The organism is Streptomyces sp. NBC_01428 (assembly GCF_036231965.1).
Lineage (GTDB): Bacteria > Actinomycetota > Actinomycetes > Streptomycetales > Streptomycetaceae > Streptomyces.
Genome location: NZ_CP109499.1, coordinates 2340706 through 2802078 on the forward strand (window position 1 = coordinate 2340706; position 461373 = coordinate 2802078).

The window sequence follows — 461373 nt, forward strand, 5'->3', positions numbered from 1 at the left end:
GGTCGACCCCACCGTGCGCCCGGCCTCGCTGCGGGACGTGGAGTGCCTGTGGCTGACGGCGATGACGGAGTCGGCGGCCTGCGTGTACTTCTCCCTCGCGGGCTACGCCGAGGACGCCCTCGCCCGGGCCGACGCCCTCGGCGTACCGCTGTTCGTCCTGGACCTCACGGGCACCCCGCAGCCGGTGAACAGCCCGGCCGACGACCTCGTCGCCGTCGGGGGCTGACCACCGGCAGGTAACCCGCGGACCCGGGCCCCGGGACCGACACCCGCACCCGCACCCGCACCCGGGGCCCTACTCGGCGTACGTCTCCCGCAGTTCGATCTTCCGCACCTTGCCCGACACGGTCATCGGGAAGGACTCCAGGACCCGCAGCCGGCTGGGGATCTTGTAGTGCGCGAGCCGGCCCTCGCAGTAGGACCGCAGTTCCTCCAGCGTGAGCGGGTCCGCCGGGTCGCGCGGGATGACACAGGCGAGCACCTCCTCGCCGTAGCGCTCGTGCGGGATGCCGACCACCTGGACGTCGGCGATCTTCGGGTGGGCGTACAGGAACTCCTCGATCTCGCGCGGGTAGATGTTCTCGCCGCCGCGGATGATCATGTCCTTGATGCGGCCGACGATCTCCACGTAGCCGTCCTCACGCATCGTCGCGAGGTCCCCGGTGTGCATCCAGCGCCCGCTGTCGACGGCCTCGGCGGTCCGCTCGGGCTCCTCCCAGTAGCCGAGCATGACGCTGTAGCCGCGGGTGCACAGCTCTCCGGAGCTGCCGCGCGGCACGGTCACGCCGTCCGGGCCGACGACCTTGACCTCCAGGTGCGGCAGGACCCGTCCGACGGTGCCGGTGCGGTGCTCCAGGTCGTCGTCCCGGCGGGTCTGGAGGGAGACCGGGGAGGTCTCGGTCATGCCGTAGCAGATGGACACCTCGGCCATGTGCATCTCGGCGACCACCCGTTTCATCACCTCGACCGGGCACGGCGAGCCCGCCATGATCCCGGTGCGCAGGGTGGACAGGTCGTACGTCGCGAAGGCAGGGAGGTTCAGCTCCGCGATGAACATGGTGGGGACGCCGTAGAGCGAGGTGCACTTCTCGCGCTGCACGGCCTCCAGGGTCGCCACCGGGTCGAACGACGGCGCCGGGACGACCATGCACGCGCCGTGCGAGGTCGCCGCCAGGTTCCCCATCACCATGCCGAAGCAGTGGTAGAAGGGCACCGGGATGCAGATGCGGTCCTGCTCGGAGTAGGCGACCGACTCGCCCACGAAGTAGCCGTTGTTGAGGATGTTGTGGTGGGAGAGCGTGGCCCCCTTGGGGAAGCCCGTGGTGCCCGAGGTGTACTGGATGTTGATGGGGTCGTCGCAGGACAACTCGGCCGCGCGGGCGTGGAGGTCTTCGGACAGGTCGGGGGTCCCGCGCCGCAGCAGCCCGTCCCAGCTCGGGTCACCGATGTAGACGGTCTCCCTCAACTCCGGACACGCGCCCCGCACTTCCCCGACCATCGCCCGGTAGTCGCTGCCCTTGTGGCTGAGGGAGGCGAACAGCAGCGAGATCCCGGCCTGCTTGAGGACGTACTCGACCTCGTGGGTGCGGTAGGCCGGGTTGATGTTCACCATGATCGCGCCGACGCGGGCGGTGGCGTACTGGACGAGCACCCACTCGGGGCAGTTGACGGCCCAGATGCCCACCCGGTCGCCCTTGGCGACGCCACTGGCGAGCAGCGCGTACGCCAGCTCGTCGACGGCGGCGCCGAACTGCGCGTACGTCCAGCGGCGGCCGGACGGCACGTCGACGAGCGCCTCGCGGTCCGGCCAGGCCGCCACCGCGCGGTCGAGGTTGGCGCCGATCGTGTCGCCGAGCAGGGGGGTGCCGCTCGTCCCGTGGGTGTACGACGGTTCGCTCACCGGAAGTCCTCCTCGCGGTACTCGGCGTCCGAGCCGGCGGCCGTGGCCTCGCGCAGCTCGATCCGGCGGATCTTGCCGGAGACGGTCTTGGGCAGCTCGCCGAACTCCAGGCGGCGGATGCGCTTGTAGGGCGCGAGCACCGAACGGGCGTGCTCGAAGAGCACCTTGGCGGTGTCGGGCCCCGGCTCGTAGCCGGCGGCGAGGACGACGTACGCCTTCGGGACGGCGAGGCGCAGTGCGTCGGGGGCCGGGACCACGGCGGCCTCGGCGACCGCCTCGTGCTCCAGGAGCGCGCTCTCCAGCTCGAACGGCGAGATCTTGTAGTCGGAGGCCTTGAACACGTCGTCGGCGCGGCCGACGTAGGTGATGTAGCCGTCGGCGTCGCGGGAGCCGATGTCGCCGGTGCGGTAGTAGCCGCCCGCCATCGACTCGGCCGTACGGTCCGGTTCGCCGTGGTAGCCGGTCATCACGCCCACCGGGTGCTCGGACAGGTCGAGGGAGATCTCGCCCTCGGACGCGCCGGGCGCGCCGGACACGGGGTCGAGGAGTTCGACGCGGAAGCCGGGGCTGGGCCGGCCCATGGAGCCGGTCTTGAGCGGCTGGCCGGGGCTGTTGGACACCTGGACGGCGGTCTCCGTCTGCCCGAAGCCGTCCCGGACGGTGACGCCCCAGGAGCGCCGGACCTGCTCGATGACCTCGGGGTTCAGCGGCTCACCCGCGGCGACGGCCTCGCGCGGCGGGGTGCGCAACTGGGTCAGGTCGGCCTGGATGAGCATCCGCCACACGGTGGGCGGGGCGCAGAAGGTGGTGACGCCCGCGCCGTCCATCTCCGCCATCAGGCGGCCCGCGTCGAAGCGTGTGTAGTTGTGCAGGAACACGGTCGCCTCCGCGTTCCACGGAGCGAAGAGGTTCGACCAGGCGTGCTTGGCCCAGCCGGGCGAGGAGATGTTCAGGTGCACGTCGCCGGGCCGGAGGCCGATCCAGTACATGGTGGACAGGTGGCCGATCGGGTACGAGACGTGGGTGTGCTCCACCAGCTTGGGCCGGGCGGTGGTACCCGAGGTGAAGTAGAGCATCAGCGGATCGTCCCCGTGGGTGGGCCCGTCGGGCTCGAAGGCGGAGTCGGCCGCGGCCGCGTCCTCGTACGACTGCCAGCCGGGGTGCGCGCCGCCGACGGTGACGCGGGTGTAGCGGCCGGGCACGGCGTCGAACTTCGCGGCGTCCTCGGCGCGTGCGATCACGTGCCGCACCCGGCCGCGCTCGACCCGGTCGGCCAGGTCGGCGGGGCCGAGGAGCGGGGTGGCGGGGATGACGACGGCGCGCAGTTTCATCGCGGCGAGGGCGGTCTCCCACAGCTCGACCTGGTTGCCGAGCATGACGAGGACGCGGTCCTCGGCCCGCACGCCCAGCTCGCGCAGCCAGTTGGCGACCCGGTCGGAACGCTCGGCCATCTCGGCGAAGGAGACCTGGACGCGGTCGCCGTTCTCCTCGACGATGTGCAGGGCGGTGCGGTCGTTGTCCCGCGCGATGACGTCGAACCAGTCGAGGGCCCAGTTGAACCGGTCCGGGCGGGGCCAGCGGAAGCCCTCGTAGGCCGTCGTCCAGTCCTCCCGGTGCTTCAGCAGGAAGTCCCGCGCGGCGCGGAACTCCTCCGTCGCACCCGTGGTCGCCGTCATGTTTCCTCCTCGTTGCCGGACCGCCGCCTACCATCGTGTATTCCGTGATGCAGGTCTCACCACCCCCGAACGGGGGTGCGCCGCGACGAAGGGGCGAGCAGGTGGCAGCTGACACAGCCGAGGCGGTGGAGGTGCGGGGCGCGCTGGTGCGGCTGCGCCGCGCGACGGGGCTGCCCGTCGCCTTCGGCGGCCTGGTCGACCCGGGCGGCCGGCTGATCCGCATCAGCGAGCTGAGCGGCACGTCGACGGCGGCGCTGAGCGCCCTCGGGGTCTCCTCGGGCAACGGCCTGGGCGGCAAGGCGGTGGCCCTCGCCCGGCCGTGCGCGGTGACCGACTACTCGGCGTCCCGGCAGATCAGCCACGAGTACGACATGGCGGTGGCGACGGAGGGGCTCTGTTCCGTCCTCGCGGTTCCGGTGGTCGTACGCCGGCGGGTGCGCGGTGTGCTGTACGGGGCTCTGCGTTCGCCGCAGCCGCTCGGTGACCGCACGCTCGGGGCGGCCGTCGCGGCGGCCCGGGACGTGGAGCAGGCGCTGGTCGTCCGGGACGAGGCGCGGGCGCTGCTCGGCGTCGTCCGCGCGTCCGGCCCCGCGGCGGACGGTGCCCGCGGCACGGGCGGCGCGGCCTGGGAGGAGGTGCGGGAGGCGCACGGGGCACTGCGGGCGCTGGCCCCGCGGATCGCCGACCCGCGGCTGCGGGACGAACTGCTGGCCGTGTGCGGCCGGCTGGCCGGTGCCGCGGCACCGGCGGAGGAGGCGGCACCGCGGGACGCGGGTCTCGCACCCCGCGAGCTGGACGTCCTCGCGTGTGTGGCGGCGGGCGCGACGAACGCGATCGCCGCCGCCCGGCTGGGCGTGCGTCCGGAGACGGTGAAGGGGTATCTGCGCTCGGCCATGCGCAAGCTCGGCGCCCACACCCGTCTGGAGGCGGTCGTCGCCGCGCGCCGTGCCAGGTTGCTGCCGTGACAGGAACACGCGTCCGTGACGGTGGCGCGCGCGCCGCCGTTGCGGGACGCTTCGTTCCGCGGGGTGGCGAGGCCCGCCGGTCCGGCGGAACTGCCTTCCTGGGGCCTGCCATTCAATCCGCCGTGCTCTGAAATCAGCTATGCGGAGCCGTTGTTATTTCCCTCACCACCCCGACTGTCCGAAATTCAAAGAGACATTGCCTAACATTGGCCCGGACACGACACGTGAGGGGAGCGGTGACCGTGCGAGGGGACTTCCAGGAACCTGCGAGAGCGCGCCCCGACCTGGTCATCGGCCGGGAGGAGCTCTTCGCCCGCGCCCGCGAGCAACTCTCCGGCGGTGGCAGTGTGCTCGTGCACGGCCCCGCGGGAATTGGGAAATCGACCGTCCTGCGGGCGCTGGCCGCCGAATGCGCCGAATCGGCGCGGACCGTGTTGCGCTGCTCGTCCACCGAGACCGAATCCCATCTCCCCTTCCTCGCGCTGGCCGATCTCCTCGGTCTGGTCGTCGACGAGATAGCCGACCGGCTGCCCCCTCCGCAGCGCACCGCCCTGGAGTCGGCCCTCACCGGACGCGGTGAGTCCACCCTCCAGCGCGACGGGCTCGCCCTGCGGCTCGCGGTCCTCTCCGCGTTCCGGGCCCTGGCCGCGCGCGGTCCGGTGCTGATCGTCGCCGACGACCTCCAGTGGCTCGATCCGGCCAGCGCCGAACTGCTCGGCTTCGCCGCCCGCCGGCTCGGCGGCATGCCCGTCCGCATGCTCTGCGCCGTCCGTACGGACACCGAGCCGCAGGCCCAGGAGCACGACGGCTATCTACGCGCGTCCCCGCCGGAGACCCTGGCCGTCCGGGTCACCCCGCTGTCGCGCACCCATGTGACCGAACTCCTCGGCCGGCGCGGCTACACGGGCCTGTCCCGCTCCACGGTGCGCGACATCCACCGCACCAGCGGCGGCAACCCGCTCTTCGCCCTCGAACTCGGCCGCGCCCTCGCCGAGTCCCCCACGCCGCCGAGCCCCGGCGAGCCGCTCCCGGTCCCGACGTCCCTGCGCGCGCTCGTCCTCAGCCGCCTGGAGATGCTCTCCCCCGAGGCCCGCCGCACCCTCCTCGTCGCGAGCGCGGGGGCCCGCCCGACCCTGGCCCTGCTGCACGCGGCGGGCCGGGTGAACGCCGAGGCGGAGACGGCCTCGGCGGCGGCGCTCGGACTGCTCGCCACCGAACGCGAGACCCCCGGCATCCGCTTCGCGCACCCCCTCGTCTCGGCGGCGCTCTACGCGGAGGCGGGCGCCCAGGAGCGGCGCGCCGCGCACGCCGCCCTGTCCGGGGCCGCCTCCGACCCGATCGAACGGGCCCGCCACCTGGCCCTGTCCACCACCGGCACCGATCCCGCCGTCGCCGCCCGGCTCGGTGAGGCGGCGACGGCGGCCCGGGACCGGGGCGCGCCCTCGGTCGCGGTCGGGCTCGGGCTGCTCGCCGCCCGGCACACCCCGGCGGGAACCCGGCCCGGCCCGGACGAACGCCGCCTGCAGGCGGCGGAGGACGCGCTGACGGCCGGGGAGACGGATCTCGCGCGGGACATCGCGCGGCAGGTACTGGCACGGGCCACCGCCCCCGCCGACCGGGTCCGGGCCTGGATGGTCGTCGTGGACTCCGCCGGACAGGCCATGGCCGAGATCGACGCCGTCTTCCCGCAGGCCCTCGCGGACGCCGGCGACGATCCCGGCCTCGTCGCCCTCGTCCGCTACCAACTCGCCTGGCGCGCCCTGCTCATGGACGGCGAGATGGCCACGGCGCGCGAGGAGGCCGCCCACGCGGCGCGTCTCGCGGCCCGCGCCGGGGACCGGCGCACCGAACTCCTCGCGCTCGGCTTCCAGGCGCAGATGGAGACCCTGATGGGGCACTCGGACGCGCCCTCGACCATCCAGCGGGCGATGCGTGAACCGCAGGACCCCCGGGTGGCCTGCGACCACAACGGCGCCGGTGCCGCCCGCTTCCGCTGGCTGGTCATGGGAGACCGGCTCGCCGAGGCCCGTACGACCATCACCGCGCTGCTCCGCGAGGCGCAGCGGCGCGGCATGGTCGAGAGCGAACTGCACTTCCTGCGCGGGCTCGCCGAGACGGAACTGCGTTCGGGACACTGCGGCCGCGCCCTCGACCTGTCCCGGGAGAGCCTGCGGCTGGCCCGCGACACGGGCATCGGGGAGGCCGCGACCGCGATGCTCACCTCGCTCGCGGAGGCGGCGGGCGGTGACGTCGACCGGGCTCTCGCGCTCGCCCGGGAGGCCGTGGACCGGGCGGAGGAGGACGGCGACCTCGTCTACCTGTCCCGCGCCCTCGGCGCCCTGGGGCACGCCCAGTTGGTCGCCGGGGACGCTCCCGCGTGCGTCCGGTCCCTGCGCCGTGTACGGGAGTTGGAGGAGGGACTCGGTGTCGTCGACCCCGCGCGCGGGCGCTGGCACGGGGACCTCGCCGAGGCACTGGTCCGGGTCGGCGAGGCCGCGGAGGCGCAGGACGTCATCGACGTGACCCGGCAGCGCGCGCTGCGGCTGGAACGCGAGAGCGTCCTCGCCGTGCTCGACCGCGCAGAGGCCCTGGTCCGTGCCGCGCGCGGTGAACAGGGTCCCGCCGAACGGCAGTTGTCCTCCGCGCAGGACCGCCTGGCCAAGCTCGGCCACGGTCTGGAGGAGGCACGCGCCGCGTACGCTCTGGCCGGGCTCCGGGCCCTCCCCCACCCGCTCGGCTCCGCCCGGGCAGCGGGGACTCCCGCGCCGGGGCCCGCCTCGTACGACGAGGCGGCCCGCCTGTTCCGCCGGTGCCGCGCGCTGCCCTGGCTCCGCCAGGTCGAGACGGCCGCCGCCGCGCACCGCCCGGCCGCGCCGCCGCTCGCCCCGGCCGCCCTCGACACCCTCGCCACCACCGAGCGGCAGGTCGCCGCCCTCGTCATGGAGGGAGCGACCAACCGGGAGATCGCGGCTCGTCTGTTCATCAGCGTGAAGACCGTGGAGGCCACGCTCACCCGGGTCTACCGGAAGCTGGGGATACGGTCGCGGGTCGACATCGTCCGGTTGGCGGCGGAACGCAGGGCCGACTGAGCGGATTTCCGCTCCGCCGTCCTCCGGGAAACGGCGCACCGCGATGCCCCCTTCGGGTGAACCGGCCGATGCCGGGCGGCCGGTCCGGGCCGGGATCAACCGGGCGCCGCGCGCGTCAAACCCCGACCGGTCCGGCCAAGGGTTTTCCCTCCGCCGACCCCACGAGGGGCTTCCCTCCTTGGGGAAGAGTGACCGCACGCCCTAGCGTGTGGCCGTGCCGCTCGCTCGGGCACACGGCTCCCCCGCCATGGGTGCCGTGACTCACCCCCCACACCCGTGCGTCCCCCCACCGGCAACTTCCAAGGAGACCCATGTCCGGGCTCGACCGTGCCAAGAAGACCGCCGCCGTCTGCGTGGCGACCGCTGCCGCCGCCGCGACCGTGCTCCTCGGCGCCCCCTCCGCCGTGGCCGAACCCCAGCCCATCGTGGGCGGTACGACCACCACCACGACCGCCTATCCGTTCATGATGCAGATCACCGACGCCTCGCAGAACCAGTTCTGCGGCGGCACCCTGGTCGCCGCCAACAAGGTGGTGACGGCCGCGCACTGCATGGTCGGCGAGTCCACCGGCAGCGTCCGCGTCGTGGGCGGGAGAACGTACCTCAACGGCACGAACGGCACCGTCAGCAAGGTCAGCAAGATCTGGATCAACCCCGACTACACGGACGCGACCAACGGCGACGACGTGGCCGTCCTGACCCTGTCGACGGCGATGTCGTACACCACGGCCAAGTACGTCTCCTCCTCGGACACGGGTGTGTACGCGACCGGCGCCTCGGCCCGCATCGTCGGCTGGGGCACCACCTCGGAGAACGGCGGCTCCTCCAACCAGCTGCGCACCGCGACCGTGCCGATCGTCTCCAGCGCCAGTTGCGCGAGCTCCTACGGCTCCGACTACGTGGCCTCCGACATGGTCTGCGCCGGATACACCTCGGGAGGCGTCGACACCTGCCAGGGCGACAGCGGCGGCCCGCTGCTCATCGGCGGGGTGCTGGCCGGCATCACGTCCTGGGGCGAGGGCTGCGCGGAGGCCGGCTACCCGGGTGTCTACACCCGGCTGACGACGTTCTCCAGCCTGGTGACCGCGCAGGTCAACTCGTAGTCATCAAAAACTTCCTGAGTATCCCTCAGGTAGCAGCAGGGGGGCGTTGCGGGCCTCCACGAGCGGCCCGCAACGCTCCCCATCCACCTCCCGGCCACCCCCGCGTGCCGGCGGACAGCTTCCCCGCAGCGCCCCCTGTCCGCCGGCCCCTCACGTCCCGGCACCGTCGCGCTCCGCACGTCCCGTCGCCGTGCGGCGCCGGTCAGGGCCGGGCGACCGTCCCGAACCGCACGTCGTGCCCCTCGCCCGGATGCATCGCCGCGAGCATCCGCTCCCCCTCCGCGACGACCTCGGCACGCCGCCCCTTGGTCAGCTCCCCGAAGGGCTCGACGACGAGCGCGCTCTCCTCCAGCCGCCACAGCCCGGCGAGGAATCCGTCGACGAGCAGGGTGCAGTAGGCCTGGTTGCCCTGCCAGGCGCGCCCCTTGAGGTCGGCCGGCACGACCCGGGAGCGGTCGGCGTGGGAGAGCAGCAGGTTGTCGAACTCGGGCAGGAAGCGCGGCGGCGCCGGGATGTCGGCCTGCGGACGGGAGGCGTCGGGGAGGTCGAAGAGTTCCACGCCGTTCTCGTCGCGGAAGACCAGCAGCTCGGGCCGGAGCCGCTCGAAGACCTCCCGGAGCCGGGTCAGGCCGGCCCACGTCTGCATGTCCTTGACCGAAGCGGGCCCGTAGGCGGCCAGGTAACGCAGGACGGTCGCGTCCGGAGTGGGGACCGGTTCGGCGGGGCGGCCCAGCCAGTGCTCGGCGGTGGTGAGGGCGACCTGGCCGCTGCGCCCCCACAGGCCGCGCGGGGTGACCTGCACGAGGGGCAGGGTGCAGCGGGCGGCGACGGAGAGGGCGAACGGGTCGGCGTCCGGCCACTCGACGAGCAGCGCCTCGCGCAGTTCCTTCATCGTGCGCGGCCCGGCCTCCACCAGTTCACGGCTGATCGCGGCGAGCCGGGCCAGATCGACGCCGGTGAGCCCCTTGCGGAAGTGGCCCAGCTCCCGGTCGCGGGCGGCCTGCACCAGGGGGCGCAGGGTGAGGGCGTCATCGGCGGTGTGCGTGTGGATCGTGGAGCGCATGGTGACGATCCGGACGACGTCGCGCGCGTCCATCGCGGCCGACAGCTCGCCGGGCCGGAAACCGTCCAGCCGGGCGGCGAGCGCGTAGTACGGCGGCTTCACGTTCTGCGCCTGGAGACCGAGGAGGTGCTCGACGGCCGCGGTCGCGGACAGCGGGGAGCGGCGCAGCAGGAGCTGACGGTCGAGGGTCGCCCGGTTGAGGGCGCGGGTGCCGAGCACGGGGGCCGTCGTGGTCGTCTTCGTCATGCTCCGCACGCTAGTCCCGCTCGCGGACACCTACGGTCCGCAACTCCGTCGCGATCGCGCCGCCGCCGGATGCTCCCAGGCCGTATGCCCCGTATATCCTGCTCAGTGATCACACAGACGTACGGTCGACTCTGGAGGCAGCCGCGATGTCGGAGCGACGCGCCCGCTCAGCCTCGAAGAACCCGCGCCACCAGCGGGACCGGAAGGACCCGGGCGACACGGCGGGGAACGCCGGGGAGCCGAGGACGTCCGGGAGCCCCAAGAGCGCCAAGGAGACGCGGAAGTCCGTCTGGCGCCGCGCCCTCGCCGCGCCGTCCCCCGCGCCCACGCGGCCCTCGTCGGCGGACGTCGAGCCGTCCACGCCCGAGCCCTCCGAGGTCGCCAGCGTCGTCCAGGCCGCGCTGTACCGCGACGGGGTGCGGGTCTCGACCCCGGAGTCCCTCGCCGACACCTTCCGTGAGCTGCGCGAGCACCCGGACGGCATGGCGTGGATCGGCCTGGCCCGTCCGACCGAGGCCGAACTGCTGTCGCTGGCGGCGGAGTTCGACCTGCATCCGCTGGCGGTCGAGGACGCGATGGAGGCGCACCAGCGGCCGAAGCTGGAGCGCTACGGCGAGACGCTGTTCGTCGTCCTGAGCGCCGCCCGCTATCTCGACGCGGTCGAGGAGGTCGATTTCGGCGAGCTGCACGTGTTCGTGGGGCCGGACTTCGTGATCACCGTCCGGCACGGCGCGGCGCCGGACCTCTCCGCGGTGCGCCGCCGCATGGAGGACAGCCCCGAACTGCTCCGGCTCGGACCCGAGGCCGTGCTCTACGCGATCCTCGACTCGGTCGTCGACGGCTATGTACCGGTCGTCTCCGGAGTCCAGAACGACATCGACGAGATCGAGACCGAGGTGTTCCGCGGCGACCCCGCGGTGTCCCGGCGTATCTACGAACTCTCCCGCGAGATGGTCGAGTTCCAGCGTGCCACCCGCCCGCTCGTCGGCATGCTGCACGGCCTGATGGCCGGCTTCGCCAAGTACGGCACGGACGACGAACTCCAGCGCTACCTCCGCGACGTCGCCGACCACGTCACCCACACCAGCGAACGCGTCGACGGCTTCCGCCAGGCACTCACGGACATCCTGACGGTCAACGCGACGCTGGTGACCCAGCAACAGAACGCGGAGATGCGGGCGTTGGCGGAGGCGGGCTTCGAACAGAACGAGGAGATCAAGAAGATCTCGTCCTGGGCCGCCATCCTGTTCGCCCCGACACTGGTCGGGACGATCTACGGGATGAACTTCGACCACATGCCGGAGCTCACCTGGCAGTTCGGCTACCCGTTCGCCATCGGTCTGATGGGCGTGGTGTGTGTGAGCCTGTACTTCATCTTCAAGCGGCGGCACTGGCTGTAGGGCGGTCCGGGGCCGGCGTGGTACCAGGGCTCACCGTCACCCCGACACCTCGCAGTCACCCCGTCACCCCGCAGTCGCCCCTCACCTCGCCGTCACTGCGCCACCCTGCTGTCGAAGCACTCCTTCGTGTCGCTCGCCGCCGGCAGGAAGCAGGCCGTGACGACCGCGCCGGGGAGCGTCGCCGTCATCGGCGTGTAGACGAAGGAATCGGTGTCGACGTCGTCCTTGATCTTGGCGCGGCGCACCGGGCTTCCCGCGCCGTCCGCGCTCATCTCGATCCGGTCGCCGACGCGGGCGCCCCAGGTCCGCGCCCAACTCGCCGCGCACCAGCGGTTGTAGCGCACCTCCATCCAGGCGCCGGTGGACATGCGGCGGCGGACGAGGGTCTCGGGCTGGGCGCCGCACTTCGTGACCATGGGGCTCAGTCCCTCGCAGGCCGCTCCACGGCAGGTCGGACGGGTCGGGGGCGTCGCCGCCGACGAGGCCGGCGCGGCGGAGTGCCGCGCGGCGCCGTGGTCGCGGGCCAGTACGACGAGCGCCACCGTCGCCCCCGCGACGACCACGGCGCACACCGTCGCCAGGACGGCCAGGAGGGTCACCGTCCGACGGCCGGGCGGCGCGGAGACCGGCCGCTGCGGCACCTGGTGAGCGGGTGGCGCGACCTGGGCGTGGGCCACCGTCGGCGGCGCGCCCGTCGGCCGAGCGGTCGCCTCGGGCCTCGGTGTCGCCGTCGGCCGTGACGGCGACGCCTGCGGTGCCGTCGCCGCCCGAGGGGCCTCCTTCGCCCGGCCGCTCCATCCGGACTCCGTGATCTCCCAGAGCGCGAGGGCCCGCCCCTCCGGCTCACCGGCCAGCACGCACAGCTCCCGTACCGCCTGTCGCGGCGGCAGCGCCTTGCCGTTGAGGTAGCGCTCCCAGGACGACCTGCTGTACGCGGTCTTCGCCGCGAGGCCGGACAGGCTCAGACCGGTGCGTTCCCGCAACGCCCTCAACTCGGAGGCGAGCCGGGCATGTTCGGGCGACGGTGTCATCCCCGGAGGGCCTTCCAGGTGTGCGGCCCGGCGATGCCGTCCACATCGAGATGCGCCTGCCTCTGGAAACGCTCGACCGCGCCCATCGTCAACGGGCCGAACATCCCGTCGATGCCGCCCGGTGAGATCCCCGCCCTGCGGAGCAGGCACTGCACCTCGGCCACCTGGGGTCCCGAGTCCCCGTACGCCACGGTGGAGTCGGTGGCACGGCTGTTGCCCGCGTACCAGCGCCCGTCGGCTCGTTCCAGGTGACAGCTGTACGCGGCCTTCGTGGCGGCCGGCGGCGCCGCGGCGGTGGAGGCGTGCCCGGCGGGCGCCGGTGCGCCGCCCTTGTCGTCGTCCATGATCCGTACGGCCACGAACACCGCCGCCGACGCGGCGAGCACGAGGGCCACGGAGCCCGAGACAAGGGCGATACTCAGCGCCCGCCGGGATATTCGGGGTTCTCCGGCGGCCCGCGTCGCGGACGTCGTCACCTGCTCCGGCTCCGGTGCGGCCGCCTCCGCTCCGGCCGGGACCGGTGCGACCGCTGCCACGGCCGACGGGCCCGCGTCCGTCAGCACCGTTTCCGTCGGGGCGGGTTCCGTGACGGCGTGTCCCGCTGCGCCCTCTTCCGGCGCGTCCTGCTCCGGCGCGCCCGGCGGCCTGTCCCGCCATGCCGCGACGGCGACCTCGTGCAGGGCGAGGAGCCGGGTCGGGTCCTCACCGCCGATGCGGGCCATGGCCTCCACCGCGTCGCGCGGCGGCACCGACCGGCCGCCCAGATACCGCTCCCAGGACTTGGCGCTGTACCCGGTCCGGGCCGCCAACTGCCGCATGGTCAGTCCGTTGTGGTCCTTCAGCCGGCGTAAGCGCACCAGCAACTGCCGCACGCGCGGGTCGAGTTCCGCAGGCAGCGCTTTCCAACGCGACATGTTCCCCCACCACGCGTTCCTGATCAGTGGCCATGGTCAGTGCCCCCTGTGCCGTCGCATTGTGCATCAGCGGACACCGGGCCGCACGGCAACGTGGTTGCTGCACTCAAGTGTCATCCCGTCACGACCGTCACCGCCGTCCCACCGAACCGTCTCTCGGGACGGTGTCCCCGCAGGTCAGCGTGGGGGACGTCCCGTCGTGACCCCACTTGCGGCGCACCGCTGGTGCCCCTCGCCCCGCACGCCGCACTCTCGTCTCGCCACCTGCACCACAGCCGTGGAAGGTGTGCTCGACGATCCGAGAGGGAAACGACGTATGCGATCGACAGTCTTGGCCAGGGCCCTGGTGGGTACCGCCGCAGTGATCGGACTCGCCGCCGGCGGCCTGGCGACAGCCGGACCCGGCTTCGCCGCGCCCGCCCAGACCCCGCGGACCCAGTCCGTCTCCATCCTCGCGACGAACAACCTGGGCCTGAGCACCACGCAGGCCAAGTACGTCCAGTGCTTCATGCGGGACGCTCCGGCGAGCTACACGGGCAGCATCGACGGCCAGCTGGGCACCAACAGCTGGAAGGCGATGCAGCGCCACCTCAAGGCGTACTGGAGCTACACCGACAGCATCGACGGCGACCCCGGCCCGAACACCATCAAGGCGCTGCAGCGCATGCTCAAGTTCGGCTGGGGCTACAACGACGCCATCGACGGCGACCCGGGCGCGGACACCAAGGCCGCGTTCAAGCGGTTCGCGAACGACTTCGCGTCCCTCTACCCGTGCTGACCGGTCCGACCGCCGTGTGAACCCCACCCCGCGGCCCGCTTTCCCGCTCCGGGAAGGCGGGCCGCGCCACGGCGGCCGGGCACAGGCCCCGTGGACATCGCGGCGAGGCCGGACACGGCTCGCCGAGGCAGGCCCACCCCTCATCGAAGGAGATGTCCCCCGCCCATGGGAAGACTTGCGATCCACGCTCCCGCCGACAGCGAGAGCCTTCGCCACCGGGACCCCGTCCGCGGCGGCCCGGGGTGGCGGGTCCGGATCGGGACCTTCGCCGCCACCGCGGCGATGCTCTCGGCCGGCGTCCTGCTCGGTGCCGGCCCCGCGGCGGCCGCACCGGCGGCGATCAAGCTGACCTCGTCGTCCTGTCCCACCGACATCGTGCAGGGCCAGACGAGCGGCTGCGTCACGGAGCTGCAGAACCTGCTCAACGCGCACGGTGCCGGGCTGCAGGTGGACGGCGAGTTCGGGGCGAACACCTACTACGCGGTGCGTGAGTACCAGGCCGCCACGGCGATCGCCGTGGACGGGCGGGTGGGCCCCCAGACCAAGAGCAAGCTGTACGCGACCGGGGGTTCGGCGCCCGCGCCGGTCAACCTCATGTCCTCCTCGTGCCCGGCGAACGTCGTCAAGGGCGACAAGGGCGGCTGCGTCAGCGAACTGCAGCGGCTGCTCCGCCACCACGGCTACTCGGTCGAGGTGGACGGGGACTTCGGGGCGGGGACGGAGACCGCGGTCCGCAGCTTCCAGTCCGCCCACGGTCTGTCGGTCGACGGTCAGGTCGGCGCGAACACCAAGCGGGAGCTGTACGACACCGACGAGTCGCCGTCGACGGGCCTGGACCTGCGGTCGGCCTCCTGCCCGGCGAACATCGTGGAGGGGCAGAGCGGCGGTTGCGTCGCCACCCTGCAGGCCCTGCTGAACGGCAAGGGCCAGCACCTCGACGTCGACGGCGGGTTCGGCCCGCAGACCCTGGCGGCCGTGAAGTCCTTCCAGTCCGCGAGCGGACTGTCGGCCGACGGTGAGGTGGGCGCGAACACCAAGGCCGCGCTGTACTCGAACATCGGCGGTGGCGGCGGCAGCGGAGCGCCGGCGCCCATCAACCTGAACTCCGGCTCGTGCCCGAGCGAGATCGTGAAGGGGCAGAAGAGCGGCTGCGTCACCGAGCTGCAGAGTCTGCTCAACCACCACGGTGCCGACCTCGCCGTCGACGGCGACTTCGGGTCGCTGACCGACAGCGCCGTGCGGGACTTCCAGGCCGAGAAGGGCCTCTCGGTCGACGGCCACGTGGGCACGAACACCAAGGCGGCGCTGTACGGGGCGGTCACCCCGCCGTCCTCGCCCGCGCCCGGCGGCGGCTACGCCAAGATCCTCACCGTGGCCGAGGCGGAGGCCGGAACGGTCGAGGGCAGCGCCCGCGCGAACAGCTACGGGTCCGCCGTGGGCCTGTCGCTGTCCACCGACGACTACGCCTGGTGCGCCACGTTCGTGAGCTGGGTCGGCAAGCAGACCGGAGCCACGTCCTACCGCAACACCTACGTGTCCGGCTGGGTGAAGCAGGCACGGGCCGGCAACTATCACCTGTCGGTGACGACCAGCCCGCAGCCGGGCGACATCGTGGCCTACGACTGGAACGGCGGCAACGACTTCACCGGCGGTCACGAGCACATAGGCATCGTGCGATCGGTGTCCGGCTCCAGCTTCACCGCCGTCGAGGGCAACACCGGTAATCCCAACGGCGGCAGCGACGGCGTCTACGTCAAGAGCCGCAGCACGAACAGCAATTACGACGTCCTCTTCATCCGGGTCCGCTGACATCACGCAGCGGCGCCACGGCTGAACGAGGAGACGGGGGAACGGGGGAAGGCACGGGGCCGGCGGTCGCACACCGCCGGCCCCGTACGCCTGCCTTCAGGCGTGTGCCTCGATCGTCACCTTGACGTGTTTCATCAGGGGCTGGTCGCTCTGGAGGCTGTAGTCGCCGATGGCGCAGAGGACGTTCATCTCCGGCATGTAGCCGGCGGCGCAGCCGCGGGGGATGTCGTACGGGATGGCGAGGTAGCCGTCGAGGCGGCGGTGGGTGCCGTCCTTGGCGGTGGCGACGATGTCGACCGGGTCGAACTCGGCGACGCCGCGTTCGCGCATGTCGTCCTCGTTCATGAAGACGAGGGTGCGCAGGTTCTTGATCCCCCGGTAGCGGTCGTTGTCCGAGTAGATGGTCGTGTTCCACTGGTCGTGGGAGCGCATCGTGCCGAGCGCCAGGGTGCCGGGCGCGGGGACCACGTCGGGCAGGGGCGCGGTGGAGAACTCGGCCTGGCCGCTCGGGGTGAGGAAGACCAGTTCGCGGGCGGGCTGTTTGATGCGGAAGCCGAGCGGCAGTCGGACGCGGCGGTTGCAGTCCTCGAAGCCGTCGAGGGTCCGCGCCATCGTGTCGCGGATGCGGTCGTAGTCCTCGATGTACCACTCCCAGGGGGTTGCGCTGTCGGGGAGGGCCGCGCGGGCCATGCCGGCGATGATGGCGGGCTCGGACAGCAGGTGCTTCGAGGCGGGGCGCTTCATGCCGATGGACAGGTGGACCATGCTCATCGAGTCCTCGACGGAGGTGCTCTGGATGCCGCCGCGCTGGTGGTCCTTCTCGGTGCGGCCGAGGCACGGCAGGATGAGCGCGCGCCGTCCGTGCACGAGGTGGCTGCGGTTGAGCTTGGTGCTCACCTGGACGGTGAGGTCGCACGTGCGGAGTGCGGCGTAGGTGTAGGGGGTGTCGGGCGCGGCCAGGGCGAAGTTGCCGCCCATGCCGACGAACACCTTGACGTCGCCGCGCCGCATGGCCTGGATGGTGGCGACGGTGTCCATGCCGTGCTCGCGCGGCGGGTCGATCCCGCAGACCTCGCCCAGCCGGTTCAGGAACTCCTCGGCGGGCCGGTGGTCGATGCCGCACGTCCGGTTGCCCTGGACGTTGCTGTGGCCGCGCACCGGTGACGGTCCGGCCCCTTCCCGGCCCAGATTGCCGCGCAGCAGAAGGAGGTTGACGATCTCCCGTACGGTGTCGACGCCGTGTTCGTGCTGGCTGACGCCGAGGCACCAGCTCATGATGGAGCGGTCCGCCTCGCGGTACACCTGTGCGGCCTTGAGGATGCCGTCGCGGTCGATGCCGGACTGCCGCTCGATCTCGTCCCAGGGCGTGGCCTCGCAGACCGCGCGGTAGTCGTCGAAGTAGGCCGTGTGCCGGTCGATGAACTCCTGGTCGAGCGCCTTGGGGTCGGTCTTGGCCTGTTCCAGGACGGCTTTGGACATGCCCCGCAGGAGCGCCATGTCGCCGCCGATGCGGACCTGGAGGTTCAGGGTGCTGGTCCGCGTCGACTTGAAGAGGGCCATGTCCGTGAAGTCGTGCGGCACGATGGTGCGGGTCGCGGCGGCCTCGACGAGCGGGTTGATGTGCACGATCTGCGCGCCGCGGTCGTAGGCCTCGGCGAGCGCGGTGAGCATCCGGGGCGCGTTGGAGGCGGCGTTGACCCCCATGATGAAGAGGGCGTCGGTGGTCTCCCAGTCCTTGAGGTCGGCGGTTCCCTTGCCGGTGCCGAGGGACGCCGTGAGGGCGCGGCCGCTGGCTTCGTGGCACATGTTCGAGCAGTCGGGCAGGTTGTTCGTGCCCAGCTCCCGGGCCATCAACTGGTAGAGGAACGTGGCTTCGTTGCCGAGACGGCCCGAGGTGTAGAAGGAGGCCTGGTTCGGGTCGTCGAGCTCCCGCAGGGTCCGCCCGACCAGTTCGAACGCGTCGCGCCAGCTGATCGGCACGTAGTGGTCCGACTCGGGGTCGTAGACCATCGGCCCGGTGAGCCGGCCCTGGTCCTCCAGGTCGAAGTCGCTCCACTCGAAGAGTTCGCTCACCGAGTGCGCGGCGAAGAACTCGGGGCCGACCCGTTTGCCGGTCATCTCCCACGTGACGTGCTTGATGCCGTTCTCGCAGATGTCCAGGTGCAGGCCCTTGGTGTCGTCGGGCCACGCGCAACCCGGACAGTCGAAGCCCGTCCGCTCGTGGTTCATGCGCATGATCGCGCGGGGCCCGTCGACCAGGGCCTTCTCACCCACCAGGACGCGGGTGACGCTCTTGGCCGCACCCCAGCCGGCCGCCGGGTGGTGGTACCGATGGAACTCCGGTTCACCCTCCGGGGTGGGCCCCACGTTGGGCTCCACTCCGTCGTGGCCGTTCCGGGATGCGTTCAAGAGTCTCACCGCGCCTAGGACTGGGGCCGTTTCCCGTGGTTCGCCGCGTGCTTGCGCCTGCTCTTCTTCTTCCGGCGTCGCTTCGACGACATGCGGAGCCTCCCTCGTGCGCGGGACACCGTGAGGTGCCCTGATGGTCGGGGTACACCGCGCTCCACGATTCCATACATCACATATCGTCGCGATTCGACCTACGATCGACTTATTTGCGACGTCCCGCACCGGAACGTGCTGAACATTCCCCCTCCCGAGGAGCAGGCATGGCCACCGAACCAGCGCCGATCAGCGAGACCGCCCGGCAGGCCCTTGAACAGGAACTCGCCGACCTCCGCACCGAGCGGGCCACCGTCCACGCGACCCTGCGGGGTTCGGACGCCGACGTGGGTGACCGGGCCGACGAGGCGGACGAGTTGCAGCGCGCCGACGACGAGCGGCGGCTGGACGACCGCATCAGGGACATCACCACGCGGCTGCGTCAGGCGGACGTGGCGGGGCCTCCCCCCACCGGTCTGGTCGGGGTCGGCAGCACGGTCACCGTCCGGTTCGGCGACGGCACCGTGGAGACCGTGCAGATCGGCGAGACCGCCGTGGCGCAGGACGGCACGCTGGTCACCGCCGACAGCCCCCTCGGGCGCGCGCTGCTCGGCCGCCGGCCGGGGGACACGGTGGCCTTCGACGCGCCCGACGGGGAGGAGAGCGCGGAGGTGGTCTCCCTCGGCGACGGGTCCGGGGCCGACACCGACGGGTGACCGTCGGGCCACTGGACCGGGACAGCCGGACGGCCGACCGCGGGACCACGCTCAGGTGGTCCCGCGGTCGGCCGTCGTCGTTCCGTCAGCGCTCGTAGTGCGACGGCGGGAAGGGATCCCGTTCACGCCGGGTGATCCGGCCCGCGGGCATCTCACCGGTGCCGACCTCGCGGTCGATCTCCTCGCGCTCCTGCCGGTACGCGGCGTCCGGGTCCTCCGTGGGTCCGCCCGGCAGACCGGCCTCACGCCGGTCGCGTTCCGTACGTGCCTGGAGCTCGTCCTCGTCGACCCGCCGGGGCATGCCCCTGCTGTGGCCGTGCTCCGGATCGCCTTCGACAGCTCGGTTGGACTTGTGGTGCGTCATGCGCAGCCTCCTCAAATGGACTGCCCGGGACGGACGTACGCCCGCCCGGGCACGCCTTTCGGTGTCAGGAGTCCTCCGTCCCGTCGTTCGTCACGCCGTCCTGCTCGTCCGCGGTCCCGTCGCCGCCCGGGTCCTCCGCCGCCGGGCCCTCGCCCTTGCGTACGGTGCAGTGGACCGTGTCGTCCCGGACGTCGGCGACGATCGTGTCGCCGGGTTCGGCCTCGCCGCTGAGCAGCAACTCGGCGATGCGGTTGTCGAGTTCGGTCTGGATGGTCCGGCGCAGGGGCCGTGCGCCGAACTCGGGCTGGTGGCCGTGGGCGACGAGCAGCTTCTTGGCCGCGTCCGTCACCTCGAGCTTCATCCCCTGCGCGTGCACCCGGCGTTCGCTCTGTCCGAGCAGGTGGTCGACGATCTCCGAGAGGTCGTTCTCGCTGAGGCCGTGGAAGATGATGATGTCGTCGATGCGGTTGAGGAACTCCGGCAGGAACCGGGTCCGCAACTCGTCCATCAGCACGTCCTTCAGCTCGGACACGTCGCCCTTGTGGTCGAGGATCAGGTGCGCGCCGATGTTGGACGTCATGATCACGACGCAGTGCCGGAAGTCGACGGTGCGGCCCTGGCCGTCCGTGAGCCGTCCGTCGTCGAGGATCTGGAGCAGTGTGTTGAAGATGTCGGGGTGTGCCTTCTCCACCTCGTCGAACAGCACGACACTGTACGGCTGCCGGCGGACCTTCTCGGTGAGCTGGCCGGCCTCGTCGTAGCCCACGTATCCGGGAGGCGCACCGACCAGGCGGGCCACCGTGTGCTTCTCCTGGAACTCGCTCATGTCGAAGCGGGTCATGCGGTTCTCGTCGCCGAAGAGCAGTTCCGCGAGGGTCTTGGCCAGTTCGGTCTTGCCGACGCCGGTCGGACCCAGGAAGAGGAAGGAGCCGACGGGGCGGTCGGGGTCGCCCATGCCGGCGCGGTTGCGGCGCACCGCCTGCGACACGGCGGTGACCGCCTCGTCCTGGCCGACGATGCGGGAGTGCATCTCCTCCTCCAGCTTGAGGAGCTTCTCCTTCTCGCTGGCGGTGAGCTGGGAGACCGGGATACCGGTGCGCCGGGAGACGATGTCGGCGATGTCGCGGGCGGTCACGGACACGACGCCGGCCCGGCGCTCCTCGATGCCCGCGAGTTCGCCCTCGGCGTCGGCGATCCGCTGCTTGAGCCGGCCCGCCCGCTCGAAGTCCTCGGCGGCGACGGACTGGTCGCGTTCGCGGCGCAGTTTGGCGACGCGGTCCTCGCGTTCGGCGACCTCGGTCGAGCGGCTCGCGCTGCGCAGCCGTACCCGCGCGCCCGCCTGGTCCATCACGTCGATCGCCTTGTCGGGCAGGAACCGGTCGCTGATGTAGCGGTCGGACAGCTCGGCCGCCGCCGCGAGGGCGCCGTCGGCGAAGCGGACCTGGTGGTGCGCCTCGTAGGCGTCGCGCAGGCCCTCCAGGATCTGCACGGTCTCCTCGACCGTCGGCTCCGGGACCATCACGGGCTGGAAGCGGCGTTCGAGCGCGGCGTCCTTCTCGACGTACTTGCGGTACTCGTCGATGGTCGTGGCGCCGACGACGTGCAGTTCTCCGCGGGCGAGGGCGGGCTTGAGCATGTTGCCCGCGTCCATCGAGCTCTCGCCCGACGCGCCCGCGCCGACCACCGTGTGGAGTTCGTCGATGAAGAGGATGATCTCGCCGTCCGAGTCCTGGACGTCCTCGATGACCTTCTTCAGACGTTCCTCGAACTGCCCGCGGTACTGGGCGCCCGCGACCATGCCGGACAGGTCGAGCGAGACGACGCGCTTGCCCTTCAGCGTCTCGGGGACGTCGCCGGAGACGATGCGCTGGGCGAGCCCCTCGACGATGGCGGTCTTGCCGACGCCGGGCTCGCCGATGAGGACGGGGTTGTTCTTGGAGCGGCGGGAGAGGATCTCGATGGTCTGCTCGATCTCCTCGGCCCGCCCGACCACCGGGTCGAGCTTTCCGGCCTTGGCCTCCTCGGTCAGGTCCCGCCCGAACTCGTCCAGGGTCGTCGCGGGCTTCTCGGGCTCGGCGGACGAGCGGTTCTCCTGGCGTGCGGCGCGTTCCGTGAGACCCGCCAGTTTCTGCGCGTCCTGTCCGTCGGCGCGCAGGAGCTGCGCGGCGCCGCTGTCGGCGTCGCCGAGCAGGGCGCCCAGGATGTGCTCGGGGCCGATGTAGGAGACCCCGGAGGCCTGCGAGCGGGCGTAGGCGGTGGCGAGGGTGCGCTTGGCCGCCGGGGTGAGGCCCGGTTCCGACGACGGCTCACTGGCCTCCCGCGGCAGCACCTCGGCGAGCTGCGCGGCGAGGGCGTCGGGGTCGACCCCGGCCTGGGCCAGCAGAGAGCGCGAGGGTTCCACCTTCGTGGCGGCCCAGAGCAGCTGTTCCGTGTCGAGGTCCGAGGTGCCGTCCTCCATGGCGCGCTGCGCGGCCAGATTGAGGAGTTCCTGCGACGACTCGGTCAGCAGCCGCCCGATCGGTACGCGCTGCACCGCGGGCGGGGACGACGCGGGTGACATACCGAAAAAGCGGTTCAGCAATTCGCCGAAAGGATCGGACGAGCCGAAACCGTACGTCGACATCGACATGAGCAGCTCCCGGAGCGGCGATGAATACTCTCCACCCTTTCGCGGGGCCCATTGCTCCGCAACCGGAGGCGGCGTCGCCCGGGCCGGTTCCGCGGGCCGCGGCAATGCGCCGGCACGCGGTAACTCGCCTCGGGGAAAAGCGGGTTGGGCAGGACGACGGCAGAGGAGCGCGTACACGCAAAGCGGACGTCGGTCCGCCGGGACCGAGTCTGCAGTCGTCCCTCGGCGTCCGTCGGTGCCGGGTCAGTCCCCCCTGCCGGGGCCTGTCAGGGACTGTCAGCCCTGGTCCGTGCCGGCGTCGGTCCACGGGTCGAGCGCCACCACGGCCTCGTCCGTGTACACGAGGAAGGTCAGGGTCTGGCGGAAGTACAGGTCGATGCCGTCGGCGTCGTGCGAGGTGTAGCCGATGGCGAGGTCCTCGCCGAGCCGCAGCTCGTAGTCGCCGCCCCGGGTGGTGAGCAGGAAGGCCCCTTCGACGGCGGGCGCCCAGACCAGCCGGCCGTCGAGCATCCGGCCGAGGTGGGCGGCGATGGGGTACCCGTGGTCGGAGGTCTCGCTGACCGCCGTGTAGGCCTCGGCGCCCAGCAGCAGCGTGTACGGGCCCTGCACGCCGGCCAGCCGCAGGGTGCTCAGGGCGTGGCTGACGGCGTCGGGGAAGTCGCGCGGTTCGGCGGGCAGGCGGAGCACCGGGTTGGAGGTGCGGGCCCGCAGCCCGTCGACGCTCGCGGCGGCGTAGCCGTTGAACACGGTCTGGTCCTCGGCGAACGCCATGGTGCGGGCGGCGTCCTTGACCGGCTGCCAGTCGGAGTCCTTGGCGCCCCGGTCGACGTCGTCGACGGCGTCGCGGCCGACGCGGAACGGCACGGTCAGCTCGACGAGGGGCTGGACCCGGCGCAGCCGGGCGGTGACCCCGGGCGAGGGGCCGTCGATGCCGGCGAGGTGGCCGGTGCCCACGGCGGCGAGCTCCGGGCCTTCGGGGCCGGTGACGTCCACGACGCGCCGTCCGGCGAGGTTGCGCCGGAAGGTGCGACGCGCCTCGTCCTCGATCTCGGCCCAGGCCGCGGGCGTGATGGGGGCGAGTTCGCGGTGCAGGTTGCCGGTGCCGTCGAACGTGGTCATGTTCGGACTCCTTTGAGGCTGCCGATGCCCAGCGAGCCGTTCGCCGTGGGCCGCTCCGCGGGAGGGGCGGGCGGGTCCGCCGCCGTCTCCTCGCCGGAGGCCGCGGGGACGTCCGTCGCCTCCTCGCCGGGGGCGGCGGGCAGGTCGTCGAGGAAGTCGACGGTCGGGACGTGGAAGAGGCAGCCGGTGATCGCGGTCGAGAAGTCGAGGATGCGGTCGTGCGGGGCCGGGCCGTCGCCGAGGAACATGTTCCGCAGCATCTGCTCGGTCACGTCGGGGGTGCGCGCGTAGCCGATGAAGAAGGTGCCGAACTCGCCCTCTCCGGGCGCGCCGAACGGCATGTTCTCCCGCACGATCTTGCGTTCGTCGCCGTCGTCGTCCGTGATGGTGTTGAGCGCGACGTGGGAGTCGACCGGTTTGACGTCGTCGGGGAGTTCGACGTTGGCCGCCTTGGTGCGGCCGATGACCTTCTCCTGCTCGGTGTCCGGCAGGGCGTTCCACGCGGCCATGTCGTGCAGGTACTTCTGGATGATCACGTAGCTGCCGTCCGCGAAGTCCGGGTCCTCGTCGCCGACGAACACGGAGTCGGCGGCGAGCTGACCCTCGGGGTTCTCGCTGCCGTCGACGAAGCCGAGCAGGTCGCGCTCGTCGAAGTACTTGAACCCGTGGACCTCGTCGACGGTCGTGACCGCGCCGTCGAGGCGTTCCATGATGAGCCGGGCCAGTTCGAAGCAGAGGTCCATCCGGTCGGCCCGGAAGTGGAAGAGCAGGTCGCCGGGGGTGGACGGGGCCCGGTGGCGTGTGCCGTTCAACTCGGTGAAGGGGTGCAGTTCCCGCGGGCGGGGCCCGTCGAACAGCCGGTCCCAGACGTCGGAGCCGATGCCGACGATGCAGGCGAGCCGGTCGCCGGGGGCGCGGAAGCCGACGGAGCGGCGCAGGCCCGACACGTCCTCCAGGAGGTCGCGGACCGTGTCCTCGTGGCCCGGCGTGACGGTGAGTACGAGGAAGACGGTGGCCCTGGCCGGTCGGGAGATGACGGCCTGTCGCTCAGCCAAGAGTCGGCCTCCTCGTGAGACGCGGGAGTGTCCCTCGCGTGCGGGACGGTCGGTTCCTCTCCCCATCCTGCTGCGTGCCGGGGGAATCCGCACGAGATCCCGGCGCCCGGCGCCGGGAACACGTCAGCGCCTGTGTCCGGCGTCCGGCGCGTCAGCCGCTGACGATCCCCACGACGACGTTGATGGCGGTGGCGAGAATGCTGGTGCCGAACACATAGGAAAGGAGGGAATGCCTGAGCACGATGGAACGGATGGCGGAACTCGACACGTCGGTGTCGGAGACCTGATATGTCATTCCGAGGTTGTAGCTGAAATAGAAGAAGTCGCGGTACGAGGGCGGGTCGTCGGAATTGAAGTCGATGCCGCCGTTGTGCTCGTAGTACAAGTAGGCGTAGCGGGTGGCGTACATCAGGTGCAGCGCGGACCAGGCGAGGAAGACGCCGCACAGGGCCGTGACCGCCGCCGCGTGTCCGTCGTCGGCCTTGCCTCCGCGCACGAGCAGCAGCACGATCGCGAACAGCCCGCACAGGGCGACCGCGACGACGACGAACTCGTCGGTCACGGGCCGGAAGTCCTCGCGCCGGGTGTTGCGCCGGGTGGCCGCGGCGTCCATGGGCCACAGCACCACCCAGCCCGCCAGGACGAAGAACAGTTCCGTCGCGGCGATCCCGGCCAGCAGTCCCAGCAGGATGTCGGTGGGCAGACCCACGGCCACGCCGACGGCGGCACCGAGGACGATCGCGCCGGTCAGGCGCGGCACGGCGTCCAGGGGAAGCTTCATCCTCATATACCGCCACGTTAGTCCCGTTGCGACGCAGCAGCCCGGCGGGGGCGGGCGCGGGCGGGGGCTCCGGCGCGGGGAGGTGTCCGCGCCGCGTGAACCGGCGCCCGCCGGGTAGGAACGGGGCACCCGGACGGGACCGGCCCGACGGTCGCGCGGCGACGGAAGGAACGGTTGGGCCATGACTCTGGAGCAGACCGCCCGGGACACGGTGGAGGCGGTCGTCGTGGACGACGGCCTGCTGCTGCTCGTCGACGCGCCGAACGGCTGGGGGCTGCCGTCCGGACCCCCGGAACTGGCCGAGCGCCCGCAGGCCACGGCGGCGCGTGTGGTCTACGAACTCACCGGCTACCTCGTGGACGGTTCCTCGCTCCTGGAGGCCGACGGCGAGGCGGTGGAGGGGCCGGTCGCCGGCCCGTCGACCGTGGTGTGCCGGCTGCTGAGCGACACCCCGTCGGCGGAGGCCCGGCTCGGCGCGGAGCAGCTCCGCTGGACCCCGTTCGCGGAGGCCATAGGCACCGGGCTGCCCCAGGCCGTACGCCAGTACCTGGAGGGTCACACCCCCCTGTAGGCCGGCCGGTGCCCGCGGCGCTCGGTCGGGGGCTCAGACGGGGACGGGGAACAGCAGGCAGCTGCTGGTGGTGTGGGCGAGCAGCCGGTCGGCCTCGTCGAGGAGTTCCGCCTGGGCGAGGGCCGTACGGCGGCCGCTGTTGAGGACGGTGCCGACGGCGCGGATCCGGCCGGTGTCCACGGTGACCGGCCGCAGGAACTTCACGGTCAGGTCCAGCGACGTGTAGCCCATGGCCGGGGGCAGCACGGACTGCACCGCGCACCCCGCGGCGGAGTCGAGCAGCGTGGCGTACACCCCGCCGTGGACGCTGCCGATGGGGTTGTAGTGCTCCTCCCCCGGGACCAGGGAGAAGACCGCGCGGCCGTGCTCGACCTCGTCGAGGGTCATGCCGAGGGTCGCCGCGATCGGTGGCGCGGGGAGCCGCCCGGCCTGCACCTCGCGGAGGAAGTCGAGGCCGCTGCGGTGCCCGACCGCGGACGCGGAGACGGCCGGGTCCTCCCAGTCGTATGTGCGTGACCTGCCCATGACGTTCCCCGTTCCGCTCGACCCGGCCTGCCTTCTTTTTTCGAAGTTAGCCAGCACGGGACCTGGCTGTCAATGACACAGTCAGCCTACGATGGCCCCATGACGTGGCTCGACACCAGCACCGACAACTGCACGGTCCAGCGGACGCTCGACCTGATCGGCGAGAAGTGGTCGATGCTGGTCCTGCGGGACTCCATGAACGGCGTGCGGCGGTTCGACGACTTCCGCCGCCATGTCGGCCTGTCCGAGAGCGTGCTGGCCGACCGGCTGCGCAAGCTCGTCGCGGCCGGGATCCTGGACACCGTCCCGTACAGCGAACCGGGCAGCCGCACCCGGCACGAGTACCGGCTCACCCGCAAGGGCTGGGAGCTGTGGCCCGCCATGATCGCGCTGAAGCAGTGGGGCGACCGCTACACCGCGGACCCCGAGGGCCCGCCCCTGGAGGTCGTGCACGACGGCTGCGGCGAGCAGGTCCGCACGGTGGTCGTCTGCGGCGCGGATCACGGCGAGCTGATCCCGCCCGACGCGCGGACCCGTCCCGGCCCCTCCGCGCAGCGCGCGGACGGCGCCGCCACGGCCCCCTGACGCGCACGGCACGCCCCCGGCGGGTTCGGCCGGCGCGGGTTCGGCCGCGAACGGGACCCCGGGCCCGGCCCCTCGGGAGCCCGGCGGACCCGGTCCGCGTGACCGCGGGCGCGGTTCCTCTCGTACGGTGAGGTCAGTGCGTGAGGGACCGAGCGGTGGAGGAACGATGACGGACACGAGACCGCCGGCCCGGGAGCGGTGGGCGGCGAGGGCGTCGCTCGCCGCGGCGGCGCTCGCGGTGGCCGTGCCGCTCTTCACCGGTGGTGTGCGCGGCGTGCTGCTCCTGATCGCCGCCGTCGTCGGCATGGCCGTCGCGGCGGCGGCGCTGTGGTGGATGCTCACCCGGCGGGGCCCCGCGCGCTGGATCGCCGGGCTGCTGGCGATCGCGGTGCCCCTCGGCGTCATCGTGGTCCTCGCGGTCACACTGCTGTGGACGCTGCTGCTGTCGCCCGTGCTGTGGATCCTCGCGGTCTGGTGCGGCCGGTACGCGCTGCGGAGCGCCCGGGGCCGGGTGCGGCCGATGAAGGAGCACCGCACCCCGCCGCCGCGCCGCCCGTTCGTCCTGATGAACCCGCGCTCCGGCGGCGGCAAGGTGGAGCAGTTCGGTCTCGTGGAGAAGGCCGAGCGGCTCGGTGCGCGGGTCGTGCTGCTCGACCCGGAGAACCAACAGGACGTGACCGAGCTGGCCCGGCAGGCGGTCGCGGACGGCGCGGACCTGCTCGGCGTCGCGGGCGGCGACGGGACGCAGGCGCTCGTCGCGGCCGTCGCCGTCGAACACGGCCTGCCGTTCCTGGTGATCTCGGCCGGCACCCGCAACCACTTCGCGATGGACCTGGGCCTCGACCGCGACGACCCGTCCACGTGCCTCGACGCCCTGCCGAACGGTGTGGAACTGCGCGTCGACCTCGGCTTCGCGGGCGGCCACCCCTTCGTCAACAACGCGTCGTTCGGTGCGTACGCGGCCGTCGTCCAGGATCCCGCCTACCGGGACGACAAGATCGGCACCTCGCTGCAGCTCCTCCCGGACCTGCTCACCCGCCAGCGCGGGCCGCAGCTGACCGCGGAGGCCGCCGGCACGACCCTCGATGCCCCGCAGGCCCTGCTGGTGAGCAACAACCCCTACCGCACGAACGAGTCCGCCGGTATGGGCCGCCGCGAGCGGCTCGACTCCGGGCTGCTCGGCATTCTCGGCGTCAAGGTCGACAGCGCCGTGGAGGCCGCCGCGCTGCTGCTCGCCCCGGACCCGGGCGGCCTCTCCGTCCTCACCGCCCGCGAGGTGGTCGTCGGTGCCGACAGCGCCGAGCTGGAGGTCGGCATCGACGGCGAGGCCATGGTCCTGCCGACGCCGGTGCACTGCCGGGTCGAGCCGGGTGCGCTGCGGGTGCGCGTCCCGAAGAACCGGCCCGGTGTCCCGACGGCGAAGCCCGCCCTCGACTGGCGGCGCCTCCTGTCGCTGGCCCTGCTCGTGGGCCGCACGGCCGGCGTACGACGCCCGGGGCACCGGCCGCCGGGGCCGGACACCCTGCGCAAGCTCGTCTGACCGGCACGCCGCCGCCCGGAGAGCGGGCCGCGCTCCGAAGACGTGAAGCCGGCCTCAAGCGGTCGCCCCCGAACGCCTCAAGGCACGGCGAGGTCTTCGCGGGCTACGCGGAACGCCTGGTCCTGCGGACGGCGGGGCTGCGCCTGACGGGCTGAGCGCTCCCCGGAGAGCGTCGCCCGAGCCCTCCGGCCCGCCCACAACAGGTCGCTGACCAGCGCTTCAGCCCAGCACGAAGCACTATACATGCCGTGTATACACGGTATGTATAGTGCGGGCATGCCTTCTCTGCCCTGGAAGATGAAAAGACCCCTGCCCGGGTTCCGTGCCGTGGCCACGATCTCCGCCGCCGTGGCTCTGGCCCTCCCGCTCACGGGGTGCACGACTCTGCACACCACCGCGCCGAGCGCGGCGCGGGCCGACGCGGAGGACGCCGTACTGCGGGCCGGGTTCGGAGCCGTCGACTGCCGGAAGGCCAAGTGCATCGCGCTGACCTTCGACGCCGGCCCGAGCGAGCACTCGGCCCGGCTGCTCGACATCCTGAAGGAGAAGAAGGTCCCGGCGACCTTCTTCCTGCTGGGCAAGCGGCACATCGAGAAGTACCCGGAGCTGGTCCGGCGCATGGCGGCCGAGGGCCACGAGGTGGCCAGCCACACCTGGGACCACCGGATCCTCACCCGGATATCCCCGAAGGAGATACGGGAGGAACTGCGCCGCCCGGACGAGGCCATAGAACGGCTCACCGGCCACAAGCCGACGCTGATGCGTCCGCCGCAGGGCCGCACGGACGACACCGTGCACAGGATCGCGCGCGAGGAGGGGCTCGCGGAGGTCCTGTGGAGCGTGACGGCGAAGGACTACCAGACAGACGACTCCGCGCTGATCACGAAGCGCGTGCTGCAGCAGTCGTCCCGGGACGGGATCATCCTGCTGCACGACCTCTACCCGGGGACGGTGCCCGCGGTGCCCGGAATCATCGACGCGCTGAAGGAACGCGGCTACGTGTTCGTCACCGTCCCCCAGCTGCTGGCACCGGGGAAGGCCGAACCGGGCACGGTGTACCGGCCCTGAGCCACGCCGTCACGGCGCCCCGGCCCCATCCGGGACCCGACCGCGACGAACGCCCGTAGGCTCGCCCCGTGGCCCTCTTCGCCCTGGAACGCGCGTCCTCGCTCTCCGTCGCCGAGATCTGGCGCCGCCTCACCGACTGGCCCCGGCACGCGGACGTCGTGCCGCTGACCCGGATCACCGTGCGCACCCCGCCGCCGACAGGGCCCGGCACCGTGTTCGTGGCCCGGTCGGGGATCGGGCCCCTCGCGTTCGACGACCCGATGGAGGTCACCGTCTGGCGGCCGCCGCTCGACGGGGGTCCGGGGCGGTGCCGGCTGGAGAAGCGCGGCAGGTTCGTCACCGGATGGGCCGAGATCGAGGTCCACCCGGCGGACGGCGGAGGTTCACGGGTGGTCTGGCGCGAGGACGTGAACGTACGCGGGCTGCCCGGTCTGGCCGACCGCCCGCTGGAACGGTCGGCGCGGTGGATGTTCGGGCGGGCGGCGGACGCGCTGCTGAAGCAGGACTGACAACACCTGGCCCCGGTCCGAGCCCCGGCGCACAACTCCCCTCCGTCCTCTTCGACTTCACGTCCGCGGCATCCGCCCGGCCCGGTCGGCAGCCCCCGGTTCACGGTCGGTCAGCGGGCGGCACCGTCCAAGGGCCGGAGAACGGCACCGCCTCGCCGACAGCGGTGCCCCGCCGCCCGGGAGGGGCGGGGCACCGAGTCCACCGAGGGTCAACTCGCCGGCAGGAGCGGCGGGTTGGCCAACCGCGCGAGTTCCAGGGCCTGTTGCGGGAACCAGTCCCCCGCGTCCGGGTCGAGCGTCCCGCGCTCCGGGTCCTGCGGGCCCGCCGTTCCCCGCAGGCAGAGGCCGTCCGACTCCCCGGGCGTCTTGATCCACAGGCGCGCGTCCTGCAACGGGTCGCCCGTACGCAGCGTCGGGCGCGCGCCGAGGCCGCGGTCCGGCGGGTTGCACCAGTCCTGCGCGTCGGTGTACTTGCCGGCGGGCGGGGTCCAGGGGCCCCGGCCGTTGCGGCTGGAGTCGGTGACGAAGTGCTTCATCCGCGAGGCGGGCGTGTGCACGTGCGTGTCGAGCCAGGCCTGCGCGTCGGCCCTCGGCCATCCCTGACTCGGGCACGCGGCCGCGTCTCCCCCACCGGCCACGTACGCCAGGCAGGACGAGATCAGCTTGCCGTACCAGGAGTTGGCGTCGTCGGTGTTGTAGTTCGACGCGTTGGTGTAGAAGCCGGAGGCCCGGCCGACACCGCCCTTGATCAGGCGCGGCACGATGGAGTCGACCGTGTGCCACCCGGGGTGCCCGGTGTCGAGGTAGACCCGCGTGCCGGACAGCGGCTCCAGCGCGTCGACCGCGTAGTTGACCTCGGTATAGCGGGCCGCGGTCTTCGTGCCCTGCGCGTCGTCCTGGCCGCAGTCGGACGGCAGCAGGGCCAGGGCGTCGGGTTCGAGGGTGACGATCGTGTCGCCGTGGCCGATCCCCCGCGCCACGGCGTCGATCCAGGTCTCGTACTCCGCGGTGGTCGCGGCGCCGCCCGCCGAGTAGTTGGCGCAGTCGCGGCCGGGGATGTCGTACAGCGCGAGCACGACGGTCGCGTGATCGCGTCCCCCGTCCCGCACCACCGCCCTGACCTGCCGCTCCACCTCGGCCGGCGTCTGGTCGCCGAACCACACGGCCTGCGGGGTGTTCACCATCGTCAGGATGCCCGCCGCGTCGCGGAGCCGGCCCGCCCCGGCGAGGTCGAGGGCCTGCCGATACGCGGCCGGGTTGGCGTCCGGGACGTACAGCGCGGGCCCGTGCCCGGCGGGGCCCGGGGTCTCCGCGGCGTGTGCCGGGGGTACGCCGAGCAGGGCCGTGAGGCCGAGGGACACGGCCGCGAGCCATGTGGGGGTACGTCGTCTCATCCGGGTTCACTCCTGGGTCACAACGGTCACGAGGGACGTGCGGGAGCGCTCCCACAGGAGACTCGCCGAGCGGCATGCCTACGTCAATACACGCGTCGCAATCGGTGGAACGAGCGGGGAGTCGGCTGCCGGGGCCGACCGGGCGGCGCCGTGGGCCGCGCCGGAGCGAGAGGGAGGGAGCGAGAGGGGGTGAAAAGGCGAGGGCGCGGAGACGGAGAAGGCCCGCCACTCGTCGGTGACGGGCCTCGCTCGGGTCGCCGCTCAGGCCACGGAGCCGATGTGCCGGGCCGGGACCGAGTTCGGGTCGTGGTGGATCGGCGTGTGCGCGCCGGTCAGTGAAGTGCCGCTGCCGCCGCGCCGGTTGGCCACGATCTCCGAGGCGATGGACAGCGCGGTCTCCTCGGGGGTGCGTGCGCCGAGGTCCAGGCCGATGGGCGACCTGAGGCGGGCCAGTTCCAGCTCGGTCACGCCGACCTCGCGCAGCCGGCGGTTGCGGTCGAGGTGGGTGCGCCGGGAGCCCATGGCGCCGACGTACGCCACCGGGAGCCGCAGGGCGAGCCGGAGCAGCGGGACGTCGAACTTGGCGTCGTGGGTGAGCACGCACAGGACGGTCCGCGCGTCGACGTCCGTGCTCTCCAGGTAGCGGTGCGGCCAGTCCACGACGATCTCGTCGGCGTCGGGGAAGCGGGTCCGGGTCGCGAACACCGGGCGGGCGTCGCACACGGTGACCCGGTAGCCGAGGAACTTGCCCATGTGGACCAGTGCCGAGGCGAAGTCGATGGCGCCGAAGACGATCATGCGCGGGGGCGGGACGGACGACTCCACGAGGACGGTGAGCGGTGCTCCGCAACGAGAGCCCTGCTCACCGATCTCCAGGACGCCGGTCCGGCCGGCGTCCAGCTGGGCCACAGTCTCGCCCACCACGGTGCGGTCGAGTTCGGGGTGGGCGCCGAAGCCGCCCTCGTAGGATCCGTCGGATCGTACGAGGAGGGCGCGGCCCATCAGGTCGGCGGGGCCGCTCACGATCCGGGCGACGGCTGTCGCCCGCCCGTCCGCGACGGCGGCCAGCGCCGTCGCGAGCACGGCCCGGCGGGCGGTGTCCCGCGCGCGGACCGGGGTGACGAGGATGTCGATGACACCTCCGCAGGTCAGTCCGACCGCGAAGGCGTCGTCGTCGCTGTAGCCGAAGCGTTCGAGGACGGTTTCCCCGTCCTCCAGGGCCTGCCGGCACAGCTCGTAGACCGCTCCCTCCACGCAACCGCCCGAGACCGAGCCGATGGCCGTGCCCTCGGCGTCGACCGCCAGTGCGGCGCCCGGCTGGCGGGGCGCGCTGCCCCCGACCGCCACCACGGTGGCGACGGCGAAGTCACGGCCCTGCTCGACCCACCGGTGCAGCTCTTCGGCGATGTCCAGCATCTCGGTCTCCTTAACAGCGGTTGCGTGGAGCGAGCCGGAGCGTCAGTGGACGCCCATCCAGCTCTCGATCGGGTTGAGCGCGAAGTACACGAAGAAGATCACCGTGAGGCCCCACATGAAGGCCCCGATCTCCCGGGCCTTGCCCTGGGCGATCTTGATGGCGACGTAACTGATCACACCGGCCGCCACGCCCGCGGTGATCGAATAGGTGAAGGGCATGATCACCACGGTCAGGAAGACGGGGATCGCGGTGGCCCGGTCGGCCCAGTCCACGTGGCGGGCGTTCATCATCATCATCGCGCCGATGACCACCAGGGCGGCCGCCGCGACCTCGCCGGGCACGATGGCCGTGAGCGGGGTGAAGAAGAGGCAGGCCGCGAAGAACAGGCCGGTGATGACGGAGGAGAGGCCGGTGCGGGCCCCTTCGCCGACGCCGGTCGCGGACTCGACGAAGACCGTCTGGCCGGAGGCTCCGGCCACACCGCCGACCGCGCCGCCCGCACCGTCGATGAACAGCGCCTTCGACAGGCCCGGCATCCGGCCCTGGGCGTCGGCGAGGTTGGCCTCGGTGCCGACACCGATGATGGTGGCCATCGCGTCGAAGAACCCGGCGAGCACCAGCGTGAAGACGATCATGCCGACCGTCATCGCGCCGACCCCGCCCCATCCGCCGAACTCCACGTGTCCGAAGAGCGAGAAGTCCGGCATGGAGACCGCGCTGCCGTGCAGCTCGGGGGCTCCGCTGGCCCACTGCTTGGGGTCGATGACCCCGGTGGCGTTGAGGACGACCGAGAGGACGGTGCCGGAGATGATCCCGATGAGGATCGCGCCGGGGACGCCGCGCGCCTGGAGCATGAAGATCAGCAGCAGGGTGGCGGCGAAGAGCAGGACCGGCCAGCCGGCGAGTTCACCGGTGGCACCCAGGCTGACCGGGGTCGCCTTGCCCTGGTGGACGAAGCCGGCCTTCACGAGGCCGATGAGGGCGATGAACAGGCCGATGCCCATGGTGATGGCGTGCTTGAGCGCCAACGGGATCGCGTTCATGATCATCTCGCGCAGGCCGGTGACGACCAGGAGCATGATGACCGCGCCGTACATCACGCACATGCCCATGGCCTGCGGCCAGGTCATCTGCGGGGCGACCTGCGAGGAGAGCACACCGGACACGGAGAGTCCGGCGGCCAGGGCCAGCGGCACCTTGCCGACGAACCCCATGAGAAGCGTGGTGAAGGCCGCCGCGAACGCGGTCGCGGTGATCAGCGCCTTCTGGCCGAGCACGTCCCCCGCCACGTCCTTGCCGGACAGGATGAGGGGGTTGAGCAGCAGGATGTACGCCATCGCCATGAAGGTCGTGACGCCGCCGCGCACCTCACGCGCGATCGAGCTTCCCCGCTGGGATATGTGAAAGTACCGGTCGAGCCAAGACCGTCCGGCCGGAACGCGGCTGCCCGCGCCCGCGTCCGTCGCGGCGGTCTTCGGCTCCAGTGACTGCTGGGTCATGTGGGCCTACTCCCAAGGTTCAAAGGGGCACCCGCGACAGCCGCCCTGACGGCTGCTGGAACCGCGAACGCGGTTACGGGATTTGGGAAGGTGCTTCGGCCGCACGACCCGGGGGACGGCCCGAGGCGAACGAGTGAAACCAGAGGAACTCTGCTGCGGTACGTGCCTGTTGTGCTGCTCTCCGACGGTTCCCGTGGCCGCGAGCGGTGCGGTTCCGGGACTCCGGGCGGCGCGGTGAAGTGTGACGTTCCCTGCGCCGCCCGGAGAGTTCTGGCCGGTGCTACGCGGCGCCCGTGCCCGTGAGGTGCTCGGGGCGGACCGGCGTCCGGTTGAGCTCCAGACCCGTCGCGTTCCGGATCGCCGCGAGGACGGCCGGCGTGGACGACAGGGTCGGGGCCTCGCCGATGCCACGGAGCCCGTACGGCGCGTGGTCGTCGGCGAGTTCGAGCACGTCGACGGGGATGGTCGGCGTGTCGAGGATGGTGGGGATCAGGTAGTCCGTGAAGGAGGGGTTGCGCACCTTCGCGGTCTTCGGGTCGACGATGATCTCCTCCATGACCGCCACGCCCAGGCCCTGGGTGGTGCCACCCTGGATCTGGCCGATGACGGACAGCGGGTTGAGCGCCTTGCCGACGTCCTGGGCGCAGGCCAGTTCGATGACCTTGACCAGTCCGAGTTCGGTGTCCACCTCCACCACCGCGCGGTGCGCGGCGAAGGAGTACTGGACGTGTCCGTTGCCCTGGCCGGTGCGCAGGTCGAAGGCCTCGGTGGGGCGGTGCCGCCACTCGGCCTCGATCTCCACGGCCTCGCCCTCCAGCACGTCGGCCAGGTCGGCGAGGACCTCGCCGCCGTCGGTGACGACCTTGCCGCCCTCCAGCAGGAGTTCGGCGGTGGCCCACGCCGGGTGGTACGTGCCGAACTTGCGGCGGCCGAGTTCCAGGACCTTCTCGCGGACCAGCTCGCAGGAGTTCTTGACGGCGCCACCGGTGACGTACGTCTGACGGGACGCGGACGTCGAACCGGCGCTGCCCACCTGGGTGTCGGCGGGGTGGATCGTCACCTGGGTGACGCCCAGCTCGGTGCGGGCGATCTGCGCGTGGACGGTGACGCCGCCCTGGCCGACCTCCGCCATCGCGGTGTGCACGGTGGCCACCGGCTCGCCGCCGACGACCTCCATGCGGACCTTGGCGGTGGAGTAGTCGTCGAAGCCCTCGGAGAAGCCGACGTTCTTGATGCCGACGGCGTAGCCGATGCCGCGGACGACGCCTTCGCCGTGCGTGGTGTTGGACAGGCCGCCGGGCAGCTGCCGTACGTCGGCCGCCTCGCCTGCCGCGAGCCACTGCTGCTCGGGCGGCAGCGGCATCGCCTTGACGCGGCGCAGGAGTTCGGCGACCGGGGCCGGCGAGTCCACGGGCTGTCCGGTGGGCAGGAGCGTGCCCTGCTCCATGGCGTTGAGCTGGCGGAACGCGACCCGGTCCATGCCCACCTTGTCGGCGAGCCGGTCCATCTGGGCCTCGTAGGCGAAGCACGCCTGGACCGCGCCGAAGCCGCGCATCGCGCCGCAGGGCGGGTTGTTGGTGTACAGCGCGATGGCCTCGATGTCGACGTCCTCGACGACGTACGGGCCGACGCTGAGCGAGGACGCGTTGCCGACGACCGCCGGGGAGGCCGACGCGTAGGCGCCGCCGTCCAGCACGATCCGCGCCTTCATGTGCGTGAGCTTGCCGTCCTTGGTCGCCCCGTGCTCGTAGGAGAGCTTGGCGGGGTGGCGGTGGACGTGTCCGAAGAAGGACTCGAAGCGGTTGTAGACGATCTTGACGGGCTTGCCGGTGCGCAGCGCCAGCAGGCAGGCGTGGATCTGCATCGACAGGTCCTCGCGGCCTCCGAAGGCACCGCCGACGCCGGAGAGCGTCATACGGACCTTGTCCTCGGGCAGTCCGAGGACGGGGGCGATCTGCTTGAGGTCCGAGTGCAGCCACTGGGTGGCGACGTAGAGCTCGACGCCGCCGTCCTCGGAGGGCACGGCCAGTCCGGACTCGGGGCCGAGGAAGGCCTGGTCCTGCATGCCGAAGGTGTACTCGCCCTTGACGACGAAGTCGGCCTTCTTGGCGGCCTCTTCGACGTCTCCGCGGACGATCGGCTGCCGGTGCACGATGTTGGGGTGCGGGACATGGCCGATGTGGTGGTCGTCGCGGCCCTCGTGGATGAGGATCGCGTCGGGCGCGGTCGCGGACGCCTCGTCCGTGATGACCGGCAGTTCCCTGTACTCCACCTTGATCTTGGCGGCCGCGCGGCGCGCGGTCTCCGGGTGGTCGGCGGCGACGATCGCGACGGGCTCGCCGTGGTGGCGTACCTTGCCGTGCGCGAGGACCGGGGTGTCCTGGATCTCCAGGCCGTAGGTCTTCACCGCGGTGGGCAGGTCGTCGTAGGTCAGGACGGCGTAGACGCCGGCCTGCGCGAGGGCCTCGGAGGTGTCGATCGACACGATCTCGGCGTGCGCGACGGTGGAGCGCAGGATCTGCCCCCACAGCATGTCCTCGTGCCACATGTCGGAGGAGTACGCGAACTCTCCGGTGACCTTGAGGGTGCCGTCCGGGCGGAGCGTGGACTCGCCGATGCCGCCCTTGGTCTTGGAGCCCTGCGTGATGTTCGTGGGCGTGCCGGTGGTTCCCATGGTCAGACCCCCTCGGACTGCCGGGCGGCCGCCAGGCGGACCGCGTCCATGATCTTCTCGTAGCCGGTGCAGCGGCACAGGTTGCCCGACAGCGCTTCGCGGATGTCCGCGTCGGTCGGGTTCGGCGTGCGCTCCAGCATCTCGTCGGCCGCGACCAGCAGACCCGGGGTGCAGAAGCCGCACTGGACGGCGCCGGCGTCGATGAACGCCTGCTGGATCGGGGAGAGTTCGTTGCCCTCGCCGGTCTGCGAGTCCTGGCCCTTGGCGGCCCAGCCCTTCGCGGCGTCGAGCGACGTGCCGCTCTTCTCGCCGCTGCCGCAGGCGCCGGTGGCGCAACCGCCGTGCTCGGCACGCTGCTTGGCGAAGTCGGCGAGGCCCTCGACGGTGACGACGTCGCGGTCCTGCACCTGCCCCGCGGCGACCAGACAGGAACACACCGGTACGCCGTCCAGGCGGACGGTGCAGGATCCGCACTCGCCCTGCTCACAGGCGTTCTTGGAACCGGGCAGGCCCATGCGCTCGCGCAGGACGTAGAGGAGGCTCTCGCCCTCCCAGACGTCGTCGGCCTCCTGCCGGCGGCCGTTGACCGTGAAATTGACGCGCATTACGCGACTCCCTCCGTGCGGGCGGCGCCGCCGCGGTACGACTCCCAGGTCCAGGTCAGCGTCCGGCGGGCCATGATGCCCACCGCGTGGCGGCGGTAGCTCGCGGTGCCGCGGACGTCGTCGATCGGGTTGCAGGAGGCGGAGCACAGGTCCGCGAACTGCTTGGCGACCGACGGGGTGATGATCTTTCCGTTGTCCCAGAAGCCGCCCTCGTCGAGCGCGGCGTTCAGGAAGTCCTCGGCGGCCTTGGCGCGGACCGGGGTCGGCGCCGCCGAGCCGATGCCGGTGCGGACCGTCCGGGTGTCGGGGTGCAGGGCCAGGCCGAAGGCGCACACGGCGATCACCATCGCGTTGCGGGTGCCGACCTTCGAGTACTGCTGCGGGCCGTCCGCCTTCTTGACGTGCACGGCCCTGATCAGCTCGTCGGGCTCGAGCGCGTTGCGCTTCACACCCGTGTAGAACGCGTCGATCGGGATCAGGCGCGTTCCGCGGACGGATTCGGCCTCGACCTCGGCGCCGGCGGCGAGGAGGGCGGGGTGGGCGTCACCGGCCGGGGAGGCGGTGCCGAGGTTGCCGCCGACTCCGCCGCGGTTGCGGATCTGCGGGGAGGCCACGGTGTGGGAGGCGAGGGCCAGGCCCGGCAGCTCGCCGCGCAGGTTCTCCATGATGTGGGTGTACGGAACGGAGGCGCCCAGACGCACGCTCTCCTCGCCGACCTCCCATTCGCTCAGCTCGCCGATGCGGTTGAGGTCCAGCAGGTACTCGGGCCTGCGGTGGTCGAAGTTGATCTCGACCATCACATCGGTGCCACCCGCAATCGGCACAGCCGTGGGGTGCTCAGCCTTGGCGGCGAGCGCCTCCTCCCAGCTGGCGGGGCGAAGGAAGTCCATGAGTGGCTCTCTTCATTCGTGTCGTCGGTCGTTCTGATCAAGCCAGATCGTGTGCGGGCGGCCCGGCTCATTCATGAGGTGTTAACGCGGAGTGAGGCCAGTACACAGCGCTGTCCCATACGGGGGTCAGTCACCGAAACCATGAAGGAGTTGGCTGGCCAGCGCGCGCATCTTGTAGATTCGTATGAACGGAGGCCATCAGTTACCTCCTCGGTTTCCCCTGGAAACAGTGACCACAGCCCCCTGGAAACAGCGAGCGCGGATCACGGAAGCCCAGGCCACGACCCGGGGACGGGCTCACTGACGCCCGGCGCCCGCGGACCGGCTCCGCGTGGCCCGGGGACCCGCTCGCGGGAACCTCACCGACGCTTCATCGTAGATTTCGAGACAAAGAACGGCGGCGACGAGAATGCGGCTGCGCGCACTGCTGGACACCGACGCGCTGGGCCTGCGGCTGCTCGGCGGCGAGGACGAGCTCGACCGCACCGTCCGCGGTGTGATGACCACGGACCTCAAGGACCCGAGCCGGTACCTCTCGGGCGGGGAGCTGGTCCTGACGGGCCTCGCCTGGCGGCACGACGCGAGCGACTCCGAGCCGTTCGTCCGCATCCTCGCGAGCACCGGCGTCGCGGGCCTCGCGGCGGGTGAGGCGGAGCTGGGCGACATCCCCGACGACCTGGTCCTCGCCTGTGCCCGGCACCGCCTGCCGCTGTTCGCCGTGAACGAGTCGGTGGCCTTCGCGACCATCACCGAGCACGTCGTGCGCCAGGTCTCCGGCGAGCGCGCGGGCGACCTGGCCGCCGTGGTCGACCGGCACCGCCGGATGATGACGTCGGGCCCCGCGGGCGGGGGCCCCGACGTGGTCCTCGACCTGCTCGGCACCGACCTCGACCTGCGCGCCTGGGTGCTGTCCCCCGCCGGCCGGACCGTCGCCGGGTCGAAGGCGGCGGGCGGCGAGCTGCCCGCGGACATCTGCGCCAGGCTGGCCGCCGAGCACCTCGCGGCGGTCCGTACCGGGCGCCGCGGGCCGCACCGGGTCACGGTCGGCCAGGCGACGTACTCGCTCTTCCCGATCCGCTCCGCCGCGCGCGCCGCGACCGCCTCGCGGGACGTGCGCGAGACGGTGCTCTCCGACTGGCTGCTCGCCGTCGAGGCGGACGCCGGGGACTGGCCCGAGGAGCGCCTCGACCTGCTCCAGGGCGTCACCCAGCTCATCGCCGTGGAGCGGGACCGGCGGGACGCGGCGCGTACGGTGCGGCGGCGGCTCGCGCAGGAGGTCCTGGAGCTGGTCCAGACGGGGGCGGCGCCCGCCGAGATCGCGGCACGGCTGCGGGTCGCGGCGCCGGTGCTGCTGCCGGGCCTCGGCGCGGCCCCGCACTGGCAGGTCGTGGTGGCGCGCGTGGAGTGGGACGGCGGCGACATCGAGGGCGGTCCGGTGGCCCAGACGCTGCTGGAGGAGATCCTCGTGGACCCCCTGTCCCCGGGTCCGGAACATTCCGACCGGATAGCCGTCGCCCACACGGGTGACGAGGCCATCGCGCTGGTCCCCCTTCCCGCGGTCTCGGCCGACGACGACGGCTCGGGCGCGGGTCTGCACGCCGACCGGCTCCTGGAGGCCGTACGGGCCCCGCTGTCGGCCGGGCTGAACGACGACGGGCGGCTCACGCTCGGGGTGAGTGCCGCCGTGCACTCGGCCGAGGGGCTGCGCGGCGCCCTGGAGGAGGCCCGGCACGCCCGCCGGGTCGCGGCGGCGCGCCCCGGGCGGGTCTGCGCGGCCGGGCACCAGGAGCTGGCCTCGCACGTCCTGCTGCTGCCCTTCGTGCCGGACGACGTCCGCCGGGCCTTCACCGCGCGGTTGCTGGACCCGCTGCGCGACTACGACAGCCGGCACCGTGCCGAGCTGATCCCCACCCTGGAGGCGTTCCTCGACTGCGACGGCTCCTGGACGCGCTGCGCGGCCCGTCTTCACCTGCATGTCAACACGCTGCGTTACCGCGTCGGGCGGATCGAGCAGTTGACGAGCCGTGACCTGTCGCGCCTGGAGGACAAGTTGGACTTCTTCCTGGCCCTGCGGATGAGCTGAACCGCGGCGGGGTCCCGGAGGACCGGCCCCGCCCCGCCACTTTGTGAAATCCTTCACCCACCCTCTTGGCCGGGCCCGGTGATCCGTGCTGAGATGCCACCACTCAACAGCTCAATGGTGTGCTCGGGGAGGGCAACGTGGCGCATACCGCCATGTCTGGTTCCGGAACGACTGCAGGGGACGATCCACTCCAGACGGCGATATGGCGGCTGCGCTCGCGCGCCTGCTGGGCCGACGCGGCGGCGCTGCTCCAGCCGCACACGGCGGAGGCCTCGCTCCAGAGAGCTTCCCTGCTCGTCGAACGCTGTCTCTACACGGAGCAGGGGTGGGCGGAGGCGGAGGACGCGCTGCGCACCGCCGAGGCCCTCGCGCAGAGCGACGACGAGCGTGGCGCGGCGGCCTGCGAACGCGGTCAACTCGCCTACGCCTCCACCCTGCTGAGCGTGCGCGACCGGGCCGACGAGGCACGCGCCGCGCTCGGCCGTGCCGCCGCCCTGATCGCCCCCGGCGCTCCGGGACGGGCCCTGCTGGACTTCCGGCGCGGCCTGCTCGCCGAGAACCTGGCCCGGGCTCCGCAGGCGGCCCGGGCGGCGTACCGGCGGGCGCACGCGGGCGCGACCGCCCAAGACGATCCACTGCTGATGTCCTTCACCTGGCGGCATCTCGCCGGACTCGCCCTGCGGGAGGGGGAGTTGGCGGAGGCCCGGCACGGCTTCGCCGAGTCCCTGCGCATCCGCGAGGAGTTGGGCTATCTCGTGGGTACGGCCCCGGCGCTGGCGTCGCTCGCGGACGCCGAGTCGGAGCCCGAGGCCTCCCGGCTCCGTGCGGAGGCGGGCCGGCTGTTCCGCCTGCTGGGGGGCGTACCCACCTGGCTGGCCGCCCAGTTGGCACCCCCCGCGGCGACGGCCTGACCGGCCCCGTGGGCGCACGCACGACACGTGCGCCCACGGCGGTCCGGATCAGGGAGACACCGCGCCGGGCGGACGACGGCACTGAGGACGAGTGGTGCCGGTGACCCCGCGAGGTGCCGTGGCCGTGTCCACGCTTCCGCGCGGGAGGTCGGGCGGCCGTCAGCCGTTCTGGATCCGCGCCAGCAGGTCGCGCGCGAACGTGGTTGCGTCGTGCCGGAGTCCGGGGTCGCGGACCAGGCAGACGACCACGGCCACCACGACGAGGAACGTCAGGAAGCCGCCGAGGCCGCCACCACGGCCGGCGCCGGTGCGGGCCGTCGGGCGATGGGTGCGGGGAGAACCCCCGTGGAGGCGGGCCATGTCGTGCGCCTGGTGGTGGATGCGGACGTGGTTCTGGTGGATCCGCTGGGCCTGCTGAGCGGCCTGCTGCGCCTGCTGCTGCGCCGCCCAGGACGGGTCTGGCATGACTCTCTCCCCCGGTTGCGGCCGGGCTTTCGCCCGGAACCTGTGCACCAGGGCACGCGACCGCGGGCGGTGCGGGTTCCCGGCGGCGGAGAGCGTTGCGCGGACCGTACGGTTCCGTGACGGAGGCACTCCGGACGGTTACGTACGGGCCGCGCTCGGCACGGCCGCGCCGGGCCGGGCTGGGCCGTGCCGTGCCGGGCCGGGCCGGGCCGGGCCGGTACGGTACGGCATAGCGACAGCCCGGTTCAGGACGCGCCGGTGAAGTGCTCCCGCACCAGGGCCTGGACGACCGCGAGGTCTCCGGCGATCAACGCGTCCAGGAGCGCGGTGTGTTCGGCGGCGTCCGCCACCAGATCGGCGCGCCCCCGGGAGACGGGACCGCCGACGAGGGGCCACTGCGCGCGGCGGTGCAGGTCGTCGGCGATGCGCACCAACTGGGCGTTGCCCGCGAGGGCGAGGACCGCGCGATGGAAGGTGCGGTCGGTCTCGGCGTAGGTGGCGCGGCAGCCCGAGGACGCGGCGCGGACGGTGGCCTCGGCGAGCGGGCGCAGTTCGGTCCACTGCGCGGCGGACACGGTGCGGGCGAGCCGGAGCATCACGGGGACCTCGATCAGCCCGCGGATCTCTGCGAGTTCGGCGAGTTCGCGGGTACCGCGCTCGATGACACGGAAGCCCCGGTTCGGGACGACCTCGACGGCACCTTCGAGGGCGAGCTGCTGCATGGCCTCGCGCACCGGCGTGGCGGACACCCCGAAGCGATCGCCGAGCGCGGGCGCCGAGTACACCTCGCCGGGCGCGAGTTCGCCCGCGACGAGCGCGGTGCGCAGCGCGTCGAGGATCTGCCCGCGCACCGAGGCCCGTTGCACGACGGGCCGGGCACGGAATCCGGAAGCCGGGTCGTCGGCCGGTGCGCCGGGGCGCCGGGCGTCCGCCGGTCCGGCGGACCGGTGCTCGTCGGGGACCCGGGCCCGTCCGCCGCTGTTCCGTGTTCCGGGTCGGGTGCCCTGCGCGGGAACGACGGCAGGGGAACGGGCGCCGCCCGGGACCGGTGTCTCGCCGTGGGTGTGCTCCCCGCGGGCCGAGGCGGTGGCGCCTCCCGGCCGGCTGCCTGTCCCGTCGCCGACGGCGTCCGAGGGGACGTCTCCGGGCCGGCTCCGTTCCGCGGGCCGGGGCTGCGCCGGAATCCGCGGGGCTGCCGCTGCGGTGCCCGGGACCCCCGGCCCTTCGGAGGCGTGGGCGCTGCGCGGACCGGCCTGCTCCACGGGTCCTCCTCCGGCTGGGTGCCGCTTGGGGTCATTGCGGCGATTGTCACTTGTCCGTCAAGCACGATAGGCGCACATCGCCTCAGTTCAAACATTCGAAAGGGAGGGTAAGGTAAGGCTTACCTGCAAACGATCGTGAAGCGATGGTTCCGCATGCCCGCTCCCGCTCACCCCGCCCAGGCCGTCGCGGCCGCCCTGACCGGCCCGACCGGCCCCGGCACCCTCGCCGTCGTGTCGTCCGTCGCGGACGCCTACGCGCGGATGACCGAGGTGATGCCCGACCTGAGCGTCACGGAACTGGCCGCCGGAGAGGCGGCGCCCCGCGGTGCGGGCTGGGCCCACGCCGCCGGGCTCGCGGAGGGCGGACCCGCGCTCGACGCGTTCCTCGCGTGGGACGAGGCGCAGGTGACCCGGGACTACGCGCAGCGGGCGCGGCCCGACGTCGTGGCGAGCTTCGGACTGCACCGGTACGCCTGGCCCGCCTGCCTCCTGATCACCGTGCCGTGGTTCCTGGAGCGCCGGGTGCCCCGCATGCCGGTGGAACACGTCACCTACCACCGCGAGCTCGGCCGGTTCGCCGTCCGTGTCACCACGTTCGCCTGCCTGCCGGACGACCCGGCCGCCGCGCTGCCCGGCGCGCGGGTCGTGCCGGACGAGGAGGCGCTGCGCGCCGAGGTGCGGGCCGCGGTGGCCGAACACCTGGAACCGGTCCTCGGCGGTTTCGGGCCGCGCATGCGGCGGCGCGGCCGGGCCCTGTGGGGCATGGCGACCGACGAGATCGTCGAAGGCCTCTGGTACCTCGCACCCCTGTTCGGCGAGGAGGCGCGCGGCCGGCGCGAGCTGGAGCTGCTGCTGCCCGGTGCCACCCGGCCGTACGTCGGCTCCGCGGCGTTCCGTGAGCTGACCGGCCCCGCCGGCCGGTCGCTGCCCACCCGCGACCGGGCGAGCTGCTGCCTCTTCTACACACTGGACCCCGAGGACACCTGCGTGACCTGCCCGCGCACCTGCGACGCGGACCGCGTCCGCAAGTTGACCGCCGCCGAAGCGAGTTGAGGCACCCTCGGTCGGGCGCTGGCCCGCACGTGCCCTAAGATCAACATCGCCCGAGGGCATCTCGGAGGCGTTCCCCGGATCACAGGTACTTCACAAGTTCCTCACCTGTCGCAGGAACTTTCCGTCGAACCATCCGTACGGGTAATCTTATTCGCACTCAACTCCCGTCCCTCGCGCGGCAGTTCGAGCAGAACGTCGCCCTGCGCATCCCCGTGCACTCCCTTGGCGGCCTCTTGCCCCGAAACCCCCTGAGGGCCGACGTGATTGGGCCACTATGGCGGGCGTTACGCCCTATCCCAATGCAAGGGACCCCAGATGAGACTGACCGACATATCGCTGAACTGGCTGCTTCCAGGCGCCGTTCTGCTCCTGGGCCTGCTGGCGGCGGTGGCGGTGCTCGCGCGCGGCAAGCGGTCCGGGGACACGAGCGGCGACGACTCCTGGGAACGCAGCGAGGAGCGCCGCAGGCGTAAGGAGGCCATCTACGGCTCGGCCTCCTATGTGCTGTTGTTCTGCTGTGCCGCGGTCGCGGCGGCACTCTCCTTCCACGGCCTGGTCGGCTTCGGCCAGCAGAACCTGGGCCTCTCCGACGGCTGGGAGTACCTCGTCCCGTTCGGCCTGGACGGCGCGGCCATGTTCTGCTCCGTCCTCGCCGTGCGCGAGGCCAGCCATGGTGACGCGGCTCTCGGTTCCCGCATACTCGTGTGGACGTTCGCGGGTGCCGCGGCCTGGTTCAACTGGGTCCACGCGCCCCGGGGCATGGCCCACGCCGGTGCCCCGCAGTTCTTCGCGGGCATGTCCCTGTCGGCCGCGGTGCTGTTCGACCGCGCGCTGAAGCAGACCCGTCGTGCCGCGCTGCGCGAGCAGGGTCTGGTGCCGCGTCCGCTGCCGCAGATCCGCATCGTCCGCTGGCTGCGGGCCCCCCGCGAGACGTACAGCGCGTGGTCGCTGATGCTCCTGGAGAACGTCCGCACGCTGGACGAGGCCGTGGACGAGGTGCGCGAGGACCGGCGTCAGAAGGAGCAGAACCGCCTGCGCCGCCGGAACGAGGAGCGGGTCGAGCGGGCCCACCTCAAGGCCCTGAGCCGTGGACACCGCGGCTTCGCCGGGCGGGGTGGCGGCCGGGAACTGGAGACGGCGACCGTGGAGCGGGCACCCGCCGCGGGCTCCGCGGAGCCTGCCATATCCACCGCGGAGCAGCTGCCCGTACGCTCGCGGCCCTCCCTCACCCCGGTCCGCAAGAACACTGAGCCGATCACCGTCGACCTCACCACGGAGGACGACACGATGGCCCTTCCGCGGCTCGACTCCCTCGAGCGCAAGCTCAAGGATCTGGAGCAGCAGTTCGGCTGAGGCACGGTTCCGCCCGGGCGACAGCCCGGGCGTGTCCGGCTCCGGCCGGACCCGGACACGTACGACGACGGCGGCACGGTGTTCTACACCGTGCCGCCGTCCAGTTCGAACCACACCGCTTTGCCCACGCCGTGCGCCCGCACGCCCCACGCGTCCGCCAGGGACTGCACGAGGATCAGACCTCTGCCGTGGGTGCCGTCGCCGGCGTCGGGGACGCGCAGCCGGGGCCTGCGTCCCACGAAGTCCCGTACCTCAACGTGCAGTCGGCGCGCTCCGACGGTCGCCGTCAGCACGGCGTCGTGGTCGGTGTGGACCAGCGCGTTGGTGACGAGCTCGCTGGTCAGCAGCTCGGCCGTCTCGGACCGGCCCGGCATCCCCCAGTGACGTAACAGCTCACGCAGCGCCCTGCGCACCTCGGGCACCGCCCGCAGGTCCGCCTTGACGAGCCGGCGCCGGAGTTGCGTCGTGTCCGGCCGGTCGGCCGCCCCGTCGGACATGTCGTCCACCGGATCGGTGGAGGAGGTCCCCCCGGCCGTCGGAGCGCCTCCGCTTGCCTGCCTCTTCATGACCCCCGCCTGCGTGCCGATGTCGGATCCCCCCTGCTCGAACACGTTCACGGGATCCATGCCCCAACGGGAACGTGACAGTCATGTCGGATCGCCCCTCGCCGTGTCCATGGAAACGGTCGCGCGACACCTGCATCGGGCACCGATCGGCGCGACGGAGCCGCCCGGACGCCGGGGATCCACTCCGTACGCCGATGCGGTGTCCGCCGGGGCGGACCGGGGGCGGGCGCCCTGGCCGTCACCACGCGCCGCACGGCGGGCGCACCAGGTGCCACCGGCGTGGACCTGTGGCATGTTCGGGACGATCCCGCTTACGGGGTACGGGAGTTCCGGATCGCGGCCGGGCGGCACCCGTCCTGAGCGCTCGGGCAAAACCCCTGGTCGACGCAGGGGTTGGCGGAGGGGGTCCCGTCGGGGACCGGGCGTCCGGGGAGCCGACGGCCCCGGCGGCGACGGTCCGTCACCGCCCGCCGTCCCGTCGTCGGCGGTCCCGGTCTCCGGACGGAGCCGGTGCCGTACGCCATGCCGGTCGTCCCTCACGGAGACCTCGCCCCGTCCTGCATCGGGACTCCGGCGAGGAAGGGTGGGACGTCGCGTCTACGGCGGGGCGAGCGGCCGGCCGTGTGCCCGGGACGGCTCCGGCACTACGCGTTCGGGAGACGCGCCGACCGTCGGCAGTCAGCCGAACCGCCGACACGCGTCTGCCGAACTCGCCGTACGCGAAGAGGAGGCGAACCCTCAGGACTTCGCCGCCCGACCGTCGGCGGGACCCGGACGGCACATGATCCGGCCCCTGACAGATCTCGCGCGGCGCCCGCGCGGAAGCCGCCGCCTACGGTCGGGGCACGTTGCGCAGATTGGACCGGGCCATCTGGAGCATGCGCCCGACCCCGCCGTCCAGCACGATCTTCGACGCCGAGAGCGCGAAGCCCGTCACCATGTCCGAGCTGATCTTCGGCGGGATGGAGAGGGCGTTCGGGTCGGTGACGACGTCGACGAGCGCGGGGCCCTTGTGCGCGAAGGCGTCCCTGAGGGCTCCGGCGAGCTGTTTGGGCTTCTCCACGCGGACGCCGTACGCCCCGCACGCCTGCGCCACGGCCGCGAAGTCCGGGTTCTTGTTGGTGGTGCCGTACGAGGGCAGACCGGCGACGAGCATCTCCAACTCGACCATGCCGAGGGCGGAGTTGTTGAAGAGGACCACCTTCACGGGCAGGTCGTACTGGACGAGCGTGAGGAAGTCTCCCATCAGCATGGAGAACCCGCCGTCACCGGACATCGACACGACCTGCCGGTTCCGGTCGGTGAACTGGGCGCCGATCGCCATCGGCAGCGCGTTCGCCATCGACCCGTGCGAGAACGAACCGATCACCCGGCGGCTGCCGTTGGGCGTGATGTAGCGGGCCGCCCAGACGTTGCACATCCCGGTGTCCACCGTGAACACCGCGTCGTCGTCGGCGAGTTCGTCGAGCACGGAGGCGACGTACTCGGGGTGGATCGGGACGTGCTTGTCGACCTTGCGGGTGTAGGCCTTGACGACGCCCTCGAGCGCGTCCGCGTGCTTCTTCAGCATCTTGTCGAGGAAGCGCCGGTTGCCCTTGGGCCGCACCCGCGGGGTCAGACAGCGCAGGGTCTCCTTGACGTCCCCCCACACCGCGAGGTCCAGCTTGGAGCGCCGCCCCAGGTGTTCGGGCCGGACGTCGACCTGGACGATCTTGACGTCGTCGGGCAGGAACGCGTTGTACGGGAAGTCGGTGCCCAGCAGGATCAGCAGGTCGCACTCGTGGGTCGCCTCGTAGGCGGCACCGTAGCCGAGGAGACCGCTCATCCCGACGTCGAACGGGTTGTCGTACTGGATCCATTCCTTGCCCCGCAGGGCGTGCCCGACCGGCGACTTGATCTTCTCGGCGAACTCCATGACCTCGGCGTGCGCGCCCGCCGTGCCGCTGCCGCAGAAGAGCGTGACCTTCTGCGCCTCGTCGATCATCGCGACGAGTTCGTCGATCTCGGTGTCGCCCGGCCGGACACTGGGCCGCGAGGTGACGAGGGCGGTCTCGATCGTCCGGTCGGGGGCGGGCTCGGCGGCGATGTCACCGGGCAGCGAGACGACACTGACCCCGGACTGGCCGACCGCGTGCTGGATGGCGGTCTGGAGCAGCCGCGGCATCTGCTTCGGGCTGGAGATCAGCTCGCTGTAGTGACTGCACTCCCGGAACAGCTGGTCGGGGTGGGTCTCCTGGAAGTAGCCGAGGCCGATCTCGCTGGAGGGGATCTGCGAGGCCAGGGCCAGCACGGGCGCCATGGAGCGGTGCGCGTCGTAGAGACCGTTGATCAGGTGGAGGTTGCCCGGCCCGCAGGAGCCGGCGCAGGCCGCCAGCTTGCCGGTGATCTGCGCCTCGGCGCCCGCGGCGAACGCGGCCGTCTCCTCGTGCCGGACGTGGATCCAGTCGATGGCCGCGTTGCGCCGGATCGCGTCCACGACGGGGTTGAGGCTGTCGCCCACGACCCCGTACAGCCGCTTGACGCCCGCACGGACGAGGATGTCGACGAACTGCTCGGCGACGTTCTGCTTGGCCATGCTGCACGCACCTCTTCGTGATCCTCGAAGCCCTCAGGCGTCCCGGGTCCCCCGTCCCGTCGTCCGTCCCCCGGCTCCATGAATTCACACCGTGCGCGGTTACGCCTCCCAAACGGCCGCCGCGGTCCTGTCGTCGGCGTACCCCTTGACCCGGACCTGGCTGTCCGCGAGGAAGGCCGCGAGGCCGGGCGGTCCCCCCTCCGACCACCGTGTCGTGAGGTACTCGGCCAGCTCCGGCTCCCCGCGCAGGGGCTCCGCCATGCCTCCGGTGCAGAGCAGGAGCGTGTCACCCGGGCGGGCGATCGAGGCCCGGAACCGGAACGGGGGGCGTGGTGGGCGGGGCGCGGGCTCGTAGGGGCTCGGGGGTGTCGTGATCCCCAGGTCCATGGTGAGCCGGTCGCCCTCCGGGGTCTCGTGCGGCGGCGAGCCGAAGCCGACCACGGGCTCCCCGGTGGCCTCGGCGACGCGCGGCTCGATGTCCTGCCACTCGCCGTCGCGCAGCCGGAACAGGCCGCCGGCGCCGACGCCGAAGAAGACCCGGGTACGGCACTCGGGGTCGGCGGGCAGCAGCAGACAGCGCAGGCTGGCGGTGTACTCCTCCGGCTCGACGCCCTGCTCCGCCGCGCTCGCCCGCAGCTTGCCGAGGCTACGGTCGGTGAGGCGGTGCAGCCCCGACTTCAGGTCGCCGCGGCGCGCGGCGCGGATGTCGTCGGCCAGCCGGTCGTGGCTGCGGCCGACGGCGCGCGCGATCCACCGGCACGCCTCCGCCGCAGCCCGGTGCGCCCCCGGGGTGGCCCGGGCGCCGGTCGCCATCGCCACCAGCACGAGCGCCTGCTCGCCCGCCCCGAACCGGGCGGTGAGCAGCGCGTCCCGGCGCGGCTCGCCCCGGTACCGGGCGGAGTCCCCACGCACGGACACGGCCCGCAGGGTGCTCGTCCCGTAGCGGGCGCCGTCGAGCACGGTGTCGGCGACCAGATCGTCGAGTGCGTCCGGGTCGGCGGGCGGGAGCGAGGTCGGTTCGGCGTCATAGGTGGGCGGACCGGACCCGACGTGACCGACGGCGGGCGGCTGCTGGGGCACGGAGAGCACGGGTTCTCGGCTCGCACCGGCCCGGACGTCCTCGGACTCGGCCGCGACCCCGGGCGTCCGAAAACCGCCGGTGGTACGCGGGAGCCCGGTAGGGGCGGCGGGCACAGCCTCACTCGCCGCCTGCCCTGCGGGGGCCGCGCCGCCGGGGTGCGGCCCTGAAGGGTTCGGCCCGGCGGACGCGGGCCTTGCCGGCCCTTGGCCGGCCGGTACGGGGCCTGTGGGTACAGGGCCTGCGGGGCCTGGGCCCGCCGGTGCGAAACCGGCAGGCGGCAGGCCGGCGGGGACAGCGCCGGACCGACCGCGACCGCCCGGCGCCGGGCGGTCGCCGGACCCGACGGGAGCCGACTCCACCGCTCCAGGCCCTGCCGGCGGACCGGCGGGGGGCGGACCCGCGGATGCGGGGCCGGAAGGGGACGGACCCGCGGGTGCCGGACCGGCAGGACTCAGGCCGGCCGGAGGAGAACCGGCAGGGGGCCGCCCCCCGAATGCAGGCCCCGCGGGGCCCGGGCCGGTCGGTGCGGAAGCGGTGGGCGTCTCGTCGGCCCGCCCCGGGCCCATCCATGGCGGACCGGCAGGGGGCGGACCCGCGGATGCGGGACCGGCGGGAGACGGACCCGCGGGCGCGGGGCCGGCAGAACCCGGGCCGCCCGCCGGACCGGCGGGCTCCGCCGCGCTCGGGAGGCCGGGCGCCGACGTGGGCTTCGGTGGTGCGTCCACCGGTGGTGGGGGCGCGTCGGCCGGAATCCTCGATCCGGGCACCCGGCCCGAGGCCGCCTCGGCCTGCGCGTCCGAGTGGGACGTCTGAGGAGTGAATCCCGGCGGGGTCGGCCCCGGCGGGAAGGGAGCCGGAGTCGCGGGGCCGGCGGGTGGGGTGTCCCAGAAGCCGGGCCGCTGACCGAGCCCTCCCCGGGTGGGCCGGTCCGCCTCGGGATGCGCGTCCCTGTCCGGATACGCGGTCCCGGCGGAATCCGGTGCCGTCCCCGGGCCCCGCTCCCACCGGCCGGGGCGCGCCGCCTCACCGCGCGGGGTGGCGCCGGTCCAGGCCCCGGGCGCCGGGGCGCCGTCCCAGTCCGTCGAGGAGGCGGACGGCCGGTCCCAGGCGGCGGGGGCCGGGCCGGGCACGGCGGGAGGCTGCTCCCCCGCCTCGGGGCGCGGCGCATCCGGTGCGCCGGGCGCCCGCCGACCGGGATACGGCGCAGCCTGCTCGTCCGCTTCGCCGGAAGCCGAGGAAGAAGTAGGGGAAGCCGAGGAAGCCGGGGAAGGAGACGGGCGGTCCCAGCCGGAGGGGGCCTGCCCGGGGACGCCCGGAGACTCCTCCCCGGTCACCGGCCGCGGCACGTCCGGCGCACCGGACGTGCGCCGACCGGGATACGGCGCCGGAGCCTCGTCGTCGAAGGAGTCGGAGGGCTGTGTGGTCCCGCTGCCGCGGCCCGGCGCGGGTCCCCATTCGGACCCCGGTCCGGGCGCGGCCCCGGACCCGGGCACCGGCGCGGCGGGTGATCCCGGGCCCGGGATCCATCCCCGGTCGCGCCCCGGTTCCGGCACGGGCCCCGCCGCGGGTACGGTCCCCGGCGCCGCCCCCGGCCGGGGTACCGACCCTGTTCCGGGCGCCTGGTCCGGCCCCGGGTCGAACCCCCGTCGGGGTCCGAACTCCCCGTCGGGCGCGGCCTCCTGGTCGGTTCCGGTGCCGTCGCCCAGTGTCCCGGCCGCCGACGCGAACCGGTCGTCCAGGGAGTCGGCCGCCGGCGCGGGTCCCGTGTCCTCGGTGGAGTCGTCGTACAACTCCCCCCACCATGCGTCCTCGTGACCGGTGGGCTTCTCCCCCTGCTGGCTCATGCCCGTAATTGTCCACCGCGGTGGCCTGTTGAAAACGGGGCATCCGGAAAAACCGGCCAAGGTGCTGGCCGTCGAACGGCGTGTCGAGGGAGTCGTCGAACAGGAATACGGGGCGGAACGCCCGCGCGCATGACCGCCGGGCGGTCCCACCCCCCACGGGAGAACCGCCCGGCGGCGCCTTGGTGTGCCCGGGCTCAGCGCACGTCGTAGGCCCGGTTCACGGTCTGGCTGACCGAGTTGCCGTTGGCGTCCGTCAGTTCGGCCTTGAGTGTGACCTGCTTCCCTTGGGCTCCGCTGTGATCGACGGTCGCCGTCCACCGTCCGTCGTGCCGGGCGGTCGCGGCGGACGTCCAGGTCTTCCCGTCGTCGTAGGAGTACGACAGTTTCACCGAGGTGAGCGCTGCGGGCCGGTAGCCGGCGTGTCCGGTCGCGGACAGCGTGATCCGCTGACCGTCCTTCGCAGGAAGGGTCTTGAGTCCGTCCTCGGGCAGGGCATAGCGCGGGAAGAGCAGCGGGATGCCCTGCGAGAAGACGTCCTCGTCCCGGTGCGAGCGGAACGACCAGGTGGTCACGGTCTGCGTCGACCGGTTCCAGACACGGGATCCGATCTTCGCGGTGGCGAGGGTGAGTTGGTACGAGGCGTCCTCGGCCGGCACGTCGAACACGCCGTACGGGACGGAGGACTCGCCGAGCGATGCGCCGTCGCGCCGCAGTTCCATGGAGCCGATGTCCCCGAAGCTCCCCTGGACTCCCTGGTGCTGGGCGTCCCCCCAGAAGCCGGGGGCGACGCCGATCAGGTTGCCCTGGCGCTCCGCGGCGAGCGCCTGTTCGCCGGAGGCGTCGAGGGGGGCCGCCGGGGAGAGGACCCCGCCGTACCACTCCTCCGTCCGCTGCTCCCCCTTGGTGTAGCTGCGCACCGGGTCGATCATGTACTCGCCGAACGGGAAGCTGCTGGACACCTCGTGCCCCCAGCCGGTGGTACCGGCGGAGAAGTACTCGGTGCGCTCGAAGGGCGCGGGCACGGTCTCGATGTCGGCGAAGGCGCCGGTGAGTCCGCTCGGGCGGGTGAAGGAGGGCAGGTCGACGTAGTCGGTGGCGGTGCCCATCGCGCGGTAGGTGGCCCGGTTCGCCGCCAGGTCGCGGTCGCGGACCCGGTAGGTGGCGGCGTGCTGGAGCTGTCCCGTCTCCGGGAAGGCCAGGTTGTAGAGGTAGGGGCTCTTGGCGGTCGCCTTCCAGCGCAGCGTCACGTCCGTCGAGGCGAGCAGGGCGCGCGCCTCGTCGGCGGGGACGGCGAGGACGGGCAGCGGGCCGCCGGTGAAGCCGGTGGAGGGGTACCAGCGGCCGGGTGCGTCACGGTAGGCGAGGACCGCGAGCGCTCCCGCCGCCTTCGCGGCCGTCGCGACGGCGCTCGCGTTGCCGGTGTCGGGGAGCTTGACGAGCGCGATCTTCCCCTTGGCGCCCGCGAGTTCGTCCGCGGTGCCGGACTTGGCGTCGACGAGCGCGGCGCGTCCTGTTCCGTCCAGGTTGGCGGACGAGGTGGAGCCGGTCACCGGGTGCAGGGGCGGTCCTCCGACGACGGCGAGTTCGGAGATCTGCGGGGCCGCGGCCCGCCAGAAGCTGTCGAACTCGAAGGTACCGTCACTGGCCCGGCCGTCGACCGAGGCGTAGTAGCCGCGTACGGAACGGCCGCCGGCGGCGGTTCCGGCGTGCAGCCAGGTGTCGTCCCAGGAGCGGGCGAACCCGAGGGTGGCGCCGCGCAGTTCGGAGGGCCGGTCGGTCCGCACGTTCAGTCGGTGGGCCGTGCGGGCGTCGAGCACGACGGTGGTGTCGTTGCGGATCTCCAGCTGCGGACGGGCCAGGTACGTCAGGGAGTTGACGAGGGTGCCCTCGGTCTCGGGCGTGGCGACGAAGCTGGAGAGGAAGTAGGTGCCGGGGCGTATCTCGTAGGTCTGGTCGGTCGCACCCTCGTTGAAGCGGCGTTCGCCGCTCGCGTCGTCCGTGCCGATGAGGTCGACGGAGGAGGCGGAGCCGGCGGGTCGGCCGAGCCGGTCGACGAGTTTGACGCGGAGGGTGACGGTCTCCGGCTGGACGTAGAGCGAGAAGGGGGTGGAGACCGCGGTGCCGTCGGCGGTGGCGAGGACGCGGCCGGTGACGTCGCCGTACTGGGCGCGGGTCAGGCCGGCGTCCGGGTCGAGCTTCAGCGGGACGGTGGCGGTGGCACCCGGGGCGACGGTCACCGTACGCGCGCCGAGCCGGGCGACGGAACTGCGCACGGCGGAGCCGTCGTTGCCGGTGATCCCGTCGAGGGTGAGCTTCAACTCCACTTGTTTTGTGCCGGTGTTGGTGTAGGGCACGTCAACGGTGGTGCGGTCGCTGCTGTCCTGCGGCCAGGCGAAGGAACCGCCCTGGAGTGCGGGTGTGCCGAGGACGGTCTCGTCGACGGCGGCCTTCACGTCGAGGCGTCCGCCGCCGGTCTCCCGTACGTCGCCGGGGATGTCCGTGTCGGCGGCGGAGACGAGTGCGGCCTTGATCTGCTGGGCGTTCCAGTCGGGGTGGCGTTGCTTGACGATCGCGGCGGCGCCCGCGACGTGCGGGGTCGCCATCGACGTACCGCTCATGGACTGGTAGGCGTAGACGCCCCGTCCGCCCGCGTTGGCGGCGGAGATGTCCACGCCCGGCGCGGTGATCTCCGGCTTCAGGGTGTGCGAGCCGTAGGCCGGGCCGCGGCTGGAGAAGGAGGCCGTGGCGTCGTCGCGGTCGACGGCGCCGACGGTGAGGACGCTGGGCGCGCAGCCGGGCGAGGACACGGAGTTGAGGGTGGGCCCGGTGTTGCCGGCCGCGATCACGAAGAGGGTGTTCTTGCTCGACCGGGCGAGTTCCTCGGTCGCCGCGCTCATCGGGTCGGTGCAGTCGGTGGGCGCCGGGTTGCCGAGGCTCATCGAGACGACGTCGGCGCCCTGGCCGACCGCCCACTGCATGCCGGCGATGATCCACGACGTCGCGCCGGAGCCGTAGTCGTTGAGGACCTTGCCGTTCAGCAGGTCGGCGCCGGGGGCGACCCCCTTCTTCCTGCCGCCGCTGGCCGCGCCCGTGCCGCCGACCGTGGAGGTGGTGTGGGTGCCGTGACCCTGGTGGTCACTCGTGTCGGGGGAGTCGGTGAAGTTCTCGGACGCGGTGATCCGGCCCTTGAGGTCGGGGTGGTCCGCGTCGACGCCGGTGTCGAGGACGGCGACCTTGGTGCCCTTGCCGTCGTATCCGGCGGCCCACGCCTCGGGGGCGTGCACCTGCTTGGTCGAACGGTCCAGCGTGGCCCGCACCTTGGCGTCGAGCCACAGCTTCTTCAATGAACCGGCCGCGCGGCTGCGGGAGTTCGTGACGTCCGCCCAGAACGCGGCGGCCTTCTTCTTGTCGGCCTCGAGCGCGACGCCGTCGATCGGGTCGAGGACCGGGCCGCGCTGCGCGCCGCGCGGGGTGACCGGCAGGCTCCGGGCGACCGAGGTGTCGTACGTGGCGATGACCGGGACGGTCGAGGTGTGCGCGTCGTCGTAGCCCTGCCGGACCAGGCCGGTGACGTTGAAGAGTTCCTCGTCGACGCGGCCCGCGGCGATCGCGGCGACGGCGCCCTCCGGGTACACGTACAGGTCCTTGCCGGACTGCCGGGTCTGGACGAAGGGGGTGGTGCCGTCGGCTGCGGGCAGGACGTTCGCCCCGTCCTTCGTCACCAGGACGCGGTCACCGGTGACGAGGGTGACGACGGAACCCGAGGCGGCGGCCCCGGTACCGGTCAGCGGCCGTGGCTCTTCCGCGGCCCCCGCCACGGGTACGGCTGTCGTGACGGCGAGGAGGGCGGCGGTCGCCGCCCCCATGGCCGTACGCGATATCCCTCTCCCCAAAAGTCCCACTCCCCAAGGTCGTCCGCCCGGCCCCGCGTGCCGGTGCCGGCGCGGTCCGCGGGGCCGGTTCGGCTCGCGTTCGCGCAGGCCAGGCCCAAGCAGGGCATTACGGGCGGTGGTTGGTGCTGCGGTGGCGTGAGCTTGTCAGAGGGGCGGGGGGTGCGGCGATGATGTGCCGAGGCGGGTTTGCGCCGTGGCCGTTTCCCGCCACGGTGCCGCCGACCGGCCGGAACGCATCTGGGGAGGGACATCGCCGCATGCTGGGAGCGATAGGTCTGGACGAGACCCACGAGTCGGCGTACCGGGCACTGGTGTCCGTGGGCGCCGCCGATGTACCCGATCTCGCGCGCCGGCTCACGCTCGGCGAGTACGACACGGAGCGCGCGCTGCGCATCCTGGAGCGGCACGGTCTGGCCGCGCAGTCCTCCGCCCGGCCGGGTCGCTGGGTCGCCGCGCCGCCGGGGGTCGCGCTGGGCGCGCTGCTCACCCAGCAGCGCCACGAACTGGAGAAGGCGGAGCTGGCGGCGGCCCTACTGGCCGAGGAGTACCGGGCCTCCGCCGCCGAGCCGGCCGTGCACGACCTGGTGGAGGTGGTGATCGGCGCGGCGGCGGTCTCCCAGCGGTTCCTCCAGCTCCAGCTCGGTGCGGCCGAGGAGGTCTGCGCACTGGTCACCGGGAACCCGCTGGTGGTGTCCGGGACGGACAACGACGCGGAGGAGCAGGCGGCGGACCGGGGCGTGCGCTACCGCGTCGTCGTCGAGCGGTCCGTCCTCGACCTGCCGAACGGCATCACCGAGCTGTCCGCCGCGCTCGGGCGCGAGGAGCAGGTGCGGGTCGTGGACCAGGTGCCGACCAAGCTGGTCATCGCCGACCGCTCGCTGGCGATGGTGCCGCTGACCTCGCACACGGCGGAGCCGGCGGCGCTGGTGGTGCACGCGAGCGGGCTCCTGGAGCTGCTGTCGGGCCTGTTCCAGTCGGTGTGGCGGGACGCGCTGCCGCTGCGCCTGGGCAGCCGGGGCGTGCTGGAGCAGGAGCCGGACGGCCCGGACGGCGCCGACCTGGAGATCCTCTCGCTGCTCCTCGCGGGCCTGACCGACGCGAGCGTGGCCAAACAGCTCGATCTGGGGTTGCGGACGGTACAGCGCCGGGTGAAGCGGCTGATGGAGCTGACGGGTGTCGCGACCCGGCTCCAGCTGGGCTGGCACGCCTACGAACGGGGCTGGGTCGCGCGGGACTGATCTGCGGTTCCGCGTCCGCTCGGGCAGGCTGGGCAGATGGGAGTGTGGGAACTCCTGCTGGTCGGCGTGGTGATTCTGCTCGGCCTGTCCGGAGTACTGGTGCCCGGTCTGCCGGGGTCGTGGCTCGTCTGGGCCGCGATTCTGTGGTGGGCGCTGTCCGATCCCCGGCCCTCGTCCTGGGCGGTTCTCGTCGGCGCGACGGTGGTCCTGCTGCTCGCGCAGGCCGTCCGGTTCGTCCTGCCCCCGCGCAGGCTGCGGGAGAGCGGCGCCACCACCCGAATGGCGGTGTACGCCGGGACCGGGTCCCTCCTGGGCTTCGTCCTCGTGCCGGTGGTGGGCGCGATCCCGGGTTTCCTCGGCGGCATCTACCTCTGTGAGCGGCTGCGTCTGGGCGGCCGCGGCGAGGCGTGGACGTCGGTGCGGACCGCGATGCGGTCGGGCGGCTGGAGCGTCCTGACGGAGTTCTTCGCCTGTCTGCTGATCCTGGGCGGGTGGCTGGGTGCCGTGATCGGGACCTGACGGCGGCGCCCCCGGAGGGGCGGGGCCTACGGGCGGAGCGCCGCGCCGGTCGGGACGAGGGCGGTCAGGTCGATCGTGTCGGCGAGCGCCCGCATGCCGGTGTCGTTGAAGTGCAGATGGTCGCCGGGGTCGTAGGCGGGGAGGATCCGGTTCGGGCGGCCCGGATCGCGGACCGTCGCGTCGAAGTCCGCGACGGCGTCGAAGATCCCCCGGGTGCGGATGGCGCCGTTGACGGCGAGCCGCACCGCTTCGCGGGCCGGGGTGTAGGCGCTGTGGCCGCCGTACGGGGTGATGGTGGCGCCGATGACGCGCAGGCCGCGGGCGTGGGCGCGGCGCACGAGGAGGCGGTAGGCGTTCTCCAGGTCGAGGGGGTCCGTCACCTCGGGGCTGCCCTTGATGTCGTTGATGCCCTCCAGCACGATCACGGTGCGGACGCCCGCGCGGGAGAGGACGTCGGTGTCGAGGCGGGTCAGCGCGCTCGGGCCGCGTCCTTCGCGCAGGACCCGGTTGCCGGAGATGCCCGCGTTGAGGACGCCGGGGCGGCGATCGGCGGGGAGGTCGCGCAGCCGGTCGGCGAGCCGGTCCGGCCAGCGGTGGTCGGCGCTGAACGAGGAGCCCGTCCCGTCGGTGATGGAGTCGCCGAGCGCGACGACGCTGCCGGCGGTCGAGCGGCGGAGCACGTCGACGCCGGTCACGTAGTACCAGTTGCCGATCGTCCTGGTGTACCCCGCGCCGCTCTCGTCGGTGGTGCGGTCGCCGCCGGGGGCGACGAAGTTGGCCTGGAGCGCGGAGCGGTGGAACGTCGCCGGGCCCGAGTCGCCCGGTGTGTGAACGGACACCAGAAGGTTGGCGTCGGCGGGCACCGTCAGGGCGACGGGGTCGCTGACCACGTCCCGGCCCGCGGGGAGGGTGAGCGAACGGGCGCCGCCGAAGGTGACCGTACGCACGCTGCCGGCCACGGCGCCCGGTCTCGTCGGCACGCCCGGGAGCTGCAACGCCAGGGTGACGGAGCCGAGTTGGAGGGGCGCGGTACCGAGCCGGTTCGAGAGGCGGACGCGGGCGGCCCGGCCGCCGACGCTGGTGTGCACGACGTTGCGGATCGAGGCGCCGGGCAGTGCGGGAGCCGTGCCGGAGGCGGCGCCCTCCCAGGTGCCGGTCCAGGTGTCCCGGGCAGCGCTCCGGCTCTCCGGCCGTGGTGCGGCGATCGGGCCGGGTCCTGAGTCCGCCTCGGCGAGCACGCCCGGCGGGGTGAGAACCAGAGTGGTCACCAGGGTGGCGAGGAGGCGCCTGAGCATGATCGCGCGGGTCATGGGGCCATGGCTTCCCTGACCACGGGGCCGCGCAACGCGGGGTCACACCAATGGCGGCGGGACGCGGGCCCGCGGCGTCCGGGCACGGCCGGTGAACGGCCCGTGCCTCACGAGCATCGCTCTCCCCCATCGAAACCGAACCGGTGTCGTCCGATGGACCTAGGTCCGGAACCCGATGCGTCAACGGGGGACGCGTGTTTGGCTGCTGTCATGACCGAATTCAGCGAGGCGGAGCGTGCGTACCTCAGGTCGCAGCGGCTGGGGCGACTGGCCACCGTGGATCCTCTCGGGCAGCCCCAGGCCAACCCTGTCGGCTTCTTCCCGCAGGACGACGGGACGATCCTGATCGGCGGATACGCGATGGGAACGACCAAGAAGTGGCGCAATCTGCAGAAGAACCCGAAGGTCGCGTTGGTCGTCGACGACATCGTCAGCGTGACTCCGTGGAAGGTGCGGGGCCTCGACATCCGCGGGGAGGCCGAACTCCTCACCGGGAAGCACGACTTGGGTCCGCACTTCAGTGAGGAGCTGATCCGGATCCACCCGCGGCGGATCCACAGTTGGGGCCTGGAGGACTGAACGGCCAAGCGGCCCGAACCCGTTGATGAGGGGCCATCTGGAGACACAACGGCCCAAGATCGCCGGGCCGTTGGACCTTGGTAGGGTCCCGAGCCATGACCGCCACGGAACCCACGATCCTGGCCACCTCGGGTGGTCACCGCGTCGGCGACCGCACCCGGGTGCTGTTCGGGCCGCTCGTCCACCACGCGGTGGAACTGGCCCGGGTCGAGGGCCGCCGCCCCCGCGTCATGTACGTCGGGACGGCGATCGGCGACGCCGAGCACTTCGCGTCCAGGATGAGCGAGGCGGCGCGGGTGGCGGGCTTCGACCTGACGCCGCTGCATCTGTTCCCGATGCCGAACATCGAGGACGTCGAGAGCGCCGTCCTCGAACAGGACGTCGTGTGGGTGATGGGTGGTTCGGCGGCGAACCTGCTCGCCGTGTGGCGGGTCCACGGACTCGACGCGGTGTTCCGCCGCGCCTGGGAGGCGGGGGTCGTGCTCAGCGGGGTGAGCGCCGGTTCGCTCTGCTGGTTCCAGGGCGGGACCACGGACTCCTTCGGCCCCGAACTGCGCGCGCTCACCGACGGACTGGGCTATCTGCCGTTCGGCAACGGCGTCCACTACGACAGCGACCCGGGCCGCCGCCCCCTGGTCCACCGGCTGGTGGCCGACGGCACCCTCCCCGAGACCCACTGCACCGACGACGGCGTGGGCCTGGTCTACCGCGGCACGCGCCTCGCCGAGGCCGTCACGGAGCTCCCCGGCAAGGCCGCCTACGTCGTCACCCGCGAGGGCGACACGGCGACGGAGTCCCGCATCGAACCCCGCGAACTGGCCGCGCCGGGCGTCTGAGCGCCGCCTGTTCACCGGTGGGCTCCGGGCACGGCCGACGGCACCCGCGCGTCCTGGTCCGGTCCGGGAGGCGTGGCGCCGTCCGGCCGATGACCCGTCGGGGGCTCGGTCTTCCACCCGCCGTCTACAACTGCCCTGCCAGGCGCAGGTGTTGGACCGCGTACGACCGCCAGGGGCGCCAGGTGTCCGGGAGGTCGGTGTCGGGGGGCGCGGTGTCGGGGTCTCCGAGGGCGCGCGTGCGGATGACGGTGGCGGTGGCGGTGTCCATGCCGGGCAGGGCGAGCAGGGACTCCTGTGCCTCGTCGCGGTCGGCGCCGGGGTCGAGGCGCAGGGCCCCGTCGGCGAGAGCGGCGGTCAGTGCGCCGAGGGGACCGTCCGGCTCCGCCTCCGCGAGCACGGCGGCCTCCGGGAAGAGGTGCGTGAGCGGGCCGCACGGGGCGTCCAGCGCCTTTCCGTAGCGCAGCACGAGGCGCTCGGACTCGTCCTTCCCGACCAGCGCGCGCACCGCCAGCTCGTCCGGATCGGCGGTGCCCGGTGAGCGCAGTCCCGGTCGTGCCGCGACGAGCGGGGCCAGCCGGGCGTCGGCTCCCAGTCTCTCGTCGACGGCGTACGGGTCGGCGTCGAGGTCGAACAGGCGGCGCAGCCGCTGGACCCCGGTGGTGAGGTCGCGGAGGTCCGTGAGGTGCAGCCGGGCGTCCAGCCAGCCGCCCGGGCGGCCGTCGGACCCGGCTCGCGGGGAGCGGTCCCGGCCTGCCTCGGTGGCGTCCGTCCCGTGCGGCGCACCGCGACTCGCCCTGCCCGCGCCGTCGCCGCCCACCTCGGCCGGTGCCGTACGGCCCCTTCCTCCGCCCGCGCGTTCGTCGACGGCGACGATCCCCGTCCCGTAGGGCAGTCGGAGGGTGCGCCGGTAGGTGCGGCGACCGCGGTGGCCGCTGACGGACTCGACGCCCGGCACCGCCTCCGCGGCCAGCAGGTCGAAGACGGCGGTGGACTGGTAGGGGCCGCGATAGGCGAGGCGGAGCGGGACACCGGCGGTGGGGGTGGCGGCGCGACGGGCGGCGGGGCCGGTGCGGGGTGCGGCGGCCCGGAGCGCGCTCGGCGTCGACGCGTACACCGCGCGGATCGTGTCGTTGAACTGGCGCACGCTGGCGAACCCGGCCGCGAAGGCGATCTGGGTGATGGGAAGGCCGGTGGTCTGCAAAAGGATGCGCGCGGTGTGCGCCCGCTGGGCCCGGGCGAGGGCGACGGGGCCCGCGCCCACCTCGGCGGTGAGCTGGCGCTGCACCTGGCGGGCGCTGTAGCCGAGGCGTGCGGCGAGCCCGCCGACACCCTCGCGGTCCACCACGCCGTCGCCGATCAGGCGCATGGCGCGGCCGACGGCATCGGCGCGTACGTTCCATGCCGCGGAGCCGGGCACGGCGTCGGGCCGGCACCGGCGGCAGGCGCGGAAGCCGGAGCCCTGCGCGGCGGCGGCCGTCGCGTAGAAGCGGACGTTCTGCCGCTTCGGCGTCACCGCGGGGCAGCTGGGCCTGCAGTAGATCCCGGTCGTCCGCACGGCGAAGAAGAACTCCCCGTCGAAGCGGGCGTCCCGGCTGCGTACGGCCTCGTACCTGGTGTCGTCGTCGATCACCCTTCCAGTGTGGCCCGGCGCGGACAGCGCGGCTGGCGGGATTCGGACACCACGCTGCGGGCCGGGTGAAGGGGCCGGAAGCGGCGGGGCAGCGGCCCCGGCCGGCCGGGGTGGAGCGGCGGACGCGCCGTCGCCGTACCCCGGCCGGACCGGTGGAGGAAAGCGGAGAGCCGGAACCGGCGGCCCTCCGCGGGTGCGGCTACCAGCGGCCCCGCTTGGCCTCCATGGCGGCGCGGCCCTCCGCGCCCTTGCGCTTCCAGTCCCGGCGGATCTCGGCGCGTACCCGGGCGTCCGTCTTGGCGACGATCCGCTGGTTCTCCCGGATCAGCTTGCGGTAGCTGTCGAGCCGTCGTTCCGGCAGTGCTCCGGAGTCGAGGGCCTCCAGCACCGCGCAGCCGGGTTCGGCGACGTGGGCGCAGTCCTGGAAGCGGCAGTCGGCGGCGAACGCCTCGATCTCGGCGAACACCTGGCCGACGCCGGTCTCGGCGTCCCAGAGGCCGACACCGCGCAGTCCCGGGGTGTCGATGAGGACGCCGCCGCCCGGCAGGACGAGCAGGTTGCGGGTCGTGGTGGTGTGCCGGCCCTTGCCGTCCATGTCGCGGGTGGCCTGGACCTCCATCACGTCCGCGCCCAGCAGGGCGTTGGCGAGGGTGGACTTGCCGGCGCCGGACTGGCCGAGCAGGACCGCGGTCCCCCCGGCGAGCACGGCTTCGAGGACGTCGAGCCCCTCGCCGGTCGCGGAGCTGACGGTGAGCACGGGCACGCCCGGTGCCGAGGTCTCCACGTCCTGGACGAGATGGCCGAGCGTCACCGGGTCGGGCACCAGGTCGGCCTTGGTGAGGACGACCACGGGCTGTGCGCCGGACTCCCAGGCCAGGGCCAGGAAGCGTTCGACCCGGCCGAGGTCGAGTTCGACGGCGAGCGACACGGCGACGACCGCGTGGTCGACGTTCGCGGCGAGGATCTGCCCCTCGGACCGCTTGGAGGAGGTGGAGCGTACGAAAGCGGTGCGGCGCGGCAGGTACGCCCGGACGTAGCGGGGATGGCCGGAGGGTTCGACGGCGACCCAGTCGCCGGTGCACACGACCCGCATCGGGTCGTGCGGTGTCACGAACGCGGTGTCCGCGCGGATGACCCCGTCTGCGGTGGCCACGTCGCACTGACCGCGGTCGACGCGGATCACGCGCCCGGCGACGAGTCCTTCGGAGAGGTGGGGAGCGAACTCGTCGGCCCAGGCGTCGTCCCAGCCGTAGGACACGAGCGGGGAGAGGTCCAGGGACGCGAACGAGGTCGGGAGGGCGGAGCTGGAAGTCAAGGGAGACCCTTCACAAGGGCGGCCCCGGCGACGCGCACTACGGCGCGAAGGAAGAGGAAGGTCAGCCGGCGGCCACGGAGGTGGACTTGATGAACTTCTGGATGCGGGCAGCGCCCATCTCAATGACAGCCATCGGTCACACCTCCCAGTGCACAATCCAGGTCACCCGCGACAACGAACCCCGTCGCCGCTCCAACGGGCACCACTTTAGAGAGCCCGCGGCGACGGCGCCATCGAATTACGGACAGAGGCCGCTGCCCCGGACCGCGGGGGTCTCCCTGTGGGGGGGGCGGTCAGACCGCGTCGGCCTTCAGCACGCCCTGGGCCGTGGCCAGCGCGTAAGCGGACAGGGTGAACGCGTCGGAGATCCGCCGGTCCGCGACCATCGTCCGGAACTCCCCCTGCGATACGGCCCGGTACGCCTGGATCCCCTCCGCCCGGGCGTCCCCGGCCGGCTCGTCGGCCACCTGGTCCGTCCCCACGTGTGCGACGTACAGGTGGTCCACGCCCGCACGCAGGCCGGTGTCGGGAGAGAGCGCGCCGAGATAGGTGAAGTCCACGACGTGGACGCCCAGTTCCTCCTGAAGTTCCCGCGCGGCCGTACCGGCGCCGTCCTCCCCCGGAGCACCGAAGCCACGGGGGATCTCCCAGTGCCATTCCCGGCTCGCGTGGCGGAAGTGACGCAGCAGGACGACTCGTCCGTCGGGGAGCAGGGGAAGGACGGCGGCTCCGCCGGACGCGGACGCGGGCACGATACGGATGTACGTCCCCAGTCGGCCGTTCGCGAACCGTACGGCGTCACGGACCAGGCAGAAGTAGGCGTCGCGATAGACGACGCCGATGTCTCCGACGCTCTCGGGCAGCCCCGCCGCGACGGCCAGCCGTGCCATGGCGTCGGCTGCCCGGTCCTGCTCGGCGCGGTCGAAGAGGATCTCGAAAGCCGCGCCGGGGGGGTTCACGAAGAGCTCGGGCCGCTGCTCACGCAGTGCCTCGTAGTCGGTGAGTGCGGTCTGCTTGCCGGTGGCTGCGTCGTGTGCGCCCATGGCTCTCCTCTTGTCCGCGTGTCGTCCGCGTGCGCTGTCGGTCGCGGCGCCGCGACGGGGCGCCCGCGACCGGATCATAGATACAGGGCGATGGGGAGCCGGTCGACCCGGGCCTCCACCGAGGTGTACGTCTCGATACTCTCCCGGTAGTGGTCGTGCAGGGTCTGCACCACGTCGAAGACGCCGGTGGCCGAGGATCCGAGGGCCGCTCTGCTCTCGCGGAGCAACGTACCGACCGTCGCCACCATCGCCGAGTCACGGACGGACCACAGCGGCACGCCGATGGCACCCGCACCGCTGATGATCAGCGACCGCATGAACCCGAGGACGTCGCCGCCGTCGGACCGCATGCCCTGTCCGGCCAGGCAGGCGCCGAGCACGGTGAGCTTGTTCCTCGGCAGGCTGACGCGCAACGCGAGGTCGAACTGCGACAGCATGTCTGTCTTTCCCAGGTGGATGAGCGGGCCGGAGACCTCGGGCTCCTCCACGTACACGCCGTGCCCGGCGTAGACGAAGAACTCCGGTTTCACGGACACCAGTTGCTCGAGTCCGTCCCAGTCGGCGGTGAAAGCGCCCGCGACCTTGCCCTTGAGGGCGTCGGGGACCTCTCCGGCCACATGGACGTGCGCCGCCGTCCAGCCGACATCGACGATCTCGTCGCCCGTCGCCCGTGTGTCGGTGGACAGCAGCGCGGCCAGGTCGTCGTCGTGTTCCATGAGCTGCTTCTTGAGCAGATGGCGGCCACGCGTGACGAAGGCGGCCACGCTCACCGAGTGCGACAGCGGGACCCGGGCGGCGAGCGGCCGGTTGTCACCCGGCGCGGTGGCGACGTGCAGCGGGATCGCGAAGATGTCGTCGGTCGGGATCAGGGTGAGGTGGTCCGGCGGCCCTCCCTTGTTGGCGCTCTCCCACACCGGCCCGACGAGCAGTTCCCAGATCCGCCGGCAGGTTCCCTCCTTCGGGACGGGAAACGCGGGGTCCGCGAGGTCCTCGAAGACCGTGCGCGCGAGGTCGGCGACGTCCGTGTACGGAACGGAGGGCAGCAGCGTGAGCACCCCGGCCCGGCAGACCACGATGCCGAGCGAGTCGGGCTCGGTCGCCTCCTCGCCCTCCAGCGGCGCGTCCGACGTACCGAAGCGGAAGTACCGCACGACACAGGAGCCCTCGTGGTTGAGGGTGTACTGGACCAGCTGGTGGGCGATGTCCTCGTCGTGGGTCGCCGATGTCAGCGGGTGCTGGAGGAAGTGGTCCTCGTACTGCTGCTCCCGCTCGATGAGGAGTTCCCGCCACTCCCGCCCCTGTGCCGCCCCGGCGGGTTCCTGTGTGCGCAGGGGCGTCCGGCGCCCCTCCGAGGAGCCCCTCCCGGCCCGGGATCCTTCGGGAGCGGTGGGCAGCGGATGCGCGGGGCGGCCGAGGACGGGTGGGCGGGACGACGCGAGCAGGTCCAGGAGTTCCCGGCCCGAGGACTCCTCCACCAGGGACACGATCTTCTCCAGGTCCTCCTGCCGGTGACCGCCACGTGCCATCCGGGCGCCGATGGCGCGCAGATACGCGGGTCTCACGTGGTGGGCGTAAGCACGCTTGTACACGGGGAGCGCGATCGCCTCGCGCACCGACTCCGCCATCCTCAGCCGGCGGTCCAGGACGTCCCGCGGTCGGTCGGCAGCGGGGAGGGCCGCGGCCGTCTCCCGGTAGTAGCGCACGGTGTAGGCGTAGAAGTCGACGTCCAGCCCGGCTCGTCGGCCCGTTCCGACGACGTCGTCCTCCAGCTCGTCCAGGAGGTTCCCCAGATCGGCCAGACCGTCGGGGCCGCCGGCGAGCCGCGCGAGGTTCTGGCGGGCGATCCGTCGTCCACGCTCCCACCCCGGCCCCGCCTGCTCCTCGCGGCCATGACCCAGATCGCGCAGGGTCGCGAAGCTCCTCTCCGGGCTGTCGCCGCAGAAAGCCTCGTTCAAGAGCGACTGCGCCGTGCGGTACGTGTCGTTCAGGCCCTGCGAGATGGCCTTGGAGCGTGCGGTGACGCGCAGCGACTGCTCCGTGTCCCCGGCCTGGCGCAGCGCGGTGGCGAGGTTGTGGAGGGCGTTGGAGTAGCCGCGGAGGAACTCCCTGTGCCTCAGGGGTGTTTCCTGATCCGGCACGGCGTCGATGTCGACGCCGTGCTCGTTCGCCTGCTCGACGAGTCGGTCGTGGCTCCGCCGCATCGGAGCGACCATCGCGTCGACGTCCCTCCCCGCGGTCCTGCCGTCGTCCCTCTCACGCGCCGCCTGCTCACGTTCCTCGAACTCGGCGCGGGTGTGGTTGCTGAGCAGGTCGGGCAGCACCCACCACAGCCGGGCCGACTCGGCCACCCGCACGGCGGTCCCGAAGACCCGCCGGGAGGCCGTGTAACTCCCCAGCCGGTAGCGGATCCTGCCCACTCCGTCGTACCACCGGGCGAGGGCGTAGGCGGGGAAGGGGTCCTCGGGGTCGACGGTGCCGTCGCTCCGCCACGCCAGCAGGCGCTCGGCGTCCGGCCGTGACGCCTCGATCAGCCGCAGTGCCGAGAGCAACTCGTAGCCCGTGTCCGCCTGGACGATCTCGCACCAGTGGGCGCCGACTCTTCGGGCGATGCCCCGGGCACCGGCCTGCGGCTCCTTGGTGTGGGCTCGCGCCATTCGTAACATGCCGATGGCGTCCGCCTGGCGCATCGGGGCATCGAAGTCGATGTCGAACCTCATGATCAGATCCTCGACGTCGAGTGCCTCGACGAACGCCCTGATCGCGGAGCTGGGGTCCTGCGGGTGCCGCCCGTTGTCCTGACGCATGCGGAGAACTCCTCGGTGGTTCCGTCGGGTTCGTGGCTCCGGAACCGCGGGCTCGCGGCGGCACCCGGAGCGGAAGGGAGAGGGGGTGCGCTAGCGCGGTCGGGTCAGAAGGTGCGTACCGGCGGAAGCGATCAGACCCGCCACGACGGCACCCGTGAGCGACCACGGGGTGGTGGGAGTCCCTCCTCCCCTGCCCAGCGCCACACACGTGACGGCCAGCCATCCCAGGGACGCGCCGAACAGCCCCGCGACGCCCGAGTCGAGCCATCGGTAGCGGGACGTCGTCGGCGCCACGCCCGCCCAGCGCAGGGTGGCCAGCGGCAGGGCGAGGGCCAGAGCCGCCACGGCGACGATCACCGGGGATTCGAGAGCCTTGCGCAGCGGCACCTTGTAGTTCATGGTCTGCACGGCTGCCAGCGCGGTGAGGAGCGATCCCAGGATGGAGGTCTGAACCAGCGTCAGCCAACTGCGGTGGCTGACCAGTTCCCGCTCGACCAGGACCGAGACCGCGGCGCGCACACTGTCCGCCCGTTCGCGCGCGGCTTCCAGATGGAGCCGGTCCTCGTCCACCTGCTTGATGAGCCAGTCGGCGTCGGCGAGGTCCGTCACGGTCCAGGAGACCCCTGCGCCGTGCCTGCGCGGATCGGGGGTGTGCAAGCGCATGTTGGCGACGGCGGTGGAGAGACTGCGGGTCAACTGACGCTGGCGGGTGATGGTCCACAGCAGCCCCTGGGGCCCGAACTGCGTCTCGTCCAGCAGGTGCGACGTCCTCAGCAGGCGTTCGAGGGGCACCGGACGTCGGGCGGCGGAGTCCAGCTCCCGCAGGAGCGCCGTCGTCCGCTCGTCGCTCTCCGCTATCTGGGCGCGCGACGGCTCCGACGAGGCGTACAGCCGTCCTTGGTACCGGATCTTCGAGAGCTGGAGCAGATAGCGCGCGAGCGGCCTCAGTCCGTGCCGGCCGTCGACGGCCCAGGCCCATTCGTCGAGGTCGGCCTCGCACCGGGCCGGTGCCAGGACGTAGAGGTCGGTGGCATCCTCGGGTTCGGCGGCCTCGGTGGACCTCCACACGGAGAAGCCGTGCTCCGTGCGGTCGAAGCCGGCCCACCAGGGTTCGCTCCCGGTCCGGGGAGCGTACCGGCGGACGAGCTCGCACATCGCGCGGTCACGCCGCCCGAGCCAGGGGCCGTGCAGCGCCTCGAACACGCGGAACTCCCCCAATAAGTCCCAGGGTTGAGGCGGTCTCCCGGCGGCGGCCAGCGCCGCAGTCCACTCGGCGTCGAGATCGGCCCACTGGGTGAGGCCTCCGGCCGTGTCGTTGGGTGCCAGCAGGGCGACGACGCCGACGACGTCGTGGTCGGCGAAGGCGAAGGCGGAATAGACGGAGTCGTCGCCCGTCCGCTGCGCGGCCGCCAACAAGGTGAACCGGGGCGCGACCGGGGGCGCCGAGCCGAAGTCGATGTGGTCCGCCGGCACGGAGGTCCCGGGAACCGGCTCACGCATGCCCAACGAACGGCATGCTCGCCACATACAGGCGAGGTAGTCGCGGGCGTGGCCGCCGGTCTCGGATTCGGCGGGCGTGAACGCCATGACGAGAAGGGCCGGCTTGGTGATTCCGCTCATGCTGTGCGACCTGCTTCCGGAATCCCGAGGGGGCTGTCGAGGAGCACCGAGGCTTCGTCGATGCGTGTTCCTCCGCGTGCGACCGTGGACGAGCGGTTCGGCCGCGGCCGCTCACGCCGTCTCTCCTCGGGCGTTCCGGCCTTCCCGGGAGTGGTCCTTCGCCCCGCTCAGGTCAGCGGTGAGCCGTGCGATCAGGTGATTCCGCTGCTCGCGCTGTTGTGCCGGAATGGGGGTGCGCCCCGGGCCCAACCGGGCCTGCGCACGACGCGCCCCTTCTCGGTCCAGCGGCTCCAGAAGGGCCAGAACCCGAAGGGTCTCGGCATCGTCCTCTTCGGGGAGCACGGACTCCAGCCTGGTCAGCACATCGCCGACGGTGTGCCACTCGTCCGTCGTGAGCGACCAGTCCTGGATCTCGTCCAGACGCGCAAGAATCTGTCGCAGGTTCATGAAAGTCCTCCCCCGAGCACCGTCGACCGCACACCCCCGCGCGCGGATTCCCCGGATCCGCCGCGTACGCGAAGCCCAGTTCCGCCTGTGACGAAAGGTGTTCCTGGGTTCGCCGGCTGATTTTCCAGTCTTTGGGCCGCGTGCACAAGGCGGGGCGCCCCGGCGTGTGCGCAAAGCCGCCGGTGCCGCGCCGTCCGCCGGCGCGGCACCCCGCGCCGGCGGACGGCTGTCGTTCCTCGGCGGGACTACGAAGCCATGCGGCGGGCGAAGGACGTGGCGCGTCTGCGGCGGGCGGGGTCGAAGGCGTCGGTGGCGCCAGCGCCTTCGTTGCCGGGACCGGAGTTCCAGCCGTCGATCTTCCGGGCGACCCCCTTCACCTTGGGGTGCCCGGGCTTGTGCGCGACCTCGAAGTGGGACTCCTTCGGCGTGGCGAAGTCGCCGCCCCACACCACGGCCCCGTCGAGCTCGGCGAGGATGTCGCGGACGACGACCAGCTCCCGCGGATAGAAGCCGTCCTTGGCGCCGAGCGGGTAGGCCTGGGGTCTGATCTCGAGGGCCGTCCCGGACAGGTAGTTCGACTCGTGCGGGTCCTGGACGCGACGCGAGGTGCGGTGGCCCCGGACGTCGCCGTCGCGGAGCTGGTCGATCTCGTAGTGGAAGCGCCGTGCGACGTACAGGAGCAGGGTCGCGGCCGTGCCTCCGGCGAGGTGGACGGACTGGTCGCTGCCCTCGATGCGGTGGCTCTTCGCCTCGGGGAGGATCTCCCAGCCGTTGGCGGAGCGGTTCCCCGCCCAGTCCGTCCGGCGGGGAGCGGCGGAGGCGGGGGCCGCCCCCAGCGACCCGATCGCGGCGGCTCCGGCGAACCCGGCGGCTGCGCCCACGAAGTGGCGCCTGGTCAGCTCGTTCACGCTGTGCCCTTCTCGGTGCGTTGTTTGACGACGGCCAGCCGTACGGCCAGGCCCAGGAAGGTGACGGCCAGCAGGGGCAGGATCACCAGGGCCGGGTTGACCCATACCGGGACCAGGTCGTAGCCGGCGTTGCACTTGTCGTGCAGGGGGAACCATCGCGAAGGTTCCTGCCAGTGGACGGAGCGGTAGGCGCGGTCGTAGGTGGTGCCGGCCGCGTGACAGGACTCCTCGGCGTCCATCGAGGAACCGGCGAGGGCTCCGACGATCCAGGTGACGAGCATGGCGACGAGACAGAGCCCCGCTGTCACGAGGAACCAGCCGGGTGTCTTCCACCGGCCGGTGAGGAGGGGCCGGCTCCACAGTCCCAGCACGATCAGGACGGGAACGGCGAGGAGGAGGAAGTTCGCGATGACGCCCATCGGTCAGCGGCCGGCCCGTACGGCGGTTCGCTGCTCGGCGGCCTTGAGGTACTTCTGCAGGTTGCTCCTGTACGTGGCGGCCAGGCTGTTCTCCAGGCCGACGAGGCCGAGCATGCGGTCGCTGAAGCCGAGGACGAACGCGTCGAGCTTGTCGCCGCCGCCGGGAAGATTGATCATCACGGACGGCAGCATGGCACCGGAGGCCATGATGAGCTTCTTCCGGGCGAGGTCGACGGTGACGTCGTCGGCGGCCGTGAGGATGTTCCAGCAGGACTGGTAGCAGTTCCCGCCGTTCTGCCAGCGGGTGTCGTAGTGGTTGCGGAACCGGCGCAGCCCGCCGCCTCCGTTGTACTGGGCCTTGACCCAGTCGACGATGTTCTGGCCGCCCGCAACGGCCTTGGCCAGCAGGTATCCGTCGGCGTCCTCGACCATGTCGGTGAAGCCGAAGCTGGAGACGACGGCGGGCTTGGCGAGCTTGGCGTCGCAGAAGGCGTGCCCGGAGGCGTACTGCTCCTCGGAGTTCCGCCAGTCGGCGTAGAAGGTCATGATGTCGCCGCCCCAGCCGGCGATGTCGCCGCCGGTCGCGGACTTCTTGTCGCTGGGGTCGGAGTTGACGAGGAAGCCGTTGGCGGTGGCCATGAGGTGCGTGGCGTCGAGGTCGTAGCCGGAGATGGGGTCCTTGAAGCTGTCCATCACCGACATGCCCCGGGTGTTGCAGTACTCGACGAAGCCGGAGTCGTAGCTGCCGGCGAGCCACCACCAGGCCATGCCCGCGTACTTCTCGTGGCGGATGTACTCCATGACGAGCTGGCTGGCGTTCTTGTCGTGTCCGTACGCGACGGCCATGCCGTAGAGCTTCTCGACGTAGGCGATGAAGCCGTCGGCCGGACCCGCCGTGCTGTTCACGGAGTTGGTGCCGGGGTCGCTTCCGGCGCGCCAGACGTCGCGGTCCAGGTCGAAGGTGTCGGACCCGTTGGTGACCTTGAACTCCTTGATCTGGTTCATGGACCAGTTGTCCGGCAGCGGGAAGCCCAGGTTGCCGGAGAAGCCGTAGGACATGCCGGAGACGAAGGAGTACCGGGCGAGGGTCTTCTCGGTGACGTTGGTGCAGACGTTGCGGGAGCCGTAGACGCCGTGGAGGTATTTCTTGCCCTGGCTGGCGAGGCCCGCCACCACGCCGTTGAAGTACGTGACGATGCCCTGCGGATAGCCGTCGATCGCTTCCTGGGTGGCGTCGTAGTCGCAGGCGAAGTAGATGGTGGTGCCGCGGTTGAAGCCGTAGCCGGTGGCGAGGGCGTGGGCGTTGAGGGCGTGCTGGTAGCCGGCCGTGTAGGTGAAGTCCGCCAACTGGCGTGCGTTGTCCTGGTAGATGGGGAAGACGCGCAGGCCCGCGTCGAAGATGGTCTTGAGTTCGCCGGGCTTGATCTCCTTGTCGAGGGTGGAGCCGGGCGGGTCGTACAGGTAGCGGCCGACGATGCGGAAGCCGTTGTCGTTGAGCCATCGGGCGCGGGAGGCGGTTATCTCGTAGCGGGTGTCGCTGCCGTGGGCCTCGCGGTCCGGGTCGCCCATGGAGACGAGGAGCTGGGACCAGGTCTGGTAGTCGCCGAGGCCGGTCTCGGGGAGCTGCGAGAACTTCTGGAAGACCTGGACGAACTCCTTGGTCTTGGAGTCGAAGCTGTCCTTGAAGGTGGTGCGGACCTCCTGGTCGTCCTGGCCGTGCAGGATGACCGGCTCGTTGAAGACGCAGGCGGCCGTGAAGAGCTGGACGAAGATGCCGGAGTTGCCCTCGGTGAGGGTGTGGTTCTTCAGGCCGGCCTGGGTGCCCGGGCCGAAGTTGCCGGTCGGGCTGAGTCCGAGTTCGTACTGCAGGGCGATCATGAGGGCCTTCTGCACGTCGCGGGAGTAGATCCCGTCGCAGGGGCCGATGCTGTAGGCGTCCTTCTGCCAGTAGCCGCCGTTGAGCCACCGCTGGATGCCGCGGATCTTGTCGGTGCCGCCCGCGACGACGACGTAGGCGTCCATGTTGAGGATGCACTTGGCGAGCTTGGCGTTGATGACGCCGTCACCCTCGGGGATGCCCATGTTGGACCGCAGGCTCTTCACCGCTTCGCGGGTGACGCCGGTGAACCAGCCGTAGCTGTCGGGCTCGACGGCCCAGTAGCCCTTGCAGAACAGGCCGTGTTCGAGAATGGCGACGATGTTGCGGTTCGCGTCCCAGCCGAATCCGATATCGCCTAACGCCTGCATTTTGGACATCGTTCCGGGGCCGAAACTGGCGACCACGGGACTGATGCCGAGTTCGTGCTGAAGGGCCATGATCAGGGAGTTCATGGTGCCCCAGCCGGTGCGGCCGTCTTCCGGACACGGAACGTATCCGGCCACGGTGCCGTAGGTGGAGTTCACCCATTTCTGCGCTTCGAGGACTTTCTCGTCTGCCAAGTCTTTTCCTGTCTCCGGTCATACGGCACCGGGCCGCACGAGAGTGTGAGTCGAAACGAAAGGGGGAGGGCGTACAGGAAGTGTTCGGCCACCGAAGGGGGCCGTTCCGGCCACCGTCGCGCAACCCGCGGCGTGGGCCGCGGTGTTGCAGGACGCCGGCCCGCCTGGCCAGGGAGAACGCTCCGAGGGCGGGCACAGGACGGCGTGTTCCGGATCTACCGAACCGTCGTTCCTCGCTCCCGGTTCGCCGAAAGGCGTCGGCATTCCCCGTCAGCCGTACCGCGCACCATGAACACGTCCCCCGCTCCCCGTGAAGGAACTTCCGGAAGAAGATCCCGTGAGCACGCTAAGCCACCCGCCACCGCGCGAACAGACCTATGACGGTCGCCCGATCGGCGCGACGGGAAACTCCGCATGCCCGAACGATGTGACTCCCGACACGGCTTCGAAGGTTGTGCGATTTCCGGCCTCTCCGCGACGGGATCGGGCCAATTCACCGGCCTCGGGGAAAGGGTCCGCGCGTGGAATCAGCGCGCCATCGCGCAGGCCGCCCCATTGAGGGTGATGGTGTCGGGTGCCGTGTTCGTGTGCTGCCAGGAACCGAGGAAGCCCACGCTGACGGAACCGCCCGCGGCGACGGTCCTGTTGTAGTCGGCGGCGGTGGCCGTCACCCGAGAGCCGTGCTGGTCGGCGGTGCCGTCCCACATCTGGGTGACCCGCTGGCCGTCGTCGAAGGTCCAGCCGAGCCGCCAGGTGTCGAGGGGCTCGGTGGTCGTGACGGAGACGGTCGCCTGGAAGCCGTCCGGCCATTCGTTGTCGAGGGTGTACTTCGCCGCGCAGCGGGGGGATTTCCTCGTCGGCTCCGGGGTGTGGTCGACGACGCGGGCCGGCGGCGAGGTCGGGCCCTGAGGTTCGGGATCGGGCCGCGCTTCGGCGGTCGTCCGCGTCGGCTCCGGCGAGACGAGCGTGCCGTCGGCGCGGGTGGTGGCCGGCGGGGACGACGACACGGCCGGGGCGGCCACCGGCCGGTCGGCGACGGCGGTGTCACCGCGCGGCTCGACGGCGGCGTCGCCGTCGGGGCCGAAGGGCATCAGGGAGACGGTGAGCGCGAGTCCGGAGACGATGAGGGCGGCGACCAGTACGCCGGTACGGCCGATCCGGGGGGCGGGCTCCCGGTTCTCGGCGATGCCGGTGTCCACGGCGGCTTCCGTGCGGCCGCCTCCGAGTCCCGCTTCGGCGGCGCGGCGGCGGCGTTCGAGGTAGGCGAGGCCGCCCCAGCCGATCACCCCGCCCGCGAGCGCGGCGGGCAGTCCGCCGCCGTGCAGGCGCAGGCAGGCGGCGGCCTCCGCGCACTCCGCGCAGTGGGCGAGGTGCCGGGAGAGGTCCTCGGGTGTCTCGGCCGCCGGGGAGCGGGTGACCGCGTCGAGGAGGCGGGCGTAGCTGCGGCAGGCGGCGTCCATCGGGGTGTCGAGGTGGCCGCGGTGGCAGCGGGCCCTGAACAGGGCGCGCACCTCGCCGAGTTCCTCGGCCGCCGCCACCGGATCCAGGCCGAGGCGCCGTGCCACGGCGGGCAGCGGGAGGGCCTCGACCTCGACCAGCCACAGCAGGGCCGCGTCGGCGTCCTGGAGGTCCCTGAGACCGCGCAGGGCGATCGGACGGTGCAGCGGGGGCCCGGTGAAGCGGGCGGCCTTCTCGGAGTTGAGCCACAGCCTGAGGTCGGGGTCCAGCCGGTGCCCCTGGCCGTGCGCCTCCCAGCCCGCGGCGGTGGTGCGTACGGAGTTGAGCAGCAGGGGGATCCGGGGCAGCCCCGGTGTCCTGCGGCCGGTGTTCCGCGCGCGGGCCTCGGCCGCGCGGGCCTCGTGGACACCGTGCGTGAAGGCCTCGGTGGCGAGTTGGGTCGCGGCCGCCGAGCCGGAGGTGCACAGGTCGGCGTACGACAGCACCGCGTCCCAGCAGTCCGAGAACAGCGCGGCCTCGGCGGCGTCCTGAGGGGTCGGCAGGTCGGGCATGGGGGGCTCCTGCATCCACTGCGTCCATGTGCAACGTCAGGTAACGCCCAACTCGGCTTGCGGTACCGGGGAGTTGGAGACCGTCCCGACAACAGGCCCGAGCCTTTCACGCCTCCGACACAACTGACAAGCCGTTCCCTCACATCGCGCGACCGGGTGGTCACGCGTCGGTGACGGCGACAGCCCTCCGACGCCGGGGAACGGGTACGGCCCGGACACGTGGAGGACGTCCGGGCCGTGCGAGGCGTTCAGGGTGTACGGGGTGCGGCGCACGGGGCGCGCGCGTGTCCGTCGGACCGCGCACGCCGGACGCGCCGCGCCCGGAGGCACGGCGCGTCGGTGGGGCGCGGCGGTGGGTCAGAGCTGGGTGGCCGGCTCCTCGGCGGGCAGGCTGTCCATGAAGGAGCTGACGGAGAAGACCGCCTGTCCGGGGCCCGGCTGTCCGTACCCGGGGGGCGACTTGAGACCGAAGTCGTCCATGGTGGCGCGGTAGGCCTCCAGCAGGCGGATGTGGTACTCCAGCGGCGCGCCCTGCGGGTTGGCCTTGCCCAGCGGCGTCGTCGGCTCCGGGCACCAGGTGGTGAAGCGGGGCGTGATGCCGTGGGACATGAAGAAGCGCAGCCCCTCGGTCGTCGACGCGATGGCCTCGTCGACGCTGGTGAACCCGAACGGCTCGGCCATCTCCACGCCCGCCACGAAGTTGGGGATCACGTTGCGCGCGCCGAAGATCTCGGCGGAGTCGAGGATGCGCTTGTGCCACTCGTCCCGGCCGACGTAACGCTCCTTGCCGGGGCAGTACATCTTGAACAGGTACTCGTCCCACACCTCGTAGTTGGGGTGGTAGATCTGCACGCCGTAGTCCTTGAACCGCTGCACGTCGTCGCGGGGCAGCGCCTGGGCCACCACCTTGCCGATCCAGCGTCCGGGGAACCGCTCCTCGATGGCCTTGGCGTAGTGGCCGTAGAAGTCGGCCTCGTCGCGGCCGGACACGGTCTTGGTGATCGCGCCGCCGGTGAGGGTGTAGGCCGTGGACGCCTTCGCGGTGTCGTACCGGTCGATGATCTCCAGGGCTTCGAGGACCTCCTCGACGTCCTTCACCCCGGTGTACGGGCGGCCGGCCGCCTTGTGCTGGCGCCAGTTGTGGTTGATGTCGCAGTACTGGCACTCCTCCTTGGCGCCGAAGTACTGGCAGACCCGGAAGACCGTGAGGTAGATCAGGTAGCCCCACTGGATCGTGGGGGCCACCTCCATCACGGACTTCCCGTTGGAGAGCTTGTGCTTGTAGTACTCGGGCATCGGCGGCACGCCGACGTCGGAGATCCGCTTCCCGTCGAGGTAGAGCCCGAGGACGCCCTCGTCGTCGGCGGCGACCCGGTAGGGCGAGGACGGGTTCACGCGCACGGAGACCACGGTGCGCCGCAGGTCGTACGGGCCGCCGGTGAGGATGATCTCCTCCGGCGGGCGCCGGAGCGCGGCCTCGCCCAGCTCGGGGAGGGTGCCGTGGTCGAACGAGAAGATGAAGTACGACTTCGGTTTGACCTCGCCCTGCTCGTTGTCGCTGAGAGCGGACGCGTCGAAGGCCACACCCCCGCGGAGCAGGTCCTCCTTGAAGACGGCCTCCCGCGGCACGTGCGGGAACCGCTCCATCAGATCCTCGACCAGCGCGGTGCGGCTGCCCATCCCGTTCTCCTCGCTCCCGACCTGCTTCGTCTGTCGTGTTCGACTCCTCACGGTATGCCCCCGGCCCGGCGTCAGCCGTGCCGGGTCCCCTCGCGGCGCGCGACGTGGTCCGGAACGGGCTGTCCGGACGGCAGCAGCGGGTCGGGGACGGGCGCCCCCCAGGTGGCCGTGAGCGGGAGCGTGCCGGCCCACAGGCCCAGTGCGGCGTCCGGGCCGTCCCCGTCGTCCGGGGCGCCGGTGCGGATCTTGACGGAGGCCACGTCGAGGGACAGCGCGAGGACGGTGGTCGCGGCCAGCTCCTTGCGGCTGGGGGCGCGCGCGTAGTCCCACTGTCCGGGGGTGGCGTGCTCCGTGAGGAGGCGCAGCGCCTCGGTCTTCTCATCGGGGTCGGTGACCTTCCGGGGGACGCCGTGGATCATCGCGCTGCGGTAGTTCACGCCGTGCTCGAACACGGACCGTGCGAGGACGAGTCCGTCGACGTGCGTCACGGTGACGCAGACGGGCGCGTCCCCCGCCAGGCTCCGGCTCGCCACGGAGCCGTGGACGTAGAGGTCGCGCTCGCCCCGCCCGTACACGGTCGGCACCACCATCGGGCGTCCGTCGACGATCACTCCGAGGTGGCAGACGAATCCCGCGTCCAGGATGGCGTCGAGGTCGGCGCGGTCGAGGCTGCCCTGTTCGCGCAGGCGGCGGTGCCGGGTGAGGTCGGTGTCGGGGAGCGGTCCGTAGGTCATAGGTGACAGAATAACGATATCCATCGAGCATTGACCACAGAGCAACTGAATCAGCAGTTCCAGGCATCAAAAACAACGGAATCCGCACCTCGCGTGCGACGGAGTGGTACCGGGGCCGTCCAAGAAGCCGTTTGCCCCGCACGGCCCCCGCTGCGAGAGTCGCCGCCATGCCCACCTTCGCCGCGTACGACGGGACAGAGCTGGCCTACGAGGTCCTCGGGGACGGACCACCCCTGGTGTGCCTCCCGGGCGGGCCGATGCAGGACTGCGCCTACCTCGGGGAGCTGGGCGGGCTGTCGGCGCACCGCGCCCTGGTCATGGCGGACCCGCGCGGCACCGGTGGCTCGGCGGTCCCCGAGGACCCCGGCACGTACCGCTGCGACCGGCTCGTCGACGACGTGGAGGCGCTGCGCGAGCACCTCGGTCGGGACCGGCTGGACCTGCTCGCGCACTCCGCGGGGACGAACCTGGCGATGCTGTACGCGGAGCGTCATCCGGACCGGGTCGAGCGGCTCGCGCTCATCACGCCGAGCCCGTACGCGGTCGGCATCGACATCACCGGGGAGGTCCGGCGGGAGACGGCGCTGCTGCGGGCCGCGGAGCCGTGGTTCCCGGAGGCCTTCGCCGCGCTGGAGCGGATCGTCGCCGGAGACGGGGACACTGCCGCCTTCCTGGCCATCGCCCCCTTCTGGTACGGCCGTTGGGACGAGAGCGCGCGGGCGCACCGGGCCGCGGAGGACGCCCACCGGAACCAGGAGGCCGCAGGCCGCTTCGGCGACGGCGCGTTCACGCCGGACGTCACCCGGGCGGCGCTCGGCCGCCTGGCCTGTCCGGTGCTCGTGCTCGCCGGTGAGGTGGACCTGAACTCCCCGCCTCCCGCGGTGGCCGCCCTCGCCGCCGTGTTCCCGCGTGCCGAGCTGGTCGTCCAGGCCGGGGCCGCACACTTTCCGTGGCTCGACGACGCGGAGCGGTTCACACGGACGATCGGCGCTTTCCTCGGAAGACCGGCCGGGTAGCCGCCCGGCGCGCGGAGGTGCGGAAGGCCGAGAGCCCCGCGACGCGGGTGGTCCCCTGCTGCCGCCGGCCGCGCGGTCCCCTCCGTCAGGCCGTCCGTTCCAGCTCCGTCTCGTCCACCCGGAACTCCAGCTCCCGCCCCGCCAGCAGCCGTTCCAGTTCGCCGAGAACGGTCGCGCCGAGCCGGGCGACCTCGTTGCCCTGGGAACCGGCCAGGTGAGGGGTGACGAAGGCGTTCGGGAGGCCGAGGAGCGGGGAGTCCGCCGGGAGCGGTTCCGGGTCCGTGACGTCGAGGACGGCGCTGATCCGACCGGACCGCAGTTCCCCGACGAGCGCGTCGTGGTCGACGAGGGAGCCGCGCGCGGTGTTCACGAGGACCGATCCGTCGGGCATCAGGGCGAGTTCGCGGCGGCCGACTAGGTGCCGCGTCTCGGGGGTCTGCGGGGCGTGCACGGTGACGACGTCGCTCCCGGCGAGCAGGGCCTCGAGCGGCAGCAACGGCACCCCGAGCGCCGCCGCCCCGGCTTCGGTGACGTAGGGGTCGGCGAGGCTGACCTCCAGGTCGAAGGGCCGGAGCAGCTCGATGAGGCGTCGGCCGATGCGGGAGGCGCCGACGACGCCGACGCGGCGGCCGAAGTTGCCGACGCCGGGCAGGATATCGCCGTAGGGGAAGGCCCGTTCGTCGCGGAGGCGGTCGCGGTACGCGAAGACGTTCTTGCCGGCGAGCAGGATCATGGCGAGCGTGTACTCGGCGACGGGCAGCGCGTTCGCGGCGGCCGCCGACGACACGACGATCCCACGGTCCCACACCGCCTGGGTGGTGAACCCCTTCACGGAGCCCGCGGCGTGCAGCACGGCCCGCAGCCGCGGCGCCGCCTCCAGCGCGCCGGCGTCGAGGACGGGAGCGCCCCAGCCGGTGATCAGGACCTCGGTGGTGGCGAGACGCTCCCGCACCCGGGGGTCGGTGAAGTCCCCCGCCACCAGGGCGGGATCGATCTCCACCAGCTCGCGCAGCCGGACGAGCAGGTCCGGCGGAAAGACGCGCGGCACGTTCTCGGCCGTCATGGCGAACATCGCCACGGGACGCTTCGGCACGGAGGGGCCTTCCGGTTCGGGAGACGCCCGGCGGCGTCCGGCGGCGGTGCGGGGCCTCGCCGCGAGCGCGGGATCGCGGCGGGTGCCGACGGCCCCGTGACAGCGGCAGCAACCGCTCTCTACGGTAGATCGCAGCGCGTGAGAGGGTCAACGAAGAGGTCTGCCACCTGGGCGGACCGGCGCGGTACGTTCGCCGGGTGGTCATCGCACGGGCGGCGGACATCCGAGGAGGAACAGCAGGATGACTGGGACGCTGACCAACTGGGCCGGCAACATCACGTACGCGGCCGAGGAGCTGCACCGGCCCGCCTCGCTCGCCGCGCTGCGCGCGCTGGTCGCGCGAAGCACCCGGGTGCGGGTGCTGGGCAGCGGCCACTCGTTCAACCGGATCGCCGAACCGGGACCCGACGGCGTCCTGCTGTCGCTGGCCGCGCTGCCGCCCGCGATCGACGTCGACACGGCGGCCCGTACGGTCCGGGTGTCGGGCGGCGTGCGCTACGCGGAACTCGCCCGCGCCGTGCACGCGAAGGGGTTCGCGCTGCACAACATGGCCTCGCTGCCGCACATCTCGGTGGCCGGTTCGGTCGCCACCGGCACGCACGGTTCCGGGGTCGCGAACGGGTCGCTGGCCTCGGCGGTCCGTGAGATCGAGCTGGTCACCGCGGACGGTTCCCCGCTGACCGTCGGCCGCGGCGACGACCGCTTCGACGGCGCCGTGACGGCTCTGGGCGCCCTCGGCGTGGTCACCGCTCTCACGCTCGACGTCGAGCCGGACTTCGAGGTGAGCCAGCACGTCTTCACCGAACTCCCGCTGGAGGGACTGGACTTCGAGACGGTCGCGGCCTCCGCGTACAGCGTGAGCCTGTTCACCGACTGGGAGCGGCCCGGTTTCCGCCAGGTGTGGCTGAAGCGGCGCACCGACCGGCCCCTGCCGGACTTCCCCTGGGCGGAGCCCGCGACCGAGGCCATGCACCCGGTGCCGGGGATGCCCGCCCGCAACTGCACCCGGCAGTTCGGCGTGCCCGGTCCCTGGCACGAGCGACTCCCGCACTTCCGGGCGGAGTTCACGCCGAGCAGCGGCTCCGAGCTGCAGTCCGAGTATCTGCTGGCGCGCTCGGACGCCCTCGCCGCGCTGCACGCCCTGGACGCGATCCGCGGGACGATCGCGCCGCTGCTGCAGATCTGCGAGGTGCGGACCGTCGCCGCCGACCGGCAGTGGCTGAGCCCGGCGTACGGACGGGACACCGTGGCGCTGCACTTCACCTGGGTCGACGACACGGAGGCCGTGCTGCCCGTGGTGCGGAGCGTCGAGCGGGCGCTGGAGCCGTTCGCGCCGCGACCGCACTGGGGCAAGGTCTTCGCCGTACCGCCGGAGATCCTGCGGGAACGCTACGCGCGCATGACCGACTTCCGGACGCTGGTCGACGGCCTCGACCCGGCCGGCACCTTCACCAACGCCTTCGTGGCGGACCTCCTCCCTCCCCGCTCCTGACAGACCGGGCGCGGGCCCCGGGAGAACCGCACCGACCGGAACCACGACGCACGGGCTGATCCACGGGCTGATCTAGGAGACGCATGTCCTTCCGCACCTCCCCCTCGCACCCGACCGCCGCACCCTCCGACACCGGCTACGTCGAGGACGTGTCCCCCGGCCACGGCGCGCTGCCGCCGCGCGCCCATTACGCGGCCTCGGACGCCGCGAGCCTTTCCCTGAACGGGCGTTGGCACTTCCGGCTGTCCCCCACCGCCGACGCGCGCGACGACTCCTTCGCCGCCGAGCGGTACGCGCCGCACGAGGACCAGGACGCCGAGAGCTGGGCCGAGGTCCAGGTCCCCGGCCACTGGGTGCTGCAGGGGCACGGCGCGCCGATCTACACCAACCACCTCTACCCGTTCCCGGTCGACCCGCCGCACGTGCCGACCGAGAACCCGACCGGCGACCATCTGCGCTTCTTCGACCTGCCGGCGGACTGGCCCGCCGACGGCGGTACGGTGCTGCGCTTCGACGGGGTCGAGTCCTGCGCCCGGGTCTGGCTGAACGGCACGGATCTCGGCGAGTTCAAGGGATCCCGGCTGCCGCACGAGTTCGCCGTGGGCCATCTGCTGAGGCCGGGACGCAACGCGCTCGCCGTCCGGGTGCACCAGTGGTCGGCGGGCTCGTACCTGGAGGACCAGGACCAGTGGTGGCTGCCCGGCATCTTCCGTGACGTGACCCTGCTGCACCGCCCCGCGGGCGGCGTGCTCGACTTCTTCGTGCACGCCGGGTACGACCACCGCGCGGGCCTCGGAACGCTGCGCGTCGACTCCGACGTCGACGGACGGGTCCTCGTGCCGGCCCTCGGCGTCGACGTCGCGACCGGCGTGGAGGTCACGGTGCCGGTGGCGCCGTGGACGGCCGAGACGCCCCGGCTGTACGACGGCGAACTGGTCACGGAGGGCGAGCGCGTACCCCTGCGGATCGGCTTCCGCACCGTCGCTCTGCGGGACGGCCAGATCACGGTCAACGGCCGCGCGGTGCTGTTCAAGGGCGTCAACCGGCACGAGTGGCACCCGGAGAGGGGCCGGGCCCTCGACGTGGAGACGATGCTCGCCGACGTGCTGCTGATGAAGCGGCACAACATCAACGCCGTCCGTACCTCGCACTATCCGCCGCATCCCGCCTTCCTCGACCTGTGCGACACCTACGGCCTGTGGGTCGTCGACGAGTGCGACCTGGAGACCCACGGCTTCACCGAGGAGGGCTGGCGCGGCAACCCCGTCGACGACGACCGCTGGACGCCCGCCCTTCTCGACCGGGCGGCCCGGATGGTCGAGCGCGACAAGAACCATCCGTCCGTCGTGATGTGGTCGCTCGGCAACGAAGCGGGCACCGGACGGGGACTGACGGCGATGGCCGACTGGATCCGGGACCGCGACGGCTCACGCCTCATCCACTACGAGGGTGACGCCACCTGCCGGGACACGGACGTCTATTCGCGCATGTACGCCGACCACGCCGAGGTCGAGCGCATCGGCCGCCACGAGGACGAGGGCGACGCGAAGCGACGCGGGCTCCCCTTCATCCTCTGCGAGTACGGCCACGCCATGGGCAACGGGCCCGGCGGTCTCGCCGACTACCAGCGTCTGTTCACCGCGTACGACCGGGTCCAGGGCGGCTTCGTCTGGGAGTGGATCGACCACGGCATCGCGGACGAGCGCCACGGGTTCGCGTACGGCGGTGACTTCGGCGAGGAGCTGCACGACGGGAACTTCGTCTGCGACGGGTTGCTCTTCCCGGACCGGACACCCTCCCCCGGGCTCGTCGAGTACAAGAAGGTGATCGAACCCGTCCGCATCGACACCGGCGGGACGTCCGGCCTCCCCGGACCGGACCGACTCCGGGACGGGGAAGGGGTGTTGGACCGGCCTCTGGACGCCGCCCGCGCCGACGGCGTCGTGCGCGTCACCAACGGCTACGACTTCGCCGACCTCGCCGCGCTCGCCTTCTCCTGGTCCTACCAGGTGGACGGCGAGACCGTCGCGACGGGCGCCCTCCAGGTGCCCGCGCTGGCCCCCGGCGAGTCGGCGGACGTGAAACTCCCCGCGCCGCCCGTGGACCCGGGGGGCGCCGAGGCGCACTGGACCGTACGGGCGGTCCTCGCCGAGGACACGGCGTGGGCGCCCCGCGGCCATGAGATCGCCTGGGCCCAACTCCCCTCCGCCGAAGCCGTGTCCGCGCCCCTCGGGCGGTTCGTCGCCCCGGTGGCCGGTGACGGCGTGATCACCCTGGGGCCGGGCACCTTCGACGCCCGCACCGGGGAGCCGCTCACGATCGGCGGTGTCGGGGTCACGGGGCTGCGGCTGGACGTGTGGCGGGCCCCGACCGACAACGACAACGGCGCGCACTGGCAGCCCGACGCCCGCTTCGGTCCGCTCTGGCGCACGCTGGGCCTGCACCGGATGCGGCACCGCCTGGACGCGGTGGAGCCGGGCGAGGACGCGTTGACCGTACGGACCAGGGTGGCGCCCGCCGCCCGCGCGGTCGGCCTGCGCACGGTGTACCGGTGGACGTCCGACGGCACGCGGCTGCGGCTGACCGTGTCCGTGGCACCCGAGGGCGACTGGAAGCTGCCGTTGCCCCGGCTCGGCGTCCGGCTCGGGCTCTCCGGCCCGGCGGATCGCGTGACCTGGTTCGGCGGCGGCCCGGGCGAGGGCTATCCCGACACCGGGACGGCCTCCATGAGCGGCCGGTGGGAGTCGACCGTGGACGCCCTGCAGACGCCATACGTGCGCCCGCAGGAGAACGGCGCCCGGCCCGACGTCCGCTGGGCGGAGATCGGCGGCCTGCGTGTCGAGGGCGATCCGCGGTTCTGGTTCACGGCGCGGCGCTGGACGACCGAGCAACTGGACGCGGCGGACCACCTGTCGGATCTCCGGGCCGGCGACACGGTCTGGGTCAACCTCGACCACGGCCAGCAGGGCATCGGCTCCCAGTCGTGCGGTCCCGGCGTGCTTCCGCCGTACCGGCTGGACGCGGAACCGGCGGAGTTCTCGTTCGTCTTCTCGGGCGTCCGCTAGCGCCCGGACCGGCGCGACCGGGCCGGGCGGGTCCTCCCCCGTCCGGCCCGGTCGCGTCCGCCGGGCCGGAATTCCGTGGAGTCCGCGCCCGGCCGCGCCTACGATCTGCCGGTGGGCCGGCCGGAGCAGGCCGGTGTGCCACACCGGGGCGCCGGAGACCGGTTCGCGGACGACGAAGGACGAGGACGATGAACGACCCCGAGCACCGATCGCGCGCGTACCACCACGAGGTGCGCGGCAGCGGCCCCGTCCTGCTGGTCGTACCGGGAGGGGCCGGCCACCCCATGGGCCTGGAGGGCCTCACGGACCGGCTCAGCGAGCGGTTCACCGTGGTGACGTTCGACCCGCTCGGCCTGGCGCACACACCCCTGGACGGCCCGGTCGGCGACCAGCGCGTCGAGGACTGGAGCGACGACGCCCACCGGCTCCTCGGCTCCGTCCTCCCGGACGGCGAGTCGGCGTACGTCTTCGGCAGCAGCTCGGGCGCCGTCGTCGCCCTCGACCTGCTGGCCCGGCACCCCGAACGGCTGAGCCGGGTGGTGGCCCACGAACCGCCGAGCGTCACTGTGCTGCCGGACGCGGATGCCCAGATCGCGATGGTCGAGGAAGTGGACCGGCTCTGCCGCACGGAGGGCCCCTCGGTGGCGACGGCCCGGCTGGCCGCGGGCCTGGAGGGCCGGGCCTGGGAAGGCGCGACGAGCGGCCGGAAGGACGCCAGCGCGGAGCCCGCGGAGACGCCGGACGGAGCCCTGCCCGGCGCGCGGGCGGCCGGGTCCGCGGAGATCCCCGCGGACACGCCGATGACTGTCTTCCTGGCCCACGTCCTGCGCCCGTTCGCCACGCGCGCGCCGGACGTGGACGGGCTCAAAGAGCTGTCCGACCGGTTCGTCCTCGGTGCGGGCCGCACCTCCGGGCGTCAGCTCCCGCGCCGTACGGCCGAGTCGCTCGCCGCGGCCACGGGGGCCACGCTGCTCGACTTCCCCGGCGGCCACCTCGGCTGTCTGGAACACCCGGTGGAGTTCGCGGACCTCCTGACGGAGGCGCTGGTGGGCCGGACGGCACGCCGAGACGCGCAGGCGTGATCGACCGCCTGGCCCGAACCGCCCCTCGATCAGACGGATTTCCGGCTCAGAGGTCGAGCCGCGGCGCGCTGAGGGCCTGCACGTCCGCGTAGGTCGGGGTGGCGCCCTGCGGGGTCCGGCCGGCGCGGATGTCCAGGACCGTGTCGAGGGCGGCGCCCAGGGAGCGGCGGTACAGCAGGGAGCCGAGGCTGACCCGTCGGACACCGAGGTCGCCGAGCCGGGCGACGGTCGGGCCGAGCGGCGCGTACAGGATGTTGAGCGGCGCGTCGAACGTCTTCACCAGGTCGGCGATGCGGTCCGGGTCGCTGAGGCCGGGCACGAACACGCCGTCGGCGCCCGCCTGGAGGTAGGCGTCGAGGCGGCGGCACGTCTCGGCGTGGCTTCCGTCGCCGAGCCAGTAGGTGTCCGTCCGCGCGTTCACGAACAGGTGGGGCACCGCGGCCTTGACCGCCGCGATCTTCGCGGCGTGCAGGGCGGTGGATCCGAGGCCGTCCTCGATGTTGAGGCCGACCGCTCCGGCGTCGGCCAGTTCACGTGCCGACGCGGCCACCTCGTCGGGGTCCCGGCCGAAGCCGTCCTCCGCGTCCACCGACAGCAGGAATCCGCCCCCGGCGAGCTGCCGGGCGAGCCGGACGGTGAGGTCGCGGGTGGCGGCCGCGCCGTCCGGCAGCCCGGCGGCGGCGGCGACCCCGAGACTCGTGGTCCCCACGGCCTCGAACCCCTGACCGGCCAGCGCGAGCGCGGAGGCGTGGTCCCAGGCGTTGGGCAGCAGCAGGGGGACGTCGGCATGGTGCAACGCGGCGAACGCGGCGGCGGCGCCGACCGGGTCCTCGCTCGGGGCAGCGGTCATACGGGGACGATAGCGCCGCGACGGTTCGGCACCGGCCGAACGGTCGGGCGCGCCCGTGCGGCCCTAGAGAAGCCCCAGATCCCCCAGCTCCTTGTGGAGGTCCGCGCGGGGGCTGTCCGAGGTGGTGGGCTGCGCCGTGCGGGGGGACGGTGTGCCCGGTGGGTGGGGTCGGGGGGCGGGGTGTTCCGGGGGTGGCGGTCGCGGAAGAGCCAGGCGCCGAGGAGGCCGCCGGCCAGGCCTCCGAGGTGTCCGAGCCAGCTCACGCCCGGGGTTCCCGGGACGGTGACGGTGAGCATGTAGGCGAAGGAGGCGGCCATGACGACGCCGATGAGCGTGTCGATCAGGTGGCGGTCGAAGAGGCCGCGGACCACGACGTAGCCGAAGTACCCGAAGATCAGGCCGCTCGCGCCCACCGTGTCCACGCCGCCGCTCTCGAAGAGCCACACCGTGAGGCCGCTCGTCACGGCGACGAGGAGGCTCAGTCCGAGGAAGCGGACCACTCCGCGGTACGCCGCGAGGAAGCCGAAGACGAACAGCGGGCCGGAGTTGCTCTCGATGTGGGCCCAACTCCAGTGCAGGAAGGGTGCGCTGAGGATGTCGGGCAGGGTGCCCAGGTCTCCGGAGACGACTCCGTGGTCACGCGAGAGGGCGTAGTGGTCGGCGGAGTTGGCCAGTTGCACCAGCCACACGATCGCGAGGAAGGCGAACATCACGAAGAACGCCTTCCGCGCCTCCGCGATCATCCGCTCGGGGTCGGCCGCTCCCCGGCCCGCCCGCGTGGTCCTGTCCGGTCCGCCCATGGCCCGTTCCCCTCCCCCGGCGGATCCGCGTCCGCGTCGGCACTGGCCTCTCCACTCTGGGGAGTTCGGACGAACACGCTCGGGGAGGGGCCGCGGGAGGGCTCCCGCGGCCCTGTCTCCGGGCCGTCCTGCGACGGGGTGTCCGGGTCCGCGGAGGCGGTGAACCGGAAGGTCGCCTCGTCGCCGGGTGCCCAGGTCACCGTGAGGTCGTGCGCGCCGGGTCCCGCGTCCTCCGCCGGCGTCACCCGCACCGAGACCAGGTCGGTGAGCGGGCGCGGGTCCGGGTCCGCGGTGAGACGGACGAGGGTGACGAAGAGGGAGGCGTCGGTTCCGGTGGTCCCCTCCGCGGCCTCCGGCAGCCCGTCCAGGGACGTGCCCGCCCCCGACAGGCCGTGTGCCGCGTGGAGTTCGGAGCGGGCACCGTCCCGCGCCGCCCAGCCCGTGACCCGTACCGGGGCCCCCGGGGCCGCGCCCGACACCAGGTGGCCCCGCACTTCGACGGCGCCCCGCGCGACGACGAGTCCGGCCACGGCGACGCCCTCCGCGACGGTGTGCCGGGACGCCGCCCAGCCCTCGCCGACACCGAGCGGCACGATCCCCGTACGGCTCGCGTCGCCACCGACGATCACGCTGTTGTCGTACGAGGGTGAGGGCTCCGTGACGGTCGAGTAGGCGAGCCGCGTGTAGTACGGGTCGTAGCGGGCGTCCTCGCTGCCGTGGTTGTGGAGGCGGACCAGGCCGTCCGAACGCGTCGACTGGATCAGCCAGTTGGCCGGCCGCACCGGGGTGATCGCGTCGGCGCGCTCCACCGGGCCCGGCTCCTCGCGGGCCGTCCACACCTCGTGGTCGGGGGGCAGCAGCAGGCAGACGAACGCCTTGCTGGCCCAGTACGGCGAGGCGGGGCCCGAGTACTCCTGCAGGAACGCCTCGTCGGGGCCGCGCCAGCCGCGGGTGAGCAGGCCGTCGGCGTCGACGGCTCCCCGGTCGAGGAAGTAGCGCAGGGCTCCGGAGGCGAGGCGCCGGGTCTCGCCCGGCGCCAACGGCGTGCGGCCGGTGAGCGCGCCGAGCCACAGCGGGGCGGTGGCCGCGAAGCGGTAGGTCAGGGAGCGGCCCTGCAGCATCGGCGCCCCGTCGCCGCCGAACAGGCGCGCGTAGTCGGCGAGATGGGCCTCCAGACGGCCCGCGTACAGGTCGAGGAGGCGGGTGTCGTCGCCGAGCCAGGCGTGCAGCACCGGGTAGAGGTGCATCGCCCAGCCGTTGTAGTAGTCGAACTTGCGGCCGTGACCGTCGGTGTACCAGCCGTCACCGAGGTACCACTGCTCGATGCGCTCCAGGCCCCGGTCGATCACCGCGCGGGAGAGGTCCGGCTCGTAGCCGACGTCCGCGAGGAATCCGCCGACCGTCACCGGGAACAACTCCCAGTTGTTGGGCCAGGGTTCGGCCTTCAGCGCGTCGCCCAGCCAGGCCGCGGCGCGCTGACGCACGCTGTCGTCCAGGCGGTCCCACAGCTGAGAGCGGGTCAGCCGGAGCGCGAGCGCGATGGACGCCGCCTCCACGAGCGGCTGGCTGCGGCTCTCGACCCGGGGCCAGACTCCCGCCGTTCCGGCGGCGAGCCCGTCCGCGTACCGCTCCAGGACCTTCTCGTCCCGGCGGAAGCCGGCCAGCAGCAGTGTGCGGGCGTAGCCCTCCAGGCCGTCGGAGAGCCTCCCGGAGGCGCTCGGACGGTTTCCGGGGAGGTGGTAGAGGGCGCCCCCGTCGGTCGCGTACGGCGCCACGGCGGCGAGCAGGGAGTCGGCGGTCGCCTCCCAGTGGGCGCGCGTACGGCCGGTGTACGGGCTCAGGCTGCGGTCCTCGGCGGGCTCGGCGGGCATCAGGTGAGCTTCCTGTCTCAGGGGGCGTGCGGGAAGGCGTGGCGGTGCGGCAGGGCCGCACCGCCTGGCGGCAGGACGCTACCCCTTTCGGGCAAGCGCTTTCTAGACCCCGGGGCGCCGGGGTGCCACGCCCCGGTCAGCGCTCGGGTCCGAGCCCGCCTCTCGCTGTCCGCGGCCCGCTGCCCGCCGCCCGGGCACCTGGCCCGGGGCCCCGGACCGCGACGACTACGCGGCCGGCCGCTCCACCCGGCGGGCCGTGATCAGCTCGTGCAGGTAGCGCTTGGTGACCCTGCCGCCGTGGCGGTTGTCGATCAGGCCGGCGAGGCAGGCGAGGAGGCCGTCGCGGGCCGGCGGGGGCAGCGCCCGGTGTCCGGAGTAGGTGCGCAGGACGTCGAGGTAGGCCTCGGTGGTGTAGGTGATCTCCCGGGAGAAGCGCCGGACCTCGACCGGCCCGAGCCGGTCGCAGGCGTCGAGTTCGCCGGTGTCGGAGGCGACGTCCCTCTCGTCCGACGCGCGCAGGCCGGGCGGGGTGGCGGGGTCCCAGCGTTCGTAGCAGCCCTGGGCCCGGGCGAAGAACTCCTCGGAACCGCCCGCCACATGGTGGGTGGTGATCAGGGCGAGGGTGCCGCCCGGAGCGAGGGCGGCGGTCAGCCCGGGCAGGCGCAGGGCCGGGTCGATCCAGTGGAAGGCCGTGGCGCAGACCGCCAGTCCGAAGGCCGGACCCGGTGGGGTCCACTCCTCGAACGCGGCGACCTCGACGCGGGCCGCCGGGAACGGCCGCAGGTTGCGCCGGGTCACCGCCGCGAGGGAGGGCCCCAGTTCGACCGCCGTGAGCCGGCAGCCGGTCCGGGCCAGGGGCACGGTCAGCTGTCCCGTTCCCGGGCCCACCTCCAGGACCCGCGTGTCCGGGGTCAGGCCCGACTCGCCGATCAAGGCCTCGACCAGGGCGGGCGGGTAGGCGGGACGGGCGCGGTCGTAGAGCTCGGCGTCCTCGTCGAACACGTCTCGCAGCATGCGTCCAGGCTAGGACGTCCACCCTCGGGGCGACCGCTGTCGCGGTGTCAGGAGTGCAGGCCCCAGTGCCCCCGGTGGACGACCTCGGCCGTACCGCGCCTGCGTTCCCCGACGAGGGGGCTCTGCGGGGGAACGTCGTCCGACCGGTAACCGACGGTGATGCCGCCGATCGGCGCGTACTCCTCGGGGATGCCGAACTCGGCCCGGAACGGCTCCAGTTCCTCGGGCATGATCCCGAAGAAGCAGGCGTCCAGCCCCTCGTCGACCGCGGTCAGCAGCATCATCAAGGACGCCATGCCGGTGTCGATGAACCAGTAGGGGGCGGGCCAGCGGGCCTCCGCCCGGTCCTCCCATCCCTTGTCGGCCTCGGCGTAGCGCTCCAGGTAGGCGTTCTTGTGGGCGAGCGGTACGACGACCAGCGGCGCGTCCTGCATGGTCGGCGTCTTCTCCACGCGGGTGGGGACGAAGGGCCAGAAGCGGGCGCGGTCGGCCGGGTCGGTCAGGGCCAGGAACGCCCAGCCCTGCGAGAAGCCGGCGGAGGGCGCGCGCAGCGCGGAGGCGAGGACGCGTTCCACGGCCTCCGGCGTCAGGGGCTTGTCGGAGTAGTGCCGGATCATGCGGCGGCGACGGACCACCTCGGAGAATTCCATGGCGTCCGATCCTGCCACCGTCGGCCCTCTCCCCGGCAGGGTGCCGTCAGGATCTTCCGGGCCGGGTGCCGTCCGGGCCTCCCCGGCAGGGCGGGGACCGGATCGGCTAGCGTCGGCGGCATGACCAGCGACACGGCCGGCCGCCCGGCCCGCGACACCCCCCGTACCTTCGCCGAGGCGCTCTCCCGCGGCACGGTCGTGCTCGACGGCGGCATGTCCAACCAGCTGGAGTCGGCCGGGCACGACCTGAGTGACGCCCTGTGGTCGGCACGGCTGCTGGCGGAGCGGCCCGAGGCGGTCGTCGAGGCACACCTCGCCTACTACGAGGCGGGCGCGGACGTCGCGATCACCGCCAGTTACCAGGCGACGTTCGAGGGTTTCGCGCGGCGCGGCATCACGCACGAGCGGGCGGCCGAGCTCCTCGCCCTGAGCGTCGGGTCGGCGCGCGAGGCGGCCCGGCGCGCACACACCGAGGGCGTCACGCGCCCGCTGTGGGTGGCGGCGTCGGTCGGTCCGTACGGGGCGATGCTCGCGGACGGTTCGGAGTACCGGGGGCGGTACGGGCTGAGCGTCGACGAGCTGGAGCGGTTCCACCGCCCGCGCCTGGAGGTGCTGGCCGCCGCGGGGCCCGACGTGCTGGCCCTGGAGACGGTCCCGGACTCGGACGAAGCGCTGGCCCTGCTGCGGGGGGTGCGCGGGCTCGGTGTCCCGGCCTGGCTGTCGTACAGCGTCTCCGGTGACCGGACGCGGGCCGGACAGCCGCTGGAGGAGGCGTTCGCACCGGCCGCCGAGGCGGACGAGATCGTCGCGGTCGGGGTCAACTGCTGCGCGCCCGAGGACGTGGAAGCGGCGGTCGCCGTCGCGGCCCGCGTGACCGGCAAGCCCGTCGTGGTCTATCCGAACAGCGGCGAGGCCTGGGACGCCGAGGCCCGCGCCTGGAACGGCAGTTCGTCGTTCACGGCCGGTCAGGTGGCCGGGTGGGAGCGGGCCGGGGCGCGGCTCGTCGGCGGGTGCTGCCGGGTGGGTCCGGAGGCGATCGCGGGGATCGCGACAGCGGTGCGGGGCGACTGAGCGCGGTCGACGCGGGGGCGCCCGCCCTCGTCCGTACGGCCCTCCCGACCCCGGCTCCTCCTGAGGTGGCCCGCACCTCAGGGCCGGTCATCGGCCGGTGCCGCCCACCGGCGTGACCCGCGGCGCCTCACTCCGCACGGCCGCCCGATGCCGCCACCGTCCACCGGCACGGCCCGCGGCTCCCCACCGCTCACGGGCGACCTGTGCCGGTGCCGCCCTCGGGGGCGTCCCGCGTGCCCGGCCTGCGGAAGCGCCGGACGACGGACAGGGGGGCCGCCGTGCGGGTCGTCGTGGAGAAGGTCCGGTGGGCCGGGGTTCCGGGTTCGGGGGGTGCGTCCGCGAGCTCGGCCGGGCGCGGGGAGGGCCGCGCGGCGTCCTCCTCCCACAGGGCCAGTTCGCGGTCGCGCGGGCCGTGCACGGTGTGCGGGTCGCCGGCACCGAAGATCCGGACCGGATGCGAGCTGTCCCAGGCCTCCCACCCCGGATCGCCGTCGACGGCGAACCGCACCCACGCCCCGTGCATGGCGTCCGCGAGTTCCTGCGGGGCCCCCTCGCCCGCGAGCTTCTCCGACTCGGGCACGTCGGGGGTGTCGAAGACGAAGCCCAGTTCCAGGGCGTGGCAGGCGCCGAGGTCCGGCACGTTGGACGGCCAGGCGAACTCGTAGACGTACGCCGGAGCCCGCGGGACGCCTCGGGTGTCCGCGTCGAGGGCGGCGGTGGGCCGGCCGTCGCGGGCGTCGGCGAGGCGGTGCAGCGGGACCCGCAGGATGTGGTCGGTGACCATCTGGCCCACGAGATCGGCGGTGCCCGCTTCCGGGTGGAGGGCTCGGTAACCCCGGGGGACCTCGTGCCCGCAGTGGCAGCGGGCCCTGGCTCCGGCCAGGGCGACCGGGCCGAGACGGTCCACGCGTTCCAGGAGGCCGCCCGGCACGAGCCACAGCCGGTACTCGTCGCGGGTCCAGCCGAGGAGGAGGCCGACGTCCGGCGCGGCGCCCTCGACGAGGGCCTCCAGCGGGTCGCGGGGGACGAGGTCGCCGTCGACGACGATGCCGAAGGCGGGACCGCCGAGGACGGGGCTGCTGAGCCGGCCCACCTCGGCCTGGGTGCGCAGGAGAAGGTCGCGGTCGACGGCGGCGAACGCCTCGGCCGTCGCCGGGATCTTCAGCCGGGTGGCCATCCTGCGCACCATCCGGCGCACCTTGTCCCGGTCGCTCGCCTCGGGCGGGCCGCTCTGCAGGACGGCCCGGTGGAAGAGCCCCTGCGCCCGCGGGCTCGCGAGCAGCGCGCCGATGCTGATGGCCCCCGCGGACTCGCCGAAGACGGTGACCCGGTCGGGATCGCCGCCGAACGCGGCGACGGACGCCCGCACCCACTCCAGCGCGGCCAGCTGGTCGCGCAGCCCGGGGTTGGCGGGGGCGTCAGGGAAGAGGCCGTACCCCTCCACCCCCAGGCGGTAGTTGATGGACACGAAGACGACGCCGTCCCGGGCGAACGCGCGCCCGTCGTAGACCGGAACCGCCGAGGAGCCGCGGGTGAGGGCGCCGCCGTGGATCCACACCATGACGGGGAGCCGGGCGGCGGGATCCGGTGCCGGGGTCCACACGTTGAGGTTGAGGCAGTCGTCGCCGGGCACGACGGGGTCGGACAGCAGCCGCCCGAACGCCTCGGAGTACGGCGGTTTCGGTGGTGTCGGCCCGAACACGCCCGCGTCCCGCACGCCGTCCCACGGCTCGGGCGGTACGGGCGGGCGGAAGCGGTGCGGGCCGAAGGGCGGAGCCGCGTAGGGGATGCCCCGGAAGACGGCGATGCCGTTCTCGTACCGGCCGCGCACCCTGCCGTGCGGGGTGGCGACCACCGGGTCCTTCGTCTCCGCCGATTCCACCGCGTCCACCACCATCCGGGACCAGCTCCTCGTCGTCGCGCGTCGTAAAGATCAGAGCATCACATCACGTCCCGGTATTCCTGCGGACGTCCCCATTCGGCCGATATCGCGGTGCGGCCCTGGTCCGCGCGTCACCACGGGGCCGGCTCAGGTACGGGCCGCCGCCCAGGTGATGCCGCCGAGGAGGTGCCGGCGGAAGTCCTCGTCGTCGTAGGCCCGCGCGGTGTGTCCGAGGCCGGTGTAGAAGACGCGGCCCGCGCCCTGGGTCCGGGACCACGCGAGGGGGTGGTCGTCGCCCATCCCTCCGCCCGCGTAGGAGGATTCGTCGGCCGACACGAGCACGCGCACCGAACCGCGGGGGCTGGCGCGGAAGTCGTACCACTCGTCCGTGAACTCCCAGACGGGCGGGAGGTGTCGGGTGGCCGGATGTCCGTGGTCCTCGACGACGGCGCGGCCCGGCTGAAGGTCGGGGTGCCGGTCGAAACGGGCGCCGAGCAGTTCTCCGTAGTACGGCCAGTCGTACTCGGTGCAGGCGGCCGCGTGCACCCCGGCGAACCCGCCGCCCCCGTCGATGTGGGCCGCGAGCCGGTCGCGCCCGGCGGGCGTCAGCACGTCGCCGCTGGTCGACAGGAAGACGACCACCGCGTACGCGTCGAGCGGAGCCTCGAAGACGGCCGGGTCCTCGGTGGCGTCGACGGCGAAGCCGTACGCCTCCCCGAGACCCCGCACGGCGGCGATCCCGGCCGGGATGGAGTCGTGCCGGTAGTCGGCGGTGCGGGTGTACACGAGGACGCGGAAGGTCATGGCCCCAGGATGCCCGCCTCCTCCGCCCCGCTGCCCCGGGCCCCGCCACCCTGTCCGTTTCCTTCAAGACCCCGTCTCGCGGGGCCACCTACCGTGGCCGTATGACTCCTCGATTCGATGTGATCGGCCTCGTCGTCTCCGACATGGCCGCCTCTCTCGCCTTCTACCGCCGTCTCGGGCTCGACTTCCCCGCGGGTGCCGAGGCCGAGCCGCACGTCGAGGCCGGGCTGCCCGGCGGACTGCGTCTCGCCCTGGACACGGAGGAGACCGTGCGGTCCTTCCACCCGGGGTGGCGGCCCCCGTCCGGCGGCGGCCGGACGTCAATCGCCTTCCGCTGCGACGACCCGGCCGAGGTCGACTCGGTGTACGAGGGACTGGTCGGCGCCGGGCATCACGGCGAGCTGAAGCCCTGGGACGCCTTCTGGGGCATGCGGTACGCCGTCGTGCACGACCCGGACGGCAACGGCGTGGACCTGTTCGCTCCGCTGCCCGGCGGCGAGGCGGCCGCCCAGTAGGACGGGCGGCTATCGGCGGGCGACCAGTTCACCGAGCGTCGCGCCCGCCAGCTGCCGCACGTCGCGCGCCAGATGGGCCTGGTCGGCGAATCCGGCTCGGAGCGCCGTCTCCGCGAAGGGCACGCCGTCGCGGGCCAGGGCGAGGGCGCGTTGCAGACGCAGGACGCGGGCCAGGGTCTTGGGTCCGTAGCCGAAGGCCGTGAGGGAGCGCCGGTGCAACTGCCGTGCTCCCAGACCCAGTTCATCCGCCGTCCGGGCGACCGGGCGCCCCGCGTCCAGGGCGGCCACGACGTCCAGGAGCACCGGATCGGGCTGCTCGGTGTCGGCCGCCCGGCGCAGGGCGACGTCTTCGAGCGCGGTCACGGGGTCGTCGGCGGCGTCGATCCGCGCGGCGAGGCGGCGCACCTCGGACGCGGCCCACAGGTCGGTCAACTCGACGCGCCGGTCCCGGAGTTCGTCCGCCGGGACGCCCAGGTAGGTGGGCGCCGTGCCCGGGAAGAAGCGGACGCCCGCCCAGCCGCCGCCGGAGGACACCTCGTCCGGGACGTAGGGGCCGGTGTCGGGACCGGCCACCAGCAGGCGGCCCTCGGTCCACAGCAGGTCCATGCAGCCGTCCGGCAGAACGGCCGCGACGGGAGTGGCGGGCGGGTCACCGGGGCCGCCGCCCGAGGCCGCGCGCCCGCTGTCCGCGCCGGGCGCGGGTGGGCCCGGGACGCGGCTCCACACGACCGCGCCGGGCAGCCTGGACGCCCGTTCCGCGTACATGGTGGCCAGGCTACGCCGCACCCGTCCGGTGTTCCTGCGGGCTGACCCCGTAGACCCGCTTGAAGGCGCTGGAGAGGGCGAAGGCGCTGCCGTAGCCGACGTGGCGGGCGATGGTCTCCAGGGTGTCGTCGCTCTCGCGGAGCCGGTCGGCGGCCAGCGCGAGCCGCCGGCCGGTCAGGTACGTCATCGGGGGCTCCCCCACGAGGTCGCTGAACCGCCTGGCCAGGGCGGCCCGCGAGACACCGGCCTTGGCGGCGAGCGTCGCGACCGTCCACGGGTGTGCGGGATCGTCCCGCACGAGCCGCAGGACGCGGCCGACGACGGGGTCGGCGAGGGCCTGGTACCAGGCGGGCGTCGCGGCCTCGGGGCGGGAGAACCAGGCCCGCAGGGCGGCGATCATCAGGAGGTCGAGCAGCCGGTCGAGGACGACCTCCTGACCGGGTTCGTCGCGCACCATCTCGTCCGCGAGGATCGAGGTGAGCGGGCACTCCCACACGTCGGAGGTGAGCGACAGCAGTGGGGGCAGGGCGTCCAGCAGCCGGCCGTCGACCTCGCCCCGCATCAGGTAGGTGCCGATGAGCAGCACCGTGGAGCCGTCGAGCCGGTCGCCCCAGGTGCGCACCCCGAGGTCCCAGTGGCCGCTCAGCGAGCGCCCGTCGGGGTAGGAGCACGCGCCGCCCGGCAGGATCACGGCCTGCGTGGGGGTGCCGGGGTCGTCGGCGCAGACGTACGGGTCGGGGCCGCGGGCGATGGCGAGGTCACCGGCCCGCAGGCGGACGCGGTCGCCGCGGTCCGGTACGACCCAGGCGTCACCGCGCACCACGAGCATGATCGTCAGCGGGGCGCGGTCCTCGACGCGGAGCGACCAGGGCGGGTCGAAGCACGCGCGGATCATGAAGGCGCCCCGCGCGCGGGGACCCTCCAGCAGGCCGGCAAGGGGATCCCCCCGCGTCAGCGGGTCCGAGCCCGGGCGAGCGTCCATGGCGCCAGCGTAGACCGGCCGGGTGGACGCCGTGGACGTCCGCTTATGGGGGCGAGCCGCTCGGCGATGGTTCCGTGCCCGGCACGGCAGTTGACTCGGAGGCATGACGGAGAACACGCGGAACATGACGGTGTTGGTGACAGGCGCGACGGGACGGACCGGGAGTCGGGTCGCGGCGGCCGCGCGGGCGGCCGGACTGACGGTCAGGCCCGGGTCGCGCGCGACGGGCTTCGACTGGGACGAGCCGTCGACCTGGGCAGGGGCGCTCGCGGGCGCCGACGCGGCGTACCTCGTACATCCCACGGACGTGGGCTCGCCGGCCGCCACGGAGGCGGTCGGCGCCCTGGCCCGGGAGGCGGTGGGGCTCGGTGTGCGGCGGCTGGTGCTGCTGTCCTCGCGGGGCGAGGAGCAGGCCCTGGCGACGGAGGAGGCGCTCAGGTCGTCCGGCGCGGACTGGACGGTCGTACGGGCTGCGTGGTTCGCGCAGAACTTCAGCGAGGGACCGCTGGTGGAGGGGCTGTGCCACGGAGAGCTGGTCTTCCCGGCCGGTGAGGTGCGGGAGCCGTTCGTGGACGTCCGGGACATCGCGGACGTCGTGGTGGCGGTGCTGACCGGGGGCGGGCGGTACGCCGGGCGGGAGGTGGAGGTGTCGGGCCCGCGGCTGCTGACGTTCCGGGAGGCGGTCGCCGAGATTTCCGCGGCCACCGGCGCGGCGATGACGTACACCCCGGTGTCGGCACGGGAGTACGGCGAGGTCCTCGCGGGATTCGGGGTGCCCGCCGAGGAGGTCACGTTCCTCGTCGAGCTGTTCGGGAGCCTGCTCGACGGGCGGAACGCGCATCTGTCGGACGGTGTCCCGGAGATCCTCGGGCGGGCGCCGCGCGACTTCGCGGAGTTCGCGCGGGAGGCCGCCGCGGCGGGGGCGTGGAAGGCCTGACGGGCGCGGGGGACGTGCGGGTCAGGGGGTGTCGTGCGGGTCAGGGGCTGTCGTTCGGGGGGTGCTCCTCGCCGTCCTTCTCGGGGCGGTGGCCGTGGTGGGTGTTCCGGATGTGGGTGCGCAGGCGGGAGGTGACGTCCTCCGGGGGCAGGAAGCGCGACCAGCGTTCCGGGAACTCGGAGGGCATGTCGGGGTCGTCGGGATCGGCGTCGTAGTCGGAGTCGTACGAGCGGGTCGCGGCGACGCGGGCCACGTACTCGGCGGCCTGGGCCTCGCGCATCCGCTCGTTGGCGGCGCGGGCCGCGGCGGTGGCGGCGGCCGGCCAGACCCGGTCGATCGCGGCGTTCACGGCGGCGCCGACGAGGACGGCGAACGCGGACACGCCGATCCACAGCAGGACGGCGACCGGCGCGGCGAGCGAGCCGTAGATGGTGGGGCCCTCGACGGTGTTGGTGAGGTAGATGCGGAGCAGGAAACTGCCGAGCACCCACATGGCGAGGGCGACCAGGGCGCCCGGCACGTCCTCCACCCACGGTGAACGGACGGGCACGGACACGTGGTAGAGCGTGGTCAGGAAGACGACCGACAGCACGATGACGACGGGCCAGTACAGGACCTGCACGACGGTCGTCGACCAGGGCACGAAGTTCACCACGGCGTCCGGCCCCGCCACCATCAGCGGCAGTGCGACCGAGCCGATCAGCAGCGCCACGATGAACAGCAGGAACGACATGACCCGGGTCTTCACGATCCCGCGGGTGCCGTCGAGGCCGTACATCACGGTGATGGTGTCGATGAAGACGTTCACCGCGCGCGAGCCCGACCACAGGGCGAACAGGAAGCCGAGGGAGATGATGTCGGGCCGGCCGCCCTTCATCACGTCGTGCAGGATCGGCTCGGCGATCTGGTGCACGCCCTTCTCGGTGAGGACCGTGCGGGACGCCTCCAGCAGGTTGGACTCCAGGCTGGCGATGGTGTCGGCGCCGGTCCAGTCGTCCACGTAACCGAGCAGCCCGATCATGCTGAGCAGCAGCGGAGGCACGGACAGGAGCGTGAAGAAGGCGGCCTCGGCCGCCAGTCCCAGGATCCGGTACTCCATGCACGAGTTGACGGTGTCCTTGAGCAGCAGCCAGGCGGTCCTGCGCTTCGAAACGTTCCGGTACAGCGCGCGTGCGCGGTGGAAGCGGCCCGGGCGGGGCCGTTCAGGTGTTTCTTTTGCCTGGTGCACGTCCTTACCGTATCCGTATGGCAGCCAGCACCCACACCGTGACCAACCAGGCTCCGCCCCTGGTCGGATATGACGTATTCGCCGCCGACCGGGCCCTCACCGAGGCGGTCGACCGGCACCTCGATCCAGGGCTTCTCGACGAGGCCCGCGACGAACTGTCCGCGCTCGGCCGGTCCTCCGGTTCCGCCCAGGTGCAGGAGTGGGGTGCGCTGGCCAACGAGAACCCGCCCAAGCTGCGCACTCACGACCGCTACGGCAACCGGATCGACCAGGTCGACTTCCACCCGGCGTGGCACCGGCTCCTCGGCAAGGGCGTGTCGGCGGGGCTCACCTCCGCGTGGAACCGGCCGGGGGGACACCTGCGGCGCGCGGCGGGCTTCGTCGTCTGGGCCCAGGCCGAGGCGGGCAACGGCTGCCCGCTGTCGATGACCCACGCGGCCGTTCCCGCGCTGCGCACCGACCCGGCGCTCGCCGCCGAGTGGGAGCCGCGGCTGACGTCCACGATCTACGACCAGGAGCTGCGGCCCGCCTCCCGGAAGTCCGGCGTGATCTTCGGTATGGGCATGACCGAGAAGCAGGGCGGCAGCGACGTACGGGCCAACACGACCGAGGCGCGTCCGCTCGCCGAGGAGGGGACGTACGGGCTGACGGGACACAAGTGGTTCTGTTCGGCGCCGATGTCGGACGGCTTCCTCGTGCTGGCGCAGGCGCCGGGCGGCCTGACCTGCTTCCTGGTGCCGCGCGTCCTGGAGGACGACACCCGCAACGTCTTCCGCATCCAGCGGCTGAAGGACAAGCTCGGCAACCGTTCCAACGCGTCGAGCGAGGTCGAGTTCGACGGGACCTGGGCGCGCCGGGTGGGCGACGAGGGCCGCGGGGTGCGGACCATCATCGAGATGGTCGCGGCGACCCGGCTGGACTGTGTGCTCGGGTCGGCCGCGCTGATGCGGCAGGCCGTCGCGCAGGCGGTGCACCACTGCACGTACCGCGAGGCGTTCGGCGGCCGGCTCGTCGACAAGCCGCTGATGCGCAACGTCCTCGCGGATCTGGCGCTGGAGTCGGAGGCGGCCACCACGCTGGCGATGCGGCTGGCCGCGGCCTACGACGACGACAGCGAGCAGGAGCGGGCCTTCCTGCGGCTCGCGGTGCCGGCCGCCAAGTACTGGGTGACCAAGCGGTGTACGCCGGTCGCGGCGGAGGCCCTGGAGTGTCTGGGCGGCAACGGCTACGTCGAGGAGTCGGGCATGCCGAGGCTGTTGCGCGAGTCCCCTCTCAACTCCGTCTGGGAGGGAGCGGGCAATGTGCAGGCGCTGGACGTGCTGCGCGCGCTGCAGCGGGAGCCGGGCGCCCTGGACGCCTATCTGCGGGAGGTGGGGCAGGCGCGCGGTGCGGACCACCGGCTGGACGGCGCCATCAAGAACCTGCTGGCCGAACTCGCCGACCTGGACGGCATCGAGGGCCGGGCCCGCCGGCTGGTCGAGCGGATCGCGACGGTGCTGCAGGGTTCGCTGCTGGTCCGGTACGCGCCGCCGGAGGTCGCGGACGCGTTCTGCGCGTCACGGCTGGGCGGGGACTGGGGTTCGGCGTTCGGCACGCTGCCGCACAGTCTGGATCTGGCCACGGTGGTGGAGCGGGCCCGGCCGGTGGCCTGAGGGTCCCGGCGCGGGGGTGGTGCTGCGCCGACACGGCACCACCCCCGGCTTGGCCCCGTTCAGGAGCTCGGACGCCGCTCAGACGGCGTCGCTGTCAGTTTCAGGGAACCTTGTGACCGTTGGCGAGAGTTGCAGACCGTTGCATTCCTTTGTGCACCTTGTGCGAAGTGCGCGCGGGCCGGGCCCAGAGCAGGCACGATGTGGGAGGACGGCGGCGTCGTGGCTCGTCCGCGGTCCTCGTTCCGGGAGTGCCCAGTGAAGACCACATCGATCCGTCCCACCCCGTTCGCACCGCTCGACACGTCCGAAACGTCCGCCCCTCTCCGGGGGAGCTGGGCGCCGTCGGTCAAGGGCGGACGCGCGCTGATCGCTCCACGGCCGGTGATCGGCCAGTCGTGGCAGCGGATGAGACGTCTGGGCGTCGATCCCGAACAGGGAACGGACAGTGTGCGGTTGCAGTCGGACGAACTCGAACACCGGCGGACGTCCACCGTCCTCGCCGATGTGCTGCCGACGCTCAGCGCCGGTCTCGGAGCGGTCGCCGACGCCTCCCTGCAGATCATGGTGGTCGCGGACCCGGAGGGCCGGGTGCTGTGGCGGGAGGGCAACGCGGGCGTGCTGCGCCGCGCCGACGCCGTCTGCCTGGCCGAAGGCGCCGACTGGAGCGAGGACGCCACGGGCACCAACGCCATCGGCACGGCCCTTTCGGTGGACGCCCCGGTGCAGGTGCACGCGGCCGAGCACTTCGTCCGCGCCCTGCACGAGTGGACGTGCGCCGCGGCTCCCGTCCACGACCCGCGCGACGGACGGCTGCTCGGTGTCGTCGACGTGAGCGGCCCGGACACCACCTTCCACCCGGCCACGCTCGCCCTGGTCGACACGGTGTCGCGGCTGGCCGAAAGTGAACTGCGCACCCGGCACCTGACGGCCATCGAACGGTTACGGGCGGTCGCCGCCCCCCTGCTGTCACGGCTGTCCGGCCGGGCGATGGTGGTGGACACGCACGGCTGGCTCGCCGCCGTCACCGGGATGCCGCCCGTCGACCGGGTCCCGCTGCCGGACGACTTCGGCGCGGGCCGGACCTGGCTGCCCACGCTCGGGGCGTGCGTCGCCGAGCCGATGCCGGGCGGCTGGCTGCTGCGCGTCACCGGGACCGAGGACGACGCGGGCGCCGGCGCCGCCCGGATCCTCCTCGACCTCGCCGACCCGCGGCGGCCCTGTGTCACCGTCTCGGGCACGGCGGGCAGTTGGGCCCAGGACCTGAGCCCCCGCCACGCGGAGCTGCTGTACGTCCTCGCCGTGCACCGGCAGGGACGCAGCGCGGCGCAGCTGGCGGTGGACCTGTTCGGCGACCCGACCCGCACGGTCACCGTGCGGGCCGAACTGTCGCGGGTCCGGCGGCGGCTCACGGGGTTCCTCGACCACCGGCCCTACCGCTTCCGTGAGGAGGTGGAGGTCGAGGTCCTGCTGCCCGAGGACCCGCTGGACCTGCTGCCGCACTCCACGGCTCCGGCGGTGCTCGGGGCCCGGTCGGCGGCCGAACCCGGACGGTCCTGAGAGCGGGTGGGGCGGACGGATGGCGGGGACGGGCAGGCCGTCCGTCTCCCCGCAGGACGGACGAAGGGTATGACGTGAGCGTATTTAGTGAGCGTCTTCCGTGGACTTTGTCCTGGCCCGGGGGTCTCTGTCGTAGCATCCCCTTCACAGGCCACCCCACCCGTCTCTCCGTCAACGCCCTCGGCGGGGGAGGCAGTTGGCCTAGTCGGGAGGACGCATGAAGCAGCGCGGCAGGCATCGTCGTCGCAGAAGGGGTCAGGCGCTGCGCGCCACCCTTGCCGGAACCGCGCTCGCGCTCACCGCGGCCGCCACCCTGATCAGCACCTCGCAGGCCACCGGCGGCAACAGCCCGGGCGGCCTCACCGAACTCCGGGCCGGCTCGGCCTCCCAGCAACTGGGCCTGCACGAGAACCTCACCTCCCGGGAGTCGCTCGACACGCTCAGCGGGAACATGGGCGGCAACGTCGGCGTCGAGGGCGTCCTGGACGACACCGACCACGCCCTGCGCAACACCGCCGACTGCTCCGCCCGGGAGCGGTCCGCGCTGCCCGTCGAACCGACGGCCACGCGCGCGTACTGCTGGGACCGGGCGGACGCGCGCTCCGGACAGTGGCAGCCGCGCTCCGTGACCACCTCCGGGGACGCCGACGTCACCGGACAGTGGGGCACCCGCCGGGTGATCCTGGCGGGTTGGACCCGCCACGGCGCGGAAACCACCCCGGCGGCCGGGCGAGAGGGCTTCGCCAAGGTCGCCTTCGTCGACGCCACCGACCCGGAGGCACTCCGGTACCGATGGGTCCTGCTGGTCGCCCCGCGTTCCGGCGGCAAGGACTTCACCGCGGTCCGCTCGGGCCTCGGCGGCATGGTCTGGTACCAGGACAAGCTGATCGTCACCGCGGCGCACGGCGCGGGCCTCCTCGTCTTCGACCTGCACCGCGTGCTGCGCACCGGGGTGGCCGGCGCAGCCGTGGGCCGGACCGGCGACGGCTACTCGGCCGCCGGCTACCGGTACGTGATGCCCGCCATCGGCTCGTACGACCCCGACGGCGGCTCCTGTACGCGCGGCCGCGACCGGGCGGTCCCCTGTTTCGGCTCGCTCTCCCTGGACCGTACGACCACGCCGGCCAGCCTGGTGGCCACGGAGGCCGCGGGCGGCCGCGCGGAGCGGACCCGGGTGTGGCGTTATCCGTTCAGCACCGCCGCGTACCGCACGGGGCTGCTCGCCGACGCCCAGGGACACGTGGACGCGGTCGAGGCGTACTCGACCAAGGGCACCGGCGTGTCCGGCGTCCTCTCGCACCGGTCCGCGGGCGCGCGGGAGGCCCGGTGGTACGTGGGCCGGCCGTCCGGCAACGGCGGCGGCCTGCACGGGTCGCTGTGGCGGCAGAACGGCGACGGCGCACAGGCGGCCATCTGCACGGCGGACCAGTCGCACGCCTGCTGGGGTGTCGGCCCCGGGGCCCTCTCCTACTGGCCGCAGACCGGCGAACTGTGGACCCTCACGGACACGGCGGCGCGACGGGTGCTGTACGCCGTGCCGCTGTCGTCGGTCGACAAGTCGCTGGAGTAGCAGCGGCGGCCGCCCGCCCTGGGCCGTTTTTGGAGGGGCCCCGGCTCTCGTGGTTCCCTGACCGGCATGAGCAACGTCAGCGTGACCACCTGGTCCCTGGAGCAGACGGCACCGACCGACCTGCTCCCCGCGACGGCCCCCGACGGCGACGTCCGCATCGTCCGCGCCGAGGTCCCCTCCCCCGAGTTCAGCCGCTTCCTGTACGCCTCCGTCGGCGGCGACATCCGCTGGACCGACCGGCTCTCCTGGACGTACGCGCAGTGGCAGGAGGTCCTCGACAAGCCGGGCGTGGAGACCTGGGTCGCCTACGACCGGGGAACGCCCGCGGGCTACGTCGAGCTGAGCGCACAGGACGACGGGGTCGTCGAGGTCGCCTACTTCGGACTCCTCCCCGCGTTCCGCGGCCGCCGCATCGGCGGGCACCTGCTGTCCTACGGGACGGCCCGCGCCTGGGACCTCGCCGGGCGCTGGCCCGGGCTGGCCGAGACGAAGCGCGTCTGGCTGCACACCTGCAGCAAGGACGGCGAGCACGCGATGGACAACTACCAGCGCCGCGGCTTCAAGCTCTTCGACACCAAGGTCGAGGAGGAGCGCGAGGTGGCCACCCCGGGCCCGTGGCCCGGAGCCCACACCGCCTGAGCCGCGCTCTTCCCCTCCTCCTCGCGTCCGCGCACGCACGCGCGCGAACCCGGTTCTGTGACCGGCGACACCCTTGTCTCGCCATTCGGGACAAGGGTGTCCACATTCTGGATGATGGTGGACTGGCCCGAGATCCGCGTGACACGCTTCCGTCATGTCTGGAACTGGGATTGCCTTGGTGAGTCGGCGGCACGTCGACCTCGGCCGCATGTCCAGCGCCATCTGTCCGGCGAGCTGATCAGCACAGCGACGCCGACTTCCTCCCTTTCTGCACTCCCCGCGCAGCCTCGCGCCCATACCTCCGTATGCGCCCGTGCGCGCAGGTCAGAGCCGCAGACAGACCTGTCCCGCAGTCTCGAAGGACGTAACAGCCATGGCCGCCACCCCGCAGAATCCCGACGCCGCGCCCCGCCGCAAGGTGAGCCGTCACCGTGGTGAGGGTCAGTGGGCCGTGGGTCACTTCACCCCCCTCAACGGCAACGAGCAGTTCAAGAAGGACGACGACGGTCTCAACGTGCGGACACGCATTGAGACGATCTACTCCAAGCGGGGCTTCGACTCGATCGACCCCAACGACCTGCGCGGCCGGATGCGCTGGTGGGGTCTCTACACCCAGCGCAAGCCCGGGATCGACGGCGGCAAGACCGCGATCCTGGAGCCGGAGGAGCTGGACGACAAGTACTTCATGCTGCGCGTCCGCATCGACGGCGGCCGGCTGACCACCGAGCAGCTGCGCGTCATCGGCGAGATCTCGCAGGAGTTCGCGCGCGGCACCGCCGACCTCACCGACCGGCAGAACGTGCAGTACCACTGGATCCGCATCGAGGACGTCCCGGAGATCTGGGACCGCCTGGAGGCCGTGGGCCTGTCCACGACCGAGGCCTGTGGCGACACGCCCCGCGTCATCCTCGGTTCACCCGTCGCCGGCATCGCCGAGGACGAGATCATCGACGGCACGCCCGCCGTCGAGGAGATCCACCGCCGGATCATCGGCAACAAGGACTTCTCGAACCTGCCCCGCAAGTTCAAGTCGGCGATCTCCGGCTCGCCGCTGCTCGACGTGGCGCACGAGATCAACGACATCGCCTTCGTCGGGGTGCACCACCCCGAGCACGGCCCCGGCTTCGACCTGTGGGTCGGCGGCGGCCTCTCCACCAACCCGAAGATCGGCCAGCGCCTCGGCGCCTGGGTCCCGCTGGACGAGGTCGCGGACGTCTACGAGGGCGTCATCTCGATCTTCCGTGACTACGGCTACCGCCGGCTGCGCACCCGCGCCCGCCTGAAGTTCCTGGTCGCCGACTGGGGCGTGGAGAAGTTCCGCCAGATCCTGGAGGACGAGTACCTGCAGCGGAAGCTGGTCGACGGGCCCGCCCCCGCGCAGCCCGTCGCCCGCTGGCGCGACCACGTCGGCGTGCACCGGCAGAAGGACGGCCTGTACTACGTCGGCTTCGCACCGCGTGTCGGCCGTGTGGACGGCGCGACCCTGACCAAGATCGCCGAGCTGGCGGAGGCGCACGGTTCGGGCCGGCTGCGCACGACGGTCGAGCAGAAGATGATCGTGCTCGACGTGGACGAGACGCGGATCGACTCGCTCGTCGAGGGCCTGGAGGCGCTCGACCTGACGGCCCGTCCCTCCACGTTCCGGCGCGGCACGATGGCCTGCACCGGCATCGAGTACTGCAAGCTCGCGATCGTCGAGACCAAGGCGCGCGGAGCTTCCCTGATCGACGAACTCGAGCGCCGCATCCCCGAGTTCGAAGAGCCCATCACCATCAACATCAACGGCTGCCCGAACGCCTGCGCCCGCATCCAGGTCGCGGACATCGGTCTCAAGGGCCAGCTGGTCCTCAACGAACAGGGCGAACAGGTCGAGGGCTTCCAGGTGCACCTGGGCGGGGCGCTCGGCCTGGAGGCCGGGTTCGGCCGCAAGGTCCGCGGTCTGAAGGTCACCTCGGACGAACTGCCGGACTACGTCGAGCGGGTCCTCAAGCGCTTCCAGGCGGAGCGCGAGGACGGCGAACGCTTCGCGGTCTGGGCCTCGCGCGCCTCCGAGGAGGCGCTGTCATGAGCGAGCGAGCGGCACCGTTCTACTGCCCCTACTGCGGGGACGAGGACCTGCGGCCCAGCGAAGAAGGTCACGGCGCGTGGGAATGCGCGGCGTGCAACCGGGCCTTCCAGCTGAAGTTCCTCGGGCTGCTGTCCCGGGGCCTTCGGCAGGACGACCGTGGAGGGGCGGAGATATGACGGCACTTCAGGAAGAGCGTACGGACGAGGACTTGAAGAACCTCGCCGAGCGGGCGGGGCGCGACCTGGAGGACGCCTCCGCGCCGGAGATCCTCCGCTGGGCGGCGGACACCTTCGGCGGGAAGTTCTGCGTCACCTCCTCGATGGAGGACGCGGTCGTGGCCCATCTGGCCTCCCGCGCGTTCCCCGGCGACCGCCGCGTCGACGTGGTGTTCCTCGACACCGGCTACCACTTCCCCGAGACCATCGGCACCCGGGACGCCGTCGAGGCCGTGATGGACGTCAACGTCATCACCCTCACCCCGCGCCGCACGGTCGCCGAACAGGACGCCGAGTTCGGGCCGAAGCTGCACGACCGCGACCCCGACCTGTGCTGCGCGATGCGCAAGGTCCAGCCCCTCGAAGAGGGCCTGACGGCCTACGACGCGTGGGCGACCGGGCTGCGCCGCGACGAGTCCCCGACCCGGGCGAACACCCCGGTCGTCGGCTGGGACGAGAAGCGCCGCAAGGTCAAGATCGCGCCCATCGCCCGCTGGACGCAGGACGACGTCGACGCGTACGTCGCCGAGCACGGGGTCCTCACCAACCCCCTGCTGACGGACGGTTACGCCTCCGTCGGCTGCGCGCCCTGCACCCGTCGGGTGCTGGCGGGCGAGGACGCGCGCGCGGGCCGCTGGGCCGGCCGCTCGAAGACCGAGTGCGGGCTGCACGGATGACGCCGACGACGGCAGCCGCGACGGCCGCGAACCCCACGATCTCCCAGGAGCAGCAAGTGACGACCGGAGCCACCGTCTGGCTCACGGGTCTGCCGAGTGCCGGCAAGACCACCATCGCGTACGAACTGGCCGGCCGGCTGCGCGAGGAGGGCCACCGCGTCGAGGTGCTCGACGGCGACGAGGTCCGCGAGTTCCTCTCCGCCGGCCTCGGCTTCTCCCGCGCGGACCGCGACACGAACGTACGGCGGATCGGCTACCTCGCCGAACTGCTGGCGCGCAACGGCGTCAAGGCGCTCGTCCCGGTGATCGCGCCGTACGCGGACAGCCGCGCGGCGGTCCGGGACCGCCACCGGGCCGGGGACACCGCCTACCTGGAGGTGCACGTGGCGACACCGGTCGAGGTCTGCTCGGTGCGGGACGTGAAGGGGCTGTACGCCAAGCAGGCGGCGGGCGAGATCTCGGGCCTGACCGGCGTCGACGACCCCTACGAGGAGCCCGAGTCGCCCGATCTGCGCATCGCGTCGCACACCCAGACCGTGCAGGAGTCCGCGGCCGCGCTGCACGCGCTGCTCACCGAGAGGGGTCTCGCATGACGACCGTCGCCAGTGTCACCGGGGACACGGACAGCAGCCCGTACGCGCTGTCGCACCTGGACGCCCTGGAGTCCGAGGCCGTGCACATCTTCCGCGAGGTCGCGGGCGAGTTCGAGCGGCCGGTGATCCTCTTCTCCGGCGGCAAGGACTCCATCGTCATGCTGCACCTCGCGCTGAAGGCGTTCGCGCCCGCCGCGATCCCCTTCACGCTGCTGCACGTGGACACCGGGCACAACTTCCCCGAGGTCCTCGCCTACCGCGACCGCACGGTGGAGGAGCACGGACTGCGGCTCCATGTCGCCTCCGTGCAGGACTACATCGACCGCGGAGTGCTGCGCGAACGCCCCGACGGCACCCGCAACCCGCTGCAGACCCTGCCCCTCACGGAGAAGATCCAGGCGGAGCGCTTCGACGCCGTCTTCGGCGGCGGACGCCGCGACGAGGAGAAGGCCCGGGCGAAGGAGCGGGTGTTCTCGCTGCGCGACGAGTTCTCCCAGTGGGACCCCCGCCGCCAGCGCCCCGAGCTGTGGCAGCTGTACAACGGCCGGCACGCGCCCGGCGAGCACGTCCGCGTCTTCCCGCTGTCCAACTGGACGGAGCTGGACGTCTGGCAGTACATCGCCCGCGAGGGCATCGAGCTGCCCGACATCTACTTCGCGCACGAGCGGGACGTCTTCCAGCGCTCCAACATGTGGCTGACCGCCGGTGAGTGGGGCGGCCCGAAGGACGGCGAGACGGTCGAGACGCGGCTCGTCCGCTACCGCACCGTCGGCGACATGTCCTGCACCGGCGCCGTCGACTCCGAGGCGACCACGCTGGACGCCGTCATCGCCGAGATCGCCGCCTCCCGGCTCACCGAGCGGGGCGCCACCCGCGCCGACGACAAGATGTCCGAGGCCGCGATGGAAGACCGCAAGCGCGAGGGGTACTTCTAGACATGACCAGCACCACCGAACCCACCGAGCCGCTGTCGGTCGAGCAGTTGTCGGCGACCACCCTGCTGCGCTTCGCGACCGCCGGTTCCGTCGACGACGGCAAGTCCACCCTCGTCGGGCGGCTGCTGCACGACTCCAAGTCGATCCTGACGGACCAGCTGGAGGCCGTGGAGCGGGTCTCGGCCGGCCGCGGCCAGGACACCCCGGACCTCGCCCTGCTCACCGACGGGCTGCGCGCCGAGCGGGAACAGGGCATCACGATCGACGTCGCGTACCGCTACTTCGCGACCGCGCGGCGCCGGTTCATCCTCGCCGACACCCCCGGGCATGTGCAGTACACGCGGAACATGGTCACCGGTGCCTCCACCGCGGACCTGGCCGTCGTCCTCGTCGACGCCCGCAACGGCGTCATCGAGCAGACCCGCCGGCACGCCGCGGTCGCCGCCCTGCTCCGCGTCCCGCACGTGGTCCTCGCGGTGAACAAGATGGACCTCGTCGCGTACGAAGAGACCGTCTTCGCGGCGATCGCCGAGGAGTTCACGGCGTACGCCTCCGAGCTGGGCGTCCCCGAGATCACCGCGATCCCCATCTCGGCGCTGGCCGGCGACAACGTCGTGGAACCCTCCGCGAACATGGACTGGTACGGCGGTCCCACGGTGCTCGAACACCTGGAGACCGTGCCCGTCAGCCACGACCTGGCGCACTGCCACGCGCGGCTGCCCGTGCAGTACGTGATCCGCCCGCAGACCGCCGAGCACCCCGACTACCGGGGGTACGCGGGCCAGATAGCCGCCGGTACGTTCCGCGTCGGCGAGAGCGTCACCGTGCTGCCGTCCGGCCGCACCTCGAAGGTGGCCGGCATCGACCTGCTGGGCACCCCGGTCGACGTCGCCTGGACCCCGCAGTCGGTGACCCTCCTCCTGGAGGACGACGTCGACATCTCCCGCGGTGACCTGCTCGTGCCGAGCAAGGACGCGCCGCCGACCACCCAGGACGTCGAGGCGACGGTCTGCCACGTGGCCGACGAGCCGCTCACCGTGGGCCACCGGGTCCTGCTCAAGCACGGCACCCGCACGGTCAAGGCGATCGTCAAGGACATCCCGTCCCGGCTGACCCTGGACGACCTCTCGCTGCACCCGCACCCGGGCCGGCTGGTCGCCAACGACATCGGCCGCGTCAAGATCCGCACCGCCGAACCGCTCCCGCTCGACGCGTACGCCGACTCCCGGCGCACCGGCGCGTTCATCCTGATCGACCCGGCCGACGGCACGACCCTGACCGCGGGCATGGTCGGCGAGTCGTTCGCCGCGCCGCAGCCGGTCGCGGCCGACGCCGACGCCGACGGGTGGGACTTCTGACATGAACCCCATCGACTACTACTCCACGTTCGCGAAGGAGGGCGGCCGCGTCGGCAGCGGCGCCCTCGGCAGCGGGCAGGGCGGAGTCGCGCGATGTGCGCGATGACGTACGCGCACTGCCTGCGCGCCCCGTCCCCCCACAGCCAGCGAAGACGAAGACCTGCCGACCTCCCGGCCACGACCTGAGAAAGGCGTGACCGCCGGGCCAACGAGAGGAACACCTCCCGTGCCTGCCATCCGCTCCCACCGCTCCGCCCTGGTGCGCCGCGGCCTCGCCGTCGCCACCGCGCTGCCCCTGCTCGCCCTCGCGGCGTGCAGCTACGGCTCCGACGCCAAGGACGACACCAAGGCGAAGGTCGCCGCCGGATCGAAGAAGATCGACGGACTCGACTCCGTGAAGATCGGCTACTTCGGCAACCTGACGCACGCCACCGCGCTGGTCGGCAACCAGAAGGGCTTCTTCCAGAAGGAGCTCGGCGCCACCTCGGCGAAGTACCAGATCTTCAACGCCGGCCCCTCCGAGATCGAGGCCCTCAACTCGGGTTCCATCGACATCGGCTGGATCGGCCCCTCGCCCTCGATCAACGGCTTCACGAAGTCCCAGGGCAAGAGCCTGCGCATCATCGGCGGTTCGGCTTCGGGCGGCGTCAAGCTCGTGGTCAACCCCAAGAAGATCAAGTCCCTGAAGGACGTCAAGGGCAAGAAGATCGCGACACCGCAGCTCGGCAACACCCAGGACGTCGCGTTCCTCAACTGGGCGGCGGAGCAGGGCTGGAAGGTCGACGCGCAGAGCGGCAAGGGTGACGTCTCGGTCGTCCGCACCGACAACAAGATCACCCCGGACGCCTACAAGTCCGGCTCCATCGACGGCGCCTGGGTGCCGGAGCCGACCGCGTCCAAGCTGGTCGCCGAGGGCGGCAAGGTGCTGCTCGACGAGCGGGACCTGTGGCCCGACAAGAAGTTCGTGATCACGAACATCATCGTGTCGCAGAAGTTCCTCACGGAGCACCCGAAGGTCGTCGAGGCGGTCCTCAAGGGCTCGGTCGAGACCAACAAGTGGATCAACGCCAACCCGGACGAGGCGAAGGCGTCGGCGAACAAGCAGCTGGAGGCGGACTCGGGCAAGGCCCTGCCCGCCGATGTCCTGGACCCGGCCTGGAAGTCCATCCAGATCATCAACGACCCGCTGGCCTCCACCCTGACCACCGAGGCGGACCACGCGGTGAAGGCCGGTCTCCTGGAGAAGCCCGACCTGAAGGGCATCTACGACCTCACGCTCCTGAACAAGGTCCTCAAGGCCGCGGGCGAGAGCCCGGTCGAAGACGCCGGTCTCGGCGTCAAGTAAGCCCGGATCCCGAAGAGTTCCCAGGAGGTGACGACCATGGCCACGACCCTCGCCAACGCCGCGGACGGCGTCGGTACGACGGAGTACGCCGCCCGCATCGAGCACGTCTCGAAGTCCTTCGCCGGACCTGCGGGACCCCAGCTCGTCCTGGACGACATCACCCTCGATGTCGCGCCGGGCGAGTTCGTCACCCTCCTGGGGGCCTCGGGGTGCGGCAAGTCCACCCTGCTGAACCTGGTGGCGGGGCTCGACAAGCCCTCCGCCGGTGACATCACGACCCAGGGGCGCCCCGCTCTGATGTTCCAGGAGCACGCCCTGTTCCCGTGGCTCACCGCGGGCAAGAACATCGAACTCGCCCTGCGTCTGCGGGGAGTTCCGAAGGCCGAGCGGCGCGGCAGGGCCGAGGAGCTGCTCGGGCTCGTCCGGCTCCAGGGCGCGTACGGCAAGCGCGTGCACGAGCTGTCCGGCGGTATGCGCCAGCGGGTGGCACTGGCGCGGGCGCTCGCGCAGGACAGCCAGATCCTGCTGATGGACGAGCCGTTCGCGGCGCTGGACGCGATCACCCGTGACGTGCTCCACGACGAGCTGACCCGGATCTGGCGCGAGACGGGCGTGTCCGTCCTGTTCGTCACGCACAACGTGCGCGAGGCGGTGCGGCTCGCGCAGCGCGTGGTCCTGCTGTCGTCCCGCCCGGGGCGCGTGGCCCGCGAGTGGACGGTCGACATCCCGCAGCCGCGCCGCATCGAGGACGCCCCCGTGGCCGAACTGTCCATCGAGATCACCGAAGAACTGCGTGGGGAGATCCGCCGCCATGGCCAGCACTGAGACCAAGGCCGACGCCGCCGTCAGGGAGACCGACGGGCTGGGCGGTCTGGAGGCGGGACTCGACGCGCTGGAGTCCTCCGTCACCCGCCGCAGGTCCTACGGGACGACGTTCCGGGAGAAGGTGCTGCCGCCGCTCGTCGCGGCCGCGGTGGTGCTGATCGCCTGGCAGGCCCTGATCACGTTCAAGATCGTCGACGACCCGACCAAGTTGCCCTCGCCGTCGGACGTGTGGGGCGAGGTGCAGGACGCCTGGCTCAAGGGCACGCTGCTCGACTACATCTGGACGAGCGTCTCGCGCGGTCTGCTCGGTTTCCTGTTCGCCCTGGTGATCGGGACGCCGCTGGGTCTGCTGGTGGCCCGGGTGAAGTTCGTGCGCGCCGCGATCGGCCCGATCCTGTCCGGCCTCCAGTCGCTGCCGTCGGTGGCCTGGGTGCCGCCGGCCGTGATCTGGCTGGGTCTGAACAACTCGATGATGTACGCGGTGATCCTGCTGGGCGCGGTCCCCTCGATCGCCAACGGTCTGGTGTCGGGTGTCGACCAGGTGCCGCCGCTGTTCCTGCGGGCGGGCCGCACGATGGGTGCGACGGGCCTGCGCGGCACCTGGCACGTCGTGATGCCGGCCGCGCTGCCCGGCTATCTCGCCGGTCTGAAGCAGGGCTGGGCGTTCTCCTGGCGGTCGCTGATGGCCGCGGAGATCATCGCCTCCTCGCCCGACCTCGGCGTGGGCCTCGGCCAGTTGCTGGAGAACGGCCGCAACGCCAGCTCCATGTCGATGGTCTTCCTCGCCATCTTCCTCATCCTGTTCGTCGGCATCGCCATCGACCTGCTGATCTTCAGTCCGGTGGAGCGGTGGGTGCTGCGCAGCCGCGGACTCCTGGTGAAGGGCTGACACCGTCATGAGCAGGCCCGAGCGTCCCGTCCTCGTCGTCATCGCCCACGGCAGCCGCGATCCGCGGCATGCCGCGACGGTGCACGCCCTGGTACGGCGGGTGCGTGCCCGGCGCCCGGGCCTGCGCGTGGAGACGGGGTTCCTCGACTTCAACATCCCGTCCGTCCAGGGCGTGTTGGCGTCCTTGGACGCGGAGGGCGTACGGGACGTGGTGGCGCTGCCGCTGCTGCTGACGCGCGCCTTCCACGCCAAGTCGGACATCCCCGCGGTGCTGCGCGAGGCACCGTCCAGGATGCGCGTGCGGCAGGCGGAGGTGCTCGGTCCGTCGCCGCTGCTCACGGCGGCGCTCGAACGCCGGCTGTACGAGGCGGGGCTGACGCCCGCCGACAAGTCCTCGACCGGGGTCGTGCTGGCCTCGGCGGGGTCCACCGACCCGGAGGCGATCGCGGTGATCGCAGCAATCGCGCGGGAGTGGCGGCACACCGGTTGGTGCGCCGTGCGGCCCGCGTTCGCCTCCGCGTCCCTGCCGCGCACCGAGGACGCGGTGCGCGACCTGCGGGCGCTCGGCTGCGAGCGCGTCGCCGTCGCCCCGTACGTGCTGGCGCCCGGTTTCCTCCCGGACCGCATCGCGCGGGGCGCGGAACAGGCGGACGTCCTCGCCGACGTCCTCGGTCCCGCGCCGGAGGTCGCCCGGGTCCTGCTGGACCGCTACGACGAGGCCCGGCTGCCGGCCCTGGCGGCGCTCGGCGCCTGACGCGCGGCGGGGCCTCCCCGACGCTCAGTCGAAGGAGAGCCCGCCGGTGCGGGTGCGCTTGAGCTCGAAGAAGTCGGGTTCGGCGGCCAGGACGCGGAAAGCGTCGAAGAGTTCGGCGGCCCGCTCGCCGCGCGGGACCGCCCGGAGCACCGGCCCGAACCACACCGTCCCGTCGACGTGGAGGGTGGGCGTCCCCACGTACGAGCCCGCGTCCGGTTCCCTGCCCGCGTCGTGGGCGCGCCGCACCGCCGCGTCGTACCCGGAGTCGTGTGCGGCGTCGGCCAGTCCGGCCGGGAGTCCCAGTTCGGCGAGGGACTCGGCGACCACCGTGTCGAAGTCCTTGACCCCGCGCTCGTGGATACGGGTGCCGAAGGCGGTGTAGAGGTCGCGCAGCACCCCGTCGCCGTGCCGCTCGGCCGCGGCCACCGCGACCCGGACCGGACCGATGGACCGGTCGACCAGGTCCCGGTACCAGTCGGGGAGTTCGTTGCCCGCGTTGTGCAGGTACAGGCTCATCGGGTGGAAGCGGAGGTCGAGGGGGCGCAGCCGCTCGACCTCCAGCATCCAGCGCGAGGTGATCCAGGCGAAGGGGCAGGCGGCGTCGAACCAGAAGTCGACGCGGGTGGGTGCGGCGGTCGTCATACCGTCCAGGCTAAGGACGCACCGGTACAGAGTCCTGGCCCGATCACGGGCCTCTTTCCTGGTCCAATTCCGCGCCTGTCCCGTGCCGTTCGGGGCGTGCGCGCGGTGACGCCCTCAACGGGGCCGCGGGGCCCCGCCCTCCGGTACGGACGCGACGGCCTCGTCGGCGCGGCGGACCAGTTCCGTCACCGGCATCGACCCCGCGGGCCGGCGTTCGCGGGCGAAGGTGTTCGCCAGCCGCTGGAGCAGGTCGTTGAGCGGGGTCGGAACGCCGTGCAGCCGGCCCAGCAGGGCGATCTCGCCGTTGAGGTAGTCGGCCTCGATGGTGCCGGTGCCCCGGTCGAGGGACTGCCAGGAGGAACCGCCGCGGCGCGGTGAGCCGTCGAAGGGCTTGAAGGTGATCTTGTCGTCGCGGGCCGCGGCCTGCTCCTCCTCGCCGGCGTACGCGATCCCGGCGGCGTCGAGGACCGCGGTGCCCTCCGCCCGTACCCGCGTGAACAGTTCCAGGCCCGCCTCGCTGGTGAGGACCCCGCTGACCGCCTCGATCGCGTTGGCGAGGTTGCCGAGGAGCTTGGCGTACTGCCAGCGCGCGACGTCCGGCACGACCGGTGCCTCGAAGTGTGCCGTCTCCAGGTCGGCGGCGATCCGGCGGAGCGTGTCGTCGGTGCCGTCCGGGTACCGGCCGAGGTGCAGGATGCCGGTGAGCGGGGTGCCGGCCGCCGCGACGGTGCCGGGTTCGACGAAGGTGGCGGGCAGCCAGACGCAGACGCCGTACACCCGGCGGAAGCGGCGCAGCGCGAGACGCCCGCTCTCCACGCCGTTCTGCGCGCACACGACCGGGAGCCGTTCGGCGGCCGAACCGCCGCCCGCCACGGGGGCGGCTCCCCAGTCGCCGAGCGCGGCCTCGCCGTCCTGGGTCTTGACGGTGAGCACGAGCACGTCGTCGGGACGCAGTTCGCCGAGTTCGGCCGGACCCGCCACGGCGGGGAGCCGGTGGACGCGCGGGCCCTCGGGGGTCACGAGTCGCAGGCCGTCGGCGCGCAGCGCCGTGAGATGGGCTCCCCGCGCGACGAGGACGACCTCGTGCCCGGCCTCGGCCAGCCGCCCGCCGACGGCGCCGCCGACCGCTCCCGCCCCGATGATGATGAAGCGCATACGACGAGCCTCGCACAGAAGGGTGTAGCGGCCACCCGGAACGCCGCGGCCGGTCAGGCCTCGGTGGCGCCGAAGGGGGTGCCCTGGTGGAAGTAGAGCAGCCAGCCGTCGCCGGAGCGCCGCCACAGCGAACTCCGGTGCGCGCGGCGGCCGTTGTTGTCGGTGTCGAACGTCAGGTGCACGAGGTCCTCGGCGAGCTGGACGCCCTTCATGCGGGAGGTGGTGCTGTGGCCGCCGGTCTCCGTCTCGGCGGCCAGGGCCGCGATGATCGAGGCGCGGTCCCAGATGTGGCCGGACGAGCCGAACTCGTAGAAGTCGGGGTGCAGCAGGGCGCCGACGAGGTCGGCGGAGCGGCGGACCTCGGGGTCGAGCAGGCGCAGTTCGCCCTCGACGGCGGCCTCGACGGCGGGGTTGCGCTCAGACACCGGTGAGCTCCTCCATCTTGACGACGGTGTTCCAGTTCCGCGTGGTGGCGAGGACGCCCTTGAGCAGCCGGGGCCTGGCCAGCACGTCCGCGAGCTTGGACCGGCCGAGGCCGTCGGGCGCGTACAGGTACAGCGCGCGGTCGCCGAGGCGGAACTCCTCGGGGAGGAAGGCCGCGGGTTCGACGGAGGCGAAGCGTTCGGCGTCGACGGGGTCCGAGAAGTAGGTGACGTGCAGCTGCTTGGCCTGCAGCTCGGCGGCGGGGAAGGGGCACGCCTCCCGTACGGCCTTCAGATAGCGGTGGTCGCGGACGAGGACGCCGACGTCGAACCCGAACCGCTGCTCGATGGCCGCGGACAGCTCGGCGGCGAGGCTCTCCTCGTCACCGTGCGCGCTGCTGAACGCGGCGTTCCCGCTCTGCAGATACGTACGGACGTCGCCGTGCCCGAGTTCCTCCATCAGGGTGCGCAGCTCGGCCATCGGCACCTTCTTCGCGCCACCCACATTGATGCCGCGCAACAGCGCCGCGTACGTCGTCGTCATCCGCACACCATAAAGCGGCCGTCGGGCCCCGTGGGGGTGGGCACGACGACCGCGGCCCTTGGGGCTGCTCGACGGCCTTCAGGAGTTCGTCGGGCGTGCCCGGGCCCGGGTGGGAGATCGTGTCCGCGGTGGCGCCGCCGGTGAGGGCGGCGGCGCTCCGGGCCGGGTCCCCTTCGGCAGATCGGACCGGACCGCCCGTCCCTGACGGTCGCCCCCGAGAACTCCCGTTAGATGTAGGGGGCTTACTCCTCCGCAGTGCGGAGGTCGCCGGGGTCCGCGGGGAGGAGACGCCGGGCCCGGGGCTCACCGGACAGCACGACGAGACGCTCTTACGCGGCCCATACCGTCGAGGTGGAAGGTGACGGCAGGGGCTGTCACCGCGCACAAGGGGGCTGGCCCGTCATGGCAAACGGACACACACGGGTGCGGGGCATCGCCGCCCGGGCAGGCGGCTGGAGCGCCCGGCACCGATGGGCGGCCGTCGGGATCTGGGTGCTGTTCGTCGTCCTGGCGATGGGCCTCGGCTCGGCGGCGGGCCGTGTCGACGTCAACGAGAGCGACCAGCTCAAGGGCGAGACGCACACCGCCGCCAAGATCATCGAGGACGCGGGCATCGAGGAGCCGGCGAGCGAGTCGGTGCTGGTGCAGGCGAAGGACGCGGGCGGCAAGGCCACCGACTCCGACTTCAGGAGCGCGGTCGCCGCCGTGGTCGAGGCCGTCGGCGCCACCGGGAAGGTCACCGACGTGACCTCGCCGTACGACACCGGGACGATCTCCAAGGACGGCCGCAGCGCGCTCGTGCAGTTCGACATGCGCGGTGACTCCGACACGGCGGGCGAGCGCGTCGAACCCGTGCTCAAGGCCGTCGAGAGCGTCGGTAAGGACCACGCCGGGCTGCGGATCGAGGAGATCGGCGGCGCGAGCATGATGAAGCAGTACGACGACGCGTTCGGCGACGACTTCCAGAAGGCCGAACTGTCCGCCGTGCCGGTGGCGCTGGGCATCCTGCTCATCGCGTTCGGCGCGCTGGTGGCGGCGCTGCTCCCGGTCGCGCTCGCGGTCACCGCCATCATGGCGACGATGGGCCTCATGGGGGTCGTCAGCCATCTGATGCCGATGAGCGACACGGCCAACTCCGTGATGCTGCTGGTGGGTCTGGCCGTCGGCGTCGACTACTGCCTGTTCTACCTGCGGCGTGAGCGCGAGGAGCGCGAGGCCGGACGGGACGCCGCGACCGCCCTGCGGATCGCCGCCGCGACCAGTGGCCGCGCCATCATCGTCTCCGGTGTCACGGTGTGCGTGGCGATGGCGGGCATGCTCTTCACCGGGCTCGCCGAGTTCGAGGCGATGGGCCTGGCCTCGCTGATGGTCGTGGCGGTCGCCATGGTCGGCTCGGTCACCGTGCTGCCCGCACTGCTCTCCCTGCTCGGCGAGCGCGTCGAGAAGGGCCGTGTGCCGTTCCTGCACCGGGCCAAGCGCCGTGACGCCGACGGAGGCCGGAAGAACCGTCGTCCGGCGGCCGAGGGCAGCCGGTTCTGGGGCGCGGTCCTGCGGGTCGTGCTCGCCAGGCCCGCGATCTCCCTCGTGGTCGCGACGGGCGCCCTGCTCGCCATCGCGGCGCCGGCCCTCGGCATGAAGACCCAGCAGCTCACCCTGGACCAGGAGTTCGGCAACTCGCTGCCGATCGTGGGCACCTACAACCGGGTCAACGACGCCTTCCCGGGCGGTTCCGAGCCCGCCGAGGTGGTCGTCAAGGCGCGGAACATCAACGCCGGCGACGTGAAGGCGGCACTCGCCGACTTCCGTGAGCGGGCGGTCGCCTCGGGCGCCTCACGCGGGCCGGTCGACATCAAGGTGCACGCCGAGCACAACGTGGCCTTCGTGTACGTACCGCTGGTCGGCGGCTCCGACCAGGACAAGGCGGAGAAGAGCCTGCAACTGCTGCGGGACACGGTGCGGCCCGAGACGCTGGGCAAGGTCGAGGGCGTCCAGGCGCCGATCACCGGACAGGTCGCGGGGTCGCACGACTTCAACGACCAGCTGATCGGCTCGGTGACGCCGGTCTTCGCCTTCGTGGTCGTCTTCGCCTTCCTGCTGATGCTCGTCTCCTTCCGTTCGCTGACGATCGCGATCACCTCGATCGTGCTCAACCTCCTGTCGGTGGCCGCCGCGTACGGAATCCTGGTCGCCGTCTTCCAGCACGGCTGGGGCGCCTCCCTGGTGGGGGCGGAGGGCGTCGGCGCCATCGTGGCCTGGCTGCCGCTGTTCCTCTTCGTGATCCTCTTCGGGCTCTCGATGGACTACCACGTGTTCGTGGTCTCCCGGATCCGTGAGGCACGGCTGCGGGGCCGCGACACCAAGGACGCGATCCGGCACGGGGTGGTCACCACCGCGGGCGTGGTCACCAGCGCCGCCGTCATCATGGTCGCCGTCTTCGCGATCTTCGGGACCCTGTCGATGCAGTCCATGAAGCAGATGGGCGTGGGCCTGGCGGCCGCGGTGCTCATCGACGCGACGATCATCCGGGGCGTCCTGCTCCCCGCGGTGATGGCGCTGCTCGGCGAGCGCAACTGGTACCTGCCGAAGTGGCTGAACCGGATGCCCGACCTGACCCACGACGAGGCGGCCGACGCGGTCGCACCGACCCCGCCGTCGGCGGCGGTGGAGGGCGAGCGGGTGGGGGCCTGACACAGGACCGGCCCGTCGGCGACGTCGCCGGGGGCCGGTCGGATCGGGTGGCCGGGGCGCGAGCTCGCCCCGGCCACCTCGCCGTCCCGCCGCGCGGGCGAGGAGGGCTCAGGCGGCCTTGGCCACCGCGTCACGCTCGAAGGAGTCGATCGTGCGCGTGAAGTCCCGGGTGGACAGCAGGAGCTTGTAGATGATGGCGAGTTCGAAGACGAGGAGCAGCACTCCGGAGACGATGGTCGCCCCCATGACGGAGTCGAGCAGTGGGCCGATCATGAAGACACCCATCTGGAATTCGATGCCGCTCACCAGGTGGGCGCGAATCCGGTGCCGGAGCAGGAACGACCGCAGCCGCAGATACGTCGGGAACCGCCGGCGGAACTCCTGCTGGAGGTCGATGACACGGGCCGGGGCGACGGCCACCGGGCCGGCCAGGGTCTCGACCGGCGCCTCTTCCGCCGTCTCGTCCCCCTTCGCCGCGGCGTTGGCCGCTTCCTCGGCCCTCGTCATGTCCTGCTCGATGTCGGCCTCGGGGTTGTCGCGGAGCAGGTCCTCCATGAAGCTCAGTTCGGCCTGGTTCTCCGCGCGGCGGGCCTCCCGCATCCTGGACTTGATCTGCTTCCGCATCGAGTGGCGGATCTTGAAGATCTCCAGGGAGTTGATGTAGCGCAGGGTGTCGAGGCCGACGACGGCGAGCGCCAGCCAGATGTACAGCGTCTCCCCCGTGCGCTCGTACTGGCCGCCCATCAGCGCCACCGCGCACACGGCCACCCGGATGCGGTCGAAGACGAAGTCGAGCCAGGCGCCGAACACCGAGCCCTGGCCGGTCAGCCGGGCGAGCTTGCCGTCCATGCAGTCGAAGATGAAGCTCACGTGGTAGATGACCGCGCCCGCGACGAGCCAGCGCCAGTCGCCGAGCGCGAAGCAGGCCGCCGAGGCCAGTCCGAGGAGGAAGGCGCCCCAGGTGATCTGGTTCGGCGTGACCCTCGTCCGCAGGGCGAGCTGCCGCACCAGGGGCGTGGCGACCGGATCGACGAGCAGCACCGTCCACCAGGCGTCGCGCTTCTTCTCCGTGATGCGGCGTACCTCGGCGAGGTGCGGTATGTCTCGGCGTGTGGATCGCATGGGTCAACTTCCTGGTGTTCGACTGGAATTAACCTCACGCTAGGAATCCCCTCACCAAAGTCGCAAGATCCGCTCCGTGCAACCTTTTGGAAGGGGTAACGGTCTTCCCGAATACCGAGTCCATGGATATGCCCGGTGAGCCCCGCGTTACCTGAGCGTTACATAAATACCCGTCCGTTATCCAAAGCGCGCCAGGACTTCACTGTTCGCGCGCAACCATGACGCGGCGGCACCGCGCGACCCCTTTACGGTGAGATTCCGGGGGTCTTTTGCGTGCCGCCGCCACTCCGTCACGCCGCGCCGTCGGGCCGGCTCAGCGGCGCAGGTGCGCCTCGACGAGATCCGCCGCCCTGCCGGCACCGCCCTCCCCCGCCATCCCTTCCTGGATCTCCTTGAGCCGCCGCGCCACCGCGGGATCGTCGGCCACCGCGAGGACCGCCTCCCGCAGCGCCGCGGCCGACGCCTCGGACGCCGGGAGGTGGCGGGCCACGCCGAGCGCCTGGAGCATGTCGGCGTTGCCGAACTGGTCGGCCGCCTGCGGTACGGCGACCATCGGCGTGGCGGTGGCGAGGCCCTCCTGGCTCCCGCCCGAGCCGGCGTGGGTGATGAACGCGTCGGCCTGGCGCAGGACGGACAGCTGCGGCACCCAGGAGTGGACCTCCACGTTGTCCGGCAGCTCGCCCAGCTCCGCGGGGTCGACGAACGTGCCGATCTGCAGGACGACATGCCAGTCCCGCAGGTCCCCGAACGCCTCCGCGCACGCGCGGTAGAAGGCGGGCTGCTTGGTGAAGCTGGAGCCCAGGGACACGAGCAGCACCCGTCCGGCACCGGCGGGACGCCGCCACTCCCCCTGTGCCGAGCGGTCGCCCTGGCAGGCGCCGACGAAGGTGTAGCGCTCCTCGTCGACCCGGTCGGCGTTGGGCTGCAGGGCTCGCGGCATCAGCACCAGGCAGCGGTCGGGGCGGCCCATGAAGTCCTCGACGCTCAGGTCCATGCCGTTCCCGGCGATCCAGCCGGCGAAGGTCTCGTAGAAGGCCTTGCCGCGCGGGGTCTGCTTGAGCGGCTCGAACAGGGGCTTGCCGACCTCCTCGTCGTACCCCTCCCAGGCCACCATGCTCGGCGAGAGCTGCACGAGGGGGACGCCCCAGCGGTGGGCGAGCACGCGGGCCGGATAGGCGGTGATGTCGTACAGCACGAGGTCCGGCTCGTCCCCCGCGTACGCCGCCGCGAGCTGCGGTTCGGCCTGGAGGGCGTCGGCGAGGAACGGCTCGATGTGGTCGATCAGTTCGGTCCCCCACGCGTCCGGGTCGTCGTCGGTGGGCAGGGTCGAGTTCCACAGCTTCGGTTCGGCGCCCGTCTCCGCGACCTTGTCGGCGAACGCGGGCGGGATCGCGTACGTGACCCGGTGGCCACGGGCGACGAGTTCCCTGATCACCTCGATGCTCGGGTTCACATGGCCGTGCGCGGCGATGGAGAACATGGCGATATGGGCAGGTCGGCTGGTCATGCGTCGACCCTAAGCGAGACGAGACGTCTCGTCCAACCATTAACGAGGGCCGCGGCCTCAGCGCTGGTAGCGGGCCAGCACCAGATTCCCGTCCCTCTCCAGCCGCTCGCGCAGTTCACGGAGTCCGATCGCGCCGCTGTAGTACTCCTGGAACGCGGGGGTCGCCACCTTGTCCTTCCACTCGGGATAGCCGCGCACGGACTGGGCGGGCGCCGGGCGCAGCCGGTCCGCGAGCGCGGTGCCGGTGGCCCAGTCGTCCTTGGCGGTGTGCAGGGCCGGATCGCGCAGCGCCTGTGTACCGGTGGGCAGCATCCAGTCGCCGAGGGCGAGCCGCACCATGTTCTTCGGCCGCAGCAGGAAGTCGAGGAACGCGGCGGCCTCCTTCTTGTGCGGGCTGTCCTCGGCGATGGAGAGCGTCTGCGGGCTGACGCCCTGGGTGAGCCCGTCCGCTCCGGCGGGCGCGGGCAGCACCTGCCAGTCGAAGCCCTTCGGTGCCTGCTGCGCGATCTGCTGACGGTAGGAGAAGCCGAGGGGGACCATCGCGTACTTGCCGCCGAAGAAGCCGGGCAGCGTGTCGGATCCGCCCATGCCGAGCGTGGTGCCCGACGCGCTGTGGTCGGTGGCCACCTGATCGCGCACGGTCCGCGGCACCACGGCGTCGGCGTCCCCGAACCGCACGGTCACCTTGCCGTCCGCGCCCCGGTGGAAGAGCCGGCCGCCCGTCGAGAGGGAGAGGTTGAGCGTCGCCGAGACCGGTTCCTTCAGCGGCCACGCGACGCCGTACGCGCCCTTCCCGGTGAGCTTCCTCGCCACCGAGCGGAACTCGTCCCAGCTCCAGGGCCTGTCCGGAGTGGGCACGCGCACGCCGGACGCCTTCAGCAGACGGGAGTTGGCGACGAGGACACGCGGCTCCTGGAGGAAGGGCACGCCGTAGACACCGTCGCCGAAGGTGGCGGCCTCCCAACTCCGCTGCGGGATACCCGACTTCAGCCGGGCGGGCAACAGCCCCCGCAGGTCGGCGAGATAGCCGCCGTACGCGAAGTCGGCCAGGTCGTCCGAGGCGTCGTGGATGATGTCGGGGGCCTCGCCGCCCTCGAACGAGGTGAGCAGCTGGTCGTGGACGCTGTCCCAACTGCCCTGCACATATTCGACCTTGATGCCGGGATGGGTCGCGTTCCACTCCTTCACCAGCTCCTTGTTGGCCGTGACGGAGTCCTGCTGCCAGGCCAGCGACTGGAAGCGCAGGGTGATCACGCCGTGCGAACGGCCGCCGTCGCCGTCCGTGCAGGCGGTGAGGAGCAGACCGAGGACGGTGAGAACCGTCAGGAGCCGTGTGCGCATCAGCTCTTCACCGCCCCGGCGAGCATGCCGCCCGTGATCCGCTTCTGGATGAGCGCGAACACCACCAGGGACGGCAGGGTCGCGAGGAACGCCGCCGCGGCCAGCGGCCCGAGGTCCGCGACGCCCTCCGCGCCGATGAAGTGCGTCAGGACGACCGGGAGCGTCTGTTTCTCCGGGGTCTTGAGCAGGACCAGCGCGAAGAAGAACTCGTTCCAGGCGCTGATGAACGCGAACAGCGCCGTCGCCACGATGCCCGGCGCCAGCAGCGGCGCGGTCACGGACACCAGCGTGCGCACGCGGCCGGCGCCGTCGACCGCGGCGGCCTCCTCCAGCTCGGTGGGCACCGCCCGTACGTACCCGACGAGCATCCACAGCGCGAACGGCAGCGCCCACACCACGTACACCATGATCAGCCCCGTCATCGAGTCGATGAGCCGCAGGTTCTTCAGCACGAGGAACAGCGGGATGATCACCAGGACGAAGGGGAACGCCTGGCTGACCACGACCCAGCCGGTGGCGGCCTTCGCGAGCGGGGTGCGGTGCCGCGCGATGACGTACGCCATCGGCGTCGCGATCACCACCGCGATCAGGGACGCGCCGAGTGCAGCGGTCAGCGAGTTGAGGGCCGCGCGCACCAGCGGCTGCTCGTCGAAGGCCTGCCGGAAGTTGGCGAGCGTCGGGTCGTGAGGGATCCAGGTGGGGTGCAGACTCGCCAGCTCCCGCGCCGGCTTGAAGGCCGTGGAGATCAGCCACAGGAAGGGGAAGGCGAGAAAGACGAGATAGCAGAGCAGTGCCGCGTACTGGCCGGCACGGGCTCCTTTGCGGGTCCTCACGTGTCGTCGCCTCCCCTGAGCGTGGCCACGAGCCGCAGGGCGAGGATCACCGAGATCACCGCGACCATCACACAGCCCATCGCCGCCGCGTAGCCGAACTGCCCGTAGCGGAACGCCTCTTCGTAGGCGAAGAGCATCGGCAGGCGCGTCCGCCCGCCCGGACCGCCGTTGGTCAGCACGTAGACCAGGGCGAACGAGTTGAAGTTCCAGATGAAGTTGAGCGCGGTGATCGCCAGGGCGACCGGTCGCAGCGCGGGCCAGGTGACCGTGAGGAAGCGGCGCCAGGCGCCCGCGCCGTCCATCGCGGCGGCCTCGTGCAGTTCGCGCGGGGTGTTCTGCAGTCCGGCGAGCAGCGCGACCGTCGTCTGCGGCATACCCGCCCAGACACCGACGACGACGACCGCGGGGAGCGCGGTGGAGAGTCCGCTCAGCCAGTCGCGGCCGTCACCGAGACCGAGGTCGCGCAGGGTCTCGTTGAGGATGCCCGCGTCCGGGTTGTAGACGAGCCGCCACATGATGCCGACGACGACCTCGGGCATGGCCCAGGGGACGATCGCGAGGGCGCGGGCCAGCCAGCGCAGCCGGAGGTCCTGGCTGAGCAGCAGGGCGAGCCCGAGCGCGAGGAGGAACTGCGGGACGGTCACCCCGACCGCCCACACCAGGCCGATCCGGAACGACTCCCAGAACAGGGTGTCGTGCAGCAGGTCCTGGAAGTTCAGCGTGCCGACCCACCGCGTGGGCGCCGTCCGCCCGGACTGGGAGTCGGTGAACGCGAGCCCGATCCCGTACAGCAGCGGTCCGACGCTGAGCACCAGGATGGGGATGAGCGCGGGCAGCACCAGGAACCAGGCGCCGTGATCGACGGGCCCGCCCTCCCGGCCCGTGGCGCGGGGCGTTCCCCGCGCGGACCGCTCCGCCCCGGCCGTCAAGGTCACGTGACTCAGCTCCTTCGGGCGGCTCGCGGGGACCGGCCGTCCCGGCGGCCCCCGTCATGGTCGTGAAGGCGGTGGAGGTCGTCAAGACACCGTGCACCTGGTCCGACCTGTGGCAATGGGACACTGGCGGACGGATGGCGTGAACCCGACGCCGTGACGAGCGACAGCGCGCGGGCCGCGCGCGAGGACACGGAGGCGAGCGATGGACGAGGCACGGGCGCGGGACGTACTGGCCGCGGCGGACGTACTGCCGGGGCCGGCGCGGGACGCGACGCTCCTCGCGCTCGGCGAGAACGCGGTGTTCGCCGCGGGCGACCTGGTCGTGAAGGTCGGCCGGGACGCCGAACTCCTCGACCGCGCACGGTGGGAACTGGACATCGCCGGCTGGCTCGCCGCGTCGGAGGTTCCCGCCGTGCGGGCCGCCGAGCCGGCGCCGCTGCTGGTCGACGGGCATCCGGTGACGGTGTGGCACCGGCTGCCCGATGCCGTACGCCCCGCCGAGCCCCGCGATCTGGCCGAGCTGCTGCGGATCGTGCACGCGCTGCCCTCTCCCGGCTTCGCCCTGCCGCCCCGCGAACTCCTCGGCGGTGTGGAGCGCTGGCTGCGCCTGGCGGGCGACGCGATCGATCCCGCCGACGCCGCGTACCTGCGGGAACGACGCGACGGTTTCGCCTCGGCCGCCGCCGCGCTCACCCCGCATCTGCCGCCGGGCCCGATCCACGGCGACGCGCTGCCCCGCAACGTCCATGTCGGCCCGGACGGACCGGTGCTGGTCGACCTGGAGACCTTCTCGGCGGATCTGCGCGAGCACGACCTCGTGGTCATGGCGCTCTCCCGCGACCGCTACGGACTTCCGGCCGAGGCGTACGACGCGTTCACCGGGGCCTACGGCTGGGACGTCCGGGCGTGGGAGGGCTGCTCGGTGCTGCGGGGTGCCCGGGAGACCGCCAGTTGCGCCTGGGTCGCCCAGCACGCGCCGGCCAATCCCAAGGCGCGGGCCGAGTTCGCACGCCGGGTCGCTTCGCTGCGGGACGGGGACGAGACCGTGCGCTGGTATCCCTTCTGACCCGCGGGCCGGAGCCCTTGAGGGGCGGAGCGGAGCAGAGCGCAGGACGGCGGGGCGGGCCGGCTCAGACGCGTTCGCCGGCCAGGTCGCGCAGGGGCCAGGTGCCGTCCACCACGGCGTCTGCCTCGCCCTTGCGGCGCAGGAAGCTCTGGAAGTCGGCCGCCCACGCCGCATACCAGTCGATCTGGCTGCGGTGCAGTTCGGCGGGGCCGAGGCTCGCCACCTTGGGGTGGCGGTCGGCTATCGCACAGGCGAGCCGGGCGGCGGCGAGTGCGTCGGCCGAGGCGTCGTGCGCGGTGTCCAGGGCCACGCCGTACTCGGTGCAGACGGCTTCCAGGTTGCGCTTGCCCCGGCGGTAGCGGTCGACGGAGCGGTCGATCGTGTACGGGTCGATGACCGGCGCCGGGTCGCTGCCACCGAGCCGGTCGCGCAGCGACGGCAGCCCGTGGCGCCGCAGTTCGGCGGAGAGCAGCGTGAGGTCGAAGGCGGCGTTGTACGCGACGACGGGGACGCCCGTCTTCCAGTAGCCGGTGAGGACGTCGGCGAGCGCTTCGGCGACCTCGTCGGCGGGGCGGCCCTCCGCGGCCGCCCGCTCGTTCGTGATCCCGTGCACGGCCACCGCGTCGGCCGGGATCTCCACGCCCGGATCGGCCAGCCACTCGCGGCGCCCTCTCGGCTCGCCGTCCCTGACCTCGATCACGGCACCCGTGACGATGCGCGCCTCCTGCGGATCGGTCCCGGTCGTCTCCAGGTCGAAGCCGATCAGCAGCTCCCGGTGCCAGCCCATGGATGGCCCCCCTTCTTCGTGGTGCTTTCCCCCAGTGGTCTCCACGATCGCACGGGCCACTGACAATCCGTGGACCGCGTTCCGGTCGCCGACGGACGGGTGCGCGCGGGACGGGTGCGCCGGGTGTGCCGTTTCAGGACACGGGCCGTGAATCCGCCCAAGCCACCTCGAACTCCTCGCGATAGGTCGGGAAAAGACCCTCTTCGCCCTTGTCGTCCGGTTTGACCGTACGGCTGCCGCCTCTCAGCACGAGCACCGGCGCCTCCATGCCGCGCGTGCGGCGCAGGTACGACTGCACGACCGCGATGCCGTCCGAGCCGTCCCCGTCCACCAGGTAGGCGGTGAAGCGGGGGGTCTCGTCGAAGACCTGGATCTCGAAGGCGTCCGGGTCCCGCAGCTTGGACCGCACCCGCCGCATGTGCAGGATGTTCATCTCGACGGCGCGGCTCAACTCGCCACGTTTGATGCCGAGTTCACGCTCGCGCCGTTTGACGGCGCTGGAGGCGGGGTTCAGGAACAGCAGCCGGACCCGGCAGCCGGACTCGGCGAGGCGGACGAGCCGGCGTCCGGAGAAGTTCTGCACCAGCAGGTTGAGGCCGATGCCGATCGCGTCGAGCCGGCGGGCGTCCCCGAAGAGGTCCTCGGCGGGGAACTGGCGCAGCAGCCGCACGCGGTCGGAGTGCACCCCGACGACGTCCGCGTACCGGTCGCCGACGAGCTCCTCGACGGCGTCGACGGGCAGCCGGCGCGCGGAGGGCACGTCGCTTCCGGCGCCGAGGATCTCCAGGAGCTTCCCCGCGGCCCGCTCCGCCTGGCCGAGGACCGCCTCGGACAGGGCGCGGTTGCGCGAGACGACGTTCCGGGTCACTTCCAGTTCGTCCAGGGCGAGTTCGACGTCGCGGCGCTCGTCGAAGTACGGCTCGAAGCAGGGCCAGTGCTGCACCATCAGCTCGCGCAGCTGCGGCAGGGTGAGGAAGCTCAGCACGTTGTCGTCGGCCGGATCGAGCAAGTACCCCTTGCGGCGGCTGACTTCGCGTACCGCGACCGCGCGCTGCACCCATTCCTGTCCGGCCGGTCCCGCGGCGGCGACCACCCAGTCGTCGCCGTGGACGGGTTCGTAGATGGGGCGCAGGACGGCGGCCACGACCGCGCGCAGCCGCTGTTCGACCAGGTTCAGCCAGATGTAGGCGCGGCCGGCCCGCTGCGCGCGGGTGCGCACCTCGCGCCAGGCGTCGGCCCCCCAGTCCAGTTCCGGTCCAATGGATCCCATCTCCATCGGCCGTGCCAGGGACACCGCGCCGGGTGGGACATCTGTGGAGTTCCCCTCGTGACCCTCGTCACCAGGAGGCAGCTCCAGCCCTCCCGAGCCCACCCACGCACCGCCTTCCGCTCCCCCGAGCAATCCCCAGGGGCCAGGCCCCAATCAACGATCAAGGAAGGGTACTCCGGGAGCGGTCGGCGGTGCAGCCCGATGGACAGGCTGTTTCCCAACTACCGCGGTTGCGCTTGCCCGTTCTGGTCCGCCAGCTCCGGCGGAGTGAGCGGATTCATAGCGGTGACGTCGCGCGGGGCGATGGAGAAGCCCTGCCAGTGGACCGGCATGGGCTGCTGGTCCTCGTCACGGGCGATGTGGTGGAAGCCCACGTTGACCCAGACCACGGGGTGCGTGAGGGTCTGTCCGCCGACCCACTTGTCGACGGACTTGCCGTGTCCGGCACCGCAGTTGCGCAGGTTGTCGCTGGCGAACTGCTCGCACTTGTTGTACTCGGTGAAGTAGACGTCGTGCTGGGTGAAGGTGCGGCCGAGGTACTTGGTGGTCGCGCCCGGGATCAGCTCGTAGGAGCGGGCGTGGTTGTCCTTGTTCTTGCCGGAGTTGCTGACGACCCGCCACCAGCGCGAGTTCTTGGCGTCGCCCGCCAGTTCCTTGGTGACCTTGGTGAGCGTGGTCTTCTTGCTGGGCGCCTCGGCACCGTGCGCGGGCGGACTGACCGTCGAGTCGTACTGCTCGACCTTGGCCTTGGACGAGCCGTCGAGGCCGAAGTTGAGCCGCCAGAAGACGTTGTGGCTGTGGCTGGTGGCGTAGTCCTTGGCGCCCTTGCCGAGCGGCCAGCCGCGGCCGTCGCCCGCGTCGTAGTCACCGGGCGAGAGACTGCCGGTGGCGCCGACGTTCATGTTGAGGGTGCCGTCGTCCTGGAAGCGCCACTCGGTGATGTACTCGTACCAGCCGACCTTGTTGACGGTGTAGACGAGCAGGTCCTTGCCCTGCTTCTGGAAGACCTTGTTGCCGGTGTCGGCCTGCATCCGGTAGGCGTGGCCGCGTGAACGGGTCGTGGTGCACAGGCCCTTGACGTTCGCGTGCTGCGGGTCCCAGGCCTCGGGGACCTTGACCGTCTTGATGGTGCCGCCGGGGCACTCGGTGGGGGCCATGTCCATCAGGCCCTGGCCGAACCCCGCGCCCGTCAGGTCGCTGTACTCGACGGAGCCGTCGTCGTAGGGGACGTCGATCTGGGCGAGCTTCGCGGTGCTGAGGACCTTGATCGGGGCGGCCTCGCCGGGGGGCTGGTAGGAGATGTCCTCCAGGACCAGTCCGGCCTCGCTCTCGTAGTGCCAGCACATCCGCCAGGTGGTGCCGGTGGCGAGCTTCTGCTCGATGCGGTAGGCGGCGCTGCAGTCGGGGGCCGGAGCGGGTGCGGCCTTGGGCTGGGCGACGGCCGGTCCCGCCGCCGTCGTGGCGCCGGCGGCCAGGGCGAGCACCGAGAGGCCCGCCGCCGCCCGGCTGCGGACACGACTGTTTCTGTTGACGCGCATGAGGACGTGACTCCTTGCGGAAAGCGGTGAAGGTGGGAAGGAGGAAGGGGCGGGAAGCCGGCGCTCAGCCGAGCCTGCCGACCTTGCGGGCGCTCAGGTCGATCACCAGGTCACGGCTGTCGATCCAGGGCCCGTTCTTGACCTTCGGGAAGAGCCGCACGCACCGGTGCACGCCGCAGGCGTCCAGGACGGCGGGCTGCGCGCCGGGCGTGGCGCGGTAGACCATGCTGTTCAGGACGAGCTGTCCGGACGAGGTCAGTGCCTTGCCGGTCGCGTCCTTGTAGTCGGCCTTCAGACCGGCGCCGAGCGGGTCGGCGATCAGCAGGTCGGTGGCCTCGGTCATCTCGGCCCGGCTGATCGGCGGCTGCACGTCGTGCTGGACGCCCGTGTGCTCGACCTTGCCGGTGTCGAGGTTGACGGTCCGGGTGACGAGCGTGTCGTCCTTGTAGTCGTAGAACGAGACGTCGGCGCGGCGCGGCGCGTTCGGGTCGTCCAGTTCGGACGTCTCGGGTTCGGTGAGGTCGATGCCGAGGCGCTGCGGTCCGCGCGCGCCCTCGACGTTCTCGCTGGAGTCGAAGAGCTGCCGGCTGACCGCGATGCGCTCGACGCGCTTCATCTCGTCGTCGGTCAGCGGGTCACGTCCGGTGCCCTTCTCCCCCTGGGCCGGCGCCTGCTCGACGACACCGGGCCGCACCGCGCCGTCCGGTGCCTGTCCCTGAGCCGCGAGCTGCTCGGCGGTTCCCCCGCCTCCTTTGCCCCCGCCGGTGTCGTCGGCCCCCGCCGACCCCGGAAGAGTGATGCCGATCATCACGGCCGTTCCGGCCACCGCGATGGCCGCGCCCGCCACCACCTTGCCCAGATGGCGGTGCACTGTCCTGCGCACATTTCCCCCTACTCCCCCTGCGTTTCCAGGAGTCGTTCGAAGCCCCACTGGTTCGGCATACGAGGTATGCCTGGTCGCGGGGTAAGAGGGATGTAAGTCATTGGAGGTTCCATCACTTTCGGGGAGACTCGACTCGGACTCGCCCCCAGGGGCACGGCACTACTGGAAGAGTCATATCCATGCAGGTCTGGCCTGGTGAGGCATATCCACTCGGTGCCACGTACGACGGTGCCGGTACCAATTTCGCGGTCTTCTCGGAGGCCGCCGACCGTATTGAGCTGTGTCTGCTGGACGACGACGGCTCGGAGACGGCCGTGGAACTGCGCGAGACGGACGCGTTCGTCCGGCACGCCTACCTGCCCGGCGTCATGCCCGGGCAGCGGTACGGCTTCCGGGTGCACGGGCGGTACGCGCCCGAGAGCGGCCGGCGCGCCAATTCCGCGAAGCTGCTGCTCGATCCGTACGCGAAGGCGATCTCCGGCGCCATCAAGTGGGGCGAGGAGGTGTACAGCTATCCGTTCGGGTCGCCCGACAAGCGCAACGACCTGGACTCCGCCCCCCACATGATGACGTCCGTCGTGGTGAATCCGTACTTCGACTGGGGCGACGACCGGCGCCCCCGTACGGAGTACCACCACACCGTGCTCTACGAGGCCCACGTCAAGGGCCTCACGATGCGCCATCCGGCGCTTCCCGACGAACTGCGCGGCACGTACGCGGCCCTCGCCCATCCGGCGATCATCGAACACCTGACGGAACTGGGCGTCACGGCACTGGAGCTGATGCCCGTACACCAGTTCGTGAACGACCACCGTCTGGTCGACATGGGCCTCAACAACTACTGGGGCTACAACACCATCGGCTTCTTCGCCCCGCACAACGCGTACGCCTCCTGGGGCGACCGCGGCCAGCAGGTCCTGGAGTTCAAATCGGCCGTCCGGGCCCTGCACGAGGCGAACATCGAGGTCATCCTCGACGTGGTCTACAACCACACGGCCGAGGGCAACCACCTGGGCCCCACGCTGTCCTTCCGGGGCCTCGACAACGCCTCGTACTACCGGCTGGCGGACGACCCCCGCTACTACATGGACACCACGGGCACCGGCAACTCGCTGCTCATGCGCTCCCCGCACGTGCTCCAGCTCATCATGGACTCGCTGCGCTACTGGGTCACCGAGATGCACGTGGACGGCTTCCGCTTCGACCTGGCGGCCACCCTGGCCCGCCAGTTCCACGAGGTGGACCGGCTGTCGTCGTTCTTCGACCTCGTCCAGCAGGACCCGGTGGTCTCCCAGGTGAAACTGATCGCCGAGCCCTGGGACGTCGGCGAGGGCGGCTACCAGGTCGGCAATTTCCCGCCCCTGTGGACCGAGTGGAACGGCAAGTACCGCGACACCGTGCGGGACATGTGGCGGGGTGAGCCGCGCACGCTCGCCGAGTTCGCCGGGCGGCTGACCGGCTCCTCCGACCTCTACCAGGACGACGGACGGCGGCCCCTCGCCTCCATCAACTTCGTCACCTGCCACGACGGCTTCACCCTGAACGACCTCGTCTCGTACAACGACAAGCACAACGACGCCAACGGGGAGGAGAACCGCGACGGCGAGAGCCACAACCGTTCGTGGAACTGCGGCGCCGAGGGCGAGACGGACGACGAGGGCGTCCTGGCGCTGCGCGGCCGGCAGCGGCGCAACTTCATCGCCACGCTGATGCTCTCCCAGGGCGTGCCGATGCTGAGCCACGGCGACGAGTTCGCGCGCTCCCAGGGCGGCAACAACAACGCGTACTGCCAGGACAGCGAGCTGGCCTGGGTGCCGTGGCCGGAGGAGGACTGCGAACTCCTCGACTTCACGCGCGCGATGGTGTGGCTGCGCCGCGACCACCCGGTCTTCCGGCGGCGGCGCTTCTTCCACGGACGGCCCGTCCAGGGGACCCACGACGAGCTGTCCGACATCGCGTGGTTCACCCCCGAGGGCCAGGAGATGACCGAGCACGACTGGGGCTCCGCGACGGCCCGGGCGCTGTCGGTCTTCCTCAACGGCAACGCGATCTCCGAGCCGGGCCCGCGCGGGGAGCGCATCGCCGACGACTCCTTCCTGCTGCTGTTCAACGCCTCGCCGAAGTCCCTGGACTTCGTGGTGCCGGTCGACCACGGCCGGCAGTGGCAGGTCGTCGTCGACACCTCCCTCCCGGGGGGCATCGCCCCGGGGGCGGGCGCGAAGGTCGACGCCGGGGACCGGCTGACCCTCGTCGACCGGAGCATGACGGTGCTTCAGCGGCCCGCCTAGGACCGCCCGGCCATCGGCACACGCGCGTGCGCCTCCCTTCCCGGAGGCGCACGCGTTCGTGTGCGCGTCACCGCGCGAGGGTGGCCGCTGCGGGGCCCCCGCCGACGCCGTGCGAGCGCTGTACGGCGCCCGGGTGACAGGAAAGGCGGCGGGGCGGGTACGTAAGTCCCCATGACACCTGAGCGTCCCGAACCGACGTTGGCGGACTCGGTGGTCCCCGGCCCGGTGCCCCCCGTCGTCCCCACCTCCACCTACCGGCTCCAGCTCCAGCCGGAGTTCCCCTTCGCGAGGGCGGAGGCGGCCGTGCCGTACCTGGCCTCGCTCGGCGTCTCCCATCTGCACCTGTCGCCGGTCCTGGAGGCGGTGCCGGGCTCGACGCACGGCTACGACGTCGTGGACCACGCGCGCGTGCGGGCCGAACTGGGCGGCGAGGAGGGCCTGCGCTCGCTGGCCCGCACCGCGCGGGAGCACGGTCTCGGCCTCGTCGTCGACATCGTGCCGAACCACATGGCGATGGCCCCGCGCCACAACCGCGCCCTGTGGGAGGTGCTGCGCGAGGGCCCGGAGTCGCCGTACGCGCGGTGGTTCGACATCGACTGGGAGGCCCAGGGCGGGCGGCTGCTGCTGCCGGTGCTCGGGGACCGGCTCGGTGCCGAGATCGGGCACCTGAAGGTCGACGGCGACATACTGCGCTACTACGACCACGTGTTCCCGCTGCGCGCGGGCACCGAGAAGCTGCCGATGCCGCAGCTCCTGGACGCCCAGTGGTACCGCCCGGCGTGGTGGCGGCTGGCCCGCACCGAGCTGAACTACCGCCGCTTCTTCAGCATCTCGGAGCTGATCGGGGTGCGGGTCGAGGATCCCGAGGTGTTCACGGCCACCCACGCGAAGATCCTGGAGCTGCTCGACGAGGGGGTGGTCGACGGGCTGCGCATCGACCACCCGGACGGCCTCGCGGACCCGGACGCGTATCTGCGCCGGCTGCACGAGGCGACCGGCGGGCGGTGGACGGTGGTGGAGAAGATCCTCGCGGACGGCGAGCCCCTGCCGGCCGCGTGGCCCGTGGCGGGCACCACCGGGTACGACGCGCTGCACCAGGTCGACGGCCTGTTCGCCGATCCGGCGGGCGCGAGCCAGTTGCTCGGCCGCTACCGGCGCTTCGCGGCGCCGCAGGCGGACCGGGGCGGCCACTGGGAGACGACGGTGCGGCGGGCCGCGTACAAGGTGGTCACGCACGAACTGGCCACGGAGGTCGACCGCCTCACGCGCGTGGTGAGCCGGCTGTGCGCCGCCTCCCCCGACCCCACCCTGCGCGACCATGCCCCCTGGGCGCTGGGCGCCGCGCTCCGCGAGCTGCTGGTCCGTATGGAGGTGTACCGGCCGTACCCGTCCACGGACGCCTCCCTGGTGGTGACCGAGCGGGCCGCCGACGAGGCCAGGGCCGCGTTCACGGTGCCGGAGGAGGCGCACGCCGTGGACGTCGTCCGGGACCTGGTGCTCGGCCGGGGCGGCGACGGGCCGGAGCGGGCCGAGTTCCGGGCCCGGTTCGCGCAGACGTCGTCGGCGCTGCGGGCCAAGTCCGTGGAGGACACGGCGTTCTACCGCTATGTGCCGCTGCTGTCGGCGAACGAGGTGGGCGGGGATCCGGGCAGGCCCGCGGTGTCCCCGGAGGACTTCCACGCCTACTGCGCTCGCGTCCAGCGCGACTGGCCCGTCGCCGGGACCGTTCTGTCGACCCACGACACGAAACGCAGTGCCGACGTGCGCGCCGCCGTCTCGGTCCTCTCCCAGTGCCCGGACCGCTGGTCCGACGTCCTGGAGGAGGTGTCCGGCGAGGGTGCGGGGATGCCGGACCCCCAGGTGGCGTGGGCGGCGTGGCAGACGGTGTTCGGCCTCGGCCCGGCGGAGGAGGCGGTCACCGGCGACGGCGACGCGGCCGGATCCGCCGCGGCCTACGAGGCACGGGTCCAGGACGCGCTGCTGAAGCACGTCCGGGAGGCCGGCACGCACACCGCCTGGACGGAGCGGGACCCCGGCTACGAGGACGCGGTGGCGGCGTTCGTGGCCGCGGGGCCGTGCGGGCCTCCCGGGCGGCGCGTGGCCGCCTTCCGCGCCTCACTGGCGCCGCACGTCCGGGCGAACGTCCTCGGGGCCGCTCTGGTCCATCTGACGATGCCCGGGGTGCCGGACGTGTACCAGGGGACGGAGGGCGAGTACCGGGCGCTGGTCGACCCGGACAACCGGGGGGCGTTCGCCCCCCGGGACACCTCCGCGGAGAAGGTGGCGCTCACGGTGGCCGCGCTGCGGCTGCGGGCCCGGCGGCCGGACGTCTTCGGTGACGCGGCGACGTACGCGCCGCTGTCCGCCGAGGGTCCCGCGGCCGGGCACTGCCTGGCGTTCGTCCGGTCCGGTGACGTGATCACGGCGGTCACCCGGCTGTCGCTGCGGCTCGCGGAGGCCGGCGGCTGGGGCGACACCCGGCTCGCGCTCCCCGAGGGGCGCTGGGCCGACGTGCTCTCCCCGGACGCCCCGGAGCGGGTGTTCACCGGCCACGCACGCGTGGCGGACCTCTTCGGGCGATCGCCTGCGGTCCTGCTGGAGCGGGTCGGCGCAGCCGGACCTGCAGGGTCCGCGGCGAGCGGCTGACCAGTCCCTCCGCCGGGGGCCGGTCCCCCGGGACCCGGCGGAGGTGCGGCAGGACGTCGAGCAGGGCCCGCAGTCCGTGCACCGCGGTCAGCCGGGCGAGTGAGGTGCCCGGGCAGAAGTGCCGCCCCGAGCCGTACGCGAGGGTGCCCGGGTCGGCGCGGAAGGCGTCGTAGCGGTCGGGGTCGGCGAACCGCCGCGGGTCGCGCCCCGCGGCGCCGAGCAGGCAGGCCACGGTGGCGCCGGCGGGGATCGGGCCGATCGTCTCCAGCGCCCGGCGCGGCACCACGTGCAGCGGCGGATCGCGGCGCAGCGACTCGGCCCAGGCGCCGTCCGCCAGCTCGGGGCGGTCCCGGATCGCGTCCAGCTGGCCCGGGTGGTCGAGGAGGTTGGCGAGGAACGTGGCGAGGGCCCGCGCGGTGGTGCCGCCGCCCGCGCCCAGCAGGACCCCGGCCACACCGGTCACGGCCTCGTCGGTGAGCGGCCGCCCGTCGGTCCGGGCCGTGCACAGCAGGGACAGCAGATCGTCGCCGGGGTGGGCGCGGCGGCGGGCGATGTGGAGGCCCAGCAGGTCCGCCAGTGCGGGGTGGTGGCCCCCGAGGTGGTCGAGGCCCGCCCGGCACAGGGAGTGCACGCGCGCGGTGGCCTCGTACGGCAGCCCGAGGGCGGAGACGACCGCCGCGGTGGGCAGCCACTGGCAGAACTCGGCCACCAGATCGACGTCCTGACGGTCGGCCAGGCGCAGGGCCAGGACGTACGCGGCGCGTTCGACGCCGGCGGCCAGGGCGGCGGACGCGCCGTCCTGGAACGCCGGGGACACGAGGGCCCGGTGGGCGTCGGGCGCGCCGGTGTCCAGGTGGGCCAGGGCGGGGCCGGGCTCCGGAGCGGCGAGCCGGGGGTCGGCGAGGGCGGCGCGCACGTCGGCGTACCGGCTGATCAGCCAGGCGTCGAACGGCTCGTCGTACAGCAGGGGGAAGCGCCCGCGCAGGGTGCGGTAGAGGGGGTAGGGGTCGCGTTCGGTGCCGGGGTCGAGCAGGCTCGGCGCGCTGTCCGCGGGCGCGGCCCGGAGCGGCGGGGGTAGGTACGGGCCTCCTCGCGCGGGAGGCGGCGGCTCCGTCGGGACGGTGGGCGAGGCCGCCGGCGGCCCGTCCGACGGGTGTCCGGAGGGCGCCGACGGTGGAGGCGGACGCTCCGACGGCGGGCCGGCCGGCGGGGACGGGGCGGCTCGCGGGGCGGCCGGGGCGCCTTCGCCGGGAAGGCCGTGGGGACAGAGCACCGCGGGCCTCCATCTCGGGTCTGCGCGCCGGACCGGGCGCGCGTTCCTCCCAGCGGACCATCGCGCGGGTCGGGCCGCCGTCCACGTACGCCCGTACGGGTGAATCGCCGTGCCGGGCTCCGCGGGAGGAGGCACCGTGGGGCCGGTCGCGTGCACGGCTGCGCCGCCGTCCCTCGCCGACCGCCGCCGGGTTCTCCGCAGGCCGGTGGGCTGTTCCGCGCCGGTCCGGAACGGGGCGCGCGTGCGGGACGGGCCGGTCCGTCCGGCCGGTTCGGCCCGGCGCGGGGAGAAGTGCCACGGGGTGCCCTCTGGCGCCGCCCCTTCAAATCCTTGACAGTTCTCCAAGAGCGTGGAGTACTGCCAAAAGCGACGCAGGGCGGACAAGTCGGGGGTGAGTCACCTGCCGGAGTTGCGCTACCCCAGTGTGACCGAAATCGTCACGTCCGCACGGGCGTTGGCGGCCCACCGACCGGACCTGTGTGTCCTCAGGCAGGTGGGCGTCTCCCGCGGGGGAAGACCCCTCCACCTGCTGTCGGTCGGGCACGCGCGGCGCGCGGTCCTCGTCGTCGCGGGTGCCCACGCGAACGAACCGACCGGTGGTTCGACGTTGTTGCATCTGGCCGAACGCACGCTCCTCCAGCGGGAGTTGCGCAGGGACACCTCGTGGCACTTCCTGCTCTGCGCGGACCCGGACGGGGCGAGCCTGCATGTGACGCCCGCTCCGCGCACGCTCCTCGACTACCACCTGGGCTTCTTCCGTCCCGCGGGTCCCGAGCAGCCGGAGTGGTCGCCCTCCGTGCTGCCGCCCGACCGGCTGCCGCCGGAGACCCGCGCGCTCACCCGGGTCATCGACGAACTGCGGCCCTACCTCCAGGTGACCCTGCACGGGACCGATCTGGGCGGCAGCTGGGTGCAGTTGACCAAGGACATCCCCGGTCTCGCCGAGCCGTTCGCCAAGTCGGCCGCCGAGCTGCACATACCCGTCGAGACGGCCGCGTCGGACGCGGCGGGCTGGCCCGCCTCGGGGCCCGGGGTGCACGTGATGCCGGCGCCCGGCTCGGACACCGCGTACCCGAGCATGCCGGACGACGCGCGGCACAGCACCTGGTACCACGCCCACCGCTACGGCGGTCTGACGGCGGTCGTCGAGGTGCCGATGTGGGCGAGCGACCTGGTCGACGATCCGGCGCCGCACCCCGATCCCGCCGCGGCGCTGCGCCGGCTGGCCCGTCGGCTGCTGACGGACGCGGTGCAGGTGGAGGCGGTGCTCGGGCGGGCCGCGCCCCGGCTGCCGGGACCCGACGGTCCGCTGCTGCGGGCCGCGAAGTGGGCGCTGGAGTTGGTGCCCGGCCTCGCCGGGGACTGGTCGCAGGCTCCCCCGGCGGACCTGACGATGGCGTACGTGGGCAGCGTCGACGCGTTCGGCCGGCGTCTTCCGCTGCGGGCCGCGTCGATGCTGCTGCGGGTCCTCCAGGAGGCCGACGACTCCGAGGTTCCGCTGCTCGCGGATCTGGTCGCCTCCTGGAGCGAGGCCTTCGCCGAGCGGTTCCGGGCGCGCTGGGTGCCGTTGGAGAACCAGGTCGAGCACCAGGCCCGTACGGTCGTCGCGGCGGCCCGCCACGCGCGCGACAGCGCCGCCTGACCCCGCGAACGGTCGCTCCGCCCTTGTCCCCGCGCCCGGGTCAGTCCCGGCGCACCGGTGCCGTGGGCCGCGGCACCGCGCCCCACCCGGAGTCACGCGCGGGGGAGCGCCCGCGCGGGTGCCGTCCCGCCAGGTCGAACACGGCGAGCACCACGCGTGCCTGGTACTCGACCTGACGGGCCACCGGTATCCAGTACGCGCCGCAGCCGTCGCGGTAGTCGGCGCACCACAGGTCGATGAGCCGGTCGAGCTCGGGCAGCACACCCCCCGGATCGCGGCCGGTGGCGGTCACGAGCTGGTGCAGCAGTCCCGCCGTGCGCAGGGCGACCCGGCGCCCGGCGAGCCGCAGGGCGGTCAGCCGGGCGGTGTCGAGGGGCGGCAGGGCGCGGGTCGTGGAGTCCCGCACGTCGGGGTCCCAGGAGTCGGCGATGCCGGGGCCGACCAGTAAATAGTCGTCGACCGGGGCGAGGAGCCGCTCGACCGCCGGCGAGGTGCCCAGGCCGGGCCGCACGCGCGCGAGGACGCTTTCCAGGTGCTGCGTGTCGCGGCGCAGGATGTGGCTCACCGAGCGCAGGACGGCGTCGGGGTCGGCGGGCCGTGCGGGGTCCTCGACGGCGTCGACGCCCCACATGGGCGCCTCGACGATCGCGGTCACCGTGCCGTACGGCTGCGGGTGGAACCAGGTGGACTCGACGGCGGCCTCCGTGATGGCGGCGGCCAGATCGCCGGTGCGCGGCGGCGGGACGCGGTAGACGGCCGGCCCGAGCATCGGCCAGTACAGGGTGTCGTACGGGCCGAGTTCGCGCGGGATGCCGAGGCGGGCGGCGCTGTGTGCGACGCGCTGGGCGAGTCCCGGCAGGTCGCGGGTCAGCTCGACGAAGGCGCCGCCCACGTCGACGCCGTGCAGCGAGCACTGGAGGAAGGGCCGCAGTTCGTCCTGGAGGTCGAGCAGGGTGCGGGTCTCCGGCAGGACGGGGCCGCCCTCGCCCTCGGGCAGCCATTCGGGCTGCTCCAGGAAGCCGGGCCGGAAGAAGTGCCGGAAGTAGTGCCCGAGTGTGTACGGGCCGGACAGCCAGGTCTCGTTGCGGCGGGAACCGTCGGGGTCGAGGCACAGCAGCAGGTTCCAGGTGGCGTCGGCGCCCTCGGTGAGCCGGGGGTCGGCGAGGACCCGCTCGGCCAGTCGCAGGGCGGTGGCGCCGCCCACGGGTTCGTTGGCGTGCGGTCCGGCGACGACGAGGGCCTGCCGGCTGCCGTGTCCGACCGACAGGAGCCACAGCGGCGCGCCGGCCCGGGAGGTGCCCACGCGGCGCAGCCGGACGTCCTCGGGGCGGCGGGCGGCGAGCGCGGCGGCGTGGACGCCGAGTTCGTGCACGGTCGGGTAGCGGCGCAGAGGCGGCAGGACACACCCCCCTCATGCGGTGCCGTCGGCTCACCTGGTGTACACGGTGTCCCTACAGTCAGTCACGGGCTCCGGTCCACGTCAACACCCCTGCGCGCGCAGGATGTCGAGGGCACCGAGGTCCGGACGGCCGCCCCTGGCCGACACGTCGGCGCCCGGGACGGTCCGTGGCGACGGACCGCGCCGGGTCAGTCCGAGGTGAGGCGGAACAGCATGCGGCCGAAGCCGATCTGGTCGCCGTCCCGGACGACGGAGACGCCGATGACGCGGCGGCCGTTGACCGTCGTGCCGTTGGTCGAGCCGAGGTCGCGCAGCACCCATACGCCGCTCTGCCTGCTGAGTTCGGCGTGGACGCGGGAGACCGTCTCGTGGTTGAGCCGCAGCCCGCTGGCCGGGTCGCGGCCTATCCGCAGCGGGTACGGGCTGCCGGCGTTGGGCAGCTGGAGCTTGGGGAGCCGCTCGGCCTGCCAGGCCCTGCGCAGCCGGACGGTGAAGCCGGAGACGGCCTCCACGGTCCCGAAGACCGCCTTCGACCAGCGGTTCTCGGTCGGCAGGTCGGCGGTAAGCACGACGAGTTCCTCGGACCGTCGGGCGGCCAGGGCCAGCTCCATCCGGCGGATGAACGTGTCGTGCGAGAGGCGGCCGAGGGCGACGCCGTCACGGAGCGACTTGAGCGCCCGGTCGCGCTCCGCGTCGGACAGCCGCGCGGGGTACGTGTGGAACTCGAAGGACGACGTCACGCTCGTGATTGTCGGTCAGCGACGACGGCGTGTCCAGAAAACCCGTAAAGGGCAAGGGAAGCCGACAGGGGCGGTTCGCGCGCCCAATGGGCGACGGACACGCGGCAAAAGGGTGGATCGGAAAGCGAATTGATCTCGGGTGGAGCACCATGGACGGGCTGGGTCACGCTGAGCCGACAAGGGGGAACTCTGTGCGATTCGAGGTGTGGGCACCGCACGCCGACCGGTTGACACTCCACTGCGACGACGTCACGAGCGCGATGGAGCGCGATCCGGGCCGTCCGGGATGGTGGAGTGCCGAGGCGGACGCGCGGGACGGGACGCGGTACGGCTTCGCGGTCGACGACGGGCCCGTCCTGCCCGATCCGCGCTCGCGACGGCAGCCCGACGGTCCCGACGGGCTGAGCGCGGTGGTCGACCAGGCGCGGTACGCGTGGCGGTCCGAGTGGGCCGGGCGCGCGCTGCCGGGAGCGGTCCTGTACGAGCTGCACGTGGGGACGTACACGTCCGAGGGCACGCTGGACGCGGCGGCCGAGCGGCTCGGTCATCTGGTCGAACTGGGCATCACCCACGTCGAGTTGATGCCTCTGTGCCCGTTCCCCGGGCGGCACGGCTGGGGGTACGAGGGCGTCTCCCTGTGGGCGGTGCACGAACCGTACGGCGGCCCCGAGGCGTTGAAGCGCTTCGTCGACCGGGCGCACGAACTCGGCCTGGGCGTCGTCCTGGACGTCGTGCACAACCACCTCGGGCCGTCCGGCAACTACCTGCCCGCGTTCGGGCCGTACTTCACGGACACGCATCAGACGCCGTGGGGTTCGGCGGTGAACCTGGACGCGCCGGGCTCGGACGAGGTGCGCGACTACTTCGTGGGCAGCGCGCTGGCCTGGCTGCGCGACTACCGGCTCGACGGGCTGCGCCTGGACGCGGTGCACGCGCTGAAGGACACCCGCGCGCTGCACTTCCTGGAGGAGTTGTCGGCGGCGGTGGGCGCGGTCGCGGGCGAGCTGGGCCGGCCGCTGTTCCTGATCGGCGAGTCGGACCTGAACGACCCGCGGCTCATCACCTCCCGCGAGGAGGGCGGTCTCGGTCTGGACGCCCAGTGGAACGACGACTTCCACCACGCCCTGCACACCACGCTGACCGGCGAGGGGCAGGGCTATTACGCCGACTTCGCGCGGGCGCCGCTCGCGGCCCTGAGCAAGACGCTGACCTCGGGCTTCTTCCACAACGGCAGCTACTCCAGCTTCCGCGGCCGGCATCACGGCAGGCCGATCGACCGCGCGCGGATCTCGGCGCAGCGCCTTCTCGGGTACACGCAGACCCACGACCAGATCGGCAACCGCGCCCAGGGCGACCGGCTGTCCGCCTCCCTCTCCCCCGGGCTGCTGGCCTGCGCGGCGGCGCTGACGCTCACCGCGCCGTTCACGCCGATGCTGTTCATGGGCGAGGAGTGGGGCGCGGGAACGCCGTGGCAGTTCTTCACCGACCACACGGACCCCGAACTGGCGGAGGCCGTACGGCGGGGCAGGCGGCGGGAGTTCGCGGCGCACGGCTGGGCGGAGGAGGACGTGCCGGACCCGCAGGACCCGGCGACCCGGGACCGCTCCTGCCTGGACTGGTCGGAGCCGGAGGCGCCGGCCCACGCGCGTCTGCTGGCCTGGTACCGCGAGCTGATCGCGCTGCGCCACCGGCAGGCCGATCTCTCGGACCCCGATCTCGCGGCGGTCCGGGTGGCGCACGATCCGGAGGCCCGCTGGCTGGCCGTGCGGCGCGGTGACGTCCGGGTGGCCGTGAACCTGTCCAAGGACCCGGCGGTGATCCCGCTCGGCGTCCGCAAGGGGCGTGTGCTGGCGTCCTGGGACCCGGTCGCGGCGCCGCTCACGGACGGCGTGCTGAACGTGCCGGGCGAGTCGTGCGTGGTGCTCACCCAGGCGTGAGACGCCCTGCGGCACGGGCCGGGCGCCGCCCCTAGGGCGCCTCGTCCGGCCCGTCCCGCAGGTCCGTCACCCGCTCCAGCAGGATGGTCTCCCAGGCCCGCCGCAGCTGGGCCTCCAGGAGCGGCACGGGGTCGCCGCTCCGGCCGCGGAGGCGGTCGGCGAGGCGGACGACGGTGTCGCAGCGGGCCAGCCACAGACCGCGCAGGCAGGGCCGGGCACCGTAGCCGGCGAGCGTGGCGGCCCGGACGGCGGCGGGGGCGCCGACGGCGACCGCGAGTCCGGCGATGTCCTCGGCCGGGTCACCGACCGTCGCGCCGCTCCAGCCGAGGACTCCCCGCACCCGTCCGCCGGCGGCGGTCACGAGGTGTTCCCCCCGCAGGCCGTGGTGGACGAGGAACGCGACGCCCTGCTGCGCGGCGAGCTGGACGGCGGCGGGCTCGGCGAGCTGGTCGAGCTCCACCGGGTCGAACTCCTCGGCGGGCAGCCCGCGGGCGGCGCGGACCGCGGCGGACCGCAGGGTCTCCAGCGACCGCGGCCGGGCCTGTGGCACGCCGAGGGTCCCCGCCTGGCGTACGGGCACCTCGCGCAGCCCGGTCAGCAGGCCCGCCAGGTCGGCCTCCCCGACGGCCGAGACGCCCTGTTCCTCGGCGGAGGCGCCGGGCAGCCGGGTGTCGAGCGTGTAGGCCAGCCCGGCCGCCCATTCGCCCCGCGCGACGCTGACCGGGACCGGCACCCCGATGTGCGGGCGGACCAGGTCACGCAGCCGCAGCTCCCGGCGCTGCCGCACCGAGGCGTCGCGGTCCCCGGCGAGCCGCAGCACATGGCGTGGGCCCACCCACCAGGTGAGGTGGTCGCCCTCCTCGGTGACCGGCCGTACGTCCGGTCCGGGACCCGGGGCGCCGTCGTCGGCGAGCAGCGAGCGGACCAGCCGGCTGACCGTGTCCGGGGTGGGGGTCGGTGGCGGTTGGCTCATGGTCGCGCCCTTGTCGTCCGGGGGCGGGGGCGGAGCGGTCGCCGCGCGGTCGGTGCGTCCACGTCAGTCGACGACGACCATCTCGCGGGAGGTGTTGTTGAGCCGGCGGCCGCCGTCCTCCGTCACCGTGACGATGTCCTCGATCCGGACCCCGAAACGGCCCGGCAGGTAGATGCCGGGTTCGACGGAGAAGCACATGCCGGGGACGAGCGGCTGCTCCTCGCCCTCGACCATGTAGGGCGGTTCGTGGGTGGTGACGCCGATGCCGTGTCCGGTGCGGTGGATGAAGTACTTGCCGTACCCGGCCTCTTCGATGACGGCACGGGCCGCCCGGTCGATGTCCTGGCAGGCGGCTCCCGGGCGGACGGCGCGGAAGCCGGCCTCCTGGGCCGCGCGCACGATGTCGTGCACCGCGCGTTCCTCTTCGTCCGGTTCCCCGACGTGGACCGTGCGGGAGGTGTCGGAGCCGTAGCCGTCCTTGAGGCCGCCGAAGTCCAGGACCACCATGTCGCCGTGCTGGATGACGCGCTCGTCGGCCTCGTGGTGCGGGTCGGCGCCGTTCGGTCCCGAGGCGACGATGGTGAAGTCGACCTGGGAGTGGCCGAAGCGGCGCAGCAGGTCGGCGAGATCGGTGGAGACCTCCGACTCCCTGCGGCCGGCGAAGGTGACCTTCCGGATCTCCTCGAACGCCGCGTCGGCGGCCGCTCCGGCAGCGGCGAGCCGCTCCAGTTCCGCCGCGTCCTTGACGGCGCGGAGCATCGGCAGCGCCTCGGTCAGGGCCGCGTACCGGGTGTCGGGCAGCCGTTTCTGCAGGCCGAGCAGGTGCAGCGCCCAGCCGTTGTCACTGATGCCGAAGCGGCCGGCGGGGGCGAGGAGGGGCGCGGCGGCTTCGTAGGGGTTCGTGCCGTCGGTCCACTCGTGGAGGGTCAGCGCGGGCGCGCCGGTCGACTTGGCCGCGTCGGGTGCCTCCAGGGTGGGCACGACGAGCGCCGGGTCCTGTCCGGCCCTGAGCACGAGGAGGGTGAGCCGCTCCGTCTCGACCGGGCGGTATCCGGTCAGCCACACCATGTCGGGTCCCGGCGCCACGAGGACACCGTCCAGTCCGGCGTCGGCGGCGGCGTCGGCGGCACGCCGCATACGGGCCTCGTAGTCGACGGCGGTGAAGGGCGCGGGTGTGGCGGCGGTCATCCATGCCTCCGTGTGTGCGGAGTTCCCCAGAGGGCTACGGGCAGCATCTTCCCCCTCCGCCGGAGCCCGCGCGAGCCGATCCCCGGGGCCGCGCCTGTTTCCCACGACCCCACGCCGGGGCGGGCGGGCCCGCGCCTCGCGAACTCGGAGGCCCGGCTCCGCTCCTCGTCGCCGCGGAACGCTCCGACCGGGGGACGGTGCGAGCCGGCGGCGCCGCCCTCACGTCGCGATGCCCGGGACGGCCGACAGGCGGGCCCGGGTGCCGTTCGCGTGCCGGACGTCGAGGGTGAGGTCCCGGCCGGGCTCGGCGCCGGCGACCGCGTGGGCGAGGTCCGCCGCCGATGAGATCCCCTTGCCACCGACGCCGAGCAGGACGTCTCCGCGGACCAGACCGGCGGTGAAACCGGGACCGGGGGTGTGCACCCCGACGAGCAGGGCACCCCCGCCGTTGGGCGCGTCGACGGCCACCACCCCGAGCGCCGCCCGCCCCGACGCCCCGGTGGCCTTCGCCGGCGGGATCGGGGCGCCGCTGCCGGACGCGGTCGTGGTCCCGCCCGGCCGCGGCGCCGCCGAGGTGCCCGGTCCGCCGGACGGCCCGTGCGCCTGTCCGGCCGCTCCGGCCTGCTTCTGCAGGGCGGCCAGCCTGCTCATGCCGATCACGGTCGCGCCCACCGTGCCGAGCCCCACTCCGGACAGCACCAGCACCACCCCGACGAAGAGGCTGAACAACAGCGTGACCAGCCGCCTGCCCCGGCGCTTCGCCGCGTGCGGTCGCCGGACTCCGCCGGTGGGACGCTCCCCGGTGCCCGGTTCCTGCCCGGGCATCGGCTTGGGACGCAACGCGGTCTGTTCCATGGGGTCGCCTCCGGCGGATGCTCTGCGGATCGCCTGCGGCTTCTGCCCTACCCCGCACTCCGGCGCGCGATGGTTCCCCAACGAGTGAGACTGGCGCCCCTGTTCGAGAAGTCCCCCTCCGGGCCGGTGGTACGGCGTACCTGCACGGTGGCACGACGGAGGGCGGTGCGGGGTCCGTGCGAACCGGACCCCGTACCGCCGACGCTGTCGGTCACAGGGGCTCACCGTTGACTCATCGCGGTGTGCGGGCCGTTCAGAGGGCGACGGGCTCCGCCCGCCAGGCGAACGGCAGGCCGGGAGCCTGGTCGGGCACGAACCCGTGGGCGCGCCGGGCCAGGTCCGCCGCACCGTAACGGCGGCAGTCCTGGTGCCACTTCAGGATGCCGGCCAGCCAGTTCTGCAGCTCGACCACATAGCCCTGCATGATCCCCCGCACCTCCTCCGAGAGCTTGAAGTCCTCGAACAGGATGGGGAATTCGTGGGCCGCGACGTGCTGGAACTGCTCCATGCGCTGGGTCATCAGATCGTGGATGATGCCGAGCGCGCTCGGATAGTCGCAGCCGAAGAAGTTCTGCACGACGAGGATGCCGTTGTGGACCTCCCCCTCGTACTCGATCTCCTTCTGGTACGAGAACACGTCGTTCAGGAGCATGGCGTAGTCCATGGCCGCGTTCTCCAGCGAGCGGACGGGGCCGCTGCGGTACACCTCCGGCGGGACGGCGGGGCCGTGGCCGAGCCGGCACAGGCCCATCGTCAGGTCGGAACCGAAGGTGGCCCGGCGCATCTCCAGGTAGTCGATCGGGTCCGGGATGCGGTTCTGGATCTGGTTGGACAGCTCCCACAGCCAGCTCTCGGTCATCACGTCCACCGACGCGCGCACGGTCCTGCGTGCCTCCGGTGGCATCTCCGCGGTGGTGCGCCGCCACAGGTCGATCAGTCCGCGCTCCATCGCGTTGACCGGTACGGGGACCTCGTCGCCGTCGATGGGCATGCAGGCCGACAGACGCGCGGTGGTCAGCTTCGCGGCGGCCAGGTCGCGGCGGTTGCCGAACAGCAGCGGGTAGTAGTCGTCGCCGTACGTGCCCCAGGCGAGCCACTGCGAACTGAGGTCCAGCGCCTCGGGCGTGGCGTCGGGATGGATGCCGGCCGCGCAGAGCGGCAGGTCGTAGGCGATGAGCTTGTCCTCGTCCCAGACGCCCTCCTGGAGCATGCCCGTGCCGTACATCCAGCCGGTGAGCCGCTCGCGGGCCCCGGCGAGGTGCGGACTGAGGGTGACCTCGAACGGCATGTGGAAGTCGGGAAGTTGGGAGGGCCCGACCTTCTGGAACGGGACGTGGGTGTACGCGCGCATCCGCTCGGCACCGGCCGCGGACAGCAGACCGCCGATGTCCGCGGCGGACGTGCCGAGACCGCCCATGGCGAAGGGCCGCGGCTCGTCCGTGGCGCCCTGGTTCATGTAGCGGCTGGAGCGCATGTGCCACTCGTGGCCGCCGGACTGCCAGTCCACGAGTCCCTGCGTGTACGCGGCGACCGCGCCGACCTCCGGCGGGGTGAGTCCCTTCTCCAGGGCCAGCGCGGGCACTTCGGTGAGCGCCGTGTGCTCGAACTGGTGCAGCCGTGAGGTGAGGATGTCGTTGACGGTCTCGGCGGCCTCCTGGGTCGTGCAGCCGAAGAACGTCTCCAGGACCAGGACCCCGTTGCTCAGTTCGCCCTCGTCCTCCACCTCGCGCTGGTAGGAGAAGAGGTCGTTGCGCAGATGGACGCCGTCCGAGAACGTCTCCATCAGGACGCGCAGCGGCCTGGTCTCGGCGACGGACGCCGGGACCTCGGCGGTGGCGTACTCGACGAGACCGGCGGACCAGGGCGCGCCGCCGACCTTGCGGCGCATCTCGATGTACTCGACGGGGTTGGAGACCCGCCCTTCGTTGATGTTGGACAGCTCCCACATCGACTCGTTCAGCAGGTGCTCGGTGGAGACCGCGAACCGCCTGCGCCAGTCCTCCGTCATCGCGGGCACGGTGCGCGCCCACAGGTCGGCGAGGCCGGCCTCGACCGGGTTCTCCGGCTCCGGTACGGGAGTCGACAGGTCGAGCGGCATGAACAGCGGCAACCGGTCGAGGTAGGCCTTGCCGCCCTCGCGGTCCTGCGTGCGCTTGAAGGTCTCCAGGAAGTGGTCGTCGAAGAAGAACACCCACACGTACCAGTCGGTGATCAGGGAGAGGGCCGGTCCGTCGCAGTCGGGGTGGGTGTACGCGCACAACAGGCCGTAGTCGTGGGCGTCGAGGTCGGACTGCTCCCAGATGCCTGAGCCTTCCAGCATGCCCATTCCGCGGGCCCAGTCGACGGTGTGGGCCCGCGCCTCGTCCAGATGCGGGTTCAGCCGGGCGGTGTACGGCATGTAGAAGTGCGGGAGTTCGAACGGCTGCGTCATGGCCGGGCCCTACCCACGGCCCCGCGCGGGCATCCGCGGGCCCGGACATGATCACACCATCGCGTGAATCGGTGCGAAAGCCGCGCACGGCGGCGCGGTTTCGGGTCCGGCGGCGGGACCTGGGACCGGCCCGCGTCCTAGCGTCGCGCCTGGATCAGCGCGTGGGTGCCTCCGGTTCGCCAGCGGCCGCCCTCGGCCGCGTCGAGGGCGGCCTCGGTGGCGGGGGCGAGCCCGACGACGACATCGGACTTGAGGGTGCGCAGCGCCGCCACCGCTCCGGGGAAGTACGCGGTGGCCTCCGCGAACGGGGTGGTGGCCGGATGGAGGCGGTCGCCGATGAGGCGCCGGTAGTTGAGGTCGCCCTTCATGACGGTGACGTCGGCCGCGGCGAACTCCTGCCGGAGGTCCTCGGGCAGGTCGGCGTACGGGAGCGGGGCGCAGGCGAAGGGGTGCGCGCGCAGGGTGAGCCGGCCGTCGGCGAGGGCCGCCCAGAGCCGTCGGCCCGCCTCGCCCGCCGCTCCGTCGGCCGCGGTGAGCCGGCGCAGCGCGTCGAGGACGTCGGCGGTGGTGGCGTCGGAGACGTAGTAGGGGTACGGCTTCAGGTGCAGGACGGCGCGTCGGGCCCGGCCGTGGCGGAGCAGGTGGTCGACGAGGAGCAGGTCGGGGACGAGCTCGCGGCCCGCGTTGTCCGCGACCAGGCAGAGCGTGCCTCCGGTGATGAGGGAGCGCAGCATCGTGCCGTCGTCCGCGACGAGTTGGGAGTCGGCCGTGGACTCGCCCCCGGCGGCCTGCAGCCGGAAACCGAGGTCGGCCCGGTTGCCCCACAGCGAACCGTGCAGGAGTGCCTCCTCCTGTTCCTCGACCGGCCGGGGTCCGAGGTCGTCCAGCGCGGCGAGTTCCTCTTCGGCCTCCGCACTGTCCAGTTCGGCGAGTTTGAAGGGCCGGAAGGGGTCGATGCCCTGCCACGGACCGGGTGTGAAGTAGTCGACCGCTTCGAGGAGTCGGCGGTAGAAGTAGCTCTCGGACCAGAGGAAGGGCACGTCGAACCAGGAGCGGCCGTAGTACGCCCTGCCGCCCCAGGCGTCCCACCGGGCGCGGTCCGGCGCCGAGGCAGGGAGCGGTTCGATCACGCCCTCGGAGCTGTTCGTGAGCAGCGCGGCGAGCGCACGGCGCTGCTCGGGTCCGTACGGGAAGGCGTCCTCGACCTTCGCGAGGAGGGCCGGATGCCGTTCGGCCAGCACGCTCCACGGGAACGAGCCGCGCACCGAGGAGACGACCACCGGGGCGTCGTCGGGGGCGTCGGACGGGGCGGTGGCGTCGGGATCGGGCATGCCGTTCACCGTACCGGCCGGGCGGGACCGGCCCGCCGTGGCGGGGGCGCGCCGGACGCCGCTCCCCCGGAGGGCCCAGCGCCGGCCCGGGTGCGGCCGCCCCCGGCCTGAACACACGGCACGGCGGCCCCGTACTTCACGGTGCCCCGCGCGGGGACCGTCCGGTCGCCCGCGGTGGCACGCCGCTTCGCCGACGCACCGAGGAGACCTCCGGATGACCGCCTACCGCACCGCCACCGCGGCCGCTGTCGCCCTGGCGGCCCCGCTGCTCCTCACGACGTGGGCCGCGGTCCCCGCATCGGCGCACGGCGCCCCGACGTCACCGGTCAGCAGGGTGTTCGCGTGCTCTCCCGAGGGCGGCGGCCTGAACCGGACGAACGCCTGCCGGGCCGCGATCGCCGCGAACGGCGCGCCCTTCACCGCGTGGGACAACCTGCGGGTGGGCGGTGTGAACGGCCGGGACCGCTCGGTGATTCCGGACGGCAAGCTGTGCAGCGGTGGCCTGCCCGCCTACAAGGGGCTCGATCTGGCGCGCGCCGACTTCCCGTCCACGCGTCTGACGCCCGGCGCGTCCTTCACCCTCGCCTACAGCTCGACGATCCCGCACACGGGGACCTTCAAGCTCTTCCTGACGAAGCCCGGTTACGACCCGACACGCCCCCTGCGGTGGTCGGATCTGCCGACGCAGCCGTTCGCGACGGCCACCGACCCGGCGCTCGTCGACGGCGCGTACCGCATCCGGGCGAAGCTGCCGTCCGACCGCACCGGCCGCCAGATGCTGTTCACCATCTGGCAGAACACCAGCACGACGGACACGTACTACTCCTGCTCGGACGTGGTGCTCTCCGGAGCGCGCGCGGCGTCCACGCCGACCCGGACCGCGTCGGCGAAGGCGGGCACGTCGGCCGGCGGCAGGAGCACGCACACCCACACGTCGTCCCCGTCGGTGGCGTCGTCGGCCGGCCGGACGCCGAAGCCCTCGCCGTCCGACTCGCCCTCCCTGGTGACCTCGTCACCCACCGAGTCGGCGGGCACCGACCACCTGACGCCCGCCGCCGACAGCACGTCCGGCGGCGGCGGCGCGACCCTCCCCCTGGCCGCCGGAGCCGCGGCGGCGCTGCTGCTCACCGGCGGGGTCGCCGTCACCCTGCGCCGCCGCCGCTGATCCCGGAGGCCGCTCGGCACCACCCCCGCGCGATCGTCACCTGCGACAATCGCAACAGGACGTCATCTCGTTCGGAGATGGGCCGGCCGGGGCCGGTGACGGGCTGCTTCGGGAGTGGAGATGGATCTGCGGCAGATGGAGGTCGTCGTCGCGGTGGCCGAGGAGGGCGGATTCACCGCGGCCGCCCAGCGGCTGCACGTGGTGCAGTCCGCCGTGTCGAGCACGGTCCGCGCGCTGGAACGGGAGCTGGGAACGCCCCTGTTCGACCGCACCACGCACCGGGTGTCGCTGACCGCGGCCGGTGAGGCGTTCGTCCCCGCCGCGCGGCTGGCACTGCGGGCGGCGGAGCAGGCCCGGGCGGCCGTCGACCTGGCGCGGGGACAACTGCGCGGGAGGCTCACCGTGGGCACGATGCAGGGTGTCTGGGCCGACCTCCACAAGCCGCTGGCCGCGCTGCGCGCCGAGCATCCGGGCGTGGTGGTGCGGCTGCGGCAGGCCGCGGTGACCGACATCCGGCAGGCGCTGCGCGAGGGCACGGTCGACCTGGCCGTGGTCGCGCTGGACCGGCAGCAGCAGCGCGGTCTGGTGACCCGGCTGCTCTCCCACGAGGAGATGGTGCTGGTCTCCGCCCCGCGGCGGACGCTCGCCACGTCCGGCCCCGACGGTGCGGTCACGCTCGCCGAGACGGCGCGGCTGCCGCTCGTGGACTTCGTGCCCGGCTGGGCGATCCGGCTCTCCGTGGACCGGGCGTTCCGCGCGGCCGCGGTGGAACGGGAGACGACCTTCGAGGTCAACGACATCGTCGCCGCGGCCGAACTCGTCCGCAACGACCTCGGCGTCTGCGTCATGCCCGCCTCGATCGCCGCGCGGTTCCCCGACCTCGGCACCCACGCGTTCGACCGGCACGCGCCGCACTGGAAGGTCATGCTGGTACGACCCGCAGGCGAGCCCCCGCCGGTGGTCGCCGCGCTGCTGCGCCACATGACCTGAGGACCCGTCAGACGGTCGGCCGTACGGAGTTGTTCACGCGGATCCGGCCTCGACGGGCGGTACGGGCTGCGGGGTCATGCGGTGCAGCCCCTTGCGGTCGTAGTAGCGGGTCATCGCGAAGCCGAAGAGGAGGCCGATCGCGGTGCCGACGCCGATCATCAGCCAGGCCCGGTAGAGGCCCGCGTCGGCCCGCGCGTCGAAGAAGAGGATGGCCCGCACTCCGTCGCTCAACTGCCGCATGGGCTCGAAGATCGAGAGGAAGCGGTAGAAGCCGGGGACGGCCTGGAGCGGCACGGTGGCACCCGAGGACGGCAGGCCCAGCACGATGAACACGAACATCGACACGAGCTGCCCGATGCCGCCGAACGCCGCGTTGATCGCCTGCACACCCAGCCCGACGGCGAGGCTCGCGCAGTACGAGTAGATCCACAGCAGAGGCAGGTGGGTGGCGTCCATGCCGAGGATCGCCACGGTGGCCAGCATGACCAGGGAGACCGTCAGCAGGGTGATCCCCACGGTCATGCCCATCTTCAGGAGCAGCGTCTGCGTGCGGTTGATCGGCACGGTCGGCCGGCGGGTGTGCCAGGGGCCGATCTCGCTGTCGGCGTAGCCGAGGGCCGTGTCGACGCCGGTGCTGATGAGGTTGGCGCCGAGGAACCCGGCGAGCACCAGGAGCAGGGTGTAGTAGAAGGCGCTCAGCCCGAGGCCGCTGTGCCGTCCGATGGGGTGTCCGACGCGGGTGACGACCTGGACGGGTTGGGCGAGGAGCAGGCGTGTGGTGGGGTCGGCCTTCGCGGTCGCGGGGGACGCCGTCAGCTGTTTGCCGATGGTGGCCGAGGCCTGCTGCGCCGCGGCCGTGGTGATGCGGCTCGCCAGGGAGGAACCGAGGCTGCCCATACCGGGGTTGGTCAGCACCGTCAGGGTGGGCCGCTTCGTGGCGTTCGCCGTCGTGAGGGCCGCGAGGGAGTCGGTGAAGTTCGTCGGGACCTCGAGGGCGCCGTAGATCTTCCCGGAGGCGAGTTCGTCCTGCGCCTCGGCGGGGGTCAGCCGGCGCCACTCGACCGTGTCGGACGTGCCGTCGGAGACGATGGCGGTGGTGACCTGGGTGCCGACGTTCTGGCGCTGCCCCGGGAGCGGCTTGCCGAGGTCCGCGTTGACGAGCCCGATCGGCAGGTCGTGCAGGTTCCGCTCCGGGTTGACGATGCCGCCCATGTAGAGCAGCGACAGCAGCAGGGCGAGCAGCGCCGTCAGTACGGTGGGGAAGATCCACAGCTTCGGCCGCGTCAGCAACGCGCCGGCCCGGGCCCCACCCCCCGACCCCCGCGGCCCTCCTCCGGCCCCCGACCCGACACCGCCGCTCCCGGCACTGCCGCCACCGCCGCCGCTGAGGAGGGCATCACCGGTCGCGTCTCCGACCGGGTCACCGACGGGGTCACGATGGCCGTCGTCGTCGGGGTGCTTGCTGTCGGCGTCCATGCTTCTCCATAGGGTCCGGGCGGCACGGGACCGTCGGGGGCGCGCGGCCCGGCCGGGGATCCGGGGCCGCAGGTCAGGCCAGGATCGGTCGTCCCCGGGCATCACGGCCGCCGACGCGCCGACCGACCGGTTGACGGCCGCGATAACCTGACGGGCACTCGGACACGGGCCACACCGGATGACGCGGCGGTCCGTGGAGGGGGCGAACGGGGTGCGGGGCGCGAGTGTGGCACACGCTTCGAAATCGGTCTTCTGTCCGGCATGCCGTGTTCGCACCTCCCGCAGCATCTGCCGGATCAGGGGGATGCGGCTGACTGAGACCGCGGTCGCCTTGGATGATTGCGAGCACAACCAAATCGGCACTGTCCGTGGATGCTTGGGCCGGCGCCTGACGCAGCCCGGAATCTGAAGCGACCACGGGGAGAATGGTGCGCAAGAGCAGGGAGATGCGTAAGTTCGCCGACACGCTCATCGATCCCATCCGGGTGAAGCTCCCCGCGGACCCCGAGGACGTGTTCGCCGGGCTGGTCGCGTCGGTCAACCAGTGGCGCGGTCGCCCCGTCTTCGTCCACCGGGCTCCCTTTCCCCCGCACACCGCGACCGGTCTCTGGCTCGAACGCGACACCTACGACGACGTCATCATCGAGGAACGCGCCATCGGGTGGCACCAGATCGTGATCCTCGCCCACGAGGTGTGGCACATGAAGCAGGGGGACGCGGCGCCTCCGCACCGGGCGGCCACCGGTGACGGAGACCAACCGGCCGCCGCCCGGACCGACTTCGTCCTGTCGGCCGAGCAGGACGCCGACCAGTTCGGCATGTTGGTCGGCCGTCGCCTCAGGGCACTCCTGGAGGCGACGGAGAACTCGGTCCTCGGGGCCGGGCCGGACACCTCGGACGACCTCGCCGGCCGGATCGGGGCCGCCCTCAACTACCGCGGAACCCGGCGATGAGCGGCCTCATCAACTACGCGAGCTGCGGGGTGCTCTGGCTCGGCCTGACGATCAAGGCCCCGGATCTCGTGCGCCACCGGCACGACCCCATCCTGCGGGTGATCTGCGCGGTCATGGCACTGGCCGGCCTCTGCTTCGTCCTCGGCTCGCCCCCGACCGTCGGCGCCATCAACCGAGTCACCGGCGTACCCAACCTCGCGGCTCCCCTGACCTACGCGTCCATCACCGCCTACAGCGCGACCTCCCTCGTCCTGATCGTCTACTGGAAGGGCGGCCCCGGTGTCCGCCGGATCGCCCGGTACCTGATGGCCGGCTACGGCACCGTGATCGTCGGCGTCGCGGTTCTGTTCGCCCTCGGCGACACACCGGCGGAGCGCCGTACCGACTTCGACACCTACTACGCGCAGACGCCGTTCGTCGCCGGGGCGATCGTGCTGTACCTCGTGGCCCACCTGGCCGCCGTGGTGACGACGGCGTCGTGGTCGCTGCGCTGGGCCCGGGAGGTGGGCGGCTGGCTCCGGGCCGGGCTGCTCACCCTGGGAACGGGCACCGTGGTCGGCGCGGGCTACAGCCTGTGCAAGCTGACGGCCGTCGTCGCCCGCTGGTGCGGCGCCGACTGGGCCTCGCTCGGGACGAAGTTCGCTCCCGGGTTCGCCGGCCTCGGCGCCCTCCTGACGGTCGCCGGCATTCTGGTTCCGTGGGCCGGGCCGAGCCTGATGACATGGCTGCTGCCGTGGCGGACCTACCGGCGGCTCGCGCCGCTGGAACACGAACTGGAGGCGGTCCTCGCCGAGCGGAGTCTTCGCCTGCCCCGCCCGTGGCCGTCCTCCCCGGCGGCGTTGTTGATCTGGCGTCAGACCAGCATCCACAACGCGCTGAGTTACCTCGACGCCCTCTTCGCCCGTGACGTGTTCGAGCAGGCGCACGACCGGACGATGGAGGCCACCGGTGACCGGGAGCGGGCGCAGGCGGCCGGATGGGCGGCGGCGATCGCCGCGGTCATGCGGGACGTACGCGACGGACGGCCACCCGCCGCTCCGGGCGGCGGCAGTCCGGTCGCCGAGGCACCCGACGCCGCCGCACTCGTCCGCATCGCCGAGGCCCTGATTCCGGCGGACGGCGCCGCGGCCGCCCGCCCGCGGCGGAGCGGCCGCACGGGACACCGCACGACCGCGACGTCCCCCGCACCGGCGACGCCCTCCAGCACCCGGGGCGCTGAACGGAGTCCTCACGCATGAGCCTGGTCGTGTACCTCGCGGCGGCCCTTCTCGCTCTCACCTGCGTCCTGCTGTTCCGCCGGCCGCGCTCGGCCCTCCGCAATCCGCTGACGGCGTCCACCTGCGCCGTGGTCGCGATCGGCGCGGTGTGCTTCACCTGCTCCGCACCGATCACGCTGGCGACGGTGAACCGCCTGACGGGGATACCCAACTTCGGCGCCCCGCTGACCTACGGCATGATCTCCGCGTACAGCTGCAGCTGGGTCGTCCTGCTCGTCCAGTGGAGGGGCGGCCCGCCCGCCCTGCTCCGGCGGATGACCCTGGTCGGTACCGTCGTGTACGGCCTGCTGATCGTCGCGATCATCGTGCTGTTCACGCTCGCGGACGCCGGCACCGAACGGCTGCGGGACCTCGACACCTACTACGCGAACACGCCGTACATGCGCGAGATGATCGTGCTCTACCTGGTCGGCCACGGAGCCTGCACCCTGGTCATGGGCGTCGTCTGCCTCCGGTGGATGCGTGAGGTGACGGGACCGCTGCGGACCGGGCTGCGGCTCATCGTCGTCGGTCTCGTCTTCGACCTCGTGGGCTTCGAACTCGCGAAGATCACCGCCGTCGTCGCACGGTGGCTGGGTCACGACCTCGACTTCCTCTCCACCACGCTCGCCCCGCCCGTGGTGTCCGTCGGTGCCCTGTTCTGCTCCGCCGGGTTCATGCTCCCCCGCCTCCTCCCCCCGGCGATCACCCACTGGCGCAGCCTGGGCGACTACCGCACGCTGACCCCGCTGTGGCGGGAAGTACGGTGGGCCGCGACCACACCGAAGCCGGAGCCGTCCTGGTGGGAGCTGCCCCACGCACGGCTCCAGCGGCTGGAGGTGTCCATCCATGACGCGCTCCTCGCCCTGACCCCCCACTTCGACGACCAGGTGCGCCGGATCTCCCTGACGACCGCGCTCCACGACGGCAAGACACCCCGTCAGGCACGCGTGATAGCCGAGGCCGCCATGCTCGCCGACGCCGCACGTCACGCGGACTCCCCCGACGGCGCACCGCTCGGAACGTCCAGCGGCTGCCGCCTGCGCACGCTCGACGGCCTCGGTACCCGGGGGCTCGTCGAACTCGCCCAGGAACTCGGGCAGTCCCCCGTCGTCGCCGCGGCCCGGCAGGGTTCGGTGGCGGCATCCCGTGAGTGAATTCCAAGGAGCATCATGAGCAGAGCTGTGATCATCGGCGCGGGACTGGGCGGTGTACTGGCCGCGGCGGCGATGTCTCCGTACGTCGACGAGGTCGTCGTGGTCGACCGTGACGACCTGCCCGCCGACGGGCCGGACCACCGCAAGGGACTTCCCCAGGGACGCCACGCCCATCTCCTCATGGCGGGCGGACTGGACGCCATGGAAGCCCTGCTCCCGGCGGCCGGCGTCAGGAAGCGGCTGCTGGCCGCGGGCGCCCGCGAGATATCGCTCAGCTCCGGCATGGTGGTGCTGAGTTCGGAGGGCTGGCTGCGCCGGTGGCGCCGAACCGACCACACCATGATCACGTGCACCCGGGCCCTGCTCGACTGGACCGTCCGCGCCGCCGTCGTCGAAGGCTGCGGCAACATCGAGATCCGCAGGGCCCGGGCGACCGGACTCATCGGCGGGGCCCGGCGTGTCCAGGGCGTCCGCGTCGACTCCGACGAGGAGACTACGGAGCTCCGCGCGGACATCGTCGTCGAGGCCACGGGCCGGGGCTCACGCATCGTCAACTGGCTGTCCGAGCTGGGTGTCACGGGCGTCGAGGAGAAGAACGTCGACTCCGGCCTCGTCAACGCCACCCGCATCTACCGCACCCCGTCCGGCGCCGAGGACTTCCCTCTGACGATGGTGCAGGCCGACCCGTACGTGGGCCGGCCCGGCCGCAGTGCCGTGATCGTCCCGATCGAGGGCGACCGCTGGATGGTCAGCCTCGCGGGTTCCCGAGGCGGTGAACCGCCCGCCGACCCGGACGACTTCCTCAGGTACACGCTCGACCTTCCCCACCCCCTCATCGGGCAGCTCATCTCCCGAGCCGAACCTCTCACCGAGGTCTTCCTCAGCCGCAGCACCAGCAACTCCCGTCGCTATCTGGAGAAGATCCGCGACTGGCCGGACGGCCTCGTCGTCCTCGGCGACGCGCTGGCCACCTTCAACCCCGCCTACGGCCAGGGCATGTCGGTGGCCGCGCTCGGCGCCCTGGAGCTCGGGCACCGGCTCGAAGGCTCCGACCCGGCGGCCACCGGTCTCGCCCGTCGGGTCCAGCGCTCCGCCGCCCGGCACGTGGAGACGGCATGGAACATCGCCGTCGGCCAGGACGTCCTCTATCCCGACGTCCGGGGCGGACGGCCGACCGCCGCCGACCGCGTCGCCGCGCGGTACACGCGCCGCCTCACCCGCGCCGCGACCGGCTCCCTGACCGCAGCCACCGCGCTGTGGGACGTGACCGGACTCAAGGCGGGCCCCGCCCGACTGCTGCGCCCCGGCACCGTACTGGCCACGCTGACCGGCCCCCGGCTGCCCCTCCTGTCCGAACCACCGCTGACACCGGGCGAGTCGGGCGTGCTCAGCAGCCTCCACGCCACCCCGGCAGAAGAGTCCCCGTCCTCCGCGCCCGCCTAGGAACGCGGGCACGGCACGCCACCGCCCCCGCGCGTCCGCCGCGCCCCCCTCCCGTGTCGCCCACAAGCTCGCCCCCCTTCCTCTGCCGGACACATGGACGCCACCCCGTACGGGAACGTTTCTCCTGTCCCCGTTGCATCGCCTTGGATCCGTCCGTCCGCATGCGGGCGTGACGCGGAAGGACGACGTGCGCCGTGTCCCTGCTTCCGCTCGAAAGTCTCACCGCGGCCCCCGCAGCCCCCGCCACCTGCCCGGCCGCCGTGCCCGTCGACGTCCCGGCGCCGGTCGGCGCCCCCACCGCCGACCGCCTCACGCCCCTCGGACGCCTCACCCGTCTCACGATGGTCCTGCTGCCGCTCCTGGTGATCGGCGTGTGGGCCGTACTCGACCGGCACGCGCTGCTGGACGGAGCCGTCCGGCTGGGTGCCGCCGACCCCTGGTGGCTGCTGGCCGGCGCCTTCTTCACGGCTCTCGGCTGGGTGGCCGCCGCGTGCGTACGGCAGGGCGCCCTTCCCGAACGGCTGCCCCCGGGGCTGCTGCTGGCCTCGCAGTTCGCCGCCGGTGCCGCCAACCACGTCCTGCCGGCCGGCATCGGCGCCCACGCCGTCACCCTGCGCTTCCTGCGGCGCCAGGGCATCCCGCTCCCTCGCGCCACCGCGTCGGTCGCCCTCTATTCGCTGGTCAAACCGCTGGCCAAGATGCCGGTCCTGATCGTGTTCCTGGTGGCCTCCGAGGACACCCTGCGGCTCGGCCGGCTCGCCCCGGACCGCTGGACGCTGCTGCCCGCCGCGGGCGGTGTGGCGCTCGCGCTCACCGTCGTCCTCGCGCTGCCGGCACTCGTCCGCCCGCTGCGCCGCCCGGTCCTCGACCTCCTGCGCACCGCGCTGACCGACATACGGATCCTGCACACCCGGCCCAGCCGGGTCCTCGCCCTCTGGGGCGGGTCCGCCGCGGCCCCGCTGCTCCAGGGGAGCGTGATCGCGTCGGTCGGGTTCTCGCTCGGACTGCCGCTGTCATGGACCCAGGTGATGTTCGCGCTCCTGGTCGCCAGTACCGCCGCGGGCGCCGTGCCCGCGCCCGGCGGTATCGGCCCGATGGACGCGGCCCTGGTGTTCACCATGGTCGCGCTGGGCGCCCCGATGAGCCTGTCGACGGCCACCGTGATCGGCTACCGCGTGCTGACGGTCTGGGTGCCGCTGCTGCCCGGCACCCTCGTGCTGTCCGCGCTGGTCCACCGCAAGGTTCTGTGACGACGGGTCCGGCCATATGATCCGATCCGCCGCTCCTCCGCGGTGCCCGTCGCGGCGCGTGCCGCCCAAGAGAAGCAGGTCGGCCCACGTGACCGGTCCCACCGTCAAGGCACCCTGGATCCTCGCCCGTTGCGCCCAGGGGGCGATAGCCGTGGCCGCGGTCACGGACGTGTTCCGCGCTACGGCGTACAGGGCCCGGGCCCTGCAGGACACCACCGCCCACCAGGACACCTCGCGGACCACGTCGTTGGTGTTCACCTACGTGATGCTCGGGGCGGCGGTCCTGTTCCTGGTCTGGTTCGACCAGAGCCGGCACAACGCCCAGGTCATCAGCGGCGACGCCGGGCTCGCGACCGGTGCCTGGCCCGTCGTCGGCTGGTTCGTGCCGTTCGCCAATCTCGTGCTGCCGCGCCGGTTCGTGCTCGACGTCCTGCGGGCGAGCGCCGGAGGGAAGCGGGGGCGCGACGAGATCCTGGTGAACGTCTGGTGGGGCGTCTGGCTCGCCCACGCCCTGCTCGTCCCGGTCGCCTCGCTCGCGGCTCCCACGTCGCTGCCCGTTCTCGTCCTGGGAGAGGCCCTCATGATCGCCGCCGGAGTCCTCGCCATCCGGCTGATCCACCGCATGACCGCGCTCCAGGCCGCGCCCCGACCGGCCCCACCGTCCCCGGCACCGCTCAGCCACAGGTGACCGGACCGATCCTCCGGGACGGGCTGTGCGGCCCGTCCCGGGGTGGAACTCAGCCCTCCTCGGCCGCCAGCCGCAGCGAAATGCTGTTGATGCAGTACCGCTGGTCCGTCGGCGTCGGGTAGCCCTCGCCCTCGAAGACGTGGCCGAGGTGCGATCCGCAGCGGGAGCAGCGGACCTCCGTGCGGACCATGCCGTGGGAGCGGTCCTGGATCAGCTCGACGGCGTCGGTGTCCTTCGGGTCGTAGAAGGACGGCCAGCCGCAGTGCGACTCGAACTTCTCCGTCGAGGTGAACAGCTCCGCGCCGCAGGCGCGACAGGAGTAGACGCCCTTCGTCTTGGTGTCGGTGTACTCACCCTTGAACGCCGGCTCGGTGCCGGCCTGGCGCAGCACCGCGTATTCGGCCGGGGTCAGCTCCGCGCGCCACTCTTCGTCCGGCTTTTCGATGTCGTACGACATGAAGCTCAACCCCTCACATTCCGGGAGGCCCGCTGGGGCCCACTGCTACTCGGACAGACGGGCGAGGATCTCCGGTCCGAGATCCGTCACGTCACCCGCGCCCATGGTGAGAACGAGATCACCGGGCTTCGCCATTCCCGCGACGACGGACGGCACGTCCGTCTTGTCGTGGACCGGCGTCACGTCCGCGCCCGCGGCGCGTGCGGCCTGGAGGATCAGCTCGCTGGTGACGCCCGGGATCGGGTCCTCGCGGGCCGGGTAGATGTCGAGGACCACGGAGGCGTCCGCGAGGGCCAGGGACTCGCCCATCTCCTTGCCCAGCTCCTGGGTGCGGGAGAAGAGGTGCGGCTGGAAGACGACGAGGATGCGGCCCGAGGTGCCGGCGCGCATGGCCTCCAGGTCGGCCGTCATCTCGGTCGGGTGGTGCGCGTAGGAGTCGACGACCTGGACGCCGGCCGCCTCGCCCTTGAGCTGGAGGCGGCGCTTCACGCCGGTGTAGGAGGCGAGCGCGGGGGCCAGCTCGGCCGCCGGGATCCCGAGGGCGACACCGGCCGCGAGGGCCGCCACCGCGTTGTGCGCGTAGTGCTTGCCGGGGACGGAGACCCCGAAGGTCAGCTCGGCGCCGTCCAGCAGGACGGTCACCTCGCTGGTGAGGCCGCGCGGCACGACGGAGAGGACCCTGAGGTCCGCGTCGGCGGCGTCGCCGTACGTCACCACGTTCACGTCGCCCGCCCTCACCCGGCGGGTCAGCTCGCGGGCGCCCTCGTGGTCCGCGGAGATCACCAGCGTGCCGCCCTCGGTGACGCGGTCCACGAAGGTCTCGAAGGACGCGTAGATCTCGTCCATGGAGGCGTAGTTGGCGTGGTGGTCGAGTTCGACGTTGAGGACGATCGCGACCTCGGGGGCGTACTTGTGGAAGCTGCGGTCGGACTCGTCGGCCTCGGCGACGAAGATCTCGCCGTCGCCGTGCAGGGCGTTCGAGCCGGGGGCGTCGAGGTCGCCGCCGATGGCGTACGACGGGGAGAGGCCGAGGGAGGAGAGGGAGACGGCGAGCATCGACGTGGTGGTCGTCTTGCCGTGGGTGCCGGCGACCGCGATCGGCCGCAGGCCGTCCATCAGACGGGCGAGGGCGTCCGAACGGTGGACCACGGGGATGTCCAGCTCGGCCGCGCGGGCCAGCTCCGGGTTGTCGGCGCGGATGGCGGAGGAGACCACGACACAGCTGGCGTCGGGGGCGAGGTGGTCGGCCGCGTGCCCGATGTGGACCGTGACGCCGAGCGCGCGCAGGGCCTCCGCGGTGGCGGAGTCCTTGGCGTCGCTGCCCGCCACCCGGGCCCCGCGCTGCGCGAGGATCTTCGCGATGCCCGACATCCCGGCGCCGCCGATGCCGATGAAGTGCGGTCGGTCCATCGCGGTAGGAAGGCCGGGTGCCATGCGTGTTTCTCCCCAAGATCCGGTACGAAGGTGGGCGCGTCCTCCGCGGAGAACGCGCCCCCAGCCTATGGGGTGCGTCCGGCGCCGCCCCACAAGGGACACCGGAGCCGCATCCCGCTGTTCAGTTCGGTGCGGACCTCACGCCTTGCTGTGCGAGAACAGCTTCAGCACCGGCACGCCCACCTTGTGGCGGGCCTTGGAGGCCCAGTCGCGGTGGAAGAACTCCTCCACGTAGTGCGGGTCGGTCAGCACGATGACCTCGTCGGCCTTGACCTCGTCGACGAGGCCCTTCAGCGCGTCGAGCGGGTGATCCTCGATGAGCCGGCCCTCCGCCTCGCTGCCGGACGCCCGCAGGGCGATCAGTGAGACCTCCAGCGCCCGCTCGCCCTGGCTCGCGGCGGCGTCGCCCTCCGGCGTCTCGCCCTCGCGCGCCGCCTCGTCGATCTCGCCCAGCGCGACGTCGTCGATGGCCCGCAGCAGCCGGTCCGCCTGATCGCCCCGGGGCTGGAGCAGCACGTGGAAGGCGACCGTCTCGTCACCGTGCAAGGTGGTGACGAACTCCACGTCGGCGGACGTCAGGGCCTTCTCGATCATCAATACGCTTGTGAACACGACAGGCGCCCTTCTCGTCCGTGGGCCGTCCCGGCCCCCTGCAAAAACCATCCTGCCCCGTGACCGCACGGGGACTGCGCGATTTAGTGTGCCCGGCGGACAACAAACGGAACGTGATACTCCGATTACGTGTCAGGACCGACGGTATCGGCTGTACAGAAACCCGGCCTCTTCCAGCAGCGACACTAGTTCGAACCGGCGCGGCAGCGGCACCGGGGGCCCGCCCGCGATGCGCTGGGAGTCGCCGGCGGCGAGCATCGGGGACAGCGTCAGGCACATCTCGTCGAGCACGTCGGCCGCGATCAGCTGGCCCAGCAGCCGGGGCCCGCCCTCCGTCAGCAGCCGGGTGTGGCCGAGGTCGCCGAGCGCCCGTACGGCACGGGCCGGGTCGACCCCCGCGCCGTCCCCGGCGATCACCACGCGGGCACCCGCCTTCTCGGCCGCCGCGACCCGGTCCGACGGGGCCGTCGCGCCGGTGAGGATCAGCGTGGGCACCAGGGGCGAGGTGAAGAGCGGCAGCGAGAAGTCCAGGTCGAGACCCGCGGTGACCACCGCGACGGCGGGGGCGGGACCCTGGCCCGCGGCCTTCCGCAGGTCCGCGAAGGCCTCCCGCGCGCGGGCCGGCCGGTAACCCTCCTGGCGTACCGTTTCCGCACCGGCCAGGACGACGTCGGCGAGACCCCTGAGAACCCCGAAGACCCGCATGTCGGTGGGGCTGGAGATGGGCTGCGAGCGTCCGTCGTGCTGGGCGGCGCCGTCCAGCGTGGACACCATGTTGGCCCGCAGCCAGGGTCCGTCGCTCTCGGGGTAGGCGTAGGCCTCGGCCAGTTCTCCGAGCCCCCACTCGCGTTCCGCCACATCCGTCCCGGGAGCCCCCGCGGAGGCCTGGGCTGCTGTTTCGTAGGTCACAGGGAACAGGCGTCGCATGACGTGCAGTGTGGCACGGCGCATAGAGTGGGTGACCGTGTCGTCCTCCACCACCGCCTCCGGGATCGACCCGATAGCCGAAGCGGCCCCCCTGTCCCTGTGCGCCCGCGAGCCGCACGTGCCCGCCGACCGGCTCGTCGCCGAGATGGTGCCGCCTCCGCGCTTCGACTCGGTCCGCTTCGCCACGTACATCCCGGACCCGAACCAGCCCAGCCAGACCGAGGCGGTGGGGGTCCTCGAAACCTTCGCCGCCGGACTCGGCGGGGCGCACGCCCTGGGCGGCCCCAGGCGGAAGCTGTTCGGTTTCGGCAAGGCCCCGAAGACCCCGGCCGGCCCGCGGGGCGTCTACCTCGACGGCGGGTACGGCGTCGGCAAGACCCACCTGCTCGCCTCCCTGTGGCACGCGACCCCGGCGGAGCCCGCGCTCAAGGCGTTCGGCACCTTCGTGGAGCTGACGAACCTGGTGGGCGCGCTCGGCTTCCAGAAGACCGTGCAGACCCTCTCCGGGCACCGCCTCCTGTGCATCGACGAGTTCGAGCTCGACGATCCGGGCGACACCGTCCTCGTCTCGACCCTGCTCGGCAAGCTGGTCGACGCGGGCGTCGCGCTCGCCGCCACGTCGAACACCCTGCCGGGCAAGCTCGGTGAGGGCCGCTTCGCCTCCGCCGACTTCCTGCGGGAGATCCAGGGCCTGTCCGCGCACTTCCGGCCGCTGCGCATCGACGGCGAGGACTACCGGCACCGCGGGCTGCCCGAGGCTCCGGCGCCGTTCTCCGAGGAGCAGGTCACCAAGGCGGCGTACGCCACCGAGGGCGCCTCCCTGGACGACTTCCCGCACCTGCTGGAGCACCTCGCGCGCGTCCACCCCAGCCGCTACGGCGCCCTGACCGACGGGATCGGGGCGGTCTGCCTCACCGACGTCCAGCCCGTCCCCGACCAGTCGACGGCGCTGCGGCTCGTCGTGCTCGCGGACCGGCTGTACGACCGCGAGGTCCCCGTCCTCGCCTCCGGAGAGCCCTTCGACCAGCTGTTCAGCGAGGAGATGCTGAACGGCGGCTACCGCAAGAAGTACTTCCGCGCGATCTCCCGGCTCACGGCGCTGGCCCGCGACGCGAAGGGCCTCGTGGAGAAGCCGAAGGACTGAGCACGGCCCGGCGGAGAGCGGGTTCGCGCCAACCGCCCGCCCCCTTTCGGGCGCTCTTCGCGGGCGAAACGCGCAGTTAACCCTGCAAACAACTCCGGCCGTTACGCTACGGAACGAAGCTGACCGTCGCCATGGGTGAGCAGCCGGGAGGGGGCGCATGTTCCGAGGTACGACGGCCCGGACCCTGTTCGTGGTGCTCGCCGCCGTCCTGCTGAGCCTGCAACCCCTCGCCCCCGCCGAGTCGTTCGCGTCCGCGCACCGGGGTGAGGTCGTCGCCTGCGCCGAGGCGGAACACCCGCACAAGGTGGCACCGGCCCAGGGAACCCGGCGGCGCGTCCACGACGAGGACCCCGAACCGGGACCGCCGGTCCTCGTCCCGCAGGCGTGCGACCCCGCCGCCGACTGCCGGCCCGCACCCCTTCGTACCGCGCATCCGGGCACGTCCAGAGCCTCGACCGCGCACTCCCCCGCGGGACTTCAGGTCTTCCGCTGCTGAGCAGGGCACCTCCCCCCACACCCCGCTCCGCAAGCCGACGCGCCCCGACGGCGCGCCAGGAGGATCCGCCATGCAGCCTCTCATCGACCATGCCCGCTCCTTCGGCCGGCGACCCGAGGACTTCGCCTCGCTCGCCCAAGGCCAGTCCCCGCAGGTGCTGTTCGTCACCTGCTCCGACTCACGGGTCGTTCCCGCCCTGATCACCGGTGCCCGCCCCGGCGAGCTCTTCGAACTGCGCACCGCGGGCAGCATCGTCCCGCCCTACGTCCCCGGCCGCCCCACCTCCGAGGCGGCCACCGTCGAGTACGCGGTGGACGTGCTCGGCGTCCGCGAGATCGTGGTCTGCGGCCACTCGCACTGCGGCGCCGTCGGCGCCCTGGTGCGCGGCGAGGACCTCACCGCCGTACCGGCCGTCCGCGACTGGCTGGCCCAGACCGAGCCGCCGGCGGACGTGCCGGACGACGACCCCGCCGTCGCCGGGGCGGTCCGGTCCCACGTGCTCGCGCAACTGCTCCGCCTCCGCTCCTACCCCTGCGTGGAGCGGGCCCTGACGGACCGTCGGCTCCGGCTGCACGGCTGGTACTACGAGGTCCACACCGGTGCGGTGCTCGAACACCGCCCGGACACCGACACCTTCGAAGCGCTGTGAGGCGCGCGATGACCGACCCCCACAACACCGAGGACCCCGCCCGCGGGTCCGGCCTCGGGAGCCTCCCGGCGAGGTTCCCCCATCTGCGGCAGGACCTCGCCGCCTCCGTCGTCGTGTTCCTGGTCGCGCTGCCGCTCTGCGTCGGCGTCGCGGTCGCCTCCGGCGTGCCGGCCGAACTCGGCCTGGTCACCGGCATCGTGGGCGGTGTCGTCACCGGCCTGATGCGCGGCAGCAGCCTCCAGGTGTCGGGTCCCGCCGCGGGACTGACCGTGCTGGTCTTCGAGGCCGTGCGGGAGTACGGCCTCGCGTCCCTCGGCGTGATCGTGCTCGCCACCGGGCTGCTCCAACTCCTCATGGGCGCGCTGAAACTGGGGCGCTGGTTCCGGGCGATCTCCCTCTCGGTCGTCGAGGGGATGCTGGCCGGCATCGGGCTCGTCCTCATCGCGGGCCAGCTCTACGCGATGGCCGGTCTGAAGGCACCGGCGTCCGGCGTCGACAAGCTCACCGGGCTGCCACGGGCGCTCGCCGACGCCGTCGGGGACCCGGACGCGCTGGCCTCGCTCGGCCTCGGCGTCGGCACCGTCGCCGTCCTCGTCCTGTGGCCACGGCTGCCTCGGCGGGTGCGGGCGGTTCCGGCGGCGCTCGGTGCCGTCCTCCTCGCCACCCTGGCCGTGCCGCTGCTCGGCCTGCCCGTCGCCACGGTCGAGGTCCGGGGCCTGCTGGGCTCGATCCAGCCGCCGCCCCTCGACGCGTTCGGCGGTCTGGCGACGGCCGGGCTGCTCGGCACGATCCTCGCGTTCACCCTGATCGCCTCCGCCGAGTCGCTGTTCAGCGCGGCGGCCGTGGACCGGATGCACGACGGCCCGCGGACCGCGTACGACAAGGAACTGACGGCACAGGGCGCGGGCAACACGGTCTGCGGTCTCCTCGGGGCGCTGCCGATGACCGCCGTGATCGTCCGCAGCGCGGCGAACGTGCGTGCGGGCGCCCGCACGAAGGCGTCCCGGGTGCTGCACGGCGTCTGGCTCCTGCTGTTCGCGGCGCTGCTGCCGGCCGCGCTCGGTGTCATCCCGCTGCCCGCCCTCGCCGGCGTCCTGGTGCACGCGGGCTGGAAGCTGATCCCGCTGCGCCAGGTCGCGTCCCTGTGGCGTGAGCACCGGGGCGAGGCGCTGATCCTCGTCGTGACCGCCGTGTCGATCGTCGCGGTCAGCATGTTCGAGGGCGTGCTGATCGGACTCGCCCTGGCGGTGGCCAAGACGGCGTGGGAGGCCTCGCACGTGCGGCTCGACGTCATAGACAAGGGCGCCGGTCCCGTCCAGGTGTACCTGTCGGGCAACGCCACGTTCCTGCGGCTGCCCAGGATCCTCGACAGCCTGGAGGCGCTGCCGCAGGACCGTCCGATCGAGCTGAACATCTCCGGTCTGCACCACCTCGACCACGCGTGCCGGTCCGCGCTGGAGACCTGGTCGACGCGGCACAGCGCCGCCGGGACCGAGCCCGTGCGGGTCACCCCGGACATGTGACCCGGAGGCCGGGCCCGCCCTCCGGCGGGCCCGGCCCATCCCGCCGCCCATCCCCGCAGGGAGGCGTGCCGGGCGGCCCGCGGGGACACCGACCCGGCGACGTAACCTGGACGTGTCAGGCATGTCGGACGGCCCGGAAGGGGACCGTCCGCACCGGACGACTCGGAAGGGGGTCGTCATGGTCGAGGAAATCATCGCGGCGATCGCGGTGGCAGGCTCTGCCGGAGTGGTCTACGTCGCGGCCGGCGCCCGGGTCGTCAAGCAGTACGAGCGCGGGGTCATCCTGCGCCTCGGACGGCTCGCGGGCGAGGTCCGCTCCCCCGGCTTCACCATGATCGTTCCGTTCGTGGACCGGCTCCGCAAGGTCAACATCCAGATCGTGACGCTGCCGATCCCGGCCCAGGAGGGCATCACCCGCGACAACGTCACGGTCCGCGTCGACGCCGTCGTCTACTTCAAGGTCGTGAACGCCGCCGACGCGATCATCCAGGTCGAGGACTACCGCTTCGCGGTCTCGCAGATGGCGCAGACCTCCCTGCGCTCGATCATCGGCAAGAGCGACCTGGACGATCTGCTGTCCAACCGCGAAAAGCTCAACCAGGGCCTGGAGTTGATGATCGACAGCCCGGCGATCGGCTGGGGCGTGCAGATCGACCGCGTCGAGATCAAGGACGTGTCGCTGCCCGAGACGATGAAGCGCTCCATGGCCCGGCAGGCCGAGGCCGACCGCGAGCGGCGGGCCCGGATCATCAACGCCGACGCCGAGTTGCAGGCCTCGAAGAAGCTCGCGCAGGCCGCCGAGGTGATGTCGGAACAGCCGGCCGCCCTCCAACTGAGGCTGCTGCAGACCGTGGTGGCCGTCGCCGCCGAGAAGAACTCCACCCTCGTGCTGCCCTTCCCCGTCGAACTGCTCCGCTTCCTGGAGCGGGCTCAGTCCGGGCAGGCCCCGGTCGCTCCGGAGCCGCAGGCCAAGCGTCCGCCGGAGACACCGCCCCCGACGGACGAGCAGCAGGTGACCGAGGACACCGAGCCGCCCGCCCTGGCGAACGCAGCCGGCCGGCTGCCGGAGGGCCTCGGCGTTCCGGACGCCTTCGGCGACACCGACGGGCTCGGGATACCGGGCGCCTTCGGCGACCTGGACGCGCCCGGGAGGCTGCCGGAGTCCCGGGAACCGGAGGCTCCGGAGGAACTCGGGGAGAAGCCGCTGGACTGACCCCGTCCGGCTCGGGGCACCCGCTGCGGGCACGTGGTGACCGGCCGTCCGGGCGCACCGAACGGGTAGCGGGCCCCGGACACCCGGCGCACCATCGAGGAACACGGCCGGAAGGGGCGCGCGGTGGGCAAGAAGCACGGCGGGAAGCACGACAAGGACGAGAAGAAGCACGACAAGAAGAACAGCGGCAAGCACAAGCACCACGGGCAGGACGGCGGCCAGGACGAGGCCAGGCCCCCCGCGCGGCTCCGGGAACTGCTGCGCGTGCCCGGCGGGCAGGGCGTGGACCTCTCCGCCTACGACGCCGAGGCCACTCCCGGCGGACCGCACGACAAGGCCTCCGGCCTGGCCGCCGCCGCCCGGATGGGCGAACAGCTCGCCGACCTCCAGGAGCGCCTCTACGCGGCGAGCACGGCGGGCGACCAGCGGCGGATCCTGCTGATCCTCCAGGGCATGGACACCAGCGGCAAGGGGGGTGTCGTCAAGCACGTGATCGGCCAGCTGAACCCCTCGGGCTGCCGCATCCGGGCGTTCAAGGCCCCCACGCCGGAGGAGCGCAGGCACTCCTTCCTCTGGCGGATCAGGCGGGCCCTGCCCGAGCCCGGCGAGATCGGCATCTTCGACCGCTCGCACTACGAGGACGTGCTGATCGGCCGCGTGCGCGAACTGGCCCCGCGCAAGGAGATCGCCCGCCGCTACGGCGAGATCAACCGCTTCGAGGAGTCCCTCGCGGAGGAGGGCGTCACCGTGGTGAAGTGCTTCCTGCATGTCTCCTACGAGCAGCAGCGACGCCGCCTCCTGGCCCGCCTCGACAACCCGGAGAAGTACTGGAAGTTCAACCCGGGCGACATCACCGAGCGCGCCGCGTGGCCCGCGTACCAGAAGGCGTACGAGATCGCCCTCGACCGCTGCTCCACGCCGGGCGCGCCCTGGTTCGTCGTCCCCGCCGACCGCAAGTGGTACCGCAACTGGGCGATCGGCAGGCTTCTCCAGGAGCACCTGGAGGCCCTCGATCCGCAGTACCCGAAGGCGGACTTCGACGTGGAGGAGTGCCGGAGGCAGCTCCTCACCGGTGACACCGGTCCGGGCACGGCCCCAGCCGGGTGACGTGGTGACCGGATGCGGGCGCCACACCCCCAGGACGGGCGAGTAGTCACATTTCATTTCATATCTTCATGCGGTGATCCTTTCCGTACGGAGTCTCGCCCTGACCTGTGCCCTCGGAGCCCTCGGCGCCGCACTCACCGCGTGCGGCGGCCCGGCCGGCCCGCCCGTAGCGCGCCAGGGCCACCACGCGCCCGCCACCAGCGCCGCGCCCTCGCGCCCGCCCACGCTCGCGCCGGGTCCGGCCGGGCTGACCCCCGTCTTCAAGAACGGACCGCGGACACAGGGCAAGACCGTCGCGCTGACGTTCGACGCCGACATGACCGCCGACGAAGGACCCCGGGCCGCCGCCGGGGAGCACTTCGACAACCCGCGGCTGATCGCGACCCTGCGGGCGTTCAAGGTTCCCGCGACCGTGTTCATGACGGGCCGGTGGGCCGACGAGTACCCGCGGGAGGCCCGGGACATCGGGCAGGACCCGCAGTTCGAGATCGCCAACCACTCGTACAGCCACTACGCCTTCACGGGCGACTGCTACGGGCTGCCGACGGTGTCCGAGGACACGATGCGGGCCGACGTGGAGCGGGCGTACGCCGCCTTCGAGCGGGCGGGTGTGCGGAACGCGATGCCGTACTTCCGCTTCCCCGGCGGATGCTACGACCAGCGGTCGCTGCGGACGCTCAGCTCGGTCGGCGTCACGGCCGTGCAGTGGGACGTGATCAGCGGTGACGCCTTCGCGACGGACGCCGACGCCGTGGCGCGTCAGGTCCTCGACGGTGTCCGGCCCGGCTCCGTGGTGGTCATGCACTGCACACGGAGCGCGGCCCCCGTCACCGAGCGCGCGCTGCGGACGATCGTGCCCGAGCTGCGCAAGAAGGGCTTCCGTTTCGTGAAGGTGTCGCAGCTGATCGGCGCCTCCGCCGGACGGCACTGACCCTCCCCGCGCCTCCCGCGGGCCCACCCCGCGTCCGTACGCTGGTGGCATGAGCGACGACTACTGCGCCACCGGCGCGGACGGGCCGGGCGCGGAGTCCCGCGACCTCGGGGCGGCGGGCGACCAGGGCCCGCCGTACGCGGAGTGCGTCCTGTGCCGGAAACCCACCGAGTACCCGGAGTCGTACAAGGGCGTCACCCTGTGCCCCGTCTGCGCGTGGCAGGAAGCACAGCGCACCGCCTGTTCGGGCTGACCTGCGCGGAACGCGGCCGGACGTCTGTACGAACCGTCCGCTCGGGACCGATCTTGCGCCTGGCAGACTGGGACGCGTGACCAGCGAGCCGACCCCCGCCGACGACAGTCCCTTCCGCAACGAGCCCACCGCGCGCGACGAGGCACCGCAGTTCGTGCTGCCGCTGGTCGTGCACATCGAGAAGGCGGCTCCGCCCGCGCGCACCGACGCGCTGGAGACGTCGGCCCGGGCGGTCCTGACGATCCTGAGCGACGAGCGGTCGCTCGGCGACGGGGAGTGGGCGCGGGCGATGCGGGACTGGCAGGACGCCCGGATCCGCAAGGTCGTCCGGCGGGCACGCGGCGCCGAGTGGCGGCGGGCCGAGGCGCTGCCCGGCATCACGGTGACCGGCGGGTCCGCCGAGGTGCGGGTCTTCCCGCCGGTGCCGTTGGACGGCTGGCCCAAGGACCTGGCCCGCCTCCAGGTCTCCGGGACGGATCTCGACGATCCGGAGCCGCCGGGCGAGGCCGATCCGGACGCGCCGGTGCTGTGGCTCAATCCGGGGCTGGACATGTCGGCCGGCAAGACGATGGCGCAGACCGGCCATGGCGCCCAACTGACCTGGTGGGAGCTGTCGGACGAGGAGAAGGCGGCCTGGCGGGACGCGGGCTTCCCCCTCACCGTACGGACCGCGCGGCAGGCCCACTGGGATGAACTCATGCGGTCCGACGGGCCGTTGGTGCGCGACGCGGGCTTCACGGAGATCGCGCCCGGGGAGACCGTCGCCGTCGAGGGCGTGGACCGTGTCAGGTCGCTGAAGCACTGACCTCGGACGTCGGCCCCCGACGGGCCGCGCCCCGCGCGGGTCCGTCCGGCGCCGACGGCCTCGGGTTCGGGGAACCGGAGGATCGTCGGCGCGGTCGGGCGTCGGTCAGGTGGTGACGGTGGCGACGGGGTCGAAGCCGTAGGTGCGGGCGTAGCCGTTCTCGGTGCCGACCAGCAGGTCGACGATCTCGAAGTAGTGGTCCCAGAACGGGGTTTCGCGCAGCGCGTCGACGAGGCGCTGGTACGCGTCGTGGTCGTCGGCCTCCCAGACCCACACGTCGGTGACGCGGGTGGAGTAGAACTCCGTGTCGTAGAAGCGTGACCGGACGCCGCGTGTCCTGGCCTCGATGGCGGGGACGACCTGGCCGGTGAACGCGTTCATGCGTTCCTGCGGGGTCATGGCGAGCCATTCGGGCCTGGTCTTGATGAGCATGAACGCGGTGACCGGCGGTGCGGCCGCGGGGGTGGACATGGCGTGTGCCTCCGTGGTGACGGACGTCTGGGGGGTGCCGGACCTCGTGCGGTCCGTCGCGGGGTGGTGCGTCATCGGGCGAGGACGGCCGGCGTGAGGGTCCGGGCGCACCACTGTTCGAAGGTGGTGGGGGTCGCGGTCTCCTGGGTGCGGACGACCCCCGCGTCGAGGCCCTCGTCCTTGGCGCGCTTCATGTCGGCGATGCCCTGGACGAACGCCTCGTCGAGTCCGTATCCGACGAGGGTGGAGTACAGCTCGCCGAGGGGCTGCCGTTCGTAGCGGACGGGGCGGCCGAGCTGCTCGGTCATGATGCGGGCGAGGTCGTCGGGCGACAGGTCCTCGGGGCCGAGCACCGGAACGCTGTCGCTGCCGGTCCACGAGCGGTCCAGCAGCAGGCCGGCGGCGACGGCCGCGATGTCGGCGACGGCCACGAGCGGAGCCCTGCGGTCGGCGGCCACGACGTCGGTGAAGACGCCCTTGTCGCGGAGGGAGTCGGCCTCCTCCAGCAGGTTCTCGAAGAACGACGGGTTGGCGAGCGCCCGGTAGGCCACGCCGGTGCCGGCGATGAGGTCGTCCAGGGCGAGGGAGGCGGTGACCAGTCCCGCGCGTCCGGCGAGCGCTGTGCCGCGGCCGAGCGCGGAGACGCCGACGACGTGACCGACACCGTGGGTGGCGAGGGCCTTGGCGGCGGGACGGCTGAAGCCGCTGTAGGCCTCCTCGGGGGTCCGGGAGGAGTCCGGCGGGACGAGCCAGAAGACGGCGTCGGCGCCCTCGAAGGCCCGGTCGACGACATCGGCGTCGCCGTGCGAGCCGGTGACCACCTCGACGCGCTCGCGCACCGCGTCGGGGAGGCGGGCGGGGTCGCGCACGATCACGCGCAGTTCCTCGCCGTGGCCGGGGGCGGACTCCAGGAGCAGGGGCAGCAGGTGGCGGCCGATGTTCCCGGTGGGAGCAGTGATGACGATCATGAAAACCTCGCGGGTCGTGCCGGATCGGTACGTCACTCATCCTGCGGAGCCCGCCATTGTTGCCACAATGGGAACTTCAGCAAGGGATCATTGCCTGGAACGGAACAACCCACATGAGCAGCACACCAGAGCCCGTCATCGACGCGAATCTCGCGGTCGCGCTGGACGCTCTGCTGGCCGAGCAGAGCGTCACGCGGGCCGCCGCCCGTCTCCACACGTCGCCCGCGGCCATGAGCCGGACCCTCGCCCGCCTTCGCCGTGTCCTCCGGGACCCGCTGCTGGTCCGGGCCGGACAGGGCATGGTCCCCACCCCCCGTGCCCAGGCCCTGCGGGACGAGGCCGCCGCGGTGGTGCGCCGTGTCGGGGCGCTGCTCTCGCCGGGCACCGGCGTCGATCCGGCCGCGCTCCGCGGCACGTTCACGCTCCAGGCGGCCGACCTGGTCGGCGCGGCCCTCGCCCCCGGCCTGCTGCGGCTCGCCCGTCAGGAGGCACCCGCGGTCTCGCTGCGGTTCCGGGCCGAGGAGCTGGAGGCCGGTCCGGCGCTCCGCGACGGACGGATCGACCTGGAGGTCGGCTCCATCGACCACGTCGACCCCGAGACCAGGGTCGAGGAACTGGTCACCCTGCGGATGACGGCCGCCGTACGGCCGGAACACCCGCTCACGGAGGGCGTCCTGACGCCGGAACGGCTCGCCGCCGCCGAGCATGTGGTGGTGAGCCGCCGGGGGCGGTTCACCGGCCCGCTGGACAGCGCCCTGGCCGAGCGGAACCTGCGGCGGAGGGTCGCTGTCGTCCTGCCCGGGCATCTGGCCGCGATGACGCTCGCCGCCGGGAGCGACCTCGTGTGTCTCATCCCCTCCGCGCCGCCGGGCGTCGCGCCGTCACCGCTCACGGACGCGGCCGGCGCGCTCGGCCTGCGGCTCCTGGAGATCCCGCTGCCCCTGCCGCCGCTGTCCATCGGCATGGCCTGGCATCCGCGGCACGCGGCCGACGGCGGCCACCACTGGCTGCGCGACGCGGTCCGTCGGACCCTCGGACAGCCGAGTCCGGCCGTCTGACGTGTCTCCGGCCGGGTCAGTCGGCCAGCGCGGAGGCGAGCTCGGTGGTGACCCGGACGAGTTCGGTGTCGGGTTCGTCGAGCAGGTGCTGGAGTGCGCCACGGCGGGCCCGCACCGCCTGGCGGGCCTCGCGCTCCCACCCCACGTAGTTCTCGCGGCGGTTGAGCAGCTTGGGGTAGGCGCGGGCCGTGCGTTCCCACTGGCGGGCGTCGGCGATGTCCTTGAGGAGCTGGACGATCTGCACGCGGCAGGTGACCCGCGGGAGTTCGACGAGTTCCCACAGGAAGGGGACCGTGGCGGCGGTGGCCTGTTCGACCACGAATCCGTACTGGCAGATTCGTTCCCGCAGGTCGTGAAGTGCTGCCCGGGCCGTCGGTTCGTCACCCCAGGCGACGGCGTTCAGCAGCAACGGGATGGCCTGAGCGGAGCCGCTGGAGTCCTTGATCTCCTCCCACGACACGTGTTCCAGGTTCTCGAGTGGTGTTGCCATTTCCGCTCCCTCCGAGGGCGTCGGACAGTGTCAGGTGGTGCGGGCCGCTCGACGTCCCGGCCCCGGTCCCGCCCTCTGGGGCGCTTCCTGAAACAACGTCAGTAACTGGCGCTGGCAAGCCCGTTGGCGCCGCCGCTAGTATCCACCTGACACCACCTTCGTGCAATTGCACGAGAAATTGCACGACGGTGGAGGGAGAAGATCAAGCCACGTGGTGTCCGCCCGATTCCGGGACGGGGTGGCCGGTGACCGCGTGATGGAACGTCAGCAAGGAGAGTGCGTGGTGCGATCGGTGCCGAACGGAGTGCGGGCGAGTTCGCTGGCCGCTCGCTGGATCAAGAGCAGCCACAGCAACGCCGAGGGGAACTGCGTCGAGGTGGCCAGCCTGGGCGAAGGGGGCATCGCGGTGCGCAACTCCCGCGACCCGGAGGGCCCGGCCCTCGTCTACACCCCGGCGGAGGTGGCCGCTTTCCTGGCGGGTGCGAAGGGTGGCGAGTTCGACCACCTCCTGTGATCGGTCTCCCGCGTCACGGAGCCCGGATCCCGGTCCCGGCGAAGCGGAGGAGTGATTTTCCACTTCTGTCGACGCATGCGGCCCAGACCGCATCGGTGCGATAATTTGAGCTGTCTTCTGCCGGTCGACTGGGAGCCAGGATGTCTGTCGAGTCACCCCGCGCCTCCCGCCTCGAACCGTATCTGAGTCGGCAGGAGCCCGCGCCCACTCTGCTGAAGATGCTGGTCGGCGTACAGCTGACGGGTGCCCGCGACGACGCCGGCCTCTCCCAGGAACAGGCGGCGCGGGCGCTGGGGTTCAGCCCGGCGAAACTGTCGCGCATCGAGGCGGGCAAGGGCCGCAAGCCCCCCACGGAGGCCGACGTCCGGGCCCTCCTCGGCCTGTACGGGACCGACGACTACGAGGTGTCGGTCCTGCTGCGCCTTCTCCAGCGCGCCGGTGAGCCGGGATGGTGGCAGCGCTACGACAAGCGGCTGATGCCCGAATGGTTCGACCGGCTGGTCGGGCTCCAGGAGGCGGCCACCACCATCCGTACCTTCGAGATCCAGTACGTGCCGGGCCTGTTGCAGACCCCGGACTACACACGGGCGGTCGTGCAGCGCGGCCTGCCGACGGCCCCGGCCGGCGAGGTCGAACGCCGGGTGGAGCTGCGCATGCGCCGGCGGGAGCTCCTGGACCGGGAGGACGCGCCCCATCTGTGGGCGGTCGTCGACGAGTCCGTGCTGCTGCGGGTCCTCGGCAGCCCCGAGGTGATGCGCCGGCAGCTGGAGCACCTCGTCGAGATGGCCCAGCGCCCCCATGTGATCGTCCAGATCGTGCCGTTGGACGTGACGAACGCGTCGGCGCCGGCCATTCCGGTCACCTATCTGCGCTTCGGCGGTGTCGAACTGCCCGACGTGGTCTACCTGGAGCACATCAGGAGCGCCAACTTCCTGGAGGACCGCGACGAGACGGAGGAGTACCGCGTGGTGCTCGACCGGCTCGCCGACGAGGCCCTCAACCCGCGCGAGTCCTTGGCGCTGCTGCGCGAGACGATGGAGCGGCGCTACAGCACGGCGGACTGACACGGCCGTCTCCGGCACCCACGCGACGGACGGCCGCCCCGGGCTTCCCGGGACACGGCCTCGCGGTGCTTCGGCGCGGAACGCCGAAGCACCCTCTCCGCGTCACCCGATGCGGCCGACCCCGCCGAACTCGATCCACTCCTGGGTGAGTTGCCGTGCCACCACGTCGGTGTCGGGACGCCAGGTGGACACCTCGACGAGCCCGGGGTCCAGGATCTCCAGGCCGGCGAAGTACTCCGCCACGTCCTTCTCCTGGCGCACCCGGCCCCAGTGGCCCTGCGTCGCCGTGTCCATGAAGTCGGTGACGAACGCGCGGACTTCGGGGTCCTCGCTGACCAGCTGGCACATCACCATGAAGCTGCCGGGGGCGAGCCGTTCGGAGACGCGGGCGATCACGGAGAGAGGCCCGTCCGTGTCACTGTCCGGGATGCAGTGGAACACCGAGTTGAACAGCACCGCGACGGGCTGCGAGAAGTCGATCAGCCGCTCGGTGTCGGGGTGCGTGAAGATCTGCTCGGTCTCGCGCAGGTCGGCGTGGATGACGGCGGTGCGGTCGTTCTGGTCCAGCAGGGCCCGGCCGTGCACGAGGACCATCGGGTCACTGTCGACGTAGACCACGCGGGACGTCTCGTCGATCTGCTGGGCGACCTGGTGCACGTTGTTCTGCGTGGGCAGGCCGGATCCGTGGTCCAGGAACTGCCGGATCCCGTAGCCCTCGGCGAGGGTCTTCACCACGCGCTGGAGGAAGCGCCGGTTGTTCAGTGCCAGCGCGCGCGTGCTCGGTACGACCTTGTCCAGCTCCTCGCACGCCGCCCGGTCCGCGGCGTAGTTGTCCTTGCCGCCGAGATAGTGGTCGTACATGCGCGCGGCCGTGGGCACGGTGGCATCGATCGCCGTGGACAGCTGCTGGTCAGGCTGCATCATTCCCCCAGATCAGTGCCGCGCCAAAGGACTGGCCCGACGGTCAATACATAGTAGATAAGCGGAAGTTGGCGTTACCAGTCCTTGGGCGGAGCAGGAGACGGAGGACGGGACCCCGGCCTCGCCCTCCAGCATCCCGCACTCCCCGCCGGACCGTCCCGGAAGCCGGAACATTCCGCGGCCGTCGGCCCTGCCTCCCGGCGAGGCGACACGGCCCGGCGCGAACCCTGCGGCCCGGACAACGCGCTCCGGTGGCCGGCCCGGTCGCCGCGCCGGCGGTCCCCGAACCTCAAATGTTGCTCTGAACGTCCGCTCCGACGGGTTGGACGCTCGCCGACTGGGCCATGACACCGTCACGCCGGGGGACGGGCCGTCGTGAGGAGACGACACACAGGCAGGCCGGACGGGCACCGTGACGGAGGAGGGGACATGCAGCAGCTGAGGCGGCTGGGGACGGGAATCGGATGGCGGCCGGAGATCGCCGAGGCCGTGGAGCGCATGCCCGGCATCGACTGGGTCGAGGCCGTGGCGGAGAACGTGTGCCCGGGCCACGTTCCGGAGTCGCTCCTGCGGCTGCGCGAGCGGGGCGTCACGGTCGTGCCGCACGGCGTCTCGCTGGGCCTCGGCGGCGCCGACCGTCCCGACGCGTCCCGGCTCACCGCGCTCGCCGAGCGCGCCGAGGCACTGGGGTCGCCGCTCGTCACGGAGCACATCGCGTTCGTCCGGGCGGGCGGACCGCTCACCGCCTCGCCGCTCCTGGAGGCCGGCCACCTGCTGCCGGTGCCGCGGACCCGGGACGCGCTGGACGTCCTGTGCGCGAACGTCCGGGCCGCGCAGGCCGCGCTGCCCGTGCCGCTCGCCGTGGAGAACATCGCCGCGCTGATCTCCTGGCCCGGCGAGGAGATGACCGAGGGACAGTTCCTCTACGACCTGGCCGACCGCACCGGGGTCCATCTCCTCATCGACGTCGCCAACCTGCACACCAACCACGTCAACCGCGGCGAGGACCCCTCCAAGGCACTCGACGAACTCCCCGTCGAGGCCATCGCCTACGTCCACGTCGCCGGGGGCTTCGAACGCGACGGCACCTGGCACGACAGCCACGCCCACCCCGTCCCCGAGCCCGTTCTCGGCATCCTCGCCGACCTCGCGTCCCGGGTCGCACCGCCCGGCGTCCTCCTCGAACGGGACGAGAACTTCCCCGAGCCCGCCGAACTGGAGCGGGAACTGGCGGCGATCCGGCGCACGGTGACGAGGGCGCGGGCGCGCGCCACGGTCGGGGCGGGCAGGCGAGGAGGCGTGACGTACGCGCCGACCCCGCCGAAGGCGATCACCGGCGACGGCGTGGTGCCGGACGCCGGGACCGCCGGCCGCCCGGAGCACGCTGCCGCCGCCCCGGTGGAGGTGCCGACGGGGGCCGAGGACGCCGCCCGGCAGCGGCTCGCCCTCGCGCAGGCCGCCCTGCTGTCGGCGCTGGTCGCGGGGACCCCCGCGCCCGAGGGGTTCGACCGGGTCCGGCTCGGGGTGCAGGCGCGCGCCCTCGCCGCGAAGCGGGCGGACGTGGTCGCCAAGGTCGCCCCCGAACTGCCGGAGATCCTCGCGGAGGTGTACCGGCCGGCCTTCCTGGCGTACGCGCAGGGGCACCCGATGTCCGGCGGGTACCGGCGTGACGCCCTGGACTTCGCCGAGCACCTGCTGCTCGCGGGGCTCCCGGAGAGCGCGGAGACCCGGCTGCTGCGCGAGTGGTGGCTGGAGCGTTCGGGGCCGGCCCCGCTGTCCCGGCGCCCGGGGGCACGGCTGGCCCGCGCCACGCTCAGGGTGCTGCTGGGCCGCTGAGCGGACGGGTCGCGGGGTGCGGACGCGCCCCGCGACGGGCCGGGACCGCGGCCCGGCCCCGGCGGCGGTGCGCCGCTTCGAGCACGCGTGGGCGACACGAGCCGTCCGCGGAGTGTGCCCGGACTAACACCGCTCTCTGTGAAGGAGGTGTGCGCGTCCGTTTCCGGTGGATTCCGTGCGGTCTGACGTAGGCACGAACCACCGCAACCGGCGCCTTCCACCCTCCGCGCAACCCCATTTTCCTGCACGGCAGTTGGCGTAGCCCCCGCAGTAGCATGCCAACCCGCACGCGAAGCGCATTAGCGTGCGGTGCCGCAACAGGAGGCACCATGCGATCCATCAACCGCACCGGATTGGTCAGTGGAACAGGGCTCATCATCACCGCCCTCCTGGCGACCCTCGCCGCCCTGGCCTTTCCGATCTGGTCGTACGCGGACCGCTCCGGCACCGGCCTCGACACCCTGAACGCGCAGTCCGTGCCGACGCGGTACGGACCGCTGTCGGCCCTGGACCGGGAGTTCGTCACCAAGGTCCGGCTGGCCGGGCTCTGGGAGCTGCCCGCGGGCCAGCAGGCCCAGGAACGCGGCACCACCCAGGCCGTACGGACGGCCGGCGAGCACCTCATCGAGGGGCACACGTTCCTCGACGCGCGCGTCCGCAACGTCGCCGCCCGCCTCGGCCTGGAGCTGCCCAACCAGCCGAACCCGCAGCAGCGCGGCTGGCTGGCCACGCTGAACGCGGCCCACGGCACCGCGTACGACCGCGACTTCGCGAACCTCCTGCGCGCGGCGCACGGCAAGGTGTTCGCCGTGGTCGCCCAGGTCCGCGCGAGCACCCGCAACTCCCTGGTCCGTGATCTCGCCGACGACGCGAACACCACCGTGCTCGACCACATCAAGGTGCTGGAGGCGACCGGTTACGTCGACTTCGACGCGCTGGCCCGGGACGCCGCGACCGCGAGCCCGCCACCGCTCACCAGCTCCCCCGCGCCGCCCGGCCCGACCGAGGCCCCGCCGTCGCCGGTCCCGGTGACGCCGTCCTCGGGGTATCCGCTCCCGCCGCCGGCGACGCGCCCCCGGCCGACGTCGAGTCCCTGACGGCACCGGGCCGCACGCCACCGTCCGCGTCCCACCCGCCCGCTCCTCAGCGGGCCGAGCGGAACGTCACAGACCCGCAACGCTCCGTCCACATGGTGAATAAGGCATGGCGCCCGCCCCGGACTTCGCATAGAAACACGCCATGTTCTGGGTCCTTCTCCTGCTGCCGGCCTGGGCCGCGGCCGGCATATCGTGCACGCGGCTGTGCCTGGCCGCCGTGCGCGCCGCGACGGTCGGCGCCCGGGAGGCGCACGGGCACGACCTGACGCTGTACGAGGCGGCGTTCCTGTCGGGCGGCCCGGCGCGGGTGGCCGATCTGACCCTGGTCTCGATGGCCCGCCAGCGCCGGCTGCTGCTCGCGCACACCGGCTGGGCGACGGTGGTGGACCCGCGCGGGCGCGACGACATGGAGCGCTCGGTGCTCGGGGCGATCGGTCCGGAGGGCCAGTCGCGGATAGCTCCGGTGCGGGCGGCCACGGCCGCCGCGGACTCGGTGCACCGGCTGGCGGACCGCCTGGTCGCGGCGGGACTCGCCGTGCCCGACGGGGCCCGCACCACGGTGGCGGGCGCCGTCCGCCAGGTCCAGGCCGCCGCCGCGGCGGTTCTCGTGCTCGCCGTCGCGGCCCTGTTGCTGCCGGCCGGGCCCAGCGGGAGCGGGGTGCCGGTGGCCGTCTGGTTCGCCCTCCCGCTCGTCCTGACCCTGAGCTGTCTCGCCATCGCCCGCATCGAGGTGCACCCGTACACGCGGTGGGCCTCTCCCGCCGGTCAGCGGCTGCTCGGCACCCTCGCCCGGCACTCCGACGCGTCGGGCGACGACCGTACGTATCTCACCTCGGTCGCCGTGCGCGGTGTCCGGGCCATCGGCGAACCGGACGTGCGCGCGGCACTCGCCCACCGGGACCGCGGCGCCGGCCACGGCGCCTGACGGCGGGGGCTCGCACGGGGGCTGGGAGGCGCCCCGGGGGGCGCATCGGGGTCATTGAGGCCGACACCGGCGACCGGTGCTTTACATCGCCGACGGCCGAACGAAGCATCCTTCTGTCGCTGCCGTGCGCCGAAGGGATTCGCGATGAGAGCTGCCGTCCTCCAGGGAACCGCGGGGTCCCTGCTCCTGACGGCGCTCGTCGCCGCCCCGGCCGGCGGCACCACCGCCTGGCCGGACGGGACCGGTTCGGCCTCGGCCGAGGCGCGCGGCGCCGTCGTCGCGGCACAGCGCGCGGCGGCCGCCGGCATCCGTTTCGGCGCGTGCCCCAAGGTGGAGGAGCTGCCCGGCAACCTCCAGTGCGGCACGGTCACCGTGCCCCTCGACTACGCGCACCCCGACGGCAGGCGGATCAAGCTGACCGTCAGCCGTGTGAAGGCCACCGGCAAGGACGCGCGGAACCCCAAGCGCAAGGTCCCCCGCCAGGGCGCCCTCGTCTACAACCCCGGCGGGCCCGGCGCGTCCGGCATGTACTTCCCGCTGATCGGTTTCCTCCCCGAGTGGAAGCCGATCGGCGCCGCCTACGACCTCGTGGGCTACGCGCCGCGCGGTGTCGACCGTTCCGCGCCGCTGTCCTGCCAGGACCCGAAGCGGTTCCAGAAGGCGCCCTCGCAGTCCCCGACGTTCCCCTCCGAGTCGTACAAGAAGGAGCGGATCGCGGAGGCGAAGGCGTACGCCCGCGGCTGCGCGCAGCGTTCCGGGGCGGGCCTGCGCCACTACACGTCGCTGAACAACGCCCGTGACCTGGACGTGCTGCGCGCCGGACTCGGCGAGCGGAAGCTGACGTTCATGGGCGCGTCGTACGGGACGTACTTCGGTGCCCTGTACGCGACCCTGTTCCCCTCGCACGTGCGCCGGATGGTCTTCGACTCGGCGGTGAACCCGGATCCCGAGCAGATCTGGTACCGCAACAACCTCGACCAGTCGGCCGCGTTCGAGGGCCGTTGGGCGGACTTCCGCGGCTGGATCGCGCGCCACGACGACGTGTACGGCCTCGGCGGCACACCCGATGAGGTGCTGCACTCGTACGAGAGGGCGCGGGCCCGGCTCGCCGCGAAGCCCGCCGGGGGCACGGTGGGGCCGGCCCAGCTCCAGGGCGCGTTCCTGCAGGCCGGGTACTACGACGACTACTGGCCGCAGCGTGCCCTGGCGCTGTCCGCCTATCTGAAGGGTGACCCGAAGCCGCTGGTGCAGATCGCGGGTCCGCATCCGGAGGCGGCGGCGGAGCAGGAGAACGGCAGCGCGGTCTACACGGCCGTGGAGTGCAACGACGCGTCCTGGCCGACCGACTGGCGCACCTGGGACCGCGACAACACGCGGCTCGCGCGGGTGGCGCCGTTCGAGACCTGGGACAACGTGTGGATGAACCTGCCGTGCGCGTACTGGCCGGTGCCGCGGCAGAAGCCGCTCGACGTGCGGACCCTGCCGGGGGAGTTGCCGCCGACGCTGATCCTGGCGGCCGAGCGGGACGCGGCGACGCCGTACGACGGGGCGAAGGAGCTGCACAGGAGGCTGTGGGGTTCGGTGCTGGTGACGGAGAACGGCGCCGGCACCCACGGGATCGGCGGCGGCCCCAACACGTGCGTCAACGGCTATCTGGACGCCTACCTGCTGGAGGGGCGGCTCCCCGGGCGGGACGCCGGATGCGCACCGCACAAGGAGCCCACGGCGCAGGCGCCCGACGGTGAGCGCGGCACCGAGGGCGCGAAGGGCCCGGCGGCGACGCCCAAGGACGCGGAACAGGCCGGGCCGGCCGCCCGGAGCGCCGGGCAGGCGCCCTGACGGACGGTTCGGTGACATGACGACGGCGGGCGCCCCCGGAAAAGGGGCGCCCGCCGTCGTGTCGTGCCGGTCAGGCGAGCCCTGCCACCAGTTCGGTGATGTGCTTGCGGCGGCCCGTGTAGAACGGGACCTCCTCGCGCACGTGCATCCGGGCCTCGGAGGCACGCAGATGACGCATCAGGTCGACGATGCGGTACAGCTCGTCGGCCTCGAACGCGAGGATCCACTCGTAGTCGCCGAGGGAGAACGAGGCGACCGTGTTGGCGCGCACGTCCGGGTAGCCGCGGGCCATCTTGCCGTGGTCGGCGAGCATCCGGCGACGGTCCTCGTCGGCCAGCAGGTACCAGTCGTAGGAGCGCACGAAGGGGTAGACGCTCACGTAGTCGCGGGGCGTCTCGTCGGCGAGGAACGCCGGGATGTGCGAGCGGTTGAACTCGGCGGGCCGGTGCAGCGCCATGTTCGACCAGACCGGGTCCAGCGCGCGGCCGAGGCGGGTGCGCCGGAAGAGGTTGTACGCCTCCTGGAGCTGGTCGCTGGTCTCGGCGTGCCACCAGATCATGAGATCGGCGTCGGCCCGCAGCCCCGAGACGTCGTAGGTGCCGCGGACGGTGACGTCCTTCGCGGCGAGCTGGTCGAACAGCTCCTGGACCTCGTCGGCGTAACCGGCGCGGTCCTCCGGCAGTACGTCCTTCAGCCGGAAGACGGACCACAGGGTGTAGCGGATGGCCTCGTTGAGGTCCTTGGCCAGCTTGCCCTTGTTCGGGACCCTGCCGGACTCGGTGGTGGGGGCGTCGTCACTCATGGGGCTATTCTCCCGCTCCGCCGTGCAGGCTCTGCACCGGGTCGGCCCGCAACGCGTCCAGGCCGCCGAAGTCGCCGCCGAGGCCGTCCACCGCGGCGTACGCGGAGGCGATGCAGGCGGGGATGCCGACGCCGTCGTAGGCGGCCCCACAGACGGCGAGGCCCGGCAGCCTGCCCACGTGCTCGCGGACCCGGGCCACGCGCGCGTGGTGGCCCACCGGGTACTGGGGCAGTCCGTCGTCCCAGCGTGTCACCCGGGTCTCCACCGGCTCGGCGTCGAGGCCGGTGGCCTCCCGCAGGTCGTGCCGGGACACCCGGACCAGGTCGTCGTCGGGGCGGCCGAGCACCTCCGTCTCGCCGTACCGTCCGACGGAGGTGCGCAGCACGGTCAGGTCCGGGTTCCGCTCGGCGATCCAGCCCCATTTGCGGGAGGCGAACGTCGAGGCCTTGATGGTGTGTCCGTCGACCGGCGGGACCAGGAATCCGCTGCCCTCGGGGAGGGTGGCGTCGGCGCGGCGGTAGGCGAGGGTCACGAGGGCCATCGACGCGTACTCGACGGCGGCCAGTTCGGTCGCGGCGGCGGGTGCCTCGGCGCGCAGCAGCGCGGCGGCGGCCGGGGCGGGCACGGCGAGGACGACCGCGTCGGCGTGCAGGACCCGGCCGCCCGCGACGATCCGCCAGGCGGACCCGGGCCGCTCGTCGGACGCGGGGCCTGCGGGGCCCGTCCTGCGCAGTGCGGTGACCGGGGTCCCGGTGAGGATCTCGCCGCCGCGTGCGGTCACCGACTCGGCCACGGCGAGGGGCAGTCGGCCCACACCGCCGTCGATGCCCATGAACACCGGCCCGGTCTGCTGCGCGGCGGCGGCCTTGGCCTGGATCTCGCGGACCGCTTCCGTGAGGGAGGTATGGGTGCGGGCGGCGGCGTACAGCTGGGGGACGGCGAGGCGCAGGGAGATGCGGTAGGCGTCGCCCGCGTACACCCCGCCGAGGAGGGGTTCGACGAGACGGTCGACGACCTCGCGGCCCATGCGGGCGGCCACGTACTCGCCCACCGCGATGTCGTCGCCGACCTCGGTGCGCGGGAGGTCGGCGTCGCGCTCGACGCGGCGCAGGCCCTCCTCGGAGAGGACGTCCGCGAGGGCGGAGGCGGTGCCGGGGACGCCCATGACGTGCCCCTTGGGCATGGGGCGCAGGACACCCCGGTTCCACAGCGAGGCCGAGGCGGTGGCGGGCGGCTGGAGGAGGTCGCCCAGGCCGGTCTCGCGGGCGAGGGCCAGGGCCTCGGGGCGGCGCGCCAGCATCGACTCGGCGCCGAGGTCCACGCGCGCGCCCGCGATCTCGCCGGTCAGCAGCTTGCCGCCGAGACGGTCCGAGGCCTCCAGCACGGTGACGCGGAACCCGCGCCCCAGCAGGCGGTGGGCGGCGGCCAGCCCGGCGATGCCGCCCCCGACGACCACGACGTGTCCCGAACCCGTACGAACGTCCTCTTCGCGCATGTCTCCACCTTCTCAGACCCCGGCGGCGCCTCTGCCGGGGAGCCCGGTGTCCGGTGCGAGTCCGGACCGTGACCGCATCGGGACCGGATCCGGCCAACGTCCTGGGCCGGCCGGGCGTCGAAGGAGCGTCAGTCAGTCACCGTCCCGGGGGTAGGCCATGCGCACACGTACGTCAGCACGAACGGCACGACCGGCGTCGCCGGAACCGTCCCCCCTTCCCGCTCTCCGGTCGCACCCGTCCCGGCCGTCGCGTGTCCTGGCCGGGGTGCTCCTCGTCACCGCGCTCGCCCTGACGGGGTGCGGTGCCGGCGACAGTTCGTCCGACAGCGCCGGCGACAGCAAGGCGGCGGCGCCGGACGGCGGGGGCGCGAACGCGCAGAAGGCGGACTCGGGCGCCGCGGGCAGTGACAGCGCGACGGGCCGCAGGGCCACCGCCCCGACGAAGCTGTCCGCTAACAGCATCATCCGCACCGCCTCGCTGACGGTTCGGGTCAAGGACGTCCCCCAGGCCCTGGACGACACGCGGACCACCGTCGAGAGCGCCGGGGGCTACGTGGGCAACGAGACGACCACGCGTGACGGCGAGGGCCGGGAACGCACCCGCGTCGTCCTGCGGGTGCCCACCGAGCGGTACGACCAGGTGCTCGCCGACCTGGAGGGCACCGGAAAGGTCCTGGAGCGCACGGCCAAGGCGCAGGACGTCACCGACGAGGTCGTGGACGTGCGGAGCCGTATCGCCTCGCAGCGTGCGAGCGTGGCCCGGGTCCGCGAACTGATGGACAAGGCGACCAAGCTCAGTGATGTGGTCACCCTGGAAGGGGAGTTGAGCAGCCGCGAGGCCGACCTGGAGGCGCTGCTCGCTCGGCAGGCCTCGCTGAAGGACCGTACGAGTCTGGCGACGATCACGCTGTCGCTGTCCCAGACGGCGGTGCGGCACGCCGAGAAGAAGGACGACGACCCGGGCTTCCTGGACGCGCTCGCCGGCGGCTGGAACGTACTGGTCACCATGATCCGCTGGCTGGCTCTCGCGATCGGGGCGGTCCTCCCGTTCGCGGCGGGCGCCGCGCTGATCGCCGCGGTGTGGCTGTTCGTGGTGCGGCCCCGGCTGCGTCCCCGGCCCGCCGCGGCCGCGGGTCCGGCGACCGCTTCGGGACCGGCCGCCGTCCCGGCGTCGCGCCCGTCCCCGGGGGCCGGCCCGGACACCGCGGCTCCGCAGGCCGGCCCCCCGGCGGACGGCAGGGCCGAGGGCGGCGGTGAGCGGGACTGAAATGCCGGGCCCCCGTAGCGTGTTCGTATGAGCATGAGCCGAACGAGCGGTAGTGGTGGGGGCCGGGAACGACTGGTCGTGATCGGCGGTGACGCGGCGGGCATGTCCGCCGCGTCACAGGCGCGCCGGCTGCGCGGGCCGGACGAACTGGAGATCGTCGCCTTCGAGCGGGGCAACTTCGCCTCGTACTCGGCGTGCGGCATCCCCTACTGGGTGGGCGGCGACGTCACGGACCGCGACCGGCTGGTGGCGCGGACCCCGGAGGAGCACCGGGAACGCGACATCGACCTGCGGATGCGCACGGAGGTGACGGAGATCGACGTCGCGGGCGCCCGGGTGCGGTCCCGCGAGCTGGACACCGGGACCGAAGCGTGGACGTCGTACGACAAGCTCGTGATCGCGACCGGCGCGCGGCCCGTACGGCCCGACCTGCCGGGCATCGACGCGCCGGGGGTGCACGGCGTGCAGACCCTGGACGACGGGCAGGCCCTGCTCGACACGCTGGAGAGGTCGCGGGGGCGCCGTGCCGTGGTCGTGGGGGCGGGCTACATCGGGGTGGAGATGGCCGAGGCGCTCATCAACCGCGGGTACGAGGTGACGGTCGTCAACCGCGGCAAGGAGCCGATGTCCACGCTCGACCCGGACATGGGCCGCCTGGTGCACACGGCCATGGAGGGCCTCGGCATCACGATGGTCGACGACGCCGAGGTCACCAAGGTGCTCACGGGTGACGACGGCAGGGTCCGCGCGGTCGTCACGGACGACGCCGAGTACCCGGCGGACGTGGTGGTGCTCGGCATCGGCGTTCGCCCCGAGACGGCGCTGGCGCGGGCGGCGGGGCTGCCGGTGGGCGACCACGGGGGTCTGCTCACCGACCTGGCGATGCGGGTGCGCGGGCACGAAAACATCTGGGCCGGCGGCGACTGCGTGGAGGTGCTCGACCTGGTCTCGGGGAGCGAGCGGCACATCGCGCTGGGCACGCACGCGAACAAGCACGGCCAGGTGATCGGCACCAACGTGGGCGGCGGGTACGCGACGTTCCCCGGGGTCGTCGGGACCGCGGTGAGCAAGGTGTGCGACCTGGAGATCGCCCGCACCGGTCTGCGCGAGAAGGACGCGCACCGGGCGGGCCTGCGGTTCGAGACCGTCACCGTCGAGTCGACGAGCCGCGCGGGCTACTACCCGGGGGCCGAGGTCATGACGGTGAAGATGCTCGCGGAGCGGCGCACCGGGCGGCTCCTCGGCGTGCAGATCGTCGGCCGCGAGGGCGCGGGCAAGCGCGTGGACGTCGCGGCGGTGGCGCTGACCGCGGGCATGACGGTGGAACGGATGACGACCCTCGACCTCGGCTACGCGCCGCCGTTCTCCCCCGTCTGGGACCCCGTCCTGGTGGCGGCCCGCAAGGCGACGGCGAAGGTGCGGGCCGGCGCCTCGTGACGGCGCGCACCGCTCCCCCACGCCGACCGCCCCACCGCGTAGGGCGTCACGCCGGCCGCTAGGCGGACTCGTGGCCCGCCGATCCGTTGATGCGGTCTATCGCCTGGCGGGCCTGCTCCCCCGGCGGCCGGGCGGGCAGCGACGAGACGGAGGCGGGCGCGGTGACCGCGGGCGGGGCCTGGGCGGGCTTGGCATGGGCCGCCGACCGGGTGGACCGCAGGCGGTGGCTCACGGCCTCGTCCAGCGTCACCGGGCGCTGCATCCGGGCCGCGAGCCGTCCGGCCTCCTGGCCGAGCGCGGCCACGTCCTCCCAGGGGAGGTGCACCACCAGGGCGATCTCCGCCTCGCCGTCGGGCAGGGCCTGCATCGGAGGAGTAACTCGGTCGTTCATCGCCTGTGTCCTCACGTCATCACGTCGTCGCGTCGAACCCACGCCGGAACATCCGTCACGGCGGGGGCGGTTGAGGACACATACGGCCGGCGGGGCGGGTGTGTTCAGTGGGACGAGGTGGTGAACTCCGGCCGGGCGCGGGGGCCCTGGGACTGGATGGCCCGCGCATTCACCCCGTGCATCGCGGGCAGTACTTCCTTGTGGTCATCCCCGTCCATGACGTGAACCCGGCGCGGCGCACGCCCTATGTGACGTACGCCCTGATCGCCGCCAATGTCATCGTGTTCCTCTACACACCCGGTCTGGCCGGATCCGCGGCGGGTGACAGCGCCCTCTCGCAGCTGTGCCACCTGCACGCGTTCACGGACCAGTACGCGGCCGTGCCGCAGGAACTGATCCACCATCGGATGGCGCGTCTGGTGCCGACCGGCGAGGTCGGGGCCGGACCGCACGGCGCGGGCTGCGCGCTGGGCCCGCCGGACTACGGCAAGTCGCCCCCGCTGTCGGTGCTCACGGCGATGTTCCTGCACGGGAGCTGGCTGCACCTGCTGGGCAACATGCTCTTCCTGCTGATCTTCGGCAACAACATCGAGGACCGCCTCGGCCACGTCCGCTTCACGCTGTTCTACGGGGCGTGCGGCTTCGCTGCGGCCTACGGCTTCGCACTGGTCAACGCGGACTCGGGCGACCCGCTGATCGGCGCCTCGGGAGCGATCGCGGGGGTCCTCGGCGCCTACCTGGTGCTGTATCCCAGGGCCAGGGTCTGGGTGCTGGTCCCGTTCCTGGTGTTCCTGCCGCTCCGGCTGCCCGCGTGGATCGTGCTGGGTTTCTGGTTCGTGCTCCAGGCCGCGTACTCGTCGGGGGCGGCGGTGCCGGACGCGGGCACCGTCGCGTATGCCGCGCACGTCGTGGGATTCCTCGCCGGCATGCTGCTGGCCTGGCCGCTGCGCCCCGGCACCCCACCACCGCCCGAACCGCGCCGCCTGCTGTTCGGCAGACAGGCGCGGCACGGCTGGTGAGCCGGCGGGGCCGGCCGTGACCGCGGGGCCGGCTTCTAGCGCGCCGTCCGGGTGTGGACGTACTCCACGAGCCGGGTCAGGGAGTCCGGGTCCATCGAGGGCAGGACGCCGTGGCCGAGGTTGAAGACGTGGCCCTCCAGACCGGCGGCGGCATCCAGCACCTCGCGGGTCTTGGCCTCCACGGCCGCGGTCGGCGCGAACAGCACGGCCGGGTCGAGGTTGCCCTGGAGCGCCTTGCCGGGGCCGACACGGCGGGCGGCCTCGTCGAGCGGGACGCGCCAGTCGACGCCCACCACGTCCGCGCCGGCCTCGCCCATGAGGCCGAGCAGTTCGCCCGTGCCGACGCCGAAGTGGATGCGCGGGACGCCGTACCCGGCGACGGCGTCGAAGACCTTCGTGGACGCGGGCAGGATCGAGCGGCGGTAGTCCGCGGGGGCCAGGGCGCCGACCCAGGAGTCGAACAGCTGGACGGCGCTCGCGCCCGCCTCGATCTGCACCTTCAGGAAGGCGGAGGTGATCTCGGCGAGACGGTCGAGCAGGTCGGCCCACAGCTGCGGGTCGCCGTACATGAGCGCCTTGGTGTGCTCGTGGTTCTTCGACGGTCCGCCCTCGACCAGGTAACTCGCGAGGGTGAAGGGCGCGCCCGCGAACCCGATGAGCGGGGTCTCGCCCAGCTCGGCCGTCAGGAGCTGGATCGCCTCGGTGACGTACCAGACGTCCTCGGGGGTCAGATCGCGCAGCTGGGCCAGGTCGGCGCGGGTGCGGATCGGGTTCTGCACGACGGGGCCGACGCCCGGCTTGATGTCCAGGTCGACACCGATGGCCTTCAGCGGGACGACGATGTCGCTGAAGTAGATCGCGGCGTCCACGCCGTGCCGGCGGACCGGCTGGAGCGTGATCTCGGCGACCAGCTCGGGCCGCATGCAGGACTCCAGCATGGGGATGCCCTCGCGCACCTTGAGGTACTCGGGCAGTGAGCGACCGGCCTGCCGCATGAACCACACAGGGGTGTGCGGCACGGGCTCGCGCCTGCACGCCTTGAGGAAGGCGGACTCGTACGTGGCTGTCGGCTGCTGCCCGGCGGGGCTGTGGTTGGCGCTCACGACGGAAAGTCTCCCACGGCTCGCGGACCGCCCGGTCCCGGGCTCCGGCGACCCCCGGTGACCACCGCGCCCCCTCGCGGGGGTGCCCGGAAAGCGGTGTTCGCGCGGCGCGATCCGGACAGGGGTCCCACGCACGGGTGTCTCTCCCTGCACGCGGGCTCCGTTCCCCTTAATCTTCCCCGCATGGCTGCGGCTCAGGGACGACTGTCGGACGGCGCTGGCGGAATGGACGACGCGAAGGAGGAGGACAGGAATGCGGTGGAGACGGCCCCGTTGCCCTTCCGGGCGGCCGTCGACGCCCTGAGGGCCGCGCGACTGCGGCCGGACATCGAGATCGACCCGACACGACCACCGCAGCGCCTGGCGCCTCACGCCTACGCGCTGGAGGCCGCGGTCGTCGCGGACGACGAGGATCTGGCCGACGGCCGGCTCGTCCTGCTGCACGATCCGGCCGGGCACGACGCCTGGCAGGGCTCGTTCCGGCTGGTGACCCTGGTCCGGGCGGAGCTGGAGCCCGAGATGGCAGCGGACCCGCTCCTCCCCGAGGTCTGCTGGTCGTGGCTGACGGGCGCGTTGCAGGCCCGCGGGCTGTCGTACGGCGAACCGAGCGGCACCGTGACGCGCGCGAGCTCCCACTACTTCGGCGGGCTCTCGGAACGCCCCGCCGCCTCACAGATCGAGATCCGGGCGTCCTGGACGCCACGGGAGGGCCTCGGCGGCGTTCCGGACACCGCCGCACACCTCGCGGCCTGGTGCGACCTGCTGTGCCAGATCGCCGGTCTGCCGCCGGTGCCCCCGGGCGACGCCTCGGTGGTCACCCTGCCGCAGCGCCGGGGGCCGCAGTCCCGCTGATCCCGCTCCCCGACCCCCCGCCAAAGGCGCGCGTCACGACGCGCGCCTTTCGCATGTCCCGATCCCGATCCGTCCGATCCACACGTCCCCGTCCGTCTGACCGCCGGTCTTCACCCGCTTGCCGGTTTCTTTGTCGATACGACCACTTTCGGCCGCGTATCGACGTGGAGCGACTCGGTTCGATCTTCGGATGATCGATCGCGTGTCCGAATTGCACGGATTGTTACTCACCACATCGTGATCATTCTCTAAAGGTCCACGGGTTTGATGCCGAAGACGTCTGTGACCTTGAAAGCACGGTTCGTCCTGGCTCGCCCCCCAGAGCCGGTCCCCGTCCCCGCACCCCAGGAGGCCTGGTGTCCGTTCTCCTCGAGCAGCCCGCAAGCCTGGTCGCCTACCGCCCGAACAAGCCGACCGCCATGGTGGTCGTGGCCGACCCTCGGGTCCGCTCCACCGTCACCCGCCATCTGTGGGCGCTCGGAGTGCGCGACGTCATCGAGGCGTCGTCCGTCGCGGAGGCCCGTCCCCGCATCGGCAACCCGCGCGACATCTGCGTCGCCGATGTCCACCTGCCGGATGGTTCCGGCCTCACCCTTCTGTCCGAAACCCGAGCCGCGGGCTGGCCCAACGGCCTCGCCCTCTCCGCCGCCGACGACATCGGCGCCGTGCGCAACGCCCTCGCGGGCGGCGTCAAGGGCTACGTCGTCACCGGTACCCGTACGAACGTCGGGCTCCCCACCCGGCCCGGCGCCGCGCCCATCGGCTCGGCCGCCGCCCGTATGCACCGTCGCCCCCCGGGTGCCCCGAGCCACCCGGGCGGCTACCGCGAACTGTCCGGCCGCGAGGTCGAGGTCCTGCGCCTGGTCGCGGAGGGCCAGTCGAACAAGGCCATCGGCGTCTCCATGGGCCTGTCCGCGCTGACCGTCAAGAGCCACCTCGCCCGTATCGCCCGCAAGCTCGGCACGGGTGACCGCGCCGGGATGGTCGCGGTCGCGCTGCGGACCGGCATCATCCACTGACCTCTCCCCCGCACCGCTCCGCACTCCCCCACCCGGCCTCCTCCCCCCGTGCGTGAACCGGATCTTTCACCGAGCTGACTGGTTTACGACCCTCAGACGCCCGTCGACGGAACGTTCCGTCGACGGGCGTTGTCCATACACGGATACCCTTGACAGGTGACCGACGCCCAAGAGACCGCAGCAGACAGCTCACTGCGAACCACCGGAGGCGGCCCTCCGGACGACGTCGAATCGGCGCCGATCCCCTTGCTCGAGCCCCGCGAGGGCATTCCGCCGGTGATCGCCGACGAGGCCGCCCTCGCCGAGGTGGTCGCGGCGTTCGCCGCGGGCACCGGCCCGGTGGCCGTCGACGCCGAACGCGCGTCCGGGTACCGATACGGCCAGCGCGCCTATCTCGTGCAGCTGCGCCGCGAGGGCGCGGGCAGCGCGCTGATCGACCCCGTCGCCTGCCCCGACCTGTCGGGCCTCGGCGAGGCGATCTCCGGCGCCGAGTGGGTGCTGCACGCCGCGACCCAGGACCTGCCCTGTCTCCGCGAGATAGGCATGATCCCCACCAGCCTCTTCGACACCGAGCTGGCCGGCCGTCTGGCCGGGTTCCCCCGCGTGGGCCTCGGCGCCATGGTCGAGAGCGTCCTCGGCTTCGTCCTGGAGAAGGGCCACTCCGCCGTCGACTGGTCCACCCGCCCGCTGCCCGAGCCCTGGCTGCGCTACGCCGCGCTCGACGTGGAGCTCCTCGTCGACCTCCGCGACGCCCTGGAGAAGGAGCTCGACCGGCAGGGCAAGCTGGACTGGGCCCGCCAGGAGTTCGACGCCATCGCCGCGGCCGAGCCCGCCCCGCCCCGCAAGGACCCGTGGCGCCGCACGTCCGGGATGCACAAGGTCCGCCGCCGCCGGCAGATGGCCGTCGTGCGGGAACTGTGGGAGACCCGGGACCGGGTGGCGCAGCGCCGGGACATCTCGCCGGGCAAGGTGCTCGGGGACGCGGCCATCGTCGAGGCCGCGCTGGGCCTGCCGGCCAACGTGCACGCGCTGTCCGCGCTGAACGGCTTCGGACACCGCATGGGGCGGCGCCAGCTGGACCAGTGGCAGGCCGCGGTCGACCGCGCGAGGGAACTGCCGGACGCCGAGCTGCCGCAGCCGGGGCAGCCGGTGACCGGTCCGCCGCCGCCGCGCGCGTGGGCCGACAAGGACCCGGCCGCCGCCGCCCGGCTCTCCGCCGCGCGGGCGGCCGTGTCGGCGCTGGCCGAGCAGCTGAACATGCCGCAGGAGAACCTGATCACCCCGGACACCGTGCGGCGGGTGTGCTGGGAGCCGCCGGCGACCCCGGACGCCGAGTCCGTGGGCGCGGCCCTCAGCGGGTACGGGGCGCGGCCCTGGCAGGTCGAGCTGGTCACGCCCGTCCTGGTGACCGCGCTGTCCCTGAAGGCGGCCTAGAGACCCCTCGGAGGGCCTTGGACGGCCCCTGAAGGGACGCGCCGCGACGCCTGTGGCCGCCGGGACTACGCCGAACGGGCTCCGGAGGCCGGACCGGAGCGTCGAGATCACGCCAAGATCCGCGAGCCGGGCGGGAGCACACGCCGCCCTGCCCGCGGATCCCTTCGTACGCCTTACGGATGTGACCTTCGCCGCTCCCGGCCGCGGGACTGGGCACGATGGTTACTCGTAAGTAGCATGGGTGCTGAGCGCGCGCTCAGGCGTGTGCCCGCGCAGCAGTGCCATCCCGCATCTGGAGGAGAGCCATCGTGCCTCGTACCGTCAGGGACGTCGTCTTCGTCGACGGCGTCCGCACCCCGTTCGGCAAGGCGGGCCCGAAGGGCATCTACCACGAGACCCGCGCCGACGACCTCGTCGTGAAGGCCATCCGGGAGCTGCTGCGCCGCAACCCCGGTCTTGACCCCCAGAAGATCGACGAGGTCGCCATCGCCGCGACCACGCAGATCGGCGACCAGGGCCTCACCCTGGGGCGCACGGCCGGCATCCTCGCCGGGCTGCCCCAGTCGGTCCCCGGCTACTCCATCGACCGCATGTGCGCGGGCGCGCTGACCGCCGTCACCAGCACCGCGGGCTCCATCGCCTTCGGCGCGTACGACGCCGTCATCGCCGGCGGTGTCGAGCACATGGGCCGTCACCCCATGGGCGAGGGCGTGGACCCGAACCCGCGGTTCGTCAGCGAGAAGCTGGTCGACGAGTCCGCGCTGTTCATGGGCATGACCGCCGAGAACCTGCACGACCGCTACCCCACGATCACCAAGCGTCGCGCCGACGAGTACGCCGTGCGCTCGCAGGAGAAGGCCGCCAAGGCGTACGCCAACGGCAAGATCCAGCAGGACCTGGTGCCGGTCTCGGTGCGCAACACCAACGCGGAGGTCGGTGAGACGGGCTGGGGCCTGGTCACCGCCGACGAGCCGATGCGTCCGGGCACCACGCTGGAGAACCTCTCCGGTCTCAAGACCCCGTTCCGCGTGCACGGCCGGGTCACCGCGGGCAACGCGGCCGGTCTGAACGACGGCGCGACCGCCTCGATCATCGCCTCCGAGGACTTCGCCCGCGAGCACGACCTGCCCGTGCGGATGCGCCTCGTCTCGTACGCCTTCGCGGGTGTCGAGCCGGAGGTCATGGGTTACGGCCCGATCCCGGCGACGGAGAAGGCGCTCGCGAAGGCCGGTCTGTCGATCGAGGACATCAACCTCTTCGAGATCAACGAGGCCTTCGCCGTCCAGGTGCTCGCGTTCCTGGAGCACTACGGCATCGCCGACGACGACGCGCGCGTCAACCAGTACGGCGGCGCCATCGCCTACGGCCACCCGCTCGCCTCCTCCGGCGTCCGTCTGATGACGCAGCTGGCCCGCCAGTTCGAGGAGCAGCCGGAGGTCCGCTACGGCCTCACGACCATGTGCGTCGGCTTCGGCATGGGCGCCACGGTCATCTGGGAGAACCCGCACCACAAGGACGCCGGAGGCGACAAGTGAGCACCACCGAACTCCTCAAGGGCGCGGCCGAGCTGTTCCCCGACGAGGTCGTGACGTCCGCGCACGTACGCCACCTCGACCTGCCGTTCAACGCCGGGCGCTTCGCGCTGATCACGCTCGACAACGGCTTCGACCACACCAAGCCGACCACCTTCGGCCCGGCGTCGCTGGCGAACCTCGACGCCGCCGTCGACCAGGTCGAGAAGGAGGCCGCGGCCGGCGAGATCGTCGGTATCGGCATCACCGGCAAGCCGTTCATCTTCGCGGTCGGCGCCGACCTCAAGGGTGTCGAGCTGCTCAAGCGGCACGAGGACGCGCTCGCCATCGGCAAGGGCGGCCACGAGGTCTTCAAGCGGCTGTCGGGCCTCGCGGCCCCGACCTTCGCCTACTACAACGGCGCGGCGATGGGCGGTGGCGTCGAGGTCGGTCTGCACTGCACCTACCGGACCGTCTCCGCGGCCCTGCCGGCGTTCTCGCTGCCCGAGGTCTTCCTCGGTCTGGTCCCCGGCTGGGGCGGCTGCACGATCCTGCCGAACCTGATCGGCGCCGACAAGGCCGTCTCGGTGATCATCGAGAACTCGCTCAACCAGAACAAGCAGCTCAAGGGCGGCCAGGTCTACGACCTCGGCATCGCCGACGCGCTGTTCGAGGGCGCGGACTTCCTGGAGCAGTCGCTGCTGTGGACGGCCGCCGTCCTCAAGGGCGACATCGCCATCGAGCGCCCGGCGATCGACCGCGGTGAGGCCTGGGACCAGGCCGTCGCGCGCGGCCGGGGCATCGCCGACGGCAAGGTGCACGGGGCCGCTCCGGCCGCCTACCGCGCGCTCGACATCATCGCCGCGGCCAAGGACGGGGACCTGCAGAAGGGCTTCGACGCCGAGGACACGGCGCTCGCCGACCTGATCATGGGCGGCGAACTGCGGGCGGGCATCTACGCCTTCAACCTGGTCCAGAAGCGCGGCAAGCGTCCGGCGGGCGCGCCGGACAAGTCCCTCGCGCGTCCGGTCACCAAGGTCGGCGTCGTCGGCGCGGGCCTGATGGCCTCCCAGCTGGCGCTGCTGTTCCTGCGCCGCCTGGAGGTGCCGGTCGTGCTGACCGACATCGACCAGGAGCGCGTCGACAAGGGCGTGGGCTACGTCCACGCCGAGATCGACAAGCTGCTCCTCAAGGGCCGTGTCAACCAGGACAAGGCCAACCGCCTGAAGGCCCTGGTCTCCGGCGTGCTCGACAAGGCCGAGGGCTTCTCCGACGCGGACTTCATCATCGAGGCCGTGTTCGAGGAGATCGGTGTCAAGCAGCAGGTGTTCGCGGAGGTCGAGGCGGTCGCCCCGGCGCACGCGATCCTCGCCACCAACACCTCCTCGCTGTCGGTCAGCGAGATGGCGTCGAAGCTGAAGAACCCCGAGCGGGTCGTCGGCTTCCACTTCTTCAACCCCGTCGCGATCCTCCCGCTCCTGGAGATCGTGCGCGGCGAGCAGACGGACGACGCCTCGCTCGCCACGGCGTTCGCCGTCGCCAAGAAGCTGAAGAAGACCGCGGTTCTGGTGAAGGACGCCCCGGCGTTCGTCGTGAACCGCATCCTCACCCGCTTCATGGGTGAGATCCAGAACGTCATCGACGAGGGCACGCCGGTCGAGGTCGCGGAGAAGGCGGTGGAGCCCCTGGGCCTGCCGATGTCTCCCCTGGTCCTGCTGGAGCTGGTCGGTCCCGCGATCGGTCTGCACGTCTCGGAGACCCTCAACCGGGCCTTCCCGGACCGCTTCACGGTCTCCCCGAACCTCGCGGCGGTCGTCAAGGCGGGCAAGCGCGGCTTCTACGTCTACTCCGCCGAGAACGGCTTCAAGCCGGAGCTGGACCCCGAGGTCGCGGCTCTCCTCCAGCAGGGCGATTCCGTCCTGACCGAGGAGCAGGTCCGTGACCGCGTCCTGGACGCCGTCGCCCAGGAGATCGGGCTCATGCTCGACGAGGGTGTCGTCGCCGAGGCGCAGGACATCGACCTCTGCCTGATCACCGGTGCCGGCTGGCCGTTCCACCTCGGTGGGATCACGCCGTACCTGGACCGCGAGGGTGTCTCCGAGCGGGCCACCGGCAAGCGTTTCCTGGCGCAGGGCCTCGCCTCGGTCCCCGCGTGACGCTCCGCTGAGTCACACCGGTGCCCCGCAGGCCAGTCGGCTTGCGGGGCACCGTCGTACCCGGGGAGCCGGCGAGCAGAATTCAGCCCCTCCGGCGCTTGAGGAGCGGGGGTCCGGGGGCAGCGCCCCCGGGTACGGGACGGGTGGGGGCGGAGGGGGCGCAAGGAGCTTCCGGGGTCACACCGGGTGCCAGGGCTCCAGGGCGAGGACCGGTTCGGGCTTGCGCCGGGTGAGCAGGAGTTCCCCGGTCGCCGGGGAGAGGCTCGCGGCGACGACCCGCCCGTGCTCGTCCTCCGCCAACGACACCGACGCGTCGGCGGGAAGCTCGGGACCCGACTCCGTCCACCACGCCCCGGCCGCCTCGTCCTCGGTCGGATACGCGGCGAACGCCACCCGCCCGCTCGCGGACCGCTGAGCGAGCAACGTGCAGTCGTGCCCGTCGAGTTCGCAGCGGATGGCGCAGACGGGCCCGGGCCCGGCGGAGGCGAGGACGGGCGCGGGCTTGGCGCCGGGACGCCAGGCGCACACGTCGCCCGACGCGTCGGTGAAGAAGAGCGTGGTGGAGTCGAAGGAGGTCGCGAGCGCGCGCAGGGTGTCCGCGCGGACCGGTGCCTCCAGCGCCTCCTCCAGGGCCGGTTGGCCACCCGCCTCCTCCTGGCGCCAGTGCAGGACGCCGTCCGGCACGGCCGCGTACAGCTCGACCAGGCCCGACGTCCCCGTGACGGCCGCCAAGTCCCCTTGGACATCATGTCCCTTGAGGTCGCGCCAGGGCCCCCAGCCGCCCTTGAGCTTCTGCGCGATCATGCTCACTCCGCCGCCCTGGTTGCGGACGAAGACGTGGGCACGCCCCTGCGCGTCGACGGCGACGGCCGGGGTGCCGGTCCGGTCCCCGGTGCGGTTGGGATGCCCGATCGGGTGCCAGTCGAGCGCGGCGAGGTCCGCCCGGTAGTGGGTCGAGTGGACGAGGCCGGACTCGTCACGGACCGTCGGGCGCCAGGAGACGAGGTGGGCATAGCGGTCGGGTCCCTGGCCCAGGGCCAGTACGGGGTGCAGGCGTTGGCCGCCACCCACGGTGCGCGGCGGGTCCCAGGGGCCACCGGGTCCACGCTCCGCCCGGCAGCGGACGGCGGCCTCCGACAGCAGGTACACACTGAGCCTGCCGTCGCGGCCGCGTATGAGCCAGTCGACGTTCACCGGTTCACCTTAATCGGGGACGCGCCGCACGCCGAGGCCCGCCCCCGCCCGCTCACAGCCGCTTGGCGCTGCGCAGCAGCCCGGCGTAGAAGCCGTTGCCGTCGATCCTGGACGCACCGCCCTTGTCGCCCATGGTCGGCCCGTTGACCTCCTTGCGGCTGGAGATGAAGACGCGGTGCCCGTCGGTGTCGACGCCCAGGTACAGGGCCACATGGTCGAGGTGGTTGCCCGTACGGTGGTCCATCTTGAAGAACAGCAGGTCACCGGGCTGGACGACATCGATGTTCTTGGGACGGGTGTACCAGGGGGCGGGACCGGAGAGCTTCAGGATGTCGACTCCCACCTTGGAGCGGGCCATGCCGTCGGCACTGCGCGGCAGTCCGTCGCCGGACGTGTTGCTCGCCATCAGGGGGTAACGGGCCCGGTAGCCCCAGATCATCCGCATGAAGCCGGAACAGTCCAGGGCCCGGTAGCGCTCCTTGCGGGCCTGCAGGGTGGAACCGTCGCGGAACGTGTAGTTGATACCGAGGTAGTCGTAGAAGTCATTCTGTTCGAGCCGGTCGACACCGTCGTCCTTGAACGGACCGAAGACCGCGTCACCCGCGTACGGGACGCCCTCGTCGTCCTTCTTCACCGGCGCGCCGTCGACGTACTGGAAGGCGATCGCGAAGATGTCGTCGGCCTCGCTGCCGTAGAACTCCTTGAACCAGTCCTTGAACCACTTCTCCTTCTCGGCGCCCTTCCGCCAGGCCTCCGGCATGAGACGCACCCAGTCCTGGGTGACCACGCGGGACTGGGTGTTGGCCGGCTCGGTGAAGGTTCGGGAGGGGCCACGGAGGGTCGCGGTGCGGGCTCCGTCCGTGAAGGTCGCGAGGATGTCGCCGTTCTCCCCGCGCAGCACGGAGCGCGTGGGGTTGTTCAGGCGCTCCCAGGTCTGCTTGCCGGTGGCCTTCCCCGAGTTCTCCAGGTCGGGCCGGTCGGTGACGGCCTGCACGGCCGGGACCTTCGCCTCCTCGTCCTTGCGGAGTTCGAAGGTGAGGAAGGCGCTGCCGGTGAGCAGCACGATGACGGTGGCCGCGTGAAGAACGGGACGGCCTTTGCGCTTCGGCATGGTGGCGGCTCCAGAGGTTCCGAAGAGAAGGCGGGTCAGGCGGTCGGCATGGCGCCGAGAAGGATTCCGGCGGTCAGCACGACATAGGTGGCGAGCGTGACCGAGCCGGTCGACAGCAGGGTGGCCGCCTTGGGCTGGCGCACCAGCTGGTAGCCGACGAGACCCGGGACGATGAAGCCCAGGGTCTGGTTGGCGTAGAGCAGCGGGAACTCCATCTGGAGCACGATGATCACGGTCGCCTGGATCAGCACGCCGGACAGCACGACGGCGGCGAAGAGCCGCTTGCCGTAGAGGATCACGAAGCGCTGGAGGAGCAGCGTGGTGACGTACGTCAGGACCGTGACACCCACGACGAGGGCGGCGCGCTGCAGGTCCTCGATGAGGGTGAGCGCCAGCCAGCCCGGCGTGATCATGCCGCCGGGTGAGAGGTTGGTCGTGAGATAGCAGATCAGCGAGAACATCAGGCCCAGGCCGATGCCGATCGCGGCGATCTCGGGGGTGAGGACGGAGGGGATCAACGGGGCTCTCCTGGGCTGTGCCACTGCTGGTCATCGGCGGGGTGGGTGGGAGGAACACGGGGTTCGAACAGGCCCCGGGACGGGGGCTGTTCGCCGCGCTCGGGCGGCTGGGGCCGCGCGGCGGCGGGTCCCTGCGACACGTCCGGCCAGGCGGCACGCGCCTGCTCCGGCCGGCGGCTCTCGTGGGCCGCCCCCTCGGTCGGGTGCGGACGCTGCGGCTGGTTCGCGTACTGCGCCTGCTGCGGGTACGGGTTGTCCGCGGAACGCTGCGTCGGGACGTGGGTCGGGGGCTGGTCGGTCTGCGGTGCGTACCGCGTCTCGTACGCCTCCGAGTACCGCTGGTACGGGTCGATCCGCGGCGCGTACAGCTGGACGGTCTCGACGTGCTCGCGCACCGCCACCGCGGTGTGCGGGGCGGCGGAAGCGCCGGGCCCGTTCCCCTTGCCGTCCCTTCGGCCGGCGGCGTCGCTCCCGGCACCGTCGCCGGCGCTCTCGTCGGCGCTCTCGTCTGCGGGAAGTTCGGCGAGGTGCTCCAGCAGGTGCTCGCCCTGGCCGTGGATGTTGCCGATGGCCACCAGCGAGCTGTCCGGACCGAGTTCGTCGAGGAGGCGCCGCATGAACTCGTCCGGGTCACGGCGGTCGCCGCCGAGGTCGACGGCACGGGAGCGGTACTGGGCGGGCATGGCGTCGATGGCGCTCTTCGCCGGGTGGCCGATGACGAAGACCTTGTCGGGGTCCAGTTCCGGGATGATCTCGCCCATCTGGCCGTTGCGCTCGACGCGGTCCGGTCGGCAGTTGATGACCACGTTCAGGGGGCGGTGGATGGCGCCGAGGTCGAGGAGCTGGTTGATGTTCATCAGTGTCGACTCGGGGTCGTTGGCCGCGAACACGTTGGCGAAGCGGACCTTCTTGCCGTCCTCGGTGACATACCGCTCGACGGAGAGGACACCGGGGTCCGGCGGGGCGTCGTACATGCCCTGGAGGGCCGTCTCCCGCTCCACGCCGAGCAGTTCGGCGACGGTGAGCGCGATCGCCACGTTCTCCTTGAAGGTGAACCAGCTGAACCCGCGCAGCTCCTCGTCCGAGACCGTCTCCGGATCGGCGTAGATGAGCTTGCAGTCGCGGGAGTCGGCCTCCTCCTGGAGGATCGCGAAGCGCTCCTGCTCGGCGGTGACGCAGATGCCGCCCTCCGGCATGGACCGCGAGAGCGAACGGGCCACGTCGTCGAGGGTGGGGCCCATCTCCGCCAGGTGGTCCTCACGGACGTTGCACAGCACGCCGATCGTGGAGCGGATCAGCTTGGACTGGTTGATCTCCTGGAGCGCCGGCATCACCGCCATGCACTCGATGACGAGCGCGTCCGGGTTGTACGCGGCGGCGCGCCGGACGATGCCGATCTGCTCGACGACGTTGGCGATGCCGAACTTGCGGTAGACCGGCTCCTCGGTGGCGTCGGGATGGATGAACCGGGCGGCGGTGCCGGTGGTCTTGGCGACAGTGGTGAGGCCGCCGCCCCGCAGTGCGCCCGCGCAGAGCCGGGTGATGGACGACTTGCCGCGGATGCCGTTGACCAGCACCCGGGTGGGGATGTTGTCCAGGTTGGTGAAATGGCGCCGCTGTTCGACGATGCCCGCCACGAGCAGGATCGCGCAGCACACCATCAGGACGGTGTAGAGGAAGAGCACGGCCGATCAGTTCCTAACGTGCTGCTGCTGGGCCGTGCCGGGTGCGCTCCGGCGTGGCGTTGGCTGCTGTCTGCGCTGCTCCTGGAGCTGCTGACGGACGAGCTCGAAGGAGCGGGTGACCGCGCCGACCTCGTCGTGGTTGCGCGGGAACAGGACGGTCTTGCGGTCGCCGTCGGCCAGTGACTCGCCCTGGGCGGCCAGGGCACGCAGCGGGCGGGCCACCACGATGTGCATCCAGCCGAGACAGGCGGCCGCCGCCGCGGCGCCGAGCAGTCCGGCGAGCACCGTGCGGTGTTGGACGTCGTACTCCGGGATCGCGAGCCGGTCGGCGGGCTGCCAGCTGACGACGGTCCAGCCGAGCTGTTTGGCCGCGCCGCCGCCCACGAAGGGGGCCGCCGCGGCGATCTGCACGCCGTTCTCCCGGTAGAGGACACCGGCGGCGTGCGCGGACTTGCCGACCCTCTGGCCGGACGCGGAGACCAGGTCCTTGAGGCGCTCGTCGGGCAGCGACTGGAAGGCGAGGTATCCGGTGTTGCCGGCGATGACCTCGCCCTTGTCGTCGACGAGGCGGACGACGCCGAGGCCGGGCCGCTTGAGCACGGAGTTGAGGAAGTCGATGCGGAACTCGCCGACAAGCGCCGAGCCGTCACGGCCCGGGATCTCCGCGGTACCGACGACGAGCGGCTTCTTGCCGCCCCGGCCGAGCAGTTGCAGCGGGTCGGCGGTGGCGGGCTTGGGCCGAGCCTCGCGGGGCTCGTCGCCGACCCCCGCGACCACGTCCCCCGAGGCGTCGACGACGTAGAGCGCCTGGTAGCGCAGGTGCTGGTTGAGGGTGCGGTCGAGGACCTTGGTCATGTCCGCCGGGGTGGTGCGGTCACCGATCAGGGTGGCGACGGACTGGAGGTCGGCCTCGCCCTCGTTGAGCGCGCGGCGCACCCGGTCGGTGAGCGTGTCGGTCCGTTCCCGCTGGTCGTTGACGAGCTGCTGCGGGACGACGACGGTGCCGTCGGCGCGGTTCAGGATGAGCAGCAGCGGGGCGGACCAGGCCAGGAGGAGGACCGCGCAGACGGCGAGGAGGGCGCGGGTGCCGACGCGGCGCAGGCCACGCGGGCGCGGCGCGGAGTCGTCCCGTTCCGCGGGTCCGCCGAGCAGTTGTCGGCGCAGCCGTTCCAGGGCCAGGCCGATCCGGCGGGCCTCGCCGTAGCCGGGGACGCTCACCGGGCGGGCCAGGTCGCCACGGGTGAGGCGGCGCGACTCCAGGAAGAGCCGGATGAGGGGTCGCTGCACCGTGCCGAGCAGGACGGCGACGGCGATGCCGCCGACGACGAGGAGCGCTCCGGCAGCGATCAGCCCGAAGACGGGTGAGGTGGAACGGGTGAGGTCCTCGGCGACCTTCACCATGGCGACCACGGTGAGGCCGAGGGCCGTCGCGGTGGTGGTCTCGCCGGGTTCGGGCGAGGAGAGAGCGGCGTAGCCGGCGACGGACCGGTCGCTGAGGAAGCTGCCGCCGAGCAGGCTGCCGCTGACGCCCAGGTAGCCGCCGGAGCCGGGCTCCTTGCTGCTGAGCGGGTGCTGAGCGGCGCGGCCGGCGGCCTTCTTCGCGAAGGCCTTGAGCTGCTTGTTGGAGGCCGCGACCTCTTCGCGCTGGAGGTCGGTGAGCACCTGCTCGGGCTCGGGGATGCCGTCGCTGCTGAGGATCGTCCCGGAGCGGTCCACGACCGCGATCGAACGGAACTGGCCGAGGCTGATGCCGGGGAACTTGAGGCTGTTGGAGGCGACGAGCAGCAGCTGCGGCTTCCCCGGCCAGGAGAGCAGCGCGAACGACAGCAGCCGGATCTCGCCGTTCTCGAGGCGCACCATGCGCGGCGCGAGTCCGCCCTCGTCACCGAGCGTTGACCGGTCGAGGGAGGTCAGCGGCACGGTCTCGCCGCGGGTCGCGACGAGTTTGCCGGACCGGATCTCGACAACCGCCGTGCCCATCCACTTCTGGTACGTGTTGCCCAGTTTGTCGAGGACGGTGTCGGCGGAGACCGGGGCACCGGCGCTGAACAACGCGGCGGAGCGGTCGAGGTCGGTGACCGACTCGTCGATGGAGGCACGCATGGCGATGGCGCCGTCCTCCGCGAAGTGCTGCTGCGAGGTCTGCACGGCCTTGGGCACGGACGTGTCCCCGGCCGGGCCCAGGACGAGTGCTGTGACGGCCGCCAGGGAGAGGAGGAGCGCCGACAGAACCGCAATGGGCGGTCGTATGCCGCCAAGCAGCGACATATCAGCTCTGCGGCGAGCACGGTGCTGCCGCGCCGGGGGCGATGGCGCCAACGGACGGTTCCTCTCAAGCGGTTGTACGGGCGTGCGGGCACGGAAACGGCCCGCGTGCGGGTGCGGGTGTGGCGCGGGGACACGAGGGGGAAAACTGAGTCTCCGCGCGTGTCAGACCAGCGAAGCTGTCAGGAAGTTGCACGGATCAAAAGTGATCTGGGCAACATCATGTTTTAGATGGGCATCTTCGGGCAGGACTCATCAATTCCGGTTCAGGTGAAGTTCAGGCAGATGTCGGGCTTCGGACATCCGGCCATGAACACCCCGACCTCGCCGAACACGGTCCGGTCCTGGACGTGGCGCGCGCCCGGCCCCTCGTGGGGGCCGGGCGCGTCCTGAGGTCCGGCGCTCTCAGCCGGGCAGTTCCGTGAGGGGCTTCAGGCCGTCCTTCGCCGCGCCGCGGTTCAGCATGGTGCCCTCGGTCCGCTCGAAGGCCAGCCGGAGGCGGGAGCGTTCCTGGTCGCTGAGGTCGTCCCGCTTGAGCTCGGCCGCCACGTCCACCAGCCGATAGTTCTCGACCTGCCCCTTGGCGGGCTCGGCCGGAGTGCCGTCCGTGGTGACCTCGGGGTCCGGCGGGATCTCCACGAGGGTCGGCTCGTAGCGTGCCTGGACGTCCCATGTGCCGCCGTGCTGCGTGAAGGTGAACCAGCCGATCACGCCCTCCTCGGTCAACCCCGTCGGTACGTCGTGACGCGCGACCTGGTTGCCGAGGCCGTACGCGATCCACGTGCCGTCGACCTTCTCCATCGGCTGCACGACATGCGCGTGATGGCCGATGACCAGGTCGACCGTGGTCTCGCGCGCGAGCTGCCGGGCGAACTTGAGCTGCGGGGTCGAGGGGTTGGGATGGTGCTCGCGACCCCAGTGGATCGAGAGGATCACGACCTCGGCACCGGCCGCACGGGCCCGCTTCTCCGCCGTCTTGATCCGGCTCAGGTCGTTCTGGTTGACCAGCCAGGGCTTGTCCTTGGGCAGCTCGTGCGCGTTGAAGCCGAAGGCGAAGGAGATCTGCGCGACCTTCACGCCCTTCACGTCCATGACCAGCGGGGTGAGGGCGTCCTTCTTCGTCCGGAAGGAGCCCGTGTGCTTCAGGCCGGCCGCGTCCAGGGTGTCCAGGGTGCGCTTCACTCCCTCGTACCCGTGGTCGATCGAGTGGTTGGAGGCGGTGGAGCAGGTGTCGTAGCCGACGTCCTTGATGGTCCCGGCGATCTGCGGCGGAATGAGGAAGTTGGGGTAGCTCTCGAAGGGGCCCTTCGGCTTGCCGATCACCGGCTCCATGTGGCAGATCCCCAGGTCCGCCTTGCTGATCACGGGCTTGATCCCGGCCATCAGCGGGCCGAAGTCCAGGCCGTCCGTCCCTTTGCCCGTCTTCTTGGCGTCGGCACCGGCCTGGTCGATCAGCTGAGGATGGATCAGGATGTCCCCGGCCGCGGCGACGGTGAACGACCGGCCACCGCCCTTCGACGAGGAGTCGGAGTCCTCACCGCCTCCGACGAGACCGCACCCCGCCAGGGCGGTGACGAGGGCGAGCGGGGTCAGGACAGCGGGCAGGGTGCGGCGGCTACGACGTCTGGTCACCGAGATATCTTGATACAACCATGAGGGCAAACCGCTCCAGAACGATAACGATCGCAACACTTCTCCTACTCCTCACCACTCTGGCCGGTTTGGGCACGGTTGCCGTGCGCGGAAGCCACGACAAGGGGAAGGGCCCCTCCGCCGGCGAGCACGGAGACGGTCTTCCGTCCGTCGACCTGGCGCAGTCCGTCGCCGCCTACACCGACCGGTTCGCGCCGGACGGCGCCTTCCAGCCACCGTCGCGCACCGAGCGGGAAACCATCGCGGCGGGGGTCGGTCTCCTCCTCGAAGGCCGCCGTGAGCAGGCCGAACAGCGACTCGCCGAGGTGGACTTCACCCTGCGCACCGTCGTCGACGCCTCGACCGGCCGACGATTCGCAGAGGTGTACGACCGCGTCGACCAGGGGCCGTCGCCACGCGGCTGGGGCCGCGTCCTCGTCGACCTGGAACACCCGGTCCGATGGTCGGTACAGGTGCCCCACCCGGTCGCCGATCAGGATACGGAGCTGCTCGGCGTGCGGGTCCTGCGGGGTGCCCCGGGAGGCCTTCTTGTGATTGCTGGCGCACATCGCAAATCCGGAGAGGGTAATGCGGCGGATGTGGCCCACCGACGGGACACGGTGTTCCACGCGATCTGCGCCGAACTCGTCCGACGCGGTGTCCCCGGCATCCAACTGCACGGGTTCGCCCAGAAGTCGGCCCCGCACTACGACGTCATCGCCTCGACGGGGGCCGGCGAGGACGGTCTCACCGACGGCCGCCGGCTCGCCGACGCGCTGGGCGACCGGGACTTCGCCGTGTGCCGTGCCTGGGCACGTTCCTGCCCGCTCGCCGGACGGGACAACGTGCAGGGCCGGACGGCGGCCGACGCCCGGGTGCCGTTCCTGCACGTGGAATTCGCTCCGGGACCGCGAAAGGACAACCGTCAGGCGACCCGGGCCGCCGAGGCCCTGGGCGTCGTGACGCGGGGCTGGGCCGGGAGCGCTCTGGCAGGGTGAGGGCATGACGACTCTGCTCATCGTGGACGGCGCCAACGTGGTCGGATCCGTGCCCGACGGATGGTGGCGCGACCGGCGTGGAGCGGCCGAGCGGCTCCGGGACGGGCTGGCCGGTCTCGCGGAGGCCGGGGTGCCCGGTCGTCCCGGCCCGCTGGAGATCGTCCTCGTGGTGGAGGGCGCCGCCCGGGGCGTCGGTTCCATCTCCGGAGTCCGGGTGGACGAGGCCCCGGGCAGTGGTGACGACCGGATCGTGGAGCTCGTGGCCGGGTCGCCCGACCGCCCCCGGCTGGTGGTCACGGCCGACCGCGAACTGCGGCGGCGGGTGACGGAACTGGGCGCCGAGGTCACCGGCCCACGCACCGTACGCCCCGCTCCCTGAACCGTTGAGAACCGGCTTCCGAAACGGGCCTCCGAGCAGGCTTCCGAACCGAACCGGTCCCCGACGCGCCTCCGGCCCCGTGCGTCCACGCCGGGGCGGGGAATGTACGGGGCCGGAGCGCTCAGCGCGCGAACGCCGGGCTAGGGCGTGGGGCCGCTCGGCGGGGGGCCTGCCGGCGGGGTGCCGCCGGTGCTCGGGGACGGGTCCTGGGAGCCGGCCAGGCGGCTGTGCGAGCGGCCGTACAGGAAGTACACGGCGCAGCCGATGACCATCCAGATCCCGAAGCGCAGCCAGGTCTCGGCGGGCAGGTTCAGCATCAGCCACAGGGACGCGAGCACCGACAGGATCGGCACCCAGGGCACCAGTGGGGTGCGGAAGGCGCGGTGCAGGTCGGGGCGGGTGTGGCGGAGGATGACGACGCCGATCGCGACCACGACGAAGGCGAAGAGCGTACCGATGTTGACCAGTTCGGCCAGCTCGCTGAGGCTCGTGAAGCCCGCGACGATCGCGATGATCGTCCCGAGCAGGATCGTCGGCCGGTGCGGGGTACGGAACCGGGGGTGGACGCGGGAGAAGAACCGCGGCAGCAGCCCGTCGCGGCTCATCGCGAAGAAGACGCGGGTCTGGCCGAGCAGCAGGATCATGCAGACCGTGGTGAGGCCGACGGCGGCGCCGAAGCTGATGACGCCCGCGTACCAGGGGTGCCCGGTGGCCTTGAACGCGTCGGCGAGCGGAGCGTCGACGGACAGCTCGGTGTACTTCTGCATGCCCGTGACCACGATCGACACGAGGACGTAGAGCGCGGTGCAGATGAAGAGCGAGCCGAGGATGCCGCGCGGCATGTCCCGCTGCGGGTTCTTCGTCTCCTCGGCGGCCGTCGCGACCACGTCGAAGCCGATGAAGGCGAAGAACACCACGGAGGCGGCGGTGAAGATGCCGAGCAGGCCGAAGTTGGTGGGGGCCCAGCCGAACATGAGCTGGATCAGCGGCGATTTGATGCCGCTGCCCGCCTCCACGTTCTGCGCCTTGGGGATGAACGGCTTGTAGTTGTCGCCCTTGATGAAGAAGGCGCCCGCGATGATCACGATCATGACGACGGTGACCTTGATGGCCACGACCAGGGTGGTGATCCGGGCGGAGAGCTTCACGCCGATGACGAGGATGGCGGTCAGGACCAGTACCAGGGCGGCGGCGAGGATGTCGAAGCCGAACCCGGTGGCCCCGTCGCGGCCGCTCAGGGACTCGGGCAGATGCCAGCCCGCGTTGTCCATCAGCGAGCGGACGTAGCCCGACCAGCCGACCGCGACCACCGCCGTGCCGAGCGCGAACTCCAGGACGAGGTCCCAGCCGATGATCCAGGCGGGCAGCTCCCCCAGGGAGGCGTAGGAGAAGGTGTACGCGGACCCCGCGACCGGGACCGTGGAGGCGAACTCCGCGTAGCAGAGGGCGGCCAGGCCGCAGGCGACGCCCGCGACGACGAAGGCCAGCGAGACGCCCGGCCCCGCGTTCTCCTTGGCGACCTTGCCGGTGAGGACGAAGATTCCGGTGCCGATGATGACACCGACACCGAACACGGTGAGATCCAGAGCGGACAGCGACTTCTTGAGTGCGTGCTCCGGCTCCTCAGTGTCGGCGATCGACTGTTCGATCTTCTTCGTCCTGAAGAGGGTGTTCCTCACGGGCGTACCTCCCACGCTTGTCGTCCTCGACATCATCGAGAGGGCGGGTGACACGTATGCCCCGACGCGGGCCCCGTTAACGCGAACGGCCGGTTTCACCACCCGTCCAGGGTGCTGAAACCGGCCCTTCGGCCCTGCTGCTGTCCTGCTGTCTCCGCGTCAGTCGCGCGCGGGCTCCACCGCGTCCACGGCCTGCGGGGTGCTGCGCTCGTAGCGCCCGTCCAGCTTGGCGACGAGGCCGGTGACCTGCCGGGCGATGTCCGGCGCGGTCAGTCCGATCTCCGCCATGACCTCGGCGCGGGAGGCGTGGTCGAGGAAGCGCGGCGGGATGCCGAAGTCGCGCAGCGGTACGTCGACGCCCGCGTCGCGCAGCGCCTGGGCGATCGTCGAACCGACACCGCCGACGCGCGAGTTGTCCTCGACGGTGACGACGACGCGGTGCTGCTCGGCGAGCGGGGCCATCGCCTCGTCGACCGGCTTGACCCAGCGCGGGTCGACGACGGTGGTGGTGATGCCCTGCTGGTCGAGGAGCGTGGCGATCTCCAGGCACATCGGGGCGAGCGCGCCGATGGAGACCAGGAGCACGTCCGGTGCGTCGGTGCCGGGCGCCCGCAGGACGTCCATGCCGCCGATCCGGCCCACGGCGGGCACGGCCGGGCCGACCGCGCCCTTGGAGAAGCGGACCACGGTGGGCGCGTCCGTCACCTCGACGGCCTCGCGGAGCTGGGCACGCACCTGGTCGGCGTCGCGCGGTGCGGCGAGCCGGAGGGTGGGGACGACCTGGAGGATCGACATGTCCCACATGCCGTTGTGCGAGGCGCCGTCGGTGCCGGTGACACCCGCGCGGTCCAGCACGAAGGTGACACCGCACTTGTGCAGGGCCACGTCCATCAGGACCTGGTCGAAGGCCCGGTTGAGGAACGTCGCGTAGACGGCGAAGACCGGGTGGAGCCCGCCGGTGGCGAGGCCCGCCGCGGAGACGGCGCCGTGCTGCTCGGCGATGCCGACGTCGTAGATGCGGTTCGGGAAGGCGTCGGCGAACTTCTTCAGGCCGACCGGCTGGAGCATCGCGGCGGTGATCGCGACGATGTCCTCGCGCTCCTTGCCGAGCGCGACCATCTCGTCGCCGAAGACGGAGGTCCAGTCGGCGCCGGAGGCCTTGATGGGCAGGCCGGTGTCGGGGTGGATGGGGCCGATGCCGTGGAAGCGGTCCGCCTCGTCCTGGAGGGCGGGCTGGTAGCCGCGGCCCTTCTCGGTGAGGCAGTGCACGATGACCGGGCCGCCGAACCGCTTGGCGCGGGCGAGGGCGGACTCCAGGGCCTCGATGTCGTGGCCGTCGATCGGTCCGACGTACTTCAGGCCGAGGTCCTCGAACATGCCCTGCGGGGCGATGAAGTCCTTCAGACCCTTCTTCGCGCCGTGCAGCGTCTCGTAGAGGGGCTTGCCGACGACCGGAGTACGCCCCAGGAGGTCCTTGCCGCGGGCCAGGAAGCGCTCGTAGCCGTCGGTGGTCCGCAGGGTCGCCAGATGGTTCGCGAGGCCGCCGATGGTCGGTGCGTACGACCGCTCGTTGTCGTTGACGACGATGATCAGCGGGCGGTCCTTGGCGTCGGCGATGTTGTTCAGCGCCTCCCAGGCCATGCCGCCGGTGAGGGCGCCGTCACCGATGACGGCCACCACGTGGTCCTCACGGCCGAGCACCTCGTTCGCCTTCGCCAGACCGTCGGCCCAGCCGAGGACCGTGGAGGCGTGCGAGTTCTCGATGACGTCGTGCTCGGACTCGGCCTGCGAGGGGTAGCCGGACAGGCCGCCCTTCATCTTCAGCCGGGAGAAGTCCTGGCGGCCGGTGAGCAGCTTGTGGACGTAGGACTGGTGGCCGGTGTCCCACAGCACCCTGTCCTTGGGCGACTCGAAGACGCGGTGCAGGGCGAGGGTCAGCTCCACGACACCGAGGTTGGGGCCGAGGTGGCCGCCGGTCTTGGAGACCGCGTCCACGAGGAAGGTCCTGATCTCGCCGGCCAGCTGGTCCAGCTGCTCCAGGCTGAGCCGGTCCAGATCGCGCGGTCCCGTGATGCGGGTCAGCAGCGGCACCCGTGCCTCCTTGCAGTAGAGCTGTTGCCGGGCTTGTCGAGTCTAATGTTCCGCCTTTGCGGCCGCGGGCCGGGCCCGGCGATCTACGCCACACGATCGGCCGTACCGGATAGGAACACGCATTCGCTTTCCGGACATGACTGTGCCCGGCACCGCCATTGGCGCCGGGCACAGGGCTGTGAAGGGCGTGAACCCTACGCGCGACCCGCCGACTTCTGGGTCTTGCGGGTGACGGCGTCGATGACGACCGTGGCGAGAAGCACACCACCGGTGATCATGTACTGGACCGGCGAGGCGATGCCCTGCAGGGCCAGGCCGTACTGGATCGAGACGATCACGAGGACACCCAGGAGGGCGTTCCACGTGCGGCCCCGGCCACCGAAGAGGCTGGTGCCACCGATGACGGCCGCCGCGATGGCGTTCATCAGCAGGTCACCGGCACCGGCGCCCTGGTTGGCGGAGGCGATCTTCGAGGCGATGAACAGACCGCCGATGGCGGCGAAGGTGCCGGAGATCGCGAAGACCGAGATCCGGACCATCTCCACGTTGATGCCCGCACGCCGGGAGGCCTCGACGCTGCCACCGAGCGCGAAGATCTTCCGGCCGTACGCGGTGCGGCGCAGCACGAAGTCCGTGAGCAGCAGGACCGCGACGAAGATCACCACGGCGAGCGGCAGGCCCTTGTACTGGTTGTACACGGCGCCGACGGCCAGCGTGAGGACCGCCAGCAGCGCGGTGCGCACGATGATCTCGCCCAGCGGCTGGGACGGCACGCCGGCCGCCTCGCGGCGACGGTTGCCGAACAGCGAGGTGAGGAAGTACCCGGCGGTCACGACGATCGCGAGCGCGTAGGCGGCGGCCACGTCGGAGAAGTAGTAGCTGGTCAGCTTGGCGACGATGCCGTTGCTGTCCAGGTTGATGGTGCCGTTGCTGCCCAGGATCTGGAGCATGAGGCCGTTCCAGAACAGCAGACCCGCCAGCGTGACGGCGAAGGCCGGCACACCGATGCGCGCGAAGAAGAAGCCCTGGATGGCGCCGGCGACCGTGCCGGTGAGTACGGCCAGGACGAGGGCGAGCCACTCGTTCATGCCGTGCGTGACGCTGAGTACCGCGAACGTCGCTCCGGCCACACCGGAGAGCGAACCGACCGACAGGTCGATCTCACCGAGCAGCAGCACGAAGACGATGCCGACCGCGATCATGCCCGTGCCGACCATGGCGACGGAGATGTCGGAGAGGTTGCCGGCGGTGAGGAAGTTCGAGTTCAGGCTCGCGAAGATCGCCCAGATGATGATCAGGCCGATCACGACGGGGATGGAGCCCAGGTCGCCGGACTTCACCTTCCGCTTGAACTCGGTGACGTAGCCCTTGACGCCCTGCTCGCGCACGAGCAGTCGCGGGTCCACGACGGGGACCGCCGCGGCGGCCGCCTCCGGATTCGGTACCGCGTGGTCCTCAGGGGACTCGGAGGTCTTGTCGATGCTCACTTCTGAGCCTCCCCATTGCTGCTGCGCGCCGCACGACGGGTCACGGCGTTCTCCGTGGCGCCCGTGATGGCGGAAATGATCTCTTCCTGGGACGTCGACTTGACCTCGAAGACGCCGTTGTTGCGCCCGAGGCGCAGGACGGCGACCTTGTCGGCCACGGCCTTCACATCAGCCATGTTGTGGCTGATGAGGATGACCGCGTGGCCCCGCTCGCGCAGACGCTCGACCAGGTCGAGGACCTGGGCGGTCTGCTCGACGCCGAGCGCGGCGGTGGGCTCGTCGAGGATGACGAGCTTGGGCTCACCGAGCATCGAACGGGCGATCGCCACGGTCTGACGCTGACCGCCGGAGAGCGAGGCGATCGGGATGCGGACGCTGGGGATGCGGATGGACAGCGTGTCCAGCAGCTCGCGGGAGCGGCGCTCCATCTCGACCTCGTCCAGGATGCCGCGCCGCTTCACCTCGCGTCCCAGGTAGAGGTTGCCGACGACATCGATGTTGTCGCAGAGCGCGAGGTCCTGGTAGACCGTCGCGATGCCCAGGTGCTGGGCGTCGTGCGGGCGGTTGATCTGGACGGCCTTGCCGTCCCACTCGATCGAGCCCTCATCGATGGGGTGCACGCCGGCGATCGTCTTCACCAGCGTGGACTTTCCGGCACCGTTGTCGCCCACCAGGGCGACCACTTCACCGGCGTGGACTTCAAGCTCTACATCGGTGAGCGCCTGGACGGCACCGAATCGCTTGGAGACCCCGCGCAACGCCAGAACAGGCGTAGCGGACACGTTAACCATCTCCTTCGCCGCCTGACCCGGCGGGAGGTTGTGCAGAAGTTTGTGGAGGGGTGTTCTCTCCGGCGCCCCGCCTAGCTTGCGGGGCTGTTGGATGCGGGGCGCCGGAGGGGCTTTGTTTCAGCAAGTCACGTACGGGAATTCAGGTCCGAATTCCCGTACGCGGTTCGTGACTTGCGGTTGCTTCTACTGCAGGCCGATCTTCTTGCAGGCCGCGGCGTAGGCCGGGGTGCAGATGTCCTGGACCGTGTAGACGCCGTCCTTGACGACGGTGTCCTTGATGTTGTCCTTGGTCAGCGAGGTGACCGGGACCAGGACGGACGCGACCTGCTTGGTGGTCGGGCTGTCGACCTTGTCCTTGGCGATGGAGTCGAGCGACTTGCCCTGGGCGAGCGCGACAGCCATCTCCGCGGCGGCGTCGGCCTCCGGGGCGTACGGCTTGTAGACGCTCATGAACTGGGTGCCGGCGACGATGCGCTGGACACCGGCGAGCTCGGCGTCCTGGCCGGTGACCGGGACGGAGATGCCGGCGGCCTTCAGAGCGGTGATGATACCGCCGGCCATGCCGTCATTGGCGGAGTAGACGCCGATGATGTTCTTCTTGCCGAGAGCCGAGATGGCGCCCTCCATGTTGGAGTTGGCGTTCTCCGGCTTCCACTCCTTGGTGTCGTACTCCTTGCCGACGTTCACCTTGCCGTCCAGCACCTCGTGGGCACCGGCCTTGAACAGGGCGGCGTTCGGGTCGGTGACCGAACCGTTCATCATGACGATCTTGCCGGACTTGGCCTTGGAGCCAAGGGCCTTGAGAAGCGCCTCACCCTGCGTCTTGCCGACAGTCTTGTTGTCGAAAGAGGTGTAGGCGTCGATCGGACCCTGCGCGAGGCGGTCGTAGGCCACGACCGGGATGCCGGCGTCCTTGGCCTTCTGGACCGAGCTCTTGATGGCGGCGGAGTCCACAGCGTCAACGATCAGCACGTCCACCTTGTTGGTGATCATGGTGTCGACCTGCTGGTTCTGGGTGCTCGCGTCCTGCTTGGCGTTGGCGTAGACGATCTTGCCCTTGCCGTTCGTGAGCTCCGAGACCTTCTTCTCGATGAGCGGCTTGTCGAACTTCTCGTAGCGGGCCGTCTGGTTCTCCGGAAGGAGCAGACCGACCTTGATCGCGTCGCCCTTCTTGGCGGAGCTGGAGCTGTCGCTCCCGCCGCCGGAGTCCTTGGCGCTGCCACAAGCGGCCAGCGAGACAGCCATTGCACCAGCGGCAACGGCAACGGCGGCACGACGCATCTGCGTGTTCACTTTGAAACCTCCCTGACGAGGCCGCGTCGTTGCGGCCGAGGTGGCTGGAAGTCAACTCGGCCACACGTGCGACGTCAAGAAGTAAATACTTAACGAGATGGCAACGGTGCCATGCGTTCTCTAAGTGAAGGCAGGCGTTACGGCATTCAGAGAACCGTCCAAAAGGGTCGAATCGCCCATCTCGCTGAGCGCGAGAGCGAGCGCTCCGAGCACCTCCGCACGGCCCCCAAGTGCCCCTGGCAACACCGAGAGTTGACGTGCGGCGCTGGGGATCGCGTAGCGGCCGACAGACTCCCTGATGGGCCCGAGGACGAGCTCTCCGGCCTCGGCGAGATCGCCGCCGAGGACCACTCGGCTCGGGTTCAGCAAATTGCAGAGATTCGCGACTCCACTCCCGATATGTCGGCCGACGTCGGCGATCACCCGACGGCAGCCCGGATCACCGTCCCGCGCCAGCCTGACCACGCCTTCCATGGTCAGGTCCGTCCCGTGGCTGGACTGGAGGAGCGGCAGCACATAGCGCGCCGCCGCAAAGGTCTCCAGGCAGCCGCGGTTGCCGCAACGGCACACGGGGCCGGATTCATCAAGAGTAATATGCCCGATTTCTCCCGCTGTGCCACCCGGGCCGCGGTAGATCTTCCCGTCGATCACCAGGCCCGCGCCGACACCGCTCGCGACCTTGATGTACGCGAGGTCCCTGACCCCGCGCCCGCTCCCCCAGACCATCTCGCCGAGCGCGCCCAGGTTGGCGTCGTTGTCCACGTGCACGGGCACGCCGAGCCGCCCCCGCAGCTCCTCGGCGGGCCTCGCACCGGTCCAGCCCGGCAGGATCGACGTGGACCCGAGGGTCCCCGACTCCACGTCGATCGGACCCGGCACACCGAGCCCCACACCCGCGATCTTGGACCGGTCGACACCGGTTGCCGCGATCAGGCGACTGACCAGCTCCTCGGCCCGGTCGAAGCCCTGCGCGGCCGAGGCGTCCACGTCCAGCGGCTCGGACTCCTCCGCCAGCACCTGATGCGCCAGATTCCCGACCGCGACGCGCAAATGGGTGTGACCGAAGTCGACCCCGATGACGATGCCGGCGTCCCCGCTCAGGGACACGCTGCGGGCCCTGCGCCCGCCCGCCGAAGTGGGAGTGACCTCGACCGTTCCCCCGTCCTTGAGTTCACGGACGATATTGGAAACGGTCGCGGCCGACAGGCCCGTCGTCCTCGCGATCTCCGCCTGCGTGAGCGATCCGGCAAGGCGCACCGCTCTTACGACGCGCTCCAGATTGGCTCGGTGCAGCGACGACTGCGACCCCGGAGTCTCCATCGACTCATCCACTCCTGCCCTCAGCCGGGCGGCCCCGATGCCACCCGTGTGATCCGGGTCACAGCAACGGGACGCCGGTCACTTACAAGTTGTGAACTCCAAGCTCCGCTGAACGGGTTACCGCAGTCAAGTCCTTGACGGAAATCGGGTCCGTCCAGTCTTGTTCGATTTCCGTCACCGCCCGGACACGCGGACGCCACCCCCGCGAGACGGGGGTGGCGTTGGCGCGGAAGGGGCCGGAGACCTACTTGAGCGTCGCCGACGTGAGGCCGGCCTGTACCTGGCGCTGGAAGGACAGGTACACGATGAGCATCGGGATCATCGCGATCGTCACGCCCGCGAAGAGGACGGGAAGGTCGGTGGCGTATCCCTGCTGCTGCTGGAGCTGGATGAGGCCCTGCGTGAGGACGTAGCGCTCCGGATCGGAACTGCTCTGCGGCTGCATCAGGACCGAGGGCAGGATGTACTGGTTCCACTGGCCCAGCACGTTGAAGATGCCGACGCTGAGCAGTCCGGGCTTGGCCATCGGGAGCATGACCTGGAAGAACGCCCGGGTGTGCGAGGCCCCGTCGAGCACCGCCGCCTCGAAGACCGCCCCGGGCAGCGTTCGGAAGAACGCGTGCATGAAGAAAACGGTGAACGGCAGCGAGTAGGCGACGTACACCAGGATCAGACCTTGGTACGAGTTCAGCATGTCGAGGCGTTTGACCATGAAGAACAGCGGGACCAGGGCGAGGAAGACGGGGAACATGGCCCCGCCGACGAAGAAGAAGTAGATGGCCCGGTTGCCGGGGAACTCGTAGCGGGCCAGGACGTACGCCGCCATCGCCCCGAGGAGCATGGTCAGCGGGACCGAGAAGACCAGCACGATCAGGGTGTTGGCGAAGTAGTCGCCGATGCCCTTGTTCCAGGCCCGGCTGAACACGTCCAGCTGCCAGTTGGACGGCCAGCCGAGGGCCGACCCCCCGATCTGCGCGTCGGTCTTGAAGGAGCTCAGGACGAGCCAGAGCAGCGGCAGGATGATCAGGATGGCCCACAGGGCCAGGAAGCCGTGCGAGAAGACGTTGAGGGCCATTCCCTCGGTGCGCTTGTCGCCCGGCCGGGGCGGGGCCTTCTTCACGGTTCGTTGCGGGGGTACTCCGGCGCCGTCGACCTTCGTCGGCTCCGTGATGGGTGCGCTCATAGTCGTGTCTCCCGCTCAGAACTCGATGCGCTCGCGGCGGGTGGCGCGCAGCGTGACCACGGACAGGATCAGGGTGAGGAGGAGCATGACGACGCCCATGGCACAGGCGTAGCCGCTCCTTCCGTAGTAGAGGAAGTTGCGCATCATGACGTTCGCCATGACCTCGCTGTGGTGGTCCGGTCCGCCGCCGTACCCCGTGCCCTGGGTCATGGTCGAGACGAGGACGAACATGTCCATCGCGATGATGCCGAGGTAGACCCAGGCGGTCTGCACCGTGTCCCAGAGGAGGGGCAGGGTGACCCGGAAGAAGGTGTGGGTGCGGCTCGCGCCGTCGAGCAGCGCGGCCTCGTAGATGTCCTTCGGGATGGACTGCATGGCGGCGGAGAAGAGCACCAGGTAGAAGCCGACGCCGTGCCAGACGACGACCGCCATCAGGCACCAGAGCACCAGGTTGGGCTCGTTCATCCACTCGATGGGGTTGTTGACGTCGACCAGGCCCAGCTTGATGAGCAGGCCGTTGAGCAGCCCGCCGCCGTCACTGCGGTAGAGGGCTCCGAAGAGCACCGCCACGATCGCGAGGGACAGCACCTGCGGGAAGAAGTACACGATCTTGTAGAAGCGCGAGCCGGCGACGCCCTGCACGCCACCGGCGCCGCCCCGCCCGCCCGCGTTCACCATGAAGGCGAAGAAGAGGGCGAGCAGGATGGTGATCACCGGGATGAACACCAGGAACAGGATGTTGTGCCAGATCGCTCCGAGGAATACGTCGTCCTGGAACAGCGCCTTGTAATTGTCCAGGCCGACGAAACTGAACGTCTGCGACTGGCCCTTCCAGTCGGTGAAGGAGTAGCCGATGGTCTGTATGTAAGGCCAGATCACGAAGATCAGATACAGCGCCAAAGGTGCGAGGAGAAACCCCGCGACGAACCGGTACTGCCCTTTTCGCATGGCATCCTGCCCCTGGTGTGCCGGGTTTACGTGATCAGTCGCGGTGGTTCTTCTTGGACTCCGGGTCCTTGGCCGCCTTGTCGACCGCTGCCTGGGCCCGCTTCAGCCATTCCTTCGGCTGAATGCGCTTCGACATCAGCTCGTTGGACGCGTTCTCGATGGAGGTGCCCATCTCGCTGTACCAGTTGGGGTACAGGTAGTTGAACGTGTTGTCGCCGGCCGCCTTGGAGGCCTCGACCGTGGACTGCGTACCGGGGCGCAGCTGCACGCCGTCGGAGACACCGTCCTTGAGGATGGTGAGCGAGTTGGCCTTCTGCGCGAAGACCGTCGACCACTCCTTGGAGAGCATGGAGCGCATGAACTCCTTGGCCTCGGGGAGGTTCGCGGCCTTCGACGGGATGATGAAGGGCTCGCCGGAGCCGGCCCGGATCGCCTCGAACGGCAGCGCGCTGTCCGGCAGGTTGGGCATCGGCATGAACTTCATGTCGAAGTCGTCCGGGGTCTGCTTGAGCTGCTCGTTCTCCAGCCAGGAGCCACAGGTGATGAACGCGGCCTTGTACTGGTTCCACCGGGTCTGCGACTCGGTGTGCGTCAGGCCGTTCGTACCCGGCATCAGGTAGCCCTTTTCGACCACCTCGTAGATCGCCTCGACGGCGGCCAGGGCGGCGTCGGAACCGACGAACGCCTTGGGGTCGAGGTTGTCGATCGCCTTCATGGCGTCCAGACCGCCCTTCTTGGCGATCAGGTCCATGATGGCGACGTTGATGTAGTACGGGTACTTGCCCTGGTGGGCGAGGCCGCCGATGCCCTGCGACTTGGCGTCCTTACAGATGGCGAGGAAGTCGTCCCAGGTCTTGGGGACGTCCCAGCCCTTCTCCTTGAAGAGCTTGCCGGAGTACCAGAGGCCCCACACCGTGTAGATGTAGTTCAGGGAGACGACCTTGCCGCCCTGCAGGCCCGGGTCCAGCGTGCCCGGGATCAGGGTGTCGCGGACCTTCTTGCTCGGGTCGTCGATGGACGGGGCGTCGAGCACCGCGGCCAGGTCGAGGAGCTGGCCGCTCTTGTAGAGCACGTCCAGCTTGATCTGCTGGGCGCCCGAGTCGTCGACGATGTCCGGCGGGTTGCCGCCGTTGAAGCGCGGCTGCAGCTTGCCGGTGATCTCCTGGGTACCGGTGTGGGCGCTCTTGGTGCCCCACTTCTTGTCGAAGGCCGCTTCCCAGGCCTTGGCGTACTCGTCGCCGTAGCCGCCCTTGAAGACGACGACGTCGAGCTTGCCGCCGCCCTTCTTCACGCCGAAGGGGTTGTCCTTGCTGGTCTTGCCGGTGCCCTTGTCGTCCGACGTGTCGTCGCCGCCGCCGCTCGCGCAGGCGGACAGGAAGCTCATCGTCGGAACGGTGATCAGACCAAGTGCGGCCGACCTCTTGATGAGGTCACGGCGGCCGACACCCTCGGGGCTGCTGTTCTCGGCGGAAGTGGATCCCATGCTCAAGTCCTCGCCTTCTCCAGGACTCAGGCGGTGAACCGGATCCTCCCCGGCACCGCGGTTAGGTCAAGCTGGGGTCGTGCATGGGGGATTCACTGGGACGAATCGGCGGTAGGTGTATCGACCACGGTCCGCCGGCCCTCGAATTTCCCCCCTGGGTCCTGCCTGTCCAGAGCCAGTCGATCGACTGGCCGGACGCGACAGGTATAGTCCACTTCCCGCCAGCGGAGCAAGATCGAATGCAGGTTTGCCCGTCGGTCTTTTCCGAGTTGAGACCTCCCGGAAATATGGGGCAGCCACGGATCACCCCGACGAAGGCCCCCAGGGGGCCAACCTCCCGCAATGGAACCAATGCCTGGTTCGTCGCACGCATTCACCCCGGATGCCACATCCAACACCCTTGACAGCACAGACAACTTGACGCACCAATGGTCCTTGCGTACTGAAATTGACAACGTTGTCGATGTCTTGGGAGGGCTCGGGCATGCAGCAGAGAGCTCGGTACAGACGGAGTTCCACGGGTCGCGTCGGACGGCTTTCCCCCGTCGCTCTGGGGGTGGCGGCGCTTTCCCTGGTGGCCGCCTCGCAGGGCGTGGCGGTCGCGCTGCCGGTCCAAGCGGCGGCGCCCGACCGGGACTTCAGCTCGTCGTTCGAATCGGGTGATCCGGCACCGGACTGGATCAACACGGTGGATACGGCACCGGACGGGACGAAAAGATCCTCCGGTGTCGACGGCGGCTACAGCACCGGTATCCCCGGAAACGTGACCGACCACGTCACCGACGTACGGGCCAGCGACGAGAACACCGGCGGCGGGGAGGTCAAGGAGAACCTCGTCGACGGCGAGCCCAGCAGCAAGTGGCTGACCTTCGACACCACCGGCTGGGCGGAGTTCGACCTGGACGCGCCGGTGAAGGTGGTCACGTACGCGCTCACCTCCGCGAACGACCACGACGAGCGCGACCCGAAGGACTGGACCCTCCAGGGCTCCACCGACGGCAAGGACTGGAAGACCCTCGACACCCGCACCGGGGAGGCCTTCGGCGAGCGGTTCCAGACCAAGTCGTACGACATCGCGAGCCCGGCCGAGTACCAGCACTTCCGCCTCGACGTCACGAAGAACAACGGCGGCGACATACTCCAGCTCGCCGACGTCCAGTTCTCGACCGGGCAGAGCGACGACCCGACGCCCAAGGACATGCTCTCGCTCGTGGACCGCGGGCCGAGCGGCTCGCCCACCGCGAAGGCGGGCGCGGGCTTCACGGGCAAGCGGGCCCTGCGCTACGCCGGCACCCACAAGGGCGACGGCCGGGCGTACTCGTACAACAAGGTCTTCGACGTGAACGTGCGCGTCGGCCGGGACACCGAGCTGGGGTACCGGATCTTCCCCGCGATGGCGGACGGTGACCGGGACTACGACGCGACCAACGTGTCGGTGGACCTGGTCTTCACCGACGGCACCTCGCTGAGCGGGCTGAACGCCGTGGACCAGCACGGGTTCGCGCTCACCCCGCAGGGCCAGGGCGCGTCCAAGGTGCTGTACGTCAACCAGTGGAACAACGTGACCTCCCGGATCGGTTCCGTCGCGGCCGGGAAGACCGTCGACCGGATCCTCCTCGCGTACGACTCGCCGAAGGGCCCCGCGAAGTTCCGCGGCTGGCTGGACGACGTGTCGCTGAAGACGGCCGCGCCGGAGAAGCCGAAGGCGCATCTGTCCGACTACGCGCTCACCACCCGCGGCACGAACTCCAGCGGCGGCTTCTCGCGCGGCAACAACTTCCCGGCGACGGCCGTCCCGCACGGCTTCAACTTCTGGACGCCGGTGACCAACGCGGGTTCGCTCAGCTGGCTGTACGACTACGCACGTGCGAACAACGCGGACAACCTGCCGACCATAGAGGCGTTCAGCGCGAGCCACGAGCCGAGCCCGTGGATGGGCGACCGGCAGACCTTCCAGGTGATGCCGTCCGTCGCGGCCGGGACCCCGGACACCGCTCGGGACGCCCGCGAACTGGCCTTCCGGCACGAGAACGAGACCGCGCGCCCGTACTACTACGGGGTGACCTTCGAGAACGGCCTGAAGGCGGAGATGGCGCCGACGGACCACGCGGCGGCCCTGCGCTTCACCTACCCCGGTGACGACGCGAACGTGGTGTTCGACAACGTCACCGAGCAGGCCGGGCTGACGCTCGACAGCGACGCGGGGGTGGTCACCGGCTACTCGGACGTGAAGTCCGGCCTGTCGACCGGCGCCACCCGGCTCTTCGTCTACGGGGTCTTCGACGCCCCCGTCACCGAGGGCAGCTCCAAGGGCGTCAAGGGCTACATGAAGTTCAAGCCCGGCGCCGACCACTCCGTCACGCTGCGCCTGGCGACCTCGCTGATCAGCGTGGACCAGGCCAAGGACAACCTGCGCCAGGAGATCCCGGACGGCACCTCGTTCGCGGCCGTGAAGGCCGGGGCGCAGAAGCAGTGGGACCGGCTGCTCGGCAAGATCGAGGTCCAGGGCGCGACCCCGGACCAGCTGACCACGCTGTACTCCAGCATGTACCGGCTGTATCTGTACCCCAACTCCGGCTTCGAGAAGGTCGGTTCGACGTACCAGTACGCCTCGCCGTTCTCCCCCATGCCGAACCCGGACACCCCGACCCACACCGGGGCGAAGATCGTCGACGGCAAGGTGTACGTCAACAACGGTTTCTGGGACACCTACCGGACGACCTGGCCGGCCTACTCCTTCCTGACACCCGGTCAGGCGGGTGAGATGGTCGACGGGTTCGTGCAGCAGTACAAGGACGGCGGCTGGACCTCGCGCTGGTCCTCGCCCGGCTACGCGGACCTGATGACGGGCACCTCCTCGGACGTGGCGTTCGCGGACGCGTACGTCAAGGGGGTCAAGTTCGACGCCAAGGCGGCGTACGAGGCGGCCCTGAAGAACGCGACGGTCGTCCCGCCGGCCTCCGGCGTCGGCCGCAAGGGCATGTCCACCTCCCCCTTCCTCGGCTACACGAGCACCGACACGGGTGAGGGCCTGTCGTGGGCCATGGAGGGCTACAACAACGACTACGGCATCGCCGAGATGGGCCGGGCGCTCTACAAGAAGACCGGCGAGAAGCGCTACAAGGAGGAGTCGGACTACTTCCTCAACCGCGCCCAGGACTACGTCAACCTCTTCGACTCCAAGGCCGGCTTCTTCCAGGGCCGTGACGCGAAGGGCGACTGGCGGGTCGACTCCGCGAAGTACGACCCGCGCGTGTGGGGCTACGACTACACGGAGACCAACGGCTGGGGCTACGCCTTCACCGCGCCGCAGGACTCCCGGGGGCTGGCCAACCTGTACGGCGGCCGGGCCGCGCTCGCGGACAAGCTCGACACGTACTTCGCGACCCCCGAGACGGCCTCGCCTGACGTGGTCGGCTCCTACGGCGGTGTCATCCACGAGATGACCGAGGCCCGGGACGTCCGGATGGGCATGTACGGGCACTCCAACCAGGTCGCCCACCACGTCAACTACATGTACGACGCGGCCGGGCAGCCCTGGAAGACACAGAAGAACGTCCGCGAGGTCCTCTCCCGGCTCTACGCCGGCAGCGAGATCGGGCAGGGCTACCACGGCGACGAGGACAACGGCGAGCAGTCGGCCTGGTACCTGTTCTCCTCGCTCGGCTTCTACCCGCTGGTGATGGGCAGTGGCGAGTACGCCATCGGCTCCCCGCTGTTCACGAAGGCGACCGTCCACCTGGAGAACGGCCGGGACCTGGTGATCAAGGCCCCGCGCAACAGCGCGAAGAACATCTACGTGCAGGGCGTCACGGTCGACGGCAAGCGGTGGAGCTCGACCTCGCTCCCGAACTCGCTGATCTCGAAGGGCGGGGTGCTGGAGTTCGACATGGGCGCGAAGCCGTCCTCGTGGGGCACCGGCAAGAACGCGGCTCCCCCGTCGATCGCCCAGGACGACAAGGTGCCGTCGCCGCGCTCGGACACCCTCAAGGGTGACGGCCCGCTCTTCGACAACACCTCGGCCACCGACGCCACCGTCACCTCGGTGGACCTGCCGGCGGGCGACGCCACCAAGGGGGTCCAGTACACGCTGACCTCCGCGGACCACACCAAGGCGCCGGCCGGCTGGACGCTCCAGGGGTCCTCGGACGGCACGACGTGGAAGGACCTCGACAAGCGGTCCGGCGAGTCTTTCCCCTGGGACAAGCAGACCCGGGCGTTCACCGTGGCGCATCCGGGCTCCTACGCCCACTACCGTCTCGTCCTCGACGACGCGGCGACCCTCGCGGAGGTGGAGCTGCTCGCCTGACGCGCGCGGCACGGCAGAAAGGGGCGGGCCCGGAGGAGACTCCGGGCCCGCCCCGCGTTCCGGGCGGATCAGCTCGTTTCGCTACGGCGTCACTTGTTCACGGCGAGGGCGAAGACGTGCAGGTCCGCGTTGTCGGGGAGCTTGACGCTCCTGACGGTGCGGCCCGAGGGGGCCTCGAAGGGCTTGGTGGCGAAGACGTACGTGGCCACCGGGTCCTTGTCCGCGCCGGCCACGTTGCGGTAGGCGGCCTTGGCCACGGTGGCGTTGCCGTACTGGACGGTGCCGCCTCCTCCGCCGACGGTCCAGTCGGTGAAGGCCAGGTCGACCGAGTCGGTGCCGCCGTCGGTGTAGGTGACGGTCGCGTGGCTCTCCTGGTTGCCGTTGACGGCACTGCCGACGAAGGACAACCGGGCGGCCGGGTCGGCCAGTTCGATGGTCTGGCCTGTCGCCGAGGCGTTGTCGGGCCGGCCGGGGGGCGAGTCGGGCCAGGTGAAGGTGAGGCCGTCCACCGTTCCCCGGCCGCCCGGAGTCACGCCGGCGTCGGCGAGGGCCTGCCGGGAGTAGCTCCAGCCGCCTCCGTCGAAGTCGGCCTCGTCGTGGTCACCGGCGTCGTCGGAGACCCCGGTGTTGTCGTAGGCCGCGAGCAGGGAGCCCGGGGCGGCGACGGTCAGGGCCACCGGCTGCGCGTACGAGGTGTCGGCGGAGGTCACCGTGACCTTGACGTCGTAGAACCCCTGCTCGGCGTCGTCGGCGGCGGTGAGGGTGATCCGCTGGGCGCCGTCGGTGACGGTGCCCTCGGCCGGTGTGGCCGTCACGCCGTCGGGGGTGTCCACGTGGAAGCGCACGTCGGGTCCGGTGCCGCCGCTCAGCGCGAGGGCGCGGATGTCGAGCGCGGTGCTGCCGCCGGGCGCCAGCGTCGCCGCCGTGGGACCGACGCCGATCTGGTACGGCTGCTCACCGGTGCGGAAGGAGGGCGGCGCCGCGGTCTCGGCGCTGCCCCAGGCCTTGTCGGGTGTTCCGGAGAGCGTGTAGTCCAGGGTGCCGCCGTCGCGGACGAAGGAGGCGGGGAGCCAGGGCCGTTCGGCGGTACGGCCGTCGACGCGCAGCGACCGGACGTAGGGGGCGTCCGCTGCCGCGCCGCGGGCCCGGATCTCGATGTCGCGACCGCCGGGCCGGTCGATCTCGATCCTCGGGAACAGCGGTGAGGCCAGGGTGAGTTCGGCACGGGAGGGGATCTGCGGGTACATGCCGAGCGCGGAGAAGACGTACCAGGAGGACATCTCGCCGAGGTCGTCGTTGCCGGGGATGCCCTCGGGCTTCGTCGACCAGAGCCGTGTCATCGCGGCGCGGACGGTCTCCTGCGCCTTGTACGGGGCGCCCGCGTAGTCGTACAGGTAGGGGACGTTGATGGAGGGTTCGTTGTCCAGCTCGGACTTGTCGCCGCCGCTGCCGGTGAACGCCCAGCCGCCGTCGGCGTCGTGGAAGAAGGTGTCGAGGCGTTCGAGGGCCTTGTCCCGGCCGCCCATCGCGGCGAAGAGGCCCGCGGGGTCGTGCTGCACCATCCAGGTGTACTGGGCGGCCGTTCCCTCCACGAAGCCGTTGCCGGTCGCGGGGGTGAAGCCGGTGACCCAGCTGCCGTCGGCCTTGCGGTTGGCGATGTAGCCGCCGCCGGGGTCGGCCGCGATGTTGAAGTTGTTCTGCCACCACTGGGAGCGTTCGGCGAAGTCGGCGGCGGTCCTCTTCCGGCCCGCCGCGCCGGCGAGCTGGGAGATGGCGAAGTCGGCGCCGGACATCTCCAGGGTCTCGGCCGCGCCGCCCCAGGCGTTGGTCACGGACGGCATGTAGTGGTGGTCGAGGTACTTGTCGAGGGAGGGCCGCTGGCCGGCCGAGAGGACGGGCTTGCCCGCCGGGGACAGGTCGCCCTCGGTCGGCACGGTGGCCGCCTTCACCAGGGAGTCGAGCGCGCCGCGCAGGTCGAAGTCGGTGCCACCGAAGGCGCGGATACCGGCGAGGGCCGCGGGTGACGGGTCGCCGTTCATGACGTGCGTGCCGCTCGCGCCGTGCAGCCAGCGGTCCCAGACGCCGCCGTTCTGCCGGGCGAGTTCGAGCAGGGACTGTGCGATGTCGGAGCCCGTGTCCGGGTCGAGCAGGGTCAGCAGCTGGACCTGGGAGCGGTAGACGTCCCAGCCGGAGAAGGTGCCGTACTGCGCGGCGTGCCCCCGGCTCACGGTGTGCACCTTGTCGTCGGCGCCCCGGTATCTGCGGTCGGCGTCGCTGATGACGTTCGGGTGCAGGAGGGAGTGGTAGAGCGCGGTGTAGAAGGTGGTGCGGTCGCCGTCGGTGCCGCCGCCGACGCCGATCGCGCCGAGCCGGTCCCGCCAGGCGCGGTGAGCGGCGCTTTCGACGGAGGCGAAGGAGCGGTGCGGCGGGTTCTCGGCCGCGAGGTTGGCCGCGGCGCCGGCCTGGCTGACGTACGAGATGCCGACCTTCACGTTCACCGGGTCGGCGCCGGGCTCGAACTGCACGTAGCCGCCGGCGCCCTTGCCCGCGACGGGACGGCCGCCCTGCGCGAACCCTCCGGTGCCGCCGCTCGCCTCGGTGGACCCGGGGCTGAGCCGGTCGTCCTGCCAGGTCCCGGTCGTCTTGAAGGCGCGGTCGAAGCGGGCGGTGAAGTACAGGGTGTAGTAGGAGCGTTGGCCCTCGGGGTCGAGATAGCCGCAGAAGTTGCCGGAGGTGACGGAGCCGGAGACGGTGCGGGTCTTGGGGTCGATCCGCACGGTCGAGTCCGTGGAGCCGACCTCGGAGTTGGCGGTGCGGATCAGCAGCGAGGCGGGCTTGTCCTCGGGAAAGGTGAAGCGGCCCGAGCCGGTGCGCGCGGTGGCCGTGAGGTCGGCGCTCACCCCGGAGGCGAGGCCGACCCGGTAGTGGCCGGGCTCGGCCTGTTCGTCCGTGTGCGTGAAGTCGGCCGCGTAGACGGCGTCCTTGGTGTCGCTCGCCGGGGAGGAGGTGACCTCACCGGCGTACGGGAAGAAGGGGATGTCGCCGCTGCCGCCCGCGCAGCCGGTGCCGGACATGTGGGTCAGGCTGAAGCCGCGGATGCGGGTGGCGTCGTACTGGTAGCCGCCCGGCGCGGCCGTGCGGGTGGCGTCCCCGCGGGTGTTCTCGGGGCTCCAGGAGAGCATGCCGAAGGGGGTGACGGCGCCGGGGAAGACGTTGCCGCCGTTCTTGGTGCCGATGAGCGGGTCGACGTGGACGGTGGGATCCTGGACGAGGTCCGGTGGACCGGTCGGGGGTGCGGCGAGCGCCGGAGTGGCGCCGGCGACCGTCAGGGCGACGGCCAGCAGGACGGTTGACGGACGGAAACGCATGACGCGGCCCCTCCTCCTTCGGACGGGTCGCGCACCACGGGTCGCACAAGCCGCTGGGACAGTAACGTGCGCCACGGGTACCACGGAAGACCGCGTGCGTCCCGGACGACGCGCTCGTCGCCCGCTCTTGCGGGCAGGCGTGTTCCGGCCAGAGGGACGGGCGCGGCGGTCGAGTGGTCCGTCAACTACCTTGACATCGTTGTCCGTTGAGGCGGTAGAGTCTGGCGCAGACCAGGCAGACAACGTTGTCGCGCACCCTGGTCGTCACAAGCCGCACCATCCCGGGCAGGACTCCCCCCGATCTGTCCGGGCTCGCGGACCGGACGGGCCCGAACCCACCCGCCCGGTCCGCCCTGAGCTTCCCCGCATCCACCGCCCGGCGGTGCGGGCCCGTCGACGGCCCGCACCGCCGGGCGTCGTCGTCGCGGTCGGTGGCCGGACAACGCGAAGGGCCGCACCCCCGCCGGACGGGAATGCGGCCCTCTACTGGCTTGCCGGACCGCTTAGTTGCGGATCAGGTTGCGCAGCACGTACTGCATGATGCCGCCGTTGCGGTAGTAGTCCGCCTCGCCGGGGGTGTCGATGCGCACGACCGCGTCGAACTCGACGCCGGTGTCGGTGGTGACCTTCACCGTGCGCGGGGTGGTGCCGTTGTTGAGCTCCTCGACACCGGTGAAGGAGAAGGTCTCCTCGCCGGTCAGGCCGAGGGACTCGGCCGTGGCGCCCTCCGGGAACTGGAGCGGCAGGACGCCCATGCCGATGAGGTTCGAGCGGTGGATGCGCTCGTACGACTCGGCGATGACGGCCTTGACGCCGAGGAGCGCGGTGCCCTTGGCGGCCCAGTCGCGGGACGAGCCGGAGCCGTACTCCTTGCCCGCCAGGATGACCAGCGGGATGCCCTGGTCGATGTAGTTGCGCGAGGCGTCGTAGATGAAGGAGACGGGGGCGCCGTCCTGCGTGAAGTCGCGGGTGTAGCCGCCCTCGGTGCCCGGCGCGATCTGGTTGCGCAGGCGGATGTTGGCGAACGTGCCGCGGATCATGACCTCGTGGTTGCCGCGGCGCGAGCCGTAGCTGTTGAAGTCACGACGCTCGACACCGTGCTCCGTGAGGTACTTGCCTCCGGGCGTGTCGGCCTTGATCGCACCGGCCGGGGAGATGTGGTCGGTGGTGACCGAGTCGCCGAGCTTGGCGAGGACGCGCGCGCCGGCGATGTCCGAGACCGGGGTGGTCTCCATCGTCATGCCCTCGAAGTAAGGGGGCTTGCGCACGTAGGTCGACTGCGCGTCCCACTCGAAGGTGTTGCCCTCGGGGATCGGCAGCGCCTGCCACTGGGCGTCGCCCGCGAAGACGTCCTGGTAGGACTTGTTGAACATGTCCTCGCCGATGGCGTTCGCCACGACGTCGTTGACCTCGGCCTCGGAGGGCCAGATGTCCTCGAGGTAGACGGGCTTGCCGTCCTGGTCGGTGCCGAGGGCGTCCTTGGTGATGTCCACCTTCATGGACCCGGCGAGGGCGTACGCGACGACCAGCGGCGGGGAGGCCAGGTAGTTCATCTTGACGTCGGGGTTGATCCGGCCCTCGAAGTTCCGGTTGCCGGAGAGGACCGAGGTGACGGCGAGGTCGTGGTCGTTGACGGCCTTGGAGACCTCGTCCGGCAGCGGGCCGGAGTTGCCGATGCAGGTGGTGCAGCCGTAGCCGACCAGGTTGAAGCCGACCTTGTCGAGGTAGGGGGTGAGCCCCGCCTTGTCGAAGTAGTCGGTGACGACCTTGGAGCCCGGGGCGAGGGTGGTCTTGACCCACGGCTTGCGGGTCAGGCCCTTCTCCACGGCCTTCTTCGCGACGAGCGCGGCGGCGACCATGACGTACGGGTTCGAGGTGTTGGTGCAGGAGGTGATGGCCGCGACCGTCACCGCACCGTGGTCGAGCTCGTAGGTCGAGCCGTCGGGGGCCGTGACCTGGACCGGGTTGGAGGGGACGCCGTTGCTGGCGGCCGGGGAGTCGGAGGCCGGGAAGGACTCCTTGCCCGCCTCGTCGTCGTCGGCGACGTAGTTGCGCACGTCGCTCTTGAACTGCTCGGAGGCGTTCGCGAGGACGATGCGGTCCTGCGGGCGCTTCGGGCCGGCGATGGAGGGGACGACCGTGGAGAGGTCGAGCTCCAGCTTCTCGGAGAAGTCGGGCTCGGCGGCCGGGTCGAGCCAGAGGCCCTGCTCCTTGGCGTACGCCTCGACGAGCGCGAGCTGCTGCTCGGAGCGGCCGGTGAGCTTGAGGTACTTGATGGTCTCGCCGTCGATCGGGAAGATCGCGGCGGTGGAGCCGAACTCCGGCGACATGTTGCCGATGGTGGCGCGGTTGGCCAGCGAGGTGGCGGCGACGCCCTCACCGTAGAACTCGACGAACTTGCCGACGACGCCGTGCTTGCGCAGCATCTCGGTGATCGTGAGGACCAGGTCGGTGGCGGTGGTGCCGGGGGTCAGCTCACCGGTGAGCTTGAAGCCGACGACGCGCGGGATGAGCATGGAGACCGGCTGGCCGAGCATCGCGGCCTCGGCCTCGATGCCGCCGACGCCCCAGCCGAGGACGCCCAGGCCGTTGACCATCGTGGTGTGCGAGTCGGTGCCGACGAGGGTGTCGGGGTACGCCTGGCCGTTACGGACCATGACCGTGCGGGCCAGGTGCTCGATGTTGACCTGGTGGACGATGCCGGTGCCCGGCGGGACGACCTTGAAGTCGTCGAAGGCGGTCTGGCCCCAGCGCAGGAACTGGTAGCGCTCCTTGTTGCGGCCGTACTCCAGCTCCACGTTCTGGCCGAAGGCTTCCTTCGTGCCGAACTTGTCCGCGATGACGGAGTGGTCGATGACCAGCTCGGCCGGGGAGAGCGGGTTGACCTTGGCCGGGTCGCCGCCGAGCTCCTTGACGGCCTCACGCATGGTGGCGAGGTCGACGACACAGGGCACGCCGGTGAAGTCCTGCATGATCACGCGGGCGGGCGTGAACTGGATCTCCTGGCTGGGCTGGGCCTGGGAGTCCCAGCCACCGATGGACCGGATGTGGTCGGCGGTGATGTTCGCGCCGTCCTCGGTCCGGAGCAGGTTCTCCAGCAGCACCTTCAGGCTGTACGGAAGGCGAGCCGAGCCTTCCACCTTGTCCAGCCGGAAGATCTCGTACGACTCGTCGCCCACCTGCAGCGTGCTGCGGGCGTCGAAGCTGTTCGCCGACACGACAGTCTCCTTCATTGATGTGCGCGTTCCCACCGCATCCTGCCGCCACGGCGCCTTGGCCGATCCGCTAAGGTAAGGCTAAGTTAGGTAACCCTTACCGTCGGATGGACGACGCTGTACGGCCGCGGTACGCCTCGGCAGATATCTCGATGTCGAGATAACTCTAGTACATGGGGGCGGGCAGGTCATGTCCGGGCGCCCGTGACCCGCGTCATCGCGACGCGAGCGACGGCGCCGCGCCCCCGCCGGGACGGCGCCGCACCGCGGGCGACACCGCGGGCGACACCGCGGGCGCAGGAAGCAGACCGGCCGTACGCCGGTCCAGGGCCCGCGGCGACCTCCGACGAGTGCCCCTCGGCGCCAGAATTCCGCCGCCGCACCCCCGAAACCGGGCGAACCATGCCAACTTCTCGCCCGGAACCGGAAGTTGGCGGACCCGCTCCACAGAGGCAGGCACATCGGAGCACTTTCGGGGTATCCGGTGTCTGCCGGGGAGGGCCCGGCAGACACCGAGACCAGGGGGCAGTCATGCCGCTGACATTCCGCAAGAGCTTCAAGATCTTTCCCGGCGTGCGCCTGAACATCAACCGCAAGTCGATGTCCATCACCACGGGCGGCGACCACGGCCCGCGCTACACGCACAGCACCACCGGGCGCAGGACGACGTCGATGGACCTGCCGGGTCCGTTCGGCTGGCGCAAGACCCGTAAGGCGAAGTGACGCAAGAGGGACATAGGGCGGCAGTCTCGACGAACCGTCACAGACGCGTTCCTTCACGGCACTCACCGGCGGCGACGTCGACGGGCGGCACCTTCGGGAGCCCCTCGACGGTCGCCGCCGTGCTGTTGTGCGCAGGCCCGCGACACCCGAACTCCCCCACGCCCGCCCCGCGATGGAGCCCGTCACCCGGAAGGCGGCGCTCCATTTCTTTTTATCTCACATCCGATATACGGTCGCGCCATGGCAGACGACTACCTCGTACGTATCGGCAAGCTCATCCGTGACGCCCGGCAACACCGGGGCTGGACACAGTCGCAGCTTGCCGAGGCGCTCGGCACCAGTCAGAGCGCCGTCAATCGCATCGAGCGCGGCAACCAGAACATCAGCCTTGAGATGATCGCCCGTATCGGTGAAGCGCTGGACAGCGAGATCGTCTCGCTCGGCTACGCGGGTCCGATGCATCTGCGTGTCGTGGGCGGACGTCGTCTGTCCGGCTCGATCGACGTCAAGACCAGCAAGAACGCGTGTGTCGCGCTGCTGTGCGCGACGCTGCTGAACAAGGGCCGCACGGTGCTGCGCCGGGTCGCCCGCATCGAAGAGGTGTACCGCCTCCTGGAGGTGCTCGGCTCGATCGGTGTCCGCACCCGCTGGATCAACGACGGCGTCGACCTGGAGATCGTGCCGCCGAGCGAGCTGGACATGGAGGCCATCGACGCGGCCGCCGCCCGCCGTACGCGCTCCATCATCATGTTCCTGGGCCCGCTGCTGCACCGCCTGGACGCCTTCAAGCTGCCGTACGCGGGCGGTTGCGACCTCGGTACCCGGACCATCGAGCCGCACATGATCGCGCTGCGCCGGTTCGGGCTCGACATCGCGGCGACCGAGGGGCTCTACCACGCCCAGGTGGACCGGTCCGTCACCCCCGGGCGGCCGATCGTGCTGACCGAGCGCGGGGACACCGTCACCGAGAACGCGCTGCTCGCCGCCGCCCGCCACGACGGCGTCACCGTCATCCGCAACGCCTCGTCCAACTACATGGTCCAGGACCTGTGCTTCTTCCTGGAGGCCCTGGGCGTACGGGTGGAGGGCATCGGCACCACGACCCTCACCGTGCACGGCGTGCCGAACATCGACGTCGACGTCGACTACTCGCCCTCCGAGGACCCGGTCGAGGCGATGAGCCTGCTCGCCGCCGCCGTGGTCACCGAGTCGGAGCTGACGGTGCGGCGGGTGCCGATCGAGTTCCTGGAGATCGAGCTCGCGGTCCTGGAGGAGATGGGCCTCGACCACGACCGCACGGCCGAGTACTTCGCGGACAACGGACGTACGCGGCTGGTGGACCTGACGGTGCGGCCCTCCAAGCTGGAGGCGCCCATCGACAAGATCCACCCGATGCCGTTCCCCGGCCTGAACATCGACAACGTCCCGTTCTTCGCGGCCATCGCGGCCTCCGCGCAGGGCAAGACGCTGATCCACGACTGGGTCTACGACAACCGGGCGATCTACCTCACGGACCTGAACCGCCTCGGCGGCCGGCTCCAGCTCCTCGACCCGCACCGCGTCCTCGTCGAGGGCCCGACCCGCTGGCGCGCCGCCGAGATGATGTGCCCGCCGGCCCTGCGCCCCGCCGTGGTCGTCCTCCTCGCGATGATGGCCGCCGACGGCACCTCGGTGCTGCGCAACGTGTACGTCATCAACCGCGGCTACGAGGACCTCGCGGAGCGCCTGAACTCGATCGGGGCGCAGATCGAGATCTTCCGGGACATCTGAGCACGGCTCGCACGGATGCCGTCGTGACCGGCCCCGGGCTGCTGGACGCAGGACGGGGCCGGGTGCGGCGGCACTCGTGTGTCCGGGGCGCCGCGTCGCACCCGGCGGCGGCCGGCCGGCTCAGCCCCGCGTGACCGTGACGTCCTGCTCCCGGCTCGCGTGGAATGTCGGGAGGGGGAGGCCCGTGCCGGCGAGTTCCGTCAGGGTGGCCTCGACGTGGGCCGGGCCCGGGACCAGCGTGTCGGTGGCGCGCTTCTCGGAGTTGGTCCAGCGGTGTTCGGCGCCGTCGCAGACGGCCGAGGAGCCGCCGATGCCGTGGTGGACCCGGGGGTCGCCCTGGGACACCGACGAGGAGACGAAGACGGGTCCCGCGGCGGAGGCGCAACGGTAGGTGCCGGAGAGGGTGATGGTGCCGTCGGCGGCGACCGTGGCGGTGGGGTCGACGGTCACCTCGTCGGACACGGCGGACCGGGCGACGGCGGACGGGGCGAGCAGCAGCAACAGCGCCGCGGCGGCGGCCGTACCGACGGTCTGGCGGACGAACATGGGATACCTCCTGGAACGGGGCCCGCTGAGGGCCCGGGAACGAGCGCTCAACAGGTACCGGTCCGACGCCCCGGGGCCGGTGATCATCACCCCATTGGTGGCGAGTTGGCCACGTCCGTCGCGGCCTCGTTCGAGAGTTGTCCCCGTGTTGTCACGCTTCACCGCCCGCTGTTCCGGTGAGTTCGCGGAGCGCGCATGGTCGGTACATGCGAGGGCGACGACAACGCCGCCGACACTCTTCGCATCCGACGTGGAGGTGCACCATGTGTTCCCACCGGTCTTCGTGCCCGTCCGTGGACTCCGTCGCCCCGCACATCGTCTCGGCCCACCCCGAGCAGGGCTGGAATCTCCTGTGCAACGGCGCGATCGTCTTCGACGACAGCGGTGAACTGCTCCCCGACGGCAGCGTGGTCGCTCCGCACCGGCTGTTCGCCGAGCGGCTCGTCGTCGCCGCCTGATCCGTTCCCCGTGCCGCTCCCGGGCCTCTGGGCCTTGGTCCCCGGACCTCCGGGCCTTGGTCCCCGGCCTTACGGGGCTTGGTCCCCGGCCTTACGGGAGCACGGCGAAGCCGTCGAGTTCGACCATCGCCTGTTCGTCCCACAGGCGCGTGATCCCGACGACGGCCATCGCGGGATAGTCGCGGCCCGCCAACCGGTGCCAGATGCGGCCGAGTTCGGGCGCGTTGAGCCGGTAGTCGGCGACGTCCGTGGCGTAGACGGTGACCCGGGCGAGGTCGGCGGGAGCGCCGCCCGCCGCGCGCAGCGCGGTCAGCAGGTTCTTCAGCGCCCGTTCGAACTGGAGGGGCAGGGTCTCCCCCGCCACCTTGCCGTCGGCGTCGAGCGCGGTCTGGCCGGCCAGGAAGACGACGCGGGAGCCGGTGGCGACGACGGCGTGCGAGAAGCCCGTCGGCGGGGACAGCTCGGGCGGGTTGACGCGTTCGGCGGTCATACGGTCTCCGATCCCGTCGGCCGGGCCTGTGCGGCCTCCCGGTACAACTCCTTGGCGATGACCGCTCGTTGGACCTCGCTCGCTCCCTCGTAGATACGCGGCGCGCGCACCTCGCGGTAGAGGTGTTCGAGGAGGTGGCCGCGCTGCAGGGCGCGTGCTCCGTGCAGTTGGACGGCGGCGTCGACGACGTACTGGGCGGTCTCGGTCGCGAGCAGTTTGGCCATCGCGGCGCGGCGGGGCACGTCCGCGGCCCCGGCGTCGTGAGCCGCGGCGGCCGCGTAGACCATCAGGCGGGCCGCCTCCGTGCGCAGGGCCATCTCGGCGACCTGGTGGGACACGGTCTGAAGGTCCTTGAGCGGGCCGCCGAACGCGGTGCGGCGGGTGGTGTGGGCGAGGGTGGCGTCCAGCGCGGCCTGGGCCATGCCGACGGCGAAGGCGCCCACGCTGGGACGGAAGAGGTTGAGGGTACTCATGGCGACCCGGAAGCCGTGGCCGGGCTCGCCGAGGACGTCGTCGGTGGTGACGGGGACGGCGTCGAAGGCGAGGGCGCCGATGGGGTGCGGCGAGAGCAGGTCGAGCGGGGTGCCGGTGAGGCCGGGGCGGTCGGCCGGGACGAGGAACGCGGTGACGCCGCGGGCGCCGGAGGCGGGTCCCGTGCGGGCGAAGACCGTGTAGAGGTCGGCCTCGGGGGCGTTGGAGATCCAGCACTTCTCGCCGGTGAGCCGCCAGCCGCCGGAGCCGTCCTCGTCCGCGCGGAGCGCCAGCGCGGCCGCGTCGGAGCCGGCGCCGGGCTCGCTCAGCGCGAAGGCGGCGACCGCCTCGCCGTCCGCGACGCGGGGCAGCCAGCGCTCGCGCTGGGCGGCGGTGCCGTGGGCGTGGACCGGGTGGGCGCCGAGGCCCTGGAGGGCGAGCGCGGTCTCGGCCTCGGTGCTGACCTGGGCGAGTGACTCGCGCATCAGGCAGAGGTCGAGTGCGCCGGAGGTGAACAGGCGGCCGAGCAGTCCGAGCCGGCCGAGCTCGGCGACCAGCGGGCGGTTGACGTGGCCCGGCTCGCCCTTGTCGGCCAGCGGACGCAGGTGGTCGGCGGCCAGGGTGCGCAGCTCGGCGCACCAGGCGGTCTGTCCCGGTTCCAGTGAGAATGCGGTCATTGCCGGTCCCTCTCCCCGTCGGACACCGTCCCACGTTATCGCGAACCGTTGACTGTCGTCACCAACACGATACGCTCCTTGTGCGAGCCCACCACGACGCCCACGAAGGCAGCCCACAAAGGCAAGGGGGCGAACCGCCATGCATCCCGTGGACCCCGCGGACACCTTGGCGCCGGCACACTCGGCCCACGTCGACACCTTCGCGCGCGACCATCTCCCGCCCCCCGAGCAGTGGCCCGAGCTCCTCTTCGACCTGCCCGGGCTGCGTTACCCCGACCGGCTGAACTGCGCCGCGGAACTCCTCGCCGGCACCGATCCCGGACGCCCCGCCTTCCACACCCCGTCCGGCCCTCCCTGGACGTACGGGCACCTGCGCGACCGCGTCGACCGCATCGCCCACGTCCTCACGGGCCAGCTGGGCGTCGTGCCGGGCAACCGGGTGCTGCTGCGCGGCCCCACCACCCCGTGGCTGGCCGCGTGCTGGCTGGCGGTGCTGAAGGCGGGCGCCGTCGCGGTCACCGTGCTCGCGCAGCAGCGGCCGCACGAGCTGCGCACCATCTGCGGGATCGCGCGGGTGACCCACGCCCTGTGCGACCTCCGCTCGGTCGACGACCTGGCCCGGGCGGGCGTCCCCGGCCTGCGGATCACGCCGTACGGCGGTGACGCGCCGGACGACCTGCTGCTGCGCATCACCGGCGCTCCCGACGGGCCCTTCGAACCGGCGGACACGGCCGCCGACGACGTGGCGCTGATCGCCTTCACCTCGGGCACCACCGGCCGGCCCAAGGGCTGCATGCACTTCCACCGCGATCTGCTGGCGACGGCGGACACCTTCTCCGAGCATGTGCTGCGCCCGCGTGAGGACGACGTGTTCGCGGGGAGCCCTCCGCTGGGTTTCACCTTCGGACTCGGTGGACTCGTCGTCTTCCCGCTGCGCGCCGGAGCCAGTTCCCTGCTGCTCGAACAGGCGGGCCCGAGGCAGCTGTTGCCGGCGATCGCCGAGCACCGCGTCTCCGTCCTGTTCACGGCACCGACCGCCTACCGGGCGATGCTCGCGGACCTGGACGGCCACGACACCGGGTCGCTGCGGCGCTGCGTGTCCGCGGGCGAGAACCTGCCGGCGGCGACCTGGCGGGACTGGCACGAGCGCACCGGGCTGCGCATCATCAACGGCATCGGCGCGACCGAGCTGCTGCACATCTTCATCTCCGCCGCCGACGGGGACATCCGGCCCGGCGCGACCGGCGTGCCGGTGCCGGGCTGGCACGCGCGCGTGGTCGACGCCGAGGGGACCGCGCTGCCGGACGGCGAGCCGGGGCTGCTCGCGGTGCGAGGCCCGGTCGGCTGCCGCTACCTCGCGGACCCCCGCCAGCGGGAGTACGTGCGCGGCGGATGGAACATCACCGGTGACACCTATGTGCGCGACCCCGACGGCTACTTCCGGTACGTGGCCCGCGCCGACGACATGATCATCTCGGCGGGGTACAACATCGCGGGGCCCGAGGTCGAGGACGCGCTGCTGCGGCATCCCGACGTGGTCGAGGCGGCGGTCGTCGGGCGGGCCGACGAGGAGCGCGGCCAGATCGTGGTGGCCCATGTGGTGCTGACGGAGGGCGCCCGCCGGGACGCCGAGGAGCTGCGCGTCTTCCTGAAGTCCGAGCTGGCGCCGTACAAGTGCCCCCGCGAGATCGTCTTCCCGGACGCGCTGCCGCGCACCGCGACGGGCAAGCTCCAGCGGTTCCTGCTGCGGGCCGAACCTGTCGCTGACACACCGTCACCCGTCGCGCCGGAGGGTGATATGTCCCCCGGCGGCGGCCCCAAGTGATCTTCGCGCACTAGAGTGATCAGCGTGTCAGAGCAGCACGCCCCCCGGTCCCTCATCGTCACGTTCTACGGCGCGTACGGCCGCTTCATGCCCGGTCCGGTACCCGTGGCCGAGCTGATCCGGCTGCTCGCGGCGGTCGGCGTGGACGCGCCCTCCGTACGCTCGTCGGTGTCGCGGCTCAAGCGGCGCGGGCTCCTGGAACCGGCGCGCACGACCGGGGGCGCGGCGGGGTACGCGCTGTCGCCGGACGCGCGGCAGCTCCTCGACGACGGCGACCGCCGGGTGTACGCGTCGGCGGCGCCCGAGGACGACGGCTGGGTGCTCGCCGTCTTCTCGGTGCCCGAGTCGGAGCGGCAGAAGCGGCACGTCCTGCGCTCGCGGCTCGCCGGTCTCGGCTTCGGCACGGCCGCCCCCGGCGTGTGGCTCGCGCCCGCCCGGCTGTACGAGGAGACCCGGCACACCCTGGAGCGGCTGCGCCTCGACGCGTACGTCGAGCTGTTCCGCGGCGAGCACCTCGGGTTCGCCCCGACGGCCGACGCGGTCGCCCGCTGGTGGGACCTGGCGGCGATCGCCAAGGAGCACGAGGCGTTCCTCGACCAGCACGAACCCGTCCTGCGCGCCTGGGAGACGCGCGGTGACACGCCGCACGAGGACGCCTACCGCGACTACCTCCTCGCTCTGGACTCCTGGCGGCACCTCCCCTACACGGACCCGGGACTGCCCGCGGCCCTCCTCCCCGAGGACTGGCCGGGCTCCCGCTCGGCCCGGGTCTTCGGGGCCCTGCACGACCGACTGCGGGACGCGGGCGCCGAGTTCGCCGGGGTGTCCCCGCGGTCGGGGTGTCCCGGGGCGGAGTGACCCCGCACCCGGCCTCCGACGCCGCTTCTCCTACGAGCCCAGCGTGAGGCGCGGCCGGGGAGCGTCCGTGCGGCCGGTCTGCGGGCGCCTGCTGCCCGCGCGGTAGGGCTCCGGCCAGCTGACGCCGGGTCCCTCGTAGCCCTGCTCGGCCGCCGCGTGGAGCGTCCAGTTCGGGTCGTAGAGGTGCGGCCGGGCGAGTGCGCACAGGTCCGTCCGGCCCGCCAGGATCAGGGAGTTGACGTCGTCCCAGGACGAGATCGCACCGACGGCGATCACCGGGACGCCGGTCTCGTGGCGGATCCGGTCGGCGTACGGCGTCTGGTACGAGCGGCCGTAGTCGGGGCGTTCGTCCGCGACGACCTGGCCGGTCGACACGTCGATCGCGTCGGCGCCGTGCGCGGCGAACGCCCGGGCGACGGCGACCGCGTCGTCCCCGGTGGTGCCGCCCTCGGCCCAGTCGGTGGCGGAGATGCGCACGGTCATCGGCCGCTCCTCCGGCCACACGGCCCGTACCGCGTCGAACACTTCGAGCGGGAAGCGGAGCCGTTTCTCCAGCGATCCGCCGTAGGCGTCGGTGCGCCGGTTGGTCAGGGGGGAGAGGAAGCCGGAGAGCAGATAGCCGTGGGCGCAGTGCAGTTCGAGGAGGTCGAAGCCGCAGCGGGCGGCGCGGCAGGCGGCCTCGGTGAACTGCTGCCGCATGTCGGTGAGTTGGGCGCGGGTGAGTTCGCGGGGGGTCTGGCTGTCCGGCCGGTACGGGAGCGGGGAGGCGGCGACGAGCGGCCAGTTGCCGTCGGGCAGGGGTTCGTCGATGCCCTCCCACATCAGCCGGGTCGAGCCCTTGCGGCCGGCGTGGCCGAGCTGGACGCCGATGGCGGTGCCGGGTGCCTGCCGGTGCGTGAAGTCGACGATCCGCCGCCAGGCGTCGGCCTGCCGGGGCGTCTGGAGCGTCGCGCAGCCCGGCGTGATGCGGCCCTCGGCGCTGACGCACACCATCTCGGTCATCACCAGGCCGGCGCCGCCGAGGGCGCGTGCTCCCAGGTGGACGAGGTGGAAGTCGCCGGGCACGCCGTCCTGGGCGGAGTACATGTCCATCGGTGAGACGACGACCCGGTTGCGCAGGGTCAGGCCGCGCAGCCTGAACGGGGTGAACATGGGCGGGGTCCCGGGCGGGCAGCGGAACTCCCGCTCGACGGCGGCCACGAAGTACGGGTCGCGCAGCCGCAGGTTGTCGTGCGTGACCCGGCGGCTGCGGGTGAGCAGGTTGAACGCGAACTGCCGTGAGGGCTGGCCGAGATGGCGGTCGATGTCCTCGAACCACTCCAGGCTGGCGCGGGCCGCGCGCTGGGTGGAGGTGACGACGGGGCGCCGCTCCTCCTCGTAGGCGGTCAGCGCCCGGTCGAGCGAGGGGTGTTCCTCCAGGCAGGCGGCCAGCGCGAGGGCGTCCTCGACGGCGAGCTTGGTGCCGGAGCCGATGGAGAAGTGAGCGGTGTGCGCGGCGTCGCCGAGCAGTACCAGATTCCGGTGCGACCAGCGGGCGTTGACGACGGTGCGGAAGCGTGTCCACGCCGACGTGTTGGAGGTGAGCGGGCGTCCGCCGAGCGCGTCCGCGAAGATCTTGCCGCACCGCTCGACGGACCCGCTCTCGTCGAGGTCCGCGAACCCCGCCGCCCGCCAGACCTCCTCGCGCATCTCGACGATGACGGTGGAGGCGTCGGCCGCGAACGGGTAGCCGTGCAGCTGCATCACGCCGTGTTCGGTCTCGGCGATCTCGAAGCGGAAGGCGTCGAAGGCGAAGTCGGCGGCCAGCCAGATGTAGCGGCAGCGGTGTTCCTCGACGGACGGGCGGAACACGTCCGCGTGCGCCGCGCGGGTGAGGCTGCCCGCGCCGTCGGCGGCGACCACGAGGTCGTACGCGGTCATCAGGTCGGCGACGGGCGGGGCCTCGGCCCTGAAGCGGAGGTCGACGCCGAGGGAGCGGCAGCGTTCGTGCAGGATCGCGAGGAGCCGGCGGCGGCCGAGCGCGGCGAAGCCGTGGCCGCCGGAGGTGTGCCGGACGCCGCGGTGCACGACGTCGATGTCGTCCCAGCGGACGAACTCCGCACGGAGCGCCGCGTAGACGACCGGGTCGGCGTGTTCGATGCCGCCGAGGGTCTCGTCGGACAGGACGACACCGAAGCCGAAGGTGTCGTCGGGGGCGTTGCGCTCCCAGAGGGTGATCTCGCGGGCCGGGTCGAGGCGTTTGAGCAGGGCCGCGGTGTAGAGGCCGCCGGGTCCGCCGCCGATCACCGCGACGCGCCGCGCGCCCTTCCCGGCTCCCGGAGCGCGCCCGGCGCCCGTGTCGTCGGTCCCGTTCCCGTGTCCGTCGTCCACGCGCATCCGCCGGTCACCTCCCCCGCCACTTCGGTGCCCGCTTCTCGGTGAACGCGGCGTGGAACTCGGCGTAGTCCTCGCCGTTCATCAGCAGTGCCTGGGTCGCGGCGTCCAGTTCGACGGCGGCGGCGAGCGGCATGTCCAGCTCGGCGGTGAGCAGCGCCTTGGTCTGGGCGTACGCGAGGGCGGGCCCCTCGGCGAGCCGGCGGGCCAGCGTCTGCGCGGCCTCGTCGGCGTGCCCCTCGTCGGTGAGTTCGCTGATGAGGCCGATGCGCTCGGCCTCGGGCGCGCGCACCGGTTCGCCGAGCATCAGCAGCCGGGTCGCGTGGCCGAGCCCGACCACGCGGGGCAGCAGATAGGCGGCGCCCATGTCGCCGCCGGAGAGGCCGACGCGGGTGAAGAGGAAGGCGAACCGGGCGCTCGGGTCGGCCACCCGGAAGTCGGCGGCGAGCGCGAGGACGGCTCCGGCGCCCGCGGCGACGCCGTGCACCGCGGCGATCACCGGGAACGGGCACTCCCGGACGGCACGGACCACCTGGCCGGTCATCCGGTTGAAGTCCAGGAGCTGGGCGGTGTCCATGGCGAGGGTCGCGCCGATGATCTCGTCGACGTCGCCGCCGGAGCAGAATCCGCGCCCCTCCCCGGCCAGCACCAGGGCGCGGACGGACCGCTCGCGGGACAGCTCGGCGAGCAGGTCCCGCAGGTCGGCGTAGGCGCCGAAGGTGAGGGCGTTGAGTTTCTCGGGGCGGGCCAGGGTCACGGTGGCGACACCGTCGGTGAGCTCGTAGCCCAGATGCTCCCACTCGGGGGTGCGGGCGGCGGAGCCGGTGAAGGGACTCATGAGGTGCGGCCTCCTCGGGCGGGGGCGACGCTGCGGCTGCCCTCCGAAGTTATCACTCATCCGTGACTGTCGTCACGAGTGCGCGATAGGGCGCTCCGCGTGTGTCCTCGCCGGGGCCGCGCCGCGAGGGGGAGCCGGGGCCCGGGAGTCCTGGAGGGGCGGGAGAACCGTCGGCCCGCCCGTCACGGCGTCACGGATCTTCGATAGCCGTGTAACGGCGGGAGCACACGCGGGAGGGGGACCGTTCCTCTGGGTACAGAGCCCCGTATCGGACCGAACGTCCCGAAAGGAGCCCCGGACGGCCCGGGGACACAGCGGCAGATGTCCGGAGAAAGCCCGCCGAGCACGTTTGCCCGACAGAGTCGTACCATTCCTAAGGTTGAAAGCAGGACAGCCTGCTCCATGAACGGACCCGCCTTGCACGACACCCCCGCCCCCGCCTCCTGGCGTATCGCGCTGCCGCACTCCGTCGCGGCCGTGCCCGTCGCCCGTGCGCTGGTCCGTACCGCTCTCGCCGAGCTGGAGCACGCGGCCGACAGCGACACCGCCGAGCTGCTCACCGCGGAACTGGTCGCGAACGCCGTGGAGCACACCGCGGGCGACGGGCCGATAGAGCTGGTCGTGGAACTGCTGCCGACCGGCTGCCAGGTCGAGGTGCACGACCCCGACCCGGCGCCGCCGGGCGACCTCACGGTTCCGCACCCGGCCGAGCCCGACCCCTGGCAGGAGCACGGGCGCGGTCTGCTGCTGATCCGCACCCTCAGCTCGTCCTGCGGGCACCGCCCCACCGACTCCGGCAAGGCGGTCTGGTTCAGACTGCCTGTGGTTCCCGCTCAGCGGCGTCCGCTGCGCTGACGGCGATGTCGGCCCCGGTACGGGCCAGCCGGGAGTTGCGGCGCCCGTAGACGAGGTACACCAGCAGTCCGGCCGCGAGGAACCCGGCGAACTGGAGCCAGGTCGTCCAGCCGGTCTCGTACATCAGGTAGAGGCAGAAACCCACGCCGAGGACCGGCACCACGGGGTAGAGCGGCACCCGGAAGGTGCGGGCGAGGCCCGGCTCGCGGCGGCGCAGCGCGATCACCGCGATGTTGACGGCCACCATGACGGCGAGGGTGCCGATGGTGCACAGGTTGACCACGGAGTCCAGCGACGCGAAGGCCGCGGGGAGCGCGAAGACGAGCGCGACGATCAGCGTGCCGGCGACCGGCGTCGACGTCTTCGGGGAGACCTTCTCGAAGACGCGCGGGACCAGGCCGTCGCGGGACATCGACATCAGGATGCGGGTCTGGCCGTACATCACGGCGAGCACCACGGAGGCGATGGCGACGACCGCGCCGAAGGCGATCACTCCGCCGCCGACGGTGGATCCGGTGACCTCGTTGACGACGTAGGACAGAGCGGCGGGGCGGCTGCCGACCTTGTCCCCGCCGATGGCGCCGATCGCGGCGAGGGCCACGGCGCAGTACAGCACCGTGACCACGCCGATGCAGACCAGGATGGCGATGGGGATGTTGCGGCGGGGGTTCTTGGCCTCCTCGCCGGCGGTGGTGATCGCGTCGAAGCCGATGTACGAGAAGAAGGCGGCCGTGGTGCCGGCGCCGATGCCGCCGAGTCCGGCGGGCGAGAACGGCGTGAGGTTGCCGTCCTTGAAGGCGCTGAACCCGATCGCGCAGAACAGCACGAGCACGACGAGCTTCAGCACGGCCATGGCGGCGGTCGCGCGGGCACTCTCGCGGACACCGCGGACCAGCAGGACCGAGGCGAGCGCGATCACGACGACCGCGGGGAGGTTGATGATCCCGCCGTCGGACGGGCCCGCGGAGAGCATGGCGGGGAGGTGCAGGCCGGTGAGGCTGACGAGCAGCTCGTTGACGTACTGGCTCCAGCCGACCGCGACGGCCGACACGGAGACGCCGTACTCCAGCAGCAGGCACCAGCCGACCAGGAAGGCCGTGCTCTCGCCGAGTCCGGCGTAGGCGAAGGAGTACGAGGATCCGGAGACCGGGATGGCGCCGCCCAGCTCCGCGAAGGCGAAGGCGGTGAAGACGCAGGTGATCGCGGCGAGGATGAAGGAGACGACCACGGCGGGTCCGGCCTGGGCGACCGAGTCGGAGAGTCCGACGAAGATGCCGGTGCCGACGATGGCGCCGACGCCGAAGCAGATGAGCTGGAAGAGACCCATCGTGCGCTTGAGTCCGTTGCCTTCGAGGTCGGCGCCGGACTCGGCTATCAGGTGAGCGGGGGACTTGATGCGGGGAGCGGGCATGCGGGGTGGTGCTCGTTTCTGGTGGTGCGGTGCGACGGGGTGGGTCGCGCGGCAGGCCTCGGAGGGGATGATTCCAAGGCCCGACGGACATCGTACGGACGATTTCAAGCCAGAGTGGCGACCAGGATCGCCTTGATGGTGTGCAGCCGGTTCTCCGCCTGGTCGAAGACGACGGAGTGCGCGGACTCGAACACCTCGTCGGTGACCTCCAGCGAGTCGAGGCCGTAGGCCGCGTGGATCTCGCGGCCGATCGTCGTGCCGAGGTCGTGGTAGGCCGGGAGGCAGTGCAGGAACCTGACGTCGGGGTTGCCGGTCAGGCGCAGCACGTCCATGGTCACGGCGTACGGGGACAGGGCGCCGATGCGCTCCGCCCACACCTCCTTGGGCTCCCCCATGGACACCCAGACGTCGGTGGCGACGAAGTCGGCGCCGCGGACTCCGTCGGCCAGGTCCTCGGTGAGGGTGACGCGGGCGCCGCTCTTGTCGGCCAGCTCGCGGGCCCGCGCGACGATCTCGTCGGCGGGCCAGTAGGCGCGCGGGGCGACGATGCGGACGTCCATGCCGAGCAGCGCGCCGGTGACGAGGTAGGAGTTGCCCATGTTGAAGCGGGCGTCGCCGAGGTAGGCGAAGGCGGTCTCGCCGAGCGGCTTGGCACCGTGCTCGCCCATGGTGAGGACGTCGGCCAGCATCTGGGTGGGGTGCCAGTCGTCGGTGAGGCCGTTGTAGACGGGCACGCCCGCGTGGGCGGCCAGCTCCTCGACGGAGGCCTGGCTGTCGCCCCGGTACTCGATGGCGTCGAACATCCGGCCCAACACGCGCGCGGTGTCCTTCACGGACTCCTTGTGGCCGATCTGCGATCCGGAGGGGTCCAGGTACGTCGTCGAGGCGCCCTGGTCCGCCGCGGCGACCTCGAAGGCACAGCGCGTACGGGTGGAGGTCTTCTCGAAGATCAGCGCGATGTTCCGCCCGGTGAGGTACCGGGGCTCCGTCCCGGCCTTCTTGGCCGCCTTGAGCCCGGCGGCCAGCTCGACCAGGCCGAGGAACTCCTCGTCGGTGAAGTCCAGCTCCTTGAGGAAGTGGCGGCCGGCGAGGGCGGTCGGGACTGTCGCCATGGGGGCGCTCCAGGGATACGGGGGACGGGGGCAGGGACGATTGGAATTCTATACGACGCTCGACATTTATATACGGCCTCGTGTTCGACTTCACGCGTCGACCTCGCCCGGACCCCCGCCACCGGCCCGAGGAGCGCCCCGGCACCTCCCACCGAGCGCCTCGGCACCGCCCCTCGCCGGCCCTCCACGCCACCTTTCGCCCACCCTCCCCGAGACCGGGGCCAGGGCCTGTCGTTTGGATCAGGCGGCGCCGAGGTGCGGTGCCTTGTCGGCTGGGCCGAGCGGGGCTGGGTGCGTGCAGCTGCAAGGCGGAGGAGGGCGACGACGCGGTGGGGGCACCTCCCGGCCGAAGGCTGGGGGACGTCGGCAACCGACGACAACGCGGCTGGGGGTCCCCCCTGCTCGAAGAGCTTGGGGGAGGGCGTGCCCAGCCCCGCGACCCGCCGCATGATCCGAACGACAGGCCCTAGACGGGATCGCGCTCGACGGGGCAGCTCATGCAGCGCGGGCCGCCCCTGCCCCGGCCCAGCTCGCTGCCGGGGATCTCGATCACCTCGATGCCCTGTTTGCGCAGATGCGTGTTGGTCGTGGCGTTGCGTTCGTAGGCGATCACGACACCCGGCTCGACGGCGAGGACGTTGCAGCCGTCGTCCCACTGCTCCCGCTCGGCCGCATGGACGTCCTGGGTGGCGGTCAGGACCCGGATCGCGTCGAGGCCGAGCGCCGCGGCGATGGCGCGGTGCATGTGCTCCGGGGGGTGGTCGGTGACCTTCAGCTCCTTCTCCCCCACGCCGGGCTCGATGGTGTACGAGCGGAGCATGCCGAGGCCCGCGTACTGGGTGAAGGTGTCGCCGCCGACCATCGTCATCACGGTGTCGAGGTGCATGAACGCGCGCCGTTTCGGCATGTCGAGCGCCACGATGGTGGTCGCCGAGCCGGCCGCGAACAGCTTGTGCGCGAGCATCTCGACGGCTTGGGGCGTCGTGCGCTCGCTCATGCCGATGAGCACCGCGCCGTTGCCGATCACCAGGACGTCTCCGCCCTCGATCGTGGACGGGTAGTCGGCCTGCCCCTGCGACCAGAGGTTGAAGCCCTCGTCGCGGAAGAGCGGGTGGTGCCGGTAGATCGCCTCGAAGTGCACGGTCTCGCGCTGCCGGGCCGGCCAGCGCATCGCGTTGATGGAGACCCCGTCGTATATCCAGGCGGAGGTGTCCCGGGTGAAGAGGTGGTTGGGCAGCGGGCCGAGCAGGAAGTCGTCGAGGTCCATGACGTGGAAGCGCACGGAGGTGGGCTCCGGGTGGGCGTCCAGGAACTCCCGCTTGGTCATGCCGCCGACGAGGACCGAGGCCAGTTCCGGCGCGGGCAGCGTCTCGAAGGCCGCCCGGAGGTGATCGGTGGCGAGCGGGCCGTACTCCTTCTCGTCGAAGACCCGGTCGAGGACGAGCGACCGGGCCGCCGGGATCGCCAGCGTCTCGGCGAGCAGGTCTCCGAAGAGGTGGACGGCGACCCCGCGGTCGCGCAGCACGTCGGCGAACCCGTCGTGCTCGGCGCGCGCCCGGCGCACCCACAGGACGTCGTCGAAGAGGAGGGCGTCCTTGTTGCTGGGGGTGAGCCTTTTGAGCTCGAGGTCGGGCCTGTGCAGGATGACGCGGCGCAGCCGCCCGGCCTCGGAGTCGACGTGGAATCCCATGTCTCCATCCTGACCATCCGGACGCGCGTTCACCCGCGGATCGCCGTGAGCCGCGTCGCATTCATTTCGTCCTCTTGACGATAAGAGCGTCCCCGCTTATCGTCTCAGTGACGACAACAGGGAACGAGAGGTCGCCGGGAACGCCCGGCGCCGAGGGGGTACTCATGGCCGACATCACCCGTCGCTTCGGCTGGCGCCATCTGCGCGGGGGCCCCACGGCCCACGTCCGGCACCACCGGTCGGGACAGCTGGTGCACGACGGCCCGGGCCTCAGCTTCTGGTACCGCTCGCTGACCGCGGCCCTCTCCGAGGTCCCGGTCGACGACCGCGAGCTGGCGATGACCTTCCACGCGCGGACGTCCGACTTCCAGGACGTCGCCGTGCAGGCCACCGTCACGTACCGGATCAGCGACCCCTCCCTCGCGGCCGCCCGCCTCGACTTCTCCATCGACCCCGACACGGGCGCGTGGCGCGGCACCCCGCTCGAACAACTGGGCTCGCTGCTGACCGAGACGGCTCAGCAGCACGCGCTGGACGTCCTCGCCCGTACGTCGCTGGGCTCCGCGCTGGTCGACGGGGTCGCGGCGGTCCGGGAGCGGATCGCCGGGGGGCTCGCCGCGGAACCCCGGCTGCCCGCCACCGGCATCGAGGTGGTCGCCGTGCGCGTGGTGGCGCTGCGCCCCGAGCCCGAGGTGGAGCGCGCGCTGCGCACCCCGGCCCGCGAGCAGATCCAGCAGGACGCGGACAAGGCGACGTACGAACGCCGGGCGGTCGCCGTCGAGCGGGAGCGTGCCATCGCCGAGAACGAACTCGCGAGTCAGATCGAACTCGCGCGGCGCGAGGAGCAGTTGGTCGACCAGCGCGGTACGAACGCGCGCCGCGAGGCCGAGGAGCACGCGGCGGCGGACGCCGTGCGCGCCGGGGCGGAGGCCGCCCGCACGGTCCGGCTGGCCGAGGCGGAGGCCACCCGGTCGCTGCGGCTCGCCGAGGCGGAGGCGAGCCGCAAGGTGCGGCTGGCGGGGGCCGAGGCGCAGGCGGAGCGCGAGGTCGGCGCGGCCCGGGCCGAGGCGCAGGCCGCCTGGCTGCGGGTGCACGGCGAGGTGGACGTCACCACGCTGCACGCCCTCACCGGGACCCGGCTCGCGGAGAACCTGCCGCGCATCGAGAGCGTCACGGTGTCGCCCGACGTGCTGACCGGGCTGCTCGCCAAGCTGGGCAACGCAGCCGGCGGAGAGCAGGCGTGAGCCTCGCTCCCCGGGTCGTCCTCGTCCACCGCACCAGCGAGTACGAGGAGTTGGTGGCCCGGCACGGTACGCACGGGCAGGCCGCGTTCTTCCTGTCCTCGCGCGGCCGGGACATCGCGGAGGTCGCCGAACGGCACCGGCGGGCCCGTGCGGCGCTCGCCGAGGTGGTCGCCGCCGTGCCGCTGACCTGGCGTCAGGCACGGGTGGAGCGGGCCGATCTGGACCGGTTCCTGTTCGCGCCGGAGGACGTCGTGGTCGTCGTCGGGCAGGACGGACTGGTCGCGAACGTGGCCAAGTACCTGGCGGGCCAGCCGGTCGTGGGGATCGACGCCGACCCGGGGCGCAATCCGGGCGTGCTGGTGCGGCACCGTCCCGGGAACGTCAAGGCGCTGCTCGGCTCCGCGTTCACGGGGGCGGCGGACGAACTGACCATGGTCGAGGCGGTCGCCGACGACACGCAGCGGCTGGTCGCCCTCAACGAGATCTACCTGGGATCCGCGGGCCACCAGACGGCCCGCTATCGGCTGGGGCTCGACGAGTACGGGGGTGCCGTCGAGCCCCAGGCCTCCAGCGGGGTGCTGGTGGGGACCGGGACCGGTGCGAGCGGGTGGCTCCGGTCGGTGTGGCAGGAGCGGGGCGGGGGGCCCGCGCTGCCCGGCCCGACCGACCGGCGGCTGCTGTGGTTCGTCCGCGAGGCGTGGCCCTCGCCGGCCACCGGTACGTCGCTGGTGGCCGGTGAGTTGGGTGCCGACGGGCGGCTGTGTCTCACCGTCGAGTCGGACCGGCTCATCGTGTTCGGGGACGGGATGGAGGGGGATGCGGTGGAACTGACGTGGGGGCAGACCGTGCGGGTGGGGGTGGCCGGGGTTCGGCTCCGGCTGGTCGGCTGACCGGGCCTGGCGGCCCTCCCCGCCCCACCTTCACCGAACCCCGCCGGGCCCCTTCGCCCCTTGGCGGGGGCGCCGCCGTTTCCGGCTCCCCGCCGGTGGGGGCCGACCGCGCAGTTCCCCGCGCCCCTGGACGGCCACCCGCATCGCAGGCGCGGCCCCCTCCAGCCGGCCGCCCCGGCCCGTGGCCGACTGACCGCCGGTGGGGGCTGATCGCGCCGTTCCCCGCGCCCCTGGGCTACGCACCCCCGTTGCACGTGCAGCGGACTCCCGCCCGCGCCCGGGCCCGTGGTCGGCTGACCGCCGGTGGGGGCTGGCCGCGCAGTTCCCCGCGCCCCCAGACGGCCTACGGCCGCCCCGGGCACCACCGACGCCACCCCCAGGGGCGCGGGGAACCGGCCCGCCAGTCGACGACTGCCGGCGGCCCGTTCAGGGGCGCGGGGAACTGCGCGAGCAACCCCCACCAGCCCGCCACTCGGCCACTACCGGCAGCCCGTCCAGGGGCGCGGGGAACTGCGCGAGCAACCCCCACCAGCCCGCCACTCGGCCACTACCGGCAGCCCGTCCAGGGGCGCGGGGAACTGCGCGAGCAACCCCCACCAGCCCGCCACTCGGCCACTACCGGCAGCCCGTCCAGGGGCGCGGGGAACTGCGCGCGCAACCCCCACCGGCCGGCAGCCGGGGCACCGGGCCCGTGGGGGTGGGCGAGGAGGGGTGCCCGCTACAGGCGGGGGTCCACCGGTTCGGATTCCAGGGCCAGCGTGGCGAAGACCGCCTCGTGGACGCGCCAGAGCGGTTCTCCCTCCGCCAGGCGGTCCAGTGCCTCCAGGCCGAGGGCGTACTCGCGCAGCGCGAGGGACCGCTTGTGGTTCAGGAAACGGCCGCGCAGGCGGGTGAGGTTCTCCGGACGGGTGTACTCCGGACCGTAGATGATCCGCAGGTACTCACGCCCCCGGCACTTGATGCCGGGCTGCATCAGCCGCCCCTTCTCGCTCCGCACCAGCGCCCCCGCCGGCTTCACGACCATGCCCTCGCCGCCGCGGCCGGTCATCTCCAGCCACCAGTCGACGCCGGCCCGCACCGACTCCGGGTCACCGGTGTCGACGAAGAGGCGCCGGGTGGTCTGGAGGAGACCGGTGCCGTCGTGTTCCACGAGCCGGTCGATCAGGGCCAGTTGCCCGTCGTGCGGCAGCGCGGCGAGGCTCCGTCCCTGGACGGCCAGGATCTGGAACGGGGCGAGGCGGACGCCGTCGAGGCCGTCCGTGGTCCAGCAGTAGCGCCGGTAGGCGTCGGTGAACGCGGCCGCGTCCACGGCCCGTTCACGCTGGCGGCTCAGCAGGTCCCCGACATCGATGCCCCGCGCGGCGGCCCCTTCGAGCGCCGACAGGGCACCCGGGAACACCGCTCCGGACGCGGCGCCGACCGCGGCGTACTGGTTGCGCAGCAGTCCGGACGCCTTCAGCGACCACGGCATCAGCTCGGCGTCGAGCAGCAGCCAGTCGGTGTCCAGCTCCTCCCACAGTCCGGCCTCGGTCGCGGCGGCACGCACCCGGCCGAGGATCTCCTCGGTGACGGCGGCGTCGTCGAAGAAGGGCCGGCCGGTGCGGGTGTACAGGGACCCGGTGGGGCCGTCCACGCCGAACCGCTCGCGCGCCACGTCCGCGTCCCGGCAGACCAGAGCCACCGCCCGCGACCCCATGTGCTTCTCCTCGCACACGACCCGCTCTACCCCGTCCTCCTTGTACTGGGCGAAGGCCTCCGCGGGGTGCTCCAGGTAGCCCTCGACGTGCGAGGTCGCGGTGGGGGCCATGGTCGGCGGCAGGTACGGGAGCAGCCGCGGGTCCACGGCGAAGCGGCTCATGACCTCCAGGGCCGCGGCAGCGTTCTCCTCACGGACGGCCACCCGGCCGGCGTGCCGGGTCTCGACGGCCCTGCGGCCGTACACGTCCGCGAGGTCCAGCGGCCTGCCCTCGTGACCGCCCGGCGCCTCGGTGGCGAGCGGCTTGGCCGGTTCGTACCAGACCTGCTCGGCCGGTACGTCGACCAGTTCGCGCTCCGGCCAGCGCAGCGCGGTCAGCTTGCCGCCGAACACCGCGCCGGTGTCCAGGCAGATGGTGTTGTTGAGCCAGGTCGCCGTGGGGACGGGGGTGTGGCCGTAGACCACGGCGGCGCGGCCCCGGTAGTCCTCGGCCCACGGGTAGCGCACCGGCAGGCCGAACTCGTCGGTCTCGCCGGTGGTGTCGCCGTAGAGCGCGTGCGAGCGCACCCGGCCCGAGGTGCGGCCGTGGTACTTCTCGGGCAGACCGGCGTGGCAGACCACGAGCCGGCCGCCGTCGAGGACGTAGTGGCTGACGAGTCCGTCGACGAACTCCCGCACGGAGGAACGGAACGCGTCGCTCTGCGCGTCCAGCTGCTCGATGGTCTCGGCGAGTCCGTGCGTGTGCTGGACCTTGCGGCCCTTGAGGTAGCGGCCGAGCTTGTTCTCGTGGTTGCCGGGCACGCACAGGGCGTCGCCCGACCCGACCATGGACATCACGCGGCGCAGTACGCCGGGGGTGTCGGGTCCGCGGTCGACGAGGTCACCGACGAAGACGGCGGTACGGCCCTCGGGGTGCGCGCCGTCGACGTAGCCGAGCTTGCCGAGCAGGGTCTCCAGCTCGGCGGCGCACCCGTGGATGTCGCCGACGATGTCGAAGGGGCCGGTGAGGTGGGTCAGGTCGTTGAACCGCTTCTCCGTCACGACCGAGGCGTTCTCCACGTCGGCGACGCCCCGCAGGACGTGCACCTTGCGGAAGCCTTCGCGCTCCAACTGCCGCAGGGAGCGGCGCAGTTCGCGGATGTGGCGCTGGATGACGCGGCGCGGCATCCCGGCGCGGTCGGTGCGGGCCGCGTTGCGTTCGGCGCACACTTCCTCGGGCACGTCGAGGACGATCGCGATGGGCAGCACGTCGTGCTTGCGGGCGAGTTCGACCAGCTGCCGGCGGCTGTCCTGCTGGACGCTGGTCGCGTCGACGACGGTCCGGCGGCCGGCCGCGAGGCGCTTGCCCGCGATGTAGTGCAGGACGTCGAAGGCGTCGCCGCTGGCGCTCTGGTCGTTCTCGTCGTCGGCGACCAGGCCACGGCAGAAGTCGCTGGAGATGATCTCCGTCGGCTTGAAGTGGCGCCGGGCGAAGGTCGACTTGCCGGATCCCGACGCGCCGATCAGCACCACGAGGGAGAGGTCGGTGACGGGCAGGACGCGCCCCTGGTAGGTCTCGTCGCTCATGCCGCCTTCTCCTCCTTCTTCGCGGTCGGGGTGGCTGTGGTCACGGTGAAGACGGCCATCTGGGTCGGTGGGCCGACCTCGGGGTCGTCGAGGCCGACGGGGGTGAACTCCACGGTGTATCCGTGCCGTTCGGCGACCGTGCGGGCCCAGGCCCGGAACTCCTCACGGGTCCATTCGAAGCGGTGGTCGCCGTGCCGGCTGTGTCCGGCGGGGAGGGTCTCCCAGCGGACGTTGTACTCGACGTTCGGGGTGGTCACGAGGACGGTCCGCGGGCGGGCGGAGCCGAACACGGCGTACTCCAGGGCGGGCAGCCGGGGCAGGTCGAGGTGCTCGACGACCTCGCTGAGCACGGCGGCGTCGTATCCCTTGAGCCGGCGGTCGGTGTAGGCGAGCGAGCCCTGGACGAGCTGGACGCGCGCGGCCTGCCGCTCGCCCATGCGGTCCAGCTTGAGCCGGCGCGCGGCGATGGTGAGAGCGCGCATGGACACGTCGACGCCGACGATCTCGGTGAACCGGGTGTCCTTGAGCAGTGCCTGGACCAACTGGCCCTGCCCGCAGCCGAGGTCGAGGACGCGGCTCGCGCCGGACGCGTGCAGCGCGGCGAGGATCGCGTCCCGGCGCAGCACGGCGAGCGGCACCGGCTTCTCCTCGGTGTCGGTCTCCTCGTCGACCGCGTTGTCGATTTCCTCGACGTCTGTGTCGTCGGTCTCGGCGAGGCGGACGAGTTCGAGCCGCTCCATGGCCTCCCGGGTCAGCGACCAACGCCGGGACAGGTAGCGGCTGGTGATCAGCTTCTGCTCCGGGTGGTCGGGCAGCCAGCCCTCGCCCGCGCGCAGCAGCTTGTCGACCTCGTCGGACGCCACCCAGTAGTGCTTGGCGTCGTCGAGGACCGGGAGCAGGACGTAGAGGTGGCGCAGCGCCTCGGCGACCGTCAGCTCCCGCGCCTCCAACTCCAGCCGTACGTAGCGGGATTCACCCCATTCCGGGAACTGTTCGTCCAGCGGAACGGGCTCGGCCGACACGGTCCAGCCGAGTGGTTCGAAGAGCGCTCGGACGAGGCCGGCGCCGCCGCGTGCGGGCAGCGCGGGCACCTCGACACGCAGCGGCCGGGCTTCGGCGGGCAGTTCGGGCCGAGCGGCGCACTGGCCCTTCATCGCGCTGGAGAAGACGGCGCTCAGCGCGACGGCGAGCAGCGAGGAGGCCGCGTACGGGCGGTCGTTGACGTACTGCGCGAGCGCGGCATCGGGTGCGCCGCCTCGTCCCTTGCCCTTGCCGCGCCGGACCAGGGCCACCGCGTCGACCTCCAGGAGCAGCGCGGCCGTGCACCGCTCGGCGGTCGCCTCGGGATAGAGGACGTGGGCCGTGCCGTAGGACGTCGAGAACGTCTGCGCCTTGTCGGGATGCTTGTGCAGCAGGAAGCCGAGATCGGTCGCTGGGCGCTCTGGGGTACCGGTGGTACTGATCGTCAGGAACACTGTCGTCTGCCTCGAAACGTCTTCTGAGCTGCGGAGACCCACACGGATCGGCGGTTCGGCGCACTCGGGTGCGCGCCTCTCCGGCGCCGCCCGGTCGCAGCGATGGGCGAGCGCGCCTCGGGGTCGCCGCCGCGCGCCTTCCTCCGGCCCGGCGGCTCGTGGCCACAGCGCGCCGCGGTCGGCCGCGGGGGCGACGCCTGGTCTCGGCGCGCCCCCACAACGTACCGCCGACGTCCCAGGTGGGCTCGGGTTTTTTCGTGCCGCCGGGGTGGGCGACGGGGGTCGGACGGAGGTGCCGGACGATCTCGGCACGGCCTCCTACGCGTCGTCGACGCCCGCGGCATCGAGGAGGGTGCGGGCCATGGTGACGGCGAGGCCGTCGAGTCCTCGGCCCTGCATGACGGCGCGGACGCCCGATCCGTCGAAGGTGACGGTCAGCTGCCGGGCGAGCAGCGCCGGGTCCTCGACGCCGGCGCGCTCCGCCTCCTCCTGGAAGAACGCGGTCAGGGTGTCCTTGCAGCGGCGGGCCACCAGGCTCGCGGGATGGTCCGGGGCCTTCAGTTCGGCGCTCACGGACACGAAGGGGCAGCCGCGGAAGTCCGGGCGGTCGGCGAGCTGCTCCAGGCGCTCGAAGACGTGCAGGATGCGCGCCCGCGGCGGCCGGTCGTCGGCGCCGGGCACCAGGAACGCCTGGTGGGCGGGTGCGCTGCGTTCGAGGCTCGCCGCCAGCACCTCGTCCTTGCTGCCGAACAGCTGGTACATCGAGCGCTTGGAGACCCCGGCCTCGCGGCACAGCGCCTCGACACCGATGCCGACCCCCTCGCGGTAGAAGAGCCCGGCCGCGGCGTCGAGCAGTCGGTCCCGGGTCGTGGAGGCCCCGGTCGGTGTCGCCTGTGTCATGAGGACAGCCTACGTTCTCCGGTTGCCTTTTGGAAACCGATCGGTTTACAGTTCCCGGAGACGAAGGAAACCGATCGGTTTCCGAAAGGGGCAAGCTCATGACCAGCATCGAAGGTTCCGTGGCACTGGTGACCGGCGGCAGCCGCGGCATCGGCAAGGCGTTCGTGGAGTCCCTCTACGAGCGGGGCGCCGCCAAGGTGTACGCGACCGCCCGCGACCCGAAGTCGGTCTCCCACCCCGACGCGGTGCCGCTGGCGCTGGAGGTCACCGACCCCGCGTCGGTCGCGGCCGCCGCCGAGCGGGCCCAGGACGTCACGATCCTGATCAACAACGCGGGCGGATCGGGACGGACGTCGTTCCTGGACTCCCCCGTCGAGGACGTGCGGCGCGAGTTCGAAATCAACTTCTTCGGCCCCCTGCTCACCACCCGGGCGTTCGTCCCGGTCCTGGAGCGCAACGGCGGCGGGCACATCCTGACCGTCCACTCCGTGCTGTCCTGGATGACGGTCCCCGGCACCGACGGATACAGCGCCTCGAAGGCCGCCCTGTGGTCGCAGAGCAACGCGCTGCGTCTGGAGCTCCGGCCGCGCGGGATCAAGGTCACCGGGCTGCACGTCGGCTATGTCGACACCGATCTGACCGCGGGTCTCGACGTACCGAAGGTCTCCGCGCACAGTGTCGCGGCCGAAGCTCTCGACGGCATCGAGGCGGACGCCCACGAGGTTCTCGCCGACGCGGTGACCCGGCAGGTCAAGGCGGGACTCTCGGGCGACCTCAGCGGCCTGTACCCGCAGCTCGCCGAGCAGCTGTAACCCGCGGCGGGCCCGGGCCGCTACGGGGTGGCGTCACCGATCGCGCCCAGCCACTCGGTCAGCAGCCGGCCCGTCTCCTCGGGGCGCTCCTGCTGGATCCAGTGGCCGCAGCCGTCGAGGACGTGCGAGGAGACCAGGCCCGGCAGCGTGACGGGGAAGGCGTCGATGGCGTCGGCCATCCACGTGGTGGAGGCGTCGAGGGCGCCGCCGACGAACAGCGAGGGCTGGGTGATCGGGGCACCGTCGTGGTCGGCGAGGTCCTCCCAGTCCCGGTCCATGTTGCGGTAGCGGTTGAGCGCCCCGGTCAGGCCGGTGCGCTCGAACTCCGCTGCGTAGACGTCGAGTTCCTCCTCACCGAGCCAGCCCGGGCGGACGCCGGCCGGGAAGCGGTCCCGGAGCGCACCGCCGGGTGCGGCGAAGTGCGGGTCGGGCGCTCCGGGCACGGGCATCGTGTCGCCGGACAGGGCGGCGTAGAAGCCGGCGAGCCAGCCGCGTACGTCCGGCTCGATCTCGGCCTCCGCGCGGCCGGGCTGCTGGAAACGGGAGACATAGAACTCCTCCTCACCACCCATGGCCGCGAACATGTCCGAGGGGCGCGGGCCGCCCCGCGGGGCGTAGGGGACGCTGAGCAGCCCCACGGCCCGGAACACGTCGGGGCGCAGCAGTGCGGAGCCGGCCGCGATGTTCGCTCCCCAGTCGTGTCCGACGATCACCGCTCGCCGTTCGCCCAGCGCCCGCACGACGGCCACGCCGTCCTCGACCAGGTCGGGCATCCGGTACGCCTCGACCGCCTCCGGCCGGGACGAGCGGCCGTAGCCGCGCACGTCGACGGCGACCGCCCGGTAGCCGGCCGCCGCGAGGACCGGCAACTGGTGGCGCCACGAGTACCAGAACTCCGGGAAGCCGTGCACGAGCAGGACCAGGGGCCCCTCGCCCTGCTCGACGAGATGGATCCGCCCCGCGGGTCCGGGGACCACCCGGTGCGTGACGTCCGGAAGCTGCTGCGGCATGAGTCCTCCAAGGGCCTCGGTCCGGCCGGTACCGGTGCGGGGGCCACGGTGCTGCGTGCCGGGTACGGGGGCGGTGCGCCAAGATCGCTTCCGATCCTGGTGGAACGCCCCCGCCGTCGCGAGCGATGTTGCCGCTTCGGCAAACGGAGCGACGGGGGCGGGCGGGGACAGCGGTTCGACGGGGGACGCCTGATGTGACCGGTGCATGATGGATACATGGATCTTCGAGTCTTCACAGAACCGCAGCAGGGCGCGACCTACGACACGCTGCTTCGCGTGGCCAAGGCCGCCGAAGACCTTCACTACGGCGCTTTCTTCCGCTCCGACCACTATCTGCACATGGGCTCCGCCGACGGCCTCCCCGGCCCCACGGATGCGTGGATCACGCTGGCCGGCATCGCCCGCGAGACGAGCAGCATCCGGCTGGGCACCCTGATGACCGCGGGCACCTTCCGTCTTCCCGGCGTCCTCGCCATCCAGGTCGCTCAGGTCGACCAGATGTCGGGCGGACGGGTGGAGCTGGGTCTGGGAGCCGGCTGGTACGAGGCCGAGCACGCCGCCTACGGAATCCCCTTCCCGAAGGAGAAGTTCGGCCGCCTGGAGGAGCAACTCGCCGTGGTCACCGGGCTGTGGGGCACGCCCGTGGGCGAACGGTTCAGCTTCGACGGCACGTACTACCAGTTGAAGGACTCGCCCGCGCTGCCCAAGCCCGCGCAGTCGAAGGTGCCCGTGCTGATCGGCGGTCACGGAGCCAAGCGCACCCCGGCCCTGGCGGCGCGCTACGCCGACGAGTTCAACATCCCGTTCGCCTCCGTGGCGGACTCGGAGCAGCAGTTCGGCCGGGTGCGGGCGGCGGTGCAGCAGGCCGGGCGCAAGGCCGACGAACTCGTCTACTCCAACGCCCTCGTGGCGTGTGTCGGGCGCACCGACAGTGAGGTGAAGCGGCGGGCCGACGCGATCGGCCGTGACGTCGACGAGCTGAAGGCGAACGGTCTCGCGGGTTCGCCCGCCGAGGTGGTCGAGCGGATCGCCCAGTACCAGGCGGTGGGTGCGCAGCGGATGTATCTCCAGATCCTCGACCTCGACGACCTGGACCAGCTGGAGTTGATCGCGGCCGAGGTGATGCCGGCGCTGGACTGACCGGCTCGCCCGGCCCCGGTCGTCGCGCCGTACGGTCCGGCCGTCGAGCGGCACGCGCCCCGCTCCGGCCGGACCCGCGGCGGTCCGGCCGACAGCCGGCCGACTCCGCGGGAGCCGCCACGGATCGGGTCGATCCCGGTCGGCCGAGCGGCCGTTCGCGGCCGCCACGACGGCACTTCCGTCCACGGGCGGGTGAAAATCCGTCAACCCCGGGTGCGGTGCGCGGCCACGCCAGTGACCCGGGTCGACGGTGATCGTTGGCTCGGGCGGAGCCGGACCGCCCGGCACCCGTCGCCGGCGGTCGCCGGGACGTCACCCTCGTCAGTGGCCCTCCGTCGCGAGGGCCGAGGAGGCCGTCGTGACCCAGGAAACCGTGCCCCAACAGGGCCCGTCCGCCCAGCCGAAGGGGCTGCTCCAGCAGATGGAGGAGCTGATGGCGGCGCTGAACGCGGATCTCTCCCGACTGGACGCGGACCTGTCGGCGCCACGGCCCGCGCGGACGCCCGAACCCGAAAGCGCCTGACGACCGGACCTCCCGGTCTCTCCGTCCCCGCGCCTTCGTCCCGTCCGGGCGTCTTCCGTCCCGGCGTCTTCCGTCCCGGCGTCTTCCCGGCGCCTCGCGTCCCGGCCTCTCCAAGCCCCGCGCATCCTCGCTCGCGTCCTCCGGTCGCCGGCCGTGGGATGCACGGGCCCGGACGGGCCGCACGCCTACCCCATGGCCGAACCCCGCTCCACCACGCGTTTCTCGTCCCGCACCGCGAGGCGCCTGAGCATCTCCAGGACGCGGTCCCGGGACTCGTCCGCCGCGTCGATCGCCTCCATGCACTGCCAGTACCTCCCCTCGTCGTCCGCCGCACAGGCGACGCCGACCAGGGCCATGCCGACCTCGCCCAGGAGACTGCCGAGACACAGGAGCGTCTCTCGCGGATCGCCCAACTCGGTGAGCTGGGCGGCACGTAAGGCGCCGACGCCGAGCGCGGGAGCGCCCAGCACTCCGCAGCCGCGGCCCGCCAGCTCCGTCAACCCCAGGGCCTCGCCCCGGAGTTCAGGCGGACCGGAGACCGCGAAACGGCTGCCGATCGCCTGCGCCAGGGAATGCGCCTGCCACGCCTCGGCCATCACCTCCGGGGTGTCCCCGCTCTCCGCCAGGGCACGTCTGCTCGTCACGATGAGCCGCACCGCTTCCATGCGCTGCCCCCGTCTGTCGCGACGCGCTCGCACGCGTCCGCCCGAACTCACTGGTTCACTACCCAGAGTGAAGTCCCTTGAGACGAAAAGCCAGAGGAAGCCCGAAATCTGTGGACACGGAGTTGAGAGTTGACGAGTGAACGACTCCGGAGAGTGACGCTGCCTCTTTCCGGTGATCGCGCGGGCGTCCTCCGCTCTCCTCAGGAGCCCCCGGATGCCGGGAACCGCAGCTCATTGCGGTCGATCTTCGCGTCGAGCGCGGCGAGCGGGTCGACGCCCAGCACCTCGCAGAACTGCAGCAGATAGGCGAGGACGTCGGCCACCTCGTCACGGACGCGATGGGCGCGGTCCGCGTCGTCCATGACCTGGGCCGACTCCTCCGGGGTCAACCACTGGAAGATCTCCACGAGTTCGGAGGCCTCCACGCTCAGGGCGGAGACCAGGTTCTTCGGGGTGTGGTACGGCTGCCAGTTCCGGGCGGCCGCGAAGTCGGCCAGCCTGCGTTGCAGTGTCGCCACGTCCAGTTCACTCACGGCGTCAGGTCTACCACCGTCGCGCCGGCCGTGCCGAACGCCGGTGCCCCGTCGCTCAGTGCGGCCACCAGCCGGATGTGGCCCCGCTCGCACATGCGCTGGGCCAGCCGCACCAGTTCACCGGTCTGCCGCGCGTCCAGCCCGCGGTCGAGGCCGTCGGCGAGCACCGTCAGCGACTGGAACGCGGCCGGCACCTCGCCCGCCGGGTCGACCTCCAGGACCCCGGGTCCGGTGAGCAGGACGAGGGCCAGCGCGAGATACCGCAACTCGCCGTCGCCGAGCAGCCCCAGCGGCGTACGGGAGCCGTCGCCGCGGTCGAGGAGCCCCTGCACCCGGCCGTCGCCGACCACCTCGGCCAGGACGTCGGTGACGGTCCCGGCGCAGCCGGCTCGGACGGCCGTGACCAGGTGGGCGTACCGGTGGCCGCACTCCGACCGCGTACGCCACAGCACCTCGGCGAGGTTGCCGCAGTTCCGCAGGAGGCGTCCCGTGCCCAGCGGGGTGGGGCCGCGCATGGTGTGCGGGTTCGGGTCGCAGGCGTAGACGGAGCGCAGCGCGAGCACCATCTGCTCGGCGGCGGCGAGGACCTGACACTCGCCCGCGGTGCGGCCCGCGACGCGCAGGGGCAGCAGGGCGGTGCCGAGCCGGTCGTCGGGGAGCGGTCCGCGGGTCACGGCGGACGATCCCCCGGTGTGCCAGGCCGCCTGCACGGACGGGCGGCCCGGGTCACGCAGCGCGGTCTCCAGCAGGGTCTGGCCGCCCGCCGACAACCGTTCGCCCACGATGCGCAGTTCGGGTTCGGCCTGGACGGCGACGTCGAGGCGGACCGGTCCTTCGGGGCCGTCCACCGTGCAGCCGATGCGGAAGCCGCGGCGCTGCTGCGCGTCGGGCCGGGCCAGTTCGGGCACGCAGGCGACCGGGTCCGGGAACACCTCCCGGAGTTCGGCGCCGCCGCCGAGCCGGGCCAGCGCCTCGTAGGCGCGCAGGACGGCCGTCTTGCCGCTGCCGCTCGGGCCGGTGACGAGGGTGAGCGGTCCGAGGGGGAACCGGACACGGCGATGGGTCGCGAAGGCGGCGAGGCGCAGTTCGGTGAGGCCTGGTCGGTCGGGGCGCGCCTGCGCCACGGTGGGCGCTTCCGGCGTGGACAGGGTCATATGCGGACGGTAGGCCTCCGTCACCGGACGAACCGTTCCACTTGGGTAACCTTCCTACGATCGGGGGACGAATCCACCGGTTCGTAGGACGAGTTCACAGGAGCCACCGGCCCCGGTCGCCCGGTCCGGAGCCGAGTTCACGACGGTCACGGGAGCAACCCTGCGGAGGGCCGGAGCATCCGGTCACCTCGACGCGACGGCCGGCACCCGCTCACCGTGCCCGGTCGTTGCGTCGGCTACCGGTCCCCCGTTGCGGACGACGTCGCGGTTGACGCGACGGATGGCGTCGCGAATGGCATCGCGAATGACGTCGGACAGCGCCGGCCGGCCGGGCGCGGTGGTGTCAGATCCCGGGGACCCCCGCCTCCTCCATCAGTCCGCGCACCTCGGTTCCCGGCGGGGTCAGCAGGAACACGTTCCGGTCGACGCGGTGCATACCGCTCGCGAGGCCGAACACCACACCCGTACTGAAGTCGAGCACCCGCTTGGCGACTTCACTCTCCGCGCCCGTCAGGTCGAGGAGGACCGGGATGCCGGCCATGAGGGTCTCGGCCACGTCGCGGGCGTCCGCGAAGACGTTGACCCGCAGCACCACGAACCGGCGCCGCGCCTCCGTCGGGGCCTCGGGGATCGACCGGTGGCCGACCGAGGAGGGCCAGGCGTCCCGGCCACGCAACGGAACGACCTGGGCGAGCCCTCTCCACTGTTCATCGGTGACGTCGTGGCTGTTCATCGATCCACCCCGTCCTGGCTCGCACTCGTAGTCTGCACCGGGCAATTCTTACGCATGGTCACCCGTTCGGCCCAACAGCGACACGGTCCGCGACCCGGTTCGCGTGCGTCCGGCCCATTTCTCCGGTGCCGTGCCCCTGTTCGTCGGAGACGCTCCGTGCTGGAATACCCCGTCGCCCTGGGGCCGTTCGCCGGCGGGCGACCCCCGGCACCGGGCCGGGCGCAGTGAGGTCGTGAAGGTCGACATCGCCCAACCCAGGGGAGACCGTGATGACTGGGACGTCGGATTTCTCGCAGCGCGAGGGTGTCGCGCTGGTCGCTGGCGGCACCGGGGGCATCGGCTCGGCGGTCGTGCGGACGCTCGCCGAGCGGGACAGCGACGTGGTGTTCACGTACCGCTCCAACCGGGCGGCGGCGGACGCGCTCACGGAGGAACTCGGCGGGCTCGGGCGCCGGATCCGCTCGCTGCGGCTCGACCTGACAGACGAACGGGCGGTGGCCGACGCCGTGTCCGGGACCGCCGCCACGTTCGGTGGTCTGCACACCCTCGTCCACGCGGCGGGGCCGCACGTTCCGATGGTGCATCTGAGCCGGGTCACGCCGAGTGAGTACCGCACCCAACTCGACGCGGAGGCGGGGGCCTTCTTCCATCTCGTGCACCCGGCGCTGCCACTGCTGCGGGAGAGTCGGGGCAGTGTCGTCGCGGTCACCACCGTGGCCACGCGCCGGTTCCCCGTCCGCGACGGACTCTCCTCAGGCACCAAGGGGGCCGTCGAGGCGGTCGCCCGCGCCCTTGCCGCCGAGGAGGGCCGTTACGGCGTCCGCGTCAACTGCGTCGCCCCCGGCATGCTCACCGACGGCATCGCCGCCCGGCTGATCAGCTCCGGCGAACTCGACGACACCGCGCTGGAGATCGCCCGCCGCAACATCCCCCTGCGCCGCTTCGGCACCGCCACGGACATCGCCGAAGCGGTCGCCTTCCTGGCCTCGGACCGCGCGGGCTTCATCACCGGGCAGGCGCTGGGGGTGGACGGGGGGTACAGCGTGTGAGGGGTGGTTGGGGGATCGGCTCGGGGCCGGGGGTGCTGCGGTCGACCGTGGGTGGCGGCCGAAGCCAGCCTCCGGTAGCGAGGGGGGCCCTGTCGCTCGGGCAGGAGGCCGAGCGAACACGGGTCCGGGCAGCTCCCGAGGAGCGAACTGCCCGGCGGCAGGAGCGTCGACCGTGCGGGGAGGGGAAGGTCCCGGGCGGGTCGCTCGACCGACCCCGCGGGCCGGGGCGCCGCTCCCTTCCCTGTCCTCACCTGCCCGTCCCCGTCGTCGCGCCGATCTCGACCACCCGGGCCCAGGCCGGTGGCGTGTCCGGCACGTAGTCGGGGTCGTCCTCGTCCCAGGAGCCTTCTCCCCCGTGCCGGGAGAAGCGGCCCACGACCGTCCGGTACGGGGGCCGCTCGTCCGGCCACGGGGTCTGCCCGTCCGTCAGGACCACCACCACGTCGGGGCGGGGCGTGGCCCGGAGCGCGGCGGCGAACCCGGAGCGCAGGTCGGTGCCCCCGCCGCCCATCAGCGTGATCCCCTCGGCCCGGCACAGGGGGTGGGCGACCCGGGCGGCCGCGTCGCAGGCCGCCACCGTCACGAGGTCACGACGGCCGCCCACGGCCCGGGAGATGGCGGACACCTCCAGGAGGGCGCTGCCCAGTTCCGCGTCGCTGACCGAGCCGGAGGTGTCGATGACCACGAAGACCCGCGGCGGTCTGCGCCGCAGGCTCGGCAGCACGATGCCGGGCAGGCAGGCGGCGCGCCGCGACGGGCGCCCGTACGTGTAGTCCTCGCCCGCGCCGGGCCCGGAGGCGGCGGACCGGACGGCCGCGCCCAGCAGCTCCCGCCAGGGCTGCGGCGGGTGGAAGGCCTCCTCCGCCCACCGTTTCCAGCCTCGGGGAGCGTGGCCGGGGCGGGCGTTGATGCCCTCGGCGACCCGGAAACGGACGGCGTCGCGTTCCTGCGCGCTGAGCCCGTGCGCACCGTCCGGCCCGAGGTCCCAGTCCCGTTCGCGTCCGTCGGCGCCGCTGCCGCAGTCCAGCCAGGCCAGGCTCTGGGTGCGCGGCCCGAGCCGGAACAGGGTCAGGTACTCCTCCATCAGCTCGCCCGGCGGCAGGAGCAGGAACTGGGGTGTGACGGCGCCCTCGGGCCGGACCAGGCCGTCACCGAACGCGTCGTCGTTGATCTCGCAGTCCGCGGCGATGTTCATCCGCAGCCGCTCCGCCGGGCCGGTCAGGCCGCGGGCCCGGGCCACGCGGTCGCTGCGGCCGTGGTGGTCGCGCAGCAGGTGGGACACCTCGTGCACCCAGACCCCGGCGAGGTCCTCGACGGGGGTGCGGTCCACGAAGCCCGGTGAGACGTAGCAGCGCCAGTACCGGTCGACGGCCATCGTGGGGACCTGCCGCGACGCGACGGTGTGCAGGGCGAACAGCGCCGTCGCGAGGTAGGGACGGGCCCGCGCGGCGTGCAGACGGGCGGCGAACAGCTTGTCGAGGTCCAGGGCTGCGCCCTGCGTGTCGGGCGTCGTCATCGGCGCACCGCTCCGGGGCCGGACGCGACGCGGGCCGCCGCGTCGTCCGCGCGCCGGGACAGGGTCACCGCTCCGGCGAGCCGCTCGATGGAGGCGGGCACGTCCCAGTCCTGTTCGCGCAAGGTGGCGAGTGTGGTCGCGGGGACGACCACGAGGTCGGGTGCGCCGGTGTCGAGCGCCCGGACGAGCACGGCCCACGCGGCGTCCCAGCGGGCCTTGTCCGGACGTTCCCTGACCGCGGCGACCACCCCGTCGAGAACGGCCTGGCACAGATCACCCCGCTCGGGGAGTTCGGCGCTCTCCGGGTCGGCGAGCAGGGTCTCCGGGTCGGGTAGGTCCAACCGGTCCAGACTGGCGAGGAGTTCCAACCCCGGCCCATCCCCCACGGTCCCCCGGACGAGCAGGGACAGCACCTCGCGGGAGGAGCCGGCGGCCGTCGCGAAGGCGATCAGGCGCAGGGTCATCTCCCAGCTTCGCGGTGAGGGCCAGGCGCCGCCGCGCCGGGTCTCGCCGCTCGGCAGCCGGTGGACGAGTCCGGGGCGGGCCGCGAGCAGGGCGCACACCGCACGGCGGGCGAAGGCCACGGCCTCGCGCAGCCTCCGCGGGTCCAGGCGCGGCAGGGTCGCCCGGGGCCAGGTGCCGCCGAGGCCCCGGACGACGACCTCGTGGTCGTGGGTCCACTGGAGGTGGACGAACCGGTTGGCCAGCGGGGGGCTCAGCTCCCAGCCGTCGGCGGCCGAGGAGCGCGGGTTGGCGGCGGCAACGATCCGTACGCCGGGCGGCAGTTGGAGCGCCCCGATCCGCCGCTCCAGGACCAGCCGGAGCAGGGCGGCCTGGACGGCGGGGGGTGCGGTGGACAGTTCGTCGAGGAAGAGCAGCCCCCGGCCCGCCCGCACGAGACGGACCGCCCAGTCCGGCGGGGCCATCGGAACGCCCTGTTCGGCGGGGTCGTCGCCGAGGACGGGCAGCCCCGAGAAGTCCGACGGTTCGTGGACGCTGGCGATCACCGTGGTCAGCGGCAGGTCGAGGGTCTCGGCCAACTGGGTCAGCGCGGCTGTCTTGCCGATCCCCGGCTCGCCCCACAGCAGGACGGGCAGGTCGGCGGCGACGGAGAGAGTGAGCGCCTCCAGCTGTGTGTCGGGGCGCGGTTCGGTTGCGGTGTCGCGGAGGAGGGACAACAGCGTCTCCGCCAGGTCGAGTTGGGTCGGTCCGGCCGGATCGACCGGATCGGGGAGGAGGTCGGCTTCAAGGAACGGGGTGCGTGTGGGCATGTCTGATCACCTTGGGGTTCGTGGCGGATCGCAGGGCGGTGGACCGAGGTCTGATGGACACGGCCGACCGCTGTGCGGCAGGTGCGGTGGGCTTCGAGCGGGGCTCGCGGGCGATGTGGACGCGGACGATGGGTGGTGCCGTCACACGACGGGAGGCTGACCGATGAGCGGGAACAGCGATCGGTGAACGGTGCCTTGCCGAGGGCCTGTTGTGTCGCTCGGGTCGGGTCGGGTCGGTGGTGACGGCGCCTGGCCGACGGAATGCTTGGACTGCGCCGGTACGACCGGTGTGACGAGGTCCGGCTGACAGCCGGTTGTGTCGCGAGGGTGGGGACGGGTGGTGAGCGGTGTGGACGACGGCCTGTCGCTCCCCGCAGGTGCGACCGATGGATGGACTGACCCTGATCAGCGGAAGGTACGCCGCGTGAAGGGCGCCGGCCCCGAACGAGGCCTGGCCGACGGCCGGTCGGATCTCGCGGGCGCGAACCGGAGACGGACCGACCTGATCAACGGAGAGCTGCGCCCCGCGGATGACACCGGCCCCGAACGAGGCCTGGCCGACGGCCGGTCGGACCGCGCGAGCGCGACCGGAGACGTACGGGGCCCGGTTAACGGCCCGTCGTGTCGCGCGGATGGGACCGATGGTCGTGGGGCCGCGTGGGTCCCGGTCGGATTCGACCGGGCGCGGGCCCCGTCAGGCCCGCCCGAAACAGTCCGTAGGTGATCCGGCGCTCGGCGGCCGCCAGGAGTTCGTCCCGCAGCGCCCCGCCGCGCAGCACCGCGTCGGGTCCCAGCAGGCCCTCGACGGCAGCCAGCGCACCGGCGGTGTCGCCGTGGTGGAGTCGTTCACGGACCCCGGACAGACAGTGCGGGCTCCGGTGCGCCTCGTCGATGGCCTGGAGGCAGGGCAGAGGCGTACCGGTCAGCGCGACCAGCAGTTCCTCGCGCCGGATCTCGGTCGGGTCGTGGTCCAGGGGTTGCAGGACGCCGTCGACCAGGCCGATCCGGTGCCGGTCGCCCCGGCACTCCACGATCCGGGGGCGGCCCGGTGGGTCGGGTGCCCGGGGGACGGCGACGGGGTGGTGACCGGGTACGAGGGCCGCCGCGACCAGCGGATGCAGACGATCGGCATCGATGGCGCCGGTGCGGAGCAGATGCAGGTCGGGCAGCACCCAGGTCGCCGCGTCGGGCAGGACCGGCAGCGGTGATCCGGCGCCGCCCTTCGGGGCCGGGCGCATCCGCAGGCGGGGCAGTCCCGGGCCGTCCGACGCCGCGGGCACGTCTTTGTGCCCACCCGAGCTCGTGACCGGGCCCAGCCCCACGTCCCGATCAGAGTCCGTGAACGGGGCCAGGACCAGGCCAACACCCACGTCCTTGACCCGGCCCTGGGCCGAGCGGCCCCGGCCCACGTCCAGGTCCCGGACCTCGTCCCGGTCCACGTCCACGTCCACGTCCAGGAGCAGGCGGTACCGAGATCCCAGCCGTACGGCGACAGGTCCCCTCGTCCGGCCGTCGGCCCGCAGCAGGATCGCCGCCTCGGCCGCCCACCGGTCCACGGCACACCCGAGGTCCGGCGGCACGAGCCCGAGCGGATCGAGGTCACGTGGCCGGGGAGCGACGGGCGGGACATCCACCCCGGCCCGGAACGGCAGGCCCTCGGCCCCGGCCGGGAAACGGGGTTCGCCGACAGGCGAGACCGCGCCGCACCGGACCCCCAACTCGTCGGTCCTGCGCGCGTCCCAGAGGTGGCGGTGCAGGTCGAGGCGGAATCGCCGACTGGGCCGGGAGTGCGGATGCCTGCGCGCCCCGTCGTCGCAGCACGCGCCGCGGGAACCGCCGTCGGGCGCCTCCCACAGCGCGAGGCTGATCCGCTGACCGCCGTCGGCCCAGGCCGGTGGCGTGCGGACCACGAGGTGCAGCGGATGGGCGGGGTCGGGGGCGGCCCGGGCGGAAGCTGTGGGCGTGCCGCTCCCGGGCGAGGCCGTGTCGTAGCGCGCCAGCGTCATGGTGATGCCGGGGCGCAGCAGTCCGTCGGGGCCGACCCGGGGCATGTGCCAGCGCAGCAGATCCGGCGCCAAGTGACGCAGATCCGCCCGGACTCGGGATGCGAGATCACATCCGTGCGTGCGAGCCAGGCAGCGGAGGTGGAGATCGACGTCGACGCCCGCGGCGGCGCAGGCCCCCGCCCAGTCCCCGGCACGGCGACGGGCGGTCGCGGTCTCGATCATGGAGGGCGGCACGGCGAAGTCCCGCACGCGCGGCCAGAAGGAAGCGAGGAGAGAGTCCTCGTACGCGGTCCGAGTGAGCATCAGCACTCACCTTGCGCGGACGGGGCCCCCCATCTGTCATCAGCGAGAGTTGTCATCGGCGGGATGATAGCCCGCTGTTCGGAGGACTGTCAGGTGATTTCGACCGGGCCCGAACCGGCGGCCGGTCCGCCCGCGCCGCCGGTGCTGCCGGTGGTGCCGGTCAGGTGCGGGGCCCCGTCGTCGTCGAGGAACTCGACCACGGCGAGCACCAGCAGGGCCACCACGGCGATCCAGACGGTGACGGCGGCCGTGGGGTAGTTCCAGATGAGCAGGGTGACGGCGGCGACCGCGACGACCGTCCAGTTGAGCCATGTCTTGGCGCGGTGCACCCAGGCCCCGACCGGTCCCAGGTCGAAGCCCACGGCGTTGCGCACGGCGCCGATGCCGCCCCGCCAGGCGGCCAGGACCCGCGTGGCGGCCCGGCCGCTGCCGGTCAGCCAGGCGGCGAGGGCCACGACGATGCCGAGGGTGATCACCATGCGCACCGTCGTCCGCAGAAAGCGCACGAGGGTGTCGAAGACCGAGCCCGCCGCGGGCTGGGAGACCCCCGAGGGCAGGCCGTCGAGGTAGATCCCGCGGAAGATCCAGAGCGCGATGCCGAGGACGGCTGCCCCGGCGGCCACGGCGAGTGCCGCCGTGACGAGGGCGCGGCGCCTGCGGATGGCGAGGAGCACGCCGCCGGCCGCGAGCACCAGGGTCAGCACCGGCAGCCAGAACCCGACGATCTGCAGCAGCCGGTAGAGCTTCTTGGCCTTGCCGATGGAGTCGGACGTCATGACCGTGAAGTCGGTGTGCACCTCGGGGATCTTCGCGGCGACGCCGAGTCCCCTGTCGACGAGGGCCTGCTTGACGCGGTCGATGACCGGCGCGAGGTCGATGACGACGGCGTCGTTGGTGAGCTTGACGGCTCCGCCGCCCTTTCCGGTGAGCGCCTTGTCGACGGAGGCGTGGGCCGTCCTGTTGAGGTCGGTCCACAGCGTGGCGAAGGCGTCGCTGCTGACGAACTTGTCCGCCGTGCTGTGCACGAAGTCGGTCAGTCCACTGGTGATCGGACCGCTCAGCGGGCCCAGGGCCTTGGTCAGCCGGGGCCGGTCGGCCGGGGCGACGGAGGTGAGCAGCGACTCGATGTCGACGTGCTGCATGACGGCCTTGGTCACCCGGTCGGCGACGGCCTCCTGGACGTCGGGGTCGGAGGCGAGCGGCTTCATGGTGGAGACGTAGCGGTCGGTGTCTCCGATCAGGTCGCTCGACCAGGCCGCCACGGCGCTGAGCGGGGTGAGCACGGCCGCGACGATGATCAGCAGGACCGCGAAGAACGGCCGTACCCAGTGCCGTTGGCCCGTCGGGCGGCGTCGCTCCAGTTCCGCGACCCGGGCCCGGAGTTCGGCGATCTCCCGGGCGTCGTCGCCGTTCACGTCGCCTCCGCGGGGCCGGCGGCCGGACACGGCTGCCGGTGCGCGGACCGTTGACCGGCGCGTGTCCGGTCGATCAGATCGTCCATGGCGCTCTCGTTCCGCTCGGTGCGCTGCGTGGTGGTGTACGACGGGTACGCCGGCCCCTCCCCCGGTGGCGTCGGATCGGCCATCGGGCGGAGGGGCCTCGTGGGTGCGGGGTGTCACACCGCTGCCGTCACGTCCTGACGGCCGGAGCGGGGACGGTTCAGCGCGGCTGCGGCTGTCGCGGGGACTGCGACGGGGACTGCGGCCGGGACGGTGTGTGGTGGCCGTGGGGCCGGTAGGCGGCGAGCGCCCAGATCACGAACACGTCGATCGCGATCATGATGACCGACCAGATCGGCGCGTACGGCAGGAACATGAAGTGGAAGAGCATGCTCACCGCCGCCAGCGCGATACCGGTGACGCGGGCCCACGCGGCGCCCTTGAGGATGCCCGCGCCGACGACGGCGGCGATCACGCCGACGACCAGCAGGATCCAGCCCCAGCCGGTGAGGTTGATGCGGTACACGTAGTCGTTGACCCGCGTGTACACATCGTCCTTGGCGATCGCGGAGATGCCCTGGAGGATGTTGAGGAAGCCGTTCACCAGCAGGAGCACACCGGCGAAGGTGACGCCGCCGGCCACCCACGCGCCGTCGCCCGACGGCGGCGGCCCGAGGCCTCCTCCGGCGGGGGCCGCTCCGGACCACTGGTCTCCCCACAGCGGCATGTCGCCGCCGCTCGGCTGGGGTCCCGTGCCGCCACCGGGCGGCGGGGTCGGGGGCTGCGAAGCGTCCTGGCTCATGCTCGACCACCTCGTTGCACTGTCGGCCGCTGGCCGTCCCCGGTGCGGGAGGCATCGGGGAATTCGAGCCTCCGCCGCCCTTCCGCGCCCCGCCAGAGGGGTGCCGCCGATCGGGTGACGACACGACGACGGGCCTGTCATCGTGGTGCCGCCGACCGGGCGACGGTACGACGACGGCCTTGCCACCGTGGTGCCGTCGAAGAACCGACGGTACGACGACAGGCCTGACACCATGCTGCCGCCGAGCCGGCGACAGTACGACGGTGCGGGCCTGCCGCCGACGGCAGGCCCGCACCCTCGCTCCCCTCCCCCGGTCGGCTTCTCGCCCTCGGCCCCGGCCGGACCTTTCGTCTCAGGCGGCGTCCGCCTCCGCGTTCTGCCGGGAGACGAGGTCCAGGGCCCGCCCCAGCGTGGCGAGCCGGGCGTCGAGGGTCTCGCCCGCGGGGTAGAGGCGGACGGTGTCGACGCCCGCGGCACCCCATACCCGGAGTCGCTCGCGGACCATGTCCTCGGTTCCGATCAGGGTCGTGCCGAGCACCATCTCGTCGGTCACGAGTCCCGCGGCGCCGTCCCGGTCGCCGGCCTGCCAGCGCTCGTGGACCTCGGCGGCGACGTCCGCCCAGCCCTGCCTGCTGTACGCGGCGTTGTAGAAGTTGGTGGTGGCGGAGCCCATCCCGCCAAGACTGAAGGCGAGTTCCTTCTTGCGTCCCGCCACCATGGTGCGCAGCGCGTCCTCGTCCTCGGCGAACGCCACTTCGGCGCCCTGGCAGATGTCGAGGTCGGCCCGGCCCCGGCCCGCCGCCGCGAGGCCCGCGTCCAGGTGGTCGAAGTACGCCTCCTTGGCGCCCTCGGGCACGAAGCTGGTCCCCAGCCAGCCGTCGGCGATCTCGCCCGTCAGTCGCAGCATCTTGGGCGAGAGGGTGGCGAGATAGACGGGCAGGTCGTGCTCGGCGCGCATCGACAGGCGCATGGCCCGCGCCTCGCCTCCCGGCAGCGGAATCGTGAACTCCCGTCCCTGGTGGTCGATCTTCTCCCCCGCCACGGCCTGCCGGACGATCTCCACGGTCTCCCGCATCCGGGTCAGCGGCCGCGCGAACGGTACGCCGTGCAGGCCCTCGATCACCTGGGGTCCGGAGGGTCCGAGACCGAGGAGGAACCGCCCGCCGGAGATGTTGGAGAGGGTGATCGCGGCGCGGGCGATGGCGGAGGGGGTGCGGGTGCCGAGCTGGATGATGCCGGAGCCGAGCAGGATCCGCTCGGTGCGCGCCGCCAAGTAGCCGATAGGGGACGGCGCTTCGGACCCCCAGGCCTCCGCGACCCAGCAGATGTCCATGCCGAGTTTCTCGGCCTCGACGACGAAGTCGACGGTCTCCCGCCAGTCGCCCCCGGACGCCTCGACGGTCGTGGAGGTACGCATCACGCGCCCGCCCCTTCCCGGTTCTCGGCGCGTTCCCTGATCGCCTCGACGGTGCCCGTCATGCTCCGCTCGAACTCCCGCAGCCGCACGAACACGATCTTCTGCTCCTTGTCCGGCATCCGGTCGATCGCCTGGCAGAGTCCCGAACGGCCGGGCCCCATCCGCATCCACTGGGTCAGCTCGGTGCCGCCGTCCTTCTCCTCCAGGCTGAACCGCCATACGGAGCTGGGGTGTTCGGGGTCCTCCACGGCCCACGCGAACGTGCGGTACGGATCGCACCGCACGATGTACGAGGTGGTCTCCCACTCCCCCAGCGACTCGTGCCGGCTGCGGCCCACGAACCGGGCGCCGACCGCGGGGGCCGTCGCGTCGTCGAGCCAGCTCACCGACTGGAGTTCCGTGCTCAGTTCCGGCATGAGCCCGATGTCGGACACCAGCTCCCAGACCCGCGGCGGCGGGGCGTCGATCCGTGTCCGCACCTCGACCGTCGGCTGATCCGCGTAACGCGCGCCCGTCCACTCCATGAGTCGTCCGGCCTCTCTCTCAGCGTTCAGGAAATCTGCCCCAGAAGGGCTCTGAGCTTGAGAGTTGCGTAGATGAACTGACCTGTCAAGGAAATCCGCCCCCGGCGCGCGGACCGGGGACGGAGCGGAATCGACGAGTCGGGCAGGAAGGCGGACCGGGACCCGGGCTCGAAGTCGGAGTCCGAGTCGCGCTCGGCATCGGGCCCGCCCTCGCGCTCTGTATCGGGATCGAGCCCGCCCTCGCGCTCTGTATCGGTATCGGGATCGGGATCGGCGAAGTGGGCGCTCAGTCCGTGAAGCGGCTGCGGATGTCCGGCCGTTCGGCCAGGTGCGGCGGATAGCCGGGGCCGAGGCGCGGCCGGGTGTCGTCGGCCGTCATCGGCTCGCCGCAGTCGGCGCACACGACGGCCGCCTCGCTCTCGTGTCCGCAGCGGTCGTGATGGAAGACGACCGGTGGCCCCTGCTCACCGCTGAGCCAGCGGTTGCCCCAGCTGTTCATGGCGGCCAGCACCCCGAAGAAGTCGCGGCCCATCTCGGTGAGCACGTAGTCGTGGCGCACCGGGTCCGTCTGATAGACCCGCTTCTCCATGAGGCCCTCGTCGACGAGCCGGCGCAGCCGGTCGGTCAGCGTGTTGCGCGCGATGCCCAGCTCCTGCTGGAACGCGTCGAACCGCTTGATCCCGTAGAAGGCCTCCCGCAGCACCAGCGGTGTCCACCAGTCGCCGAGGAGGTCCATCGTGCGCGCGATGGAACACGGCCAGTTCGCAAAAGAAGTCCGCCTCACGCCTTCAGCATACGAGGGTCCAGGAAAAGGACCCAGCAGCTCGCACGGGGTGACTGACGGCGAGATGCCGGACCGGCCTTCCTCCGTCACACGAGGCGCCTGATCTCTCCGCGCACCCGGTAGAAGCCGCCGACGGAGGAGTGCAGCGCGTCCACCACATAGCGGGCGCCGGGCTCGCGTATCGCCCGCGGGAACTGGACCTTCCAGCCGGTCTCGTACCCCTCGGAGACCACGTGGACCCGGACGCGTCCGCCCTCCTGGACGCATTCGACGACCACGCCGTCCCCCGGCGCGGGGAGGGCGCTGACCGTGGCGACGGACGCGGCGGTCGTCAGCGGTGCGTAGGTCGGCAGGGCCGCCGCCAGCTTGACGTCCGCCGCGACCGGGACGGTGCCGGACTCGGCGGCCCGGATGGCGCTCTCCGTCGCGTCGATGCAGGCCAGCGAACCGTCCGTGGAGACGATGTACAGCCGCTCGTCGTGGTACTGCATGGACAGCGCGGAGCCGCCGCCGGTGCCGAGCTTCCACAGCCGGGTCCCGTCGGCCGTGAAGCAGTAGACGGAGGAGGCCGAGTCGCCCGCGAACACGTACCGGCCGCCGGGGGACGTGGCGCACGAGTAGACGGGAGCGTCGCAGAGATACGTGGCCTCGACCCGGCCGGTGGACTTGGCGAGCCGCTGTACCTGCCGCCGTCCGGTCCCCGCGTAGACCGCGTTCTCCTCCTGCCAGCCGAACAGCACGTTGCCGCCGGTGTCGGTGTGCCAGAGCAGGCCCGCGCCGTCCGCGGCGTACGCCGTCACCCCTCGGCTGTGCCCGTGGTACACGGCATGGTCGTCGGCGCGCACCATCCAGGCGTGGTCACCACCGGAGTTGCGCGACCACTGGAGCTCGTCCTCGTGGTCGATGACGGTCAGCCCGCCCCTGCGGTCGGACACGCTGAGCACGCCCGCGTGGATGTCCAGCCAGAAGATGTCGACCTCGGCCGCTATCTCGTAGGCCGCGAACGGCACCTTCGAGGAGAGGTCGTACACCCGGCCGTCGTCGCAGCCCGCGTAGATCCAGAAGTCGTCCGCCACCAGGCACTTGACTCCGTCGGGCAGGGAGTAGTGCGCGAGCACCTCCCCGGCGTGGCTCAGGTTGTACACGTCGCCGTGCTGGTTGCCGACCCAGCAGCGGTCCTCGTCGACATGGATGCCGAACGCCGAGGCTCCTGTGCGGAACCGCCACAGCACGGGCGCCGTGGCGCGGGCCGTGGAGGGCGCCGACGTTACCTGCCGGCGCGTCACCGGGCGGGCCGCGCGCTGTCCCCGGACCGCGGGCGCGTACCCCTTGCGGACCTTCTCGGCTATCTTCTTGGCAGCGGCGGCCTGGGCCTTCTCGACGGTGGGGAAGCCGGATGTCTGGCGCTGGCCGTCGACACCGATCCGGCCGTACCGCACGGAGACGGTGGTCTGCTCGACCGTCACCTCGTAGAACTTGTGGGCGCCGCCGCTGTCCTGGGACAGCTCCAGATACGTCGTGTTCCCCGTCTGTCGCGTCTGCGCAGCGGACACAGCACACCCCTCCCCAAATGCCGGGCCGACCCGCACGGGCCGTCTTCCAGTGCCTCCAAACTAGAGGTCGGCACTGACAACGGCGCCGGGGCGCGAACGCCCGAAGGGGCTCCCCGGGTACGAACCCCGGGGAGCCCCTTCCGAGGTCACGGCGCGAGCAGCAGGCTGTCGCCGCGTTCCTTGGCCGCCGCGTAACGCCGGGACACGTCCTGCCAGTTGACGACGGCCCACATGGCGTCGATGAAGTCGACCTTCTGGTTCTTGTACTGCAGGTAGAAGGCGTGCTCCCAGGCGTCGAAGACCAGGATCGGGGTCGATCCCTGCCCGACGTTGCCCTGGTGGTCGTAGACCTGCTCGACGATCAGGCGGCCGCTCAGCGGCTCGTAGGCGAGGACGCCCCAGCCGGAACCCTGGGTGGTCGCGGCGGCCTTGGTGAGCTGCGCCTTGAAGCCGGCGAAGGAGCCGAAGGACTCGGTGATCGCGTCCGCGAGGTCGCCCACGCCGTCCGCGGCCAGGGGCTCGCCGCCGCCGTCGCCCGTCATGTTGTGCCAGTAGATGCTGTGCAGGATGTGTCCGGAGAGGTGGAAGGCCAGGTTCTTCTCCAGGCCGTTGATCGACCCCCACGCCTCCTTGTCCCGCGCCTCCGCGAGCTGCTCCAGTGTGTCGTTCGCGCCCTTGACGTACGCCGCGTGGTGCTTGTCGTGGTGCAGCTCGACGATCTGGGGATTGATCACCGGTTCCAGCGCCGCGTAGTCGTAGGGAAGTTCCGGGAGCGAGTACACCGCCATGTCCAACACCCTCCGCCATAATTGCAATCAATGTGCAGTTGCACGCTAACAGCAAGAGAAGAACAAGCGCAGAAGGGTCGCCGATGGGGTCGACGGTCGTGCTGGGAATCGAGTCGTCCTGCGACGAGACCGGTGCCGGGCTGGTCAGCGACGGGCGGCTGCTCGGGCACACGGTGGGGTCGAGCATGGACGAGCACGCGCGTTTCGGCGGCGTCGTCCCGGAGATCGCCGCCCGCGCCCACCTCCACGCAGTGCGGCCGGTGGTCCGTCAGGCGCTGGACGACGCGGGGCTGCGGCTGTCCGACGTCGGCGCCGTCGCCGTCACCACCGGCCCCGGCCTGCCCGGCGCCCTGCGGGTGGGGGTGGCCGGCGCCAAGGGCCTCGCCTACGCGCTGGGCGTTCCCCTGTACGGCGTGCACCATCTCGCGGGACACGTCGCCGCCGACACCCTGGAGCACGGCCCGCTGCCGGACCCGTGCGTGGTGTTCGTCGTCTCCGGCGGCCACACCTCACTGCTTCTGGTGCGTGACCTGGCCCGTGATCCGATCGCCCGTCTCGGCGACACTCTCGACGACGCCGCCGGGGAGTGCTTCGACAAGGTCGCCCGGGTCTTCGGGCTGCCCTGTCCGGGCGGCCCGGCCATCGACCGGGCGGCGCGCTCGGGCAGTCCGCACGCGGTCTCCTCCCCGCGCCCACTGCCCGGCTCGTACGACTTCTCCTTCTCCGGCCTGAAGACGGCGGCCGCCCGCTGGGCGGAAGGGCACGCGCGTCGCGAACTGCCGGTGGCCGACGGGGCCGCCTCGCTCCAGGAGGCCGTCGCCGACGTGCTGACCCGCAAGGCGGTCGCCGCCTGCGTCGAGCACGGCGTGGACACGCTGGTGATCGTCGGCGGCGTGGCCGCGAACGCGCGGGTGCGGTCGCTCGCCCGGCACCGCTGCCGCGCGGCCGGCGTCGAACTGCGCGTGCCGCCGCCGTGGTTGTGCACGGACAACGGCGCCATGATCGCCGCCGTCGGCGACCTCCTCGTACACGCCGGGGCAGCACCCGCCCCGCTCGACGTGTCCATCGACCCGTCGGCACCCCTGGAGTACGCCGCCCTGCATCCCGCCGGGGCCGCGGCCCGGCCGGTCGTGCCCGCCTGACGGCCTGCGGCGAACCCGCGCCGGGCGAGACGCACGCCTGGAGGTCGTCGGCATCGACCTGCGCGATTCCATCGCGCCGTCGGGCGGGGCCGCGAAGGTCACCGCCCGCTCGACACCCCGTAGTACTGCAGGTCCTGCACGGTCGCCGTCCGGCGGGCCGGATAGCGGGTCGTGACGGCCGCCGCGGTGTCGCCCGCCCGGCGGGCGACGACCTGGGTGCGGCCCGGACTCAGGGGCAGGGCATGGGCGTTGACGCCGACGGGAGCCTGGTAGGCGTGGGGCACGGAGCCCACGCGGGCGGTCACGGAGGCCGGCGCGGTCAGGAAGGTGAGCAGTTCCACCTGGTCGCGCGGGGCCGCGGTCCCCGCTCGGGGCCGCATCAGCCGGGCCTGCTGCACCCCACCGCCGCCGGTGAACTGGACCCGGGAGGTGACGTACACGGTGTCGCGCACGATCCTCGGCCAGGCCCCGGTCTTGAAGCGCGTGAGGTAGTACGAGGAGATGTCCAGGTACGTGTGGCCGTTGTGCAGCGAGGGCGCGAACTGGCTGCCCTCGGAGTAGTCGTTCCAGGTGGTGAGCTGCACCCAGTCCGCGCCGTCGGAGATCGCGTGGTTCCAGGTCGACCGCAGGGTGGCGGTGTTGCCGGCCTCGTCGTAGACACCCTGGTTGGGTCGCGCGTCCTGCACGGAGACGGCCTGCATCCACTTCTTGCCGAGCGAGTGGGCGAGGCGGACGTCACCGGGGACGTTGTCCTGGCGGGCGTAACTGCGGTTGCCCCAGGACGAGAAGGCGTGGCTGATGGGCGCGAAGCGTTCGGCGTTGGCCCGGAAGTTCAGGAAGACGGGGACGAGCGCGGTGCCGATGCCGTGTTGGCGCAGTCGCGCGGTGACCTCGTTCCACCAGGCCGGCTCCTGGGCCTCGGCCTTGAACGGGGAGACCACGAGACGTCCGTCGGCCAGCCGGTACGCGGCGGGTGACGCGGCCAGCCGGGCCAACTGGTCGGCGAGCGTGCGCGGATCGGTGTGCAGCGAGGTCATGTCCGGCATCAGCACGATCCGGAAGCCGGGGGCGACGCGGTGCGCGGCGCGCAGCAGCAGGTCGACCCGCTCGCGGTTGGGGCCGGTCAGGGAGAGGAGGTCGACGGTGAAGCCGTCGAGCCCGGCGTCCCGGGCGGTCCTCACCTCCCGCTCCAGGTTGGCGAGTTGCCAGTTCCCGGTGGAGGGGGTCACGGGTTCGGGCCGGTCGCGCAGCAGACCGCCGTAGGCCGCGTGCTTGCCCTGTTCGCCCTGGGGCGTCAGGTAGTTGCGGGTGTAGTAGTCCCGGGACGCGGGCTGGTTGTCCAGCGAGAGCGGGTACGGCGTGAAGTAGTGCGCGAAGACCAGGTGGGGACTGGCCCGCAGCACGTCGGCGGAGGGCCGGTCGAAGGGCAGCGCCGTGGCGTCCGCCCGCTCGGCGGAGGGCGCCCCGCCCTGTCGGTCGAGGGCCAGTCCCGTGCCGGCGACGACCCCGATGAGGAGCAGGCCGAAGAAGGCTCCGAGCGCGGTGCGCCGCCGCCTTCCAGGCGGCCTCCGGTGCTGGCGCTGTGGACGTGCGGGCTGATCCGTCATGGGTGTCCTCCGCGGACGCCGATGGGCCACCGGTGGCGAACTCTACTGCACGGGAGGCCTGTTGGGTGACAGAACGTCACTCAAGAGGCAACCGTGTGTGATCATCGGTGTCCGGTCAGGACGTCGTGGCGCCGAGCCGGTCGACGTCGTGGGACTGGAGGTAGACGTCGAGGGCGTCCTCGCGCATCGCCCGCCACAGGTCGGATCCGTTGGTCTGGTCGAGCAGGACCACCGACTGCCCCGCGATGGTGCCGGTCCCCTTGGCGGGGGCGTTCATGAAGACCATGTTGCCGGGGCGGACCTTCTTGTTGTCCCAGAGCAGGTCCCGCAGGTCGCCGTCGCCGAGCCGGTCGTCGACGCTCACCGCGGCGGTGAGGTCGTCCAGCACCTCGCCCGCCTTGACCGGGTTCTTGAAGGTGGACGGCTGCATGACCTTCGACAACAGCGTGCGCAGGAAGTACTGCTGACGGTGCGTCCGGTCGAAGTCGCCGCGCGCGAGGTGGTGCCGCTCCCGCACATAGGTGAGCGCCTGCGTGCCGTTCATGTGGCGGCTCGCGCCGTCCACGACGAGGTTCACGCCGCCCACGGAGTCGGTGAGCTTCTTGAATCCGTCCCAGTCGATGACCGCGAGATGGTCGACGCGCACCTTGGTGAGCCGCTGGACGGTGTCGATGAGGAGCGGCGGTCCGCCCCACGAGAAGGAGGCGTTGAGCTTCGCCTTGCCGTGTCCGGGGATGTCCACCCACGCGTCGCGGGGCAGCGAGACGACGTAGGCGCCGGAGTGGTCGGCCGGGAGGTGGACCAGCATCATCGTGTCGCTGCGCTGGGCGCCGTACTTCCATTCGGGAGCCTTGGCGTCACGGCCGGTGGTCGGCAGGTCGGAGCGGCTGTCGACCCCGACGAGCAGGAACGTCTGTCCGCCGTCGGAGGCAGCCGGCTGGGCCGCGGCGGGGACCTTGGGGAAGACCCCGGAGATGCGGTCGACCTTTCCGGTGTAGTGGTCGACGGCCCACCAGGCGACGCCGCCCATCAGCAACAGGGCCACCGCGAACAGCACGAGCGCCCCGAGGAGCACCCGCCGCGTGCGGCTCGCGCGACGCCGCGGACGCACCGCGGGGGCGTCGGCGCCCTTCGTCGGGGCGTCCTCCGCGCGACCGTCCTCGTTCACCGGGTCGGATACATCCGGCCCCGTTCTGCCCAACTCGTCGTCCCGGCCCGCCCCTGCGTCCCGGCCCGTCACACCGGCCTCAGCCGTGTTCCTGTCCCCCACCACGTTCTCCCCGCCTCACCCCGGTTCGGCCCCTTCCGCACCGGGCGCACACTGTAGCCAGCACTTTCTATGATCGTACGGATTTCCGGAAGTCCTGCGCCGCGCAAGATCAACGGGCGGACCCGGGGCGCGATTTCGTACAGCTCGGCACTTCTCGGTGACGTTCACGTAAACGCTCACATGCGTACACAAGTTTGCCGTACTGTTCACCATCGTGCCGCATGTTCGACGAATAGGTGTTCGCGACGTCCGGCGACTCGTGCAGCTGAATGTGCCTGGGGGGGTACATGTGGGATGTTCAGGCCACTGAATCCGACAGATCACGTAAAGCGCGCTCACGGGCGCGCTCTTCACTTTGGATGGGACGCAAGTCCCGTTGGTATCTTCCCGCGTCGCTGATCACCGATCTCGTCGGCGCGGGCGTACCGGTCACCGTCATGTTCTCCACCGCGCACCAGCCGTGGCCCGTGCCGAGCGGGATCGTCGCCGGACTCGCGTGGGCGGGCGTCCAGTTGTTCCGTTCGCGGTACGCGGCGCGGAGCATCGGCGAGAGCCGGGGCACCCTGCCCGTGCTCCACGACTGGTTCATCCTGCTGGGTGTGCTCGCGGTGGTGCACGCCTCGGCCGGGATCCGGCTGCGGGCCCCGCTGTGCCTGCTGGCGCTGCTGCCGGCGCTGCTGCTGACCCTGCTGTGCCATAAGGCGGTTCACCGCCATCTCGCCGCCGTGCGCAGAAACGCCCAGGCCGTGATCAAGGTCCTGGTGGTGGGCGAGCCGGTCGCGGCGAACGGCGTCACCGCGCATCTCGCCTCGCGCACCGACCACCCGTACGTGGCGGTGGGTGCCGTCCCGGTGGGCTCGGGTCCGTTCGACTCGGGGATCAGGACCGTGGAGCGGCTCGCCGCCACCGCGCCGGAAGCCCCGGCGGAGGACGCCAACCTCGTGATCAGCGCGGTGCACCGGCTCGGCGCCGACCTGGTGCTGGTCGTACCCGGCGCCGCGACCTCCGGGGAGCGGCTGCGGCGGCTGTCCTGGGGGCTGCACGACGCCGGCATCGAACTGTTCGTCGCCCCCGGTCTGGTGGAGGTCTCCGTCAAACGGCTGGAGACCGGCTCGGCCGGCGGGATGTCGCTGCTGCGCGTCGCCCCTCCGGTACGGGAGGGCATGCAGCCGCTGCTCAAGGGGCTTCTGGACCGGAGCATCGCCCTGCTGGGGCTGCTCGCGCTGACTCCCGTACTCCTGCTGGTCGGGCTCGCGGTGAAGCTGTCCTCACGGGGTCCGGTCCTCTATCTGCACGAGCGCATCGGCCGGTCCGGCCGCTCCTTCGTGATGTGGAAGTTCCGCACCATGCGGGTCGGTTCCGACCGGCTGAAGGCCGAACTGGCCGAGGAGAACGAGAACGACGGGCTGATGTTCAAGATGCGCCGGGACCCGCGGGTCACCCGGGTCGGCCACTGGCTGCGGCGCACCTCGCTGGACGAACTGCCCCAGCTCGTCAACGTCCTCAAGGGTGACATGTCCCTGGTGGGTCCGCGTCCGCCGCTGGCGGACGAGGTGGCGCACTACACCCCGGTCGAGTGGCGGCGGCTGAGCGTACGGCCGGGCATGACCGGGCTGTGGCAGATCAGCGGACGCTCGGACCTCTCTTGGGACGAAACGGTTCAGCTAGATCTGAGCTATGTCGACAACTGGTCCTTCACCAGCGATGTCGACGTCATGGCCCGCACGTTCCGCGCCGTCGTCGACGGCCGCGGGGCGTACTGAGAGGGCCGCCCGTGAGAGCACAGTTCCCCGGCGCGCGGTGCGCGCCGGGGTCCGGCGACCCGTCGGGCCCGTCAGCCGTCGAGACCGCCGCGCCAGTGGGCGTACGTGGCGGCGATGCCGTCGCGCAGCGGGATCGCCGGCTTCCAGCCGAGGTCCGCGAGCCGGGAGATGTCGAGCAGCTTGCGCGGAGTGCCGTCGGGGCGGGTGGTGTCCCAGCCGATCCGTCCGGTGAAGCCGGTCACCTCGGCGACCGTCGCGGCCAGGTCGCGGATGGTGAGGTCGTTGCCGCAGCCCACGTTCACCGGCTCGTCGCCGTCGTAGGAGCGCAGCAGCAGGGCGCAGGCGGCGGCGAGATCGTCGACGTGGAGGAACTCCCGGCGCGGGGAGCCGCTGCCCCACAGGGTGACCTCGTCACGCCCCTCGGCCGCAGCCTCGTGGAAGCGGCGGATCAGAGCGGGCAGGACGTGGGAGGTCTCCAGGTCGAAGTTGTCGCCGGGGCCGTAGAGATTGGTCGGCATGGCGCTGATGTAGGACGCGCCGTACTGACGCCGGTAGGACTGCACCTGGACGATGCCCGCGATCTTCGCGAGGGCGTAGGCCTCGTTGGTGGGCTCCAGCGGTCCGGTCAGCAGGGCGTCCTCGCTGATCGGCTGGGGGGCGTGCTTGGGGTAGATGCACGACGACCCCAGGAAGAGCAGGCGGCCCACACCGGCGGCGTGGGCGCCGGCTATCACGCTCAGCTGGATCTGGAGGTTCTCCTCCAGGAACTGCACCGGCTGGGTGCTGTTGGCCATGATCCCGCCGACCTTCGCGGCGGCGAGCACCACGGCGTCGGGGCGCAGGTCGGCCAGTTCGGCCGCGGTGCGCGCGGCGTCGCGCAGGTCCAGTTCGGCGCGGGTACGGGTGAGCACCTCGTGCCCGTCGGCGGCGAGCCGGCGGGCGACGGCGGAGCCCACCAGGCCACGGTGGCCGGCGACGAAGACACGGGCGCGTTCGGGCAGGAGCGATGCGGTCATATGCCGGATCATGCCAGGCGCCGCGGGGCCGGATCGCCCGGATCGGCAACTCTGCCGAAATTTCCTGTAGTTCATGACATGCGACCCGCGACCCGCGGGCGCACGGACCGGACCGGCCCGCTGGGCGGATCCGGCAGGGAGGGGAACACCGCATGACCAAGACCGCGCTGATCACCGGCGTGACCGGGCAGGACGGCTCGTACCTGGCGGAGCTTCTGCTGGCGAAGGGATACCGGGTCCACGGCCTGGTGAGGCGGTCGTCCAGCTTCAACACCGAGCGGATCGACCACATCTACCAGGGCCCCCAGGAGGCCGAGCGGAACTTCGTGCTGCACCACGCCGACCTCTCCGACGGGGTGGCGCTGGTGAACCTGCTGCGCGAGATACAGCCGGACGAGGTGTACAACCTCGGCGCGCAGTCGCATGTGCGGGTCTCGTTCGACGCGCCGCTCTACACCGGTGACGTGACCGGCCTGGGCCCGCTGCGCCTGCTGGAGGCCATCCGGGCGAGCGGGGTCGAGACCCGCATCTACCAGGCCTCGTCCTCGGAGATGTTCGGCTCGACGCCGCCCCCGCAGAACGAGGACACCCCCTTCCACCCGCGCAGTCCGTACGGCGCGGCGAAGGTCTTCGGGTACTGGACCACGGTCAACTACCGTGAGGCGTACGGGATGTTCGCGGTCAACGGCATCCTGTTCAACCACGAGTCCCCGCGCCGCGGCGAGACCTTCGTGACCCGGAAGATCACCCGCGCCGTCGCCCGCATCAAGGCCGGTCTCCAGGACCGTCTCTACCTCGGCAACCTCGACGCGGTGCGCGACTGGGGCTACGCGCCCGAGTACGTCGAGGCGATGTGGCGGATGCTGCAGCACGACGAGGCGACCGACTACGTGGTCGCCACCGGAGTCCCCGCCACGGTGCGGCAGTTCGTGGAGACGGCGTTCACCCACGCCGAGCTCGACTGGAACGAGCACGTGCGCTACGACCCCAAGTACGAGCGTCCCAGCGAGGTCGACGCGCTGATCGGTGACGCGTCCAAGGCCCAGGAGCTGCTGGGCTGGAAGCCGACCGTCCTGGTCGACGAGCTGGCGCGGATCATGGTCGACGCCGATGTGCAGCAGGTGGAGAAGGAGCTCGCGGGCGCCGTCGTGCGCATCGACCGCTGACGCGGGCCACCTGCGGAGGAAGCCGGCCACCTGCGAAAAGGGGGCCGTGCGTGCCTGGTGGGCTTCGGGAGAGTCACGGAAACGCCGTGAACACCTTGAAATTTCCTACCAGATGAGTCAAGTGCGTTCCATGACGTGTCATGTACTCGTATGGTTCGCGAGCAAACAGTTCACGCGGCCCGTGCGGATCAGGGGAAACACCGCCGGGCACGCCGAGGCAATGGGTCCGCAAGCGGGCCCGGAAGCCGGGGGGTTCATGCACAGATCCAGAGGGCTCAGCGCCGCCCTTGTCCTTTCCACAGCGGCAGGCCTGGGCCTGGTGGCCATGCCGCAACCGGCCGCAGCGCTCACCGCGCCGGTCGCCTTCACCGCCGACGACCTGCCGACCTGGCAGACCAACGGCATCGTGTGGGCGCTGGCGGAGGCCGGCGGCACCGTGTTCGCCGGCGGCACCTTCTCGCAGGTGCGTCCGCCCGAGGGGGGCAGCGGCACGGCGCAGAACGCGGTGAACTTCGTCGCGCTGAACGCGGCGACCGGCAACCCGACGTCCTGCAACCTGTCCTTCACGATCGGCAGCGGCAGCGCGACGGTCCGTGCGCTCGCCGTCTCGCCGGACAAGAAGACGCTGTACGCGGGCGGTTACTTCGGGGCGGTCAACGGCACGCCGGTCAGCAGCCTCGCCGCGATCGACATCGCCACCTGCACGCCCAAGGCGAACTTCCACCCGAGCGTCTCCGCCACCGTGCGGACGCTCGCGGTCACCAACGACACCGTGTACCTGGGTGGCGACTTCACCTCGGTCGGCGGTGCCGCGCACGCACGGTACGCGGCGGTCGACGCCACCAGCGGCGCCGTCAAGCCCTTCCAGGCCGACGTCGACGAGCCCGGCCGGGCCGTCGCGGTCACCCCGGACGGCAGCAACGTGATCCTCGGCGGTGACTTCTTCACCGTCAACGGCGCCAACTCGCACGCCCTGGCCGTCGTCGACTCCGCCACGGGCGCCAACGTCCGCACCTACCCGGGATTCATCGAGAACAACTCGGTGGTCAAGGCGCTCGACACGGACGCCACCGGCTTCTACACCGGCAACGAGGGCACCGGCGGCGGCGTCTTCGACGGCCGTATCGCGCTGGACCTGTCCACGCTGAACCAGCGCTGGCGCGACACCTGCCTGGGCGCCACCCAGGCCGTCAAGTCGTACCAGGCCGTCGTGTACAGCGCCTCGCACGCGCACGACTGCTCCAGCGTCGGGGAGTACCCCGACGGGCGCCGTCACCACCTGCTCGCGGAGCCGACCTCCGGCACCAACAAGCTGGGCTGGTTCCCGGACACCAACGACGGTCTCGGCGAGGGCATCGGCCCGCGCGCCATGGCGATATCCGAGACCTCGAACAACAAGTACATGTGGGTCGGCGGCGAGTTCACCACCGTCAACGGCTCGGCGGCCCAGGGTCTGACGCGCTTCGCGGCGACCCCGGACGTCGGCGCGCCGACGGTGCCCTCGGTCAGCGCCGAGTCGGTCAAGCCGACCGAGGCGCACGTCCGCTGGCGGGCCAGCCTCGACACGGACGACACCAAGCTGACGTACAAGGTGTACCGCAACGGCGGTTCCACGCCGGTGTACACGGTCGACGGCGACTCCGTGGAGTGGTCGCGCCCGCAGCTGTCGTTCACCGACACCAACGTCACGGCCGGTTCCACCTACAGCTACCGGGTGACCGCGACGGACGGTGCGGGCAACGCCTCCGCGCTGTCCTCCACGGCCACGGTGACGGTGCCGACCTCGGCCCAGAAGTACGCGGCGAAGGTGCTCGACGACGGTGCCAACCTGTACTGGCGCTACGACGAGTCGGCCACTCCGTTCGTCGGTGACACCTCGTCCGGCGACCAGAGCGGCATCCACGTCAACGGGCCGTCGCTGCGCCAGACTCCGGCGGCCGTGACCGGTCCGTCCACCGCCATCGGGTTCAACGGCTCGGACCAGATCGTGTACAGCGACAAGCGCACCACGGTGCCGAGTCAGTACTCGATCGAGACCTGGTTCAAGACGACCACCACCAGTGGCGGCAAGCTCGTCGGGTTCGGCGACAACACCACGCGGGCCAGCGGTAATTACGACAAGCACGTCTACATGCGCAACGACGGCCGGCTGGTCTACGGCGTGTGGACGGGCTCGGCCCGCACCATCACCTCGTCCAACGGCTACAACGACGGCTCCTGGCACCACGTCGTCGCCACCCAGGGTTCCTCCGGGATGGCGCTGTACGTGGACGGCAGCCAGGTCGGCACGCTCGCCGAGTCCAACAGCCAGGCCTACAGCGGCTACTGGCACGTCGGCGGCGACAACCTCAACGGGTGGCCGAACCAGCCCTCCAGCAACTACTTCAACGGGCAGATCGACGAGACCGCGATCTACCCGTCGGTGCTGAGCCCGGCCCAGGTGCAGAGCCACTACACCCTGGCCTCGGCCCCGGCCGACAGCGTGCAGACCGTCCGCGCCACGGACGACACGTACGTCAACGCCGGTGCCGCGAGCACCAACTACGGCACCTCCACCTCGCTGGCGGTACGCGGCAGCGCGGCGTACGAGACGTACCTGCGCTTCGCCCTGCCGGCGGCGCCGGCCGGGACCGTGCTCAAGAGCGCGCGGCTCGCGGTGAAGACGACCACGCTGAGCACCGCGGGCAGCACGGACGACATCGCCGTACGGCCGGTGACCGGGAGCTGGACCGCGGCGGGTACCACGTACACGTCACGGCCCGCCGTCTCCTCGACCTCGGTCGGCACCCTCACCGGGGCCACCGACCTGTCGACGGTCTACTCGGCGACGCTCGACACCTCGGCGCTCTCCCCCGCTCTGGGGGGCAGCTACGACCTGGCGCTCACGAGCACCGGGACGGACGCGCTGTGGGTGTGGTCCAGTGAGGCGTCGGCCGCGGAGAACACCCCGCAGCTGGTGCTGACCTTCGGGGCGCCGTAACCCTCACGGCGTCCCCGTGGTCGGGGTGCCGGGCCGTGCGCCCGACACCCCGACCACCCCACCTGGGCCCGCACCTCCGTGTGCGGGCCCGCCTTCATACCCGGCCCGAGCGGGCCGCAGGAGCCACCATGCACACTCGTACTCTCCGGTCCCTCCGGCGCGGTGCCGCCGCCGGCGCCCTCGTCGCGCTCCTCGCGCTCTCGGGCTGCAGCTCGGACGGCGGTTCCGACGCGGCGGCGAAGCCGACGCGGAGCATCTCCGACGACCAGGCGGCCGGCGTCCCGGACGACCAGGCGAGCCCGGCTCCCGAGGAGTCGTCTAGCCCCTCCAAGGGGCCGGTCCTGCCCGACGCGAAGCTCACCCCCGTGACGGGTTCCTTCACCGCCAAGGAGAAGAAGTACCTGCACGGCCGGGTGCCGAAGAACATGGACCCCGCGGCCGTGCTCCAGGTGGGCCAGGAGACCTGCCAGCGCGTCGAGCGCACCGCCGCCCACGACAAGGACGCCGCCGTCGGCGCGCTCATCGCCGGGGACCTGCCGTCCGCCGACGACGCGATCGGCCAGCTGTGCCCGAAGCAGAAGCCGCTGCTGGACCTGGCCGCGACCGGCTTCGCCGACGGCACCCGCAAGAAGCCGGCGCCGGGCACCTACCGCGCGCTGACCAGTGCGAAGGGCTGCACCTGGAAGGCGCTGGGCGCGGGCGACAAGGTGCTGGCCTCGGGCCCGGGCCCGGACGCCCCGAAGAAGATCACCGCGAAGATCCCGGCCGGGACCGCCACGTTCGTCTCCTCGGGCTGCTACGCCTGGCTCCCCGCCTAGCCGGGGTCGCCGTTCGGACCGGCGCGTGTGCGCACCGGTCCGAACGAGGGGACGACGTCGCCTCTAGGCCCGCTCGTACACGTCGAGAAGCGTGCCGAGGACCGCGTCCATGGCGAACGTCTCGGCGGTGAGCTTGCGGGCCGCCGCCGACGCGGTGCGCCGGGCGTCCGGGTCCAGCAGCTCCAGCACCGCCGGGGCGATGCCGTCGGGTCCCGTGACCACCCGGCCGGCCCCGGCCCGGTCCACGTCGCGGGCCAGGCCGTTGGAGTCGGTCACCACGACCGGTGTGCCCACGGCCATCGACTCCAGGACCGACATCGGGAACGGCTCGTCCACCGACGGCAGCACGTACACGTGCGCCCTGCGCAGTTCCTCGGTCATCCGGGCCCCGTCGAGGGGCCCCGGGCAGCTCACCCGCGCCGCGAGTCCGAGCTCGTCGATCCGCCGTCGCACGGCGGTGAGTTCCCCCTCGTCGGGTCCCGCCACGACGACCGTCGCCTCGGGGTGCCGGGCCAGGATCGCGGGCGCCGCGTCCACCAGGTCGACGGGGCGTTTACGGGCCTGGAGCCGGGCCGCGTACAGGATGCGCGGCGGTCCTTCGGGGGCCGGGCCCTCGGGCTGCGCGGGCACGCCGTTGACCAGGCGGACGGCGCGGGCGAGGCCCGTCCCGCCTACCACGGCCTCCAGATCGCGCAGTTCACGGGTGGTGAGGTGCAGGACGGCCGTCGCAGCGCGCAGCACCCGCCGCACCGCGACGGCGTCGAGAAGGCGCGCCGAGCGCCGCTCGCTCGGGTCGACCATGCCGTGCGTCTGGAGGACCAGCGGCTTCCCCGCGCGCAGCGCGGCGAGCGCCACCGGCAGGGTCACCAGGTCGCGCGCCAGATGCACGTGGACGACGTCGGCCTGCCGTACGAGACGGTGGGCGCCGGCGAGGAGGGAGGGCGAGGTCAGGCCGCTGAACCCGAGCGGCAGAATCCTGCGCGCCTGGTGGAGGCGGGCGGGCACGCCCTCCACCTCCTCGGGCAGGGGCCGTTCGAAGCCGTCGGCGAGGGCGGTGAGCCGGGCGTCGTGCCCGCGTTCGCGCAGCCCCTTGCAGAGGTTGAGGGCGACCCGGACGGGACCGCCGAAGGCGTGGGTGGGGCTGTGCAGGGTGACCGCGTGCAGCACTCTCACGCCGGCTCCTCGACGGGTCGGCGCCGGTTGTCGGCGGTGTGCAGGGTCAGCTCGGGCAGATCGGTGTGGAGCACCGCTCCGGCACCGACGACGGCGCAGCGGCCGACCTTCACCCCGGCGAGGACGGTGGCACGGGCCGCGACCCAGGCGCCGTCGTCGACGGTGATCGGGGCGTTGCGGTACCGGAAGTCGGCGGCGCGGTGGTCGTGGCTGCCCGTGCACAGCAGGGCCTCCTGCGACACGCACACATGGGCGCCGAGGGTGACCGGCTCCAGGTTGAGGATCCACGCCCCCTCGCCGATCCAGGTGTGGTCGCCGACCGTGAGCTTCCACGGCCACAGCACGCGCACCCGGTGACGGATGAGCACCCCCGTGCCGATCTCGGCGCCGAAGGCCCGCAGCAGGGCCGTCCTGACCCGGGCCGGGGTGAACCACGCCATGAAGAGCGTGTTCATCACCGCGAACCAGAGCGCCTGGACGAGTATCCCGCGCCCCTTGTCGTATCCGGCCAGTGTGAAGGCCGGGAGATCACGCATCGAACCATTCCCCCCAACAGCGTCTCCCCGGACGCTACTTCGCCACACTCTAGTAGCTGACCGTTCACCGCAGGCCAGGGCTCGTTAGACTGCGCCGGGGATCTCTTTCGGGGCGGGGGCGCCATGACGCAGCAGATGGACCGGGGCACGACCAGCACGCCCGGGTCACCGGAGCGGGGCTGGCAGGCGGCGGTGCCGCCCTTCCGGCCGCGGACGCTGCTCTCCCGCGCGCTGTCGGTTCCCCTCGTCCTCGGCTTCTCGGTGTTCCTGCCGCTGCTCGTCCTGGTCCAGCCCGGCACCGGTCTGCACGACTCGGCGCTGTGGCTCCAGCTGGCGCTCACCATGTACGCGGGCATCCGGCTCTCCACGATGATCCTCTCCAACCGGCGCAAACTGCTCGCGGGTTCGTTCTGGCTGTTCGTCTACATGGCGATGGGTGTCGCGCCGCTCGCGCAGGCCGTGCTCGGCCGCACACCGACCCCGGTGGTGGGCGCGCGCACCGATCTGACGGAGGCCGTCGCCCTCGTCCTGATCGGCTGTGTCGCCTTCGACATCGGCACCCTGCTGGCGCGCCAGCGGCCCGAGCGGAAGCGGGAGGACAAGCTGCGTCCGGCGCTCGTGCACCGGCGCCGGCTGTACCTGCTGACCGTGATCGCCTTCTTCGGCTCCGCGCTCCTCGTGGTCAAGCTGGGCGGCCCCGCGGTGTTCTTCACCAGCCGCCAGGAGATCATCAGCAGCGTCCAGGAGGCCGGGCTCTCCCAGGCGGACTCGCAGGCCGGACAGGCCATCGTGCGGGGGTTCGGCACCGTGCCCGCGCTCATCGCCTGGCTCGCGTACACACGCTGGCTGGTGACCTCGCGGCGGGCGCGGCGCTCCGTGGTGATCATCGCGGTCTGGGGGGCGCTGGCCGCCCTGAACGCGGTGGTCAACAACCCGATCTCCAACCCGCGTTTCTGGTTCCTCACGGTGCTCTTCTCGCTGCTGTTCACGGTTTTCCCGGTGAGCGCGGCCTTCTACCGGATCGCGCTCAGCCTGGGTGTCATCGTGGCGCTGGTCGTCTTCCCGTTCGCGGACCGCTTCCGCTACGACGACGCCAACTACCGCCCGGTGCAGACCACGTCGCCCCTGGAGCCGCTGGCCCTCAAGGACTACGACCAGGTCGGCATGTTCGCCAACACCATCACGTACGTCCGGTCCGGCAGCGGCCACACCTTCGGCCGTCAGATGGCCGGCTCGGTGCTGTTCGCGGTCCCCCGCTCGGTCTGGCCCGACAAGCCGATGGACACCGGGGTCATGGTCGGCCAGTGGATGGGCGCGACGAACACGAACCTCTCGTCGCCGGTGTGGGCCGAGCTGTGGATCGACTTCGGTCCGGTCGGCATGGTGGCGGGGTTCGTGGCGCTGGGCTACGCGGCGGCGCGGGTCGACCGGCGCTATGCCCGCCGTGCGGTGCGCAGTGCCCGGCCGGGCAGCCTGATCGCCCTGGCCGTCCCCCTGGTCGCCGGCTACTCCTTCATCCTGCTGAGAGGCCCCCTGCTCCAGGCGTCGGGCCGGGTGGCCATCGCGGCGTTCTGCATCGCCCTGATCACCACGTTCCGCCAGGACCGGGCGACGGGACTGCGCTGACCTCGGCATCCCGACCGGGCCACGCCCTGCCGGAAGCCCCGGCCCGGCGGACGGCGGGTCATCCCAAGCGTGTCACCGGCTCCGTCCGTGCCCACCCGGCGGCCGCGGCCGGGAAGAGGCCGACCACCGCGCTCGTACCGACGACCCGCGCTCGCCCGTACCGGAACCCGTCGGCCCTTTCGTCGACGGCGGCCGGAGCCCGCTCCGGCCCTCCCCGGGGACGTGCCGTGGCGCTCAGCCCGCCGGGACCGCCGGCACCGCCGTGGCCGGGGCCGGTTCCTCCACCCGTAGGCGTGCGACCCGGGTCCAGGCGGCGACCGCCTTGAGCGCGGAGCCCGCGGCCAGACCCCAGGCCGCTCCGAGCGCCGAGCCGGTCAGCGCGTATCCGGCGAGCATGAAGACGACCGAGAGCAGCGAGAACACCACCTGGACCGACAGGGTGGCGCGCGGGCTGAGCACGCGCAGGGTCACCAGGGCACAGGTGCCGAGGCCCATCACCGCGTACTGGGCACCGGAGGCGGGCAGCAGTGCCGCGGCCGACTGCCAGGTGGCGCCGAGGAGTTGGCGCCCCACGTGGTCGGGAAGGGCGTAGAGGACGAGCCCCCAGGCGAGTCCGACGACGCTGAGGACGAGACCGAGCAGCGCGGCGGCGCGGGTGGTGGCCCGACGGCCGCCCAGCCGGTTCAGCAGGGGCGGTCCGAAGGCGTTGACGGAGTTGAACAGGACGTTGAGCGGCCCGAAGAGCGTGGTGGCGCCGCGCAGGGCGCCGACCGCCAGCGGGGCGGCGAACAGGCCGAGGCCCAGCACCGCGAGCTGGCTGGAGGCGTTGCCCACGGCGAACTCCACGACGAAGCGCTGGCCGAGGTGGCCCCGGCGCACGTAGGGCCGCAGGTCGGCCCGCGCTCCGCGCACATGGGGCCACAGCAGGCGCAGGCCGAGCAGCAGCGCCGGGACGGCCGACACGCCCCACACCGCGACGAGCAGGCCGGGTGCGGCGTGCCGGGGCTGGAGCAGCAGCGCGGGGACCACGCACACCAGGCGCAGGGTGTCGGCGGCCAGGGCCAGGCCGGGGCGCCGCAGGGTGGAGAACGCGTACCGGAGTCCGTCCTGCACCAGGACCAGCGGCAGGACGAGCCCGAGGGCGAGGAAGGCTCCGCCCGGACCGGCCCAGCCACCGGTGACGGCGCCGGTGACCGCGCCGACGGCGGCGAGCAGGACACCGACGACGGTCGAGGCGAGGGAGGTGAAGGCGATCGCGGAGCGGCACGCGGCGCCGGTGGTGGCGGTGTCGCCCCGGGTGAGGACGACGGCCTGGCCGACGTACGCCATGTTGAGGCCGAGCAGCACCGTGAAGGTGAGGTACACCATCGAGAAGGTCGCGAAGCCGTGCGTGGTGGAGACGCGGGCCGCGATCACCAGCACGGCGATGTTGGTGAGGCTGGACGCCGCCTGGTCGAGCACCGAGGCGAGCGCGGCCGCCGACCGCCGCGGGGTGCGCGGCGGGCCGGACGGCTTCTCGGACGGCTGCTGTTCCTCCGGGGCGGTCACCGGTCCCCCGAGCGGACGGTGCGCAGCGCGATGGTCTCGCTGCCGTCGCCGTCGAAGTGCCGCTCGGGTTCGGGGGTGTTGGGGGGCTCGGGGGTCCTGGCCGGCTGACTCTTCGGCGCCCGGCGGCCACTGCTGCGGCGCGCGACGGGCGTCCGGACCCGCTTGGAGTCGGTGTGCGTGACCGCGCCGAGGACGGTGCCGCCCGCTCCGACGATCAGCTCGCGGATGCGGATCAGGTCGGCGCGGTGCACGGTCCGCGGGTCGCAGACGATGAGTACGCCGTCGACCCGGTCGACGAGCGCGAGGGCGTCGGCGTAGGCGAGGACGGGCGGGGCCACGACCACGACGGTGGCGTCCGGGTCGTCGGCCTCGGCGATCAGCCGGGTGGTCCGGGCGGAGGTCAGCGCGCGCGGCACGTTGCGCACGCGTTCGCCGGGGACGAGCCCGAAGGCGCCCGACTCCCCCGCGTCGACGAGGAGTTGACCGCGGCTGGGCCACTCGCCCTCGGCCTGCTCGCCGGTACGGCTCCAGCGGGGCCGGGAGGCCGAGGTCACGTCGAGCCGCTCGGAGAGCGACGGGGTGCGCAGGTCGGCCTCGACCAGCAGGACGTTCTTGCCGGTCTCGGCGAACGAGGCGGCGAGGTTGACCGCGACGGCGACGCTCGACTCCATGGAGCCGCGCGGGGCGACGACGAGCAGCCGGCGCCGGTCGGCGAACCGCTCGTCGTAGGCGAGGCGGAAGGCGATCGAGCGGTACTCCTCGGCCGCCCGGGAGTCGGTGTGACCGACCACCAGGGTGCCCGCGGAACCGCGGGGCAGCGCGCCGAGGACGGGGCCGCGGACGGCACGCGCGACGTCGCCGGCCGAACGCGGCGCGGGGTCGAAGACCAGCCGCACCCACGCGCCGAGCAGGCCGAGACCGACGCCGACGAGGCCGCCGAGGCCGAGCGACAGCGGGAGGCCGGGCCCGTCGGACGAGGAGGGGACCGTGGCGTTGCGGATCACGTTGCCGGGCGTCATGTCGAGCGCCTTCAGGCTGGTGATCTTGGAGCGGAGGTCGGTGATGCGGTTGAGCAGGTTGGCCTGCACCGCGTAGGCGGAGTCCGCGGCGGATCCGTCGGGGAGCTGCTTGATCTGCCGGGAGAGTTCGTCGTTCTGCTTGGCGACCGGGTTGAGCTGGTCCTGCAGACTCTTGAGCATCGAGTCGCGGACGGACTCCCACTGGTCCTTGCGCATGTCGATGTACGACGCGGTGAGGGCGTTGGCGCGGCGCGCCGCTTCCTTCGGGTCGGACGCGTTGTACGTGAAGTGCAGCACGAGGGTCTGCGGCGGGTTGGTGACCTGGAGCCCGTGCTGGAGCTGGTCCACGTCGTCCGCGCTCATCCTGAGCTGCTTCGCGGCGCCCTGCGCGACGGAGCGGCTGAGGGCGGTCTGCCGTTCGGACCCCATGTTCAGCGCCTTGTCGCTGGAGAGCGTCGGCGCGAAGGGGTCGCTGGTGGGGGCGCGGAGCACGATGTCGGTGGTGGCGGCGTAGCTGTCGGCGCCGGTGACGCCGAGCCAGGCTCCGGACAGCAGTCCGATGCCGACACCGCCGCCTATCAGCCATCGGTAGCGCAGCAGTTGGCGGAACTGCTCACGCAACTGCTCCGGCTCATCCTCTCCCCGGACGGGAACGTGTGTCTCGTTCACCTTCCAAGTCCCCCCATTGCCTCGTCGATCAGCGCGTCGATGCGCGCGAGACCCGCCTCCCGTGACAGATGGGCCGCTACATGGCGCGGACCCGCCGCGCCCAACTCGTCCGCCATCTCCGGATCTTCGGCGAGTCTACGCACCGCTGACAAGAACTGATCAGGATTCTCCGGTTCCACAAGCATTCCGGCACCGGATCGCAGCACTTCGCGGGCCGTGCCGCCCTCGGCGGCGACCGAGGCGACCACCGGCCGGCCGGCCGCGAAGTAGGAGGTGAGCTTGGACGGGACGCTCATGTCGAGGACGGAGGCCCGCTGGGTGACGGCGAGGACGTCCGCGGCGGCCAGCACGTCGGGGAAGTCGGCGTCGTCCACCGAGGGCAGGAACTCCAGGTTGGGCAGTCCCTGGGCCAGTGCGGCGAGGTGCTCGCGCTGGTTGCCGTCGCCCATCAGGACGATCCGGGTGTCCGGGTCGCGGCGGGCGGCGTCCACCAGCACCTCCAGGCCCTGCTTGAGCCCCATGTTCCCGGAGTGCAGGACCACGGTCTGCTCCGGCCGCCAGCCGAGCCGTTCGCGGGTACGGTCGCGCGGCGCCGAAGGGGCCTGTATGTGCGACCAGTTGGGCACCAGGCGTATGCGGCCGGGGTCCACCCCCATGGCCCGCACCCGCTCGACGAACGTCTCGTGGATGACACCGACCAGGGTGGCGCGTCGCAGCACCCACGACTCGGCGCGCTCGGCCAGCTCGGCGGCGCGGCCGCCGCCCTGGATGCCGGACTGGGCGGCGGCCGCCCCCATGAGGTCCTGCACGACCGGGACGAACGGTGCCCGGTTCCGGGCGGCGACGCGGGCGCCCAGCACGCCTCCGGCGAGGCTGGGCAGTTGGGCGAGCACGGCGTCGAGACGGCCGGTGCGGGGTGGCGCGACCATGCCGTGGGCGAGTATCGAGCTCTCGAACAGCGCCCTGCGCAGGGCGCTCTGGCGAGGCGGGACGCTGTGCCGCCTGCGGTGCACGGTGACACCGGCCCGCTGCTCGGTGGCCCGCCACACCTTGCGGTAGGCGGGGTCGAGGCTCCAGGACGGATAGTGCGGCAGCCCGGCGAGGACATGGGTCTCGTGGCCGCGGCTCGCCCAGTGCTCGGCGATGCCGGTGGCGTACGGGCCGATCCCCGTGTGTTCGGGCGCGTAGTTGGTGGACACCAGGAGCAACCGGCGCCCGGAAGGCCCTGCTTCGCCCTCCTTGTCGCTGCGCCCGCCGATGTCCGGCTCGTTGGTGCGCTGCACCGGTACGGACCCCGCCGGACCGGCGACCCCCGTACCGCTCCGGTCACGACGCTCGTCGTGGGTATGTGTCACGCGACGAAACCTTCCCCCCGGCCGCCACTGCGGCCTCCCCTGTGTGTCTGCGTCCCACGGGACCCCCCGGTCCCCGCTCCGGTCGAAAGTGACCCAGGACGCACCCTAATTGTTCACCCTCCCTGCACCATGCATGAACGCTATCGTCAAAGTCCGCGCATCCCCCGGAAAGGGGTGCGCTCTGGGGGCCAAAAACGAACAAGGGGGGCACTTGTGCCATCGAGCAAGCCGTACCGCGTGGGCTACGCACCGGGCGCCTACGATCTCTTCCACATAGGGCACTTGAACATCCTGCGTCACGCACGTGCCCAGTGCGACTACCTGGTGGCCGGCGTCGTCTCGGACGAAATGGCCGAGCACGCCAAGGGCAGGCTTCCGATGATCCCGCTGGTGGAGCGGCTGGAGATCGTCCGCAGCATCAAGCACGTCGACGCGGCGTTCGTGGAGACCGTGCCGGACAAGCTGGAGACGTGGAAGCAGGTCCGCTTCGACGTCATCTTCAAGGGTGACGACTGGCGGGACACCCCGAAGGGTGAGCGGCTGGAGAAGGACTTCGCCACCGTGGGGGTGGACGTCGTCTACTTCCCGTACACCGTGCACACGTCGAGCACCCAGCTGCGGCGCGCCATCGACGCCCTGGACGGGACGCGGTTCAACGACGAACTGCGGACAGCTCCCGGAACCACTTGGTGAGGAACGCGGCCAGGAAGAGCACGGCGGCGACGGCGAGGAGGCTGTAGGCCCACCGGAAGGCGCTGCCGCCGCCGAGCAGCAGGAACACCAGGCAGAACACCCCGTGGTCGACCGGGAGCAGGGCCACCGCGCGCACCGTGGAGGGCTCGGGGGTCCGGTCGCCCGGGGCGGCCTTGGGCTTGAGCTTCTCGGTGAGCAGCCCGCCGAAGAACGTGACGACGGCGGCGAGCTGGAAGCCGAGCGGCACGAGCAGCCAGGCGTCGGCCCCGGTCCCGAAGTGACCGGGGTGGCGGTAGAAGGCGATCAGCACGGCGGTGTGCAGTGCGGTGATCTTGGCGCAGTCGACCACGTGGTCGAGCCATTCACCGGCCGCGCTGCCGCCGCCGCGCAGCCGGGCGAGCTGCCCGTCGGCCGAGTCGAAGGCGAAGCCGACGGCCAGCCCGAGCCACACCAGGAGGCCCGCGGCCCAGGTGGGCGCGGCGAGCGCGGCCGTCGCGACCGCGGCGAAACTGAACGTCGCGCTGATCAGCGTGACGCGGTTGGGCGTCAGCCCGAGCCGGTAGGCCCCGGCGGCGAGATACCGGCCCACCGGCCGGTTCACGAACCGCGAATACAGCGATACGCCCTTGGCGCTCTTCTGCGCGGACTTCAGCCGTATCAGCGCGGACGTCGTCGTAGTGCTCATGGATCCCCCCGGACCTCATCACGCACGGCCTCCCCGGCCGCTCCCCTGATCCACATCATCACAGCAGTCGACGGGCGATGGCGAACGATCGAAAAACTGACCGGAAACGAAACGCGTCGGAAAACTGACGGAAGGTGACGGAAGCCCCACCCCTTTCCCGCCCTTCCCCGGAGCTTCCCCGACAAAAGTGGCGGGGCGCCGTCGGCGGGCGTGGAATGGGAGGGGTGGGGCCGCAAACGTGGAGGCGTCGTGGGTGTTGCACCGCTGACCGAGATCCTCTCCGGACCGTTCGCCGAGCGCTACGCCGTACCGGCCATCAACGTCTTCAACGACCTGACGATGGAGGCCGTACTGGCCGCGGCGGTGGAGCAGCGGTCGCCCCTGATCGTGCAGACCTCCGTCAAGACGGTGAAGTCGATCGGCAGCGACGTTCTGTATGCGATGTGGACCGCCATGACCGCCGGGATCGAGGTGCCGGTCGCCCTGCACCTCGATCACTGTCCGGAGCGGGAGGTCATCACGGAGTGTCTGCGACGGGGCTGGAACTCGGTGCTCTTCGACGCCTCGAAGCTGCCGGTCGAGGAGAACATGCGGCAGACGGTCGAGGTGGTCGCGGAGGCCCGTGCGTACGGGGCGGCCGTCGAGGGTGAGATCGAGTCGATCACGGGCGTGGAGGACGGCGTCGGCAGCGACACCGCGGCCGAACAGCAGACGCTGGAGGTCGCCCTGGAGTTCCTGCGGACCACCGGCGTCGACGTCTTCGCGCCGGCGATCGGGAACGCCCACGGGTCGTACAAGCAGGCTCCGGTGCTCGACGCCCAGCGGGTCTCCGACATCGTGGCGGCGCATCCGGTGCCGATCGCGCTGCACGGCGGGAGCGGGCTGTCCGACGAGCAGTTCCACGACCTGATCTCCCGGGGCTGCGCGAAGGTCAACATCTCCACCGCCCTCAAGGAGAAGTTCATGAAGTCGAGCCTGGCCTTCCTGGAGACGGCGGCGGAGCGGCAGAAGTGGGACCCGCCCTCGCTGTTCAGGTCCGTGCGCCAGGACGTCATCGACATGACCGGTTCGCTGATGACCCTGTTCGGCAGCGCCGGCCGGGCGGGATGACACCGTGTCCGCGCTGGTCTACGACTGCGACGGCGTCCTCGCCGACACCGAGCGCTACGGACATCTGCCCGCGTTCAACGCCACGTTCGAGGAGTTCGGGCTGCCGGTGCGGTGGAGCGACACCGACTACGCGGAGAAGGTGAAGGTCGGCGGCGGCAAGGAGCGGATGAAGACGCTGCTGACCCCCGACTTCGTCGCCGCGGCCGGCCTGCCCACGGACCGGGACGCGCTGGACGAGGAGGTCGCCCGCTGGCACCGGCGCAAGACCGAGATCTACACCGGGATCATCCGCAGCGGAGCCATTCCGCCCCGCCCGGGGGTGCGGCGGATCGCCGAGGCGGCGCACGCGGCGGGCTGGACCCTGGCGGTCGCCTCCACCTCGGCCGAGGCGTCCGTCCGCAGCGTGCTCGAACTCGCGATGGGCACCGAACTGGCCGCGCGGTTCTCGGTGTTCGCCGGTGACGTGGTCCAGCGCAAGAAGCCCGCCCCGGACATCTACGCGTTCGCCGTGCGCCGGCTCGGCCTCGACCCGGCGGCCGTCGTCGCGATCGAGGACAGCCGCAACGGCATGCTCGCCGCGCTCGGCGCCGGTCTCGCCTGCGCCGTCACGACCAGCGCGTACACCGGCGAGGAGGATTTCGCGGGTGCCTCCCTCGTGGTCACCTCGCTCGGCGACCCGCCGCCGGAGGAGACCGTGACCCGGGTGCTGAACGATCCCCTCGGGGTGCACCCGGGACCGTGGGTCGAGCTCGCGGACCTCGCGGTGCTGCTCACGGCCGGAGACGCCGCGGTCGCGGGGCACTCCGGGACCCCGCTGCCCGACCCCCCTGGTTCGGCACCGCCCGCCCCGGGTTGACCGGGCACGGCGCACCCGGGCAGGGCCGGTGGTCCACGTGCCCGAGCGGGGCGGATCCCCTCCCCCGTCCCTCCCGTCGGAACCGACATCGCGCGCCGGTCAGGAGAGCCAGTCAGGAGAGTCATGACAACGCCAACGACATCCGCCGACGACCTCGCGTTCGTCGTCCGGACCATCGCCCGGACCGCGGTCGACAACGAGAAGGCCTTCGGGGACCTCGACGCCGTCGCGGGCGACGGGGACTTCGGCTTCTCGCTCGCCCGCGGCTTCGAGATCGTGCTCGCCGACTGGGACACGCTCGACCCGGAGTCGCCGCCCGAGTTCCTGAAGAAGGTCGCCATGGTGATCTCCAAGCGGGTCGGCGGCACCTCCGGACCGCTGTGGGGCACCGCCTTCCTGCGGGCCGCCATGACCGTGAAGGACCGCGACGAACTGGACGCGGCCGACGCGGTCGCCATGCTCCGGGCCGCCGCGGAGGGGATCAAGGCCCGCGGCAGGTCCGATCTCGGGGACAAGACGCTGCTGGACGCGCTCATCCCGATGACGGACGCGCTGGAGCGGCGGACGGCCGAGGGCGAACCGCCCGCCACGGCCGCGGAACTCGCCGCGCTGGCCGCCACCACGGCCCGTACCGCGGCGGACGCGACGACGCCGATGCAGGCGCGACGCGGCCGCCAGAGCTACACCGGCGAGCGCAGCATCGGCTCCCCGGACCCCGGAGCGGTGGCGGTCGCGGTGATGGCGGAGCGCGTCGCGGCCGAGTGGGAGGCACGCGGCTGACCCTGGGCGGCACCGTCGCACGAACCGCCCCCGGCACCCCGGGCGACGAGATCACGAGGAGCACGGCATGAAGAAGTTCGTCAACGACCCGAAGGACTACGTCGCCGAGATGCTGGAGGGACTGGCGCTGGCCAACCCCGACACCCTCAGGTACGTCCCCGAGTACAACCTGATCATGCGCGCCGACGCCCCGCAGGACAACAAGGTCTCGATCGTGCAGGGCTCGGGATCCGGTCACGAGCCCGCGCACGTGATGACGGTCGGCAAGGGCATGCTCGACGCGGCCTGTCCGGGCGACGTGTTCGCGGCGCCGCCCGCCGACTTCGTCTACGAGACGGTCAAGCGGGTCGCCTCGCCCAAGGGCGTGCTGCTGCTGGTCAACAACTACACGGGCGACCGGATGGCCTTCGAGATGGCCGAGGAACTGTCGCAGGCCGACGGCGTGACCGTCCGGACCCTGTTCATCGACGACGACGTGGCCGTGCAGGACTCGACGTACACGGTCGGCCGTCGCGGGGTGGCCGGCAACTTCTTCGTGATGAAGGCGGTCGGCGCGGCCGCCGAGCGGGGCGCCGACCTCGACGAGATCTACCGGATCGGCGAGAAGGTCAACTCCCTCACCCGCACGATGGGCATGGCACTCACCGCGTGCACGCCACCGGCGAAGGGCTCGCCACTCTTCGAACTCCCCGACGACGCGGTCGAGATGGGAGTGGGCATCCACGGTGAACCGGGCCGCGAGCGGGAGAAGCTCCAGTCCGCGAACGCGATGGTCGGGGAGCTGGTCGACGCGGTGGTCGAGGACCTTCCCTTCGCCTCGGGCGACGCGGTGGCCCTGATGGCCAACGGCCTCGGCGGCACCCCGATCGGCGAGCTGTACCTGGTCTACGGCCTGGCCCACAAGCAGCTCGCCGAACGCGGGATCGGCGTCTGGCGGAGCTACGTGGGCGAGTACTGCACGTCCCTCGACATGGCCGGCGCCTCGATCACCCTGGTCCGCCTGGACGACGAGATCAGGGAACTCCTGAGCGACCCGGCGGAGATCCCCATCCGGGTGTTCTGAGAGCACACCCACCACGCGACGGCGGCCCGGGATCCGAGCCTCTCCGGCGGACGCGGGCGTGGCAGGAGACGGCCATCGGGACCGGGGCGGCCGGCCCCGGGGCCCGCCTCGTAGCATGGGCGCATGGTGGCCTTTGTACCGTCGTTCGTCTGCTTCTTCTTGTTCTGCGTAGGGGTGGTACGGGACCGCCGCCGGGTCGGCAACGCCGTCCTCCTCGGGCTCGCCGTCGTCTTCGCCGCGATCGCGCTCTTCCTGCACCTGGCCTCCGAGAAGGCCCAGTTGGGCCACGACCTCGGTGTCGCGCTGTTGACCCTGGCGGCCCTGGGCGTGGTCACGCTGGCCTGGTTCCTCATCGCCAACGGGATCACCATGGTGCGCAAGGAGGGCAGAAGCCCGGCGAACCTGCTGTCCCTGGGAGCGGGCGTCGCCCTGGTCGCCCTGCTCGCCCTGCTGGTCACGGCGCTGGTGCTGCACACGCACACGCTCCTGGTGGTGGCGGCGACAACGGTCGCGCTCGCCGGGTACGTCGCCTTCATGTTCCTGTGTTTCCTCTTCTACGGCGCGCTGTACGGGCGTCTGCGCATCCGGCGCCGGGCGGACTACGTGGTGGTCCTCGGCTCGGGCCTGATCGGCGGCACCACCGTGCCCCCGCTGCTGGCCGGCCGCCTCGACCGCGCCCGCAAGGAGCACGCGCGGCTCTCACGGAGGGGGCGGCGACCGGTGCTGCTCACCTCCGGCGGACAGGGACCCGACGAGAAGCTGCCGGAGTCGCACGCGATGGCCGACTACCTGGTCACCCAGGGCTTCCCCGCCGACCTGATCGAGCGCGAGGACCGCTCGACGACCACGGACGAGAACCTGACGTTCAGCAAGGCCCTGATGGAGAAGGCGAATCCGGACTACCGCTGCGTGATCGTCACGAACAACTACCACGTCTTCCGCGCCGCGGTCACCGCCCGCCGCACCGGCGTCCGGGGCCACGTGATCGGCGCCCCGACGGCGTCGTACTTCTGGCCGAGCGCCATGATCCGCGAGTTCGTGGCACTCCTCGTCGCCTACCGCCGCACCAACGCGGCGATCTTCCTGCTCGTCCTGCTGAGCGGCCTGTTCATCTGGTGGCTGGGGTGGCCGTCGACGGGGGCGGTCGCCCTGGCAGGTCATTAGCCGCACCGCCGGCGCGAGGCAACGAGCGCCAAGGTGGCCGAGGCCGGCATCCGCGGTCGCCGGAGCGGCGGGTGACGCCGACGCCCGTCGTCACACCTCGGCGTGGCCGGCGTCGGCGCGACCGTTCCAGTCGAGGCAGACGACCGAGGCGTCGGCGGCGAGTTCCCTGCTGCCGAAGTGTTCGAACAGGCCGTCGACCATGGCCCGGGCGGCCTCGTGCGGGGGCTCTTCGCGTGTGGCGCCGAGGGTCTGACGCAGGGCCCGCTCCGCGAAGGTTCCGCCGTCGCCGGAGAGTGCGCCGTGCACCCCGGTGCTGAGCACGATCAGGCGGTCACCCGGTTCGACCTGGAACACCTGCTCCTCGTAAGGGGTCTCCTCGAACATGCCGAGGGGGAGCTGGGCTTCGAGTTCGATCTGCTCGATCGTGTCGTCGCGCTGGCGGTACAGCTGAGGCGAACCCGCGTCGACGGCTCGTACGGTGCCCGAGTCCAGGTCGAACTTCAGCAGCAGGGTCGACGCGTACTTCTTGCCTCCGTACTGGGCGAAGAGCGCCTGGTCGGCCAGGCACGCCTGGTCGGCGAGGCCGATCCCGGCGCGGCGTGCGTTGCGCAGGGCACCGACGGCGAGGCTCGTGAGCAGGGAGGCGTCGATGCCCTGGCCCATGCCGTCGGTGACGGTGAGGGTGAGGTGGTCGGCATCGGTCGACCAGTCGAAGTTGTCGCCGCCGATGGTGTAGGCGGGCTCCAGATGGGCGCCGATGACGTACTCCCGGCGCGCGCAGCCACGGCCGGGCAGGAGCTGCCACTGCATCTCGGCGGCGAGGGTGAGCCGTCGGGTGCGACGCGCCTGCAGATACAGATCGGTGTCGCGGCCCGCGGTGATCACTTCGTGGGCCAGAACGGTGGCGAAGTCGGCGAGTTGGAGCACGGTGGTGGTGTCGGTCGCGCCGCTGGGCAGCCGGACGGAGAGCACCCCGTGCCGGTCGCCGCGGACGCTGAGGGGCAGATGAACGGTCTGGGTAGGGCTGGAGACGCTGGTGATCTCCACGACCGGTGTCTGGCTGAGGAACGCCCGGCCGGCCGGCCCCTTGTGCACGGGGATCGGGTCGTCGGTGTGGGGCAGGTGGGTGACCGGCTGGAGGACCCTCAGTCCGTAGTCGGCGAGAAGGACGGTCACGTCCTCGGCCCCGACACGTTCCGCGAGGAGCCGCCGCGCGGTGGCGACCAGCTCGTGGGGTGGAGTGGCGCGCAGCAGGCTTTCCGCGGACGGTGCCGGCCCGGCCGGCTCGGATGTGCTCACGCTGTCCACTCTCCTCTTCCGCCGTCCCGTTCTTTCCTCGCGGCGTCCACGCTATCCGTCTGCCCTGAAAGACGAAAAGAAGGTCGGCGTGCATGGAGATCGATCCGCAGGGCACACGAGGGTCCGGAGGTTGATAACTATGGTTCCTATTCTTCTTGTTCTTCTGCTCGCCCTGATCCTTTTCGGTGCCGGTTTCGCACTGAAGGCGCTCTGGTGGATCGCCGTGATCGTCCTGATCGTATGGGTCCTGGGCTTCGTGATCCGTCCGACGGCAAGCGGCGGCAAGCGTGGCCGCTGGTACCGCTGGTAGACAGCCCGAACAGCACGCATACACGCATACATGGGTGGGGCCCGACGTCGTGACGTCGGGCCCCACCCATGTGCCGTTCCGGTGCACACGGGACGAAAGGGATGACCATTCCCCTTCGGGGTAGGAGGGCCGCAGCGGCCGGAGGCGGCGTGACGCCAGGAACCATGGCCCTCCAGCACCCCGCCTCCGGCCGTCCGCCCGACACACGGCACGGATGTGTGAACCGGGAGAACATGGGAACTCGAATTCCTGAAGGAACGTCACCGAATTCCGACGCCATCTGAAATGCCGCGACAGCACGACGCGGACGGCCACGCAATGCGGTGAGAGGGTCCGGAGTTCGACAAGGACAAACACACCGGCGACACCGGCCACCCGAGCGGTTCGCCGGCCGCCACCGGACGCGGCGCGGCATCCGACCGCGGCACCGGTCAAGAGACCAAGAAACGGGCCCCACCGGAAACACTCCGGCGGGGCCCGTTCTCGTACGCCCGAACGACCGTCGGGCGCGACACCGTCTACAGATCAGGCGTCCTTCTTCACCGGCTCCAGAATCGCCACGCACTCCACGTGATGCGTCATCGGGAAGAGGTCGAACGCGCGCAGCGTGCGCACCTTGTAGCCGCCGTCCCGGAAGTACGCGATGTCCCGGGCCAGTGCCGCCGGGTCGCAGGCCACGTACGCGATCTTGCGGGCGCCCAGCGACACCAGGTGCTCGACCGTCTTCTTGCCGGCGCCCGCGCGGGGCGGGTCCAGGACGATGAGGTCGACCTCGGCGATGCCGGTGCGCGGGAGGACCGCCTCGACCTTGCCCTGCTCGATGCGGACGCGCTCGAAGCCGGCGAGGTTGTGCCGGGCGTCCTCGACCGCGCGCTTGCCGGACTCGATGCCGAGGACCGCGCCCTGGTCGCCGATGCGGTCGGCGAGGGCGCCGGCGAAGAGGCCGACACCGCAGTACAGGTCGAGGGCCATGTCGCCCTTGCGCGGCAGCAGGCCCTGCATGACGGCCTTGACGAGGGTGTCTGCGGCCATCGGGTGGACCTGCCAGAAGCCGCCGCTGCCGACCCGGTAGGTACGGCCGTCGGCCCGCTCGCGGACGAACGCGCGGCCGTGGACGCGGTGGATGCCGCCGTCCTGTTCGGCGACCCGCATCACGGAGACCGGCTTGTCGAGCTCGACGAGCGGAAGGCGGGCGCCGGGCTGCGGCTCCAGGATGACCATGCGGTCCTGGGAACCGGTGGCCGCGATCGCGTCGACGGACACCATGCCGGCCCAGTCGCGCTCCTCGATGCCGAGCTCGGTGACGCCCTCGGCGGCGATCATGCAGCGCTCGACGGGCTCGACCTCGTGCGAGCGGTGACGGCGCAGACCGGCGTTGCCGTCCGCGTCGACCGCGTACTGCACGCGCGTGCGCCAGGCCGGGACCTCACCCGCGGGAAGCTTGTCGCCCTCGGCGGGCATCACCGTGCCGTCCCAGCCGGCCTCCTCGGGCGTGAGGCCCGCGAGACGCTGCAGCTGCTCGGCGATGACCTCGCCCTTCAGGCGGCGCTGCGCACCCGGCTTGGCGTGCTGCCAGTCGCAGCCGCCGCAGCGGCCGGGACCGGCGTAGGGGCAGGGCGCCTCGACGCGGTCCTTGGACGCGTCGACGATCCGTACCGCGTCGGCGCGCAGGAAGCGCGCGCCCTCCTCGCCCTCGGTCACGCGGGCGACGACGCGCTCACCGGGCAGCGTGTGCCGGACGAAGAGAACCTGGCCCTCGTCCGTGCGGGCGATGCAGTGCCCGCCGTGCGCGACGGGGCCGATCTCGACCTCGTACTCCTCCCCCACCAGCGATTTCTTCGGTTCTGCCTGCATGGTGGGGTGACTCCAGATGCGATGGGGGGTACGGCCGGACAACAGCCGACCAGTCTACGTGCTTCCGGCGCCCGCCGATCGCACCCGTCGGGCGGCCCGTCACCGCGACCCCGGACACGGGCCGGCCCCGGCAGGCAGTGCTCGCCCGCCGGGGCCTCGGCCTGTCGCCCGCCGTCACTTCTTGGCGGTCGGCTCCTTGGGCCGCTCGTGCGCGGGACCGCGGCGCACGGCACCCGGCGCGCTCCAGTCCTGGCGCCTGCGGGCGCGCAGCTTCGCGGCCTCGGAGGACTCCAGCTGGTAGGGCACCGAGGTGACCATGACGCCGGGGGTGAACAGCAGGCGTCCCTTGAGGCGCAGGGCGCTCTGGTTGTGCAGCAGGTGCTCGTACCAGTGGCCGACGACGTACTCGGGGATGATCACGGAGACCGCGTCGCGCGGCGACTCCTTGCGCAGGCCCTTGACGTACTCGATGACGGGCCGGGTGATCTCGCGGTAGGGCGAGTCGAGGACCTTCAGGGGGACGTCGATGCCGCGCCGCTCCCATTCGTCGCGCAGGTTCTTGGTCTCGGCCGGATCGACGTTGACGCTGAGCGCTTCGAGGGTGTCGGAGCGCAGCAGCTTGGCGTAGGCGAGGGCGCGCAGCGCGGGGCGGTGGATCTTGGACACCAGGACGACGGAGTGGACGCGCGAGGGGCGGACGCTGTCGTCGGACGGCCCCTCGGGGGCGGCCAGTTCCTCGGCGACGCGGTCGTAGTGCTTACGGATCGCGGACATCGTCACGTAGAAGATCACCATGCCGAGCAGGGCGACCCAGGCGCCGTGCGTGAACTTGGTGACGAGGACGACGACCAGGACGAGGCCGGTGAAGAAGGCGCCGAAGGCGTTGATGGCCCGGGAGCGGACCATGTGGCGCCGCTTGGCCTGGTCGGTCTCGGTGGCCAGGTGGCGGTTCCAGTGGCGGACCATGCCGGTCTGGCTGAGCGTGAAGGAGACGAACACGCCGACGATGTAGAGCTGGATCAACCGGGTCGAGTCGGATCCGTAGATGATCACGAGCATGCTCGCGGCGCCGGCCAGGAGGACGATGCCGTTCGAGAAGGCGAGACGGTCGCCGCGGGTGTGCAGCTGGCGCGGCAGGTAGCGGTCCTGGGCGAGGATCGAGCCGAGCAGCGGGAAGCCGTTGTACGCGGTGTTCGCGGCCAGGAACAGGACGAGCGCGGTGGCGGCGGCCAGCACGATGAACAGGAAGCTGCCCTTGCCGAACACGGCCTCGCCGACCTGGGAGATCACCGGGTTCTGGACGTAGTCGGCGCCGACGGCCATGCCGTTGTGGATCAGGTCGGTGGCGGGGTTCTCGGCCATGCGCACCTTGGTGACCATGGCGAGGGCGATGATGCCGCAGAACATGGTGACGGCGAGCAGACCCATCGCCGCGAGGGTGGTCGCGGCGTTCTTCGACTTCGGCTTGCGGAAGGCCGGGACGCCGTTGGAGATGGCCTCGACGCCGGTGAGGGCGGCACAGCCGGAGGAGAAGGCACGCAGCAGCAGGAAGACGAGGGCGAAGCCCGCGAGCCCCTGGTGCTCGGCCTTGATGTGGTACTGCGCGGTCGGCGCCCGCATGGTGTCGCCGAGGACGAGGCCGCGGAAGGCGCCCCACGCGATCATGATGAAGACGCCGGCGACGAAGACGTAGGTCGGGATCGCGAAGAGCTTTCCGGACTCCTTGACCCCGCGCAGGTTCATCAGCGTGAGCAGGATGATGACGGCGACGGCGCAGGGGACCTTGTGCTCCACCACGAAGGGGACCGCCGAGCCGAGGTTCTCGATGCCGGAGGCGATGGAGACGGCGACGGTCAGGATGTAGTCGACGAGCAGGGCGCTGGCGACGGTGAGGCCGGCCCGCGGCCCGAGGTTGGTGTTGGCCACCTCGTAGTCGCCGCCGCCGCTCGGGTAGGCGTGGACGTTCTGGCGGTAGGAGGCGACCACCGTGAACATCAGCACGACGACCGCGACCGCGATCCAGGGGCTGAAGTGGTAGGCCGACACGCCCGCGATGGAAAGGACCAGCAGCACTTCTCCGGGCGCGTACGCCACGGAGGAGAGCGGGTCGGATGCGAAGACGGGGAGGGCGATGCGCTTCGGCAGGAGCGTTTCGCCCAGCCGGTCGCTGCGCAACGCCCGCCCGATCAGAATCCGTTTGGGCACGTCGGTCAGTTTGGACACAACAGGGAATCGTAAGGGCTCGAACTGGCAGCCGCCCACCCGCCGTCCCTCTTCGTCTCACCATCTGCTCTCCGAGTGAAAACGGGGGCCTCTCCGGCTGCGGATTCCGTGGTCCCGGAGGCTCCCGTGTCTATATGACAAAACCCCGCACCCTGACCGCCTTGGAGAACCCATGCACCTGAGCCCGGAGCTCATCGGCGCCACCGTCGGACTGGTCGGCCTCGGAATCCTGACCCTCGCGAGTGTTCGCAGCATCACACGGCGCTGAGACCCGCCGTTCGCCGCCGTCTCCCGGCCGCCCTGTGAAAAAGCGCAGGCGACGCTGCACAGGGGTGCCGCCGGGTGACCGCGCGTGTGTAGCTTGGGCGGCGGTCTGAGACCCTGTTTGCCCGAGCTCTACCCATTGACATCCGGAAGGACGGTCGTGCACATCGTCATCATGGGCTGCGGAAGAGTGGGTTCCGCTCTTGCCCAGACCCTGGAGCAACAGGGGCACACGGTCGCCGTGATCGACCAGGACCCCACCGCCTTCCGTCGGCTGGGCTCCGGGTTCGGCGGCCGTCGTGTCACCGGAGTCGGCTTCGACCAGGACACCCTGCGCGAGGCGGGCATCGAGGAGGCCGGCGCCTTCGCCGCCGTCTCCAGCGGTGACAACTCGAACATCATCGCCGCCCGGGTGGCCCGCGAGATGTTCGGCATCGAGAACGTCGCGGCACGCATCTACGACCCGCGCCGCGCCGAGGTCTACCAGCGCCTCGGCATTCCGACCGTCGCCACCGTCCGCTGGACGGCCGACCAGATGCTCCGCAGGTTGCTCCCCTCCGGCGCCGAGCCGCTGTGGCGCGACCCCACCGGCGGCGTCCAGCTCGCCGAGGTGCACACCTCCCCCACCTGGGTGGGCCACAAGATCAGCCGACTGCAGGAGGAGACGGGCGTCCGCGTCGCGTTCCTCACCCGGCTGGGCGAGGCGGTCCTGCCGACCTCGCAGACGGTCCTCCAGGAGGGCGACCTGGTGCACGTGATGATGCGCACCGACGAGGTGGACAAGGTCGAGGCGTCGTTCGCCAAGGGCCCTGACGAAGAGGCGGGTCACTGATGAGGGTCGCCATTGCCGGTGCCGGGGCCGTGGGCCGCTCGATCGCGGGCGAACTGCTGGAGAACGGCCACGAGATCCTGCTGATCGACAAGGCTCCGACCGCCATCTCGGTCGAGCGCGTCCCGCAGGCGGAGTGGCTGCTCGCCGACGCCTGCGAGATCACCTCCCTGGACGAGGCCGCGCTCCAGCGCTGCAACGTGGTGATCGCGGCCACGGGTGACGACAAGGTCAACCTCGTCGTCTCCCTGCTCGCGAAGACCGAGTACGGGGTCCCCCGGGTCGTCGCCCGGGTGAACAACCCCAAGAACGAGTGGCTCTTCAACGAGTCGTGGGGCGTGGACGTCGCCGTCTCCACCCCGCGTCTGATGTCGGCCCTCGTCGAGGAGGCCGTGAGCGTCGGCGACCTGGTGCGGCTGCTGCGCTTCAGCCACGGCGACGCCAACCTCGTCGAGCTGACCCTGCCGCCGGAGTCCGCCCTGGCCGGCACGACCGTCGGTGACGTCGAGTGGCCCGAGGACACCTCCCTGGTGACCATCATCCGCGGCACCCGCGTCCTGACGCCCTCCCGGGAGGACTCCCTGGAGGCCGGCGACGAACTCCTCTTCGTGGCCGCCCAGGCCCGCGAGGAGCAGCTGGAGGACCTGCTGTCGGTGCGGCGCGAGGACGCGTCGAACTAGCGGTCGTTCGCGGTACGACGATGGGGGCGCCCGGAGATTCTCCGGGCGCCCCCATCGTCGTACAGGTACCGGCGAGAGTGCCGCGGCGGGCGGTGCGGTTGCGGGCTTCCCCGCGTGTGCCGCCGGTGTGCCTCGTCCGCTCGGTAGGTGCGTGCGGGCGGTGCGGGCGTCCTCGCGTCGTCCGCTCGGTCGCTGCCTACGCCTCGCGGCGGTGGCGGGCCGGGGCGGCGGTCTCGCCGCGCTCCTCGGCGAGAGCGGCCTTGCGCTCCTTCTCGGCCTTCTCCTCCGCTTCCATCTCCGCGAACACGTCGATGGGCGGCGGCGCCTTGGCCAGGAAGACCCAGGTCAGCCAGACGGCGAGCAGGAACGGCGGGATCTTCAGGGCGATGAGCACCCAGCCGAACTGGGTGGTGTCGCCCCACCAGTAGAGCGGGAAGAGCACCGCGCACTTGGCGAGCAGGATCAGGCCCCAGGCCCAACTGGCCTTCGCGTACGCCTTCTTGCGGCCGGGGTTGCGGGTGCGCCAGGAGAGGTTCTCCTTGAAGACCGGGCCGAGGATCAGGCCGATCAGCGGGACGCCCGCGAGGGTCGTGATGATGTAGGCGAGGGCGAGCCCGAGCGTGTAGAGCATGCCCGGCAGGTAGAAGTCCTTGGCGTTGCCGGTCATCATCGCGAAGACCACGCCGAAGGCGACGCCGAAGACGCCGCTGAAGGCGTGCTTCACGGTGTCGCGCCGCACCAGGCGGACCACGACGAGCAGCAGGGACACGGCGAGGGCGGCGATCGCCGACCAGTGCAGGTCCTTGTTGATCGTGAAGATGGTGACGAAGAGCAGGCCGGGCACCACCGTCTCGACCATGCCGCGCACGCCGCCGAAGGCCTCGAAGAGTGCGGCCTCCGTCACCGCCCTGGAATCCTGCTGGGGGTCTTCGGTCGGCTTGTCGAGCGACGTCACCGGCTACTCCCGTCCGAGCGGTCTGAGTTCGTACTTCGGATTGAACAGCACCCTACGGCCCCGGCTCATCGAGATGCGGCCGGAAGCGATGAGCTTGCGCCCGGGCTCGATGCCGACGATGGAGCGGCGGCCGAGCCAGACCACGTCCAGGGCGGCCGAGCCGTCGAACAGCTCGGCCTCCAGGGCCGGGACACCGGCCCGCGGCCGCAGAGTGACCGTGCGCAAGGTACCAGTAACCGTGACGATCTGCCGGTCCTGGCAGTCGCCGATACGGGTGCAGCCCGCGGTCGCGGTGTCCTCCCGCAGCTCCTCGGACTCCAGGTCCTCCTGGGTCGAGGAGAGCCGGTCCATCATGCGCCGGAACCGGCCCGCCGGCTTTTCGGAACGAGGAACAGCACTCATACCGAAAGCCTACCGGTGAGCGTTGACACCTACGTACCCACGCTTCCCCGGGGCGAACCGGGGCCCGCGGGGGTCGCCGGGACCGCCGGCGGCGTCACGTTCCGTACATGCACGCGCGTGATCGCCCGAACCGGCGTTCCCCCGCGTCCGCGCACCGCGCTACCCGTCCCGCCTCGAACGGGAAGGCGGGTCACCGCTCGAACCGGTAGCCCATTCCCGGCTCGGTCATGAAGTGCTTGGGGTGCGAGGGGTCCGCCTCCAGCTTGCGGCGCAGCTGGGCCATGTAGACCCTCAGGTAGTTCGTCTCCGTCCCGTACGAGGGTCCCCACACCTCCTGGAGGAGCTGCTTCTGGCTGACGAGCCGGCCCGTGTTGCGGACCAGGACCTCCAGCAGGTGCCACTCGGTGGGGGTGAGGCGGACGTCCCGGCCGTCGCGGTGCACCTTCTTCGCCGCCAGGTCGACGGTGAACCCCGCGGTCTCCACGATCACGTCGTCCTCGCCTCCCCCCGTGGGCTCCGCGCGGCGGACCGCGGCGCGCAGCCGGGCGAGCAGCTCGTCCATGCCGAAGGGCTTGGTGACGTAGTCGTCGGCGCCCGCGTCGAGCGCCTCGACCTTCTCGTCGGAGGAGTGCCGGGCGGACAGCACCAGGATCGGCACCCGGGTCCAGCCGCGCAGCCCCCTGATCACCTCGACGCCGTCCATGTCGGGCAGGCCGAGGTCGAGGACGATGACGTCGGGGTGCCGGGCGGCGGCGAGCTGCAGCGCGGTGGCTCCGTCGGGGGCCGCGTCGACCTCGTACTTGCGTGCCTTCAGGTTGATCACGAGGGCTCGGGTGATCTGCGGCTCGTCGTCGACCACGAGGACCCGGGTCATGAGGCCTGCCTTTCTGCGACTGCTGACGGGGCGGCCACGCCGGGTCTGCGGGCCACGGCCCGCAGCGTGAGCACCATGGTGAGTCCGCCGCCGGGGGTGTCCTCGGCGTTGAGGGTGCCGCCCATGGCCTCGGTGAAGCCGCGGGCGACGGCGAGGCCGAGGCCCACTCCGTTGCCGCGCGGGGCGTCACCGTAGCGCTGGAAGGGCGCGAAGATGCGGTCCTTGGCCTCGTCCGGGACGCCGGGGCCGCGGTCGACCACCCGGACCTCGACCCGGTCGGCGATGGCGCTCGCGGCGACCATGACCCTCGCGTCGAGGGGGCTGTACTTGACGGCGTTCTCGACGAGGTTGGCGACGGCGCGCTCCAGGAGTCCGGCGTCGACGGCGACCATCGGCAGGCTCTCGGGGATCTCCAGGTCCACGCTGTCCTCGGGGACACCGCCGAGCGCCATGGGGACCACCTCGTCGAGGTCGATCTCGCGGATCAGCGGGGCGACGGTGCCGGTCTGGAGCCGGGACATGTCCAGCAGGTTGCCCACGAGGTGGTCGAGGCGGTCGGCGCCGTCCTCGATGCCTTCCAGGAGTTCGGCCTGGTCCTCCTCGGACCAGGCGACGTCGTCCGAGCGCAGCGACGACACCGAGGCCTTGATCCCGGCGAGCGGGGTGCGCAGGTCGTGGCTGACGGCGGCCAGCAGGGCGGTGCGGATGCGGTTGCCCTCGGCCAGCTCCTTGGCCTGGTCGGCCTCGTGCTGGAGACGCTGGCGGTCGAGCACGACCGCGGCCTGGGCGGCGAAGGCCGCCAGCACCCGGCGGTCGGAGGCGGGCAGCACCCGCCCGGACAGGGCGAGCGCCATGTGGTCGCCGACGGGCATGTCCACGTCCGCGTCCTCGGGACGGGCCGAGGGATCCGGTCCGACGCTGCCGGCGCAGGTCCACGGTTCGACGTCGTTCACCCGCTCCAGCAGCGCGACGGACTCCATCGCGAAGGTCTCGCGGACCCGCTCCAGCAGGGCCTCCAGGCTGGTCTCGCCGCGCAGCACGCTGCCCGCGAGGAAGGAGAGGATCTCCGACTCGGCGCGCAGCCGCGCCGCCTGGTGGGTACGGCGGGCCGCCAGGTCCACCACCGAGGCGACGGAGACGGCGACACCCACGAAGATCACGATGGCGACGATGTTCTTCGGGTCCGCGACCGTCAGCCGGTGCAAGGGGGGTGTGTAGAAGTAGTTCAGGAGCAGGGATCCGAAGGCGGCGGAGGCGAGCGCCGGGAGGAGTCCGCCGAGCAGGGCGGCCGCGACCGTGACGGCCAGGAAGAGCAGCATGTCGTTGGCGAGGCCGAGGTCGATGGTGTTCAGCAGCAGCGCCAGCACCACCGGGCCGCCCACCCCGATCAGCCAGCCCCAGATGATCCGGGAGCGCCCGAGCCGGGCCCCGCGCGCCACGGGCAGCCCCCGGCCCTTGGCGACCTCCTCGTGGGTGACGATGTGGACGTCCAGGTCGGGTCCCGACTCGCGGGCGACGGTGACACCGACGCCCGGCCCGAAGACGTACTGCCAGGTCTTGCGGCGCGAGGAGCCGAGGACGATCTGGGTGGCGTTGACCCCGCGCGCGAAGTCCAGCAGGGAGGCGGGTATGTCGTCGCCCACCACGTGGTGGAAGGTGCCGCCCAGGTCCTCGACCAGGGTGCGCTGGAGGGCCAGCTCCTTCGGTGAGGCGGCGGTCAGCCCGTCGCTGCGCGCGATGTAGACGGCCATCACCTCGCCTCCGGCGCCCTTCTCTGCGAGCCGCGCGGCCCGCCGGATCAGCGTCCGTCCCTCGGGGCCGCCGGTCAGTCCGACGACGATCCGCTCCCGTGAACCCCAGATCTTCGAGACCCGGTGCTCGCTGCGGTACTCGGTCAGGTACTCGTCGACCCGGTCGGCGACCCAGAGCAGCGCGAGCTCACGCAGGGCCGTGAGGTTGCCCGGCCGGAAGTAGTTGGACAGCGCGGCATCGACCTTGTCCGACTTGTAGATGTTGCCGTGGGCCATACGGCGACGGAGCGCGGGTGGCGACATGTCGACCAGCTCGATCTGGTCGGCCCGCCGGACCACCTCGTCGGGCACGGTCTCCCGCTGCCGCACCCCCGTTATCGACTCGACGACGTCGCCGAGTGACTCCAGGTGCTGGATGTTGACGGTGGAGACCACGTCGATGCCGGCGGCGAGCAGTTCCTCCACGTCCTGCCAGCGCTTGGCGTTGCGCGAGCCGGGGACGTTCGTATGGGCCAGTTCGTCCACCAGGGCGACGGCGGGGGCGCGGTCGAGCACCGCGTCGACGTCCATCTCGGTGAAGGCGCCGCCCCGGTACTCCAGCTCCCGGCGCGGGACCTGCTCCAGTCCGTGCAGCATCACCTCGGTGCGGGGCCGGTGATGGTGCTCGACGAACGCCACCACGCAGTCGGTCCCGCGCTCGACGCGGCGGTGCGCCTCGGAGAGCATCGCGTACGTCTTGCCGACGCCCGGTGCCGCACCGAGATAGATCCGAAGCTTGCCGCGTCCCATGAGTCCTATTGTCTTCCTGTCACCGCCGTGTACGCAGCGTCGACCTTACGGCCAGGAATTCCGGCAAAGGGGACGAGAGGCCGGTCGGAGGACGTCCTTGACGCAACTCTGATGCCCGAACGGCCCCGCACGGCGGGCCGCGCCCCGCGACGTGCCGAGGCGAGACCCGGACGCCGCCCCCTAGTGCTCGGTCAGTGCTCGATCAGCTCGCCGTCGCTCAGCTCCAGCACCCGGTCGGCGAGGTCCAGCAGGGTCGCGTCGTGGGTGGCGACCAGGGCGGTCACCTGCTGGCTGTGGACGACGGCGCGCATCAGCTCCATCACGGCGTGGCCGGTCTCCGCGTCCAGCTGGCCGGTGGGCTCGTCGGCTATGAGCAGGGCCGGCTCGTTGGCCAGGGCGCGGGCGATGGCCACGCGCTGCTGCTGGCCCCCGGACAGCTCCCCGGGGCGCTGGGCCGCGTGGTCGGTGAGGCCGACGAGGGAGAGCAGCAGCTCGACACGCTCCTCACGCTCGCGGGTCGCGGCCCGGCGCAGCCGCAGCGGCACCCCGACGTTCTCCGCGGCGGTGAGGATGGGGATCAGGCCGAAGGACTGGAAGACGAAGCCGATGCGGTCGCGGCGCAGGCCGAGGAGACCGCCCTCGTCGAGCGTGGAGAGGTCGAGGCCGTCCACGACGACGCGGCCCGCGTCCGGCGAGTCGAGTCCTCCGACGACGTTGAGCAGGGTGGTCTTGCCCGAACCGGAGCGGCCCTTCAGGGCGACGAGTTCCCCGCGCGGCACGTCGAAGGAGACGCCGCGCAGCGCGTGCACGGCGGCGGCTCCGGTGCCGTACGTACGATGGACGTTCTCGACGCGCAGCATGGTGTCGGTGGCGGTGCCCGCACCGGTGACGATCTGGCTCATGTTCCCTCCCCGTGATCCCCCGTGGACCGGGCGCCAGTATCGCGACCCGACGCCCGGTCCCTCAATGGTTCATCGCACGAGACCCTCGTTTCGGTTCACGCGGGATTGTCGCCGTGCGTCAGGGTCTCCCACGCGACGAACAGGTTGTTGCTGCCGGCCGGGCGGTTCTGCTGGGTGAGGTTCTGGGTGTTGGTCATCGCGATGCCCAGGCGGTTGTGCAGGGCGTTGTAGCCGACCTCGGTGACGGGACCGAGCCCGAGGTTGAGCGAGCCGCCGCACAGCGAGCTCGGGACGGCCGCGCCGAGCTGGTACTTCGCCTGGAATCCGAGCGCCTGCCGCAGCCTCTCCCCCACGTCGGTGCCGTACAGGTCCTGGCCCTGGATCCGGCTGGTCTCGGCGATGTGCGAGATGGCGGAGATGCCGTACCCGGTGTGCGTGAAGTCGCGGCAGGTCTCCTGGGTGAGCCCGGTGACGAAGGTGGACTGCCCCTGCCAGTAGCTGACGATCTTGGCCGTGGTGTCGAGGTTCTGGCTCGGCACCGTCTTGGGCACGGAACCGTCGCTGGACAGGTAGACGTACGCGGCGGTGCGCGTCCGGAACTTCGCCATGGCCTTGTCGTACGACGTCTTGTCCTCCAGGAAGACGGAGATGCCGACGGCGGCCTCCATCATCGACAGCTCCCAGTTCCCGTTGGAGTTGGAGCCGTTGATGATCTCGGGCAGGTACACGGTGCGCAGCATGGTCGCGAAGCGGCCCGAGTTGGCCCAGGAGCCGGTGTACGTGTACTTGATGATCTCGGCGGCCTTGGGCCAGGAGGAGCCGGCCCAGCCGGTCTGCAGGGGCGCGTTGCTGTTGGTGTGGTCCTTGATCACGCCGGACCAGGCGTCCATCAGCTCGATGGCCTTCTTCGCGTAGCGCTCGTCGCGGGTGACGTACCAGGCGAGTGCGTCGGTGTACGCGGCGATGGCGTCCTCGCGCTCGTCCGTACAGCCGTAGTTGGGGTTGGAGTACGAGCCGCACTCGACGGTGGCGCGCGGCGCGGGGGTGCGGGTGAGCGAGGCGTACCTGCTCGCCATCATCTGGTCGTAGGCGCCCTTCCAGGGTTGCGCGCCGGCCAGTACCTGGGTGCGGGCGAAGTCCAACTGACCCTTGGAGACGGTGACTCCGGGGTGGACGAAGGTCGCGGGCGCGGCCTCGGCGCGGTGTGCGCCGGGACCGGACAGGAGCGTTCCGACGAGCGCGGCGGTGGCTGCGGCCGCCATGACGAGGAACACGGGACGCCGTCGGCGGCGCCGGGGTGTGGGGGTGTCGGACATGCAGAGCCATCCGTTCTTGTATGTGAACGACGCATGGAATGCTGAACATGTGCGCTGGCCGGTGACCATAGGTACGGACCAGACTTCCGTCAAGGTCTGAAGAAAGACCCGCTGCTCAACTGCCGTTCACGTAGGAGAACTTGAGAGGACCGCCCCGCCCGGGCCCCGGCCCTCGGGATACCCACGGGAACCCCGGACACAGGAAAGGGCCGCATCCCGATGGGGATGCGGCCCGCCTGATGACCGGCTAGCGAACCTCGGTGATCTCCGGTCCGCGCTGCAGCTGTCCCATGCCGCCGGAGAAGCGGGACCCGCTCTGCTCCTCCTGCTGGACACCCTCGGGAACCATCTGCGCGTCGTTCGGCAGCTTCAGGACGATCGGGTCACGGGGGGCCATCGGACCCTCACCGCGCACGACGACCGTGTCCCGGAAGATCTGCTCCAGCAGGCCCGCGGCCTGCGGCTGCACCGCGCCCTGCCCGGAGATCACTCCGCGCAGGAACCAGCGGGGGCCGTCCACGCCGACGAAGCGCACGACCTGGAAACCGCCCGTGCCGTCCGGCAGCTGCACGGGCACCTGGGCCCGCAGCTCCCAGCCCAGCGGGCCTTCGACCTCGTCGATGACCCCGCCCTGCTGGGTGATCCCGGAGGCGATCTCCTCGCGCACCTCGCCCCAGATGCCCTCGCGCTTGGGAGCGGCGAAGGCCTGCAGCTGCACGGCGCTGTCCTTCAGGACGACGGTCGCGGCGACGATCGCGTCACCCGCGACCTCGACACGCAGCTCCATGCCGTCCACTCCGGGCACGAAGAGACCACCCAGGTCCACGCGGCCCTCGGAGGGGTCACGGACCTCGGTGCCGTCCCAGGGTCCATCGGGGCGCGGCTCGGGTTCGAGGCGCACGCGCTCGCGGCCCTCGTTCTCGTCCGCCTCAGAGTCGACGCCGTCGACGACCTGCTCGGCCTCGCCCGCCGCGTCCTCGGCGGCACTGCCCTTCTTGCGACGTCCGAACACGTCACTGTCCTTCCCGGTCGGATACGACCGAAGCGTATCGATTCCCACCCGTTGTGCTGTCCATGACGGCATGGCCGCCGGTGGACCCGAAGCCCCCTGCGGCCCGCGCCGAGTCGGGGAGTTCCGCGACCTCCCGGAAGCGAACCTTCTCGACCTGCTGGACGACCAGTTGAGCAATCCGGTCGAAGCGCTCGAACCGCACCACCTCGTGCGGGTCGAGATTCACCACGATCACCTTGATCTCCCCACGGTACCCGGCATCAACCGTCCCCGGGGCATTCACGAGGGCGACGCCGCAGCGGGCGGCGAGGCCGGAGCGCGGGTGCACGAAGGCCGCGTAGCCCTCGGGCAGCGCGATGGACACACCCGTCGGCAGAACGGCCCGTTCACCGGGCTTGAGCTCGCGGCTCTCGGTGGTCCGGAGATCCGCCCCGGCGTCGCCGGGGAGCGCGTACTCCGGAAGCGGGACGTCCGGGTCGACGCGGCGGATCAGCACGTCGAGTTCGGGACGGGGGTCACGGGTCACGGGTTCACCTCGAAGGCACGGGCTCGCCGGATCTGGTCCGGGTCGTTCATGGCGGCCCGGATCTCCTCCGGGCGTCCGTTGTCGATGAAATGGTCGACCTTCACCTCGACGAACAGGGCGTCGGCGCGGACGGCGACGGGCCCGTCGGGGCCGCCGATCCGACCGCTGGCGGTGCAGTAGATCTTCCGGCCGGCCACCGCGGTGACCTCGGCCTCCAGATACAGCACCGTGTCGACGGGGACGGGGCGCACGAAGTCGGTCTCCAGCCTCCCCGTCACGGCGATCGTCCGCAGCAGCCAGTTCAGGGAGCCGAGCGTCTCGTCCAGCGCGGTGGCGAGGACACCACCGTGCGCGAGACCGGGGGCGCCCTGGTGCACGGGCCGCACGGTGAACTCCGCGGTGATGCGGACACCCTCACCCGCGCGGGCCTCCAGATGGAGTCCGTGGGGCTGTCCCCCACCGCACCCGAAACAGTGTTCGTAGTGTGCTCCGAGGGGCTCACCGGGAGCGGGCGCGTCGGGGTGCCGCACCGGCGCGACGGCGTCGGCGGGAGGCGTCAGAGCTGCGGAAGTACCACTCACAGGCGCAGACCTTACCCGCGCGTCCACCAAGTCTTCGCACCGTGCCAAGCTTGGCTTCATGCAGCTCTCCGCATCCCCGTACGAAGAACGCCTCACCGCACCCAAGTCGTGGTGGGTGATCAGCTTCCTGGTCGGGCTCGCGATGGCCCTGGTCTTCCTCCCGTTCGGCACCCTGCCGATGCTGGGGGCCCTCGTCGGCGGCACCGCCGTGGCGGCGGTCGCGGCCAGCGCGTACGGCTCGATCCGCATCCGGGTGGTCGGCGACGCGCTGATCGCCGGCGACGCGAGGATCCCGGTCGCGGCCCTCGGCGACGCGGAGATCCTGGACCAGGAGGAGGCGCGCGCCTGGCGCACGCACAAGGCCGACACCCGCGCCTTCATGCTGCTGCGCTCGTACATCCCGACCGCCCTGCGCGTCCAGGTCACGGACCCGGCGGACCCGACGCCCTACCTGTACCTGTCGACGCGGGAGCCGGAGCGTCTGATCGCCGCCCTGGAAGCGGCGCGGGCATCCGGTCGGCCGGTCACGCCGCACGAATGACCCCCAGGGCCTGATCCGGACGGGCAGGCCCTGGGGGAACGCTCCCGGCGTCCGCTCGTCAGTGCCCCAGCTCTTTGGGGATCTCGCCGATCCGCAGCGGATCGGCCGGCTCCTCCAGCGGAGGAAGCTCCGGGAGGGCGTCCCACGGCACCTGCATCTTGCGCAGGTCCTTGCGGATGTGACCCGCCAGACGCTTGGTGTCCCGTCGGTTCATCACCGCTCCGACCGCGGCGCCGACCATGAACGGCATGAGGTTGGGCAGGTCGCGGACCGTCCGCTTCATGATCTGCTGGCGCAGCTCGCGCTTCATCTGACCGCCGAGCGCGGCATTGATCGTCACGGGCTTGGTCACGTCGATCCCGCGCTCGCCCGACCAGGAGTTCAGGTACGCGGTGCTGCGCTGCTTGAGGTTGCCGGGCGGCCTGATGCCGTAGACCTCGTGGAGCTCGGCGATCAGTTTGAGTTCGATCGCGGCGACGCCGGTGATCTCGGCGGCCAGCTCGGTGGGCATGGCGGGCGGCACCGGCAGCATGGCGGCGGCGCCGACTCCGGCACCGACGGTGGAGGTCGCGGCGGCGGCACCCGCCACGAGCTTGTCCGCGAGCTCTTCGGGGCCGAGGCCCGGGAACTGCTTGCGGAGGGTCGCGAGGTCCCGAACGGGAACACGCGGGGCGAGATCGATGATCCGGTCGGCGAGATACGCCAGGCCCGCCCTGGCCCGGCTGCCGCTCTTCTGGACGCCCTTCTTGACCCCGTCCCGGACCGCGGCCACACGCCGCCTCGCGGCGGGTGCGGGAGTGTCCGGCGAGGCCGTCAGGTCGCCTGTGGCGCCCGCTCGGTCGAGCGAGGCTGATCCCTGTTCGGAAGAGCCCCGCTCGTCGTCACGCACGCCTTCAGGGCCCTCGTGGGGCCCTCCGTCCGCTCCCCTGGGGAAGCGGCGCTTCCAAGGAGGGGTCGAGCCAGTCACGGCCGACCCTGCCTCAGTCGCAGTCGCGGCAGATCGGCTGGCCGTTCTTCTCGCGGGCCAGCTGACTGCGGTGGTGCACCAGGAAGCAGCTCATGCAAGTGAACTCGTCCTGCTGCTTGGGCAGCACCCGGACGGCCAGCTCTTCGTTCGAGAGGTCCGCTCCGGGCAGCTCCAGGCCTTCTGCGGCCTCGAACTCGTCTACATCGACGGACGACGTGGACTTGTCGTTCCGGCGAGCCTTCAGTTCTTCAAGGCTGTCCGAGTCGACGTCGTCGTCGGTCTTGCGTGGGGTGTCGTAATCCGTTGCCATGTCAGCTCTCCCCCTCTGGGTGTCTGCGGTGTCTCGACGCACGTAACGCGTGAGAGGCCGGACTTGTGCCCGACCTGAGGCGGAGATTTTGCCTCACATCAAGGTCTGTTACTCAATCGACACCCAACCGGACTCCCCATGAGTGATCGGCTTGGATGGCGATGCGGACCGTACACGGTCCGAAGGCCGCACATCAAAGGCGTCCCACCGTGTACTTCCCGTGATCAGGACCCCCGAAAACCCGGATTTTCCCGGCTTTCCGACAGCTTGCATGATCACGGAGAGTGGATGGATACGAATTCGCCCTTGTGATCGATCACACACGGGCCGCCCGGGTGGGCGACCAGAAAATTCCGCGCAAAGCGAACATCAACGCGTGTCGGCGACATGGTCTCAGACAGGAAGGGTGACGCGCATCACGAGGCCACCCCCCTCGCGGGGCTGGGCGACGATGTGACCGCCGTGCGCCCGGGCCACCGACCGGGCGATCGACAGGCCGAGGCCCACACCCTTGTCGCTTCCGGTGCGCTCGGTGCGCAGCCGCCGGAAAGGCTCGAAAAGATTGTCGACCTCGTACGCGGGAACGACCGGTCCCGTGTTCGACACGATCAGGACCGCCTGACCGTGCTCGGCCTCGGTGGTGACCTCGACCCAGCCGTCCTCCGGCACGTTGTACCGCACGGCGTTCTGGACGAGGTTCAGGGCGATCCGCTCCAGCAGGACGCCGTTGCCCTGGACGATCACCGGATGCCTCTCGCCGCGGATCTTCACGCTCTTGGCGACCGCCTCGGCGTGCACCTGGTCGACGGCCTGGGTGGCGACCTCGGCGAGATCCACGGGCTTGCGCTCGACGATCTGGTTGTCGCTGCGGGCGAGCAGCAGCAGGCCCTCGACCAGCTGCTCACTGCGTTCGTTCGTCGCGAGCAGTGTCTTGCCCAGCTGCTGGAGCTCCACGGGTGCGCCCGGATCGGACAGATGCACCTCCAGGAGGGTGCGGTTGATCGCGAGCGGGGTGCGCAGTTCGTGCGAGGCGTTGCCGACGAAGCGCTGCTGGGCGGTGAACGCGCGTTGCAGCCGTTCCAGCATGTCGTCGAAGGTGTCCGCCAGCTCCTTCAACTCGTCGTCCGGGCCGTCCAGTTCGATGCGGCGGGACAGGTCCGAACCGGCCACCGCGCGTGCGGTGCGCGTGATGCGCCCGAGCGGCGACAGCACCCGGCCCGCCATGGCGTAGCCGAACGCGAAGGCGATGACGGCGAGACCGAGCAGAGCCAGCAGGGAGCGGCTGAGCAGGTTGTCCAGGGCGTGTTGACGCTGTTCGTTGACGCAGTCGTTCATCGCGCTGTTGAACACGTCGGGAGACGCCTTGTCGGGCAGGTTGCACATGGTGCTCGTGACCTTGCCCTCGGTGATCTTGAACGGAAGTTCGCTGCCGACGTTCAGCGCCTGCGCCGCGAGCAGGTAGATGATCGACAGCAGCAGGATGCCCGCGATCAGGAACATGCCGCCGTAGAGCAGCGTGAGCCGTATGCGGATGGTCGGGCGCAGCCAGGGGAACGGCGGTTCGGGACGGGGGTCCCAGGTGGGCTTGGGAGGCGCCGTGGGCGGCGCGGGAGTGGTGGCCACCCGGATCAGATCCTGTAGCCGGAGCCGGGCACGGTGACGATCACCGCGGGCTCGCCGAGCTTGCGGCGCAGCGTCATGACGGTCACACGGACGACGTTCGTGAACGGGTCGGTGTTCTCGTCCCAGGCCTTCTCCAGCAGCTGCTCGGCGGAGACGACGGCTCCCTCGCTGCGCAGCAGCACCTCGAGGACGGCGAACTCCTTGGGCGCGAGCTGGACCTCCTTGCCGTCCCGGAACACCTCGCGGCGGTTCGGGTCGAGCTTGATGCCGGCGCGCTCCAGGACGGGGGGCAGCGGCACGCTCGTACGGCGGCCGAGGGCACGCACGCGTGCCGTCAACTCGCTGAAGGCGAAGGGCTTGGGGAGGTAGTCGTCGGCGCCGATCTCCAGGCCTTCGACACGGTCGCTGACGTCTCCCGACGCGGTCAGCATCAGCACCCGGGTGGGCATGCCGAGCTCGACGATGCGGCGGCAGACGTCGTCGCCGTGCACGAGCGGGAGGTCGCGGTCGAGGACGACCACGTCGTAGTCGTTGACTCCGATGCGCTCCAGGGCGGCCGCGCCGTCGTACACGACGTCGACGGCCATGGCCTCCCGGCGCAGTCCGGTGGCCACCGCATCGGCGAGCAGCTGCTCGTCCTCGACGACGAGTACGCGCACGTCGCTTGTCCTTCCTCTGTCCACCGGCGCGGCGCGTCTTCGGGCACCCCGCGGGCAGGTCTGTCACGGATGAGAGCTCCATCCTGCCCTTTTCGGCCATAAACCGGCTGTAAGGCGGGTGGGGCGCCGAGCGTCCCGTGCGCGGGACCGGGAATGCCGGATTTTCTCGCCGGGTTGAGGTTTCCACGGAAGAGAGCGGGGGGAGGACGGCTTTACACCCCGCGATCACGCTCTGCACGTGGCAAGCCACCTTGTGGTACGTCCAACCGCTTCCGCAGAGCGGGCGTGGGTGTCCGGCACCGTCGCCGCCCAGCCCGGGCTGCGCTGGGCGGCACCCATTCAGAGACGTGATCGCCCCTTCCGATCGGCACACCCCCGTGCCACCCGACCCACGACCCAGGACGAGGGGGCGCAGCATGGACGCATTCACCGCAGGACTTCTGCAGCGCATAAGGGCGACCGAGACCGACCTGACGCGTGCTCGCGAAACAGGTGACGACTTCCTCGCCGAGGTAGAGCAGGCCGAGCTGGACGACCTGCACCGCCTCGCCGCCGAGCACGGTGTGGAGGTCGGCGCGGGCGCGACGCGCGTCTGATCCGTACGCACGACAGCGGGACCCCGGTATCGATCCAGTGCCGGGGTCCCGCTTCGTTTTCCGCCGCCGTCCGACCGCGCCGCGTTCCGTGACCGGGCAGGCAGCGGGCCGCCGTGGCCCCCGGTCGCCGTGCGTGACGCGTCCGCTCCGGTGCGTCAGTCGCGCCAGGCCCCGAAGTCCTCCAGGAGCTGCTGGAGGGGCTCGAAGACGCCCGGGGAGGCAGCGACCGCGAGATCGCCTCCGGGGCGCTCTCCGGGGCGTCCACCGGTCACCGCGCCCGCCTCACGGGCGATCAGGTCCCCCGCCGCGAGGTCCCAGGGGTGGAGACCCCGCTCGTAGTACCCGTCGAGGCGGCCGGCCGCCACGTCGCACAGGTCGACCGCCGCCGAGCCGGAGCGGCGGATGTCGCGGACCAGCGGGATGAGCCGCTGGACGACGTCGGCCTGGTGGACCTTGACGTCGGTCACGTAGTTGAAGCCGGTCGCGACGAGGGCCTGGTCGAGGGAGGGTGACGGGCGGCAGGTCAGCCGGCGCTCACCGACCCAGGCACCGGTGGCACGGGCGCCGCGGCCGCGAACCGCGTGGTAGGTCTCGCCGCGCATCGGGGCCGCGACGACGCCGACGACGGTCTCGCCGTCCTGTTCGGCCGCGATGGACACCGCCCAGGTCGGCAGTCCGTAAAGGTAGTTGACCGTGCCGTCCAGCGGGTCGACGATCCAGCGGATACCGCTGGTGCCCTCGGTGGCGGAGCCCTCCTCGCCGAGGAAGCCGTCGCGGGGGCGGTGTTCGGCGATCAGGTTGGTGATCAGCTTCTCGGCGGCGATGTCCATCTCGGTGACGACGTCGATCGGGCTGGACTTGGTGGCGGCGACCGTCAGGTCCGCGGGGCGGCCGTCCCGCAGCAGCGCGCCGGCGCGGCGTGCCGCCTCGTGCGCGAGCTGGAGCAGTTCGGTCTGCAGGGGCGCGGTCACGGGGCTCCTCATGCGTAGGGGCTGTCGGCGCCCGCGGCGGCGGGCTTGGGCGTGCGGGCAGGACAGCAGCCCACCGGACACAGGTCGTGGCTCGCACCCAGGGCGCCCAGGGCACACGGTGTCACCCTGCGGCCGCTCTGGGCCGCGGCGCGCTCCAGGACCAGGTCACGAACCGCGGCGGCGAACCGGGGATCGGAGCCCACGGTGGCCGAGCGGCGCACCGGGAGACCGAGCTCGGCCGCCTTGGCGCGTGCCTCCGTGTCCAGGTCGTACAGGACCTCCATGTGGTCCGAGACGAACCCGATCGGCACCATCACGGCGGCCGGGGCACCGGTTCCGTGCAGCTCCTCCAGGTGGTCGCAGATGTCCGGCTCCAGCCACGGGATGTGCGGGGCCCCGGAACGGGACTGGTAGACGAGCCGCCAGGGGTGGTCGACGCCCGTCCGCTCGCGCACCTCCTCCACGATCAGCCGCGCCACGTCCAGGTGCTGACGGACGTACGCGCCGCCGTCGCCGTGGCCCTCGACCGGTCCCGAGGTGTCCGCCGCGGCGGTGGGGATGGAGTGCGTGGTGAACGCCAGGTGCGCGTCCGCGCGGACCTCCTCGGGCAGCTCGGCCAGTGACCGCAGGACGCCCTCGGTCATCGGCTCCACGAACCCGGGGTGGTTGAAGTAGTGGCGCAGCTTGTCGATCCTCGGCAGCTCCAGCCCCTCGCTCTCGAGGGCGGCGAGCGCCCCGGCGAGGTCCTCGCGATACTGCCGGCAGCCCGAGTACGAGGCGTAGGCGCTGGTGGCCAGGACCAGGATCCGGCGCCGGCCGTCGGTGACCATCTCGCGCAGGGTGTCGGTCAGGTACGGCGCCCAGTTCCGGTTTCCCCAGTACACCGGCAGGTCGAGGCCGTGGTCGGCGAAATCCTTGCGCAGCACGTCGAGCAGGGCGCGGTTCTGGTCGTTGATGGGACTGATCCCGTCGAACAGGAAGTAGTGCTGCCCCACCTCCTTGAGCCGCTCCTTGGGGATACCCCTGCCCCGCGTCACGTTCTCCAGGAACGGGACCACGTCGTCCGGCCCCTCGGGGCCGCCGAACGAGAGCAGCAACAGGGCGTCGTAGGGGGTGGCATCGAGCACGTCTGGCATGCCTCCGATCCTGCCACCCGGCACTGACATGCGAGAAACGGCGGGGTGGCGAACGAGGAACGACGCCCGCGGGCCGCGCCGCGGGCCGGTGGGACAGGCTCTTCCGGCGGCGGACGCGGGTGAGTTCAGGGGCGCTGGGGGCGTGCGGACCGGCGCCTTGTGGACGTGCGCTTTAGGGTGCCCTAACCCGTAAGCTGTATCAGCCAGCTTCACGCCTTACCGAAGTTCGGGCCGCCCGCGGTGAACGGGAGGCCGAGCCGAGCCGACGGAGACCCCCGTGCCCAGCCCGTACCGCGCCCTGTTCGCCGCCCCCGGCTCCAAGGGCTTCTCCGCAGCGGGCTTCCTCGGCCGGATGCCGCTGTCCATGATGGGCATCGGCGTGGTCACGATGATCTCCCAGCTCACCGGGCGATACGGGCTCGCCGGCGCTCTCTCCGCGACGATGGCGCTGGCCGCCGCCGCGCTCGGCCCGCAGGTCTCCAGGATGGTCGACCGGCACGGGCAGCGGCGGGTGCTGCGCCCCGTCACGTTGTTCGCGCTCGCCGCCGCGGCGGGCCTGCTGCTCGCCGCGCACTTCGAGTGGCCGGACTGGGTGCTGTTCGCGTGCGCCGCCGGCATCGGCTGCGTCCCGAGCATCGGCGCGATGGTCCGGGCCCGCTGGGCGGCCCTCTACGGAGGCACCCCGCAACTGCACACCGCGTACTCCCTGGAGTCCGTGGTGGACGAGGTCTGCTTCATCTTCGGACCGATCATCTCCATCGGACTGTCCACGGTGTGGTTCCCGGAGGCAGGTCCGCTGCTCGCCGCCTGCTTCCTCGCGGCCGGTGTCTTCTGGCTGACCTCGCAGCGCGCGACGGAGCCCGCACCGCATCCGCGCGAGCAGCACGCCGGCGGTTCCGCGCTCCGCTCCGCCGGACTCCAGGTACTGGTGGCCACCTTCGTGGCGACCGGGGCGATCTTCGGGGCCGTCGACGTCGTCACCGTGGCCTTCGCCGAGGAGCAGGGGCACAAGGCCGGGGCGAGCATCGTCCTGGCGATCTACGCGGCGGGCTCCTGCCTCGCGGGGGCCGTCTTCGGACTCCTGCACTTCAAGGGGGCACCGGAACGCAGGTGGCTGCTGGGCATATGCGCGATGGCCGTGAGTATGATCCCCCTCCTACTGGTCGGAAACTTGCCGTTCCTGGCCGTGGCGCTGTTCGTTGCGGGCCTCTCCATCGCTCCCACGATGATCACGACGATGTCCCTCATCGAGCAGCACGTACCTCGCGCGAAACTGACCGAAGGCATGACCTGGGTGAGCACGGGACTCGCGGTCGGGGTCGCGCTCGGTTCCTCCGTGGCCGGCTGGGTGATCGACACCTCCGGCGCGAAGGCCGGGTACTTGGTTCCGGCGGTGTCCGGAGCGGTCGCGGTCGCGGTGGGTTTCCTCGGGTATCGCCGGCTCAGCAGGCCGGTTCCGCAGCGGGGAGGGTCTCATGAGCACCACAGTGAGCGGGAAGAGCGGCACGTGGCGTAACTGGGCGGGGAACGTCACCGCCCGTCCCGTACGGGAGGTCACCCCTGCCTCGGTCGACGAACTCACCGCCGCCGTGCGCCGGGCGGCCGAGGACGGTCTGACGGTGAAGGCCGTCGGCACCGGGCACTCCTTCACGGCCGCCGCCGCCACGGACGGCGTGTTGATCCGCCCTCAACTGTTGACGGGCATTCGTGGGATCGACCGGGAGGCCATGACGGTCACGGTCGAGGCGGGCACCCCGCTCAAGAGGCTCAACCTGGCCCTCGCGCGCGAGGGGCTGTCGCTCACGAACATGGGCGACATCATGGAGCAGACGGTCTCGGGCGCGACCAGCACCGGAACGCACGGCACCGGACGGGACTCGGCCTCGATCGCCGCGCAGATCAAGGGCCTTGAGCTGGTGACCGCGGACGGATCGGTGCTGACGTGCTCCGAGAAGGAGAACCCGGAGGTCTTCGCCGCGGCCCGGATAGGCATCGGCGCCCTGGGCATCGTCACGGCGATCACCTTCTCCGTGGAGCCCGTCTTCCTGCTCTCCGCCCGCGAGGAGCCGATGTCCTTCGACAGGGTCACCGCCGACTTCGACGAACTGTTCACCGAGAACGAGCACTTCGAGTTCTACTGGTTCCCGCACACCGGCAACTGCAACACCAAGCGCAACAACCGCAGCGCCGGCCCCGAGAAGCCGGTGGGGGCGGTCAGCGGCTGGATCGAGGACGAGTTCCTCTCCAACGGCCTCTTCCAGGTGGTCAACCTGCTCGGCCGCGCCGCACCCGTGACCATCCCGTCGATCGCGAGGCTCTCCAGCCGCGCGCTCTCGGCGCGGACCTACACGGACATCCCGTACAAGGTCTTCACCTCCCCGCGCCGCGTGCGGTTCGTGGAGATGGAGTACGCCGTGCCGCGCGAGGCCCTCGTCGAGACGTTGCGCGAACTGAAGTCGATGGTCGAGCGCTCCGCCCTGCGGGTCAGCTTCCCGGTCGAGGTGCGCACCGCGCCCGCCGACGACATCACCCTCTCCACGGCGTCCGGCCGGGACACCGCCTACATCGCCGTCCACATGTTCCGGGGCACCCCGTACCAGGCGTACTTCACCGCCGCCGAGCAGATCTTCACCGCCCACGAGGGGCGCCCGCACTGGGGCAAGGTGCACACGCGGGACGCGGAGTACTTCTCCGGGGTCTACCCGCGCTTCGGCGAGTTCACGGCGCTCCGGGATCGGCTCGACCCGGATCGGCGCTTTGCGAATGACTACTTGCGGAGGGTGCTGGGGTCGTAGCGGTCGCGCTGGGGTCCGGAGTCGGGGTGCTGTCCCCGGTCTCCGGGTCCGAGGACGCGCCGCCGTCGGGCGTCGGCCGTGACGTCGTGCCGCCGCCGCTTCCCGGTTCCCGCGAAGCGCCGCCGTCATCACCGGTGGACGGATCGGATCCCTGAGGGGACCGCGGCGGCGACGAAGGCGAGGAGTCCGGCGACGGCGTCGTACCGGAGCCGGAACCGGAACCGCCCGACCCGGAGCTGTGCCCCTTGAAGGCGTCGCCCACGGTCGTGCTCGTGCCGTCCCCGCTGAAACTCTTGCCCGAGACCAGTTCGTACGTGGTGATCCCCGTCATCGTGACGCCGAACACGAGAGCGGTGGCGACCAGTGGCCGCTTCCAGCTTCTGACCCGGGCCCGGTAGACGGTGCCCTCGGTGAACTCCCCCGGCGTCCCGGCCGGCGCGGCCGCGGACACCTGCTGCGATCGCGGCCGCAGCTTCGGCTGCACCGTCACCTCGCGTATCTGCTCCCCGGTGCGCCTGAAGAAATGCTGGAAGAGCGTTCCCCCGCTGGTGGCGACGACACTGACCAGACCGGCGCCCAGGATCGTCCCGTAGACGCCGAAATAGGACGCGAGTTTCGCGGCGACCACCGCGGCGACCGCACTTCCCGCCACCTGAGGGACGCTCAGGTCCAGCCTCTTCTTCCTCGGTTCCGTGTCGGCACCCGGCTCCTCGCCGCCGACACCCGGCTTCTCACGCATTCCCGGACCTTGCCTGCCTTTCCCGTACTTGATCGACTGATCGCACGAGAAAGGGACGTACAGGCGAAACGATTAGTTCCGTTTCTGGCGATTCCGTGAAGTGCGCCACGTTCCCGGACCCCGGATTCGCCCTCAGGGACGGCCAACTACCACCCCCCGCTCGAAGTTGGGCGGCGCGGCGATCCACGCGCGTGGCCCGAATGGAGTACTGTTGCGAGCCCTGGGTCCGGACTCCCGCCAGGGTGTCCGGGGCCTTGCAGGACCGCCGGGAGGGGGCTCGTTGCACAGGGTGATGGAGTTCGTCACTTAGCGTTGCGAATAGGTAACCGTGCCATAACGGCAGCCTCGGGCCCGCGCCCGACACGCCGGGCAACTCGGCAAGGTTGTGGCAGGCTGAACCCGGGCAGGCCACACTCGACTAGCGGAAGCAGCGACGCACGTGACGTCGGCAGGCACCACCCGGGAGGTCCCCATGCCCGAACTGCGTGTCGTGGCCGTCTCTAACGACGGCACACGGCTGGTGCTGAAGGCTGCGGACAGCACGGAGTACACGCTTCCGATTGACGAGCGTCTGCGCGCCGCGGTCCGCGGCGACCGTCCGCGCCTCGGCCAGATCGAGATCGAGGTGGAGAGCCATCTCCGCCCCCGAGACATTCAGGCGCGTATACGTGCCGGCGCCTCCGCGGAGGAGGTGGCCCAGCTCGCCGGAATCCCCGTCGACCGCGTCCGCCGCTTCGAGGGTCCCGTCCTGGCGGAGCGTGCCTTCATGGCCGAGCGAGCCAGGAAGACCCCCGTGCGCCGGCCCGGCGAGAACGTCGGCCCCCAGCTCGGTGAGGCCGTTCAGGAACGGCTGACGATCCGGGGTGCCGAGAAGGACACCGTCCAGTGGGACTCGTGGCGCCGCGACGACGGCACCTGGGAAGTCATGCTGGTGTACCGCGTCGCGGGCGAGCCGCACGCGGCGAGCTGGACGTACGACCCGCCCCGGCGGCTCGTCCAGGCCGTCGACGACGAGGCGCGCTCGCTGATCGGCGAGTCCGACGACCTCGCGGCACCCGAGCCGAGCTTCCCGTTCGTACCGCGGATCGCCCGGCTCCCCCGCGACCGTCCGCTGGACCGCGCGCTCGACCGGCAGATGGAGCGGCCGAGCCTGCCCCCGGCTCCTCCGGAGCCGGTCGAGGAGGCCGGCGAGCGGGACTCGCTCACCAGCCTCCTGGAGGCGGTGCCCAGCTTCCGCGGCGACATGGTGGTGCCCGAGCGCCCGGCGAACACCGAGCGTCCCGCCGCCGAGGAGCCTGTCACCGAGCCCGAGGAGGAGGAGCCCCCGGCTCCCGCCGCCTCGGCCGGCGCAGGGTCCGCCTACGCGGACGTCCTCATGCCCCGCTCGGTCGGCAGCCACCGCGACCGGCTCGTCGGCTCGACCGACCGCCAGGCCGAGGCCGACGGGGTCCGTCCGGGCCGCAGAGCGGCCGTCCCGAGCTGGGACGAGATCGTCTTCGGCACACGGCGGAAGAAGCAGGACTAGTCACGTGCACGTGGAAGGGGCCCGCACCGGATCGGTGCGGGCCCCTTCCACGTCCTCCTCGTGCCCGAGAGGCCACGCAGCCCGGACGTCTTCGCGGAGAGCAGCGGACCGGGCCCCGTTACCCGCCCGATTCCGGGATTGCCAAGTCCCGCCGCCACAACGGGCCGGGGACCACCACGACCCGCCGTCGCTCCGGGCCCGGGTTCGCGAAGGCCCGCCGTTACTGCGGGTCGGGGCCCACGGCGACCGGGCGGGACTCGTCCTGGGACCACTCCGACCACGAACCCACGTACAGCGCGGCGGGGATCCCGGCCACGGCGAGTGCCAGCACCTGGTGGGCGCCGGAGACACCGGAGCCGCAGTAGACGCCGACCTCGGCCCCGGGCGTCGCGCCCAGCGACGTGAATCGGTCGGCGAGCTCGGGAGCGGGCAGGAAGCGGCCGTCCTCCGTCACGTTCTCCGAGGTCGGCGCGGAGACGGCACCGGGAATGTGCCCGCCGACCCGGTCGATCGGCTCGACCTCGCCGCGGTAGCGCTCACCGGCGCGGGCGTCCAGCAGCAGCCCGGACCGGGCGAGCGCGGCCGCGGCGTCCGCGTCGAGCGACGGCCGTGCGCCGGGCGCCGGTACGAACGTCCCGGGCGCCGGCGCGGGGACCTCCGAGGACACCGGCCCGGTCCAGGCGGCGAACCCGCCGTCAAGCACGCGTACCGACGGATGACCCGAATGGCCCAGCAGCCACCAGGCGCGCGCGGCGGCCCAGCCCTGCCCCCCGTCGTACACGACGACGTCGCGGTTCCCGGAGACACCGGCGGCCCGCATGGCCGCGCCGAAGACCTCCGGGTCGGGCAGCGGATGACGCCCCGCGGCACCGGCCGGACCAGCGAGTTCGGAATCCAGGTCGACGAAGACGGCCCCCGGGATGTGCGCCTCCTCGTACGCGGAGCGCAGGTCGGGGCCGCCCAGCTGCCAGCGGACATCGAGGAGGACCGGGGGGTTCGGTCCCGCGAGGTCGCTCGCGAGTTCGGATGCGGTGATGGTGGCGTTCATGGCCACCATCCTCGCGCACGGGGTGGCCGCGTCGCCAAGGTCCGGCTACTCTGCTCCGCCGGGCAGGTCCGGTCACCGCGTGTACGGGATCGGGCACATGCTGTACAACCGATGGACACCACGCGGCAATCGCTCCGAAACGACGGGGCAACGGCAGTCCGGGCATCCTCCGGCCGTGTGCCGCCGAACGGCGGCGCGGCCAGGACGCGCGGCACGACCGGTGGTGCGAACATCGGGCACGGGGCGTGCACGTACACGACTGAGTACGCGTGTTCGTAGGCGGAAGGTGACCGGCCACCGCGAGGGGCCGAGAAGAGAGTGACGATGACCGAGGCACGGGGGTCGGCCGGCCTGAACGGCACCACGCATGCTCGGCACGCGCCCGGCGCACCCTGCTGGGTGAGCCTGATGGTGCACGAGATGGCCGCGACCCAGGAGTTCTACGGAGAGTTGTTCGGCTGGGAGTTCCAGCCGGGCCCGCAGCAGCTCGGCCCCTACGCGCGGGCCATGCTCGACGGCCACGAGGTGGCCGGCATCGGCCAGTTGCCGCCCGACCGGCACCTGCCCATCGCCTGGACGCCGTACTTCGCTTCGGAGGACGCGGACCGGACGGCCGCGACGGTACGGCAGAGCGGCGGCACCGTGGGCGTGGGCCCGCTCGACGCGGCGGAGGCCGGGCGCCTCGCGATCGCCTCCGACCCGTCCGGTGCCGTCTTCGGCATCTGGCAGGTCGCCGCCCACCTCGGCACCGCGATCACCGGCGTGACGGGCACCCCGGCGTGGAACGAGCTCGTGACGCGGGACAGCGAGAGCGTCGTCAAGTTCTACCAGGGGGTCTTCGGGTACGAACTGGAGCCGACCGTCTCCGCCGACTTCGACTACGTGACGCTGCACATCGACGGGGCCCCGGTGGCCGGCGTCCACGGTGTCGGGAACGCCCTGCCGCGCGACCGCGGGCCGCACTGGCTGACGTACTTCGAGGCGGCCGACGTCGACGACACCGTCCGGCGGGTCGGGGAACTCGGCGGGCACCTTCTGAAGGCCGCCCACGACTCCCCGCACGGACGGGTGGCGACGGTGGCGGACCCCGAAGGGGCGATGTTCTCGTTGATCCATGCCGTCACGTGACGATCAATACCGTCATGTGATCCATGCGGGCGGCACGCGGGATCAGACAGGGGCGATCGGCAGGACGTCCGGTGACAGTGCGCCCGCGTGAGCCGTGGCGGCCGTCATACGGCGACGGTGGTGCCGGCGGCACAGGACCTCGTAGCCGATGTTCTCCGGCTGGTTGACGTCACCGACGACGACCTGGGCGCCCTCGACCACCATCGCGCCGCCTATGGTGCGGGCGTTGTGCGTGGCGCGGGCTCCGCACCAGCACAGGGCCTCGACCTGGAGGACCTCGACCCGGTCGGCGAGTTCGACGAGTCGCTGGGAGCCGGGGAAGAGCTTGGAGCGGAAGTCGGTGGTGATGCCGAAGGCGAACACGTCGACGTCGAGGTCGTCCACCACGCGCGCCAGCTGGTCGATCTGCCCCGGGGCGAGGAACTGCGCCTCGTCCGCGATCACGTAGTCCGCCCGGCCGCCCTGGGAGAGGTGGTCGACGACGTAGGCGTACAGGTCCTGGTCGTCCGCCACCTCGACCGCGTCGGTGACGAGGCCGAGGCGCGAGGAGAGCTTGCCCTCGCCCGCACGGTCGTCGCGCGTGAAGATCATGCCCTGCAGGCCCCGTGCCGAGCGGTTGTGCTCGATCTGGAGAGCCAGCGTGGACTTCCCGCAGTCCATCGTTCCGGAGAAGAACACCAGCTCGGGCATGGGGAGTCGAGCACCTTTCGGCAGCGGGGCAGGGGGACGGGAACGGCGACCGGGACGGACGTCAGGAACGCACTTGCAGCAGCGGGACCAGCTGCTCGACGGGGGTCATCGAGCCGTGGTTGCCGACCATCGCCGACTCCTTGGGCTCCCGCTCGGACGCGATGATCAGGACGTCGTCCCGGGCGGCGGCGATGACATCACCGAGCCGGGCGTAGACCCGCTCGTCGACTCGCGGGCCGAACCAGCCCGCCGCGATCGCCTCGTCCCGGGACGCGATCCAGAACTGCTCGCCGAGGACCTCGCGCCAGCAGGTCAGCACGTCCGCCTGGGCGCCCGGGACCGCGTAGACGTGACGGGCGCGGCCCTCGCCGCCCAGCAGGGCCACGCCGGCGCGCAGCTCCCAGTCCTCGTCGAAGTCGATGCGGTGCTGCTCGTCGAACGGGATGTCGATCATGCCGTGGTCGGCGGTGACATACAGCGCCGAGCGCGGCGGGAGCTGCTCCGCGAGGCGCTGGACGAGGCGGTCGACGTACATCAGCTGGCCGCGCCAGGGGTCGGAGTCGATGCCGAAACGGTGGCCCTTGCCGTCGACCTCGGCGTAGTACGTGTAGACCAAGGAGCGGTCGCCCGCGGCCAGTTGCTCGGCGGCGAGGTCCATGCGCTCCTCGCCGGACAGCCGTCCGTGGAACGTGCCGCCGCTCAGCGCGACCTTCGTCAGCGGCGTGTTCTGGAAGGTGGGCGAGGAGACCTGGGCGGTGTGCACGCCCGCGGCGTCGGCCAGCTGGAAGATCGTGGGGTGGGGCTGCCACGCGCGCGGGTCGGTCCACGGATTCCAGCGGAGCTGGTTCATCAGCTCGCCGGTCGCGGGGTTGCGTGCGGTGTAGCCCGGCAGGCCGTGCGCGCCCGGGGGCAGGCCGGTGCCGATGGAGGCGAGGGAGGTCGCGGTGGTGGCCGGGTAGCCCGCCGTGATCGGACGCCCCGTGCCACCGCGCGAGGAGGCGAGGAGCGAGGTCATGAAGGGGGCTTCGTCCGGGTGGGCCCGGAGCTGCTCCCAGCCGAGACCGTCGATCAGGAAGACGCAGTTGCGGTCGGCCGGGGTCAGTTCCGGTATGGCGGCGGTCATGTCGGGCACGGACATGCCGGCGGCGAGCGTCGGCAGCACGTCGGCCAGGGAACCGGCGCCGTATTCGGGGACGGGCGCGGAGTCGACGGCGAGCGGTTCCGGGTGGTCCCAGGTGGGCAGGGCCATCAGCGGGTGACGTCCGCGGTCGCTTCGGAGAGGGACTGTGCGAAGGCGAGGGCCTGCTGCACGGTCTCGGGGCCGTCCCCCGCCTCGCTGACGCGCAGGCTGAGGTCGTCGGCCGTCGAGTTGCCCGTGTAGCCGTGGTCCGCCTCGCAGTTGGGGTCGCCGCAGGCGGCGGGCTCCAGGTCGATACGGCTGACGGCGCCCCATCCGATGGTCAGGACGACCTCACGGGGCAGCGTGCCCGGGGTGTACGACTCGGGGTTCGCGACGACGCGGCTGACGACGACGGACGAGATCCGGCCGAGCTTCACGGACTCGGTCGACGTCGTGGCGTAGGGGGTGGGAGACGTGGTGTCCGCGTTCTGCTCGTCGGTGTGGCTGACGATGAAGCGGTTGCCGGTGAGGACGAGCACGGTGACGTGGCGCCGCACCTCGTTCGCGTCGAACGTCGTCTCCTGATGGACCAGGTACGACCGGATGGTGTCGCCGCCGATCGCGGCCTCCACCGCCTCGGCCACGAGGGCCGGGTAGTAGCCGCTGCGCTCGATCGCCGCTCGCAGCCCCTGGGTCGTCGTACTGGTCTTGGCCATGACGTCCATCCTACGGGGGCCCACTGACTGCGAGGCACCGCTCGGGCGGGTCGGTCGTGGACGGGGCCCGTCGGATCCGGCCCGGGGACCGGGCGGCCGGGCCGCGCCGGGTCGGGCGTCACTCGGCCGGGTGGAGACCTGCCGGGCGGCCGCCGGAGTCAGACGACGGGGAGGGTGCGGGGGCCCAGGTCGTCCCGGATGGGGGCGCGGGCGAGCCGCACCGTGGCACCCAGGACGCTCACGCCGGTCGGGGCGACCACCACGGGCTCCAGGGAGACGGCCACGACCTCCGGGTGGTCGTCGACCAGCCGGGACACGCGCAGCATGAGCTGTTCGAGGGCCGCCGTGTCCACCGGCGCGGAGCCGCGCCAGCCGAACAGCAGCGGTGCCGTCCGGATCGACCGGACCAGCGAGGTCGCGTCCCGGTCCGTGACCGGGATCAGCCGGTGCGCCGTGTCACCGAGCAGCTCGGAGGCGGCTCCGGCCAGCCCGAAGGAGAGCACCGCCCCGGCCGCCGGGTCGATCACCGCGCGGACCACCGTGTCGACGCCGCGCGGCGCCATCCCCTGCACGACCGGGCGCAGCACCGTGGGTGTCCCGAACAGCTCGGTCAACTCCGCGTACGCGCGGCGCAGTTGCTCCTCATCCGCCAGGTCCAGCCGGACGCCGCCGAGGTCGGCCCGGTGCCGCAGGTGCGGTGCGGTGGTCTTGAGGGCCACCGGGTAGCCGATGGTGTCCGCCGCGGCCACGGCGTCGTCCGGGGTGGGGGCGGGCAGCGCGCGGTGCACGTCGATGCCGTACCGCCCGAGCAGCGCGCAGGTGTCCTCGCCGTCGAGGGTCAGTCCCTCTCCGCGCGCGAGGAGGCCGTCGATCAGCTCGGCCGCCCCCTTCTCGTCGATGTCCTCGTACTCGGGCACCTTGCCCGGCTCGGTGGCGTCGAGCCGCCACTGGGCGTACTTGACGGCCTCCGCGAGGGCACGGACGGCACGCTCGGCGGCGGGGTAGGCGGGGATGAGCCGGGAGTCCGCGGGTGAGTCGGCGCTCGCCTCGGCGGGCGGCGCCCCGTCCGCAGGATGGAAGCGCCGGGCCGCGGCGGACGCGCCGCCCGTCGCCGCCTCGGCGGCCTGGGGGGCGGTGCTGGCCGCGGCGGAGAGGGCCTCGGCGAGCCCGCCCAGCTCGACGTGCACGACGAGGACGGGCTTGGCGGGGGCGGCCGCGGCGGAGGAGCGGAGCGCCTCGGCGAGTGCGGCGTCCGCGGTGGAGGTCTCCCCCACCGCCGGGATGGCCGTCACGACCACGGCGTCGCAGTCGTCGTCGGCGAGGGCGTCCGACAGCGCCCGGTGGAAGTCGGCCGCCGAGGCGGCCGTGGTCAGGTCCTTCGGCGGCAGCGGCCGGAGGCCTTCGGCGAGGCAGGCGTCGTAGGTCAGCAGGCCCAGCGACTCCGAGTTCCCGACGATCGCCACGCGGGGCCCCCTGGGGAGGGGCTGGCGGGCCAGCAGCAGTCCGGCGTCGACGAGTTCGGTGATCGTGTCCACGCGGATGACGCCGGCCTGGCGCAGCAGGGCGGAGACGGTGGCGTGCGGGAGTCGGGTGGCGCGTACGGCGTGTCCCTGGGGGGCCGCTCCGCCGTGCCGTGCTCCCTGGACCACGACCAGTGGCTTCGCCGCGGCGGTCCGGCGCGCGAGGCGGGTGAACTTGCGCGGGTTGCCGATGGATTCGAGGTACATGAGGGCGACGTCGGTGTCCGGGTCGTCGAACCAGTACTGGAGGACGTCGTTGCCGGACACGTCCGCCCGGTTGCCGGAGGAGATGAAGGTCGACACGCCGGTCACTCCGGTGACGCCGCCGCCCCGGCGGTGCAGCCGGGAGAGCAGGGCGATGCCGATGGCGCCGGACTGCGCGAAGAGCCCGATCCGTCCGGGACGCGGCATCTCGGGGGCGAGGGAGGCGTTCAACCGCACCTCCGGTGAGGTGTTGATGACGCCGAAGGCGTTCGGCCCGATGATCCGCATCCCGTACGTGCGCGCGTGCCGGACGAGTTCGCGCTGGCGCTCGCGTCCCTCCACGCCGCTCTCGGCGTAGCCGGCGGAGACCACCACGAGCCCCTGCACCCCGTGCTCGCCGCACTCGCTGACGACGTCGAGGACCTGCTCGGCGGGGACGGCGACGACCGCGAGGTCGACGGGCTCCTCGATGTCCCGGACGGAGCGGTGCGCTGGGACACCGTCCAGGTCCTTCTCCTCCAGTGCCCTGTTCACGGCGTAGAGGCGGCCGGTGAAGCCGGCCCCGCGGAGGTTGTCGAGCACACTGCGGCCCACTCCCCCCGGGGTGCGCCCCGCCCCGATGACGGCGACGGAGCCGGGCGCCAGGAGCCGCTTCACGGACCGCGCCTCGGCGCGCTGTTCCCGGGCACGCTGCACGGCGAGCGAGCGGTCGGTGGGTTCGAGGTCGAACTCCAGGCGTACGACGCCGTCCTCGAAGCTGCGCTTCTGGGTGTATCCGGCGTCCGTGAAGACCTTGATCATCTTGTTGTTCGCGGGGAGCACCTCGGCGGCGAAGCGGCGGATCCCGCGCTCGCGGGCCACGGCCGCGACGTGTTCGAGGAGGGCCGAGGCGACACCGCGGCCCTGATGGGCGTCCTGTACGAGGAAGGCGACCTCCGCCTCGTCGGCGGGCGCGGACGCGGGCAGGCCCCGGGCGTCGATCCGGTCGTACCGCACCGTGGCGATGAACTCGCCGCCGACCGTGGCCGCCAGACCCACCCGGTCGACGAAGTCGTGGTGCGTGAAACGGTGGACGTCCTTGGCGGAGAGCCGGGGGTAGGGCGCGAAGAAGCGGTAGTACTTCGACTCGTCCGACACCTGCTCGTAGAAGCTGACCAGTCGCTCCGCGTCGTCGACCGTGATGGGCCTGACGCGCGCGGTGCCGCCGTCGCGCAGCACCACGTCGGCCTCCCAGTGCGCGGGGTACTCGTGCCGGTCCGACGGGGTCTGCATGCGCCCCAGACTACGGCTCGCGTACGACAACGGCGCGAGGCAGTCTGTGCGGAACGGGCGTCGTACCGGGGCCGCGGTGGGACGCTGCTCGTGGGCCGGAGACAGTGCCGTCCGGGCAGGCTTCACGATATGGGACACTGGTCTAGACAACCCTGAACAGCTGAAGGGCAGCATCACATGGCTGAGCGCCGCGTCAACGTCGGCTGGGCTGAGGGCCTCCACGCCCGCCCCGCCTCCATCTTCGTCCGGGCCACCACGGCCTCCGGCGTCCCCGTGACGATCGCCAAGGCCGACGGCAACCCCGTCAACGCGGCCTCCATGCTGGCGGTCCTCGGTCTGGGCGCCCAGGGCGGCGAGGAGATCGTCCTCGCGTCGGACGCCGAGGGTGCGGACGCCGCCCTCGACCGCCTGGCGAAGCTGGTCGCCGAGGGGCTCGACGAGCTCCCCGAGACCGTCTGAGCCCCCTAGGCACTCGGACATCACACGGCTGAGCCGCGCCATCCCCCACCGGGAGGCGCGGCTCAGCCGTTTCCGTACGCCGTCCCGCGTTTTCGTACACCGTCCCGGAATTCACGGGACACGTCCGGATCACACCGTGCGTGAACGAAAGGAACGCGTGCCCGAAATTCCCGGCACGCGAATAAAACGGCAGCAGAAATAGCGCCCCGCCGAATAACCCTCTTTGTATACGGCGCCCGTGTTAATGACGCTGGCCCGTCATGTTTACGGGATGTTGCGAAGTCCTCACACGGTCCTGCCGGTCCCCGCCGGCGGGGAATCGCAGCCGGTGCGCGGCCGCCGAGCGCTCCGCGTGCAGCGCGGTGATCGCACGGGCCCGCTCGCCGTCCCCTCGGGCGACCGCGTCGACGATGCCGCCGTGCTCCGCCCAGGACTCGGCGGGGTTGACCGGCGCCTCGACCACGTACATCCAGGCGATCTTGTGTCGCAGCTGGGAGAGGGTCGACGTCAGCGCGGGGCTTCCGGAGGCCTGTGCGAGCGTCTCGTGGAACCAGCCGCCCAGGGAGCGCAGATCCTCACTGTTGCCCCGCCTGGAGCGCTCCTGGCCCAGCCTGACCAGCCCGCGAAGCACCTTGAGGTGGGCCTCGGTACGACGCTGCGCGGCGCGTGCGGCAGCGAGCGGCTCCAGCAGCATGCGCATCTCCAGGAGATCCGCGCCCTCCTGCTCGCTGGGTTCGGCGACACAGGCGCCCGCGTGTCGCCGGGTGACCACGAAGCCCTCGGCCTCCAGGGTGCGCAGCGCCTCGCGCACGGGGACGCGCGAGACGCCGTAGCGCCGCGCGAGCAGTTCCTCGGTGAGCCGGCCGCCACGCTCGTAGACGCCCGCGACGATGTCGTCGCGGATCGCCGTGCATACCGAGTGCGCCGGAATACGCATGACCGGACCTCCGCTTTAATCCCCGCGAAACGCCATCGATTGACGCTTGTTCAGTGACTCTATTGCAGGAAGCCTTAATTTCCGATGGCGGGCCTGAATCCATGGATATTTTTTGGACAGAGGGCCTCCGGAAACGATGATGCCCCGGCTCGGTGAGCCGGGGCATCGAAAACGGTGGAGAAGCCGCGAAGCGGTCGTCAGACGTTGACGCCGTGCGAGCGGAGGTACGCGACGGGGTCCATGTCGGAGCCGTACTCCGCGGTGGTGCGTGCCTCGAAGTGGAGGTGCGGTCCCGTGGTGTTGCCGGTCGAGCCGGAGATCGCGATCTGCTGGCCCGGGGTGACCGTCTGCCCCACGGAGACGCCGATGGACGACAGGTGCCCGTACATGGTGTACGTGCCGTCGTGCATCTTGATCACCACTTGATTGCCGTAGGCGCCGCCCCAGCCGGCCGTGACGACGGTTCCGGCGCCGACGGAGTGCACCGAGGTGCCCGATGCCGCGTGGAAGTCGACTCCGGTGTGGCTGCCGGACGACCAGAGGCTGCCGCCGGTCTTGTAGCCGGTGGAGACGTACGAGCCGGCTATCGGCAGGACGAAGGTGTTGAGCCGCTTGCGCTCGGCGGCACGGGCGGCCCGCTCCTTGGTCTCGCGCGCCTTCGCTGCCTGCTCGGCGGCCTTCTTGCGGGCGGCCTGCTCGGCCTTCTCCCGCGCGGCGGCCACGTCGGCGGCGTGCTGCTGCGCGTCGGCCTGCTCGTCGATCTGCTCGGCCACGGAGTCACCGATGGTGATGGCCTGGGTCAGCCCGGTCTGCTCGGCGGAGGGTTCCGCGGCGAACGCGGGGGCCGCGAGGGTTCCGAGGACACCGGTGGTGGTGAGGGCCGCGACGCCGACTACGTTCTTCGTGGTGCGCTGCACGCGGCTCGGACGACGATGCTTCCCGGTGCCACAGGTGAACGCCATGTAAGGGCTGATCCTTTCCTTCCTTCTCGCCTACCGGGTTAGCTGACGGGTTCGGAGCAGGAAGGTCTCCTACGGGCTCCCTCCGGGGAGGGCGTCCGATTCACCCCAGGGACTACGTGGGTCCCCGGCTCCCCTGGCTCGCGCCATGCGGGGACTCGGCGATGACTGTCCGGTGCCGCGGGCGCGGCGCACTGCCTGACGAACAGCCGGACTGACGCTAAACGCGGCATCTTTCGAACAACAAACGGATCACGGTTTTTGTAGCGCATCCCACAGCACAGAAGGCAACCTCCGTACCAATACGGACATCTTGGGGGCGATGTCCGCGTAAAAGAGGGCCCTGGTGACTCTTCAGTCACCAGGGCCCATCTCGGTCACACGGTCCTACTCGGCGGTGACCACGGTGACTTCACCGATGCCGAGCGCCCTGACCGGCTCCTCGATCTGCGCGGCGTCGCCCACCAGGACGGTCACCAGACGGTCCGTCGGGAAGGCGCTGACGGCGGCGGCGGTGGCCTCCACCGTGCCGGTGGCAGCCAGCTGCTGATAGAGCGTCGACTGGTAGTCGTCCGGCAGGTACTGCTCGACCTGGTCGGCGAGGGTGCCCGCGACAGCCGCCGCCGTCTCGAACTTGAGGGGCGCCACGCCCACCAGGTTCTGCACGGCGACGTCGCGCTCCGCGTCGGTCAGCCCCTCGGCCGCGAGGGTGCGGAGCACCTTCCACAGGTCGTCCAGCGCCGGGCCGGTGTTCGGGGTGTCCACCGAGCCGCTGATGGCGAGCATCGCGGCACCGGTGCCGTCCGGCGCGGAACGAAGGACCTGGCCGAACGCCCGCACGCCGTACGTGTAGCCCTTCTCCTCGCGCAGGACGCGGTCCAGGCGTGAGGTGAGGGTGCCGCCCAGGCAGTAGGTGCCGAGCACCTGGGCCGGCCACACACGGTCGTGCCGGTCGGCGCCGACCCGCCCGATGAGCAGCTGCGTCTGGACGGCGCCGGGGCGGTCCACGATGATCACGCGGCCCGTGTCGTCGGCGTGCACCGGCGGTACGGGGCGCGGCTCGGCGGTCGAACCGGTCCAGGAGCCGAGGGTGTCACCGAGCAGCGCGTCCACGTCCACGTCGGTGAGGTCGCCCACCACCACGGCGGTGGCGGTCGCGGGACGAACGTGCTTCTCGTAGAAGGACCGTACGGCCGCGGAGTCGATCTTCTGGACGGTCTCCTCGGTGCCCTGGCGGGGGCGCGACATGCGCGCGGTCGCCGGGAACAGCTGGCGGGAGAGCTCCTTGGCCGCGCGGCGGGCCGGGTTGGCCGTCTCGTGCGGGATCTCGTCGAGCCGGTTGCGCACCAGGCGCTCGATCTCGCTGTCCGCGAAGGCCGGTGCCCGCAGGGCGTCGGCGAGCAGGCCCAAGCCCTTGGGCAGGCGCGAGACGGGCACTTCGAGGGACAGCCGGACACCGGGGTGGTCGGCGTGCGCGTCGAGCGTGGCGCCGCAGCGCTCCAGCTCGGCGGCGAAGTCCTCGGCCGAGTGCTTGTCGGTGCCCTCGGAGAAGGCACGCGCCATGATCGTGGCGAGGCCGTCCAGGCCCGCGGGCTCTGCCTCCAGCGGCGCGGCGAGGATCACCTCGACGGCGACGACCTGCTGGCCGGGGCGGTGGCAGCGCAGGACGGTCAGGCCGTTGTCGAGGGTGCCGCGCTCGGGGGCGGGGAACGCCCACGGCTTCGGCTGGCCGGCCTGCGGCTGCGGATGGAAGTCCATGGTGGCGAGCTCGGTCACTTCGCCGCCTCCTCGTCGGTGTCGTCAGCGGCGTCGGTGGCTTCGGGGGCGGTGGGCTCGTAGACGAGCACGGCGCGGTTGTCGGGGCGCAGGCGGGCCTTCGCGACCTCCTGGACCTCCTCGGCGGTGACCTCGAGGACGCGCTGTACGGCGGTCAGGGCGAGCTGCGGGTCACCGAACAGGACGGCGTACCGGCACAGTTCGTCCGCGCGGCCGGCGACCGTACCGAGGCGGTCCAGCCACTCGCGCTCCAACTGGGCCTGCGCGCGCTCCATCTCCTCGGCCGTCGGGCCCTCCTCGGCGAACCGGGCGAGCTCCTCGTCGACGGCGGCCTCGATGACCGGGACCTCGACGTCACCGGACGTCTTCACGTCCAGCCACCCCAGGGAGGGCGCTCCGGCGAGCCGCAGCAGGCCGAAGCCGGCGGCCACGGCGGTGCGGTCACGGCGTACGAGCCGGTTGTAGAGCCGGGAGGACTCGCCGCCGCCGAGGACGGTGAGAGCGAGGTCGGCCGCGTCGCACGCACGCGTGCCGTCCTCCGGGAGGCGGTAGGCGGCCATCAGGGCGCGCGCCGGGACCTCCTCCTCGACGACCTCGCGCAGCTGCTCGCCGATGGTCTCGGGCAGCGAGCCATCGCGCGGGGCGGGCTTGCCGTCGTGCCCGAGGACGGAGCCGAAGTACTTCTCCACCCAGGCGAGCGTCTGCTCGGGGTCGATGTCGCCGACGACCGACAGGACCGCGTTGTTGGGCGCGTAGTACGTGCGGAAGAACGCGCGGGCGTCCTCCAGGGTCGCCGCGTCCAGGTCCGCCATCGACCCGATCGGGGTGTGGTGGTACGGGTGGCCCTCGGGGTACGCGAGCGAGGTCAGCTTCTCGAAGGCGGTGCCGTACGGGACGTTGTCGTAGCGCTGGCGGCGCTCGTTCTTCACGACGTCGCGCTGGTTCTCCATGGACTCGTCGTCCAGCGCGGCGAGCAGCGAGCCCATGCGGTCGGCCTCCAGCCAGAGGGCGAGCTCCAGCTGGTGGGTGGGCATGGTCTCGAAGTAGTTGGTGCGCTCGAAACTCGTCGTGCCGTTGAGCGAGCCGCCGGCGCCCTGGACGAGTTCGAAGTGCCCGTTTCCGTGGACCTGCTGGGAGCCCTGGAACATCAGGTGCTCGAAGAGGTGGGCGAGCCCGGTCCGGCCCTTGACCTCGTGGCGCGAGCCGACGTCGTACCAGAGGCACACCGCCGCGACCGGGGTCAGATGGTCCTCGGAGAGCACCACACGCAGGCCGTTGGCCAGGCGGTGCTCGGTCGCTGTCAGGCCGCCGGAGCCTGCCTCAGCTGTGGCCGTGTGACCCATGGGCATGTACGTCCCTTCGATCGCGGAACTGCGTCATTCCTGTCGGTCCTGCCACTGTATGCAAGCGTGCGGACGCCTGGCGAAGTTCCCGCACCTCGTACGCCGAGAGCGAGAACCGCGAGCGCCCCCCGCACGCCCCCGAGGACCCTCCGGACACCGGGGCGGCACGGGTGAGGCAGGGGTCCCGCGGACGGCACGACGACGGTTCGGGAACGGTCGTGACGGGACCCGCGGGGCGCTCCGCGAGGCCGCTACGGACGGGTCGCGGTCGGCGTTGTCAGCGGGGCGGTCCACAATGGTCCGCGTCAGAACCCGTTCATGCCCCGGCAGAGACTGTGAAGGAGCCGCAGCAGCGATGGCCCGCCGCAGCACGAAGACCCCGCCGCCCGACGACTCGTACGAGGAGAAGATCCTCGACATCGACGTCGTGGACGAGATGCAGGGCTCCTTCCTCGAATACGCGTACTCGGTCATCTATTCGCGAGCCCTGCCGGATGCCCGCGACGGCCTCAAGCCGGTGCACCGCCGCATCGTGTACCAGATGAACGAGATGGGCCTGCGCCCCGATCGCGGCTATGTGAAGTGTGCCCGCGTCGTCGGCGAGGTCATGGGTAAGCTCCACCCGCACGGAGACGCGTCGATCTACGACGCCCTGGTGCGACTCGCGCAGCCCTTCTCGATGCGCCTGCCGCTGGTCGACGGCCACGGCAACTTCGGTTCGCTCGGCAACGACGACCCGCCGGCCGCCATGCGGTACACCGAGTGCCGGATGGCCGACGCGACGTCCCTGATGACCGAGTCCATCGACGAGGACACGGTCGACTTCTCGCCCAACTACGACGGCCAGGAGCAGGAGCCGGTGGCCCTGCCGGCCGCCTTCCCGAACCTCCTGGTCAACGGCTCGTCGGGCATCGCCGTCGGTATGGCCACCAACATGCCGCCGCACAACCTCGGCGAGGTCATCGCGGCCGCCCGGCACCTCATCCGGTACCCGGGGGCCGACCTCGAGACCCTGATGAAGCACGTCCCGGGCCCCGACCTGCCCACCGGCGGCCGGATCGTCGGCCTCTCCGGGATCAGGGACGCCTACGAGACGGGGCGCGGCACCTTCAAGATCCGCGCCACGGTGGCGGTGGAGGACGTCACGGCCCGCCGCAAGGGGCTCGTCGTCACCGAACTGCCCTTCACCGTCGGCCCGGAGAAGGTGATCGCCAAGATCAAGGATCTGGTCGGCGCGAAGAAGCTCCAGGGCATCGCCGACGTGAAGGACCTCACCGACCGTGCGCACGGGCTGCGCCTGGTCATCGAGATCAAGAACGGCTTCGTGCCGGAGGCGGTCCTCGAACAGCTCTACAAGCTGACGCCGATGGAGGAGTCCTTCGGCATCAACAACGTGGCCCTGGTGGACGGTCAGCCGCTCACCCTCGGCCTCAAGGAGCTGCTGGAGGTCTATCTTGACCACCGGTTCACCGTCGTCCGCCGTCGCAGTGAGTTCCGGCGGGGCAAGAAGCGCGACCGTCTGCACCTGGTCGAGGGCCTCCTCGTCGCTCTCCTCGACATCGACGAGGTCATCCGCCTCATCCGCTCCAGCGACAACTCGGCTCAGGCCAAGGAGCGCCTGATCGAGCACTTCTCCCTCTCCGAGATCCAGACGCAGTACATCCTGGACACGCCGCTGCGCCGTCTGACCCGGTTCGACCGCATCGAGCTGGAGACGGAGCGCGACCGCCTGATGGGCGAGATCGACGAGCTGACCGGCATCCTGGATTCGGACACTGAGCTGCGCAAGCTGGTCTCGGGCGAACTGGCCGCGGTGGCAAAGAAGTTCGGCACCGACCGGCGCACGGTGCTCCTGGAGTCCGCCGGCTCGCCGGCCCCGACCGTCTCGCTCCAGGTCGCCGACGACCCGTGCCGGGTGCTGCTGTCCTCGACGGGGCTGCTGGCCCGCACGGCGAACGGCGACCCCTTCGAGCAGGATCCGGACGGCAAGCGCACCAAGCACGACGTGATCGTCTCGGTGGTGTCGGCGACGGCGCGCGGCGAGATCGGTGTCGTCACGTCCCTGGGCCGCCTCCTGCGCCTGAACGTGATCGACCTGCCGCGGCTGCCGGAGACGGCGTCGGCGCCCAACCTCTCCGGAGGCGCTCCGGTCTCGGAGTTCCTGTCCGCCCTGGAGCCGAACGAGACGGTGATCTGCCTGACCACGCTCGACGAGTCGTCGCCGGGCCTGGCGATCGGCACGGAGCAGGGTGTCGTCAAGCGTGTGGTGCCCGACTACCCCTCGAACAAGGAGGAGTTGGAGGTCATCACCCTCAAGGACGGGGACCGGATCGTCGGCGCGGTGGAGTTGCGCACCGGCGAGGAGGACCTGGTCTTCATCGCGGACGACGCCCAGTTGCTGCGCTATCAGGCCGCGCAGGTCCGCCCGCAGGGGCGTGCGGCGGGCGGCATGGCGGGCATCAAGCTGACCGACGGCGCGAAGGTGATCTCCTTCACGGCCGTCGACCCGGCGGTGGACGCGGTGGTGTTCACGGTGGCCGGCTCGCGGGGGACGCTGGACGACTCCGTCCAGACCACGGCCAAGCTGACCCCGTTCGACCAGTACCCCCGCAAGGGACGCGCGACGGGCGGCGTGCGCTGCCAGCGCTTCCTGAAGGGCGAGGACTGCCTGTCCGTGGCCTGGGCGGGCCCGACGCCGGGACGCGCGGCGCAGAAGAACGGCACGCCCGTCGACCTGCCGGAGATCGACCCGCGCCGTGACGGCTCGGGCATCTCGCTGGGGCGGACGGTGTCGGTGGTGGCGGGCCCGGTGTAGGCCGGTCCGGTGCAGGCCGGTCCGGGTCAGCTCTCGGAGTCGGGTTCCCGCACGTAGCGGAGGACGCCCCACATGCTGTGTTCGTCGGCGTGCGAGGCGTCTTCCGTGCAGCCCTCCAGCTCCTTGTCGAGAGCCGCCGTGTCGATGCCGGACCCGATGAGCACGAGCTGGGTCAGCCGCCGGTCCGCCTCGGCCCAGGGCTCGGGGTAGAACCGCAGGAACCGCCCGACGGCGTGCACGGCGTACCGGTTGCGGGTGTCCTGGACGCCGAAGTCGACGTACCCCTTGATCCGGTAGAGCCCCTCGGGCCTGCTGTCGAGGAAGGCCATCAGGCGCCGCGGGTCCATGGGGACGTCGGAGGCGAACGAGAGGGACGTGTAGGCGCTGTGCAGGTGGCCTGCGTGCACGCCCTCCCGGTGGCGGCCCTGCACGTCTCGGCCGTCGTTCTCCCGGTCGTGGAGATCGTCGAAGGAAAGCTGCCCGACGCGCTCCTCGCTCGGCCTGCAGTCGAAGAGGAACTCCGGGTCCACGCGGCCGTAGGTGGCCGGTACGACCGCCGCGCGGTCGGCCAGTTCACGGACGACGCGCAGCACCCGCTCCCCGTCCTCGGCCCGGTCGATCTTGTTCACGACGACGAGGTCGGCGAGGGCGAGGTGCCGGTCGATCTCGGGATGCTTCTCGCGCGTCCCGTCGAACTCGGCGGCGTCGACGACCTCGACGAGTCCCCCGTAGACGATGCCCGGGTGCTCGCTGGCCAGCACCATGCGGACGAGTTCCTGGGGTTCGGCGAGACCGCTCGCCTCGATGACGATGACGTCGATCCGGGCGGAGGGTTGAGCGAGCCGGTCAAGATATTGATCAAGTTCACTGACGTCGACGGCACAGCACAGGCATCCGTTGCCGAGCGAGACGGTGGAGTCGCCGAGTGCTCCGGCCACCGCCATCGCGTCGATCTCGATCGCCCCGAAGTCGTTGACGACCGCTCCGATACGGCTGCCGCCGCTGCGGTGCAGGAGGTGGTTGAGCAGCGTGGTCTTACCGGAGCCCAGGAAGCCTGCGAGGACGATGACCGGGATCTGCCGCGGGCTCGACTGACTCAACGTGCGCCTCTCTGAGACCTGCGCGCGCACCGGCTCACGGGCCCGGCGCTCACGCGGGGAACGAATACGGACCCAGCATACGAGCGGGAGGAAACGCCCCTGACTGAACGATTGTCAGCGGCGCTCGCGGGGCACACGTTGGGCATGGCGCCGGGAAACGCGATCCGCACGTCCCTCCGTGCGCCTCCTCTCCGCCTCCCTGCCGATCAGCGCCGCTCGGCAAGACTGGGAGACGGCAAGCGCGCCGCCCACCGCTCGCCGGTCCGCTCCCTGTCGCCCCACAACCGACGACCGGCGGACGGTCGCCTGATTCGGGGGTTGACATGGCCACACAGAGTTCCGCGCTACGGAGGTTCGGCTCGGCCGCCAGGGCCGGGATCGGTACCGCGGCCCACGCCGTGAGGGAACGCGGCGCGCGGCATCGCAGGCGAGCCGTGCTCACCGAGCAGCACCGCCTCCACTTCGACCTGTTGTGCAAGGCCATGGACGATCCCGCCCTCGCCGCTGTCCTCAACACGTACGAGACCGAGATCGGCCCCGAGAAGCAGCGCCAGTACCTCTTCGCGAACGCGCTCTACGTCAACGCCCTGTACTTCCACCGGATCGGGGCACTGAACCGGGCGGAGCTCCGGGGCCACTTCCGCATCATCTGCCAGAACCCGATCTTCCGGGAGTACTGGGCGGCGACGGAACATCACCGCAAGAGCCTGCCGGACGCTTCGGACGAGGCTCAGCTGGGCCGACTGATGGACACGCTGATCCAGGATCAGGCGGACGCCGACGCCGACGAATGGTGGGTGATCGGGGAGCCGGACGACGAGTGACCCTGCTGCCTGGCACAGGTGGTCGCCCGCTCCGGTCAACTCGGCGCTGGCGACATTCACCCGACTGGTTGACGTTTCACGTTTCACGCACCACAGGCAACAGAAATCAACTAGGTTACCGCTGCCCAGATCTTTGAGCACTCCGGACGAACACCCCTGCGCTCGGAGACCATGCCTCCGACGAACACCCCCGGCCGGAGACGCTTACCCCGACGTACATCTCCGCTCGGAGTCCGTCGCGCTCCGAGGAACCTTCGCTCGGCCGACACCTCAGACAGTCGTTCCCGAACTAAGGTTGGTAGCACCCCGTGAGAATCGTGCGACGTGTCGGGGCCAGTCCACGCGAGCGCGGAAGCGCTTCTGGCCAGTCCTGCCCCGACATCTTCGAGCTCGCCGACGGCGATTTCGCCGTCATCGGGCGAGAGGCCACCCAGGAGCTGGACCCTGAGCTCCCCGCAGACGCCGCACGAGCCGATTACGAGCGCATCGTGATCATCACCCGCGACACCCTGTTGCGCGCCAAAAAAGACATCCCGGACGCCTGACTTCGCAACAGCGTTCTCCCGCGGGGCGCCGGGACGTGAATCCCGGACCGGTCGACGAGCAGCACTCGCCGCTTTCGCCCCCACACCACCAGATGGACTTCTTCGCCGACCTGTCCGGCGGACCAGAGGCCCGGCATCGTCACGAGGCCGGGCCTTTTACGTGCCACTCAGCGCTCCGGGTCCTCAGCCTCCCGAACCCGGAGCCTGCCGGGGCGCCCTCGCGCCGGCGAGTGCAGCCCCCCTCAGCCCGGCATGGGCACCGTCACCGGCGGAACCGGCCCCACGTAGCGCGCCGCCGGGCGGATGATCTTCGAGTCCTCCGCCTGTTCCAGGATGTTCGCGCTCCAGCCGACGACGCGGGCGGCGGCGAACGTGGGAGTGAACATCTCCCGGGGGAGCCCGCAGAGTTCCATGACCACGCCCGCGTAGAACTCCACGTTGGTATGGAGTTCGCGGCCCGGCTTCAGTTCGGCGAGGATCGCCTCCACGCGGTGTTCCACTTCGACGGCGAAGTCGACGAGTGGACCGCCGAACTCCTGGGCGATGCCTCGGAGCATCCGCGAACGCGGGTCCTCCGTCCGGTAGACGGGGTGCCCGAAGCCCATGATGCGGTCGCCGGCGAGGACGCGTTCACGGATCCAGCCGTCGATGCGGTCGGGCGTACCGATCGCGTCGAGCGTGTCCAGCGCACGGCTGGGAGCGCCCCCGTGCAGGGGCCCGGACAACGCCCCGACCGCACCCACCAGACACGCCGCGATATCCGCCCCCGTCGACGCGATCACCCGCGCCGTGAACGTTGATGCATTGAATCCGTGATCAATGGTTGAGATGAGGTATTGCTCAACCGCACGGGCCCGGCGCACATCCGGCTCCGAACCCGTCAGCATGTAGAGGTAGTTGGCCGCGTAACCCAGGTCCTCGCGCGGTTCGACCGGCTCCAGCCCCTGCCCGATCCGGTACAGGGCGGTGAGCAGTGTCGGGACGGCGGCGGCCGCGGCGAGGCCGTCGTCGCGACGGCGCTCCGCATCGATGTCGTAGACGGGCCGGAACCCGAGCGAGGCGCCGAGCAGGGACAACGCGGTACGCAGGCCGGCGAGAGGACCTGAGAGGCCGGTCGCCGCGGCGATGGCGGGCAGTGCGGCACGTACGTCGTCCGGCAGCCGGCGCAGCGCTCCGGTCCGTTCCGTGAAGGAGGCGCGGCGCGGCGCGTCGGGCAGGTCACCGTGTGCCAGCAGGTGCCAGACGTCCTCGAAGTCGCGGGTCTGCGCGAGTTCGACGGCCGAGTACTGGCGGTAGTGGTAGAAGCCCTCCAGCCCTCTGACGTCACCCAGTTCGGTGTCGGTGACGACGACGCCCGCGAGTCCTCGCGGCACGTCGACAGAGGTGGACGCGGTTCGGTTGATCGGCATGTTTCCTCCCTGGACTTGATCCGACTGTCCATGCTTGACTCTAAGACTGTCAATATTGATTCAATCAATATACCGATCCACAGATACGGTGGCGCCCATGAGGGATCGAGAAGCGGCAACGCCAGGGCACGAGGGCCGACGGCTCAGCACCAAGGAGACCGCCGAGCTGCTCGGCGTGAAGCCGGAGACCGTCTACGCCTACGTGAGCCGTGGACAGCTCGGCAGCCGGCGCGAGCAGGGAGGGCGCGGAAGCACCTTCGACGTCAAGGAGGTGGAGGCGCTCGCCCGGCGCAACAGGCGCGAGAACAGCGGCAGTTCGGGAGGTTCGGGTGAACTCTCCGTCCGCACGCGCATCACTTTGATCGAGAAGGACCGCTACTACTTCCGGGGCGTCGACGCGACGGAACTGGCGGCGCACCACTCCTACGAAGAGATCGCCGAATGGCTCTGGACCGGCGAACTGCGCCCAGGTGCCACGTTCACGGCCCCGGAGGCGTCGGTGACCGCCGCTCGGCACAGCGTCGACGCCTTGCCCGAGCACAGCGGTCCCACCGACCGCCTGCGCGTCGCCGCGATCGCCGCGGCGGCCGCCGATCCGCTCCGCTTCGACCTCTCCGAGAACACCGTCCTCGGCACCGGGCGAACCCTCATCCCCACCCTCGTAGCCGCTCTGCCCCCGGTCCGGCGCGACCACCGCGACGAGGGTCCGCTGGCCCGTCGGCTGTGGGCGAGGCTCACCGGGCGCGCACCCGACGCCCCGTCACTGCGGGTCCTGGACGCGGCACTCGGGCTGCTCGTGGACCACGACCTGGCCGCGTCGACGTTGGCGGTCCGGGTCGCCGCGTCGGCCCGGGCGCACCCCTACGCGGCTGTTTCGGCGGGGTTGGGCGTCCTCGAAGGGCCGCTGCACGGAGCGGCCAGCGGCCTCGCCCACCGGTTGCTTCTCGACGTACTCGACCAGGGCACCGCGGCCCCCGTCGTCGCGGACGAGCTGCGCGCCGGACGCCGCGTCCCCGGACTCGGCCACCGGCTCTACACAGGCGAGGATCCCCGCGCGCGTGCCTTGTTCGCCCTCCTGGAGGACGTACCAGGTGCGGCGCCGGCTGTGGCGGCGGCGCACGACGTCGTGGCCACCACCGCCCGGCACGCGCCCCTGCACGCCAACGTCGACCTCGCGCTGGCCGCCTTCACCGTCTCCTCCGGTATGCCGGCTTCCGCCGGAGAGACGATCTTCGCCGTCGCCCGCACGGCGGGCTGGATCGCGCACACCCTGGAGGAGTACGCGGAACGCCCGCTGAGGATGCGCCCGAGCGGCCACTACGTGGGCGAACGCCCACCACAGCCGCTCCCCAGCAGCCTCTAGGACTCCCGTCCGCCGCGCAGGGAGGGTGCGGCCGAGTTCCTCGGCGCGCCCCCTCCTCAGCCGAAGGGCGGGCCAACCGCCCCGAGTGCGCCGCCCGTGGCCGCGACAGGAAGCCACTCCGGCCGAAGTCAGGTTAGGCTCACCTCTGTGAGTACGTGCACAAGCGCGTCGCGGCTCCTCGACGAGCCCTTGGCGGGAACCGCGGCCACCGCGAGGACATGGCTGCTGATCGAGCAGCCCGGGCCCTGGGGCGCCAAAGCGCTCACTTCGAGCCACTTGGACCCCACGCTCGGCCGCGCTCTCGAGGCGGCCGCGCAGGGCACGGGCGTGCGGATCGCGCTCATCCGTCGCCCCGGACGCCACGCGGACTGCGTTACGCCCGCCGAGCGGCGCGTCTACGCGGCCCACACAGCCCCGGGCAACGTCTGGCTGCACGGCGCGACGGTGTGCGAGCCCGAGCTGCTCCTCGACCTCGACTTCGCCGCACTCGGCCAGGGCGACCCGCGGTCCTTCGACACGGCCCTCGACGCCCGGCCCCACACGGACGAACCGCTCGCCCTCGTCTGCACCAACGGAAAGCGTGACCGCTGCTGTGCCCTGCTCGGCCGGCCTCTCGCGGCCGAACTCGCCTCTTCCGGGGTGAACGGCGCGTGGGAGGTCACTCATCTGGGCGGTCATCGCTTCTCCCCGACGGTGCTCGTGCTGCCCCACGGTTACGCGTACGGCCGTGCCGAGGCCCATGCCGTCAAGGAGATCCTCCAGGGCGTCCGGGAGGGCCGCGTCGTCACCGAGGGCTGCCGTGGGAACTCCGCCTGGGAGCGGCCCGGCCAGGCGGCCGAACTGGCCGTGCGAAACGCGACGGGAGAGCACGCCGCCGGTGCTCTGACCGTGGTCCGGACCGATGGAAGCGCTCCGCGCTGGGAGATCACCGTCGCCCACGTCGACGGCAGGCTGTGGAGGGTCGTCGTCGCTCAGGGAACCTCACTGCCGCCCCGCCCGGACAGCTGCGGCTCGGCGCTGGGTTCCCCGGCCCGGATGGACGTGGTGGCGGTGCGGCAGCTGGACGAGACGGCTGTCCCCGTGGCCTGCTGACCGCCGGAATCCATGCCCGTCAACCATTGATCGGCGGACGAACACCCGCGCTCCGTCAATCATCGATCAGCCGACGAACACCCGCGCCCTGTCAATCATCGATCAGCCGACGAACACCCGCGCCGCGTCAGTCATCGACGTCCATCGTCGATCATCGACCAGTCGCACCTCGCGTTGATCTCCGAGCGGGGACCGGGTCCGTATGGAGCAAGAGATCCCTGCCACAACCCCTTCGATGAGCCGCACCCGCCCCCGTACGGTCGTACGCATGAGGCCCACTCCCCCCGCACGACGACTGCGGTTCGGCATGCCGCGGCGGGTGTTCTCGCAGGTCCTGCTGATGCAGATCGTGATCGCGGCGGGAGTCGCCGTTCTCGCCACCGGCCTGTTCCTGGCGCCGCTCAGCGCGCAGCTGGACGACCAGGCCATGCAGCGCGCCCTCGCGATCGCCCAGACCACAGCGGTGCAGCCGCAGATCGCCGAGGACCTCAGGAGCACGAGTCCTTCCACGGCCGGACCCGTGCAGGCCGAGGCGGAGCGGATACGGAAGGCCAGTGACGCCGAGTACGTCGTGGTGATGGACACGCGGGGCATCCGCTGGTCGCACACCGACCCGAAGGAGATCGGGCGACAGGTCTCGACGGACCCGCGCAAGGCCCTGGAGGGCCGCGACGTCATGGAGATCGACACCGGAACCCTCGGCCGCTCCGCGCGCGGAAAGGTCCCGTTGCGCGACGCCGACGACAGGATCATCGGCGCGGTCTCGGTGGGCATCCGGTACGACAGCGTGCGGGCCCGGTTGATCGACGCGATCCCGGGGTTGTTCGCGTACGCGGGCGGAGCCATGGCCGTCGGCGCGCTGGCCGCGTATCTGATCTCCCGCAGAGTGCAGCGGCAGACCCGTGACCTGGCCTTCTCCGACATCGCGGCACTGCTGGCGGAGCGCGAGGCGATGCTGCACGGCATCCGGGAGGGCGTGGTGGCCCTGGACCGCGGCGGTCACGTACGTCTCCTGAACGACGAGGCGCAGCGTCTGCTGGGGGTCGGTGCCGAGGCCATCGGGCAGCCGCTGGACGACGCGCTCGGGTCCGGTCGTACGACCGACGTGCTGGCCGGGCGGGTCACCGGTACCGATCTGCTCACCGTCCGCGGACAGCGTGTGCTGGTCGCCAACCGGATGCCCACCGACGACGGCGGTGCGGTCGCCACGTTGCGCGACCGCACCGAGCTGGAGCAGTTGGGCCGCGAGCTGGACTCCACCCGCGGCCTCATCGATGCTCTGCGGGCGCAGGATCACGAGCACGCCAACCGCATGCACACGCTTCTGGGGCTGCTCGAACTGGAGATGTACGACGACGCCGTGGAGTTCGTCGGTGAGGTGGTGGGAGACCACCGGGTCACCGCGGAACAGGTCACCGAGAAGGTCCACGATCCGCTCCTCGCCGCCCTTCTGGTGGGCAAGGCGACGGTGGCCGCCGAACGCGGCGTGGCGTTGTGGGTCTCGGACCGGACGATGCTCCCGGACCGGCTGGTCGACCCGCGTGGGCTCGTCACCGTCGTGGGGAACCTCGTCGACAACGCGCTGGACGCCGTCGCGGGCACACCGCACGCACGCGTGGAGGTCGAGTTGCGGTCGGTGGAGCGCACCGCCGTGCTGCGGGTCCAGGACACCGGACCCGGCATCCCGGCGGAGCGGCGGGAGTTGATCTTCACGGACGGGTGGAGCACGAAGAAGCCCCCGGCCCACGGCAAGCGAGGAATCGGTCTCTCCCTGGTGCGCCGGTTCGCCGAACGCCAGGGCGGCAGCGCGGAGGTGGCGGACGCGGAGGGCGGGGGTGCCGAGTTCACCGTCGTGCTGCCCGAGGCGCTCACGGAGGCGCCGGCGGAGACGCCCGGAGACGCGGGGCACGCCCATCCCGCGCGCGTGGCCGTCGAGAGCACGGAAGAGGCGCGGGAAAACGGATACTCCGAGGAGGAGTCGCGATGATCGAGGTCCTGGTCGTGGACGACGACCCCCGGGTCGCCCGGGTCAACGCCGCGTACGTGGCGAAGGTGCCGGGTTTCCGCGTCGCCGGAGAGGCGCACAGTGCCTCCGAGGCTCTGGTCCTGATGGAGGCGCTGCCCCGCCTGGACCTCGTCCTCCTGGACCACTACCTGCCCGACGAGACCGGACTCTCGGTCGTCCAGGAGATGCGCCGGCGCGGCCGTCAGACCGACGTGATCATGGTGACCGCGGCGCGGGACATCTCCACCGTCCAGGCGGCCATGCGTCAGGGGGCACTCCAGTACCTGGTCAAGCCGTTCGCGTTCGCCGGGCTGCGGACGAAACTGGAGGCCTACGCGGAACTGCGGCGCACTCTGGACGGTGGTGGCGAGGCCGAACAGGCGCAGGTGGACCGGATCTTCGGAACCCTCTCGGCGAGCTCCGAACCGGACCTGCCCAAGGGGCACTCTCCCCCGACAGCCGGGCTGGTGCGGCGCGCCCTGATCGACGCCGAGGGCCCGCTGTCGGCGCAGGAGGTCGCCGAGGAGACCGGCCTGAGCCGGCAGACCGCACAGCGCTATCTGAAGCTGCTGGAGCGCACCGGAAGGGCCACGCTGACCCTCAGGTACGGCGACGCGGGGCGCCCGGAGCATCGCTATGTCTGGGCGACCCGCGTCTGAGGACACGGCACGGGCGGGCGCGCCACGCCCGTGGGATCAGCCGGCGGCCTTGTCCACGAACTCCGTCGTGTAGGTCTTGCTCAGGTCCACATCGGCGTTCTGGATGTTGGGGTTGAACGCCTTGAGGACCTTCTCGACGGTCTCCGGACCGTTCTTGGGCATCACGCCGTCCTTGGTGAACATCGGGAGCGTGCTCTGGATGGCCTCGGCGTACAGCTTCTTGTCGCCTTGGGAGTAGTCCGCGGGCATCTTGGCGGCGATCTCGGACGCGCTGTGCGTGGACATCCACCGAAGCGTCTTCACGAAGGCGTCGGCCAGCTTCTGGACCGTCTGCTTGTGACCGTTCACCCAGTCCGTCTGCATGTAGAGACTGGACGAGGGGTACGGGCCGCCGAGGGCCGCCTGCGAGCCCTCGGGCGTCCGCATGTCGACGAGTACCTTGCCGAGCTTCTTCGCCAGGACGGTGGCCACGGTGGGGTCGGTCGTCATGCCGCCGTCGATGGCGCCCTGCTGGAGAGCCGAGACGAACGTGGGGCCGGCGCCGACGGCGACCGGCGTGAACTCGCTGACCTTCACGCCGTTCTTCACCGCGAGGTACTTCGTGAGGAAGTCGGTCGAGGATCCGAGCCCCGTGACCCCGAGCTTCCTGCCCTTGAAGTCCTTGGGCGACGTGATGTCACCCGCCCGCTTGTCGGAGACCATCTCGACCTCACCGGGAGCGTGCGAGAACTGCACGACGGACTCGACCGCCTTGCCCTTGGTCTGCAGGTCGAGCGTGTGGTCGTAGAAGCCGACGGCCGCCTGCACCTGTCCGGACACGAGCGCGGTCTCGGCCTGGACACCGGCCGGCTCGCTCAGGAGCTGGACGTCGAGACCCTCGTCCTGGAAGTAGCCGAGCCGCTGCGTGAGCATCGCGGGCATGTAGATGACCTTGTCGAGGCCACCGACCATGATCTTGACGTGCTCCCCCTTGCCGCCACCGCCGTTGCTGCCCGAGTCGGCCGTCGAACTGGCCGCGTCATTGGCGCAGGCGGTGAGCGAGGTGAGAGCGAGCAGTCCGGCGGCTGCCAACGCGGGGTACCGGGCGGTGATGCGCATGCGGATTCACGTCCTTGTGAAGGGGTGGGAAGCAGTACGGGGGGAGATCACGGGTCGGATGGGCCCGTGGCGGGTCAGCGGTCGGAATCCGACGGCTTCCAGCGGAAGATGCGGCGCTCGGCGAAGGTGAGCAGTCCTTCGGCGAAGAGGGCGACGACGGCGAGGATGACCATCGCGGCGTACACACCGGCCGCGTTGAAGGTCCCCTGTGACTGCGCGACGAGCAGGCCGATGCCCTTGGTCGCGCCGATGTACTCGCCGACGATCGCGCCGATGAGGGCGAAGCCGAAACTGACGTGGAGGCTGGTGAAGATCCACGATGTGGCGGACGGGATGACGACCTGGAGCGTCACGCGGCGGTCGCTGGCGCCGAGGATCCGGGCGTTGGCGACCAGGTTGCGGTCGACCTCCCGGGCGCCCTGGAAGGCGTTGAAGAACACCGGGAAGAAGACGAGCACCACGGCCGAGGCGACCTTGGAGGCCGGCCCGAGCCCGAACCAGATGACGAAGATGGGCGCGAGGACGATCCTCGGTATCGAGTTGAGCACCTTGATGTATGGACCAAGTACGTCTGCGAGCAAGGTGATCCGCCCCAGCGCGATGCCGAACACGACACCGGCGACGACACCGATGACCCACCCGAGCAGTGCCTCGTACAGCGTGTACCAGATCTGCTCACCGAGGGAACCGAGCGCGGTCCCGTGGGTCATCCAGGTGTAGGTCTGGTCCCAGATCTTCGAGGGCATCGAGAAGTTGAACGGATCGATGACCTTCGCCCGCGAGAGCACCTCCCAGAGGCCGAGGACGGCGACCAGGAGGACGACTCGGGCGGCGTTCACCATGATCTTGCGCTTGCGCGCGGCCCGCACGCGGGACTGCTCGCGGCCCGGTGTCTTCACCGTGTCCACGACCGGGGTGCTGAGAATCTCATGCGACATCGGCGGCACCCCTCTCGCGGGTGATGCGGACCTCTTCGCCGAGGGACTCCCAGATCTCGCGGTAGATCTCGATGAACCGTGGTTCCAGCCGCACGGACTCGACCTTGCGCGGTCGCGGCAGGTCGATGTCGAAGACCTGCTTCACGGTGGCGGGGCCCGCGGTCATCACGACGACCTTGTCGGCGAGCGCGATGGACTCCTCCAGGTCGTGGGTGACGAAGACGACCGAGGCGCCGGTGCCTTCCCACAGTTCGAGAAGTTCGTCGGACATCAGCGCCCGGGTCTGCACGTCGAGCGCCGAGAAGGGCTCGTCCATGAGCAGGATCTCGGGGTCGTTGACGAAGGTCGCGGCGAGGGCGACGCGCTTGCGCTGGCCGCCGGAGAGCTGGTGCGGGTAGCGGTCCTCGAACGCCGTCAGCCCGACCCGGGACAGCCACTCACGGGCCCGCTCCTTGGCCTCCGCCTTGGGTACGCCCCGGAACCGGGGCCCGGCCATCACGTTGGACAGGACCGTGCGCCAGGGGAACGTGGCGTCCTGTTGGAACACGAAACCGACCTTGTTCCCGACGCCCGAGACAGGCTCCCCCGTGACGAGGACCTCGCCTTCAGTGGGCTCCTCGAGGCCACTCACGAGGGTCAGCGTGGTGGACTTTCCACAGCCGGTGGGGCCGACGACGGCGACGAACTCGCCGCGTCCGACGGTGAGGTCGAGTTCCCGCACGGCGGTGTGCAGACCCCCCGACGGGGTCTTGAAGATCTTGCTCGCGCCCCGCAGCTCGATGGCGGGGCTGGTGTCTGCGCTCATGGGCCGGGACCGTAGATGTGGCGCGGGCCACAGCATCAGTCTTCTGGGCGCAAGGCCTACTTCTGCTTGCAAGGGTCTGTTGTGCTCGTTTTGCTCGCGCTACAACAGCGGAGCCGAAACACGGGCTTAACGCTCGCCAGGCCTTGAGAGGAAGAGGCCAGATGATTGACGTCCTGGTCGTCGACGACGACTTCCGCGTCGCCGAGATCAACGCGCGCTACGTGGGGAAAGTGCCCGGATTCCGGGTGGTGGCCCGCGCGCACAGCGCTGCCCAGGCTCTGGCCGCCGTCGAGCGAACGCCCGTCGACCTGGTGCTGCTCGACCACTATCTGCCGGACCTGACAGGGCTGGAACTCGTCCACCGGATGCGCGAACAGGGCCACGGCACCGACGTCATCATGATCACCGCGGCCAGTGACGTGACGACCGTCCGCGCCGCGATGCGGCTGGGTGCCGTGCACTACCTGGTCAAGCCGTTCACCTTCACCGCACTGCGCACCCGCCTCGACTCGTACGCCGCCCTGCGCCGGACCGTGGACCGGGTGGGTGGCCGACGAGTGACCGGCCAGGAGCAGGTCGACCGGATGTTCGGCGCCCTGCGCGCCGCCCCCGCACCGTCCGCTCCCGGGCTGCCGAGCGGCCACTCCGAGCCGACGACCGACCTCATCTGCGGCGTCCTGCACCGCGCGCACCAACCGCTGTCGGCCCACGAGGTGGCCGCCGAGACGGGCCTCAGCCGGTCCACCGCCCAGCGCTACCTGCGCCACCTGGAACAGGCCGGCCGCCTGCGCCTCTCCCTCAAGTACGGCGACACGGGCCGTCCGGAACACCGGTACGCCTGGGTGTCGCCCTAACACGACACAGGGCGCCGGCACCCTTCGGGCGATGCCGTGCCGGACAGCCGTACGACCTGCCCGGGCCCCTTCGCCTAGTGGCCCGGGCACCTCGTGATGACCTGCTGGACCTGTGTCAGACGGCCCCTGCGCCGGTGAGCGCGCGCACCTCGATCTCGGCGTGCTTGGCCTCGTCGGGCGGCTCGTGCGAGGTGACCGTGCCGAGCCAGCCCGCGACGAAACCGAGGGGGATCGAGACGAGACCGGGGTTCTCCAGCGGGAAGTACTGGAAGTCCACACCCGGGAACAGCGATCCGGGACTCCCGGACACCACAGGCGACAACAGGACGAGCAGCAGCGAGGGCACGAGTCCGCCGTATACGGCCCACACGGCGCCGCGCGTCGTGAAGTTGCGCCAGAACAGGGAGTACAGCAGCACGGGGAGATTCGCGGAGGCGGCGACCGCGAAGGCGAGGCCGACCAGAAAGGCCACGTTCAGATCGCGGGCCAGGAGTCCCAGGGCGATGGCGACCACGCCGATCCCGACCGAGGCCGCACGCGCGACGGCGACCTCGCTGCGCGGCTTCGCGTTCCGCAGACGCATGGACGCGTACAGGTCGTGCGCCACCGCCGCCGAGGACGCCAGAGTGATCCCGGCGACGACCGCGAGGATGGTGGCGAAGGCGATGGCGGCGACGACCGCGAACAGAACCGTTCCACCCGTGGAGTTGGCTCCGCCCCCGAGGTCGAGGGCCAGCAGCGGAACAGCGGTGTTGCCTGCCGCGTTCGACCCGCGGACCGCTTCAGGACCGACGATCGCCGCCGCGCCGAAGCCCAGCACGATGGTCATCAGGTAGAAGCCGCCGATCAGTCCGATCGACCACACCACCGAGCGACGGGCGGCCCGTGCCGTCGGCACGGTGTAGAAGCGCGACAGGATGTGCGGCAGCCCGGCCGTCCCGAGCAGCAGCGCCAGCCCGAGGCTCATGAAGTCGAAGCGCGCCGTCCAGTCCCCGCCGTACCTGAGCCCTGGCACGAGGAAGGCCTTGCCGTGCCCACTGCGCGCCGCGGCGGAACGCAGCAGGTCGTTGAAGTCCCCGTGGAACCGCACCAGGACGAGGACGGTGAGGACGACGGATCCGCCCAGCAGCAGAACCGCCTTGACGATCTGGATCCACGTGGTCGCCCGCATCCCTCCCATCGACACATAGATCACCATGAGCGCGCCCACCCCGATGACCGTCCAGTTCCGCGCCGCCTCGCTCGTGCCTCCGAGCAGCAGCGAGACCAGGCTGCCCGCACCCACCATCTGTGCCACCAGATAGAGAACGGACACCGTCACGGAGGAAGTTCCCGCCGCGATCCGCACCGGCCGCTCACTCATCCGGGCGGCGACGACGTCGGCGAGCGTGAACCGGCCGCAGTTGCGCACCAGTTCGGCGACCAGGAACAGCACGACCAGCCAGGCCACCAGAAAGCCCACGACGTACAGCAGGCCGTCGTAGCCGTAGAGGGCGATGAGTCCGGTGACGCCGAGGAACGACGCGGCCGACATGTAGTCCCCGGAGATGGCAAAACCATTCTCCATCGGCGAGAACAACCGCCCGCCGGCGTAGAACTCCTCCGCCGAACCGTGCCGGTTGCGGCTCACCCACGTCGTGATGGCCAGCGTCACCGCCACGAACATGCTGAACAGCAGCAGCGCCAGGGTCTGATGGTTCCCGCTCACCGGTCACCGCCTCTGACGTTGCGCGTCAGCTCCTGGGTGTCCCAGCGCAGGTCGAGCGCCGCCCGGTCCCTGCGCAACCGCGCGTGCCGTGCGTACGCCCAGGCCAGTACGAACGTCGTCAGGAACTGCCCGAGCCCTGCGACCAGCGCCACGTTCACGGCGCCGGCCACCGGCCGCGCCATGAACCCCGGCGCCGTCGTCGCGGTCACCACATAGCCCACGTACCAAGGGAAGAAGACGGCGACGGCCGGGATCACGAACCTGCGGTACCGGCTGCGCACTTCCTGGAAAGCAGCACTTCGCTGCACCTCCAGGTAGACGTCGGCCGCCCCGCCGGTCCGTCCTTCGTGCTCCGAGCGGGCGGGCGGTACGGCCGGAGCAGGTGCTCCCGTGCCGTCCAACTCACCCCAACCGGAAGCCAGCGCGTCGTACCAGGGGTCGTCGAACCGGACCTCCCCGGTGTCGCCGCCGTCGTGCTTCTCCACCGAACTCTCCTTGTCCGCGACCCGTTTCGGCCGCGTGCCCAAGGATGTGCAGATCGGGAAGATCCCGGACTCTTCTCTCCGCGCTCTTCACCCCATCAGGTGACTCAGCCCGCCGGTGGCCGTACGAGACCCTTCCCATAGGCGTAACGGACGGCTTGCGCACGGTCCTTGAGCCCCGTCTTGGCGAAGAGGTTGTTGATATGGGTCTTCACCGTGGCCGTGGACACATGGAGCGTCCGGGCGATCTCCTGGTTGCTGAGACCTTCGGCGATCAGCAGGAGCACCTCGGTCTCGCGCGACGTGAGCCCGTCCGGCGCCTCCGGCGGCGGGCCCGGCTCCGGTTGCGGATCCGACAGGCGCTCCAGCAGTCTTCGTTGCACGCTCGGCGACAGGCCCGCGTCCCCGGAGAGCACGCTCTCCACGGCCCGCACGATCTCGTCACCCCCGGCGTCCTTGGTGAGATAGCCGCGGGCTCCCGCTCTGAGTGCAGGGAACAGCGACTCGTCGTCGGCGTACGTCGTCAGGACGACCACCTGCGTCCCAGGATGCTCGGACCGGATGCGCCGGGTCGCCTCGACCCCGTCGCAGCGCGGCATCCGCAGGTCCATCAGGACGACGTCCGGAGCGAGCCTGGCCACCAGGTCCACCGCTTCGTTCCCGTCACCGGCCGCGCCGACGACCTCGATCCCGGGCAGTAGACCCAGCAGCATCACGATGCCCTCACGCACGACCGTCTGGTCGTCCGCCACGACGACTCGGGCCGGCTTCCCGCCTTCCTCCCGCTCGGTCATACGGGCACCCTCAACGTCACCACGAACCCCTCCTCGCCCGGGCCGGCCTCCAGCGAGCCGCCCAGCAACTCGGCACGCTCCCGCATGCCCAGCAGACCGTACCCGGCTCCCGAACCGCTGAGCTCGCCCGGCTTTCCTCCCGAGTCCCGCACATCCAGCGTCACTTCGTGCTCGCCGTAGTCCAGCCGGATGTGGACCTTGGCGCCCGGAGCGTGCTTGCGCACGTTCGTCAGCGCTTCCTGGGCGACCCGGCGCACCGCCTGCGACGCCTCCGCCGGCAGCAACTGACGCTCGCCCGTCACCGTGACATCGGCGCGTTCATTGGTGGTGACTAGCTCGCCGAGAAAGTCCTCCACCGGAGACATCTCACCCCGGAGCGCCGAGAGCGCCTGCCGGGTTTCCGCGAGCCCCTCACGGGCCATGCCCCTGGCCGCCACGACTCGTTCCAGAACCGTCGCCTGGTCGGCACCTCTCTCGATCAGCAGCCGCGCCGCCTCGAGGTGCACCAGCTGCGCGGACAGGCTGTGCGCGAGCACGTCGTGGATCTCCCGGGCGATCCGGGCGCGCTCGGCGAGCGCCGCCGACTCCGCCTCGGCCACCCGTGCCGCACGCTCCTGGGCCAGCAGCCGCTGCGCACTCCCCCGCGCCTCCGCGTCGAGGCGCACGACGTACCCGGCGAGGGCCAGGCCGGCCGTGGTGGCCGCGGTCGTCAGCCAGGCGTCGTCGTTGACCGCCGCGAACGCGCACAGGGCCACAGCCGTGGCGGGCATCGCGTACGCGAGGGGCAGCCGTTCGATGGCATTGATGGCGCAGCCGCACAGCAGGACGAGAGACGCGATCCGGAACCCCACCCCCTGCCCCACCGTCGCGATCGTCAACAGAGCGGCGAGCAGCCCCAGGGAGGGCAGCAGGCGGTTCTCGAGCGTGGTCCGCCAGAAGGCCCAGGCGAGGAACCCGCACACCACGATGCCCACGGCACCTCCGGCGAGGGCCCATCCGTTCAGCTCGGTGTTCGTGAGGGTCGTCACGATGAGAATGCCGAGGGCGATGGAGCGGGTGACGCGGCCGAACACGCGGCGGGCCGTGTGCACGCCCTCTCGCGAGAGGGCCTCCCGGGAGGGCCATCGTGTCCACGCGTTGTCGGTCACACGCGCTCCTTCCACCGGGCCTGCGCCACGCCGTCACCGTACGCCGGGGCCTGTCCGTACGCAGTCGGCCGCAGGGACTGCGCCCGCCACATCACCACTCCGGCACGAACCAGCAGGGTGGCCGCCAGCCCGAGCATCAATGCGGCGGAGTCCTGGTGCACGCCCAGCAGCGCGCCCAGGCCGAAGAGTCCACCACGCAGGCATATCCCGCCGATCCAGATGGCGCCGCTCGCCTTGGTGCTCTTGCTCCACAGAGTTCCGTCCGGCTCGGCCCATATTCGGGTCGTCCACGCCCAGCCGGCTCCGATCGCCAGCCCGATGACCAGCTCGGTGCCCAGCAGTACGGAGGCCTCGATCTGGTGATGCGGGTCGATCAGGCCGGGTTCGCGCAGGGCGATGAAGGCGAGAACGGCGGGCACGAGCCACCACCGCCGGTCCGTGCCGATACGAGTGGCCCGGAACTGGCGCGCGATCACCAGGACGGCGACGGCGACGATCACGACTGCGTTCATGAGCCCGGACATGCACGGCCTCCGTGGGCGAGGAGCGGATGTCGGCGGCGGGTGCTGCCGACATCCACGACGCTACGGAAATCGCCTGCTCAGCAGATCGGAGCACAGGTGGATCGCGGGTGGATCCTCCATGCCCCCGCTCCTCCACCCACGGGTGGAGCCCACGCCCCCGGCCAGCTCCCGGGCTGACCAAGGGCGTACTTCGCCCCCTCCGCCCCTACCCGTCCCATCCCTGGGGCTCCGGCCCCGGACCCCGCTCCTCAATCGCCGGAGGGGCTGAAATTCACGCCCGCACCCGGCACCCGACGAAAGGGACGCGCCCCGGCCAGTCGCTGCCCGCAGACGGCATCCGACGCGAGAGGCCGTGCCGGTACATCACATGCCCGTCGCCTACGCCCCGATCGAGCAGTTCCCGCCCCTCGACCCACGGCTGATCCAACGGCGACGGGCGGATGTACCGGCACGGCCCCGCCCCACCCACCAGACCCAGGCCGCACCGCCACCGCACCCGGAGGGCTACGCGTCGATGCGCGACCGGTCCAACGTCGCAGCCGAGCTGGAGATGAACTCCTTGCGCGGAGCCACATCGTTCCCCATCAACAGGTCGAACACCTGCTCGGAAGCGTCCAGGTCGGAGATGTTGATCCGTCGCAGGGTCCGGTACCGCGGATCCATCGTCGTCTCGGCCAGCTGATCGGCGTCCATCTCGCCGAGACCCTTGTACCGCTGGATCGAGTCCTTGTAGCGCACACCCTTGCGCTGGAACTCCAGCAGCGTCTCCCGCAGCTCACGGTCCGAGTACGTGTAGACGTACTTGTCCTGCCCCTTCTTGGGCTGGCTGAGCTCGATCCGGTGCAGCGGCGGCACCGCAGCGAACACCCGCCCGGCCTCGACCATGGGCCGCATGTAACGCTGGAAGAGGGTCAGCAGCAGGATCCGGATGTGCGCGCCGTCCACATCGGCATCGACGAGAAGGATGATCTTCCCGTACCGCGCCGCGTCGATGTCGAAGGTCCGGCCCGACCCGGCTCCTATGACCTGGATGATCGCGCCGCACTCGGCGTTCTTCAGCATGTCCGTGACGGACGCCTTCTGAACGTTGAGGATCTTGCCGCGGATCGGCAGCAGCGCCTGGAACTCGGAGGTCCGAGCCAGCTTCGCCGTACCGAGCGCGGAGTCGCCCTCGACGATGAACAGCTCGCTGCGGCCCACGTCGTCGCTGCGGCAGTCTGCGAGCTTGGCGGGCAGCGAGGAGGACTCCAGGGCCGTCTTACGGCGCTGGGCGTCCTTGTGCTGACGGGCGGCGATCCGCGTGCGTGCGGCCGAGACGGCCTTCTCCATGACGACCCGAGCCTGGGCCGCGGCGTCACGCTTCGTGGTGGTCAGGAAAGCCTTGAGTTCCTTGCTCACGACATTCGTCACGATGCGACGGGCCGCCGAGGTCCCGAGGACCTCCTTGGTCTGCCCCTCGAACTGGGGTTCGGCAAGACGCACGGTGACGACGGCGGTGAGACCCTCCAGGGCGTCGTCCTTGACGATGTCGTCCTCGGCGACCCGGAGCATCTTCTTGGCCCGCAGGACCTCGTTCATCGTCTTGGCCACGGCCTGCTCGAAGCCGGCTACGTGGGTGCCGCCCTTCGGGGTGGCGATGATGTTCACGAAGGACTTGAGGGTCGTGTCGTACCCCGTGCCCCAGCGCAGCGCGACGTCGACGCCGAGTTCGCGGGTGACCTCGGTCGGAGTCATCTGCCCGTGGTCGTCGAGGACGGGAACGGTCTCCTTGAAGGAGCCCTGCCCGGAGAAGCGGAGCACGTCGCAGACCGGCTTGTCACTGGCCAGGTACTCGCAGAACTCGCTGATTCCGCCGTCGAAGCGGAACGACTCCTCACCCTTGCTGCCGCCCTCACCGAGCCCGAACTCGTCACGGACGACGATGGTGAGCCCCGGGACCAGGAAAGCGGTCTGACGGGCACGCTGGTGGAGGTGGTCCAGGGAGAGCTTGGCGTCCTTGAGGAAGATCTGGCGGTCGGCCCAGTAGCGCACGCGCGTGCCGGTGCGGTTCTTCGGGATCCGCTTGACCTTGCGCAGCCCGGTCGTCGGGTCGAAGGCGGAGTCGGGCCCGTCGGCCTTGAAGGCTCCGGGGGTGCCGCGCCGGAAGCTCACCGCGTGCGTGTTGCCGCTGCGGTCCACCTCGACGTCCAGGCGGGCCGAGAGGGCGTTCACCACCGAGGCGCCCACGCCGTGCAGACCGCCGGAGGCCGCGTAGGAGCCGCCTCCGAACTTTCCACCGGCGTGGAGCTTGGTCATGACGACCTCGACGCCGGAGAGCCCCGTCTTGGGCTCCACGTCGACGGGGATGCCACGGCCGTTGTCCTTCACCTCGACGGAGCCGTCGTCGTGCAGGATCACGTCGATGTGGTCGCAGTAGCCCCCGAGGGCCTCGTCCACGGAGTTGTCGATGATCTCCCAGAGGCAGTGCATCAGGCCACGACTGTCGGTCGAGCCGATGTACATGCCAGGGCGCTTGCGGACGGCTTCGAGCCCCTCAAGGACGAGCAGGTGCCGCGCGGTGTAGTTGGAACCGTCCCGGTCTGCTCCGGTCAGCAGCGCTGTGGACGGCACGGACGTCTCGGCGGTCACGCGGTTCGCTCCTCGCTGAATTTCAGGTGGGACCCTTTTGGGTAAGGGCCCGGCTTCGGTTGCCGCTCAGAGGGTACCGAGGCCTGGTAGAGCCGTTGTAACGCCACCCTCGCACTAAACTCACACTAGTCCAGGGTCGTATGGGTGTTCGATCCCTCGATGGAGTGAAGTACATATCACGTTCCCTTCGAGGCATGAACCATTTAGGCTCCGGGCACGTCCTCATGAACAACCGGCAACCCAGCCGGGAGGACAGACCCCCTGACAGACAGCGCGAACCCGTACAGACACGAAGACACGCAATACGGCTCATTCGCCGCCAACCGGCAGCAGACAACCGTCTCGAAAGAAAATTTCGAGGAAAAGCCGCGAGCGGGAACGTTTTCGGCCTGGTTGGATGTTGACCCTGGTACGACAGCTCGTCGAGCTAGAGAAGAGGCGACGTGACTACTGTTCTGACCCCCGCGAGCCCGCTGACGGCCGCTGACCGCTGCGACCGTTGCGGCGCCCAGGCATATCTGCGCGTCGTCCTCCTGAGCGGCGGAGAACTGCTCTTCTGCGCCCATCACGGTCGCAAGTTCGAGCCGGAACTCAAGAAGATCGCCGCTGAGATACAGGACGAGACGGAGCGGCTCACGTCCGCTCCCGAAAGCGTCAACGACGAAGAACACTGACCTTCGCATCAACGACGAGCGGGTGCCGGCGACAGGCCGGTGAGTGGGCGGTCGCTTCCTGGACTCCAGGGAGTGACCGCCCACACTCGTACCACGGCGCCTGAAGGCCTCAGTGAGCGGCTCCGAGCGCACGGGCGGCCTCGGACACCCGGGTGTACACGCCAGGGCTCCCAGGGCGCCCACAGCCGCTCCCCCAGGACACCAGGCCGATGAGACGACCCTGGGCGACGAGCGGCCCGCCGCTGTCCCCTTGGCAGGCGTCACGGCCGCCGCCCGGTTCACCGGCGCACACCATGGACGCGGCGTCGTACGTGCCGTCCGCACTGCCCGGGTACGCCCGCTTGCAGGCGTCGTCGGACAGGACGTGTACGTCCGCGGCCCGCAGGCTGCGCGCGTAGTCGCCGCCGCCGGTCGTGTCGCCCCAGCCGTAGACCTTGGCGGCCGTCCCGGCCTCGTAGGCAGAGTCTCCCGAGGGAGCCATGCGGATCACCGCGGCGGCCGGCAGCGGCTCCGAGAGCGTCAGCACGCCGAAGTCGCCGGAGTTCGTGTAGGTGTCATAGTGCGGATTGATCCAGATGTCGCGTACCGGGATCTCCTTTCCGTCACTGGCCAGCAGGTCCCCGCGGCCGGCGATGACCTTCAGATCGCGAGCCTGACGGGGTGGTGAGCCCAGCACGTCACTGCCCAGACAGTGGGCGGCGGTCAGGACGGTGGTCGGGCCGATGACCACCCCTCCGCAGAACTGTCCCGCGCGCGTACCTCCGAACCGGTCACGGCTGGACAGCGCGACCGTCCAGGGACTGTCGGAGATCTGGACCGGGTAGCTGCCGACGACGATGCTGTCGACCGCCGCCTGGGCGGGGGAGGTCAGCGGTATCACCGCTGCGGCGGCCGCAAGGGCCAGGACGGAGGCAAAGGGACGACGCATGCGCGCTCCTCACACTGGGATGACCATGGAACACCCACAGTGATCCAGCGGACACGGGCACGCATGCCGCGCACACGCCGAGGGCCCGGCTCCCTTGCGGGAAACCGGGCCCTCGGTGCGTACGGCCGAGGCCTAGTCGAGGTAGTCGCGCAGCACCTGGGAACGCGACGGGTGACGCAGCTTCGACATGGTCTTGGACTCGATCTGGCGGATCCGCTCACGGGTCACGCCGTACACCTTGCCGATCTCGTCGAGGGTCTTCGGCTGACCGTCGGTGAGACCGAAGCGCATCGAGACGACGCCCGCCTCGCGCTCGGACAGGGTGTCGAGAACGGAGTGCAGCTGCTCCTGGAGGAGCGTGAAGCTGACCGCGTCGGCCGGGACGACGGCCTCGGAGTCCTCGATGAGGTCACCGAACTCGCTGTCACCGTCCTCGCCCAGAGGGGTGTGCAGCGAGATGGGCTCACGGCCGTACTTCTGGACCTCGATGACCTTCTCAGGGGTCATGTCCAGTTCCTTGGCCAGCTCCTCCGGAGTGGGCTCGCGGCCCAGGTCCTGGAGCATCTGGCGCTGCACGCGCGCGAGCTTGTTGATGACCTCGACCATGTGCACCGGGATACGGATGGTGCGCGCCTGGTCGGCCATCGCGCGGGTGATCGCCTGACGGATCCACCAGGTGGCGTACGTGGAGAACTTGTAGCCCTTGGTGTAGTCGAACTTCTCGACCGCGCGGATCAGACCGAGGTTGCCCTCCTGGATGAGGTCCAGGAAGAGCATGCCGCGGCCGGTGTAGCGCTTGGCCAGGGAGACCACCAGGCGGAGGTTGGCCTCCAGGAGGTGGTTCTTGGCGCGGCGCCCGTCCTCGGCGATGATCTCCAGCTCGCGCTTGAGCTTGGGGGCGAGCTTGTCGGCGTTGGCCAGCTTGTCCTCGGCGAACAGACCGGCCTCGATGCGCTTGGCGAGCTCGACCTCCTGCTCGGCGTTGAGCAGCGGGACCTTGCCGATCTGCTTCAGGTAGTCCTTGACCGGGTCGGCGGTGGCACCGGCGGCGGCGACCTGCTGCGCGGGCGCGTCGTCCTCGTCCTCGTCGGACAGGACGAAGCCCTGGGCGCCGTCCTCGGTGGGCTCCTCGGTACCGGCCTTGGCCGGAGTCTCCTCGGTCGCCTCGTCGTCGCCGAGCTCGGCGTCGTCCTTCTTGGCGGTGGTCTTCTTGGCCGCGGTCTTCTTGGCGACCGTCTTCTTGGCGACGGCCTTCTTGGCCGTCGCCTTCTTGGCGGCAGTGGCCTTACCGGCGGACTCGTCCTCGGCCGGGTCGCCGGCGAGGCCGGCCGGAGCCGCGGTGGCGGTGGCCTTCTTGGCGGTCACCGTCTTCGCCGCCACCGTCTTGGTGGCGGTGCGCTTGGCCGGACTCTTCGCTGCGACGCTCTTTCGGGTGCGCTTGGGCTCCGCGGCACTGACCATCAGCGTCACACCCTCTTCCTCGAGGATCTGGTTGAGGCTGCGCAGTACGTTCTTCCACTGAGTGGCCGGAATCTGGTCAGCTTCGAAGGCCCGACGCACGTCATCGCCGGCGATCTGCCCCTCAGCCTTTCCCCGCTCAATGAGCGCCATGACAGAGACGGACTCGGCGATCTCCGGCGGGAGCGTACGGGATGTGCTGGCCGACACGAACAACCTCTCGGAACGTTGGAAAACGGCTTCCGGCCCCGTCCACTGTGGACAGGAACCGACGACCGCCGACTTGGGGATGGGCCGACGGCGCGGGCGGGTGCCGGGGAGAGGGACAGCGCCATGAACGGCGTCTGTATTCCCTCCTCGACTATCACCTCTTAGGTCATCGCGCTGCCCGGTTGAGCGTTACGCCCAATCTACGTGGCCCGAGTCACACCCCGTAAGCGCTCAAAAGAGGTCGGATACGGTCAGACCAGGTCAGTCCATGGTCCATCGCGCCGTCACACCGTCGGGACCCTGCCGGATCGGGGAAGGATCCGGCAGGGTCCCGACGGTAGATGGAGATGGTTTCGCCGACCGATCGACGCCCCGGACACGCACACACCCCGGACCGCGTCACCCTCGGTGCGCGATCAGTGCTCGCGCGGAGCGGGCACGACGCGCTCCACCTCGGGGTGGACGGTCAGCAGCTGCCGCATCGCCGTCTCGGCAGCAGTGCCGTCGGCGGCTGCTAGGGCGTCCACGATGCGACCGTGGTGCCCCAGGGAGGCCTCGTTCGGTCGGTCACAGCCGGTGATCGGAGCTCCGGAGACCTGCAGAGCGGACGACACGATCCCGGAGAGGTGTTCCAGCATCCGGTTACCCGCGAGCTGGATGAGCAGCGAGTGGAACTCTGCGTCGGCCCGCGAGAACGTCAGGGAGTCACCCTGCGACATGGCGTGGCCCATGATCTCGACCATGTCGCCGAGCCTCTGCTGGATGTCCTCGCGTCCATGTCCGGCGGCGAGGCGCGCGGCGAGCGGCTCGATGGTCCAGCGGAGCTCGGCCAGCTCGCGACGCTGGTCGTCCCGCTGGGGGCCGAAGGCGCGCCACTCGATGATGTCCGGGTCCAGAAGGTTCCAGTCACTGACGGGACGCACGCGCGTGCCGACGTTCGGGCGGGCGCTGACCAGCCCCTTGGCCTCAAGGACGCGGAGGGACTCACGGACCACGGTCCGGGACACCTCGAATCGCTGGCCGATCTCCTCGGGCACGAGCGGACGGTCCGCGCCGAGGTCTCCGGAGACGATCATCTGACCGAGCTGCTGGACGAGTTGGCCGTGCAGCCCGCGTCCGCGGCTGCCCGCCGCGCGCCGGCCGACGCGGCCGAGCTCGGGCTCGGCGCTCTCCCACACGGGGGGACTCACGCGGTCGACACCGGGAGCTTCGGCATAGGGGTAACGGTCGAGTTCGCCCGGGCCTGCCAGGCCGGAGTCGGAGGAGCGGGCGGCGGTCATCATGGTCTGCGCAAGGGTACTCACGGGTCTTTTGTCGGCGTGCTCCCCAACTCCCTTGAGGTCTTTGGTGAAAAGCACACGAAAGGGTGATCGCTCACCCCGTCGCAATTGACGCCTTATCGGAAAGAAATGGGCGTTCTTCGGGGAGTTGTGTACACAGCAGGAACGGAAGGGCCCGGATGGTCGTCACCGGACCCGGCTCCGCAGGGTCGTGAGCAGATATGCGCAGAGCAGAGCGGTCAGCGACAACGTCAGAGCACCGCCCACAGGTTGGGCGAGCACCTCCACGCCGGCCGCCAGATACCGCCCCCCTCCGAACGGCCACTGCACCAGAACCAGCTCCCGCAACCGCTCCGAGAACCCGGCCGCCGTCCGCACAGACGGGCCCTGCATGACCTTTTGTACGAGTGGTACGACGACGATCGGCACGGCGAGAACCGCGGCGAGTCCGGCCGGCGTCGAGCGGAAGATGCCGGCAGCCAGCACTCCGGCCCACGCGCACCCGACCACGAGCCCGATCCAACTGGCGCCCAGGGAGGGCCAGTCAGCGGGAACGCTCGTGAGCTCCCGTCCGTAGACGAGATAGAGCGTTTCGAGGTCGCACCCGACCGTGAGGACGGCGAGCAGCAGGGCGATGGCGGAGGCGACGAGGAGTTTGGCGGTGAGCAGTCCCAGCCGACGGGGGACGGTGCCGCGATCCGTGGCCAGGGCGGGGTGACGGAACTCCTCTCCGAACGCGAGGGCGCCCAGCAGCCCGGCGCCCAGTGCGGCCGGCGGCAGCGGGAGTTCCAGCGGCCAGGCGGCCAGCAGTCGCGCCTGGGGCGTGTGACCGATGCGGGCGAGGAGGACGGAAAGGACGGCCGAGGTGATGAGAACGACCGCCGCGGTGAGATATCCGGTGCCGACCCCGGCGGACCGGCGCAGTTCGTAGCGCAGCGGGCGCAACGGACCCGGGGCGTGGCGTACGGCGATGGGCGGCGGCAGGGGCGAAAGGCCGCTCTCGGCCAGTGTTCGGGCGGGACGCGATGGCCGGGTCTGCGAATCGTCCGCCTGGCCGCTCCGCTGCTCCTCCTCCCCATCTGGCGTCTGCTCCCGCGTTTCGGGGGGATGCGCCGACGTGGGCCCCATGTCACCCACCTCGTCGGCGAGTTGGTGGACAAGGATGCCGTTCCGGAAGGCGGCCTCTCCGACATCGGCACACGTGCTGCCGTACACCGAGAGCCGGTTCCCCTCCTCGCGCACCACTTCGACGGAGCGTTGCGTGGTGCGGGCCTCCCTGGTCAGGAGTGCGCCGAGCCGGGCGGCGTGCGGGCTGCGCACGATCACGCGCGGACGGAGTCGGGTGCGGGCGAAGTCCGCGGCCTCCTGGTCCGCGACGAGCCGTCCCCGGTCCAGGGTGACGACCCGGTCGGCGGTCCGGGCGGTTTCCTTGGGGTCGGCCGTGGTGAACAGCACCGTGCCGCCCTGCGCGGCGTGGGCGCGCAGCATCCCGTGCAACCAGTGGGCCTCTCGAGGAGAGAGACCGTCCGCCGGATCATCGAGCACGAGGGTGTGCGGGTCGGACAGGAGCGCGGAGGCCAGCCCGAGGCGGCGGTCCATGCCGCGGGAGAGCGTGCTCAGCCGCTCGTCGCGGAGGCTGACGAGGCCCACCACTTCGAGCACTTCGTCCGCTCTGCGCACGGGCACGCCGACGGCGGCGCACAGCATGCGGAGTTGACCGCGCACCGTGCGGGCCGGATGACCGGGCACCTCGCCCATGACGACGCCGACCTCGCGCGACGGATGGGCGATCCGGTGCAGCGGCCGTCCCCGGAAGTAGGTGATTCCGCGGCCCTGTTGGAGTTCGAGCATGAGCTTCAACGCCGTCGTATGGCCCGAGTCCGGGGCTCCGAGAAGCGCTGTGACACGGCCCGCGTGCGCATCGAAGGACACGTCGTCGACGACGGGCGGGTGCTCCTTGCGGGTGCTGCTGGTCAGTCCGATGGCCTGGATCACCCAAAGCAAGATAGCGCGACATATAGGAAATTCCGGGCACCATGCGGTTCATCGCGGACCTGCTTCATGGCACTGGTGAGAGCGCCGAGGCGCCAAGTCTCGAAACGGTGCCCGCTCCCTGCCCGTCAGACCTCGGGGCGCAGCATCGGCGGGTTGAGGAGCGTGGCACCGCCGGCGCGGAACAACTGGGCGGGGCGGCCGCCCTGGCGGGTGGTCGTGCCGCCTGTGGGCACCAGGAAGCCCGGCGTACCGGTCACCTTGCGATGGAAGTTGCGCGGGTCCAGCACCACACCCCACACCGCCTCGTAGACACGGCGCAGCTCGCCGACCGTGAACTCCGTCGGGCAGAAAGCAGTCGCCAGGGACGAGTATTCGATCTTGGAGCGGGCGCGCTCCACGCCGTCCGAGAGGATCTGGGTGTGGTCGAAGGCGAGGGGTGCGACCTGCTCCCCGTCCCGCCCGTACCCGCCCTGCTGGAGAAGCTCCTCGACCGGCGCCCAGCGGGCGCTGTTCGCGTCGCCGCCGGCCCGGGGCGCGGGCAGATCGGGGGCCAGCGCCAGGTGCGCGACACTGACCACCCTCATCCGGGGGTCCCGCTCGGGGTCGCCATAGGTCGCGAGCTGCTCGAGGTGCGCGCCGTTGTCCTGGGTGGGCAGGGAGGGGTCGTGTGCACTCAGGCCGGTCTCCTCGGCCAGTTCGCGCGCGGCGGCCTGGGCGAGATCCTCGTCGTCCCGTACGAAACCGCCGGGCAGCGCCCACCGTCCCTGGAAGGGCTGCTCCCCCCGCCGTACCGCCAACGCGCACAGGGCATGGCGGCGCACGGTCAGCACGACCAGGTCCACGGTCACGGCGAAGGGCGGAAAGGCTGACGGGTCGTAGGGCATGCCGCGATCATAGTCGTCTGCCTGACGATAAACACCTCGTTCGTCAGCTCCGACCACGGATGATCGACTTCTGTCCGGTAACACCCCCCGGCCGTCGAGAGCTCCGGACGCAGTACGCGTTCCGGGGCACGTCACAGTCCCAACTGCAGCCCGTCACCCGCCTCCTCGACCATGGCGAGTCCCAGTCTGCTGACGCGCACGGAGAAGGGGGCCCCCGAGATCCGCAGGCCGGTGAGCCCGATCTCGCCCAGAGGCGCAGCTCGGAACGGACGCAGGGTGACCGTCCCGGCGGGCGCATCGGGGCGGATCCCGGCGAGCGTGCTGAGCAGCAGCACTCCGGCCGCCGCGGAGACGGCCGCCGGCCGTGACGCGGCCGGGTGCGATAGCGGGGCGCTGCCTTCCGTCCGCTGCTCTCCGGCGTACATGTCCGGGAGGCGGTGCCCGAAGGACCGGGCAGCCGCGAAGGCGCCGCACAACAGCGAGGCCGCCTCCTTCTCATAGCCCGCGGAGGCGAGCCCGGCGACCGCCACCGCTGTCTCCTGAACGCGCACGGCCCCCGCGCGGTGACCGAACGGGTTGTACGCCGCTTCCTTCGCCGCCAGGCTGCGCAGACCCCAGCCGGAGTCCATGGCGGGGCTTCCGAGCAGCCGGGCGAGCTGTTCGGTGCGCACCTTGTCGAGCAGACCGGGAGCCGACTCACCGGAGCCGAGCAGTCCGGTGTCGAGGAGATGGGCGGCACTCGAGCCGAGCTGGGTCGCGAGACGCCCGTCCGGCGCCCGGGCGGCCGCCGGTCTGCCTCCGCCCAGGTCATCGGCCCAGAAGTCGTCACGGAAAGCCGTCCGCATGTCTTGAGCCCACTGCCGAAGTCCCAGACCCCCCGTCCGGCCGTATGTGTCGAGCAGATCGGCGCCGAGCAGAGCCGCACGGTGGGCGTGAGCCTGCGTCTCGCAGCGAAGGGGTCCGGTCGGCTGTGCGTCGGAGAGATACGTGCCGTCGCCGACCGTGGTCCGCAGCCATTCGAGGCAGCGCTCTGCCGCCGGGAGCAGTTCCTCCACCTCCTGTTCCGGGAGTCCCCATCGCCGGGCCTCCGCGAGGAGGACCGGGAAGAGGAGCGTCGCCTCGGTCGCCGTGCACCCGGGTGGTAGGTGTGGTCCCGCGTCCCGGAGCGGCCCCGGAATCAGCCCGGCACGCGGTCCGGGACCGGTGAGCTGGGTGCGGGCCAGGGTCCGCAGGGTGCCGACGGCGAGACGCGTCCCGAGGGGCAACGTCATCCGGGCCGCCACCAGGGCGTCGGCCGGTGCCAGCCCGCACCGCCACGGCGCGCCCGCCGCGAGGTGGATGTCGGTCGGGTGCCGGGGGTCGCGCAGCAGCAACGCCTGAAGATCCTCGACGGATGTCCGCAGGAGGGCTTCCGCGCCGAGCCTGTCGCTCACTGCCCGCGCCGGGGCGAACGGGCTCGCCGCGCCCCGGCCGACGGCCCTGATCGGTCCTGCTCCGTCCAAGCGGACCCGCAGTTCCACGCTCCACGTACCGCCGGGCGGCAGTTCGACTTCCCACCGCAAGAGTCCCGCCGAGGCCAGTGCGTCGGCCGGCGGCGGGTCGGCGGTCACCGCAGCGTGTCCCGTGGCGGAGGACCAGCGGAGTCCGGCGGCATGGACGCTGGGTGCCAGCTCGGGTCCTGGGCGGCCGGACGCGATGGAGCCCAGTTCCGCGAGATCCGTCCCGAGGGCGATCTCGACGGGCAGGCGCAGTGGGCGCGGCGACGAACTCCGCAGGGCGATCCGCTCGGTTCCGTCCGCATGGCGTGTCCGCTCGACGACCACATCCGGGTCGGGCCCCGCGTCAGGAGCCACCCGCAGGGTGCCCACGAAGCGGACCGCGTCGGCCGCGACCATGCGTGCCTGCACGGGGAGTGGCTCCCTGCCGGCGACACTCAGTCGGCAGCGCGACAGGAGGCGCCGCCCCGCCCGATAGATCCCCTCCAGTCCACGGCCGTTCAGCTGCCCCTCGTCCGTGGAGACGGCCAGACCCGGAAGTGCGACGCAGATCAGAGCGGTGTGGGCGGGCGGCAGCACCCCCGTCCGACCGGGTACTCCAAGAGGCGCCTGTGGAACGGTCGGGCCACGCCCTCCTGGAAGGGAAGGCGCCCCGGTGTCCCGGATGCCCGCTCGGGTGGCCCCCGGGTCGCCCGCACGTCTGACGGATTGCGCGGTGTCGGTCGCGGACGGACGGACTTCGTCGGGGGCAGAGGACGGACTGGTCATGGGCATCGGATGGCTTCCTCCGCGCTCGGTGCGCCTGGAGCGCGTTCGGCGCCTGGTGGGTGGCGCCGTGGATTCGGGGGTGGCGTTGCGGCGCAACCCGGCCCCGGACTCCGCCACTCAGGTGAACGGGGCAGCCCCACCCGGGGTCACGCTTTCGCCCCCTCAGCCGACCGAATGGCGGCTGGCAGGGCGTTGGCGAACTCCGGCCGCCCCTGAGTCGTAGGGCCATCGCCTACCCCGGGCGAGCACAAGACGTCTTCACGGGCGGGGGCCTCACTGCTCTGCCGACCTCTCGACCATCTCGGGCCGCGAGGGATGAAGCCCCCGGTGTCCTCCGCACGCGCACACACAACTCCGCCGCCGCCCGGTTCACCCGTCCTCTTCCGCGCCTCGCCCGCCTCCGTCACCCGACGCGTGCAGCTGCCCGTCCGCCTTCGCCCCTGCTCGTCCCGGCCGATCTCCGACTCGGGAAGGCTGGACCGGGCGGCTCCCCTGGCCGCCTGCCGCTCCAGGACCGCGGCGGGGCGGCCTGACACTGGCGCTCACGCTCATACGGGCACGTCGGCGACGCCGAGAGGCTGGTGGCGGGGTCGGTGCCTCGAGCCCATGGGATTCCGTTTCCAGGTCTGGCTCCGGGTCCGCCGGCGAATGGGGCACACCGGGATCAGGTGACTGGACGTTCTGCGCCGGCCCGCGACCGGTCTGTTCCGCGCGGAGGCAGCGGCGGATGGACTCCGGATCGAGGCCTTCGTTGCACGCCTGGTGCAGGAGACGGGCGAACAGGTAGTCGGGGTCGGAGCCGAGGGCCATCGCGAGTGCCTCTCGGGCCTCCAGTTCATCGCCGGTGGACCAGGCGACCCAGCCGGCGAGGGTGAGGGGTGCGGCCGCGTGCTCGCGGTAGGGGCCGACGCAGCGGCGGGCCAGAGCGCGCCACAGGCGCAGGGCCGGGCCTGCTTCGTCGCCCTCCATCCACTCCGCGGCGCGGTCGCGGGTCGTGCGGTCCTGGAGGGCGAGGATCAGTGTGGCGGCTTCTTCGTCCTCCAGGAGTCCGTCGTCACGCAGATCGGCGGGACGCATCCCGGGCACGGCGGGAGCGGCCGCCAGTCGGTCCCTGATCCGGCGGGCCAGTGCCAGGGCTTCTTCGGCCACCCCGGCGCGGCCTGCGTCGTCCAGGATCCTCGGGACGATCGCCATGCTGGCGGTGTCGAGAGCCACCTCCTGGCCCGGCGCGGCGGTGGTCTCCCAGGGAGTGAGCCTGGCCGTCAGCTCCCGCAGGGAACCGCGCACCTGAAGACCCGCGTAGGTCGCGGCAGCGGCCAGGACGGACGTGCCGGGAAGCCCCATCGACGAGCCCTCCGGCGGACAGCACCCCTGGCCGGGGCAGGTGTACGACCAGAAGCGGCCGTCGGAGATGCAGAGCGCCTCGATGACCGGAACGTCGAGTCGTCCGGAGGCTGTGCGGAGCAACTGCGCGAGTGGGCGAAGCCTCTCCATGACGTCGTGCCCCGACTCACCGGCTCCGGGTTCCTGGCACAGGTAGGCGACCATGCTCTCGGGCCGGGCTCCGCGCCGCTCGCTTCCTTTGATCAGGCCCTGTGTCAGCTGTTCGGAGACGGACGGCCAGTCCTCCGCATGCGCGGGGATGCCCAGGCGGGCCCGGCCACCGAACCTGCCCCGTCGCTCCCGGTCGTGCAGCGCGACCAGCACGATGCTGTCCTCGGGGCGGTACCCCAGGAGATAGGGCAGCGCGTCGGCCAGCTCCGCCGGGCTCCGCAGGGTCACCTGATGCGTGACCTCGTGTTGCCCACCGGCAGCATCGGGGAGCGTCGGCAGGCCCCGATCCTCCGTCTCGTCGGGAATCGCCGGCCGGCCCGAGATCGCGGCGCCGGCCGGCCCGACTGCGTCACCGTCGCCCGTCGGACCGTCCGTGTGACCGCCTTCAGCGACTTGGCCCGCGTTGTGCTGGCGCTCCGCGCCGGAACCGCTGGTGCCGCCGACGTCGGCCGGGCGACCGGAGTACTCAGGCAGAGCGGAGTCGTCGCAGGCCGATCGACCGTGCGGGAGGCTCCAGCCGTCGGAGACAACTCGGTGACGCGTCCGGCTTCGGCCACCCTGTGCGTCGCTCCTAGCTGACCCGTCGTGCGTGCGGCCGGCGTCGAGAGCGCCCTGCGCTTCACTGTTCTCGTCACCGGACATGTCGGTCGCTTCGTCGTGATTCGTCATGCGGTGACCATCTCGCGGATCATGGGATTCCGGTTTTGCCTGTGGATAACCACGGCCATGATCACGCCAATGGTTGTCCACAGGCGGACGGTCTCGTTCGCGGTTTGTCCGACCCATCGGGTTGCATGGGGCCATGACCAACGAAGACCCGCGACCCACAGCCACTGATATCCCGCCAGGCGCTGCCCGCGAAGAGCTGCGGGCAGCCGCCGACACCGTCCTGGCCCGGCTCGTCGGCGCCCGGCAGGGGGAGGCTCGCCTGCGCGAGGATCAGTGGCTCGCCATCGAGGCGCTGGTGGCCGACAAGCGCAGGGCACTGGTCGTGCAGCGCACCGGCTGGGGCAAGTCCGCGGTGTACTTCGTCGCCACCGCGCTGCTGCGCGAGAGGGGCGCCGGACCCACGGTGATCGTCTCTCCGCTCCTCGCCCTCATGCGCAACCAGGTGGAGGCGGCGGCCCGCGCCGGCATTCGCGCGCGGACGATCAACTCCTCCAACACGGAGGAGTGGGAGACCATCCAGGCCGAGGTGGCCGCGAGTGAGGTCGATGTCCTGCTGGTGAGTCCGGAGCGGCTCAACAACCCCGACTTCCGCGACCAGGTGCTGCCCGCGCTGGCCGCCGCCACGGGCCTTCTGGTCGTCGACGAAGCGCACTGCATCTCCGACTGGGGTCACGACTTCCGGCCGGACTACCGCCGCCTGCGCACCATGCTCGCCGACCTGCCACCCGGCGTCCCGGTGCTGGCGACCACCGCGACGGCCAACGCGCGCGTGACGGCCGATGTCGCGGAACAGCTCGGCACCGGCGGCAGCACGGACGCACTGGTCCTGCGCGGCCCGCTGGACCGGGAGAGTCTGAGCCTGAACGTGCTGCGGCTGCCCGACGCCGCTCACCGGATGGCCTGGCTCGCGGAGCACCTCGACGATCTCCCGGGCTCCGGCATCATCTACACCCTCACGGTCGCCGCCGCCGAAGAGGTCACCGCGTTCCTGCGCCAGAGCGGGTACACCGTGTCGTCGTACACCGGGAAGACGGAGAACGCGGACCGTCAGCAGGCCGAGGAGGACCTGCTCGCCAACCGCGTCAAGGCCCTGGTCGCCACGTCGGCGCTCGGCATGGGCTTCGACAAGCCCGACCTGGGGTTCGTGGTCCACCTCGGCTCCCCCTCCTCCCCCATCGCCTACTACCAACAGGTAGGTCGAGCGGGCCGCGGTGTGGAGCATGCGGAGGTGCTGCTCCTGCCCGGCAAGGAGGACCAGGCCATCTGGGAGTACTTCGCGTCGATCGCCTTCCCGCCCGAGGAGCAGGTACGGCGCACGCTGGACGTGCTGGCCCGGGCGGAGCGCCCGCTGTCCCTGCCCGCGCTGGAACCGCTGGTCGATCTGCGCAGATCCCGCCTGGAGACCATGCTCAAGGTGCTTGACGTGGACGGCGCCGTGCACCGGGTCAAGGGCGGCTGGATCTCCACGGGGACTCCCTGGACGTACGACACCGAGCGTTACGCCTGGGTGGCCAAGCAGCGCGCCGCCGAACAGCAGGCGATGCGGGACTACGTCTCGACGACCGAGTGCCGCATGGAGTTCCTGCGGCGGCAGCTGGACGACGAGGGAGCCGCCCCGTGCGGCCGCTGCGACAACTGCGCGGGGGCCCGGTTCCAGGCATCCGTGTCCTCAGCCGCACTGGACGCGGCGAACGGAGAACTCGGACGCGCGGGCGTCGATGTCGAGCCCCGCAAGATGTGGCCGACCGGGCTGCCGGCGGTCGGCGTCGATCTGAAGGGGCGTATCCCGGCGGGCGAACAGGCGTCTCTGGGGCGTGCTCTCGGACGGCTGTCGGACATCGGCTGGGGCAACCGGCTGCGGCCCCTGCTCGCCCCGCAGGCACCGGACGGTCCCGTACCGGACGACGTCGCGAAGGCCGTGGTCGGTGTGCTGGCCGACTGGGCGAAGGGGCCGGGAGGCTGGTCCTCCGGGCAGCCCGACGCACAGCCCCGCCCCGTCGGCGTCGTGACCGTGGCCTCCCGTTCACGGCCGCAGCTGATCCGGTCGCTCGGCGCGGGGATCGCGGAGATCGGCCGTCTCCCTCTGCTGGGATCGGTGGAGTACGTCGGCGACGGCACACACATCTCCCGGAGCAACAGCGCACAGCGGTTGAAGGCACTCGACGGCGCGCTGGCGGTGTCACCGGAGCTGGCCGCCGCCCTGAAGGAGGCCGAGGGCCCGATCCTGCTGGTGGACGATGCCACGGAGACCGGATGGACCCTCGCCGTGGCCGCGCGGATGCTGCGCAGAGCCGGGGCCCAGGGGGTGTTGCCGCTGGTCCTCGCCGTGCAGGCGTGACCCGCGTGTCCCCGGGCTGAACACCGGGCAGGTATATAGGCGGCCAATCGCCAGAAAACGGCCCGTGGCCCCAATTGCTCGTTGCCGCAACCCAGTTCGACAGGAAGAATTGGAGTCCGCTCCCCGCTCGGTTCTCCCGTGGTCCGGTAGGGCTCTGCTGCGGCGTGCGCATCCCCCAAGTCCGACCCCGCCCGCAGTCTGGGCGCGTAGCCGAAGGGAGGACCGTGACCTTCGGATTCGCTCCGTCCTCGGCGGCAGCCATGTCGACGTCTGCCGACCTGTCTGCCGCTTCCACCAACCCACTGGCCCGCATGCTCGAACCCGCCGAATGGGCCTCGGCCGGAATTCCGCTGCTGCGCAATCCCCGTGAGGTCGTCAGCGGGCTGCACGCCCGGCACCGGCCGAGACCGGCGACGGCGGTCGTGGCAGTGCTCGATCCGGAGGAGCGGCTGCTGGCGAGCGCGTCGTTCACGCGGCGTTCGGCCCCCGCGGACGGCTGGATGTTCCGCAACGCGCTGCTCGCCCAGTTGCGCAAGGTCATCCCGCACGACCTGCGGCGCCGCTCTCCGGTCCGCACGGCCGTGCTGCTGTACTGCCGGGACGGCGACGCGCGTTGGACCGAGGAGGACGGGGCGTGGATGTGGGGGCTGCGGGACGCCTGCACGCTTCACGGGCTGCGCTGCGGTGCGTACATCACGCTCACGCGTGACGGCTGGCAGGTTCTCGGCGAGGGGCGCGGTGGACGCAGGCCCAACACGGACTCTCCACCGGAGTTCTTCACGGGTGAGGCATTGCCGCCGCTGCCCCGCACGGGAGGGGCCGCGTCGGAGGTACTGCGCCGGGCCGCCGCCCGCTGAGCCACCGCGCCCAGGCCGTTCCGACCGCCTGACCGACCTGTAGTAACGCACCGCCGGCCCATCCAGGGGAAGGCGGACTGCCGTGATCACTCGATGGATCGCCCCGATCGAGTGAGCCGCGTACTGCCCGACGGTCTGCCGGCGCGACGGATCCAGCCAGTGTGTCCGCGCGTCCCGTGCAGGCGCACCACCTCGTACCGAACGGAACGAGGCAAGCCCCTACCGAACGCACGCCGACTCGCACATCTAACCCAGTGCTCGCCACAGAGCATCAGGGATCGCCGAAGAGGGGTGGCATGAACATGCCACCCCTGGCGACGCACGTCAGCGCTGCACATCTCACCCTTGGAAACGGGGTGCGGTGTGCGGGTAGGACGAAGTGACCACTGGGCAGGTACCACCGCGGCGGCACCTTCGATGTCCCGCGGGTCGCGTTCCGGACGAGGTCCGGAACGCGATCAGACTCCTGCGCCCAGGACCGAGTTGATCTGCTGCGGGTCACCGCAGACGATCAGCAGGGCACCGGCACGGCCGAGGGCCAGCGGCAGGCCCGAGGCGACAGCCTCGGTGGAACCACCGTTGACGGCGACCACGACGACAGGGCGGGAAGCGGCACGGCCGACGGCGGAGGCGTCGGCGTAGAAGACGTCGTCACCCGCTTCGTGCTGTGCCCAGTAGGCGGCCTCACCGAAGGAAAGCTCGTGCGCAGCCCACGGGTGGAGGTCGCCGGTGGTGATCACCAGCACCTCACCGGGGGCGCGGCCAGAGTCCAGCAGCAGGTCGACGGCTTCTTCGGCGGCGTCCAGCGCGCCCTCGGCGGAGGCCGGGATGAGCTGGAGCTGCGGGGCGGCAGCAGCGGGTGCCGCAGCCTTGACGGACGGCCCCGGCGCGGCCACGACCGGCTCGCGCGCGGTGCGTTGGGCCGGCATGGGCCGGACAGGACCCGGGCGGCCGGGACGCGGCGGAGCCACGGGGCGGGGACCGGGTACGGGGCGAGGGGTCGGCGCGGTGCGGCTGCTGGCCGGGGTGACGCGGGGACCCTGGGCACTCTCGTGAATCTGAGGCTCCTCGGGAATGAGAGGCATGAGCTGATATTTATCAAACGCCGGCACGACGCGCGTCGGCGGGTGGCACATGAGTGCGAACGGAATCGTCAGAAATCGAAGCCGAGCTGACCCTCGATCTCCGGAACGTTTCCGTCCGCCCAGCTGCGGGCTTTCTTGAGATGCCGCCACTGGGGCAGCGCATCAAGATACGCCCACGACAACCGGTGGTACGGGGTGGGCCCCCGCTCCTCCAGCGCGGCCTTGTGGACCGGCGACGGGTAACCCGCGTTGGCCGCAAAACCGAAGTCTGCATGTTCGATGCCCAGTTCGGCCATCATTTTGTCGCGCTGAACCTTGGCGATCACGGACGCGGCCGCGACAGCGATGCAGGACTGGTCGCCCTTGATCACCGTACGGACCTTCCAGGGAGCGCCGAGATAGTCGTGCTTCCCGTCGAGGATGACCGCGTCGGGGCGGACCGGCAGGGTCTCCAGGGCGCGGACGGCCGCGAGACGCAGGGCGGCCGTCATCCCCATCTGGTCGATTTCCTCGTGGGAGGCGTGTCCGAGCGCGTACGACGTCACCCACTTCTCCAACTCCACGGCGAGCGCGGTGCGGCGCTTTACGGTGAGGAGCTTGGAGTCGGTCAGGCCTTCGGGGGCGCGGCGCAGACCGGTGACGGCGGCACAGACGGTGACGGGGCCGGCCCAGGCTCCGCGGCCCACCTCGTCGACACCGGCAATGACCTTCGCTCCGGTCGTGGCGCGGAGGGAGCGCTCGACGGTGTGGGTGGGTGGTTCGTACGGCATGGCGTCCTCAGAGTACGCCGCCCGCAGGCCGCCGCGACACCCAGGCTCCCCGAGCGGCCGGGCGACCCGCGGCGACACCGGTCGGGCGATGCGGATCAGGCCGCGCCGCCGCGCAGCAGCGGGACCATGAGCTGGTCGATCATCCCTTGCAGGTCCTGATCGCTCCATTCGCTCGCGCACACCTTGGAGCGGTACATCATCATCGCCGGGATGACGTCGAAGACGTACGGGTTGTCCGCGTCCGCTCGGACCTCACCCCGTGCGATCCCGCGGTGGATGACGGCCCGGAGCAGACGCATCGTGGGTTCCACGACACCGCCGAGGATCACCCTGTTGAAGCGTTCGGCCTGGGTCACGTCGCATTCGTGAAGGACCGAGCGGAGTGCGAAGCCCGGCTGCGAGAACATCGCCTCACGCACCCGGCGGCACAGTTCGAGGAGGTCCTCCCGGACGCTGCCGAGGTCGGGGGCCTCGGTGAGGTTCGGCAGGCCCGCCTGGAGCGCGTCGGCGACGAGGTCCTCCTTGGAGGGCCAGCGACGGTAGACCGCGGCCTTACCGGTCTGGGCGCGGGCGGCGACGCCCTCCATCGTGAGCCCGTTCCAGCCGACGGTACCGAGCTGTTCCAGCGCGGCCTCGAGGATCGCGCGCTCGAGAACGGCACCGCGCCGGCGCGGGGAGGACGCCTGAGCGGGGGCGGCCGTCCAACGCGAAGTAACCATCAGAGTGTCTCCGTTGTGCGGGGAGTGTGCGAGGAGCGGACATCGGGGTGGGGACGAGCGGCGGGTCGCCGGGGGCGAGCGGCTTACCGGCGGACCGTTCACGGGGAGCGGGGACCCCGTCGACATCTTCGGACAGGGACTTGAGTGAACGCTTGCGTTCACTGTCGGGGACTCACTACCGTTGACGCGACAGTGAACGCGAGCGTTCACTAACGCACTTGTGGGGGAACCATAGTGACGACCTCTCAGTTGACTCAGGACACCAAACCAGGTGCGGCCCGCCGGGAGGGACATCCCGGCATCGCGCTCACCGTCATCGCGGCCTGCCAACTCATGGTGGTACTCGACGCGACGATTGTGAACATCGCGCTCCCGCACATTCAAGACGCGCTCAAGTTCAGCACGACCGACCTGACATGGGTGGTCAGCTCGTACACCCTGACCTTCGGCGGTCTGCTGCTGCTCGGTGCGCGAGCCGGTGACATCCTCGGCCGGCGCCGGGTCTTCATGGCCGGCATCCTGCTGTTCACCTTCGCCTCGCTGCTCGGCGGACTCGCGCAGGAACCTTGGCAGTTGCTCGCCGCGCGGGCCCTGCAGGGCGTCGGTGGCGCGATCGCGTCGCCGACCTCGCTGGCGCTGATCACCACCACCTTCCCGGAGGGACCGGAGCGGAACCGGGCGTTCGCCGTCTTCGCGACGGTCTCGGCCGGGGGCGGCGCCATCGGCCTGCTCGCCGGCGGCATGCTCACGGAATGGCTCGACTGGCGATGGGTCCTCTTCGTCAACGTGCCCATCGGCATCCTGATCGCGGTGCTCGCGCCGATGTACATCAACGAGTCCGAACGCCATCCGGGACGCTTCGACATCGCGGGTGCGCTCACGTCCACCGCCGGCATGGCATCGCTGGTGTACGGCTTCATCCGCGCCGCCGAGGACGGCTGGAAGGACAGCCTCACGATCGGTTCGTTCACCGCGGCCGTGGTCCTGCTGGTGGCCTTCGCGGCCATCGAGACACGGGCCAAGGAGCCCATCACACCGCTGCGGATGTTCACCGACCGCAACCGCTCCGGCACGTATCTGATCATGCTCAGCCTCGCCGCCGCCATGTTCGGCATGTTCTTCTACATCGTGCTCTTCGTGCAGAACGTGCTGGGGTACAGCCCGATCTCGGCCGGTGTCGCCTTCCTTCCGGTGACGGTGGCGATCGCCATCGGCGCGGGTCTGTCGCAGCGGTTCCTGCCGGTGCTCGGCCCCAAGCCCTTCATGATCGCCGGCTCGGCGCTGGTCACCCTCGGCCTCGGCTGGCTCACCTTCATCAGCCCCGACGACTCCTACCTCGGCGGTGTCCTCGGCCCGATGCTGCTGTTCGGCTTCGGCATGGGGCTGAACTTCGTGACGCTGACCGTGACCGCGGTCGCCGGTGTCGCCCAGCACGAGGCGGGCGCGGCCTCCGGTCTGCTCAACGTCACGCAGCAGGTCGGCGGTTCCCTCGGCCTCTCCATCCTCACCACGGTCTTCGGGACGGCCAGCCGGGACGAGGCCCAGAAGCAGGTCCCGAAGTTCCTGGCGGAAGCGTCACCCGGTCAGAAGGCCGAGTTCGCGAGGACGCACCAACTGCCCTCCCCCTGGAGTCACGACGTCCTGGCCCAGGGCATCTCGACCGCCTTCGTGCCGGCCGTGGCGATGGGCCTGCTCGCCCTGATCGTCGCCACGCTGGTGATCAGGGTGCGCAAGAGCGACCTGGAGGCCCTCTCCGGGGCGCCGGCTCCCGTCGCGGGCTGAGGGTCGTACCGCGGAGGCCGGGCCACGGTCCTGAGGACCGACGCCGAGAGTCACGGCCCGGCCCTCCGCTGCACGACGGAACCGCACGACATGGCTCAGCGGTACACGAGATCGTCCCCGATCCGGCTGCACAGGCTCCAGTCAGCGGAGCTGGACGGCGGGCGGTCGCGAAGGATGTCCCGGGCCCGGGCCTCACCCCAACTGGTGGCGTACCAGGGCTGGTCCTCCCGCCCCAGGTCGTCGGCGATCATCCGCAGCGCGCACGACCGCATCGGCTCCTTCAGCTTGTCCAGGGCGGGTACGGCATCTGCCGACAGGCTCCGCGCGTAGTCGAGGTCGAACTTCTGCGTCTCCTCGTACCGCTGGACGTTCCGCTCGGCGATCAGGCTGTCGGGCGACATCAGTCCGAACGCGAGCACACCGGCCGCCGCGCTCGCCGCGACGGCGCGGGGCAGCCAGCGGGCACCCCACACTCCGGCCGCCATGATGAGCACGATGACGAGTCCGAGCCACAGCTCGCCGGCGACCACCGACACCCTCAGCCGCGTGAGCCCATAAGCCTCCACATACATGTCCATACGTCGCACAGCTGATGCCACGACAACGAGCGCCAGCGCGCACAGAGTTCCCAGCACACCGCGGACCAGCTTGCGGTCGGCCGCGCCGTCCCGTGGCGCCCAGCGCAGCGCGAACACCACGACCAGCAGGGTCAGCAGCGTGACGAGCAGCAACTGCCAGAAGCCCTGGCGCGCGTACTCGGCGTAGGTCTGGCCGGTCTTCTCCAGCACGGCGTCGTAGCCGCCGAACAGGACGGCGAGCTGGACCGCGTTGAAGGCGGCGAAGAGCAGGACCAGCAGGATCAGTGGCAGGGCCCACTCGACGCGGTTCCGCGGACGCCCGGCGGGCACGGCGACGCGGTCCCACTTCGCCGGTGCGGCCGCCGTGTGAGCCACCGCCACCGCTCCCACCAGGCCGAACGCCAGCAGCACCAGACGCCAGGGTCCACCCGTGACGGAGGCGTCCGGCATGAGGTCCCCGAGCAGGCTCGCGAATGCTGAGTCGGCTCCGGCGAACAGCGCGCCGAAGACCAGCAACAGGACCGCGGTCACGACGAGCGCGCGCAGTCCGACGCCCACACTGCGACGGGCACCACCGAAACGTTCCCGCAGACCACGCCAGCCCCAGAGGGGCCCGGGGACAAGGGCGTTGAAGACGCCGATCGGTCCCAGGAGGACCGCGGCCCAGGTGCGTCCACCATTCAGCGCGAGGGAGCCCAGCGCGAGCGCGGTCACCACGGCCAGGAACGAAGGCCAGTCCGCGTCCCGCAGAGCGGGCACGATCAGCAGGCCGAGCCCGCCCACGGCCCAGACCAGGCTCCACGCGCGCGTGCGGCGTCCCGCGGCCCGTCCCGCGAAGTAGGCGGCGAGCGCTGCGGGGACGGCGACGATCAGGAGGTTGATCGCGAGACCGTCGTCGAGGAGCAGCATGCTCAGCACGCCGGTCGCGAGCACGGCCCACAAGGTGGCCGTCCGCACGGGCGCGGGCGGCTCGGCCTGCAGTCCAGCGAGCAGCGAGGCCGAGGGGGGCGGCGGAGTCGCCCAGCTGCCGCTTCCGTGGATCTCCCGGTCGGCACGTGCCCGGGGCGCCGCCCCGCCGGCCACCGCTCGGGTGTCCCTCGCCGGGTCGCCACCCCCTGGCCCGGCAGCCGAGCCCGCACCGGCCGCGTCCCCGGGCTCCGTCGCCTTCGGACGCCGTTCCGCGGTCTCCGGGCGCTCCTTGCCCTCTTCAGGGCTTCTGCGTGTCGCCGGTGCCTCGTCGCCAGGCTCCGGCGTGGACGGTATGTCGGACAAGGGACCCCCTCCCGACCGGTCTCCGGGCAGCCCTCAACGCGCCACTGCGGCGGGGAGACTGCCGACCGGTGTCTCGTCGGCGCACACCCGCCATGATCAACGGGCGGCGTGGCGCACAGGCTATCCACGGTCAACGCGACTCAGGGGCTGGTCGAGGGGCTGTAGCGAGCCTGTGACAGATGAGCGGTTTCCTGAACGGTTTCCAGCACGGGCACCGTCATGGACCGACCGCTTCGGCGGCCACCCGGGTCTTGCCGGGCGACACCCAGGCCCCACGCGCACGCGTGGATCCCCCCTCGCGCACAGCCGTCGGCACCCGGACCACCTCGGCGAGCGGTCCTCCGGAAGCTCGTCCGGCGCCTGTCCCGCCACGGGTACAGGGATGCCGCGCGACTGTCCGTCCCTACGCCGGCACCCACTCCGGCAGCTCCTCCGTGGCCTCCAGCCACGCCGCGGGAGGCGATCCGGCCTTCCCCGAGGCGACCACGCCGCCCACGATGGCGCACGTCGTGTCGACATCGCCGCCGACCTGGGAGGTGACCCAGAAGCCCTTCTCGTAGTCACCCAGGGCGCGGGCGGCCGACCAGAGGGCGAAGGGGACGGTGTCGTGCGCCGACGTGCGCCGTCCGCAGCCGAGGACGGCGGCCACGGTCGCGGCGTCGCCGTAGTCGAGCATGTCCCGGGCGCGCCGCAGTCCGGCGCCGACGGCGCTGCGGGGCACCAGGGCGATGACCCCGTCGAGCAGGGTCTCGGCGCTCGGAGGGCCCGCCGGGTCGGCGGCCAGCGCGGCGGCCGCGGCGACGGCCATGGCGCCGACAACGGCCTCGCGGTGCTGGTGCGTCGTGTAGGCGGAGATCTCCGCCTGGTGGGTCGCCTGCTCCGGGTCGTCCGCGTACCAGGCGCCCAGGGGGGCGATCCGCATCGCCGCGCCGTTGCCCCAGGAGCCCTGGCCCTTGAACAGGGCGGATGCCAGCTCGCGCCAGTCGCCGCCCTCACGGATCTGCCGCAGCATGCGGTTGACCGCCGGGCCGTAGCCCCGGTCGAAGTCATGGTGCTCGGCGAAGCTGTGGGCGAGCCGGTCCTGGTCGATGCGCTGGTGCGCGGCCAGCACCGCGACCACGGAGCAGGCCATCTCGGTGTCGTCGGTCCACTGCCACGGGGTGGGCGGCAGCTCGCGGCGCTTGAGCAGCGGGTAGTTCGCGGGCACGAAGAACTGCGAGCCCAGCGCGTCCCCCACCGCGAGTCCGCGGAGGCTGGCGAGGGCGCGGTCGAGCCGGCCGTCGGGAGAGGAGTCAGCGATCATCGCTCTGCCACTCTATCCGGTGAATCCGTACGATTCCGGCTCACGCCAGCGATCGAAGGGCCGGTCCAGCGTGTACCGGCCGTCCTCCCCCAGAACGAGCATCCGCGTCTCGCCGTTCCCCGGGTTCGACAGGGACTCGAACTCGGCGACCGTCCAGTGGAACCAGCGCATGCAGAACAGCCGCATCGCCAGTCCGTGGGTCACCAGGAGCACGTTCGGCGGGTGGTCGGGGGCCTCGAAACTCCGGTACAGGCTCTCCAGGAAGCCGCCGACCCGGTCGTACACGTCCGCTCCGGACTCGCCTTGCGCGAACCGGTAGAAGAAGTGTCCGTAGGCGTCGCGATAGGCCTTCTGGAGGCGTACGTCGTCGCGGTCCTGCCAGTTGCCCCAGTCCTGCTCGCGCAGGCGCGACTCCTCACGCACCCGGATGAGCGCGGGGTCGAGGCGGAACGCGCGGAACGTCTCGTGGGTACGCCGGTACGGGGAGACGTAAACGCTTACGCGCTCGCGGCCGAAGACCTCGCGCAGCCGTTCACCCGTCTCGGCGGCCTGTTGCCAGCCCTTCTCGGTGAGCGCCAGCGCGTGGTCGGGCTCGCGTTCGTACACGGTGTCATCGGCATTGCCCACCGACTCGCCGTGGCGGACTAGAACGATGCGCCGTGGTCGTGCCATGCCAAAACCCTAGATCGTGTCGGCGCGGATCGAGCAGTCGTACGGGCTCATACAGCGTAGGTCACACCGTTCCCGCACATCAGGGACGCGGCGGGAAAGAGGCCGTCAGACGATCCAGCCGGGTTCCAGCTGCACGATGTCGCCGGCGAGGGCGGCCACGTCTGCCTCGATCTGGGCGCGCAGGGCGAGCCTCTCCACCCGTTCCTCGCGGTACTTGCCGTGCTCGCCGGACGACTGCCACATGGACAGGACCAGGAACTCGCTGCCGGGCGCCTCACCGAACAGCCCGCGCACCATGCCGGGCGAACCGGCCATCGCGGGGTTCCAGACCTTCTCCTGCATGAGCGCGAAGTGCTCGGCCCTGTCCTCGTGGACACGGCAGTGCGCGACCCGCACCACGTCGGCGTCCGTGAAGCGCGCCTCGAAGCCGGTCTTCACGTCGAAGCGGTGGTCGAACAGTTTGACCTGGGTGTCCTTGAACGTGCCGGACTGCGCGGCGGCCAGCCGGTCGTGGGAGCGGGCCATGAACGAGTCGTAGAAGGCACGGCTCTCCCAGAAGGAGAAGATGTGGGCGACGCCGGACCGTCCCCTGCTCCATCCCCCGCCCTGCCCCCGGAAACCCGGCTCCCCCAGCAGTCCCGCCCACTTCCGCTGCCCCCGTTCGAAACCGCGGCGATCGACCACGGTGCAGCGAATCCACTTGACCAGCACCGCGCCATCGTAAGGCCACCGAGCGTGGCGCCGGTCACGGTCCGGCGGACTTGATCCGCACGGGTGCCGCCGCGCGCGTGGCACGATGGGCAACCGGCCGCGCCTGTGGGGCAGTTGGCCAGGTCACTGCTGGGAGTACGGGGAGGGGAGATCCGATGAACGGTCTCAACAAGGGCATACGCAAAGCCGAGTTGGCGGTCAAGTGGGATCCGAGTCCGGTCGGCGAGCCCGCGACCGACCTCGACATCATCGCGGCGACGTATCCGGCGTCTGCGCCACAGGGGGATCCGGCCTATGTCGTGCACTTCGACAGCCGGTCCCCGGACGGCACCATCTATCTGAACCGGGACAGCAAGGACGGCAAGGGCTTCGGCTGGGACGAGGTGATGACCCTGGAGCTCGATCGCCTCAACAGCCAGTACGCGCGCGTGGTGGTCGGCGTCCTCATCCAGCAGCGCACGGGGCCGAAGACGTTCGTCGGTGTGCTGAACCCCGGATTCCGGCTGCGCGAGGGCTACACCGTGCTGACGGAGGGCGACTTCGGGGACGTACTGGGCGCGACAGCGGCGACCATCGGCGAGTTCGTCCGCGACCACTCCGGGGAGTGGACGTTCCACCCGGGCGTCCACGGCTTCGACACGGACCCCGCCACGTTCGCGCGGGTCATGGGCAGCCCGCAGGAGGCGTGAGGCACCGGCCTCCCGCCCCCTTCGGACAGCGTCGCGCCCGCGCCTCGGCGTGCGCCGATCGCTCGCCGCGCCCTAAGGGTCCGCCGCGCGCACAACGCCGCAGGGCGGTGGAGCCGATTCCCGGCTCCACCGCCCTGACCTGCTGATACGCGCCCGCTAGGGGCCAGGCGTCAGCTGCAACCGCTGGTCGAGCCGCAGCCCTCGCAGATGTAGCAGGAGCCGGCTCGCTGCATCTTCGTACCGCACGAGAAGCAGAGCGGGGCGTCGGCCTGGATGCCCAGCTGCATCTCGACGAGCTCGGCGCTGGTGTGCGCCTCCTTCGGGGCGGGCACGGCCACCGCGGCCTCGGCCTTCGGCGTGGCGACGGCCTTCAGCTCCTGCGCGAGGGGCGCCGACTGAGCCAGTCCCTCGACGTCGACGTCGACGTCGTCCTCGGAGTGCTCGTAGGAGCCCGTCTCCAGGTGACGCTGACGCTCCTCGGCGGAGTGGATGCCGAGCGCGGAGCGCGTCTCGAAGGGCAGGAAGTCGAGCGCCAGGCGGCGGAAGATGTAGTCGACGATCGACTGCGCCATCCGCACGTCCGGGTCGTCCGTCATACCGGCCGGCTCGAAGCGCATGTTGGTGAACTTGGAGACGTACGTCTCCAAGGGCACGCCGTACTGCAGGCCGACCGAGACGGCGATCGAGAAGGCGTCCATCATGCCGGCGAGGGTGGATCCCTGCTTCGACATCTTCAGGAAGACCTCGCCGAGACCGTCGTCCGGGTAGGAGTTGGCGGTCATGTAGCCCTCGGCGCCGCCCACCGTGAAGGAGGTGGTGATGCCGGGACGGCCCTTGGGGAGACGCTTGCGGACCGGGCGGTACTCGATGACCTTCTCGACCGCGGTACGGATGGTCTCCTCCGCCTTGGCGGTGACCTCGGTCTTCTCCTTCTCCTTGGTCTTCGCGGAGAGGGGCTGGCCGACCTTGCAGTTGTCGCGGTAGATGGCGAGCGCCTTGACGCCCATCTTCCACGCCTCGAAGTAGACCTCTTCGACGTCCTCGACGGTCGCCGTCTCCGGCAGGTTGACCGTCTTGGAGAGCGCGCCGGAGATCCACGGCTGGATCGCGGCCATCATGCGGACGTGGCCCATCGCGGAGATGGAGCGCTCGCCCATGGCGCAGTCGAAGACCTCGTAGTGCTCCTGCTTGAGGCCGGGGGCGTCGACGACATTGCCGTTCTCGGCGATGTGGGCGACGACCGCCTCGATCTGCTCCTCCTGGTACCCCAGGCGGCGCAGGGCCTGCGGCACGGTGCCGTTGACGATCTGCATCGAACCGCCGCCGACCAGCTTCTTGAACTTGACCAGGGCGAGGTCGGGCTCGAGACCGGTGGTGTCGCAGGACATCGCGAGACCGATGGTGCCGGTCGGGGCGATGACCGAGGCCTGCGCGTTGCGGAAGCCGTTCTTCTCGCCGAGACGGACCACGTCCTGCCAGGCCTCCGTGGCGGCGGCCCAGATCGGGGTGTCCAGGTCGTCCACGCGGACGGCCTTCGTGTTCGCGTCGGCGTGCTGCTTCATGACGCGCTGGTGCGGCTGCGCGTTGCGGGCGTACCCGTCGTACGCGCCGACGACCGCGGCGAGTTCGGCGGAGCGCTTGTACGACGTGCTCGTCATCAGCGAGGTGATGGCGCCGGCGAGGGCGCGGCCGCCGTCGGAGTCGTACGCGTGACCGGTCGCCATCAGGAGTGCGCCGAGGTTGGCGTAACCGATGCCGAGCTGGCGGTACGCGCGGGTGTTCTCGCCGATCTTCTGGGTCGGGAAGTCCGCGAAGCAGATGGAGATGTCCATCGCGGTGATGACCAGCTCGACGACCTTGGAGAAGCGCTCGATCTCGAAGGACTGGCGGCCCTTGCCGTCGTCCTTGAGGAACTTCATCAGGTTCAGGGAGGCGAGGTTGCAGGACGTGTTGTCCAGGTGCATGTACTCGCTGCACGGGTTCGAGCCGTTGATACGGCCGGACTCCGGACACGTGTGCCAGTTGTTGATCGTGTCGTCGTACTGGATGCCCGGGTCGGCGCAGGCCCAGGCCGCCTCGGCCATCTTGCGGAAGAGCGACTTGGCGTCGACCTCCTCGATGACCTCACCGGTCATGCGCGAGGTGAGCCCGAACTTGCCGCCCTCCTCGACGGCCTTCATGAACGTGTCGTTCACGCGGACCGAGTTGTTGGCGTTCTGGTACTGGACGGACGTGATGTCGTCGCCGCCCAGGTCCATGTCGAAGCCCGCGTCGCGCAGGGCGCGGATCTTCTCCTCTTCCTTGACCTTGGTCTGGATGAAGTCCTCGATGTCGGGGTGGTCGACGTCGAGAATGACCATCTTGGCCGCACGGCGGGTGGCGCCGCCCGACTTGATCGTTCCGGCGGAGGCGTCGGCGCCGCGCATGAAGGAGACGGGACCCGAGGCGTTGCCGCCGGAGGAGAGGAGCTCCTTGGAGGAGCGGATGCGCGAGAGGTTCAGGCCGGCGCCGGAACCGCCCTTGAAGATCATGCCCTCTTCCTTGTACCAGTCGAGGATCGACTCCATGGAGTCGTCGACGGACAGGATGAAGCAGGCGGAGACCTGCTGGGGCTGCGGCGTCCCGACGTTGAACCAGACGGGGCTGTTGAAGCTGAAGATCTGGTGCAGGAGGGCGTACGCCAGCTCGTGCTCGAAGATCTCGGCGTCGGCGGGCGACGCGAAGTACTTGTAGTCCTCGCCGGCCTTCCGGTACGTCTTCACGATGCGGTCGATGAGCTGCTTGAGGCTCACCTCACGCTGCGGGGTGCCGACGGCACCTCGGAAGTACTTGCTGGTGACGATGTTGACCGCGTTCACCGACCAGAAGCCGGGGAACTCGACGCCACGCTGCTCGAAGTTGACCGAGCCGTCGCGCCAGTTGGTCATGACGACGTCACGGCGCTCCCAGACCACCTCGTCGTACGGGTGCACGCCGGGGGTCGTGTGAATACGCTCGATGCGCAGTCCCTTGGTGGCCTTGGCCCCGCCCTTGGTGCGAGATCCTCGTGCCGGACCGCTCGCCGTCTCTGTCATGCCGCCTCCCTGTATCAGGCTAAAACGCCCTGAAAGGCCACGTTCTTCCCGTGGCGCGATGTGTTTCTGGTGCCGCGTGCCGCAGAGCACGGCTGGTCGCAGCAGGTCTGTGTGCGTCACTCACCGGCGAGGACCGGACGCTCCGGGCGTCCGACCCCGCGGTCAGTCGGCGGCGGTGGCGGACACGGGAACCTCGACGGCTCCTCCGCGTCCGCGGTCGTTCTCGTCGCGCATCACAGCCGGGTCGTCGTCGTCCGCGGCGGTGCGCTGCGTCACTTCGCGAAGCTCCGTGATGGCGGCTTCGAAGTCGTCGAGCGAGTTGAAGGCCCGGTAGACCGAGGCGAACCTCATGTAGGCCACCAGGTCGAGCTCCTGCAAGGGTCCGAGTATGGCCAGGCCCACGTCATGGGTGGTCAGTTCGGCGCTTCCGGTGGCACGCACCGCTTCCTCGACCCGCTGGCCGAGCTGCGCGAGCGCGTCCTCGGTCACCGGCCGCCCCTGACACGCCTTGCGGACGCCGTTGATGACCTTGGTGCGACTGAAGGGCTCGGTCACGCCGGACCGCTTCACCACCATCAGCGAGCACGTCTCCACGGTCGTGAAACGACGGGAGCAGTCGGGGCACTGGCGGCGCCTGCGGATCGACGTGCCGTCGTCGGTCGTACGACTGTCGACGACGCGGCTGTCGGGGTGCCTGCAGAAGGGGCAGTGCATGGCTCCAACCCTCCTTCACAGCACGGCTCATAGACCTCTCGGGACCTCCTGGGCCCCGCGAAGCAGCCTCAAGCATAGGCGATGTCCGAGGGCCCGGAGACCCGGGGGACCACAACTTCTGGGCTGCTGTCGCAATCCAACCACTAGATGTGGGGCCTGGCGCGTCAAGTCGCCCTATCCCCGCGTGTCGCACGCGTAAGGGCATGTGTCGCACAGGCATACCCATCCCGGACACGCGGGGCTAGCGTGGTCGGCGCACGGAAGGGGAGCCGGTTCCCGGCCTGCCGGCCAGGGAATGGCAGACTGGGCGTCGGCCCAGGTCAGCGAGAACGGTCACCGCCGGCGGCGGTGGAGAGTGCGGCAATGGACCCTTTTGTCCGTTCGGCGCGTCGCCAGCTATACACCCAGACACATGATCACGACAGACAAACTGCGGTTTTTCACTCGAACGTGTGTTTGGCGCAACCTTTCGAAAGCAACTACCGTTGTCCAGCAGGGAGACCATCGAGAGGGGCCGACGTGACCACCACCGCAGACAGCGCCACCATCACTGCCCAGGACCGCTCCCAGGGCCGACTCGAGCCGGTGCATGCGATGAACGAAGCCGCGAATCATGAGGGGCCCAAGCGCTCCCTGCCTGGGCGACCTCCAGGCATCCGAGCCGACAGCTCGGGACTCACGGACCGGCAACGCCGGGTGATCGAGGTGATCCGGGACTCCGTGCAGCGGCGCGGTTACCCGCCGTCGATGCGGGAGATCGGACAGGCCGTCGGCCTTTCCAGCACCTCCTCGGTCGCGCATCAGCTCATGGCACTGGAGCGCAAGGGTTTCCTTCGCCGGGACCCGCACCGCCCGCGCGCCTACGAGGTGCGGGGCTCCGACCAGTCGTCGGTGCAGCCCACGGACACGGCGGGCAAGCCGGCCGCGTCGTACGTACCGCTCGTCGGCCGGATCGCCGCCGGTGGCCCGATCCTCGCCGAGGAGTCGGTCGAGGACGTGTTCCCGCTCCCCCGCCAGCTGGTGGGCGACGGTGAGCTGTTCGTCCTGAAGGTCGTCGGAGACTCGATGATCGAAGCCGCCATCTGTGACGGGGACTGGGTGACGGTCCGCCGCCAGCCGGTCGCCGAGAACGGCGACATCGTCGCCGCGATGCTGGACGGCGAGGCCACGGTGAAGCGCTTCAAGCGGGAGGACGGCCACGTCTGGCTGCTGCCGCACAACTCCGCCTACCAGCCGATCCCCGGCGACGAGGCGACCATCCTCGGCAAGGTCGTCGCGGTACTGCGCCGGGTGTGACACCGCGGGGGTGGATCTCCACCCCCGCCTCTGACCGGACCCCGGAACCAACTGCGCCGGTTCCGGGGTCCTGTGTGTGCTGCTGCCGCGCCCCTGTTGCGTAAAGGGGCGCGGCACACGCGTACGAGGCGCCCCGCGCGACCTGATCGCCTCGCCCGGCGTCGACGACGGCGCCGAGCCCCCGATCCACCGAGCCGCCCAGCCGCTCGCCGTCGAGACCGGTCTACGCGTCCTCCGAGGCCTCCGCCGCCCCGACGTCGCCGACCGCTTCGGGCGTCTCCGCCGCGGACGCCGCCTGCTCCGCGGCCGCAGCCCGGACGGCCTCGGTCTCCTGCGCCTTCTCGTCGATCGCGGCGAGGGACCGGCGGACCTGGTTGCGGTCCGTGGTGTACCAGAAGTCGGGCAGCGAGGCCTTCAGATAGCTGCCGTAGCGTGCCGTGGCCAGACGCTGGTCCAGGACGGCGACCACGCCGCGGTCACCGGACGCGCGGACCAGACGGCCGGCGCCCTGCGCCATCAGGAGGGCGGCATGGGTGGCGGCGACGGCCATGAAGCCATTGCCTCCGTTGTCCTCGACCGCCTTCTGGCGGGCGCTCATCAGCGGGTCGTCCGGACGCGGGAACGGGATCTTGTCCATGACGACCAGCTGGCAGCTCGTGCCCGGCACGTCCACGCCCTGCCAGAGCGACAGGGTGCCGAAGAGGCAGGTCTTCGGGTCCGCCGCGAAGTTCTTGATCAGCTCACCGAGCGTTTCCTCGCCCTGGAGCAGGATCGGGTACTCGGGGATGCGGGTGCGCAGCTCCTCCGCCGCGAGCTGGGCCGCGCGCATCGAGGAGAAGAGGCCGAGCGTGCGACCGCCGGCGGCCTGGATCAGGTCGGTCAGCTCGTCCAGCATGTCTCCGCGGTCGGCGTCACGCGCGGGGCGTGAGAGGTGCTTGGCCACGTAGAGGATGCCCTGGCGGGGGTAGTCGAAGGGCGAGCCGACGTCGACGCCCTTCCACTGGGGGACGTCTTCGCCCGCCGTGCCTTCCGGGGCGAGCCCGAGGGAGGCACCCACGCCGTTGAAGTCACCGCCCAGCTTGAGCGTCGCGGACGTCAGGACGACGGAGCGGTCCGTGAAGAGCTTCTCCCGCAGCAGGCCCGACACGTTCATGGGCGCCACGCGGAGGGAGGCGCCGAAGCGGTCGTGGCGCTCGTACCAGACGACGTCCCATTCCGAGCCGTTCGTGATGCGCTCCGCCACGTCGTGCACCGACTCGACGGAGGCCAGGGCCTGCTTGCGGACGGCGTCCTCGTCCTGGACGGACTTGTCGCGGGTGGAGCCCAGGGCCGAGATCACCTGGCGGGCGGCGTCCCGGAGCGCCATCAGCGCGTATCCGAGGTCCTCCGGGATCTCCTCCAGGCGGCCCGGCAGGGCCAGCTCCATCAGGCGCTCGAAGCCCTCGGCCGCGGTCTGGAGCTGGTCGGCCACCTTCTCGTTGACCAGCTTCGCGGAGCGGCGGACGGCGCGGTTGACCTGACCGGGGGTGAGCTCGCCGGTGGCGACGCCGGTCACGCGGGAGACCAGTTCGTGCGCCTCGTCGACGATCAGCACCTCGTGCTGGGGGAGGACCGGGGCGCCCTCGATGGCGTCGATCGCGAGCAGCGCGTGGTTGGTCACGACGACCTCGGCGAGCTTGGCGCGCTCGCGGGCCGCCTCCGCGAAGCACTCCGCTCCGTAGGCGCACTTGGTCGCGCCGAGGCACTCGCGGGAGGACACCGAGATCTGGCCCCAGGCCCGGTCGGAGACTCCGGGAGTGAGGTCGTCACGGTCGCCGGTCTCCGTCTCGTCCGACCAGTCGCGCAGCCGCAGCAGGTCCTGACCCAGCTTGCTGGTGGGGGCGGCGGCCTCGAACTGGTCGAAGAGTCCCTCATCCTCGTCCTGCGGCATGCCCTCGTGCAGGCGGTGCAGGCACAGGTAGTTCGACCGGCCCTTCAGCATCGCGAACTCGGGGCGGCGGCGCAGCAGCGGATGCAGTGCGTCGACGGTGCGCGGGAGGTCCCGCTCCACGAGCTGCCGCTGGAGCGCCAGGGTGGCGGTCGCCACCACCACCCGCTCTCCGTGGGCGAGCGCGGGCACCAGATATCCGAGGGACTTTCCGGTGCCGGTGCCCGCCTGGACCAGCAGGTGGGAGCTGTCGTCGATGGCACCCGCGACGGCTTCGGCCATGGTCACCTGGCCGGGGCGCTCCGTGCCGCCGACAGCAGTGACGGCAGCATGCAGGAGTTCGGGGAGTGAGGGCTTCGTCATAGCGGTGCCAGCCTACGGGGCGCCACTGACAGCCGGGCGATCAAGGCCGGGGCCGGGGGCGCGATCAGGACGGGTGCGGGGAGGGTGGTGGATCCGCCGGCCAGTGGCGGGGGCTCCGCAGCTGCGGGGCGGACGAGGGGCCCACGCATGGGAACCGGACCGGGTCGAGCGGTGTACCAGATGTGACGGCTCACAGCAGATCGCGCAGAGCCCGGTCCCGGACCATCAGGGCGGCCCGCTTGTCGGGCAGGTCGACCTCGGCGGAATAGCGGAAACCGGCGCTCAGGAAAGCGGAGACGGAGGGTGTGTTGCGCAGGTCGGGTTCCGCGACGACGCGGGCGCAGGAGCGACGTTTGTCCAGGACGTGGTCGGCGACGGCTCTGAGCAGGACGGAGCCGAGACCTCGTCCACGGTCGGCGACGGTACCGATCAGGAGATGGATACCGGTGTCGTGGGGCCGGGCGGGGTAGTGGCGCGCCAGGGGGTCGAGGTCCGCGCGGTAGATCTCCCAGTAGCTCATCGGGATGCCGTCCAGCACTCCGAGACAGGGCACGCTGCGTCCGTCTCCGTCCACCTGGGGGAGCAGGTGCTTCTCGACGACGGACTCGGGGCCCTCCAGTTCCCAGAAGGCCGCGACGGCGGGGTCGTTCATCCAGCGCGACACGAGCGGGGCGTCCCGGTCGGGCCGTACGGGGATGAGCTGGAAGACACCGATATCGGTGGTGACCGGGCCCCAGCCGCCGACCCGGTCGAGCAGATCGCCCCCGCCCGCACCGTCGTCCCCGGTTCCCGTCGCCTCGACGCCCTCGAACCCTGCCGCCGCGCGGGTCCAGAGGTCACCGCCCCGGGCGCCGGCGTCCCCCGCCTGTTCCCCGCAGCCGGCGAACAGGGCGATCAGTTCGTCGGGAAGGCGGAGGTCGAGGGTGTCCTCGCAGTCCGTGGGGGCGTCCGGGGCCGAGCCGGTGTGCGGGCGGGTTCCGGTGTCCGAGCCGGATCCGGGAGCGACCTGCGGGGCGGGATCCGTGTCGGCTTCGGTGCTCGTGTCGGCTTCGGTGCTCGCGTCGGCTTCGGTGCTCGCGTCGGTGGGAGGCACGAGGCTCCTCTCAGGAGACGGGGTGGGTCATGTTCCTCAGGAATGGAGGGGGTTGGAGATGGAGACGTAGACGGACTGTGTGTCGACGGGGCCGACGAGTTCGTCGAGGCCGTGCAGCCGGGTCAGCAGGTTGGCCTTGCAGCGCAGGACAGGTGAGTCGAGCAGCAGGGCGGGCATGGTCGTGCGAAGCCTGCCCGGGCCGGTGGCGACATCCGAGAGGAAGCGGCGGAAGGCGGCGATCAGCAGCCGCTCGTCGGCGAGTCGTTGGGAGCCGAAGGCGCCGATGAGTCCGAGGACGTTGTTGATGGCGAGGTAGTAGGCGAAGCGTTCGTCGGTGACCTCGTCGGAGACGAAGGTGTCGCTGTGCTCGCCGATGCCGGGCAGCCGGGCGTCGAGGTCGGCGCGGCGGGAGGCGCGGAAGTAGTAACCCTGGTTGTCGCGGTAGCGGCCGCCGGTGGGCCAGCCGTCCGCGTCCAGCAGGAGCAGGGTGTTCTGCTGGTGGGCCTCGAGGGCGATGCCCGCCTCGCTGTCGAGCCAGAGGACGGGACGGATGACGTGTTCGAGGTAGCGCAGGAACCACTCGGCGGCGACGGCGCCGCGTGGGCGGCCGGTGCGTGCGGCGAGCCCGGTGACGAGCGTGGTGAGCCGGGACCGCATGAGGGGGCGGCCGTCGGCGGACTCGTGAGGTCGGGGTGAGACGAGTCCCGCGACGCAGCCGGCGTCGTCCGCCGGACCGAACGGGTTGTGCCGGATCATCACGTCGAGCCCTTGGACGGGCCTGCCGTCCGGCCCGTCGACGGCGAGCCAGGCCGGGTCGCGGACGATGTCGAAGCCCGGATGGACGGCCTGCCACTCCTTGCCCAGGCCGCTGCGCAGGAGGCGGTGGACCTCGACTCCCCGATGCAGTTCCTTGCGGAGGTTCTCACGGCGGGAGTTGGTGATGCGCAGCCCGAGGGAGAGTTTCAGCATCGCGGGCGCGCCGGAGCGGTGGACGGTGCGGACGGAGGAGGTGGGGTGCCATGCATCGCCGAGGGGGCCGAGGTCGAGGAGCAGCCCGGCGTCCAGCAGGGCGGCGGTCTCCGTGCGGTGCTTCAGCTCGCGCAACTGCCAGGGGTGCAGGGGCAGCGCGGCGGCGTATCCGTCGGGCAGCGCCAGGTCGGGGCCGGCCAGCCGCTGGGCCAGCTGCTCCGCGGACACGGGTCGGCCTCGTTCCGTCCACGCGGAGTCGGACGCGAGGACCGAGGGGGCGACGGCCATCCAGTGCAGCGGGAACGATCCGCGCAACTCGGGCGAGTAGAGGGCGCCTTCGGCGTCGGAGAGCCCTTCGCGGCCCTTCGGGGTCGGGTGCAGCGGGTGGCCGAGGAGGAGTGCCTGTTCGGCGGCCAGGAAGCGGTCGCCCGTGTCGGCGGGGTGTTCCCGCCGGTCCTCGATGAACACGGCGGTGCGCCGGACCGAGTCGGCGACGCGTCCCACGAGGTCGGCGCCCTCACCGGCCGGGCTGTCCTGGGTACGGACGGCGCGGCGGCGCGGCACGGCCGTCGCGTGATCGGTGCGGGGTGACGGGAGGAACGGCAGCGGGGCGGCGGCCAGTGTGTCGGAGGGGGTCCGGTCAGCGGAGTCCCTCACGTTGACGACAGTTCCGGTGCGCGCAGCCTGCCCGACGCTGCCGTCCTCGCCGTGCGCGGCCCGCACAACGTTGCCGTCCTCGCTGCGCGCGGCCTGCCCGACGTCGCCGTCCTCGGTGTCCGCGGCCCGCCCGACGCCGGCGGACCGGTCGGGTGCGGTCGGTGTGCCGGCTGCGGCCGCCTCGCGTGCGAGGAGTGCGGCCACGGTCACCGCGTCCGCGGGGGGTGCGCCTTCGGGGGCGTAGGCGAGGTGCGGGAGGCCGAAGCGGTGCCAGCCGGTTGCGGACCAGTAGTGGACGGGGACCAGCAGGATCGCGCCGCTGGCGGGGAGCGGGATGCGGAGGGTGCCGTGGTCCGGGGCGGCCAGGTCGTTCTCCCGTACCCAGCAGCGCAGCAGGTTCTCGACTGCCGCGGCCTGGGCGGCGGTTCGGGTGTCGGGGTGCTCCAGGGGGTCGGCGGTGCATCCGCGCAGCCACTCGGACTCCCGGCGGCCGGCCTTCTGCCGGGGAACCGATTCCGCCACGGAGCGTTGCGGGGCCGGGTCCCCGGCGGTCCGCTCGCGTGTGAGGGGGCGGTGGTCGGGTGCGGGGATGGTGTTCACGGGCATTCCTTGGGGGTCGTTCGGGTGGGCGCGGCGACGCACCGGAGGGCTGGGAGATGCGTCGGGCTCGGGACGGCTACGGACCGTCACCGGGGGCGGTCGGCGCCCCGCGTGCCGTCCCGTCCGGGACGCCGGTCCTCGCGGGCCACCGCCCGCACCGCGCCCGCGAGCCGGTCGAGGACGGCGGTCGTCTGTTCGTCGCTGATCGTCAGCGGGGGCAGCAGGCGGACCACGCTCGACCGGCGGCCGCCCAGTTCCACGATCAGGCCTCTGCGCAGGCACTCCCGCTGGACGGCCGCTGCCACTTCGGGAGCGGCGGGCCGGGGACCGTCGGGCGTGGAGGCCGGGGGTGCTTCCGGGTCCACGCATTCGAGACCGATCATCAGGCCTCGGCCGCGCACGTCGCCGATGAGGGGGAACTCCGGCGCCAGTGACCTGAGTTCGGTCAGCATGCGGGTTCCTACGGTGGCCGCACGGTGGGCCAGGCCGTTCTCACGGACGTACGCGAGGGTGGCCGTGCCGGCGGCCATGGCGAGCTGGTTGCCGCGGAACGTGCCCGCGTGGGCACCGGGTTCCCACACGTCGAGGTCGTCGCGGTACACGACGACGGCCAGCGGCAGGCTGCCACCGATGGCCTTGGACAGGACCATCACGTCAGGGGTGATCCCGCTGTGTTCCACGGCCCAGAAGGCACCGGTCCGGCCCACGCCGGTCTGGACCTCGTCCGCGATGAGCGGGATGGACCGCGCCGCCGTGATCTCCCGCATCCGCCGCGTCCAGGTGTCCGGCGCCGGGATCACGCCGCCCTCCCCCTGGACGGGTTCGAGGATCATCCCCGCCGGCGTCGGCACCCCCGACTTGGTGTCGTCGAGAAGCGACTCCGTCCACCGGGCGCCGAGTTCGGCGCCGCGCTCCCCGCCGACGCCGAAGGGGCAGCGGTAGTCCTGCGGGTAGGGCAGGCGCGCCACCCGGACGTCGGTCGCGCCCCCGGACGCTTCGAGCGCCCCCGCTGTCATGCCGTGGTAGGCACCGGTGAACGCGAGGAGGCCGGTGCGTCGGGTGGCGGCGCGCACCAGCTTGAAAGCGGCCTCCACGGCGTCCGTGCCGGCGGGGCCGCAGAACTGGATGCGGGCCCGTTCCGCGAAGCGCGGGGGCAGTGTGCGGAACAGCTCGGTGGTGAAGGCGTCCTTGACCGGGGTCGCGAGGTCGAGGACGTGCAGCGGCGCACCCGAGTCGAGGACCTTCCTGATGGCCTCCAGGACGACGGGGTGGTTGTGCCCGAGGGCCAGCGTCCCCGCGCCGGAGAGGCAGTCGAGATAGCGGCGGCCGTCGGCGCCCTCGATCGTCAGGCCGCGGGCCCGCACCGGGACGATCGGCAGGGCGCGCGCGTAGGTGCGGGCCGCGGACTCGCGCGCCGACTGGCGCCGCAGGATCCCCTCGTGCGCCGCGCGCGCTCCCTCGGTCTCCGTGGACGCGCCGCTCCGCGCGCCTTCGGCTTCACCAGGGGCCTCCGACGGCACCACCGCTGATTCGGTCACGGCCACGACTTCAGGTCCTCCCGCTGTCCAGAGGCGAGTTGGCGAGGGGTTCTGAACGCAGGCCTCAGGCCCCCCGTACGTATCAACGACGCCGCGGGCGTTGGGAAGCGGGTGGATCGAAGATCCTTGCCGTGACGGAACCGTTGCCGTTCCGTCGGATGTCCCCCACAGCGAGCGCATAGTGTGTGGTGCCGTTCAGCGATACCGGACGATCGCCGGTCACGGCCGGTCGATCGTCACCAGCGGTCCCGTGCGTCCCGCACGTCCCGTACCGACGGGTTCCGGATCGACGGATCCTGACCAGTTCACAGACGCCCAGGGGGAGTTGCACCATGCGATCCATACGCCCGCCCTTCGCCGCACGCCGAGGGAGGGGCGCGCGCCGCGGAACGTCCCCTGTTCTGGCCGCGGTCGGCCTCACCGCGGCGCTGGCGCTGACCGCCACCGCCTGCACCTCGGGCGACGACAACGCCGACGCCAAGTCCAGCGCCTCCGCGTCCGCGAGCAGCGACGGGAAGATCAAGATCCCGGACGACCTCAAGGACAAGCTCAAGGAGCACGGCTTCGACGTCGACAAGTGGAAGAACGGCGCCTGGAAGAACTGGGACCGGGACGACTGGCTGCGCGAGGCCGACGACTTCATCAACCCGATCATCAAGGGCCTGTGGGACCCCGAGCGGATGCGCGGGGCCGACGACCCGGACAAGAACAAGGGCGTCGACGACGCGGACCTGAGCGGTGACCAGGGCGTCACCGACCCGGAGCCGGCTCCGGTGACCGCGCGCGCCGTGAAGCCCGCGTACCACGCCGGGGTGCCCGAGTCGGGCAAGGTGTTCTTCGACTCCCCCGAGGGCACGATGGTCTGCTCGGCGACGGTGGTCGAGGACCCGGCCCACCCGGGCAAGTCCAACCTCGTCTGGACCGCGGGCCATTGCGTCCACGCGGGCAAGAAGGGCGGCTGGTACCGCAACATCGCCTTCGTGCCCTCGTACAACGACGCCGGCAAGACCGCCGCGCAGCTGCAGAACGCGCCGCGCGAGGAGGTCGCCCCCTACGGAGTGTGGTGGAGCGACTGGGCGCAGACCTCCGACCAGTGGATCGAGCAGGGTGGCTCGACGGGCGGGCAGGGAGCCTCGTACGACTTCGCCGTGCTGCATGTGACGCCGGAGAAGGGCAGCGACGGCAAGTCGCTGGAGGAGACGGTGGGTTCGGCGCTGCCGGTGGACTTCAACGCCCCCGCCGTGACGAAGGTGTCGAGCATCACGGCGACGGGTTACCCGGCCGCGCCGCCGTTCGAGGGCCAGCAGATGTTCCAGTGCACGGACAAGCCGGGACGGCTGTCGATCGCGCAGGCGGACCCGACCATGTACCGCATCGGCTGCACCATGACCGGCGGTTCCTCGGGCGGCGGCTGGGTGGCCGCGGGCTCGGACGGCAAGCGGGCCCTGGTCTCCAACACCTCGATCGGCCCGGTCAAGTCCGGTTGGCTCGCGGGTCCGCGGCTGGGGCCGGTGGCCAAGGGCGTGTACGACTCGGTGAGCGGGAAGTTCGCCGGGCGGTGAGCCGGACGGCGTGAGGCGTCGGGGATGAACAGCGGTGGGCCGGTGCGGAGGAACGTTCACCGGCCCACCGCTGTTCGTCCCCAACTGCTTGTGCATAGTGGGGTGTCGCGTCCGGGAGGGCTCCGCGAGGAGCGGCCCGGCGCACGACGGACACAGAAGCCAGAGCTTCAACGGGGGTTACCGCAGCATGCGTTCTTCAAGACGGCGTCGTACGGTTCTCGCCGCCACCGGTCTGATGGCGGCGTTGGCGCTCACCGCGACCGCCTGCGGTCCCGGCGACGACAAGGCGGCCGGCGGGTCCACCCCGTCCGCCTCGCGGGGTTCGGCGAGCGGCGACGACAAGATCAAGGTCCCGGACGACCTCAGGGACAGGCTCAAGCAGCACGGCATCGACGTCGACCAGTGGAAGAACGGCGCCTGGAAGAACTGGGACCGGGACAAGTGGCTCGGCGAGGCCGAGGACTTCGTCAACCCGGTGATCGACGGACTGTGGAAGCCGGAGCGGATGAAGTCCGCCGAGGATCCCGACAAGACGATCTCCGCGAAGGACGCGACGGCGGACCAGGGGGTCAGTGACCCGGAGCCCGATCCCGTGCGGGCACAGGCGGAGAAGACCCCCTACCACGAGCACGCGGCGCCCGTGGGCAAGGTCTTCTTCGACTCCCCCAAGGGCTCCATGGTCTGTTCGGGCACGGTCGTCAAGGACGTGAACCACCCGGGGAAGTCCAACCTCGTCTGGACCGCGGGCCACTGTGTGCACGCGGGCGGCGACGGCGGCTGGTACCGCAACATCGCCTTCGTGCCGTCGTACAACGACCAGGGGAAGTCCGAGGCGCAGCTCGGCAGCGCGACGGCCTCGGAGGTCGCGCCCTACGGCCAGTGGTGGGCGGACTGGGCCTCGACATCCCAGGAGTGGATCTCGGGCGGCGACGAGACGGGCGGTGCGGGCGCCCCGTACGACTACGCCCTGCTGCATGTGAAGCCGGAGCAGGGGGGCAAGTCGCTGGAGGAGACGGTCGGCAACGCGCTGCCCGTCGACTTCTCCGCGCCGTCCGCGCGGGAGGTCGGGGCGATGGGCGCCTGGGGCTACCCGGCCGCGCCGCCGTACAACGGCCTCAAGATGTTCAAGTGCGTCGACAGGCCGGGGCGTCTCTCGCTGGACCCGGCCCTGCCGGCGATGTACCGCATCGGCTGCACCATGACCGGCGGTTCGTCCGGCGGCGGCTGGTTCCGCGTCGTCGACGGGAAGACCGAGCTCGTGTCGAACACGTCGATCGGCCCGGCCGGCAACACCTGGCTGGCGGGCCCGCAGCTGGGGCGCGGCGCGCGGTCGCTGTACGAGCAGATGAGCAAGGAGTACGGCGGCCGGTAGCCCCGGGCGCGTCCGCCGGTCCTGCTGGACGACGAAGTCCCGCTCCCTCGGGTGAGGGGGCGGGACTTCGCGTCGTGCGGGGCGCGGATGTCTAGCGGAGCGCGGGCTCCGCGACGTACGGAGCGAGGTCCGCCGCCAGTTCCTCGTGCACCCTCAGCTTGAGGAGGGTGCCCTCCGCGGTGTGCTCCTCGGAGATCACCTCGCCCTCGGTGTGGGCGCGGGCGACCAACTGGCCCTGCGTGTACGGGACGAGTGCCTCGATCTCGACCGAGGGGCGGGGCAGCTCGTTGTCGATCAGGGCGAGCAGCTCGGCGATGCCCTGGCCGGTGCGGGCCGAGACCGCGATGGAGCGCTTCTCGATCCGCAGCAGCCGCTGGAGCACCAGCGGGTCCGCCGCGTCCGCCTTGTTGATCACGACGATCTCGGGCACCTTCGTCGCGCCGACGTCCCGGACGACCTCGCGCACGGCGGCCAGCTGCTCCTCCGGGTCGGGGTGCGATCCGTCCACCACGTGCAGGATGAGGTCGGAGTCGCCGACCTCCTCCATGGTGGAGCGGAACGCCTCGACCAGGTGGTGCGGCAGATGCCGTACGAAACCGACCGTGTCGACCAGCGTGTACAGCCGGCCGCTCGGGGTCTCGGCCCGGCGGACGGTCGGGTCGAGGGTCGCGAACAGCGCGTTCTCGACGAGGACGCCCGCGCCCGTGAGGCGGTTGAGCAGGGACGACTTGCCGGCGTTGGTGTAACCGGCGATCGCGACCGAGGGCACCTTGTTGCGGCGGCGCTCCTGGCGCTTGATGTCGCGGCCCGTCTTCATGTCCGCGATCTCCCGGCGCATCTTCGCCATCTTCTCGCGGATACGACGCCGGTCCGTCTCGATCTTGGTCTCACCGGGACCACGGGTGGCGAGACCGCCGCCCGAGCCGCCGCCCATCTGACGGGACAGCGACTGACCCCAGCCTCGGAGCCGCGGCAGCATGTACTGCATCTGCGCGAGCGCGACCTGCGCCTTGCCCTCTCGGGACTTGGCGTGCTGGGCGAAGATGTCGAGGATCAGGGCCGTACGGTCGATGACCTTGACCTTGACGACGTCTTCGAGGTGGATCAGCTGGCCGGGGCTCAGCTCACCGTCGCAGATCACCGTGTCCGCGCCGGTCTCGATGACGATGTCCCGGAGTTCGTTGGCCTTGCCGGAACCGATGTAGGTGGCCGCGTCGGGCTTGTCGCGGCGCTGGACGACGCCGTCGAGCACGAGTGCTCCCGCGGTCTCGGCGAGGGCGGCCAGCTCCGCCAGCGAGTTGTCCGCGTCCCGAACGGTTCCCGTGGTCCAGACACCGACGAGGACGACGCGCTCCAGACGGAGCTGTCGGTACTCGACCTCGGTGACGTCCTCGAGTTCGGTGGAAAGGCCCGCCACGCGGCGCAGGGCCGCGCGCTCGGAGCGGTCGAACTGGTCGCCGTCCCGGTCTCCGTCGATCTCTTGGCTCCAGGCGACGTCCTCTTCCATCAGGGCATCGGCCCGAAGACCTTCGGGGTAGTTCTGCGCGGGGCTCTGCGCGTCCTGGGAAGGGGAAGAAGAGGAGGTCATTGGATCCTTACGTAGAGCGGAAGCGGAAGGCCGACAGATGTCGTCCGTCACAGGGAACAACGCCCGGGGCCGCCGGGAGATTCCCGGTCACCGCCGGATCACCCCCGGCGAGGGGGCTGCTCCGTCGGCTCGAAGATGGTCGCACGGTACGGGCCGTCTCGTCACGCGACTTAACAGGCACCGGCGCGCACCTGCGGACCTGCCCGCGCGGGGTGCGGACCGGGCTCCTCGCCCGGCGTCGGCGACGGACCGTCGCGACGGCGCCACGCCCCGTCGTGCCGCCGCCACCGGTCCGCGGTGCGACGCCCGGACACGTTCCGTCGCCGCACGCGTGCGTGGGCCCCGCTGTCTCACGCGCCCTTGCGGGCCTGCGGGGTGTCGCTCTTCCAGTCGGGGTGGCCCGGCATCGGGGGCGTCTTCTCGCCGTAGAGCCATGCCTTGAAGAAGCCCCTCAGGTCGCGGCCCGCCATGGCGGACGCGAGGTCCACGAAGTCGGCCGTGGAGGCGACGCCGTCGTGGTTGACCGTGACCCAGGTCCGCTCCAGACGCTCGAAGGCCGGACGCCCGATCTCCTGGCGCAGCGCGTACAGGGCGAGGGCCGCGCCGTCGTAGACGTTCGGCCGGAAGATGCTGATCTTGTGGCCGGGCTTCGGTCCCTTGGGTGCGGCGGGCGGGCCGCCGGCGACGCGCCACGCGTCGGACATGCCATAGGCCGCCTTCATCCGCTTCTCCATGGGCCGGTTCGCCTTCTCCTCGGCGTACAGGGCCTCGTACCAGGTGGCGTGTCCCTCGTTCAGCCACAGGTCGGACCAGGTGCGGGGGCTGACGCTGTCGCCGAACCACTGGTGGGACAGCTCGTGCACCATGATCGACTCGACGTACCACTTCGGGTAGGCGGGCTCGGTGAAGAGGTCCTTCTCGAACAGGGAGAGCGTCTGTGTCTCCAGTTCGAAGCCGGTCTGCGCCTGGGCCATCAGCAGCCCGTACGTCTCGAAGGGGTACCGCCCGACCTTGCTCTCCATCCAGGCGATCTGGTCGGGGGTCCTGGCGAGCCACGGTTCGAGCGCCGCGCGGTCCTGGGTGGGGACGACGTCGCGGACGGGCAGGCCGTGCGGACCGGTGCGGTGCAGCACGCTGGAGCGGCCGATGGAGACCTGGGCCAGCTCGGTGGCCATGGGGTGTTCGCCGCGGTACGACCAGGTGGTGGTTCCGCCGGCCCGGCGGGTGCCCTCCGGGAGTCCGTTGGCCACGGCGGTGTAGCCCTCGGGGGCCGTGACGTGGAAGGTGAACATCGCCTTGTCGGAGGGGTGGTCGTTGCACGGGAAGACCAGGTGCGCGGCGTCGGCCTGGTTGGCCATCGCGAGGCCGTCCTTGGTGCGGACCCAGCCGCCGTCCTGGTCCTTGGCGGGCACCGGGTCGCTGGTGTGGCGCACGGTGATGTGCAGCGGGCTCCCGGCGGGCAGCGTCCGGGCCGGGGTCACCACCAGGTCGTCGCCCGCGCTCGCGAAGTCGGCGGGCGAGCCGTTGACCTCGACCGACCGCACCGTTCCGTGGACGTAGTCGAGGTTGACGCGGTCCAGCCGGGCGGTGGTGAGGGCGTCGATGGTGGTCACGGCCGTGAGCGGCTTGTCGTTGGCGCCGGAGTAGGTGAACGCCAGGTCGTACGACGCGACGTCGTAGCCGGGGTTGCCGAGGGTCGGGAAGAGCCGGTCGCCGATGCCGAGGGCCGTGCCCGGGGAGGGGGCGCTCGCGGCGATCAGGCAGACGGAGACGGCCGAGGCGAGCAGGGCCGCCTGGACGCGGCGGCTCCTCGGGCGGCTGGGAGCGGGGGCAGGGGCGGGGGCGGCTTCGAGCGGCATGGACCACCGCTACCAGCGTGCGCCGGGCCGGTGGTGGCGACGCGCGCCCGGCCCACCCGAACGGGTCCCTCCGGAGGCCCATCGGGCGAGCGCGGCCGTCGGGGCCGGTGGCTACTGGGCGGCCGCCGGATGCTGGGCCCGGCTCACGTCGAACACGCCGGGCACGTTGCGCATGGCGCGCATCAGGCCCTGGAGGTGTGCCGCGTCCGGGAGTTGAAGGGTGTAGGTGTGGCGCACGCGCTGCTGGCTGGGAGGTTCCACGGTCGCCGACACGATGGCGACGCCTTCCCCGGCGATGGCTTCGGTGAGGTCGGCCAGCAGGTGCGGCCGGCCGAAGGACTCGGCGACCAGGGTGACGCGGCACTCGGTGGTGGCGCCCCAGCGCACACCGACCTCCGGGCGCCCGTCGCCCTTCATCCGGGCCGCTCCGGGACACTCCACGCGGTGCACGGTGACCACTCCCCCGCGCACGGCGAAGCCGGTGACCTCGTCCGGCGGTACCGGCGTACAGCAGCCGGCCATGCGGACGGAGGCGCCCGGCTGGTCCACGAGGGCGTTGGCGGGGCGGGTGAGGTATGCGGCCGCGGGACGCGTCGGCGGGGTCTCGGCGGGCGGCCTGGGGCCCGTGGCGGGGGCCTCCTCGGCGCCGGGTGCGGGGTGGGTGGCCATCCAGCGCTGGATGGCGATCCGGGCGGCAGCCGTGTGGGCGTGCTCCAGCCACTCCCTGGAGGGCTCGGAGGCGGGGTCCTGGCCCATGAGGAGCTGAACGGTGTCGCCGTCCTTGAGGACCGTACTCAGCGTCGCCAGGCGGCCGTTGACGCGCGCGCCGATGCAGGCGTGCGCGTCCTCCCCGTACTGCGCGTACGCGGCGTCGACGCAACTGGCGCCCTCCGGAAGGCCGAGGGAGCCGCCGTCGGCGCGGAACACGGTGATCTCGCGGTCCTGCGCGAGGTCTTCGCGCAGGGTCGACCAGAAGGTGTCGGGATCGGGGGCACCCTGCTGCCAGTCCAGCAGGCGGGAGAGCCAGCCGGGGCGGGTGGGGTCGGCGCGCTCGCCCTCGAAGGGGCGGTCGCCGCCGCCGTCGGGCTGGTCCTCGGACGGCGGGGCGTAGGGGTTGCCGAGGGCGATGACGCCGGCCTCGGCGACCTTGTGCATCTGGTGGGTGCGGATGAGGACTTCGGCGACCTGGCCGTCGCCACGGGTGACCGCCGTGTGGAGCGACTGGTAGAGGTTGAACTTGGGGACGGCGATGAAGTCCTTGAACTCCGAGACCACCGGGGTGAGACAGGTGTGGAGTTCGCCGAGCACGCCGTAGCAGTCGGCGTCCTCGTTCACGAGGACGAGGAGGCGGCCGAAGTCGGCGCCGCGCATCGGGCCGCGCTTGCGCGACACGCGGTGCACGGAGACGAAGTGCCGTGGCCTTATGAGGACTTCGGCCTGGATGCCGGCGTCCCGCAGGACCACCCGTACCTCCTCGGCGATCTCCGCGAGCGGGTCGTCCGGGCGGCTCGCGTTGTCGACGATCAGCTCCCGGGTGTGTTCGTACTCCTCGGGGTGCAGGATCGCGAAGACGAGGTCTTCCAGCTCGGTCTTGAGCGCCTGGACGCCGAGGCGCTCGGCGAGGGGGATCAGCACGTCGCGGGTCACCTTGGCGATGCGCGCCTGTTTCTCCGGGCGCATCACGCCGAGGGTCCGCATGTTGTGCAGCCGGTCGGCGAGTTTGATCGACATCACGCGGACGTCGTTGCCGGTCGCGACCAGCATCTTGCGGAAGGTCTCCGGTTCGGCGGCGGCGCCGTAGTCGACCTTCTCCAGCTTGGTGACGCCGTCGACCAGATAGCAGACCTCGTCGCCGAACTCCTCGCGGACCTGATCCAGCGTCACTTCCGTGTCCTCGACCGTGTCGTGGAGCAGGGAGGCGGTCAGCGTCGTGGTCTCGGCGCCCAGCTCGGCGAGGATCAGGGTCACGGCCAGCGGGTGCGTGATGTAGGGCTCGCCGCTCTTGCGCATCTGGCCGCGGTGCGAGGACTCCGCGAGCACCCACGCCCGGCGCAGGGGTTCCAGTTTGGCGTCGGGGTGGTGGGCGCGGTGCGCCTCCGCCACGTGCCCGATGGCGTCCGGCAGCCGGTCGCGCGCGGTGGGTCCCAGCAGTGCGGCCCGGCCCAGACGCCGCAGGTCGATCCGCGGACGTCCCTTCCTGCGGTGCGCTGGGGCCACTCCCGGTTCGAGCGGGGCCGTGCGCTGCGGGGCGGGCGTTGCGGGGCCTGGCGTCGCGGGATTCGTCGCCTCCGCACTCATGGGCACCTCCGGCTGCGTAAGACCGGCGGACGGGTGCCCCAGGGCGTACTCGGCTCAGGGGATGGTGTCGGTCCCCCGTCCGGGCCGGTGCTTGATGCTACCGAGCCCACCACGCCCGGTTGACCGCCTCTCGCCGAGCGTGAAACGGATCACCCATTCGAGCGACGGTCCGGGGGTTTACAGTTTCGAACTTCTGAAAGGGGCGGCACGGACGTACGGCCGAAGGCGGTACGACGGGTTTCCCCGTGACCGCCGGGACCGCTCGGCACCCGGACGGCCCCTCGGGCCGATCAGCCCAGGGAACCGGCCAGCCAGTCGGCGTCGATCTCGCCCTCGGCGACGATCACCGCGGGGCCCGTCATCTCGATCTCGCCGTCGGCCCGCTCGGTGATGACCAGACGGCCGCCGGGGACGTCGACGGTGTACGTCGCGGGGGTGCCGGTGACGGCCGGGTCGGCGCCGTCACGGCGGGCCGCGGCGACGGCCACGGCACAGGCGCCGGTGCCGCACGAGCGGGTCTCGCCCGAGCCGCGTTCGTGGACCCGCAGGGCCACGTGGCCCGGACCCCGGTCGACCACGAACTCGACGTTGACCCCGTCCGGGTACACCGAGGCGGGCGTGAACGGCGGCGGTGCGTAGAGGTCGCCGGCGTCGGCGAGGTCGTCCACGAAGGCGACGGCGTGCGGGTTGCCCATGTTCACGTTGCGCGCGGGCCAGCTGCGCTCTCCGACGGCGACCGTGACCTTCGCCTCGGGGAGGAGGGCCCTGCCCATGCCGACGGTGACGTCACCGTTCTTGGCGAGGTGCACGGTCTTCACGCCTCCGCGCGTGGCGACCGTGATGTCGCCCTCGGCCACGTGTCCGGCGCGCTGGAGATAGCGGGCGAACACGCGCACTCCGTTGCCGCACATCTCGGCGACCGAGCCGTCGCCGTTGCGGTAGTCCATGAACCACTCGGCGTCGGCGGCCATGGCCCGGGCCTCCGGGTGGGCCGCGGAGCGCACGACGTGCAGCAGACCGTCGCCGCCGATGCCCGCACGGCGGTCGCACAGGGCGGCGACAGCGGCCGGCGGGAGGTCGATGACGTTCTCCGGGTCGGGGACGATCACGAAGTCGTTCTCGGTCCCGTGCCCCTTGAGGAAGGCGATCCGCGTGCTCATTCCTCGATCGTACGGGGTCGGGTCCGGGCGTCGCGGTCCGGCGCCGGGGTCAGCGCAGTCGCGCCACGCGCCACACGGCGAGCACCGCCACCGCGGCGACGACCACGACGTACGCGATCACGACGCGCCAGTCGGGGCGGCGGCCGGAGCCGCGCGCGGGGAAGCCGGGCAGGGCGTAGCCGACGCGGCGGGCGGCCATCATGCCCCAGCCGGCGGCGCACGAGCAGATCAGCAGGCCGAGCATGGCGACCACGGCACCGCCGTCACCGAACTCGAAGGCCAGCGGGAAGGCGAACATCAGGGATCCGGTGGCCGCCAGCGCGACGATGGGGGCGAGCTGCCAGATGCGCAGACGGCGCTGCGGGCGCAGTTCGACCTCGACCTCGGGCTCGGGAGACATCGCACCGGGTTCGGGTCCGTCGTCGATCACCCCGGCCGGGGTGTCGTCGGGTCCGTCCGAGCTGAGGGGTTCCCCGCCCAGCTCGGGCTCGACGCCGCGATCGGCGTCCGGGTCGATGCTCAGACCGTCTCCGTCCGGAACGGCACCGTGCTCGGTGCCTCGTGCAGTGTCGCGAGGGCCGGCCTCCATCGCCACGCGCCCTCCCAACTCGGACTTCACTGGTCGATCGAAGCTCGATGATGGCACGCCACCGGAGGCCCCGATGACGGCCGGAGCGTCCCGATGCCATGACGTGATCAGGCTGTGACCGGTCGCTCCACCAACGCCAGTGCGAGCTCGGGAAGTTCTGTGAGATCCGCCGCAGCCCCACTGAGCCAATGCACCCGCGGGTCGCGCCGGAACCATGAATCCTGACGGCGCGCGAAGCGTTTGGTGGCACGGACGGTCTCCGCGCGCGCCTCGTCCTCGGTGCACTCCCCGGCGAGCGCCGCGAGCACCTGCTGGTATCCGAGCGCGCGTGCCGCCGTGCGCCCCGCGCGCAGGCCGCGCGCCTCCAGGGTGCGCACCTCGTCGACGAGCCCGGCGTCCCACATCCGGTCGACCCTGCGGGCGATGCGCTCGTCCAGCTCGGGGCGCGCCACGTCGACGCCGATCTGCACGGTGTCGTACACGGAGTCGTGGCCGGGCAGGTTGGCGGTGAAGGGCTTGCCGGTGATCTCGATGACTTCGAGGGCGCGGACGATGCGGCGGCCGTTGCTGGGCAGGATCGCGTGGGCGGCCCCGGGGTCCGCCATGGCGAGCCGGGCGTGCAGGGCGCCGGAACCGCGCAGGGTCAGCTCCTCCTCCAGGCGGGCGCGCACCTCGGGGTCGGTGCCGGGGAACTCCAGGTTGTCGACGGCGCCTCGCACGTACAGTCCGGAGCCGCCCACCAGGACCGGCCAGCGGCCCTCGGCGAGCAGGGCGTCGATACGGGCGCGAGCGAGGCGCTGGTACTCGGCGACGCTGGCCGTGACCGTCACGTCCCAGATGTCGAGCAGATGGTGGGGGACTCCGCCGCGTTCCTCCTCCGTCAGCTTGGCGGTGCCGATATCCATCCCTCGGTACAACTGCATGGAGTCGGCGTTGACGACTTCGCCGCCGAGGCTCTTGGCGAGGAAAACGCCCAGATCGGACTTTCCTGCCGCGGTCGGTCCGACGACGGCGATGACCCGGGGGGCGGGGGGTGCGCTGCTCACGGTCCCAGTCTCGCAAACCCGGCGCCTCTCCCCTAACGAGCTACGTGACGGGCCCGGTCCGGGTTCGTTGCCTGTTGCGAGGTTCCAGCCGCCGGTGTCGGGAGCCGGTGACCCGGGCGACGCAATCGGACGCACCGGGCAACGCGGAATTTCGCCCTCACGAGTAACGTATGGAGTGGATATGGGCGTATTTGCACGGCTTCTCCGGAGGTCGAAGGCGACGGAGGAGGCGTCGGCCGCCGAGGCGCAGGCCCCCGCAGGGCCGGCCGGCACCGAGGCGGAGGTGGCGGTGGACGCGAAGGGTTCGTCCGGGACCGAGGGCGGGGCGACGGCGGGAACCGCCGAGGCCGGCACCACGGAGGACGTCGACATCCCGAGGCAGCAGACCGCCGACCAGGCCGCCGACAACGAAGCCGGTGAGAGCGCCCACAGGTAACTGCCCGCGAGGGAAGGCGAACCATGGGTCTGATGGACCATCTGAAAGCCAAGCTGGAGCCTGCCAAGGACAAGGTCTCGGGGCTCGCGCAGCAGCACGGGCACAAGGTCAACGACGGCCTGGAGAAGGCCGCCAGGATCGTGGACGAGAAGACCAAGCACAAGTACAGCGGCACGATCCGGACGGGCACCGGCAAGGCGAAGGACGCCATGGACCGCCTGGCGGCGAAGGAGGGCGACGGGCCGGCGACACCGCCGGACATGCCGACGCCGCCTCAGGCACCCTGATCGGCGCGGACATCGGCGGACGGCCGCGAAGCCCCGTGCTTCCGGCCGTCCGCCGTTTGCGGGGACGGCTTCGCCCGGCGAGTCCCGGCGCCGTCCACGAACCCGGCGCGACCTAGGACCAGGCCGCCACGATGTATCCGACGCCGTAGGGCGCCTCGTCGTAGAGCAGGGCCCCGGCCAGACCCGCGCCCTCCGCGGCGCCCGCGAGGACCTGCCAGGGGGCACGCCCGGCGACCTTCAACTCCTGGGCCAGTTCGGCGTCCAGTGCCTTGAGCGCGTCGACGTCCGCCGTTCCGAGGGCGCGGGCGGCCTCCGCGTCGAAGCCCGCCGCGCGTTCGTCGAGATAGCCCGGCGCCTTCAGCGTCCGGCACGCGCTGGCGTCGCCCATCACGAGCAGCGCCACCCGCTCGGCTCGGGCGGCGAGCTGCGCGCCCGTCCGAACGCACCGCCCGGCTTCCAGGGGTTCTCCTACGCCGAGTCCCTCGACGGGGGCGTCGGACCAGCCGGTGCGCTCCAGCAGCCAGGCGGCGACGGCGAGCGAGGCCGGGAGCCGGGGCTCCGCGGTGTCGGCGCCGGCGTCGGCCGCGCTCTCCCGGCCGAGACGGACGGCAAGGTCGACCCCGAAGTCGGCGAAGGAGCCGCGCGTTCCCTCGGTGTGCGGTCCGCGGGCGCTCTGCTCGGCGGGGCCGACGACGACCAGCAGGTCGGGCCGGGACGCGGCGAGCAGGCCCAGCGCGTCCGTGCACGCCGCACGCGCAGCGTCCAGTTCGGGTGCCGCGCCGGCGGCGACATCGGGGACGAGCAGCGGGGGGCAGGGGCAGACTGCGGCGGCTACAAGCATGATCCGCAGCGTAACGCCGACACCCGGCGGCCGCCCGGGGCCCGACGCGTGACCGGGCTCCACCCGACCGGGCAACGCCCGCAACACCGGGGGCTCGTGGCGGGCGCCCCGTCGCCGGAGCCCCGCCGGACCCGGCTAGTCGCAGCCGCAGCCGCTGCCCGCGCCCGCGGCGACCGGCAGGGGCTCGGGGGCGCCGATCTTCGGCAGGCCGAGCATGACGCCCGCCGGCTTGGCGGCCGCGGCGGCGTTGCGCTTCTCCCATGCGTCCCCCGCGCGCGTGCGCCGCACGTCCAGCACGGCGCCCTCGGCGAGGAGGTGGTGCGGGGCGGCGTACGTGATCTCGACGGTGACCACGTCGCCGGGGCGGACCTCCGTCTCGGGCTTGGTGAAGTGGACCAGGCGGTTGTCGGGGGCGCGGCCGGAGAGCCGGTGGGTGGCGCCGTCCTTGCGGCCCTCGCCCTCGGCGACCATCAGCTCCAGCGTGCGGCCGACCTGCTTCTTGTTCTCGTCCCAGGAGATCTCCTCCTGGAGCGCGACGAGACGCTCGTAGCGCGCCTGGACGACCTCCTTGGGGATCTGCCCCTCCATGGTGGCCGCCGGGGTGCCGGGGCGCTTGGAGTACTGGAAGGTGAAGGCCTGCGAGAAGCGGGCCTCGCGGACGGCGTGGAGGGTCTGCTCGAAGTCCTCCTCCGTCTCGCCGGGGAAGCCCACGATGATGTCGGTGGTGATCGCCGCGTGCGGGATGGCGGCCCGGACCTTGTCGATGATCCCGAGGAAGCGCTCCTGGCGGTAGGAACGGCGCATGGCCTTCAGGACCGTGTCGGAGCCGGACTGCATCGGCATGTGCAGCTGCGGCATCGCGTTCGGCGTCTCGGCCATGGCGGCGATCACGTCGTCGGTGAAGTCGCGCGGGTGGGGCGAGGTGAAGCGGACGCGCTCCAGGCCCTCGATCCTTCCGCAGGCGCGCAGCAGCTTGCTGAAGGCCTCGCGGTCGCCGATGTCGCTGCCGTACGCGTTGACGTTCTGCCCGAGGAGCGTGATCTCGGAGACGCCCTCGTCGACCAGGGCCTCGATCTCGGCGAGGATGTCGCCGGTCCTGCGGTCCTTCTCCTTGCCGCGCAGCGCCGGGACGATGCAGAAGGTGCAGGTGTTGTTGCAGCCGACGGAGATCGACACCCAGGCCGCGTACGCGCTCTCGCGGCGGGTCGGCAGGGTGGAGGGGAACGCCTCCAGGGACTCGGCGATCTCGATCTGCGCCTCCTCCTGGACGCGGGCGCGCTCCAGCAGGACCGGCAGCTTGCCGATGTTGTGCGTACCGAAGACGACGTCCACCCAGGGCGCCTTCTTGACGATGGTGTCGCGGTCCTTCTGGGCGAGGCAGCCGCCGACGGCGATCTGCATGCCGGGACGCTTGGTCTTCATCGGGGCGAGGCGGCCGAGGTTGCCGTAGAGCTTGTTGTCGGCGTTCTCGCGGACGGCGCAGGTGTTGAAGACGACGACGTCCGCGTCGCCGTCCGAGCCCGCGGGGGCCCGCACGTAACCGGCGTCCTCCAGGAGCCCGGAGAGCCGCTCGGAGTCATGGACGTTCATCTGACACCCGTAGGTGCGCACTTCGTACGTCTTGGATTCCTGAACGTCCACTGCCTGACTCCGGTCGCCGCTGCTCATGTGACAAGGGTAGGCGGTTGCCGGAGTGGGTCAGGACGCAGGCGCCCCACGGCCGGGACCGCGCACGGGCGGGGTGGGGAACGGGCGGCCGCCGGTCCGGCCGCGGCCCGCGCTCCGGGCCGTGCCGCGCCCGGTCGCGGCCGGGCCGTGACCGTGCCGTGCGGGGCCTGCGGGGGTCATGCGGTGACGGACCGCAGGACGTCCTCCACCGGTACCGTCGGCCGGCCCAGGAGCCGGGCGAGCGCGGGGTCCGCGGGGGCGAACGCGCCCCGGCGGCTCGCGGCGAACAGTCCGACGAGGAGGTCGGCCGCCGCTTCGGGGACGCCGTGGCCGACCAGACCGGCCCGGTAGTCCGCGTCCGAGACGACGACCCGGCGGATCGTGCGGCCCGAGATCCGCGAGGCGATCTCCGCGAGGCCCGCCATGTCGACGGTCTCCTCGGCGGTCAGCGCCGGGGTGAGCCCGTCGAGCTCGTCCGTCTCGCCGACGAGGGCGAGCGCCGCCGCCTCGGCGAGGTCGGTGTGGGCGGTCCAGGCGACGGGCCCGTCCTCGGGGGCACGCAGTTCTCCCGTCTCGACGGCCGCCCCGAGCAGCATCGCGGCGGAGGTGGCGTAGAAGCCGTTGCGCAGGGAGGTGAAGGGGATCCCGGACCGCTGGAGGTCCCGCTCCGTCGCGGCGTGGTCGGGCATGGGCGGGAACGGCGACGAGGGGTCGGCTCCCATGTGGCTCGTGTAGAGGACACGCTCCGCTCCGGCCGCGGCGGCCGCCTCGATGGCGGTGCGGTGCCCCTTTACGGCGGTGTCGCCGACGGCGTCGGCGGAGACGACGAGGACCTTGGTGGCGTCCTCGAAGGCGTGGAGGAGGCTCGCGGCGTCCGTGAAGTCGCCGCGGCGCACCCGGACGCCACGCTCCGCGAAGGCCCGGGCCCGCTCCGGTTCGCGCACGCTGACGCCGATCTCCTGGGCGGGGACGCGGTCCAGCAGCTTCTCGACGACGAGTCGGCCGAGCTGCCCGTTGGCTCCGGTGACGACGATCATGACGATCCTCTTTCTGTACCTGTTCCATGTTTCCAGCGATAACATTTCGAAGGTACCACCGGAAACGGAAGACCGCTAACACTGCTCCGTTACCATCGGAAGCATGGCCACGGAGAGCACGGAGAGCACGGAGAGCACGGAGAGCATCGACGTCACCGCGGTGGAGGCGCCGGAAGGGCCGCGCGGGCGCATCGTCGCGGCGGCCGCGCGTCTGCTGGCCGAGGGCGGTCCGGACGCGGTGTCGACGCGGGCCGTGAGCGCCGCCGCGGGGGTCCAGCCGCCGACCATCTACCGGCTCTTCGGCGACAAGGAGGGCCTGCTCGACGCGGTCGCCGCGCACGGCTTCACCGCCTACGTGACCAGCAAGTCAGCTCTCGCCTCGACCGGCGACCCGGTGGAGGACCTGCGCCGCGGCTGGGATCTGCACATCGGCCTCGGGCTCGCGAACCCCGCGCTCTTCACGCTGATGTACGGCCGCTACCGCCCGGGCACGACCTCGCCGGCGGCCGCCGCGGCCTTCGAGGTGCTCGCCGGGCACATCCGTCGCGTGGCCGAGGCGGGCCGGCTCGCCGTCCCCGAGGAGCGTGCCGTCGCCCTGGTCCACGCGGCAGGCTCCGGTACGACGCTCACGCTCATCGCCACGCCCGAGGAGCGCCGCGACCCCGAACTCTCCCGGACCGCCCGCGAGGCCGTCCTCGCGGCGATCACCACGGACGCGCCGGCCGACGCCGCGCCCGAGCCGGTCACCGCCGCGGTCACGCTGCGGGCGGTCCTCCCCCGGACCGACGCCCTGACCGCACCGGAGCGCGGGCTCATGGAGGAGTGGCTGGACCGGATCGCCGGGTCCTCCGGCTGACCGCCGGCCGCCCGCAGGCCCGTCGCCCGCAGGCCCGTCGCCCGCCGATCCGGCGTCAGGCGAGGCCGGTGAACCGTTCCGCCACCGTCTTCGCGGCGGCGCCCAGCAGGATCGTGTAGTGGTTGGAGTCCTCGACCAGTTCGGCGGGCAGGTCCACCGAACCGCCGGTCCAGCGCTCGATCACGGTGGCGGGCAGCATCGGCGGTTCCTGGCCGAGCAGCCCGAGCGGCGCGTGCAGCAGCAGCGCGGGGACGGAGAGCCGCTCCAGGTCCGCCGCGAAGCGGTCCCCGGAGGCCAGCAGATCCCGCCCGTCCTGCCGTACGGCCCCCTCGCGCGCCTTCGACCGGCGGGCACCCTCGGGACCCGTGAGGTCGTAGCGGACGTACGCCTCGACGTCGGCGTTCCAGTCCGGGCCCAGCGCCGGATGGGCGCGGAAGAAGTCGACGTAGTCCTGGTCGGTCTCGTACGTGCGGCCGAGGCGCACTATCGCGGGCCCGAGCGTCACGTCGAGGATGCCGTCGAGATCGGCGCCGGGCGGCACCGGCAGGGGCAGCCCTCCGTCGACGAGCAGGAGCCGGTCGAACAGTTCGGGGCTGCGCGCGGCGGCGAGCAGCGCGACGTACGCGCCCATCGAGTGCCCGGCCAGCGCGACCGGGGCGCCGGCGCCGAGGCCTTCCGCCAGCCGGCACAGGTCGCCGGCGTGCCGGTCGAGGCCGTACGGGCCCGGGGTGTCGGTGCTGCCGCCGCGTCCCCGCAGGTCGGGCGCGAACAGGCTCCACTCGTCCGAGAGGTGGCGGGCGAGGGCGCCGAACGCCATGCCGGACGCGGTGATGCCGTGGGCGGCGAGCGCGGTGCGCGGCCCGTCACCGAACCGCAGGACCCGCAGGGTTCCGCCCTCGACGGGCAGATCGAGTTCGGCCGGCTCGTCCATACGCTCCCCCTGCTCGTCCCGGGCGGTCCGGCGACCTCGCCGGGCGGTTCGCTCAGCGACGTCGCACGGCGCCGCTCCGCGAAGTTAACAAGCGGGTCCGAGGCCGTGGAAGGGGTATGCGCGTACGTCTGGGCCCCGTGCGAGACGCGCCCTCGGGGTCGACTCGGCCCCGGACGGCCTCCAGGCCGCAGGAACCGCCACGGTTCCCGGCACGCCCGGAGCGCCACGCACGGCCCCGTCCGAACGGCACACCCCTAGGCGTCCGGCGCGCTCCATCCCTGGCGGCGCAGGACCTCGGCGACGTCCGGGGCCCGGTAGTGCGCCCCCTTGAGGACCTTGCCGTCGGCCCGGCGGGCCACCTGGCCGTCGGGGCCGATCTTCGTCATGTTGGCCCGGTGGATCTCGGCGATCACCGCTTCGAGGTCGATCCCGTGGACGAGGGCCGTGCCGTACGCCACGTACACGACGTCGGCGAGTTCGTGCGCCAGCCGGTCGAGCGGACCCTCGACCGAGACCTCCGCCACTTCCGCGGCCTCCTCGGCCAGCAGTTCCCCGCGGTGCGCGGCCAGCCCCGGCGAGACCTCGGTCGGGACGCTGCCGGTGTGCAGGCCGAACGCCCGGTGGAACTCCCGGACCAGCGAGGCCGGGGAAGGGGAGCCGGGTGAGAGGGCTGCGGGCGAAGGGACGGCGACCGGATCGCCGACGGCCGAGGTGCCCCGCGCAGCCTCCGGAGACGCCGTCGGGGAAGCCGCTCGAGCTGTGGGAGAAGGGACCTGCGACGGGAAGGACGGCTGCATGGGCCGAGCCTATCGATCCGCAGGATCCGGTCCCGTCCGTCCCGGCCTGGTCAGGACCGCCCTCGGGCTGGCAGGATCGCGCGCATGTTCCAGGCACTCCCCCGCATCGGCCGACGCCGCGCGCTGTTCGGCTCGACGGCCGTCCTCGCGGTCGTCGGGCTGCTGCTGTGGTGGCTGCTGCCGTTCGGCGAGGAGTCCCCGCACGGGACGATCACCTTCAGCGCGGGCACCCCGACCGGGGTCTACCAGAAGTACGGCACGCTCCTGCAGGGAGCCATGGCCAAGGACATGCCCGATGTCGACGTCAGGCTGCTGAACAGCGACGGGTCGCAGGAGAACATCCGGCGCGTGGCCACCGGCCAGGCCGACTTCAGCATCGCGGCGGCCGACGCCGTGGAGACGTACATCCTGCAGAACAAGCCGGGCTCGGGCCGGCTGCGCGGCTGCTCGCGGCTGTACGACGACTACGTGCACCTGGTGGTGCGGCGCTCGTCGTCCATACGGTCGGTGGCGGATCTGAAGGGCAGGAAGGTCGCCGTCGGTCCGAGCGGTTCCGGGGTACGGCTGATCGCGAACCACGTGCTCCAGGCGGCGGGGCTGGACGCCGACAGCGACATCGAGCCTCTCGACAACGGCATCAAGGACATGCCGGAGATGCTCAAGGACCACAAGATCGACGCCTTCTTCTGGTCCGGTGGCCTCCCGACGAGCGCCGTCCTCGAACTCTCCGAGGCCGACGACATCCGTCTGGTGCCGATCGGCAGCGACCTCGTCAAGAAGCTGCACGAGCAGGGCGGGGCCTCGCGCTACTACCGGGCCGCGGTGATGCCCGCCGACGCCTATCCGAAGGCACAGCGCGGCGCGGCCGTGCAGACGCTGGCCGTGGCCAACTTCCTGATCACACGGGACGACGCGGACGCGAACCTGACCGAGGAACTCACGCGCACGGTGATCGCCAGCCGCGACCGCATCGGCCAGAAGGTGCACGCGGCCCAGCTCGTGGACCTGCGTACCGCGATCTACACGGATCCGCTGCCCCTGCACGAGGGCGCGCGGCGCTACTACCGGTCGATCAAGCCGTAGCCGGGCCGCATCGGACGTACGCCGCTCAGGTCACGCGCCCGGGTTCCGACCTCGGCACCGTCACCGTCACGCGCAGGCCGTGCGGCTCCTGGTGGTCGTACGCGATGGAGCCGCCGCCCGCCTCCAGGAGGGCCCGCGAGATGGAGAGGCCGAGGCCCGAGCCCTTGACGTTCTGATGGACGGCGCTGCGCCAGAAGCGGTCGCCGATGCGTGTCAGGTCCTCGTCCGTGAGGCCGGGGCCGCAGTCGGTCACCACGACGGTCGACGTCTGGCCGTTGGACTCGACCGTCACCTCGACGCATCCGTCCTCGGGTGTGAACTTCACCGCGTTGTCGATCACCGCGTCCAAGGCGCTCGACAGCGTGACCGGGTCGGCCCAGGCGGTGACGGCCGGGCAGGCTCCCACCAGCCGTACCCCCCGGCTCTCGGCGACCGGCTGCCAGGAGGCGACCCGCTCGGCGGTCAGCGCGCCGATGTCCGTGAGGCGCACGTCGGCCTCGGCGTGCTCGGCGAGGGCCAGGTCGAGCAGATCGTCCAGGACCTGGGCCAGGCGCTTGCCCTCGGTGCGGACGGAGGCGATCTCCTCGTTGCCCTCGGGCAGTTCGAGGGCGAGCAGCTCGATGCGCAGCAGCAGTGCGGAGAGCGGGTTGCGCAGCTGGTGCGAGGCGTCGGCGACGAAGGCGCGCTGCTGCTCCAGCACGTCCTCGACGTTGTCGGCCATCTCGTTGAACGACCGGGCCAGGCGCTGGAGTTCCGGTGGTCCGCCGGCCGCCGCGACCCGGGACTTGAGGCGCCCGGTCGCGATGTCGTGCGTGGTGGCGTCGAGAACGCGTACGGGGCGCAGCACCCAGCCGGTCAGCCGCAGCGCGGCGCCGACCGCGAGGAGCATCGCGGCGATCTCGCCCGCTCCGATGATCAGCCAGCCGTGCAGGGTCGCGGACCGCATCTGCCCGGTGGGCGAGTCGGTGACGACGACGGCGATGACGTCGCCGTCCTTGATGACCGGGGAGGCGACGACGAGCCGGTGGCGCTGCCAGGGCCAGACCTGCTCGGGGTCGTGGCTGCGACGGCTGACCAGCGCCTCGTTGAAGGCGTCGCGGGCCACCCCCGTCCGGGGCAGACCCCAGTCGTCCGGGGCGTTGGCCATGGGCCTCAGGTTGCGGTAGAAGACGCCGGCGCGGATGCCGTACACCTCGTAGTAGCGGGCCAGCTCGGTGCGCAGCGTCTCGGCGCGTTCGTCGGGGAAGCCGCCCTGGGTGCCGCTCGGCGGTTCGGTGACGTACTGGGCGAGGGCGGAGAAACGCGCGGTGTCGTCGATGCGGTCGACGACGACGCGCTGCTGCCGGGCGGCCGCGACGCTGACGGCCAGCGGAACGCCGAGGGCGAGCAGGACGGCCGCCATCAGGACGATGAGCAGCGGGAGGAGACGCGTGCGCACCGTGCCCGCTACCCGGCCGGGGCGACGAGCCGGTACCCGACGCCGCGCACGGTCTCGATCAGCGCCGGCATGCGCAGCTTGGAGCGCAGCGAGGCGACGTGCACCTCCAGGGTGCGTCCGGTCCCCTCCCAGCTGGTGCGCCACACCTCGCTGATGATCTGCTCGCGGCGGAACACGACACCGGGGCGCTGGGCGAGGAGCGCGAGCAGGTCGAACTCCTTGCGGGTCAGCTGGACGGTGGTGCCGCCGACGGTGACCTGCCGGTTGGGCAGCTCGATGCGGACGGGCCCGAGGAGCAGGGCGGCCTCACCGGGGGTCGCGGCGTCGTCGTGGGCGGTGCGCCGCGCGACGGCGTGGATGCGGGCCAGCAGTTCCCCGGTGTCGTACGGCTTCACCACGTAGTCGTCGGCGCCGAGGTTGAGGCCGTGGATACGGGAGCGCACGTCCGCGCGCGCGGTGACCATGATCACCGGGGTGGCGGTCCGTTTGCGGATCTTGCCGCAGACCTCGTAACCGTCCTGGTCGGGCAGCCCGAGGTCGAGGAGGACGACCCCGAAGCCGTCGCTCTCCGGGACGAGGGCCTGCAGGGCCTCCTCGCCGCTGCGGGCGTGGGTGACGTCGAAGCCGTGCCGTGCGAGCACGGCGGACAGGGCCGCGGCGACGTGGTTGTCGTCCTCGACGAGCAGCAGTCTCATTCCGGCCCCCTCCGGTTCATCGGTCGTACGGTCTCGGCGCGTGCAATGGCGTACGGTCGCGGCGCGTGCCCTGTGGAACGGTGCACGCACGCGTGCGCCAACAAGGAAGTCACGCCGATGGACAAGGACGGCGTCAAGGGCCTTCGGGTTGCCTGCGGCTTCCGTTACCCAGCCGGTACGCGCCTTCGCGCCGGCCATTACGACACGTGTCCGATTGCTACCGGATCGTGATGCTCAAGTTCCCCTCAGATGTAATGACGCTGGTCGTGCGGGGTCACTACTGTCCTCCGAAACCGAGGAGGACGGAGCCCCAAAGCGATGACCGAAGTATCGGTGGCCAAGGACGACCTGGCCGGGACCGACGAACTGGTCGTCCTGAAGAGCGTCAACAAGCACTTCGGCGCGTTGCACGTACTCCAGGACATCGACCTGACGATCACACGGGGTGAGGTCGTCGTGGTCATCGGACCGTCCGGGTCCGGGAAGTCCACACTCTGCCGCACGATCAACCGCCTGGAGACCATCGATTCGGGTGACATCTCGATCGACGGCAAGCCGCTGCCCCAGGAGGGCAAGGGGCTCGCGCGGCTCCGGGCCGACGTGGGGATGGTCTTCCAGTCCTTCAACCTCTTCGCGCACAAGACCGTGCTCGAGAACGTGATGCTGGGCCAGACCAAGGTCCGCAAGACCGACAAGAAGGCGGCGGAGGAGAAGGCCCGGGCGCTCCTCGACCGCGTCGGCGTCGGCACGCAGGCCGACAAGTACCCGGCGCAGCTGTCGGGCGGCCAGCAGCAGCGCGTCGCGATCGCGCGGGCACTGGCGATGGACCCGAAGGTCATGCTCTTCGACGAGCCGACCTCGGCGCTGGACCCCGAGATGATCAATGAGGTCCTGGAGGTCATGCAGCAGCTCGCCCGCGACGGCATGACCATGATCGTCGTCACCCACGAGATGGGTTTCGCCCGTTCGGCCGCCAACCGTGTCGTGTTCATGGCCGACGGCCGCATCGTCGAAGAGGCGGTGCCGGACCAGTTCTTCAGCAACCCGCGCAGCGACCGTGCCAAGGACTTCCTGTCGAAGATCCTGCACCACTGACCACCCCGGCGTCCCTGACGTCCCTCCTCGCGCGCGGGGCTCCGAGCGCGCGAACCGCCCTTCGACGGCCCGTACTTCTTTCTCCACGCAAAGGATGTTCTCCATGAAGCTCTCCAAGGTCGTCGCCGCCTCGGCCGCCGTGCTCGCCCTCACCGCCACCGCCACCGCGTGCGGTTCGGACAACAAGGACGACAGCGGTTCCTCGGGCGGCGGCAAGATCAAGGTCGGCATCAAGTACGACCAGCCCGGTCTCGGCCTGAAGCAGCCGGACGGCTCCTTCGCCGGCTTCGACGTGGACGTCGCGACCTACGTCGCCAAGGAGCTCGGTTACAAGCCGAGCCAGATCGACTTCGTCGAGACGAAGAGCGCCGACCGTGAGAACGCGCTCGCCCGCGGCGACGTGAAGTTCATCGCGGCCACCTACTCGATCACCGACGAGCGCAAGGCCAAGGTCGACTTCGCGGGCCCCTACCTGCTGGCCCACCAGGACCTGCTCGTCAAGGCCGACTCGAAGATCGCCAAGGGCGACGACCTCAACGGCAAGAAGCTCTGTTCGGTGACCGGCTCGACGTCGGCGCAGAACGTCCAGAAGACGATCGCCCCGAAGGCCAACCTGCGTCAGTACAGCGGCTACTCGGAGTGCATCGCCGGCCTGCAGAGCGGCGCCGTCGACGCGGTGACCACGGACGACTCGATCCTCGCGGGCTTCGCGGCGCAGGACAAGTACAAGGGTCAGTTCAAGCTCGCCGGCCTCAAGCTGAGCAACGAGAACTACGGCGTCGGCATCAAGAAGGGCGACTCCGCCCTGGAGAAGAAGATCAACGCCGCTCTCACCAAGATGGTCAGCGACGGCGCCTGGGACGCGGCGGTCAAGAAGAACTTCGGCCCGGCCGAGTACAAGAACGAGCCGGCCCCGAAGATCGGCGTGATCGTCAAGTAGTCCGGCCCTCCGAAGTCACCAGGTAACGCAGGGACCTTCAGGTGACGCAGGAATCCGCGGTTCACGCGGGGTTCCGCCGGTGCGCCGCCGCCCGCCGCGATCACGGCGGCGGCGCACCGCGTCCGCCACGTACGCCACCACCCGGAAGCGCGGGAGATCGTGTTCGACTTTCTTCAAGGTTATGACGTCCTCGGGGCGTTCTGGACGACGGTGAAACTCACCGTCTACTCCGCCCTCGGCTCCCTGGTCCTGGGCACCCTGCTGGCCGCGATGCGGGTCAGCCCGGTCCCCCTCATGCGCGGGTTCGGCACCGCCTACGTGAACATCGTCCGGAACATCCCGCTGACCGTCATCATCGTCTTCAGCTCACTCGGACTCGCCGACATCTTCGGCGTGACGTTGGGCGCACCGGACGACTTCAAGCTCCAGGGCTTCCGGCTCGCGGTCCTCAGTCTCGTCGCCTACACGGCGGCCTTCGTCTGCGAGGCGCTGCGCTCCGGCATCAACACCGTGCCCGTCGGACAGGCGGAGGCGGCCCGCGCGATCGGGCTGAGCTTCAGCCAGACCCTGCGGCTCATCGTGCTGCCGCAGGCGTTCCGTTCCGTCATCGTGCCGCTGGCGAACGTGCTGATCGCACTGACCAAGAACACGACCGTGGCCGCCGCCATCGGCGTGGCCGAGGCCGCCACCCTGATGAAGACGATGATCGAGGCCGAGGCGCAGACGGTCCTCATCGCCGCCGTCTTCGCCTTCGGGTTCGTGGTCCTGACCCTCCCCACCGGCCTCATCCTCGGCTGGCTGGGCAAGCGACTGGCGGTAAAGCGATGACCTCCGTTCTCTACGACGCCCCCGGCCCCCGGGCCAAGCGCCGCAATGTGGTCCTCTCGGTGGTCTTCGTCGTTCTGTTCGCCCTGTTCCTGTGGTGGGTCTGGACGGCGATGGACGACAAGAACCAGCTCAAGTGGGCCCTTTGGGAGCCGTTCACCACGGCGGACGCCTGGAGCACCTATCTGTGGCCGGGTCTCCTCGGCACGCTCAAGGCCGCCGCGCTCAGCATGGTGATCGCCCTCCCGCTGGGCGCCGTCTTCGGCATCGCCCGTCTCTCGGACCACCGCTGGGTGCGCGTTCCGGCCGGGGCCGTGGTCGAGTTCTTCCGGTCGATCCCGGTCCTGCTGCTCATGCTGTTCGCGAACGAGCTGTACGCGCGCTCCGCGGGCATCGCCAGTGAGGACCGCCCGTTCTACGCGGTCGTCACCGGCCTGGTCCTCTACAACGCCTCGGTCCTCGCCGAGGTCGTGCGGGCCGGCATCCTCGCCCTCCCCAAGGGGCAGACGGAGGCCGCGTACGCGATCGGGCTGCGCAAGGGCCAGACGATGGGCAGCATCCTGCTGCCGCAGGCGGTCACCGTCATGCTGCCCGCGATCGTCAGCCAACTCGTGGTCATCGTGAAGGACACCGCACTGGGCGGTGTGATGATCGGCTACCAGGAGCTGCTCACCGCGCGCAGCACGCTGGCGGCCAACTACGCCAACGTCGTCCAGAGCTTCATCATCGTCGCCGTCATCTTCATCATCGTGAACTTCGCGATCACCAGCTTCGCCTCCTGGCTGGAGGCCCGGCTGCGGCGCGGCAAGAAGTCGACCGGCGCGGTGCTCCCGCTGAACGACGCCGCGATCGACGGCACCGCGGGCACGGGTGGTGGCGGCGGCATCGCAGGCGGTATCTGATGAACAGTCAATCTGCGTGACCGGCGGGGGCAGTGGCGTGATCGCCACTGCCCTCGTCACTTGACGCAAGCACCGGCAATGGGTTGCATACGTTCTGTGATCGTGCACCCCGCTCCACCTGCCTGTTGCCGTACGTCTCTCAGGACACCGCTCCGGGCAGGGGGCACCGCGTCGTGGACCCGGTGATCATCGTCGGAGCAGGGCCCGTCGGGCTCACGCTGGCCCTTGCGCTGGCCCGCCAGGAGGTTCCCTCCGTGGTCCTGGACGAGGGGCCGGGCAAGGACGAACAACGGCTCGCGCGAAGTGTGGTGCTGCGCGAGGACACGGCCGCGCTGGTCGGCAGGCTCGCGGGGCTCCCGCCCGACGACATCGGCTTCCGTTGGGCCGGATGGCGGTCGATGCGACGCAAGCAGGTGATGCGCGAGGTCGCCTTCGGCGGCCGGGTGAGCGGGAGCGGGGAACGGGGCGGTGCCACCGGCTCCCGGGACACCGGGGCGTCCCGCGGTGACGGCCCTCGGGGGGCCGTCACCGCCCGGGGCGCGGGTGCCTCCAGGGGCGCGGAAAGCACGGTGGAGGCGGAGGAGTTCAGCGCTCCGCTGCACATCGCCCAGCACGAACTGACCGGGGCCCTGCGCGAGGCGATCGTCCACGAGCGGCTCATCAAGGTCGCCGCCGACAGCCGTCTCGACTCCGTCGAACAGGAGACGTCGGGCGTCACGGCACACACCCGCGGGTCCAACGGAACGTGGTGGCGCGGCAGTTACCTCGTCGGATGCGACGGACCGCGCTCGACGGTGCGCAAGCTCCAGGACATCCGCTTCCCCGGCCGCACCGCGGTCGAGCGGCACGCGGTGGCGGCGCTGCGGGCCGAACTCCCCTGGCCCGGAGAAGCGTTGCTGCACCGCCTGCCGCCGTGGCGGACGTCCGGGCCCTCCGTCGGTGAGGTGACCGCGCGCCCGCTCGCCGAGGACGTGTGGCGACTGGACTGGCTGCTGCCCCCGGGCAAGGACCTGGTCACGCCCGACCTGCTGGTCGCCCGCATCAGGGAGACCCTCGGCGGCTGGAGCGGCGGCTCCACCCCCGCGTACGAGCTGCTCGACACCGGCGTCCACACCGTGCACCACCGGCTCGCCCGGCGGTGGCGTGTCGGGCGGGTCTTCCTCGCCGGGGACGCCGCCCACCTGCTCGGCGCCCTCGGTACCCAGGGGCTGGACGAAGGGCTGCGGGACGCCGACAACCTCGCCTGGAAGCTGGCGCTCGCCTGGCACCACGGCCCGCACGAGGCCCTGCTCGACAGCTACCAGACGGAGCGGAGGGCCGTGGTCGCCGCCCGGTTGCGCGCCGCCGACCAGGCACTGCCCGTCCTGCGGGGCGGCGGCGGGCTTCGTGCCTACGTCCCCGGCTCCGCGCGCGGCCACGACGCGCTCCTCACGGACGGCCACCTCGGACGCGGCCCGCTGGGCACGCCGGGGACGTACGCCGACTCCCCGCTCGCGCCCCCGCCCGCCGAGTCGCAGGCCCCCGTCGCCACCGAGCCGGGCGCCCCGGTCACCGACGTCCGGGTGACGGCGGAGGACGGCTCGTTCGTACCGCTGCGCGAGCGGCTCGGGCGCGGCGTCCTGCTCGTCGTGCTGATCGCGCCGGGCACCGGGGTGTGGGAACGCAAGCACTGGGTGACGGCCGGCATCATGCCCCGGCTCGCCGCCGCCGTGACCGCGCTGCCGCACCCCGCCGAACTCCTCGTCGCGGAGAGCTATCCGGGCGCGGCGGCGCACACCGTGCTCCTCGTCCGCCCCGACGGCCATCTGGTCACCGCGCTCAGCGGCGTCCGGCCGGCCGACCTGTACGAGGCGGCCGAGGCCGCCCTCGGCGGACCGGCGGCGACGGAGCCCGCCGCGGAGGCGACCGCCGGCCGGAGTTGAACGCTCCGTGACCACCTGAGCTGGGGGATTCGATGCCGTGGGCCCTCGGGGGTCCACATAGTGACAGTGAGTTGACCCGCCTGCACCGTCATGGTCTACTCCGGATCGTGACCGACACCTGTGTGCGCCTGTGGCGGAGGGTCCATATGGACCTCCTCCGCTATGCGGGCTGCGTGTGTCGCCCGTCCTTCTGACTTCGCATCCTTTCTCCCGCGCGCCGCTTCGTGCCTTCGCGCGCTCCTCTCGCGAACTCTCAGGACGGTCCGAGTGTCTGTCTCACCCTCTGTCTCCGCGTCTCCCGCTGTCCCCGGCGCCTCCGGCACCCCCACCCAGGCCGATCTCCTCGCCTTCGTCCGCCGTACGGCCGCCGACGCCGAGCTGATCGCCTCGCTCCCCCTCGACCCCGAAGGCCGCACCTGGGTGCGGCTCGAAGGCCCCGGCGGCAGCGAGGCCTGGCTCATCGGCTGGCCGCCCGGCACCGGTACGGGCTGGCACGACCACGCCGAGTCGGTCGGCGCCTTCCTCACCGCGTCCGGCGAGCTCAAGGAACACTCGCTCGCCGCGCGGCTGCCCGCCGACGGCTGGAAGACCCTCGAACTCACCGAGGACATCGACCGGCACCGCACGCTGTCCGCGGGTACCGGCCGCGCCTTCGGCCGCCACCACGTGCACGAGGTCCTCAACGAGTCCACCGAGGAGCACGCGATCTCGGTCCACGCCTACTACCCGCCGCTCCCGCAGATCCGCCGCTACAGCCGCACCGGCCAGTTGCTGCGTCTGGAGCACGTCGAACGCCCGGAGGACTGGCAGTGAGCACCCCCGGCCCCGTCGGCATCGACGAGCTGCTGGAGCAGGTCCGCGCGGGCCTCGACCGCGTGGAACCCGAGGAGGCGTACGCGGCCGCGCAGGCCGGCGAGGCCCTCCTGGTCGACACCCGGTACGCGGCCCTGCGTGACCGCGACGGCCTGGTCCCCGGGGCTCTCGTCGTCGAGCGCAACGAACTGGAGTGGCGGCTCGACCCCGTCGGCAGCCATCGTGCCCCTGAGGCCACGAGCCATGACCTGAAGGTCGTGGTGTTCTGCAACGAGGGATACGCGTCGAGTCTCGCAGCGGCGTCCCTGCGTCAGTTGGGGCTGCACCGGGCGACCGACCTGGTCGGTGGCTTCCAGGCGTGGCGAGCGGCCGGTCTCCCGGTCACGACCGCCGACGGGGACGAGTAGGTCCGCCGCCCTCGGCCCACGCGGAACCCTGGCCCCTCCCGGCCCCTACGAAGGCGGGCGCCCCTCGGGTAAGGGGCGCCCGCCTTGTGCACCACCTCTTACAACCACCCTTCGGGGCCACCCTTTCGGGAGTGGCGCGCACCTTTCGGCGGCGTGTCCCACGCGCCGCCGGCGGGACTCACTCCTTGGCCGTGGCCACCAGGACGGGCCGCGTCCTCAGGGCGACGCGCCCGGGCAGCGCGGTGGCGACCAGGGCGAGCAGCCCGGCGACCGCGACGACCGTCAGGTACACGAGCGGGGTGACCGCGGGGGCCGCGCTGCCCGTCATACCGACGCTGAAGGCGGTGAGGACGGCGAGCGCGATCCCGCTGCCGAGGGCCGTGGCGAGCAGCAGGACCGACAGTGCCTCGGTCCGCAGCATGCGCAGCACCTGACGGCGGGTCGCACCGGCGAGGCGGAGCATCGCGAACTCGCGGACCCGTTCGGACACCGACATGGCGAGGGTGTTGACGACGGCGATGGCGGTGAAGGCCAGCACCAGCCCCATGGCGAGGAGGTTCACCTCGGCGTTCGCCTGCTGCCGCTCGATCCGGAGCGAGTCCGCCTCGGCCGGGGCGAGCACTCGTACGGCCGGGAACTCACGCAGCGTGGTCGCGAATTGTTTCTGTGTGCGGGCAGTGCGGACCAGGACGGAGGCGGCGAGTGGGTTGTCGACATGGCGGGCGACCAGGTCGTGGGCGAAGGTCAGGTCCCCGAAGCCGAGGCCCCTGGTGTAGACGGCGGCGACCGTGAGCCGGACGGGCGTTCCGTCACCGAGGGTGAGACGCAGCGTGTCTCCGGGCTTCAGATGGAGCTGGTTCGCGGCGAGTTCGCTGACGGCGACCGTGCCGCTGTCGAGGTCGTCCAGGGTGCCCGCCGTGACGTCCGGGTCCCAGGTGCAGGACAGGCCGGCCGGTGTGACGCCCTGTGCCGCGTACTTGTCGAGGCCCACCCGGACGGTCGTGCGGACCACTTCGGTGACGACGTCGTGCCGCGTGCGCAGGGCCCGGGCTGCCGCCGCCGGAACACCGGGGCCCTGAGCGGCGAGCACATAGTCGGCGCGGACACCCTCGCGCGCCTGGGCCCGGGCCGCGTTCCCGAGCGTGGGCTGGACGAAGAGCACGGTGCAGGTCATCCCGACGAGGAGGGTCAGCGGAGTGACGACGGAGGCCATGCGGGCCGCGTTGCCGCGGAGGTTGGCGCGGGCGAGCCGTCCCGCGGGGCCGCTCAGCCGCAGCGGGCCGGCGAGCCCGGCGGCGGCAGCGCGCACCAGCAGCGGTCCGAGGAGGGAGACGGCGGTGGCGAGGACCACGACGGCCAGGAACGTCACGGGCGTCGACGCGGGCTCGGTGCGCAGCCTGCTGAGCACGGCGACGAGCACGGCTCCGCCCGCGAGGAGCACGAGACCGGCGAGCGTCCGGCCCCATGCCGGGCGGGTGCGCTCGACCCGTGCTTCGGCGAGTGCCTCGGCCGGGCGGATGCGGACGACACGGCGGGACGAGATACGGGCGGCGGCCCAGGCACCGAACAGCGTGGCGCCGACGGCGGCGAACAGGGGGAGGACACTGACGGTGTGCTGAAGCGTGGAGGGGACGGCGCCCAGGGCGACGAAGCGGTCGTACAGCCAACTCCCCAGCGGCAGGCCCACGATGGCTCCGCCGACACCTGCGGCCGCTCCGACGAGCAGGGCCTCGCGTCCGAGCAGGGTGCGGATCTGCCCCTGGGTGGCGGCGATGGCCCGCAGCAGGGCGAGTTCGCGATGACGCTGCTGGACGGACAGGGCGAAGGTGCCCACGACCACCAGCACGGCCACCAGCACGGAAGTGCCGCCCATCGCGCCGCCCATGCTGACCAGCCGGATGCGGGCGGCCGCGGCGTCCAGGAACTCGACCGGGCCTCGTGCGTCACCCGAAGCGACCTGCGCGGTGGTGCCGTTCAGCGCCTCGGTCACGGCCCGCTCGACCGTCCGGACGTCGGCGCTGTTCTCGGGCAGGACACCGATGGCGCTGACCTGGCCGGGGTGGGCGGCCAGCCGCGTGGCCTCGGCCGTGGAGAAGAAGAGGGAGGTCTGGTGGCTGACGTCGGAGGCGGGCGCGGCGATTCCGGTGACGTGGTAGGTGCGGGGTGACCGCGTCGACTGGACGGTGAGGCGGTCGCCGGGCTTCAGGTGCGCGCGCTCGGCGAAGTGCCGGTCGACGACGAGGTCGGTGTCCGACTCGGGTGCCCTGCCGGCGGTGAGCCGGTACGGAGTGAGCGCGGCCGAGTCCCAGGCATGCCCGTAGGCGGGACGGTCCTTCTCCACGGCAGAGGCGGCGGTCAACGGCTGTGCGAGGAAGGTCAGTTCGGGGACGACGCGGCGCACTCCGGGCAGACCGCGCAGCCGGGTGGCGAGGTCGTCCGCGAGCCAGGCCCGTTCGGCGATCGGCTTCGCCTTGTGCTTGACCTTGGTCTTTCCCTTCTTGTGCTTGACGGTCGTCCGGTGGACGTTCTGGTCGGCGGAGACCACGATCGGCGCCGCGGCGTAGCGCTCGGTGCGGATCGTGCCGCGCAGGCCGGTCTCCAGGAGAGTGCCGCAGGCGGTGATGAGGGCCGCCGCGCACATCAGGGCGACGAAGGCACCGAGGAAGCCGCCCTTGCGGGCGCGGACGGTCTTCAGCGCGTAGCGCAGCATCATGTCGGGTCGCTCGCTTTTCTGTTGTGGGATGCCTCGGTGTCGTCGACTGCCGTGCTGCCGTGGGATGTCGGCACACTCTCGGCTTCGGCTCCGGTGTCGTTGTCCGGGGCCGGATGGGCGAGGAACCGGGTGAGGACGGTGCGCGCGCCGTCGGGAGTGTCGGTGTCGGGGCGCCTGTAGCGGTTGAGGAGCGCGATGTACTCCTCGAAGAACGCGTGCAGTTCGGGAAGCGTGAGCCGGATGCTGCCGCGCGAGTAGGGGAAGGCGTCGGCCCACGGGTCCTCGTCCGCGCCGGTCCGCGTCTGCGTCCGGGCCTGGGCCTTCTCGAAGAGTTCGAGGTCGGCGGCGTAGGCGTGGTGGTTCAGCTCGTCCATGACGAGCCGCATCTCGGCGCTCTGCCGGCTGCGGGGCGGGAACCGCCGGTCACCGGGTACCGCCCGCCACCAGCGCTCCCGGCCGTGACCGTCCGCCTCCGGCTGCTCCTCGACGAAGCAGTACCGGGCGAGTTCACGCAGGTGGTAGCTGGTGGCTCCGGTGTTCAGCCCGAGCTCGCGGGCCAGGCTCGCCGAGGTCGCCGGGCCGTGCAGGGTGAGGTGCTGGAGGATGCGCTGCCGCCGGGGCTGCGCGAGGGCCTTGAGCGTGGCGAGGTCGGAGAGTTCCGTGGAGGCATGCGGCGCCGGTGCGGGTGCTGCCTCCTGCATGCCGGGTTCCTGTGCCATGTGTACACAGTCGTCCGTGCACAGGTGCCTGTGCACTGCGGTGACCAGGCGTCTTCCGCCGGGGGTTAACCCCACCCCGTCCGGGGCCAGTTGACGTCGCGGCAGGCGGTCACGCCGGGGTCACTCCTACGCCGCCCTCGTGGATCCGTCCGCACCCACACATGCGTCCGGGCCCCGAACGCGATCGGCGCCCCCGCGCGTCCACCGTGTCCGAAGCCCGTGACCGGACGACGGCGCCCGGGACTCCGGGACACCGTGTGCTGCTGCTCCGTCGAGGGATCGGGGCCCGCGGGCTCAGAACCCCTCGTCCGCGAGCCCTTCCGTGTCCTCGCCCTCTTCTTCCAACGCCTGCCGGACCACGCGCAGGGCCATGCCCTGGGAGTAGCCCTTGCGGGCGAGCATGCCCGCGAGGCGCCGCAGTCGCTTGTCGCGGTCCAGGCCGCGCGTGGAGCGCAGCTTGCGGGCGACCAGGTCCCGCGCGGTCGCCTCCTCCTGGTCGGAGTCGAGCTGCCCGACGGCCTCGTCGATCAGCGTCGGTTCGACGCCCTTGGTCCGCAGCTCCTGGGCGAGGGCTCGTCTGGCCAGTCCCCGGCCGTGGTGCCGGGACTCGACCCAGGCTTCCGCGAAGGCGCTGTCGTTGATCAGCCCGACCTCCTCGAACCGTGACAGGACCTCGTCCGCCACCTCGTCCGGGATCTCGCGCTTGCGCAGCGCGTCCGCGAGTTGCTTGCGCGTACGCGGGGTCCCGGTGAGCAGACGCAGGCAGATCGCGCGCGCCTGCTCGGCCGGGTCCTTCGGCTGCTCCCCCTTCTCGGCCCTCTCGGCCCTCGACGAGAAGGGGGCGCCCCCGTCCTGCGGGTCGTCGGACGGATCGCCGAAACCGCCGCGCCTCCGACGCCCTCGTCCACCTCGTGATCCGCCCGCACCGCGGGCGGCGCCACCGCCACGCCGGGACCCTTCGCCCGAAGGACCGTCACTCCGGCGCGGGCCGAAGCCCGAGGCTCCGCCGTCGTCCGGACCACCGTCGTCCGGACCGTCTCCGGAGAAGCCTTCCCCGCCGTCGAGCCCGTCGTCGGCGGGGCCGTACGAACGGCCGCCGTACCCCCCGGCACCGCCGTACGCTCCGTCACCGTCTCCGTCCGGGCCGCCGTCACGCCCGCCGTACCCCTGCCCCGGCCCCATGGGGGCGGCAGGGGAGGCGTACTCGGCCCAGTCGGTTCGCCGTGTCATGGTCTAGCTCTTGGCCGCCGCGGCCCGGGCCTTGGTGGCCTTGGCAGCCGGAGCGGGCACCGTCTTCGCGGCGTCGTCCGGGGCAGCCGGGACCGCAGCGTCCGCGCCCGGCACGACGGCGGGCTCCTCGGTCTTCTTGTTCACACCGACGCCCAGCTTCTCCAGGATCTTCTTCTCGATCTCGTCGGCGAGGTCGGGGTTGTCCTTCAGGAAGTTGCGCGCGTTCTCCTTGCCCTGGCCGAGCTGGTCGCCCTCGTACGTGTACCAGGCACCGGCCTTGCGGACGAAGCCGTGCTCCACGCCCATGTCGATCAGACCGCCCTCGCGGCTGATGCCATGCCCGTACAGGATGTCGAACTCGGCCTGCTTGAACGGCGGCGCGACCTTGTTCTTGACGACCTTGACGCGCGTGCGGTTGCCGACCGCGTCGGTGCCGTCCTTCAGCGTCTCGATGCGGCGGATGTCGAGTCGCACCGAGGCGTAGAACTTCAGCGCCCGGCCACCGGTCGTGGTCTCCGGGGAGCCGAACATCACGCCGATCTTCTCGCGCAGCTGGTTGATGAAGATCGCGGTGGTCTTCGACTGGTTGAGCGCGCTGGTGATCTTCCGCAGGGCCTGGCTCATCAGACGGGCCTGCAGACCCACGTGCGAGTCGCCCATCTCGCCCTCGATCTCCGCGCGCGGCACCAGGGCGGCGACGGAGTCGATGACGATGAGGTCGAGCGCACCGGAGCGGACCAGCATGTCCACGATCTCCAGGGCCTGCTCGCCGTTGTCCGGCTGCGACAGGATGAGGTTGTCGATGTCGACGCCGAGCTTCTTCGCGTACTCGGGGTCGAGGGCGTGCTCGGCGTCCACGAACGCCACCTGGCCGCCGGCCTTCTGCGCGTTCGCGACGGCGTGCAGGGTCAGGGTCGTCTTACCGGAGGACTCCGGGCCGTAGACCTCGACCACGCGGCCGCGCGGGAGCCCGCCGACGCCGAGGGCGACGTCGAGCGCGGTCGACCCGGTGGGGATGACCTCGATGGGCTCATTCGGCCGCTCGCCCAGGCGCATCACTGCACCCTTGCCGAACTGCCGTTCAATCTGCGCGAGCGCGGCGTCGAGCGCCTTCTCGCGGTCGGTTCCTGCCATGGGTTCCACCCGGTTTGCTTGAGTCGATCGCTTCACGTCAAAGACGCTAACGCCTGCCACTGACAATGCGCCCCGACGCCCGTCCGGCCTGTGGATAACTCGGGCACATCTCCATGGAAACCCTGCCGAAATCCTCGGCGAGGGCTCCGCCGGAACTTCCATAAGAATGGATGTTCGATTTTCGTGTCAAGCGCACCACGCGACACCTCCGAGACTACGTTCACCGTCCGACAAGTCCCGGGATCCGCGCTCGTCACGGGCCCGGCGCGCGCCCGCCCCGGGCTACTCCCCCGGGCGCAGCACCGGTGTCTCCGGCCGTACGACGACGTCGTGCGGGGCCGCCCGGCAGGCTGTGCGCCATGGAAACGACGAGGGTCCGCGCCCTGACTCCGCAGAAGCCCTCGCTCCGTGCGGCCGAGCGGTTCTGCCATGCCACGGGCACCGTGCTCGTCCTGTCGGGATGCGCGCATCTGCTGGTCTTCGCCGTCGACGGCGGCCCTTGGGACGGTCCGGTCTCCTGGCGCAAGCCCGTCACCTTCGGGCTCTCCTTCGGGCTGACGCTGATCGCGGTCACCTGGGTGACGTCGTATCTGCGTGTCGGGGCCCGGCTGCGCACCGTGCTGCTCGTCGTGTTCGCCGCGGACTGTGTCGTGGAGGTCGGCGGGATCACGCTCCAGGCGTGGCGGCGGGTGCCCTCGCATCTGGACATGGAGACCGGCTTCGACACCGTGGTGTCCATGTTGCTCGCCGTGGGCGGCGGCGTGCTGGTCGTGGTGCTGACCCTGTTCGCGGTCGCGTCGTTCCGGAACCGGCCGGCGGGGCCTCCCGGCATGCCGCTCGCCCTGCGTTCCGGGTTCGCGATCCTGCTGGTCGCGCTGGCCTCCGGCGCCGCGATGATCGCCCGCGGTGTCGTTCTCGCCCGTACCGGCCACCAGGAGGCCGCCTACCACTCGACGGCTCCGCTCAAGCCGCTGCACGGCGTGAGTCTGCACGCCGTTCTCGTGCTGCCCGCGCTGGCGTGGCTGCTGTCCCGCACCGGCTGGAGCGAGCGGGTCAGGGAGCGCGTCCTGTACGGGGCGGTCGGCTGCTACGCCGCGGCCGTCCTCGCCGCAGGCGTCGACGCGGTGCTCACCTGGTGAGGGTCACCGGTCGAGCAGCCGCCGCACGCGCGCGGCGAGCCCCTCCGAGCTGCGCGTGCGGTGCCCGTGGACGCGCGGGTCGTCCGTGACCTCGTAGCGCTTCACGTAGGCCCCGAGGAACGCCTGGAGCGTGGCCACGGCGGGGATGGCGATCAGGGCGCCGACGGCTCCGAGGAGCGCCGTGCCCGCGATGACGGACCCGAAGGCGACCGCCGGGTGGATGTCCACCGACTTGGAGGTCAGCTTGGGCTGCAGCACGTAGTTCTCGAACTGCTGGTAGATCACGACGAAGACCAGCACCCACAGCGCGTACCAGGGGTCGACGGTGAAGGCGATCAGCATCGGCAGGGCGCCCGCGAGATAGGTGCCGATGGTCGGGATGAACTGCGAGACCAGGCCGACCCACACGCCGAGCACGGGCGCGTAGGGCACGCCGAGTGCCTCCAGCAGGATGTAGTGCGCCACTCCCGAGATCAGTGCCATCAGGCCGCGCGAGTACAGATAGCCGCCGGTCTTGTCGACGGCGATCTCCCAGGCGCGCAGCACCTCGGCCTGCCGGGCCGGCGGCAGCACCGAGCAGAGCGCCCGCCGCAGCCGCGGTCCGTCGGCGGCGAAGTAGAACGAGAACAGCGCGATGGTCAGCAGCTGGAAGAGCCCGCCCAGGACCTGCCCGGAGACGTCCAGGACGCCGGTGGCGCTGTTCTGCACGTACTTCCGGAGCCAGGCGGAGTGGAGCAGGCTGTCCTGGATGTCGACCCGTCTCAGGTCGGTGTGGAAGTGCGCGTTGATCCAGTTGATGACGGAGTCGAGGTAGTCCGGGAAGCCCTCGACCATCTTGATGATCTGCCCCGCGAGCATCGAGCCGAGCAGCGTGATGAATCCCGCGGTCAGGATCAGCGAGCCGAGGAAGACGAAGAACGCGGCCAGTCCCCTGCGCATGCCCCGCGAGGCCATCCAGCTGACCGCGGGTTCTATCGCGAGCGCGAGGAAGAACGAGATCAGGATGTTGATCAACAGGCCCGTGAGCTGGTGGAACGCCCAACTGCCCAGTTGGAACGCCGCGATGAGCATCAGCGCGAGCACCATGGCACGCGGCAGCCAGCGCGGCATGCGACCGCCCTGCGCGACGACGCCCGCGCCGGGCGGGTCGGGCGGTGTCGTGCCGAACGGGGATGCCTGCTGATCGACCTGCGGGTTCTCGTCTGTCGGGGCCACGGGGCAAGTTTCGCCCACGCCACCGACAATCGGACCCGGTCCCCCCTTGTTCGATGCCCGCCGGACACTTTCCCGGCCCGGGCCAGGCACTTTTCGGGTGCCTGTCAGCGCTTTTCGTACGGAACGTCCATCGACGAGCACACCGCGCGCCAGACGTCCCTGGCCTCCCAGCCGGCGTCCAGCGCCTCGTTGACGGTGCGCCCGCCGAGTTCCGTCATCACGTGATCGCGCGCGAAGGTGTCGGCGTACCCCGCCCCGAAGTGATCAGCCATTCGCTGCCAGAAGACCGTCAACCGCATGACACCAGTATCCCGCCCCTGGGGGTGGGCCAGTGCCGGGAGCCCATGCCGAGACCGCTTTCCGCCCTACGGTCTGACGCATGGCCGAAACAGGAGCATCCCCACTCCCCCAGACGCCCCCGGCGCGTTCCCCGCTCGCACGCGCCGAGCACTTCATCTGGCTCACCGCGCGCGTGCTGGAACAGCGCCGCTTCGCTTATCACTTCCTCGACGGAGGCGCCGACGCGGTGGAGACCGCGCTGGCCGCGTACCGCAACGACGACGAAGGCTACGGTCACGCGCTCGAACCCGATCTGCGCGGCCCGGTCAGCCAGCCGCTGCACACCGGGCACGCCCTACGGGTCCTCGACTCGATCGGGCGCTGCGGCGGCCAGCGGGTGGAGCGTGTGTGCCGCTATCTGACCTCCGTGTCGACGGCGGACGGCGCGCTCCCGGCGATCCATCCCAGCCAGCGCGGCTACCCGGCCGCCCCCTTCCTCACGATCGTCGACGACCCGCCGAGCGAACTCCTCTCCACCGGTCCCGTGGTGGGCCTGCTGCACCGCAACGAGGTGTGGCACGCCTGGCTGTTCCGGGCCACCGACTTCTGCTGGCAGGCGGTCGAGTCCCTGGAGCGGTCCCATCCGTACGAGATCGAGGCGGCGGTCGCCTTCCTCGACTCGGCGGCCGACCGCCCGCGCGCGGAGGCGTGCGCCGACCGGCTGGGCCGCCTCGTCCGGGAGGGCCGGCTCGCCGCACTCGACCCCGGGAACCTGGCGGCCTTCCCCGTCGCCCCCGGTTACGCGGAGCGTGAGCATCACTTCCCCCACGACTACGCGGGCACTCCGGGCTCGCTCGCGCGCGCGTGGTTCACCGACGAGGAGATGTCACGCTCCCTCGACCACCTCGCGGCCGAGCAGCAGGAGGACGGCGGCTGGCCGATCCGGTGGCGTCAGTGGGCGCCGGGCACCGCCCTGGAGAGCCGTCCCCTGGTGACGATCGAGGCACTGCGCACCCTGCGGGCGCACGGGAGACCCGTCGGCTGAGGACGTCCGGCATTCACCGCTGTGCGCGACCACCACACCGGCCACGGCCCCTCCGTCCGGGGCATGACGGGATCGGGGGCCGCGCTCGGCTCCGGGGGCGCGGCGCGGTCCACGCGCGTGTGGCCGCGTGTCACCCCGTGATCGCGCGGACTCCGGCCGTCACCACCACCGCCGCGGCGACCACCACCAGGAACGGGGCACGCAGGATCAGTGCGACGGCCGCCGCCGCGAGCCCCGCGGCCTTCGCGTCCACGACGAGGACCCGCCCGTCCGCGAAGGTCTGCTGGGCCGTGAGGGCGGCAAGGAGCGCGACCGGCAACAGGGCGGCGAGCCGCTGCACGAGGGGCCGCTCCAGCACCCCGGCGGGGATCAGCAGACCGACGAGCTTGACGACGTAGCAGCCGACGGCGGTGGCGCCGATGGCGATCCAGATGTTCAACGGTCTTCCCCAGATGCGTCGTGCGGTGCGTTGTCGGGCCCGTCGGCCGGCGCCTCGGGCCCGGTCGTGGGCGCGGTCCGCGGTGTGTGGGCGTCTGGCCCGTCGCCGGTCCGCCCTCGGTTGCGTCCCGTCACGTAGAGCACGGCGGGGGCGGCGAGCGCGGCCACCAGCACGGGGACTCCGGCGGGCAGTACGGGCAGCAGGCCGAGCCCGAGCAGGACCGCGATGCCGGCGACCGCGCGTTCCGTGGTGGTCTTCAGCATCGGCGCGAGCAGCGCCAGGAAGACGGCGGGTCCGGCGGCGTCCAGTCCCCACTTGTCGGTGTCCCCGATGGCCTCGGCCCCGGCCGCGCCGAGCAGGGTGGTCAGGTTCCACAGGAGGTACAGCGACAGACCGGTGACCGTGAAGCCGAGCCGGACGCTGCGGCGGGTGGGCTGCGCGAGTGCGACGGCCGTGGTCTCGTCGATCACCCACTGGGCGGCGAACGGGCGCACCGCGCGCGGGAGAGCGAGAAGCTGCGACAGGCGCAGCCCGTAGAAGGCGTTGCGCACCCCCAGGAAGAAGGCGCCCGCGGCCGCGGTGAGCGGGTTGCCTCCGGCCGCGAGCGCACCCACCAGCGCGAACTGCGAGGCGCCGGTGAACACCAGGAGGCTGAGCGCACAGGTCTGCAGAAGGCTGAGCCCGCTGCCGGCCGACGTCACCCCGAAGGCGAAACCGGACAGTCCGACGGCGACCCCGACTCCGAGTGCGTCGCGGACGACGGCGGCGTCGGGTTTTCCGCCTTCTTCACTGGTTCGGTCCGCGAGAGCTGTCTGTTCTGCCACCCGTCGGACGGTACGAGGAGGTGCCCCGCGCCGTCTTGTACGTTCTTGCGCTCGCGCTGGTAGGCCCCCGGAGGCACGCCCACGATCCGGGTGAAGTGGCGGTTGAGGTGGGGCTGGTCCGTGAAGCCGACGGCGACGGCCGCCTCGGCGGGCGCGGAACCGGCGTCCAGGAGGTGGCGTGCGCGGCGCACCCGGGCGTCGGTCAGCCAGGTGTGGGGCGGCATCCCGTAGGCGTCCCGGAACGCGCGCAGCAGGGCGAACGAACTGGTGCCGAGGTCGGTGGCGAGCCGCTCCAGTGTCGGCGGCTCGGCCATCCGTTCCTCCAGCACGGCACGCGCGCGTGCCGCGAGACGGCCGCCCGCGGTCCGCACGGCCCGCTGCGGCAGGGGCCCGCCGTTCCGGCGCAGCAGCCGGGTCACGGCGACCCGCAGCAGGGTGTCGGCGGCCAGCGCGTTGCCCTCGTCGGCGGCCCGGAGCACCTGGTGGACCAGCCCCGCCGCGTAGGGATCGTCGAGGACGGGCCGGGTGAATCCGGGGGCACCGCGCAGGGTGGTGGTCTCGGCGGCGATCTCCGCGACGAGGTCCGGGGAGGGGTACACGGCGCCGTAGCGCCAGCCTTCGGGGACGCCGGCGCGTCCGGTGTGCGGGGTGTCGGGGTTGACGAGGGCCAGCGCGCCGGGACCCGCGTACTGGTCGACGCCACCGTGGTGGAAGACCTCGACGCCCTCGTCGATGGCGGCGATCACGAAGTTCTCGTGGGTGTGCCGCACGAAGATCTTCTCGACGTAGCGGGCGCGCAGGAGATCGACACCGGGCAGCTCCGCGTACTGCCAGTGCCGTGCCCGCTCCTGCCCCGAACCTGCCACGCCCTCATTCTCCGCCACCTCGGCCGGAGCCACCGTGGACGCGACCTCATCCCCGGCCGCGGCCACCGTGGGCGTCCGCCGCATCCCGCAGCCGCAGCCACCACGGACGTCCACCGCGATCCTCGCCCGAACCTGCCGGACGCCGGCCGACGGACCGGTTCCGGCGGCGCATCCGCGCAGGTCAGAGCGATTGTCAGTGAGCGGGTGCAGGATGGACGCATGGTCAGCTCCACGCATCGGGCCCTCGACGGCTTCTCCCCCGCGACCCGCGGCTGGTTCACGGGGGCCTTCTCGGCGCCCACCGCGGCCCAGGCCGGGGCGTGGAAGGCCATCGGCGCGGGCTCCGACGTGCTGGTCGTCGCCCCGACCGGCTCCGGCAAGACGCTGGCCGCGTTCCTCGCCGCGCTCGACCAGCTGGCCTCGAAGCCCCCGCCCGCGGACCCCAGGAAACGCTGCCGCGTGCTGTACGTGTCACCGCTCAAGGCACTCGCGGTCGACGTGGAGCGCAATCTCCGCAGCCCGCTGACCGGCATCCGGCAGGAATCGGTGCGGCTCGGGCTGCCAGAGCCCGAGGTGAAGGTGGGGATCCGCTCCGGCGACACCCCGCCCGCCGAGCGCAGGGCGCTGGCCACCCGGCCGCCGGACATCCTGATCACCACCCCCGAGTCGCTGTTCCTGATGCTGACGTCGGCCACGCGGGACGCGCTGACCGGCATCGAGACGGTGATCCTGGACGAGGTGCACGCGGTCGCGGGCACCAAGCGCGGCGCCCACCTCGCGCTCACGCTGGAGCGTCTCGACGAGCTGCTGCCCAAGCCGGCCCGCCGCATCGGCCTCTCCGCGACCGTGCGTCCCGTGGACGAGGTCGCGCGCTACCTCTCCCCGCAGCGCAAGGTGGAGATCGTCCAGCCGCCCTCCGGCAAGGAGTTCGACCTCTCGGTCGTCGTCCCGGTGGAGGACCTGGGCGAGCTGGGCGGCTCCCCGGCCGCCGACGGCAAGGAGGGCGCGGAGAAGCCCTCCATCTGGCCGCACGTCGAGGAGCGGATCACCGACCTCGTCCAGTCCCACCGCTCGACGATCGTGTTCGCCAACTCGCGGCGCCTCGCGGAGCGCCTGTGCAACCGGCTCAACGAGATCGCGTACGAGCGGGCGACCGGCGAGCCCTTGGACGAAGCGCACTCTCCCGCCGAGCTGATGGGCGGTTCGGGGGCGGCCCAGGGTGCGCCGGCCGTCATCGCGCGGGCGCACCACGGCTCGGTGTCGAAGGAACAGCGGGCCCAGGTCGAGGAGGACCTGAAGGCCGGCCGTCTCCCCGCCGTCGTCGCCACCTCCAGTCTCGAACTGGGCATCGACATGGGCGCGGTCGACCTCGTCATCCAGGTCGAGTCCCCGCCCTCCGTGGCGTCAGGGCTCCAGCGGGTGGGCCGCGCGGGCCACCAGGTCGGCGCGGTCTCCACGGGCGTCGTGTTCCCGAAGTACCGCGGGGACCTGGTGCAGGCGGCCGTGGTCACCGAGCGGATGCGCACCGGCTCCATCGAGTCCCTGCGGATCCCCGCCAACCCCTTGGACGTCCTGGCCCAGCAGCTCGTCGCCATGACGGCGCTCGACACCTGGCAGGTCGACGACCTGCTCACCACCGTCCGTCGCGCGGCCCCCTTCGCCGCGCTCCCGGAGTCGGCGTTCACGGCCGTGCTCGACATGCTCGCCGGCCGCTACCCCTCGGACGCCTTCGCGGAGCTGAGGCCCCGCGTCGTCTGGGACCGCGTCGCGGGCACGGTCACCGGCCGACCCGGCGCCCAGCGGCTCGCCGTCACCTCCGGGGGCACGATCCCCGACCGCGGCCTCTTCGGAGTCTTCCTCGCGGGTGCCGACCCCAAGAAGGGCGGCGGCCGGGTCGGCGAGCTCGACGAGGAGATGGTCTACGAGTCCCGCGTGGGCGACGTGTTCACCCTCGGCACCAGCTCCTGGCGCATCGAGGACATCACCCGGGACCGTGTGCTCGTCTCCCCGGCCCCCGGTGTCCCCGGCAGGCTGCCCTTCTGGAAGGGCGACCAGCTGGGCCGGCCCCTCGAACTGGGCCGCGCCGTCGGCGCGTTCCTCCGCGAGGTCGGCTCCCTGCCCGAGGACGACGCCCGGCTCCGCCTCCTCGCGGCGGGCCTCGACACCTGGGCCGCCGACAATGTCCTGGCGTACCTCACCGAACAGCGCGAGGCGTGCGGTCACGTCCCGGACGACCGCACCATCGTCGTCGAACGCTTCCGCGACGAGCTGGGTGACTGGCGGGTCGTCGTGCACTCCCCGTTCGGCGCCCAGGTCCACGCCCCCTGGGCCCTCGCCCTCGGGGCGAAGCTGTCCGAGCGGTACGGCATGGACGCCCAGGTTATGCACGCGGACGACGGCATCGTGCTGCGGCTGCCCGACGCCGACCTCATGAGCATGGACCTGCTCGACCAGGCCCCGACGAAGGCGGGCACCGAGTACGACGCCGACCAGGCACCGGTCGGCGCGGCGGACGTCGCCTTCGACAAGGGCGAGGTCAATCAGATCGTCACGGACCAGGTCGGCAGTTCGGCCCTGTTCGCCGCCCGCTTCCGCGAGTGCGCCGCCCGCGCCCTGCTGCTCCCGCGCCGCAGCCCCGGCAAGCGCACCCCGCTCTGGCAGCAGCGCCAGCGCGCCGCCCAACTGCTCCAAGTGGCCAGCGAGTTCGGCTCGTTCCCGATCGTCCTCGAAGCGGTCCGCGAATGTCTCCAGGACGTCTTCGACGTGCCGGGCCTCACAGAGCTGATGGGGGACATCGAGTCCCGCAAGGTCCGCCTCGTCGAGGTCACCACCACCGAGCCCTCCCCCTTCGCCCGCTCGCTCCTCTTCGGCTACGTCGCCCAGTTCCTGTACGAGGGAGACTCGCCCCTCGCCGAGCGGCGGGCCGCCGCGCTGTCGCTGGACTCCCGTCTGCTGGCCGAGCTCCTCGGCCAGGCCGAGCTGCGCGAGCTGCTCGACGCCGACGTGCTCGCCGAGCTGGAGAGCGAGCTGCAGTGGCTCACCGAGGACCGGCGCATCAAGGACGTCGAGGGTGTGGCCGACCTGCTGCGCCTGCTCGGGCCGCTCACGGACGCCGAGCTGGCCGAGCGGGGCGCCGAGCCGCACTGGGCCCAGGAGTTGGCCGCCGCGCGCCGCGCCATCCGGGTCCGGATCGCGGGGGCCGACCACTGGGCGGCGATCGAGGACGCGGGCCGGCTGCGGGACGCGCTCGGACCGCGCTGCCCGTCGGCGTCCCGGAGGCCTTCACGGAACCGGTGAAGGACCCTCTCGGAGACCTCCTCGCCCGGTACGCGCGCACCCACGGGCCGTTCACGTCCACGACGGCCGCCGCCCGCTTCGGCCTCGGTACGGCGGTCACGGACGGCGCCCTGCACCGGCTGGCCGCCGGCGGGCGGGTCGTGCAGGGCGAGTTCCATCCCGCGGGCATCGGTCAGGAGTGGTGCGACGCCGCGGTCCTGCGCCGGCTGCGGCGGCGCTCCCTCGCCGCGCTGCGCCACGAGCTGGAGCCGGTGCCGCCCGCCGCGCTCGCGCAGTTCCTCCCGCAGTGGCAGCACGTCGGCAGCGGTCACGGTCTGCGGGGCATCGACGGACTGGTGCGCGCCGTCGAGCAGTTGCAGGGCGCGTCCGTGCCGGCGTCCGCGCTGGAGAAGCTGGTGCTGCCCTCCCGCGTCGCCGGGTACGCACCGGCGCTCCTGGACGAGCTCACGGCCGCCGGGGAGGTGGTCTGGGCCGGAGCGGGTTCACTGCCGGGCAAGGACGGCTGGGTCTCGCTGTACCTGGCCGATGCCGCCCCCCTGCTGCTTCCGGCCGCGCACCCCTTGGAGCTGACGGCACTGCACCAGTCGGTCCTCGACACCCTCACGGGCGGCTACGGCCTCTTCTTCCGCCAGATCGCCGACCAGGTCCGCGCCACCACCCACCCCGACGCCACCGATCCCCAGCTGGCGGACACCATCTGGGACCTGGCCTGGTCCGGACGCCTCACGAACGACACCCTCGCCCCGATGCGCTCCCTCCTCGGCTCGGGCCGCACCGCCGGTTCGACCGCCCACCGTGCCAAGCGCTCGATTCCGCGCGGGCGTTACGGCGCGCTGACCGGCGGCGCACGCCCCCAGTCACGGACCGGCCCACCCACCGTGGCGGGCCGCTGGTCGCTCCTGCCCGACCGCGAGCCGGACGCCACCGTGCGCGCCCACGCCTTGGCCCGCACCCTGCTCGACCGGCACGGAGTGGTCACTCGGGGCGCCGTCGCCGCCGAGGGCGTGGAAGGCGGATTCTCCGCGGTCTACCGCATCCTTTCCGCGTTCGAGGACAGCGGCCAGGCGCGCCGCGGCTATGTGGTCGAGGGCCTCGGCGCGGCCCAGTTCGCCATGGACGGCGCGGTGGACCGCCTCCGCGCTGCGGCGAACGCACGGGACCGCGGCGACAGTTCGTCCCCGCTCACGTCCCCGGGCGGCCACGGCTTCCCGGACGACTCTCCCGGAGCCCACGGTTTCCCGGACGACCACGGCCTGCCGCGCGGCCGGGGATCCGCCCCCGGCCCGGCGGACGTCCCCGGGTTCCCGGACCTCTCGGGGCTGCCGGGCACCGGCGGCCGCAGGGACGCCCCGGGGCGGCACGATCCCGACGGCGACGGAGACGGCACGGGCTTCGGCAGTCCGGGCGTCGACGGACACGAGCCCGCATTCGGCGAACCCGGCTTCGGCGGATCCGGCTTCGACGACCCCGCTTCCGGGGACGGCGGAGCCCACACCTTCTCCGCCGACTCCGCGTTCTCGGCCGGTTCCTCGTTCGCCGACGCCTCCGGCCACCCACCGGCGCCGTCCCGGCGCAACGCCTCGCCGTACGGGTACGGACCCACGGGATCCCCGGGCCCCGCCGACCGAGGTTTTCCGAACGGCCGATCGCGCCCCCGCGCCACCTCCCCCGCGGTCGTCCTGGCCGCGGCCGACCCCGCGAACGCGTACGGCGCGGCCCTGCCCTGGCCGGAGTCGCCGACCGAGGCGGGACACAAGCCGGGCCGCAAGGCGGGATCCCTGGTCGTCCTGGTCGACGGCGAACTGACCCTCTACATGGAGCGCGGCGGCAAGACCCTGCTGGCCTGGCCCGCCGATCCGCAGAGCCCGGTCGGCGAGGACGTACGCCTGCACGCGGCGGCCGAAGCCCTCGCGGCATGCGCCCGCGCGGGCTCGCTCGGCACGGTCACCGTGGAGCGCGTCAACGGAGCGTCGGCCCTGACGTCCCCCCTCGGCACCCTTCTGGAAGCTGCGGGCTTCATCGCCACCCCCCGCGGGCTGCGGCTGCGCGCCTGACCTCGCCCCGCGCCCCGGGGCACCCGCTCCCCACCCGTGCCACCCTGGACCCATGCCTGAAGGAGACACCGTCTGGCAGGCCGCGAGGCGGCTGCATGGGGCCCTCGCGGGCAAGGTGCTGACCCGCTCCGACCTACGCGTGCCGCAGTTCGCCACGGCGGACCTCACCGGTCGCACCGTCCTCGACGTCACGCCGCGCGGCAAGCACCTGCTCACCCGGATCGAGGGCGACCTCACGCTGCACTCGCATCTGCGGATGGACGGCTCCTGGAAGGTGTTCGAGCCGGGCCGGCGCTGGAGCGGCGGACCCGCCCACCAGATCCGCGCGATCCTCGGCACGGCGGACCGCACGGCGGTCGGGTACCGCCTTCCCGTCCTCGAACTGCTCCGGACCACGGACGAGGACCGCGCCGTCGGACATCTCGGCCCCGACCTCCTGGGACCGGACTGGGATCCGGACAAGGCCCTGCACAACCTGTTCCGCGACCCGGACCGCGCCCTCGGCGAAGCCCTCCTCGACCAGCGGAATCTCGCCGGGATCGGCAACGTCTACAAGAGCGAGCTGTGCTTCCTGCTCGGCGTCACCCCCTGGCTCCCCGTCGGCGCCCTGCCCTCGGGCCTGGCCGCCCAGCTGCCCGACCTGGCGAAGAAGCTGCTGGAGTTCAACCGCGACCGCCCGGCCCGCATCACCACGGGCCGCAGCGACCAGCACCTGTACGTGTACGGGCGCGCCCCGCGGCCCTGCCTGCGCTGCGGAACACCGATCCGTGTCGCCGACCAGGGCGACGGATCCCGCGAACGCCCCACCTACTGGTGCCCCCACTGCCAGGCGGGCCCCACGCCACCGCCGGGCGGACGCCGAGCCGTACATCAACACCGAACAACTAATTGACGGACCGTCAGAAACGCTCGTACCGTCGCTTCATGACCCTCGCCGCGTACGACCTCACCGGACGCACCGCCTTCGTCACCGGCGCGGCGAGCGGCATCGGCCGCGCGTCGGCACTCCTGCTCGCGGAGGCGGGCGCCACCGTCCATTGCGCGGACCGGGACGCACAGGGTCTCCACGAGACGGCGACCCTGATCAAGGACCAGGGCGGAACGGCCCACACCCACCACATCGACGTCGCCGACCGTGCCCAGGTCCAGCAGGCCGTCGCCTCGTGCGACCGCGTCGACGTCATGGCCGCGGTCGCCGGGATCATGCACAGCAGCCCCGTCCTGGAGACCAGGGACGAGGACCTCGACCGGGTGTTGAGCGTCAATTTCAAGGGAGTGCTGCACGCTTGCCAGGAGGCCGCGCGCGCCATGATCGCGCAGGGAGTCCGGGGCAGCATCGTCACGATGGCGTCGGGCGCGATCGACACCGGCGGGCCGGGCCTGTTCTGCTACAGCGTGTCCAAGGCGGCCGTCGTCCAGCTGACGAAGACGCTCGCCACGGAGGTCGGTCCGCACGGGATCCGCGTCAACGCGGTCGCACCCGGCTGGGTCCGCACGCCCATGACCGATCACCACGGCGAGAAGCAGGCCCACACCGAGGCGTTCATGGCCCGCCTCTCACCGCTGGGCCGCGTCGGAGAGCCCGAGGACATCGCCCACGCCGTGCTGCACCTGGCCTCGGACGCCTCGGGGTTCACCACGGGCCAGATCCTCCGCCCCAACGGCGGCGTCGCGATGCCCTGGTAGCACCGGGCCCTGCATCACCCCGGCACGCGAACAACGACCACAGGCCGCACCCCTGTCCCACGACGCCGAAGCCGCGAAACAGGAGCCCCGGTCAAGGGGCCCGGAGAGCGGCGCGACCAGCCACAGCGGCCCGACACCCGGACAAACACCCAAGGCCCCCACCCCGCCCTCGGCGCGGAAGCCGCGAAAACAGGGGCCCAGTCAAGGGAGCGCGGGGAACAGTGCGACCAGCCACAGCACCCTCAGCTGCCCGGCCGCCGCCTAGCCCACCCCCGGAGCAGGCCCGTTGCCCTCGCCGCTCCCGCGGCGGCGCCAGGCCTCCCGCCAGTACGCCCACCAGCGGTCGGAACCCACGGCGCCGGCCGCGCGCGACTTCGGCACACAGTGCACCGGGAGCAGGCTCAGCCCCCACCCGCCGGCGGCTATCGTCCCTTCGAGCACCCCCGCGTCGGGTGCGAGAGCGAGCCGGAGCACGCTGCACCACCACAGCACGCCCAGCACCAGAGCGGCCCCCCGGCGCACTATTCGCCCCGCCATGGCGCCCTCCTCCGGCCCGGCTCCGGGCCATCGATTCCACACACGCGACACGAGCGACCTCACCGGCCGCCGACGGGTACGGCCGGCGGCGAAGCGCCGGGCCATCGGCCGGCCCGGTCGACGGACAAACCTCAGCCGTTCTCCGCCTGGAACATCCAGTGGTGCTTCTCCAGGTCGGCCGTGATGCCGATGAAGATGTCCTGGCTCACCGGGTCCGGCTCACCGGTGGAGCCCACGCGTTCCCGCATCCGGGTGATCACGGCGCCGAGCGCGTCGACGAGGGCCGCCACGGCGTCCTCGTCCTTGATCCAGCCGTCGGGGGTCACGCCGATGCCGCTGCTGGTCGCCACCGTCGCGGCGCGTCCGTCCGGCGGGACGCCCAGCGTCGCGGCACGCTCGGCGACGGTGTCGGAGTGCAGGCGCGCGGTGTCCACGACCTCGTCGAGCTGCAGGTGGACGGAGCGGAAACGGGGCCCCACGACGTTCCAGTGCACCTGCTTCGCGACGAGGGAGAGGTCCACCAGGTCGACCAGGGCGCCCTGCAAGGCCTCGGCGACGGTCTTCAGGTCCGCGTCGGACAGGGGGCTCTTCACGACGTACATCGACAACCTCCGATTCACGACGGGTCCGGCGGTCGGCCTCGCCCCGTCCCTCCACCATGAAGGGCGGGCCGGATACCGGCAAATGGACCCATACCGCTCTCCCCTACCCGCTTGCGGGCAACGCGAAAGCCCCGGCCAGGCCCCTCCAGGTCTCCCTGGAGGTCGCCCCGGCCGGGGCTTTTCCTGTGCGTGATCGGCTCAGGATGTGAGTCCGTGAGCGTCAGGCGGCGACGACGTCGACCGCCTCGGCAGGCGCCTTGATCGTGACCCGTTCCGGTGGGACACCGGTCACCGATACGGAATTGAGCATCGGGCGACGTACCGGTGCGGGCACCGGTTCGGTGGCCGCAGCCGACTGGGCCAGCTCGGCGAGAGCGAGCTCGTCGCTCACTTCCCGCATGAGCTCGGACATCCGTACGTCCAGCGCGTCGCAGATCGCGGAGAGCAGCTCGGAGGATGCCTCCTTCTGCCCCCGCTCCACCTCGGAGAGATAGCCGAGTGAAACTCGGGCGGACGAGGAGACTTCGCGCAGAGTACGGCCCTGGCGCTGGCGCTGCCGACGCAGCACGTCACCAAGCAGGCGACGGAGCAGAATCATCGGTGGCTCCCTCCTCGGACCGCGTAGCCGCATCCTTCACGCCCCACCGTACCGCCTTGCGCCGCGGCCGTGCGGGGAGCGATGTCGTGTTCACTCAGGGCTGCAAACATCAAAACCCCCCGTTCTGTTCCGTATCCTGTGCCCGCTCGTTCCCGGTCTGTTCGCCCGCCAGCTCCTCCAGGAGCAGGGCGAGCACGCTGCGTACACTCTCCATACGGATTTCCGCACGGCCACCGTTCAACCGCAGTGGCGCCACTTTCCCGCCGCCAGGGGCAGGAAATGTCCCGCCGGAGGGTCCCGCGACGGCCACGTACACCGTGCCGACCGGCTGGCCGTCCTGGGGATCCGGACCGGCGACGCCGGTGGTCGCGATCCCCCAGTCCGCACCGAGCGCCGTGCGCACCCCGGCCGCCATCTGGGCCGCGACCTGCGGATCCACCGCCCCGCGCTGGGCCAGCAGAGTGGCGTCGACACCCAGCAGCTGGTGCTTGAGCGGGGTGGCGTACGCGGTCACGGAGCCCCGGAACGCCTTCGAGGCGCCCGGCACCGCCGTGAGCTCGGCCGCCACCAGGCCACCGGTGAGCGACTCGGCGACGGCGAGGGTCTCTCCCCTCACCGTGAGTAGTCGCACCACCTCGGTGGCCGCGGACGTCACCGTGCGGCCTCCTCGGCTGCTGCCCGGCGCGCGGCGATTCCCTGCCGGCGCAGCACGATGGCCTGTCTCACATAGTCGAGTCCGGTGACCACGGTCAGGACGACCGCCACGGCCATCACCCAGAACCTCAGGGTGGCCAGTGCCCCCGTCAGCGCCAGGATGTACATCCCGACCGCCGTGCCCTGGGCCAGCGTCTTCAGCTTGCCGCCACGGCTCGCCGGGATGACCCCGTAACGGATGACGACGAAGCGCAGCAGGGTGACGCCCAGCTCACGGCCGAGGATGACGACGGTCACCCACCAGGGCAGATCGCCGAGGCCGGACAGGCAGATGAGCGCCGCGCCCATGATCGCCTTGTCGGCGATGGGGTCGGCGATCTTCCCGAAGTCGGTGACGAGGTTGTAGGTGCGTGCCAGGTGGCCGTCGAAGATGTCGGTGATCATGGCGACAGCGAACGCCGCCCAGGCCCAGGCGCGCATGGCGGGGTCGTAGCCGCCGTCGGCCAGCATCAGGGCCACGAAGCCGGGCACGAGGACGAGCCGGATCATGGTCAGGATGTTGGCGATGTTCCACAGGCTGGCCTGGTCGACGGCCGCGGCGGGCAGCTTCCCGCCGCGTACCTGCCTGCCGTCGCCCGGAGCACCGGACGCGTCGGGGGCGCTCGTCGCGCCTTTGGCGCTGGGGGAGCCGCCCGCCGCGGATGCCGGGACTCCGGTCATCTGGCCGCCTCCTCAGTCTCCGTACACGCGAGCGCGCCGATCAGCGGCTCGGCCACCAGGTCGACACCTTCCGTACCGACCACCTTGGCCTCGACGATACGGCCGACGGTCAGACCCGCGCCGCTCGTGAACAGCACCTGTCCGTCCGTCTCGGGCGCCTGGTGCGCGGCGCGGCCGTACGCTCCGTCCTCGCCGTCGACCGACTCGACCAGGACGTGGACCGTCTCGCCGACACGCTCCTCGGCGCGCTGGGCGACCAGTTCCTCGGCGAGGCGGGACACGCGCGCGAGGCGCTCGGCGACGACGTCCTCGTCCAGCTTGTTCTCGAAGGTCGCCGCCTCGGTGCCGTCCTCGTCCGAGTAGCCGAAGACGCCGATCGCGTCGAGGCGGGCGCCCGTGAGGAAACGCTCCAGCTCGGCGAGGTCGGCCTCGCTCTCGCCGGGGAACCCGACGATGAAGTTCGAGCGCACGCCGGCCTGCGGGGCCTTGGCCCGGATGGTGTCGAGCAGCTCGAGGAACCGGTCGGTGTCGCCGAAGCGGCGCATGGAGCGCAGCACGTCGGGCGCGGAGTGCTGGAAGGACAGGTCGAAGTAGGGCGCGACGTTCTCCGTCGACGTGAGGACGTCGATCAGGCCGGGGCGCATCTCGGCGGGCTGGAGGTAGCTGACCCGCACGCGCTCGATGCCGTCGATCTCGGCCAGCTCGGGCAGCATCGTCTCCAGGAGACGGATGTCACCGAGGTCCTTGCCGTACGAGGTGTTGTTCTCGGAGACCAGCATGACCTCCTTCACGCCCTGCTCGGCGAGCCAGCGGGCCTCGTTCAGGACGTCGCTGGGGCGGCGCGAGATGAACGAGCCGCGGAAGGACGGGATGGCGCAGAAGGTGCAGCGGCGATCGCAGCCGGAGGCGAGCTTCACCGAGGCGACCGGGGAGCCGTCCAGCCTGCGGCGCAGGGGCGCGCGGGGGCCGGAGACCGGGGCGACGCCCTCGGGCAGGTCGGTGGGGGCGCCGTGGCCGGGAAGGGCCACTTCCTCGCCCGCGGTCTGCCGCTCGGCGGGGCTGATCGGCAGCAGCTTGCGGCGGTCGCGCGGGGTGTGGGAGGCGTGGATGCCGCCGTTCAGGATGGTCTGCAGGCGGTCGGAGATGTCGGCGTAGTCGTCGAATCCGAGCACGCCGTCGGCCTCGGGGAGGGCTTCGGCGAGTTCCTTGCCGTACCGCTCGGCCATGCAGCCCACCGCCACGACGGCCTGGGTTCTGCCGTGCCCCTTGAGGTCGTTGGCCTCGAGCAGGGCGTCGACGGAGTCCTTCTTGGCGGCTTCGACGAAGCCACAGGTGTTGACGACGGCGACGTCCGCTTGCTCGGCGTCCTCGACGAGGTGCCAGCCGTCCGCCTCCAAGCGGCCTGCGAGCTCCTCCGAGTCCACCTCGTTACGGGCGCAGCCAAGGGTGACGAGTGCGACGGTACGGCGTTCAGGCATGGGCTCAAGACTACTTTGTCTCTCCGACACCCCACGTCGACGGGGTTGGCCGATCTTGGCCAACCCCGTGGACCGCCTGTCACCGCCGGTCTCAGCCGACCTGCGGGTCACCCTTCGTGTAGGTCAGACGCTCGACCGCGCCCGGCCGGAAGTCGTCCTCGATCTTCTTGCCGTTGACGTAGAGCTGGATGGCTCCGGCGTCACCGAGGATGAGGTTGATCTTGGAGCTGTCCTGGAAGGTCTTGGACTCGCCCTGGTTCAGCAGGCCGTCGAAGAGCATCCGGCCGTTGTGGTCCTTGGCGGAGATCCAGCTGCGTCCGTCCGGGGCACTGACCCGTACGGTCACCTTGTCCTGCGGGGCGGCCGCGATGGCGCTGTCGGACGGGTCCGGCTTCGGGTCGGCGGGCTTGCTGGCGTTCGCGGTGGGCGAGGCGGCCTTGCTGGCGGTGGGCGTCGAGCCTTCGGCGACCTGGGTCTTCGAGTCGTCGCCGCTGTCGCCCCCCTTGACGACGGTGAACCCGACGAAGCCGATCACCGCGACGATCGCGGCGACCATGGCGGCCGTCCAGTTCGGTCCGCGCCGCTCGGGACGGATGCGTTCCGCCTCGAAGAGCGGGGCGGCGGGCGTCGGCGCGGGACGTCCGCCGTGGTCGGCGTCGTACTGGGCGAGGAGGGGTGCCGGATCGAGCTGGACGGCGCGAGCCAGCGTCCGGATGTGGCCGCGGGCGTAGACGTCGCCGCCGCACGGGGTGAAGTCGTCCTGTTCGATGGCGTGGATGATCGTGATGCGGACGCGGGTGGCGTTGCTGACGTCGTCGACGGTCAGGCCGGCGTCGATGCGCGCCTGCTGGAGGGCGCGGCCGACCGAGATCCGCTCGACCGCACTGTCGTCTTCGAACGGACGCTCGTCTTCGGGGGTGTTGCCGTCAGGGGAGTTGCCGATGGACACGGGGGCGCCTTTCGAGCGTGTAGCCACCTGTGCTGGAGGTTCAGTCTAGGGGGGGTACGAAAGGGTGGGGCAACCGGGCGGTGGGACTTTGTACGCCATCAGAATGGCCGGTCATCCTGACGCCGGGACAGTTCGCGTCCCTTCGCTCAACTTGACGTGCGACGAAGGGAAACGGTTGCCCGTCGATCCCTTACGGGTGAGTCACGTTCGAATATCAGACTGGGGCTGAACGTGTCGTTCCGCCACCCGCGCGGCGAACGCCCCACCTTCGGACGTCCCGCCGTGCGTCCATCCTGACCCGACCGGCTGTCCCGTCTTCCTCCGCCGAAGTGCCTAAGCTCCTGCTTCCCCGCGAATCACGGCCAACACTCCGTCGAGCTCGTCCGCCTTCACGAGCACGTCGCGGGCCTTGGATCCCTCGCTCGGTCCGACGATGCCGCGCGACTCCATCAGGTCCATCAGGCGGCCCGCCTTGGCGAAGCCGACCCGCAGCTTGCGCTGGAGCATCGAGGTGGACCCGAACTGCGAGGTGACGACCAGTTCGGCCGCCGCGCACAGCAGGTCGAGGTCGTCGCCGATGTCCTCGTCGATCTCCTTCTTCTGCTTGGTGCCCACGGTGACGTCCTCCCGGAAGACGGGCGCCATCTGGTCCTTGCAGTGCTGCACGACCGCGGCGACCTCGTCCTCCGTGACGAAGGCGCCCTGCATACGCGTGGGCTTGTTGGCCCCCATCGGCAGGAAGAGCCCGTCGCCCTTGCCGATGAGCTTCTCGGCGCCGGGCTGGTCGAGGATGACGCGCGAGTCGGCGAGCGAGGACGTGGCGAAGGCGAGCCGGGAGGGCACGTTCGCCTTGATCAGACCGGTGACGACGTCCACCGACGGGCGCTGCGTGGCGAGCACCAGGTGGATGCCGGCGGCGCGCGCGAGCTGGGTGATGCGCACGATCGCGTCCTCGACGTCACGCGGGGCGACCATCATCAGGTCGGCCAGCTCGTCGACGATCACCAGGAGGTACGGGTACGGGGTCAGCTCGCGCTCGCTGCCCTCGGGCAGCTTGACCTTGCCGCTGCGGATGGCCGCGTTGAAGTCGTCGATGTGCCGGTACCCGAACGCGGCGAGGTCGTCGTAGCGCAGGTCCATCTCGCGGACGACCCACTGGAGTGCCTCGGCGGCCCGCTTCGGGTTGGTGATGATCGGCGTGATCAGGTGCGGGATGCCCTCGTAGGCGGTCAGCTCGACGCGCTTGGGGTCGACCAGGACCATCCGCACGTCCTCGGGGGTCGCGCGGACCATGACCGAGGTGATGAGGCAGTTGATGCACGAGGACTTGCCGGAGCCGGTGGCGCCGGCGACCAGCACGTGCGGCATCTTCGCGAGGTTGGCCATCACGTAGCCGCCCTCGACGTCCTTGCCGAGTGCGACCAGCATCGGGTGGTCGTCCTCGGCGGCGTCGGCGAGCCGCAGCACGTCGCCGAGGTTGACCATCTCACGGTCGGTGTTGGGGATCTCGATGCCGACCGCGGACTTGCCGGGGATCGGGCTGATGATCCGCACGTCGGGGCTGGCGACCGCGTACGCGATGTTCTTGGTCAGTGCGGTGATCCGCTCGACCTTCACGGCGGGGCCGAGCTCGACCTCGTAGCGCGTGACGGTCGGACCGCGCGTGAAGCCGGTGACGGCCGCGTCGACCTTGAACTCCCGGAAGACGTTCTGGAGGGAGGCGACCACCGCGTCGTTGGCGGCGCTGCGCGTCTTGCCCGGGCCGCCGCGCTCCAGGAGGTCGAGCGAGGGCAGCGAGTACGTGATGTCCCCGGAGAGCTGGAGCTGCTCCGCGCGCGGAGGCAGGTCGCGGGGTGCGTCGGGGGCCGCCTTGGTGAGGTCGGGCACGACCCCCTCGGAGGGCAGGGCCTCCTGCTTCGGACGCTTGGCTCCCGGCACCGGGCCCTTGGCGCGGGCGGCGGGCACCGGCGTGGTCTCCTCGTAGCCGTCGCGCTCCACGCTGACGCCCTGCGTCAGGTCGGCGACCAGCGGCGAGGGCGGCATCCCGTGCAGCACGGCGCCGTCGAGCGCGGCGGCGGCCGCCGCCGCGACGTCCACGGCGTCCATCGGCCGGTTCATGTCGGGCTGCTGCGCGCCGGGCCGCCGGGGCCGGCTCCGCCGCTTGGTGAGCGCGTCCTGCTCGGCGTGGTCGGGGTCGTACGCGTCGGGAGCCTGCGGGCGTCTGCGGGAACGTGCCGGGGTCGCCTCGCGCCACTGCTCGTCGTAGCGCTCGTCGTCGTCGCCGAACGCGTCCTCGTCGAAGTCGGCCTGGACGATGCCGAGCTTCTGGCCGAGCAGTCGCAGCCGCTGCGGGATCGCGTTGACCGGGGTGGCCGTGACGACCAGCAGCCCGAAGATCGTGAGCAGCACGAGGAGCGGCACGGCGAGGACGTCGCCCATCGTGTACGTCAGCGGGGTGGAGGCACCCCAGCCGATGAGTCCGCCGGCGTCCCTTATGGCCTGCATGCCGTCGCTGCGCGCGGGCGACCCGCACGCGATGTGGACCTGTCCAAGCACACCGATCGCGAGCGCGGACAGACCGATGACGATGCGTCCGTTGGCCTCGGGCTGCTCGGGGTGGCGGATGAGCCGGGCCGCGATGACGCCGAGGAATATCGGCACGAGCAGGTCGAGGCGCCCGAAGGCACCGGTGACGAGCATCTCGACGAGGTCGCCGACCGGGCCCCGCAGGTTGGACCAGGTTCCCGCCGCGACGATCAGCGCGATGCCGAGCAGCAGGAGCGCGACCCCGTCCTTGCGGTGGGCCGGGTCGAGGCCCTTGGCCCCCCGCCCTATGCCGCGGAAGGTCGCTCCGACGGCATGGGCGACACCCAGCCACAGGGCGCGCACCAGTCGGTACACGCCCGCGGTCGGGCTGGGCACCGGCGCGGGAGCGGGCCTCTTGGCCGCGGTCCTCCTGGCAGGCGCCTTCTTGGCGGCTGCCTTTTTCGCGGGGGCCTTCTTCGCCGGAGCCTTCGTCGGAGCGGCCGCCTTCTTCGCGGGCGGCTTCTTGGCTGCGGACTGACGTGAGGCCATGTGTGTGAGGTTACCGGTGGAGACGACAGGGGACACGTGTGCCCACGGCTTCACCCGTTCGTGTCGCCCTTGCCAGGTACCGGAACTGACGCGTCCTCATCCGGTTTCCCGGTCGGCCGCGCCGAGGTCGACAACGTTTCCGCGCCGGCGCCGGTTCAGCTCTGCGACGGCAGCGGCGGTGCGCTCCCGGTGCCCGGCTCCAGGGCGTCCAGCGCTCTGCGGAGTCCGGTCAGCTTGCGTTCGAGGTGGGCGGCCGTCGCGACCGCCGCCGCGTCCGCGGAGTCGTCGTCCAGCTGCTTGGACAGCGCCTCCGCCTGCTCCTCAACGGCCGCGAGCCGCGCGGACAGTTCGGCGAGAAGACCGGCGGGCTCCTTGGTGTCGCCGAGCGTCGCCTTGCCGCCGCCACCCTCCAGCTGGAGCCGCAGCAGGGCCGCCTGCTCCCGGAGTTGGCAGTTCTTCATGTACAGCTCGACGAAGACCGAGACCTTCGCGCGCAGCACCCACGGGTCGAACGGTTTGGAGATGTAGTCCACAGCGCCGGCCGCGTACCCCCGGAAGGTGTGGTGGGGGCCGTGGTTGATGGCGGTGAGGAAGATGATCGGGATGTCCCGGGTCCGCTCACGCCGCTTGATGTGCGCGGCGGTCTCGAAACCGTCCATGCCCGGCATCTGGACGTCCAGCAGGATGACCGCGAAGTCGTCCGTGAGCAGCGCCTTGAGCGCTTCCTCCCCGGACGATGCCCGCACCAGTGTCTGATCGAGCGCGGAGAGGATCGCCTCCAGCGCCAGCAGATTCTCCGGCCGGTCATCGACCAGGAGGATCTTGGCCTTCTGCACCATGGCCCGCCCTCCTCGCCCCGGCATGGGGCCTCCCCTGTCCGCAGGACTTGGGGTACCACCGGGGGCCGCCCCAGAGGACGACTCCCTTACGTCGTCCGTCCTTGTGCCGGTCATGGTAGCCGCACCCCGCCTGTCGCCACACCCTGTCACCGTGATGTCACTGTGCACGTAGCAGAAACGTCGCGGGAGACCAGAAGGTTCCCCGTTTCCCATGCTTCTACACGGCTTCGGGCCCAGTCCGTCGTACGACCTGTCGTACGAGGTCGGGCCCCCGCCGCGATCGTGCCGCACGGTCGACGACCCGTCGACACCGCGTCACCGGGGGACGGCTCGCGCCCCCGCCCGGTGTCGCCCATCTCACCCCTCTGTCACCCCTCGCGCATCCACTGTTCCATCACGGAGAGCAGGTGATCGGGATCGACCGGCTTGGTCACGTAGTCGGAGGCCCCCGACTCGATCGCCTTCTCCCGGTCGCCCTTCATCGCCTTCGCCGTCAGCGCGATGATCGGCAGTCCCGCGAACTGCGGCATCCTGCGGATCGCCGTGGTCGTCGCGTAACCGTCCATCTCCGGCATCATGATGTCCATCAGAACGACCGTCACGTCGTCGTGCTGCTCCAGGACCTCGATGCCCTCACGGCCGTTCTCCGCGTACAGCACCGACAGACCGTGCTGCTCCAGGACGCTCGTCAGCGCGAACACGTTGCGGATGTCGTCGTCGACGATCAGGACCTTCTCCCCCTCGAAGCGGATGCCCCGGCGCGGCTGCGGTCCCGTCTCCGGGACCGCCCACTGCTCCTGAGAGCCTCCCGCGCCGCTCTCGGGCTGCCCGGGGGCGGCGGTGTGCTCCTCGGCCGCGGGAAGCGCCCTGCGGCGCCTCCTGAAGAGCGCGGCGGGTCCGTTCTGGGTCTCCTGGTACGACTTCACCTCGGCCGTCATCTCGACGCCCGACCCGGCCAGCTCCGCCTCGGAGGCGAGCAGCTCCCCCGCCTCCATCGCCGGGGCCAGCTGCCCGTAGCCCTGCGGCGGCAGTTCGCTCGGGTGCAGCGGCAGGTACAGCGTGAAGGTGGAGCCGCGTCCCGGCTCGCTCTGCGCGTGGATCTCGCCGCCCAGCAGCCGCGCGATCTCCCGGGAGATGGAGAGCCCGAGGCCCGTGCCGCCGTACTTGCGGCTCGTCGTGCCGTCCGCCTGCTTGAAGGCCTCGAAGATCACCCGCATCTTGCTCGCGGCGATCCCGATACCGGTGTCGGTCACGGAGAACGCGATGAGGTCGCCGTCCGCGTCCCGCAGCGAACCCGACTCCAGGAGCTGCTCCCGGATGGCCACCGGCACGTCCGCGCCGGCCGGCCGGATCACCAGCTCGACCGCCCCGGAGTCGGTGAACTTCACCGCGTTGGAGAGCAGGTTGCGCAGCACCTGGAGCAGGCGTTGTTCGTCCGTGTGCAGCGTGGCGGGCAGCTCCGGCGAGACCCGGACCGAGAAGTCGAGGCCCTTCTCCGCCGTCAACGGGCGGAAGGTGGCCTCCACGTAGTCGACGAGCTGGACGAGCGCGATCCGGGTCGGCGACACGTCCATCTTGCCCGCCTCGACCTTGGACAGGTCGAGGATGTCGTTGATCAGCTGGAGCAGGTCCGAGCCCGCTCCGTGGATCGTCTCGGCGAACTCGACCTGCTTGGGCGTCAGGTTCGTGTCCGCGTTGTCGGCGAGCAACTTGGCGAGGATCAGCAGGGAGTTGAGCGGCGTCCGCAGCTCGTGCGACATGTTCGCCAGGAACTCGCTCTTGTAGCGCATGGAGACGGCGAGCTGTTCGGCACGCTCCTCCAGGACCTGGCGGGCCTCCTCGATCTCGGTGTTCTTCACCTCGATGTCGCGGTTCTGCTGGGCCAGCAGTTCGGCCTTGTCCTCCAGCTCCGCGTTCGAGTCCTGGAGCGCCTTCTGCCGGTTCTCCAACTCCGCCGAGCGCTCGCGCAGTTGCTCGGTCAGCTCCTGCGACTGCCGGAGCAGCACCTCCGTCTTGGTGTTCACGGAGATGGTGTTGACGCTGGTCGCGATCATCTCGGCGATCTGGTTCAGGAAGTCCTTCTGGATCTGCGTGAACGGCGTGAACGACGCCAGTTCGATGACACCGAGCACGGTCCCCTCGAACAGCACCGGAAGCACGATGACCTGCGCCGGAGGCGCCTCACCGAGCCCGGAGGAGATCTTCAGGTAGCCGCTCGGCGCGTTCTCCACCAGGATCGTGCGCTTCTCCTGGGCGGCCGTCCCGATGAGCGCCTCGCCGGGCCGGAACGACGTCGGCATGGAGCCCATCGAGTAGCCGTACGACCCGAGCATGCGCAGCTCGTACGCCTCCTCGTCCTCGGCGCCCGCGTCCTTGCCGTCGACCAGCGGCATGGAGAGGAAGAACGCGCCGTGCTGGGCCGAGACCACCGGCGTCAGCTCGCTCATGATCAGGGAGGCCACGTCGTCGAGGTCGCGGCGGCCCTGCATCAGGGCGGAGATGCGGGCGAGGTTGCCCTTCAGCCAGTCCTGCTCCTTGTTCGCGATCGTGGTGTCGCGCAGGTTGGCGATCATCTTGTTGATGTAGTCCTGCAGTTCCTGGATCTCGCCGGACGCGTCCACGTCGATCTTCAGGTTCAGGTCGCCGCGGGTCACCGCGGTCGCCACGCGCGCGATGGCGCGCACCTGCCGGGTCAGGTTCCCGGCCATCTCGTTCACCGACTCGGTGAGGTCGCGCCAGGTGCCGTCGACGTCACGCACGCGTGCCTGGCCGCCCAACTGCCCCTCGGTGCCCACCTCGCGGGCCACCCGGGTGACCTCCTCGGCGAAGGACGACAGCTGGTCGACCATCGTGTTGATGGTGGTCTTCAGCTCCAGGATCTCGCCGCGCGCGTCGATGTCGATCTTCTTGGTCAGGTCGCCCTTCGCGATGGCCGTCGTGACCATCGCGATGTTGCGCACCTGGCCGGTCAGGTTGGACGCCATCCCGTTCACCGACTCGGTGAGGTCCTTCCACGTGCCCGACACGCCCGGTACGCGCGCCTGCCCGCCGAGGATGCCGTCGGTGCCCACCTCGCGGGCCACCCGGGTCACCTGGTCGGCGAACGAACTCAGCGTCTTCACCATGGTGTTGACGGTGTCGGCGAGCTGCGCGACCTCACCGCTCGCCTCGACCGTGACCTTCTTGGTGAGGTCGCCGTTGGCCACCGCCGTCGCGACCTGGGAGATGTTCCGCACCTGGTTGGTCAGGTTGTTGGCCATCACGTTGACGTTGTCGCTCAGGTCCTTCCAGATGCCGGTGACACCCGGCACCCGCGCCTGACCGCCCAGGTTGCCGTCCGTGCCCACCTCGCGGGCCACCCGGGTCACCTGCTCGGCGAAGTTCGACAGCTGGTCGACCATCGTGTTGACGGTCGTGACCAGTTCGAGGATCTCGCCCTTGGCGTCGACGGTGATCTTCTTCGACAGGTCGCCCTTCGCGACCGCGGTGGTGACCTCGGCGATGTTGCGCACCTGGATGGTCAGGTTGTTGGCCATGAAGTTCACGGACTGGGTGAGGTCCTTCCAGGTGCCGGAGACACCCTGCACCTCGGCCTGCCCGCCCAGCATGCCCTCCGTGCCCACCTCACGGGCCACCCGCGTCACCTGCTCGGCGAAGTTCGAGAGCTGGTCCACCATCGTGTTGAGGGTGTTCTTCAGCTCCAGGATCTCGCCGCGCGCGTCCACGTCGATCTTCTGCGACAGGTCACCCCGGGCCACCGCCGTCGCCACCTGCGCGATGTTGCGCACCTGGGCGGTGAGGTTGCCGGCCATGCCGTTCACCGAGTCGGTCAGGTCACGCCAGACACCGGCGACGCCGGGCACCTGCGCCTGACCGCCGAGCCGGCCCTCCGTACCCACCTCGCGCGCCACCCGCGTCACCTGGTCGGCGAACGCGGAGAGCTGGTCGACCATCGTGTTGATGGTGTTCTTCAGCTCCAGGATCTCGCCGCGCGCGTCCACGTCGATCTTCTGCGACAGGTCACCCCGGGCCACCGCCGTGGTCACCTGCGCGATCTGCCGCACCTGTGACGTCAGGTTCCCCGCCATGAAGTTGACGGAGTCGGTGAGTTCCTTCCACGTACCGGAGACGCCGTCCACCCGGGCCTGACCGCCCAGCCGGCCCTCGGTGCCCACGTCCCGGGCCATCCGCGTCACCTGGTCCGCGAAGCTGGAGAGCTGGTCGACCATCGTGTTGACGGTGTTCTTCAGCTCCAGCATCTCGCCGGACACGTCCACGGTGACCTTCTGCGACAGGTCACCGTTCGCGACCGCCGTGGTCACCTGCGCGATGTTGCGCACCTGACCGGTCAGGTTCTGGAACGCCGTGTTGACCGAGTCCGTCAGGTCCTTCCACGTCCCCGCCACACCCGGCACCTGCGCCTGGCCGCCCAGCTCGCCC

General features: G+C 71.7%; 377 protein-coding genes, 2 pseudogenes and 1 riboswitch (2 of these 380 cut by a window edge). Of the genes and pseudogenes, 151 read left to right on the forward strand and 228 right to left on the reverse strand.

The features are described from left to right. Positions 1-226 (forward strand): annotated as a pseudogene (locus OG406_RS10145) (hypothetical protein); its annotated part reaches 155 nt to the left of the window's first position; the annotation flags it as partial. Positions 227-295: 69 nt separating this feature from the next. Here OG406_RS10145 and OG406_RS10150 read toward each other — a convergent pair. Beyond that, the gene (locus OG406_RS10150; RefSeq protein ID WP_267048851.1) at positions 296-1900 is read right to left on the reverse strand and encodes an AMP-binding protein; all 1605 of its coding nucleotides are present in this window, start codon (positions 1898-1900) and stop codon (positions 296-298) included. Further along, positions 1897-3576, reverse strand: a complete 1680-nt coding sequence (locus tag OG406_RS10155; RefSeq protein WP_327408649.1) for an AMP-binding protein — start codon at positions 3574-3576, stop codon at positions 1897-1899. Before OG406_RS10155 ends, OG406_RS10150 begins: the two co-directional genes overlap by 4 nt. Before the next feature lie 101 nt (positions 3577-3677). Here OG406_RS10155 and OG406_RS10160 point away from each other — a divergent pair, with 101 nt between their 5' ends. From OG406_RS10160 to OG406_RS10170, 3 genes are all read left to right on the forward strand, one after another. Next, the gene (locus OG406_RS10160) at positions 3678-4541 is read left to right on the forward strand and encodes a helix-turn-helix transcriptional regulator (RefSeq protein WP_329185375.1); all 864 of its coding nucleotides are present in this window, start codon (positions 3678-3680) and stop codon (positions 4539-4541) included. A 236-nt stretch (positions 4542-4777) separates the two neighbouring features. Then, positions 4778-7630: a helix-turn-helix transcriptional regulator gene (locus OG406_RS10165; protein WP_266851729.1), complete on the forward strand. Its 2853-nt coding sequence runs from the start codon at positions 4778-4780 to the stop codon at positions 7628-7630. 311 nt (positions 7631-7941) lie between these two features. Beyond that, complete coding sequence (locus OG406_RS10170) at positions 7942-8733, forward strand: S1 family peptidase (RefSeq protein WP_266851731.1); 792 nt, start codon at positions 7942-7944, stop codon at positions 8731-8733. A 202-nt stretch (positions 8734-8935) separates the two neighbouring features. Here OG406_RS10170 and OG406_RS10175 read toward each other — a convergent pair whose 3' ends face one another. Next, the gene (locus tag OG406_RS10175; protein WP_329185378.1) at positions 8936-10042 is read right to left on the reverse strand and encodes a winged helix DNA-binding domain-containing protein; all 1107 of its coding nucleotides are present in this window, start codon (positions 10040-10042) and stop codon (positions 8936-8938) included. 146 nt (positions 10043-10188) lie between these two features. On the opposite strand from OG406_RS10175, the gene OG406_RS10180 reads away from it, so the two are divergent. Beyond that, positions 10189-11442 (forward strand): magnesium and cobalt transport protein CorA, encoded by a 1254-nt coding sequence (locus tag OG406_RS10180; protein WP_267048845.1) that lies wholly within the window; start codon positions 10189-10191, stop codon positions 11440-11442. Positions 11443-11534: 92 nt separating this feature from the next. On the opposite strand, the gene OG406_RS10185 is transcribed toward OG406_RS10180, so the two are convergent. After that, a complete protein-coding gene (locus tag OG406_RS10185) occupies positions 11535-12473 on the reverse strand; it encodes a helix-turn-helix domain-containing protein (RefSeq protein WP_267048844.1) in 939 nt (312 codons plus the stop codon). Then, positions 12470-13387 carry a peptidoglycan-binding protein gene (locus OG406_RS10190; RefSeq protein ID WP_329185382.1) on the reverse strand — a complete coding sequence of 306 codons (918 nt, stop codon included), beginning with the start codon at positions 13385-13387 and terminating at the stop codon, positions 12470-12472. Before OG406_RS10190 ends, OG406_RS10185 begins: the two co-directional genes overlap by 4 nt. Before the next feature lie 316 nt (positions 13388-13703). Between OG406_RS10190 and OG406_RS10195 the strand changes: the two genes are divergently transcribed. Beyond that, a complete protein-coding gene (locus tag OG406_RS10195) occupies positions 13704-14165 on the forward strand; it encodes a peptidoglycan-binding protein (protein WP_164370285.1) in 462 nt (153 codons plus the stop codon). A 165-nt stretch (positions 14166-14330) separates the two neighbouring features. After that, positions 14331-15974, forward strand: a complete 1644-nt coding sequence (locus OG406_RS10200; RefSeq protein ID WP_329185383.1) for a peptidoglycan-binding protein — start codon at positions 14331-14333, stop codon at positions 15972-15974. 96 nt (positions 15975-16070) lie between these two features. On the opposite strand, the gene OG406_RS10205 is transcribed toward OG406_RS10200, so the two are convergent. After that, positions 16071-18353 carry an FdhF/YdeP family oxidoreductase gene (locus OG406_RS10205; RefSeq protein WP_329190723.1) on the reverse strand — a complete coding sequence of 761 codons (2283 nt, stop codon included), beginning with the start codon at positions 18351-18353 and terminating at the stop codon, positions 16071-16073. A 44-nt stretch (positions 18354-18397) separates the two neighbouring features. Next, positions 18398-18475, reverse strand: coding sequence for a 50S ribosomal protein bL37 (locus OG406_RS39415; protein WP_373287922.1), 78 nt, complete (start codon positions 18473-18475; stop codon positions 18398-18400). 168 nt (positions 18476-18643) lie between these two features. Here OG406_RS39415 and OG406_RS10210 point away from each other — a divergent pair, with 168 nt between their 5' ends. After that, the gene (locus OG406_RS10210; protein ID WP_164370283.1) at positions 18644-19132 is read left to right on the forward strand and encodes a GreA/GreB family elongation factor; all 489 of its coding nucleotides are present in this window, start codon (positions 18644-18646) and stop codon (positions 19130-19132) included. Positions 19133-19217: 85 nt separating this feature from the next. On the opposite strand, the gene OG406_RS10215 is transcribed toward OG406_RS10210, so the two are convergent. The 5 genes from OG406_RS10215 to OG406_RS10235 form a co-directional block, all read right to left on the reverse strand. After that, on the reverse strand, positions 19218-19496 hold the full coding sequence (locus tag OG406_RS10215; RefSeq protein WP_266617327.1) for a hypothetical protein: 279 nt from the start codon (positions 19494-19496) through the stop codon (positions 19218-19220). 64 nt (positions 19497-19560) lie between these two features. Continuing rightward, positions 19561-22125, reverse strand: a complete 2565-nt coding sequence (locus OG406_RS10220; RefSeq protein WP_329185385.1) for an ATP-dependent Clp protease ATP-binding subunit — start codon at positions 22123-22125, stop codon at positions 19561-19563. 276 nt (positions 22126-22401) lie between these two features. Continuing rightward, positions 22402-23244, reverse strand: coding sequence for a family 1 encapsulin nanocompartment shell protein (locus OG406_RS10225; protein ID WP_164370280.1), 843 nt, complete (start codon positions 23242-23244; stop codon positions 22402-22404). Next, the gene (locus OG406_RS10230) at positions 23241-24299 is read right to left on the reverse strand and encodes a Dyp-type peroxidase (protein WP_267048839.1); all 1059 of its coding nucleotides are present in this window, start codon (positions 24297-24299) and stop codon (positions 23241-23243) included. The genes OG406_RS10225 and OG406_RS10230 overlap by 4 nt, the downstream gene beginning before the upstream one ends. A gap of 151 nt (positions 24300-24450) precedes the next feature. After that, complete coding sequence (locus tag OG406_RS10235; RefSeq protein WP_266851744.1) at positions 24451-25086, reverse strand: DUF1345 domain-containing protein; 636 nt, start codon at positions 25084-25086, stop codon at positions 24451-24453. A 175-nt stretch (positions 25087-25261) separates the two neighbouring features. Here OG406_RS10235 and OG406_RS10240 point away from each other — a divergent pair, with 175 nt between their 5' ends. Then, on the forward strand, positions 25262-25651 hold the full coding sequence (locus tag OG406_RS10240) for an NUDIX hydrolase (RefSeq protein WP_267048838.1): 390 nt from the start codon (positions 25262-25264) through the stop codon (positions 25649-25651). A 33-nt stretch (positions 25652-25684) separates the two neighbouring features. On the opposite strand, the gene OG406_RS10245 is transcribed toward OG406_RS10240, so the two are convergent. Next, positions 25685-26176, reverse strand: a complete 492-nt coding sequence (locus OG406_RS10245) for a PaaI family thioesterase (RefSeq protein WP_164370276.1) — start codon at positions 26174-26176, stop codon at positions 25685-25687. A 99-nt stretch (positions 26177-26275) separates the two neighbouring features. Here OG406_RS10245 and OG406_RS10250 point away from each other — a divergent pair, with 99 nt between their 5' ends. The 4 genes from OG406_RS10250 (at position 26276) to OG406_RS10265 (ending at position 29878) form a co-directional block, all read left to right on the forward strand. Beyond that, positions 26276-26761, forward strand: coding sequence for a winged helix-turn-helix transcriptional regulator (locus tag OG406_RS10250; protein WP_266617322.1), 486 nt, complete (start codon positions 26276-26278; stop codon positions 26759-26761). A gap of 166 nt (positions 26762-26927) precedes the next feature. Beyond that, positions 26928-28301, forward strand: coding sequence for a diacylglycerol/lipid kinase family protein (locus tag OG406_RS10255; RefSeq protein WP_329185390.1), 1374 nt, complete (start codon positions 26928-26930; stop codon positions 28299-28301). 276 nt (positions 28302-28577) lie between these two features. Further along, the gene (locus OG406_RS10260) at positions 28578-29369 is read left to right on the forward strand and encodes a polysaccharide deacetylase family protein (protein ID WP_384811190.1); all 792 of its coding nucleotides are present in this window, start codon (positions 28578-28580) and stop codon (positions 29367-29369) included. Between the two features lie 68 nt (positions 29370-29437). After that, positions 29438-29878, forward strand: coding sequence for an SRPBCC family protein (locus tag OG406_RS10265; RefSeq protein ID WP_329185392.1), 441 nt, complete (start codon positions 29438-29440; stop codon positions 29876-29878). 209 nt (positions 29879-30087) lie between these two features. Here the strand turns inward: OG406_RS10265 and OG406_RS10270 are convergent, their stop codons facing one another. The 6 genes from OG406_RS10270 to OG406_RS10295 all read right to left on the reverse strand — a co-directional run bounded on the left by OG406_RS10270 (position 30088) and on the right by OG406_RS10295 (position 38357). Further along, a complete protein-coding gene (locus OG406_RS10270; protein ID WP_327408655.1) occupies positions 30088-31272 on the reverse strand; it encodes a glycoside hydrolase family 6 protein in 1185 nt (394 codons plus the stop codon). A 261-nt stretch (positions 31273-31533) separates the two neighbouring features. Next, positions 31534-32688, reverse strand: coding sequence for an XdhC/CoxI family protein (locus OG406_RS10275; protein ID WP_329185394.1), 1155 nt, complete (start codon positions 32686-32688; stop codon positions 31534-31536). Positions 32689-32730: 42 nt separating this feature from the next. Further along, positions 32731-34188, reverse strand: coding sequence for an NCS2 family permease (locus OG406_RS10280; protein ID WP_164370270.1), 1458 nt, complete (start codon positions 34186-34188; stop codon positions 32731-32733). Between the two features lie 280 nt (positions 34189-34468). After that, the gene (locus tag OG406_RS10285) at positions 34469-36862 is read right to left on the reverse strand and encodes a xanthine dehydrogenase family protein molybdopterin-binding subunit (RefSeq protein WP_329185396.1); all 2394 of its coding nucleotides are present in this window, start codon (positions 36860-36862) and stop codon (positions 34469-34471) included. 2 nt (positions 36863-36864) lie between these two features. Continuing rightward, positions 36865-37467, reverse strand: a complete 603-nt coding sequence (locus OG406_RS10290; protein ID WP_329185397.1) for a (2Fe-2S)-binding protein — start codon at positions 37465-37467, stop codon at positions 36865-36867. After that, on the reverse strand, positions 37467-38357 hold the full coding sequence (locus OG406_RS10295) for an FAD binding domain-containing protein (RefSeq protein ID WP_164370267.1): 891 nt from the start codon (positions 38355-38357) through the stop codon (positions 37467-37469). Before OG406_RS10295 ends, OG406_RS10290 begins: the two co-directional genes overlap by 1 nt. A 409-nt stretch (positions 38358-38766) precedes the next feature. Between OG406_RS10295 and OG406_RS10300 the strand changes: the two genes are divergently transcribed. Together OG406_RS10300 and OG406_RS10305 are read left to right on the forward strand one after the other, a co-directional pair. Further along, positions 38767-40440 (forward strand): PucR family transcriptional regulator, encoded by a 1674-nt coding sequence (locus tag OG406_RS10300; protein ID WP_266851762.1) that lies wholly within the window; start codon positions 38767-38769, stop codon positions 40438-40440. 137 nt (positions 40441-40577) lie between these two features. Further along, on the forward strand, positions 40578-41351 hold the full coding sequence (locus OG406_RS10305) for a hypothetical protein (protein WP_164370265.1): 774 nt from the start codon (positions 40578-40580) through the stop codon (positions 41349-41351). A 159-nt stretch (positions 41352-41510) separates the two neighbouring features. On the opposite strand, the gene OG406_RS10310 is transcribed toward OG406_RS10305, so the two are convergent. Together OG406_RS10310 and OG406_RS10315 are read right to left on the reverse strand one after the other, a co-directional pair. Then, entirely contained in the window at positions 41511-41816 is a 306-nt protein-coding gene (locus tag OG406_RS10310; protein WP_266851765.1) for a hypothetical protein, read from the reverse strand. A 245-nt stretch (positions 41817-42061) separates the two neighbouring features. Continuing rightward, the gene (locus OG406_RS10315) at positions 42062-43078 is read right to left on the reverse strand and encodes an FCD domain-containing protein (protein ID WP_404125226.1); all 1017 of its coding nucleotides are present in this window, start codon (positions 43076-43078) and stop codon (positions 42062-42064) included. A 261-nt stretch (positions 43079-43339) separates the two neighbouring features. On the opposite strand from OG406_RS10315, the gene OG406_RS10320 reads away from it, so the two are divergent. Beyond that, positions 43340-44131, forward strand: a complete 792-nt coding sequence (locus OG406_RS10320; RefSeq protein ID WP_267050033.1) for a (2Fe-2S)-binding protein — start codon at positions 43340-43342, stop codon at positions 44129-44131. Positions 44132-44446: 315 nt separating this feature from the next. Continuing rightward, a complete protein-coding gene (locus OG406_RS10325; protein WP_164370261.1) occupies positions 44447-45484 on the forward strand; it encodes a DUF2637 domain-containing protein in 1038 nt (345 codons plus the stop codon). Between the two features lie 83 nt (positions 45485-45567). Here the strand turns inward: OG406_RS10325 and OG406_RS10330 are convergent, their stop codons facing one another. The 4 genes from OG406_RS10330 to OG406_RS10345 form a co-directional block, all read right to left on the reverse strand. Continuing rightward, positions 45568-45981, reverse strand: coding sequence for an ATP-binding protein (locus OG406_RS10330; RefSeq protein ID WP_443067141.1), 414 nt, complete (start codon positions 45979-45981; stop codon positions 45568-45570). Positions 45982-46882: 901 nt separating this feature from the next. After that, on the reverse strand, positions 46883-48625 hold the full coding sequence (locus OG406_RS10335; protein ID WP_266617313.1) for a pyruvate dehydrogenase: 1743 nt from the start codon (positions 48623-48625) through the stop codon (positions 46883-46885). A gap of 99 nt (positions 48626-48724) precedes the next feature. Next, a complete protein-coding gene (locus OG406_RS39420) occupies positions 48725-50272 on the reverse strand; it encodes a protein phosphatase 2C domain-containing protein (RefSeq protein WP_443067064.1) in 1548 nt (515 codons plus the stop codon). 1472 nt (positions 50273-51744) lie between these two features. After that, a complete protein-coding gene (locus tag OG406_RS10345; protein ID WP_329185402.1) occupies positions 51745-55416 on the reverse strand; it encodes a S8 family peptidase in 3672 nt (1223 codons plus the stop codon). A 284-nt stretch (positions 55417-55700) separates the two neighbouring features. On the opposite strand from OG406_RS10345, the gene OG406_RS10350 reads away from it, so the two are divergent. Both OG406_RS10350 and OG406_RS10355 read left to right on the forward strand, forming a co-directional pair. After that, positions 55701-56681 carry a helix-turn-helix transcriptional regulator gene (locus OG406_RS10350; RefSeq protein ID WP_164374983.1) on the forward strand — a complete coding sequence of 327 codons (981 nt, stop codon included), beginning with the start codon at positions 55701-55703 and terminating at the stop codon, positions 56679-56681. Positions 56682-56717: 36 nt separating this feature from the next. Further along, the gene (locus tag OG406_RS10355) at positions 56718-57200 is read left to right on the forward strand and encodes a DUF456 domain-containing protein (RefSeq protein WP_164374984.1); all 483 of its coding nucleotides are present in this window, start codon (positions 56718-56720) and stop codon (positions 57198-57200) included. 26 nt (positions 57201-57226) lie between these two features. Here the strand turns inward: OG406_RS10355 and OG406_RS10360 are convergent, their stop codons facing one another. Then, positions 57227-58510 carry an SGNH/GDSL hydrolase family protein gene (locus OG406_RS10360; RefSeq protein WP_329185406.1) on the reverse strand — a complete coding sequence of 428 codons (1284 nt, stop codon included), beginning with the start codon at positions 58508-58510 and terminating at the stop codon, positions 57227-57229. Between the two features lie 210 nt (positions 58511-58720). Between OG406_RS10360 and OG406_RS10365 the strand changes: the two genes are divergently transcribed. Together OG406_RS10365 and OG406_RS10370 are read left to right on the forward strand one after the other, a co-directional pair. Then, positions 58721-59089, forward strand: a complete 369-nt coding sequence (locus OG406_RS10365; RefSeq protein ID WP_164374986.1) for a PPOX class F420-dependent oxidoreductase — start codon at positions 58721-58723, stop codon at positions 59087-59089. Positions 59090-59184: 95 nt separating this feature from the next. Next, complete coding sequence (locus OG406_RS10370; RefSeq protein WP_164374987.1) at positions 59185-59925, forward strand: peptidase E; 741 nt, start codon at positions 59185-59187, stop codon at positions 59923-59925. Positions 59926-60049: 124 nt separating this feature from the next. Here OG406_RS10370 and OG406_RS10375 read toward each other — a convergent pair whose 3' ends face one another. The 12 genes from OG406_RS10375 to OG406_RS10430 all read right to left on the reverse strand — a co-directional run bounded on the left by OG406_RS10375 (position 60050) and on the right by OG406_RS10430 (position 76973). After that, entirely contained in the window at positions 60050-61552 is a 1503-nt protein-coding gene (locus OG406_RS10375; RefSeq protein ID WP_329190730.1) for a DNA-3-methyladenine glycosylase 2 family protein, read from the reverse strand. A gap of 202 nt (positions 61553-61754) precedes the next feature. After that, positions 61755-62870, reverse strand: coding sequence for a ribosome small subunit-dependent GTPase A (rsgA, locus tag OG406_RS10380; RefSeq protein WP_385631207.1), 1116 nt, complete (start codon positions 62868-62870; stop codon positions 61755-61757). Positions 62871-63163: 293 nt separating this feature from the next. Then, positions 63164-63913, reverse strand: coding sequence for an NUDIX hydrolase (locus OG406_RS10385; RefSeq protein WP_329185408.1), 750 nt, complete (start codon positions 63911-63913; stop codon positions 63164-63166). Between the two features lie 74 nt (positions 63914-63987). Next, positions 63988-66717, reverse strand: coding sequence for a CHAT domain-containing protein (locus OG406_RS10390; RefSeq protein ID WP_329185410.1), 2730 nt, complete (start codon positions 66715-66717; stop codon positions 63988-63990). Between the two features lie 90 nt (positions 66718-66807). Beyond that, positions 66808-68337: a CATRA conflict system CASPASE/TPR repeat-associated protein gene (locus OG406_RS10395; protein ID WP_329185412.1), complete on the reverse strand. Its 1530-nt coding sequence runs from the start codon at positions 68335-68337 to the stop codon at positions 66808-66810. A gap of 111 nt (positions 68338-68448) precedes the next feature. Then, positions 68449-68784 (reverse strand): CATRA system-associated protein, encoded by a 336-nt coding sequence (locus OG406_RS10400; RefSeq protein ID WP_326842107.1) that lies wholly within the window; start codon positions 68782-68784, stop codon positions 68449-68451. 245 nt (positions 68785-69029) lie between these two features. After that, positions 69030-69692, reverse strand: coding sequence for a hypothetical protein (locus OG406_RS10405; RefSeq protein ID WP_326842108.1), 663 nt, complete (start codon positions 69690-69692; stop codon positions 69030-69032). Further along, positions 69689-70111 carry a hypothetical protein gene (locus OG406_RS10410; protein ID WP_164374994.1) on the reverse strand — a complete coding sequence of 141 codons (423 nt, stop codon included), beginning with the start codon at positions 70109-70111 and terminating at the stop codon, positions 69689-69691. The genes OG406_RS10405 and OG406_RS10410 overlap by 4 nt, the downstream gene beginning before the upstream one ends. Positions 70112-70114: 3 nt before the next feature. After that, on the reverse strand, positions 70115-72550 hold the full coding sequence (locus OG406_RS10415; protein ID WP_267048821.1) for a glycoside hydrolase domain-containing protein: 2436 nt from the start codon (positions 72548-72550) through the stop codon (positions 70115-70117). A 527-nt stretch (positions 72551-73077) separates the two neighbouring features. Beyond that, on the reverse strand, positions 73078-74559 hold the full coding sequence (locus tag OG406_RS10420; protein WP_266617304.1) for a cellulose binding domain-containing protein: 1482 nt from the start codon (positions 74557-74559) through the stop codon (positions 73078-73080). 357 nt (positions 74560-74916) lie between these two features. Further along, the gene (locus tag OG406_RS10425) at positions 74917-76239 is read right to left on the reverse strand and encodes a radical SAM protein (protein ID WP_164374997.1); all 1323 of its coding nucleotides are present in this window, start codon (positions 76237-76239) and stop codon (positions 74917-74919) included. Between the two features lie 71 nt (positions 76240-76310). Continuing rightward, complete coding sequence (locus tag OG406_RS10430; protein WP_164374998.1) at positions 76311-76973, reverse strand: pyridoxamine 5'-phosphate oxidase family protein; 663 nt, start codon at positions 76971-76973, stop codon at positions 76311-76313. A gap of 167 nt (positions 76974-77140) precedes the next feature. Between OG406_RS10430 and OG406_RS10435 the strand changes: the two genes are divergently transcribed. Beyond that, positions 77141-77989, forward strand: a complete 849-nt coding sequence (locus OG406_RS10435) for an alpha/beta fold hydrolase (RefSeq protein ID WP_267048820.1) — start codon at positions 77141-77143, stop codon at positions 77987-77989. A gap of 85 nt (positions 77990-78074) precedes the next feature. Here OG406_RS10435 and OG406_RS10440 read toward each other — a convergent pair whose 3' ends face one another. Next, on the reverse strand, positions 78075-79082 hold the full coding sequence (locus tag OG406_RS10440) for a hydroxyacid dehydrogenase (protein ID WP_329185419.1): 1008 nt from the start codon (positions 79080-79082) through the stop codon (positions 78075-78077). 241 nt (positions 79083-79323) lie between these two features. Between OG406_RS10440 and OG406_RS10445 the strand changes: the two genes are divergently transcribed. From OG406_RS10445 to OG406_RS10455, 3 genes are all read left to right on the forward strand, one after another. Further along, on the forward strand, positions 79324-80574 hold the full coding sequence (locus OG406_RS10445) for an FAD-binding protein (RefSeq protein ID WP_164375001.1): 1251 nt from the start codon (positions 79324-79326) through the stop codon (positions 80572-80574). A gap of 83 nt (positions 80575-80657) precedes the next feature. Next, positions 80658-83639: a glycoside hydrolase family 2 TIM barrel-domain containing protein gene (locus tag OG406_RS10450; RefSeq protein ID WP_329185422.1), complete on the forward strand. Its 2982-nt coding sequence runs from the start codon at positions 80658-80660 to the stop codon at positions 83637-83639. Between the two features lie 188 nt (positions 83640-83827). Then, complete coding sequence (locus OG406_RS10455; protein WP_329185423.1) at positions 83828-84721, forward strand: alpha/beta fold hydrolase; 894 nt, start codon at positions 83828-83830, stop codon at positions 84719-84721. Positions 84722-84767: 46 nt separating this feature from the next. Here OG406_RS10455 and OG406_RS10460 read toward each other — a convergent pair whose 3' ends face one another. The 5 genes from OG406_RS10460 to OG406_RS10480 all read right to left on the reverse strand — a co-directional run bounded on the left by OG406_RS10460 (position 84768) and on the right by OG406_RS10480 (position 89906). Next, the gene (locus OG406_RS10460) at positions 84768-85571 is read right to left on the reverse strand and encodes an isocitrate lyase/PEP mutase family protein (protein ID WP_329185425.1); all 804 of its coding nucleotides are present in this window, start codon (positions 85569-85571) and stop codon (positions 84768-84770) included. Further along, complete coding sequence (locus tag OG406_RS10465) at positions 85568-86371, reverse strand: rhomboid family intramembrane serine protease (RefSeq protein WP_329185426.1); 804 nt, start codon at positions 86369-86371, stop codon at positions 85568-85570. The genes OG406_RS10460 and OG406_RS10465 overlap by 4 nt, the downstream gene beginning before the upstream one ends. Continuing rightward, positions 86311-88242 (reverse strand): DUF2264 domain-containing protein, encoded by a 1932-nt coding sequence (locus tag OG406_RS10470; RefSeq protein WP_329185428.1) that lies wholly within the window; start codon positions 88240-88242, stop codon positions 86311-86313. Before OG406_RS10470 ends, OG406_RS10465 begins: the two co-directional genes overlap by 61 nt. Positions 88243-88467: 225 nt before the next feature. Next, positions 88468-89256: a class I SAM-dependent methyltransferase gene (locus OG406_RS10475; RefSeq protein WP_329185430.1), complete on the reverse strand. Its 789-nt coding sequence runs from the start codon at positions 89254-89256 to the stop codon at positions 88468-88470. 47 nt (positions 89257-89303) lie between these two features. Continuing rightward, complete coding sequence (locus tag OG406_RS10480; RefSeq protein ID WP_164375008.1) at positions 89304-89906, reverse strand: nitroreductase family protein; 603 nt, start codon at positions 89904-89906, stop codon at positions 89304-89306. A gap of 120 nt (positions 89907-90026) precedes the next feature. Here OG406_RS10480 and mmuM point away from each other — a divergent pair, with 120 nt between their 5' ends. Beyond that, a complete protein-coding gene (gene mmuM / locus OG406_RS10485) occupies positions 90027-90977 on the forward strand; it encodes a homocysteine S-methyltransferase (RefSeq protein ID WP_266617292.1) in 951 nt (316 codons plus the stop codon). 190 nt (positions 90978-91167) lie between these two features. On the opposite strand, the gene OG406_RS10490 is transcribed toward mmuM, so the two are convergent. Together OG406_RS10490 and OG406_RS10495 are read right to left on the reverse strand one after the other, a co-directional pair. Continuing rightward, a complete protein-coding gene (locus OG406_RS10490) occupies positions 91168-92874 on the reverse strand; it encodes a carboxylesterase/lipase family protein (protein WP_329185432.1) in 1707 nt (568 codons plus the stop codon). 132 nt (positions 92875-93006) lie between these two features. After that, the gene (locus OG406_RS10495; protein WP_329185433.1) at positions 93007-93663 is read right to left on the reverse strand and encodes a ThuA domain-containing protein; all 657 of its coding nucleotides are present in this window, start codon (positions 93661-93663) and stop codon (positions 93007-93009) included. A 101-nt stretch (positions 93664-93764) separates the two neighbouring features. Here OG406_RS10495 and OG406_RS10500 point away from each other — a divergent pair, with 101 nt between their 5' ends. Continuing rightward, positions 93765-94178 carry a VOC family protein gene (locus tag OG406_RS10500; protein WP_329185435.1) on the forward strand — a complete coding sequence of 138 codons (414 nt, stop codon included), beginning with the start codon at positions 93765-93767 and terminating at the stop codon, positions 94176-94178. A gap of 9 nt (positions 94179-94187) precedes the next feature. On the opposite strand, the gene OG406_RS10505 is transcribed toward OG406_RS10500, so the two are convergent. Both OG406_RS10505 and OG406_RS10510 read right to left on the reverse strand, forming a co-directional pair. Then, positions 94188-94943 (reverse strand): helix-turn-helix transcriptional regulator, encoded by a 756-nt coding sequence (locus OG406_RS10505; RefSeq protein WP_329185436.1) that lies wholly within the window; start codon positions 94941-94943, stop codon positions 94188-94190. Between the two features lie 10 nt (positions 94944-94953). Further along, entirely contained in the window at positions 94954-95925 is a 972-nt protein-coding gene (locus tag OG406_RS10510) for an AraC family transcriptional regulator (RefSeq protein ID WP_164375014.1), read from the reverse strand. A 103-nt stretch (positions 95926-96028) separates the two neighbouring features. Here OG406_RS10510 and OG406_RS10515 point away from each other — a divergent pair, with 103 nt between their 5' ends. Further along, positions 96029-96862: an NmrA family NAD(P)-binding protein gene (locus tag OG406_RS10515; protein ID WP_329185438.1), complete on the forward strand. Its 834-nt coding sequence runs from the start codon at positions 96029-96031 to the stop codon at positions 96860-96862. A 40-nt stretch (positions 96863-96902) separates the two neighbouring features. Here the strand turns inward: OG406_RS10515 and OG406_RS10520 are convergent, their stop codons facing one another. Continuing rightward, positions 96903-98090: a YihY/virulence factor BrkB family protein gene (locus tag OG406_RS10520; protein WP_329185439.1), complete on the reverse strand. Its 1188-nt coding sequence runs from the start codon at positions 98088-98090 to the stop codon at positions 96903-96905. 17 nt (positions 98091-98107) lie between these two features. Here OG406_RS10520 and OG406_RS10525 point away from each other — a divergent pair, with 17 nt between their 5' ends. From OG406_RS10525 to OG406_RS10595, 15 genes are all read left to right on the forward strand, one after another. Then, positions 98108-99742 carry an acyl-CoA dehydrogenase family protein gene (locus tag OG406_RS10525; RefSeq protein ID WP_164375017.1) on the forward strand — a complete coding sequence of 545 codons (1635 nt, stop codon included), beginning with the start codon at positions 98108-98110 and terminating at the stop codon, positions 99740-99742. A 255-nt stretch (positions 99743-99997) separates the two neighbouring features. After that, positions 99998-101299 (forward strand): GAF domain-containing protein, encoded by a 1302-nt coding sequence (locus OG406_RS10530; RefSeq protein ID WP_443067065.1) that lies wholly within the window; start codon positions 99998-100000, stop codon positions 101297-101299. A 217-nt stretch (positions 101300-101516) separates the two neighbouring features. Further along, complete coding sequence (locus OG406_RS10535) at positions 101517-102869, forward strand: hypothetical protein (protein WP_329185440.1); 1353 nt, start codon at positions 101517-101519, stop codon at positions 102867-102869. A gap of 66 nt (positions 102870-102935) precedes the next feature. Then, positions 102936-103508 carry a GNAT family N-acetyltransferase gene (locus OG406_RS10540; RefSeq protein ID WP_266617282.1) on the forward strand — a complete coding sequence of 191 codons (573 nt, stop codon included), beginning with the start codon at positions 102936-102938 and terminating at the stop codon, positions 103506-103508. Between the two features lie 154 nt (positions 103509-103662). Then, positions 103663-103746: a putative leader peptide gene (locus OG406_RS10545; protein ID WP_309486338.1), complete on the forward strand. Its 84-nt coding sequence runs from the start codon at positions 103663-103665 to the stop codon at positions 103744-103746. Positions 103747-103881: 135 nt separating this feature from the next. Continuing rightward, positions 103882-105576: a nitrite/sulfite reductase gene (locus tag OG406_RS10550; RefSeq protein ID WP_266617281.1), complete on the forward strand. Its 1695-nt coding sequence runs from the start codon at positions 103882-103884 to the stop codon at positions 105574-105576. Next, positions 105573-105752 (forward strand): hypothetical protein, encoded by a 180-nt coding sequence (locus OG406_RS10555; RefSeq protein ID WP_081220004.1) that lies wholly within the window; start codon positions 105573-105575, stop codon positions 105750-105752. The genes OG406_RS10550 and OG406_RS10555 overlap by 4 nt, the downstream gene beginning before the upstream one ends. Beyond that, positions 105749-106468 (forward strand): phosphoadenylyl-sulfate reductase, encoded by a 720-nt coding sequence (locus tag OG406_RS10560; protein WP_329185444.1) that lies wholly within the window; start codon positions 105749-105751, stop codon positions 106466-106468. Before OG406_RS10555 ends, OG406_RS10560 begins: the two co-directional genes overlap by 4 nt. Continuing rightward, a complete protein-coding gene (gene cysC, locus OG406_RS10565; protein WP_203661607.1) occupies positions 106465-107061 on the forward strand; it encodes an adenylyl-sulfate kinase in 597 nt (198 codons plus the stop codon). Before OG406_RS10560 ends, cysC begins: the two co-directional genes overlap by 4 nt. Continuing rightward, entirely contained in the window at positions 107058-107996 is a 939-nt protein-coding gene (gene cysD / locus OG406_RS10570) for a sulfate adenylyltransferase subunit CysD (RefSeq protein WP_267048804.1), read from the forward strand. Before cysC ends, cysD begins: the two co-directional genes overlap by 4 nt. A gap of 2 nt (positions 107997-107998) precedes the next feature. Then, positions 107999-109354 carry a sulfate adenylyltransferase subunit 1 gene (locus OG406_RS10575; protein ID WP_329185447.1) on the forward strand — a complete coding sequence of 452 codons (1356 nt, stop codon included), beginning with the start codon at positions 107999-108001 and terminating at the stop codon, positions 109352-109354. Between the two features lie 235 nt (positions 109355-109589). Continuing rightward, the gene (locus tag OG406_RS10580) at positions 109590-110699 is read left to right on the forward strand and encodes an aliphatic sulfonate ABC transporter substrate-binding protein (RefSeq protein WP_164375266.1); all 1110 of its coding nucleotides are present in this window, start codon (positions 109590-109592) and stop codon (positions 110697-110699) included. Positions 110700-110735: 36 nt separating this feature from the next. Further along, complete coding sequence (locus tag OG406_RS10585) at positions 110736-111524, forward strand: ABC transporter ATP-binding protein (protein ID WP_164375025.1); 789 nt, start codon at positions 110736-110738, stop codon at positions 111522-111524. After that, entirely contained in the window at positions 111511-112413 is a 903-nt protein-coding gene (locus OG406_RS10590) for an ABC transporter permease (RefSeq protein ID WP_164375026.1), read from the forward strand. The genes OG406_RS10585 and OG406_RS10590 overlap by 14 nt, the downstream gene beginning before the upstream one ends. Before the next feature lie 7 nt (positions 112414-112420). Beyond that, positions 112421-113167 carry a sirohydrochlorin chelatase gene (locus OG406_RS10595; protein WP_164375027.1) on the forward strand — a complete coding sequence of 249 codons (747 nt, stop codon included), beginning with the start codon at positions 112421-112423 and terminating at the stop codon, positions 113165-113167. 24 nt (positions 113168-113191) lie between these two features. On the opposite strand, the gene OG406_RS10600 is transcribed toward OG406_RS10595, so the two are convergent. From OG406_RS10600 to OG406_RS10615, 4 genes are all read right to left on the reverse strand, one after another. Continuing rightward, a complete protein-coding gene (locus OG406_RS10600) occupies positions 113192-113809 on the reverse strand; it encodes a mycothiol-dependent nitroreductase Rv2466c family protein (RefSeq protein ID WP_329185451.1) in 618 nt (205 codons plus the stop codon). A gap of 114 nt (positions 113810-113923) precedes the next feature. Beyond that, positions 113924-114964 (reverse strand): ketopantoate reductase family protein, encoded by a 1041-nt coding sequence (locus OG406_RS10605; RefSeq protein WP_329185453.1) that lies wholly within the window; start codon positions 114962-114964, stop codon positions 113924-113926. 53 nt (positions 114965-115017) lie between these two features. After that, on the reverse strand, positions 115018-115389 hold the full coding sequence (locus OG406_RS10610; protein ID WP_081219994.1) for a nuclear transport factor 2 family protein: 372 nt from the start codon (positions 115387-115389) through the stop codon (positions 115018-115020). Further along, a complete protein-coding gene (locus tag OG406_RS10615; RefSeq protein ID WP_329185455.1) occupies positions 115382-115930 on the reverse strand; it encodes a DUF1697 domain-containing protein in 549 nt (182 codons plus the stop codon). The genes OG406_RS10610 and OG406_RS10615 overlap by 8 nt, the downstream gene beginning before the upstream one ends. Before the next feature lie 402 nt (positions 115931-116332). On the opposite strand from OG406_RS10615, the gene OG406_RS10620 reads away from it, so the two are divergent. Next, positions 116333-118618 (forward strand): MMPL family transporter, encoded by a 2286-nt coding sequence (locus tag OG406_RS10620; protein WP_329185456.1) that lies wholly within the window; start codon positions 116333-116335, stop codon positions 118616-118618. Between the two features lie 108 nt (positions 118619-118726). Here the strand turns inward: OG406_RS10620 and OG406_RS10625 are convergent, their stop codons facing one another. The 5 genes from OG406_RS10625 to OG406_RS10645 form a co-directional block, all read right to left on the reverse strand. Further along, the gene (locus OG406_RS10625) at positions 118727-119740 is read right to left on the reverse strand and encodes a CDP-alcohol phosphatidyltransferase family protein (protein WP_164375032.1); all 1014 of its coding nucleotides are present in this window, start codon (positions 119738-119740) and stop codon (positions 118727-118729) included. A gap of 313 nt (positions 119741-120053) precedes the next feature. Next, entirely contained in the window at positions 120054-121247 is a 1194-nt protein-coding gene (mgt, locus tag OG406_RS10630) for a macrolide-inactivating glycosyltransferase (RefSeq protein WP_329185458.1), read from the reverse strand. 57 nt (positions 121248-121304) lie between these two features. Beyond that, positions 121305-122588 (reverse strand): ABC transporter substrate-binding protein, encoded by a 1284-nt coding sequence (locus OG406_RS10635; RefSeq protein WP_329185460.1) that lies wholly within the window; start codon positions 122586-122588, stop codon positions 121305-121307. Then, a complete protein-coding gene (locus OG406_RS10640; RefSeq protein WP_329185461.1) occupies positions 122588-123421 on the reverse strand; it encodes a carbohydrate ABC transporter permease in 834 nt (277 codons plus the stop codon). Before OG406_RS10640 ends, OG406_RS10635 begins: the two co-directional genes overlap by 1 nt. Beyond that, entirely contained in the window at positions 123418-124356 is a 939-nt protein-coding gene (locus OG406_RS10645) for a carbohydrate ABC transporter permease (RefSeq protein ID WP_385441392.1), read from the reverse strand. Before OG406_RS10645 ends, OG406_RS10640 begins: the two co-directional genes overlap by 4 nt. Positions 124357-124558: 202 nt before the next feature. Between OG406_RS10645 and OG406_RS10650 the strand changes: the two genes are divergently transcribed. Continuing rightward, complete coding sequence (locus OG406_RS10650; RefSeq protein WP_329185463.1) at positions 124559-125422, forward strand: phosphotransferase enzyme family protein; 864 nt, start codon at positions 124559-124561, stop codon at positions 125420-125422. A gap of 64 nt (positions 125423-125486) precedes the next feature. On the opposite strand, the gene OG406_RS10655 is transcribed toward OG406_RS10650, so the two are convergent. The 4 genes from OG406_RS10655 to OG406_RS10670 form a co-directional block, all read right to left on the reverse strand. Then, positions 125487-126209: a 3'-5' exonuclease gene (locus tag OG406_RS10655; RefSeq protein ID WP_164375037.1), complete on the reverse strand. Its 723-nt coding sequence runs from the start codon at positions 126207-126209 to the stop codon at positions 125487-125489. A gap of 133 nt (positions 126210-126342) precedes the next feature. Further along, positions 126343-127581, reverse strand: coding sequence for an SAV2148 family HEPN domain-containing protein (locus OG406_RS10660; protein WP_081219985.1), 1239 nt, complete (start codon positions 127579-127581; stop codon positions 126343-126345). A gap of 119 nt (positions 127582-127700) precedes the next feature. Further along, positions 127701-129017: a copper amine oxidase gene (locus tag OG406_RS10665; protein WP_266851846.1), complete on the reverse strand. Its 1317-nt coding sequence runs from the start codon at positions 129015-129017 to the stop codon at positions 127701-127703. A 64-nt stretch (positions 129018-129081) separates the two neighbouring features. Further along, entirely contained in the window at positions 129082-129900 is an 819-nt protein-coding gene (locus tag OG406_RS10670) for a Tat pathway signal sequence domain protein (protein WP_266617270.1), read from the reverse strand. 179 nt (positions 129901-130079) lie between these two features. Between OG406_RS10670 and glgX the strand changes: the two genes are divergently transcribed. Beyond that, positions 130080-132188: a glycogen debranching protein GlgX gene (gene glgX / locus OG406_RS10675; RefSeq protein WP_164375041.1), complete on the forward strand. Its 2109-nt coding sequence runs from the start codon at positions 130080-130082 to the stop codon at positions 132186-132188. Between the two features lie 171 nt (positions 132189-132359). Then, positions 132360-134834, forward strand: a complete 2475-nt coding sequence (gene treY, locus OG406_RS10680) for a malto-oligosyltrehalose synthase (RefSeq protein WP_329185467.1) — start codon at positions 132360-132362, stop codon at positions 134832-134834. Here the strand turns inward: treY and OG406_RS10685 are convergent. After that, positions 134731-136107: a cytochrome P450 gene (locus OG406_RS10685; protein ID WP_329185469.1), complete on the reverse strand. Its 1377-nt coding sequence runs from the start codon at positions 136105-136107 to the stop codon at positions 134731-134733. The genes treY and OG406_RS10685 overlap by 104 nt on opposite strands. Before the next feature lie 391 nt (positions 136108-136498). On the opposite strand from OG406_RS10685, the gene OG406_RS10690 reads away from it, so the two are divergent. Then, complete coding sequence (locus OG406_RS10690; protein ID WP_266617267.1) at positions 136499-137749, forward strand: M14 family zinc carboxypeptidase; 1251 nt, start codon at positions 136499-136501, stop codon at positions 137747-137749. A gap of 40 nt (positions 137750-137789) precedes the next feature. On the opposite strand, the gene OG406_RS10695 is transcribed toward OG406_RS10690, so the two are convergent. Both OG406_RS10695 and OG406_RS10700 read right to left on the reverse strand, forming a co-directional pair. Continuing rightward, a complete protein-coding gene (locus OG406_RS10695; RefSeq protein WP_267048797.1) occupies positions 137790-139121 on the reverse strand; it encodes a M14 family zinc carboxypeptidase in 1332 nt (443 codons plus the stop codon). A 215-nt stretch (positions 139122-139336) separates the two neighbouring features. Beyond that, entirely contained in the window at positions 139337-139888 is a 552-nt protein-coding gene (locus tag OG406_RS10700; RefSeq protein ID WP_164375045.1) for a DUF1707 and FHA domain-containing protein, read from the reverse strand. Positions 139889-140079: 191 nt separating this feature from the next. Between OG406_RS10700 and treZ the strand changes: the two genes are divergently transcribed. Beyond that, on the forward strand, positions 140080-141825 hold the full coding sequence (treZ, locus tag OG406_RS10705; protein ID WP_266851858.1) for a malto-oligosyltrehalose trehalohydrolase: 1746 nt from the start codon (positions 140080-140082) through the stop codon (positions 141823-141825). Between the two features lie 31 nt (positions 141826-141856). On the opposite strand, the gene OG406_RS10710 is transcribed toward treZ, so the two are convergent. The 5 genes from OG406_RS10710 to OG406_RS10730 form a co-directional block, all read right to left on the reverse strand. Continuing rightward, complete coding sequence (locus OG406_RS10710; protein ID WP_267048796.1) at positions 141857-142798, reverse strand: phosphotransferase family protein; 942 nt, start codon at positions 142796-142798, stop codon at positions 141857-141859. A 63-nt stretch (positions 142799-142861) separates the two neighbouring features. Next, on the reverse strand, positions 142862-143986 hold the full coding sequence (locus OG406_RS10715; protein ID WP_327408687.1) for an aminopeptidase P family protein: 1125 nt from the start codon (positions 143984-143986) through the stop codon (positions 142862-142864). A gap of 219 nt (positions 143987-144205) precedes the next feature. Next, positions 144206-144841: a PDZ domain-containing protein gene (locus tag OG406_RS10720; protein WP_329185476.1), complete on the reverse strand. Its 636-nt coding sequence runs from the start codon at positions 144839-144841 to the stop codon at positions 144206-144208. 253 nt (positions 144842-145094) lie between these two features. After that, entirely contained in the window at positions 145095-147272 is a 2178-nt protein-coding gene (gene cyc2, locus OG406_RS10725; protein ID WP_164375050.1) for a germacradienol/geosmin synthase Cyc2, read from the reverse strand. A 137-nt stretch (positions 147273-147409) separates the two neighbouring features. Further along, positions 147410-148603, reverse strand: coding sequence for a damage-control phosphatase ARMT1 family protein (locus OG406_RS10730; protein ID WP_329185478.1), 1194 nt, complete (start codon positions 148601-148603; stop codon positions 147410-147412). Between the two features lie 214 nt (positions 148604-148817). On the opposite strand from OG406_RS10730, the gene OG406_RS10735 reads away from it, so the two are divergent. After that, the gene (locus OG406_RS10735; RefSeq protein ID WP_329185479.1) at positions 148818-149768 is read left to right on the forward strand and encodes a lytic polysaccharide monooxygenase auxiliary activity family 9 protein; all 951 of its coding nucleotides are present in this window, start codon (positions 148818-148820) and stop codon (positions 149766-149768) included. 120 nt (positions 149769-149888) lie between these two features. Beyond that, positions 149889-150758 carry a LysR family transcriptional regulator gene (locus OG406_RS10740; RefSeq protein WP_329185481.1) on the forward strand — a complete coding sequence of 290 codons (870 nt, stop codon included), beginning with the start codon at positions 149889-149891 and terminating at the stop codon, positions 150756-150758. A 33-nt stretch (positions 150759-150791) separates the two neighbouring features. Here the strand turns inward: OG406_RS10740 and OG406_RS10745 are convergent, their stop codons facing one another. Further along, positions 150792-152234 carry a YhgE/Pip domain-containing protein gene (locus OG406_RS10745; RefSeq protein ID WP_267048793.1) on the reverse strand — a complete coding sequence of 481 codons (1443 nt, stop codon included), beginning with the start codon at positions 152232-152234 and terminating at the stop codon, positions 150792-150794. A gap of 446 nt (positions 152235-152680) precedes the next feature. Between OG406_RS10745 and OG406_RS10750 the strand changes: the two genes are divergently transcribed. The 6 genes from OG406_RS10750 (at position 152681) to OG406_RS10775 (ending at position 158981) form a co-directional block, all read left to right on the forward strand. Next, positions 152681-153187 (forward strand): toxin, encoded by a 507-nt coding sequence (locus tag OG406_RS10750; protein ID WP_203661611.1) that lies wholly within the window; start codon positions 152681-152683, stop codon positions 153185-153187. Beyond that, the gene (locus OG406_RS10755; RefSeq protein ID WP_329185485.1) at positions 153184-154425 is read left to right on the forward strand and encodes an MAB_1171c family putative transporter; all 1242 of its coding nucleotides are present in this window, start codon (positions 153184-153186) and stop codon (positions 154423-154425) included. The genes OG406_RS10750 and OG406_RS10755 overlap by 4 nt, the downstream gene beginning before the upstream one ends. Continuing rightward, complete coding sequence (locus OG406_RS10760; protein ID WP_267048791.1) at positions 154422-155600, forward strand: MAB_1171c family putative transporter; 1179 nt, start codon at positions 154422-154424, stop codon at positions 155598-155600. The genes OG406_RS10755 and OG406_RS10760 overlap by 4 nt, the downstream gene beginning before the upstream one ends. Before the next feature lie 15 nt (positions 155601-155615). After that, complete coding sequence (locus tag OG406_RS10765) at positions 155616-157043, forward strand: FAD-dependent monooxygenase (protein WP_443067066.1); 1428 nt, start codon at positions 155616-155618, stop codon at positions 157041-157043. Positions 157044-157237: 194 nt separating this feature from the next. Continuing rightward, on the forward strand, positions 157238-158293 hold the full coding sequence (locus tag OG406_RS10770) for a lysylphosphatidylglycerol synthase transmembrane domain-containing protein (protein WP_266851879.1): 1056 nt from the start codon (positions 157238-157240) through the stop codon (positions 158291-158293). 88 nt (positions 158294-158381) lie between these two features. Then, positions 158382-158981 (forward strand): DUF4328 domain-containing protein, encoded by a 600-nt coding sequence (locus OG406_RS10775; protein WP_329185488.1) that lies wholly within the window; start codon positions 158382-158384, stop codon positions 158979-158981. A 49-nt stretch (positions 158982-159030) separates the two neighbouring features. Here the strand turns inward: OG406_RS10775 and msrB are convergent, their stop codons facing one another. The 4 genes from msrB to OG406_RS10795 form a co-directional block, all read right to left on the reverse strand. Next, positions 159031-159438, reverse strand: coding sequence for a peptide-methionine (R)-S-oxide reductase MsrB (msrB, locus tag OG406_RS10780; RefSeq protein WP_081221867.1), 408 nt, complete (start codon positions 159436-159438; stop codon positions 159031-159033). Positions 159439-159483: 45 nt separating this feature from the next. Beyond that, positions 159484-160872, reverse strand: coding sequence for a UDP-N-acetylmuramate--L-alanine ligase (gene murC, locus OG406_RS10785; protein WP_329185490.1), 1389 nt, complete (start codon positions 160870-160872; stop codon positions 159484-159486). Positions 160873-161010: 138 nt separating this feature from the next. Continuing rightward, a complete protein-coding gene (locus tag OG406_RS10790) occupies positions 161011-161484 on the reverse strand; it encodes an indole-3-glycerol phosphate synthase (RefSeq protein ID WP_266617248.1) in 474 nt (157 codons plus the stop codon). 132 nt (positions 161485-161616) lie between these two features. Beyond that, complete coding sequence (locus tag OG406_RS10795) at positions 161617-162411, reverse strand: pyrimidine reductase family protein (protein ID WP_164375060.1); 795 nt, start codon at positions 162409-162411, stop codon at positions 161617-161619. A 37-nt stretch (positions 162412-162448) separates the two neighbouring features. Here OG406_RS10795 and zapE point away from each other — a divergent pair, with 37 nt between their 5' ends. The 9 genes from zapE (at position 162449) to OG406_RS10840 (ending at position 170532) form a co-directional block, all read left to right on the forward strand. Continuing rightward, positions 162449-163555, forward strand: a complete 1107-nt coding sequence (gene zapE, locus OG406_RS10800) for a cell division protein ZapE (protein ID WP_164375061.1) — start codon at positions 162449-162451, stop codon at positions 163553-163555. Positions 163556-163712: 157 nt separating this feature from the next. After that, entirely contained in the window at positions 163713-164051 is a 339-nt protein-coding gene (locus OG406_RS10805) for a hypothetical protein (protein ID WP_164375062.1), read from the forward strand. A 70-nt stretch (positions 164052-164121) separates the two neighbouring features. Beyond that, positions 164122-164700 (forward strand): carbonic anhydrase, encoded by a 579-nt coding sequence (locus tag OG406_RS10810; RefSeq protein ID WP_266851892.1) that lies wholly within the window; start codon positions 164122-164124, stop codon positions 164698-164700. Between the two features lie 8 nt (positions 164701-164708). Then, complete coding sequence (locus tag OG406_RS10815; RefSeq protein WP_329185492.1) at positions 164709-166223, forward strand: SulP family inorganic anion transporter; 1515 nt, start codon at positions 164709-164711, stop codon at positions 166221-166223. Between the two features lie 178 nt (positions 166224-166401). Continuing rightward, the gene (locus tag OG406_RS10820) at positions 166402-167436 is read left to right on the forward strand and encodes a slipin family protein (RefSeq protein ID WP_329185493.1); all 1035 of its coding nucleotides are present in this window, start codon (positions 166402-166404) and stop codon (positions 167434-167436) included. Positions 167437-167559: 123 nt separating this feature from the next. Next, complete coding sequence (locus OG406_RS10825; protein ID WP_164375066.1) at positions 167560-168543, forward strand: PPK2 family polyphosphate kinase; 984 nt, start codon at positions 167560-167562, stop codon at positions 168541-168543. Between the two features lie 73 nt (positions 168544-168616). After that, positions 168617-169474 (forward strand): polysaccharide deacetylase family protein, encoded by an 858-nt coding sequence (locus OG406_RS10830; protein WP_266851895.1) that lies wholly within the window; start codon positions 168617-168619, stop codon positions 169472-169474. Between the two features lie 49 nt (positions 169475-169523). Beyond that, positions 169524-169727 (forward strand): hypothetical protein, encoded by a 204-nt coding sequence (locus tag OG406_RS10835; protein WP_329185495.1) that lies wholly within the window; start codon positions 169524-169526, stop codon positions 169725-169727. Positions 169728-169803: 76 nt separating this feature from the next. Continuing rightward, a complete protein-coding gene (locus tag OG406_RS10840; RefSeq protein WP_164375068.1) occupies positions 169804-170532 on the forward strand; it encodes a peptidyl-tRNA hydrolase in 729 nt (242 codons plus the stop codon). Positions 170533-170637: 105 nt separating this feature from the next. On the opposite strand, the gene OG406_RS10845 is transcribed toward OG406_RS10840, so the two are convergent. Further along, positions 170638-171003: a darcynin family protein gene (locus OG406_RS10845; protein WP_267048784.1), complete on the reverse strand. Its 366-nt coding sequence runs from the start codon at positions 171001-171003 to the stop codon at positions 170638-170640. Positions 171004-171074: 71 nt separating this feature from the next. Continuing rightward, positions 171075-171971 carry an NAD(P)H-binding protein gene (locus OG406_RS10850; protein WP_327410988.1) on the reverse strand — a complete coding sequence of 299 codons (897 nt, stop codon included), beginning with the start codon at positions 171969-171971 and terminating at the stop codon, positions 171075-171077. Positions 171972-172084: 113 nt separating this feature from the next. Between OG406_RS10850 and OG406_RS10855 the strand changes: the two genes are divergently transcribed. Beyond that, entirely contained in the window at positions 172085-173029 is a 945-nt protein-coding gene (locus tag OG406_RS10855; RefSeq protein ID WP_327408697.1) for a LysR family transcriptional regulator, read from the forward strand. A 16-nt stretch (positions 173030-173045) separates the two neighbouring features. On the opposite strand, the gene OG406_RS10860 is transcribed toward OG406_RS10855, so the two are convergent. Then, the gene (locus tag OG406_RS10860) at positions 173046-173519 is read right to left on the reverse strand and encodes a hypothetical protein (RefSeq protein ID WP_164375072.1); all 474 of its coding nucleotides are present in this window, start codon (positions 173517-173519) and stop codon (positions 173046-173048) included. A 283-nt stretch (positions 173520-173802) separates the two neighbouring features. Between OG406_RS10860 and OG406_RS10865 the strand changes: the two genes are divergently transcribed. Next, the gene (locus OG406_RS10865; protein WP_266620282.1) at positions 173803-174033 is read left to right on the forward strand and encodes a DUF397 domain-containing protein; all 231 of its coding nucleotides are present in this window, start codon (positions 173803-173805) and stop codon (positions 174031-174033) included. A gap of 140 nt (positions 174034-174173) precedes the next feature. Further along, entirely contained in the window at positions 174174-175097 is a 924-nt protein-coding gene (locus OG406_RS10870) for a helix-turn-helix domain-containing protein (protein ID WP_329185499.1), read from the forward strand. A 102-nt stretch (positions 175098-175199) separates the two neighbouring features. Here OG406_RS10870 and OG406_RS10875 read toward each other — a convergent pair whose 3' ends face one another. After that, entirely contained in the window at positions 175200-176018 is an 819-nt protein-coding gene (locus tag OG406_RS10875; RefSeq protein WP_329190738.1) for an SAM-dependent methyltransferase, read from the reverse strand. Between the two features lie 429 nt (positions 176019-176447). Here OG406_RS10875 and OG406_RS10880 point away from each other — a divergent pair, with 429 nt between their 5' ends. From OG406_RS10880 to OG406_RS10895, 4 genes are all read left to right on the forward strand, one after another. Continuing rightward, positions 176448-177854 carry a DUF692 domain-containing protein gene (locus OG406_RS10880; protein ID WP_329185500.1) on the forward strand — a complete coding sequence of 469 codons (1407 nt, stop codon included), beginning with the start codon at positions 176448-176450 and terminating at the stop codon, positions 177852-177854. A gap of 329 nt (positions 177855-178183) precedes the next feature. Beyond that, a complete protein-coding gene (locus OG406_RS10885) occupies positions 178184-178951 on the forward strand; it encodes a DUF4142 domain-containing protein (protein ID WP_164375075.1) in 768 nt (255 codons plus the stop codon). Between the two features lie 142 nt (positions 178952-179093). Further along, positions 179094-179876, forward strand: a complete 783-nt coding sequence (locus OG406_RS10890) for a TIGR04222 domain-containing membrane protein (protein ID WP_329185501.1) — start codon at positions 179094-179096, stop codon at positions 179874-179876. Between the two features lie 144 nt (positions 179877-180020). After that, on the forward strand, positions 180021-181715 hold the full coding sequence (locus OG406_RS10895) for an alpha/beta hydrolase (RefSeq protein ID WP_329185502.1): 1695 nt from the start codon (positions 180021-180023) through the stop codon (positions 181713-181715). A gap of 70 nt (positions 181716-181785) precedes the next feature. Here OG406_RS10895 and hemQ read toward each other — a convergent pair whose 3' ends face one another. Both hemQ and hemG read right to left on the reverse strand, forming a co-directional pair. Further along, positions 181786-182517, reverse strand: a complete 732-nt coding sequence (gene hemQ, locus OG406_RS10900) for a hydrogen peroxide-dependent heme synthase (protein WP_164375103.1) — start codon at positions 182515-182517, stop codon at positions 181786-181788. A 4-nt stretch (positions 182518-182521) separates the two neighbouring features. Then, positions 182522-184012, reverse strand: coding sequence for a protoporphyrinogen oxidase (hemG, locus tag OG406_RS10905; protein WP_326842146.1), 1491 nt, complete (start codon positions 184010-184012; stop codon positions 182522-182524). Between the two features lie 265 nt (positions 184013-184277). Between hemG and OG406_RS10910 the strand changes: the two genes are divergently transcribed. After that, complete coding sequence (locus tag OG406_RS10910) at positions 184278-185279, forward strand: DUF4349 domain-containing protein (RefSeq protein ID WP_443067067.1); 1002 nt, start codon at positions 184278-184280, stop codon at positions 185277-185279. A 27-nt stretch (positions 185280-185306) separates the two neighbouring features. Beyond that, positions 185307-186716: an FAD-dependent oxidoreductase gene (locus OG406_RS10915; RefSeq protein ID WP_329185505.1), complete on the forward strand. Its 1410-nt coding sequence runs from the start codon at positions 185307-185309 to the stop codon at positions 186714-186716. Positions 186717-186774: 58 nt separating this feature from the next. Here OG406_RS10915 and OG406_RS10920 read toward each other — a convergent pair whose 3' ends face one another. Beyond that, a complete protein-coding gene (locus OG406_RS10920; RefSeq protein WP_164375107.1) occupies positions 186775-187107 on the reverse strand; it encodes a hypothetical protein in 333 nt (110 codons plus the stop codon). Between the two features lie 200 nt (positions 187108-187307). On the opposite strand from OG406_RS10920, the gene OG406_RS10925 reads away from it, so the two are divergent. After that, complete coding sequence (locus OG406_RS10925; RefSeq protein WP_329190740.1) at positions 187308-188126, forward strand: rhomboid family intramembrane serine protease; 819 nt, start codon at positions 187308-187310, stop codon at positions 188124-188126. 35 nt (positions 188127-188161) lie between these two features. On the opposite strand, the gene hemE is transcribed toward OG406_RS10925, so the two are convergent. Further along, positions 188162-189229, reverse strand: a complete 1068-nt coding sequence (hemE, locus tag OG406_RS10930; protein WP_267048776.1) for a uroporphyrinogen decarboxylase — start codon at positions 189227-189229, stop codon at positions 188162-188164. A gap of 183 nt (positions 189230-189412) precedes the next feature. Here hemE and OG406_RS10935 point away from each other — a divergent pair, with 183 nt between their 5' ends. The 5 genes from OG406_RS10935 (at position 189413) to OG406_RS10955 (ending at position 196201) form a co-directional block, all read left to right on the forward strand. Continuing rightward, positions 189413-190081, forward strand: a complete 669-nt coding sequence (locus OG406_RS10935; RefSeq protein ID WP_164375109.1) for a DUF3000 domain-containing protein — start codon at positions 189413-189415, stop codon at positions 190079-190081. Positions 190082-190437: 356 nt separating this feature from the next. Then, positions 190438-191100, forward strand: coding sequence for a response regulator transcription factor (locus tag OG406_RS10940; protein WP_019073943.1), 663 nt, complete (start codon positions 190438-190440; stop codon positions 191098-191100). 156 nt (positions 191101-191256) lie between these two features. Beyond that, the gene (locus tag OG406_RS10945; protein ID WP_266617227.1) at positions 191257-192534 is read left to right on the forward strand and encodes a ribonuclease D; all 1278 of its coding nucleotides are present in this window, start codon (positions 191257-191259) and stop codon (positions 192532-192534) included. 308 nt (positions 192535-192842) lie between these two features. Continuing rightward, the gene (locus tag OG406_RS10950) at positions 192843-194069 is read left to right on the forward strand and encodes a thiolase family protein (RefSeq protein WP_081219939.1); all 1227 of its coding nucleotides are present in this window, start codon (positions 192843-192845) and stop codon (positions 194067-194069) included. Beyond that, entirely contained in the window at positions 194066-196201 is a 2136-nt protein-coding gene (locus tag OG406_RS10955; RefSeq protein ID WP_164375110.1) for a 3-hydroxyacyl-CoA dehydrogenase NAD-binding domain-containing protein, read from the forward strand. Before OG406_RS10950 ends, OG406_RS10955 begins: the two co-directional genes overlap by 4 nt. Before the next feature lie 177 nt (positions 196202-196378). Here the strand turns inward: OG406_RS10955 and OG406_RS10960 are convergent, their stop codons facing one another. The 7 genes from OG406_RS10960 to OG406_RS10990 all read right to left on the reverse strand — a co-directional run bounded on the left by OG406_RS10960 (position 196379) and on the right by OG406_RS10990 (position 205175). Continuing rightward, a complete protein-coding gene (locus OG406_RS10960) occupies positions 196379-197395 on the reverse strand; it encodes a hypothetical protein (RefSeq protein ID WP_164375111.1) in 1017 nt (338 codons plus the stop codon). Between the two features lie 52 nt (positions 197396-197447). Further along, positions 197448-198506, reverse strand: coding sequence for an NlpC/P60 family protein (locus tag OG406_RS10965; protein ID WP_329185509.1), 1059 nt, complete (start codon positions 198504-198506; stop codon positions 197448-197450). 35 nt (positions 198507-198541) lie between these two features. After that, positions 198542-199024 (reverse strand): poly-gamma-glutamate biosynthesis protein PgsC/CapC, encoded by a 483-nt coding sequence (locus OG406_RS10970; protein ID WP_081219935.1) that lies wholly within the window; start codon positions 199022-199024, stop codon positions 198542-198544. Further along, positions 199021-200709, reverse strand: coding sequence for a poly-gamma-glutamate synthase PgsB (gene pgsB / locus OG406_RS10975; RefSeq protein WP_329185510.1), 1689 nt, complete (start codon positions 200707-200709; stop codon positions 199021-199023). Before pgsB ends, OG406_RS10970 begins: the two co-directional genes overlap by 4 nt. Before the next feature lie 6 nt (positions 200710-200715). Then, entirely contained in the window at positions 200716-202977 is a 2262-nt protein-coding gene (locus tag OG406_RS10980; RefSeq protein WP_329185512.1) for a HAMP domain-containing protein, read from the reverse strand. 402 nt (positions 202978-203379) lie between these two features. Next, positions 203380-204606: a CapA family protein gene (locus OG406_RS10985; RefSeq protein WP_323186435.1), complete on the reverse strand. Its 1227-nt coding sequence runs from the start codon at positions 204604-204606 to the stop codon at positions 203380-203382. Positions 204607-204671: 65 nt separating this feature from the next. After that, positions 204672-205175 (reverse strand): hypothetical protein, encoded by a 504-nt coding sequence (locus OG406_RS10990; RefSeq protein ID WP_329185514.1) that lies wholly within the window; start codon positions 205173-205175, stop codon positions 204672-204674. A gap of 30 nt (positions 205176-205205) precedes the next feature. Here OG406_RS10990 and OG406_RS10995 point away from each other — a divergent pair, with 30 nt between their 5' ends. Next, the gene (locus tag OG406_RS10995; protein WP_329185516.1) at positions 205206-205604 is read left to right on the forward strand and encodes a hypothetical protein; all 399 of its coding nucleotides are present in this window, start codon (positions 205206-205208) and stop codon (positions 205602-205604) included. 4 nt (positions 205605-205608) lie between these two features. Then, positions 205609-205983 (forward strand): NTP pyrophosphohydrolase, encoded by a 375-nt coding sequence (locus OG406_RS11000; protein ID WP_329185518.1) that lies wholly within the window; start codon positions 205609-205611, stop codon positions 205981-205983. 140 nt (positions 205984-206123) lie between these two features. On the opposite strand, the gene OG406_RS11005 is transcribed toward OG406_RS11000, so the two are convergent. From OG406_RS11005 to ngcE, 9 genes are all read right to left on the reverse strand, one after another. Further along, positions 206124-207662: an amino acid permease gene (locus OG406_RS11005; protein WP_329185519.1), complete on the reverse strand. Its 1539-nt coding sequence runs from the start codon at positions 207660-207662 to the stop codon at positions 206124-206126. A gap of 159 nt (positions 207663-207821) precedes the next feature. Beyond that, a complete protein-coding gene (dxs, locus tag OG406_RS11010; protein ID WP_267048769.1) occupies positions 207822-209753 on the reverse strand; it encodes a 1-deoxy-D-xylulose-5-phosphate synthase in 1932 nt (643 codons plus the stop codon). Positions 209754-209947: 194 nt separating this feature from the next. Continuing rightward, on the reverse strand, positions 209948-211240 hold the full coding sequence (locus OG406_RS11015) for a sugar ABC transporter permease (RefSeq protein ID WP_164375116.1): 1293 nt from the start codon (positions 211238-211240) through the stop codon (positions 209948-209950). Then, on the reverse strand, positions 211237-212031 hold the full coding sequence (locus tag OG406_RS11020; RefSeq protein WP_164375117.1) for an ATP-binding cassette domain-containing protein: 795 nt from the start codon (positions 212029-212031) through the stop codon (positions 211237-211239). Before OG406_RS11020 ends, OG406_RS11015 begins: the two co-directional genes overlap by 4 nt. Positions 212032-212214: 183 nt before the next feature. Then, on the reverse strand, positions 212215-213312 hold the full coding sequence (locus OG406_RS11025) for a substrate-binding domain-containing protein (RefSeq protein ID WP_267050026.1): 1098 nt from the start codon (positions 213310-213312) through the stop codon (positions 212215-212217). 132 nt (positions 213313-213444) lie between these two features. Next, on the reverse strand, positions 213445-214644 hold the full coding sequence (locus OG406_RS11030) for an ROK family transcriptional regulator (RefSeq protein ID WP_081221858.1): 1200 nt from the start codon (positions 214642-214644) through the stop codon (positions 213445-213447). 244 nt (positions 214645-214888) lie between these two features. Beyond that, on the reverse strand, positions 214889-215827 hold the full coding sequence (locus OG406_RS11035; protein WP_164375118.1) for a carbohydrate ABC transporter permease: 939 nt from the start codon (positions 215825-215827) through the stop codon (positions 214889-214891). 15 nt (positions 215828-215842) lie between these two features. After that, the gene (locus OG406_RS11040) at positions 215843-216775 is read right to left on the reverse strand and encodes a carbohydrate ABC transporter permease (protein ID WP_164375119.1); all 933 of its coding nucleotides are present in this window, start codon (positions 216773-216775) and stop codon (positions 215843-215845) included. Between the two features lie 34 nt (positions 216776-216809). Then, on the reverse strand, positions 216810-218258 hold the full coding sequence (gene ngcE, locus OG406_RS11045) for an N-acetylglucosamine/diacetylchitobiose ABC transporter substrate-binding protein (RefSeq protein WP_164375120.1): 1449 nt from the start codon (positions 218256-218258) through the stop codon (positions 216810-216812). A 484-nt stretch (positions 218259-218742) separates the two neighbouring features. Here ngcE and OG406_RS11050 point away from each other — a divergent pair, with 484 nt between their 5' ends. Continuing rightward, positions 218743-222567 carry a GH92 family glycosyl hydrolase gene (locus tag OG406_RS11050; RefSeq protein WP_443067068.1) on the forward strand — a complete coding sequence of 1275 codons (3825 nt, stop codon included), beginning with the start codon at positions 218743-218745 and terminating at the stop codon, positions 222565-222567. 89 nt (positions 222568-222656) lie between these two features. Here OG406_RS11050 and OG406_RS11055 read toward each other — a convergent pair whose 3' ends face one another. Both OG406_RS11055 and acnA read right to left on the reverse strand, forming a co-directional pair. Further along, the gene (locus OG406_RS11055; protein WP_329185524.1) at positions 222657-225935 is read right to left on the reverse strand and encodes a GH92 family glycosyl hydrolase; all 3279 of its coding nucleotides are present in this window, start codon (positions 225933-225935) and stop codon (positions 222657-222659) included. A gap of 503 nt (positions 225936-226438) precedes the next feature. Continuing rightward, complete coding sequence (gene acnA, locus OG406_RS11060) at positions 226439-229153, reverse strand: aconitate hydratase AcnA (RefSeq protein ID WP_164375122.1); 2715 nt, start codon at positions 229151-229153, stop codon at positions 226439-226441. 528 nt (positions 229154-229681) lie between these two features. On the opposite strand from acnA, the gene OG406_RS11065 reads away from it, so the two are divergent. Beyond that, positions 229682-229873, forward strand: coding sequence for a DUF4236 domain-containing protein (locus OG406_RS11065; protein WP_081219920.1), 192 nt, complete (start codon positions 229682-229684; stop codon positions 229871-229873). A gap of 240 nt (positions 229874-230113) precedes the next feature. Further along, complete coding sequence (locus OG406_RS11070) at positions 230114-231643, forward strand: helix-turn-helix domain-containing protein (protein WP_329185526.1); 1530 nt, start codon at positions 230114-230116, stop codon at positions 231641-231643. Between the two features lie 120 nt (positions 231644-231763). Here the strand turns inward: OG406_RS11070 and OG406_RS11075 are convergent, their stop codons facing one another. Beyond that, positions 231764-232189 carry a DUF6299 family protein gene (locus OG406_RS11075; RefSeq protein WP_164375123.1) on the reverse strand — a complete coding sequence of 142 codons (426 nt, stop codon included), beginning with the start codon at positions 232187-232189 and terminating at the stop codon, positions 231764-231766. Positions 232190-232452: 263 nt separating this feature from the next. On the opposite strand from OG406_RS11075, the gene OG406_RS11080 reads away from it, so the two are divergent. Further along, positions 232453-232647 carry a DUF5999 family protein gene (locus OG406_RS11080; RefSeq protein WP_266617213.1) on the forward strand — a complete coding sequence of 65 codons (195 nt, stop codon included), beginning with the start codon at positions 232453-232455 and terminating at the stop codon, positions 232645-232647. A 91-nt stretch (positions 232648-232738) separates the two neighbouring features. Here OG406_RS11080 and OG406_RS11085 read toward each other — a convergent pair whose 3' ends face one another. Together OG406_RS11085 and OG406_RS11090 are read right to left on the reverse strand one after the other, a co-directional pair. Beyond that, positions 232739-233137, reverse strand: a complete 399-nt coding sequence (locus OG406_RS11085; RefSeq protein WP_164375125.1) for a RidA family protein — start codon at positions 233135-233137, stop codon at positions 232739-232741. After that, positions 233134-234285: an acyl-CoA dehydrogenase family protein gene (locus OG406_RS11090; protein WP_267048763.1), complete on the reverse strand. Its 1152-nt coding sequence runs from the start codon at positions 234283-234285 to the stop codon at positions 233134-233136. The genes OG406_RS11085 and OG406_RS11090 overlap by 4 nt, the downstream gene beginning before the upstream one ends. Positions 234286-234424: 139 nt before the next feature. Here OG406_RS11090 and OG406_RS11095 point away from each other — a divergent pair, with 139 nt between their 5' ends. Beyond that, entirely contained in the window at positions 234425-236110 is a 1686-nt protein-coding gene (locus OG406_RS11095) for an AMP-binding protein (RefSeq protein WP_323186434.1), read from the forward strand. Between the two features lie 15 nt (positions 236111-236125). Continuing rightward, entirely contained in the window at positions 236126-236968 is an 843-nt protein-coding gene (locus OG406_RS11100; RefSeq protein ID WP_267048762.1) for a PaaX family transcriptional regulator, read from the forward strand. Positions 236969-236998: 30 nt separating this feature from the next. On the opposite strand, the gene OG406_RS11105 is transcribed toward OG406_RS11100, so the two are convergent. Next, a complete protein-coding gene (locus OG406_RS11105; RefSeq protein WP_329185528.1) occupies positions 236999-239344 on the reverse strand; it encodes a bifunctional salicylyl-CoA 5-hydroxylase/oxidoreductase in 2346 nt (781 codons plus the stop codon). 7 nt (positions 239345-239351) lie between these two features. Beyond that, a complete protein-coding gene (locus tag OG406_RS11110) occupies positions 239352-240179 on the reverse strand; it encodes an enoyl-CoA hydratase family protein (protein ID WP_267048761.1) in 828 nt (275 codons plus the stop codon). 402 nt (positions 240180-240581) lie between these two features. Between OG406_RS11110 and OG406_RS11115 the strand changes: the two genes are divergently transcribed. Continuing rightward, positions 240582-241034 carry an ATP-binding protein gene (locus OG406_RS11115; protein ID WP_164375131.1) on the forward strand — a complete coding sequence of 151 codons (453 nt, stop codon included), beginning with the start codon at positions 240582-240584 and terminating at the stop codon, positions 241032-241034. On the opposite strand, the gene OG406_RS11120 is transcribed toward OG406_RS11115, so the two are convergent. From OG406_RS11120 to OG406_RS11130, 3 genes are all read right to left on the reverse strand, one after another. Next, positions 240991-242445: an amino acid permease gene (locus tag OG406_RS11120; protein ID WP_329185529.1), complete on the reverse strand. Its 1455-nt coding sequence runs from the start codon at positions 242443-242445 to the stop codon at positions 240991-240993. The two genes, OG406_RS11115 and OG406_RS11120, sit on opposite strands and share 44 nt — an antisense overlap. A 104-nt stretch (positions 242446-242549) precedes the next feature. After that, positions 242550-243557, reverse strand: coding sequence for an ornithine carbamoyltransferase (argF, locus tag OG406_RS11125; RefSeq protein WP_329185530.1), 1008 nt, complete (start codon positions 243555-243557; stop codon positions 242550-242552). A gap of 466 nt (positions 243558-244023) precedes the next feature. Next, positions 244024-245247 carry an arginine deiminase gene (locus tag OG406_RS11130; protein ID WP_081219907.1) on the reverse strand — a complete coding sequence of 408 codons (1224 nt, stop codon included), beginning with the start codon at positions 245245-245247 and terminating at the stop codon, positions 244024-244026. A gap of 164 nt (positions 245248-245411) precedes the next feature. Between OG406_RS11130 and OG406_RS11135 the strand changes: the two genes are divergently transcribed. Then, positions 245412-246491 (forward strand): SPFH domain-containing protein, encoded by a 1080-nt coding sequence (locus OG406_RS11135; protein ID WP_164375134.1) that lies wholly within the window; start codon positions 245412-245414, stop codon positions 246489-246491. Next, complete coding sequence (locus OG406_RS11140; protein ID WP_164375135.1) at positions 246488-247381, forward strand: hypothetical protein; 894 nt, start codon at positions 246488-246490, stop codon at positions 247379-247381. The genes OG406_RS11135 and OG406_RS11140 overlap by 4 nt, the downstream gene beginning before the upstream one ends. A 718-nt stretch (positions 247382-248099) precedes the next feature. Here the strand turns inward: OG406_RS11140 and OG406_RS11145 are convergent. The 3 genes from OG406_RS11145 to OG406_RS11155 form a co-directional block, all read right to left on the reverse strand. Beyond that, positions 248100-250643, reverse strand: coding sequence for a polynucleotide kinase-phosphatase (locus tag OG406_RS11145; protein ID WP_329185531.1), 2544 nt, complete (start codon positions 250641-250643; stop codon positions 248100-248102). Then, the gene (locus OG406_RS11150) at positions 250640-252118 is read right to left on the reverse strand and encodes a 3' terminal RNA ribose 2'-O-methyltransferase Hen1 (RefSeq protein ID WP_326842163.1); all 1479 of its coding nucleotides are present in this window, start codon (positions 252116-252118) and stop codon (positions 250640-250642) included. Before OG406_RS11150 ends, OG406_RS11145 begins: the two co-directional genes overlap by 4 nt. A 318-nt stretch (positions 252119-252436) precedes the next feature. Further along, positions 252437-253018 carry a TetR/AcrR family transcriptional regulator gene (locus tag OG406_RS11155; RefSeq protein WP_329185532.1) on the reverse strand — a complete coding sequence of 194 codons (582 nt, stop codon included), beginning with the start codon at positions 253016-253018 and terminating at the stop codon, positions 252437-252439. 98 nt (positions 253019-253116) lie between these two features. Here OG406_RS11155 and OG406_RS11160 point away from each other — a divergent pair, with 98 nt between their 5' ends. Further along, positions 253117-253830: an SDR family oxidoreductase gene (locus OG406_RS11160; protein WP_329185534.1), complete on the forward strand. Its 714-nt coding sequence runs from the start codon at positions 253117-253119 to the stop codon at positions 253828-253830. A 20-nt stretch (positions 253831-253850) separates the two neighbouring features. Here the strand turns inward: OG406_RS11160 and OG406_RS11165 are convergent, their stop codons facing one another. Further along, complete coding sequence (locus tag OG406_RS11165) at positions 253851-254840, reverse strand: alpha/beta fold hydrolase (RefSeq protein WP_329185536.1); 990 nt, start codon at positions 254838-254840, stop codon at positions 253851-253853. Between the two features lie 216 nt (positions 254841-255056). Here OG406_RS11165 and OG406_RS11170 point away from each other — a divergent pair, with 216 nt between their 5' ends. Then, entirely contained in the window at positions 255057-255980 is a 924-nt protein-coding gene (locus OG406_RS11170) for an LLM class F420-dependent oxidoreductase (protein ID WP_266851957.1), read from the forward strand. A 358-nt stretch (positions 255981-256338) separates the two neighbouring features. Continuing rightward, complete coding sequence (locus OG406_RS11175) at positions 256339-256503, forward strand: hypothetical protein (RefSeq protein ID WP_203661765.1); 165 nt, start codon at positions 256339-256341, stop codon at positions 256501-256503. Positions 256504-256688: 185 nt separating this feature from the next. Here OG406_RS11175 and OG406_RS11180 read toward each other — a convergent pair whose 3' ends face one another. The 4 genes from OG406_RS11180 to OG406_RS11195 form a co-directional block, all read right to left on the reverse strand. After that, positions 256689-257168: a DUF6099 family protein gene (locus tag OG406_RS11180; protein WP_081219898.1), complete on the reverse strand. Its 480-nt coding sequence runs from the start codon at positions 257166-257168 to the stop codon at positions 256689-256691. Between the two features lie 200 nt (positions 257169-257368). After that, positions 257369-257701 carry a nucleotide pyrophosphohydrolase gene (locus OG406_RS11185; RefSeq protein WP_164375141.1) on the reverse strand — a complete coding sequence of 111 codons (333 nt, stop codon included), beginning with the start codon at positions 257699-257701 and terminating at the stop codon, positions 257369-257371. Then, entirely contained in the window at positions 257698-258855 is a 1158-nt protein-coding gene (locus OG406_RS11190; RefSeq protein WP_266851962.1) for an AAA family ATPase, read from the reverse strand. The genes OG406_RS11185 and OG406_RS11190 overlap by 4 nt, the downstream gene beginning before the upstream one ends. A 343-nt stretch (positions 258856-259198) precedes the next feature. Continuing rightward, positions 259199-259588 (reverse strand): cell division protein SepF, encoded by a 390-nt coding sequence (locus OG406_RS11195; protein ID WP_081219895.1) that lies wholly within the window; start codon positions 259586-259588, stop codon positions 259199-259201. A gap of 269 nt (positions 259589-259857) precedes the next feature. On the opposite strand from OG406_RS11195, the gene OG406_RS11200 reads away from it, so the two are divergent. After that, the gene (locus tag OG406_RS11200; protein WP_329185539.1) at positions 259858-260637 is read left to right on the forward strand and encodes an SDR family NAD(P)-dependent oxidoreductase; all 780 of its coding nucleotides are present in this window, start codon (positions 259858-259860) and stop codon (positions 260635-260637) included. A 247-nt stretch (positions 260638-260884) separates the two neighbouring features. Here the strand turns inward: OG406_RS11200 and OG406_RS11205 are convergent, their stop codons facing one another. The 11 genes from OG406_RS11205 to OG406_RS11255 form a co-directional block, all read right to left on the reverse strand. After that, positions 260885-262153 carry a vWA domain-containing protein gene (locus OG406_RS11205; protein WP_329185540.1) on the reverse strand — a complete coding sequence of 423 codons (1269 nt, stop codon included), beginning with the start codon at positions 262151-262153 and terminating at the stop codon, positions 260885-260887. Further along, complete coding sequence (locus OG406_RS11210) at positions 262150-263424, reverse strand: AAA family ATPase (RefSeq protein ID WP_329185542.1); 1275 nt, start codon at positions 263422-263424, stop codon at positions 262150-262152. Before OG406_RS11210 ends, OG406_RS11205 begins: the two co-directional genes overlap by 4 nt. A gap of 608 nt (positions 263425-264032) precedes the next feature. Next, positions 264033-265733, reverse strand: coding sequence for a hypothetical protein (locus tag OG406_RS11215; RefSeq protein WP_329185543.1), 1701 nt, complete (start codon positions 265731-265733; stop codon positions 264033-264035). An 89-nt stretch (positions 265734-265822) separates the two neighbouring features. Beyond that, positions 265823-267148 (reverse strand): hypothetical protein, encoded by a 1326-nt coding sequence (locus OG406_RS11220; protein ID WP_329185544.1) that lies wholly within the window; start codon positions 267146-267148, stop codon positions 265823-265825. Then, positions 267145-267318 carry a hypothetical protein gene (locus OG406_RS11225; protein ID WP_266851974.1) on the reverse strand — a complete coding sequence of 58 codons (174 nt, stop codon included), beginning with the start codon at positions 267316-267318 and terminating at the stop codon, positions 267145-267147. Before OG406_RS11225 ends, OG406_RS11220 begins: the two co-directional genes overlap by 4 nt. A 74-nt stretch (positions 267319-267392) precedes the next feature. Further along, positions 267393-267974, reverse strand: a complete 582-nt coding sequence (locus OG406_RS11230; RefSeq protein WP_241539809.1) for a DUF7144 family membrane protein — start codon at positions 267972-267974, stop codon at positions 267393-267395. A 352-nt stretch (positions 267975-268326) separates the two neighbouring features. Beyond that, the gene (locus tag OG406_RS11235; RefSeq protein ID WP_164375147.1) at positions 268327-269391 is read right to left on the reverse strand and encodes an LLM class flavin-dependent oxidoreductase; all 1065 of its coding nucleotides are present in this window, start codon (positions 269389-269391) and stop codon (positions 268327-268329) included. Next, positions 269391-269915, reverse strand: coding sequence for an SRPBCC family protein (locus OG406_RS11240; protein ID WP_164375148.1), 525 nt, complete (start codon positions 269913-269915; stop codon positions 269391-269393). The genes OG406_RS11235 and OG406_RS11240 overlap by 1 nt, the downstream gene beginning before the upstream one ends. A gap of 286 nt (positions 269916-270201) precedes the next feature. Further along, on the reverse strand, positions 270202-270699 hold the full coding sequence (locus OG406_RS11245; protein WP_164375149.1) for a winged helix-turn-helix transcriptional regulator: 498 nt from the start codon (positions 270697-270699) through the stop codon (positions 270202-270204). Positions 270700-270785: 86 nt separating this feature from the next. Beyond that, the gene (locus OG406_RS11250; protein WP_329185549.1) at positions 270786-272252 is read right to left on the reverse strand and encodes a WGR domain-containing protein; all 1467 of its coding nucleotides are present in this window, start codon (positions 272250-272252) and stop codon (positions 270786-270788) included. Between the two features lie 146 nt (positions 272253-272398). Continuing rightward, on the reverse strand, positions 272399-273040 hold the full coding sequence (locus OG406_RS11255; RefSeq protein WP_081219883.1) for a superoxide dismutase: 642 nt from the start codon (positions 273038-273040) through the stop codon (positions 272399-272401). 83 nt (positions 273041-273123) lie between these two features. Here OG406_RS11255 and tsaD point away from each other — a divergent pair, with 83 nt between their 5' ends. Beyond that, a complete protein-coding gene (gene tsaD, locus OG406_RS11260; protein ID WP_329185552.1) occupies positions 273124-274182 on the forward strand; it encodes a tRNA (adenosine(37)-N6)-threonylcarbamoyltransferase complex transferase subunit TsaD in 1059 nt (352 codons plus the stop codon). Positions 274183-274280: 98 nt separating this feature from the next. Here tsaD and OG406_RS11265 read toward each other — a convergent pair whose 3' ends face one another. Beyond that, complete coding sequence (locus OG406_RS11265; RefSeq protein WP_329185553.1) at positions 274281-275789, reverse strand: glycoside hydrolase family 71 protein; 1509 nt, start codon at positions 275787-275789, stop codon at positions 274281-274283. A 115-nt stretch (positions 275790-275904) separates the two neighbouring features. Beyond that, positions 275905-276957, reverse strand: a complete 1053-nt coding sequence (locus OG406_RS11270; RefSeq protein ID WP_329185555.1) for an LCP family protein — start codon at positions 276955-276957, stop codon at positions 275905-275907. Between the two features lie 461 nt (positions 276958-277418). Here OG406_RS11270 and OG406_RS11275 point away from each other — a divergent pair, with 461 nt between their 5' ends. After that, positions 277419-278822: an exopolysaccharide biosynthesis polyprenyl glycosylphosphotransferase gene (locus tag OG406_RS11275; protein ID WP_239155825.1), complete on the forward strand. Its 1404-nt coding sequence runs from the start codon at positions 277419-277421 to the stop codon at positions 278820-278822. A 71-nt stretch (positions 278823-278893) separates the two neighbouring features. Here OG406_RS11275 and OG406_RS11280 read toward each other — a convergent pair whose 3' ends face one another. Next, positions 278894-279838, reverse strand: coding sequence for a GDP-L-fucose synthase family protein (locus tag OG406_RS11280; protein WP_267048742.1), 945 nt, complete (start codon positions 279836-279838; stop codon positions 278894-278896). A gap of 152 nt (positions 279839-279990) precedes the next feature. On the opposite strand from OG406_RS11280, the gene gmd reads away from it, so the two are divergent. The 3 genes from gmd to OG406_RS11295 all read left to right on the forward strand — a co-directional run bounded on the left by gmd (position 279991) and on the right by OG406_RS11295 (position 284802). Next, positions 279991-281004 carry a GDP-mannose 4,6-dehydratase gene (gene gmd / locus OG406_RS11285; protein WP_164375154.1) on the forward strand — a complete coding sequence of 338 codons (1014 nt, stop codon included), beginning with the start codon at positions 279991-279993 and terminating at the stop codon, positions 281002-281004. A gap of 256 nt (positions 281005-281260) precedes the next feature. Then, on the forward strand, positions 281261-283984 hold the full coding sequence (locus tag OG406_RS11290; protein ID WP_329185556.1) for a CBM96 family carbohydrate-binding protein: 2724 nt from the start codon (positions 281261-281263) through the stop codon (positions 283982-283984). 128 nt (positions 283985-284112) lie between these two features. After that, positions 284113-284802, forward strand: a complete 690-nt coding sequence (locus OG406_RS11295; protein ID WP_266851990.1) for a hypothetical protein — start codon at positions 284113-284115, stop codon at positions 284800-284802. Between the two features lie 63 nt (positions 284803-284865). Here the strand turns inward: OG406_RS11295 and OG406_RS11300 are convergent, their stop codons facing one another. Both OG406_RS11300 and OG406_RS11305 read right to left on the reverse strand, forming a co-directional pair. Then, positions 284866-285975, reverse strand: a complete 1110-nt coding sequence (locus OG406_RS11300) for a glycosyltransferase (RefSeq protein WP_329185559.1) — start codon at positions 285973-285975, stop codon at positions 284866-284868. After that, a complete protein-coding gene (locus OG406_RS11305; RefSeq protein WP_266617180.1) occupies positions 285972-286511 on the reverse strand; it encodes a WcaF family extracellular polysaccharide biosynthesis acetyltransferase in 540 nt (179 codons plus the stop codon). Before OG406_RS11305 ends, OG406_RS11300 begins: the two co-directional genes overlap by 4 nt. Positions 286512-286634: 123 nt before the next feature. On the opposite strand from OG406_RS11305, the gene OG406_RS11310 reads away from it, so the two are divergent. Continuing rightward, positions 286635-288137, forward strand: coding sequence for an O-antigen polymerase (locus OG406_RS11310; protein ID WP_382755746.1), 1503 nt, complete (start codon positions 286635-286637; stop codon positions 288135-288137). Between the two features lie 234 nt (positions 288138-288371). Here OG406_RS11310 and OG406_RS11315 read toward each other — a convergent pair whose 3' ends face one another. From OG406_RS11315 to OG406_RS11325, 3 genes are read right to left on the reverse strand one after another with little or no spacing between them, the layout of a single operon-like run. Next, positions 288372-289685 carry a hypothetical protein gene (locus OG406_RS11315; RefSeq protein WP_323179340.1) on the reverse strand — a complete coding sequence of 438 codons (1314 nt, stop codon included), beginning with the start codon at positions 289683-289685 and terminating at the stop codon, positions 288372-288374. After that, the gene (locus OG406_RS11320; RefSeq protein WP_329185561.1) at positions 289682-291373 is read right to left on the reverse strand and encodes a lipopolysaccharide biosynthesis protein; all 1692 of its coding nucleotides are present in this window, start codon (positions 291371-291373) and stop codon (positions 289682-289684) included. Before OG406_RS11320 ends, OG406_RS11315 begins: the two co-directional genes overlap by 4 nt. Beyond that, on the reverse strand, positions 291370-292575 hold the full coding sequence (locus OG406_RS11325; RefSeq protein WP_329190748.1) for a glycosyltransferase: 1206 nt from the start codon (positions 292573-292575) through the stop codon (positions 291370-291372). The genes OG406_RS11320 and OG406_RS11325 overlap by 4 nt, the downstream gene beginning before the upstream one ends. A 366-nt stretch (positions 292576-292941) precedes the next feature. On the opposite strand from OG406_RS11325, the gene OG406_RS11330 reads away from it, so the two are divergent. Further along, entirely contained in the window at positions 292942-293421 is a 480-nt protein-coding gene (locus OG406_RS11330; RefSeq protein ID WP_241539808.1) for an adenylyltransferase/cytidyltransferase family protein, read from the forward strand. On the opposite strand, the gene OG406_RS11335 is transcribed toward OG406_RS11330, so the two are convergent. After that, complete coding sequence (locus OG406_RS11335; protein ID WP_329185563.1) at positions 293381-294106, reverse strand: CDP-alcohol phosphatidyltransferase family protein; 726 nt, start codon at positions 294104-294106, stop codon at positions 293381-293383. The genes OG406_RS11330 and OG406_RS11335 overlap by 41 nt on opposite strands. A 249-nt stretch (positions 294107-294355) precedes the next feature. On the opposite strand from OG406_RS11335, the gene OG406_RS11340 reads away from it, so the two are divergent. The 5 genes from OG406_RS11340 to OG406_RS11360 all read left to right on the forward strand — a co-directional run bounded on the left by OG406_RS11340 (position 294356) and on the right by OG406_RS11360 (position 299079). Beyond that, positions 294356-295216, forward strand: coding sequence for a class II fructose-bisphosphate aldolase (locus OG406_RS11340; protein WP_081219870.1), 861 nt, complete (start codon positions 294356-294358; stop codon positions 295214-295216). Positions 295217-295220: 4 nt separating this feature from the next. Further along, a complete protein-coding gene (locus OG406_RS11345; protein ID WP_164375161.1) occupies positions 295221-296072 on the forward strand; it encodes an HAD-IA family hydrolase in 852 nt (283 codons plus the stop codon). 123 nt (positions 296073-296195) lie between these two features. Beyond that, positions 296196-296852, forward strand: a complete 657-nt coding sequence (dhaL, locus tag OG406_RS11350) for a dihydroxyacetone kinase subunit DhaL (protein ID WP_164375162.1) — start codon at positions 296196-296198, stop codon at positions 296850-296852. Between the two features lie 67 nt (positions 296853-296919). Beyond that, on the forward strand, positions 296920-297915 hold the full coding sequence (dhaK, locus tag OG406_RS11355; RefSeq protein ID WP_266617175.1) for a dihydroxyacetone kinase subunit DhaK: 996 nt from the start codon (positions 296920-296922) through the stop codon (positions 297913-297915). Positions 297916-298038: 123 nt separating this feature from the next. Beyond that, a complete protein-coding gene (locus OG406_RS11360) occupies positions 298039-299079 on the forward strand; it encodes a YdcF family protein (RefSeq protein ID WP_329185568.1) in 1041 nt (346 codons plus the stop codon). A gap of 90 nt (positions 299080-299169) precedes the next feature. On the opposite strand, the gene OG406_RS11365 is transcribed toward OG406_RS11360, so the two are convergent. Then, complete coding sequence (locus OG406_RS11365; RefSeq protein WP_329185569.1) at positions 299170-300387, reverse strand: PP2C family protein-serine/threonine phosphatase; 1218 nt, start codon at positions 300385-300387, stop codon at positions 299170-299172. A 130-nt stretch (positions 300388-300517) separates the two neighbouring features. On the opposite strand from OG406_RS11365, the gene OG406_RS11370 reads away from it, so the two are divergent. Continuing rightward, entirely contained in the window at positions 300518-300688 is a 171-nt protein-coding gene (locus tag OG406_RS11370) for a hydrophobic protein (protein ID WP_067385923.1), read from the forward strand. A 525-nt stretch (positions 300689-301213) separates the two neighbouring features. On the opposite strand, the gene OG406_RS11375 is transcribed toward OG406_RS11370, so the two are convergent. Continuing rightward, entirely contained in the window at positions 301214-302542 is a 1329-nt protein-coding gene (locus OG406_RS11375) for a class I SAM-dependent RNA methyltransferase (protein WP_081219864.1), read from the reverse strand. A gap of 174 nt (positions 302543-302716) precedes the next feature. Beyond that, entirely contained in the window at positions 302717-304765 is a 2049-nt protein-coding gene (locus tag OG406_RS11380; protein WP_164375166.1) for an APC family permease, read from the reverse strand. 424 nt (positions 304766-305189) lie between these two features. On the opposite strand from OG406_RS11380, the gene OG406_RS11385 reads away from it, so the two are divergent. Continuing rightward, positions 305190-305861, forward strand: a complete 672-nt coding sequence (locus OG406_RS11385; RefSeq protein WP_329185573.1) for a potassium channel family protein — start codon at positions 305190-305192, stop codon at positions 305859-305861. Next, positions 305861-306538 carry a potassium channel family protein gene (locus OG406_RS11390; protein WP_081219861.1) on the forward strand — a complete coding sequence of 226 codons (678 nt, stop codon included), beginning with the start codon at positions 305861-305863 and terminating at the stop codon, positions 306536-306538. The genes OG406_RS11385 and OG406_RS11390 overlap by 1 nt, the downstream gene beginning before the upstream one ends. Before the next feature lie 196 nt (positions 306539-306734). Here the strand turns inward: OG406_RS11390 and OG406_RS11395 are convergent, their stop codons facing one another. The 9 genes from OG406_RS11395 to OG406_RS11435 form a co-directional block, all read right to left on the reverse strand. After that, complete coding sequence (locus tag OG406_RS11395) at positions 306735-307493, reverse strand: DUF3159 domain-containing protein (protein WP_081219860.1); 759 nt, start codon at positions 307491-307493, stop codon at positions 306735-306737. A gap of 3 nt (positions 307494-307496) precedes the next feature. Continuing rightward, positions 307497-307895 (reverse strand): OB-fold nucleic acid binding domain-containing protein, encoded by a 399-nt coding sequence (locus tag OG406_RS11400; protein WP_081219859.1) that lies wholly within the window; start codon positions 307893-307895, stop codon positions 307497-307499. Positions 307896-308085: 190 nt separating this feature from the next. After that, on the reverse strand, positions 308086-308769 hold the full coding sequence (locus OG406_RS11405) for a response regulator (RefSeq protein ID WP_164375168.1): 684 nt from the start codon (positions 308767-308769) through the stop codon (positions 308086-308088). Further along, entirely contained in the window at positions 308766-311309 is a 2544-nt protein-coding gene (locus OG406_RS11410) for an ATP-binding protein (RefSeq protein WP_164375169.1), read from the reverse strand. The genes OG406_RS11405 and OG406_RS11410 overlap by 4 nt, the downstream gene beginning before the upstream one ends. A 191-nt stretch (positions 311310-311500) precedes the next feature. Continuing rightward, entirely contained in the window at positions 311501-312211 is a 711-nt protein-coding gene (locus tag OG406_RS11415; protein WP_164375170.1) for an ABC transporter ATP-binding protein, read from the reverse strand. Between the two features lie 95 nt (positions 312212-312306). Further along, entirely contained in the window at positions 312307-313527 is a 1221-nt protein-coding gene (locus tag OG406_RS11420; protein ID WP_329185580.1) for an alginate lyase family protein, read from the reverse strand. A gap of 247 nt (positions 313528-313774) precedes the next feature. Continuing rightward, entirely contained in the window at positions 313775-314539 is a 765-nt protein-coding gene (locus OG406_RS11425) for a DUF3710 domain-containing protein (RefSeq protein ID WP_164375172.1), read from the reverse strand. A 1-nt stretch (position 314540) separates the two neighbouring features. Then, a complete protein-coding gene (dut, locus tag OG406_RS11430; RefSeq protein ID WP_081219853.1) occupies positions 314541-315065 on the reverse strand; it encodes a dUTP diphosphatase in 525 nt (174 codons plus the stop codon). Continuing rightward, on the reverse strand, positions 315062-315646 hold the full coding sequence (locus OG406_RS11435; protein ID WP_164375173.1) for a PaaI family thioesterase: 585 nt from the start codon (positions 315644-315646) through the stop codon (positions 315062-315064). The genes dut and OG406_RS11435 overlap by 4 nt, the downstream gene beginning before the upstream one ends. 58 nt (positions 315647-315704) lie before the next feature. Here OG406_RS11435 and OG406_RS11440 point away from each other — a divergent pair, with 58 nt between their 5' ends. Beyond that, a complete protein-coding gene (locus tag OG406_RS11440) occupies positions 315705-316187 on the forward strand; it encodes a DUF3093 domain-containing protein (RefSeq protein WP_081219851.1) in 483 nt (160 codons plus the stop codon). 58 nt (positions 316188-316245) lie between these two features. Here OG406_RS11440 and OG406_RS11445 read toward each other — a convergent pair whose 3' ends face one another. The 4 genes from OG406_RS11445 to OG406_RS11460 all read right to left on the reverse strand — a co-directional run bounded on the left by OG406_RS11445 (position 316246) and on the right by OG406_RS11460 (position 319746). Continuing rightward, a complete protein-coding gene (locus OG406_RS11445; protein ID WP_266617170.1) occupies positions 316246-317154 on the reverse strand; it encodes a hypothetical protein in 909 nt (302 codons plus the stop codon). A gap of 13 nt (positions 317155-317167) precedes the next feature. Beyond that, a complete protein-coding gene (locus OG406_RS11450) occupies positions 317168-317464 on the reverse strand; it encodes a DUF4193 domain-containing protein (RefSeq protein WP_003997302.1) in 297 nt (98 codons plus the stop codon). Positions 317465-317857: 393 nt separating this feature from the next. Beyond that, positions 317858-319087 carry a sensor histidine kinase gene (locus OG406_RS11455; RefSeq protein WP_164375175.1) on the reverse strand — a complete coding sequence of 410 codons (1230 nt, stop codon included), beginning with the start codon at positions 319085-319087 and terminating at the stop codon, positions 317858-317860. A gap of 5 nt (positions 319088-319092) precedes the next feature. Next, positions 319093-319746: a response regulator transcription factor gene (locus tag OG406_RS11460; protein ID WP_164375176.1), complete on the reverse strand. Its 654-nt coding sequence runs from the start codon at positions 319744-319746 to the stop codon at positions 319093-319095. A 416-nt stretch (positions 319747-320162) separates the two neighbouring features. On the opposite strand from OG406_RS11460, the gene OG406_RS11465 reads away from it, so the two are divergent. Then, positions 320163-320342 (forward strand): hypothetical protein, encoded by a 180-nt coding sequence (locus OG406_RS11465; protein WP_081219847.1) that lies wholly within the window; start codon positions 320163-320165, stop codon positions 320340-320342. A gap of 155 nt (positions 320343-320497) precedes the next feature. Here the strand turns inward: OG406_RS11465 and OG406_RS11470 are convergent, their stop codons facing one another. Together OG406_RS11470 and OG406_RS11475 are read right to left on the reverse strand one after the other, a co-directional pair. Then, complete coding sequence (locus OG406_RS11470) at positions 320498-321313, reverse strand: inositol monophosphatase family protein (RefSeq protein WP_266617169.1); 816 nt, start codon at positions 321311-321313, stop codon at positions 320498-320500. Between the two features lie 8 nt (positions 321314-321321). Next, on the reverse strand, positions 321322-322449 hold the full coding sequence (locus tag OG406_RS11475; protein ID WP_329185585.1) for a ferrochelatase: 1128 nt from the start codon (positions 322447-322449) through the stop codon (positions 321322-321324). A gap of 277 nt (positions 322450-322726) precedes the next feature. On the opposite strand from OG406_RS11475, the gene OG406_RS11480 reads away from it, so the two are divergent. Continuing rightward, on the forward strand, positions 322727-323965 hold the full coding sequence (locus tag OG406_RS11480; RefSeq protein WP_164375179.1) for an MFS transporter: 1239 nt from the start codon (positions 322727-322729) through the stop codon (positions 323963-323965). Then, complete coding sequence (locus OG406_RS11485; protein WP_329185586.1) at positions 323925-325244, forward strand: D-arabinono-1,4-lactone oxidase; 1320 nt, start codon at positions 323925-323927, stop codon at positions 325242-325244. The genes OG406_RS11480 and OG406_RS11485 overlap by 41 nt, the downstream gene beginning before the upstream one ends. Here OG406_RS11485 and OG406_RS11490 read toward each other — a convergent pair. Then, positions 325168-325983, reverse strand: a complete 816-nt coding sequence (locus tag OG406_RS11490) for a hypothetical protein (protein WP_329185588.1) — start codon at positions 325981-325983, stop codon at positions 325168-325170. The genes OG406_RS11485 and OG406_RS11490 overlap by 77 nt on opposite strands. 439 nt (positions 325984-326422) lie before the next feature. Between OG406_RS11490 and sepH the strand changes: the two genes are divergently transcribed. Next, positions 326423-327508 (forward strand): septation protein SepH, encoded by a 1086-nt coding sequence (sepH, locus tag OG406_RS11495; RefSeq protein WP_164375182.1) that lies wholly within the window; start codon positions 326423-326425, stop codon positions 327506-327508. A gap of 220 nt (positions 327509-327728) precedes the next feature. Here sepH and OG406_RS11500 read toward each other — a convergent pair whose 3' ends face one another. Further along, the gene (locus OG406_RS11500) at positions 327729-328556 is read right to left on the reverse strand and encodes a sulfurtransferase (protein ID WP_329185590.1); all 828 of its coding nucleotides are present in this window, start codon (positions 328554-328556) and stop codon (positions 327729-327731) included. Positions 328557-328880: 324 nt separating this feature from the next. Here OG406_RS11500 and OG406_RS11505 point away from each other — a divergent pair, with 324 nt between their 5' ends. Next, a complete protein-coding gene (locus OG406_RS11505) occupies positions 328881-329684 on the forward strand; it encodes a VOC family protein (RefSeq protein ID WP_164375184.1) in 804 nt (267 codons plus the stop codon). 42 nt (positions 329685-329726) lie between these two features. Here OG406_RS11505 and OG406_RS11510 read toward each other — a convergent pair whose 3' ends face one another. From OG406_RS11510 to OG406_RS11525, 4 genes are all read right to left on the reverse strand, one after another. Then, complete coding sequence (locus OG406_RS11510) at positions 329727-330374, reverse strand: thymidine kinase (RefSeq protein ID WP_081219839.1); 648 nt, start codon at positions 330372-330374, stop codon at positions 329727-329729. Positions 330375-330435: 61 nt separating this feature from the next. Next, positions 330436-331623, reverse strand: coding sequence for an alkaline phosphatase family protein (locus OG406_RS11515; RefSeq protein ID WP_329185592.1), 1188 nt, complete (start codon positions 331621-331623; stop codon positions 330436-330438). Next, positions 331623-332210 carry a DUF5998 family protein gene (locus OG406_RS11520; RefSeq protein ID WP_179165316.1) on the reverse strand — a complete coding sequence of 196 codons (588 nt, stop codon included), beginning with the start codon at positions 332208-332210 and terminating at the stop codon, positions 331623-331625. Before OG406_RS11520 ends, OG406_RS11515 begins: the two co-directional genes overlap by 1 nt. 158 nt (positions 332211-332368) lie before the next feature. Next, positions 332369-335206, reverse strand: a complete 2838-nt coding sequence (locus OG406_RS11525; RefSeq protein WP_329185594.1) for a bifunctional acetate--CoA ligase family protein/GNAT family N-acetyltransferase — start codon at positions 335204-335206, stop codon at positions 332369-332371. A 177-nt stretch (positions 335207-335383) separates the two neighbouring features. On the opposite strand from OG406_RS11525, the gene OG406_RS11530 reads away from it, so the two are divergent. Next, the gene (locus tag OG406_RS11530) at positions 335384-335665 is read left to right on the forward strand and encodes an HPr family phosphocarrier protein (RefSeq protein ID WP_081219834.1); all 282 of its coding nucleotides are present in this window, start codon (positions 335384-335386) and stop codon (positions 335663-335665) included. Positions 335666-335906: 241 nt separating this feature from the next. Here OG406_RS11530 and OG406_RS11535 read toward each other — a convergent pair whose 3' ends face one another. From OG406_RS11535 to OG406_RS11550, 4 genes are all read right to left on the reverse strand, one after another. After that, positions 335907-336602: a GntR family transcriptional regulator gene (locus OG406_RS11535; RefSeq protein ID WP_164375187.1), complete on the reverse strand. Its 696-nt coding sequence runs from the start codon at positions 336600-336602 to the stop codon at positions 335907-335909. Positions 336603-336799: 197 nt separating this feature from the next. Then, positions 336800-337564, reverse strand: a complete 765-nt coding sequence (locus OG406_RS11540; protein ID WP_164375188.1) for a M23 family metallopeptidase — start codon at positions 337562-337564, stop codon at positions 336800-336802. A gap of 13 nt (positions 337565-337577) precedes the next feature. Continuing rightward, positions 337578-337735, reverse strand: a riboswitch (cyclic di-AMP (ydaO/yuaA leader). Between the two features lie 213 nt (positions 337736-337948). Continuing rightward, the gene (locus OG406_RS11545) at positions 337949-339337 is read right to left on the reverse strand and encodes a M16 family metallopeptidase (protein WP_081219831.1); all 1389 of its coding nucleotides are present in this window, start codon (positions 339335-339337) and stop codon (positions 337949-337951) included. Further along, complete coding sequence (locus OG406_RS11550; protein ID WP_329190750.1) at positions 339334-340680, reverse strand: M16 family metallopeptidase; 1347 nt, start codon at positions 340678-340680, stop codon at positions 339334-339336. Before OG406_RS11550 ends, OG406_RS11545 begins: the two co-directional genes overlap by 4 nt. Positions 340681-341035: 355 nt before the next feature. Here OG406_RS11550 and OG406_RS11555 point away from each other — a divergent pair, with 355 nt between their 5' ends. Beyond that, positions 341036-343495 carry a DNA gyrase/topoisomerase IV subunit A gene (locus tag OG406_RS11555; RefSeq protein ID WP_329185595.1) on the forward strand — a complete coding sequence of 820 codons (2460 nt, stop codon included), beginning with the start codon at positions 341036-341038 and terminating at the stop codon, positions 343493-343495. A gap of 26 nt (positions 343496-343521) precedes the next feature. Here the strand turns inward: OG406_RS11555 and OG406_RS11560 are convergent, their stop codons facing one another. Continuing rightward, positions 343522-344595, reverse strand: coding sequence for a CobW family GTP-binding protein (locus OG406_RS11560; protein WP_329185597.1), 1074 nt, complete (start codon positions 344593-344595; stop codon positions 343522-343524). 323 nt (positions 344596-344918) lie between these two features. Here OG406_RS11560 and OG406_RS11565 point away from each other — a divergent pair, with 323 nt between their 5' ends. Beyond that, the gene (locus OG406_RS11565; protein ID WP_164375192.1) at positions 344919-345419 is read left to right on the forward strand and encodes a DUF6082 family protein; all 501 of its coding nucleotides are present in this window, start codon (positions 344919-344921) and stop codon (positions 345417-345419) included. A 308-nt stretch (positions 345420-345727) separates the two neighbouring features. Further along, a complete protein-coding gene (locus OG406_RS11570) occupies positions 345728-345964 on the forward strand; it encodes a hypothetical protein (RefSeq protein WP_164375193.1) in 237 nt (78 codons plus the stop codon). 242 nt (positions 345965-346206) lie between these two features. Here the strand turns inward: OG406_RS11570 and OG406_RS11575 are convergent, their stop codons facing one another. Continuing rightward, positions 346207-347373 (reverse strand): citrate synthase/methylcitrate synthase, encoded by a 1167-nt coding sequence (locus tag OG406_RS11575; protein WP_329185599.1) that lies wholly within the window; start codon positions 347371-347373, stop codon positions 346207-346209. 97 nt (positions 347374-347470) lie between these two features. Between OG406_RS11575 and OG406_RS11580 the strand changes: the two genes are divergently transcribed. The 4 genes from OG406_RS11580 to OG406_RS11595 all read left to right on the forward strand — a co-directional run bounded on the left by OG406_RS11580 (position 347471) and on the right by OG406_RS11595 (position 352492). Beyond that, positions 347471-348736, forward strand: a complete 1266-nt coding sequence (locus OG406_RS11580) for a citrate synthase (RefSeq protein WP_329185600.1) — start codon at positions 347471-347473, stop codon at positions 348734-348736. Positions 348737-348883: 147 nt separating this feature from the next. Then, positions 348884-349828 (forward strand): sucrase ferredoxin, encoded by a 945-nt coding sequence (locus OG406_RS11585; protein WP_329185601.1) that lies wholly within the window; start codon positions 348884-348886, stop codon positions 349826-349828. A 268-nt stretch (positions 349829-350096) separates the two neighbouring features. Beyond that, complete coding sequence (locus OG406_RS11590) at positions 350097-351815, forward strand: sensor histidine kinase (RefSeq protein ID WP_329185603.1); 1719 nt, start codon at positions 350097-350099, stop codon at positions 351813-351815. Next, positions 351812-352492 (forward strand): response regulator, encoded by a 681-nt coding sequence (locus OG406_RS11595; protein ID WP_329185604.1) that lies wholly within the window; start codon positions 351812-351814, stop codon positions 352490-352492. The genes OG406_RS11590 and OG406_RS11595 overlap by 4 nt, the downstream gene beginning before the upstream one ends. A 36-nt stretch (positions 352493-352528) precedes the next feature. Here the strand turns inward: OG406_RS11595 and OG406_RS11600 are convergent, their stop codons facing one another. From OG406_RS11600 to OG406_RS11610, 3 genes are all read right to left on the reverse strand, one after another. Then, positions 352529-353590 (reverse strand): ABC transporter substrate-binding protein, encoded by a 1062-nt coding sequence (locus OG406_RS11600; RefSeq protein WP_329185605.1) that lies wholly within the window; start codon positions 353588-353590, stop codon positions 352529-352531. 74 nt (positions 353591-353664) lie between these two features. Continuing rightward, positions 353665-354528: an ABC transporter permease gene (locus tag OG406_RS11605; RefSeq protein WP_329185607.1), complete on the reverse strand. Its 864-nt coding sequence runs from the start codon at positions 354526-354528 to the stop codon at positions 353665-353667. Then, positions 354518-355333 (reverse strand): ABC transporter ATP-binding protein, encoded by an 816-nt coding sequence (locus OG406_RS11610; RefSeq protein WP_164375201.1) that lies wholly within the window; start codon positions 355331-355333, stop codon positions 354518-354520. The genes OG406_RS11605 and OG406_RS11610 overlap by 11 nt, the downstream gene beginning before the upstream one ends. Positions 355334-355494: 161 nt before the next feature. Between OG406_RS11610 and OG406_RS11615 the strand changes: the two genes are divergently transcribed. Beyond that, the gene (locus OG406_RS11615) at positions 355495-356187 is read left to right on the forward strand and encodes a response regulator (RefSeq protein ID WP_164375202.1); all 693 of its coding nucleotides are present in this window, start codon (positions 355495-355497) and stop codon (positions 356185-356187) included. Between the two features lie 115 nt (positions 356188-356302). On the opposite strand, the gene OG406_RS11620 is transcribed toward OG406_RS11615, so the two are convergent. From OG406_RS11620 to OG406_RS11645, 6 genes are all read right to left on the reverse strand, one after another. Continuing rightward, a complete protein-coding gene (locus OG406_RS11620) occupies positions 356303-357895 on the reverse strand; it encodes a solute symporter family protein (protein WP_329185609.1) in 1593 nt (530 codons plus the stop codon). Further along, positions 357892-358380 (reverse strand): DUF485 domain-containing protein, encoded by a 489-nt coding sequence (locus tag OG406_RS11625; RefSeq protein WP_081219816.1) that lies wholly within the window; start codon positions 358378-358380, stop codon positions 357892-357894. The genes OG406_RS11620 and OG406_RS11625 overlap by 4 nt, the downstream gene beginning before the upstream one ends. A gap of 104 nt (positions 358381-358484) precedes the next feature. Further along, entirely contained in the window at positions 358485-359171 is a 687-nt protein-coding gene (locus OG406_RS11630; RefSeq protein ID WP_329185611.1) for a response regulator transcription factor, read from the reverse strand. Next, on the reverse strand, positions 359168-360319 hold the full coding sequence (locus OG406_RS11635) for a sensor histidine kinase (protein WP_329185613.1): 1152 nt from the start codon (positions 360317-360319) through the stop codon (positions 359168-359170). Before OG406_RS11635 ends, OG406_RS11630 begins: the two co-directional genes overlap by 4 nt. Continuing rightward, positions 360316-360843, reverse strand: a complete 528-nt coding sequence (locus OG406_RS11640) for a DUF1453 domain-containing protein (RefSeq protein WP_329185614.1) — start codon at positions 360841-360843, stop codon at positions 360316-360318. The genes OG406_RS11635 and OG406_RS11640 overlap by 4 nt, the downstream gene beginning before the upstream one ends. A gap of 504 nt (positions 360844-361347) precedes the next feature. Beyond that, entirely contained in the window at positions 361348-363471 is a 2124-nt protein-coding gene (locus tag OG406_RS11645; RefSeq protein WP_329185615.1) for a DNA gyrase/topoisomerase IV subunit B, read from the reverse strand. Positions 363472-363914: 443 nt separating this feature from the next. On the opposite strand from OG406_RS11645, the gene OG406_RS11650 reads away from it, so the two are divergent. Beyond that, positions 363915-364145, forward strand: a complete 231-nt coding sequence (locus tag OG406_RS11650) for a DUF7455 domain-containing protein (RefSeq protein WP_081219811.1) — start codon at positions 363915-363917, stop codon at positions 364143-364145. A 109-nt stretch (positions 364146-364254) separates the two neighbouring features. Here OG406_RS11650 and OG406_RS11655 read toward each other — a convergent pair whose 3' ends face one another. The 7 genes from OG406_RS11655 to OG406_RS11685 all read right to left on the reverse strand — a co-directional run bounded on the left by OG406_RS11655 (position 364255) and on the right by OG406_RS11685 (position 374946). Next, positions 364255-365073 (reverse strand): S1 family serine peptidase, encoded by an 819-nt coding sequence (locus OG406_RS11655; RefSeq protein WP_329185618.1) that lies wholly within the window; start codon positions 365071-365073, stop codon positions 364255-364257. A gap of 132 nt (positions 365074-365205) precedes the next feature. Beyond that, positions 365206-366741, reverse strand: a complete 1536-nt coding sequence (locus OG406_RS11660; protein ID WP_266852057.1) for an RNA polymerase sigma factor — start codon at positions 366739-366741, stop codon at positions 365206-365208. Positions 366742-367157: 416 nt separating this feature from the next. Then, entirely contained in the window at positions 367158-368045 is an 888-nt protein-coding gene (locus tag OG406_RS11665; protein WP_081219808.1) for a FadR/GntR family transcriptional regulator, read from the reverse strand. Positions 368046-368207: 162 nt separating this feature from the next. Further along, positions 368208-370016 carry an ABC transporter ATP-binding protein gene (locus tag OG406_RS11670; RefSeq protein WP_329185621.1) on the reverse strand — a complete coding sequence of 603 codons (1809 nt, stop codon included), beginning with the start codon at positions 370014-370016 and terminating at the stop codon, positions 368208-368210. A 125-nt stretch (positions 370017-370141) separates the two neighbouring features. Continuing rightward, positions 370142-370900 carry an NUDIX hydrolase gene (locus OG406_RS11675; RefSeq protein ID WP_267048714.1) on the reverse strand — a complete coding sequence of 253 codons (759 nt, stop codon included), beginning with the start codon at positions 370898-370900 and terminating at the stop codon, positions 370142-370144. Between the two features lie 131 nt (positions 370901-371031). Further along, positions 371032-372948: a glycogen debranching N-terminal domain-containing protein gene (locus tag OG406_RS11680; protein ID WP_443067142.1), complete on the reverse strand. Its 1917-nt coding sequence runs from the start codon at positions 372946-372948 to the stop codon at positions 371032-371034. 585 nt (positions 372949-373533) lie between these two features. Continuing rightward, the gene (locus OG406_RS11685) at positions 373534-374946 is read right to left on the reverse strand and encodes a DUF4192 domain-containing protein (protein ID WP_443067069.1); all 1413 of its coding nucleotides are present in this window, start codon (positions 374944-374946) and stop codon (positions 373534-373536) included. Positions 374947-375520: 574 nt separating this feature from the next. Here OG406_RS11685 and OG406_RS11690 point away from each other — a divergent pair. Beyond that, the gene (locus OG406_RS11690) at positions 375521-377725 is read left to right on the forward strand and encodes a RecQ family ATP-dependent DNA helicase (protein ID WP_329185623.1); all 2205 of its coding nucleotides are present in this window, start codon (positions 375521-375523) and stop codon (positions 377723-377725) included. Positions 377726-377949: 224 nt separating this feature from the next. Then, positions 377950-378582, forward strand: a complete 633-nt coding sequence (locus OG406_RS11695) for a hypothetical protein (RefSeq protein WP_329185626.1) — start codon at positions 377950-377952, stop codon at positions 378580-378582. Positions 378583-379040: 458 nt separating this feature from the next. Here the strand turns inward: OG406_RS11695 and OG406_RS11700 are convergent, their stop codons facing one another. The 3 genes from OG406_RS11700 to OG406_RS11710 form a co-directional block, all read right to left on the reverse strand. After that, positions 379041-379667 carry a hypothetical protein gene (locus tag OG406_RS11700; protein WP_164375215.1) on the reverse strand — a complete coding sequence of 209 codons (627 nt, stop codon included), beginning with the start codon at positions 379665-379667 and terminating at the stop codon, positions 379041-379043. A gap of 68 nt (positions 379668-379735) precedes the next feature. Next, positions 379736-380437, reverse strand: a complete 702-nt coding sequence (locus OG406_RS11705) for a ribonuclease HII (RefSeq protein WP_081219802.1) — start codon at positions 380435-380437, stop codon at positions 379736-379738. Between the two features lie 95 nt (positions 380438-380532). Continuing rightward, positions 380533-381156 carry a TetR/AcrR family transcriptional regulator gene (locus tag OG406_RS11710; RefSeq protein WP_164375216.1) on the reverse strand — a complete coding sequence of 208 codons (624 nt, stop codon included), beginning with the start codon at positions 381154-381156 and terminating at the stop codon, positions 380533-380535. A gap of 234 nt (positions 381157-381390) precedes the next feature. Between OG406_RS11710 and OG406_RS11715 the strand changes: the two genes are divergently transcribed. Then, a complete protein-coding gene (locus tag OG406_RS11715) occupies positions 381391-382938 on the forward strand; it encodes an MFS transporter (protein ID WP_267048710.1) in 1548 nt (515 codons plus the stop codon). A gap of 95 nt (positions 382939-383033) precedes the next feature. Here the strand turns inward: OG406_RS11715 and OG406_RS11720 are convergent, their stop codons facing one another. From OG406_RS11720 to OG406_RS11735, 4 genes are all read right to left on the reverse strand, one after another. Then, positions 383034-384788: a DUF4153 domain-containing protein gene (locus OG406_RS11720; protein ID WP_443067070.1), complete on the reverse strand. Its 1755-nt coding sequence runs from the start codon at positions 384786-384788 to the stop codon at positions 383034-383036. Positions 384789-385191: 403 nt separating this feature from the next. Then, on the reverse strand, positions 385192-386091 hold the full coding sequence (locus tag OG406_RS11725) for an ADP-ribosylglycohydrolase family protein (protein ID WP_081219799.1): 900 nt from the start codon (positions 386089-386091) through the stop codon (positions 385192-385194). A 12-nt stretch (positions 386092-386103) separates the two neighbouring features. Beyond that, positions 386104-386763, reverse strand: coding sequence for a histidine phosphatase family protein (locus OG406_RS11730; RefSeq protein ID WP_329185631.1), 660 nt, complete (start codon positions 386761-386763; stop codon positions 386104-386106). Between the two features lie 105 nt (positions 386764-386868). Further along, positions 386869-387474, reverse strand: coding sequence for a DUF4937 domain-containing protein (locus tag OG406_RS11735; protein ID WP_081219797.1), 606 nt, complete (start codon positions 387472-387474; stop codon positions 386869-386871). A 155-nt stretch (positions 387475-387629) separates the two neighbouring features. Between OG406_RS11735 and OG406_RS11740 the strand changes: the two genes are divergently transcribed. Continuing rightward, the gene (locus OG406_RS11740; RefSeq protein WP_329185632.1) at positions 387630-388163 is read left to right on the forward strand and encodes a TerD family protein; all 534 of its coding nucleotides are present in this window, start codon (positions 387630-387632) and stop codon (positions 388161-388163) included. Positions 388164-388333: 170 nt separating this feature from the next. On the opposite strand, the gene OG406_RS11745 is transcribed toward OG406_RS11740, so the two are convergent. Both OG406_RS11745 and nrdR read right to left on the reverse strand, forming a co-directional pair. Beyond that, positions 388334-391237 (reverse strand): vitamin B12-dependent ribonucleotide reductase, encoded by a 2904-nt coding sequence (locus OG406_RS11745; protein WP_267048708.1) that lies wholly within the window; start codon positions 391235-391237, stop codon positions 388334-388336. A 162-nt stretch (positions 391238-391399) separates the two neighbouring features. Next, positions 391400-391951 carry a transcriptional regulator NrdR gene (gene nrdR, locus OG406_RS11750; protein ID WP_164375222.1) on the reverse strand — a complete coding sequence of 184 codons (552 nt, stop codon included), beginning with the start codon at positions 391949-391951 and terminating at the stop codon, positions 391400-391402. 519 nt (positions 391952-392470) lie between these two features. Between nrdR and lexA the strand changes: the two genes are divergently transcribed. Further along, positions 392471-393247 (forward strand): transcriptional repressor LexA, encoded by a 777-nt coding sequence (gene lexA, locus OG406_RS11755; RefSeq protein WP_081219793.1) that lies wholly within the window; start codon positions 392471-392473, stop codon positions 393245-393247. Positions 393248-393470: 223 nt separating this feature from the next. Here the strand turns inward: lexA and OG406_RS11760 are convergent, their stop codons facing one another. The 4 genes from OG406_RS11760 to OG406_RS11775 form a co-directional block, all read right to left on the reverse strand. Beyond that, positions 393471-395537, reverse strand: coding sequence for an ATP-dependent DNA helicase (locus OG406_RS11760; RefSeq protein ID WP_329185634.1), 2067 nt, complete (start codon positions 395535-395537; stop codon positions 393471-393473). A 190-nt stretch (positions 395538-395727) separates the two neighbouring features. Next, positions 395728-396630: a GNAT family N-acetyltransferase gene (locus OG406_RS11765; RefSeq protein WP_443067071.1), complete on the reverse strand. Its 903-nt coding sequence runs from the start codon at positions 396628-396630 to the stop codon at positions 395728-395730. Positions 396631-396666: 36 nt separating this feature from the next. Then, entirely contained in the window at positions 396667-398856 is a 2190-nt protein-coding gene (locus OG406_RS11770) for an IucA/IucC family protein (RefSeq protein WP_443067072.1), read from the reverse strand. An 86-nt stretch (positions 398857-398942) separates the two neighbouring features. Continuing rightward, on the reverse strand, positions 398943-400400 hold the full coding sequence (locus OG406_RS11775; RefSeq protein ID WP_329185635.1) for a diaminobutyrate--2-oxoglutarate transaminase family protein: 1458 nt from the start codon (positions 400398-400400) through the stop codon (positions 398943-398945). Between the two features lie 326 nt (positions 400401-400726). On the opposite strand from OG406_RS11775, the gene OG406_RS11780 reads away from it, so the two are divergent. Then, a complete protein-coding gene (locus OG406_RS11780; RefSeq protein ID WP_329185636.1) occupies positions 400727-401956 on the forward strand; it encodes a trypsin-like serine peptidase in 1230 nt (409 codons plus the stop codon). A 187-nt stretch (positions 401957-402143) separates the two neighbouring features. Further along, complete coding sequence (locus OG406_RS11785; RefSeq protein WP_329185638.1) at positions 402144-403328, forward strand: trypsin-like serine peptidase; 1185 nt, start codon at positions 402144-402146, stop codon at positions 403326-403328. Between the two features lie 91 nt (positions 403329-403419). Here OG406_RS11785 and hflX read toward each other — a convergent pair whose 3' ends face one another. From hflX to miaA, 6 genes are all read right to left on the reverse strand, one after another. After that, a complete protein-coding gene (gene hflX / locus OG406_RS11790; RefSeq protein ID WP_329185640.1) occupies positions 403420-404916 on the reverse strand; it encodes a GTPase HflX in 1497 nt (498 codons plus the stop codon). 350 nt (positions 404917-405266) lie between these two features. Then, positions 405267-406775, reverse strand: a complete 1509-nt coding sequence (locus OG406_RS11795) for a M1 family metallopeptidase (RefSeq protein ID WP_329185641.1) — start codon at positions 406773-406775, stop codon at positions 405267-405269. 111 nt (positions 406776-406886) lie between these two features. Next, positions 406887-409073, reverse strand: a complete 2187-nt coding sequence (locus OG406_RS11800; RefSeq protein ID WP_329185643.1) for a RelA/SpoT family protein — start codon at positions 409071-409073, stop codon at positions 406887-406889. A 290-nt stretch (positions 409074-409363) separates the two neighbouring features. Beyond that, positions 409364-410233: a diaminopimelate epimerase gene (dapF, locus tag OG406_RS11805; protein WP_329185645.1), complete on the reverse strand. Its 870-nt coding sequence runs from the start codon at positions 410231-410233 to the stop codon at positions 409364-409366. A gap of 49 nt (positions 410234-410282) precedes the next feature. Next, positions 410283-410822 (reverse strand): hypothetical protein, encoded by a 540-nt coding sequence (locus OG406_RS11810; protein ID WP_164375291.1) that lies wholly within the window; start codon positions 410820-410822, stop codon positions 410283-410285. A gap of 107 nt (positions 410823-410929) precedes the next feature. Continuing rightward, positions 410930-411868, reverse strand: a complete 939-nt coding sequence (gene miaA, locus OG406_RS11815; RefSeq protein WP_326842210.1) for a tRNA (adenosine(37)-N6)-dimethylallyltransferase MiaA — start codon at positions 411866-411868, stop codon at positions 410930-410932. Positions 411869-412049: 181 nt separating this feature from the next. Here miaA and OG406_RS11820 point away from each other — a divergent pair, with 181 nt between their 5' ends. Both OG406_RS11820 and OG406_RS11825 read left to right on the forward strand, forming a co-directional pair. Continuing rightward, positions 412050-412304 (forward strand): hypothetical protein, encoded by a 255-nt coding sequence (locus OG406_RS11820; RefSeq protein ID WP_164375232.1) that lies wholly within the window; start codon positions 412050-412052, stop codon positions 412302-412304. Between the two features lie 23 nt (positions 412305-412327). Beyond that, positions 412328-412591, forward strand: coding sequence for an antitoxin (locus OG406_RS11825; RefSeq protein WP_266852096.1), 264 nt, complete (start codon positions 412328-412330; stop codon positions 412589-412591). A gap of 112 nt (positions 412592-412703) precedes the next feature. Here OG406_RS11825 and OG406_RS11830 read toward each other — a convergent pair whose 3' ends face one another. The 3 genes from OG406_RS11830 to OG406_RS11840 form a co-directional block, all read right to left on the reverse strand. Beyond that, on the reverse strand, positions 412704-413432 hold the full coding sequence (locus OG406_RS11830) for a class III extradiol dioxygenase subunit B-like domain-containing protein (protein WP_329185647.1): 729 nt from the start codon (positions 413430-413432) through the stop codon (positions 412704-412706). A gap of 135 nt (positions 413433-413567) precedes the next feature. Further along, complete coding sequence (gene miaB, locus OG406_RS11835; protein WP_203661647.1) at positions 413568-415100, reverse strand: tRNA (N6-isopentenyl adenosine(37)-C2)-methylthiotransferase MiaB; 1533 nt, start codon at positions 415098-415100, stop codon at positions 413568-413570. A gap of 176 nt (positions 415101-415276) precedes the next feature. After that, positions 415277-416137 carry an NAD(P)H-binding protein gene (locus OG406_RS11840; protein ID WP_329185650.1) on the reverse strand — a complete coding sequence of 287 codons (861 nt, stop codon included), beginning with the start codon at positions 416135-416137 and terminating at the stop codon, positions 415277-415279. Between the two features lie 103 nt (positions 416138-416240). Between OG406_RS11840 and OG406_RS11845 the strand changes: the two genes are divergently transcribed. Next, positions 416241-416993, forward strand: a complete 753-nt coding sequence (locus tag OG406_RS11845) for a TetR/AcrR family transcriptional regulator (protein ID WP_326842213.1) — start codon at positions 416241-416243, stop codon at positions 416991-416993. Between the two features lie 55 nt (positions 416994-417048). On the opposite strand, the gene OG406_RS11850 is transcribed toward OG406_RS11845, so the two are convergent. Beyond that, the gene (locus OG406_RS11850) at positions 417049-417924 is read right to left on the reverse strand and encodes an alpha/beta fold hydrolase (protein WP_329185652.1); all 876 of its coding nucleotides are present in this window, start codon (positions 417922-417924) and stop codon (positions 417049-417051) included. Between the two features lie 254 nt (positions 417925-418178). Beyond that, positions 418179-418721, reverse strand: a complete 543-nt coding sequence (locus OG406_RS11855; protein ID WP_443067073.1) for a MazG nucleotide pyrophosphohydrolase domain-containing protein — start codon at positions 418719-418721, stop codon at positions 418179-418181. 84 nt (positions 418722-418805) lie between these two features. Between OG406_RS11855 and OG406_RS11860 the strand changes: the two genes are divergently transcribed. Then, a complete protein-coding gene (locus OG406_RS11860) occupies positions 418806-419804 on the forward strand; it encodes a TAXI family TRAP transporter solute-binding subunit (RefSeq protein WP_329185654.1) in 999 nt (332 codons plus the stop codon). Between the two features lie 25 nt (positions 419805-419829). On the opposite strand, the gene OG406_RS11865 is transcribed toward OG406_RS11860, so the two are convergent. Together OG406_RS11865 and OG406_RS11870 are read right to left on the reverse strand one after the other, a co-directional pair. After that, positions 419830-421242 (reverse strand): sensor histidine kinase, encoded by a 1413-nt coding sequence (locus tag OG406_RS11865; RefSeq protein WP_164375240.1) that lies wholly within the window; start codon positions 421240-421242, stop codon positions 419830-419832. 8 nt (positions 421243-421250) lie between these two features. Next, a complete protein-coding gene (locus OG406_RS11870; RefSeq protein WP_081219773.1) occupies positions 421251-421937 on the reverse strand; it encodes a response regulator transcription factor in 687 nt (228 codons plus the stop codon). 318 nt (positions 421938-422255) lie between these two features. On the opposite strand from OG406_RS11870, the gene OG406_RS11875 reads away from it, so the two are divergent. The 8 genes from OG406_RS11875 (at position 422256) to OG406_RS11910 (ending at position 428841) form a co-directional block, all read left to right on the forward strand. Beyond that, a complete protein-coding gene (locus OG406_RS11875) occupies positions 422256-423032 on the forward strand; it encodes an amino acid ABC transporter ATP-binding protein (protein WP_081219772.1) in 777 nt (258 codons plus the stop codon). 103 nt (positions 423033-423135) lie between these two features. Beyond that, positions 423136-423972, forward strand: coding sequence for a glutamate ABC transporter substrate-binding protein (locus tag OG406_RS11880; RefSeq protein ID WP_164375241.1), 837 nt, complete (start codon positions 423136-423138; stop codon positions 423970-423972). A gap of 159 nt (positions 423973-424131) precedes the next feature. Beyond that, a complete protein-coding gene (locus OG406_RS11885; protein ID WP_081219770.1) occupies positions 424132-424800 on the forward strand; it encodes an amino acid ABC transporter permease in 669 nt (222 codons plus the stop codon). Next, the gene (locus tag OG406_RS11890; RefSeq protein WP_329185659.1) at positions 424797-425699 is read left to right on the forward strand and encodes an amino acid ABC transporter permease; all 903 of its coding nucleotides are present in this window, start codon (positions 424797-424799) and stop codon (positions 425697-425699) included. The genes OG406_RS11885 and OG406_RS11890 overlap by 4 nt, the downstream gene beginning before the upstream one ends. A gap of 173 nt (positions 425700-425872) precedes the next feature. Continuing rightward, positions 425873-427621, forward strand: coding sequence for an FAD-dependent monooxygenase (locus OG406_RS11895; RefSeq protein ID WP_164375243.1), 1749 nt, complete (start codon positions 425873-425875; stop codon positions 427619-427621). A gap of 32 nt (positions 427622-427653) precedes the next feature. Then, entirely contained in the window at positions 427654-427815 is a 162-nt protein-coding gene (locus OG406_RS11900; RefSeq protein ID WP_323178240.1) for a putative leader peptide, read from the forward strand. Positions 427816-427888: 73 nt separating this feature from the next. Beyond that, positions 427889-428434 (forward strand): cysteine dioxygenase, encoded by a 546-nt coding sequence (locus OG406_RS11905; RefSeq protein WP_164375244.1) that lies wholly within the window; start codon positions 427889-427891, stop codon positions 428432-428434. Then, positions 428431-428841, forward strand: coding sequence for a rhodanese-like domain-containing protein (locus tag OG406_RS11910; protein ID WP_443067074.1), 411 nt, complete (start codon positions 428431-428433; stop codon positions 428839-428841). The genes OG406_RS11905 and OG406_RS11910 overlap by 4 nt, the downstream gene beginning before the upstream one ends. A 178-nt stretch (positions 428842-429019) precedes the next feature. On the opposite strand, the gene OG406_RS11915 is transcribed toward OG406_RS11910, so the two are convergent. From OG406_RS11915 to recA, 4 genes are all read right to left on the reverse strand, one after another. Beyond that, a complete protein-coding gene (locus tag OG406_RS11915; RefSeq protein ID WP_329185664.1) occupies positions 429020-431554 on the reverse strand; it encodes an FtsX-like permease family protein in 2535 nt (844 codons plus the stop codon). Then, positions 431551-432273 carry an ArsR/SmtB family transcription factor gene (locus OG406_RS11920; RefSeq protein WP_266852115.1) on the reverse strand — a complete coding sequence of 241 codons (723 nt, stop codon included), beginning with the start codon at positions 432271-432273 and terminating at the stop codon, positions 431551-431553. Before OG406_RS11920 ends, OG406_RS11915 begins: the two co-directional genes overlap by 4 nt. A 294-nt stretch (positions 432274-432567) precedes the next feature. Then, positions 432568-433503, reverse strand: coding sequence for a recombination regulator RecX (gene recX / locus OG406_RS11925; protein ID WP_329185666.1), 936 nt, complete (start codon positions 433501-433503; stop codon positions 432568-432570). 3 nt (positions 433504-433506) lie between these two features. Next, a complete protein-coding gene (recA, locus tag OG406_RS11930) occupies positions 433507-434637 on the reverse strand; it encodes a recombinase RecA (RefSeq protein WP_164375247.1) in 1131 nt (376 codons plus the stop codon). A 359-nt stretch (positions 434638-434996) separates the two neighbouring features. On the opposite strand from recA, the gene OG406_RS11935 reads away from it, so the two are divergent. Then, complete coding sequence (locus tag OG406_RS11935) at positions 434997-435776, forward strand: hypothetical protein (protein ID WP_329185668.1); 780 nt, start codon at positions 434997-434999, stop codon at positions 435774-435776. A gap of 3 nt (positions 435777-435779) precedes the next feature. Here the strand turns inward: OG406_RS11935 and OG406_RS11940 are convergent, their stop codons facing one another. After that, entirely contained in the window at positions 435780-436991 is a 1212-nt protein-coding gene (locus OG406_RS11940; RefSeq protein WP_164375249.1) for an AI-2E family transporter, read from the reverse strand. 104 nt (positions 436992-437095) lie between these two features. After that, positions 437096-437290: a DUF3046 domain-containing protein gene (locus tag OG406_RS11945; RefSeq protein WP_164375250.1), complete on the reverse strand. Its 195-nt coding sequence runs from the start codon at positions 437288-437290 to the stop codon at positions 437096-437098. An 80-nt stretch (positions 437291-437370) separates the two neighbouring features. Between OG406_RS11945 and OG406_RS11950 the strand changes: the two genes are divergently transcribed. Continuing rightward, a complete protein-coding gene (locus tag OG406_RS11950; protein ID WP_164375251.1) occupies positions 437371-438315 on the forward strand; it encodes a hypothetical protein in 945 nt (314 codons plus the stop codon). 130 nt (positions 438316-438445) lie between these two features. Here the strand turns inward: OG406_RS11950 and OG406_RS11955 are convergent, their stop codons facing one another. From OG406_RS11955 to OG406_RS11965, 3 genes are read right to left on the reverse strand one after another with little or no spacing between them, the layout of a single operon-like run. After that, positions 438446-438754, reverse strand: coding sequence for an AzlD domain-containing protein (locus OG406_RS11955; protein ID WP_164375252.1), 309 nt, complete (start codon positions 438752-438754; stop codon positions 438446-438448). Next, positions 438751-439455, reverse strand: a complete 705-nt coding sequence (locus OG406_RS11960) for an AzlC family ABC transporter permease (protein WP_443067075.1) — start codon at positions 439453-439455, stop codon at positions 438751-438753. The genes OG406_RS11955 and OG406_RS11960 overlap by 4 nt, the downstream gene beginning before the upstream one ends. Next, positions 439452-440444 carry an AraC family ligand binding domain-containing protein gene (locus OG406_RS11965; RefSeq protein WP_443067076.1) on the reverse strand — a complete coding sequence of 331 codons (993 nt, stop codon included), beginning with the start codon at positions 440442-440444 and terminating at the stop codon, positions 439452-439454. Before OG406_RS11965 ends, OG406_RS11960 begins: the two co-directional genes overlap by 4 nt. Before the next feature lie 219 nt (positions 440445-440663). Here OG406_RS11965 and OG406_RS11970 point away from each other — a divergent pair. From OG406_RS11970 to OG406_RS11980, 3 genes and pseudogenes are all read left to right on the forward strand, one after another. Continuing rightward, a pseudogene (locus OG406_RS11970) lies at positions 440664-445795 on the forward strand (ATP-dependent helicase). Positions 445796-445847: 52 nt separating this feature from the next. Beyond that, positions 445848-446687, forward strand: coding sequence for an Fpg/Nei family DNA glycosylase (locus OG406_RS11975; RefSeq protein ID WP_164375255.1), 840 nt, complete (start codon positions 445848-445850; stop codon positions 446685-446687). 32 nt (positions 446688-446719) lie between these two features. After that, a complete protein-coding gene (locus OG406_RS11980) occupies positions 446720-447481 on the forward strand; it encodes an SDR family NAD(P)-dependent oxidoreductase (RefSeq protein ID WP_329185673.1) in 762 nt (253 codons plus the stop codon). Between the two features lie 261 nt (positions 447482-447742). On the opposite strand, the gene OG406_RS11985 is transcribed toward OG406_RS11980, so the two are convergent. The 10 genes from OG406_RS11985 to OG406_RS12030 form a co-directional block, all read right to left on the reverse strand. Then, positions 447743-448018: a hypothetical protein gene (locus tag OG406_RS11985; protein WP_081219754.1), complete on the reverse strand. Its 276-nt coding sequence runs from the start codon at positions 448016-448018 to the stop codon at positions 447743-447745. Positions 448019-448149: 131 nt separating this feature from the next. After that, positions 448150-448620 (reverse strand): Dps family protein, encoded by a 471-nt coding sequence (locus OG406_RS11990; RefSeq protein ID WP_164375257.1) that lies wholly within the window; start codon positions 448618-448620, stop codon positions 448150-448152. Between the two features lie 220 nt (positions 448621-448840). After that, the gene (locus tag OG406_RS11995) at positions 448841-449218 is read right to left on the reverse strand and encodes a helix-turn-helix domain-containing protein (RefSeq protein ID WP_037620346.1); all 378 of its coding nucleotides are present in this window, start codon (positions 449216-449218) and stop codon (positions 448841-448843) included. A gap of 109 nt (positions 449219-449327) precedes the next feature. Next, positions 449328-449873 carry a CinA family protein gene (locus OG406_RS12000; protein WP_164375258.1) on the reverse strand — a complete coding sequence of 182 codons (546 nt, stop codon included), beginning with the start codon at positions 449871-449873 and terminating at the stop codon, positions 449328-449330. Continuing rightward, the gene (gene pgsA, locus OG406_RS12005; protein ID WP_164375259.1) at positions 449870-450592 is read right to left on the reverse strand and encodes a CDP-diacylglycerol--glycerol-3-phosphate 3-phosphatidyltransferase; all 723 of its coding nucleotides are present in this window, start codon (positions 450590-450592) and stop codon (positions 449870-449872) included. Before pgsA ends, OG406_RS12000 begins: the two co-directional genes overlap by 4 nt. Beyond that, entirely contained in the window at positions 450589-452070 is a 1482-nt protein-coding gene (gene rimO, locus OG406_RS12010; RefSeq protein WP_266617047.1) for a 30S ribosomal protein S12 methylthiotransferase RimO, read from the reverse strand. Before rimO ends, pgsA begins: the two co-directional genes overlap by 4 nt. 91 nt (positions 452071-452161) lie before the next feature. Next, positions 452162-453019: a helix-turn-helix domain-containing protein gene (locus OG406_RS12015; RefSeq protein ID WP_164375261.1), complete on the reverse strand. Its 858-nt coding sequence runs from the start codon at positions 453017-453019 to the stop codon at positions 452162-452164. Between the two features lie 333 nt (positions 453020-453352). Then, entirely contained in the window at positions 453353-456094 is a 2742-nt protein-coding gene (locus OG406_RS12020; protein ID WP_267048680.1) for a DNA translocase FtsK, read from the reverse strand. Between the two features lie 155 nt (positions 456095-456249). After that, on the reverse strand, positions 456250-456933 hold the full coding sequence (locus OG406_RS12025; RefSeq protein ID WP_081219747.1) for a response regulator: 684 nt from the start codon (positions 456931-456933) through the stop codon (positions 456250-456252). Positions 456934-457301: 368 nt separating this feature from the next. Continuing rightward, on the reverse strand, positions 457302-461373 hold the 3' portion of the coding sequence (locus OG406_RS12030) for a HAMP domain-containing protein (RefSeq protein ID WP_329185677.1). 1421 nt of this gene lie beyond the right edge of the window; only the last 4072 of its 5493 coding nucleotides appear in the window; its start codon lies beyond the right edge, outside the window; its stop codon occupies positions 457302-457304.

Excerpts from the sequence above, each read along its gene's own strand:
- OG406_RS10155 (WP_327408649.1), bottom strand. The coding sequence starts at position 3,576 with ATGACGGCGACCACGGGTGCGACGGAGGAGTTCCGCGCCGCGCGGGAC.
- OG406_RS10170 (WP_266851731.1), top strand. The coding sequence starts at position 7,942 with ATGTCCGGGCTCGACCGTGCCAAGAAGACCGCCGCCGTCTGCGTGGCG.
- OG406_RS10175 (WP_329185378.1), bottom strand. The coding sequence starts at position 10,042 with ATGACGAAGACGACCACGACGGCCCCCGTGCTCGGCACCCGCGCCCTC.
- OG406_RS10180 (WP_267048845.1), top strand. The coding sequence starts at position 10,189 with ATGTCGGAGCGACGCGCCCGCTCAGCCTCGAAGAACCCGCGCCACCAG.
- OG406_RS10185 (WP_267048844.1), bottom strand. The coding sequence starts at position 12,473 with ATGACACCGTCGCCCGAACATGCCCGGCTCGCCTCCGAGTTGAGGGCG.
- OG406_RS10190 (WP_329185382.1), bottom strand. The coding sequence starts at position 13,387 with ATGTCGCGTTGGAAAGCGCTGCCTGCGGAACTCGACCCGCGCGTGCGG.
- OG406_RS10195 (WP_164370285.1), top strand. The coding sequence starts at position 13,704 with ATGCGATCGACAGTCTTGGCCAGGGCCCTGGTGGGTACCGCCGCAGTG.
- OG406_RS10200 (WP_329185383.1), top strand. The coding sequence starts at position 14,331 with ATGGGAAGACTTGCGATCCACGCTCCCGCCGACAGCGAGAGCCTTCGC.
- OG406_RS39415 (WP_373287922.1), bottom strand. The coding sequence starts at position 18,475 with ATGTCGTCGAAGCGACGCCGGAAGAAGAAGAGCAGGCGCAAGCACGCG.
- OG406_RS10210 (WP_164370283.1), top strand. The coding sequence starts at position 18,644 with ATGGCCACCGAACCAGCGCCGATCAGCGAGACCGCCCGGCAGGCCCTT.
- OG406_RS10215 (WP_266617327.1), bottom strand. The coding sequence starts at position 19,496 with ATGACGCACCACAAGTCCAACCGAGCTGTCGAAGGCGATCCGGAGCAC.
- OG406_RS10220 (WP_329185385.1), bottom strand. The coding sequence starts at position 22,125 with ATGTCGATGTCGACGTACGGTTTCGGCTCGTCCGATCCTTTCGGCGAA.
- OG406_RS10225 (WP_164370280.1), bottom strand. The coding sequence starts at position 23,244 with ATGACCACGTTCGACGGCACCGGCAACCTGCACCGCGAACTCGCCCCC.
- OG406_RS10235 (WP_266851744.1), bottom strand. The coding sequence starts at position 25,086 with ATGAGGATGAAGCTTCCCCTGGACGCCGTGCCGCGCCTGACCGGCGCG.
- OG406_RS10240 (WP_267048838.1), top strand. The coding sequence starts at position 25,262 with ATGACTCTGGAGCAGACCGCCCGGGACACGGTGGAGGCGGTCGTCGTG.
- OG406_RS10245 (WP_164370276.1), bottom strand. The coding sequence starts at position 26,176 with ATGGGCAGGTCACGCACATACGACTGGGAGGACCCGGCCGTCTCCGCG.
- OG406_RS10250 (WP_266617322.1), top strand. The coding sequence starts at position 26,276 with ATGACGTGGCTCGACACCAGCACCGACAACTGCACGGTCCAGCGGACG.
- OG406_RS10255 (WP_329185390.1), top strand. The coding sequence starts at position 26,928 with ATGACGGACACGAGACCGCCGGCCCGGGAGCGGTGGGCGGCGAGGGCG.
- OG406_RS10260 (WP_384811190.1), top strand. The coding sequence starts at position 28,578 with ATGCCTTCTCTGCCCTGGAAGATGAAAAGACCCCTGCCCGGGTTCCGT.
- OG406_RS10270 (WP_327408655.1), bottom strand. The coding sequence starts at position 31,272 with ATGAGACGACGTACCCCCACATGGCTCGCGGCCGTGTCCCTCGGCCTC.
- OG406_RS10275 (WP_329185394.1), bottom strand. The coding sequence starts at position 32,688 with ATGCTGGACATCGCCGAAGAGCTGCACCGGTGGGTCGAGCAGGGCCGT.
- OG406_RS10280 (WP_164370270.1), bottom strand. The coding sequence starts at position 34,188 with ATGACCCAGCAGTCACTGGAGCCGAAGACCGCCGCGACGGACGCGGGC.
- OG406_RS10285 (WP_329185396.1), bottom strand. The coding sequence starts at position 36,862 with ATGGGAACCACCGGCACGCCCACGAACATCACGCAGGGCTCCAAGACC.
- OG406_RS10290 (WP_329185397.1), bottom strand. The coding sequence starts at position 37,467 with ATGCGCGTCAATTTCACGGTCAACGGCCGCCGGCAGGAGGCCGACGAC.
- OG406_RS10295 (WP_164370267.1), bottom strand. The coding sequence starts at position 38,357 with ATGGACTTCCTTCGCCCCGCCAGCTGGGAGGAGGCGCTCGCCGCCAAG.
- OG406_RS10300 (WP_266851762.1), top strand. The coding sequence starts at position 38,767 with ATGCGGCTGCGCGCACTGCTGGACACCGACGCGCTGGGCCTGCGGCTG.
- OG406_RS10310 (WP_266851765.1), bottom strand. The coding sequence starts at position 41,816 with ATGCCAGACCCGTCCTGGGCGGCGCAGCAGCAGGCGCAGCAGGCCGCT.
- OG406_RS10320 (WP_267050033.1), top strand. The coding sequence starts at position 43,340 with ATGACCGAGGTGATGCCCGACCTGAGCGTCACGGAACTGGCCGCCGGA.
- OG406_RS10325 (WP_164370261.1), top strand. The coding sequence starts at position 44,447 with ATGAGACTGACCGACATATCGCTGAACTGGCTGCTTCCAGGCGCCGTT.
- OG406_RS10330 (WP_443067141.1), bottom strand. The coding sequence starts at position 45,981 with ATGTCCGACGGGGCGGCCGACCGGCCGGACACGACGCAACTCCGGCGC.
- OG406_RS10335 (WP_266617313.1), bottom strand. The coding sequence starts at position 48,625 with ATGGCCAAGCAGAACGTCGCCGAGCAGTTCGTCGACATCCTCGTCCGT.
- OG406_RS39420 (WP_443067064.1), bottom strand. The coding sequence starts at position 50,272 with ATGGGCCCGGGGCGGGCCGACGAGACGCCCACCGCTTCCGCACCGACC.
- OG406_RS10345 (WP_329185402.1), bottom strand. The coding sequence starts at position 55,416 with ATGGGGGCGGCGACCGCCGCCCTCCTCGCCGTCACGACAGCCGTACCC.
- OG406_RS10350 (WP_164374983.1), top strand. The coding sequence starts at position 55,701 with ATGCTGGGAGCGATAGGTCTGGACGAGACCCACGAGTCGGCGTACCGG.
- OG406_RS10355 (WP_164374984.1), top strand. The coding sequence starts at position 56,718 with ATGGGAGTGTGGGAACTCCTGCTGGTCGGCGTGGTGATTCTGCTCGGC.
- OG406_RS10360 (WP_329185406.1), bottom strand. The coding sequence starts at position 58,510 with ATGACCCGCGCGATCATGCTCAGGCGCCTCCTCGCCACCCTGGTGACC.
- OG406_RS10365 (WP_164374986.1), top strand. The coding sequence starts at position 58,721 with ATGACCGAATTCAGCGAGGCGGAGCGTGCGTACCTCAGGTCGCAGCGG.
- OG406_RS10370 (WP_164374987.1), top strand. The coding sequence starts at position 59,185 with ATGACCGCCACGGAACCCACGATCCTGGCCACCTCGGGTGGTCACCGC.
- OG406_RS10385 (WP_329185408.1), bottom strand. The coding sequence starts at position 63,913 with ATGGGCGCACACGACGCAGCCACCGGCAAGCAGACCGCACTCACCGAC.
- OG406_RS10390 (WP_329185410.1), bottom strand. The coding sequence starts at position 66,717 with ATGCGTCAGGACAACGGGCGGCACCCGCAGGACCCCAGCTCCGCGATC.
- OG406_RS10395 (WP_329185412.1), bottom strand. The coding sequence starts at position 68,337 with ATGAGCGGAATCACCAAGCCGGCCCTTCTCGTCATGGCGTTCACGCCC.
- OG406_RS10400 (WP_326842107.1), bottom strand. The coding sequence starts at position 68,784 with ATGAACCTGCGACAGATTCTTGCGCGTCTGGACGAGATCCAGGACTGG.
- OG406_RS10410 (WP_164374994.1), bottom strand. The coding sequence starts at position 70,111 with ATGGGCGTCATCGCGAACTTCCTCCTCCTCGCCGTTCCCGTCCTGATC.
- OG406_RS10420 (WP_266617304.1), bottom strand. The coding sequence starts at position 74,559 with ATGCCCGACCTGCCGACCCCTCAGGACGCCGCCGAGGCCGCGCTGTTC.
- OG406_RS10425 (WP_164374997.1), bottom strand. The coding sequence starts at position 76,239 with ATGGGCAGCCGCACCGCGCTGGTCGAGGATCTGATGGAGCGGTTCCCG.
- OG406_RS10430 (WP_164374998.1), bottom strand. The coding sequence starts at position 76,973 with ATGACCTACGGACCGCTCCCCGACACCGACCTCACCCGGCACCGCCGC.
- OG406_RS10435 (WP_267048820.1), top strand. The coding sequence starts at position 77,141 with ATGCCCACCTTCGCCGCGTACGACGGGACAGAGCTGGCCTACGAGGTC.
- OG406_RS10445 (WP_164375001.1), top strand. The coding sequence starts at position 79,324 with ATGACTGGGACGCTGACCAACTGGGCCGGCAACATCACGTACGCGGCC.
- OG406_RS10450 (WP_329185422.1), top strand. The coding sequence starts at position 80,658 with ATGTCCTTCCGCACCTCCCCCTCGCACCCGACCGCCGCACCCTCCGAC.
- OG406_RS10455 (WP_329185423.1), top strand. The coding sequence starts at position 83,828 with ATGAACGACCCCGAGCACCGATCGCGCGCGTACCACCACGAGGTGCGC.
- OG406_RS10460 (WP_329185425.1), bottom strand. The coding sequence starts at position 85,571 with ATGACCGCTGCCCCGAGCGAGGACCCGGTCGGCGCCGCCGCCGCGTTC.
- OG406_RS10465 (WP_329185426.1), bottom strand. The coding sequence starts at position 86,371 with ATGGGCGGACCGGACAGGACCACGCGGGCGGGCCGGGGAGCGGCCGAC.
- OG406_RS10470 (WP_329185428.1), bottom strand. The coding sequence starts at position 88,242 with ATGCCCGCCGAGCCCGCCGAGGACCGCAGCCTGAGCCCGTACACCGGC.
- OG406_RS10475 (WP_329185430.1), bottom strand. The coding sequence starts at position 89,256 with ATGCTGCGAGACGTGTTCGACGAGGACGCCGAGCTCTACGACCGCGCC.
- OG406_RS10480 (WP_164375008.1), bottom strand. The coding sequence starts at position 89,906 with ATGGAATTCTCCGAGGTGGTCCGTCGCCGCCGCATGATCCGGCACTAC.
- mmuM (WP_266617292.1), top strand. The coding sequence starts at position 90,027 with ATGACCAGCGACACGGCCGGCCGCCCGGCCCGCGACACCCCCCGTACC.
- OG406_RS10490 (WP_329185432.1), bottom strand. The coding sequence starts at position 92,874 with ATGGTGGTGGACGCGGTGGAATCGGCGGAGACGAAGGACCCGGTGGTC.
- OG406_RS10495 (WP_329185433.1), bottom strand. The coding sequence starts at position 93,663 with ATGACCTTCCGCGTCCTCGTGTACACCCGCACCGCCGACTACCGGCAC.
- OG406_RS10500 (WP_329185435.1), top strand. The coding sequence starts at position 93,765 with ATGACTCCTCGATTCGATGTGATCGGCCTCGTCGTCTCCGACATGGCC.
- OG406_RS10505 (WP_329185436.1), bottom strand. The coding sequence starts at position 94,943 with ATGTACGCGGAACGGGCGTCCAGGCTGCCCGGCGCGGTCGTGTGGAGC.
- OG406_RS10510 (WP_164375014.1), bottom strand. The coding sequence starts at position 95,925 with ATGGACGCTCGCCCGGGCTCGGACCCGCTGACGCGGGGGGATCCCCTT.
- OG406_RS10515 (WP_329185438.1), top strand. The coding sequence starts at position 96,029 with ATGACGGAGAACACGCGGAACATGACGGTGTTGGTGACAGGCGCGACG.
- OG406_RS10525 (WP_164375017.1), top strand. The coding sequence starts at position 98,108 with ATGGCAGCCAGCACCCACACCGTGACCAACCAGGCTCCGCCCCTGGTC.
- OG406_RS10535 (WP_329185440.1), top strand. The coding sequence starts at position 101,517 with ATGAAGCAGCGCGGCAGGCATCGTCGTCGCAGAAGGGGTCAGGCGCTG.
- OG406_RS10540 (WP_266617282.1), top strand. The coding sequence starts at position 102,936 with ATGAGCAACGTCAGCGTGACCACCTGGTCCCTGGAGCAGACGGCACCG.
- OG406_RS10545 (WP_309486338.1), top strand. The coding sequence starts at position 103,663 with ATGTCTGGAACTGGGATTGCCTTGGTGAGTCGGCGGCACGTCGACCTC.
- OG406_RS10550 (WP_266617281.1), top strand. The coding sequence starts at position 103,882 with ATGGCCGCCACCCCGCAGAATCCCGACGCCGCGCCCCGCCGCAAGGTG.
- OG406_RS10555 (WP_081220004.1), top strand. The coding sequence starts at position 105,573 with ATGAGCGAGCGAGCGGCACCGTTCTACTGCCCCTACTGCGGGGACGAG.
- OG406_RS10560 (WP_329185444.1), top strand. The coding sequence starts at position 105,749 with ATGACGGCACTTCAGGAAGAGCGTACGGACGAGGACTTGAAGAACCTC.
- cysC (WP_203661607.1), top strand. The coding sequence starts at position 106,465 with ATGACGCCGACGACGGCAGCCGCGACGGCCGCGAACCCCACGATCTCC.
- cysD (WP_267048804.1), top strand. The coding sequence starts at position 107,058 with ATGACGACCGTCGCCAGTGTCACCGGGGACACGGACAGCAGCCCGTAC.
- OG406_RS10575 (WP_329185447.1), top strand. The coding sequence starts at position 107,999 with ATGACCAGCACCACCGAACCCACCGAGCCGCTGTCGGTCGAGCAGTTG.
- OG406_RS10585 (WP_164375025.1), top strand. The coding sequence starts at position 110,736 with ATGGCCACGACCCTCGCCAACGCCGCGGACGGCGTCGGTACGACGGAG.
- OG406_RS10590 (WP_164375026.1), top strand. The coding sequence starts at position 111,511 with ATGGCCAGCACTGAGACCAAGGCCGACGCCGCCGTCAGGGAGACCGAC.
- OG406_RS10595 (WP_164375027.1), top strand. The coding sequence starts at position 112,421 with ATGAGCAGGCCCGAGCGTCCCGTCCTCGTCGTCATCGCCCACGGCAGC.
- OG406_RS10600 (WP_329185451.1), bottom strand. The coding sequence starts at position 113,809 with ATGACGACCGCCGCACCCACCCGCGTCGACTTCTGGTTCGACGCCGCC.
- OG406_RS10605 (WP_329185453.1), bottom strand. The coding sequence starts at position 114,964 with ATGCGCTTCATCATCATCGGGGCGGGAGCGGTCGGCGGCGCCGTCGGC.
- OG406_RS10615 (WP_329185455.1), bottom strand. The coding sequence starts at position 115,930 with ATGACGACGACGTACGCGGCGCTGTTGCGCGGCATCAATGTGGGTGGC.
- OG406_RS10620 (WP_329185456.1), top strand. The coding sequence starts at position 116,333 with ATGGCAAACGGACACACACGGGTGCGGGGCATCGCCGCCCGGGCAGGC.
- OG406_RS10625 (WP_164375032.1), bottom strand. The coding sequence starts at position 119,740 with ATGCGATCCACACGCCGAGACATACCGCACCTCGCCGAGGTACGCCGC.
- mgt (WP_329185458.1), bottom strand. The coding sequence starts at position 121,247 with ATGACCAGCCGACCTGCCCATATCGCCATGTTCTCCATCGCCGCGCAC.
- OG406_RS10635 (WP_329185460.1), bottom strand. The coding sequence starts at position 122,588 with ATGCGCACACGGCTCCTGACGGTTCTCACCGTCCTCGGTCTGCTCCTC.
- OG406_RS10650 (WP_329185463.1), top strand. The coding sequence starts at position 124,559 with ATGGACGAGGCACGGGCGCGGGACGTACTGGCCGCGGCGGACGTACTG.
- OG406_RS10655 (WP_164375037.1), bottom strand. The coding sequence starts at position 126,209 with ATGGGCTGGCACCGGGAGCTGCTGATCGGCTTCGACCTGGAGACGACC.
- OG406_RS10665 (WP_266851846.1), bottom strand. The coding sequence starts at position 129,017 with ATGCGCGTCAACAGAAACAGTCGTGTCCGCAGCCGGGCGGCGGCGGGC.
- glgX (WP_164375041.1), top strand. The coding sequence starts at position 130,080 with ATGCAGGTCTGGCCTGGTGAGGCATATCCACTCGGTGCCACGTACGAC.
- treY (WP_329185467.1), top strand. The coding sequence starts at position 132,360 with ATGACACCTGAGCGTCCCGAACCGACGTTGGCGGACTCGGTGGTCCCC.
- OG406_RS10710 (WP_267048796.1), bottom strand. The coding sequence starts at position 142,798 with ATGAGCCAACCGCCACCGACCCCCACCCCGGACACGGTCAGCCGGCTG.
- OG406_RS10715 (WP_327408687.1), bottom strand. The coding sequence starts at position 143,986 with ATGACCGCCGCCACACCCGCGCCCTTCACCGCCGTCGACTACGAGGCC.
- OG406_RS10720 (WP_329185476.1), bottom strand. The coding sequence starts at position 144,841 with ATGGAACAGACCGCGTTGCGTCCCAAGCCGATGCCCGGGCAGGAACCG.
- cyc2 (WP_164375050.1), bottom strand. The coding sequence starts at position 147,272 with ATGACGCAGCCGTTCGAACTCCCGCACTTCTACATGCCGTACACCGCC.
- OG406_RS10730 (WP_329185478.1), bottom strand. The coding sequence starts at position 148,603 with ATGCCCGATCCCGACGCCACCGCCCCGTCCGACGCCCCCGACGACGCC.
- OG406_RS10735 (WP_329185479.1), top strand. The coding sequence starts at position 148,818 with ATGACCGCCTACCGCACCGCCACCGCGGCCGCTGTCGCCCTGGCGGCC.
- OG406_RS10740 (WP_329185481.1), top strand. The coding sequence starts at position 149,889 with ATGGATCTGCGGCAGATGGAGGTCGTCGTCGCGGTGGCCGAGGAGGGC.
- OG406_RS10745 (WP_267048793.1), bottom strand. The coding sequence starts at position 152,234 with ATGGACGCCGACAGCAAGCACCCCGACGACGACGGCCATCGTGACCCC.
- OG406_RS10750 (WP_203661611.1), top strand. The coding sequence starts at position 152,681 with ATGCGTAAGTTCGCCGACACGCTCATCGATCCCATCCGGGTGAAGCTC.
- OG406_RS10755 (WP_329185485.1), top strand. The coding sequence starts at position 153,184 with ATGAGCGGCCTCATCAACTACGCGAGCTGCGGGGTGCTCTGGCTCGGC.
- OG406_RS10760 (WP_267048791.1), top strand. The coding sequence starts at position 154,422 with ATGAGCCTGGTCGTGTACCTCGCGGCGGCCCTTCTCGCTCTCACCTGC.
- OG406_RS10765 (WP_443067066.1), top strand. The coding sequence starts at position 155,616 with ATGAGCAGAGCTGTGATCATCGGCGCGGGACTGGGCGGTGTACTGGCC.
- msrB (WP_081221867.1), bottom strand. The coding sequence starts at position 159,438 with ATGTCGTACGACATCGAAAAGCCGGACGAAGAGTGGCGCGCGGAGCTG.
- murC (WP_329185490.1), bottom strand. The coding sequence starts at position 160,872 with ATGGCACCCGGCCTTCCTACCGCGATGGACCGACCGCACTTCATCGGC.
- OG406_RS10795 (WP_164375060.1), bottom strand. The coding sequence starts at position 162,411 with ATGCGACGCCTGTTCCCTGTGACCTACGAAACAGCAGCCCAGGCCTCC.
- OG406_RS10805 (WP_164375062.1), top strand. The coding sequence starts at position 163,713 with ATGTTCCGAGGTACGACGGCCCGGACCCTGTTCGTGGTGCTCGCCGCC.
- OG406_RS10810 (WP_266851892.1), top strand. The coding sequence starts at position 164,122 with ATGCAGCCTCTCATCGACCATGCCCGCTCCTTCGGCCGGCGACCCGAG.
- OG406_RS10815 (WP_329185492.1), top strand. The coding sequence starts at position 164,709 with ATGACCGACCCCCACAACACCGAGGACCCCGCCCGCGGGTCCGGCCTC.
- OG406_RS10820 (WP_329185493.1), top strand. The coding sequence starts at position 166,402 with ATGGTCGAGGAAATCATCGCGGCGATCGCGGTGGCAGGCTCTGCCGGA.
- OG406_RS10835 (WP_329185495.1), top strand. The coding sequence starts at position 169,524 with ATGAGCGACGACTACTGCGCCACCGGCGCGGACGGGCCGGGCGCGGAG.
- OG406_RS10845 (WP_267048784.1), bottom strand. The coding sequence starts at position 171,003 with ATGTCCACCCCCGCGGCCGCACCGCCGGTCACCGCGTTCATGCTCATC.
- OG406_RS10850 (WP_327410988.1), bottom strand. The coding sequence starts at position 171,971 with ATGATCGTCATCACTGCTCCCACCGGGAACATCGGCCGCCACCTGCTG.
- OG406_RS10855 (WP_327408697.1), top strand. The coding sequence starts at position 172,085 with ATGAGCAGCACACCAGAGCCCGTCATCGACGCGAATCTCGCGGTCGCG.
- OG406_RS10860 (WP_164375072.1), bottom strand. The coding sequence starts at position 173,519 with ATGGCAACACCACTCGAGAACCTGGAACACGTGTCGTGGGAGGAGATC.
- OG406_RS10870 (WP_329185499.1), top strand. The coding sequence starts at position 174,174 with ATGTCTGTCGAGTCACCCCGCGCCTCCCGCCTCGAACCGTATCTGAGT.
- OG406_RS10875 (WP_329190738.1), bottom strand. The coding sequence starts at position 176,018 with ATGCAGCCTGACCAGCAGCTGTCCACGGCGATCGATGCCACCGTGCCC.
- OG406_RS10880 (WP_329185500.1), top strand. The coding sequence starts at position 176,448 with ATGCAGCAGCTGAGGCGGCTGGGGACGGGAATCGGATGGCGGCCGGAG.
- OG406_RS10885 (WP_164375075.1), top strand. The coding sequence starts at position 178,184 with ATGCGATCCATCAACCGCACCGGATTGGTCAGTGGAACAGGGCTCATC.
- OG406_RS10890 (WP_329185501.1), top strand. The coding sequence starts at position 179,094 with ATGTTCTGGGTCCTTCTCCTGCTGCCGGCCTGGGCCGCGGCCGGCATA.
- OG406_RS10895 (WP_329185502.1), top strand. The coding sequence starts at position 180,021 with ATGAGAGCTGCCGTCCTCCAGGGAACCGCGGGGTCCCTGCTCCTGACG.
- hemQ (WP_164375103.1), bottom strand. The coding sequence starts at position 182,517 with ATGAGTGACGACGCCCCCACCACCGAGTCCGGCAGGGTCCCGAACAAG.
- hemG (WP_326842146.1), bottom strand. The coding sequence starts at position 184,012 with ATGCGCGAAGAGGACGTTCGTACGGGTTCGGGACACGTCGTGGTCGTC.
- OG406_RS10915 (WP_329185505.1), top strand. The coding sequence starts at position 185,307 with ATGAGCATGAGCCGAACGAGCGGTAGTGGTGGGGGCCGGGAACGACTG.
- OG406_RS10920 (WP_164375107.1), bottom strand. The coding sequence starts at position 187,107 with ATGAACGACCGAGTTACTCCTCCGATGCAGGCCCTGCCCGACGGCGAG.
- OG406_RS10935 (WP_164375109.1), top strand. The coding sequence starts at position 189,413 with ATGGCTGCGGCTCAGGGACGACTGTCGGACGGCGCTGGCGGAATGGAC.
- OG406_RS10965 (WP_329185509.1), bottom strand. The coding sequence starts at position 198,506 with ATGCCGAAGCGCAAAGGCCGTCCCGTTCTTCACGCGGCCACCGTCATC.
- OG406_RS10980 (WP_329185512.1), bottom strand. The coding sequence starts at position 202,977 with ATGTCGCTGCTTGGCGGCATACGACCGCCCATTGCGGTTCTGTCGGCG.
- OG406_RS10990 (WP_329185514.1), bottom strand. The coding sequence starts at position 205,175 with ATGTGCGCCAGCAATCACAAGAAGGCCTCCCGGGGCACCCCGCAGGAC.
- OG406_RS11000 (WP_329185518.1), top strand. The coding sequence starts at position 205,609 with ATGACGACTCTGCTCATCGTGGACGGCGCCAACGTGGTCGGATCCGTG.
- OG406_RS11020 (WP_164375117.1), bottom strand. The coding sequence starts at position 212,031 with ATGGTTAACGTGTCCGCTACGCCTGTTCTGGCGTTGCGCGGGGTCTCC.
- OG406_RS11025 (WP_267050026.1), bottom strand. The coding sequence starts at position 213,312 with ATGCGTCGTGCCGCCGTTGCCGTTGCCGCTGGTGCAATGGCTGTCTCG.
- OG406_RS11030 (WP_081221858.1), bottom strand. The coding sequence starts at position 214,644 with ATGGAGACTCCGGGGTCGCAGTCGTCGCTGCACCGAGCCAATCTGGAG.
- OG406_RS11035 (WP_164375118.1), bottom strand. The coding sequence starts at position 215,827 with ATGAGCGCACCCATCACGGAGCCGACGAAGGTCGACGGCGCCGGAGTA.
- OG406_RS11040 (WP_164375119.1), bottom strand. The coding sequence starts at position 216,775 with ATGCGAAAAGGGCAGTACCGGTTCGTCGCGGGGTTTCTCCTCGCACCT.
- ngcE (WP_164375120.1), bottom strand. The coding sequence starts at position 218,258 with ATGGGATCCACTTCCGCCGAGAACAGCAGCCCCGAGGGTGTCGGCCGC.
- OG406_RS11050 (WP_443067068.1), top strand. The coding sequence starts at position 218,743 with ATGCAGCAGAGAGCTCGGTACAGACGGAGTTCCACGGGTCGCGTCGGA.
- OG406_RS11055 (WP_329185524.1), bottom strand. The coding sequence starts at position 225,935 with ATGCGTTTCCGTCCGTCAACCGTCCTGCTGGCCGTCGCCCTGACGGTC.
- OG406_RS11065 (WP_081219920.1), top strand. The coding sequence starts at position 229,682 with ATGCCGCTGACATTCCGCAAGAGCTTCAAGATCTTTCCCGGCGTGCGC.
- OG406_RS11070 (WP_329185526.1), top strand. The coding sequence starts at position 230,114 with ATGGCAGACGACTACCTCGTACGTATCGGCAAGCTCATCCGTGACGCC.
- OG406_RS11075 (WP_164375123.1), bottom strand. The coding sequence starts at position 232,189 with ATGTTCGTCCGCCAGACCGTCGGTACGGCCGCCGCCGCGGCGCTGTTG.
- OG406_RS11080 (WP_266617213.1), top strand. The coding sequence starts at position 232,453 with ATGTGTTCCCACCGGTCTTCGTGCCCGTCCGTGGACTCCGTCGCCCCG.
- OG406_RS11085 (WP_164375125.1), bottom strand. The coding sequence starts at position 233,137 with ATGACCGCCGAACGCGTCAACCCGCCCGAGCTGTCCCCGCCGACGGGC.
- OG406_RS11090 (WP_267048763.1), bottom strand. The coding sequence starts at position 234,285 with ATGACCGCATTCTCACTGGAACCGGGACAGACCGCCTGGTGCGCCGAG.
- OG406_RS11095 (WP_323186434.1), top strand. The coding sequence starts at position 234,425 with ATGCATCCCGTGGACCCCGCGGACACCTTGGCGCCGGCACACTCGGCC.
- OG406_RS11105 (WP_329185528.1), bottom strand. The coding sequence starts at position 239,344 with ATGCGCGTGGACGACGGACACGGGAACGGGACCGACGACACGGGCGCC.
- OG406_RS11110 (WP_267048761.1), bottom strand. The coding sequence starts at position 240,179 with ATGAGTCCCTTCACCGGCTCCGCCGCCCGCACCCCCGAGTGGGAGCAT.
- OG406_RS11115 (WP_164375131.1), top strand. The coding sequence starts at position 240,582 with ATGAACGGACCCGCCTTGCACGACACCCCCGCCCCCGCCTCCTGGCGT.
- OG406_RS11120 (WP_329185529.1), bottom strand. The coding sequence starts at position 242,445 with ATGCCCGCTCCCCGCATCAAGTCCCCCGCTCACCTGATAGCCGAGTCC.
- argF (WP_329185530.1), bottom strand. The coding sequence starts at position 243,557 with ATGGCGACAGTCCCGACCGCCCTCGCCGGCCGCCACTTCCTCAAGGAG.
- OG406_RS11130 (WP_081219907.1), bottom strand. The coding sequence starts at position 245,247 with ATGGGATTCCACGTCGACTCCGAGGCCGGGCGGCTGCGCCGCGTCATC.
- OG406_RS11135 (WP_164375134.1), top strand. The coding sequence starts at position 245,412 with ATGGCCGACATCACCCGTCGCTTCGGCTGGCGCCATCTGCGCGGGGGC.
- OG406_RS11145 (WP_329185531.1), bottom strand. The coding sequence starts at position 250,643 with ATGAGCGACGAGACCTACCAGGGGCGCGTCCTGCCCGTCACCGACCTC.
- OG406_RS11155 (WP_329185532.1), bottom strand. The coding sequence starts at position 253,018 with ATGACACAGGCGACACCGACCGGGGCCTCCACGACCCGGGACCGACTG.
- OG406_RS11160 (WP_329185534.1), top strand. The coding sequence starts at position 253,117 with ATGACCAGCATCGAAGGTTCCGTGGCACTGGTGACCGGCGGCAGCCGC.
- OG406_RS11165 (WP_329185536.1), bottom strand. The coding sequence starts at position 254,840 with ATGCCGCAGCAGCTTCCGGACGTCACGCACCGGGTGGTCCCCGGACCC.
- OG406_RS11170 (WP_266851957.1), top strand. The coding sequence starts at position 255,057 with ATGGATCTTCGAGTCTTCACAGAACCGCAGCAGGGCGCGACCTACGAC.
- OG406_RS11180 (WP_081219898.1), bottom strand. The coding sequence starts at position 257,168 with ATGGAAGCGGTGCGGCTCATCGTGACGAGCAGACGTGCCCTGGCGGAG.
- OG406_RS11190 (WP_266851962.1), bottom strand. The coding sequence starts at position 258,855 with ATGACCCTGTCCACGCCGGAAGCGCCCACCGTGGCGCAGGCGCGCCCC.
- OG406_RS11195 (WP_081219895.1), bottom strand. The coding sequence starts at position 259,588 with ATGAACAGCCACGACGTCACCGATGAACAGTGGAGAGGGCTCGCCCAG.
- OG406_RS11200 (WP_329185539.1), top strand. The coding sequence starts at position 259,858 with ATGACTGGGACGTCGGATTTCTCGCAGCGCGAGGGTGTCGCGCTGGTC.
- OG406_RS11205 (WP_329185540.1), bottom strand. The coding sequence starts at position 262,153 with ATGACGACGCCCGACACGCAGGGCGCAGCCCTGGACCTCGACAAGCTG.
- OG406_RS11210 (WP_329185542.1), bottom strand. The coding sequence starts at position 263,424 with ATGCCCACACGCACCCCGTTCCTTGAAGCCGACCTCCTCCCCGATCCG.
- OG406_RS11215 (WP_329185543.1), bottom strand. The coding sequence starts at position 265,733 with ATGCTCACTCGGACCGCGTACGAGGACTCTCTCCTCGCTTCCTTCTGG.
- OG406_RS11225 (WP_266851974.1), bottom strand. The coding sequence starts at position 267,318 with ATGGCCGATCCGACGCCACCGGGGGAGGGGCCGGCGTACCCGTCGTAC.
- OG406_RS11230 (WP_241539809.1), bottom strand. The coding sequence starts at position 267,974 with ATGAGCCAGGACGCTTCGCAGCCCCCGACCCCGCCGCCCGGTGGCGGC.
- OG406_RS11235 (WP_164375147.1), bottom strand. The coding sequence starts at position 269,391 with ATGCGTACCTCCACGACCGTCGAGGCGTCCGGGGGCGACTGGCGGGAG.
- OG406_RS11240 (WP_164375148.1), bottom strand. The coding sequence starts at position 269,915 with ATGGAGTGGACGGGCGCGCGTTACGCGGATCAGCCGACGGTCGAGGTG.
- OG406_RS11255 (WP_081219883.1), bottom strand. The coding sequence starts at position 273,040 with ATGGCGGTGTACTCGCTCCCGGAACTTCCCTACGACTACGCGGCGCTG.
- tsaD (WP_329185552.1), top strand. The coding sequence starts at position 273,124 with ATGGGGTCGACGGTCGTGCTGGGAATCGAGTCGTCCTGCGACGAGACC.
- OG406_RS11265 (WP_329185553.1), bottom strand. The coding sequence starts at position 275,789 with ATGACGGATCAGCCCGCACGTCCACAGCGCCAGCACCGGAGGCCGCCT.
- OG406_RS11275 (WP_239155825.1), top strand. The coding sequence starts at position 277,419 with ATGGGACGCAAGTCCCGTTGGTATCTTCCCGCGTCGCTGATCACCGAT.
- OG406_RS11280 (WP_267048742.1), bottom strand. The coding sequence starts at position 279,838 with ATGACCGCATCGCTCCTGCCCGAACGCGCCCGTGTCTTCGTCGCCGGC.
- gmd (WP_164375154.1), top strand. The coding sequence starts at position 279,991 with ATGACCAAGACCGCGCTGATCACCGGCGTGACCGGGCAGGACGGCTCG.
- OG406_RS11290 (WP_329185556.1), top strand. The coding sequence starts at position 281,261 with ATGCACAGATCCAGAGGGCTCAGCGCCGCCCTTGTCCTTTCCACAGCG.
- OG406_RS11295 (WP_266851990.1), top strand. The coding sequence starts at position 284,113 with ATGCACACTCGTACTCTCCGGTCCCTCCGGCGCGGTGCCGCCGCCGGC.
- OG406_RS11305 (WP_266617180.1), bottom strand. The coding sequence starts at position 286,511 with ATGCGTGATCTCCCGGCCTTCACACTGGCCGGATACGACAAGGGGCGC.
- OG406_RS11310 (WP_382755746.1), top strand. The coding sequence starts at position 286,635 with ATGACGCAGCAGATGGACCGGGGCACGACCAGCACGCCCGGGTCACCG.
- OG406_RS11335 (WP_329185563.1), bottom strand. The coding sequence starts at position 294,106 with ATGAGCACTACGACGACGTCCGCGCTGATACGGCTGAAGTCCGCGCAG.
- dhaL (WP_164375162.1), top strand. The coding sequence starts at position 296,196 with ATGACAACGCCAACGACATCCGCCGACGACCTCGCGTTCGTCGTCCGG.
- dhaK (WP_266617175.1), top strand. The coding sequence starts at position 296,920 with ATGAAGAAGTTCGTCAACGACCCGAAGGACTACGTCGCCGAGATGCTG.
- OG406_RS11360 (WP_329185568.1), top strand. The coding sequence starts at position 298,039 with ATGGTGGCCTTTGTACCGTCGTTCGTCTGCTTCTTCTTGTTCTGCGTA.
- OG406_RS11370 (WP_067385923.1), top strand. The coding sequence starts at position 300,518 with ATGGTTCCTATTCTTCTTGTTCTTCTGCTCGCCCTGATCCTTTTCGGT.
- OG406_RS11375 (WP_081219864.1), bottom strand. The coding sequence starts at position 302,542 with ATGCAGGCAGAACCGAAGAAATCGCTGGTGGGGGAGGAGTACGAGGTC.
- OG406_RS11390 (WP_081219861.1), top strand. The coding sequence starts at position 305,861 with ATGAGGGTCGCCATTGCCGGTGCCGGGGCCGTGGGCCGCTCGATCGCG.
- OG406_RS11400 (WP_081219859.1), bottom strand. The coding sequence starts at position 307,895 with ATGAGTGCTGTTCCTCGTTCCGAAAAGCCGGCGGGCCGGTTCCGGCGC.
- OG406_RS11405 (WP_164375168.1), bottom strand. The coding sequence starts at position 308,769 with ATGACCCGGGTCCTCGTGGTCGACGACGAGCCGCAGATCACCCGAGCC.
- OG406_RS11410 (WP_164375169.1), bottom strand. The coding sequence starts at position 311,309 with ATGGGACGCGGCAAGCTTCGGATCTATCTCGGTGCGGCACCGGGCGTC.
- OG406_RS11415 (WP_164375170.1), bottom strand. The coding sequence starts at position 312,211 with ATGAGCCAGATCGTCACCGGTGCGGGCACCGCCACCGACACCATGCTG.
- OG406_RS11420 (WP_329185580.1), bottom strand. The coding sequence starts at position 313,527 with ATGTCCGACACCCCCACACCCCGGCGCCGCCGACGGCGTCCCGTGTTC.
- OG406_RS11440 (WP_081219851.1), top strand. The coding sequence starts at position 315,705 with ATGCAGCTCTCCGCATCCCCGTACGAAGAACGCCTCACCGCACCCAAG.
- OG406_RS11450 (WP_003997302.1), bottom strand. The coding sequence starts at position 317,464 with ATGGCAACGGATTACGACACCCCACGCAAGACCGACGACGACGTCGAC.
- OG406_RS11465 (WP_081219847.1), top strand. The coding sequence starts at position 320,163 with ATGGACGCATTCACCGCAGGACTTCTGCAGCGCATAAGGGCGACCGAG.
- OG406_RS11475 (WP_329185585.1), bottom strand. The coding sequence starts at position 322,449 with ATGCCAGACGTGCTCGATGCCACCCCCTACGACGCCCTGTTGCTGCTC.
- OG406_RS11485 (WP_329185586.1), top strand. The coding sequence starts at position 323,925 with ATGAGCACCACAGTGAGCGGGAAGAGCGGCACGTGGCGTAACTGGGCG.
- OG406_RS11490 (WP_329185588.1), bottom strand. The coding sequence starts at position 325,983 with ATGCGTGAGAAGCCGGGTGTCGGCGGCGAGGAGCCGGGTGCCGACACG.
- OG406_RS11500 (WP_329185590.1), bottom strand. The coding sequence starts at position 328,556 with ATGAACGCCACCATCACCGCATCCGAACTCGCGAGCGACCTCGCGGGA.
- OG406_RS11505 (WP_164375184.1), top strand. The coding sequence starts at position 328,881 with ATGACCGAGGCACGGGGGTCGGCCGGCCTGAACGGCACCACGCATGCT.
- OG406_RS11510 (WP_081219839.1), bottom strand. The coding sequence starts at position 330,374 with ATGCCCGAGCTGGTGTTCTTCTCCGGAACGATGGACTGCGGGAAGTCC.
- OG406_RS11515 (WP_329185592.1), bottom strand. The coding sequence starts at position 331,623 with ATGGCCCTGCCCACCTGGGACCACCCGGAACCGCTCGCCGTCGACTCC.
- OG406_RS11520 (WP_179165316.1), bottom strand. The coding sequence starts at position 332,210 with ATGGCCAAGACCAGTACGACGACCCAGGGGCTGCGAGCGGCGATCGAG.
- OG406_RS11525 (WP_329185594.1), bottom strand. The coding sequence starts at position 335,206 with ATGCAGACCCCGTCGGACCGGCACGAGTACCCCGCGCACTGGGAGGCC.
- OG406_RS11530 (WP_081219834.1), top strand. The coding sequence starts at position 335,384 with ATGGCTGAGCGCCGCGTCAACGTCGGCTGGGCTGAGGGCCTCCACGCC.
- OG406_RS11535 (WP_164375187.1), bottom strand. The coding sequence starts at position 336,602 with ATGCGTATTCCGGCGCACTCGGTATGCACGGCGATCCGCGACGACATC.
- OG406_RS11540 (WP_164375188.1), bottom strand. The coding sequence starts at position 337,564 with ATGGCGTTCACCTGTGGCACCGGGAAGCATCGTCGTCCGAGCCGCGTG.
- OG406_RS11550 (WP_329190750.1), bottom strand. The coding sequence starts at position 340,680 with ATGGGTCACACGGCCACAGCTGAGGCAGGCTCCGGCGGCCTGACAGCG.
- OG406_RS11555 (WP_329185595.1), top strand. The coding sequence starts at position 341,036 with ATGGCCCGCCGCAGCACGAAGACCCCGCCGCCCGACGACTCGTACGAG.
- OG406_RS11565 (WP_164375192.1), top strand. The coding sequence starts at position 344,919 with ATGGCCACACAGAGTTCCGCGCTACGGAGGTTCGGCTCGGCCGCCAGG.
- OG406_RS11575 (WP_329185599.1), bottom strand. The coding sequence starts at position 347,373 with ATGCCGATCAACCGAACCGCGTCCACCTCTGTCGACGTGCCGCGAGGA.
- OG406_RS11580 (WP_329185600.1), top strand. The coding sequence starts at position 347,471 with ATGAGGGATCGAGAAGCGGCAACGCCAGGGCACGAGGGCCGACGGCTC.
- OG406_RS11590 (WP_329185603.1), top strand. The coding sequence starts at position 350,097 with ATGAGGCCCACTCCCCCCGCACGACGACTGCGGTTCGGCATGCCGCGG.
- OG406_RS11595 (WP_329185604.1), top strand. The coding sequence starts at position 351,812 with ATGATCGAGGTCCTGGTCGTGGACGACGACCCCCGGGTCGCCCGGGTC.
- OG406_RS11600 (WP_329185605.1), bottom strand. The coding sequence starts at position 353,590 with ATGCGCATCACCGCCCGGTACCCCGCGTTGGCAGCCGCCGGACTGCTC.
- OG406_RS11605 (WP_329185607.1), bottom strand. The coding sequence starts at position 354,528 with ATGTCGCATGAGATTCTCAGCACCCCGGTCGTGGACACGGTGAAGACA.
- OG406_RS11610 (WP_164375201.1), bottom strand. The coding sequence starts at position 355,333 with ATGAGCGCAGACACCAGCCCCGCCATCGAGCTGCGGGGCGCGAGCAAG.
- OG406_RS11615 (WP_164375202.1), top strand. The coding sequence starts at position 355,495 with ATGATTGACGTCCTGGTCGTCGACGACGACTTCCGCGTCGCCGAGATC.
- OG406_RS11630 (WP_329185611.1), bottom strand. The coding sequence starts at position 359,171 with ATGACCGAGCGGGAGGAAGGCGGGAAGCCGGCCCGAGTCGTCGTGGCG.
- OG406_RS11640 (WP_329185614.1), bottom strand. The coding sequence starts at position 360,843 with ATGTCCGGGCTCATGAACGCAGTCGTGATCGTCGCCGTCGCCGTCCTG.
- OG406_RS11655 (WP_329185618.1), bottom strand. The coding sequence starts at position 365,073 with ATGCGTCGTCCCTTTGCCTCCGTCCTGGCCCTTGCGGCCGCCGCAGCG.
- OG406_RS11675 (WP_267048714.1), bottom strand. The coding sequence starts at position 370,900 with ATGCCCTACGACCCGTCAGCCTTTCCGCCCTTCGCCGTGACCGTGGAC.
- OG406_RS11690 (WP_329185623.1), top strand. The coding sequence starts at position 375,521 with ATGACCAACGAAGACCCGCGACCCACAGCCACTGATATCCCGCCAGGC.
- OG406_RS11700 (WP_164375215.1), bottom strand. The coding sequence starts at position 379,667 with ATGCCTCTCATTCCCGAGGAGCCTCAGATTCACGAGAGTGCCCAGGGT.
- OG406_RS11705 (WP_081219802.1), bottom strand. The coding sequence starts at position 380,437 with ATGCCGTACGAACCACCCACCCACACCGTCGAGCGCTCCCTCCGCGCC.
- OG406_RS11710 (WP_164375216.1), bottom strand. The coding sequence starts at position 381,156 with ATGGTTACTTCGCGTTGGACGGCCGCCCCCGCTCAGGCGTCCTCCCCG.
- OG406_RS11725 (WP_081219799.1), bottom strand. The coding sequence starts at position 386,091 with ATGATCGCTGACTCCTCTCCCGACGGCCGGCTCGACCGCGCCCTCGCC.
- OG406_RS11730 (WP_329185631.1), bottom strand. The coding sequence starts at position 386,763 with ATGGCACGACCACGGCGCATCGTTCTAGTCCGCCACGGCGAGTCGGTG.
- OG406_RS11740 (WP_329185632.1), top strand. The coding sequence starts at position 387,630 with ATGAACGGTCTCAACAAGGGCATACGCAAAGCCGAGTTGGCGGTCAAG.
- OG406_RS11745 (WP_267048708.1), bottom strand. The coding sequence starts at position 391,237 with ATGACAGAGACGGCGAGCGGTCCGGCACGAGGATCTCGCACCAAGGGC.
- nrdR (WP_164375222.1), bottom strand. The coding sequence starts at position 391,951 with ATGCACTGCCCCTTCTGCAGGCACCCCGACAGCCGCGTCGTCGACAGT.
- OG406_RS11760 (WP_329185634.1), bottom strand. The coding sequence starts at position 395,537 with ATGACGAAGCCCTCACTCCCCGAACTCCTGCATGCTGCCGTCACTGCT.
- OG406_RS11780 (WP_329185636.1), top strand. The coding sequence starts at position 400,727 with ATGCGATCCATACGCCCGCCCTTCGCCGCACGCCGAGGGAGGGGCGCG.
- OG406_RS11785 (WP_329185638.1), top strand. The coding sequence starts at position 402,144 with ATGCGTTCTTCAAGACGGCGTCGTACGGTTCTCGCCGCCACCGGTCTG.
- hflX (WP_329185640.1), bottom strand. The coding sequence starts at position 404,916 with ATGACCTCCTCTTCTTCCCCTTCCCAGGACGCGCAGAGCCCCGCGCAG.
- OG406_RS11795 (WP_329185641.1), bottom strand. The coding sequence starts at position 406,775 with ATGCCGCTCGAAGCCGCCCCCGCCCCTGCCCCCGCTCCCAGCCGCCCG.
- OG406_RS11800 (WP_329185643.1), bottom strand. The coding sequence starts at position 409,073 with ATGAGTGCGGAGGCGACGAATCCCGCGACGCCAGGCCCCGCAACGCCC.
- dapF (WP_329185645.1), bottom strand. The coding sequence starts at position 410,233 with ATGAGCACGCGGATCGCCTTCCTCAAGGGGCACGGGACCGAGAACGAC.
- OG406_RS11810 (WP_164375291.1), bottom strand. The coding sequence starts at position 410,822 with ATGGAGGCCGGCCCTCGCGACACTGCACGAGGCACCGAGCACGGTGCC.
- OG406_RS11820 (WP_164375232.1), top strand. The coding sequence starts at position 412,050 with ATGGGCGTATTTGCACGGCTTCTCCGGAGGTCGAAGGCGACGGAGGAG.
- OG406_RS11825 (WP_266852096.1), top strand. The coding sequence starts at position 412,328 with ATGGGTCTGATGGACCATCTGAAAGCCAAGCTGGAGCCTGCCAAGGAC.
- OG406_RS11830 (WP_329185647.1), bottom strand. The coding sequence starts at position 413,432 with ATGCTTGTAGCCGCCGCAGTCTGCCCCTGCCCCCCGCTGCTCGTCCCC.
- miaB (WP_203661647.1), bottom strand. The coding sequence starts at position 415,100 with ATGAGCAGCGGCGACCGGAGTCAGGCAGTGGACGTTCAGGAATCCAAG.
- OG406_RS11840 (WP_329185650.1), bottom strand. The coding sequence starts at position 416,137 with ATGATCGTCGTCACCGGAGCCAACGGGCAGCTCGGCCGACTCGTCGTC.
- OG406_RS11845 (WP_326842213.1), top strand. The coding sequence starts at position 416,241 with ATGGCCACGGAGAGCACGGAGAGCACGGAGAGCACGGAGAGCATCGAC.
- OG406_RS11850 (WP_329185652.1), bottom strand. The coding sequence starts at position 417,924 with ATGGACGAGCCGGCCGAACTCGATCTGCCCGTCGAGGGCGGAACCCTG.
- OG406_RS11855 (WP_443067073.1), bottom strand. The coding sequence starts at position 418,721 with ATGCAGCCGTCCTTCCCGTCGCAGGTCCCTTCTCCCACAGCTCGAGCG.
- OG406_RS11860 (WP_329185654.1), top strand. The coding sequence starts at position 418,806 with ATGTTCCAGGCACTCCCCCGCATCGGCCGACGCCGCGCGCTGTTCGGC.
- OG406_RS11870 (WP_081219773.1), bottom strand. The coding sequence starts at position 421,937 with ATGAGACTGCTGCTCGTCGAGGACGACAACCACGTCGCCGCGGCCCTG.
- OG406_RS11875 (WP_081219772.1), top strand. The coding sequence starts at position 422,256 with ATGACCGAAGTATCGGTGGCCAAGGACGACCTGGCCGGGACCGACGAA.
- OG406_RS11880 (WP_164375241.1), top strand. The coding sequence starts at position 423,136 with ATGAAGCTCTCCAAGGTCGTCGCCGCCTCGGCCGCCGTGCTCGCCCTC.
- OG406_RS11890 (WP_329185659.1), top strand. The coding sequence starts at position 424,797 with ATGACCTCCGTTCTCTACGACGCCCCCGGCCCCCGGGCCAAGCGCCGC.
- OG406_RS11900 (WP_323178240.1), top strand. The coding sequence starts at position 427,654 with ATGCCGTGGGCCCTCGGGGGTCCACATAGTGACAGTGAGTTGACCCGC.
- OG406_RS11915 (WP_329185664.1), bottom strand. The coding sequence starts at position 431,554 with ATGATGCTGCGCTACGCGCTGAAGACCGTCCGCGCCCGCAAGGGCGGC.
- OG406_RS11920 (WP_266852115.1), bottom strand. The coding sequence starts at position 432,273 with ATGGCACAGGAACCCGGCATGCAGGAGGCAGCACCCGCACCGGCGCCG.
- recX (WP_329185666.1), bottom strand. The coding sequence starts at position 433,503 with ATGACACGGCGAACCGACTGGGCCGAGTACGCCTCCCCTGCCGCCCCC.
- recA (WP_164375247.1), bottom strand. The coding sequence starts at position 434,637 with ATGGCAGGAACCGACCGCGAGAAGGCGCTCGACGCCGCGCTCGCGCAG.
- OG406_RS11935 (WP_329185668.1), top strand. The coding sequence starts at position 434,997 with ATGGAAACGACGAGGGTCCGCGCCCTGACTCCGCAGAAGCCCTCGCTC.
- OG406_RS11945 (WP_164375250.1), bottom strand. The coding sequence starts at position 437,290 with ATGCGGTTGACGGTCTTCTGGCAGCGAATGGCTGATCACTTCGGGGCG.
- OG406_RS11950 (WP_164375251.1), top strand. The coding sequence starts at position 437,371 with ATGGCCGAAACAGGAGCATCCCCACTCCCCCAGACGCCCCCGGCGCGT.
- OG406_RS11975 (WP_164375255.1), top strand. The coding sequence starts at position 445,848 with ATGCCTGAAGGAGACACCGTCTGGCAGGCCGCGAGGCGGCTGCATGGG.
- OG406_RS11980 (WP_329185673.1), top strand. The coding sequence starts at position 446,720 with ATGACCCTCGCCGCGTACGACCTCACCGGACGCACCGCCTTCGTCACC.
- OG406_RS11985 (WP_081219754.1), bottom strand. The coding sequence starts at position 448,018 with ATGGCGGGGCGAATAGTGCGCCGGGGGGCCGCTCTGGTGCTGGGCGTG.
- OG406_RS11990 (WP_164375257.1), bottom strand. The coding sequence starts at position 448,620 with ATGTACGTCGTGAAGAGCCCCCTGTCCGACGCGGACCTGAAGACCGTC.
- OG406_RS11995 (WP_037620346.1), bottom strand. The coding sequence starts at position 449,218 with ATGATTCTGCTCCGTCGCCTGCTTGGTGACGTGCTGCGTCGGCAGCGC.
- pgsA (WP_164375259.1), bottom strand. The coding sequence starts at position 450,592 with ATGACCGGAGTCCCGGCATCCGCGGCGGGCGGCTCCCCCAGCGCCAAA.
- rimO (WP_266617047.1), bottom strand. The coding sequence starts at position 452,070 with ATGCCTGAACGCCGTACCGTCGCACTCGTCACCCTTGGCTGCGCCCGT.
- OG406_RS12020 (WP_267048680.1), bottom strand. The coding sequence starts at position 456,094 with ATGGCCTCACGTCAGTCCGCAGCCAAGAAGCCGCCCGCGAAGAAGGCG.
- OG406_RS12025 (WP_081219747.1), bottom strand. The coding sequence starts at position 456,933 with ATGGTGCAGAAGGCCAAGATCCTCCTGGTCGATGACCGGCCGGAGAAT.